Source organism: Shouchella rhizosphaerae, from assembly GCF_900142675.1.
Lineage (GTDB): Bacteria > Bacillota > Bacilli > Bacillales > Bacillaceae_D > Shouchella > Shouchella rhizosphaerae.
Genome location: NZ_FRBS01000002.1, coordinates 115,343 through 576,715 on the forward strand (window position 1 = coordinate 115,343; position 461,373 = coordinate 576,715).

445 protein-coding genes, 4 pseudogenes, 5 CRISPR repeat arrays, 1 riboswitch and 2 other annotated features (2 of these 457 only partly in view) are annotated in these 461,373 nt (G+C 44.7%); of the genes and pseudogenes, 319 read left to right on the forward strand and 130 right to left on the reverse strand.

Annotated elements, in window-relative coordinates; all coding sequences use genetic code 11:
* The 11 genes from BUC05_RS06630 to BUC05_RS06680 all read left to right on the forward strand — a co-directional run.
* Positions 1–990, forward strand: the 3' portion of a protein-coding gene (locus BUC05_RS06630) for a LacI family DNA-binding transcriptional regulator (protein WP_073304402.1). 48 nt of this gene lie to the left of the window's left edge; the window shows 990 of its 1,038 coding nt (coding positions 49–1,038); its start codon lies off the left edge, out of view; the stop codon is at positions 988–990.
* Positions 991–1,161: 171 nt separating this feature from the next.
* Positions 1,162–2,481: a short-chain fatty acid transporter gene (locus BUC05_RS06635; protein ID WP_011248860.1), complete on the forward strand. Its 1,320-nt coding sequence runs from the start codon at positions 1,162–1,164 to the stop codon at positions 2,479–2,481.
* Between the two features lie 41 nt (positions 2,482–2,522).
* Complete coding sequence (locus tag BUC05_RS06640; RefSeq protein ID WP_011248859.1) at positions 2,523–3,236, forward strand: CoA transferase subunit A; 714 nt, start codon at positions 2,523–2,525, stop codon at positions 3,234–3,236.
* Positions 3,233–3,874, forward strand: a complete 642-nt coding sequence (locus BUC05_RS06645; protein ID WP_011248858.1) for a 3-oxoacid CoA-transferase subunit B — start codon at positions 3,233–3,235, stop codon at positions 3,872–3,874. Before BUC05_RS06640 ends, BUC05_RS06645 begins: the two co-directional genes overlap by 4 nt.
* A gap of 137 nt (positions 3,875–4,011) precedes the next feature.
* Positions 4,012–5,838, forward strand: coding sequence for a UbiD family decarboxylase (locus tag BUC05_RS06650; protein WP_011248857.1), 1,827 nt, complete (start codon positions 4,012–4,014; stop codon positions 5,836–5,838).
* Positions 5,839–5,992: 154 nt separating this feature from the next.
* Positions 5,993–6,970 carry a ring-cleaving dioxygenase gene (locus tag BUC05_RS06655; RefSeq protein WP_011248856.1) on the forward strand — a complete coding sequence of 326 codons (978 nt, stop codon included), beginning with the start codon at positions 5,993–5,995 and terminating at the stop codon, positions 6,968–6,970.
* A 155-nt stretch (positions 6,971–7,125) separates the two neighbouring features.
* Positions 7,126–7,836: a purine-nucleoside phosphorylase gene (deoD, locus tag BUC05_RS06660; protein WP_011248855.1), complete on the forward strand. Its 711-nt coding sequence runs from the start codon at positions 7,126–7,128 to the stop codon at positions 7,834–7,836.
* Between the two features lie 147 nt (positions 7,837–7,983).
* Positions 7,984–9,171, forward strand: a complete 1,188-nt coding sequence (locus BUC05_RS06665) for a GTP-binding protein (RefSeq protein ID WP_011248854.1) — start codon at positions 7,984–7,986, stop codon at positions 9,169–9,171.
* 42 nt (positions 9,172–9,213) lie between these two features.
* Positions 9,214–9,483 (forward strand): 30S ribosomal protein S14, encoded by a 270-nt coding sequence (rpsN, locus tag BUC05_RS06670; RefSeq protein WP_011248853.1) that lies wholly within the window; start codon positions 9,214–9,216, stop codon positions 9,481–9,483.
* Positions 9,484–9,942: 459 nt separating this feature from the next.
* Positions 9,943–11,880: an endonuclease MutS2 gene (locus BUC05_RS06675; RefSeq protein WP_011248852.1), complete on the forward strand. Its 1,938-nt coding sequence runs from the start codon at positions 9,943–9,945 to the stop codon at positions 11,878–11,880.
* Positions 11,881–11,982: 102 nt separating this feature from the next.
* Positions 11,983–12,831: a DegV family protein gene (locus BUC05_RS06680; protein ID WP_011248851.1), complete on the forward strand. Its 849-nt coding sequence runs from the start codon at positions 11,983–11,985 to the stop codon at positions 12,829–12,831.
* Between the two features lie 46 nt (positions 12,832–12,877).
* Here BUC05_RS06680 and BUC05_RS06685 read toward each other — a convergent pair whose 3' ends face one another.
* The gene (locus BUC05_RS06685; protein WP_011248850.1) at positions 12,878–13,483 is read right to left on the reverse strand and encodes a YdcF family protein; all 606 of its coding nucleotides are present in this window, start codon (positions 13,481–13,483) and stop codon (positions 12,878–12,880) included.
* 341 nt (positions 13,484–13,824) lie between these two features.
* Between BUC05_RS06685 and BUC05_RS06690 the strand changes: the two genes are divergently transcribed.
* The 4 genes from BUC05_RS06690 to BUC05_RS22135 are packed head-to-tail and all read left to right on the forward strand — an operon-like array spanning position 13,825 to position 15,389.
* Positions 13,825–14,058, forward strand: a complete 234-nt coding sequence (locus BUC05_RS06690) for a hypothetical protein (protein ID WP_035205773.1) — start codon at positions 13,825–13,827, stop codon at positions 14,056–14,058.
* Positions 14,033–14,371, forward strand: a complete 339-nt coding sequence (locus BUC05_RS06695) for a PadR family transcriptional regulator (protein WP_011248849.1) — start codon at positions 14,033–14,035, stop codon at positions 14,369–14,371. The genes BUC05_RS06690 and BUC05_RS06695 overlap by 26 nt, the downstream gene beginning before the upstream one ends.
* Positions 14,364–15,047 (forward strand): DUF1129 family protein, encoded by a 684-nt coding sequence (locus BUC05_RS06700; RefSeq protein WP_035205776.1) that lies wholly within the window; start codon positions 14,364–14,366, stop codon positions 15,045–15,047. The genes BUC05_RS06695 and BUC05_RS06700 overlap by 8 nt, the downstream gene beginning before the upstream one ends.
* 36 nt (positions 15,048–15,083) lie before the next feature.
* Positions 15,084–15,389, forward strand: coding sequence for a hypothetical protein (locus BUC05_RS22135; protein ID WP_156323116.1), 306 nt, complete (start codon positions 15,084–15,086; stop codon positions 15,387–15,389).
* Between the two features lie 70 nt (positions 15,390–15,459).
* Here the strand turns inward: BUC05_RS22135 and BUC05_RS06710 are convergent, their stop codons facing one another.
* Both BUC05_RS06710 and BUC05_RS21450 read right to left on the reverse strand, forming a co-directional pair.
* Positions 15,460–15,678, reverse strand: coding sequence for a hypothetical protein (locus tag BUC05_RS06710; protein WP_011248847.1), 219 nt, complete (start codon positions 15,676–15,678; stop codon positions 15,460–15,462).
* Between the two features lie 257 nt (positions 15,679–15,935).
* A complete protein-coding gene (locus BUC05_RS21450; protein ID WP_167369564.1) occupies positions 15,936–16,094 on the reverse strand; it encodes a hypothetical protein in 159 nt (52 codons plus the stop codon).
* Between the two features lie 351 nt (positions 16,095–16,445).
* On the opposite strand from BUC05_RS21450, the gene BUC05_RS06715 reads away from it, so the two are divergent.
* From BUC05_RS06715 to BUC05_RS06740, 6 genes are all read left to right on the forward strand, one after another.
* Positions 16,446–17,591 carry an MFS transporter gene (locus tag BUC05_RS06715; RefSeq protein WP_011248846.1) on the forward strand — a complete coding sequence of 382 codons (1,146 nt, stop codon included), beginning with the start codon at positions 16,446–16,448 and terminating at the stop codon, positions 17,589–17,591.
* A 234-nt stretch (positions 17,592–17,825) separates the two neighbouring features.
* Positions 17,826–18,815 (forward strand): YncE family protein, encoded by a 990-nt coding sequence (locus BUC05_RS06720; protein ID WP_035205779.1) that lies wholly within the window; start codon positions 17,826–17,828, stop codon positions 18,813–18,815.
* Entirely contained in the window at positions 18,805–19,485 is a 681-nt protein-coding gene (locus BUC05_RS06725) for a response regulator transcription factor (protein ID WP_073304404.1), read from the forward strand. The genes BUC05_RS06720 and BUC05_RS06725 overlap by 11 nt, the downstream gene beginning before the upstream one ends.
* Complete coding sequence (locus BUC05_RS06730) at positions 19,482–20,900, forward strand: sensor histidine kinase (protein WP_035205780.1); 1,419 nt, start codon at positions 19,482–19,484, stop codon at positions 20,898–20,900. The genes BUC05_RS06725 and BUC05_RS06730 overlap by 4 nt, the downstream gene beginning before the upstream one ends.
* Positions 20,897–21,325 (forward strand): FixH family protein, encoded by a 429-nt coding sequence (locus BUC05_RS06735; protein WP_011248842.1) that lies wholly within the window; start codon positions 20,897–20,899, stop codon positions 21,323–21,325. The genes BUC05_RS06730 and BUC05_RS06735 overlap by 4 nt, the downstream gene beginning before the upstream one ends.
* Before the next feature lie 96 nt (positions 21,326–21,421).
* Entirely contained in the window at positions 21,422–21,814 is a 393-nt protein-coding gene (locus BUC05_RS06740; protein ID WP_011248841.1) for a DUF1259 domain-containing protein, read from the forward strand.
* Positions 21,815–21,834: 20 nt separating this feature from the next.
* Here BUC05_RS06740 and BUC05_RS06745 read toward each other — a convergent pair whose 3' ends face one another.
* The 3 genes from BUC05_RS06745 to BUC05_RS06755 form a co-directional block, all read right to left on the reverse strand.
* Entirely contained in the window at positions 21,835–22,104 is a 270-nt protein-coding gene (locus BUC05_RS06745) for a 4a-hydroxytetrahydrobiopterin dehydratase (RefSeq protein ID WP_011248840.1), read from the reverse strand.
* A gap of 63 nt (positions 22,105–22,167) precedes the next feature.
* On the reverse strand, positions 22,168–23,499 hold the full coding sequence (locus BUC05_RS06750) for a sodium-dependent transporter (RefSeq protein WP_011248839.1): 1,332 nt from the start codon (positions 23,497–23,499) through the stop codon (positions 22,168–22,170).
* Positions 23,500–23,722: 223 nt separating this feature from the next.
* Complete coding sequence (locus tag BUC05_RS06755) at positions 23,723–24,505, reverse strand: class I SAM-dependent methyltransferase (RefSeq protein WP_011248838.1); 783 nt, start codon at positions 24,503–24,505, stop codon at positions 23,723–23,725.
* A 253-nt stretch (positions 24,506–24,758) separates the two neighbouring features.
* Between BUC05_RS06755 and BUC05_RS06760 the strand changes: the two genes are divergently transcribed.
* The 6 genes from BUC05_RS06760 to BUC05_RS06785 all read left to right on the forward strand — a co-directional run bounded on the left by BUC05_RS06760 (position 24,759) and on the right by BUC05_RS06785 (position 30,388).
* Positions 24,759–25,322 (forward strand): nucleotidyltransferase family protein, encoded by a 564-nt coding sequence (locus BUC05_RS06760; RefSeq protein ID WP_011248837.1) that lies wholly within the window; start codon positions 24,759–24,761, stop codon positions 25,320–25,322.
* Between the two features lie 196 nt (positions 25,323–25,518).
* Positions 25,519–26,766, forward strand: a complete 1,248-nt coding sequence (locus BUC05_RS06765; RefSeq protein WP_035205925.1) for an MFS transporter — start codon at positions 25,519–25,521, stop codon at positions 26,764–26,766.
* A gap of 111 nt (positions 26,767–26,877) precedes the next feature.
* Positions 26,878–27,342 carry an SdpI family protein gene (locus tag BUC05_RS06770; protein ID WP_160162526.1) on the forward strand — a complete coding sequence of 155 codons (465 nt, stop codon included), beginning with the start codon at positions 26,878–26,880 and terminating at the stop codon, positions 27,340–27,342.
* A gap of 254 nt (positions 27,343–27,596) precedes the next feature.
* On the forward strand, positions 27,597–28,904 hold the full coding sequence (gene brnQ / locus BUC05_RS06775) for a branched-chain amino acid transport system II carrier protein (RefSeq protein ID WP_011248834.1): 1,308 nt from the start codon (positions 27,597–27,599) through the stop codon (positions 28,902–28,904).
* An 87-nt stretch (positions 28,905–28,991) separates the two neighbouring features.
* Positions 28,992–29,315, forward strand: coding sequence for a CHY zinc finger protein (locus BUC05_RS06780; RefSeq protein WP_374757918.1), 324 nt, complete (start codon positions 28,992–28,994; stop codon positions 29,313–29,315).
* A 140-nt stretch (positions 29,316–29,455) separates the two neighbouring features.
* The gene (locus tag BUC05_RS06785; RefSeq protein WP_011248832.1) at positions 29,456–30,388 is read left to right on the forward strand and encodes a nucleoside hydrolase; all 933 of its coding nucleotides are present in this window, start codon (positions 29,456–29,458) and stop codon (positions 30,386–30,388) included.
* A 156-nt stretch (positions 30,389–30,544) separates the two neighbouring features.
* Here BUC05_RS06785 and BUC05_RS06790 read toward each other — a convergent pair whose 3' ends face one another.
* On the reverse strand, positions 30,545–31,180 hold the full coding sequence (locus BUC05_RS06790) for an NUDIX hydrolase (protein ID WP_035205785.1): 636 nt from the start codon (positions 31,178–31,180) through the stop codon (positions 30,545–30,547).
* Positions 31,181–31,300: 120 nt separating this feature from the next.
* Between BUC05_RS06790 and BUC05_RS06795 the strand changes: the two genes are divergently transcribed.
* From BUC05_RS06795 to BUC05_RS06820, 6 genes are all read left to right on the forward strand, one after another.
* Positions 31,301–32,911, forward strand: coding sequence for an ATP-binding protein (locus tag BUC05_RS06795; protein WP_011248830.1), 1,611 nt, complete (start codon positions 31,301–31,303; stop codon positions 32,909–32,911).
* Complete coding sequence (locus tag BUC05_RS06800; RefSeq protein WP_035205788.1) at positions 32,904–33,602, forward strand: response regulator; 699 nt, start codon at positions 32,904–32,906, stop codon at positions 33,600–33,602. The genes BUC05_RS06795 and BUC05_RS06800 overlap by 8 nt, the downstream gene beginning before the upstream one ends.
* 72 nt (positions 33,603–33,674) lie before the next feature.
* Positions 33,675–35,345: an SLC13 family permease gene (locus BUC05_RS06805; RefSeq protein WP_011248828.1), complete on the forward strand. Its 1,671-nt coding sequence runs from the start codon at positions 33,675–33,677 to the stop codon at positions 35,343–35,345.
* A gap of 176 nt (positions 35,346–35,521) precedes the next feature.
* Positions 35,522–36,184: an ATP-binding cassette domain-containing protein gene (locus tag BUC05_RS06810; protein ID WP_035205792.1), complete on the forward strand. Its 663-nt coding sequence runs from the start codon at positions 35,522–35,524 to the stop codon at positions 36,182–36,184.
* Positions 36,178–38,304 carry an ABC transporter permease gene (locus BUC05_RS06815; protein ID WP_011248826.1) on the forward strand — a complete coding sequence of 709 codons (2,127 nt, stop codon included), beginning with the start codon at positions 36,178–36,180 and terminating at the stop codon, positions 38,302–38,304. Before BUC05_RS06810 ends, BUC05_RS06815 begins: the two co-directional genes overlap by 7 nt.
* 89 nt (positions 38,305–38,393) lie before the next feature.
* Complete coding sequence (locus tag BUC05_RS06820) at positions 38,394–38,999, forward strand: hypothetical protein (protein ID WP_035205794.1); 606 nt, start codon at positions 38,394–38,396, stop codon at positions 38,997–38,999.
* A gap of 133 nt (positions 39,000–39,132) precedes the next feature.
* Here the strand turns inward: BUC05_RS06820 and BUC05_RS06825 are convergent, their stop codons facing one another.
* On the reverse strand, positions 39,133–40,965 hold the full coding sequence (locus tag BUC05_RS06825) for an ATP-binding response regulator (RefSeq protein WP_011248824.1): 1,833 nt from the start codon (positions 40,963–40,965) through the stop codon (positions 39,133–39,135).
* Positions 40,958–41,317, reverse strand: coding sequence for a hypothetical protein (locus BUC05_RS22020; protein ID WP_011248823.1), 360 nt, complete (start codon positions 41,315–41,317; stop codon positions 40,958–40,960). The genes BUC05_RS06825 and BUC05_RS22020 overlap by 8 nt, the downstream gene beginning before the upstream one ends.
* Before the next feature lie 666 nt (positions 41,318–41,983).
* Here BUC05_RS22020 and BUC05_RS22025 point away from each other — a divergent pair.
* On the forward strand, positions 41,984–42,208 hold the full coding sequence (locus tag BUC05_RS22025; RefSeq protein WP_082111892.1) for a peptidoglycan-binding domain-containing protein: 225 nt from the start codon (positions 41,984–41,986) through the stop codon (positions 42,206–42,208).
* 130 nt (positions 42,209–42,338) lie between these two features.
* The gene (locus tag BUC05_RS21455) at positions 42,339–42,512 is read left to right on the forward strand and encodes a hypothetical protein (protein WP_156323117.1); all 174 of its coding nucleotides are present in this window, start codon (positions 42,339–42,341) and stop codon (positions 42,510–42,512) included.
* Positions 42,513–42,659: 147 nt separating this feature from the next.
* Here the strand turns inward: BUC05_RS21455 and ribD are convergent, their stop codons facing one another.
* The 8 genes from ribD to BUC05_RS06875 form a co-directional block, all read right to left on the reverse strand.
* Positions 42,660–43,763, reverse strand: a complete 1,104-nt coding sequence (gene ribD, locus BUC05_RS06840) for a bifunctional diaminohydroxyphosphoribosylaminopyrimidine deaminase/5-amino-6-(5-phosphoribosylamino)uracil reductase RibD (protein ID WP_035205795.1) — start codon at positions 43,761–43,763, stop codon at positions 42,660–42,662.
* Between the two features lie 112 nt (positions 43,764–43,875).
* The gene (locus BUC05_RS06845) at positions 43,876–44,610 is read right to left on the reverse strand and encodes a GNAT family N-acetyltransferase (protein WP_011248820.1); all 735 of its coding nucleotides are present in this window, start codon (positions 44,608–44,610) and stop codon (positions 43,876–43,878) included.
* Positions 44,611–44,714: 104 nt separating this feature from the next.
* A complete protein-coding gene (locus tag BUC05_RS06850) occupies positions 44,715–45,119 on the reverse strand; it encodes a YhfM domain-containing protein (protein WP_011248819.1) in 405 nt (134 codons plus the stop codon).
* A gap of 311 nt (positions 45,120–45,430) precedes the next feature.
* Entirely contained in the window at positions 45,431–45,817 is a 387-nt protein-coding gene (locus BUC05_RS06855) for a hypothetical protein (protein WP_011248818.1), read from the reverse strand.
* 12 nt (positions 45,818–45,829) lie between these two features.
* Entirely contained in the window at positions 45,830–47,473 is a 1,644-nt protein-coding gene (locus tag BUC05_RS06860; RefSeq protein WP_011248817.1) for a DUF6792 domain-containing protein, read from the reverse strand.
* 10 nt (positions 47,474–47,483) lie between these two features.
* Positions 47,484–48,146: a hypothetical protein gene (locus BUC05_RS06865; protein WP_035205797.1), complete on the reverse strand. Its 663-nt coding sequence runs from the start codon at positions 48,144–48,146 to the stop codon at positions 47,484–47,486.
* A gap of 252 nt (positions 48,147–48,398) precedes the next feature.
* Entirely contained in the window at positions 48,399–49,067 is a 669-nt protein-coding gene (locus tag BUC05_RS06870) for a hypothetical protein (RefSeq protein ID WP_035205799.1), read from the reverse strand.
* 260 nt (positions 49,068–49,327) lie between these two features.
* Complete coding sequence (locus BUC05_RS06875) at positions 49,328–49,999, reverse strand: hypothetical protein (RefSeq protein ID WP_035205802.1); 672 nt, start codon at positions 49,997–49,999, stop codon at positions 49,328–49,330.
* Between the two features lie 464 nt (positions 50,000–50,463).
* On the opposite strand from BUC05_RS06875, the gene BUC05_RS06880 reads away from it, so the two are divergent.
* Both BUC05_RS06880 and thrS read left to right on the forward strand, forming a co-directional pair.
* Positions 50,464–50,913: an AraC family transcriptional regulator gene (locus BUC05_RS06880; RefSeq protein WP_035205803.1), complete on the forward strand. Its 450-nt coding sequence runs from the start codon at positions 50,464–50,466 to the stop codon at positions 50,911–50,913.
* A 250-nt stretch (positions 50,914–51,163) separates the two neighbouring features.
* Positions 51,164–51,385, forward strand: a binding site (T-box leader).
* A gap of 39 nt (positions 51,386–51,424) precedes the next feature.
* Positions 51,425–51,650, forward strand: a binding site (T-box leader).
* Positions 51,651–51,702: 52 nt separating this feature from the next.
* The gene (gene thrS / locus BUC05_RS06885) at positions 51,703–53,616 is read left to right on the forward strand and encodes a threonine--tRNA ligase (RefSeq protein ID WP_035205804.1); all 1,914 of its coding nucleotides are present in this window, start codon (positions 51,703–51,705) and stop codon (positions 53,614–53,616) included.
* 160 nt (positions 53,617–53,776) lie between these two features.
* Here thrS and BUC05_RS06890 read toward each other — a convergent pair.
* Positions 53,777–54,356, reverse strand: a pseudogene (locus tag BUC05_RS06890) (GrpB family protein).
* A gap of 299 nt (positions 54,357–54,655) precedes the next feature.
* On the opposite strand from BUC05_RS06890, the gene BUC05_RS06895 reads away from it, so the two are divergent.
* Positions 54,656–55,582 carry a DUF2268 domain-containing putative Zn-dependent protease gene (locus BUC05_RS06895; RefSeq protein WP_035205805.1) on the forward strand — a complete coding sequence of 309 codons (927 nt, stop codon included), beginning with the start codon at positions 54,656–54,658 and terminating at the stop codon, positions 55,580–55,582.
* Positions 55,557–56,330 carry a MerR family transcriptional regulator gene (locus BUC05_RS06900; protein ID WP_011248809.1) on the forward strand — a complete coding sequence of 258 codons (774 nt, stop codon included), beginning with the start codon at positions 55,557–55,559 and terminating at the stop codon, positions 56,328–56,330. Before BUC05_RS06895 ends, BUC05_RS06900 begins: the two co-directional genes overlap by 26 nt.
* 902 nt (positions 56,331–57,232) lie before the next feature.
* Here the strand turns inward: BUC05_RS06900 and BUC05_RS06910 are convergent.
* On the reverse strand, positions 57,233–58,144 hold the full coding sequence (locus BUC05_RS06910) for a diacylglycerol/lipid kinase family protein (protein ID WP_035205810.1): 912 nt from the start codon (positions 58,142–58,144) through the stop codon (positions 57,233–57,235).
* Between the two features lie 96 nt (positions 58,145–58,240).
* The gene (locus BUC05_RS06915; RefSeq protein ID WP_011248807.1) at positions 58,241–58,891 is read right to left on the reverse strand and encodes a DUF421 domain-containing protein; all 651 of its coding nucleotides are present in this window, start codon (positions 58,889–58,891) and stop codon (positions 58,241–58,243) included.
* Positions 58,892–59,010: 119 nt separating this feature from the next.
* Between BUC05_RS06915 and BUC05_RS06920 the strand changes: the two genes are divergently transcribed.
* The 4 genes from BUC05_RS06920 to BUC05_RS06935 all read left to right on the forward strand — a co-directional run bounded on the left by BUC05_RS06920 (position 59,011) and on the right by BUC05_RS06935 (position 64,379).
* Positions 59,011–59,631: a flavin reductase family protein gene (locus BUC05_RS06920; protein WP_035205812.1), complete on the forward strand. Its 621-nt coding sequence runs from the start codon at positions 59,011–59,013 to the stop codon at positions 59,629–59,631.
* A gap of 216 nt (positions 59,632–59,847) precedes the next feature.
* On the forward strand, positions 59,848–60,783 hold the full coding sequence (murB, locus tag BUC05_RS06925) for a UDP-N-acetylmuramate dehydrogenase (RefSeq protein ID WP_011248805.1): 936 nt from the start codon (positions 59,848–59,850) through the stop codon (positions 60,781–60,783).
* A gap of 165 nt (positions 60,784–60,948) precedes the next feature.
* Positions 60,949–62,667, forward strand: coding sequence for an ABC transporter ATP-binding protein (locus tag BUC05_RS06930; RefSeq protein WP_035205818.1), 1,719 nt, complete (start codon positions 60,949–60,951; stop codon positions 62,665–62,667).
* Between the two features lie 89 nt (positions 62,668–62,756).
* Positions 62,757–64,379 (forward strand): catalase, encoded by a 1,623-nt coding sequence (locus BUC05_RS06935; RefSeq protein ID WP_073304409.1) that lies wholly within the window; start codon positions 62,757–62,759, stop codon positions 64,377–64,379.
* A 60-nt stretch (positions 64,380–64,439) separates the two neighbouring features.
* Here BUC05_RS06935 and BUC05_RS06940 read toward each other — a convergent pair whose 3' ends face one another.
* Entirely contained in the window at positions 64,440–64,988 is a 549-nt protein-coding gene (locus BUC05_RS06940; RefSeq protein WP_035205821.1) for a DinB family protein, read from the reverse strand.
* Positions 64,989–65,095: 107 nt separating this feature from the next.
* A complete protein-coding gene (locus BUC05_RS06945; RefSeq protein ID WP_051881277.1) occupies positions 65,096–66,298 on the reverse strand; it encodes an MFS transporter in 1,203 nt (400 codons plus the stop codon).
* A 162-nt stretch (positions 66,299–66,460) separates the two neighbouring features.
* On the opposite strand from BUC05_RS06945, the gene BUC05_RS06950 reads away from it, so the two are divergent.
* Together BUC05_RS06950 and BUC05_RS06955 are read left to right on the forward strand one after the other, a co-directional pair.
* Positions 66,461–68,134 carry a nicotinate phosphoribosyltransferase gene (locus BUC05_RS06950; protein ID WP_011248800.1) on the forward strand — a complete coding sequence of 558 codons (1,674 nt, stop codon included), beginning with the start codon at positions 66,461–66,463 and terminating at the stop codon, positions 68,132–68,134.
* Between the two features lie 201 nt (positions 68,135–68,335).
* Entirely contained in the window at positions 68,336–70,309 is a 1,974-nt protein-coding gene (locus BUC05_RS06955) for a methyl-accepting chemotaxis protein (RefSeq protein ID WP_035205823.1), read from the forward strand.
* A 66-nt stretch (positions 70,310–70,375) separates the two neighbouring features.
* On the opposite strand, the gene BUC05_RS06960 is transcribed toward BUC05_RS06955, so the two are convergent.
* Positions 70,376–71,536, reverse strand: a complete 1,161-nt coding sequence (locus BUC05_RS06960; protein WP_035205824.1) for a GNAT family N-acetyltransferase — start codon at positions 71,534–71,536, stop codon at positions 70,376–70,378.
* Between the two features lie 122 nt (positions 71,537–71,658).
* On the opposite strand from BUC05_RS06960, the gene BUC05_RS06965 reads away from it, so the two are divergent.
* The 6 genes from BUC05_RS06965 to BUC05_RS06990 all read left to right on the forward strand — a co-directional run bounded on the left by BUC05_RS06965 (position 71,659) and on the right by BUC05_RS06990 (position 78,144).
* Positions 71,659–73,032: a dipeptidase gene (locus BUC05_RS06965; protein WP_011248797.1), complete on the forward strand. Its 1,374-nt coding sequence runs from the start codon at positions 71,659–71,661 to the stop codon at positions 73,030–73,032.
* Positions 73,033–73,242: 210 nt separating this feature from the next.
* Positions 73,243–74,040, forward strand: coding sequence for a Cof-type HAD-IIB family hydrolase (locus tag BUC05_RS06970; protein ID WP_011248796.1), 798 nt, complete (start codon positions 73,243–73,245; stop codon positions 74,038–74,040).
* Between the two features lie 545 nt (positions 74,041–74,585).
* Complete coding sequence (locus tag BUC05_RS06975; protein ID WP_035205826.1) at positions 74,586–75,548, forward strand: metal ABC transporter solute-binding protein, Zn/Mn family; 963 nt, start codon at positions 74,586–74,588, stop codon at positions 75,546–75,548.
* Between the two features lie 52 nt (positions 75,549–75,600).
* Positions 75,601–76,356 (forward strand): metal ABC transporter ATP-binding protein, encoded by a 756-nt coding sequence (locus tag BUC05_RS06980; protein ID WP_063608955.1) that lies wholly within the window; start codon positions 75,601–75,603, stop codon positions 76,354–76,356.
* Positions 76,334–77,266, forward strand: a complete 933-nt coding sequence (locus BUC05_RS06985) for a metal ABC transporter permease (RefSeq protein ID WP_011248793.1) — start codon at positions 76,334–76,336, stop codon at positions 77,264–77,266. The genes BUC05_RS06980 and BUC05_RS06985 overlap by 23 nt, the downstream gene beginning before the upstream one ends.
* Entirely contained in the window at positions 77,266–78,144 is an 879-nt protein-coding gene (locus tag BUC05_RS06990) for a metal ABC transporter permease (RefSeq protein ID WP_063608980.1), read from the forward strand. Before BUC05_RS06985 ends, BUC05_RS06990 begins: the two co-directional genes overlap by 1 nt.
* Before the next feature lie 69 nt (positions 78,145–78,213).
* Here the strand turns inward: BUC05_RS06990 and BUC05_RS06995 are convergent, their stop codons facing one another.
* The 3 genes from BUC05_RS06995 to BUC05_RS07005 all read right to left on the reverse strand — a co-directional run bounded on the left by BUC05_RS06995 (position 78,214) and on the right by BUC05_RS07005 (position 79,541).
* Positions 78,214–78,765 (reverse strand): YpiB family protein, encoded by a 552-nt coding sequence (locus tag BUC05_RS06995; protein WP_011248791.1) that lies wholly within the window; start codon positions 78,763–78,765, stop codon positions 78,214–78,216.
* A 79-nt stretch (positions 78,766–78,844) separates the two neighbouring features.
* Entirely contained in the window at positions 78,845–79,189 is a 345-nt protein-coding gene (locus BUC05_RS07000) for a YflT domain-containing protein (protein WP_011248790.1), read from the reverse strand.
* 67 nt (positions 79,190–79,256) lie between these two features.
* Complete coding sequence (locus BUC05_RS07005) at positions 79,257–79,541, reverse strand: DUF3817 domain-containing protein (RefSeq protein ID WP_035205829.1); 285 nt, start codon at positions 79,539–79,541, stop codon at positions 79,257–79,259.
* Positions 79,542–79,811: 270 nt separating this feature from the next.
* Here BUC05_RS07005 and BUC05_RS07010 point away from each other — a divergent pair, with 270 nt between their 5' ends.
* The 5 genes from BUC05_RS07010 to map all read left to right on the forward strand — a co-directional run bounded on the left by BUC05_RS07010 (position 79,812) and on the right by map (position 86,666).
* Complete coding sequence (locus BUC05_RS07010; RefSeq protein WP_073304411.1) at positions 79,812–81,014, forward strand: class I SAM-dependent rRNA methyltransferase; 1,203 nt, start codon at positions 79,812–79,814, stop codon at positions 81,012–81,014.
* Between the two features lie 4 nt (positions 81,015–81,018).
* A complete protein-coding gene (locus BUC05_RS07015) occupies positions 81,019–83,208 on the forward strand; it encodes a DNA topoisomerase III (protein ID WP_011248787.1) in 2,190 nt (729 codons plus the stop codon).
* Positions 83,209–83,409: 201 nt separating this feature from the next.
* On the forward strand, positions 83,410–84,750 hold the full coding sequence (locus tag BUC05_RS07020; protein ID WP_011248786.1) for an alkaline phosphatase: 1,341 nt from the start codon (positions 83,410–83,412) through the stop codon (positions 84,748–84,750).
* Between the two features lie 385 nt (positions 84,751–85,135).
* Positions 85,136–85,762, forward strand: coding sequence for a YdbC family protein (locus tag BUC05_RS07025; protein WP_063608959.1), 627 nt, complete (start codon positions 85,136–85,138; stop codon positions 85,760–85,762).
* 160 nt (positions 85,763–85,922) lie between these two features.
* Positions 85,923–86,666 carry a type I methionyl aminopeptidase gene (gene map, locus BUC05_RS07030; protein WP_011248784.1) on the forward strand — a complete coding sequence of 248 codons (744 nt, stop codon included), beginning with the start codon at positions 85,923–85,925 and terminating at the stop codon, positions 86,664–86,666.
* 187 nt (positions 86,667–86,853) lie between these two features.
* Here the strand turns inward: map and BUC05_RS07035 are convergent, their stop codons facing one another.
* Positions 86,854–88,311 (reverse strand): flotillin lipid rafts scaffold protein FloT, encoded by a 1,458-nt coding sequence (locus BUC05_RS07035; RefSeq protein WP_011248783.1) that lies wholly within the window; start codon positions 88,309–88,311, stop codon positions 86,854–86,856.
* Positions 88,312–88,324: 13 nt separating this feature from the next.
* Positions 88,325–88,843 carry an NfeD family membrane protein gene (locus BUC05_RS07040; protein ID WP_011248782.1) on the reverse strand — a complete coding sequence of 173 codons (519 nt, stop codon included), beginning with the start codon at positions 88,841–88,843 and terminating at the stop codon, positions 88,325–88,327.
* A 172-nt stretch (positions 88,844–89,015) separates the two neighbouring features.
* Here BUC05_RS07040 and BUC05_RS07045 point away from each other — a divergent pair, with 172 nt between their 5' ends.
* Positions 89,016–89,384 carry a hypothetical protein gene (locus BUC05_RS07045; protein ID WP_073304413.1) on the forward strand — a complete coding sequence of 123 codons (369 nt, stop codon included), beginning with the start codon at positions 89,016–89,018 and terminating at the stop codon, positions 89,382–89,384.
* 52 nt (positions 89,385–89,436) lie between these two features.
* Here the strand turns inward: BUC05_RS07045 and BUC05_RS07050 are convergent, their stop codons facing one another.
* Complete coding sequence (locus BUC05_RS07050; protein WP_063608961.1) at positions 89,437–90,954, reverse strand: FAD-dependent oxidoreductase; 1,518 nt, start codon at positions 90,952–90,954, stop codon at positions 89,437–89,439.
* 169 nt (positions 90,955–91,123) lie between these two features.
* Here BUC05_RS07050 and BUC05_RS07055 point away from each other — a divergent pair, with 169 nt between their 5' ends.
* The 3 genes from BUC05_RS07055 to BUC05_RS07065 all read left to right on the forward strand — a co-directional run bounded on the left by BUC05_RS07055 (position 91,124) and on the right by BUC05_RS07065 (position 93,790).
* Positions 91,124–91,537 carry a disulfide formation protein C gene (locus BUC05_RS07055; protein WP_073304414.1) on the forward strand — a complete coding sequence of 138 codons (414 nt, stop codon included), beginning with the start codon at positions 91,124–91,126 and terminating at the stop codon, positions 91,535–91,537.
* 15 nt (positions 91,538–91,552) lie between these two features.
* Positions 91,553–92,020 (forward strand): thioredoxin family protein, encoded by a 468-nt coding sequence (locus tag BUC05_RS07060; RefSeq protein WP_011248778.1) that lies wholly within the window; start codon positions 91,553–91,555, stop codon positions 92,018–92,020.
* A gap of 288 nt (positions 92,021–92,308) precedes the next feature.
* The gene (locus BUC05_RS07065; RefSeq protein WP_073304416.1) at positions 92,309–93,790 is read left to right on the forward strand and encodes a degradosome RNA helicase CshA; all 1,482 of its coding nucleotides are present in this window, start codon (positions 92,309–92,311) and stop codon (positions 93,788–93,790) included.
* A 90-nt stretch (positions 93,791–93,880) separates the two neighbouring features.
* Here the strand turns inward: BUC05_RS07065 and BUC05_RS07070 are convergent, their stop codons facing one another.
* On the reverse strand, positions 93,881–94,357 hold the full coding sequence (locus BUC05_RS07070; protein WP_063608963.1) for a GNAT family N-acetyltransferase: 477 nt from the start codon (positions 94,355–94,357) through the stop codon (positions 93,881–93,883).
* A 200-nt stretch (positions 94,358–94,557) separates the two neighbouring features.
* Here BUC05_RS07070 and BUC05_RS07075 point away from each other — a divergent pair, with 200 nt between their 5' ends.
* Together BUC05_RS07075 and glnA are read left to right on the forward strand one after the other, a co-directional pair.
* Positions 94,558–95,031: a DUF4064 domain-containing protein gene (locus BUC05_RS07075; protein WP_063608964.1), complete on the forward strand. Its 474-nt coding sequence runs from the start codon at positions 94,558–94,560 to the stop codon at positions 95,029–95,031.
* 149 nt (positions 95,032–95,180) lie between these two features.
* On the forward strand, positions 95,181–96,539 hold the full coding sequence (gene glnA, locus BUC05_RS07080) for a type I glutamate--ammonia ligase (RefSeq protein WP_073304418.1): 1,359 nt from the start codon (positions 95,181–95,183) through the stop codon (positions 96,537–96,539).
* Positions 96,540–96,714: 175 nt separating this feature from the next.
* Here glnA and BUC05_RS07085 read toward each other — a convergent pair whose 3' ends face one another.
* The 4 genes from BUC05_RS07085 to BUC05_RS07100 form a co-directional block, all read right to left on the reverse strand.
* A complete protein-coding gene (locus tag BUC05_RS07085; protein WP_063608965.1) occupies positions 96,715–97,701 on the reverse strand; it encodes a fatty acid desaturase family protein in 987 nt (328 codons plus the stop codon).
* A gap of 49 nt (positions 97,702–97,750) precedes the next feature.
* Complete coding sequence (locus BUC05_RS07090; RefSeq protein WP_073304420.1) at positions 97,751–98,959, reverse strand: trans-sulfuration enzyme family protein; 1,209 nt, start codon at positions 98,957–98,959, stop codon at positions 97,751–97,753.
* Positions 98,960–99,018: 59 nt separating this feature from the next.
* A complete protein-coding gene (locus BUC05_RS07095; protein ID WP_073304422.1) occupies positions 99,019–99,726 on the reverse strand; it encodes a B3/B4 domain-containing protein in 708 nt (235 codons plus the stop codon).
* 212 nt (positions 99,727–99,938) lie between these two features.
* Positions 99,939–101,414 carry a MocR-like pyridoxine biosynthesis transcription factor PdxR gene (locus tag BUC05_RS07100; RefSeq protein WP_063608968.1) on the reverse strand — a complete coding sequence of 492 codons (1,476 nt, stop codon included), beginning with the start codon at positions 101,412–101,414 and terminating at the stop codon, positions 99,939–99,941.
* A gap of 118 nt (positions 101,415–101,532) precedes the next feature.
* Here BUC05_RS07100 and BUC05_RS07105 point away from each other — a divergent pair, with 118 nt between their 5' ends.
* The 3 genes from BUC05_RS07105 to hutH all read left to right on the forward strand — a co-directional run bounded on the left by BUC05_RS07105 (position 101,533) and on the right by hutH (position 104,349).
* Positions 101,533–102,264, forward strand: coding sequence for an AzlC family ABC transporter permease (locus BUC05_RS07105; RefSeq protein ID WP_063608969.1), 732 nt, complete (start codon positions 101,533–101,535; stop codon positions 102,262–102,264).
* Positions 102,255–102,584, forward strand: a complete 330-nt coding sequence (locus tag BUC05_RS07110) for an AzlD domain-containing protein (RefSeq protein WP_011248768.1) — start codon at positions 102,255–102,257, stop codon at positions 102,582–102,584. Before BUC05_RS07105 ends, BUC05_RS07110 begins: the two co-directional genes overlap by 10 nt.
* A gap of 262 nt (positions 102,585–102,846) precedes the next feature.
* Positions 102,847–104,349 carry a histidine ammonia-lyase gene (gene hutH, locus BUC05_RS07115; RefSeq protein WP_063608970.1) on the forward strand — a complete coding sequence of 501 codons (1,503 nt, stop codon included), beginning with the start codon at positions 102,847–102,849 and terminating at the stop codon, positions 104,347–104,349.
* 217 nt (positions 104,350–104,566) lie between these two features.
* Here the strand turns inward: hutH and pdxK are convergent, their stop codons facing one another.
* Positions 104,567–105,379, reverse strand: a complete 813-nt coding sequence (gene pdxK / locus BUC05_RS07120; RefSeq protein WP_063608971.1) for a pyridoxine/pyridoxal/pyridoxamine kinase — start codon at positions 105,377–105,379, stop codon at positions 104,567–104,569.
* 192 nt (positions 105,380–105,571) lie between these two features.
* Here pdxK and BUC05_RS07125 point away from each other — a divergent pair, with 192 nt between their 5' ends.
* From BUC05_RS07125 to putP, 8 genes are all read left to right on the forward strand, one after another.
* Complete coding sequence (locus BUC05_RS07125; RefSeq protein ID WP_063608972.1) at positions 105,572–106,927, forward strand: YjiH family protein; 1,356 nt, start codon at positions 105,572–105,574, stop codon at positions 106,925–106,927.
* A 121-nt stretch (positions 106,928–107,048) separates the two neighbouring features.
* Positions 107,049–107,747: a uracil-DNA glycosylase gene (locus BUC05_RS07130; protein ID WP_011248764.1), complete on the forward strand. Its 699-nt coding sequence runs from the start codon at positions 107,049–107,051 to the stop codon at positions 107,745–107,747.
* Positions 107,737–108,777 (forward strand): AbrB family transcriptional regulator, encoded by a 1,041-nt coding sequence (locus tag BUC05_RS07135; protein ID WP_035205842.1) that lies wholly within the window; start codon positions 107,737–107,739, stop codon positions 108,775–108,777. The genes BUC05_RS07130 and BUC05_RS07135 overlap by 11 nt, the downstream gene beginning before the upstream one ends.
* A 243-nt stretch (positions 108,778–109,020) precedes the next feature.
* Complete coding sequence (locus BUC05_RS07140; RefSeq protein WP_035205944.1) at positions 109,021–110,271, forward strand: ammonium transporter; 1,251 nt, start codon at positions 109,021–109,023, stop codon at positions 110,269–110,271.
* 1 nt (position 110,272) lies between these two features.
* Positions 110,273–111,187, forward strand: coding sequence for a DUF294 nucleotidyltransferase-like domain-containing protein (locus BUC05_RS07145; RefSeq protein WP_084140034.1), 915 nt, complete (start codon positions 110,273–110,275; stop codon positions 111,185–111,187).
* Positions 111,187–111,903 (forward strand): 3'-5' exonuclease, encoded by a 717-nt coding sequence (locus BUC05_RS07150; protein ID WP_035205945.1) that lies wholly within the window; start codon positions 111,187–111,189, stop codon positions 111,901–111,903. Before BUC05_RS07145 ends, BUC05_RS07150 begins: the two co-directional genes overlap by 1 nt.
* A gap of 260 nt (positions 111,904–112,163) precedes the next feature.
* On the forward strand, positions 112,164–112,460 hold the full coding sequence (locus BUC05_RS07155) for a YwdI family protein (RefSeq protein WP_011248759.1): 297 nt from the start codon (positions 112,164–112,166) through the stop codon (positions 112,458–112,460).
* A 48-nt stretch (positions 112,461–112,508) separates the two neighbouring features.
* Positions 112,509–114,011: a sodium/proline symporter PutP gene (gene putP, locus BUC05_RS07160; RefSeq protein WP_035205844.1), complete on the forward strand. Its 1,503-nt coding sequence runs from the start codon at positions 112,509–112,511 to the stop codon at positions 114,009–114,011.
* Positions 114,012–114,092: 81 nt separating this feature from the next.
* Here the strand turns inward: putP and BUC05_RS07165 are convergent, their stop codons facing one another.
* Positions 114,093–114,707 (reverse strand): GNAT family N-acetyltransferase, encoded by a 615-nt coding sequence (locus tag BUC05_RS07165; protein ID WP_035205846.1) that lies wholly within the window; start codon positions 114,705–114,707, stop codon positions 114,093–114,095.
* A gap of 126 nt (positions 114,708–114,833) precedes the next feature.
* On the opposite strand from BUC05_RS07165, the gene BUC05_RS07170 reads away from it, so the two are divergent.
* On the forward strand, positions 114,834–115,208 hold the full coding sequence (locus BUC05_RS07170) for a DUF423 domain-containing protein (RefSeq protein WP_011248756.1): 375 nt from the start codon (positions 114,834–114,836) through the stop codon (positions 115,206–115,208).
* A 36-nt stretch (positions 115,209–115,244) separates the two neighbouring features.
* Here BUC05_RS07170 and gerQ read toward each other — a convergent pair whose 3' ends face one another.
* A complete protein-coding gene (gene gerQ, locus BUC05_RS07175; protein ID WP_035205848.1) occupies positions 115,245–115,706 on the reverse strand; it encodes a spore coat protein GerQ in 462 nt (153 codons plus the stop codon).
* Positions 115,707–115,726: 20 nt separating this feature from the next.
* Entirely contained in the window at positions 115,727–116,158 is a 432-nt protein-coding gene (locus BUC05_RS07180) for a cell wall hydrolase (protein WP_011248754.1), read from the reverse strand.
* 433 nt (positions 116,159–116,591) lie between these two features.
* On the opposite strand from BUC05_RS07180, the gene BUC05_RS07185 reads away from it, so the two are divergent.
* The 8 genes from BUC05_RS07185 (at position 116,592) to yidC (ending at position 123,973) form a co-directional block, all read left to right on the forward strand.
* Positions 116,592–118,343: an ABC transporter ATP-binding protein gene (locus tag BUC05_RS07185; protein ID WP_073304426.1), complete on the forward strand. Its 1,752-nt coding sequence runs from the start codon at positions 116,592–116,594 to the stop codon at positions 118,341–118,343.
* Between the two features lie 308 nt (positions 118,344–118,651).
* Positions 118,652–119,383 (forward strand): hypothetical protein, encoded by a 732-nt coding sequence (locus BUC05_RS07190; RefSeq protein ID WP_011248753.1) that lies wholly within the window; start codon positions 118,652–118,654, stop codon positions 119,381–119,383.
* A complete protein-coding gene (locus tag BUC05_RS07195) occupies positions 119,376–119,771 on the forward strand; it encodes a GntR family transcriptional regulator (protein WP_011248752.1) in 396 nt (131 codons plus the stop codon). Before BUC05_RS07190 ends, BUC05_RS07195 begins: the two co-directional genes overlap by 8 nt.
* Positions 119,768–120,646 carry an ATP-binding cassette domain-containing protein gene (locus BUC05_RS07200; RefSeq protein ID WP_073304428.1) on the forward strand — a complete coding sequence of 293 codons (879 nt, stop codon included), beginning with the start codon at positions 119,768–119,770 and terminating at the stop codon, positions 120,644–120,646. Before BUC05_RS07195 ends, BUC05_RS07200 begins: the two co-directional genes overlap by 4 nt.
* Complete coding sequence (locus tag BUC05_RS07205; protein ID WP_011248750.1) at positions 120,636–121,538, forward strand: ABC transporter ATP-binding protein; 903 nt, start codon at positions 120,636–120,638, stop codon at positions 121,536–121,538. Before BUC05_RS07200 ends, BUC05_RS07205 begins: the two co-directional genes overlap by 11 nt.
* Positions 121,531–122,787, forward strand: a complete 1,257-nt coding sequence (locus BUC05_RS07210; protein ID WP_073304430.1) for an ABC transporter permease — start codon at positions 121,531–121,533, stop codon at positions 122,785–122,787. The genes BUC05_RS07205 and BUC05_RS07210 overlap by 8 nt, the downstream gene beginning before the upstream one ends.
* Positions 122,788–122,868: 81 nt before the next feature.
* Complete coding sequence (locus BUC05_RS07215; RefSeq protein WP_011248748.1) at positions 122,869–123,150, forward strand: hypothetical protein; 282 nt, start codon at positions 122,869–122,871, stop codon at positions 123,148–123,150.
* 25 nt (positions 123,151–123,175) lie between these two features.
* Positions 123,176–123,973: a membrane protein insertase YidC gene (gene yidC / locus BUC05_RS07220; RefSeq protein ID WP_011248747.1), complete on the forward strand. Its 798-nt coding sequence runs from the start codon at positions 123,176–123,178 to the stop codon at positions 123,971–123,973.
* A gap of 71 nt (positions 123,974–124,044) precedes the next feature.
* On the opposite strand, the gene hemQ is transcribed toward yidC, so the two are convergent.
* Together hemQ and BUC05_RS07230 are read right to left on the reverse strand one after the other, a co-directional pair.
* Positions 124,045–124,794: a hydrogen peroxide-dependent heme synthase gene (hemQ, locus tag BUC05_RS07225; protein WP_011248746.1), complete on the reverse strand. Its 750-nt coding sequence runs from the start codon at positions 124,792–124,794 to the stop codon at positions 124,045–124,047.
* 173 nt (positions 124,795–124,967) lie between these two features.
* The gene (locus tag BUC05_RS07230; protein ID WP_244153289.1) at positions 124,968–125,756 is read right to left on the reverse strand and encodes an enoyl-CoA hydratase/isomerase family protein; all 789 of its coding nucleotides are present in this window, start codon (positions 125,754–125,756) and stop codon (positions 124,968–124,970) included.
* Between the two features lie 182 nt (positions 125,757–125,938).
* Between BUC05_RS07230 and pta the strand changes: the two genes are divergently transcribed.
* The gene (pta, locus tag BUC05_RS07235) at positions 125,939–126,934 is read left to right on the forward strand and encodes a phosphate acetyltransferase (protein ID WP_011248744.1); all 996 of its coding nucleotides are present in this window, start codon (positions 125,939–125,941) and stop codon (positions 126,932–126,934) included.
* A 70-nt stretch (positions 126,935–127,004) separates the two neighbouring features.
* Here pta and BUC05_RS07240 read toward each other — a convergent pair whose 3' ends face one another.
* Complete coding sequence (locus BUC05_RS07240) at positions 127,005–127,829, reverse strand: lipoate--protein ligase family protein (protein WP_035205862.1); 825 nt, start codon at positions 127,827–127,829, stop codon at positions 127,005–127,007.
* A gap of 311 nt (positions 127,830–128,140) precedes the next feature.
* On the opposite strand from BUC05_RS07240, the gene BUC05_RS07245 reads away from it, so the two are divergent.
* The 4 genes from BUC05_RS07245 (at position 128,141) to BUC05_RS07260 (ending at position 131,625) form a co-directional block, all read left to right on the forward strand.
* Positions 128,141–129,388: a dicarboxylate/amino acid:cation symporter gene (locus tag BUC05_RS07245; protein WP_011248742.1), complete on the forward strand. Its 1,248-nt coding sequence runs from the start codon at positions 128,141–128,143 to the stop codon at positions 129,386–129,388.
* A gap of 116 nt (positions 129,389–129,504) precedes the next feature.
* The gene (locus BUC05_RS07250) at positions 129,505–130,791 is read left to right on the forward strand and encodes an HD domain-containing protein (protein WP_073304432.1); all 1,287 of its coding nucleotides are present in this window, start codon (positions 129,505–129,507) and stop codon (positions 130,789–130,791) included.
* A 15-nt stretch (positions 130,792–130,806) separates the two neighbouring features.
* Positions 130,807–131,316, forward strand: a complete 510-nt coding sequence (locus BUC05_RS07255) for a YwgA family protein (protein WP_011248740.1) — start codon at positions 130,807–130,809, stop codon at positions 131,314–131,316.
* A 117-nt stretch (positions 131,317–131,433) separates the two neighbouring features.
* The gene (locus BUC05_RS07260) at positions 131,434–131,625 is read left to right on the forward strand and encodes a hypothetical protein (protein WP_041824195.1); all 192 of its coding nucleotides are present in this window, start codon (positions 131,434–131,436) and stop codon (positions 131,623–131,625) included.
* Positions 131,626–131,777: 152 nt separating this feature from the next.
* Here BUC05_RS07260 and BUC05_RS07265 read toward each other — a convergent pair whose 3' ends face one another.
* From BUC05_RS07265 to BUC05_RS07275, 3 genes are read right to left on the reverse strand one after another with little or no spacing between them, the layout of a single operon-like run.
* The gene (locus BUC05_RS07265; protein ID WP_073304434.1) at positions 131,778–132,002 is read right to left on the reverse strand and encodes a 2-hydroxymuconate tautomerase; all 225 of its coding nucleotides are present in this window, start codon (positions 132,000–132,002) and stop codon (positions 131,778–131,780) included.
* Positions 132,003–132,033: 31 nt separating this feature from the next.
* Positions 132,034–132,717, reverse strand: a complete 684-nt coding sequence (locus BUC05_RS07270) for a class D sortase (protein WP_011248738.1) — start codon at positions 132,715–132,717, stop codon at positions 132,034–132,036.
* 2 nt (positions 132,718–132,719) lie between these two features.
* Positions 132,720–133,853, reverse strand: a complete 1,134-nt coding sequence (locus BUC05_RS07275) for a processed acidic surface protein (RefSeq protein ID WP_011248737.1) — start codon at positions 133,851–133,853, stop codon at positions 132,720–132,722.
* A 273-nt stretch (positions 133,854–134,126) separates the two neighbouring features.
* Here BUC05_RS07275 and BUC05_RS07285 point away from each other — a divergent pair, with 273 nt between their 5' ends.
* Positions 134,127–134,684 carry a YwhD family protein gene (locus BUC05_RS07285; RefSeq protein ID WP_063609731.1) on the forward strand — a complete coding sequence of 186 codons (558 nt, stop codon included), beginning with the start codon at positions 134,127–134,129 and terminating at the stop codon, positions 134,682–134,684.
* Between the two features lie 126 nt (positions 134,685–134,810).
* Here BUC05_RS07285 and pepF read toward each other — a convergent pair whose 3' ends face one another.
* Positions 134,811–136,598 carry an oligoendopeptidase F gene (gene pepF, locus BUC05_RS07290; protein ID WP_073304438.1) on the reverse strand — a complete coding sequence of 596 codons (1,788 nt, stop codon included), beginning with the start codon at positions 136,596–136,598 and terminating at the stop codon, positions 134,811–134,813.
* Between the two features lie 170 nt (positions 136,599–136,768).
* Between pepF and BUC05_RS07295 the strand changes: the two genes are divergently transcribed.
* Positions 136,769–137,593 carry a GNAT family N-acetyltransferase gene (locus BUC05_RS07295; protein ID WP_011248734.1) on the forward strand — a complete coding sequence of 275 codons (825 nt, stop codon included), beginning with the start codon at positions 136,769–136,771 and terminating at the stop codon, positions 137,591–137,593.
* 95 nt (positions 137,594–137,688) lie between these two features.
* Here BUC05_RS07295 and BUC05_RS07300 read toward each other — a convergent pair whose 3' ends face one another.
* A complete protein-coding gene (locus BUC05_RS07300; protein ID WP_011248733.1) occupies positions 137,689–139,815 on the reverse strand; it encodes a transglycosylase domain-containing protein in 2,127 nt (708 codons plus the stop codon).
* A gap of 160 nt (positions 139,816–139,975) precedes the next feature.
* On the opposite strand from BUC05_RS07300, the gene speE reads away from it, so the two are divergent.
* The 5 genes from speE (at position 139,976) to BUC05_RS07325 (ending at position 144,601) form a co-directional block, all read left to right on the forward strand.
* Positions 139,976–140,803, forward strand: coding sequence for a spermidine synthase (speE, locus tag BUC05_RS07305; RefSeq protein ID WP_011248732.1), 828 nt, complete (start codon positions 139,976–139,978; stop codon positions 140,801–140,803).
* Positions 140,804–140,814: 11 nt separating this feature from the next.
* Positions 140,815–141,693, forward strand: a complete 879-nt coding sequence (gene speB / locus BUC05_RS07310; RefSeq protein WP_011248731.1) for an agmatinase — start codon at positions 140,815–140,817, stop codon at positions 141,691–141,693.
* Positions 141,694–141,808: 115 nt separating this feature from the next.
* Positions 141,809–142,240 (forward strand): YwiB family protein, encoded by a 432-nt coding sequence (locus BUC05_RS07315; protein ID WP_011248730.1) that lies wholly within the window; start codon positions 141,809–141,811, stop codon positions 142,238–142,240.
* Between the two features lie 211 nt (positions 142,241–142,451).
* Positions 142,452–144,122, forward strand: coding sequence for an arginine--tRNA ligase (argS, locus tag BUC05_RS07320; RefSeq protein WP_073304440.1), 1,671 nt, complete (start codon positions 142,452–142,454; stop codon positions 144,120–144,122).
* 2 nt (positions 144,123–144,124) lie between these two features.
* A complete protein-coding gene (locus tag BUC05_RS07325) occupies positions 144,125–144,601 on the forward strand; it encodes a DUF456 domain-containing protein (RefSeq protein ID WP_011248728.1) in 477 nt (158 codons plus the stop codon).
* Positions 144,602–144,713: 112 nt separating this feature from the next.
* Here the strand turns inward: BUC05_RS07325 and cls are convergent, their stop codons facing one another.
* Positions 144,714–145,910, reverse strand: coding sequence for a cardiolipin synthase (cls, locus tag BUC05_RS07330; RefSeq protein ID WP_063609736.1), 1,197 nt, complete (start codon positions 145,908–145,910; stop codon positions 144,714–144,716).
* Between the two features lie 186 nt (positions 145,911–146,096).
* Between cls and BUC05_RS07335 the strand changes: the two genes are divergently transcribed.
* The 7 genes from BUC05_RS07335 (at position 146,097) to BUC05_RS07365 (ending at position 154,685) form a co-directional block, all read left to right on the forward strand.
* Positions 146,097–148,178, forward strand: a complete 2,082-nt coding sequence (locus BUC05_RS07335) for a (Fe-S)-binding protein (RefSeq protein WP_063609737.1) — start codon at positions 146,097–146,099, stop codon at positions 148,176–148,178.
* Positions 148,179–148,261: 83 nt separating this feature from the next.
* Positions 148,262–149,446 carry an acetyl-CoA C-acetyltransferase gene (locus BUC05_RS07340; RefSeq protein WP_073304441.1) on the forward strand — a complete coding sequence of 395 codons (1,185 nt, stop codon included), beginning with the start codon at positions 148,262–148,264 and terminating at the stop codon, positions 149,444–149,446.
* A complete protein-coding gene (locus BUC05_RS07345; protein WP_073304443.1) occupies positions 149,443–150,294 on the forward strand; it encodes a 3-hydroxybutyryl-CoA dehydrogenase in 852 nt (283 codons plus the stop codon). Before BUC05_RS07340 ends, BUC05_RS07345 begins: the two co-directional genes overlap by 4 nt.
* Positions 150,287–151,429 (forward strand): acyl-CoA dehydrogenase, encoded by a 1,143-nt coding sequence (locus BUC05_RS07350; protein WP_073304445.1) that lies wholly within the window; start codon positions 150,287–150,289, stop codon positions 151,427–151,429. Before BUC05_RS07345 ends, BUC05_RS07350 begins: the two co-directional genes overlap by 8 nt.
* A gap of 69 nt (positions 151,430–151,498) precedes the next feature.
* Entirely contained in the window at positions 151,499–152,125 is a 627-nt protein-coding gene (locus BUC05_RS07355; RefSeq protein WP_063609741.1) for a TetR/AcrR family transcriptional regulator, read from the forward strand.
* A 242-nt stretch (positions 152,126–152,367) separates the two neighbouring features.
* Positions 152,368–152,874 carry a DNA-directed RNA polymerase subunit delta gene (gene rpoE, locus BUC05_RS07360; RefSeq protein ID WP_011248721.1) on the forward strand — a complete coding sequence of 169 codons (507 nt, stop codon included), beginning with the start codon at positions 152,368–152,370 and terminating at the stop codon, positions 152,872–152,874.
* A 206-nt stretch (positions 152,875–153,080) separates the two neighbouring features.
* Entirely contained in the window at positions 153,081–154,685 is a 1,605-nt protein-coding gene (locus tag BUC05_RS07365; RefSeq protein WP_073304447.1) for a CTP synthase, read from the forward strand.
* A 113-nt stretch (positions 154,686–154,798) separates the two neighbouring features.
* On the opposite strand, the gene BUC05_RS07370 is transcribed toward BUC05_RS07365, so the two are convergent.
* Complete coding sequence (locus BUC05_RS07370; RefSeq protein WP_011248719.1) at positions 154,799–155,317, reverse strand: DUF2529 domain-containing protein; 519 nt, start codon at positions 155,315–155,317, stop codon at positions 154,799–154,801.
* A 159-nt stretch (positions 155,318–155,476) separates the two neighbouring features.
* On the opposite strand from BUC05_RS07370, the gene BUC05_RS07375 reads away from it, so the two are divergent.
* The 9 genes from BUC05_RS07375 (at position 155,477) to BUC05_RS07415 (ending at position 163,114) form a co-directional block, all read left to right on the forward strand.
* On the forward strand, positions 155,477–155,839 hold the full coding sequence (locus BUC05_RS07375) for a response regulator (protein ID WP_011248718.1): 363 nt from the start codon (positions 155,477–155,479) through the stop codon (positions 155,837–155,839).
* A gap of 234 nt (positions 155,840–156,073) precedes the next feature.
* Positions 156,074–156,937, forward strand: coding sequence for a class II fructose-1,6-bisphosphate aldolase (fba, locus tag BUC05_RS07380; RefSeq protein ID WP_011248717.1), 864 nt, complete (start codon positions 156,074–156,076; stop codon positions 156,935–156,937).
* Between the two features lie 146 nt (positions 156,938–157,083).
* The gene (gene fsa / locus BUC05_RS07385; RefSeq protein WP_011248716.1) at positions 157,084–157,734 is read left to right on the forward strand and encodes a fructose-6-phosphate aldolase; all 651 of its coding nucleotides are present in this window, start codon (positions 157,084–157,086) and stop codon (positions 157,732–157,734) included.
* Positions 157,735–157,818: 84 nt separating this feature from the next.
* Positions 157,819–159,105, forward strand: a complete 1,287-nt coding sequence (locus BUC05_RS07390) for a UDP-N-acetylglucosamine 1-carboxyvinyltransferase (protein ID WP_011248715.1) — start codon at positions 157,819–157,821, stop codon at positions 159,103–159,105.
* A 32-nt stretch (positions 159,106–159,137) separates the two neighbouring features.
* Positions 159,138–160,103: a class II fructose-bisphosphatase gene (glpX, locus tag BUC05_RS07395; protein ID WP_073304449.1), complete on the forward strand. Its 966-nt coding sequence runs from the start codon at positions 159,138–159,140 to the stop codon at positions 160,101–160,103.
* 220 nt (positions 160,104–160,323) lie between these two features.
* A complete protein-coding gene (gene rho / locus BUC05_RS07400) occupies positions 160,324–161,592 on the forward strand; it encodes a transcription termination factor Rho (protein ID WP_011248713.1) in 1,269 nt (422 codons plus the stop codon).
* Between the two features lie 102 nt (positions 161,593–161,694).
* The gene (locus BUC05_RS07405) at positions 161,695–161,937 is read left to right on the forward strand and encodes a type B 50S ribosomal protein L31 (RefSeq protein WP_011248712.1); all 243 of its coding nucleotides are present in this window, start codon (positions 161,695–161,697) and stop codon (positions 161,935–161,937) included.
* Positions 161,938–161,997: 60 nt separating this feature from the next.
* Complete coding sequence (locus tag BUC05_RS07410) at positions 161,998–162,576, forward strand: thymidine kinase (RefSeq protein WP_011248711.1); 579 nt, start codon at positions 161,998–162,000, stop codon at positions 162,574–162,576.
* Positions 162,577–162,691: 115 nt separating this feature from the next.
* Complete coding sequence (locus BUC05_RS07415; protein ID WP_011248710.1) at positions 162,692–163,114, forward strand: hypothetical protein; 423 nt, start codon at positions 162,692–162,694, stop codon at positions 163,112–163,114.
* A 183-nt stretch (positions 163,115–163,297) separates the two neighbouring features.
* Here the strand turns inward: BUC05_RS07415 and BUC05_RS07420 are convergent, their stop codons facing one another.
* Positions 163,298–164,617 carry an FAD-dependent oxidoreductase gene (locus tag BUC05_RS07420; protein ID WP_073304451.1) on the reverse strand — a complete coding sequence of 440 codons (1,320 nt, stop codon included), beginning with the start codon at positions 164,615–164,617 and terminating at the stop codon, positions 163,298–163,300.
* Positions 164,618–164,794: 177 nt separating this feature from the next.
* Here BUC05_RS07420 and prfA point away from each other — a divergent pair, with 177 nt between their 5' ends.
* The 13 genes from prfA (at position 164,795) to upp (ending at position 176,087) form a co-directional block, all read left to right on the forward strand.
* Positions 164,795–165,865 carry a peptide chain release factor 1 gene (prfA, locus tag BUC05_RS07425; RefSeq protein ID WP_011248708.1) on the forward strand — a complete coding sequence of 357 codons (1,071 nt, stop codon included), beginning with the start codon at positions 164,795–164,797 and terminating at the stop codon, positions 165,863–165,865.
* Positions 165,865–166,731, forward strand: a complete 867-nt coding sequence (gene prmC, locus BUC05_RS07430) for a peptide chain release factor N(5)-glutamine methyltransferase (protein ID WP_073304453.1) — start codon at positions 165,865–165,867, stop codon at positions 166,729–166,731. The genes prfA and prmC overlap by 1 nt, the downstream gene beginning before the upstream one ends.
* An 85-nt stretch (positions 166,732–166,816) precedes the next feature.
* Positions 166,817–167,446, forward strand: a complete 630-nt coding sequence (gene spoIIR / locus BUC05_RS07435) for a stage II sporulation protein R (protein ID WP_011248706.1) — start codon at positions 166,817–166,819, stop codon at positions 167,444–167,446.
* A 54-nt stretch (positions 167,447–167,500) separates the two neighbouring features.
* Positions 167,501–167,950 (forward strand): hypothetical protein, encoded by a 450-nt coding sequence (locus BUC05_RS07440; RefSeq protein WP_063609279.1) that lies wholly within the window; start codon positions 167,501–167,503, stop codon positions 167,948–167,950.
* A gap of 286 nt (positions 167,951–168,236) precedes the next feature.
* Positions 168,237–169,199, forward strand: a complete 963-nt coding sequence (locus BUC05_RS07445) for an L-threonylcarbamoyladenylate synthase (protein WP_063609299.1) — start codon at positions 168,237–168,239, stop codon at positions 169,197–169,199.
* 97 nt (positions 169,200–169,296) lie between these two features.
* Positions 169,297–170,106 (forward strand): ribonuclease E inhibitor RraB, encoded by an 810-nt coding sequence (locus BUC05_RS07450; protein ID WP_011248703.1) that lies wholly within the window; start codon positions 169,297–169,299, stop codon positions 170,104–170,106.
* Between the two features lie 138 nt (positions 170,107–170,244).
* On the forward strand, positions 170,245–170,787 hold the full coding sequence (locus BUC05_RS07455) for a manganese efflux pump MntP (RefSeq protein ID WP_063609280.1): 543 nt from the start codon (positions 170,245–170,247) through the stop codon (positions 170,785–170,787).
* Between the two features lie 114 nt (positions 170,788–170,901).
* Positions 170,902–171,333 carry a low molecular weight protein arginine phosphatase gene (locus BUC05_RS07460; protein ID WP_011248701.1) on the forward strand — a complete coding sequence of 144 codons (432 nt, stop codon included), beginning with the start codon at positions 170,902–170,904 and terminating at the stop codon, positions 171,331–171,333.
* A gap of 11 nt (positions 171,334–171,344) precedes the next feature.
* Entirely contained in the window at positions 171,345–172,658 is a 1,314-nt protein-coding gene (locus tag BUC05_RS07465; protein WP_073304455.1) for a methyl-accepting chemotaxis protein, read from the forward strand.
* 51 nt (positions 172,659–172,709) lie between these two features.
* Positions 172,710–173,159, forward strand: coding sequence for a ribose 5-phosphate isomerase B (gene rpiB, locus BUC05_RS07470; RefSeq protein ID WP_011248699.1), 450 nt, complete (start codon positions 172,710–172,712; stop codon positions 173,157–173,159).
* Positions 173,156–173,701, forward strand: a complete 546-nt coding sequence (locus BUC05_RS07475; RefSeq protein ID WP_073304457.1) for a TIGR01440 family protein — start codon at positions 173,156–173,158, stop codon at positions 173,699–173,701. Before rpiB (BUC05_RS07470) ends, BUC05_RS07475 begins: the two co-directional genes overlap by 4 nt.
* A gap of 229 nt (positions 173,702–173,930) precedes the next feature.
* Positions 173,931–175,184, forward strand: a complete 1,254-nt coding sequence (gene glyA / locus BUC05_RS07480; protein ID WP_011248697.1) for a serine hydroxymethyltransferase — start codon at positions 173,931–173,933, stop codon at positions 175,182–175,184.
* Between the two features lie 273 nt (positions 175,185–175,457).
* Positions 175,458–176,087 (forward strand): uracil phosphoribosyltransferase, encoded by a 630-nt coding sequence (upp, locus tag BUC05_RS07485; RefSeq protein ID WP_073304459.1) that lies wholly within the window; start codon positions 175,458–175,460, stop codon positions 176,085–176,087.
* Between the two features lie 21 nt (positions 176,088–176,108).
* Here the strand turns inward: upp and BUC05_RS07490 are convergent, their stop codons facing one another.
* Positions 176,109–176,582 carry a GNAT family N-acetyltransferase gene (locus BUC05_RS07490; RefSeq protein WP_011248695.1) on the reverse strand — a complete coding sequence of 158 codons (474 nt, stop codon included), beginning with the start codon at positions 176,580–176,582 and terminating at the stop codon, positions 176,109–176,111.
* 189 nt (positions 176,583–176,771) lie between these two features.
* Here BUC05_RS07490 and BUC05_RS07495 point away from each other — a divergent pair, with 189 nt between their 5' ends.
* The 27 genes from BUC05_RS07495 (at position 176,772) to BUC05_RS07625 (ending at position 200,605) form a co-directional block, all read left to right on the forward strand.
* Positions 176,772–179,051, forward strand: a complete 2,280-nt coding sequence (locus tag BUC05_RS07495; RefSeq protein WP_011248694.1) for a S8 family serine peptidase — start codon at positions 176,772–176,774, stop codon at positions 179,049–179,051.
* A 358-nt stretch (positions 179,052–179,409) separates the two neighbouring features.
* Positions 179,410–179,634 (forward strand): AtpZ/AtpI family protein, encoded by a 225-nt coding sequence (locus tag BUC05_RS07500; protein WP_011248693.1) that lies wholly within the window; start codon positions 179,410–179,412, stop codon positions 179,632–179,634.
* Positions 179,635–179,666: 32 nt separating this feature from the next.
* Positions 179,667–180,032 (forward strand): ATP synthase subunit I, encoded by a 366-nt coding sequence (locus BUC05_RS22030; RefSeq protein ID WP_254120690.1) that lies wholly within the window; start codon positions 179,667–179,669, stop codon positions 180,030–180,032.
* A 6-nt stretch (positions 180,033–180,038) separates the two neighbouring features.
* Complete coding sequence (gene atpB, locus BUC05_RS07510) at positions 180,039–180,755, forward strand: F0F1 ATP synthase subunit A (protein ID WP_011248691.1); 717 nt, start codon at positions 180,039–180,041, stop codon at positions 180,753–180,755.
* Positions 180,756–180,827: 72 nt separating this feature from the next.
* Entirely contained in the window at positions 180,828–181,043 is a 216-nt protein-coding gene (atpE, locus tag BUC05_RS07515) for a F0F1 ATP synthase subunit C (RefSeq protein WP_011248690.1), read from the forward strand.
* Positions 181,044–181,149: 106 nt separating this feature from the next.
* Complete coding sequence (gene atpF / locus BUC05_RS07520; RefSeq protein ID WP_011248689.1) at positions 181,150–181,635, forward strand: F0F1 ATP synthase subunit B; 486 nt, start codon at positions 181,150–181,152, stop codon at positions 181,633–181,635.
* Positions 181,632–182,177: a F0F1 ATP synthase subunit delta gene (locus BUC05_RS07525; RefSeq protein ID WP_011248688.1), complete on the forward strand. Its 546-nt coding sequence runs from the start codon at positions 181,632–181,634 to the stop codon at positions 182,175–182,177. The genes atpF and BUC05_RS07525 overlap by 4 nt, the downstream gene beginning before the upstream one ends.
* Positions 182,178–182,211: 34 nt before the next feature.
* Positions 182,212–183,726, forward strand: a complete 1,515-nt coding sequence (gene atpA / locus BUC05_RS07530) for a F0F1 ATP synthase subunit alpha (RefSeq protein ID WP_073304461.1) — start codon at positions 182,212–182,214, stop codon at positions 183,724–183,726.
* A 33-nt stretch (positions 183,727–183,759) separates the two neighbouring features.
* Positions 183,760–184,626, forward strand: coding sequence for an ATP synthase F1 subunit gamma (atpG, locus tag BUC05_RS07535; protein ID WP_011248686.1), 867 nt, complete (start codon positions 183,760–183,762; stop codon positions 184,624–184,626).
* Positions 184,627–184,657: 31 nt separating this feature from the next.
* The gene (atpD, locus tag BUC05_RS07540; RefSeq protein WP_011248685.1) at positions 184,658–186,070 is read left to right on the forward strand and encodes a F0F1 ATP synthase subunit beta; all 1,413 of its coding nucleotides are present in this window, start codon (positions 184,658–184,660) and stop codon (positions 186,068–186,070) included.
* A 68-nt stretch (positions 186,071–186,138) separates the two neighbouring features.
* Entirely contained in the window at positions 186,139–186,540 is a 402-nt protein-coding gene (locus BUC05_RS07545) for a F0F1 ATP synthase subunit epsilon (protein WP_011248684.1), read from the forward strand.
* A 363-nt stretch (positions 186,541–186,903) separates the two neighbouring features.
* Positions 186,904–187,095 carry a DUF1146 family protein gene (locus BUC05_RS07550; RefSeq protein WP_235360786.1) on the forward strand — a complete coding sequence of 64 codons (192 nt, stop codon included), beginning with the start codon at positions 186,904–186,906 and terminating at the stop codon, positions 187,093–187,095.
* Positions 187,096–187,186: 91 nt separating this feature from the next.
* Positions 187,187–187,945, forward strand: a complete 759-nt coding sequence (locus tag BUC05_RS07555) for a YwmB family TATA-box binding protein (protein ID WP_011248682.1) — start codon at positions 187,187–187,189, stop codon at positions 187,943–187,945.
* A 41-nt stretch (positions 187,946–187,986) separates the two neighbouring features.
* Positions 187,987–189,285 carry a UDP-N-acetylglucosamine 1-carboxyvinyltransferase gene (murA, locus tag BUC05_RS07560; protein WP_011248681.1) on the forward strand — a complete coding sequence of 433 codons (1,299 nt, stop codon included), beginning with the start codon at positions 187,987–187,989 and terminating at the stop codon, positions 189,283–189,285.
* 166 nt (positions 189,286–189,451) lie between these two features.
* Positions 189,452–190,492 carry a stage II sporulation protein D gene (gene spoIID / locus BUC05_RS07565; protein WP_011248680.1) on the forward strand — a complete coding sequence of 347 codons (1,041 nt, stop codon included), beginning with the start codon at positions 189,452–189,454 and terminating at the stop codon, positions 190,490–190,492.
* Positions 190,493–190,668: 176 nt separating this feature from the next.
* Positions 190,669–191,529: a stage II sporulation protein SpoIIQ gene (locus tag BUC05_RS07570; RefSeq protein ID WP_011248679.1), complete on the forward strand. Its 861-nt coding sequence runs from the start codon at positions 190,669–190,671 to the stop codon at positions 191,527–191,529.
* A gap of 116 nt (positions 191,530–191,645) precedes the next feature.
* Positions 191,646–191,742: riboswitch (guanidine-I (ykkC/yxkD leader) on the forward strand.
* A gap of 52 nt (positions 191,743–191,794) precedes the next feature.
* Positions 191,795–192,142, forward strand: a complete 348-nt coding sequence (locus BUC05_RS07575; RefSeq protein ID WP_011248678.1) for a DMT family transporter — start codon at positions 191,795–191,797, stop codon at positions 192,140–192,142.
* Position 192,143: 1 nt separating this feature from the next.
* Positions 192,144–192,458, forward strand: coding sequence for a DMT family transporter (locus tag BUC05_RS07580; RefSeq protein WP_011248677.1), 315 nt, complete (start codon positions 192,144–192,146; stop codon positions 192,456–192,458).
* Positions 192,459–192,637: 179 nt separating this feature from the next.
* On the forward strand, positions 192,638–192,925 hold the full coding sequence (spoIIID, locus tag BUC05_RS07585; RefSeq protein WP_011248676.1) for a sporulation transcriptional regulator SpoIIID: 288 nt from the start codon (positions 192,638–192,640) through the stop codon (positions 192,923–192,925).
* A 170-nt stretch (positions 192,926–193,095) separates the two neighbouring features.
* On the forward strand, positions 193,096–194,100 hold the full coding sequence (locus BUC05_RS07590; RefSeq protein ID WP_011248675.1) for a rod shape-determining protein: 1,005 nt from the start codon (positions 193,096–193,098) through the stop codon (positions 194,098–194,100).
* 12 nt (positions 194,101–194,112) lie between these two features.
* Positions 194,113–194,910, forward strand: coding sequence for a flagellar hook-basal body protein (locus BUC05_RS07595; RefSeq protein WP_011248674.1), 798 nt, complete (start codon positions 194,113–194,115; stop codon positions 194,908–194,910).
* A 13-nt stretch (positions 194,911–194,923) separates the two neighbouring features.
* Positions 194,924–195,712, forward strand: a complete 789-nt coding sequence (locus BUC05_RS07600) for a flagellar hook-basal body protein (protein WP_035205900.1) — start codon at positions 194,924–194,926, stop codon at positions 195,710–195,712.
* A gap of 21 nt (positions 195,713–195,733) precedes the next feature.
* Positions 195,734–196,096, forward strand: a complete 363-nt coding sequence (locus tag BUC05_RS21695; RefSeq protein WP_011248672.1) for a DNA-directed RNA polymerase subunit beta — start codon at positions 195,734–195,736, stop codon at positions 196,094–196,096.
* A 75-nt stretch (positions 196,097–196,171) separates the two neighbouring features.
* Positions 196,172–197,686: a spore germination protein gene (locus BUC05_RS07610; protein WP_035205963.1), complete on the forward strand. Its 1,515-nt coding sequence runs from the start codon at positions 196,172–196,174 to the stop codon at positions 197,684–197,686.
* 15 nt (positions 197,687–197,701) lie between these two features.
* The gene (locus tag BUC05_RS07615) at positions 197,702–198,802 is read left to right on the forward strand and encodes a GerAB/ArcD/ProY family transporter (protein WP_082111935.1); all 1,101 of its coding nucleotides are present in this window, start codon (positions 197,702–197,704) and stop codon (positions 198,800–198,802) included.
* Positions 198,795–199,871 carry a Ger(x)C family spore germination protein gene (locus tag BUC05_RS07620; RefSeq protein ID WP_011248669.1) on the forward strand — a complete coding sequence of 359 codons (1,077 nt, stop codon included), beginning with the start codon at positions 198,795–198,797 and terminating at the stop codon, positions 199,869–199,871. Before BUC05_RS07615 ends, BUC05_RS07620 begins: the two co-directional genes overlap by 8 nt.
* A 110-nt stretch (positions 199,872–199,981) precedes the next feature.
* Positions 199,982–200,605 (forward strand): FMN-dependent NADH-azoreductase, encoded by a 624-nt coding sequence (locus BUC05_RS07625; RefSeq protein WP_011248668.1) that lies wholly within the window; start codon positions 199,982–199,984, stop codon positions 200,603–200,605.
* A 75-nt stretch (positions 200,606–200,680) separates the two neighbouring features.
* Here BUC05_RS07625 and BUC05_RS07630 read toward each other — a convergent pair whose 3' ends face one another.
* A complete protein-coding gene (locus BUC05_RS07630; protein WP_011248667.1) occupies positions 200,681–201,439 on the reverse strand; it encodes an alpha/beta hydrolase in 759 nt (252 codons plus the stop codon).
* A gap of 123 nt (positions 201,440–201,562) precedes the next feature.
* Here BUC05_RS07630 and fabZ point away from each other — a divergent pair, with 123 nt between their 5' ends.
* From fabZ to BUC05_RS07645, 3 genes are all read left to right on the forward strand, one after another.
* The gene (gene fabZ / locus BUC05_RS07635; RefSeq protein ID WP_011248666.1) at positions 201,563–201,991 is read left to right on the forward strand and encodes a 3-hydroxyacyl-ACP dehydratase FabZ; all 429 of its coding nucleotides are present in this window, start codon (positions 201,563–201,565) and stop codon (positions 201,989–201,991) included.
* A gap of 174 nt (positions 201,992–202,165) precedes the next feature.
* Positions 202,166–204,832: a YhgE/Pip domain-containing protein gene (locus BUC05_RS07640; protein WP_011248665.1), complete on the forward strand. Its 2,667-nt coding sequence runs from the start codon at positions 202,166–202,168 to the stop codon at positions 204,830–204,832.
* Between the two features lie 109 nt (positions 204,833–204,941).
* Positions 204,942–205,481, forward strand: a complete 540-nt coding sequence (locus BUC05_RS07645) for a GNAT family N-acetyltransferase (RefSeq protein WP_011248664.1) — start codon at positions 204,942–204,944, stop codon at positions 205,479–205,481.
* Here the strand turns inward: BUC05_RS07645 and BUC05_RS07650 are convergent.
* On the reverse strand, positions 205,468–205,959 hold the full coding sequence (locus BUC05_RS07650; RefSeq protein ID WP_011248663.1) for a DinB family protein: 492 nt from the start codon (positions 205,957–205,959) through the stop codon (positions 205,468–205,470). The two genes, BUC05_RS07645 and BUC05_RS07650, sit on opposite strands and share 14 nt — an antisense overlap.
* A gap of 80 nt (positions 205,960–206,039) precedes the next feature.
* Complete coding sequence (locus BUC05_RS07655) at positions 206,040–206,852, reverse strand: arylamine N-acetyltransferase (RefSeq protein ID WP_011248662.1); 813 nt, start codon at positions 206,850–206,852, stop codon at positions 206,040–206,042.
* Between the two features lie 339 nt (positions 206,853–207,191).
* Between BUC05_RS07655 and BUC05_RS21890 the strand changes: the two genes are divergently transcribed.
* Both BUC05_RS21890 and BUC05_RS07665 read left to right on the forward strand, forming a co-directional pair.
* Positions 207,192–208,445, forward strand: a complete 1,254-nt coding sequence (locus tag BUC05_RS21890) for a C40 family peptidase (RefSeq protein ID WP_011248661.1) — start codon at positions 207,192–207,194, stop codon at positions 208,443–208,445.
* A 147-nt stretch (positions 208,446–208,592) separates the two neighbouring features.
* The gene (locus BUC05_RS07665) at positions 208,593–209,837 is read left to right on the forward strand and encodes a DNA polymerase IV (protein ID WP_011248660.1); all 1,245 of its coding nucleotides are present in this window, start codon (positions 208,593–208,595) and stop codon (positions 209,835–209,837) included.
* A gap of 57 nt (positions 209,838–209,894) precedes the next feature.
* On the opposite strand, the gene BUC05_RS07670 is transcribed toward BUC05_RS07665, so the two are convergent.
* The 4 genes from BUC05_RS07670 to galE form a co-directional block, all read right to left on the reverse strand.
* Positions 209,895–211,121 carry a hypothetical protein gene (locus tag BUC05_RS07670; protein WP_073304463.1) on the reverse strand — a complete coding sequence of 409 codons (1,227 nt, stop codon included), beginning with the start codon at positions 211,119–211,121 and terminating at the stop codon, positions 209,895–209,897.
* Positions 211,122–211,192: 71 nt separating this feature from the next.
* Positions 211,193–211,465 carry a GNAT family N-acetyltransferase gene (locus BUC05_RS07675; RefSeq protein WP_011248658.1) on the reverse strand — a complete coding sequence of 91 codons (273 nt, stop codon included), beginning with the start codon at positions 211,463–211,465 and terminating at the stop codon, positions 211,193–211,195.
* Positions 211,466–211,488: 23 nt separating this feature from the next.
* Positions 211,489–212,406: an LCP family glycopolymer transferase gene (locus BUC05_RS07680; RefSeq protein WP_035206001.1), complete on the reverse strand. Its 918-nt coding sequence runs from the start codon at positions 212,404–212,406 to the stop codon at positions 211,489–211,491.
* 316 nt (positions 212,407–212,722) lie between these two features.
* Positions 212,723–213,739, reverse strand: coding sequence for a UDP-glucose 4-epimerase GalE (gene galE / locus BUC05_RS07685; protein ID WP_011248656.1), 1,017 nt, complete (start codon positions 213,737–213,739; stop codon positions 212,723–212,725).
* Between the two features lie 145 nt (positions 213,740–213,884).
* Between galE and BUC05_RS07690 the strand changes: the two genes are divergently transcribed.
* From BUC05_RS07690 to BUC05_RS07700, 3 genes are all read left to right on the forward strand, one after another.
* Entirely contained in the window at positions 213,885–215,144 is a 1,260-nt protein-coding gene (locus tag BUC05_RS07690; RefSeq protein ID WP_035205980.1) for an FtsW/RodA/SpoVE family cell cycle protein, read from the forward strand.
* 751 nt (positions 215,145–215,895) lie between these two features.
* Positions 215,896–216,333, forward strand: a complete 438-nt coding sequence (locus tag BUC05_RS07695; protein ID WP_035205982.1) for an HIT family protein — start codon at positions 215,896–215,898, stop codon at positions 216,331–216,333.
* A gap of 200 nt (positions 216,334–216,533) precedes the next feature.
* A complete protein-coding gene (locus BUC05_RS07700) occupies positions 216,534–217,004 on the forward strand; it encodes a nucleoside deaminase (protein WP_011248653.1) in 471 nt (156 codons plus the stop codon).
* 263 nt (positions 217,005–217,267) lie between these two features.
* On the opposite strand, the gene BUC05_RS07705 is transcribed toward BUC05_RS07700, so the two are convergent.
* Entirely contained in the window at positions 217,268–217,756 is a 489-nt protein-coding gene (locus BUC05_RS07705) for a tetratricopeptide repeat protein (protein ID WP_035205984.1), read from the reverse strand.
* Between the two features lie 30 nt (positions 217,757–217,786).
* Positions 217,787–218,710: an LCP family glycopolymer transferase gene (locus BUC05_RS07710; RefSeq protein WP_035205986.1), complete on the reverse strand. Its 924-nt coding sequence runs from the start codon at positions 218,708–218,710 to the stop codon at positions 217,787–217,789.
* Positions 218,711–219,007: 297 nt separating this feature from the next.
* Here BUC05_RS07710 and BUC05_RS07715 point away from each other — a divergent pair, with 297 nt between their 5' ends.
* From BUC05_RS07715 to BUC05_RS07725, 3 genes are all read left to right on the forward strand, one after another.
* Complete coding sequence (locus BUC05_RS07715; protein WP_073304465.1) at positions 219,008–219,709, forward strand: YveK family protein; 702 nt, start codon at positions 219,008–219,010, stop codon at positions 219,707–219,709.
* Between the two features lie 21 nt (positions 219,710–219,730).
* Positions 219,731–220,426, forward strand: a complete 696-nt coding sequence (locus BUC05_RS07720; protein WP_073304467.1) for a CpsD/CapB family tyrosine-protein kinase — start codon at positions 219,731–219,733, stop codon at positions 220,424–220,426.
* 63 nt (positions 220,427–220,489) lie between these two features.
* Positions 220,490–221,260: a tyrosine-protein phosphatase gene (locus BUC05_RS07725; RefSeq protein WP_011248648.1), complete on the forward strand. Its 771-nt coding sequence runs from the start codon at positions 220,490–220,492 to the stop codon at positions 221,258–221,260.
* A 271-nt stretch (positions 221,261–221,531) separates the two neighbouring features.
* Here BUC05_RS07725 and BUC05_RS07730 read toward each other — a convergent pair whose 3' ends face one another.
* From BUC05_RS07730 to BUC05_RS07750, 5 genes are all read right to left on the reverse strand, one after another.
* Positions 221,532–221,981, reverse strand: coding sequence for a hypothetical protein (locus BUC05_RS07730; protein ID WP_035205992.1), 450 nt, complete (start codon positions 221,979–221,981; stop codon positions 221,532–221,534).
* Positions 221,982–222,776 (reverse strand): DUF3100 domain-containing protein, encoded by a 795-nt coding sequence (locus tag BUC05_RS07735; protein ID WP_011248646.1) that lies wholly within the window; start codon positions 222,774–222,776, stop codon positions 221,982–221,984. It abuts the gene before it with no gap.
* Between the two features lie 57 nt (positions 222,777–222,833).
* Positions 222,834–223,685, reverse strand: a complete 852-nt coding sequence (locus tag BUC05_RS07740; protein ID WP_011248645.1) for an NAD(P)-dependent oxidoreductase — start codon at positions 223,683–223,685, stop codon at positions 222,834–222,836.
* A gap of 9 nt (positions 223,686–223,694) precedes the next feature.
* Positions 223,695–225,146, reverse strand: a complete 1,452-nt coding sequence (locus BUC05_RS07745; protein WP_073304469.1) for an aldehyde dehydrogenase family protein — start codon at positions 225,144–225,146, stop codon at positions 223,695–223,697.
* Between the two features lie 83 nt (positions 225,147–225,229).
* On the reverse strand, positions 225,230–226,744 hold the full coding sequence (locus BUC05_RS07750; protein ID WP_035205997.1) for a helix-turn-helix domain-containing protein: 1,515 nt from the start codon (positions 226,742–226,744) through the stop codon (positions 225,230–225,232).
* Positions 226,745–226,977: 233 nt separating this feature from the next.
* Between BUC05_RS07750 and BUC05_RS07755 the strand changes: the two genes are divergently transcribed.
* From BUC05_RS07755 to BUC05_RS07805, 14 genes and pseudogenes are all read left to right on the forward strand, one after another.
* On the forward strand, positions 226,978–228,087 hold the full coding sequence (locus BUC05_RS07755; RefSeq protein ID WP_073304471.1) for a response regulator aspartate phosphatase: 1,110 nt from the start codon (positions 226,978–226,980) through the stop codon (positions 228,085–228,087).
* Complete coding sequence (locus tag BUC05_RS21895) at positions 228,084–228,206, forward strand: hypothetical protein (RefSeq protein WP_255222643.1); 123 nt, start codon at positions 228,084–228,086, stop codon at positions 228,204–228,206. Before BUC05_RS07755 ends, BUC05_RS21895 begins: the two co-directional genes overlap by 4 nt.
* Before the next feature lie 59 nt (positions 228,207–228,265).
* Positions 228,266–228,388 carry a hypothetical protein gene (locus BUC05_RS21900; RefSeq protein WP_255222644.1) on the forward strand — a complete coding sequence of 41 codons (123 nt, stop codon included), beginning with the start codon at positions 228,266–228,268 and terminating at the stop codon, positions 228,386–228,388.
* 571 nt (positions 228,389–228,959) lie between these two features.
* The gene (locus BUC05_RS07760; protein ID WP_257006641.1) at positions 228,960–229,832 is read left to right on the forward strand and encodes an NAD(P)-dependent oxidoreductase; all 873 of its coding nucleotides are present in this window, start codon (positions 228,960–228,962) and stop codon (positions 229,830–229,832) included.
* A 60-nt stretch (positions 229,833–229,892) separates the two neighbouring features.
* Entirely contained in the window at positions 229,893–231,893 is a 2,001-nt protein-coding gene (locus tag BUC05_RS07765; protein WP_073304473.1) for a family 10 glycosylhydrolase, read from the forward strand.
* Between the two features lie 4 nt (positions 231,894–231,897).
* Positions 231,898–233,973 (forward strand): beta-galactosidase trimerization domain-containing protein, encoded by a 2,076-nt coding sequence (locus BUC05_RS07770; protein WP_073304475.1) that lies wholly within the window; start codon positions 231,898–231,900, stop codon positions 233,971–233,973.
* Positions 233,974–234,005: 32 nt separating this feature from the next.
* Positions 234,006–234,959: an ABC transporter permease gene (locus BUC05_RS07775; protein WP_084140035.1), complete on the forward strand. Its 954-nt coding sequence runs from the start codon at positions 234,006–234,008 to the stop codon at positions 234,957–234,959.
* 32 nt (positions 234,960–234,991) lie between these two features.
* Positions 234,992–235,864, forward strand: coding sequence for a carbohydrate ABC transporter permease (locus tag BUC05_RS07780; RefSeq protein WP_073304477.1), 873 nt, complete (start codon positions 234,992–234,994; stop codon positions 235,862–235,864).
* 145 nt (positions 235,865–236,009) lie between these two features.
* Positions 236,010–237,515 carry an extracellular solute-binding protein gene (locus tag BUC05_RS07785; RefSeq protein ID WP_073304479.1) on the forward strand — a complete coding sequence of 502 codons (1,506 nt, stop codon included), beginning with the start codon at positions 236,010–236,012 and terminating at the stop codon, positions 237,513–237,515.
* 139 nt (positions 237,516–237,654) lie between these two features.
* Entirely contained in the window at positions 237,655–239,676 is a 2,022-nt protein-coding gene (locus tag BUC05_RS07790) for an alpha-amylase family protein (RefSeq protein WP_073304481.1), read from the forward strand.
* Positions 239,673–241,976: a helix-turn-helix domain-containing protein gene (locus tag BUC05_RS07795; protein ID WP_073304483.1), complete on the forward strand. Its 2,304-nt coding sequence runs from the start codon at positions 239,673–239,675 to the stop codon at positions 241,974–241,976. The genes BUC05_RS07790 and BUC05_RS07795 overlap by 4 nt, the downstream gene beginning before the upstream one ends.
* Before the next feature lie 104 nt (positions 241,977–242,080).
* Positions 242,081–242,629 (forward strand): YesL family protein, encoded by a 549-nt coding sequence (locus tag BUC05_RS22035; RefSeq protein ID WP_367618631.1) that lies wholly within the window; start codon positions 242,081–242,083, stop codon positions 242,627–242,629.
* 60 nt (positions 242,630–242,689) lie between these two features.
* Positions 242,690–242,797 (forward strand): annotated as a pseudogene (locus BUC05_RS21710) (NAD(P)-dependent oxidoreductase); the annotation flags it as partial.
* A gap of 57 nt (positions 242,798–242,854) precedes the next feature.
* Positions 242,855–243,271 carry a gamma-glutamylcyclotransferase family protein gene (locus BUC05_RS07805; protein WP_073304486.1) on the forward strand — a complete coding sequence of 139 codons (417 nt, stop codon included), beginning with the start codon at positions 242,855–242,857 and terminating at the stop codon, positions 243,269–243,271.
* A gap of 91 nt (positions 243,272–243,362) precedes the next feature.
* Here the strand turns inward: BUC05_RS07805 and BUC05_RS07810 are convergent, their stop codons facing one another.
* The 6 genes from BUC05_RS07810 to BUC05_RS07835 all read right to left on the reverse strand — a co-directional run bounded on the left by BUC05_RS07810 (position 243,363) and on the right by BUC05_RS07835 (position 250,338).
* A complete protein-coding gene (locus tag BUC05_RS07810; RefSeq protein ID WP_279626598.1) occupies positions 243,363–244,715 on the reverse strand; it encodes an aspartate aminotransferase family protein in 1,353 nt (450 codons plus the stop codon).
* Complete coding sequence (locus tag BUC05_RS07815; RefSeq protein ID WP_011248619.1) at positions 244,712–245,956, reverse strand: Zn-dependent hydrolase; 1,245 nt, start codon at positions 245,954–245,956, stop codon at positions 244,712–244,714. Before BUC05_RS07815 ends, BUC05_RS07810 begins: the two co-directional genes overlap by 4 nt.
* Positions 245,943–246,191 carry a hypothetical protein gene (locus BUC05_RS07820; protein ID WP_011248618.1) on the reverse strand — a complete coding sequence of 83 codons (249 nt, stop codon included), beginning with the start codon at positions 246,189–246,191 and terminating at the stop codon, positions 245,943–245,945. Before BUC05_RS07820 ends, BUC05_RS07815 begins: the two co-directional genes overlap by 14 nt.
* Before the next feature lie 63 nt (positions 246,192–246,254).
* Complete coding sequence (gene hydA, locus BUC05_RS07825) at positions 246,255–247,670, reverse strand: dihydropyrimidinase (protein ID WP_011248617.1); 1,416 nt, start codon at positions 247,668–247,670, stop codon at positions 246,255–246,257.
* Between the two features lie 50 nt (positions 247,671–247,720).
* The gene (preA, locus tag BUC05_RS07830; protein ID WP_073304488.1) at positions 247,721–248,980 is read right to left on the reverse strand and encodes an NAD-dependent dihydropyrimidine dehydrogenase subunit PreA; all 1,260 of its coding nucleotides are present in this window, start codon (positions 248,978–248,980) and stop codon (positions 247,721–247,723) included.
* A gap of 11 nt (positions 248,981–248,991) precedes the next feature.
* Positions 248,992–250,338: an NAD(P)-dependent oxidoreductase gene (locus BUC05_RS07835; protein ID WP_011248615.1), complete on the reverse strand. Its 1,347-nt coding sequence runs from the start codon at positions 250,336–250,338 to the stop codon at positions 248,992–248,994.
* Positions 250,339–250,572: 234 nt separating this feature from the next.
* On the opposite strand from BUC05_RS07835, the gene BUC05_RS07840 reads away from it, so the two are divergent.
* The gene (locus tag BUC05_RS07840; protein ID WP_011248614.1) at positions 250,573–251,085 is read left to right on the forward strand and encodes a hypothetical protein; all 513 of its coding nucleotides are present in this window, start codon (positions 250,573–250,575) and stop codon (positions 251,083–251,085) included.
* Positions 251,086–251,777: 692 nt separating this feature from the next.
* Here the strand turns inward: BUC05_RS07840 and BUC05_RS22040 are convergent.
* Entirely contained in the window at positions 251,778–251,864 is an 87-nt protein-coding gene (locus BUC05_RS22040) for a putative holin-like toxin (RefSeq protein WP_220557514.1), read from the reverse strand.
* Between the two features lie 267 nt (positions 251,865–252,131).
* Complete coding sequence (gene uvrA / locus BUC05_RS07845) at positions 252,132–254,573, reverse strand: excinuclease ABC subunit UvrA (RefSeq protein ID WP_073304490.1); 2,442 nt, start codon at positions 254,571–254,573, stop codon at positions 252,132–252,134.
* Positions 254,574–254,788: 215 nt separating this feature from the next.
* Here uvrA and BUC05_RS07850 point away from each other — a divergent pair, with 215 nt between their 5' ends.
* On the forward strand, positions 254,789–255,520 hold the full coding sequence (locus tag BUC05_RS07850; RefSeq protein ID WP_073304492.1) for a MerR family transcriptional regulator: 732 nt from the start codon (positions 254,789–254,791) through the stop codon (positions 255,518–255,520).
* A gap of 141 nt (positions 255,521–255,661) precedes the next feature.
* On the opposite strand, the gene BUC05_RS07855 is transcribed toward BUC05_RS07850, so the two are convergent.
* Genes BUC05_RS07855 through BUC05_RS07865 form a run of 3 tightly spaced genes read right to left on the reverse strand, consistent with a single transcriptional unit; the run spans position 255,662 to position 258,825 of the window.
* Positions 255,662–256,528 carry a carbohydrate ABC transporter permease gene (locus tag BUC05_RS07855; RefSeq protein ID WP_073304494.1) on the reverse strand — a complete coding sequence of 289 codons (867 nt, stop codon included), beginning with the start codon at positions 256,526–256,528 and terminating at the stop codon, positions 255,662–255,664.
* A gap of 17 nt (positions 256,529–256,545) precedes the next feature.
* A complete protein-coding gene (locus BUC05_RS07860; RefSeq protein WP_084140037.1) occupies positions 256,546–257,484 on the reverse strand; it encodes a carbohydrate ABC transporter permease in 939 nt (312 codons plus the stop codon).
* Positions 257,485–257,496: 12 nt separating this feature from the next.
* Complete coding sequence (locus tag BUC05_RS07865; protein WP_035206156.1) at positions 257,497–258,825, reverse strand: ABC transporter substrate-binding protein; 1,329 nt, start codon at positions 258,823–258,825, stop codon at positions 257,497–257,499.
* Between the two features lie 266 nt (positions 258,826–259,091).
* On the opposite strand from BUC05_RS07865, the gene pxpB reads away from it, so the two are divergent.
* From pxpB to BUC05_RS07885, 4 genes are all read left to right on the forward strand, one after another.
* Positions 259,092–259,817 (forward strand): 5-oxoprolinase subunit PxpB, encoded by a 726-nt coding sequence (gene pxpB, locus BUC05_RS07870; RefSeq protein WP_011248609.1) that lies wholly within the window; start codon positions 259,092–259,094, stop codon positions 259,815–259,817.
* Positions 259,814–260,830 (forward strand): 5-oxoprolinase subunit C family protein, encoded by a 1,017-nt coding sequence (locus tag BUC05_RS07875; protein ID WP_073304498.1) that lies wholly within the window; start codon positions 259,814–259,816, stop codon positions 260,828–260,830. The genes pxpB and BUC05_RS07875 overlap by 4 nt, the downstream gene beginning before the upstream one ends.
* 91 nt (positions 260,831–260,921) lie before the next feature.
* On the forward strand, positions 260,922–262,133 hold the full coding sequence (locus tag BUC05_RS07880) for an NRAMP family divalent metal transporter (RefSeq protein WP_073304500.1): 1,212 nt from the start codon (positions 260,922–260,924) through the stop codon (positions 262,131–262,133).
* 13 nt (positions 262,134–262,146) lie between these two features.
* Positions 262,147–262,908, forward strand: coding sequence for a LamB/YcsF family protein (locus tag BUC05_RS07885; RefSeq protein ID WP_073304502.1), 762 nt, complete (start codon positions 262,147–262,149; stop codon positions 262,906–262,908).
* A gap of 65 nt (positions 262,909–262,973) precedes the next feature.
* On the opposite strand, the gene BUC05_RS07890 is transcribed toward BUC05_RS07885, so the two are convergent.
* Together BUC05_RS07890 and BUC05_RS07895 are read right to left on the reverse strand one after the other, a co-directional pair.
* Entirely contained in the window at positions 262,974–263,471 is a 498-nt protein-coding gene (locus BUC05_RS07890) for a GNAT family N-acetyltransferase (RefSeq protein ID WP_011248605.1), read from the reverse strand.
* Positions 263,472–263,604: 133 nt separating this feature from the next.
* Entirely contained in the window at positions 263,605–263,973 is a 369-nt protein-coding gene (locus BUC05_RS07895; RefSeq protein WP_011248604.1) for a MerR family transcriptional regulator, read from the reverse strand.
* 108 nt (positions 263,974–264,081) lie between these two features.
* On the opposite strand from BUC05_RS07895, the gene BUC05_RS07900 reads away from it, so the two are divergent.
* The 5 genes from BUC05_RS07900 (at position 264,082) to BUC05_RS07920 (ending at position 270,081) form a co-directional block, all read left to right on the forward strand.
* Positions 264,082–264,720 (forward strand): nitroreductase family protein, encoded by a 639-nt coding sequence (locus BUC05_RS07900; protein WP_011248603.1) that lies wholly within the window; start codon positions 264,082–264,084, stop codon positions 264,718–264,720.
* 264 nt (positions 264,721–264,984) lie between these two features.
* Positions 264,985–265,992, forward strand: coding sequence for a LacI family DNA-binding transcriptional regulator (locus tag BUC05_RS07905; RefSeq protein WP_073304504.1), 1,008 nt, complete (start codon positions 264,985–264,987; stop codon positions 265,990–265,992).
* Positions 265,993–266,108: 116 nt separating this feature from the next.
* Positions 266,109–267,605: a glycoside hydrolase family 32 protein gene (locus BUC05_RS07910; RefSeq protein ID WP_011248601.1), complete on the forward strand. Its 1,497-nt coding sequence runs from the start codon at positions 266,109–266,111 to the stop codon at positions 267,603–267,605.
* 1 nt (position 267,606) lies between these two features.
* Complete coding sequence (locus BUC05_RS07915) at positions 267,607–269,010, forward strand: sucrose-specific PTS transporter subunit IIBC (RefSeq protein WP_011248600.1); 1,404 nt, start codon at positions 267,607–267,609, stop codon at positions 269,008–269,010.
* A gap of 147 nt (positions 269,011–269,157) precedes the next feature.
* Positions 269,158–270,081, forward strand: coding sequence for an ArsR/SmtB family transcription factor (locus BUC05_RS07920; protein WP_011248599.1), 924 nt, complete (start codon positions 269,158–269,160; stop codon positions 270,079–270,081).
* A gap of 114 nt (positions 270,082–270,195) precedes the next feature.
* On the opposite strand, the gene BUC05_RS07925 is transcribed toward BUC05_RS07920, so the two are convergent.
* Entirely contained in the window at positions 270,196–270,912 is a 717-nt protein-coding gene (locus BUC05_RS07925; protein WP_011248598.1) for a 3-ketoacyl-ACP reductase, read from the reverse strand.
* 217 nt (positions 270,913–271,129) lie between these two features.
* Here BUC05_RS07925 and BUC05_RS07930 point away from each other — a divergent pair, with 217 nt between their 5' ends.
* The 6 genes from BUC05_RS07930 (at position 271,130) to BUC05_RS07955 (ending at position 277,263) form a co-directional block, all read left to right on the forward strand.
* Positions 271,130–272,479 carry a TRAP transporter large permease subunit gene (locus BUC05_RS07930; RefSeq protein ID WP_011248597.1) on the forward strand — a complete coding sequence of 450 codons (1,350 nt, stop codon included), beginning with the start codon at positions 271,130–271,132 and terminating at the stop codon, positions 272,477–272,479.
* A gap of 10 nt (positions 272,480–272,489) precedes the next feature.
* Complete coding sequence (locus BUC05_RS07935) at positions 272,490–272,723, forward strand: hypothetical protein (protein WP_011248596.1); 234 nt, start codon at positions 272,490–272,492, stop codon at positions 272,721–272,723.
* A gap of 1 nt (position 272,724) precedes the next feature.
* Entirely contained in the window at positions 272,725–273,363 is a 639-nt protein-coding gene (locus BUC05_RS07940) for an S-adenosylmethionine--2-demethylmenaquinone methyltransferase (protein ID WP_011248595.1), read from the forward strand.
* A gap of 120 nt (positions 273,364–273,483) precedes the next feature.
* Positions 273,484–274,347 (forward strand): MurR/RpiR family transcriptional regulator, encoded by an 864-nt coding sequence (locus BUC05_RS07945; protein ID WP_035206169.1) that lies wholly within the window; start codon positions 273,484–273,486, stop codon positions 274,345–274,347.
* A gap of 27 nt (positions 274,348–274,374) precedes the next feature.
* A complete protein-coding gene (locus BUC05_RS07950) occupies positions 274,375–275,247 on the forward strand; it encodes an NAD(P)-dependent oxidoreductase (protein WP_035206170.1) in 873 nt (290 codons plus the stop codon).
* A gap of 264 nt (positions 275,248–275,511) precedes the next feature.
* A complete protein-coding gene (locus BUC05_RS07955; protein ID WP_011248592.1) occupies positions 275,512–277,263 on the forward strand; it encodes a glycoside hydrolase family 2 protein in 1,752 nt (583 codons plus the stop codon).
* A 95-nt stretch (positions 277,264–277,358) separates the two neighbouring features.
* Here the strand turns inward: BUC05_RS07955 and BUC05_RS07960 are convergent, their stop codons facing one another.
* Both BUC05_RS07960 and BUC05_RS07965 read right to left on the reverse strand, forming a co-directional pair.
* Positions 277,359–277,817 carry an ASCH domain-containing protein gene (locus BUC05_RS07960; protein WP_011248591.1) on the reverse strand — a complete coding sequence of 153 codons (459 nt, stop codon included), beginning with the start codon at positions 277,815–277,817 and terminating at the stop codon, positions 277,359–277,361.
* Positions 277,818–277,855: 38 nt separating this feature from the next.
* On the reverse strand, positions 277,856–278,317 hold the full coding sequence (locus tag BUC05_RS07965; protein WP_279626601.1) for an Rrf2 family transcriptional regulator: 462 nt from the start codon (positions 278,315–278,317) through the stop codon (positions 277,856–277,858).
* A gap of 206 nt (positions 278,318–278,523) precedes the next feature.
* On the opposite strand from BUC05_RS07965, the gene BUC05_RS07970 reads away from it, so the two are divergent.
* The 14 genes from BUC05_RS07970 (at position 278,524) to pucE (ending at position 293,646) form a co-directional block, all read left to right on the forward strand.
* Positions 278,524–278,940 (forward strand): HIT family protein, encoded by a 417-nt coding sequence (locus BUC05_RS07970; protein ID WP_081427682.1) that lies wholly within the window; start codon positions 278,524–278,526, stop codon positions 278,938–278,940.
* Positions 278,941–279,047: 107 nt separating this feature from the next.
* Positions 279,048–280,040, forward strand: a complete 993-nt coding sequence (locus tag BUC05_RS07975; RefSeq protein WP_011248588.1) for an ABC transporter substrate-binding protein — start codon at positions 279,048–279,050, stop codon at positions 280,038–280,040.
* A 2-nt stretch (positions 280,041–280,042) separates the two neighbouring features.
* A complete protein-coding gene (gene fhuB / locus BUC05_RS07980) occupies positions 280,043–282,031 on the forward strand; it encodes a Fe(3+)-hydroxamate ABC transporter permease FhuB (RefSeq protein WP_035206172.1) in 1,989 nt (662 codons plus the stop codon).
* Between the two features lie 404 nt (positions 282,032–282,435).
* Positions 282,436–283,200: an ABC transporter ATP-binding protein gene (locus BUC05_RS07985; RefSeq protein WP_035206174.1), complete on the forward strand. Its 765-nt coding sequence runs from the start codon at positions 282,436–282,438 to the stop codon at positions 283,198–283,200.
* Between the two features lie 4 nt (positions 283,201–283,204).
* Positions 283,205–284,074, forward strand: coding sequence for an ABC transporter permease (locus tag BUC05_RS07990; RefSeq protein WP_035206175.1), 870 nt, complete (start codon positions 283,205–283,207; stop codon positions 284,072–284,074).
* A gap of 30 nt (positions 284,075–284,104) precedes the next feature.
* A complete protein-coding gene (locus tag BUC05_RS07995) occupies positions 284,105–285,148 on the forward strand; it encodes an ABC transporter substrate-binding protein (protein ID WP_035206176.1) in 1,044 nt (347 codons plus the stop codon).
* A gap of 480 nt (positions 285,149–285,628) precedes the next feature.
* A complete protein-coding gene (locus BUC05_RS08000; protein WP_035206178.1) occupies positions 285,629–286,423 on the forward strand; it encodes an ABC transporter ATP-binding protein in 795 nt (264 codons plus the stop codon).
* Positions 286,423–287,286: an ABC transporter permease gene (locus tag BUC05_RS08005; RefSeq protein WP_035206179.1), complete on the forward strand. Its 864-nt coding sequence runs from the start codon at positions 286,423–286,425 to the stop codon at positions 287,284–287,286. Before BUC05_RS08000 ends, BUC05_RS08005 begins: the two co-directional genes overlap by 1 nt.
* A gap of 19 nt (positions 287,287–287,305) precedes the next feature.
* A complete protein-coding gene (locus BUC05_RS08010) occupies positions 287,306–288,286 on the forward strand; it encodes an ABC transporter substrate-binding protein (protein ID WP_035206180.1) in 981 nt (326 codons plus the stop codon).
* Positions 288,287–288,434: 148 nt separating this feature from the next.
* Positions 288,435–289,439, forward strand: a complete 1,005-nt coding sequence (locus BUC05_RS08015; RefSeq protein ID WP_073304508.1) for an XdhC family protein — start codon at positions 288,435–288,437, stop codon at positions 289,437–289,439.
* The gene (gene pucB, locus BUC05_RS08020) at positions 289,436–290,050 is read left to right on the forward strand and encodes a xanthine dehydrogenase accessory protein PucB (protein ID WP_073304510.1); all 615 of its coding nucleotides are present in this window, start codon (positions 289,436–289,438) and stop codon (positions 290,048–290,050) included. Before BUC05_RS08015 ends, pucB begins: the two co-directional genes overlap by 4 nt.
* On the forward strand, positions 290,017–290,910 hold the full coding sequence (pucC, locus tag BUC05_RS08025) for a xanthine dehydrogenase subunit C (protein ID WP_073304512.1): 894 nt from the start codon (positions 290,017–290,019) through the stop codon (positions 290,908–290,910). The genes pucB and pucC overlap by 34 nt, the downstream gene beginning before the upstream one ends.
* Positions 290,885–293,134: a xanthine dehydrogenase subunit D gene (gene pucD, locus BUC05_RS08030; protein ID WP_073304514.1), complete on the forward strand. Its 2,250-nt coding sequence runs from the start codon at positions 290,885–290,887 to the stop codon at positions 293,132–293,134. Before pucC ends, pucD begins: the two co-directional genes overlap by 26 nt.
* Complete coding sequence (gene pucE, locus BUC05_RS08035) at positions 293,101–293,646, forward strand: xanthine dehydrogenase subunit E (RefSeq protein ID WP_035206188.1); 546 nt, start codon at positions 293,101–293,103, stop codon at positions 293,644–293,646. The genes pucD and pucE overlap by 34 nt, the downstream gene beginning before the upstream one ends.
* Positions 293,647–293,880: 234 nt before the next feature.
* Here the strand turns inward: pucE and BUC05_RS08040 are convergent, their stop codons facing one another.
* Both BUC05_RS08040 and BUC05_RS08045 read right to left on the reverse strand, forming a co-directional pair.
* Positions 293,881–295,122, reverse strand: a complete 1,242-nt coding sequence (locus BUC05_RS08040) for a pyridoxal-phosphate-dependent aminotransferase family protein (RefSeq protein ID WP_035206189.1) — start codon at positions 295,120–295,122, stop codon at positions 293,881–293,883.
* Positions 295,123–295,158: 36 nt separating this feature from the next.
* Positions 295,159–296,391: a Zn-dependent hydrolase gene (locus BUC05_RS08045; protein WP_073304516.1), complete on the reverse strand. Its 1,233-nt coding sequence runs from the start codon at positions 296,389–296,391 to the stop codon at positions 295,159–295,161.
* 172 nt (positions 296,392–296,563) lie between these two features.
* Between BUC05_RS08045 and BUC05_RS08050 the strand changes: the two genes are divergently transcribed.
* The 7 genes and pseudogenes from BUC05_RS08050 to BUC05_RS08085 all read left to right on the forward strand — a co-directional run bounded on the left by BUC05_RS08050 (position 296,564) and on the right by BUC05_RS08085 (position 305,524).
* Positions 296,564–298,228, forward strand: a complete 1,665-nt coding sequence (locus BUC05_RS08050; RefSeq protein WP_073304519.1) for a PucR family transcriptional regulator — start codon at positions 296,564–296,566, stop codon at positions 298,226–298,228.
* A gap of 83 nt (positions 298,229–298,311) precedes the next feature.
* Positions 298,312–299,801 (forward strand): annotated as a pseudogene (gene pucL / locus BUC05_RS08060) (factor-independent urate hydroxylase).
* Complete coding sequence (gene uraH, locus BUC05_RS08065; RefSeq protein WP_011248570.1) at positions 299,798–300,136, forward strand: hydroxyisourate hydrolase; 339 nt, start codon at positions 299,798–299,800, stop codon at positions 300,134–300,136. Before pucL ends, uraH begins: the two are co-directional and overlap by 4 nt.
* A 415-nt stretch (positions 300,137–300,551) precedes the next feature.
* Positions 300,552–302,003, forward strand: coding sequence for a YfcC family protein (locus BUC05_RS08070; protein ID WP_084140038.1), 1,452 nt, complete (start codon positions 300,552–300,554; stop codon positions 302,001–302,003).
* A 22-nt stretch (positions 302,004–302,025) separates the two neighbouring features.
* Positions 302,026–303,372 carry an allantoinase AllB gene (allB, locus tag BUC05_RS08075; RefSeq protein ID WP_073304525.1) on the forward strand — a complete coding sequence of 449 codons (1,347 nt, stop codon included), beginning with the start codon at positions 302,026–302,028 and terminating at the stop codon, positions 303,370–303,372.
* Positions 303,373–303,387: 15 nt separating this feature from the next.
* A complete protein-coding gene (locus BUC05_RS08080; protein ID WP_306204681.1) occupies positions 303,388–304,548 on the forward strand; it encodes an amidase in 1,161 nt (386 codons plus the stop codon).
* A gap of 229 nt (positions 304,549–304,777) precedes the next feature.
* Complete coding sequence (locus tag BUC05_RS08085) at positions 304,778–305,524, forward strand: YqjF family protein (protein WP_051881290.1); 747 nt, start codon at positions 304,778–304,780, stop codon at positions 305,522–305,524.
* A gap of 207 nt (positions 305,525–305,731) precedes the next feature.
* Here the strand turns inward: BUC05_RS08085 and BUC05_RS08090 are convergent, their stop codons facing one another.
* Together BUC05_RS08090 and BUC05_RS08095 are read right to left on the reverse strand one after the other, a co-directional pair.
* Positions 305,732–306,106 carry a DUF2512 family protein gene (locus BUC05_RS08090; protein WP_035206198.1) on the reverse strand — a complete coding sequence of 125 codons (375 nt, stop codon included), beginning with the start codon at positions 306,104–306,106 and terminating at the stop codon, positions 305,732–305,734.
* Between the two features lie 36 nt (positions 306,107–306,142).
* Positions 306,143–306,658, reverse strand: coding sequence for a DUF3231 family protein (locus BUC05_RS08095; protein ID WP_073304527.1), 516 nt, complete (start codon positions 306,656–306,658; stop codon positions 306,143–306,145).
* A gap of 334 nt (positions 306,659–306,992) precedes the next feature.
* Between BUC05_RS08095 and BUC05_RS08100 the strand changes: the two genes are divergently transcribed.
* Both BUC05_RS08100 and BUC05_RS08105 read left to right on the forward strand, forming a co-directional pair.
* Positions 306,993–308,198, forward strand: coding sequence for a prolyl oligopeptidase family serine peptidase (locus tag BUC05_RS08100; protein ID WP_011248563.1), 1,206 nt, complete (start codon positions 306,993–306,995; stop codon positions 308,196–308,198).
* A 177-nt stretch (positions 308,199–308,375) separates the two neighbouring features.
* Entirely contained in the window at positions 308,376–310,319 is a 1,944-nt protein-coding gene (locus tag BUC05_RS08105; protein ID WP_073304529.1) for an elongation factor G, read from the forward strand.
* A gap of 461 nt (positions 310,320–310,780) precedes the next feature.
* Here BUC05_RS08105 and BUC05_RS08115 read toward each other — a convergent pair whose 3' ends face one another.
* Both BUC05_RS08115 and BUC05_RS08120 read right to left on the reverse strand, forming a co-directional pair.
* On the reverse strand, positions 310,781–311,068 hold the full coding sequence (locus tag BUC05_RS08115; protein ID WP_073304531.1) for a hypothetical protein: 288 nt from the start codon (positions 311,066–311,068) through the stop codon (positions 310,781–310,783).
* Positions 311,068–311,427, reverse strand: a complete 360-nt coding sequence (locus tag BUC05_RS08120) for an NAD-dependent epimerase/dehydratase family protein (RefSeq protein WP_063609627.1) — start codon at positions 311,425–311,427, stop codon at positions 311,068–311,070. The genes BUC05_RS08115 and BUC05_RS08120 overlap by 1 nt, the downstream gene beginning before the upstream one ends.
* 245 nt (positions 311,428–311,672) lie before the next feature.
* Here BUC05_RS08120 and BUC05_RS08125 point away from each other — a divergent pair, with 245 nt between their 5' ends.
* The 5 genes from BUC05_RS08125 (at position 311,673) to BUC05_RS08145 (ending at position 316,072) form a co-directional block, all read left to right on the forward strand.
* Positions 311,673–312,446 carry an alpha/beta fold hydrolase gene (locus tag BUC05_RS08125; RefSeq protein WP_073304533.1) on the forward strand — a complete coding sequence of 258 codons (774 nt, stop codon included), beginning with the start codon at positions 311,673–311,675 and terminating at the stop codon, positions 312,444–312,446.
* 138 nt (positions 312,447–312,584) lie between these two features.
* Complete coding sequence (locus tag BUC05_RS08130) at positions 312,585–313,097, forward strand: GNAT family N-acetyltransferase (protein WP_035206209.1); 513 nt, start codon at positions 312,585–312,587, stop codon at positions 313,095–313,097.
* Between the two features lie 208 nt (positions 313,098–313,305).
* Positions 313,306–314,130, forward strand: coding sequence for a purine-nucleoside phosphorylase (locus BUC05_RS08135; protein WP_011248558.1), 825 nt, complete (start codon positions 313,306–313,308; stop codon positions 314,128–314,130).
* Positions 314,131–314,405: 275 nt separating this feature from the next.
* Positions 314,406–315,368 carry a helix-turn-helix transcriptional regulator gene (locus BUC05_RS08140; RefSeq protein WP_035206211.1) on the forward strand — a complete coding sequence of 321 codons (963 nt, stop codon included), beginning with the start codon at positions 314,406–314,408 and terminating at the stop codon, positions 315,366–315,368.
* Between the two features lie 74 nt (positions 315,369–315,442).
* Positions 315,443–316,072 (forward strand): type 1 glutamine amidotransferase family protein, encoded by a 630-nt coding sequence (locus BUC05_RS08145; protein ID WP_073304535.1) that lies wholly within the window; start codon positions 315,443–315,445, stop codon positions 316,070–316,072.
* Between the two features lie 385 nt (positions 316,073–316,457).
* Here BUC05_RS08145 and BUC05_RS08150 read toward each other — a convergent pair whose 3' ends face one another.
* The 4 genes from BUC05_RS08150 to BUC05_RS08165 are packed head-to-tail and all read right to left on the reverse strand — an operon-like array spanning position 316,458 to position 319,821.
* Positions 316,458–317,201, reverse strand: coding sequence for an ATP-binding cassette domain-containing protein (locus BUC05_RS08150; RefSeq protein WP_035206213.1), 744 nt, complete (start codon positions 317,199–317,201; stop codon positions 316,458–316,460).
* A gap of 12 nt (positions 317,202–317,213) precedes the next feature.
* Positions 317,214–317,981 (reverse strand): ABC transporter permease subunit, encoded by a 768-nt coding sequence (locus BUC05_RS08155; RefSeq protein ID WP_011248554.1) that lies wholly within the window; start codon positions 317,979–317,981, stop codon positions 317,214–317,216.
* Between the two features lie 15 nt (positions 317,982–317,996).
* A complete protein-coding gene (locus tag BUC05_RS08160; RefSeq protein ID WP_035206214.1) occupies positions 317,997–318,995 on the reverse strand; it encodes an aliphatic sulfonate ABC transporter substrate-binding protein in 999 nt (332 codons plus the stop codon).
* Entirely contained in the window at positions 318,988–319,821 is an 834-nt protein-coding gene (locus BUC05_RS08165) for a VOC family protein (RefSeq protein WP_051881292.1), read from the reverse strand. Before BUC05_RS08165 ends, BUC05_RS08160 begins: the two co-directional genes overlap by 8 nt.
* Positions 319,822–320,240: 419 nt before the next feature.
* On the opposite strand from BUC05_RS08165, the gene BUC05_RS08170 reads away from it, so the two are divergent.
* On the forward strand, positions 320,241–321,065 hold the full coding sequence (locus BUC05_RS08170; protein ID WP_244153293.1) for an isocitrate lyase/PEP mutase family protein: 825 nt from the start codon (positions 320,241–320,243) through the stop codon (positions 321,063–321,065).
* A 22-nt stretch (positions 321,066–321,087) separates the two neighbouring features.
* On the opposite strand, the gene BUC05_RS08175 is transcribed toward BUC05_RS08170, so the two are convergent.
* The 3 genes from BUC05_RS08175 to BUC05_RS08185 form a co-directional block, all read right to left on the reverse strand.
* The gene (locus BUC05_RS08175) at positions 321,088–321,726 is read right to left on the reverse strand and encodes an SdpI family protein (RefSeq protein ID WP_011248550.1); all 639 of its coding nucleotides are present in this window, start codon (positions 321,724–321,726) and stop codon (positions 321,088–321,090) included.
* Positions 321,723–321,995, reverse strand: coding sequence for an autorepressor SdpR family transcription factor (locus tag BUC05_RS08180; protein ID WP_011248549.1), 273 nt, complete (start codon positions 321,993–321,995; stop codon positions 321,723–321,725). Before BUC05_RS08180 ends, BUC05_RS08175 begins: the two co-directional genes overlap by 4 nt.
* Before the next feature lie 160 nt (positions 321,996–322,155).
* Positions 322,156–323,058, reverse strand: a complete 903-nt coding sequence (locus BUC05_RS08185) for a LysR family transcriptional regulator (RefSeq protein WP_073304537.1) — start codon at positions 323,056–323,058, stop codon at positions 322,156–322,158.
* A 120-nt stretch (positions 323,059–323,178) separates the two neighbouring features.
* On the opposite strand from BUC05_RS08185, the gene BUC05_RS08190 reads away from it, so the two are divergent.
* Positions 323,179–323,841: an O-methyltransferase gene (locus BUC05_RS08190; protein WP_011248547.1), complete on the forward strand. Its 663-nt coding sequence runs from the start codon at positions 323,179–323,181 to the stop codon at positions 323,839–323,841.
* A gap of 137 nt (positions 323,842–323,978) precedes the next feature.
* On the opposite strand, the gene BUC05_RS08195 is transcribed toward BUC05_RS08190, so the two are convergent.
* The gene (locus tag BUC05_RS08195) at positions 323,979–325,436 is read right to left on the reverse strand and encodes an alanine/glycine:cation symporter family protein (RefSeq protein WP_011248546.1); all 1,458 of its coding nucleotides are present in this window, start codon (positions 325,434–325,436) and stop codon (positions 323,979–323,981) included.
* Between the two features lie 249 nt (positions 325,437–325,685).
* Between BUC05_RS08195 and BUC05_RS08200 the strand changes: the two genes are divergently transcribed.
* From BUC05_RS08200 to BUC05_RS08240, 9 genes are all read left to right on the forward strand, one after another.
* Entirely contained in the window at positions 325,686–326,429 is a 744-nt protein-coding gene (locus BUC05_RS08200) for an SDR family NAD(P)-dependent oxidoreductase (RefSeq protein WP_035206217.1), read from the forward strand.
* Between the two features lie 329 nt (positions 326,430–326,758).
* Entirely contained in the window at positions 326,759–327,232 is a 474-nt protein-coding gene (locus tag BUC05_RS08205) for a PH domain-containing protein (protein ID WP_011248544.1), read from the forward strand.
* Between the two features lie 165 nt (positions 327,233–327,397).
* Positions 327,398–327,997 (forward strand): TetR/AcrR family transcriptional regulator, encoded by a 600-nt coding sequence (locus BUC05_RS08210; protein WP_035206219.1) that lies wholly within the window; start codon positions 327,398–327,400, stop codon positions 327,995–327,997.
* Between the two features lie 197 nt (positions 327,998–328,194).
* Positions 328,195–329,235, forward strand: coding sequence for an NADH:flavin oxidoreductase (locus BUC05_RS08215; RefSeq protein WP_035206220.1), 1,041 nt, complete (start codon positions 328,195–328,197; stop codon positions 329,233–329,235).
* Between the two features lie 511 nt (positions 329,236–329,746).
* Positions 329,747–331,171, forward strand: a complete 1,425-nt coding sequence (locus BUC05_RS08220; protein WP_011248541.1) for a spore germination protein — start codon at positions 329,747–329,749, stop codon at positions 331,169–331,171.
* A gap of 7 nt (positions 331,172–331,178) precedes the next feature.
* Positions 331,179–332,282, forward strand: coding sequence for a GerAB/ArcD/ProY family transporter (locus BUC05_RS08225; RefSeq protein ID WP_011248540.1), 1,104 nt, complete (start codon positions 331,179–331,181; stop codon positions 332,280–332,282).
* The gene (locus BUC05_RS08230) at positions 332,279–333,403 is read left to right on the forward strand and encodes a Ger(x)C family spore germination protein (RefSeq protein ID WP_011248539.1); all 1,125 of its coding nucleotides are present in this window, start codon (positions 332,279–332,281) and stop codon (positions 333,401–333,403) included. The genes BUC05_RS08225 and BUC05_RS08230 overlap by 4 nt, the downstream gene beginning before the upstream one ends.
* 233 nt (positions 333,404–333,636) lie before the next feature.
* The gene (locus BUC05_RS08235) at positions 333,637–334,737 is read left to right on the forward strand and encodes a response regulator aspartate phosphatase (protein ID WP_011248538.1); all 1,101 of its coding nucleotides are present in this window, start codon (positions 333,637–333,639) and stop codon (positions 334,735–334,737) included.
* Positions 334,738–335,470: 733 nt separating this feature from the next.
* A complete protein-coding gene (locus tag BUC05_RS08240; protein ID WP_041824168.1) occupies positions 335,471–335,665 on the forward strand; it encodes a hypothetical protein in 195 nt (64 codons plus the stop codon).
* Between the two features lie 175 nt (positions 335,666–335,840).
* Here the strand turns inward: BUC05_RS08240 and hag are convergent, their stop codons facing one another.
* On the reverse strand, positions 335,841–336,749 hold the full coding sequence (hag, locus tag BUC05_RS08245) for a flagellin Hag (RefSeq protein WP_011248537.1): 909 nt from the start codon (positions 336,747–336,749) through the stop codon (positions 335,841–335,843).
* A 701-nt stretch (positions 336,750–337,450) separates the two neighbouring features.
* Here hag and galU point away from each other — a divergent pair.
* From galU to BUC05_RS22045, 12 genes are all read left to right on the forward strand, one after another.
* A complete protein-coding gene (gene galU / locus BUC05_RS08250) occupies positions 337,451–338,329 on the forward strand; it encodes a UTP--glucose-1-phosphate uridylyltransferase GalU (RefSeq protein ID WP_063609600.1) in 879 nt (292 codons plus the stop codon).
* Positions 338,330–338,356: 27 nt separating this feature from the next.
* Entirely contained in the window at positions 338,357–340,177 is a 1,821-nt protein-coding gene (locus tag BUC05_RS08255) for a polysaccharide biosynthesis protein (RefSeq protein WP_073304539.1), read from the forward strand.
* A gap of 18 nt (positions 340,178–340,195) precedes the next feature.
* A complete protein-coding gene (locus BUC05_RS08260; RefSeq protein WP_073304541.1) occupies positions 340,196–341,419 on the forward strand; it encodes a DegT/DnrJ/EryC1/StrS family aminotransferase in 1,224 nt (407 codons plus the stop codon).
* Between the two features lie 5 nt (positions 341,420–341,424).
* Positions 341,425–342,540 (forward strand): ATP-grasp domain-containing protein, encoded by a 1,116-nt coding sequence (locus BUC05_RS08265; protein WP_073304543.1) that lies wholly within the window; start codon positions 341,425–341,427, stop codon positions 342,538–342,540.
* 63 nt (positions 342,541–342,603) lie between these two features.
* Positions 342,604–343,497, forward strand: a complete 894-nt coding sequence (locus BUC05_RS08270) for an NAD-dependent epimerase/dehydratase family protein (RefSeq protein ID WP_073304545.1) — start codon at positions 342,604–342,606, stop codon at positions 343,495–343,497.
* Positions 343,478–344,065, forward strand: a complete 588-nt coding sequence (locus BUC05_RS08275; protein ID WP_073304547.1) for a sugar transferase — start codon at positions 343,478–343,480, stop codon at positions 344,063–344,065. Before BUC05_RS08270 ends, BUC05_RS08275 begins: the two co-directional genes overlap by 20 nt.
* A 20-nt stretch (positions 344,066–344,085) precedes the next feature.
* Positions 344,086–345,333, forward strand: coding sequence for a glycosyltransferase (locus BUC05_RS08280; protein WP_073304549.1), 1,248 nt, complete (start codon positions 344,086–344,088; stop codon positions 345,331–345,333).
* A gap of 20 nt (positions 345,334–345,353) precedes the next feature.
* Positions 345,354–346,583 carry an O-antigen ligase family protein gene (locus BUC05_RS08285; RefSeq protein ID WP_073304551.1) on the forward strand — a complete coding sequence of 410 codons (1,230 nt, stop codon included), beginning with the start codon at positions 345,354–345,356 and terminating at the stop codon, positions 346,581–346,583.
* A gap of 8 nt (positions 346,584–346,591) precedes the next feature.
* On the forward strand, positions 346,592–347,482 hold the full coding sequence (locus tag BUC05_RS08290; RefSeq protein ID WP_073304553.1) for a glycosyltransferase family 2 protein: 891 nt from the start codon (positions 346,592–346,594) through the stop codon (positions 347,480–347,482).
* Positions 347,472–348,719 (forward strand): oligosaccharide flippase family protein, encoded by a 1,248-nt coding sequence (locus tag BUC05_RS08295; protein WP_073304554.1) that lies wholly within the window; start codon positions 347,472–347,474, stop codon positions 348,717–348,719. Before BUC05_RS08290 ends, BUC05_RS08295 begins: the two co-directional genes overlap by 11 nt.
* A gap of 16 nt (positions 348,720–348,735) precedes the next feature.
* Positions 348,736–350,055, forward strand: a complete 1,320-nt coding sequence (locus BUC05_RS08300) for a UDP-glucose dehydrogenase family protein (protein WP_073304556.1) — start codon at positions 348,736–348,738, stop codon at positions 350,053–350,055.
* Between the two features lie 115 nt (positions 350,056–350,170).
* Complete coding sequence (locus BUC05_RS22045) at positions 350,171–350,485, forward strand: DUF3784 domain-containing protein (RefSeq protein WP_368037979.1); 315 nt, start codon at positions 350,171–350,173, stop codon at positions 350,483–350,485.
* A gap of 23 nt (positions 350,486–350,508) precedes the next feature.
* Here the strand turns inward: BUC05_RS22045 and BUC05_RS08310 are convergent, their stop codons facing one another.
* On the reverse strand, positions 350,509–350,721 hold the full coding sequence (locus BUC05_RS08310; protein ID WP_063609100.1) for a helix-turn-helix domain-containing protein: 213 nt from the start codon (positions 350,719–350,721) through the stop codon (positions 350,509–350,511).
* 110 nt (positions 350,722–350,831) lie between these two features.
* Here BUC05_RS08310 and BUC05_RS08315 point away from each other — a divergent pair, with 110 nt between their 5' ends.
* Positions 350,832–351,038, forward strand: a complete 207-nt coding sequence (locus BUC05_RS08315) for a hypothetical protein (protein ID WP_011248522.1) — start codon at positions 350,832–350,834, stop codon at positions 351,036–351,038.
* 147 nt (positions 351,039–351,185) lie between these two features.
* Here BUC05_RS08315 and BUC05_RS08320 read toward each other — a convergent pair whose 3' ends face one another.
* The 3 genes from BUC05_RS08320 to BUC05_RS08330 form a co-directional block, all read right to left on the reverse strand.
* Complete coding sequence (locus BUC05_RS08320) at positions 351,186–351,800, reverse strand: DJ-1/PfpI family protein (RefSeq protein ID WP_073304560.1); 615 nt, start codon at positions 351,798–351,800, stop codon at positions 351,186–351,188.
* Between the two features lie 62 nt (positions 351,801–351,862).
* The gene (locus BUC05_RS08325; protein WP_073304562.1) at positions 351,863–352,060 is read right to left on the reverse strand and encodes a hypothetical protein; all 198 of its coding nucleotides are present in this window, start codon (positions 352,058–352,060) and stop codon (positions 351,863–351,865) included.
* 3 nt (positions 352,061–352,063) lie between these two features.
* Positions 352,064–352,645, reverse strand: coding sequence for an NAD(P)H oxidoreductase (locus BUC05_RS08330; protein ID WP_035206247.1), 582 nt, complete (start codon positions 352,643–352,645; stop codon positions 352,064–352,066).
* A 214-nt stretch (positions 352,646–352,859) separates the two neighbouring features.
* On the opposite strand from BUC05_RS08330, the gene BUC05_RS08335 reads away from it, so the two are divergent.
* The 7 genes from BUC05_RS08335 (at position 352,860) to BUC05_RS08365 (ending at position 358,937) form a co-directional block, all read left to right on the forward strand.
* The gene (locus BUC05_RS08335) at positions 352,860–353,231 is read left to right on the forward strand and encodes a winged helix-turn-helix transcriptional regulator (RefSeq protein WP_035206248.1); all 372 of its coding nucleotides are present in this window, start codon (positions 352,860–352,862) and stop codon (positions 353,229–353,231) included.
* Between the two features lie 465 nt (positions 353,232–353,696).
* Entirely contained in the window at positions 353,697–354,080 is a 384-nt protein-coding gene (locus BUC05_RS08340) for a YwqH-like family protein (RefSeq protein ID WP_035206249.1), read from the forward strand.
* Positions 354,073–354,345, forward strand: a complete 273-nt coding sequence (locus tag BUC05_RS08345) for a YwqI/YxiC family protein (protein WP_073304564.1) — start codon at positions 354,073–354,075, stop codon at positions 354,343–354,345. The genes BUC05_RS08340 and BUC05_RS08345 overlap by 8 nt, the downstream gene beginning before the upstream one ends.
* 144 nt (positions 354,346–354,489) lie before the next feature.
* Positions 354,490–356,319, forward strand: coding sequence for an LXG domain-containing protein (locus BUC05_RS08350; protein WP_011248516.1), 1,830 nt, complete (start codon positions 354,490–354,492; stop codon positions 356,317–356,319).
* A 426-nt stretch (positions 356,320–356,745) separates the two neighbouring features.
* Entirely contained in the window at positions 356,746–357,180 is a 435-nt protein-coding gene (locus tag BUC05_RS08355) for a hypothetical protein (RefSeq protein WP_142237530.1), read from the forward strand.
* Between the two features lie 69 nt (positions 357,181–357,249).
* Positions 357,250–358,128: a DUF6612 family protein gene (locus BUC05_RS08360; RefSeq protein WP_011248514.1), complete on the forward strand. Its 879-nt coding sequence runs from the start codon at positions 357,250–357,252 to the stop codon at positions 358,126–358,128.
* 155 nt (positions 358,129–358,283) lie between these two features.
* Positions 358,284–358,937 (forward strand): hypothetical protein, encoded by a 654-nt coding sequence (locus BUC05_RS08365; protein ID WP_095236460.1) that lies wholly within the window; start codon positions 358,284–358,286, stop codon positions 358,935–358,937.
* 291 nt (positions 358,938–359,228) lie between these two features.
* On the opposite strand, the gene BUC05_RS08370 is transcribed toward BUC05_RS08365, so the two are convergent.
* From BUC05_RS08370 to BUC05_RS08400, 7 genes are all read right to left on the reverse strand, one after another.
* The gene (locus BUC05_RS08370) at positions 359,229–360,737 is read right to left on the reverse strand and encodes a PH domain-containing protein (RefSeq protein ID WP_035202497.1); all 1,509 of its coding nucleotides are present in this window, start codon (positions 360,735–360,737) and stop codon (positions 359,229–359,231) included.
* Positions 360,737–361,228 (reverse strand): PH domain-containing protein, encoded by a 492-nt coding sequence (locus BUC05_RS08375; RefSeq protein ID WP_011248511.1) that lies wholly within the window; start codon positions 361,226–361,228, stop codon positions 360,737–360,739. Before BUC05_RS08375 ends, BUC05_RS08370 begins: the two co-directional genes overlap by 1 nt.
* Before the next feature lie 270 nt (positions 361,229–361,498).
* Positions 361,499–362,314, reverse strand: coding sequence for a CPBP family intramembrane glutamic endopeptidase (locus BUC05_RS08380; RefSeq protein ID WP_035202495.1), 816 nt, complete (start codon positions 362,312–362,314; stop codon positions 361,499–361,501).
* Between the two features lie 727 nt (positions 362,315–363,041).
* A complete protein-coding gene (locus BUC05_RS08385; protein ID WP_035202492.1) occupies positions 363,042–364,358 on the reverse strand; it encodes a 6-phospho-beta-glucosidase in 1,317 nt (438 codons plus the stop codon).
* Positions 364,351–364,656, reverse strand: a complete 306-nt coding sequence (locus BUC05_RS08390; protein ID WP_011248506.1) for a hypothetical protein — start codon at positions 364,654–364,656, stop codon at positions 364,351–364,353. Before BUC05_RS08390 ends, BUC05_RS08385 begins: the two co-directional genes overlap by 8 nt.
* Positions 364,657–364,714: 58 nt before the next feature.
* Entirely contained in the window at positions 364,715–365,983 is a 1,269-nt protein-coding gene (locus BUC05_RS08395; protein ID WP_011248505.1) for a PTS sugar transporter subunit IIC, read from the reverse strand.
* 24 nt (positions 365,984–366,007) lie between these two features.
* Positions 366,008–366,316: a PTS sugar transporter subunit IIB gene (locus tag BUC05_RS08400; RefSeq protein ID WP_011248504.1), complete on the reverse strand. Its 309-nt coding sequence runs from the start codon at positions 366,314–366,316 to the stop codon at positions 366,008–366,010.
* Between the two features lie 186 nt (positions 366,317–366,502).
* Between BUC05_RS08400 and BUC05_RS08405 the strand changes: the two genes are divergently transcribed.
* The 3 genes from BUC05_RS08405 to BUC05_RS08415 are packed head-to-tail and all read left to right on the forward strand — an operon-like array spanning position 366,503 to position 368,830.
* Positions 366,503–366,841 carry a PTS sugar transporter subunit IIA gene (locus BUC05_RS08405; RefSeq protein ID WP_011248503.1) on the forward strand — a complete coding sequence of 113 codons (339 nt, stop codon included), beginning with the start codon at positions 366,503–366,505 and terminating at the stop codon, positions 366,839–366,841.
* 2 nt (positions 366,842–366,843) lie between these two features.
* Complete coding sequence (locus tag BUC05_RS08410) at positions 366,844–367,929, forward strand: DUF871 domain-containing protein (protein ID WP_035202489.1); 1,086 nt, start codon at positions 366,844–366,846, stop codon at positions 367,927–367,929.
* Between the two features lie 4 nt (positions 367,930–367,933).
* Positions 367,934–368,830, forward strand: a complete 897-nt coding sequence (locus BUC05_RS08415) for a BadF/BadG/BcrA/BcrD ATPase family protein (protein WP_035202486.1) — start codon at positions 367,934–367,936, stop codon at positions 368,828–368,830.
* Positions 368,831–369,114: 284 nt separating this feature from the next.
* A CRISPR array of direct repeats spans positions 369,115–369,478; the repeat unit is 32 nt; unit sequence GTCGCACTCTATGTGAGTGCGTGGATTGAAAT.
* Positions 369,479–369,708: 230 nt separating this feature from the next.
* On the opposite strand, the gene BUC05_RS08420 is transcribed toward BUC05_RS08415, so the two are convergent.
* Entirely contained in the window at positions 369,709–370,584 is an 876-nt protein-coding gene (locus BUC05_RS08420) for a LysR family transcriptional regulator (RefSeq protein ID WP_035202484.1), read from the reverse strand.
* Between the two features lie 430 nt (positions 370,585–371,014).
* Here BUC05_RS08420 and BUC05_RS08425 point away from each other — a divergent pair, with 430 nt between their 5' ends.
* From BUC05_RS08425 to BUC05_RS08470, 10 genes are all read left to right on the forward strand, one after another.
* Positions 371,015–371,257, forward strand: coding sequence for a hypothetical protein (locus tag BUC05_RS08425; RefSeq protein WP_035202483.1), 243 nt, complete (start codon positions 371,015–371,017; stop codon positions 371,255–371,257).
* 53 nt (positions 371,258–371,310) lie between these two features.
* Positions 371,311–372,891 (forward strand): ABC transporter substrate-binding protein, encoded by a 1,581-nt coding sequence (locus tag BUC05_RS08430; protein ID WP_051881135.1) that lies wholly within the window; start codon positions 371,311–371,313, stop codon positions 372,889–372,891.
* Positions 372,892–372,961: 70 nt separating this feature from the next.
* On the forward strand, positions 372,962–373,879 hold the full coding sequence (locus BUC05_RS08435) for an ABC transporter permease (protein ID WP_035202481.1): 918 nt from the start codon (positions 372,962–372,964) through the stop codon (positions 373,877–373,879).
* Positions 373,880–373,890: 11 nt separating this feature from the next.
* Complete coding sequence (locus BUC05_RS08440; RefSeq protein WP_011248497.1) at positions 373,891–374,814, forward strand: ABC transporter permease; 924 nt, start codon at positions 373,891–373,893, stop codon at positions 374,812–374,814.
* 43 nt (positions 374,815–374,857) lie between these two features.
* On the forward strand, positions 374,858–375,850 hold the full coding sequence (locus tag BUC05_RS08445; RefSeq protein WP_011248496.1) for an ABC transporter ATP-binding protein: 993 nt from the start codon (positions 374,858–374,860) through the stop codon (positions 375,848–375,850).
* Complete coding sequence (locus BUC05_RS08450; RefSeq protein ID WP_011248495.1) at positions 375,847–376,881, forward strand: ABC transporter ATP-binding protein; 1,035 nt, start codon at positions 375,847–375,849, stop codon at positions 376,879–376,881. Before BUC05_RS08445 ends, BUC05_RS08450 begins: the two co-directional genes overlap by 4 nt.
* A 50-nt stretch (positions 376,882–376,931) precedes the next feature.
* Entirely contained in the window at positions 376,932–378,143 is a 1,212-nt protein-coding gene (locus BUC05_RS08455) for a M20/M25/M40 family metallo-hydrolase (RefSeq protein WP_035202479.1), read from the forward strand.
* 57 nt (positions 378,144–378,200) lie between these two features.
* Positions 378,201–379,568, forward strand: coding sequence for an SLC13 family permease (locus BUC05_RS08460; RefSeq protein WP_035202478.1), 1,368 nt, complete (start codon positions 378,201–378,203; stop codon positions 379,566–379,568).
* Positions 379,569–379,709: 141 nt separating this feature from the next.
* The gene (locus BUC05_RS08465; RefSeq protein WP_051881134.1) at positions 379,710–380,903 is read left to right on the forward strand and encodes a M20 family metallopeptidase; all 1,194 of its coding nucleotides are present in this window, start codon (positions 379,710–379,712) and stop codon (positions 380,901–380,903) included.
* 53 nt (positions 380,904–380,956) lie between these two features.
* Positions 380,957–382,147: a M20 family metallopeptidase gene (locus BUC05_RS08470; protein ID WP_094979048.1), complete on the forward strand. Its 1,191-nt coding sequence runs from the start codon at positions 380,957–380,959 to the stop codon at positions 382,145–382,147.
* A gap of 205 nt (positions 382,148–382,352) precedes the next feature.
* Here BUC05_RS08470 and BUC05_RS08475 read toward each other — a convergent pair whose 3' ends face one another.
* The gene (locus BUC05_RS08475) at positions 382,353–382,862 is read right to left on the reverse strand and encodes a hypothetical protein (protein WP_035202475.1); all 510 of its coding nucleotides are present in this window, start codon (positions 382,860–382,862) and stop codon (positions 382,353–382,355) included.
* 806 nt (positions 382,863–383,668) lie between these two features.
* Here BUC05_RS08475 and BUC05_RS08480 point away from each other — a divergent pair.
* From BUC05_RS08480 to BUC05_RS08505, 6 genes are all read left to right on the forward strand, one after another.
* On the forward strand, positions 383,669–384,178 hold the full coding sequence (locus BUC05_RS08480) for a hypothetical protein (RefSeq protein ID WP_035202473.1): 510 nt from the start codon (positions 383,669–383,671) through the stop codon (positions 384,176–384,178).
* Between the two features lie 372 nt (positions 384,179–384,550).
* Positions 384,551–385,573, forward strand: coding sequence for an extracellular solute-binding protein (locus BUC05_RS08485; RefSeq protein ID WP_035202472.1), 1,023 nt, complete (start codon positions 384,551–384,553; stop codon positions 385,571–385,573).
* 64 nt (positions 385,574–385,637) lie between these two features.
* Positions 385,638–386,732, forward strand: coding sequence for an ABC transporter ATP-binding protein (locus tag BUC05_RS08490; protein ID WP_035202471.1), 1,095 nt, complete (start codon positions 385,638–385,640; stop codon positions 386,730–386,732).
* A gap of 1 nt (position 386,733) precedes the next feature.
* On the forward strand, positions 386,734–388,389 hold the full coding sequence (locus BUC05_RS08495) for an ABC transporter permease (RefSeq protein ID WP_035202469.1): 1,656 nt from the start codon (positions 386,734–386,736) through the stop codon (positions 388,387–388,389).
* A 199-nt stretch (positions 388,390–388,588) separates the two neighbouring features.
* A complete protein-coding gene (locus tag BUC05_RS08500; RefSeq protein ID WP_073304568.1) occupies positions 388,589–390,259 on the forward strand; it encodes a sensor histidine kinase in 1,671 nt (556 codons plus the stop codon).
* Between the two features lie 4 nt (positions 390,260–390,263).
* Positions 390,264–391,022, forward strand: coding sequence for a response regulator transcription factor (locus tag BUC05_RS08505; protein WP_011248484.1), 759 nt, complete (start codon positions 390,264–390,266; stop codon positions 391,020–391,022).
* Between the two features lie 116 nt (positions 391,023–391,138).
* On the opposite strand, the gene BUC05_RS08510 is transcribed toward BUC05_RS08505, so the two are convergent.
* Entirely contained in the window at positions 391,139–392,236 is a 1,098-nt protein-coding gene (locus tag BUC05_RS08510) for a response regulator aspartate phosphatase (protein WP_035202465.1), read from the reverse strand.
* Positions 392,237–392,611: 375 nt separating this feature from the next.
* Here BUC05_RS08510 and BUC05_RS08515 point away from each other — a divergent pair, with 375 nt between their 5' ends.
* Positions 392,612–393,334 carry a gamma-glutamyl-gamma-aminobutyrate hydrolase family protein gene (locus BUC05_RS08515; protein ID WP_035202463.1) on the forward strand — a complete coding sequence of 241 codons (723 nt, stop codon included), beginning with the start codon at positions 392,612–392,614 and terminating at the stop codon, positions 393,332–393,334.
* A 106-nt stretch (positions 393,335–393,440) separates the two neighbouring features.
* Here BUC05_RS08515 and rbsK read toward each other — a convergent pair whose 3' ends face one another.
* From rbsK to BUC05_RS08530, 3 genes are all read right to left on the reverse strand, one after another.
* A complete protein-coding gene (rbsK, locus tag BUC05_RS08520) occupies positions 393,441–394,319 on the reverse strand; it encodes a ribokinase (RefSeq protein WP_035202461.1) in 879 nt (292 codons plus the stop codon).
* A 125-nt stretch (positions 394,320–394,444) separates the two neighbouring features.
* Positions 394,445–395,563 (reverse strand): sensor histidine kinase, encoded by a 1,119-nt coding sequence (locus tag BUC05_RS08525; protein ID WP_035202459.1) that lies wholly within the window; start codon positions 395,561–395,563, stop codon positions 394,445–394,447.
* Complete coding sequence (locus BUC05_RS08530; protein ID WP_035202456.1) at positions 395,554–396,270, reverse strand: response regulator transcription factor; 717 nt, start codon at positions 396,268–396,270, stop codon at positions 395,554–395,556. The genes BUC05_RS08525 and BUC05_RS08530 overlap by 10 nt, the downstream gene beginning before the upstream one ends.
* A 152-nt stretch (positions 396,271–396,422) precedes the next feature.
* Here BUC05_RS08530 and BUC05_RS08535 point away from each other — a divergent pair, with 152 nt between their 5' ends.
* The 3 genes from BUC05_RS08535 to BUC05_RS08545 are packed head-to-tail and all read left to right on the forward strand — an operon-like array spanning position 396,423 to position 398,933.
* Positions 396,423–397,346 (forward strand): ABC transporter ATP-binding protein, encoded by a 924-nt coding sequence (locus BUC05_RS08535; protein WP_011248478.1) that lies wholly within the window; start codon positions 396,423–396,425, stop codon positions 397,344–397,346.
* Complete coding sequence (locus tag BUC05_RS08540) at positions 397,339–398,043, forward strand: ABC transporter permease (RefSeq protein ID WP_035202453.1); 705 nt, start codon at positions 397,339–397,341, stop codon at positions 398,041–398,043. The genes BUC05_RS08535 and BUC05_RS08540 overlap by 8 nt, the downstream gene beginning before the upstream one ends.
* Before the next feature lie 23 nt (positions 398,044–398,066).
* Positions 398,067–398,933, forward strand: coding sequence for a DUF4097 domain-containing protein (locus BUC05_RS08545; RefSeq protein WP_035202451.1), 867 nt, complete (start codon positions 398,067–398,069; stop codon positions 398,931–398,933).
* Between the two features lie 107 nt (positions 398,934–399,040).
* Here the strand turns inward: BUC05_RS08545 and BUC05_RS08550 are convergent, their stop codons facing one another.
* Positions 399,041–399,265: a hypothetical protein gene (locus BUC05_RS08550; protein ID WP_011248475.1), complete on the reverse strand. Its 225-nt coding sequence runs from the start codon at positions 399,263–399,265 to the stop codon at positions 399,041–399,043.
* A 271-nt stretch (positions 399,266–399,536) separates the two neighbouring features.
* Between BUC05_RS08550 and BUC05_RS08555 the strand changes: the two genes are divergently transcribed.
* The gene (locus BUC05_RS08555) at positions 399,537–399,743 is read left to right on the forward strand and encodes a hypothetical protein (RefSeq protein WP_035202449.1); all 207 of its coding nucleotides are present in this window, start codon (positions 399,537–399,539) and stop codon (positions 399,741–399,743) included.
* Positions 399,744–399,887: 144 nt separating this feature from the next.
* On the forward strand, positions 399,888–400,331 hold the full coding sequence (locus BUC05_RS08560; protein ID WP_011248473.1) for a hypothetical protein: 444 nt from the start codon (positions 399,888–399,890) through the stop codon (positions 400,329–400,331).
* A 262-nt stretch (positions 400,332–400,593) separates the two neighbouring features.
* On the opposite strand, the gene BUC05_RS08565 is transcribed toward BUC05_RS08560, so the two are convergent.
* Both BUC05_RS08565 and BUC05_RS08570 read right to left on the reverse strand, forming a co-directional pair.
* On the reverse strand, positions 400,594–400,872 hold the full coding sequence (locus BUC05_RS08565; protein WP_035202448.1) for a hypothetical protein: 279 nt from the start codon (positions 400,870–400,872) through the stop codon (positions 400,594–400,596).
* An 82-nt stretch (positions 400,873–400,954) separates the two neighbouring features.
* Entirely contained in the window at positions 400,955–402,121 is a 1,167-nt protein-coding gene (locus BUC05_RS08570; protein ID WP_035202447.1) for a DUF418 domain-containing protein, read from the reverse strand.
* A gap of 245 nt (positions 402,122–402,366) precedes the next feature.
* On the opposite strand from BUC05_RS08570, the gene BUC05_RS08575 reads away from it, so the two are divergent.
* Both BUC05_RS08575 and BUC05_RS08580 read left to right on the forward strand, forming a co-directional pair.
* Positions 402,367–403,248 carry a TetR/AcrR family transcriptional regulator gene (locus BUC05_RS08575; protein WP_035202445.1) on the forward strand — a complete coding sequence of 294 codons (882 nt, stop codon included), beginning with the start codon at positions 402,367–402,369 and terminating at the stop codon, positions 403,246–403,248.
* Positions 403,249–403,467: 219 nt separating this feature from the next.
* Positions 403,468–404,331, forward strand: a complete 864-nt coding sequence (locus BUC05_RS08580) for a pirin family protein (protein WP_035202444.1) — start codon at positions 403,468–403,470, stop codon at positions 404,329–404,331.
* A gap of 3 nt (positions 404,332–404,334) precedes the next feature.
* Here BUC05_RS08580 and BUC05_RS08585 read toward each other — a convergent pair whose 3' ends face one another.
* The gene (locus tag BUC05_RS08585; RefSeq protein ID WP_035202442.1) at positions 404,335–404,676 is read right to left on the reverse strand and encodes a winged helix-turn-helix transcriptional regulator; all 342 of its coding nucleotides are present in this window, start codon (positions 404,674–404,676) and stop codon (positions 404,335–404,337) included.
* Between the two features lie 107 nt (positions 404,677–404,783).
* Here BUC05_RS08585 and BUC05_RS08590 point away from each other — a divergent pair, with 107 nt between their 5' ends.
* On the forward strand, positions 404,784–406,118 hold the full coding sequence (locus BUC05_RS08590; RefSeq protein WP_035202440.1) for an amidohydrolase family protein: 1,335 nt from the start codon (positions 404,784–404,786) through the stop codon (positions 406,116–406,118).
* 162 nt (positions 406,119–406,280) lie between these two features.
* Here the strand turns inward: BUC05_RS08590 and BUC05_RS08595 are convergent, their stop codons facing one another.
* The 5 genes from BUC05_RS08595 to BUC05_RS08610 all read right to left on the reverse strand — a co-directional run bounded on the left by BUC05_RS08595 (position 406,281) and on the right by BUC05_RS08610 (position 409,955).
* Positions 406,281–407,150 carry an aminoglycoside 6-adenylyltransferase gene (locus BUC05_RS08595; RefSeq protein ID WP_073304570.1) on the reverse strand — a complete coding sequence of 290 codons (870 nt, stop codon included), beginning with the start codon at positions 407,148–407,150 and terminating at the stop codon, positions 406,281–406,283.
* A 231-nt stretch (positions 407,151–407,381) separates the two neighbouring features.
* Positions 407,382–408,272, reverse strand: a complete 891-nt coding sequence (locus tag BUC05_RS08600) for a manganese catalase family protein (protein WP_011248465.1) — start codon at positions 408,270–408,272, stop codon at positions 407,382–407,384.
* Positions 408,273–408,336: 64 nt separating this feature from the next.
* On the reverse strand, positions 408,337–408,588 hold the full coding sequence (locus BUC05_RS08605) for a YuzF family protein (protein ID WP_063609122.1): 252 nt from the start codon (positions 408,586–408,588) through the stop codon (positions 408,337–408,339).
* A gap of 150 nt (positions 408,589–408,738) precedes the next feature.
* A complete protein-coding gene (locus BUC05_RS21905; protein ID WP_257006639.1) occupies positions 408,739–408,861 on the reverse strand; it encodes a hypothetical protein in 123 nt (40 codons plus the stop codon).
* On the reverse strand, positions 408,858–409,955 hold the full coding sequence (locus BUC05_RS08610) for a Rap family tetratricopeptide repeat protein (protein ID WP_073304572.1): 1,098 nt from the start codon (positions 409,953–409,955) through the stop codon (positions 408,858–408,860). Before BUC05_RS08610 ends, BUC05_RS21905 begins: the two co-directional genes overlap by 4 nt.
* Before the next feature lie 557 nt (positions 409,956–410,512).
* On the opposite strand from BUC05_RS08610, the gene BUC05_RS08615 reads away from it, so the two are divergent.
* Genes BUC05_RS08615 through BUC05_RS08655 form a run of 9 tightly spaced genes read left to right on the forward strand, consistent with a single transcriptional unit; the run spans position 410,513 to position 418,397 of the window.
* Positions 410,513–411,265: an IclR family transcriptional regulator gene (locus tag BUC05_RS08615; RefSeq protein WP_073304574.1), complete on the forward strand. Its 753-nt coding sequence runs from the start codon at positions 410,513–410,515 to the stop codon at positions 411,263–411,265.
* Between the two features lie 15 nt (positions 411,266–411,280).
* The gene (locus BUC05_RS08620; protein ID WP_063609125.1) at positions 411,281–412,303 is read left to right on the forward strand and encodes a DctP family TRAP transporter solute-binding subunit; all 1,023 of its coding nucleotides are present in this window, start codon (positions 411,281–411,283) and stop codon (positions 412,301–412,303) included.
* 11 nt (positions 412,304–412,314) lie between these two features.
* Positions 412,315–412,830, forward strand: a complete 516-nt coding sequence (locus tag BUC05_RS08625) for a TRAP transporter small permease (protein WP_073304576.1) — start codon at positions 412,315–412,317, stop codon at positions 412,828–412,830.
* The gene (locus BUC05_RS08630) at positions 412,746–414,161 is read left to right on the forward strand and encodes a TRAP transporter large permease (protein WP_306344998.1); all 1,416 of its coding nucleotides are present in this window, start codon (positions 412,746–412,748) and stop codon (positions 414,159–414,161) included. Before BUC05_RS08625 ends, BUC05_RS08630 begins: the two co-directional genes overlap by 85 nt.
* A gap of 20 nt (positions 414,162–414,181) precedes the next feature.
* Positions 414,182–414,949, forward strand: coding sequence for an SDR family NAD(P)-dependent oxidoreductase (locus tag BUC05_RS08635; RefSeq protein WP_035203566.1), 768 nt, complete (start codon positions 414,182–414,184; stop codon positions 414,947–414,949).
* Between the two features lie 17 nt (positions 414,950–414,966).
* Positions 414,967–415,455, forward strand: coding sequence for a PPC domain-containing DNA-binding protein (locus BUC05_RS08640; protein WP_050748997.1), 489 nt, complete (start codon positions 414,967–414,969; stop codon positions 415,453–415,455).
* Positions 415,456–416,940, forward strand: a complete 1,485-nt coding sequence (locus BUC05_RS08645) for a class I adenylate-forming enzyme family protein (protein ID WP_035203565.1) — start codon at positions 415,456–415,458, stop codon at positions 416,938–416,940.
* Between the two features lie 2 nt (positions 416,941–416,942).
* Positions 416,943–418,079, forward strand: coding sequence for a thiolase domain-containing protein (locus tag BUC05_RS08650; RefSeq protein WP_073304578.1), 1,137 nt, complete (start codon positions 416,943–416,945; stop codon positions 418,077–418,079).
* 6 nt (positions 418,080–418,085) lie between these two features.
* The gene (locus tag BUC05_RS08655) at positions 418,086–418,397 is read left to right on the forward strand and encodes a Zn-ribbon domain-containing OB-fold protein (RefSeq protein WP_073304580.1); all 312 of its coding nucleotides are present in this window, start codon (positions 418,086–418,088) and stop codon (positions 418,395–418,397) included.
* A 79-nt stretch (positions 418,398–418,476) separates the two neighbouring features.
* Here the strand turns inward: BUC05_RS08655 and BUC05_RS08660 are convergent, their stop codons facing one another.
* The 3 genes from BUC05_RS08660 to BUC05_RS08670 are packed head-to-tail and all read right to left on the reverse strand — an operon-like array spanning position 418,477 to position 421,653.
* Positions 418,477–419,739 carry an MFS transporter gene (locus BUC05_RS08660; protein ID WP_035203563.1) on the reverse strand — a complete coding sequence of 421 codons (1,263 nt, stop codon included), beginning with the start codon at positions 419,737–419,739 and terminating at the stop codon, positions 418,477–418,479.
* Positions 419,740–419,760: 21 nt separating this feature from the next.
* Positions 419,761–420,849 carry an MDR/zinc-dependent alcohol dehydrogenase-like family protein gene (locus BUC05_RS08665; protein ID WP_035203562.1) on the reverse strand — a complete coding sequence of 363 codons (1,089 nt, stop codon included), beginning with the start codon at positions 420,847–420,849 and terminating at the stop codon, positions 419,761–419,763.
* Between the two features lie 30 nt (positions 420,850–420,879).
* Positions 420,880–421,653, reverse strand: a complete 774-nt coding sequence (locus BUC05_RS08670) for an SDR family NAD(P)-dependent oxidoreductase (RefSeq protein WP_035203561.1) — start codon at positions 421,651–421,653, stop codon at positions 420,880–420,882.
* A gap of 201 nt (positions 421,654–421,854) precedes the next feature.
* On the opposite strand from BUC05_RS08670, the gene BUC05_RS08675 reads away from it, so the two are divergent.
* The 5 genes from BUC05_RS08675 (at position 421,855) to glpX (BUC05_RS08695) (ending at position 425,814) form a co-directional block, all read left to right on the forward strand.
* Complete coding sequence (locus tag BUC05_RS08675) at positions 421,855–422,643, forward strand: DeoR/GlpR family DNA-binding transcription regulator (protein ID WP_011248450.1); 789 nt, start codon at positions 421,855–421,857, stop codon at positions 422,641–422,643.
* 83 nt (positions 422,644–422,726) lie between these two features.
* Entirely contained in the window at positions 422,727–423,188 is a 462-nt protein-coding gene (rpiB, locus tag BUC05_RS08680) for a ribose 5-phosphate isomerase B (RefSeq protein WP_011248449.1), read from the forward strand.
* A 5-nt stretch (positions 423,189–423,193) separates the two neighbouring features.
* On the forward strand, positions 423,194–424,204 hold the full coding sequence (locus BUC05_RS08685; RefSeq protein ID WP_035203559.1) for a dihydroxyacetone kinase subunit DhaK: 1,011 nt from the start codon (positions 423,194–423,196) through the stop codon (positions 424,202–424,204).
* 13 nt (positions 424,205–424,217) lie between these two features.
* Positions 424,218–424,847, forward strand: coding sequence for a dihydroxyacetone kinase subunit DhaL (dhaL, locus tag BUC05_RS08690; RefSeq protein WP_035203556.1), 630 nt, complete (start codon positions 424,218–424,220; stop codon positions 424,845–424,847).
* 10 nt (positions 424,848–424,857) lie between these two features.
* Positions 424,858–425,814 carry a class II fructose-bisphosphatase gene (gene glpX, locus BUC05_RS08695; protein WP_073304582.1) on the forward strand — a complete coding sequence of 319 codons (957 nt, stop codon included), beginning with the start codon at positions 424,858–424,860 and terminating at the stop codon, positions 425,812–425,814.
* A gap of 539 nt (positions 425,815–426,353) precedes the next feature.
* On the opposite strand, the gene yiaA is transcribed toward glpX (BUC05_RS08695), so the two are convergent.
* Entirely contained in the window at positions 426,354–426,824 is a 471-nt protein-coding gene (gene yiaA / locus BUC05_RS08700) for an inner membrane protein YiaA (protein WP_035203541.1), read from the reverse strand.
* 525 nt (positions 426,825–427,349) lie between these two features.
* Between yiaA and BUC05_RS08705 the strand changes: the two genes are divergently transcribed.
* The 4 genes from BUC05_RS08705 (at position 427,350) to BUC05_RS08715 (ending at position 431,534) form a co-directional block, all read left to right on the forward strand.
* Positions 427,350–427,670: a hypothetical protein gene (locus tag BUC05_RS08705; RefSeq protein WP_073304584.1), complete on the forward strand. Its 321-nt coding sequence runs from the start codon at positions 427,350–427,352 to the stop codon at positions 427,668–427,670.
* Positions 427,671–428,050: 380 nt separating this feature from the next.
* The gene (locus BUC05_RS08710; RefSeq protein WP_073304586.1) at positions 428,051–429,610 is read left to right on the forward strand and encodes a BCCT family transporter; all 1,560 of its coding nucleotides are present in this window, start codon (positions 428,051–428,053) and stop codon (positions 429,608–429,610) included.
* 739 nt (positions 429,611–430,349) lie between these two features.
* A complete protein-coding gene (locus tag BUC05_RS22050; protein ID WP_220557514.1) occupies positions 430,350–430,436 on the forward strand; it encodes a putative holin-like toxin in 87 nt (28 codons plus the stop codon).
* Between the two features lie 417 nt (positions 430,437–430,853).
* A complete protein-coding gene (locus BUC05_RS08715; RefSeq protein ID WP_073304588.1) occupies positions 430,854–431,534 on the forward strand; it encodes an aspartate/glutamate racemase family protein in 681 nt (226 codons plus the stop codon).
* Between the two features lie 371 nt (positions 431,535–431,905).
* On the opposite strand, the gene BUC05_RS08720 is transcribed toward BUC05_RS08715, so the two are convergent.
* A complete protein-coding gene (locus BUC05_RS08720; RefSeq protein WP_063609151.1) occupies positions 431,906–432,103 on the reverse strand; it encodes a hypothetical protein in 198 nt (65 codons plus the stop codon).
* A gap of 231 nt (positions 432,104–432,334) precedes the next feature.
* On the opposite strand from BUC05_RS08720, the gene BUC05_RS08725 reads away from it, so the two are divergent.
* The 7 genes from BUC05_RS08725 (at position 432,335) to BUC05_RS08755 (ending at position 441,177) form a co-directional block, all read left to right on the forward strand.
* Complete coding sequence (locus BUC05_RS08725) at positions 432,335–434,131, forward strand: glycoside hydrolase family protein (protein WP_073304590.1); 1,797 nt, start codon at positions 432,335–432,337, stop codon at positions 434,129–434,131.
* A gap of 56 nt (positions 434,132–434,187) precedes the next feature.
* On the forward strand, positions 434,188–434,904 hold the full coding sequence (locus tag BUC05_RS08730; RefSeq protein ID WP_063609155.1) for a response regulator transcription factor: 717 nt from the start codon (positions 434,188–434,190) through the stop codon (positions 434,902–434,904).
* A gap of 20 nt (positions 434,905–434,924) precedes the next feature.
* Positions 434,925–436,658, forward strand: coding sequence for a cache domain-containing sensor histidine kinase (locus tag BUC05_RS08735; protein WP_073304592.1), 1,734 nt, complete (start codon positions 434,925–434,927; stop codon positions 436,656–436,658).
* Positions 436,659–436,748: 90 nt separating this feature from the next.
* Positions 436,749–438,014, forward strand: a complete 1,266-nt coding sequence (locus tag BUC05_RS08740) for an ABC transporter substrate-binding protein (RefSeq protein WP_035203523.1) — start codon at positions 436,749–436,751, stop codon at positions 438,012–438,014.
* 19 nt (positions 438,015–438,033) lie between these two features.
* A complete protein-coding gene (locus BUC05_RS08745; RefSeq protein WP_073304594.1) occupies positions 438,034–438,963 on the forward strand; it encodes a carbohydrate ABC transporter permease in 930 nt (309 codons plus the stop codon).
* Positions 438,953–439,786, forward strand: coding sequence for a carbohydrate ABC transporter permease (locus BUC05_RS08750; protein WP_011248421.1), 834 nt, complete (start codon positions 438,953–438,955; stop codon positions 439,784–439,786). The genes BUC05_RS08745 and BUC05_RS08750 overlap by 11 nt, the downstream gene beginning before the upstream one ends.
* A 26-nt stretch (positions 439,787–439,812) precedes the next feature.
* The gene (locus BUC05_RS08755) at positions 439,813–441,177 is read left to right on the forward strand and encodes an FAD-dependent oxidoreductase (RefSeq protein WP_063609159.1); all 1,365 of its coding nucleotides are present in this window, start codon (positions 439,813–439,815) and stop codon (positions 441,175–441,177) included.
* A gap of 412 nt (positions 441,178–441,589) precedes the next feature.
* Positions 441,590–442,021: a CRISPR direct-repeat array (repeat unit 32 nt; unit sequence GTCGCACTCTTAGTGAGTGCGTGGATTGAAAT).
* Between the two features lie 184 nt (positions 442,022–442,205).
* On the opposite strand, the gene BUC05_RS08760 is transcribed toward BUC05_RS08755, so the two are convergent.
* The gene (locus BUC05_RS08760) at positions 442,206–443,531 is read right to left on the reverse strand and encodes a 6-phospho-alpha-glucosidase (protein ID WP_073304596.1); all 1,326 of its coding nucleotides are present in this window, start codon (positions 443,529–443,531) and stop codon (positions 442,206–442,208) included.
* A 29-nt stretch (positions 443,532–443,560) separates the two neighbouring features.
* The gene (locus BUC05_RS08765) at positions 443,561–445,144 is read right to left on the reverse strand and encodes an alpha-glucoside-specific PTS transporter subunit IIBC (RefSeq protein ID WP_073304598.1); all 1,584 of its coding nucleotides are present in this window, start codon (positions 445,142–445,144) and stop codon (positions 443,561–443,563) included.
* A gap of 144 nt (positions 445,145–445,288) precedes the next feature.
* Here BUC05_RS08765 and BUC05_RS08770 point away from each other — a divergent pair, with 144 nt between their 5' ends.
* The 5 genes from BUC05_RS08770 (at position 445,289) to BUC05_RS08790 (ending at position 448,696) form a co-directional block, all read left to right on the forward strand.
* Entirely contained in the window at positions 445,289–446,056 is a 768-nt protein-coding gene (locus BUC05_RS08770) for a MurR/RpiR family transcriptional regulator (RefSeq protein WP_035203510.1), read from the forward strand.
* 118 nt (positions 446,057–446,174) lie between these two features.
* Positions 446,175–446,660 carry a DUF1648 domain-containing protein gene (locus BUC05_RS08775; protein WP_011248416.1) on the forward strand — a complete coding sequence of 162 codons (486 nt, stop codon included), beginning with the start codon at positions 446,175–446,177 and terminating at the stop codon, positions 446,658–446,660.
* Between the two features lie 195 nt (positions 446,661–446,855).
* Entirely contained in the window at positions 446,856–447,329 is a 474-nt protein-coding gene (locus tag BUC05_RS08780; protein ID WP_035203507.1) for a DUF5381 family protein, read from the forward strand.
* Positions 447,330–447,397: 68 nt separating this feature from the next.
* The gene (locus BUC05_RS08785) at positions 447,398–448,132 is read left to right on the forward strand and encodes an SMI1/KNR4 family protein (protein WP_035203504.1); all 735 of its coding nucleotides are present in this window, start codon (positions 447,398–447,400) and stop codon (positions 448,130–448,132) included.
* Between the two features lie 30 nt (positions 448,133–448,162).
* Positions 448,163–448,696, forward strand: a complete 534-nt coding sequence (locus tag BUC05_RS08790; protein ID WP_035203501.1) for an HXXEE domain-containing protein — start codon at positions 448,163–448,165, stop codon at positions 448,694–448,696.
* A gap of 280 nt (positions 448,697–448,976) precedes the next feature.
* Positions 448,977–449,341: a CRISPR direct-repeat array (repeat unit 33 nt; unit sequence GTCGCACTCTTTGTGAGTGCGTGGATTGAAATA).
* Between the two features lie 186 nt (positions 449,342–449,527).
* Here the strand turns inward: BUC05_RS08790 and BUC05_RS08795 are convergent.
* Positions 449,528–450,472 (reverse strand): 1-phosphofructokinase family hexose kinase, encoded by a 945-nt coding sequence (locus BUC05_RS08795; protein WP_035203498.1) that lies wholly within the window; start codon positions 450,470–450,472, stop codon positions 449,528–449,530.
* 182 nt (positions 450,473–450,654) lie between these two features.
* On the opposite strand from BUC05_RS08795, the gene BUC05_RS08800 reads away from it, so the two are divergent.
* Genes BUC05_RS08800 through BUC05_RS08825 form a run of 6 tightly spaced genes read left to right on the forward strand, consistent with a single transcriptional unit; the run spans position 450,655 to position 455,514 of the window.
* Entirely contained in the window at positions 450,655–451,443 is a 789-nt protein-coding gene (locus tag BUC05_RS08800; protein WP_011248411.1) for a DeoR/GlpR family DNA-binding transcription regulator, read from the forward strand.
* Positions 451,436–451,915, forward strand: coding sequence for a PTS sugar transporter subunit IIA (locus tag BUC05_RS08805; RefSeq protein ID WP_011248410.1), 480 nt, complete (start codon positions 451,436–451,438; stop codon positions 451,913–451,915). Before BUC05_RS08800 ends, BUC05_RS08805 begins: the two co-directional genes overlap by 8 nt.
* A gap of 2 nt (positions 451,916–451,917) precedes the next feature.
* Entirely contained in the window at positions 451,918–452,193 is a 276-nt protein-coding gene (gene gatB / locus BUC05_RS08810) for a PTS galactitol transporter subunit IIB (RefSeq protein ID WP_011248409.1), read from the forward strand.
* Positions 452,194–452,218: 25 nt separating this feature from the next.
* Entirely contained in the window at positions 452,219–453,565 is a 1,347-nt protein-coding gene (locus tag BUC05_RS08815) for a PTS galactitol transporter subunit IIC (protein ID WP_011248408.1), read from the forward strand.
* A 20-nt stretch (positions 453,566–453,585) separates the two neighbouring features.
* Positions 453,586–454,644 carry a galactitol-1-phosphate 5-dehydrogenase gene (locus tag BUC05_RS08820; RefSeq protein ID WP_035203494.1) on the forward strand — a complete coding sequence of 353 codons (1,059 nt, stop codon included), beginning with the start codon at positions 453,586–453,588 and terminating at the stop codon, positions 454,642–454,644.
* Positions 454,645–455,514 (forward strand): class II fructose-bisphosphate aldolase, encoded by an 870-nt coding sequence (locus BUC05_RS08825; protein WP_035203492.1) that lies wholly within the window; start codon positions 454,645–454,647, stop codon positions 455,512–455,514.
* A 413-nt stretch (positions 455,515–455,927) separates the two neighbouring features.
* A CRISPR array of direct repeats spans positions 455,928–456,225; the repeat unit is 32 nt; unit sequence GTCGCACTCTTAGTGAGTGCGTGGATTGAAAT.
* A 355-nt stretch (positions 456,226–456,580) separates the two neighbouring features.
* On the opposite strand, the gene BUC05_RS08830 is transcribed toward BUC05_RS08825, so the two are convergent.
* Entirely contained in the window at positions 456,581–457,681 is a 1,101-nt protein-coding gene (locus tag BUC05_RS08830) for a response regulator aspartate phosphatase (RefSeq protein WP_035203489.1), read from the reverse strand.
* Between the two features lie 664 nt (positions 457,682–458,345).
* Here BUC05_RS08830 and BUC05_RS08835 point away from each other — a divergent pair.
* The 4 genes and pseudogenes from BUC05_RS08835 to BUC05_RS08850 form a co-directional block, all read left to right on the forward strand.
* Complete coding sequence (locus BUC05_RS08835) at positions 458,346–458,822, forward strand: DUF2975 domain-containing protein (RefSeq protein ID WP_035203486.1); 477 nt, start codon at positions 458,346–458,348, stop codon at positions 458,820–458,822.
* 10 nt (positions 458,823–458,832) lie between these two features.
* Entirely contained in the window at positions 458,833–459,057 is a 225-nt protein-coding gene (locus BUC05_RS08840; RefSeq protein ID WP_035203484.1) for a helix-turn-helix domain-containing protein, read from the forward strand.
* 44 nt (positions 459,058–459,101) lie between these two features.
* Positions 459,102–459,893 (forward strand): DUF817 domain-containing protein, encoded by a 792-nt coding sequence (locus BUC05_RS08845; RefSeq protein WP_035203482.1) that lies wholly within the window; start codon positions 459,102–459,104, stop codon positions 459,891–459,893.
* Between the two features lie 343 nt (positions 459,894–460,236).
* Positions 460,237–460,599: direct repeats of the CRISPR family, unit length 32 nt; unit sequence GTCGCACTTTTTGTGAGTGCGTGGATTGAAAT.
* Positions 460,600–460,953: 354 nt separating this feature from the next.
* A pseudogene (locus BUC05_RS08850) lies at positions 460,954–461,373 on the forward strand (GNAT family N-acetyltransferase); it runs 55 nt beyond the window's last position.

Here is a 461,373-nt window from a genome sequence, read left to right on the forward strand (position 1 = left end):
TCTACCGTGTCAAGGGTAATCGCGAACAATCCAAAAATCAGCGCAAAGACAAAAGCGAAAGTCCAAGCGGTAATGGAAGAGTTAGGCTACTATCCAAATGTCAACGCCAGAAACCTTGTGAACAACCGCACAAATGTTGTCGGCATTATTATGCCAAGTGTTTCTTACGCACCGTTTCAAAATCCGTTTTTCCCGGAAGTGTTAAGAGGCATCACAGCACAAGCGAATGAGAAAAAATACGGTTTGTATTTATCGACTGCTCAAACCGATAAGGGTATTTTAGAAGAAGTTATTGAGATGTACTATTCACGCCGTGTCGATGGGATGATTTTGCTGTATTCAACCGTCTCTGACCCAATCATTGAATTTTTGCTCGACAAGGCCTTTCCTTTTGTCGTTGTTGGCCAACCGCCTGAGGCGTTGTCTGGCCAAGTTTCTTATGTAAACAATGACAATGTCAAAGCCGCAAAAATGGTGACCGAATATTTGCTGCTTTTAAAACATGAGCGAATTGCTTTTGTTGGCGGTCGCGAAGAAGCATATGTAACGCTAGACCGCAAGAAAGGGTATATAGAAGCGTTAGAGGAAGCAGGAATGACGCCAGATGACTCTTACATCGTCCACCATGATGAAATTTTTGAGGGCGGCGAACAAGCAGTTATTGAACTGATGTCACGAAAACATCCTCCTACAGCCATGATTGTAATGGATGACTTAATGGCATTGGGTGTACTGCGTATGTTATTTAACATGAATATTTCCGTGCCTAATGAGGTGTCTATTGTGAGCTTTAACAACGTACTAATGGCAGAGCTGGCGACACCGCCGCTGACCACACTGGACATCCATATTCATGAACTAGGCTACCGGGCCGCTGACCTTTTGCAAAAACGAATAGCCGATCCTGAAGCCCCGGCGGAAAAGAGGATCATTAGCCACAAATTGATCCGCCGGGAAACAAGTGCTGTCTACTCGGGAGAACGACGGTAACTCCCGAGTAGCTAAAGTCCCCTATAGGAAAACATACATATATCCATCCTATTATTCGTATGAGGAATTCGCATTTTATAATAAGGAAATACAGATTGGTAACGCTTTCAAACAATATATGTTATAGTAAATGCATAGTATCGATCTTTCCGCGAAAGGAGGGCGCTATGCTTGTTTGCGGCCGTTACTAGGTGGTTTGACCGCATCGTGCAACGCTATTTGCCAGATGCCTTTTTGTTTGCGGGATTGTTAACCATTCTTGTTTTTCTATTGGGCGTGTTTGTTACAGATGCTTCGCCTGTACAAATGGTTGATTATTGGGGCTCTGGCTTTTGGGATTTGCTTTCCTTTACGATGCAAATGGCGCTCATTGTTGTAACCGGTTACATTTTGGCGAATACGCCGCTGTTTAAGCGCCTATTATCAACGTTGGCCGTATTAGCAAAAACGCCAGGCCAGGCAATTGTGCTTGTAACGTTTGTGGCCAGCATTGCTTGTCTGATCAATTATGGCTTTGGCCTCGTTGTCGGAGCGCTTTTTGCCAGGCACGTTGTTCGCCAAGTACCAAGCGTCGACTATCGTATACTGGTGGCGGCTGCCTACAGTGGTTTTCTTGTATGGCATGGGGGATTATCGGCGTCTATCCCTCTGACGATTGCAACAGAGGACCACTTTTTGGCGGATGTAATGGGGACGATTCCAATTGCCGATACATTGCTGTCTCCGGCCAACCTTTTTATTGTATGCGCTTTCTTAATTAGCTTGCCTGTCGTGAATTATTTCCTTCTCAAAACGTCGACTTCTTCTTACACAATTGATATGGCCCGATTTGCTGAAGAAAAACGTGAGGAAGCGGCCGCTGTTGCGGAAACGCCAGCGGAAAAGTTGGAGAACAGTCAATGGGTGTCACTTGCCATTGCTCTGCTTGGCTTAACGTATGTCGTACTGTATTTTATCGAAAACGGCCTTGACTTGAACATTAATATTGTCAATTTTACGTTTTTGTTTTTAGGCATTTTATGCCATCGTACGCCAAGGCGCTTTTTAACAGCAGTTGGCGAAGGCGTGAAAAACGCCGGAGGCATTATTATTCAATTCCCATTTTACGCCGGAATTATGGGGATGATGGTCGGCTCAGGGCTGTCTGAACAGCTTTCCCTTTGGTTTGTGTCGATTTCATCAGCAGAGACGTTCCCGCTATGGACGTTTCTTAGCGCAGGGTTACTAAACATGTTTATCCCTTCTGGAGGCGGACAATGGGCTGTTCAAGGGCCGATTATGGTGCCGGCAGCACTGGAACTCGGTGCGGATATGGCGAAAACAGCTATGGCTGTCGCTTGGGGAGACGCATGGACGAACATGATCCAACCATTTTGGGCGCTGCCATTATTAGCGATCGCAGGCTTAAAAGTCCGTGACATCATGGGCTTTTGTGTCATATTGCTTTTTTGGGCATTTGTGCCAATTGCCATTGGCCTGATGTTTTTTTAAACGTCAAGGTTGCATAAACATATTGCAGGGGAGGATGAACGATGAATAAAATCATTCCGACGACAGAGGAAGCAATGGCGTTTATCAAAGACGGTTCTACATTAGTAGTAGGCGGTTTCGGGTTATGCGGCATCCCCGAGCATTTAATCGCTGCCGTGAAAAACAGTGGCGCCTCTAATTTGACAGTTGTTAGCAACAATTGCGGCGTCGATGATTTTGGCCTCGGGCAGCTGCTTGAAAACAAACAAATTAGCAAAATGGTCGCCTCTTATGTAGGGGAAAACAAACGGTTTGAACAGCAATTTTTAAACGGCGAACTAGAAGTTGAACTCGTGCCCCAAGGGACGCTCGCTGAGCGGCTTCGAGCAGGCGGCGCTGGCATTCCCGCCTTTTATACAGCAACCGGTGTCGATACACCAGTCGCTGAAGGAAAAGAAGAGAAAACGTTTGACGGCAAGCGATATATTATGGAACGGGGCATTGTTGGCGACGTTGCTTTAGTAAAAGCGTGGAAAGCAGACCCATTTGGCAACCTCGTTTACCGGAAGACGTCACGCAACTTCAACCCGCTCGTAGCAGCTGCAGGAAAAGTAACGATTGTCGAGGTAGAGGAACTCGTCGACTTAGGCGAACTTGATCCAGACCAGATCCACACCCCAGGCATCTACGTGCAGCATATCTTTGTCGGTGATTCCTTTGAAAAACGGATTGAGCGCCGTACTGTGGCGACGGTAGAAGGAGGAAACGGACAATGAAGGAAACAAGAAAACGCATTTTGAACAGGGCGGCAAAAGAAGTAAAAGACGGGATGTGCGTCAATTTAGGCATTGGCATGCCAACACTTATCGCCAATATCATTCCAGATGACGTCCATGTCATGCTCCAGTCGGAAAATGGCTTGCTAGGCATAGGGGCTTATCCGACAGAGGAAGAAGTTGATCCTGACTTAATTAACGCCGGCAAAGAGACGGTAACCGCAAAGGTAGGCGCTTCTTACTTCGACAGTGCCGAATCGTTTGCCATGATCCGCGGCGGCCATATTGACTTGGCGATACTAGGCGGCATGGAAGTCGCCGAAAATGGCGACTTGGCCAATTGGATGATTCCAGGGAAAATGGTGAAAGGAATGGGCGGCGCCATGGACTTAGTGCAAGGCGCCAAAAAAACGGTCGTCATTATGGACCACACCAATAAATACGGCGAAACGAAAGTGAAAAACGCCTGTACATTGCCTCTAACCGGCAAAGGGGTTGTCGATTTGCTGATTACCGAGTTGGCCGTCTTTGAATTTAAGGATGGCACCATGACATTGACTGAATTGCAAGAAGGCGTATCGCTCGAAGAAGTCCAAGAAAAAACAGAAGCGTCTTTTCAAGTCGCATTAAAGGTGTAATAAGCAGGCGAAGCCAAAAGCTTCGCCATTTTTTCGCCTTATTCTCTCTGTTGACCTGTTTGTTCGTTTTGCCCATAATGGCAGTAAGAGACTGAAGAAAGGGAAGAAGCTTACATAGGTCTTCAAAGGTGGCGGTTATGTACGAGAACTTAGAAGAATGCATTCTTGATTTGGAAAAACATGGCCACCTCGTCCGCATTGAAGAAGAGGTGGACCCGTATTTGGAAATGGCAGCGATTCAAAGGCGGCTTTACCGTGAAGGCGGGCCTGCTGTGTTATTTGAACGGGTAAAAGGATCGAAATACAGGGCTGTGGCCAATTTATTCGGGACAATGGAACGGAGCAAGTTCTTGTTCCGTAAAAATTGGCACAAAGTCGAACAAGTCATCGCACTGCGCGATGACCCAATGAAAGCGGCCAAACGCCCCCTGCAACAGCTTGGCAACGGTTTATCCGCTTTAAAAGCGCTGCCAATGCGGAAACCTGGCCTCAATGGCTCACAACTGGAAGAGATTTCTCTTTCCGATATCCCTTTTGTCCATTCATGGCCGAATGATGGCGGCGCATTTGTTACACTTCCGCAAGTGTACAGCGAGGACCCAGATAAGCCAGGGTTGATGAACGCCAATTTAGGAATGTACCGTGTCCAATTAAATGGCAATGACTATGAGCCAAATAAAGAAGTTGGGCTCCATTATCAAATTCAGCGTGGCATTGGCGTCCATCAAGCAAAGGCGGCGAAGCGGGGCGAACCGCTAAAAGTCAGCATTTTCATTGGCGGTCCACCAGCGCACACATTGTCAGCAGTGATGCCACTTCCAGAAGGTTTAAGTGAAATGCTGTTTGCTGGATTGCTGGCTGGCCGCCGCTTCCGTTACGGCTATGTGGATGGCTATGCCGTTAGCCACGATGCCGACTTTGTCATTACAGGGGACATTTATCCAGACGAGACGAAGCCAGAAGGCCCGTTTGGCGACCATTTAGGTTATTATAGTTTGACGCATCCGTTTCCAGTAATGAAAGTCCATAAAGTTTATGCCCGTAAAAACGCCATTTATCCATTTACAGTTGTGGGCCGACCGCCGCAAGAGGATACGACATTTGGCGCATTGATCCATGAACTTACTGGAGACGCAGTCACACAGGAATTGCCTGGCGTTAAAGAAGTCCATGCGGTAGACGCAGCCGGTGTCCATCCACTTCTGTTTGCGATTGGCAGCGAGCGATATACGCCGTACCAAAAAGTGAAACAGCCGATGGAATTGTTGACGATGGCCAATGCGATTCTCGGCTTTGGCCAGCTTAGTTTAGCCAAGTATTTATTTATTACCGCAGAAGAGGACAAGCCGATTAGCACCCATGATGAAGCTGCTTTCCTCCAATATATTTTGGAACGAATTGATTTGCGTCGCGACATTCATTTTCAAACCAATACAACAATCGATACCCTTGATTATAGTGGAACAGGGTTAAATAGCGGAAGCAAAGTGGTGCTTGCTGCTTACGGTGAAAAGTTGCGTGAGCTGTGTACGGCCATCCCTTCGGAACTGAAAGAATGTGACAAGATTACGAAAGCGAGCTACGTAATGCCTGGCGTAGTCGCGATTGAAACGACCGCTTTTTCCAATTATGAGCAAGCTGAACAAGAATTAAACGAGTTAACTGCTGCGATCGCTAAGAAAAGCTCCTTGCCAAGCTGTCCGCTTCTAGTCTTATGTGACGACAGTGAGTTTGTGAGCGCATCGCTTGCCAACTTTTTATGGGTGACGTTTACTCGCAGCAACCCTTCTCATGACACGTATGGCATCAATTCGTTTATCGAGCATAAACATTGGGGCTGCGATGCGTTAATTATTGATGCGAGAATAAAAGGGCACCATGCGCCGCCGTTAGTAGAAGATGAAGCCGTTGAGCAGCGTGTCGATCGCTTTTTTCAAGCTGGCGGCCCTCTAGCCCATTCATAGTCATTAGAAAAGAGGTTGTCGCCAGTCGACAGCCGGAGGCCAGTTGAATTTACTCAACTGGCCTTTTTAATGCATTCATGAAAAGGTTGTTGACATTTATTTCGAATTTAATATAATTGAATTAGAGATAATTAACTGAAAGGGGCCATGCCCGATGAACAGTTTAAAAGGCATCCATCATGTAACCGCGATTACAAGCAGCGCCGAGAAAATTTATGAATTTTTTACGTATGTGTTAGGGATGCGCCTTGTTAAGAAGACGGTGAACCAAGACGATATTCAAACATACCATTTGTTTTTTGCAGATGATAAAGGCAGTGCCGGTACAGACATGACTTTTTTTGATTTCCCAGGTATTCCGAAAAGCTCGCCTGGAACAGATGAAATTTATCAAACATCGTTCCGCGTCCCAACCGATGAGGCGCTCTCTTATTGGGAAAAACGATTTGACCGTTTAGCCGTTAAACATACAGGCATTCAAACGCTTTTTGGCAAAAAGACGCTGGCATTCGTTGATTTCGACGAGCAACGCTACCAATTGATTTCAGATGAAAACAACCAAGGGATCGAATCTGGCACGCCATGGCAAAAAGGGCCGGTACCACTTGAATATGCGATTACTGGCTTAGGGCCTATCTTTATTAGAGTCGCCAACTTTGATTTCTTTAAACAAGTTTTGGAGCAGGCGCTTTTCTTTAAAGAAATCGCAACAGAAGGGTCGCTGCATTTGTTTGAAGTCGGAACAGGGGGAAATGGGGCGCAAGTCGTCGTGGAACATAATAACGTTCTTCCCCGGGCCCGCCAAGGGTATGGCGCTGTCCACCACGTCGCTTTTCGCGTCGAAGACCGAGTTGTGCTTGATCAGTGGACGGAACATATGGAGAAGCTTGGCTTCCATACTTCTGGTTATGTAGACCGCCATTTCTTTGAGTCTCTATATGCCCGCGTCTCCCCGCAAATTTTGTTTGAATTAGCAACGGATGGCCCTGGGTTTATGGGCGACGAACCGTATGAAACGCTAGGAGAAAAATTATCTTTGCCGCCATTTCTTGAAGAGAAGCGCGAGTACATCGAGAGTGTCGTTCGGCCGATTGACACAGTTAGAAGCGATAAAACGTTTAAAAAAGAGTAAAATAAACAAGGAATGGCTCTTCTCTTGAGCCATTCCTTGTTTGTTTGCAGTGCTCATTGCGTGAACGATTTGATTTTACTATTATGGAGAAAGAACGGCAGACTATACTGCTTTTGGAAGAATGTGTTTCTATAAAAGCTTAAAGGAGACTGGCAATGACAGAATTCAAACAAACCCCTCACATTAATGCAAAAGGAGAGATCGCGGAAACGGTCCTTCTTCCTGGAGACCCGCTCCGGGCCAAATTTATTGCCGAACGTTTTTTGACGGATGTCGTCCAATTTAATAGTGTCCGCAATATGTTTGGATTTACCGGTACTTACAATGGCAAGCGTATTTCTGTCATGGGAACGGGAATGGGAATGCCGAGCATGGGCATTTACTCGTATGAGCTCATTCATGTGTTCGGTGTTAAAAATTTGATCCGGGTTGGGTCCTGTGGCGCCCTTCAAGATGATTTGAACTTATATGACGTCATTTTAGGAATGGGGGCATCAACCAATTCCAACTATGTAAACCAATATCACTTGCCAGGTACATTCGCGCCACTTGCTTCTTATTCGTTACTCGAAAAAGCGAAAAAAGCGGCAGACGAAAAAGGCGTGCCTGTCCATGTCGGAAACATCCTTTCCAGCGACACATTCTATAATGCTGATGAAGACGCAGCAGGGAAATGGCGTGATATGGGAATTTTGGGGATTGAAATGGAAGCGGCGGCTTTGTATATGAATGCTGCCCAAGCCGGCGTTAATGCGCTTTGCATTTTGACGGTAAGCGACCACATATTTAAAGAGGAAGAAACAACAGCTGAAGAGCGGGAAACCTCGTTCACGAACATGATGGAAATTGCCCTAGAACTAGCCTAATTAAACTTAGCCCGAGAATCCATCTCGGGCTGTTTTATGCCTTTAAAACAGCCCTTACAGGAGTATATTGTCTGCAAGACAGTTGCGAAATGTCCGTTTGTCTGGTATAATTCGTAATCATTACGATTTAAGTGTAGGAGGCAGCAAATGAACGTACCTGTGACTGTGTTAAGCGGTTTTTTAGGAGCCGGGAAAACATCCGTGTTGAACCATGTGCTGAATAACAGAAAACAGCAGCAGCGAATTGCTGTGATTGTCAATGATATGAGTGAAGTCAACATTGATGCTGATTTAGTAGAGCGAGGGGGATTTTCTCGGTCAGAAGAAAAACTGGTGGAACTGTCCAACGGTTGCATTTGTTGCACATTGCGAGAAGATTTGCTCGTTGAAGTCAGGCGTCTAATCGAAAACGGGGACATCGATTATTTATTAATCGAATCAACAGGCATCTCAGAGCCGGTTCCAGTTGCCCAAACATTTACGTATGAAGATGAAGGGACAGGCATCGATTTAAAATCATTATGTACGCTTGATACGATGGTGACGGTCGTCGATGCATACCGCTTCTGGAAAGATTTTGATTCAGGCGAGACGTTGCTAGACCGCAATCAAGGCACAGACGAAACAGATGAACGCACGATCGTAGAGCTGCTTGTCGATCAAATCGAATTTTGTGATGTGCTGATCGTGAATAAGGTGGACTTGCTTCAGGAAGAAGAAGTGAAGAAACTTATTTCGTTTTTAAAACATTTACAGCCCCATGCAAAAATCATCCAAACGGTAAATGGGCAAGTAGATCCAAACGAAATTATGAACACAGGATTGTTTAATGAGGAACAAGCGATGGCTCATGAAACATGGGAAAAGGAATTGGAAAATGAACATGTTCCAGAAACCGATGAGTATGGCATCTCGTCTTTTGTGTTTAGAGATAGAAAGCCCTTTCATCCGCTGCGCTTTAAACAGTGGTGCGACCATTACCCTGACGAGGTGACACGGGCAAAGGGGACTGTTTGGGTAGCAAGCCGCAAAGAACTAGCACTCCAACTGTCACAGGCGGGTCCGCAAGCCGTTTTGCAGCCACTTGCGTATTGGATTGACAGTTTGCCTGCGGCCGAAAAAATCCATATGAAGCAAAATCATCCAGAAATCGCTAGCAAATGGGATGACCGTTTTGGTGACCGTATCAACGAAATTGTATTTATTGGCATCGACATGGATGAAGCACAAATTCATAAAGAGCTGCAAGCATGCCTGTTGACCGATGAGGAGCTTTCGCAAGATTGGAGCCAGTTTGTCGATCCGTTTCCGTGGGTGGTTTCACGCGCGAATTAAATCGTAATAATAATGATTTTCAATATTAAGGAGGCCAGAAAAATGGCGAAAAAAGCAAAAGTACAAAAGGAATTAAAACGGCAAGAACTTGTTGCCCAGTATGCTGAAAAGCGGAAAGAACTTAAAGAAAAAGGAGACTATGTTGCACTTGCAAAGCTGCCGCGGGATTCTGCCCCAAGCAGACTAACGAGAAGATGCCGGAAAACCGGCCGTCCACGCGGTGTTTTGCGCGACTTTGAATTGTCTCGGATTGCTTTTCGGGAACTAGCCCATAAAGGGCAAATTCCTGGTGTCAAAAAAGCAAGCTGGTAAAGAAGGCATTTGCTCTCCTACATTATGTAAACCCCAGGTCAGATTACGCCTGCTGTATGTATGGCAGGCGTGAGCTGTTTTTATGTTACACGTGGAACATCAATTGACATAACTGTTTTCTGGTGGTATGTTGAAGAAGTATTAAACCTTCATAGAGGGGGACGTTTTTATGTATCTGGTGGTTCTTAACTAAATCCGTAATTGGATAGCTGGAAAGCGCAAAAAACGCAGTAGTTGAGCGTTTATTTGACTTGCGCGTTTTCAGAACAGTTAAGAACACGTGATCATAGCTAAAAGGATGAATTTGCTATGGCGTAGTGTCATGGTTTTTTTGTGTTGTCAAAAAAACGATGACGACTTGCCATTCGTTTACCTTGCCGTCATGAGCGATTGTTCATGGCGGCTTTTTGTTGTTTTAGAAAGGTGCTAAAGGATCGAATACAAAAGGAGGAAATTGAAATGAACGAACAGACGCTTCACGCACTTGGTTTTTATGAACTGCTTGCTGATATCGCTGCTTATGCCCGCACAGAGACAGGCAAACAAGCAATTTTAGACATGCGTCCCCTTTATGAGCAAAACCGAATTGCCCAGCAATTGAATGAAACGAGAGAAGCAATGGCCATTGTGGCGAGGAGCAGCAGTGTGCCCATTCATTCAGCCAATGAACTAGAAAGTTATTTGCAACAAGCCCATAAAGGGCTCTATATTCGTGCCGATCAGCTTGCGCATGTCATCTCTTTTTTAGACCATTGCCGAAAATTAAAACGGTTCATGAAAGACAAACATGCGATTGCCCCGATTGTAAGTGCTTATGCGTTTTCAATTGGCGATCTTCATGCTTTGGAAGAGCGCCTAGGCGCGTGCATACGCCTTGGCCAAGTGGATGACCATGCTTCAAGTGATTTGGCTTACGTCCGTCGGCAACTGCAAATCATCCAAACAAAACTAAAAGACAAAGCCCAGCAACTTGTCAACAATAAGCGTTACGCGCCGTACTTGCAGGATAAAACGATTGTGGACAGAGGAGGGAAACTTGCTCTCGCTGTAAAAAAAGAGTTTCGCACCAAAGTGGAGGGCACGGTGATTGACCAATCGTCTTCAGGGGCGACACTCTTTATTGAGCCAACTGCTTTAGGCGACATTCAAGAGGAACGGGCACTGCTGCAAATTGCTGAGGAGGCAGAAGTAGAACGGATTTTATATGAGCTGACTGAAATGGTGCTCAACCATGAAACAGAGATTCATATCGCTATCGAAACGATGCACCATTATGATGTCCTATTTGCCAAAGCGAAGTATTGCGCTTCGATAGACGCTGCTGTTCCCACTTTAAATGAAGAATACAGGATTGACTTGCGCAACGCCCGCCATCCAAAACTTGGCAGCAAAGCTGTCCCCCTCTCTATAAAAGTGGATGAGCACGAACGGGCCCTTGTCATTACAGGGCCGAACACAGGGGGGAAGACGGTGACGCTTAAAACGGTTGGCTTGCTGACGTTAATGGCGCAAAGCGGTGTGCCAATTCCTGCTGAGCCAGAGAGTTCGATTGCGATTTTCCGCCAAGTGTTTGTTGACATTGGCGACGGGCAAAGCATTGCAGACAACTTGAGCACATTCAGTTCCAGAATGGTCAACATTATTTCTATTTTGCGCCAGGCGAATGACCAGTCGTTGATCCTCATTGATGAACTAGGTTCAGGCACAGACCCAGGCGAGGGGATGGCACTGGCAACGGTTATTTTAGAACAGCTTTTTCAAAAAGGGGCAACGTTGATGGCAACGACCCATTACAGCGAAATTAAACAATTTGCTACAAAGACGCCTGGATTTGTAAATGCAGCGATGGAATTTGACTTGGCTACCCTTGCGCCGACATACCGGTTAATTATTGGGGAAAGCGGCAAAAGCCAGGCATTTGATATTGCGATCAAACTAGGTTTGCATCCGAAGATGGTGGAACGGGCCCATATGCTCACTTATCAAACAGAACGTTCATACTCAGCAGCATTTAGCGATGAACAATTAAAGCAAGCAGCTTATCAGAAACAAATAGTGGCCAATAAATATGCTCGGGCGAGAAAGAAAGCGCCGCAAAAAGCAGACCAAGACAAGCTAGCTTCCTTTCGTCAAGGGGATGCGGTGACAGTAATGGCGACAGGCGAACACGCTATTGTTTATAAAGGGCCTGACAAAAATGGGAATTGTGTGGTCCAGCTAAAGGGAGAGAAACAGGTGCTGAACCATAAACGGCTAAAGCTAGCGATTCCAGCAACTGAGCTATATCCGCCTGATTATGATTTTGACATTTTGTTTAAAAGCAAAGAATACCGGGAAACGAAAAAACAATTAACGAAAAAACATGTAGACGGTTTGACGCTGGAAGAGGAAGACTAAGGGAGTCATTGCCCCTTCTGCTCCGCGTTTACACGAACAGCAGCAGTGTGTCATACTAAAAGCAAGGCCTATTTTTGAGAAGTCCTAGAAAGGGAGGTTTGGATGGCAAACATAAAAATTGTCACTGACTCTACTTGCGATATAGATAAACAAGAAATGGAACGGCTCGGCATCACAGTTGTCCCTCTTTCCATTGAAGTTGGCGGAAAAACGTATCGGGACGGCGTCGATATAACGAAAAAGGAATTTGCTACACTCCTTACCGCCGGCGGTGCCTTGCCGAAAAGCTCTCAGCCGCCTGTCGGCGTATTTATGGATGTGTATCAGCGTCTGCTTGAGGAAGGAGAAGAAGTGCAAGTCCTTTCTCTTCATATGACCGAGGCGTTGAGCGGCACCGTACAATCTGCACAAATGGCCGCAGCAGAAATGGACGGACGCGTCACAGTAGTAGATTCGCATTTCATCTCCACTGCCCTATCATTTCAAGTGAAGGAAGCAGCGGAAATGGCGGCTGCTGGGGAAACCATGGAGCGCATTTTAGCGGAAATTGAACAAATTCGTGCAAAGACGTCTTTATATATTGCTGTCGATACGCTTGAATACTTGGCGAAAGGCGGCCGGATCGGCAAAGGAAAAGCATTGCTAGGTTCGTTGCTCAAAATAAAACCAATTGCCGCTCTGAAAGAAGGCACGTATACACCTGTTGCGACTAAACGGACTTACAAACAAGTAGTCGATTTTTTCACAGAAAAATTCCATCTAGAGACGGCTGGCAAAAAAGTTGGCGCTGTCGGCATAGCCCATATTGAAGCCGAACAGCTTGGCAAAAAAATTGTAGATAGCCTAAAAAAGGTCCGTGCCGACCTGTCTGTATCTATTCTCGAGACCTCTCCGATTATTAGTACGCATACAGGGCCGGGGGCCATTGCATTAATGTACTATACACGTTAGCACTGGAAAAAAGCTTATGCGAACGCATAGGCTTTTTGTTGTTGGTTTAACGATATAGGGGAAATTCTTGAATAATGCCCTGTTGCACATATGAAATCAGTTTCCGAGCTTCTGTTTCTACCCGTTTTCTCCCAAAAGGAGAGAGATGCCAATTTTCAGCCGTTGTGGTTTTGTCGTCGACTGGACAAAGAGAGTATTCGATCCAACTTGGCATGTATGTCCGCATCATTAAATAGACTCGTGGCATATGGTAAGAAGCGGTAACAAGGAGCAGCCGTTTGATTCGGTGCAAGTCAATGGCCCGGTCGAGCACAAGCAAGGAAGCGAGCACGTTTTCTTTCGTGTGGAGCGAGCGGTCTTCCACAAGAATATCTTTGGCTGCAATGCCAAGTGACAATGCTTTTGCTTTCATCAATACGGCTTCTGGCGTTTTGGTCTCGTCCCAAGAGACACCGCCAGAAAACAATAGTTTCCTTGCCCGGCCCTGTTTATAAAGGTCAACCGCTTTAGGCACGCGGTACTCGACCGCTTTGCTGCTGCCAGGGACGAAAATGCAGTCACCGCTTTTGCCGTCATCTTTTTTGTAACCGTACAGAAGCGTTGTTAACTGCTCGTCAGTAAGGGTAGCCGGATCGAGTTGCGAGATTTTCATCATCCACCTCCAATAGATGAAGCCATGCAACTTGCTTTCTTTGTATTTATCTTTTATTATCCGTGGCAATGCCCGCTTTTTCAACTAAAGGCGAATGGCGATTTCCGTCGAAATGAATTTGGCGATGTTTTTACAAGATCAGCTAAGTTGTTTTAATATAAAAATATGCGAACGAGCTCGTTGGTGATTACGCGTTTCGATAAGGCAGTTTGTGGAGTTTGACGCATCCATTGAGAGGAATATGGATACCCGCGAATCGGCTTTGCAACGTAGATTGTATGTTTGTCTTTTCAAAGTATGCATAAAAAACCTCCAACCTAAGTTGGAGGCTAAAGGGGGAGTTGGGGAATACAGCTTTAGTATTCCCCAATTGCTCTATTTTATGCATCTTTTTCTATTTTTCTCTTAATAAATTTTTGGGCGGCTTTAAAAAAACGTTGACGAAACCGGCAAATGAGGATATAGTTAAACCAACTACTTTGCAATGCAAAGTAGTTGGTTTAACCCTTACTATCTTGCATAACAAAGTAGAGGGGGAAGGAGAAGAAAATGGCAATAAGAAGCCAGCTGCTTAAAGGGGTATTGCCAGCATGCATACTAGCAGTGATTGACAGTCAGCCCGTTTACGGGTACGAACTCGCGCAAAAACTAGAGGAAAGCGGCTTGCCAGAAATTAGCGACGGAACGATCTATCCGATTCTTTTGCGTCTACAAAAACAGAAGCTGGTTTACAGCGAAATGAGGCCATCTGAAAGCGGCGGCCCGAAACGCAAATATTATTTTTTGACAGCTGAAGGAAAAAACGAATTATGGCAAATGCGGGCGGAGTGGGGAGCAATTGCCAGCCCTGTGTCAACGATGTTAAAGGAGGACCCATCAAATGTTTAAAAACAATCAAAAGGAAATAAAGGCGTTAATTGAAGAAAACAACCGCTTGCGCCAGCAACTCACACCAGACAACTTAAAATTGTATGAAGATATGATGCTTTATATTCGCACAGACATGCGGCTTGCTGAGTATGAAAGTGAACAGATCTTGATGGAAATGCTGCATCATATTATAGACAGCCAAAAGGACGGAAAGACGGCGAAGGATGTATTTGGCGGCAACCCGAAAGATTACGCAGAAGAATTAATTGCAGAACTGCCACGAGAAAAGAAACGGAATGTTGCCCAATTTATCATTGCCCAAGTAGTGGTCCTGATCGGCATTGTTAGTTTAGTGGAAGGACTTGGAAAGTTGGTTTTGCCTTTATTTGGGCTAAAAACGCCTGGCGTTATAACAGGAAGTTTAATGGTTACGCTACTAATCGCCATTATCGGCACAGGCGTCGCTATCTATTGGATTTTTAAGCAAATACGGAAAGATCTCTTTACTGAAGGGAACAGCTCAAAGAGGCAATATATCAAAGTAGGCTTGATCGGTGCTGTTGCCTTTATTGCCCTAGTAAGCATTGTTTATCTGTTGCCAGATTGGGGCATCGCTCTTCCTTTTGCTTGGTGGACATATGTGCTAACCGGCGTGTTGTTGCTCGTGATTGGAAAACGTCTGCAAGCCGCTTAAAACCGGCAGAATAAGCTTCTCCGTTAAAGGGGCTTTATGGATGCTAAATTTGGAAATGTAGGAGGTATTCAATATGTCTACAGAGGTTCTTTCGATAGTAGCGATTTTTTCTATCGTGATATGGATAGCGGTATCCCAAGAGGCTGTAAAACCCTCGAAAACGATAAATTGGCGAAAAATGATAACATTACTATCAGCTGGATCATTATCCACACTCATTCTAGTCATCTCTCTTTTTCAACAGCTTCCATTGTAAATTGTTATATTGCAGCTGTACGAAAAGGGAGCTTCCCCAAGCTTTGGCCTTCTGGCTTTTGGGGAAGCTCTCTTTTTACTTGTTAGAGAATGATCTCATTTTATGCATTTTGCTTTAAAGCTATAATAAATCGCCTGGAAAATTGCGTCTTCTGGCTTACTTCAAATAAATCTGCAAAGAGACATTTTCATTCCCGTAAGACCATACGCTATTCTCGATTTTAAAATGATCGGCAAATGATTCAATCCACACTTGTTTAGCGTGTAGCAACGCTGTTAGTTGAGCGGAGTTAAGTGTTACTTCCTCTACTTGTTCGTTCTTTTGGAAAACAAATACGACTTTTACAAAGTCTCCTTGATTTGTTGCAACGCTCATTTTGCTTCCTCCTTTTATTTTATTCATTATAATCCCATACGGATGACGAGGAAGAAGGTTTCGCCGTTTGCGCTGACAATTGGCGTTTTTTCAATGAACATTAAAGACGGATGGCTAAGAAAAAAGGGAATGGAATGTTTCACAGCGTTAAAGGAGGAAATGATTAGCGAAGAAGAGCATTTACACAATAAAAAGTTGAGCGTTCGGGCATTAGCTAGCATAGGTAATAAAACACTGTTTTCATGCGAGTTCGTTATTTAACGGGCATTGTCATTATCGTTGGCGCCTTGCAAGCCCTTTTTCAAAAGATCATAGACGGCGCCTGAAAACGTCCTAATTTTATGTTGTTTTCGGTAGTCTTCGACAAGTTGGACTAGCTCTTTTGGAAATTTAATAAGTTTTGGAACACGGTTCATGATTATAACCTCTTTAAATTTGGGATACTACTAAATTCATAATGATTTGACGTCATTTTCCTAAAGAAAACGAATAGCAGGAAAGCAATAGAATCAACCAAGGGATTGATCGATTTTTAAGTGAATCATACTCCTGAAAGAAATTCGTGTCAACACCTTGTTGGCAATCCTCTCTCTTCTGTGCAAGTAATTTCTTGCCTATTTCCAGGAAAAACCAATCGAAAAGCTTGGGCTGAGCATATTTAACGCTAAAATGGTAAAGACAGTGTTATGATTATGTCGAATTAATGAAAAGAGCAAAACAATGCTTATAGGAAATCCTATTGTGTAATGTGTAAGGAGATGGGAAGTATGCGAACCATTTATTTCATTTTAGCGCTCATTTTAGCGTCACTTAATATGCGTCCTGCGATTACATCGGTTGCTCCGTTGCTAGATACGATTCAACAGCAACTAGGAATGAGTGGGCTGGCGTCAAGCTTGTTGACGACGCTACCTGTGTTGTGCATGGGTATCTTTGCCCCTTTTGCAGCGAAGATTAGTCAAAAGATTGGCTTGGAAAAAGCCATTTTTCTTTCTTTGTTGCTTTTAACGGCGGCCACTGCCGTGCGGGGGATCACAGGTTCAGTCATTGTCTTGATTGTAACAGCTTTTTTGGCGGGAATTGGCATCGGTATTGCTGGCCCGCTCTTGTCTGGCTTCATTAAACAGTATTTTCCGACGCGTCCGGGATTTGTTAGTATCTATTCCGTTTCGATGTCGTTAGGGGCAGGCATTGCCGCTGGGTTGTCAGTACCAATCTACAACAGCGCCGGTCAAAATTGGGGGTTCGCTCTTGCTAGTTGGGCCGTTCTTGGTGTTGCTGCTTTAACGTTTTGGATCAAATTGGCTCTACAAAAACGGACAGAAGTAACGGCAGCGAAAGCGAGGCTGCCATTAAAAAACAAACGGGCGATTTTAGTGACATTGTTTTTCGCGTTAATGTCTAGCATGTTCTATTCAGTAACCGCTTGGATTGCGCCAATTGTCCAAGACATGGGTTATAGCAAATCGACTGCTGCAGCGATGCTTACGGTGTTTACATTTATTCAAATCCCTACTTCGATGCTGTTGCCGACATTGGTTGCGAAATTTGGCCGCTTGACAACGGTGCTAGTCGCCTGCAGCATGCTCGAATTAGCTGGCATCGGCATTTTGTTAGCTGGACTCCACCCCCTCCCTGCTGCCCTTTTACTTGGCATTGGCGCCGGTGGGCTGTTCCCTCTCGCTTTAATGTTGCCGATTGTTGAAACAGATAGCCCGCAAGAAGCAAGTGCATGGTCTTCCATGAACCAAGGAGGAGGCTACATTCTTGCTGCGATCGGCCCCCTTGCGGTTGGTGCCATTTCCGATATGTTTGGCAGCTTTTACCCTGCCTTGCTTGTGATGGCGGGTGTTGTAGTAGCAATGGCAGCTGTACAGTTGCTCTTAAAAAAGCATGGCCGTGCGATTGAATAAGAGCCCTCATGATGCAACTAAAAAGACGAGAGCAGGGCATAAAAACCCGTACTGGAGAATCATGGCGTTGTGCGTTTACGCTCTATTTTTATCAGATTGGTTGGCAAGGCGCCCAGGAATAGGCGCCTTGCTTTTTTATTCCCCTCTGGTATCGTTGACATTGAGAAAAAGCATTCCCAGTTCTCACTTTCTTCACATTTATTCGCTATACTGGGGAAAAGGAGGCGAAAACTCGTGAACTGGAAGGCAGTGATGCTAGTGGCCTCGTTTTGTTTTTTGTTTGCCGGATGCGATCAGAAGGCGCTTCCGCTGCCTGATGGAAATGAACCATATGCGGTTGTCACCCATTTAAAAGAGCCTGCTCTTGCATTTCTAGAGAGCGGTCATAAACGACTAGTTAGGACCGAGAAAATAGACGAGCCTTGGAGTGAAATGGTCCCTATCGATTCCGGTCGCATGGTTGCTTTAGCCCAAACAGGGACAACGCTTTTGGCCATTGATACCAATAGCGGTGCCGTTGACGAACTTGCCCAGTTTGATGAAGCCCTGACTGCAGTGACAGCGCTTCCTGGCCGTGACGCTGTAGCGGTTGCTGATACGGAGAACCGTGAAGTCAAGTTGGTCAGTGTAGAACATGGCGATGTAATGGAGGCGTTTGCATTGGATGGTTCGCCATCAGAACTTTTGGCTGATGAAAGTGGACTGCTTTTTGTCCTTTGTGCAGACCAAAGCAACGTTTCTGTATTTGATTTGGAGACAATGGAACAAATAAATTCTTTTCCGGTCAGCGAACGTCCAGCAGGGCTTTTTTTTGATGGCGAATTGCTATGGACTGGAGGGCACGGCCCTACAGGCAACTTAAATAGCGCGATTCGCGGCTATGAAGTCGCATCAGGCGAGATGAAGGCTGAGGTTGAAGTTGGGTTGATGCCAATCGCCATCACAGGCAGTCGCGAGGAAAACGAACTTTATGTGGTTTCTCATGGCGACCACCACGTCTATAAAGTAAACCGTGCCACGCAAACAGTCGTTGCCAAAGCAGAAGTCGGGCAGAATCCTAATTATATTTATTTATTTGGAAACGAGTTGCTCGTAAGCAATTTTGACAGCGACACATTGTCCGTATTGCAGAAGGACCCTTTTGAGTTGACGGATGAGGTGTCTGTTGGCGCAGGGCCCTACGCGATTTCCGTTGCCCCAGGGAGGGAAGAAGATGGGAGCTAAAACAGTGCTAGTCGTTGACGATGAGCCTGAGCTGCTTGAGCTTGTAGTTACCTATTTGCGAAAAGAGTCTTACCGGGCGCTGACAGCTAATAATGGCGCCGACGCTCTTAAGCGGATTGAACAGGATGCGGTCGATTTGGTCATTCTTGATGTCATGATGGAAGGGATGGATGGCTTTCACGTTTGCGAGCGTATTCGGCAAAAGCATTCACTTCCTGTGATTATGCTGACAGCACGAGGCAATGAAGCTGATAAAGTCCGTGGCCTTAAAACCGGTGCCGATGACTACATGGTCAAGCCATTTAGCCCGAAGGAATTAATGGCCCGTGTCGAGGCAGCGTTGCGCCGCGCAAATATGGACAAAATCCGTGGCAGACGTCTCGTTTTTGGAGAACTTGAACTTGACCAAGACGGTCGTGCGGTAACCGTTGCTGGAAGCCTTATTAGCCTGACAAGACGGGAATACGAATTGTTGCTGTTTTTAGCTGAAAACGCGGGCCGGGCCTTTTCACGGGAGCATTTATTTGAGCGCGTATGGACCGATACGGCCGCTAGTTCGTTGCGGACGGTCGATACGCATATTAAAACGTTGCGCTTAAAGCTTAATGGGGCCGGACGTTTTATCGAAACCGTTTGGGGCGTCGGTTATAAATTCGGAGGAAGCGAATGAAGCCTTTATCCATTGGCGCAAAAATTTGGCTGGCCATTGGCACTGCTGCGTTGGCCTTTGTCGTCTCTGGTGGTTTTTTAATTGCGTTTTTGTATGAAAAGCTTTATGTAGACGAACAACTTGGCCAGTTTATGGAAGAAGGCAGCGCCCTTGTGTCTTTTTATGAAAAGGAAGGTTTGTCGGAAGAGCTGTATGAACGAGTGGAGTGGGCGAATGAGAGAAGCCGCGCTCAATTTTTACTGACAGATGATCCAATGGAATTGGCGAGCGGCGCCCCTTTTGCAGCCGATGAAGATGCACAACTGATCACATTTGAGGAACGGCAAAGTTTGCTGGACGGCGAGACAGTTGTAATTCGCCGCGAACATCCTCGTTTTCAACAAGAGTTGCTAGGGATTGCCCTTCCGTTAATCAGTGAAAATAAATTAGAAGGCGCGATTTTTATTTCGATGCCATTAGCTGTTGTTTATGAGGCGTTTGTTGATATCCAGTGGGCGCTTTATGCAGCAGTGTTGTTCGCTGCTTTCTTTGTCGTCATTTCAGGCAAGCGCATGACGAAACATATTGTAGAGCCGCTAAGGGAAATGAAAGCAAGTGCCAAAGAAATGGAAAATGGCCATTTTTCAAAGCGTGTCGCTATTGGAAAAAGCCATGATGAGCTCGCGGAACTGGCTCATTCTTTTAATGAGCTTGCCAAATCATTAGAGCAAGTAGATCGAGAGCGGAATGCATTTTTGGCCAATGTCGCCCACGAATTGAGAACGCCTTTAAGCTATATGATCGGCTATGCAGAGGGCATTCAAGAAGGTGTCATTGAAAGAAATAAAGGAATGGCCGTTATTGAAAAAGAGGCAAAGCGATTAGATCGCCTTGTCAATGATTTGCTTGATTTGGCCCAGCTAGAAGGCAGCGATTACCGTCTAGACAAAGAAGCACTTCCATTTGCAGAGCTTGCTCGAGAAGCGGTAGCTGCATTCGCTTGGCAAGCTGAACAAAAACACATCCAACTGGAACTTGAGTTAGACGAGGACAGCATTATTGATGCCGATTGGGACCGGATGCAGCAAGTGTTAACAAACTTGCTCGCAAATGCGATTGCTTATTCTCCGCCTTTTACAACGGTTACGGTACGGATCACTTCCAGCAACGGCTGGGCAGAAATGGTTGTTGAAGATGAAGGAGCTGGTATCCCTGAAGCAGACCTGTCGTCTGTACAAAAGCGTTTTTATCGTGTCAAGAAGGGCAGGAGCAGGCAGAATGGCGGTACGGGTCTGGGCCTAGCAATTGTGCAAGAGATTGTCGCCAAACATGGCGGCGACTTTCAGCTAGTGTCACAAGAAGGGAAAGGCACAAAAGCCATTATACGGATTAAAGAAATCGATGTTGGCGCTTTTAAGGAAGGAGAACAAAGATGAAGCAACGATGGTTAACAGCAACAGTACTTGGTGTCGTCGCATTAAGCGGTTGTTCTGAGAAAGAGGAAACGCCTTCACTGTCGGCGGAGGCAATTGAGGTTGCTTTTGAAATGGCAGAGGAACAGCTTGAACTTGAAAACATTGTTCTTGAGGCGAAAGTCATGCAAGGAGACGAGCCTGTTGATGATGCAGAGGAAGTCGTTTTTGAAGTCTGGCCTTATGACGATAGGGAGGAATCGGAATTTCATGAAGCAAGCTATGCTGAATCAGGTTTATACCAAGCTCCATTAGCGTTAGAAGAAGCAGGAATTTATATGGTACAAGTCCATGTGACGGCTCGGGGCATGCACGTCATGCCTACTCAGCCTTTATTTGCCGGAGAAATAAGCGAAAGCGAGATCGAACAGTTTGAGGAAGGAAACTAGGCTCCATTAAATGCTAGCCCTGGAGTGAAAGGGCAGTCCTTTTATGTTTCTACATATAAATAAAAAGGGACCTGACTTTGCGAAGGGGGAGTAACAATGGCAACGTTTTACTCAGTTTGTGAACAAGCGGGATTGGTATTTGGACAGAAATCGAAACGCAAAAATGGTGTCTGTTCAATTGAAATTCCAAGAAACTTGCATGCAACGATTCAAGGAAGGCCGACAAAAGCCAGCCTCCACATTGAAGTTACGTTTGAAGCATTAGACCAAAATGGCATGGCACTTAATTTAGCAGAACTCGTGCTTTTGCAGGAAGAAGTGCCGGTCGTCGTTCGGGGACTGGCGGAGCAAGGCGTCATTGTTAGCGCGATCCACAACCATTGGCTTTTTACCGATCCTGTGCTTATGTACGTGCACGCCCAATCAGTAGAAGCGCCGGTCTCTTTTTCACAAAAAATCAACAATGCGCTTCGCTATATTGCGATTTGACAGGCCAATGCCCGCCCCGCCTAGTTTTCGAAAAACTGGTTGCAGGCTTTGGCGGCGTCAATGTCCTTTTGTGTCAGTTTCCCCTCATCGACTGTTGTCCATTTAATCGAAACGGCAGTATGATCAATCGTGATGACAGGATGGTGCTGGGCGCCTTCTGAATAGGCAGCGACGTTCTGCACAAAATCAATTCCTTTTAAAAAATGATCAAATGTAAAAGTACGCCAAAGCGCTTCTCCCTCAACCGTCCAGCCAGGTAGCGCTTTGGCTGTTTTTTTAATTTGGCTCATTGACATCCTCCTCCTCCCCTTTATATACCTAAGGCCGACAGCTTGTTAAACATAAAAATTGTATTATAAGAAAAACTGGGCAATAAACACCAAAAGAATTGTAGCCGGCACGAGCGTACGCATTAGAAAAAGCCAAAATGGAGCTATACGGCCAACAGGCCCCGCTGCTAACTGAAATTGATGAAACAATAGGTCACGCTTGATTTTATAGCCAACGAATAAAGCAATAAGCAAACAACCGACGGGAAGCATGACATTCGAGACAAGCAAATCGGTCAGATCAAACACCGTTTTCTCTTGCCAAGCAAACCCGCTTAAAAGCCCTGCCGATAATGCAGAAGGAATCGCCGCGACAATGACGACAACACCGCTTCCCATCGCGACATTGCGACGGTTCCAGCCTTTGTTTTGGGTAAAGGCAGAAATAATAATTTCCAACAAACTTAAAGATGAGGTAATGGTCGCAAAGAAGAACAATAACAGAAACAAACTTAAAAACAAAGCGCCGAAAGGCATTTGTGCAAAAATCGCAGGCAGCGCAATAAATAACAGCCCTGGCCCAGAGGCTGGCTCAATGCCGTAGGCAAAGACAATTGGAAAAATCGCAAGACCAGCCAATAATGACACAAATACGTTCATTGCCGCCACATACGCAGCCGAGCCAGGCAAACTTTGCTTTTCTCCCAGGTAGGAACTGTATGTCACCATACAAGAGAAACCAACTGCCAGCGAGAAAAACGATTGCCCCAATGCTTCCAGCAAGCCTGGCGCGGTTATTTTTGAAAAGTCAGGCTGTAGGAAAAAACGGACGCCTTCCATCGCGCCTTCAAGGGAGAGGCCACGAAAAATAATAATAAGCAAAAACAAAAACAAAAGTGGCATTAAGTACTTGTTGGCCCGTTCGATCCCATTTTTAATGCCGAAAGACAACACGACGACATTCAGGAACACGAATAACACAAGACCGAGTATACTCGCCCAAGGGCTGGCGGTAATGCTGATAAACAATTGCTCGTAATCGCGCCCATCTACAAGGACAAAATTGCCGAACGACAACAACGCATAAAGCAAAATCCAGCCGCCCACGACCGCATAAAACGTCATCAGCAAAAAGCAGCCAACAACGCCAAAACGCCCAATCCAAGACCACGCTTTGCTGTTAACAAGCTTCGGGTAAGCCGATACCGCCTCGCGCTTTGCGCCGCGGCCAATGACAAACTCGGCAATAAGCAGCGGCAGGCCAATGAAAACGGTAAATAATATAAATAAGAGAAAGAATGCGCCTCCACCATTTGTCCCCGTCAAATAAGGAAAGCGCCAAAGAGCGCCAAGCCCAATTGCAGCGCCCGCGGAAGCGAGTATAAAACCGATTTTAGATGTCCACTGTTCACTCATACGATTGCTGGCTTTGCAGCAGTCACCTGCCTTATTATGTATTGTTTTCCACTTTACCACAGAAAAGCGAATTTGCCGAGAACCGATTTGAGACGAGTCGCATGATTAGGCCCGTCAATAGCAGAGTTGGCAACAACGAAAAGGATTTCGTAGAGATGCTAGACGTTGAAAGTACACTGGCTGTTTTTAAGAGTGGCCAACTTTTACAATTATCTCAGTATACTTATCGCTCAAGCTCCTTCCCGGCAATCCATAACGTCCAGCGATCCTTCTCAACGATCGGACCGTCCTGTTCGAGTGTGGTATCAATGACATGTACAAGTTCAGCCAATTCCGTATCTGAAAGCTGATGTAAAAGCGAGCGCCCTTTCCGTTTCGATAGATCAGCGAGAAGTTCCTGCTTGCTTTGATGGATCGCCCGTGTCTCCCATAGCGTTTCCTCACTTAAAAGGGAAAAGCCGCTAGAATGAAGGGCTTGGCGAATGTGGGCGCTAGAAAAGCGGCGCTTTGCTTCTATGTTCCTCAGGTGTGGGAAGGCAGAAAAGAAGTAGCCGCGCACATGCTCAGCGCTTCCGGGAAGAAAGCAATCGTCAGGCGTACGGTTTTGGATGATAAAAAGGCCGCCGTCGGCTAATGTCCGCCACGCTTCTTGAAAAAAAGGCTGCACGCTTGGCAAATGGTGAATGAGCGCTCTTGCCAAAAGCAAATCAATCGACCCGCTTGCGAGAGGAAGGTCCTCACAATCCCCTTTTTTAAGCGCAATCTGTTGAAAATCTCGACAGGCCGCTTTGGCATCAGCGAGCATTTGCGCGGACGAATCGATGCCGATGACATGGGGAATGCCGATCATTGCCAGCGCTCGTGTATAGATCCCTCCGCCACAGCCAATGTCAGCGGCCGTATCGATGTGTTTCCGCGACAGCTGGTTGGCAATAGTCGTAAGCCACTTTGAATCGGCGGTGCGGCCGCTATAGCTGTTTTGATTGCGCTTGTCATGAAAGTCCATAAGGAAAGCCTCCTTGCCTTTTTCTTTTAGCGTACAACAGCGGGTCGTGTGTAGATAGGACCGATTTTGAATAGGAGGCGATAAGAAAGTTTTTCTTTCAAGCTCAATAAATCGTTCCGAGAAACTTCTGGTAAAGGAAGGGATGGTTCAGTGCTTTGTAGAAAGGGTAGCAACAGGGGGCAAAAAACGCTCTCTTTGACTTATCTATCTAGCTCTTTTTGTAAACGTTGTTCCTGAGAGGGGTTCATTCAAAATGATACAGAATAAAGAGGATATCCTAAAGCTCATTCAAAGCGATAAAAAAATGATGCAGATCATTAAAACTACAAGTTCCCTTGATTTGCCTGATTGGTGGATATGTGCAGGATTTGTACGGTCAAAAATTTGGGATACGTTACACGGCTTTAATGATAGAACGGAGACACCAGATGTAGATGTTATTTATTTTGATAATACCAACATCGACGAGAATGTCGAAAAAGGATTAGAGAGCAATTTGAAACGTTTGATGCCTGGTATCCCTTGGTCTGTTAAAAATCAAGCTAGAATGCATGTCATGAATCATTTTCCGCCTTATACATCTTCAGAAGATGCGATTTCAAAGTTTCCAGAAACGGCAACTGCATTAGGCGTGACGTTAGACAAAGACAATCATTTGGTGCTTGCTTCTCCTTGTGGAATCGAAGATGTCCTCCATTTAGAATTAAAACCGACCCCATATTTTACTGAAACAAAAGAACGAGCGGCCATTTACAGAGAGCGGATGATGAAAAAGAACTGGAAGGCTATTTGGCATAAGCTTAAAGTCCACTATTAAATCAGCCAAGTTCGTCAGGTAATAAGCTTCATTTCTGAGTACTCTTTCTCCTTTTATTTTTGGCCAAAAAGACGTTTCCCCGAGGCTAGAAAACGAGTAACGGCCATAGTAGTGGCTTGCTTATCGCTCGGGCTACTGTTTTAAAACACTAAAGAGGTAGCAATCCGAGCTAGTAACGGTTTTGAAAGGAACGGATATGAGTAAGAAATCGGAAATTATACGAATATTAAAGGAAAACCGTAATTATAGACATTTACTGCTCACGACTACAATTAGTGGTCTTGCGACATGGGGAGCCTTTATTGCGATGCTAATGCTGTTGAGCGAGATCACGGAAACAGGTGTTCAACTTGGAGCGTTATGGGCGCTTAGCGGGATCGTTCCTTTGTTTATGAGTTTTGGTTTAGGCGGAATCATTGACCGCTTTCATACACGCACCGTTTTAATTGTTTCTGAATGGGTCCGTGCTCCTTTGCATGCCCTCTTTATTCTCGTTCCGTTTTTTGATGGGTGGCTCGCCTGGACGCTGTTTTTTATCGTTCGCTTTGTGATCGGAGTATTCAATTCATTAAACGCTGTCGCTCGGCAAACAATCATTCCCGAAATCATTAAAGGCGACGACTTAATTGTCGCAAATTCATTAAATTTCACATTAACGAGTACGATTCGGCTAATTGGAGCGGCTACTGGCGGTACGGTTATTACATTGATCGATCCCAATTATTTTTGGGTGCTAGCATCGATTGCTTTCGTGATCTCAGCAGTGCTTGTTTCCCGCCTTCAAGTTAAAAGGGAAAAAGTAAAACCGAAGGAACGCCATTTTATAAAAGAATTGAAAGTCGGTCTTACGATTGCGAAAAATAAAGTGTTTATCCGCTATGTACTATTATTTGCGCTAACCGGAGGGTTAATAATCGGTTCCTTTAACTTGATGTTACAGCAGATGGCCGTAATAACTTACGATATGCCGGCAATTGGATTAAGTCTGTTGTATATTGCAGAAGGGGCTACATCAGTTGCTTTAGGGATATGGATAGCGAACCGAAAATTTATGTTTGCGAAAATTCATACGTATGGATGGATTTACATATTGATGGGAGCTACATGGGCCCTGTTTGGTTTTACACAAACCATCCATCAAGGGATGTTTGTAATCTTCCTTTTTGCTGCCGTTGGCGGATTTGTCGTTCCTTTTGAACGAATGGTGATGCAGACACATGTAGAGGCAAATGCGAGAGGGCGAATTTTTGGATTATGGAACACGTGCAGCTTGCTTTCCATCAATATTGGTGCTCTTATAACTGGAATGGTGATTGACTACGTTGGCCTGGCCTATGTACCGCTCATCGTCGCTATATTCGAAATCATTTTAGGGATTGTCTTTTTCGTTCAATTTAAAGGGAGAACCACAGACGAGGCCAAAAAATTCGGAGAGGTAGGGTAGATAAGCGAAGCAGTCTAGGTTAGAAAGAACGGTAAGTGATTAGTAGAATTGATTCGAATTATGATAATTATGGGGGCGCTTATATTACATAGCATAGAAAGGTTGATGAACGTGAACCTACGCTGGGTGTTTGTGATTGTCTTAATCCTCTCTTTGCTGCATGGAGCGGTTTTACTTGATAATACAGGTAGAGTAGCCGACTTGGGTGTAACAATTTTGATGGTGATAAGTATCAGTTTAGGGATTATGACGGTCGTTCTTGGCTATTTTGGAACGAAGGCAAAACCAAACCTGGCGTTCGGGGTACGAACAAAATGGGCATTAAGCAATGACGAGGTATGGAAGCGCTCAAATTTATTAGGGGGGAAACTCCTGTTAATTGTGGGCTTTGCCTTTATTATTACCGCCTTTCCTGCACGTTACTATTTTCGTCACATGAAACATATACCACAGCCTTTGGAATCATGTTCGTGCTCCTTATTTTTGGCTGGGCCATTATCGCAATCTGGTACTCTTACCACGTCTATAAAGAAGTGGTTGGGGGCGGTGAAAACAAGGAAGATCGGTAAACAGTAGCGGAGGCAATATATTATTGCGATGAAAATAAAAAATGAGCTCTATCGAGTAGGTGGGAAATGCCCGAAAAGTGTTTTTAAAACCTATTTTTCAAGGATGTGTTTTTTTCATTTATGCAATGTAAACGCAGCCAACTGTTAGCTAGGAAAAGGTGGAAATAGACAGTGTAGAAAAGCTATGTTAGAATCATTTTTGCTGCCGTCAACTAGCGCAGTAATATGTCAGATAATTGCATTTTTCAGAAAGGGATTGTTATGGAGTCAACAGGAAGGATTTCAAACAAAGAAACATTTTTTATTGGTCTCATGCTATTTTCTCTTTTCTTCGGCGCAGGAAATTTAATTTTTCCGCCGGAATTGGGACTGAACGCTGGAGAGCATGCATGGCCAGCGATAATTGGATTTTTAATTTCAGGCGTAGGGCTACCGATTCTAGGCGTTCTCGCGATTACGTATATTGGCAGCTCTGATGCGGAAGGGCTAAGCAGGCGTGTTCATTCTAAATTTGCCGTAGCAATAACAACGTTGTCGTACTTGACAATTGGCCCGTTGTTTGCGGTGCCGCGGACAGGGACGGTTTCTTATGAAATGGCGATTGTGCCTTTTTTAAAAGATGGCGGAAGTTCCCTTTCCCTTTTAGTCTTTACATTGATTTATTTTGCGATCGTCTATGCGCTTGCCCTGAACCCAGGGAAATTTGTCGATCGCATCGGGAAAATTATCACGCCTTTTTTGCTGCTTGTCATTTTTATATTGCTTGCTGCGGCTGTGTTTGGCCCATTAGGAACCTATCAGGCTCCAACGGAAGCATATACGAATTATCCATTATTTAAAGGAATTACAGAAGGCTATTTGACGATGGACACGATTGCCTCCGTTGTGTTTGGTATCATTGTTGTTAAAGCGATTGAGGATAGAGGCGCTAAAGATCGGTTAATGATCCAAAAAACGGCATGGAAGGCAGGGCTTGTGGCTGGAATTTGTTTAGGCGTTGTTTACGCAGGCCTCGGTTATCTCGGTGCGACTAGCGCAACAGCGATTTCGGCACAAACGGGTCATGAAATCCTTGCTGCTGTTTCCAATGCGTATTTTGGCGTTTATGGCAATGTGATTCTAGGCCTTGCGATCTTGTTTGCTTGTATTCCAACAGCAACAGGTCTGATTTCCTCATGTGCCATTTATATTAATAGACGGTTTCCGCGTCTTTCTTATCCATTGCTTGTACTATTGTTTACGTTATTAAGCCTTGTCATTGCTAATTTTGGCTTGGAAAATGTGATTTCATTGTCAGTGCCAGTGCTTCATTTTATTTATCCGATTATTATGGTGCTTATTTTTCTTGCTTTTCTAGATAAGATGATTGGCGAAAGACGATCCATTTACCAATTTGCTGTCTTATTCACCGGAATTGTCAGCTTAAATGATGGCTTGTTAGCTGCAAACCCCGATTGGGGCTACCCCGGCTTTCTGGCGTTGCCGTTTGCCGAGCTTGGACTAGCTTGGGTGGTGCCTGCCTTGCTCGGGGCAGTCATTGGCTTTGTTGTTTCGTTGTTTCAAAAATAATCATCTACTTACAAACGACAAAGTATGCGAGCGCATGTTTACAATCTGGGGGCTGCGGTGAGCGCAGCCCTTTCTTATAACAAAGGAGTGAGCTGCTTGCCAACCATACAGGGGTTTCCAATTGACGATGAGACACGCTGTATTCATTACCAGCAAGAAATCGATGTTGTTGCGATCCAATTTGCTTGCTGTGGCCAATTTTATCCGTGTTATAAGTGTCATGCTGAGTCAGTGGGGCATGAGATTAAAACGTGGCCAAAGAGTGAGTTTGGCGCGAACGCGATTTACTGTGGCAAATGCCGAAAAACGATGGCGATTAGCGACTATCTTGAAAAAGGGGAATGTACCCATTGTGGCACACGCTTTAACCCCGGATGCGCTAGACACTACCATATTTATTTTGATGTGTGAACGCCCCGATGCTTTTGGCGATTGGCCCCTTTAATCAAGACTTTTTGAAACTGTTTATACATACATGAGATCCCATTTGTTTCCTCATAACCAGATCGTTTCCATCATAGGATATATGAAGAAAAAAACAGGAGGAAAGCATGACAAAAAAAGTGCTGATGTTTTGCGACCCTGGTATCGATGATTCATTGGCGATTATGTATGCACTTTCTGCCCCTTTTATTGAACTAATCGGGCTTGTCGTTAGTTACGGGAATGTCAGTAAGAAGCAAGCAGTTACAAACGCTGCGTATTTGCTCCATTTAGCGGGGCGGACAGACATCCCGCTTATATCTGGGGCAAGCATGCCAATTGTTGAGGAAAATTTAGTATACTATCCTAATATTCATGGAGAGAGCGGAATGGGTCCGATTCAATTGCCTGCCCATGACGAGATTCCAGTCCGGCCATTTGCGACTGTTCCTGAAATCATTGCCCGTTTTCAAGGAGAAGTGATCATTGTCGATACGGGAAGAATGACAGCGCTCGCAGCTGCTTTTGTCGGATTTGAGAAAGAAATGAAAGATGTCCATTCTTTTTATGTAATGGGAGGAGCCTTTTTTATTCCAGGAAACGCCACTCCACTAGCTGAAGCAAATGTTTACGGCGACCCCCACGCGGCACAGCTTGTTATAAGCCGTGCTACTCCGTTAACGCTTGCCCCCTTAAACGTCACCAACCAGGCGGTGCTACCAGCAATAGTAGTGGACAAGTGGGCAGAACAAGCAAAAAATCCATTTTCTCACGTTATACGGGCGATTTGCTCCCATTACATCGAGGCGCACCAGCAAATGATGCCTGGCAGCCTTGGGGCCCCTATTCATGATTTGGTGCCGCTGATGCTCATCCGGACACCGGAAATGGCTGGTTATATTGAACGTCCAATTGAAATTATTACATATGGCAAAGAACAAGGACTGACCTATGTTGATTTTCGTCCTGGGATGAGAAATGAAGGCCCTCGAATTGCCGTCACGCTTGATTACCCGCTGTTTTTGCGAACGTTCAAGGAAGGAGTGGGGTTATCTTCATAGCGCGGCTGTTAAGCTGATAAGGCGGCTTTTCCTCATTGGCTTCTATTTGTCGTGGATCGATGCCTTGCGAATCGAGTGAATGTTTCTTGTTGTCCTTTCTCCTTCCCATGATCTTCCGAGGCTCTTTTTTCCCTCTCAAGGCACAGCAAGCCTTATTTAGCGTGGTTTTTCATTTTTAAGCAATTGGTCGATTGAAATGGCTACTAGCTGGAGAAAACGTTGTTGGTGAGGAACAAGGTCATTCAATGTCATTCGCTCGCAATAAGGGCGGCGGATCTTGCCTTCTTCCACAAACCCGTCACTTTCGATCGCTTTGACCGTACCAAAACAGAGTTGATAAAAAGCGGAAAATGGCACGCGTACCATGCCGGCGACTTCTTCCTCTTGTAATCGAAATTGCTCAAACGGGATATGTTGCCGGTATACGTATGTAAAAGCGAACTCATAATCATAGATATCACGGTGTTTCGGCATACAGCGGAATTGACCGAGAAAGTCTAGGTCAGCAAAAGGGATGTCGATCCCTAATTCTTCTTTGACTTCGCGTATGCCGTCTTCGGCTGTTTCACCTTCGAGCAAATGGCCAGCTGCGGTAATATCAAACAAGCTAGGGAAATCTTTTTTGTGGGCGCTGCGTCGTTGCAAATAAATGTAAGGCTCCGTTTGAGAATCATCGACGATCCAACAATGGAATGTTTCGTGCCAAAGCCCCTTTTCATGGGCCGTTTTTCTTGTTGCTGTGCCGACTTTTTGTTTTGCTTGATTGTAGATGGCGAGTGTTTCTGTATCCATTTGCATGCTCCTTATAAGCGGTTTATGGTTAGTATAACACTTCCCATGAGGCCTTTTTTTGCTTTCATTTGCACAAAAGCTTGTTATCATAGTACTACTGTATGAAAAGGAGTGCCTGTCATGAAGGGGTATAAGCGGCTGCCGCTAAAAGGGCAGATTATGCTGTTTAGCGGTTTAATTGTACTCGTTTCGATTTTAATTTTGAGCGCCTTTGTGGCCAATAGCCAAGCGACTGGCGCACGAGACCATTTGGCGGAAAAGGTGCGCATTAGTGCAAGCCATATTGCCCATAGTGAGATGGCTAAGGCTGCTCTTGTGGCCGGAGAAACCAATGACGAGCTGAAAGCTTACGTAGAAACGGTTCGAGAAGAAAATGACCTCCAGTATATTGTTGTGATGGATAACGACCGTATTCGTTATACACATCCTGTAGCAGAACGAATCGGGCAAATGTTTGTTGGCGAAGACGCTGCTGATGTGTTTAACGGCCATCGCTACACATCCGAAGGGGAGGGGACGCTTGGGCCGTCGATGCGTGCTTTTGAACCTGTCTGGGACGAGGCAGGCAATCAGATTGGCGCTGTTTCTGTCGGCATTTCGACTGAGGCTATCGCCGCAGCGGTAAAGGATAGCCAATCAATGCTTTTATGGAGCGTGTTTTGCAGTTTGCTCATTGGCATTGTCGGTGCTTCGATGTTAGGGCAAAGCATTAAAAAAACGCTTAACGGGTTGGAGCCTGCGGAAATTGCTTTAGCTGTCGAGGAACGCAATTCAATGCTTGAAGCAGTCGATGAAGGCATTTTGGCGATCAACAACGATGGCGAAGTGCTCTTGGCCAATAATGCGGCGAAACAATTTTTGCGGCGTACCGGGTATCATGGAGAGTTTGATGGCGTGCCAATCGACCGTATTTGGCCTGAGCTTAAGCTACCAGAGGCGTTGACAGCAACAAGCGCATTCTCGAATGAGTCGATTAAGAAAGGCGATGTGGAAACAGTGGCAACCCGTGTGCCAATGTATGTAGCTGGAGAATGTGTTGGCGCCCTTGCGACTTTTAATGAACGGAGCCACTTGGATGACGTCATGAGGCGCCTTGCTGGCGCTGAAGTATATGCCCATAGTTTGCGGAGCGAAACACATGAGTTTATGAATAAACTCCATATCATCCATGCCATGGTAGAAACGGAGTCGTACGAAGAATTAACAAACTATATTGAACAATTATCTGAACGGTACCATAAACGGACAGCAAGTGCAGCGAGCCAAGTCGAACAGCTAGTAGAGGATGTCAGCATTGCCCACTATTTAGCCCAAAAAATTGGCTGGATTGAACAAATGGGCGTATCTGTGCAAGTGCAAAGCGGCACACCGTGGCCAAGCATGAATACGGCTCTCACAGACGTCTGGGTAACGGTCATTGGCAACACGTTTGACAATGCGTGGGAAGCGATGCAACACAAAGATGAAAAAAAACTGACGCTGACGCTTAAACAAGCAGGTGGAGTGCTCCGCTATGTGATTGAAGACAATGGCATCGGTTTTTCACCGACTAAACAGGAGGCGTCACAGCGTTCTACGAAAGGTGGCGACCGTGGTTACGGTCTTGCGAATATTAGAGAAAAATTGAAGCCGTTTCATGGCACGATCGACATTTTGTCGGAAAAAGGGGAAGGCACGATTGTCACGATCCATATTCCTTATGGAGAAAAAGGAGGGAACAGCAGTGATTAAAGTAGCGGTGATTGAAGATGATATCGATGTAGCAAGGTTTCACCGTCTTTTCTTAAGCAAAGTAGCCGGTTTTGAATTAATTGGAGAAGCCCACACGCTCGAACAAGGCGTTCACTTGATCCAAACACAAAAACCGGATCTGCTTTTGCTTGATGTGTTTGTCGGCCAGGAAAATGGCCTCGACGTATTAAAACGCATCCGCGCGGAAGACACGAATACCGATGTGATTCTGATTACATCTGCTAACGATGCAAAGACCGTGCAAACAGGTTCCCGATATGGCGTTGTCGATTATTTGATCAAGCCCTTTTCATTTGCCCGCTTTCAAGAAGCGTTAAACCGTTACCGTGCTAGCCAGCTAGACGCCAATGCATCTTTTACACAACAAGATGTGGACAGGCTGCTTCATAAAGGCGGGCAACGAAAAGTGTACGCGTTGCCTAAAGGCATTGCCAAGGAAACAGCTATCCGCGTACTGAGCTGCCTGATTGAAGCGGACGACTCGCTTGCGGCTGCAGAACTGGAAGCGCGCACGGAAATCTCCCATGTGTCGTTGCGTAAATACATGCGTTTCTTTGAAGAAGAACAGCTGGTTGAGAAAGAGCTCGTTTACCAAAGTTCCGGCAGGCCCTTACAAACGTATAAAGCAAGCCCAGAAGCAGCCTTGTTTTTAAAAGCTAGTTTCATTTAATTAAAAAAACTAGACGGATCCCCCTCTCTTATGGAAAAATAAGAAAACGCTTTCAGATTAGGGGTGATCATCATGAAACAAGCTTTATCAATCACATGGGACCGCTTATGGCAGCAACATACAAGAACCAAAAGCGCGCTTAATGTTTTTTCATATGCCCAAAAAGGGACCAGTGCATTAAAACGAGAAGCGGCTGAGCATGAGCAGGCAAAGCAAAACAGCGGAGGCCAGCCAGAGCCAAAAGAAAAAAAGCCTTATTCCCGCGCTCAGCTTGTCGGCCTTTTATTAGGTCCGCTCTTGTTTTTCCTTACGCTAATGTTCTTTCATCCAGAAGGGCTGCCAACAGAAGGGCGCCATGTGCTGGCGGTCACATTATGGATTGCCACATGGTGGATGACGGAAGCAATCCCGATTCCAGCGACATCGCTTCTGCCATTGATTTTACTGCCGATCACAGGGGCAATGGAAGGTTCTGCTGTTGCTTCGTCTTACGGAAATGACATTATCTTTTTATTCTTAGGTGGATTTTTTATCGCAACAGCAATGGAAAAATGGAATTTGCATAAACGCATTGCCCTCTTCATCATTGCCGTCATTGGTACGAGCACGCAGCGAATTTTGCTCGGCTTTATGGCAGCAACGGCGTTTTTGTCGATGTGGGTGTCAAACACAGCTGCTGTTATGATGATGGTGCCAATGGCACTTGCGATTACAGCGCAAGTCGCCGAAACACTAAAAGGGCAAAAAGAAGGGCGCGAGCTGCCTAAATTTGAGAAAGCAATGCTTTTTGGCGTCGGCTATGCTGGCACGATTGGTGGTTTTGCAACGTTAATTGGAACGCCGCCGACGATTATTTTTGCCGGCCAAGTGAGAGAGCTGTTTGGCATTGAAGTCTCGTTTGCTTCATGGATGCTGTTTGCCACGCCATTAATGCTTGTTGTTTTGCTATTTACATGGTTTTATTTAGGTAGAATTGCCTTTAAAACGAAAATCAAAGAGCTGCCAGGCGGGAAAGAAGTCATTCAATCCGAAAGAAGCAAGCTTGGCCGCATTTCTTACGAAGAAGGCATTGTCGCTGGCGTGTTTGCCTTTGCCGCCTTTATGTGGATCACTAAAGATTTCTTCTGGAGCGGCGATAACGCGATGATTTTCCAACTTCCAGGGATTTCAGATGGCATGGTCGCGATCATGGCAACCATGTTCTTGTTCTTAATTCCTGGAAAAGCAAGCGCTCGCATTCTTGATTGGGCCGATTCAAGAGACATTCCATGGGGCGTGTTGCTCTTGTTTGGCGGCGGTTTGGCGATTGCAGCTGGTTTCCAGTCAAGTGGTTTGTCGGTTTGGCTTGGCGAACAATTGACGGTGCTAGATGGCCTCCATATGTTGCTCATTATCGGTGGCGCCACGTTGCTTATTATGATGTTGACGGAAATCACATCGAACACGGCGACGGCGACAATGATCATGCCGATCGTCGCTTCGTTGGCAGTGGCGATCAATGTCCATCCATTTGCGTTGATGGCGCCATGTGCAATTGCGGCAAACTGTGCATTCATGCTGCCAGTCGGAACGCCGCCGAATGCGATTATTTTCGGTACAGGCAAGGTGAAAATTATTGAAATGGTCCGAGCTGGTTTTTGGCTCAATGTCTTCTCAACGATTCTCATCGTGCTCGCCGTCTATGCATTCTTGCCAATCGTATTTGACATCGATTTAAGCGTTTTTCCAGATAGCTTGAAGTAGTAGAAACAGCCCGCCTTCTTTTAGGAGGCGGGTTTTAGTTTGTGTAAAAAGCAACTAAGTATAGGCAAGCCCATGCGCTTAAATTATTTTTCTAATAGTAGTTCAATTGTTTAAAGTGAAACTAGGAAAACGGCTTTTTTCATGGCAAAATAGAGAAGTGGAGAGGAGGCCGCCAGTTGAAGCATATTGAGCTGGAGAAAGTGAAAGTTGGATTTGGACGGGGGAACAGACGCCGTCAAGTACTTAAAAACCTATCCTTGCGTGTGGGACGAGGCGAATGTTTGGCGATTTATGGCGGCCAAGGCGCAGGAAAGTCGACGCTGTTGGCAATCATTGCCGGCCTTTTAGAGCTAGACGAAGGAGAAGCAGTCGTAGGAACATACAACTTAACGAATTGCAGCACGGAAGAAAAAGCCCTCATGCGCCGTGAAGAAATGGGCGTCTATAGCGAGGAAGCACCATTGTTCGCTGAATTAACCGTACAAGAAAACATCGCTTTTTTAGCTGCGTTGCAACAAAAAAAGCGCAACAAAGTTTGGCTTAAAGAAGTTGCTGGCCATTTTGGCGTTGAGCCGTTATTGGCGTTTCCTACTAAAGAGTTGGGGCATTATGATTGTCAGGCAGTTCGCCTTGCCCGGGCGGCTGCTGGTGAGCCAGCTGTCTTTTTAGTAGATGCCCCAATTGACTTGGAGTTGTTCCAAAAACTTCAGCAATGGGCGAGAAAACGTCAGCAAACGATTTTATTTGCGACGAGTTCGTATGAAGAGGCACTGTGGGCTCCTCATATCGTGGAGCTGGATAATGGCGCTATTCGTGAATGGGGAGGCAACAAATGCTAATACATAGGCTTTGGAAAGTGATTTGGCTTAACATAAAGCATCATCAAACAACACTGCTTTTCCCATTGATGGGGGCGATGTTTGCATGTGCCGCTTTCATCTGTCTATTTTTAATGCTACAACAAATAAATGCCAATTATAAGCAAAACGAAGCATTGCAACTTGGCTATACATACGACTTTTCGATTAAGCAAGCTTCTCCAGAAACAATGGACCAAGTCGGTGCTTTGCCAGAAGTCCATGAAACGTGGAGGAGCATGACAACTACAGATTGGCAAACAGTTACTGGAGAAACGATAGAAATATTGATGTTTGATCAGCCAAAGTTTGTAGAATCGGGCCCTTATTATTTTACTAATCGTTCACCTGTTCAAAAGGGAGAAATTGCGCTAGAGCACGATTTTGTTTCCGTCCATTTTCCAGACATCCAATACGGAGACAAAGTTGAATTGATCGACAGCGACGGCAACAATCATTTCTACATCTTTGTCAGCCTGTTTTACGGGATGTCGGAAGAGGCGTTATTAGTTGGAGACATCGATGAAACTGCCGACATTTACATTCGGGCAAATACGGACGATAAGACTAAAGTAAGAAGTGATCTCGAAGCGCGTACTGGCAAGACCGTCCAGCAAAATATTGACACGCAATCCGGTTTATTTTACATCGAAGGGCTAACGGCTGCTTCTTTCCAACAACTACAATTTGCTGGCTATAGTTTGCTTATTGGCGCGGCAGCGATGTTTATTGCGTTTTGGCTCATAACGATGAAACGTTTAGGCTTAGCGCTTCGAACAGTGGCACGAACAGTTGTTTATTTAGGGCACTCTCCTAAAAGGCTAAATTGGCAATTGGTCGTTACGAGTGGTGTGCTAGCGGTCATTTTAGCTGTCTTCTCTACGCTTTTGGCGCTAACGGCATTCCATCTGTTTGGCTTTGCTTTAGCAGAAGACTTGGCGACGCGGTTATCACTTTATATAGGGGTTGCTCAATTGGCTTATATCCCGGTGTCCCTTCGCTTTACTTTGCTGGCAATGGCTCTTCTTCTACTTTTGGCCGTAGTGCTTGGAAGAAGCATGCTCATCGCTCGTGCGTTAGGTGATCCTAAACCAAACCGGCATATACCGTATCCAGCAAAAACAGGGTTTGTGGTAGTCGCTTTATCAGCAGCAATGGCTTTTCTTGCCATTTCACCTTATCAGCAACTGACCGAACAGATCGACAAGCTGCAGCAGGAACGGGAAGCGCTTTATGGTTGGACTGCTGAGGAAGAGCACATATGGCCGTTTGTCCACTTGCAAGCGCCTAAGAAGCAGGCTGACCAGTTTCTGGAACAGCTAAGCGCCGATGGTTTTTCGTTTGTGACGTTAACGAAACAAGGCAATTATCTGATTGCCGAGGAAAGCGAAACAAGTTATTCGGAAATCTATGTAGACTTGTTAGCCGTTCCAGATCAGCACTGGGAAATGGTTTTGTCGCTGCTGGACGTGACACCGTTGCTGTCAGTAGACGACATGAAGGCCAGCAATGGAGCCGTCATTATTGGCAGCGACCTAAGCCACGCGTATATGATTGATGAGACAGTCAAGTTAATGTCGTGGGAAGAGGAAACCGCCAATGGCGAGAGAACGTTAGCCGACGGGGGTGATTTTGATTTTCGTGTGATGGGCACAGCCAAAAAAGATTTTCAACGTTTAGGCAGTTATTCGTTCTTAATCCCTGCATCTTTAGCAGCTCAACTAGATGTAAAAATAGATACGTTTACGGAAGAGGAGATTGTGTATCCAATCAAAACCGAAGCAGCAAAAATCAGTGACCATTTGCGAGAAATGACTGCCTCTTATCCGTTCGCGAACGTCTATGATGAAGAGCCTTTTTGGGAAATGGCTACCGACAATCCTCCTGTTTCGACGTACTATTTCTTGATGATTGCCCTGTTTCCTTTTGTGTTGGCTTTATGCTGGGCACTTTTTCGTATAAACACTTCTTGGCAAATGCAATTATGGCTGCGGCTGCTAATTGTCGTGGTGCTGATTGGTGTCGGTGTAGGTGCAGGCTGGGGGGCAAGCCAACTGTTCCTATCATTTGGTTATACGAACATAACAGAATGGAGTGATTGATGCGCTTCTCTGTTTGCAGAGAGTGGAGAATATACCCAAATGATCCCTTAAAAAAACAAAAAACGAAGTTGGCAAAAGGAGATGTCCTTATGATAAAGAAACAAGCCGTTTTATTGCTATCTGCCCTGTTGGTAACAGCTTGCAGCCAAGCGGAGGCGAATGTGTTGGAGCCTAAACAACTTTCTGAAATCGAACAACGTTATTTGCAAGTCGGCAACAGCCATTCATTTGTGTATGATGTTTCTCGTTTCGAACCACCAGAGAAAACATTTTCATTTCAGCTCGATGTATATGAAAACGGCCAGTTCTCCAATGAATGGTCGCAAGAAATATATAGGATGAATGCAGACGAAGGCGAAACATTGTTTGCAGATTGGGAAGAAATGGTGATAACGATAGACAGCCCAAATTCTTATGAAAACGAAGACGAAACAGCGCTGTATGAAGCCGGCCTCGTCCTTTTCCAAGAAGGAGGCTCAATGAAAAGCAGGCAGCCGATCGAGTTGCCAAAATTGGAAGAAGGGGAGGTAGTAAGCATAGCAAGTGGGACGCTTGATTTTAACGAAAAAGGACAAAGCCTTGTCACGTTTTCTTGTGACGAGGAGGTGCCTAGTACAGCAAGCACTGAAGACGGGTTGGCGGAAACCATCGAAGCGTGTGAATACGTGTTTGTGTTCCGTTTAGAATGGGACTAGGCAGGAAGCGGAGCGTCACATTGACACAGTCTTGACCTTAGCGTACTGTTTTCATTTTGTTAATTCCCCTACAAAAAACAACTAATAAAAGCATGGCGGACCTTTACCGCCATGCTCGCTCGTATGGTGAAGTCTATTTTGACCGATTTCTGTGCTTTACATGAAACGATATCTTTGTTCCTTTGCCTTTTTCACTTTCAATTTGAAGCCCTGTGCCAAAGTGCCGTTTTAACCGCTGGTCTGTATTAATTAATCCAACCCCTGACCGGCTAGCGGCTTTTCTCTCTAAAATGCGTTGCTGTTGAACGTCGTCCATTCCGACTCCGTCATCTTCGACTGATACGACGGCATGCGTTTTATTGTTAGAAACTTGAATAAGGACCTTTCCGCCATGAGGGCGTTTCATAATGCCGTGCCTAATCGCATTTTCCACTAAAGGTTGAATGGAAAGAAACGGGACTTTTATGTCGCTGTCTTCTACTTGCCAATCAATTTCCAGCCTCTCTTCAAACCGGACTTTTTCAATGTAGAGATAGGAGCGCACCAGGCTAAGCTCTTCCTCAATGGGAACGAGTTCGTCCATATTTTGAAATTGGAATTTGGCGCGCAAAAAGTCGCTAAATTCCTGTAGCAAATCATGCATTTTATCGAGGGCGGTTTCACTTAAAGCGGCTACTGCATTTAAGGCATTGAACAAAAAGTGTGGTTGAATTTGTGCTTGCAGCCATGCCGCTTCCAACCGCAATTGTTCTTGAACCATTTGTTTGATCGTCGTTAGCGCCTCAATCCGTGCCCTTAATTCTAGCGCTTTGACTGGTTTTGTCACATAATCGTTGGCCCCGGCCAAGAAGCCAGTTTGAATATCTTTCGATTGGCTTCTAGATGTAAGGAGCAACACAGGAAGCTCAATCAGTGTGAACCGCTTACGAATCAATCGGGTTAGCTCGTAACCAGACAGCTGCGGCATCATCGTATCTGAGATAACGAGATCCCACTCCTGGGCATCTAACATAGCCAACGCCTCTTTGCCGCTTGTTACCATGGTTACATCATAATCTTCTGGTGATAGTATCCCTTCAAGTACTTGAAGATGGGCTGGATCGTCATCAACCATTAATATACGGGGGCGGGCATGGCTTAATTCGCTTAAGCTAGTTTGTGTCGTAGCTAACTGGGCTTCGACTTCTTTCATATAAAGTGGCTTCTTTTCTAGGGGTGGTACGACTGACGACGACTGCTCGAATGCGGGATCGCCACTCTTGTCTTGCTCATTTTTCAATTCAGCTAATTTTAATGAAAGTGTAAATGTTGAGCCTTCTCCTACAGCAGAGGATACCTCTAATGTGCCTCCGTGAAGCTCAACTAATTGCTTACTTATACTTAACCCTAGTCCAAACCCTCCTTCAATCATGGTTTCGTTTGCATTTGCTTGCTCGTACGGACGAAAGAGGCGCTTAAGGATGTCCTCGTCCATACCAATTCCTGTATCGGAAATCACAATAAGAGCATTTTCGTTTTCCTTAAAAGCTCGCACGGAAATAATTCCTTCGTCTGTATACTTGACTGCATTATGCAATAAATTGTAAACAATTTGAACGAGTCGACTTTCATCCGCGATGACGGGTGGAAAGTCTTTGGCGATTTGATTAACCATTTTAATACGCTTGACTTCTGTGCTGTATTGCAGCATGTCAAGGACTCCAGTGACAATAGGTTGAATCGATACCGCTTTTTTCTGTAGACGGAGGGATCCTTCTTGCAGGCTCATCATGTCAATCAAATCATTCAAACGCAATGTCAGCCGATGTCCGATCGACAAAACGGTTTCAAGCTCTTCAATGCTTCTTTCCTGTAACATATGCCGTTCTCTCTTTAAAACAGAGTGGGACATGTTAAGGATGCCATGGAGCGGATTCTTAAATTCCTCTGACATGTTTGCCAAAAATTGATCTCTGTGTTCATTCATTTTTGCAGTGTTGCCGCATGCTTTTATGTTCTAGTATGCATGTGAAGTCACCCTTAAACCAGACAGAGACAGCACTATCCATTAAATGAATCAAATCGAACGGAAAGTGCACATTGCCAAACCGCTTACCCGCATGAGTGTTCAAAGGAACTAGCCCAGCAGCACAAGATATAGAAGTCAGTAGTAAAAGAGGGCCCTTTCTATTATTGAAAATCTTTTTAACAATTGATATTGCCGTGCTCACTTTGGAAACAAGAACGAACAGGATAATATGTTTTCCTAGATAGGGCAAAGCCGCTTTTGGCAAATACCCTGCTCTGGCATCCAGTAAATCAGGATTGGCCCCTTCCACAACAGGAAGCCTCCTTTCCAGATTAGAAATATCCGATGCCGCATAAGCATCGCCTTGTTCGGCGAAAAACTTTTTTTGTCGCAAAATTTCGCCAATCTGTTTTTGCCTTCTCCACTTCCATTCATGACCATTTGTAAAGCAATTGTTGGCTGTTTGGTATATCTCAATAGCGAACGATCCTGGGAAAACGTAGCTGTTCTATTCATAAGAAATTCGGCAGCAATTCGCTTTTCCTGTTTGTCTAATGAAATAAAACCAATCTTCTCGGAACCGTTCTTGCTAAAAGCGTTTATTTATGAAAATAGCAATCTATTTTCAATTTAATTCGCTTCCAAAAACACGTCAAGGGTTCTGAAGAACGACACGACTAGTCGCCCGTTTTATTAATTAAAAATGGAATAAATGGTTAAATGAATCAATAAGTAGTCCTTAAGAGCTGATTCTTTAGTGTTGTTTTATTTGCGCTTATAAAATAATCGAATTTGTGCCTTTAATAACATAGATAATTGTACCTTTTTATTTTCTTATTTTTCCCATCTTCGTCCTGAGGAAACAGAAAATTTGTCATATGACACGGGGAATTTTCACTAAAAGGCTCTGTTGTTTGGCTATTTGATCACTAATAAGCCACAGGAAAATAGCGATACAGGAAGTTTAATTCGTTGAATTCAAAATCAATTAAATGAGCAGGATGGAGCTGATATTTCAATAGAAGTCGATAGAGCGTTTGGCCCAGCTACAAAATCTGCTGTTGAGGCATTCCAAGAAGCAACAGAGCAACGAGTGGATGGAATGGCTGGATCTGTAACAATGAATTTGTTGGATTTTCAAGCCTATCAATTGATTGGAAGAGGAGACTTTGTTCAGTTTCTTGCTCGATTTAGGAATTGAGGAGGTTTCAGATAAGAATCCTTTCCGGTCTGAACTTGAAGGTCACTCAGCAATTCAAGATGTTTTACCAGATGGAAATATCGAGGATTTGCAAGTTACCCAATACGAATGAGGGGGAGAAACATTTTATTTGGCAAGTTTATCCTTAGAAAGTAATTCAAGTGTATATGTACACGCCTCTTTTACAAGTGATCGTGATTTAGATGTTGTTGCCGTTGTTCATATGGAAGGTGACTTATACGAGAATGATGCTACTCTTACCACCTATGATGTTGATGGAGAGGTTAATGGAGTTTGCAAATGATTCATTTGATATTCAAAAGGAAATTTCTTAGGCTATATTAACGGTAGTGTGATTGATTTACCAAATTAAAGTGGCTAATACGGTGCCACTTTATACAATTGGCAGCGGCTAAAAGGTCTCTCCTAACCGCTGCGTAATTTGAACAGTCTAGTTCGCCGCCTTATCTGAAACGACATAGGCAGTCAGTTTTACGTCTGGTCCGATTTGCATGGCTTCACTGAAAGCAAGCGGCAAGGCATCAGCCATTTTGTCAATGCCGCTTCCTTCTAAAAAGGTTGGCGCCAAGGCGCCGCCAATGAGCTTTGGCGCCACATAGACGATTAGTTTTTGCACAAGCTGGGCTTCAAGAAAAGCGGCATTCAACGTTCCCCCTGCTTCGAGAAGGGCAGAGGAAATCGACTCTCTGTACAAATACGCCATCATTTCCTTGAGATCGACTTTCGTTGTCCCGCTCGTTTGTACAAGGCGGACGCCAGCCTTTTCCAGCCGCTCCTGCTTCTCTGGCAAATGCCTCGGTTCCGCTGCCGTGAAAATCCATGTCGGGGCAAGGCCATCTGTCGTTACAATTGCATCGACAGGCGTGCGCAAATGGGAATCAACAATCACTCGGATCGGGTTGCGCCCATTGGCGATTCGCGCCGTCAACGAAGGGTTGTCCTTTAAAACAGTGTCAACGCCAACGATAATCGCTTGGTTTTCCGAACGCAGGCGGTGGACATCTTGGCGCGCCTCACTGGAAGTAATCCATTTGCTGTCGCCCGATTTTGCGGCAATCTTTCCATCGAGCGAGACAGCTGCTTTTAGCGTCACATATGGCATACGATTGACAATCGAGTAATTAAACACGTCATTTAACTGCACCGCTTCTTTTTCCAAGATGCCGGTTTGAACATGGACGCCGCCTTCTTCAAGGATACGAACGCCATTACCAGAGACCAAGGGATTTGGGTCAAGGGTAGCAATAATCACTTCCTTGACGCCGGCTTCCACTAACGCCACAGCGCACGGCCCTGTTCTCCCTGTATGGGAACAAGGCTCCAGCGTAACATAAGCGGTGCTGCCTTTCGCTTCAGAGCCAGCCATGCGCAACGCGTTTATTTCTGCATGGGCTTCCCCAGCTTTCAAATGGGCGCCCACGCCAATAATCCGTCCTTCTTTTACAAGCACGCAGCCGACAAGAGGATTTGGGTCTGTTTGCCCCTTCATTGCTTTAGCGTTGTCTAGTGCTAATCTCATATAACGTTCTTGCATTCGATCAAATCCTTTCAATAGAGGCCATTCTGCCCGGTGCGTGGAATAGGTAAAAAGAAACGAGGCCCGTTTTGCCCGCGTACAAAGCTACATACAACAGATTCCCATTAAATCAAGCAATCGTAAAATTACTTCCATAGTAGGCTAAACCTAATTTACTTGCAACGCTTTGAGAGGAATGGTTTTCCGCTAACGTGCTATATAATGGCAAACAACCCAACTTCCGTACAGCGATCGCCCAGGCAGCAACAACGGCAGGCGCAAACCCATTTCCGCGATATTCCTTTAATGTTTCGATTCCCGCTTCATGCGCGAAATTGGTAATACGAACGCTTCGGCAGATGGAAACGGCTCTATTTTGATGGACAAGGGCAACGCAAGGCTGAGACACATCTAATTCTCGGATAAGCCACTCAAAGTCATGTGGCAACCAGTTAGCAGCATTTTCCCGGGTAAGGCTTTTGACTTGCAGTGAGGGAGTGACTTTTCTAGGGACAAAATAGCACGGTCCCATTGTATATTGTTGCCCATGAAGGAGAGCCATGTATTCTGCAAAGTACTTTGGCTTTGCGGGGAACTCGCTTATGGAAGGCTCTTCTAAAGATAACTCTTGTAAACGCGTAGCAGTCTTGTCTGCTACATCATAGCGAAATCGGCAAACGGCCTTACCGTCAATCGTTCGGCCTAAGAAAAATGCAGGAGCGGGAACGGTTGGCCCCAAGTTTTCGTTTATTGTCAACAGCCGTGAATGTTGATCGTGAACAAACAACGCTTCAACATGATACTCCATCAATTTGTTAGCAGTGTTTTCCCAGTTTGGTTCATACAAGTCGTCCAATTGGTTCATTGAAGATGAATCCTCTCTGTTTGATTGAATAAAAACAAAAGACGGAGTCAACTAAAACAGGGGGAATACTGAATAGCTTCTATGATTCTGATACACAACAAATTTTACTCAGCCTCGTCTAGATGCAATAATTCCTTTATGCGCTCCGAGTCCTTTTCAGAGACTGAATAATACTGATCTTCTTCAATACCCCGACGAAAAGTAATAGTAGAATTATTGTCAAACCAAAGATAAACCAACATCACCATCGTCGAGTTATCCCCGTTATTTATGTGAATAACACTATCAGGATATCCCTCTGTAGAGGCCGGCTCTTCGCTAATAGCCGACTCATGAATAATGGCCTTAAATTCATTAATTGTGTCTGGGTCTTTGATTGTCTTCTCCTCGTTAAAAACAATTTGATCATCACTTTGGTAAGAACCGATTAACAACTCCTCACCATTTGAACACCCAGACATAGACATAAAAAATACTACTGCTAAAAGAGCGCTAATTTTCCAATGCATAACGACCCTCCTTTTATTAAAATAATACAATATTTTCATTTCATTTCTATAAAAAGGTTTGTCTTATTTATTATTCAGGTGAGTTGAAGGGGGGACTAGCGTTGTTGTTCCTCTTTCTTAATAGAGGTGATGTTCGCTTTTGGTAGTAGTGATAGGCCCTGTGGCTTCTTGCTTGCCTCTGTGAAGGAGCAGGGGCCAGTTTAGAAATGTAAGTAGGATAGGCTGCATGAAAAAGCAACTTGACGGGATGAGGCAGTAGCCTAAAGACAAAGTGAAAAGGAACAGCGCACATTTTTCTGCACCATTCCTTTTCACAAAAGGCCAGGCCCTCTATTTGACAAACGCTCAGTAAGCCGGTCCAGCGCGTCTTGGTCCATTTCTGTATGAATGTCGTACTTTTGTTTATGGTAATCAGCGACAGTGTTCCCTAACGTTGCGGTATGGAGGAAAATGGCATTGCGAACAAACAACCCTTTTGTTTGCTCAGAGGAAATCTGGAATTCGAGGCGTTCCCTCAAACGATCCGCAAACTTGCCTTCTTGCCCTTCAAGGCAAGTTAACGCATGGGTGAGTTGGTCGGTGCCTGTCTCCATTTGTTCTTGGGCCTGGTTAGGCTGTCGCCGTACATCTTCTTCAAAGCCGCTTTGATTAAAAGGAAAGCGGTAGGTACCCACATTCGGATTTAGCCAATCAAACAACGATATTCCCCCTTACTTAATTGATTGAGCCAATGCTTCATCAGCCGCAAACAATCCACGCAAATTTTCTTTGTAGTCAAGCACCAATTGTTCTAGCTCGCGCATATCCAACTCATACATCTCAATAATTCCGTCGATTTGTTCAACCGCACTGGAGGGAACAGGATCAAACTCCTTGCGGAAAGTCACCCCTGTTGGCTTGCGGATGGCATCCTTGGAATACGTATGGCCTGCTTCTTGCAAAAACGCGCGCCAATTCGCTTCTTTGTTGCTCATCATTCCTTCGACCCGCTCCCGTTGTTCGAATATCCGTTCATGAAGTTCCATATTACGGTAGTGATAAAGAAGGCCAAGAGCCTCGCGCTTTTGTTCCAGTGCCCCTTCCATGGCTTGCAACGCGTTAACAAGACTGTCTTCATCAACGAGGATGTGTGTACCTGTCCCAGGCTCAAGCCGGTACGTGACCGGTTGATGGCCAGGCTGGTCATACAGTTCAATTAATGTCCCGATGCTATGCAAATCAAATTGCTCCTTGGCATTGATTACAGCAAGCACTTTTTCATAGACGGCTGTATTTTTTAAGGCCCATAACCCGCCGACGATATGGCCAAGCCCTACCTCCTCTTTCAGGCGTTCATTTACAGATTCAGGCATGTCTGAAAGCGCTGCCCACGGATTGTCTTTAGCTTTGCCGATTAATTCTGAAAGCTCGGCAACCGTCATTTCCTCGCCAATGATCGTGATAAATTGCAAAAGATGATTGATATTGGCGTTATAGGCAACCCGATCTAAATCTGCATTTATGCCAAGTCCAAGAGAAACAAACGTACCAAACATAGGGGGTCTGGAAAATACCTCCGTTAATCCAGGCCACGGCGTCCTTGGCGTCAGCACATCAGGAAATTCAGGCGTTTCCATATCGCCTAAGTAATGAATGCTTGCCCCTGGATAAAACGTATACGGAATCGATTGAGCGTAAAGAGGCTCCCCTTTCACTCGTGTATGGCTAATGGCGTTCGCTTCAGCGGCATAAAAGTCGCGAGCAAGGAGAACGAGCTCTTCTTCGGGTATGTCGGAGATGTCTAATACATCTGTGGCGCTTTCTAAGTAATCAACAAAATCACTGTCTAAAGAGGCGAGTTGTTTTAAGTTAACAGGCGCATCATTCAGACCGCGTACATCATCAAAGTTTTTTTCAATTAAAGCGACACTAACAATCAAATGGCCTCCGAGGGAATGGCCATCGCCATAGCGCTTAATACCGTTTGTATTTATGTTTGTTTCAACTTCTTCAATGAAATCAAGAGCATCCTCGATTTGCTCATCTGAAACACCTGCAACAACACCAAAAGCATCGTAAACGACATCTTCGGGTGCATCGAGATCAACTTCAGTACCACGAAAAATGTAGTAAACGTCGTTAATGTCTTTTTCTTCGTTGTAGTGGTGAATCGCAGCACTGTCAAAGCCAGACTCGTTGCCGATAGGGGAGTCAATATTTTCGCCACTGCTTTTATATATCGTAATGTCGTTGTAGTCGATGTCGGTAATGTTATAAGAATCCAACACCTTTTTAAGGGAGTCAATATCCAATGGCTTTCCACTTTCATACTGGAGAGCGGTAAGAGCATTGCGGGTATTATCCTCAAACGCCATTTAAATTCACCTACTTTCGGAAGCGAATGTTTTGAATAAGTGTATCAAAAAAGCGGCTTTCTTGGTCGTTGTTGATCTCACAGGCGACTCCATCTTTGCATGCGAGGCGGTAAGTAATGACAATAAATTCTTCAGTGTCATTGCTTTGCACTAAAGCAAAATAGCGATTGGCGAAATGGTCGTTCGGATCATACGTAACTCCCTTTTTATCTTTTAGTGTGAAATAGGAGGAGCCATAGTAAATGGTTACTTCATCTGTTTGAAGCTGTTCATACTGTTGTTCGTAACTAAGGTCCTCTAAAAGTCGATTTAGTTGTAGATGTGCTCTGTGCTCTGTCATGTTGTCTCGGTATTTTAGTTGAATGTGCCCTCGAAACCCAGATTCATTCACATTCTTTTCATACATATTCAGAGACTCAAAATGGCGCTTGCTTTCGTATTGAACTGGGTCATCCGAAAGATAATACCCCGCGGGAAACCACATGGAAAAGTTGTTTTTTTCTGATTGAAAATAATGGAAGCCTTCGTCTATTTCGACCTCTGGGTCAAGAAAGCTACTCGTAAAATCATCTGTTAAGGCGATATCGTCTGAACCGTTTAGTGCGAACGCCATGGCGACCCCTCCTCCTAATGCAATCAAGACAACGATCGGAATCCAAATGCCTTTTTTCATCATCCATCCCACCTTCACTCTCACGCCACCTGGTGTTTAGTTTTATCATAGAAAAGACAAAGGGAAAATTCCACTAGTACCCGCAATAAATGGAAAAAAGGCGCTTTAGGCATAGTGAAATAGTCTTAATTTTTGAGCATATCGTTAAAGATAGAATCAAGGTTTAGAGGGGAAAAGCTACTGCAGGTGATAGGGAGTTTGTTTGGATTTAAACAGCAAAGGGAGGATGGTCTCAAGGCCATTTAAATTCACCTACTTTTGGAAGCGAATGCTTTGAATAAGTGTATTGAAAAAGCGGCTTTCTTGTTCATCGTTGATGGTACATGTTTCTTCTTCCTTGCAATATAACTCATAATCAACAACCATGAATTCTTTAAGGTCAGGGCTTTGAACCAACGCAAAATATTGATTAGCAGAGTGCGTTGCCGGATCGTAAGTCACGCCTCTTTTTCCTTCCAAGGTATAGTAGGAAGAGCCGTAATAGATCGTTGCAGTTTCTGTTTGAAGTTCTTCATACTGGTCATTAAACCCAAAGGCTTTTAGTAGAATTTGTAATTGTATCTCAGCATCATGTTCTATCATATTGCCACGGTACTTTAATTGAATAAATCCCCAGTACTCTTTTTCGTTAGAATGTGATTGATCTTCATGGATATTGAGAAATTCAAAATGGTCTTTACTTTCGTAACCGACAGGATCATTTTCGATGTAATACCCCGCAGGAAACCACATGGAAAAGTTGTTTTTTTCTGATTGAAAGTAATGGAAGCCTTCATCAGTTTCGACCTCCGTGTCAAGAAAGCTACTTGTAAAATCATCTGTTAAGGCGATATCGTCTGAACCGTTGAGTGCGAACGCCATAACGACCCCTCCTCCTAATACAATCAAGACAACGATCGGAATCCAAATGCCTTTTTTCATCATCCATCCCACCTTCACTCTCGCGCCACCTGGTGTTTAGTTTTATCATAGAAAAGACAAAGGGAAAATTCCACTAGTACCCGCAATAAATGGAAAAAAGGAGCTTTAGAAGTAGTGAAATAGTCTTCATTTTTAAACGTGTTGTTAAAAATGGAGTTAAGGTTTAGGAGGGGAAGCTACCAGTGTTGTGGAGAAGGTGGACTGTGTTGATGCTAACTGCGGCATTGCGGGTATTATCTTCAAACCCCATTTAAATTCACCTACTTTTGGAAGCGAATGCTTTGAATAAGAGTATCGAAAAAACGGCTTTCTCTTTCGTTGTTGACTTCACAGGACTCATAATCATCGCATAATATACGGTAATCGACAGTAATAAATTCCTTAGCATCGTGGCTTTGAACCAACGCAAAGTATTGATTAGCAGAGTGCGTTGCCGGATCGTAAGTCACGCCTCTTTTTCCTTCCAAAGTATAATAGGAAGAGCCATAATAGATCGTTGCATTTTCTGTTTGAAGTTCTTCATACTGATCATTAAACCCTAAATCTTCTAGTAAAATTTGAAGTTGTATCTTAGCCTCATGTTCTGACACGTTATTCTCGTACGTGAGTTGAATGTACCCTGTATACCCTCTGTCCTTTGAAGTAGTAGTTTCTTCTTCATAGATATTGAGAAATTCAAAATGGTCTTTACTTTCATAACGGACGGGATCATCTTCAATGTAATACCCAGCAGGAAACCACATGGAAAAGTTGTTTTTTTCGGATTGAAAATAATGGAACCCGTCATCAGTTTCGACCTCTGGGTCAAGAAAGCTACTTGTAAAATCATCTGTTAAGGCGATATCATCTGAACCGTTGAGTGCGAACGCCATGGCGACCCCTCCTCCTAATGCAATCAAGACAACGATCGGAATCCAAATGCCTTTTTTCATCATCCATCCCACCTTCGCTCCCGCCATGTGGTGTTTAGTTTTATCATAGAAAAGACAAAGGGAAAATTCCACTAGTACCCGCAATAAATGGAAAAACGGCGCTTTAGGCATAGTGAAATAGTCTTCATTTTTAAACGTGTTGTTAAAAATGGAGTTAAGGTTTAGGGGGAAAGCAACTGAGTGTGATGGGGAAGTTTTGTGTCGCATTCTAACCGTGGATTGCGAAGGTTGGTCTCATGGCCCATCTCTTTTTCACCTACTTTTTGAAGCGAATGTTTTGAATACGGTTCATTATTGTCCGTCATTATGGGCGGTGGTGGACTATCTCTTTTCCCTTTTCAACTAACGGCCTTTGTTTAGAGACTAATGGATTAATTAAACTAATATATCAGAAATAGTTTTTAAAAATAGCTTGAAAGATATTTTAAATCGGATTACTTTATCTAAGAAAGGAGAATTAAAATATGAAAATAACTATTGAAGAATTACCTGAATCCAGGATTGCTTATTTCCGAAATGTTGGGGAGTATGGTGAAAAGCAAAACAAAAAATTAATGGAGAATTTTAAAAAGTGGGCAAAATTAAATGGTGTGTTTGATGATTCTATAATTTTAGGCATACCGCGAGATAACCCAGAGATTACTCCTAAAGAGGAGTGTCGTTATGATGTTTGCGTTGTTATAAATAAAGATTTTAATGTGACAAAACCAGCTCATATTGGAGAATTTTCTGGTGGGAAATACGCTGTTTTTTTGCTTGACCATACAAAAGAGGCAGTCAGTGAATTTTGGGGCAATATTTTTTCTGAGATCGAAAGAAATAATCTATCAATAAGAGAACAACCAATTATAGAAAGATATACTTCACAAATGATTGATAATCATTTGTGTGAAATATTAGTTCCTATACAGTAACGAAGCGGGGACATTTCCTACTTTCTATTTAAAGGACGAACAACTGACACACCTACTATGTATTTCAGATCTAACTGCAGAAACCACCATAAGAAAATGACACAGATATGATGTTTAAATGTTATAACTTTAATATCTTATTAATTTTGAAATTTATTTAAATTGGATCTAAAAAAAGCGAAAAGAAGGGTTGCGGTTAGGAGACATTTACTGTATCATGTAAAACAATTTAATGTTATCGTTTGATTTTTCAAAAGCACTGATAAGGACATGAGTTACTTTTTACGGTTTCCAGAGAGGGAAGGAGAGCTGAAATCTTCCTAACGCAGGAGAGTAACTTACCACCTTTGAGCTGTATTGGAGAATGAAGTACCCAATACCGTCTATGCTACGTTACAGCACCAGAGCCGTAAGTTCTTTTTACTTATGGGAAATTGGGTGGAACCACGGGTAGAACGCACTCGTCCCTTCTTGGGGGATGAGTGCATTTTTGTGTTTTGACAATTACAAAGCAAGAGCGATGAAAAGGACAGGAATTATTTTTACGGTTTTCAGAGAGGGAAGGGTAAGCTGTGATCTTCCTAGCTTAGGAAAATAATTTACCACCTTTGAGCTGTATTGGGGAACTTAGTATCTAATACCGTTTATGCTACGTTACAGCACCAAAGCCATAAGTTTTTCTTTTTAGCTTATGGGAAATTGGGTGGAACCACGGGTAGAACGCACTCGTCCCTTCTTGAGGGATGGGTGTGTTTTTTTTTATTTACTTTAAAAGGAGTGTTTCTTGTTATGAGTGAACCATTAATAGCTATTCAATTTCCAGATGGAAAGAGCAAGCAATTCCCGCAAGGTGTAACACTGGCTGAACTTGCACAATCCATTAGTCCGAGTCTTTACAAAAAAACGGTTGTTGGATGTATAAATGGTGTTCCTGCCGATTTAGCACGTCCAATCACAGAAAACGCTCATATTTCCTTATATGATGTCGCTTCAAAAGAAGGAATAGAAGTGCTTCGTCATTCAACAGCCCACTTATTGGCACATGCATTAAAGCGATTATACCCGGCTGTTCATTTAGGAGTGGGTCCTGTCATCGGAGATGGATTTTTTTATGACGTTGCGTTGGACCAACCGATTACCGTGGGTGATTTGCCAAGAATTGAACAGATGATGAAGCAAATCATTAAAGAGAACATGGAGATAACACGTAAGGAAGTTACGCGCGAAAAAGCTAAACAGTTGTTCAAACAGGACCCTTTAAAACTTGAGTTGCTTGAAGATATACCGCCAGATGAAACAGTGACTGTGTACGAACAAGGTGATTTTTATGATTTATGTCGTGGTCCTCATATACCTTCAACAGGCAAAATCAAGCATTTTAAGTTAACGAAAGTGTCTGGTGCATATTGGCGGGGCAATAGCGATAATCAAATGCTTCAACGTATTTACGGTGTCGCGTTTGCGACAAAAGATGAGTTACAAGATTATTTTGCCTTTCTAGAGGAAGCTGAAAAGAGAAATCACCGTAAGCTTGGAAAAGAGCTGGAATTGTTCATGTTCTCAGAAGAAGCTCCAGGAATGCCTTTCTATCTTGCCAATGGTCAAATTATCCGAAATGAGCTTGAATCTTTTTTGCGAAATCTTCAAGCCAAATACGACTATAAAGAAGTTCGCACGCCGATCATGATGAATCAACGGCTATGGGAACAATCTGGTCACTGGGATCATTACAAAGAGAATATGTATTTTACACAAGTGGATGAGCAACAATTTGCGCTAAAACCAATGAATTGTCCTGGCCATATGCTCATTTTTAAAAACGGGCTGCATTCGTACCGAGATTTACCAATTCGCATGGCAGAGTTTGGTCAAGTGCATCGTCATGAATTCAGTGGTGCCTTGAATGGTTTATTGCGTGTCCGTACATTTTGCCAAGATGATGCCCACATTTTCGTAACACCGCAACAAATTGAAGAGGAAATCACACTTGCATTAAAAATAATCGACCATGTCTACCAAGTATTTGGGTTTAAGTACGAAATTGAATTATCGACACGTCCAGATGATTTTATGGGGAGTGAACACCTTTGGGAGCAGGCTGAAACTGCTTTAGAGAATGTACTGCAAAAACTTAATTATGCTTATAAAGTCAATGAAGGCGATGGGGCGTTTTATGGTCCGAAAATTGATATTCACATTAAAGATGCCATTCAACGCAGCCACCAATGCGCCACGGTTCAACTTGATTTCCAACTACCTGAAAAGTTTGATTTAACTTATATAGATAAACAAAACGAAAAAAAGCGTCCAGTTGTTATTCACCGAGCTGTATTTGGTTCAATTGACCGTTTTTTAGGAATTTTAATCGAACATTTTGCAGGTGCTTTTCCTGTTTGGCTTGCGCCGGTACAAGTACAAATTGTCCCGGTTTCCCACGTTCACTTAGACTATTGTTTAACGATACAATCAGAACTGAAACAAGTAGGGGTAAGGGTAAACATTGATGAAAGTGATGAAAAACTAGGTTACAAAATTAGAAAAGCACAAATGCAAAAAATCCCTTGCACGATCGTGCTAGGTGACAACGAATTAAAAGAAGAAACAGTCACGGTTAGACAGTACGGGAAACCGGAAACAGAGAGGGTTCCTTTTGAATATTTTAAAGAGAAACTTGTGCGACAGATTAAAGAACGGAGCATGTAATAAGAATTATTAAGACTCAGACCGCCACAGCATGTTAACAACCGTTCCTGCTATTAACTTTTCAGGAGGGAATACTAGGCAATGGTGGGGTACAGCTAACATGAAGCGGAATGTTAGCTGCACCCTTTGTGAAAGAAATGATATATCGAATTCAAGCGTTCTACTCAACCGAGTTTGCTCGCTCCATGATTTCCTGGACGATCCCGCTTTTCGCATCAGCATAATGTTGCGTGGCGCCATTGACGTTGAGCAAGGTGGCGTTTGACGCTTGCGTACTTATCCCGGTCGGCATTGTTGCTTCGGAGCAAATCACGGAAACGCAACATTCTAGTGACTTCAGAAGCGCCTTCGCTGAATACATGCAGGTTGATGTCTGTGTCTGGTCCTTTGAACAAGCGATGTTCATACCATTCATGCTCCCGAATGCGTAGGGTGTAACCAGCTTTTTCTAAGTCCGGGACATAAGTCATCTCGTCAGCGGAATCGATCACAACTAGTAGGATATCAATGATGGGCTTGGCCCAAAGGCCTGGAACTGAAGTTGAGCCAACATGTTCGAGTTGCAATACCTTGTTTCCGAGCACAGAACGAATTCGGCTAGCCTCTCGATCGAATTGATTAGGCCACTCTGGATCATACTCTAGAAGGGTAACGGGCGCGTTGTGGGGTTTACGTTCACCAACTGTGACCTTCTGAAGATCTTCATCACTTTTAGGTGGCGGGTTTGAATGACTCTGCATGGAGATCACTCCCTAATTATCAGTTCAGCATTTCATCTTACCATAACGGTTGAAAAGAAGTTAAGCGGTAATTCTCCGCCGTTGAAGGGGAAGAAAAGGTCCAGTTCGTAATAGCGGTAAAAAAGTCCGTACCATCTTTGGTTGTTAACGCGTGTTTGCAAAATAATCTGAGTGGTACAGTCGGAGCCAGCTGTATGAGTGGGTTTCGGTGTTTTCTTTAAAAATAAAAATGAAGGCTTGACTCTCACGTTACGTAATACTTCACACTTTGAATGATCAAAACGTAGAGGTGAAACGATATGAACATTCAAGCACTGCGCTCAGACCACATTTACCGCCAAGTTATGCAAGTTCCGCTAGCAGAGAAAACAGAGTTATACCGGGAAGAGATGCTGGCTCCGTTCATGAAAAAATGGGAGACTCAGCAGGTTCCGTATAAGGCTGCCGATCCAGGCGGTTTTGACGTGATGACAATCAATAATTTCATATTCCGTGCGCCAGAAGAGATGACGCCTGAGATTTCCGCGGAACTCGAACTTATATCATCCGATGCGTTCTGGCAGGAATGCGAAGCAGTCGTTGCCCGAAGCCTGGGCTTATTTACGGAAAACGGCGTGAAACTCAAGGTATCCGAGTACTTGTTCACGATTCTCCTGGGCAACCCGAAGAGCCAGTCTTTGTTGCTAAACGAGGGGTATAGCGGCGACGGTGGGATTCCCGGATACATTTTGTGCACATTGCTTCCAAATGCTTATACGCTGCCTCGCATGAAGCCCGCATTGGCGCATGAAGTCAATCATAACGTACGTTACCAGTATATCAAGTGGGACCACACCGTCACCTTGGGTGAGTTGATCGTCAGTGAGGGGCTTGCGGAGAATTTCGCAACACTGTTGTACGGGGAGGAGTTGGTCGGCCCTTGGGTGTCGAGGACGGACGCGGAAACGCTGAATCGCCAGATCAAGCCTTTGCTGAAGGAACGGCTGGATGTAACCGGGTTTGACCAAATCGCGCCGTATCTTTACGGCGACGAATTGGCAAAGCTCCAGAATTTCACACCAGTTGGCATGCCTTATAGCGCGGGTTATGCTTGCGGGTATTATTTAGTACAATACTATTTAAAGCAGACGGGAAAATCGATTGTCGAAGCGACCATCACCCCGGCGGCTCAAATCCTGGACGAAGTCAGGGGATACTGGAATGAAACAACGATTATTAGCGATTAAAGACATCGTGCACATTACCGGCATTACCACCAGAACCTTACATTATTATGACGAGATCGAGCTGTTGAAGCCCACGTTCGTCGCCGACAACGGCTATCGCTATTACGATCAGGAAAGCTTGGCTAAACTGCAGACGATTTTGTTCCTGAAGGAAATGGATGTGCCTCTGAAAGAGATTGCAGCCATCTTGAAGCTTCCGCTTGAGGAGCAACGCGAAGTATTAAAGCAGCACAACGATACGTTACGTTTGAAAAAACAGCGCTTAGAGCGAATCTCCGCGGCATTGGAGGAGTTTGTGGCTGGAAAGGATGTTTACCATCTTAGCATTTTCAATGATTCTGCGATTTTGCCCTTGCCAGAGCAATATGACCGAGAAGCGAGGTGGCGCTATGGCAAGACGGAGGCTTACCAATCCTTTGAGAAGAAGATGCAAGAACGGTCGTCCATCGAAAAAGAACGCCAGTGGCACCAGATGGAGGACGTGTTCCGAAAAATTGCCGCCTGCATGCATTTTCAGCCGGATGCGGTGGAAGTACAGCAACTCGTCGATGAGTGGCGGGGAATACTCGAGCAGTCAATGCCATGCGACGGGCACTTATTAATGTGCATCGCCAACACGTACCAAGCCGATGCCCGGTTCAAGCAATATTTTAATCCGTTCAGTGAGCAAGGAGATTTAGCAGCATTCATGCATGAGGCGGTTATGTATTATGTGCAGGGATTGGGTGAAAGTAAGAGAGAGAATTGAGATGTGGCGTTTTTTATGGAGAAGACAGATTGAATGAATTGAAAGTGTAGATCTTTTAAAGGCTGAATGGGGAATTCGGCCTTTTTTTGTCATGAAATTTGAAACGTTAGCCAGTTTGATTTAAAACATAGCAAATTAACATCATCCTTTTCAGAACGAACTTTGATTTTTAAGTAGTCCCTTAGGTCAAATAATTGATCTAAGGGACAGCTTTTATTTTCTTTGTCTTTTACTACTCATTAAAATGATAATACCCCCCATCATTAGACCAACAATAAAAAATAAAATACTCCAAGTGATTGAAAAAGAATCACCAAAATTGAGCACAATAGCTAATAATAAATAAGCTAAAAACATAGAAAATCCAGTTAACAAAATAAATCGGATATTCCTAGATACCAAGTTTATCTCCTCCTCTTTTAATACCATTTCCTAAAGCCTGCTTAGTAAAACGATATTTTCATCCAGCGAAGAAGATAATTTAAACGAAGATATTCAATAATAAACCGAGTAAACGGTAACATGCTTTATATTGTTATGTCATAGTTTGTTACAATTTACCCGAAAAATGTTTTCTAGAAGTTATTAAACAATGCTGCTTTTCTTATTATGGGAATTATGGTCAGTAGAATTTTCATTGTCATGTGTTCTTGGTTGACAAAGGTATCTAAAGAAACCAGTTCCATCTTCCGAGGGCTTCTAGAAGTAAAGCACCAATTTCTTGTTTGAAGTTTTCTCGATCTTGCTGCGCTAAAACTAATAGTATATAAAAAAGGTTTAGTATAATCCGCTCCTAAAACCTAGGCCGCAAACACGTTTGCGGCCTAGCCCATTTCGCTCCCAATGTCTTCTTTTTAACGCCAACGATCAAACAAACCGGTTTCCCTATCCTCATCGCATCCTCAGTCTTTTTCTTGTTGTTCTGTAGTAATAAAAGTAAGGGCCTGTTGATGAAGTGTATAGGAGACGGGTGTCTGTTCATTGATTTCGCCATCGCTGTCGACATCGAGCGTTTGGTGGCATGTGAGTGTAAATTGATCGAGTTCGAGTGCTTCGATCCCTTCTGCGTCGTTAAGCCAATTTTCATCGGTGAAAGCGTGGCTGTACATATTTTTTAAGAGCGTGAAGCCTGCCTCCTTGACAATAAACAGATGAAGTTTGCCGTCTGATAAGGAGATGTCTTTTAAGAATAGGCCGATTGTGCCAATGTATTGGCCGTTCATCGCTAAGATCATAACGGCATCGCCGCTAGATGTTTCTCCTTTTGCTGTTGTGATCGTGTACGAAAATGGTTTTGGTTCTTTGATCGATCGAATTGCGCTAATGATATACCCAAGTTTTCCAAAACGTGCTTTTGTTTCTGCCTCTATTTCTTTTGAAGCCTCGACAATCATGCCTACTCCAGAAAAGTTGGCAAAGTAGCTGTCGTTTTGTTGGCCAATGTCAATCGCAACAGTTGTGCCGTTTACAATTGCTGTGAGGGCGTCGTCTACTGTAGGAATTTGCAAGCTTCGAGCCAAGTCATTGCACGTGCCAGCTGGCACAATTGCCACAGTTGGTTGGTTGTTTCCTGCCATCAACCCGTTGACGCATTCATGGACGGTGCCGTCGCCGCCCACGATGATCAATAGTTCGATGTCCTCAGGCAACTGTTTGCATCGTTGTTTTGCTTCGCCTGGCGCTTGCGTCTGGATCAATGTCAGCTCTATTACTTCAGGGGCAAGTGTTGCCAATGTTTGTTGCAGCAGTTCGTTGACGTCTCCTTGCCCTGCGTTCCTATTGTAGAGCAGAATGGCTTTTTCGTAACGGGGCATGCCATGTCCACCTTTCAGCTTAAGATCACTTTCCAATTGGAAAACGAAGGAATCGTTTTCCATGCTTTGTCATACATGTACCCGCTTTTAAGCATTTTAGTCTGTCGTTTCCCTGTTTTTCTTCTGGATGAAAAAGTTTCCTTGGAAACGACTGCAATAAAACACATGGCGAATGTCGTGAATGCCCTCTTCGCGCAATGCTTGGTGAACTTCTTCTTCGGGAATGTCGAGAATGTCTAAATGCTTATGTTGGAGAATGCCATCCATAATAAGCGGGAGTGAAAGGGAGCTGTGATCGTTTTTTTTAAACACCGACAATGAACCAGATGACTCTAACAGCGCCCAATCCACTTCTTGAATGTCGGCAATGTCTTTATCACGCAGCTGCATCATGATGTCATCGATGTTGTAGTTTTGTTTTAATAAATTTTCCTCGATAAAAACGCCATCTCGTATTAACAGTACCGGTTTGCCATCAACGACGTCGCGAAAACGCTGATTTTTGACTTGCAAATAGGAGAAAACACGGGACAACAAGATGAGCAGCGCAATCGGCGTAAGGCCGCGAATGAGGGGCATTTTTGTATCTTCAATTAAAATAACAGCTAGCTCTGCGACCATGATCGTAATAATAATATCAAGAACGCTAACTTCGCCGACGTCCTTTTTGCCTGTTAAGCGGAAAAAAAGCAGGACTGCAACAAACATAACGATCGTTCGTCCTGAGATGGAAACGAGCTCTTCCACTTTCTATCACCTCAGATTCAGTATTGGCGAAAGCGGACGAAGGTAAACGTGATCCTTTCTCTTGAACCATTCTACAAAAACAGGGACAATGAAAACAAAAGGCACATGGAGGAGATGTTATGCGTTTACTGCGAATGGATGAACTATCAGCAAGAGACCGCTACCGCTGGATGAGCGGGGCCATTGTGCCTCGCCCGATCGCGTTGGTCACGACGCTAACGGAAAAAGGAGGCATGGTCAATGCCGCACCATTCAGCTTTTTTACGATGCTTGCTAGCGACCCGCCGCTTTTGTCCATTGCCGTAGGCAGGCGTGAGGGGCAAATGAAAGATACGGCGCGCAATGCGGTGGCCATGGAAGAAATGGTGATTCATGTCGTCAGTGAAAAAATCGTCAGCGATATGAATGAGACAGCAGCAACGCTTGCGCCAGATGAGAGTGAACTGGAACGGACGTCTTTTCATTTGACGGAAAGTGTTACGGTCTCCGTGCCGGCAATTAAGGAAGCCCGTATACGATTTGAGTGCAAGCTCGAATCCCACTTGCCGACCAAAAACGATGCGGGGGAGCTATCATTTGATTTGCTTATTGCTCGTGTCTTGGCTATGCATATTGCAGAGGACGTTATCGATCAAGAAGCGAATGGCATTGACATGGACGCTCTTCAACCTGTTGCCCGATTAGCGGGACCGAACTATGCAGGGCTAGGCGCACGTTATTCCCTGAAGCGGCCAAAATAGCTTCGTAAAAGTCTATGAAAGTAATGAAAAACAGATGAAAATGATGTATGGTCTGTTTTTTTTTGCGCAAATCCGTCATAATGAAGGAGCCGCGATCAGTGAAAGAGGAAATGCTTCCTAAAAATAACTGACGCACGACAAATGAGGATGGCGCATATATAGCTCATATAGGCGTCCGTCATTTTTTTGAAATGATTAGGTTAGAGGAAGATGATGATGAAACGATATATTGAAATATGCAAGCCTTTATGGACGTTATTGCCAGAAGGAACAATTCATGAAGATGAACGATTATGCAAACATACGTATACGCAAATGGGTGGCGCAGCCGATTTGTTTATTACGCCCCAATCGTATGAGGAAACGCAAACCGTTTTGAAATTTGCCCACGAACATCGGGTGCCTGTTACGTTGCTCGGCAATGGGTCGAATGTCATTGTAAAAGACGGGGGCATTCGTGGAATTACATTAAGTTTAAAAAAGCTCAATACGATCACATGCACAGGAGTGGAGTTAGTCGCGCAGACGGGAGCGACGATTATTGAAGCATCACGGAGAGCCCGTGATGCGGAGCTGACTGGGCTTGAGTTTGCTTGTGGCATTCCTGGCACGGTAGGTGGTGCGTTTTACATGAATGCCGGCGCTTATGGCGGACAGATTGCCGATGTGCTTGAGAGTGTATTGGTGTTAACGGAACAAGGGGAATTTAAAACGCTCTCGAAAGAAGAGTTTGATTTTGATTACCGTAAAAGTGTGTTTTCAGCCAAACGTTATATCGCCTTGGAGGGCACTTTCCGCCTGCAAAAAGGCGACATGGCGCAAATACAAGCGAAAATGGATGAGTTGACGATTGCGCGGGAAACGAAACAGCCACTCGAATACCCTTCATGCGGTAGCGTATTTAAGCGCCCGCCTGGCATGTTTGCCGGCAAGCTGATCCAAGACAGCGGCCTCCAAGGGACACGCATCGGTGGAGCTGAAGTGTCAAAAAAACATGCAGGCTTTATTGTGAATGTGGATAATGCGACTGCAACAGAGTATATGAGCCTTGTCCGCCATGTTCAGCAAACGGTAAAAGACAAGTTTGGCGTTGAGCTGGAAACGGAAGTGATTACAATTGGCGAAGACATCGAAGAACCTGTTAGCGATTAGTTAATAGGTTTTTCGGTGCTGCCCGTTGTGTTTGTTGATTTATAGAATCGTTAGGCTGCTAGATAGTGCCAAATGTATGAATGTTTATTTTGCAATTCAAAACGGTTCTTGGTTAAATAAAAGAGGGGGTTGCCGGCCTGTTAGATCAGAAAGAAGGTTGGAGCAATGATTAAACGTTTTTTTTCCTATTATGTACCGCATAAAAAGTTGTTTTTTATTGACTTTTTCAGCGCCATTGTCGTCGCTGTTTTAGATTTATTTTTTCCTATTGTCGTCCAATGGTTCATTAACACGCTTTTGCCACAACAAGAATGGGACAAGGTCGTCTGGGTATCAGGGGGGTTGTTACTCACCTATTTAATCAGCGCGTACTTGCAATACAATGTCAATTTTCTTGGGCATAAACTCGGGATTCACATTGAGACGGACATGCGCCAAGACTTGTTTGAAAGCATCCAGCGCCAATCGTTCCGTTATTTTGACAATACGAAAACAGGCCACATTATTAGCCGCATTACAAATGACCTGTTTGACATTGGCGAATTAGCGCACCATGGCCCAGAGGACTTATTTATTGCGTTAATGACGTTTGTAGGTGCTTTTGGCATTATGTTTTATGTGAACCCGACACTGGCTATTGTAGCGCTCGTATTTGTACCGTTCCTGATCGCCTTGATTACTTATACCAATATTAAAATGAATCAGGCATGGTCAAAAATGTATGCGGAAATTGGCGATGTCAATGCCCGTGTAGAGGACAGCGTTTCTGGCATGCGCGTTGTCCAATCGTTTACGAACGAAGCCCATGAAGTGGAAGAGTTCCGTAAAAATAACCGCCGTTACCAAAAGGCAAAAGTAGGCGGCTACAAAGTAATGGGCTATACATCTTCTGGCATCTTTTTAGCAACGCGGCTGATGATTTTATCTGTGCTCCTTGTCGGCGCATGGCTGCTTTATACCAATTCCCTTGATGTTGGCGAGTTTGTCCTCTTCATTCTCTATATCAACATTTTGTTTAAGCCGATTGAGAAAATTAGTGCGATTTTAGAGCTTTATCCAAAAGGGATGGCCGGCTTTAAACGTTTCACTGAAGTCCTTGATACAGAAGTAGATATTGAGGACAAGCCTGACGCTAAAGTGGCGCCTGTGCTCAATGGCGATATTGAATTCCACAATGTCACGTTCAGTTATGAAAACAATCGGCCGGTTCTTAATGATCTCAATCTCTTTATCCCGGCTGGAAAAACGGTCGCCTTCGTTGGTCCGTCTGGCGCTGGGAAAACCACGATTAGCTCGCTCATTCCGCGCTTTTACGATGTAGATAGTGGCGCTATTACCATTAATGGCATCAACATTTGCGACATGACGAAGAAGTCGCTGCGTTCGCAAATTGGCATTGTCCAACAAGATGTCTTTTTATTTAGCGGGACGCTGAAAGAAAACATCCGCTATGGCAAACTGGATGCAAGCGACGAAGACATTTACCGCGCCGCCAAGCTGGCGAATTTGGACGGGCTCATCGAATCGCTGCCAGAAGGCTATGAAACGCAAATCGGCCAGCGCGGCTTAAAGTTGTCTGGTGGACAGAAACAGCGGATTGCGATTGCGCGCACATTCTTAAAAAATCCGCCTATCTTGATTTTAGACGAGGCGACTTCTGCATTAGATACAGAAACAGAAGCGCTTATTCAAGAATCATTGCAAGAGTTGGCGGTAGACCGGACAACACTTGTTATCGCCCACCGACTAGCAACAATCCGCCATGCCGACCATATTGTCGTCGTGACGAAAGACGGCATTGCCGAGCAAGGCACTTACGAGGAGCTCGTCGCCAAAAATGGCGTATTTGCGACTCTAAACAATATCCAGTTGACACATGTGTAAGCAGAGGGAACAATCCCTCTGCTTTTTTGCATAGTTTTACGTCTACTGGAAAAGCTAGGCTGGAATAAAAGGAAGGAGTTGGCTAACCAATGGATGAATCAAAAAAGGCGCCTTCGTTTGGAACCAATGTAACAGGGCAAGGCGATGCGCTCGATCAGCGCAAAGCCGCAAATGAGAAAGACGATACATTGACCACTCGTCAAGGCCATCCCGTGAAAGACAATCAAAATGTACGCACTGTCGGCAACCGCGGGCCTATGACATTAGAGAATTACGATTTCTTGGAGAAAATTAGCCATTTTGACCGGGAGCGCATTCCGGAACGAGTTGTCCATGCCCGCGGTGCAGGAGCACACGGCTATTTTCAATCATATGGAAAAGTCGGAGAGGAACCGATTTCCAAGTACACAAGAGCAAAAGTGTTTACAAACACGGAAGTGAAAACGCCTGTATTTGTCCGGTTTTCTTCTGTTATTCATGGCATCCATTCTCCCGAAACTCTTCGTGATCCCCGGGGGTTTGCGGTGAGATTTTACACAGAAGACGGAAACTGGGACTTAGTCGGCAATAACTTGAAGATTTTCTTCATTCGCGATCCGCTAAAATTTCCGGATATGGTCCATGCGTTTAAACCGGATCCAGTAACGAACCGGCAAAGCATGGAACGGTTTTTCGATTTTGTCTCGCAAAGCCCAGAATCGACCCATATGATCACATTTGTGTTCTCGCCGTGGGGCATTCCGGCAAACTACCGGAATATGCAAGGATCGGGTGTTCATGCGTATAAATGGGTCAACGAGGAAGGGAAAGCGATGCTTGTCAAATACCATTGGGAGCCTGTACAAGGAATCAAAAACTTGACCCAAAAGGAAGCAGAGCAAATTCAAGGAAAAAACTTCAACCATGCAACGCAAGATTTGTATGAAGCAATTGAAAAAGGCGATTACCCTGAATGGGAACTTTATGTGCAATTGATGGAAGACGGCGAACATCCAGAGCTTGACTTTGATCCTCTTGACCCGACTAAGCTTTGGTATAAAGACCAGTTTCCTTGGCACAAAGTCGGCAAGATGGTGCTCAACAAAAACCCAGAAAATTATTTTGCGGAAGTGGAACAAGCGGCCTTTGGTACCGGCGTCCTTGTCGACGGCCTTGACTTTTCCGATGACAAACTGTTGCAAGGACGCACGTTCTCCTATTCAGACACGCAGCGTTACCGCGTTGGCCCGAACTATTTGCAACTGCCAATCAATGCCCCGAAAAAACGGGTAGCGACCAACCAACGAGACGGGCAAATGACGTACCATGTCGATAGTCCTCCTGGAATCAATCCACATGTTAACTATGAGCCATCTGTCCTTAACGGTTTAAAGGAAGCGGAAAAAGTCAACCCAGACCACACGCCGCACGTGTCAGGCGAAGTGAAATATGAAGCGATCAGCCGTCCGAACAACTTCGGCCAAGCAGGGGAAACGTATCGCCGCTTTTCTGATTGGGAACGGGATGAGTTAATTGCCAATTTAGCCGATGCTCTGGCCGATGTTGATAAACGGATCCAAAAGCAAATGATCGAGAATGTGACAGAAGCGGACCGCGACTACGGCAAGCGTTTAGAAGAAGCGATCAAACGTGTTCAAGAAAGCGTAGACGACAAAGAAGGACATGCGGTCAAGGAAGCGGAACAAGAAGGGATGCCGTCTGATCCTTATTAAAAAAACGTACGTGAAAATAGGAAAAACCGTAGGCGTCGATTCGACACTTACGGTTTTTTATCAATCGAACCTGTAATACGTTTTGCAAAGTTGGAAATGATGGTTTTCATGTATACAAAGCAAATGTATGCTTTGTATGAGATTAGGATAATCGGCGATGGGGTCTGGATAGCGAATATGGCCAGCAATTTCGTCTTTTATTTGATCGACCATGTTCTCCAATTGTTTTGTTTCGGCGTCTATGCTTGTCACTAATTGAGCGAATGACGTGTTCTTTTGAATCTCTTTTGGCGGTATTAACATACTTGGTGCTTTCATGGGCTTGTGATGCTTTTTATGATATTCCTTGTATACGTCTTTACTATGCGTTTCATAAGGCTTGTTTTTCCTGATTGCGGCAATTGGCTTTGACAATGGCAAATACAGCTTATTTAGCTGTTTAAAACGTTTTACCATTAAAAACAAATGGTAAAACGTTTCTCCAAACGACCATTTATCTTCACAAGGTCTTTTCCATTCTTCCCCTTTAAAAGGCTCCATCGCCATCGACATTTCATGCCTTTGCTTGTAAAGTGTGTGAAAATGCTTTTCCATATAACTGCTCTTCATAGCGCCTCCTAGTAATGCTGTAATAGTACTTTCACCTTTGAACACCGGTTGAAGATCGCCTTATTAACGACCCTCAACCGGCTTTCTAAACAGCTTCCAGTTTTGCCCTAAGAGGCTTCGCCGCTTTTGCTCGTTTCGTTTTTGGCTCGACGCAAAAGCGGCATTGTAATTGCCAAAGCGAGAAGCGAGACGATTCCTGCCAATGTGAAAATATGAGCGATGCCTATATGTTCAGCCACAAAGCCTGCGCCGTACGGGCCAATAAAGATGCCGATTGCATAGACAGATTGGTAGAAGCCCATAACAGACGTTTTTAAGGAAGGCTGCGGGAGTGAAGCAATTTGCGAGAGCAACAGCGGCAATACTACGCCGATTGTCAAGCCAACAACGCCGTGCAACAGACTGATCGTTGCTAGTGTAGTAGCAAACGGCATACAGAAAAAAGTGAAGCAAGTGACAATGAGAGAGAGCGCAATCAACCGAATTTCATTGCGCTTTGAAACATTGAAAAAAGCAACTCCTAAAGATGCAGCAGCGTGTGGAATAAAGAAAGCTGCCATCAGCCAAATAAGCTGCCCCTCCCGAACGCCGTGGACATTTGCATAAACAGGCGTAAACCCAAAAATAGAAATAAACAACAGAGCGTGTGTAAATAATGATACAAACGTTAACGGCAGCAGATGTTTGATAGACAACACTGCCTTGACTTGTTTCCCTAAACGTTGAGAGCCATGATTCTCGATTTCTTGCGGCACTTCCTTAATAAAGAGGGCAAATAAGAGTCCGATTCCTGCCGCGACGATCCCTACCCAAAACGGAATGCTCCAGCCAAATTGTTCAACGAGAATGCCGGCTGTTACCATGCTGAGAAATTGCGGCATGACCGTCAAAAATTGCAATGTTCCCATTGCTCGGCCAGATTGGCCTGGATTAAAATAGTCGGCGTACATAATCGTTGCCATCACCCACATGGCAGCAGTAACGCCTGCTAGCAACCGTCCTGTCAAAACCCATGCAAACGAAGTGGACGATAGTAAAATGATTCCGCTTAGAATAGCGACTACAAAGCCGCCTACATAAAAATGCTTGCGCAAATGTCGCAATGAATCAAGCAAGACGCCAAGTGGAAAACGGAGCAACACTTGCGTAATGCCGTAACTGCCGAGAATAATCCCGATTGCCGCATACGTAAAGGGAATTTGTTCTAAATAAAGGCTAAAGATGGGCACATAGCTGTAAGTGCATAGCCAAAAACAGAAAACGGACACCAAAAAGACGAGATGGTGTCTCCGTTTCAATGCAATAGACACAGGCATTCCTCCTTGCTTTCACCCATCATCTTACCATCTTTTGGCGTTTGTGTGGCTGTCCTTTTATTCAAAGAAGCTTGATTTGAAATAAGCACGTGACAGCGTTATACTGGCAATGACTACGGAATCAGAGAGGTTCCCGTGACAAAAGGAGAAGCACCGATGCCACAAGCGAAAACCATATTTGATTACATTAAGCCGACCGACTATCGTTTTGTACATATATGCAGGCGCTGTGACCAGCCGCAATTTTCAAATGAACGAGAGCCAGCGGAAGCATGCGTCCGCTGTGGAAATGACTCGTTCCACGTTGTTCCTTATTACAACCCAGATCAAGATTATGGTTTAGATGTTGACTATTATGCAATCACAATGATGTATGCGCTGTGGAAGGAAGGATTGCACAAAACGCAAGTTGTTTACGATGATTTTTATCGAAAAGCGCCGTTTGTAAAAGGCGTTGGCGATTTTAGCGGCGAGCTTGGCGGTTACGTTGCTTTCGGTGGCCTTGGTCACTTGATTGAAACGATAAACAACCTCCATTTTTCGGAGGCTGATCTTGACTATTTGCGTCAACAACCAGAAGGATTTGAAGAAGCGTTTCTTGAAGATTTGCGAAAATTGCGCTTTAGCGGTGATATGTATGCAGTCGAAGAAGGCAACCTTGTGTTCCCGAACACCCCCCTTATCCGCTTAGAAGCGCCGGTATGGGAGTGCATTTGGATTGAGGCGATGCTTTTAAACATTATCAACGCTGAGTCCCTTGTGTTGACGAAGGGATCACGTATTAAAACCATTGCCGGAAAAGACGGCTTGCTTGAAATGGGGAAACGCCGGGCGCAAGGGCGGGATGCCAGTGTATATGGCGCCAAAATGGCATACATCGCAGGCTTCGATGCGACAAGCAACGTAAAGGCAGGCAAACAGTTTTCTATGCCGATTACTGGAACACAGGCCCATGTATATATTATGTTTCATCCATCAGAGTTAGAGGCGTTTCTCGCTTATGCCAACGTCTTCCCACAAAAGACCATTCCTCTGCTCGACACGACCGATACGTTAAACAGCGGTTTGCCTCATGCGATTACGACTGCACGCAAGCTGCAAGAAAAAGGCTTTGAGATGACGGCTGTCCGCCTTGATAGCGGCGACTTGGCGTATTTGTCGAAGAAAGTGCGCAAACGCCTCGACGAAGAAGGGCTTGAGCATGTTAAAATTGCCGCGACAAATGATTTGGACGAATACACCATCGCTTCTTTAAAACAGCAAGGAGCACAAATTGACATTTGGGGTGTAGGCACAAAGTTTATTACCGCTTACGACAACCCAGCCTTAGGAGGCGTCCATAAAATTGTGGCCCGACGGGCTCTACCACAAGAGTTGCGAGCGGGTATCTACAATGAGGATGACTGGATTCCGCTTATTAAAATATCAGAGAGCATCGAAAAAATTCTCAATCCAGGCCGCAAAAAAGTGTATCGTTTATTCGGCCCAGATGGAATGGCAAAAGGGGACTACATTTGCTTAGCCCATGAAAGCTTGGAGGGCCAATCAGAAATTGTCTTAAAACACCCAACCAATCCGTTGAAAGCGAAAAAAATCCGTGATTTTGAGGCAGTCGAGCTCCATAAGCAAATTTTTAAGCAAGGCAAATGCGTGTACGATGTCCCGACATTAGAAGAAGTGCGGGCTTACCATCAACGCCAAAAGAACACGTTTTGGGAAGAATATTTGCGCTTAGAAGTTCCGGAAGTGTATCCGGTTTCCCTTTCTGACGAACTAAGAAACATGAAAGAACGACTGATTGAAGAAAAACGGCAACATGATGATGGGTAACAACAGCAATCCGTTTTAGGTGAAGAGGGGAATATGCAAACATCTGAGAGTTGCGCCAAAGGCGCAGCTCTTTTTTAGCTTGCTTTTTAAGGGGTCAGCTGCCCAATTGCAGAAAAGATTGTCAAATTTTCTACAAATCTCTTTACTTTGCTTACGATTTTGCCGATGTAAAAGAAAAGGACGTAAAAGGCGAGGGAAGAGATGATCGGAAAAAAGACGCTTAACTTAAAATGGAAACTGTTTTTGGCTTTTGGCCTTTTTCTACTTATACCAAGCTTAGTCATCGGGTTATTTTCTTATTCGAGTACAAGGGACAATGTCGAAGAAACAATGCTTGAGCAAGCAAGCCATACGACAGACAATGTCCATGCATCGCTGCAACAATTTATGGAGCTGCAAACAGATAGCGTCCATTACGCGGGCCGTACAATTAATGTAAAGGAACTCTCAGATGAACAGCTTGAGCAACGCCTTGTTGATTTAACGAACATTAACGAAAATATTTTAGAAGTCTACTTAGTTGGACAGACAGGCGAAGCGGTTGCCTATAACAGCTCAACTGGATTTGGCCCAGAAGAAGGCCTCCAAGAATCGTCATGGTTTAAACAGGCGAATGCCAGGCAAGTCGAGGTGTCGATTAGCGAACCAATTTTGACAGTCGAAGGGGAAGAGGAGCACGTCGAAGTCATTATGGGCACGTTAACTGCTGACTCTACGAACGTTCTTGGTATTCGCATTAGCCTGAAAGAACTGACGGGTCAAGTCAATGCGGCAAAAATCGGCAGTACCGGCTATATGTATTTAGCCGACCAATTTGGGCGGATTGTCACACATCCGACTAGGGAAACAGGTGAATTTTTACCGGTTAACTTAATGCAGCAATTTGAAGACGAAAGCGGGCAATTCCAATCTGAGGAAGACGGCGTCGTACGGGAGCTGAATTACAACAAAATTAGCCCTACCGACTGGGTGTTAGTTGGGGCAATGTTGCCGAATGAGGCAAGCCAAACGGTTCAACCAATTTTGCAGACGATGCTAATTGTCATTGCAGCGACATTGGTGGTTGGGTGTGTCATCATTTACTTTGTCGTCCGGTCCGTCGTTGCGCCCCTTTCTGGATTGGCTAAAATGGCAAACGTGATCAAAAGCGGCAACTTAGGTGCGAAGTACGAAGGAAAGGCACTTGCCAATGACGAAATTGGCGCCCTTGCTGAGGCGTTTGACGATATGCGCAACTCACTTATTCTGACATTAAGCCATATTCAAGATAAAGCGACTTATTTGGCTTCTTCATCTGAAGAATTGCAAGCGAGCACTGAGCAAAATATGCAGGCAACGGAGCAAATCACACTCGCTGTCCAAGAGGTTTCTTCTGGGGTTGATGCCCAATCGTCCAGCATGGAACAGGGGCGGAAAGCAACCACTTCTGTGTCACAGGGCATCTCCGATATTGTTCTGTCTGCATCTAGCGTGCAAACAGCAGTTGACCAAGCGGCTGCAATGGTGGATAGTGGACAGAAAGGCGTGGAACGTAGCGTTTCGCAAATGAATGCCATTGATGCCCATGTGTCTGAACTTTCTAGCACAATTGAGTCGCTAGAACAGCAAGCGAAAACAATTGGCCAAGTGATTCGCTTAATTTCCGATATTTCCGAGCAAACGAACTTGCTCGCTTTAAACGCATCGATTGAAGCAGCACGAGCTGGCGAGCATGGCCGCGGTTTCGCGGTCGTTGCCGATGAAGTCAGAAAGCTGGCAGAACAAACAAACGAAGCTGCCCAAAACGTGCAGGAGCAAATACGCGGCATACAAACAGGGACGATGAGTGCTGGAAAAGCGATGCAAGCAGGCAAAGGCGAAGTGGCAAAAGGGGTCAAAGTCATTCAAGATGCAGGTGATTCCTTTACAGCTATCCAGTCACATATGGATGAAGTTCGTCAAAAAATCAATCAAGTTACAAATGAAGCGAAACAAATGTCTATTCAAACGGAACAGTTTATGCTTTCGTACGACAATATTTCCCAGGCGGCTGAAACGACGTCTGCTCATGTTCAAAACGTGTCAGCAGCGACTGAAGAGCAGCTTGCCTCAATGGAAGAAATTTTAAGTTCGACCACCAACCTGTCGGCGTTGGCTGAAGAACTGGAAGAAATGATTCAGCGATTTAAATGGTAACGACAACAGGGGTTGCCCCAAAAGTGCTTTGCAGCGATCTTTTGGGACAACCCCTGCTTTTTAGTCTTAAAAGAAGTCGACAAGAGCTGGCTGTTCACCGGGAATGAGGCGGAAAAAATCTTGTAGTGCTTTTTCGTCGCCGCGAATGAAGCCGGCATGCTTGAAAAAAGTGGGGCGTTTATAGCCAAGCATGAGCGCCGTCAGTGTTTGGATGTCCGTTTCAAATACCGGTTCATCGCCACCAACAGTAGTCGGTTGTGCTTTTCCATTTTTAACCGAGAATGCAAACAATCGATCGTTCCACTCTGCGACTGGGTCACTGATACGGAACACAAAGTCGCCTTGACCATTGGCAAGAAACGGGTAAGCTTGGAAAAACGGAGCGACATCAACAATGCGGGCCATAAAGTATGGAATCGTCTCAGCTTTTGTTTTTGCGTCTGGCAGAAAATACGACAAGCCTTCTGCTGCTGGCACCGTCAATTCAGCTGTGTCAGCCATGGAGTCGTGCTGGCCGATAAAGGCAAACAAAGCATTTAAGCCTTTTTGGTCGCCAAAGATTAGTTCTTCTGTTGTGAATTTCCGTTTTTGAATTGTATAGATCATATAGGCGCTCGGCTCTCCCGCCGCGTCTATGTACAAAACGGCTTTCTTTGCTTTATACGCTCCGTTTTGCAGATGGTCCCACCATTGTGGATCACGGACGAGCATCCCATGGCAGAGGCGCTTCTTGTAGACGGCACAGATTCTCGGATCAGATGGGTCGACCCGCTCTAACTTGCCATCAGCAATTGGCAAGGGCTTTGGCAGTTGCTTGGCATTTAGTGTATAGGTAGTTTTCTCACAAAGAATTTCCCAGCCGAATTTACGGTAAAAGCTCACCGAAAATGGCGCTAAATACGACAATAAGTGGCCTTCTGCGCGCATCGTTTGCAACGTGTGGCCAAGCAGTTGGCGCACATGGCCTTTGCGTCGTTGTTCAGGGTAGGAAGCAACGCCAGCAAGGCCACCCATTGGCATCGTTTTTCCGTGGATGTGGACAGCCAAAGGCAAAAGTGCTAGTTTTGAGAGGAGCTGGCCGTTCTCCGTGGCGCCGATGTTAATCGATCTGTCCCATGCTTTTTGGGCACGCTGGCGGTGGTCATCAGGGTTCTCAACTTGAAAAGCATAGCAGCTAAGCTGAAAAGCTTGCTCGAAATCTTTGTCAGTTAGTCTATGAATCGTCATAGTAAGCATCCCCCTAGGTTTTGCAGGCTATGTTAAGTTTAGCATGGCAGACGGAGAATGAAAGCGAAAAAATATGATACAATACGATGAAAAGAACTTAATCATAATGGGGTGTAGCGTGAATGGCAAGTTCAGTGATAGAACGGCTGCGTCAAGACCGCGCCGCGCATTTAGAAGAATTGAGTGCATTTTTAAAAATTCCAAGCATTAGCTCCATTTCCGAGCATAAGGAAGACATCCGTGCTGCAGCAGAATGGTTGAAGCAAGCGTTTCTTCAGGCAAAAATGGAGAAAGTGGAAATCATTGAAACGAAAAAGCATCCTATCGTTTATGCAGAGTGGCTTGATGCAGGGCCAGAGGCAAAAACGATATTGATTTATGGCCATTACGATGTTCAGCCAGTTGACCCTTTGCATTTATGGGAAACGGAACCGTTTGAGCCGACTGTTCGCGATGGCAAGCTTTATGCCCGTGGGGCTAGTGATGACAAGGGTCAAGTGTTCATGCATTTGAAAGCGGTGCAAACGATGCTTGAAGTAGAAGGGACGTTGCCGTTTAACGTCAAATTTTTAATTGAGGGCGAAGAAGAGATTGGTTCGCCTAATCTTGATGAATTTGTAGCGAACGAGAAAGAGCGTTTAGCTGCCGACGTGTTGCTTATTTCCGATACGACGATGCTTGAAGCAGGCAAACCGGCTATCTGTTCGGGGCTGCGTGGCATTGCTGCGTTAGAAATCCGCGTAAAAGGGGCAAAAGGCGACTTGCACTCTGGCCTGTATGGAGGCGCTGTACAAAATGCCTTGCATGCCCTTGTTCAATTGCTCGCTTCGATGCGCGATGAGAACGGAAAAATCACGATTGACGGCTTTTATGAAGGGATTGAAATCCCTTCTGCAGAAGAAATGGAAAGCATCAAGGCGTTAGGAAGCGGAGAAGAGGCGCTAAAAGAGGAGCTTGGTGTCAATGAACTGTTCGGAGAGAAAGGGTATACAGCCCGAGAGCGCACGTGGATTCGGCCGACGCTTGAATTAAACGGCGTCTATGGCGGTTTCCAAGGGGAAGGTGTCAAAACGGTGATTCCAGCGGAAGCAACCGCGAAAATCACATGCCGCTTAGTGCCGGGACAAGACCCAATTGACATATTGGAAAAAATCGAAGCCCATATTCAAGCGCATACGCCGCCTGGAGTGACAGTGACAACAGAACGTCATGATACAGGCAAGCCTTTTGTCGCTCCAGTGACAGACCCTGTATTTGCTGCATGTGCCCGTGCTTACGAGGAAGTCTACCAGACAGAAGTGGCGTACACGAGGATGGGTGGGTCCATTCCAGTAGTGGAGACATTTGATTCGCAACTTCATATTCCGATTGTCCTTATGGGATTCGGTTTGCCGAGCGAGAATTTCCATGCTCCAAATGAACATTTTCATCTCGAAAATTTTGATAAAGGGATGGAAACCATTGTCGCTTTTTGGAACCAATATGCAAATAGGTAAAGGAAAACGGATCGCCCTGTTCGTCGCCGGCCTGTCGACTACGTTTTGGACGCGTAACCAAAACGGTCGGGAGGCCTTTTCCTTTTATTCATCCATAATGGTGTAAGTTTGTAAAGTCAGCTCTAAGATTCGTTTGCATAGGCATCAAGCACGATTTATTTATAGTACACTAGATATAGAAAGCACTGTGAATGGAGGAGACATATTCGTATGGACCAACAAATAGGACCGCACATTCAGTTAATTGCCCTTGATATGGATGGGACACTGCTGGATGACAATCACGAAATTTCGGAAGGCAATCGTGAGGCGATTGCAGAAGCCCAGGAATTAGGTGTCCATGTTGTGTTGGCAACAGGCAGGACGTTAGCAAGTTGCGGGAAGTATGCCACATCGCTTGGGCTGAAGTCTTTCTTAGTGACCGCAAATGGCAGTGAAATTTATGACTGTGAAGGGAGTGTTTTTAATACGAGTTTGATGCCGCCAGAGGCGGTTGACCACATATACGAACTAACGGAGAAGCATGGCGTACATGTATGGGGCGCTTCAAGGAAATCGATATTCCGTGGCAAGTTGCCCGATGACAGGCATGGCCACGAGTGGCTAAAATTCGGGTTTGATACCGAAGATGATGAAGTGCGCAAAGCGATTATCGCTGAGCTCCAGCTGCGGGCCATCACAGAAATAACCAATTCAAGCCCAACCAATATCGAAATCAATGCCCTAGGCATTAACAAAGCGTTTGCGTTAAAGAAAGTATGCGACGACTTAGGCATTTCGTTGCAAAACGTCATGGCTGTTGGCGACAGTTTAAATGATATTGCTATGATTACTGAGGCAGGACTTGGAATCGCCATGGGCAATGCCCAGGAGGCTGTAAAGCGAAAAGCTGATTGGATTACAGCCACAAACACCAATGATGGCGTTGCCGCTGCTATTCAGCGCTGGGTCGTACTGCCGCAACAGAAGGAAAAGCGGAAAGCAGAGGAGAAATCAAGTTCCCATTAAACAACGATTGGGTGGCACCGAAGATCTCGATGTGACATATAAATAGGTTTTTGTCAGAGATAAGGAAAGCAGCGACTGTCTCTTGTCAGAACCAGTTTTAACTGGGAAACGAGCGAGATGTTCTTAAGAGGCGTTGTTCGTCCAGGTGCTGCAAAGCTTTTCGCATATTCGCTATGGCTTGGCATAGAGGAATTATTTATGGAGATAATGGATGGTTATAGAGTTGTCTAAGGCATTTATGAGTGGCCTTAAGACGGCTCTTTTTTTATTTAAGATGTGCCAGACTTGTGTATGTTGCTGCAGAAACCGTGTGAACTCTTTTTACTGGCAGGTATGATAACGCTGTACGAGACGCACGCTATGCAGAAGAACAGAAAAAGACGTCGGTTAGCTTGTTGCTTGTTGTGAATATTTTTTGTCTATGAGTCTTGACAAAGTTGGCATTGGTTATTAAAGTTGCATTAGAGAAACTTTATTGTGGACAGGAAAGTGTCCTGTATTTATGCATAAAGTAATGAATGGAGAATATATGGCTAAAGGGGGATATGTCATTGAATAAGAACATATGGGGAATAAGTTCAATAAGTGCAGCTGTTGTCTTGCTTGCTGCAACGGGGTGTTCAGATGGGGCAGGAGGAGAAGTCGAGCCAAGTGAGGACGACCCCATTCAAGTCGTCGCTACGATCGCCCAAATTGGCGAGCCATTAGAACGAATTGGCGGCGATTTTGTGGAAGTAAAAACGATTATGGGTCCTGGGGTAGACCCCCATTTATATGAGGCGTCGCAAAGTGATTTGCAAACGATTAGCAACGCCGATGTCATTTTTTATAATGGCCTTCATTTAGAAGCGCAAATGTCTGACGTATTTGCTAATGTGGATGTGCCGGCATTGGCGATTGGCGAAGAGGTGGCGGAAAGTGAATTGCTAGATGATGAAGAGGACGCTTCGGCGACAGACCCCCATATTTGGTTTGACGTAAACATGTGGCAACAGGCGATTGACGCGGCCGTTGAACAATTAAAAGAAATAGCGCCAAGCGAAGCCGATTATTTTGAACAAAACAAGCAAGATTATTTTGCCGAGCTAGATGAGCTATACACATTTTCGGTTGAGAAGTTAGGCGAAATTCCTGAAGAGCAGCGGATTTTAGTAACAGCCCATGATGCGTTCCAATATTTTGGGCGTATGAATAACATAGAAGTGGTCGGCTTGCAAGGTTTAAGCACAGAAGACGAGGTTGGCATTTCTGACATTCAATCAACGATTGATACAATTGTCGAAAAACAAGTGCCCGCTGTATTTGTTGAAAGCAGTGTCAATGATTCTTCGATACAGGCTGTGATTGAAGGCGCCGGAGAAGCTGGCGTTGACATTGAATTAGGAGGCACACTTTATTCTGATGCAATGGGAGAAGCAGGGACAGAGGAAGGCACATATATTGGGATGTACCGACACAATGTCGAAACCATTTATGATGCGCTTATGAATGGAGGCGGCCAAGACTAATTAAATGATGGCGGATTAGTGGCGGAGCGCACCAACAGGAGATGAACAGAACATGAATGTAATTGATGTCCGGCAGCTTAGCGCTGCTTACCGAAAAAATACGGTGTTGCAAAATGTCTCATTTGAAATCGCCCCAGGTACATTGACGGGCATTGTGGGGCCAAACGGAGCAGGAAAGTCGACGTTAATCAAAACGGTGCTCCAATTGCACCCTTACTTGTCAGGAGACGTAACTTTTTTCGGCGAACCCCTTAAAAAAGTAAAAACGCGGATTGGTTACGTTCCACAGCGAGGCTCAGTTGATTGGGACTTTCCGACAAACGCTCTAGATGTTGTCCTGATGGGGCTGTATGGCCGGATTGGCTGGCTGAAATGGCCGCAAAAAAAACATCGGGAACAAGCAATGCAAGCACTTGAAAAAGTCGGGATGACTGAGTACGCGAATCGGCAAATTAGCCAGCTGTCTGGCGGGCAGCAGCAACGTGTGTTTTTAGCGCGTGCCCTCGTTCAAGAGGCTGATCTCTATTTTATGGATGAGCCGCTTGCTGGAGTCGATGCTGCTACAGAGCGAGCAATCATGGCGATATTAAAAGAGTTGCGTAAAGAAGGAAAAACGGTTCTTGTCGTTCACCATGATTTACAGACAGTCGCTGATTATTTTGACCACGTGCTTTTTCTAAACAAGACGGTTATTGCCCATGGGCCGACGGAAGAAGTGTATACCGCTGCTAATATTGAAAAAACATACGGCGGCGCGATCCACTTCATGAAAGGGGATGGGCGCAATGTCAGTGCTATCATCCATTAACTTTCAATGGGTTCTCGTTAGTGCGGTTTTGCTCGGTGTTGCCTCAGGCATGTTCGGCACGCTAGCTTACTGGAAAAAACAAAGCTTAATGAGCGATGCATTGTCTCACGCAGCATTGCCAGGCGTTGTCATTGCCTTTATGATCATTCAGGAGAAACAATTGCTGTTTTTAATTGTCGGCGCCGCTTTAAGTGCCTTACTAGGCGCTTGGCTCATTTATGCGATCCGGTCTGCGACACGCATCAAGGAAGATGCGGCAATGGGCATTATTTTGTCCGTCTTTTTTGGCGGCGGGATTGTGTTGTTAACGATTGTTAACCGCACTGCTGGTGGCAACCAAAGCGGACTTGATACATTTATTTTTGGCCAGGCGGCGAGCATGGTGCGCCAAGATGTGTACACCATGGCGGCGCTGGCGGCAGCGGTGATTTTGCTAATTGTGATTGCCTTTAAAGAGTGGAAGCTCTATTTGTTTGATGCTGATTTTGCCAAAGGGCTGGGGCTGCCCGTACCTGTTATGAATGGGCTCTACGTGTTTGGCCTCGTTACGACGATTGTAATCGGCATACAAGCCGTCGGAGTGATTTTAATGGCTGCTCTTTTAATCATCCCTGCTGTTAGCGCCCGTTATTGGACCCATTCTTTTAAAGGGATGATGGTTCTCTCTGCTGTTTTTGGCGGTTTTTCTGGCGCGTTTGGCACGTTTATTAGCGCTCAAGGAGCGGGCTGGCCCACTGGCCCGTTCATTGTTCTTTCAGCAACAGCTTTTTTCCTCGTTTCCCTTGTATTTGGAAAAGAAAAAGGTTTGTTTACTGAACGAATCGAATTCAAAAAGCAGCAACGGGATGCACGGGCCCAACATGATGAGGAAGCAAAGCGGATTGCAGCAGAAGGGGGCGGGCAGCCATGATTTCTTATGAAGGGTGGATTCTCATAACTGGAGCCCTCGTTGGCATTACATGCGGCATCGTCGGCGCCTACTTAATTTTGCGGCGGATGGCGATGATGGCCGACGCGATCAGCCATACCGTTTTGCTTGGCATTGTTATCGCGTTTCTCATTACCCAAAGCTTAGAAGGCGTTCATATGCTCATTGGCGCGATTGGCGCAGGGATATTAACCACATTTCTCGTTCAATGGTTCCATTCCAAAGGGGTCGAACATGACGCTTCCATTGGCGTGGTGTTTACGTCGCTATTCGCTCTTGGCGTCATTTTAATATCAACGGCTGTAGGCAATGTCCACCTTGATATTAAGCATGCCTTAATGGGAGAAATCGCTTTTATTCCTTGGAATCGATTGACGCTCTTTGGCTTTGAGATCCCTGTGGCTACGGCCACGTTGCTGCTTGTGTTGGCGATCGTTTTGTTTTTTGTGCTCGCTTTCTACAAAGAATGGAAAATCACCTCTTTTGATCCAGCATTGGCCGTAAGCCTCGGTTTTCCTGTCATGTTGCTTCACTACCTATTTATGACGCTTGTCTCGATTACGACGGTCGCTTCGTTTGATGCCGTTGGGGCCATTATGGTTGTCGCTATGCTCATTACACCGGCTGCTTCTGCCTATTTATGGACCAACCGTTTATCGATTATGCTCGTTTTAAGTGCGGGCTTTGGTGCGTTGTCGGCTATTCTTGGCTATTATGTCGCCCTATGGCTAGATAGTTCGATTTCAGGGTCGATGGCGTTAATGACCGGTGCTGTGTTTCTTGTTAGTTTTATTTGTTCCCCATCGCATGGACTTGTCTCAAGATGGGTCCGGCCTGAGGAGACAACGAAAGCACAATAATAGAAGGAAGCCCAAGCCTTTTTGGACAATGAGGTCTGGGCTTTTTTGTGTTTTTAGGCGAAAAGCCTGTTAGGAGGGGCGTTGGTGGTTTTCCTGCAGTTGTCGGAGCTTCCGCGTCAATCGGGCAAACTCTTCATGATTGCGTTCATCGAGTGCTTTATCGATGGCTGCGCGGAGGCGATTGATTTGATTAGCTTCTGATACGTAGTCGAGAAACTGTTTCGTTTCCTGCTCATACATTTGAAATTGTTTATATGTTTTGTAAGGGCGGGATAGGGGTGTATCAAGCAACTGTCGATAAAGGTGGTTTAAATTCCTTCCATAAAAATGGACAATTAAATAAAAGGGAGCAGATGGGTTTGTGACGATGTCGTCCCACGCTTTTGCGACACTTTCTGTCTTTTTTGCTCCATAGTAGTACACAAATCCAGGCTCATCCGATTGAGTGCTGGCAACGATGAGCGTACGTGCCCTAGGAAGTCGTTTTTCAGTAAAATACAAATGTTGTAGCAAGTGGGGTGTTGATTTGATGTGGAGAAGCAAATCTCGTGCATCGCGATGCTTCAAATGGTGCTTGTTCAGAAACCATTCTAAAAATTGTTTTTTCAGTTGATCGCTCAAGGCACGCTCCTCCTTTTTCTGTTATGGGTATGTTTATGTAAAAAACCGCCCTCCATGCAGAGGACGGCCTTTTAAGGGCTTAAAAAGTAAACTGGGCGTCTTGATTGGTCACAGCGACAATCACTTTGCCTTGATCAAGACGTTCTTCCAACTGTTCAGCTTCATCTGCAGTAAAGCCAATTTCTTCAAATTTGGCCCGAAGCTCATCGCCCTTACTCCGGAACGTGTTTTTAAGAGCAGTGCCTAACCCAGTCTCAGCTGCACTGATTTTGTTAGCGTCGGCATTATCGGCCACACGCTCTGTCCGGTCGTCGTCGTGAGTGATGACATAAATGTCGTCTTCAGATACGTTCTTCGCTTTTAGGGCATTGACTGCTTGGACAACTTCTTCATCATTGAAAAACTCTTTATAAACAGGTTTCATATTGTATCGCCTCCCTGTTTTTTGCTTACCCCGCTCTTGAAATCTTAAAACGTAGGAAAGCAAAAATCTATAAAGCTGGAGGACGCTGTTGTTTTAAAATGCGGCTATCAAACACAAACGGACCGAATGGAATCACGGAGGCGATGCTTGCCAACAGCGCGGTTTTAAAAGACCAAGCGCGGCTGAAAAAATAGGAAGCCACAAACAGCATATAAACAATAAACAAAACGCCATGTGCCATTCCGACAATGCTTACCGCTTCAGGAATATCAGCAAAATATTTAAGGGGCATTGCCACAAACAGCAATAGCAGCAACGAAATGCCTTCTATATAACTAATCCATTTGAACATACGTGCCCTCCTTACTCTTTCCTTTAGTATAACAGCAAGCTGGGCAGTGATGTAGCGTAGAACGAGAAAACATGCCATTTTTTGAAAAATGGTCAATTTTTAAGAGGAGGCGTTGTTCCGTTAGCAAGATTAGTGTCCGCCGAAAGGAAGAGCGCTTCCTTCCATTGACCGGCCTTAACGGAAGTCGACAAAACCAATCAGACAGAAGCCTTCCCTCTCAAACAGCTTATCGATTTTGTCTATGGTATACTACTTAAAAGAGGTGAGCAAATGAAAGCCTACGAGCAAACCGTTACGGTTAGTGATAAAGTAGCTGTTCGATTAAAAAAGGGACACCCCCTTTTCCATAAAGATGATTTTCACTTGCCTGCTGACGTCCGCGAGGGGACGATTCTTCGCGTTACAGATAGTGGCGGCCGTTTTTTGGCCCGTGGCTATTACGGAAAACAGAATGTCGGCCAAGGCTGGGTGCTTTCCACTAACAAAGGTGAGTCCATTGACGCCCGCTTTTTTAAGGGGAAAATTGAAACAGCTTTAAACAAACGGGCTGGGCTTTTTGTCAATGAAGAGACAACCGCATTCCGTGTTTTAAATGGGGAAGGAGACGGAGTCGGCGGACTTACAATTGACTATTATGAAGGGTTTTTTTTGGTAACGTGGTACAGCAAAGGCATGTATTCATTTCGCAGCCAAGTTCTTGAGGCGCTTACTGCGTGTACGGCCTACAAAGGCATCTATGAGAAGAAACGTTTTGCTAGTGAAGGCCAATATGTCGAAGATGACGATTTCGTTTGTGGAGAGCGCGGTCAGTTCCCATTGCTTGTTAAAGAAAATGGCATGTATTTCGCTGTTTATTTAAATGACGGACCGATGACGGGTATTTTTCTCGATCAACGCCACGTAAGAAAACAGATTCGTGACCAATACGCGCCTGGAGCGCGAATGTTAAACCTTTTTTCCTATACGGGTGCTTTTTCTGTTGCCGCTGCGCTTGGCGGGGCAGCTAACACAACAAGCGTTGATCTTGCCAACAGGAGCCGTTCGAAAACAGAAGAACAATTTTTAATTAATGGCATTGCTGTTGAAGACCAGCACATTGTTGTTATGGACGCATTTCGCTATCTATCCTATGCTGAAAAAAATCGGCTTGAGTTTGATCTGGTAGTCCTTGATCCGCCTAGCTTTGCCCGTTCGAAAAAACGGACATTCAGCGCGGCAAAAGACTACACGCTTTTGTTGGAGAAGGCGCTATCGGTAACAGCGCCAAACGGTATTATTGTGGCCTCGACCAATGCCGCCAACGTTGAACGGAGGCGTTTTAAACAATTTGTAGACCAGGCATGCACAGCCAAAAACTGCAGCTATGAACTGCTTGAAGAACATCGGCTTCCAGAGGATTTTGCCACTTCGCCGGCCTATCCTCAAGGACAATACTTAAAAGTGCTCATCATCAGAATAACGGGCAAGGAGTGATTGAATGAAGAAAAAAGCAGTATTAGCCGAAAAGCCGTCTGTAGCCCGGGACATTGCCAGGGTTCTTGGATGCAATCAAAAAGGAAACGGTTATTTGGAAGGAAACGGCTATATTATCACATGGGCGCTTGGCCATTTAGTAACACACGCAGATCCTGAGCATTACGGCAAGCAGTATAAAACTTGGAAACTAGAAGAACTGCCGATGTTGCCAAAACGCCTTGAGCTTGTCGTGATCAAACAAACAGCGAAACAGTTCCATGCTGTTAAGCACGTATTAAACCGCCAAGATGTAGGAGAAGTTGTAATAGCAACTGATGCTGGACGCGAAGGGGAGCTCGTCGCCCGCTGGATTTTGGAGAAAGCCCATGTCAAAAAACCTGTAAAACGATTATGGATTTCGTCCGTTACGGATAAAGCCATTAAAGATGGATTTAAACAACTGAAAGACGGCAAACGCTACGAAACGTTATATGCCGCAGCAGCAGCAAGAGCCGAGGCAGATTGGTACGTCGGAATTAACGGAACAAGAGCATTGACGACGAAGCATAACGCCCAGCTGTCCTGCGGCCGTGTGCAGACGCCTACACTTGCCATTCTTGCCGACCGGGAGGAAGCAATCCGCAAGTTTGTGCCAAAACCGTACCACACCATTTCGGTCGAAACGAAAGACGGTGTTACATTCCGTTGGGCGGACAGGCGCTCAAAAGAGGAACGGATTTTTGACGACAAGCGGGCAAAAACGCTGCAAGAAAAGCTGCAGCAGTCTGCCATTGTCATTGATTCTGTCAACGCAAAAACGAAGCGGACGCCTCCACCGCCTCTTTACGACTTAACGGAATTGCAGCGCGAGGCAAACAAGCGCTTTGGCTATTCGGCTAAAGAAACGCTTGCTGCTTTGCAACGTTTGTATGAACAACATAAAGCGGTTACGTATCCGCGCACAGATTCACGCTATCTTTCTTCTGATCTTGTCGAAACGTTGAAAGAACGTCTCCACGCTGTTGATGTCCAGCCTTTCCGCAAAATGGTAGCTAACGCCAAAAAACAAGGGCTTGCCAATGCAAAACGGCAAATGGTCAACGATGCAAAAGTGTCAGACCACCATGCGCTCATTCCAACGGAACAACCTCAGAGCGCAAGCGCCATGAGCGACAAGGAAGCAAAGCTGTATCACTTGATTGTGCGCCGTTTTCTGGCAAACTTTTTCCCGCCAAGTGAGTCAGAGTTAACGTCAGTAGAAGCGACGGCAAACGGAGAGCTGCTTCGGGCCAAAGGCGAACGCCTTGTGTCTGCTGGCTGGCGTGGGCAGGAAACAGGTGAAGAAGACGAAGCGTTGGCCCGTTTGTTGCCAGCTATGAGCAAAGGCGATAAAAAGGCTGTTAAATGGGTAGGCATGACACAAGGCAAAACTAGCCCACCGCCACGTTTTAATGAGGGTACGTTATTAGCGGCAATGGAAAAACCTGCCCAGCATATGGAAGCGAAAGACGAGACAATTAAAAAGACGCTTGCACAAGCTGGGGGAATTGGGACAGTAGCGACGCGGGCCGATATTATTGAAAAGCTTTTCTCTAGCTTCTACATTGAAAAGAAAGGCAAAGATTTATATATCACTTCAAAAGGCAAACAGCTGCTTGAGCTTGTTCCGGCTGAATTGAAATCGCCAGCACTTACGGCAGAATGGGAGCAACGGCTCGAAAAGATCGTCCAAGGCAAAGAACAAAAACAAATGTTTATTGCAGAAATGAAAGAATACGCCAAAGCCGTTGTCGCCCAAGTAAAAGCCGACACCGCCACTTTCCGCCACGACAACAAAACAGGTGAAAAATGCCCTGAATGCGGCAAATTTCTCCTTGAAGTAAACGGCAAAAAAGGAAAAATGCGCGTATGCCAAGACCGGGAATGCGGTTATCGGAAAAACATTGCAATGACCACAAATGCACGCTGTCCAAAATGCAAAAAGAAACTAGAACTTCGCGGTGAAGGCGAAGGCCAAGTGTTTGCGTGTGTTTGCGGCCATCGCGAGAAAAAGGCGCAATTTGAACAACGACGTAAACAAAACAAACATAAAAACGTATCAAAACGAGAAGTGCAGAGCTATATGAAGAAGCAAAACAAGCAAGACCAGTTTGCGAATTCAGCGCTTGCCGACCAGCTTGCTAAGCTAGGCCTTAAAGGCGACGACTCGTGATTTGATAGGGCAATAAACCCGCATGCAGCCGAGAAAAGCATGTGGGTTTTGTTGTACTTCTATTTTTACATAGTTGAACCACTGCCTCGCCTCTCTTTAGCCAATCTTTACGAATGTTAACGGTTTATTTGCGGTTGCTTTACATCGGCCCTTTATACTTACAAATGGAGATCATTTTTACCCTAATGGGAGGCGAAAAGCATGAAACGTTCAAAGAAATTGGCAGTGGCAGGGCTGGTTGGGATCGTGTGTCTTGGAGCGACCTACACGGCGGCATTTGCATCAGACAGTGGGGAAGTAGGAGAAGAAGGCAATCAGCCTAGCAGTGGACAAGCCAAAAATGTCATCTTTTTAATTCCTGATGGCTTTTCGCAAGGCTATACAAACAATTACCGTTTATACAAGGAAGATGGCGAGCCTATTTGGGACGAACGCAACATGCTGCGCGCCTTCGTGCAAACGCACTCGGCAAATGCAGAAGTGACCGATTCCGCTGCAGCAGGCACAGCTTTAGCAACCGGGGAAAAAACGAATAATGGCATGATCGGCGTAACTCCTGCTGGACAAACATTGCCGACAATTCTCGACTCAGCGAAAGAAAACGGCAAGCGCACAGGACTTGTGGCTACATCAACGATTACACACGCGACGCCTGCCGCTTTTGCTGTTAGCGTAGAGTCACGGAACAGTTATACAGAAATCGCCTCACAAATGGTCGCAAACGATCATATCGATTTAATGCTTGGTGGTGGCCGGACAGAGTTTGTGCCTGAAGACCAAGGCGGTATTCGCGAAGATGGCGTCGATTTAATAAGCGAAGCAGAAGAAAAAGGGTTTGCATTTGTAGAGACAGCGCGGCAATTAGCGAACTGGAATGGTGAAGAAGACCGCTTGCTTGGCTTGTTTGCTGAAGAAGCACTGTCGCCGGCAGCTAATAAACGGACGGACGAGCCTAGTTTAGGGGAGATGACTGAAAAAGCAATTGAATTCTTGTCAAAAGAGGACAATGGGTTTTTCTTAATGGTAGAAGGCAGCCAAATTGACTGGGCTGGACACGCCAATGACGCCTATTACGCCATGACAGATACGGCCGCTTTTGAAGAAGCAGTCGAAGCAGCGGTCGATTTTGCCGATGAGAATGGCGAGACGCTTGTCGTCATGGTCGGCGATCATGATACAGGGGGGATGGCCGTTCACGCATCAGAAGAAGGGGATCCGTCTAAGCTTCATGGTGTCTCTGCTCTAGGGAGCGACATGGCTGCAGAAGTCGAACGGAATTATAGCAACTTAAAAGAAGTGCTTGAAACGTACACCAATTTTGAATGGACAGAAGAAGAATTGGATCAACTGAAAGAAAGCGACTCACTGGAATTAGCGATCAATACGGCCATCAGCGAAAAAGCAGGCGTAGCCTGGTCATCGTTAGATCATACAGGCATTGACGTGCCACTGTACGCTTACGGCGCCGGGGCAGAACGGTTTACCGGCACGATCGACAACACTGAAGTCCCGAAAATCATGAAAGCAGCGCTGGGGATTTAAACCAGTTGATTTTCAAGCCGGGAAAGAACGTCCTATAGTATAGAAAAAGGATTTAAGGAAGAAGGGGCCTTGTAGCTGCTTCTTCCTACAATGATTGTCTCTTCGTTGTTCATAAAAAAACCTAAAATGTTCTGGGGTTTATTTCTATCTCATGTTTATACATCGTGTTAAAAATAGATATAACTATCTTTCTCTGATCAAAATTCCCTCTCAAGTTTCGCCTCCTCGCTGGATCCATTTTCTCTTTCCTAAGTACACCGGTTCGTATAAATCGGGAGTACTGCCACTCTTACTGTAACGGATCCTTATGGCTTAGTTAAATAAGAGATTGTATAAAGGTACATCGTTCTTCTATAATCAGTAGAATGTATTGGAGGGATGATGGGTGTTTATTAAACACATTACATGTAAAGTGAAAAAAGAAAAGAAAGACGTTTTTTCTAATGGTCAAGCTAAATGGGGTTATCTAAAAGGATTGGAAGGCTTTGTAGGTCAAATTGGAGGGTGGAGTGATAAACAAGAAAATACTGTCTATATCTTTTCTTTATGGCAAGACAAGAAAGATTATCTACACTTTATGAAGAACGAACATGACAAGGTTGCGTTCCTTACTGGCCAGGAAGGAAGTATTTCTTCTATACATATAGAATTATTTGAGGAGAAATTTGGTATATGTGAAGGCAATATCAATGATTTTATTAATGGAAATTATATTCGTTTTGCCAACTGTGATGTTAGGGAAAATAGAATGGCTCACTTTGAAGAGATGCAAATAAAAGTTTGGAATAAAAACATGGCTCAAGAAGAAGGAATGCTAGGTGGTTATTTTGCTAAAAATACATTAAGTAAAAGATACCTCGTGTTAACAGGGTGGATTGATAAAAAGGCCCATACGAAGTATTTACAAAACACGTTTAATAGATTGATAAACGAAAGTGACGTAAATGCTGATGTATCGACTATGTATGGCGATCAATTTTTAGTAGAAAAATCTTGGCTGTTTATGAAATAGTTAAATATTCATATAGCAGCACCGCTGCAGCCAGTGTCTTGTTGCGATTGCTTTACGCCAGCCAAGGACCGATAAATACACTCTCAGAGGGACACAAGGCTTCTTTTCGAGTATACTGGAAGTAAATTTGAGTTGAAAGACAGATACTGGAGGTTAAAACGTGTCCATCGAATCAGAACACGATCTCATCGCTTTACAGAAGATTGGCCGTATCGTGGCAATGGCCCGTGAAGAGATGCTATCCTCTGTCCAGGCTGGAATTACAACGGCAGAGCTTGACGGCATCGGCAAAAGGGTGTTGGATGAGCATGGAGCTGTCTCCGCGCCTTATATTACCTACGGTTTTCCGGGAACAACGTGTATCTCTGTAAATGAGGTAGCTGCCCATGGCATCCCAGGCCCTCGGGTGCTGAAGGAAGGGGACGTCGTTAATATTGATGTGTCGGCGGAGCTGGGCGGGTATTATGCTGACACCGGGGCAACGACAGTGGTAGGATCTCGCTCGCCGCACAAGGAAAAGCTATGTCAGAGCTCGCTTCGTGCGCTGCACCAAGGGCTTAAGAAGGCTAAGGCGGGTGCGAGGATCAGCGGCATCGGACGGGCGATTCACAACGAAGCCCGCAAAGGTGGCTTCACCGTGATCCGTAATTTGGCCGGGCACGGCATTGGCCGCAAGTTGCATGAGATGCCAGACAGCATTTTGAATTATTATGATCCACGAGACAGCAGGTTGCTCACGAACGGGCTCGTGCTCGCAGTGGAAACTTTTGTATCGGATGGGGCGGAATTTGTAGACGAGGGCGCTGACGGTTGGGGGCTGCTGCTGCCAGAGCATCATTATGCTGCACAGTTTGAGCACACGATTGTCATTACCAAAGATAAGCCGCTTATTTTAACAGCGTAACGTTATTTTCGAGCTTAATCATTTGGAAAAACGGTTGTCCTTAAGAAAGGGCGGCTGTTTTTTTACGAAAAGGCCAATAAATTCTCATCACTAAAAAGCTTGCCGGGCATCTCGCGTCGGCAAGCTTTCGTGGTTGCTTTTTATGGTGCGTAAATCCCTAAAGCATTTAAACCAATGGAAGGAGTGTTTATTTCTTCGATAAATTTTCAACTAGCTCTTTTACGTCAATTCCGCTAGACGCTTTTAAGGACTCTTGCAAGCCAGCCATTAAGTCGGTCGCGTAGCCAGTTACTTTGTTAGCGCCGCTCCCTTGGCCGCCTGCGCCGGTATCGACAACGGTAATCTTATCGATGTTCGCGAGCGGTGCTGCTACTTCGCGAGCATAATCAGGGAGCATTTCGATTAACATGCTAAGTTTAGCGGCTTCTCCGTATTTTTCAAACGCTTCGGCAATTTTTTCTTTTGCTTCCGCTTCTGCCAGCCCTTTAAGACGAATGACTTCAGCTTCAGCTTCCCCACGTGCTCGTTCGGCTTCCGCTTCTGCCAGCCCGTCAACACGGACCCGCTCCGCTTCCGCTTTCGCCATTGCTTCAACACGGTATTTGTCTGCATCTGCTTCGGCAAGTTGTTTGCTTTTTTGCGCGGCAGCCGCTTGCTCGACGGAATAACGGTCGGCGTCTGCTTTTTTCTTGACTTCAGCGTCATACTGCCGTTCGCGGCGGGCAATTTCTCTTTCTTCAAGCTCGATTTGCTTTTGCCGCTCAATGATTTGAATTTGCATTTGCTGTTCCGTTACTTCCTGCTTTGAACGGGCTTCTTGCAAATGGTAGGCTTGGTCCGCTTGCGCTTTTGCCTGTTCTTGCTCGCTGCGGTACGCAGCTACTTTCAATTGGTTGTTCTTTTCCGCCTCAGCAATTTCAGTGGCACGTTCAATCTCGGAACGCTGCGCCTCCATATTGGCATTTGCCTGGCGAATGCGTGTTTCTTTATCGGCTTCAGCCGTGGCGATGTCTGCATCACGCTTCACTTGGGCGATGCGCGGTTTCCCGAGTGATTCTAAGTAGCCGTTGGTATCACGTAAATCTTTGATTGTAAATGATACAATGACAAGTCCCATTTTGGCCAGGTCTTGAGAAGCAACTTTTTGCACTTCTTGTGAAAACCGTTCGCGGTTTTTATAAATTTCTTCGACAGTCATCGAACCTAGAATGGAGCGAAGATGCCCTTCTAGTACTTCTTTTGCTTCTTGTTCCCGGTCATCCCGAGTTTTGCCGAGGAACTGTTCTGCCGCAGTCGCAATTTCGCCAATGGAGCCGCCAATTTTAATGATGGCGGTACCGTCGGCAATGACAGGCACGCCTTGTTCGGTATAAACTTCTGGTGTTTGTACGTCGAGTTTGCTCGACAAGAGTGAAAGTGGTTTTGCTTGCTGGAATACAGGCATGACAAAGGTTCCGCCGCCTCTGACAATTTTAATGCGGTTCCCAGCCTCATCCATGTTCACATTTTTGCCGCCAAGGTAGCTGCCTGTGACAATCAATGCTTCATCTGGGCCTGCTGTTCTGTAGCGAGTTACGAACACGCCGACAAGCACAGCAAGAATAACAAGGACAATTCCAATAATAATCATGATTTCTACTGCCATTATATACCTCCAATTAATCAAGTAATGGATCTGTCAATTCGGAGACGTAAGCGATATTGTTTTCGATTTTCATAATGACCGCCGTCGCCCCAGCGGAAATCGGTTTCCCGTCCATGCTTGTGGCCGTTTTGGCAATGGTGCCGCTGTCGAGGCGAACGACGATTTCGCCGAAGCCTTCCGCAGGGATCGAGAGAATGATTTCGCCGTATTCCCCTTCTAGATCTTCCTCGCTGTATGCCGTCGATTCCTCCGTATGCTGTAGCGGAGTTAAAATAAATAAGTTAAATAAAATGGCAAGCATAGAGGCGACGACTAGACTAATGCCTGCGCTAACCACGCTGGATAAGGGCGAAAACTTTTCCAGTAAGTACGCACTTGCACTAAAAAAACTGATGGCAGATAGCACAAATGCTGGTGAAAGCCAACTGTCAAAAATGGCAATACTATCAAAAACATCTGAAAGCAAGACATAAATGATCGTTACACCTCCGCTTACAAGCAAAACCGTCAGATACAGCGTATCTAGCTCCATGAGCTGCCCTCCTTTCTATTCTTTATTTATCATGATATACGAAGTTCTTTTGGAAAAGGTTTCAGTTTTAAATCAGTGAACCGCTCTCTAATAAAGCATAGTTCCTATACCTTGTTCATATACTGAAATGTATGTTTTCGGATTTATTCCCATGCGGGCAGGTGAGGGAACGATGCCAGAAATGGATGAGAAAGCAAGAGAAGAGGAAGCAAGGCGTTCAGAAGAAATGATCCAATTTGCTGAAGATCTGATTTACTACGCTGCGATTATCGGCGGAATTGCGACGGCGATGGACCTTGTTGGTTTAACAATAGCACGAGAGGAAGCACGAAGAGCAGAGGCCGCAGCTGAGGAGGAAGTCGATACGGCGTTTCCGCAACAGCCACCAGTCGGTTTTACTGAGTCTGGAAATCGGAGAGACGGCCAAAACGGCGGAGGAAACCCTTCTAGTATGCAAAAGAAAGTTGAAAATATGGAGCGTGAAATGAAACAATTGCAGTGGCAAATGAAGCGGATCGAAAGCATGCTCCATCGCCGCTAAAGGATGAAGAACGTAAAAAAGCCATTTAAGGGAGGACTCCCTTAAATGGCTTCTATTCTTTTTTTCCAAGCGGTTTTTTGGCTGGGCCTTCAATGACATCGCCTGTATAAGAAAAACGTGAGCCATGGCATGGACAATCCCACGTATTGTCTGCGTGATTCCAATTTACTTCACAGCCCATGTGGGTACAGGTTGTATCGACGAGGTGGAGTGTCCCGTCTTTATCGCGATAGGCGCCTACTCGCTCGCCGTCTTTGTCAATTACGGCTCCCTCTCCAGCTTCAAGCTCCTCAACATGTTCAATATCCTGATGTAGTTTTCCGCGAAGCAAATGTTTGGCCACGTCTGCATTCTCTTTTAAAAAGAAACGAATGCTTGGGTCGGCATGGAACCGAGAGGGCTTGAATAATTGGCTGTATAAGCTGTTGCCATCCACAATTAAATCGCACAAAACATGTGCGGCCACAGCTGAATTGGTCATGCCCCATTTCCTGAACCCAGTGGCAACAAGTACGTCCGGTTGGAGGGCGGACAATTGGCCAATATAAGGGAGCTTGTCAAGTGTAATCAAGTCTTGTGTCGCCCATTGATCTTCTTGTGTAAACCCTTCTAATGTCTCGGTGGCGAATTGTTTAACTGCCTCGTAATGTTTGAGCGCATTCATTCCTTGTCCTGCTTTATGCCCCTCTCCGCCAACCAAAATCATTTCTTCGCCGTTTATCGTAGCGCTGCGGAGAGAACGGCTTGTTTGGTCTACACTTAAATACATGCCGCCAGGCCAAGGTTTTGCGTATGTGCCAGCAACGACATAGGATCGGTCTGCCCGCAAGCGTGTCATGTACAAGCCGCCGCCATCTGCAAAGGGGAAGTGTGTTGCCGCGACCACTTTTTTAGCTGTTGCTTTCGCGCCGCCCCTCGTTTGAATGGCCGGGCGTTTATCATTGCCTTGAACAACTTTTTCACAAACGGTATTTTCGTAAATCAGTCCGCCTTTTTCGGCTATTTTTTGGCATAAGTAAGCCAAATATTGGAGCGGATGAAATCGTGCTTGACCTTTTAATCTCAGAGCTGCGCGGATTTCCAAATCAATAGGCAGCGACGTGAGCCACTCTCCTGGAATGCCGAGTTGTTTATAGGCTTCTAGTTCCCGCTTGAGTTTATGTTCTCCATGGTGGGTTGTTGCATAAAGGTAGTGGTCTTCATCTTGAAAATCACACTCGATGTTTTGGTTGGTGACGAGATTGCGCATCCAGCTTATCGCTTCGTCTTGCGCTTTGTAATAAAGCTTTGTTTGTTCTTCGCCGATATGGCTCAAAAATTCGTGGTAAATCACATCATGTTGGGCTGTGATCTTTGCGGTTGTGTGCCCAGTCGTGCCACCGCCAATTTTAGTTGCATCAAGTACAGCGACCTTTTTGCCTGCTTCTGTTAGTAAATAAGCGGTCGTAATGCCAGTCAAACCGCCACCAGCAATGGCGACATCCACTTCGATGTCCTCTTGTAAAGCGGGGAAGTTAGGAAAATCTACTTTTTGCCAAACAGACCCTAAATTTAATTGTTGTTCACTCATCTTTTCGTCCTCCATTTTCTTGTCTGTTATCACTATGGTCATGTTTCCCAGATTTTATGAGGAAAAAGGGCTATTTTTAGTTTTGCGAAATTCGCCATTTGCAACCTGGGCCTGTCTGAGCTACTCTTTAAGAAAAGAAATAGAAAGTGAGTTTGAGAAAGGAGACACTGTGAAAAAACAAGTTGAGAACGGGCTTTTATTTGCATGGGTGACAGCTTTAGTTGCAACGCTTGGCTCATTGTATTTCTCAGAAATTCGCCAGTTTGAACCTTGTGCTCTTTGCTGGTATCAACGAATTTTGATGTACCCGCTAGTTGTCCTTTTGGCGATTGGCATCATTCGCAAAGATTCAACTGCAGCGATTTATTCAGCTGTTCTTGCCTGCATTGGCTTCTGCATATCCGCTTATCATTATTCAATTCAGAAACTTCCCGTGCAAGAAGGCAATGTGTTAGGGTGCGGGGCTGTCCCTTGTACAGGAGAATATATTAATTGGCTTGGCTTTATAACGATTCCTTTTCTTGCTGGAATTGCATTCTTAATGATTTTTTTAACAAGTATGTATATCATTCGAAACCGCTAGGAGTGAGACAGACGTATGAAGAAGTTACTGATTATTGGCGCAGGCGTACTAGCGCTGTTCATTGTTCTTATCATTATTCAAACTGTTAATAACAACAACCGTTTAGCAAATAACGACCTTTACGATAAAGATGACTTAAATGCGGCCACAATTGACCAGCTGAACGATGAAAATTACCAAAACATTATTATGCCTGATGCGTTGGCAGAAAAACTTGAAGCGGGAGAAGACGCAGTTGTTTACTTTTTCTCTCCTACTTGCCAGTATTGCAAGAAAGCGACGCCAAAACTAATGGATGTGGCAGGAGAAGAAGACATCTATATTGACCAATTCAATGTGCTAGAGTACGATGATTCTGCTTATGGCATTGAATACACGCCGACGCTTATTTATTTTGAAGACGGCAAAGAAGTTGACCGGATTGTCGGCGACCATACGAAAGACGAGTTCCGTACTTTTCTCGAAACGACAAAAGCGCAGTAGCATGTGATCAAATCGATCTTTTTGGGGGGCAATCGATCAAGCCGCCCTTCTTGTTGTCTTTTATTCGCTCTTGCATCCATATTCTGTTTATGGTATGATATTTCTTTGAGAACAACGGAGCGCCTTTTGTGCGGTATGCGCTTAGCGATAGTGCGTCTATGTAAGAAAGCAATTGATCATAAGGCTGTCTCGATGTTGAAAGCGAGCCTAGCGACTGGCTTTTTGCATCCAGGCAGCCTTTTCTAAGTACGAAAGGCGTTCAATCTATATATAGGGAGTTTTTATCACTTGGCAAATTTTGAACAATTTGGCTTGGATGCTTCTGTCGTCCAAGCAGTAACGAATATCGGCTTTACGGAAGCCACGCCAATCCAACAAGAGACGATTGAGCTCGTACTCGCAGGCAAAGATGTGATTGGCCAAGCCCAGACAGGCACTGGCAAAACAGGTGCGTTTGGCATTCCATTAGTCAATCGCATTGACCCAAGCAATCCTCTTGTCCAAGGTCTTGTATTGGCGCCAACGAGGGAGCTAGCCAACCAAGTTGAGCAGGCATTGCGTCAATTTGGACGTGTCAAAGGAGTACGCACAACCGTTGTATACGGCGGTGAAGACTTTGGCAAACAAATCCGCTCCTTGAAACAGCGCCCGCACATTATTGTTGCTACGCCAGGGCGTTTGCTTGACCATATGCGTCGTAAAACAATCCGCCTTGAGTCGATTGAAACGGTCGTATTGGATGAAGCGGACGAAATGTTGAACATGGGTTTTATTGAGGACATTGAAACGATTTTGGCAGAGACACCTCAAGAAACACGGCAAACATTGCTTTTTTCAGCAACAATGCCAAAGCGGATGGAGTCACTAGCCAGCAAGTTTATGAAAAACCCAACACGGATAGCTGTGAAAGCAAAAGAAGTGACAATGGAAAACATTGCCCAGCAGTTTATTGAAGTCCATGAACGGGAAAAATTTGATGTGCTCTGCCGCCTAATTGATCTAGAGACGCCTGATCTTTCCATTGTGTTCGGACGGACTAAACGGCGCGTCGATGAGCTAGCGGAAGCTCTTATTAAACGAGGTTACCGGGCTGAAGGCTTGCATGGCGATTTAAACCAAGCGAAACGTAACAGCGTCTTGCGCAAATTTAAAGAAGGTTTAATCGATGTCCTCGTTGCTACCGACGTTGCAGCACGTGGCCTTGATATTAGCGGCGTTACACACGTCTTTAACTTTGATTTGCCTCAAGATCCAGAAAGCTACGTCCATCGTATCGGTCGTACTGGACGAGCGGGCCGTTCTGGCATTGCGATTACGCTTGCAACAAAACCAGAACGTGAGCACGTCAAATTGATTGAAAGTGTCTCGAAAAGACGGATGACTCAGCGGCCGAAGCCGACATATGAGGAAGCGCTTGAAGGTCAAAAACAGTCAACTTTAAACGAACTTCGTGAATTGGCTGCAAAGGGCGAGCAAGACAGCTACCGAGTAGCAGCCAAAGAACTGCTCCAAGAAACAGATGCAGTCACGGCCTTGGCGGCGGCGTTGAAATTGCTGACAAAAGAGCCAGACCAAACGCCTGTGAAACTCACAAGCGAAGCGCCACTGCGTACGAAAAAGCGCCACGGAAATGGGGGCCGTGATGGCCGCCGTCATAATGATCGCGATCGTCGCCCTTGGGGGCAAAAACGGGGCCGCGACGGACGGCGAGGCGGTCATCAACGGAAGTGGGCTTCATCGAACGGCAAGGCAGGCAAGCGTTTATCGTAAGTGCATAAACGTCTATGAAAAGGTCAATCACGATGCATGCATTGTTGATTGGCCTTTCCTTTTGTTTAGGCAAATTGTCTATTCACACAATTAGCAAAACGAAAGGGGCCGTGCCCATTGCTCTTCGGTCCGTTCTTTATTTGACAACAGCCGGACTCTTGTTTCTGTTCGCTCAAATCCATTTCGCTGATAGAGCTTTCGTGCCGCTGTGAGTTCGCTATTTGTCCACAGAATCACGGTCTCATAACCTGCTTCTTTGCAAAAATCAATTGCTGTTTCCAGCAACTTCTGTCCGTAGCCACACCCTCTTGTAGAAGGGTCAAGGAGAAACAAACCGAGCTGTGCCGTGTCATCGTCCGCCTCTTTTATACTAATGGAGCCTTTTTGTTTGCCGTTGATCTCTAAAATCCAGATGTTTTCTCGTGGATTGGACCTGTCCATAAACCCCGTTACACTGTCAGCAATAAAATCACGAAACGATAAGTCATATTGAAATTCGTTGTGATACAACTTGTAATGTGATTGAATGATGTAATCTTTGTCCGCTGGTTTAAACGTCCGTATCATCGTACCCCTCTTTCTGTGAAAGTTCTTTACTGTTAACATAGCACTAAAAATAGAACGAGACAAAAGGTTTCCCGTTGCTTCTTTCCAGATGGTCGATTATTATATTTTTGGCAAGGAACATGGTACGATAAGGATGAAACGAATAGACGAGGACATACGTAATACATATGTAATTAACTAAACATGAAAGGGTGTCAAACATGGTGAAACGAACTGGGGAACGTGTTCTTGGCATTATCGGCATAGTGTTGTTTATGCTCGGAACATTGTTTTTAGGAGGAGCTATGGCGCTCCAAGGCCAAGGCTTCTATGAAGACTTTTTTATGGAAATGGCCAATGAAGATAGTGAGCTGTGGGAAGGAGAGGAAAACCCGCCTATAGTCAGCCAAGAAGATGCTGCTGCGACTTCTGCGTTTTTTGAAGAACTCAATTTTGGAATGTACACACTTGCTTCCTTTATAGCGGGAGTTGCTGGGATTGTTGCGGTGGTCCTCGTTGGCAAAAAGCCCGTGGTTGCAAGCATATTGTTTTTAGGGTCTACACTTCTTTATGCGATTATGGCCCCTTTTACGCTCGCATTCATCATCCCATTCCTGCCAATGCTGTTGTATATTATTGCTGGAATTATGGCGCTTGTGCGCAAACCAAAACAGCCAGAGTTGACCGGACAGTAAAACCATCCAATTGGATGGTTTTGCCATTATTATCTGAATATTAGTGTGTCAGATAATCTGACAAATCGATTGCATAAAGGGGAGTGTCGTCATAAAGTAGAAAACAAGAAAAAGATGAACTGTTCATCTACTTTAGGGGAGTGTTAGAGATGACGACACAAGCGCCAACTCGTGAAAGCTTAATTGAGACGATCCGGGAAACGATTGAAAAGAAAAATGTCGAGCTGCTTCATATGCAGTTTGTTGATCTTGAAGGCATGCTCAAACATGTGACGATTACGGCAGAGCAATTGGATCAAGCTGTGAACGGCAAAACCATGTTTGACGGTTCTTCGATTACAGGTTTTACACCAATTAACCAATCAGACTTGTACTTGTCCCCCGACTTGACTACGTTTGCCGTTCTTCCTTGGACGGAAGAAGAAGGCTACTCAGAAGCACGTTTTTTATGCAGCGTGAAAAATCCTGATGGCTCTGATTTTGAGGGCGATCCACGGAACATTTTAAAAAAAACGGTTAAGCGTGCAGCCGACAAAGGCTACTCGATTAGCGTAGGCCCAGAGCTTGAGTTTTTCCTTTTCGACACGGATGAACATGGCGAACCGACGATGCGTACGCAAGACGCTGGTGGCTATTTTGAACCTTCTCCAAAAGACGACGGTGAAAAAGTGCGCCTCGCGATTTACAAAGCACTGCGGATGATGGGCTTCACGATTGAAGCTTCTCACCATGAAGTGGCAGTCGGCCAGCATGAAATTAATTTTAAATATTCGGATGCGTTAGGGTCTGCCGATGCAGCAACAACGTATAAATGGGTTGTAAAAACAGTTGCGAAACAATTTGGCCTCCACGCTACGTTCATGCCAAAACCACTTGGTGGAGCAAACGGAAACGGCATGCACGTCAATATGTCGTTGTTCGATATCGAAAAGCAAGAAAACAGTTTCTACAATGAAGACGATAAAAATGCGCTTTCCAAGACGGCCTATCACTTTATCGCGGGCTTGCTTGACAACGTCAAAGACTTTGTGGCAATAACGAATCCACTCGTTAACTCATACAAACGCCTCGTTCCAGGCTACGAAGCACCTTGTTACATCGCTTGGTCTGCTTCCAACCGTTCGGCGCTTGTCCGCATCCCGGCTACGCGGGGCCCTGGCACTCGTGTGGAAATCCGTTGTCCAGACCCATCCGCCAACCCTTATCTTGCTTTTGCGGTTATCGCCTCTGCTGGATTGGACGGCGTTGAGAACGAAATCGAATGCCCTGCGTCTGTAGATGCTGATATTTTCAGCATGTCTTCCGCAGAAATTAAGGAGCGGGCGATTGAGAACTTGCCAACAAGCCTTGAAGATGCGATTAATCGTTTTGAAACAGGTACTATTGGCCGCAAAACTCTTGGCGATCACGCGTTTGAAGAATACATTGAATTAAAACGCAGCGAATGGGATGACTTCCGTACGAGTGTGCATCCTTGGGAAGTTGCCTCTTACCAAAGCAAGTTTTAATTCGCCAATAGGGGAGCAATGGGCTCATTCCAAAACAATCCCGCACCACGCAAGCAGTGGTGCGGGATGTTTGTGTCCGCCATAACACCTTTTTCGTATGTCTATTGTCTGCTTGTCCAGCAAGGCTGTTAACGCGTAGGCGACCTGAGCCACTAACGTCCAATTCTCAGTACGCTTATTCTGCTTTTTTAGTTGGCCGATTTTCTCGGAAACGTAATCCGCAAATATCTTGAATGACACTATAAAAACCTGGTAAAAATGATTTGAAGAAACCGGTACAATGATGCGCTTCTCTATAGCTCTCATTCTCCATTAAGATCGTGTGCGCTTTTTTTAAACGATAATGGGGAACGGCTGGAAAGAGATGATGAACCAAATGATAATTATCGTGATGAGGATGGAGAAAGAAACGTTGTATTGGGTTCCCGAACGTATTTCTGCTTGAATAAAGCTCATGCGTGTTTTTTAAACCTGAATGTTCAGCCATCTCCGCCCAGTAGCGTATAATTTGAAACGTGGTCAATAAAGGAATAAACCAAAATAGGAAAAGCTCTAACCAAAAATCAAACACCACACTTAATAGCACGATAACTGGCCAAAATAAAGACTTCGCGACTTTTTCAGAGATTGGTTCTTCTTTGGTCAAAATATTAACTTTAATGGTCCCGTAAATGTATTTAGGAACGTGGGTTAACGTTAACGGTTTTAAAACATGTCTGAGGATGAATGAGCGAATGTCATCTTGTGGTTTATCTAACCCCATTAACGCATATCGTTTCGTATCTGGATCTTTTTGCTCATGCCATAAATGCCGATGATGCAAATAATGGGATTGACAGTAGGCAGTAAACGAAGTAAACACCGGAAAAGCTACAAAAAAACAGGCAATCCATTTATTCAGTATCTTATTCTTAAATAATTGAAAATGGCTCGCCTCATGCATAAGGTTGTCAAATGCCCTCATTCTACTTCCTATGATGGCTATAGATATTAAATACACCCACCACATAGGAAATGTTTGAACTAACGCAATCGCTCCAATAATGACAAGCCAGTCAAAAGCAATCGTGAACAAATTCCGCCAGTTATCTCGTTCCTGGAGGGCTCTCACTCGATTTTTAATATCTTTTGAAAAAGTAGCTTTTTCCAATTTGTGTTCCATTCATTTTCCTCCTCTCACTGCCAATTTTCACATGCGTGACGCCAATGCCTTATATTTTATCAAGCGCTTGGGATAAGTCGTCTCTTATATCCTCATATTCTTCAATTCCGACAGAAAACCTTATCATGCCATCTGTAATGCCGCCTTTTTCACGTTCTTCTCTCGGCAATAAATTATGTGTCATCGATGCTGGATGGGTAATGGTGCTTGCATACCCGCCTAAACTGACAGCCATCTTGTTTAATTTAACGTTTGAAATTAAGCCAAGCCCGCCATCCATACCATCTTTAAGTTCAAAACAAATCATGCCACCGCCGCCAGTCATTTGGTTAGTAGCTAGTTTGTATTGAGGATGGCTTTCAGAAAATGGATAAAACACTTGTCTAATTTTCGGGTGTGTCTCTAGAAATTGAGCTAATTTCAACGCGTTTTCGTTATGCTTTTCCATCCTTAGCCCAAGAGTTCGAATACCTCTACATAGCAGCCACGCTCCGAAAGGGTCTAGGTGCGGACCATGGAAAGAATATTTATGGCGAACTTTATCGATCAACTCCGTTGAACCAGCACATACACCTGCTACAACATCAGAATGCCCACCTAAATATTTTGTGGCAGAATGGACAACGATATCCGCGCCGTGCTTCAGCGGTTTTTGATTATAAGGTGTAGCAAATGTTGAATCGACTACAAAGACCGCATCGCTTTGTTCATGAACGAGCGTAGCTACTTTAGAAATATCTACTAAACTTAAAGTTGGGTTGGCGGGGGTTTCAGCAAAAACTAACTTCGTATTCGGTTGAATCGCCTGTTTATAGTGATGGATGTCACTAGAATCAATAAACGTGACATCAACAGATAACTGCTCTGCTAGAGACTCATGTAATATTTTCGTTTCTGAGTAACAGTTATGAACAGCGATAAAATGGTCTCCTGGATTTAAAAATGCATGTGTAATCATGGAGATAGCACCTAATCCAGAAGAAGCACAAAGCGCATCGTCCGCTTCTTCGAGGGCAGCAATCAAAGCTTCTAACTCACGTTCATTCCTGCTCCCCCACCTGCCATAAAATTCATCGGCCTTAATGTCTGCTGCCCGAACGGCGCCTTCGGAAGTAGTCGGGAATTCGAAAGCAGTGGACTGGCAAATAGGAGGACTTAAATGGCCTGATTTATTCCAATGATCCCCTCCATGTGTACAGGCTGTTTGAAATCCTAAACGATTTTTGCTTGTTTCGATTCCAGTAGCGATTGGTTTCATGATCTTTGCTCCTTTTCAACTTTGGGATAGTGTACATCACACAGGCCTAATAAACATTGTCATAGTTGGTACAGCGGCTTTTGTTTATCCAAACTGAAAAAGTCGATTGCAACGTCATTTTTTGAGAAACGGCTTATTAATTTAGACAGATCGGTTAACGCCAATTCTGCTCTGTTATCGCCCCCTTGTATTTGGTCAACAAAAAAGACAACATTTTTGGTCTTGTTCGTAGTTTGAGTATGGTCCGCATCACGGTGGTTCCAATAGACACATAAGATTGATGTTGCATCTGAATAGGCAACTACTTTTTCATCTATTTGTATAGGTTTATCACCGCCTATAGGAAGCATTTCTTCGCCTTTTCTCCCATACCTTAAAGAAATGCTCCCGGTAATGTTGTCTAGATCATATCCTCCCATACACAAACAATGCCTTAAAGATACAGCATTGTAGGCATCGACCAACTTATTAATACCGAATACCTTTTTTCCTTTAGACACTCTTTTATATAAACTTTCAAATGAACACAATACTTTGCTTGGTTTTACTCCCATATCACTGTAAACCGATCTCCAGCTTTGGATTTCGCGCTTTGCTAATGGACTGTCTGTGTTTTCATGCTCATCTATGGTACGATTCAGATAACGTTCAAGCTCTTCCGATTGGTCTGCTGTTCTATCAATCCCTTTTACTACCAATCCGGAAATAGTCAAGCCAGGGTAGCTTGTGAGCACTTTATCGGAAATAGCAATCTCTAAGTTAGCCAACGCTTTGTCCTCCATTTTCAGTTAATTTATTTTAGCTCAGGTAGACTATTACTAATTTATTAAAATGTCACATAGTTCTATCTTCTATTATTCTAGTATTTGTTGGGTATAACAGTATAGTTTGACATATAACAGTTAAACGTTCCTTTTTTGCTACTGGATACCCAGCAAAAAAAGCCATTCAGTGACTGAAAGTCTACAGAATGACTTGGTTAAACAAGAGGCATGTTTGATTCTTCATTTCGTTCTTCAATAAAGGCCGTAAAAATTTTACAAAGTGTCTTGATGCCCGTTTCTAATAATTGATCATCTACAGCAGCAAAACACAGCCGCAGATGATTCATGGCAGGTTCTTTAGGGTAGCAAGCAGATCCAGGGAGAAAGGAGATACCAAATTTCTTTGCTTCAAACAGCATTTGATTGGTATCGACCCAAGGGGGCAGCGATATCCAAATATTGACTCCTCCTTTTGGGAGAATCCACGTTACTTCCTTCGGGGCATATACAGTGAGAAGATCGATAACGCGATCCCTTCTTAATTTTAAAGCGATCCGCAGCTTTTTTATATGCTCTTTCATTCGATTCGAACGTAAAAAAGACAGCACCGCCTTTTGGTTTAATAGAGGAGTGCCTAAATCGGTAATAGTTTTGGCGGCTATGATTCTGTTCAAATTCGTACCAGAAGTAGCCATCACCCCAATTCGACACCCTGGAGACAGCGTTTTGCTTAATCCTTTCAAATAAATCACATGACCATACTCATCTAAGCTTTTTATTGGCAGCGGGGGTTTACTGTCAAAATAAATTTCACTCCAAGAATCGTCTTCGATTATAATAATCTCGTTCGATTGCGCAAAATCAAGCAGTAGTTGCCGTCGCTTTTTACTGAGCAATGTTCCAGTTGGATTTTGAAAAGAGGGGATTGTATAAATCACCTTTGGTTTATTTTTCAATGATGGCAGTAAATCCACTCTCATTCCGTTCTCGTCAACTGGAATCGATACAATCGATGCTCCTCTGCCTCTGAATACGTCAATTGCCGCCGAGTAAGTAGGAGTCTCGGTAACCACAACGTCTCCTGGACCAACAAAACTACGGGCAACAATATCAATGCCTTGTTGAACCCCATTTGTAATGACAATATCGTCTGGTTCAATTGCTATCTTTAAATGTTTTAAATAAGCGGACATTTCTTTTCTTAGCGTAATGTCTCCTCGTCCTTCTCCATAAGTAGAAAGTATATATGGTTCCTCCGAAAGGATCTGTATTGTTTCTTTTATGAGGTAACGGTTCGGAAGTAAGTTGGGCCATATCTTAGAGGAGGAAAACTGGATTTTTTCTTTCCCTGTATTAAATTGCATGTACTGAGCACGTGGCAAGTAATCAGTAACCGTTAATTGCCAATCATAAGATAGCAGCTTTTTTTCGTTTTCCGTTTTGCTTGTCCTGCTATTTTTTCGGACATAAGTCCCTAATCCTTGGACTTTTTCAATCAACCCTTGTTTCTCTAAATGGTTATAAGCTTTATTTGCAGTCATAAGACTTACTCCAGTTTGTTCTGCTAGTTTACGGACAGATGGTAACTTGCTTCCTTCTTCGAGCAAGTTGGAGCGAATCCGGTCAGCGATGTTCTCTTGAATTTGTTGGGCAATCGGTATGTCAGAATGCCGATTTATTTCTATTTTCAAAAAAACACCTCCATCTGTTATGTGTGTTTATTTACTGTTATACAGTCTTATTCTAAAATTAGTTTAAATGAATTGTAACATATAACAATTGACAGGTGGAGGAAGTGGAGAACAAAAAATGAAGGCGGAAACAAAAGAAAATCCTTGGCAGTCTACAGAAAAAAAAGCAGCATTTATGGATGGCGTCTATGCGTGTGTACCTACATTGTTAGGTTATTTAAGCATTGGTTTTGCTGCGGGTGTCGTTGCAAAAACGGCAGGTTTAAGTGTACTTGAAATTACATTAATGTCGTTATTTCTCTATGCTGGTTCTGCACAATTTATTGCTGCAAGCATGATCGGGGCTTCCTTTTCAGTCATTGCCATTGCGATTACGATTTTCTTTATAAACATTCGCCATTTGTTAATGACTGCTGCTTTAGCACCTTATTTAAAGAATCTTTCTATCGGGAAGAATATATTGATTGGTGCACAAGTAACAGACGAAACATTTGGCGTAGCAGCAAACCGTTTACCAAGTATGAACGGAAACCGGTTTTATTGGATGCTCGGGCTAAATATAACAGCTTACATCAATTGGGTATTAGCAAATGTGCTAGGAGGCCTATTTGGTGAACTGGTCACGGATATAAGCGCATTAGGAATCAATTTTGCTTTGCCTGCCATGTTCGCGGGTTTGTTAGTATTGCAAATGATCAGTCGTTCGAAATATGCCATTGATTTAACCGTTGCCTTGCTTGCCATTGTGTTGGTGATTGGTGTTCATTACTTGATCCCAGGAAGCTGGTCGGTCATTATTGCTACGTTAATTGCGACGACTATCGGGATGGTGATAAAACAATGGAAATAAATTCGTATATTTTATTGGTCATTATAGCCACAGCACTTGTTACCTTTATCCCACGAGTCCTGCCATTAGTTGTACTGACTAGAATGGAGTTACCAGCGTGGTTATTAAAATGGCTTGATTACGTGCCTATAGCGATTATCGCTGCATTACTAGGTCAAGAAATCTTCATTAATCAAGAGGGGAATATTTCCTTTTCGTTGTATAATTTAAATATTTACGCCATTATACCGACTTTTTTAGTAGCGATCATTTCCCGTAGCTTATTAGCCACTGTTTTATCGGGGGTGTTCACCATGATGATCTTGCAATATCTTTTTTAGTCTGTCGACTTATGGTGAGGCTTTCAGTTACCATCCAAAGCACGCTATTTTCTACCATTGACAATTGGACCATGTAAGCATAAACTGTATCCTAATAGTCGGAACTTTTGGAGAGGATCTTATGGCGATGCCACAGAGGCTCAATTCCATACATCGCCTAGCCTGTCATGTAGGGCACAGAGGCTGCCGCTTTTTGAAATCACCGGATTTCAAAGCGGCAGCCTCTTTTTTGTGGCCTTTAGTCTAATAGAGGGGTGAAGATATGGTTATTTTAACAGGGCGTTCGTTGACGCTGGATGACATGGAAGCGATTTTGTACAAAGGGGTGAAGGTAGGCTTAAGCCAATCGTGCATTAACGAGATTGAAGCAAGCCGTCGGGCTGTTGAAAAGATCGTCCAAGACGGACGAACCGTATATGGCATCAATACGGGGTTTGGAAAGTTCAGTGACGTTCAAATTGCCGCTGCCGATACGGAGGAGCTTCAACGAAACTTAATTTTATCCCATGCATGTGGGGTAGGCAGTTATTTTTCCGATGAAATTTCCCAGGCAATGATGGTGCTGCGGGCTAATGCACTCGCAAAAGGGTTCTCCGGTGTCCGATTAGAAGTTGTGGAAATGCTGCTCGAGTTGATCAATAAAGATATTTATCCGTGTATTCCTTCACAAGGGTCGCTCGGGGCGAGCGGCGACTTGGCGCCATTATCCCATCTAGCCCTTGTGTTAATCGGAGAGGGAGAAGTCCGTTATCGCGGCGAGTGTATGAGTACTGCATCGTGCTTTGCTAAACTCGGTATTCAACCTCTTACGCTGCAAGCGAAAGAAGGGTTAGCCCTCATAAACGGCACACAAGCGATGACAGCCGTCGGGGTTGTCGCTTACTTAGAAGCAGAAAAATTGGCGTATCAAGGGGAGCAGATTGCTGCGGTGACGATGGAAGGGCTTCAGGGCATTATCGATGCTTTCGATCAAGCCGTTCATGTTGCTAGAGGCTACCAAGAACAAATAGACGTTGCTGCACGGATGCGGCATCTTTTGCAAGGGAGTAAATTAACGACCAAACAAGGGGAGAAACGGGTCCAAGATGCCTATTCCCTTCGCTGCATTCCCCAAGTTCACGGCGCCGTTTGGCAAGCGCTCGGCTATGTAAAGGATAAGTTGCTTATTGAAATGAATGCCGCGACAGACAATCCTCTTTTGTTTGATGAAGGGGAGAAAGTGATTTCTGGCGGTAACTTTCATGGCGAGCCGATTGCGTTTGCGATGGACTTTCTTTGCATTGCGATGGCGGAGCTTGGCAATATTGCAGAGCGGCGCGTCGAACGACTCGTCAATCCACAGCTGAATGATTTGCCGCCATTTTTAAGCCCGGCTCCTGGGCTCCAGTCAGGGGCGATGATCATGCAGTATGTTGCAGCCTCCCTTGTCTCAGAAAATAAAACGTTGGCGCATCCAGCAAGCGTTGACTCCATTCCATCCTCGGCCAATCAAGAAGACCATGTCAGCATGGGGACCATTGCCGCCCGCCATGCTTTGCAGATTGTCGAAAATGTACGCCGCATATGCGCAATTGAAGCGATTTGCGGGCTGCAAGCTGTTGAATATCGGGGCATAGCGGCGATGGCTCCAGCCACAAAAGCCTTTTTTGTAGAGGCGCGCCGAGTTGTACCAACGATTACGGCTGACCGAGTATTTGCCAAAGATATTGAAGCGATGGCACAGTGGCTTCGCAATGGGGGAAAAGCAGCAGCAGTGCTTAGTTAAGAGGTGAAAAAAAGAAGCAGGGATGGAGCCCTGCTTCCAGACTGTAGCCAAACGCTCGCGTACGTCGTCGTTTGCCTCACTCATATGCTTGAAACTGTCGTATCATGCGCAAGAAAACCGCTGCTCATGAACCCACGTTCTATTTGCATCTTTCCTCGGCTGCACTCCTCGTCTGACAAGCGCTTTCTATCAGTCTGAATGATTTTGTTGAGACTGGTTAGTTTTGTTTTTCGTGGCGGTAGGCGCCGTGGGCAACGGAACCGACGTATTCGTTGAGTCTGCTGCCGTGCTTGATCGCGGCAGTGACAAAGTCTTTCGCTGTGTGGATCGCTTCCTCAACCGATTTGCCTTTTGCAAGCATAGCAGTGATGGCTGCGGCAAACGTGCAGCCTGCTCCGTGCGTGTAGGTCGTATCGATTTCTGGATTTTCAAGCAATGTGAAAGACTGGCCATCATACCAAACATCAACTGCTTGCGGGTGGTTAAGCTTGCTTCCTCCCTTAATGACAACATGGTCTGCGCCTAGTTGGTGAATCGTTTGCGCTGCACGTTTGACATCGTCGAGTGTCTCAATACGTTGCCCAGAAAGCTGCGTGGCTTCAAACAAGTTTGGCGTAACGACAAATGCTTTTGGTACGAGGACATCGCGCAGGCATGCATCCGTTTCTGGATTGAGCGCTTCATCTGCGCCTTTGCAAACCATCACTGGATCGACAACAACCTTGTTAACGCCATACTCTTCAATTTTGTTGGCAACAAGTTCAATGATTTCAATCGATCCAAGCATTCCTGTTTTAACCGCATCAGCGCCAATGCCTTTTAACACTGTGTCTATTTGTTTGCCGACGAGTTTGGCATCTTGGGGGAATACTTCATGGGCCCAGTTTTCAAACGGATTTTGCGCAACAATAGTCGTCAAGGCATTCATGCCATAAACGCCAAGTTCTTGAAATGTCTTCAAGTCCGCTTGGATGCCGGCACCACCGCTTGTATCTGAGCCAGCAATTGTTAATGCTTTATAACGTTCCATTTTTCTCTCTCCTTCCTTGTCCGTGCTTTCCATTATACTAAAGCATGGGCGTCCTTAAAAGCAGTGGCGCTTTTGGAAATGATTTCCCTTTACTGAGATAGACCTCCTGTAAAAAATGTAATAGCCTGGAGAGGGATAGTTGTGTATAATGATTCATGTTATCTTATTCTTATCCATTTCGGAGGTCCTTTTATGGGAACGAAAGTAAATGTAAAAAATACACTGCTGTTTGTACTGCCATCTCTGATTGGCATTGTGTTGTTTATGACTCCTTTTACGGTGGTCGAAGAAGGCGAAACGAGTGTCAAGCTGCCCGTAGCCCTTGCCGCTGATTGGCTAATGGCGCTTCTTACGGTAGACACGATTATTTTAATCACGGTCATAGCGATGGTCATTTCTGCGTTGTTATCGGTTGTTTTTTCCGTGAAAAAGAGAGGCAGCGAGATTAACACACTTTGGGAAGGCGTTTTTGCAACCACTCCTGGGTGGATCGTCATTCGTGTTGTCGGAGCTATTTTAGGAGTGATGGTGTACGTCCAAATCGGGCCCCAGTTCCTGATTTCCGGCGACACCGGCCAAGTATTGTTGAACGATCTATTGCCATTTTTGTTTACCATCTTTTTATTTGCTGGCATGCTGTTGCCGCTTTTGCTTAACTTCGGTTTGATGGAGTTTGTCGGCTCGTTGTTGAAAAACTTAATGCGCCCGTTATTCCGCTTGCCTGGGCGTGCCTCGATAGACTGTATTGCTTCTTGGATTGGCGATGGAACAGTAGGCGTCATGCTCTCGAACCAACAGTACGAGTCTGGGAAGTATACACAAAGGGAAGCAGCAATTGTCGCTTCGGCATTCTCTGTTGTTTCGATTACCTTTAGCATTTATATTTTATCGCAACTAGGCATTAGCCATTTGTTTTGGCAGTTTTTCTTTACTTTGTTTGTTGCTGGTTTTCTTGCAGCAATTATCACACCGCGAATTCCGCCGCTTTCTCGGAAAAAAGACACGTATATTGATGGCTCTCCAGGAAAACGGGAGCCAAAAGTGAAAGGCGTCTGGAAGCACGGTTTTTATGAAGCGATCAGCAGGGCTGAAACGAGCGCCAAAAGTGGTGATAACGCAAAAAACGGTTTCAAAAATGTGTTGGACCTCTGGTTTGGTGTCTTGCCTGTCGTCATGACGATTGGAACGCTCGCAGCTGCAGTAGCAACCTACACGCCACTGTTTGAATGGCTGGCTGTGCCTTTTATTCCAGTCCTTGAATGGATGAACGTGCCCCAGGCTGCCGAGGCAAGCAAAACGATTTTAGTTGGCTTTGCAGATATGCTGTTGCCGACAGTCCTTGCAGAACCGTTTGGCATCACCAATGAATTTACACTGTTTGTGATCGGCACACTGTCTGTCTCGCAGCTCATTTATATGTCGGAAACAGGGGGCGTCTTAATCGCTTCCAAAATTCCTGTCAGCTTTTTCGATTGTGTGTTGCTCTTTTTAGTTCGCACGATCATTACATTGCCGATTATTGTGCTCATGGCTCATCTTTTGCTTTAAAACCACTCAAACGGCTCGTATGGCCAGCGGAACTTCTCCGCTGGTTTTTGCTGTTTGGCAACATTGGCCATTAACGTTATGATAGATACAGAGACAACTAGATGAAGAGGAGGAACTGAACATGCCTATTCTTCGTAACGATTGGAACGATGTGATTGGCGGCGAATTTCAAAAAACGTATTACTTAGAGCTGCGTGAATTCTTGAAACGAGAGTACAAAGAGCAGACGGTCTACCCCCATATGAATGATTTGTTTAATGCTTTCCACTATACGCCGTTTGAACAAGTGAAAGTCGTTATTCTTGGGCAAGACCCTTATCATGGCCCAAACCAAGCCCATGGATTAAGTTTTTCTGTTAAACCGGAAGTGGCTGTCCCGCCATCGCTCAAAAATATGTATAAAGAATTACAAGACGATTTGGGCGTTACGCCTGTAGACCATGGCTATTTACAGCCGTGGGCCGATCAAGGCGTGCTGTTGTTAAACACTGTGCTCAGCGTTCGTAAAAGGCAGCCAGGCTCCCATAAAGGCAAAGGCTGGGAACTGTTTACGAACGAAGTCATTCACGCTTTAAATAAACGGGAAGAACCAGTTGCATTTGTGCTGTGGGGAAGGCATGCCCAAGCGAAAAAAGAGGCGATTGATGCAACACGCCATTTGATTATCGAGTCGGCCCACCCGAGCCCTTTTTCTGCAAATCGAGGTTTCTTTGGCAGCCGCCCGTTCTCAAAAATCAACCATTGGCTGCAGGAACAGGGAAAAGCTCCGGTCGATTGGCAGCTGCCTATGAAAGCAGAGCTCTATTCTTATGGGAAGTAAACTCGTTTTTCTTGCTGTATCTTTTGCCGTTGGCTGGGTGGTGCAAATGCTTGGCATGCCGGCAGGTTGGTTGCTTGGCGCTTTAGCAACGGGCATATTTTGGTCTTTTTTTGTCCAAAAGCTCATCTTTAAAAGCGAACTGTTCACTGTTTCACTTGCGTTAGTCGGCATTTCTATTGGGTTTATGGTCATTCCCGAGGAGCTATGGGCATACAGAATGTTGCTGCCCGCTTTTTTACTGACGTTGGCATTGACTCTTGCAGGGGGGATCTTACTTGGAAAAGGCTTTGAGAAGTGGGCGCATACGACAGGGAATACAGCATTCTTTTGCTGCCTGCCAGGGGGTGCCTCAGAAGTCATTGCTTTAAGCGAGCGTTACCACGCAGACCAGCGCATTGTGGCGGCATTCCATACAACTAGAATTACGTTGTTTGTGCTCGTCGTTCCCCTTCTAGTCGGCCTCGCTACAGGAGGAGGCGTGTCGCTGCCAGCTGCAGTGACACAGCCATTTGCAGCAGATGCCTGGCTTGTTTTTCTCGCGTTGCTTGGTGCAGTGGTCATCTTTTGCTTAGCACGCTTTGTCACGTTTCCAGGAGCGCCGATGTTTTTAGCAATTGCCCTTGGCTTTGCCATCCACCAGCTGCTTGTGCCTGAATATAGCATGCCTAATATTGTTCTTGGTAGTGCTCAAGTGCTGATCGGCTCGTTGATTGGCATGCGCTTTGACCGGAAAACACTTAAGGAACTTAGCCGTATCGGTGCAGCAAGTGCAGCGGCGTTGGCGCTTTATGTTGTAATGAGCGTTGGGCTAGCGCTGATTTTTTTCGTGCTTACGCCGCTGCCGTTTTTTACAAGTTTGCTAGCGATTGTGCCAGCTGGGGCTGCGGAAATGGCTTCGACAGCAGCTCAGCTAGAACTAGACGCGACCGCAGTAGCAACACTGCAAATGCTGCGCGTGCTTGCCTTATTCATCGCTTTGCCGTTTCTGATCAAATTATTTGCTAAGAAGGAAAATCAACACGCTTCTTAACAAAGGAAAACCTCCGGAAACATACGTTCTCGGAGGTTTTCAGCCTTAACGATCATTTCCAGCCCATTCGTCTTTACGCCTCAGTGAAGCTTTGTTTTATAGGTCTTCCGTAGCAGGAAATAATCCTATCTCCTACAAAAACAATGTTAGATATCCTGACATACTTATAGAACAATTCTGACATCAGATTATAATGACGATATAAAACAAGGGCTGGGGGGAGACGAATTGGAAACTGTACTTATGGATAATTTATGGCTAACCATTTCCGCAATATTAGTTCTTCTTATGCAAGGCGGTTTTATTTTGCTTGAGGCAGGCTCAACTCGGATGAAAAATGCCGGTCATATCGCAGGTAAAACGATTTTTACGGTCGGTATCGCTTCACTTGTCTTTTGGGCCGTTGGTTATGGCTTTATATATGGGGACGGCAATCCTTTTATTGGCATGGCTGATTTCTTTTTTGGCAACTATGCAGATGGTGTTGGTTCGGTTGACTTCTTCTTCCAACTTACGTTTGCTGCAATTGCGTTAACGATTGCCTTTGGTGGTTTTGCTGAACGGGGGAAGCTTGCCGCATACGCGATTTTCGCTGTATTGTTCTCTGCCTTTGTTTACCCGCTCGTCGCACACTGGATTTGGTCAGACCAAGGCTGGCTGGCTAATTTAGGAAAGCAAGATTTTGCCGGTTCCACAGTCGTTCACTTGACGGGTGCAATGGCCGCTTTAGCAGCTACATTGATTTTAAAGCCACGTCTTGGCAAGTATGACAAAAATGGCAAAGTCAATGACTTGTTTGGCCATAACCAAGTGTATACCGCCCTTGGCGTGTTGATTTTGTGGGTAGGTTGGTTTGGGTTTAATGCCGGTTCGACTGGCGGCGTCGCTGATGCGTTCTTTGGTTATGTAGCACTAAATACACAGCTTGCGGCTGGAGCCGGTACCATTGCAGCACTGTTTCTTGTTTGGGCACTTAATGGAAAGGCCGACGTGCCGACGACATTAAACGGAACGCTTGCAGGCCTCGTTGCCATCACTGCTTCTTGTGCATTCGTTGCGCCGTGGGCTGCAGTCCTTATTGGCGTCATTGGCGGATTGATTGTCGTCGTCAGCATGAATATGTTTGATAAACTTAAAATTGACGATCCTATTTTTGCCTTAAGCGTTCACGGTGTTGCTGGTGTATGGGGGACTCTATCAAACGGACTGTTTGCCACGCCTGAATTAGCAGAAATGAATGGCGGCCTGCCTGGATTGTTCTATGGCGGTGGTTTCGAACAGCTTGGCGTCCAACTATTAAGCGTCGTTGTTTGCGGTGTGTTTGCTTTTGTCGCTTCTTACGTATTGTTGTTCATAACAAAAGGGCTTCTCGGCGGAAACTTGCGCGTTACAGAGGAAGAAGAAATTCTAGGGCTCGATATGAGTGAGCACGGTTCTTACGGGTATCCTGAAACTGTCCAGTCTGAAAAAACGTCTACGCAAACAGGTTCTTAACATGAGCAAACCATTTGCCTATGCAAAAGAACTGCAGGCTTACCATGAACAAAAATTACATGCTGCTGTTTCGGCTGCAGGAGAAGAAATAAAAAAGGAGCTGGGAGAATTCCCTGCTCCCTTTGCCTTTTTTGTTATGGGCAGCGCGGGGCGCAAGGAGCAAATTTATGACAGTGACCAAGACCACGGCATTGTTTTCAAAGGAGAAGATGATCGCCATTTGTCCTATTTTTTAACCTTTGGCGAAAGGATTGTGACACAGCTTGAAGCTGCCGGCTATGAACGTTGTGTTGGCGGCGTGATGGCCTCATGTGAACGGTGGTGCGGTTCAGCCGAAAAATGGTCTCAACAGCTGCAACATTGGCTCACAAAAGATACGTTTGAACATGTGCGCTATGTACTCACATTTTTCGATGCCCGGACAATTCTAGGAGAACATGCCTTTGTTTTAGGCTTGAAAAAACAATTGTTTGCCCAAATGGAACGCTCTCCCCACTTAATGAAACGGTTTGCTGACAATACCGGAAGAATGCCGCAAGTCCGCAATTTATTTGGGCAGCTCCTTGTTGAACAGCGCGGTGAACACCAAGGGGCCTTAAATGTGAAAGAGCAAATTCTGTTTCCGTATGTCAACGGCATGCGCTTGCTCGCTCTTCAGCAGCGCATGATGGCTACGTCAACTTTAGAACGATTCGCGGCTCTTCCGCCGGGAAGCGGTTTTGAGGAAGCTGAACGCTCTTTTGCCTCCTTATTTGAACAGCGGGCTTACTGGATTAAGCAGTTTTCTTCTTATAAATACATTATCCCTAGCCAATTGACAAAAGAAGAACGCAATGACTTGAAAACATGGGCAAAAGAAGGGCGCCGCCTTTATGAAACAATCCAGAAAATCGTTGAGGCAGGCGGAAGCAAATGATGAATAACATGATGCAATTTATGCGGCAATTATCAAATCGCTTCGGGTTCGCCATGTCGGCAGCAGAAACGGGGAATGCCGCCCAAATGGCGCGTTTCCGCCGTTTTCAAAAGGAAGCCCAGCTCGATGTCCTCCACATTCCTTTTGCACAGCTCCCGATCGTTGTATTTGATTTAGAAACAAGCGGATTCCATCCAGACCAAGGCGATGGCATTCTATCGATAGGGGCCGTGAAAGTAACTGGAAATGAAGTTCACAACGATCATTTTTATGAGACGATTAAACCAAAACAGCCTCCATGTGAGGAGGTGCTGCGCCTGACCGGTTTGTCTTTGCAGGAGCTAGACCATTCTCCGCCAATTAATGACGTGTTGCTACGATTCTATGACTTTGCTGGCGCAGCCACACTTGTTGCACACCATGCCGCCCATGAGCGCAAGTTTATGCGCCATGCGACATGGCAAGAGCTAGGCCGTACGTTTACACATCGGCTCATCGATACAACGTTTTTAACAAATATAACCGCCGCCCACCAGCAGTTTCAAACACTTGATGAATGGTGCGATGCTTATGGGATAGCGATTAGCCAACGCCACCATGCTTTAGCGGATGCACGTATGACGGCCAAGCTTTGGGCGAAACATATTACACTGGCAGAACACGCGGGCTATTATTGCCTCGGGGATATTTATAAAGAGCTTGCTCTAAGAAAATAAAGGGAGCAAGCTCTTTTTGGAGAATAAAAGAAGAAGAATGAGAATCGTTGCTGTTTCTAGCGAATTAGAGAGGTGACCTAGCATAACCTGGAGAAATGAAAACGAACTCGTTTTTCGCCGTGAAAACACGATTTTCTTTAAGGCAATGCACCATGCTATGATGAATAAGTTGATTTCATCATGAGCGAACGTGGCGGTCTTTCCTTTTACAAGCCCCACGTTGCCGCATTCGTTTTTCCATGATGAGAAAGGAGGCGTTTATGCATATACACGCAGAAGATGTGCTGTTGCAAATGGAACGGCAGATGGGGAGAATCGCGAAAGCCGTTAAAGACAATGACGGGGATGAATTAAAAGAAGCGGCTGCTGTGTTGGAGAGCTATTGCCAGTTGTTAAAAGGGCATCCTCTTGAGTCTAGGTTACAGCAAGAGAAAACAAAGCCGATTTCGTATCCATTGCCTGTTCAAAAGCGAGTTCCGGAAACGAAGGAACTTGGTTCTCCTTTGGCCGAAACGGAAGGTGAACAAGAGGAAAAGCGAAATTTACTTGATTTTTGATAAAGTCGCCCTCTTAAAAGAGGCTGCCTTTTAGTAGAAAGGATGTAGATGCTCATTCGTTATGAAATTATTGTTTCCGTTATAATTTATTTGCTGATTATGCTAGTGATTGGCTACTATGGCTATAAAAAAACAGTAAGCCATTCCGATTATACGCTCGGTGGCAGAGGTCTTTCGCCAACAGTTGCGGCGTTGAGCGCAGGCGCTTCTGATATGAGTGGTTGGTTAATGTTGGCTTTGCCTGGTTCGATGTATTTGACAGGCATTGGCGCCGGCTGGCTGGCATTTGGCTTAATTTTAGGCGCTTATTTAAACTGGGTTTTTCTTGCTCCAAGGTTGCGCACTTATACAGAAACGGCGAATGATTCGATTACCATTCCAGCCTTTCTAGAAAACCGATTTAATGACACATCCAAACTATTGCGCATGCTGTCAAGTTTGATCATCATTGGCTTTTTTACGCTCTATGTTTCGTCAGGCATGGTATCCGGTGGTGTCGTATTTGAGTCGGTGCTTGGAATAGAGTACCGGACAGGGCTTATGATTGTGGCAGGAGTGACGATTGCGTACACGCTGTTTGGCGGTTTTTTAGCAGTGAGCTGGACAGACGTTGTCCAAGGCGGCGTCATGATGTTGGCGTTATTGCTTGTGCCAGCTTTCGCACTGGCTGAGGTTGGCGGGGTTTCAAGCACCTTTGTGCAAATCCGCGACATCGATCCGCTTTTAATGGATATCTTCCGTGGCGTGTCGGTTATTGGCATTATAGGGTCTCTTGCTTGGGGGCTTGGTTATTTCGGGCAGCCCCATATCATTGTCCGGTTTATGGCGCTAAGGACGGCGAAAGAGGCAAAACCGGCGCGGCGCATTGGCATGACTTGGATGGTATTGTCTATTGTTGGCGCCATGTTTACTGGCCTTGTCGGCAGAGCTTATTTAACAGGGGAAGGGGTTTTCTTAGAGACAGCAGAAGCCTCGGAAACGGTCTTTGTTGTTATGGGCGATATGTTGTTTCACCCATATGTGATCGGCTTTATTTTTAGCGCCATTCTTGCTGCCGTAATGAGTACGATTTCCTCGCAATTGCTCGTCACATCCAGTTCACTGACCGAAGATATTTATAAGACGTTTTTAAAACGAAAACCGAGCGATCGTGAAATGGTCATGCTTGGACGCGGCGCGGTTTTAGTCGTTTCATTGGTCGCTTTAGCTTTATCTTGGCAACAAAACAGTACCATTCTAGAGCTTGTCAGTTATGCCTGGGCTGGATTTGGCGCTGCTTTTGGACCTGTGATGTTGATTGCTCTTTACTGGAAAGGGATGACGAAATGGGGAGCGCTGGCAGGTATGGGTGCTGGGGCGCTTGTCGTTGTCATTTGGGCCAATACGAACCTTTATGCATTTCTTGGCATGGATGAACGAGTTTATGAGTTGTTGCCTGGCTTTATTGTCGCTGCCCTTGTGATTTATGTTGTCAGCAAGCTGACAACCAATCCAAAACAAGTCCAAGAAGGGTTTGATGTGTTTAAGCAGCGGCTCGATGAAACCAAGTAATAGGACCGAGGCAAACGACGAATTATGCGATTGTTTGTCTACCGTCTGAGCCCCGCCGATGTTTAGGCGGGGCTTAAACGTTTAACGGCCAGGAGGGCGCCACTCCACAAAAACGCCATAGTTCAACGATTCTGCGTCTTCTACATAACCGTTAAGCACATGGGTAGGAGTGAGCCCTTGCTTTATCATAAACGAAAGGACTTGGTCGCTGCGCTTGCCGTTTTTTACTTCGGAAACGTATTGTTCCGGTCCAATTTCTGTTGAAACGGCATGATAGCCAGGAATGCGGCAGACAGCGGCAAACCGTGTTAAACCGAGTTGGAGAACCGTCTGCTTGCGCGCTTCATAGAGTGCTGCGGCAACCCCTTTGCCACGGTAACGAGGACGGACACATAAGTCAATGCCATACAGTGTGTCTCCGTCAGGTTGGTGGGAAGCGCGGATGAGGCCGTTGTCGCTTATTTCTTCCCATGTATGAGAGCGGTCGGCGTTACGGACAAGAAGGGAAGTGGCCGAACCAGCGACTTCGCCATTGACTTCAGCAAGCAAAGCGCCTGCTGGGAAAACAGTTGCGTGTGCTTCGACTTGTTCTACGGTCCACCATAACTCTGAAGGAAACGGCGGCGGAAACGCTTCTTTTTGGATTTGCAGCAACGCTTCATAATCGGCTGCGCTATAGCGCCTAATCGCAATCACCAATCGTTCATCCTTTCTTCACGTTTCATTCAATTATACCATTTTCTGCATTGCGCATGGCGTGTTGCTAGTAAGGAACTATGCTATAGTGAAAGCATAAACGAAACAAGTGGAGGTGATGATAGCGTGGCAAAACTTTTTTTGCTGTTGGGCGCACTGGCGATGGCACTTGGTGTAGCGATTGGCGCATTCGGCGCCCATGGACTTGACGGAAAAATAAGTGAGCGGATGATGAGCAACTATCAGACTGGTGTTCACTACCACATGGTGCACGGGCTTGGCTTAATTGCAGCCGGCTTATTTGCTCTTAAACTAGGCAGCTCTGGGCTTGTGAATGGAGCAGGCTGGGCGTTTTTAGCCGGGATCGTCCTATTTTCAGGCAGCCTCTATGTCATGGCATTAACGGGAATCACAAAGCTAGGGGCGATTACGCCAATTGGCGGCGTTGCATTTATCGTCGGCTGGGTATTGCTAGGGTTGGCAGCAATGCGGCATTTATAACTAAGAACGGCTGAGCAACGCTCAGCCGTTCATTCTTTAACGAGGCGGGTATTGAGACAAGCCTGGTTCATATCCATACTGGTATGTATAGGCGATTGGCTCATCAAATGTAACGAAGTCGAGGTTGACCATTAACAGCAAGTAATGCTCGCCTGTCTCGGGGTTTCCAAGTACAATGTGGTCGCGCCCTGCCTCTTCAATCCTGCCGCGAAAGACTCGCGCATTCCATTCGCTATTGCCCTCAAATGTTTGATGGACGGTTACAAATTTGCCCCGGTTTAAACGCAAAATGTTTTCAATGAACGATTGTTCTAACGGCAACATGCCTCCTTGCCCAGCAGGCGGAGTTTGTTGTTGCTGCACAAAACCAGGCACTTGGTACCCTTGTGCTGAAAATTGCGGTTGTTGCACCATTTGTTGTTGCCCTTGCCCTTGGCCTCCATATTGGCCGTATCCTTGTTGCTGGCGATTGGCTTCATTCTCATCGTATGAATACATGTTTGCCACCCTTTCTATCCTTAAAATGTGCTAAACACTTCGGCGCACTCTGCTTCGAGCGGCTGGTAAAAACAGTGGTTTTTGAAACGCCCGGCATTCCATTGCCCCCACCATTGCGCCGGACAGGCGCCTTCAGGCCGGAAAAACCAGAGCGAAAAGCTGGCTGGGTGGGTTCTTTCCCCGTTTACGAGCCGCCGCGCCAAGCGCCGTTCCCGTTCTCGTGCCCTTTGATAAAAATAGCTTTTCTGAACCGCCTCAAATCCACCAGGGGATTGGAACGCCATTTGCGGAATTGTTCTTACATTTGAGAAATCAAGACAGTCGACGCGGACACGGTTGACCATCACATTTCCTGCCATCAGCATGCCTTCTTCGCCTTCACCTTCTGCCTCTGCTCTTATTAGACGGGCCAGCATATCAATATCATTGGTTGATGCTTGAATAACAGCCAATTTGACACCTCCACTTATGAATGCACGCAAGTTGGTGAACGGATCGATCTGCCAACAATAAGAAAAGCTTAAAAAACGGGGTTTATGCTTAAATCGAGTCGTTTTTAAAGATATGATCGGGCAATTAAGAATATGCCCTAAACGAGAGATCGAGGCTTGTGTGGATTTTTTACGTTCCCTTAGGATGGAACGTTTGCAAAGGGCCATTTATATTATCGCAACAAGCTGCCTTATTTTTTTACGACCAGAAATGCGGTCTCTTTTAACTTCTGCTTGATGGATCTACTACAATGAAGCTACCCCTTAAGATTCTTAGTGTTCTGCCGAAGAGTTAACCAAAATGAGTTATCGTTCCAATAAGGGTACGATCTAAATATGGTAAGATAGTGTCGATAGCTCATGTTGCCGTTTTTTAAATGAAAGAAGGAAAAATATGTTCAACAAAAAAATGTTAGAAATTATAAAGTATACGTTACCAATTAAAAGCAGAATTGCTCTTTCAATAGCGTTTATTCTTTCAATTTTAAGTGCAGCAATTGGTTTGTTTTCTCCACTAGTTGTAAAAGATTTTGTAGATCAATTTTCTAATCAAGTGATAGATTGGAAATTAGTTATTCTTGTAGGTGGCTTACTAATTATTGATAGTGTGTCTTCTACAGTGGCTTCTTCTATAATAAGATTTACTGAAGAAAAGGTAGTATATCTATTAAGGGAAATCTTATGGAGTAAAATTTTAAAATTACCGGTTTCTTATTTCCAAAAAAATAAGTCTGAGTCTCTGGTCAGCCGCTTAACCGACGACGCAACATTAATCTCGTCCATTTTGACAAAAGATTTGATAGACTTTGTTATGGCTTCTATAGCAGTTATCGGTTCAATAGTAGTTTTAATCTCCATTGACTTCTGGTTAACTATACTAGTCTTAGTCCTTGTACCATTTACTTTTATCTTAGTAATTCCACTTTTTAAAAGGATAGAGTTTATTAATTATAGTAGGCAAGAAAAATTGGCAGAGGTTACTGTGTTTTCTTCGCAAATATTAAGAAATTTTAAGATTGTCAAAGCTTACGGTAGAGAATTGGATGAACAAGCTCGAGGAAAGAATTTCTTTTCTAAAATGTATCAGTTGAGTATAAGAGAGGCAATTATTGATTCTGTAGTTTATCCAATATTAAGTGTGATTGGTTTTGTAATAATTGCCATAGTAGTTGGATTTGGCTTCTGGCGTTTAGGATCTGGGGATCTATCAATGGGTGCATTAGTAGCTTTTGTATTATATTTATTCCAGGTCATTGTACATGTTGCTGGCATTGGAATGAATATTAGCTCTTATCATGAAGCTAAAGGTTCCTTGAAAAAGTTGTTTGAGATTCTAATGGAAGACGAAGAGAGTAAAACAGAGGTTAATGAGGAAGTGAGTCTTCCCTTTAATAATGTCCAACTTAAAAATATTAATTTCTCATATAATAAAAAGGATAACATCATCAGGAATCTGTCCCTAGATATTCATCGCGGTGAAGTGCTTGCGCTAATTGGGGAGAGTGGTGCAGGGAAATCAACAATAATTAATCTACTGGAAAGATTTTGTGAACCGGACTCGGGCGATATGTTGATTGATACTATTTCATATAAGAATATTTCTCCAAAAACGTGGAGAAGAGGATTTAGTTTAGTTTCGCAAGATCCTTCATTGTTTGATGGAACAATTAAAGAAAACATTCAATATGCAAATCCAGAGGCAACTGATGAAGAAGTTATTTTTGCTGCAAAACAAGCTAGTGCTCATGATTTTATTATGAAATTGGATGATGGCTATGATTCAGATATCGGAGAATACGGAAACTTTTTATCTGGGGGGCAAAAGCAAAGAATAGCAATTGCTCGAGCTTTTTTAAGGAAAAGTTCGTTTGTCTTACTAGATGAGTATACCTCCAATGTTGACAGTGATACTGAACAAGAGTTGATTAAAGCAGTTTCGCAATTAAGAGGAGAAATGGGTTTTGTCATCATTGCTCATAGACTTTCAACTGTAGAGGGTGCAGATAAAATCGCAGTAATTAAAAATGGAGAGTTAGAAGATATTGGAACTCATGAAGAATTAATGAAGCGGAACGATTACTATGTAAGGGTAATAAAAGAACAAACCAACAAAGGCAACGATAATCTAGATGAGATGCAACGTTGAACATAATCAATTTTATTATTTCGAGAGGCAACTACACATTTAATTGAATGGAGTAGTTGTCTTTTTCAATTCCTGTGTTGGGATTTAAATATATATGAAATGAGCTAACTTAGATTACGAAACGAAATCACTTGTTTAGAAATTGTTAGAATTGAGCCCTATTGCCGAGGAGCACTGAATCGAAGGGTAACTGAAGCTTACTTGTCTCCACCGAAACGCGATTCATTTTTTACTTGCACAGAAAGAAAAGGTGTGTAATACTGTGTATGTAGATATAAACAGATGAACATTGAAAAGGACTGTTGCATATGGCGAATGCCTTCAAACTGCTGCTAGTCGAGTTCCGGAAAATGGGAATTGGCCGTTGGATCGGGATTGTGGCAACGGCTTTGCTATGGGGCGTCTTGTATAGCATGCTTGTTGTTGACATTGGGCCACGGATTGAAAATGGGATTATTGCCCCAGGCTTAGGCGTCGTATTGTTCGTGGTGTGGTTTTTCTTCCCCGTTTTTTTTGTGCGCGGGGAAGCTTATCGGATACGGGATCCATACGGCAAAGTGGCCGTGCCTGATATTTACGTGCTTTTGAAAATGATGCCGCTCAAAAATAGTGAAAAGGCGCTAAACCGGATGTTAAGCATGTCGGCTTTTATTTTAGTGGCTAACGCCTTTCTCAATGTATCGATTTTTGCCAGTGCTTTTTTAATCGGACATTCGCCCTTTTGGGGCGTAAAGGCGGCATTAGCTTGGCTACTCCTAACGTGGGTGAGCGGGCTTATATGGGTGGCATGTGAGCCTTACGCGCGGACATACCGCCATCGGGATTGGTTAGAATTTTTTGCTTGGATGGCCCCTGTCGTTATTGTTTTATCATTGGTTGGATGGCTCAGTGATTTATGGTTCTTCGGCATTGTTATTTATTTTTTACACCATACGCCGCAGGTGACGTTGGCAGTGCTGTTTGTGTTGCTTGTTATCCAGTTTTTCGTAACGTTCAAAGTGGTCTCATCCGCTTTTGAAAAGGTGGATTACTATGTCTGATCGGTTGCCGATTCAACTAGATGAGTCAAGCCGCACCCCCATTTACGATCAAATCGAAGCACAGCTGAAATCGTTGATTGTGAGCGGCCAACTTCCAGCTGGGACGGCATTGCCATCGATTCGGAAACTAGCCGCGTCACTGTCTTGCAGTGTGATTACGACGAGGCGGTCCTATCAAAACCTTGAGCAGAAAGGCTACATTAAAACGATCCAAGGGAAAGGAACGTTTGTGAGCGAAATGAGCATGCAAGACCAGTCGGAACAAAAACAAGAAGCCGTGCAAAAAGCGTTAGAGCAAGCTGCCGCAGTAGGGCGCAGCTATGGTTATAGCAAGGAAGAGCTGTCCAATTGGTTTGCTGCCGTTTTAGAAGGGGGGGAAGAAAGATGATCGTATGTACGGAGATCGAAAAGCGGGTGGACGCTCGTTTTTCAACGGGTCCGATTTCCTTTCAGATTGAACGAGGAACCGTTACGGCTCTCGTAGGGAAAAATGGCTCAGGAAAAAGCACGATTTTACGGATGATATCTGGCATGGTACATCCCGATGCAGGGACAATCGAACGGTTTGGCCAACAAGTGGGAGAGAGGGAGTGGAAAAATCAGCTCGCCTTTATTCCACAAACAAGCAAATCGTTTGAAAAGTACACGCTTTCTCATTTAGCCGCCATATACCGGATTGGCTTTCAAACTTGGAACGAACAGCGGTTTTTGCAGCTTGTGGAGCAGTACCGTCTGCCGCTCAATAAACAAATAAGCCAATTTTCCGGGGGAATGCAGAGAGTCGCACTTGCCGTTTTAGCACTTTCCAGAAACGCTAAAGTGCTCATTATGGATGAACCTTTTGCAGGCGTCGATATTGAATCACAAGAATGGCTCCGTAACGAATGGCTTCAGTACTTGGAAGAAGACCCAGAAAGGGCGATAGTCTTTTCGAGTCACGTGCCTGACGAAATTAAAGATTTAGCCGATTTTATTATTTGCGTGCAAGACGGCAAACAGACAGGCTACTATGAAAAAGACACGTTGCTGAGCAGTTGGGCTCGCTTTTGGGCGGTTGCCGATTTAAATGTTGTGCGAAACATGGCCGGGGTGCACTCCGTAATACAGAGAGGACCACAAATCGAAATCATTTCAAGTGACAATGGGCAAACAGAAGCAGCGATGCTTGCCGCCGGTTTCGAAATTACTATGAAGCAGCCGCTTAAAATGGCAGAGATCTTACGGTTGCTTATCCAAGAAAGGGAGATGGAAGATGACGCTTGAAATTAAGCAAGTGCGCAAACGGTTCAACCAACATGTTGCCGTCGACGGGATTTCCGTTAGCGTTGAAAAAGGCAATATGTTCGGGATGCTTGGCGCGAATGGAGCTGGAAAAACAACGACATTTCGAATGATTTTAGGATTGCTCGAGCCAACGGAAGGGTCGATTACTTGGGAAAATAAGCAACTTTCTTATAAAAATACCCATTTGATTGGCTACTTGCCTGAAGAACGGGGGCTGTACCCAAAACTTACTGTCCGCGATCAACTTACGTACTTAGGGAAATTAAAAGGAATGAAAGTGCAAGAAATCCACAAAGAGATCAAGCATTGGCTTGAACGGTTCCAAGTGGAAGAATATGAAACAAAGAAAGTGGAAGAACTGTCGAAAGGGAATCAACAAAAAATCCAATTTATTGCAGCAGTGCTCCATAAGCCAGAGCTGTTAATTTTAGATGAACCGTTTAGCGGCCTTGATCCAGTAAACTCCGACATGCTGAAAAATGCGGTCCGTTATTTACAGGAACTTGGCACGACAATTGTGTTTTCAAGCCATCAAATGCGCAATGTCGAGGAAATGTGTGAAGACATTATCATGCTAAAGCGTGGGAAAGCGGTACTGCAAGGCAGCCTGACTGATATTAAACGGGGCTACGGCATAAAAAGTGTCTCCATTCACGCTGATTATGATTTGTCGTTTTTAGCTTCTGATCCTCATGTAACTAATTTGACACCAATTAAAAACGGCGTCATCGCTCGGGTCGAAAATGAAGAAGCGGCAAAAGCTGTGTTCGCCCGCGTAGCCGAAAAAGGCTTTGTCCGCAAATTTGAAGTAGAAGAACCGAGCTTGCATGATATTTTCATTGACCAAGTGGGAGGCGGGGCGAATGAATAATTTTTGGACGATAGTCGGCCATACTGCGGGAAGCAGGTTAAAGGCAAAATCGTTTATCATTTCTACAGTGGTCATCATGGCGATTGTCATTATTGCCACAAACATTTCATCAATCATCTCTGCCTTTTCAGGCGATGAGGAAAATGAAGTCCAGCAAGTCGCCATTATCGATGAAACCGAAAACGCAGGGGACGTGGCAACGATACTTGCAACATCTCCTGAGGAATCGTTGTATTCATTTGCAGTCGTAGAAGATGCATCATTGAAAGCAACTCTCGAAAGCGCCCGAGACGGCGACTATGATTATGTCCTTCATTTAAGCGGATCGCAAAGTGAATTAGACGCCACACTCTATGGCGGGGGCGATGATTACGAAGCGGTAGCTGCGATTGAGCAGGAAGTGCAGCGCGTCAAAGAAGCCGTATTAACGAGTGCGCTTAATTTAAGCGAGTCTGACCTTGCCGCTATTTTTGAACCAATCTCCTTTGCACAGGAACCTTTGGAAGAAGGGGCTGCGATAGAGACGGAAGAATCGCAAATGCAAGCGTCCTTTACTGTCTTAGGCGTGACCTATGTGTTGTTTTTTATCATTGTTTCTTTTGGTGTGATGATAGCCACAGAGGTAGCCGTCGAAAAGTCCTCTCGTGTGATGGAACTGATTGTTTCTAGCGTCAATCCGGTCGTGCAAATGTTCGGCAAGCTAGTCGGCATTGGCCTTGTCGGCGTCGTCAATATGGTTGCGATTGTCGCTGCTTTAGCAATTGGCATGTTGATTGGCGGGAATGAGATTGGCAATCTTTTAAGCGGCGATTTGATTGACATGAGCTTGCTCGGTTACGCGTTTTTCTTAACGATTCTTGGCTATTTCTTGTTTGGCGGCATTGCGGCTACATTGGGCGCCCTCGTCAGCCGAACGGAAGACGTCAATTCATCGATACAGCCACTGACCTTTATCGCCATGGCTGGATTCTTTATCGTTTCATTTGGCTTAAGCACTCCAGATGCGCCATTTATTACGGTTGCCTCCTACATTCCATTTTTTACACCACAGCTTTTGACGATGCGTATTGGCATGGGCGTCATTGCTGGCTGGGAAATTGCGCTCTTATTTGCGCTTTTAATAGCAAGTGTGGTCGCCGTCAATATTTTGGCTGCCCGTGTGTATAAAGGCGGGGTTTTGATGTATGGCAAAGTGTCGATGAAAGAAGGCATAAAGCAAGCGTTGGCGTTGTCGAAAAAGGAAAAGTAAGCGCGGCAAAGGTTTGTCCTGAAGATACGAGTATGGTAAGATGGAAATATTGTGAATCGAGGCAGAAAGGAGGCGGATGATGTGATTGATCTTATAATGGAGTTGCCGATGTTATGGGTCAGCGTAGCCCCTGTCATGGTTGTGGTTGCGATGGTTGCCTATGAAAATTTTAAGCTCCGTCGCATGCACATGCGGATGAAGCGTACAGTCCATGACACGGATAAGACAGGCTGTGTGGACATGACTCCAGTCCGCCCCTTGGCGCTGTGGGCGCGGCCAAAAATTCCTTATTTCCGCGACAAAGGCTGCCAAGACGATGATGGTCCTTACCCTTGTTGCATGCACCAACAGATAGCTGCATAGACAACAAAGGGAGGAAAAGAAAGAAATGAATAAAAAGAAAGTTATGCTTACGCTTAGCGTAGTAATGGTTGCTTTCGTTTTAGCAGCCTGTAACACGAATGAACCGATCACAGCTGAATCAACTGGTTTTTGGAACTCATTTTTCGTCTACCCGATGTCATTTTTGATTACCTTTTTTTCTGATTTGACAGGGGGACATTTTGGTTGGGGCATCATTATTGTGACGATTTTGATCCGTTTGCTGATTTTGCCCCTTGCATTAAAGTCGCAAAAGAGCACACGGGCGATGCAGGTGCTCCGTCCTGAAATGCAAGAAATTCAGGAGAAAATGAAAAAAGCACAAGGCAATCCAGAAAAACAACGGGAAGTACAAGCCGAGATGTTGAGTCTTTATCAAAAACATGGGGTGAATCCTGCTGCTGGCTGTTTGCCTGCACTTGTGCAAATTCCAATCGTAATGGCACTTTATTTTGCGATTATGCGGACCGAAGAAATTGGCGTGGGCCCGGCTAGCGCGTTCCTATGGTTTAACTTAGGCAGCCCTGACTATATTTTGCCTGTCATTGCCGGCATTACGACGTTTGTCCAGTTTAAAATGTCTATGAGCCAAATGCCAGCGAACCCATTGGGCGAAGGCATGCCGAATCCAATGAACATCATGCTTTACATTATGCCAGTTATGATCGTGATTGCTGGAATTACATTGCCATCTGCGCTTGCTCTTTATTGGGTAGTTGGTAACTTGTTTATGATTGTTCAAACGTACTTTATTATTGTCCGCCCTAATATGACAAAAGAAGAAGTGCAAAAAGACAAAGCGTAAGCAAACGGCTATGTAGGGAAAGCGTTTGTCTACAGTCTAAAAACAGCCTTGACGTGAGTCAAGGCTGTTTTTTAAATATGGAAATAAGCGGGAATCCGCTCTTTTTCAAGAATGTTGCCTACGTAAAAAGAGCCAAACTCGCCGTAACGGGCAGAAACTTCATCGAAACGCATTTCGTAAACAAGCTTCTTAAATTGCAGGACGTCGTCTGAAAAGAGGGTGACGCCCCATTCCCAATCGTCAAATCCGACAGAACCGGAAATGATTTGTTTCACAACGCCTGCGTAGCCGCGTCCGATCATGCCGTGACTGCGCATGAGGTTTTTACGCTCTTCCATCGGCAACATATACCAATTGTCGTTGCCTTCGCGGCGCTTATCCATCGGGTAGAAACAGACATGCTTCCACCGCGGCAATTCTGGATATAAGCGTGAGCGCACATATGGGTTTTCATACGGATCTTCATCTGAATCACCAGCTAAATAATTGCTCAATTCTACAACGGAAACGTATGAATACGTTGGAATCATATAAGCGGCAAGTCCTGATTTGTTAAAGGCATTCTCAATCTCATTTAATTCTTCCATTGTCGGGCGCAGCAGCATAATCATGATGTCTGCTTTTTGACCGACAATCGAATAGAGGGCATGGCTGCCTTTTCCGGCTTTTTCCGTCCCTTCCCATTTCGACACAAGTGCTTCAAATTCATTGAGCATTTGTTCCCGTTCTGAGGCAGAAACGGTTTTCCAGGAATTCCAGTCAATTTTGCGAAAATCATGCAAGACGTACCAGCCGTCCAATGTTTTTGCAGCTTCATTCATTGTAGATGGACCTCCAGTATATTTATATTACCTCCACTATAACATAGATGGACGTTTTTTCACCCGCTGGAGCGAATCAAGCAAATCATCACCGGGCAAATGTGGCTGCAAGATGAAAGCTAAAAAAAGAAGTACATAAGGAACGATCCGCTGGCCAATAAGCCAGCGGATCGTTACCTTTTCGTGTCTTTCATGTTTAGGGCTTTTCCGTTTGCCGGTACTTTTAAGAAACGCTCAAGCGCCAAGCGGTGTTCACGAGAGGCTCCTGCTTCTCGCTGGGCCGTGACTTCCATTTCCAGTAGTTCCGCTAAGTGGTGGTCAAAACTTTCGCGGAAATTTTGTTTCATGAGCCGGTAAGCGGTAGAAGGCAATTGTTTACAGCGTTTAATATAAGGCGTGGCTTCGCCAATGCTATGGATAAGGCCCATTGCTTTTGCTTCATCGGCGTCGAACATTCCTTTAATTGCTAGTTCCAAGCTTTGCGGGTAGCCAATCAAACGTGGCAAAAAGTAGGATGCACCGGCATCAGGCACAAGCCCTATCTCTAAAAAGCCTAGCGCAAATCGTGCTTCTTTGCGGGCGACGCGAAAATCACAAGCAAGGGCAATACTCAAACCAGCGCCTACGGCAGTGCCATTTATATCGGCGATAAGCGGCTTGCCAATGTGCACCATGAAAGCAATGAGGCGGTTATAGGTTTCCCGCAGCGCCTTTCCGTAATTAAAATGCTCTTGTTCTGCTAAATCAATTGACTTTAAATCAGCACCTGAACAAAAAGCATCACCACTGCCTGTTAGGACAATCACGGTCACGTCTTCCCGTTCATTTGCTTCCGAAAGCAGGTTGTACAACTGTTCGTGGCAAGCGTCATTTAATGCATTTTTGACTTCTGGCCTGTTAATCGTAATTGTGGCGACTTTGTCCTCGACTTGGAGTGTTATAAGTGGTTGATCCATTGACATTGCATCCTCCTTTATCCTTTTAGTATTCGACTGATAGGCTTGAAAACCCTTTCCTTATATGGAAGCGTAATCTAAATGAGGATTTTTAAAATTGACGCTTCAGCAAAGGAGGTTTCCTTTTTAAATAAAGAGGGGTATCCTAAATATAGAAGGAAATGATGACTTTTTAAGGAGGTTAAATCGTGGGCGATTTATTTGCTGACATTAAACGGCAAGTAGAGTCTCATAAGCCAAGTATCGTCTTGCCTGAAGGAACAGACGAACGGGTATTGCAAGCAGCGGCCAAACTTGCTGCCGATAACGTTGTAAAACCGATTGTCATAGGGGATAACGATGCGATTTTAGCGCTTGCTGATAAATTAAAGATTACACTAGAAGGAATAACGATTTACAATCCAGAGACATACCCTGGAATCGATGAAATGGTTGACGCCTTCGTTGCCCGGCGCAAAGGCAAAGAAACGGAGGAGTCTGCACGCAAGCTGTTACAAGATGTGAACTATTTTGGGACAATGCTTGTCTACATGGAAAAAGCCGACGGCCTTGTTAGCGGTGCTGCCCATTCTACGGGAGATACGGTCCGCCCAGCTTTACAGATTATTAAAACACAACCTGGGATTAAGCGCACGTCTGGCGTTTTTGTCATGGTCAAAGAAGACAAAAAATTTGTCTTTGGTGATTGCGCGATCAACATATCGCCAAATGAAGAAGAACTGGCGGAAATTGCTACTGCTACAGCGGATACCGCGAAGCTATTTGGTATTGAACCAAAAGTCGCGATGCTTAGTTTTTCAACGCTTGGTTCTGCTTCATCGCAAGAAACGAAAAAAGTGTCTGCTGCTACTAAAATTGCGCAAGAAAGCCGTCCTGACCTTATCATTGACGGTGAATTTCAATTTGACGCTGCTTTTGTTCCTGCAGTTGCCCAAAAGAAAGCGCCAGATTCCCCTTTAAAAGGAGAAGCTAACGTATTTATTTTTCCAAGCCTCGAATCAGGAAACCTTGGCTACAAAATTGCGCAACGCCTTGGCGGGTATGATGCGATTGGCCCAATTTTGCAAGGGTTAAACAAGCCAGTTAACGATCTGTCCCGTGGTTGTAATGTTGACGATGTATACAAACTAAGCTTAATAACAGGAATGCAAGCTATTACACAAAAAACAGGACAAGGAGTTTAAACGCTGCTTGGCCCTTTTGATGCAAAAAAAGCTTTGGAGTAAAACAATCCAAGGCCTTTTTTCTCCTTTTTTAGCGTAAACAACGATTGTGGCGGTCAATGACCCGTTCAAGCTGTGTTTCATACAGCAGCTCTTCTTCAGGTGAAAGAACCGCTGACTCTAATTGCCCGCCGCTTTCAAGAATAGCTGTTTTCGCCCGTCCAATAATGGTTTCGATCGAATAAGGTACGTTTGTCAGTTCAGACAAAGACGCCATCACTTCAGGTTTAATGTCAGGATAGGAAAACGCTGGTTTACTCGTTTGCACAGCTTTATTGTAAACAGAGCGGATCAATGCAGCTCTAGCGCTGCCGCTTCCTTGTACACAAAGGTATATTTGTACAGCAATACCGCCTCGAATCCTTCGCTGGGAAATGCCTGCAAATTTCTTGCCATCGATGCTCAAATCGTAACTTCCCGGACAGTAAGATCCAGCAATTTCTCCTGCTTCAATTTGTTCCTCTTTAAAAATCGCTTTAACAAGCGTTACCATTCGTTCGTAGCCTTCATCAATGGAAAAGGTTGCTTCCCCTGGAAACACAAGCGATAGATTTAATATGCCTGCATCTAAACAAACGGCTAATCCGCCGGAGTTGCGAACAACGGCACGATAGCCTTCTTGCTCAATAAATTCAATTGCTTCGCGGATAAAGGGAAGGCGTGTGTCTTGTGTACCGAGCACAATCGTGTTTTCGTGAACCCAAAAACGGATAAACGATTGCCCCGTTTTTCCTGCAAGCGTGCATAGTGTATCGTCAAAAGCAAATGAACGAAGCGCGCTTTCTTTCAAATATGTTTTGCTATTGTCCACTACTTTCCAATCGGTCGGGGGTAGTGGTTTGTCTACAGTTGCCATTTTCGAAATCCCTCCAACGTCTACTAGCCATTATACCAGATTTCATATCCACTAAGAAAAGGAAGTTGCGAAATATGTCGGAAGAAGGTATACTGAAAAAAGTTTTTGCTCCAGTATGAAGCGGTTTTCAAGGGCCATCATTATGGCTATGTTCTGAAAAATCATAACCCAAAAGCGGATGATTTATTTTTTTCTTTCTCAGGGAGAAAGGCGATATTACCGGTCAAAACCGACAATTTTTAATAAAATCGTTATTTTTTGTTCATGCTGGGGTACGTAAAGATTATAGTTGATGTGTTTGGGGGTATTTCATGAATAATTTGACAAAAAAGATCTTAATTGCCCTGGGCATCGGGGTGATTGTTGGGTTGGTATTGCCTACGATCCATCAAGGCACCTTTGAATGGCTAAACCAGTATGTGTTTGATCCTGTAGGAAGCGTCTTTTTAAATATGATTATGATGGTCGTTGTGCCCCTTGTGTTTTTCTCGCTTGTTGTCGGGGTTTCCGATTTAGGCGACCCGAAGCAACTTGGCCGTATGGGTGTCAAGACGATTATTTTCTTTATGGTCACTTCTGTTATTTCCTTAACGATTGCACTTGCTGCAGCTTCGGTTATCCAGCCAGGTGATCCTGGGTTGCTTGGGGAAGACATAGCTGAAGAGTACGAGCCATCTGAAGCAGTGCCGATTATGGACACACTCGTTAACATCATTCCGAGCAATCCAGTGGCTTCCATGTCAGAAATGGAGATGCTGCAAATTATCGCGTTTGCGATTTTTGTCGGGATTGCCATGGCTGTGCTAGGAGATAAAGTGAGCACAGTAAAATCGTTTTTTAAGCAAGCAAACGACATTATGATGCAGATCGTTACGTTTGTAATGAAATTTGCTCCTTATGGAGCTTTTGCGTTAATTGCCTCCGCTCTCGGCGAGGCCGGATGGGCTGCTGTTGGATCATTGGCTTCTTATATGCTGACTGTTGCCGGTGTGCTGTTTTTCCATTTATTTGTTGTGTACGGGTTGATTGTTTATTTCCTAGGAAAAATGAGTCCGTTGAAGTTCTTTAAAGGTTTTATGCCCGCAATGACTATGGCGTTCAGTTTATCCAGTTCAAATGGCGTTCTGCCGCTGTCAATGAAATCCGCGCAAGAAAATTTAGGCGTCTCTAAACAAGTGTCTGGCTTTGTGCAGCCGCTTGGCGCCACCATCAACATGGATGGTACGGGGATCATGCAGGCTGTTGCAACCGTTTTTATTGCCCAAGTGTATGTCGTCGACTTGTCGCTGACTGACATGCTTATTATCGTCTTGACAGCGACACTAGCAAGCATTGGCACAGCAGGGGTTCCTGGTGTTGGCATGATTATGCTTGCGATGGTGCTTACTTCCGTCGGTTTGCCTACTGACGGCATAGCGCTTATTATTGGCGTCGACCGTATTCTTGATATGCTGCGCACTTCCGTCAATATTACCGGTGATGCTGTACTTGCAGTCATTGTCGACCGCGGAGAAAAGAAACGCGGTGCTATAGATGAGAATGTGACAGAAGTCTCCTAAAGATGCGATCACAATAATTAGTCTGAAAGAGCCAGCTAAAACTCGCTGGCTCTTTGTTTTTAAGAAAACGCCATTTATAATAAGGACAGGATAATCAATAGAAAGGGGGAGAAAGAATGTTTACGACCCTTCATGAAGAAAAAGTCTTCAAAGATCCGGTCCATCGCTATATTCATGTACGGGATGGGTTGATTTGGGAGTTGATTGGCACAAAAGAGTTTCAGCGATTGAGGCGAATTAGGCAACTGGGGACGACGTCATTCACTTTTCACGGCGCGGAGCATTCACGTTTCAACCACTCGCTTGGAGTGTATGAGATTACGCGGCGCATGACGGAGATTTTTTCTGGCAAGGCTGATTGGAATGAAGATGATAGGCTTCTTGCGTTGGCGGTTGCCCTTCTGCATGATATTGGCCATGGGCCTTTTTCCCATTCGTTTGAGAAAGTGTTTCACACAGACCATGAGGAGTGGACTAGGCGAATCATTTTAGGCGATACAGAAGTCAATCGGATTTTACGGAAAATGGATCGTTGTTTTCCTCAAGCTGTTGCCGATATAATTGAAAAAACGTCAACCAATAAATTAGTGTCTAGTATGATCTCAAGCCAAATTGATGCTGATCGGATGGATTATTTGTTGCGAGACGCCTATTACACAGGAGTCAGCTACGGCCAGTTTGACTTGGAGCGAATCTTGCGTGTCATGCGACCAAAAAATGATGAAGTCGTGATTAAAGCAAGTGGCATGCATGCTGTTGAAGATTATATTATGAGCCGATACCAAATGTATTGGCAAGTGTACTTCCACCCAGTGACGCGAAGCTCAGAAGTCATTCTTAGCAAAATTTTAATGCGCGTGAAAGATTTGCAAGAACTTGGCTATGACTTCAAGCAAAAACCGCTCCATTTTTTATCCTTGTTTGCAGGTGAGATTACGTTAGAGGATTATTTGCGTCTTGATGAATCGATTGTCCATTATTATTTTCAAAGTTGGCAGGAAGAAGATGACCCCATCTTGAAAGATTTGTGCAATCGTTTTTTAAATCGGCGCTTATTCCAGTATATCGAATTTCATCCGAACGAGCGGATGAAAGACTGGCCGAAACTTGAGGCTTTGTTTGCGAAAGCTGGGGTTGATCCAAGTTATTATCTTGTCATGGACTCGTCTTCTGATTTGCCTTACGATGTATATCGTCCAGGGGAGGAAGAGCGGTTGCCCATTCATTTATTAATGCCAGACGGTTCCCTAAAAGAGTTATCGACACACTCGGATGTTGTCGAAGCGATATCCGGGAAGAAACGAACCGATCATAAACTTTATTACCCAGCAGACGTATTAACGGATACACGTGTTGATCAGGAAATCCGGGACAGCATTCAATCATTACTTACGACTACATAAAGGAGGAAGACTGCCGTGCTGCGTGACCATTTAAATGTTCTGACGCTGTTTGCGATGTCAGGTGAAATTGTTGGCAGAAAGAAATTGCAAAAGATGGTCTACATCGCAAAACAAATGGGCTATCCATTTAATGAGCGTTACCACTTTCACCGGTATGGCCCTTATTCGGACGAGCTGACAGTGCGATTAGAAGAGTTATGCAACCTTGGTTTTTTAATCGAGAGCGAAGAAGACAAAGGCCATTATTCACAATATCGCTATACGCTTTCGCCACAAGGGCAAGCGTTTTTAGAAATGTACCATCCCCCTGTTGTCGGCTACAAGGACTTGTGCCAATCGTTGAACAGCCAATCAGCTCGTTTCTTAGAGCTATTGTCTACCATCCTTTATTTTAGCGATTTAGAAGAAGGGGCAAGGCGTGAGAAAATACGTCAGCTCAAAAAAAAGCAAAATTATAGCGATGATGATTTTGATGAAGCCCATACATACTTGCAAAAACTGGCCCAAGTTGTAGCCAGTGCTTAAATAGAATCGCTCATAGATTTTACATGTTGTTTGACAAGGATTTTGTAGATATGGCGCCGGCTTAGCGCTACACTAGAAAAGTGAAAGGAATTCAAGGAAAGAAGGGTGGAACCACTCGTGCTCAGCTTTATTCTCATGCTCCTTTTATTTGCGGCTGGGATTCCGTTGCTTCTCATTTTGATACTCCATTATCCGTTGATCGGCGCTTGTGTAATCGCCTTTATTTCTATAAATTGGTTCATTGCCGCACGCCTCCACCGTAAACACGAGCGGATGCAGCATGCAGGCCATGACAAAAACGGACTGTAATCCGATTCTACAGCCCGTCGGCCATGCGTCTTGATTGCATGGCTTTTTTCGTGATTTTTAACAAAGCGATGGCCTTCTCTCAAAAGTATATGAGACTGCGCTTGTCTTCAATTGGAGACAAGCGCCTCAATTGTAGGAAAAGGCGCCCATTCTTATTGTTTGTGTTGATCGCTTGGCCGTTTTCCAGCAACTCCGTAGTCGTTTGGTTTCATTTCGCTAATGATGATGGAAACACGTTCTTTTGGTGCGCCTGTTGTTTCACTAACGGCATCTGTTACTTTTTCAACTAATGCGCGTTTTTGTTCATCTGTACGGCCTTCAAGCAGTTGAACGGTTACAATTGGCATAAAAAAGCCCCTTTCTTTTCGAGAATACATTCAGTATACCAAAAGAAAGGGGCTGTTTTGATCATTTAGGAAAAAGAGCGAGTGTTTCATAAACGTCTTCATCGATTAAATCAGCGACAAGCACATAACGATCCGGGGCAGCGCCAATAAAATCGAATGGATAACAAGTGATCACCGTCAGCTGTGCTTCTTCCGTCGGAACAATGACGGTGCGGTCATCTTCATCGACGATCCGTACCGTATGCACCTTATACGTGTAGACGCCACTTCGTGTTTCGACAATGAGTTCATCCCCTTCGCCAACTTCTCCTAGTTTGCGGAACACGGTATCACGGTGTCCAGATAAAACGGAGTTGTCCTTTTCTCCAGGAAGAACACTGTCGGCAAAGTGGCCGACGCCTTTATCCAGTTCATCTTCATTTGTCCCGTGAATAATCGGAAGGGTCGCATCGATTTTTGGGATCGTTAATGTCCCCATCTCTTCGCCTATTTCTGGCTGCCAGCTGGCAACGTCCTGGAGATCGTTCTCGTAGGCCGGTATAGCTTCTGGTGCCTCCTCAACTGGGGCAGCGACCGTTTCCGTTTCGCTGTGCGCCCCAATTTTATAGAGAAAGTAACCGTACGCCAGCTTAAAGCCTGTCGTTGTTGTCAACCAAAGTCCGAAAGCAATAAAGGCGGCGGCGACGAAAAGCAGAGCTGTTTTTTTGAAACGGCCCTGCTTTCCATTTGATTTACGAAGAGCCACTTTTAAGCGACCTTCTTCTCACGAAGGAGGCGGCGGAAGATAAGGACACCAGCAAGGGACATTCCGATGCCGATCAGCATATAAAGGGGATAGTTTGTCGCTGTTTTTGGCATTTTGGCACCATTTGCTGTTTTTGTCACTTTGCCGTTCTCATCACGTTCCGCTTTTTTGCCGCCGTCGTTATGATTGGCGTCGTTTCCAGCTTTTGCCGGAAGAGGAGCCTCATCTTTGCCAGGAAGCGCCGACTCCAATGATGGTTTTTTTGGCTTATCTTTTAGGCCTTTATCAATTTGAGTGACGTCATCAACGATTTTTTTGACAAAATGAGAATTGAACATTTCCGCGGTAATATAAAAATCGGCCAAGAATGATCCATCCGCATCGTATAGCTCGACCAATAAGTCGTACCCTTTAATCGCATTGCCGCTCATTAGCTCTTTATAGCTAATTGGCTTTGGATCTTCGCCAACGCGGTCAAGGTAATACTTTGGATGAAGGTCAAGGACAGATATTGCTTTTTCGCCAATAGCGAACAGTTCAGCAACATCGGCAGCCGACAGTTCGCGGATTGATTCAAAGCCGTCAAATGCGTACGCACGTTGTTTCAAGTCATCGAGTTCGGCGGATAAGTTCGGATTGGTTTCCTGAATATACCAAAAATGCTCATAAAGCGCCCACTCTTCTTCATCACTTAAAGAAAACTCTGACAAAAATCCTGAGAAATCAGGGTAATATGGTTCGTTGCCCCATTCATCTTCTAATGTGATAATGACATGGACAACCATGTAAAACGTGTTGTAAAACAATAAGTCGCTTGGAGGCAGGCCGAGCCATTCTTCAAGAAGCTCGTCCAACTCTTGGCGAGTAAGGTCAAATTCAGCAGCGATCTCATTAATGCCTTCTTCTGTTAGCCGTGGGCCTAAAAATTCGGCAAGCTCACTTACATCGGTAAAATCATAAAAAGTCGTGCCTTCCCACCAATACATCAAGTGTTCAGCTAAGTCTTTTTCGCTTACGCCAACATCTTCTAAATAAGCCGTAAACTCCTCATTGTCAAATCCATGGGCAAGGCTGGCCGCTGGAGCGGAAAAAAGAAAGAGTAGAGTGAAAATTGCTGTAAATAACGACTTCTTCATTTTGTTCCTCCCATATTCAATTGTCATTTTTATCCGTGCATATGAATTATATAAACATGATCGCTTAATGTCACGACTTATTTTCATATTTTATAAAAATTTTATAATAGAGGCTGCTTTTGCCAAAAAACGACGAAATTCGCTTGTCTTGTTGAAGAGGGCAACGGCGAGGAGGCCGCCACTTTTTCTCAAAGGCAGAGAGGATGAATGGGCGTGGCGTTTTATGATACACTAGTGTTTAGCTAAAATGAAATTTGGGAGGGCCGATAAAACGTGGATTTGCTCAATAATGATAACTTAAAGAAAGCGAAGAAAAAGTCTTCCAGTTTTACGATATTAAGCAATGATTCAACAGACGGACACGGTGGCTATGGCGCTGGGGTCATCAACCTCGACAATGTGACGCCGCTATTTATTGATATTGAAGAGAAAGAAGCGTTTGTGGATATGGGTGCCCTCCATGCCCGCTCGGCAGTTGAGAAGCGTGTGAAATTTATCGCTGACGAAGAGGCGGTGCCAAAAGAAGGGCTAAAACGGTACTGGCTTGTGTGGGTCACAATCGACACAAAGGATAAAAAGCCATACTATAGTGGAGTTGCAGCCTGTTACATGACAGTCAACAAGCAGGCGAAACGGGGATACAAGAGCATGCCGGAACATGTGAACCATATGGATAAATCGTTAAAAGGCAAATTGGTTGTCAGCCAAATGGATGATTCGTCACGCCAAGTGCTAAAGGCGTTTTTGAAAAACCATAATGAAGAAATGTGGAACCATTCTTCGCAGGAACTCCATGAGGCCCTTGAATCAAGCGAAAATGTGAACAACTAATGAACAAGTTGCCGAAAATCTTGTACTCTTTTTTCGCTTCGGCTACGCTAGAGACATGGATGAACATCCTGACGATAAGTACTAGGACAAAAAAGCAGCGGAAGGGCTCTCCTTCCGCTGCTTTTTTTATAGCTGTTTTAGTTCCTCAACGAGTGCAGAGAAGCGCGCCATCGCGGCTTGCACTGGCTCAGGCGTCGTTAAGTCGACACCTGCTTTTTTTAGCAGTTCGAGTGGCTCGTCGGAACTGCCGCTTTGCAAAAAGGTCATATAAGCGTCGAGTGCGCCTTCTTCACCGTCTAAAATGGCTGTGGCGATTTTGATTGCTGAAGCAAAGCCAGTCGCATACTGGTAAACGTAAAAAGCCCTGTAAAAATGGGGAATGCGCGACCAGCCGTATTTGACTTCGTCATCAAACACAATGTCTGGGCCATTGTAGGTACGGAACAACTGTTCATAAAGCTCATTTAAGCTCTCTGCATTAAGCGGTTCACCTGCTTCCGCTCGTTCGTGCGTTTGCTTTTCAAAATCAGCAAACATCACTTGTGTAAAAAAGGTTCCGCGGAATTGCTCAATAAAATGGTTCAGTAAATAGGCGCGCATTTTCTTGTCGCTTGTTTCTTTCAGCAAATAGTTAATTAGCAACACTTCATTCACCGTGGAAGCCACTTCAGCGACAAAAATTCGATAATTGGCCGTAATTTGTGGTTGGTATTTGCTGGAATAGTAGCTGTGCATGGCATGGCCCATTTCATGAACGAGTGTAAACAAGCTGTTTAAGTCATCATGGTGGTTGAGCAATACGAAAGGATGGACACCGTAGACGCCCATATTGTAAGCACCAGACCGTTTTCCTGGTGTTTCGCGCACATCAATGTAACGCTTTTCCTTAAACTCTTTTAATTTGGCGATGTAATCGTCACCAAGAGGCTTTAGCGCTTTCAGCATCGTTTCATACGCTTCTTCATATGAAATTTCCGCTTTCACACCAGGAACAATTGGCGCATTCAAATCATATTGCCGCAATTCATCGAGGCCAAGTTTTTGTTTGCGGAGGCGCGCATATTCATGGAGCGGTGCAATATTCGCTTTAGCCGCATCAATCAATTGGTCATAGACGCTTTGCTCAATGTTGTCGGCAAATAAAGCTTTATGGAGAGCCGATTCGTATTGACGAACTTTCGCCAATGTGACATTTGTTTTGATTTCTGCTGACAGCGTCGTTGCAATCGTATTGTTTAATTCCACGTACGGCTTGTAGTAAGCTTTGTATGCTTCTTTCCGCTTGTTTCGGTCTTCGTCTTCGATGAGCTTTGAATACATGCCCCTTGTCAGTTGCACTTGCTGGCCATTGTCGTCTGTCACCACGCCAAACTGAATATCGGCATTGTTCAGCATATTGTATGTGTCGCCAGGGGCTTGAAAGGTTGCGCCTAATTGCGACAAAAGCTCTTCTTTTTCCTTTGTCAGCACATGTTTTTTAAAGCGGAATGACTTCCACAATTCATCCTCGAAATAGGCAAGTTTCTTTTCCGCAGAAATGTAAGCACGGAGCGTCTCTTCGCTTAAACTTAAAAGAAACGGCATGAAGAAGGAGGTGGATTCACTCACTTTTACGCTTAGTTGTGTCGCTTTGGCACTTAATTTTTGGGCATGGGCGTCGCGTGTGTCAATATCGGATAAAAACATCGTGTAGGCGAAAACTTTTCGCAACGTGAAGGAGAGCTTCTCTTGTGTTTCTAGGAAATCGAGCAAGCTTTTTGCGTCTTGAATCGCGCCATCAAATTGGTTTAACGTGTCCGCTAGCTGATAGCACTCGTCTACATCGGCCTGCCACGCTTGTTCGTCCGCATAAAGGTCGGTTAAGTCCCATTTTTCATGTTCAGGTACATCTTTACGGGATTTGTATGTACTCAAGAAAATCACTCCTTGCATGTTTTTTCGTTCTAGTGTAGCACTTATCGCTGAAAATATGTTCGTTTCTGCTTTTTTGTATGAATTTTTGCTGGCGGTGGCAAAAATCGATTCATAAAAGTTATAAAAATAACGGTCACGTTCTATGTTATACTGAGGAAAAAGGCGGTGACATGATCATGCTCTCGTCAGAGCAAAAAAAAGCGATTCAAAGCCTTCAGGAAAAAGTGGAACAAGCTGACGGCATTAAGCTTAAATTAAATTGGGACCTCTTAGAAGGTGAGCGTTCCTTAAACGGCACGGAAGACTATTTTTATTATAATGAAAAAGGAGAGCTGCTTGGTTATTTAGCAGTTTATTTCTTTGGCAATAAAATGGAATGCTGCGGTATGGTCGATCCCGCTGCAAGAAGGCGCGGCATAGGTCGAATGCTTCTTGATCAAGCCGCCTCTGACTGGCAAGGAAAGACGAAACAATTTCTGTTGAATAGCCCGACTGATTCAGAAAGCGGCATCGCGTTTATGAAGGCAGTTGGAGCGGAGTACGCGTTTACGGAAAAGCAGCTCGTATGCCGAGAAGTTCCGATTCCTTACACGAAAAAAGGAATTCGCATCCGGCCGGCAGTATCAAACGATGAAGAGCGGATTTATGAACTTGATGCAGAAGGGTTCCATATGACAAAGGACGAAGCGAAGGCGCTTCATCATAATAACCCTACATGGGTTACATATATGATTGAAGAAGACAACCACCCAGTTGGCAAGCTCAGCATTAGCCGCCAAGATCAGGAAAGTTGGATATATGCTTTTGTTTTAACAAAAGAGAAGCGAGGACAAGGCATAGGCCGGGCAGCTCTGACTGATATTGTCCACCGTGAAGTCTCGAATGGCAAAACGGTATGGCTGGATGTCGTTTGCACGAACGAAGCGGCTCTAACGTTGTATCATACATGCGGTTTTACTGAGGTCGGTTCCCAAACATACTATACATTAAAATAGATTGGCGCAAATGGTCGTAGCTGCGAGCGTTTGTCGATGCCCTCACTCAGACTGATAGAAGCTGAGAGCTGCACAAACGTGCAGCTCCTTTTCGCTTATTCAGTGGCGGGACTCTCTTCACCTTCATCAAGAATGGTTGGCCCAGAGGGATCACTCGGGTCACCGTCTTCAATGCTAAACCATTTAAAAAACCGTTTGAAAAAGCCTGGATCTTTCGTTTCTGGCTCTTCTTGTAAGTCTTCGGCTGCCTCTGGCTCAGCGCAAGTATTTACAGGAGCAGTTCCTGCTAAAAAGTAAGTCGTGCGGCCATTAGGACAGGCGTCGCTCGTTAACAACCCAGTGTGGGGGTCAATGTCAACGGCTTCAACCCCTGGCGGTTCTTTAAACGGAAGCTTTAGTTCATTGGCCATCGCTGCTTCCATAAAGTCCGCCCAAATCCGTTTCGAGATTTGCCCTTCAACCGATTGATTGATGTCTTTGTCTTTATCAAAACCAACCCACACAGCAGTAACAAGCTGTGGTGTATAGCCAACCATCCAGCTGTCCCGAGGTGTTGATCCAGATTTTCCGGCTGTCGGATGCGTTAGCTGTGCGGCTACGCTTGCACCGGTAACCGATGTGTAGCTGTTTAGCGCCGGTTCAAATACGCCGCGCAACATGTCGGTCAGCACAAAGGCTGTATCTTCACGGAGGACTTGGCGGACAGGCGGTTTTTGTTCGTAGACTTTGTTTCCCTCGCCGTCACGCACTTGGCGTATGAATACCGGTTCCCGTTGTTTTCCTCCGTCGGCTAAAGCCGCGTAAGCATTGGCGATATCGAGGACGGTGACAGGTTGTGCCCCTAAAGCAAGGGAAGGGCGGTTTTCAAATGTACCAAGTCCCAGTTTTTCAGAGACATTTACTAGTTCGTCTGTGCCAATAGACAAATGCGTTTTCATCGCATAAATATTGTCTGAGTAAGCGATGGCTTCAAGCATTGTAATAAAATCATTGGCGTAAATGTCGTTGTAGTTACTCGGAGCGTAGTCTTCTCGGCCATCATCATAGGAAAAGGATGTCGCTTCACTTAAAAACGTCGATACGGGCGTAAAACCGTTCTCGAGTGCAGCGTAATACAAAAATGGTTTAATGGTCGACCCAGGGTTGCGCATGGCCTGTGTAGCGCGGTTATAGGAACTTTCATTGTAATCTGTGCCGCCGACAAGCGCCTTTACTTCCCCATTGCGTGGGTCCATGGCGATCAGGGCGACTTGCAGCCCGTTGTCGGGCATATGCTTTTCGACCAAATCTTCGGCCTGTTGCTGCAAGGCGGGATCAAGCGTCGTCTCAATGATCAGTCCACCTGTGTCAACGGCCGCTTCGTCCATTTGCGCTTCATTGTGTAGCAGCGCTTTAACATGGTCTTGAAAATAAGGCGCGATTTCTTCTTCCTCTTTATCAGCTTCGTCCGCAAAAACCAGTTTTTCCGCTTTTGCTTTGTCTGCTTCTGCCTCCTCAATCATGCCTTCCCCAACCATGCTATCCAAAATCAGCTCTTGCCTGCTTTTCGCTTTTTCGAGATCATTCAATGGCGAATAGTAGCTTGGTCCTTTCGGAATGCCTGCAAGCATTGCCGCTTCTGCCAATGACACGTCTTTTGCCGATTTCCCAAAGAAATGCTGTGCAGCTGCTTCAACTCCATAGGCGCCATGCCCATAATAGACGGTGTTTAAGTAACCAGCTAAAATCTCGTCTTTTGAAAAATTCATCTCCAGACGGAGTGCGTAAAGCAGCTCATTCCATTTTCGCATATAGGTTTTTTCGTGGCTCAAATAAAGGTTACGTGCGTATTGTTGTGTAATGGTGCTCGCCCCTTGTGCTTTTGAGCCAGATTGCAAATTGGCAAGGAGCGCTCCGCCGATTCGTTTAAGGTCAAAGCCGTAATGGGAGTAAAACTTTCGGTCTTCAATCGCGATTGTTGCTTGCAACAAATAAGGTGACATTTCTGTTAGCGGGAGAGAAAAGCGGTTTTGACCGGCTTCTTCTTTCCCCATAACCGTTCCGTCTGCCGCCAAAAACTGTGTTGTTTGCACGGCGTCAATTGGTGGGGGGCCTTGCATGCGCGTATAAGATAATAATAGAATAATGCCTAACGCGATGACGATAAGAGAAAGCAACAAAAGCCGCCAAATAAGCCTGATTTTGCGAAAGCGTTTCCGCTTTTTGCGCGTAACTGTCTGCATGACTTTTCATCCTTTCCCCGGCAACTTGTTTAGTATACAGTTTGGGAAAAAAGCGGTTTTTTTAAACCTTGTTGTCTTTGCAATTCGTAACGCATCCGCTATACTTGCTTTGGGCGTAAGGAAAAATCATATGCCTAGCGAGATATGAGAGGTGACAAGCATGGAGTTTTGGTTTACAGAAAAACAAACAGAACGATTTGGCATTACGATGAAGATAAAACGGACGCTTCACACGGAGAAGACAGACTTCCAACAGCTTGATATGGTGGAAACGGAAGAGTTTGGCAACATGTTGCTTCTTGACGGCATGGTAATGACGACAGAAAAGGATGAATTTGTTTACCATGAAATGGTGACACATGTCCCTTTATTCACGCACCCGAACCCGAAGCATGTCCTTGTAGTAGGTGGCGGCGATGGCGGGGCGATCCGAGAAATTCTTAAGCATCCTTCTGTTGAAAAAGCGACGTTGGTCGATATTGATGGGAAGGTCATTGAATACTCGAAAACCTATTTGCCGACAATTGCCTGTGCTTTAGAAGATGAACGTGTTGACGTGAAAGTCGCTGACGGGTTTATGCATATCGCCCAATCAGCAAATGAGTATGACGTGATTATGGTCGATTCGACGGAGCCTGTCGGACCAGCTGCTAAACTGTTTGAGCGTGGGTTTTATGAAGGGATTTCCAAAGCGTTAAAAGAAGATGGCATTTTTGTTGCGCAAACGGATAACCCATGGTTCCATCAGGAACTAGTGTCTAATGTGTACAAAGACGTAAAAGAGATCTTTCCGATTACCCGTTTGTACACCGCCAATATTCCTACCTACCCAAGCGGCATGTGGACGTTTACGATCGGTTCTAAAAAACACGATCCTCTTGCTGTAGAAGCAACGCGCTTTCATGATGTCCAAACGAAATATTATACGCCAGACATCCACCGTGCCGCGTTTGTACTGCCGAAATTCGTCCAGGACTTACTTAAATAGGAGGCTTTTACATGCGATTTGACGAGGCATACTCAGGCAAAGTGTTTATTATGAGCCGCGCCAGTTATGAAGAGGCAGATGCCGTCATTTACGGCATGCCGATGGACTGGACCGTTTCCTTTCGTCCAGGTTCCCGTTTTGGCCCGGCGCGGATCCGTGAAGCTTCCTTAGGGCTTGAAGAATACAGCCCCTATGCCGACAAGCATTTGGAAGAAATCAACTATTTTGATGCAGGCGACATTCCTTTGCCATTTGGCAATGCAGCGCGAAGCCTAGACATTGTGGAGGAATACGTTGATTCCCTTTTAGCAGATGGCAAGTTCCCTCTAGGCCTGGGCGGCGAACATTTGCTGTCATGGCCGATTTTTAAAGCGATGTACCGGAAATATCCCGACTTAGCGATCATCCATATTGATGCCCATGCTGACTTGCGCGAACAATATGAAGGCGAGGCGCTATCCCATTCTACGCCGATTCGCAAAGCGTGTGAGCTAATTGGAGCCGAGAACGTTTATTCATTTGGCATCCGCTCAGGCATGCGTGAGGAATTTGCTTACGCAAAGGAAGCAGGCATGCATCTCTATAAATTTGACGTGGCAGAGCCGTTAAAAAACGTGCTGCCCCATCTATCAGGGCGGCCCGTTTACATTACGATTGACATTGATGTATTGGATCCGGCACACGCGCCTGGCACAGGCACAGCCGAAGCTGGGGGGATTACGTCAAAAGAGCTGCTCGAAGCGCAAATGCTGCTCTCCCAAGCAGACATTCAAATTGTAGGCGCTGATCTCGTGGAAGTAGCACCAGCTTATGATCCGACTGAGCAAACAGCCATTGCTGCCAGCAAGTTTGTGCGTGAGATGCTTCTCGGTTGGGTGCATAAAAGATAAAGAAACAAGAGATGCAGATTGCACCCCGTCCCTAAACCCAGTAAAATAGGAAAAAGAACGCGATTCGCGGATTTGTGTGCGGCTAGCAGATCATATAGAATGGATGTTTTGATGAATGAAGCGAAAAGTGAAAATCTCTTTTCAAACTACGACATTTATACAAGGGCAACAGCCGGATGCGTTCTCGTTTGATACGGAAGGCGACCTTTATATAAAAGGGAGTGCCTCGTATTTGCGCTTTAAAGAAACACATGCCCATAAACAGGATGTATTTTCAACGATGAAATGGGACGGCCGCGAGCTCATGCTAATCCGGCAAGGGACGATCATTATGCGGCAAAGTTTTCTTGCAAAAGAAGAAACGTATGGACGGTATGTCACGCCTGAAGCTTCATGGGAAACAAAAGCGCGGACAGATACATTGCTTGTGCAGCTGCCGACAGGAGCTAAACAAAAGGGCAGAATTTATGTGCGCTACCAATTCTTCTTGCAAGGCCAGCTAACGGGAGAGCATGAAATCCGATTGGCAGTCGAACGAATCGAATAGGTCAGAACAGGATAATACAAGGAATGTGCCAATCATCCTTGTATTTTTTTGCTCTGAAAGGCAGAAGCCCTTGAAGCTCGTTGCCTGATTCGGCTAAACTACGGATAGACAAGTCGGTTTCAGCCATTTTCTAATCCATAGCGACAAACGTGGATGGGGAGCACTTGATGGAATGAATACCAATTAGAGACAAATAAGGAGCCTATGAAGAATGAACCATATGGAACGCAAAAAAGAACAGTTGCGCGTGGAAGTGCGCCGTGCCGTTTTACAGGCGGAACTTGCTACAGAATCAGAAGTGCCGTCTGTCCTTTTGAAAGCGCCAAAGGACAAAGCGCATGGCGACTTTGCCACGAATATCGCCATGCAGCTTGCGCGAATCGCTAAAAAGGCGCCGCGGGCTATTGCAGAAGAGCTAGTGGCCAACTTTGACCGTAAACAGGCAGGCATTGAAAAAATTGAAATCGCTGGCCCTGGCTTTATTAACTTCTTTTTGGATAATGGCTATTTGCGTGAGTTGATCCCGCAAGTCCTCACTGAAAAGGATGACTACGGCAGCAGTGACGTGGGGCAAGGCGAGAAAGTGTTAATTGAATTTGTGTCAGCCAATCCGACAGGAGACTTGCATTTAGGCCACGCCCGTGGGGCTGCAGTCGGCGACACCATCGCCAATATTATGGATAAAGCCGGCTACAAAGTGTCACGGGAGTATTACATTAATGACGCAGGCAACCAAATCGAAAACTTGGCAGCTTCTTTAAATGCCCGCTATTTACAAGCGCTCGGAGAAGACCAACCAATGCCGGAAGACGGTTACCACGGCCAAGACATTATTGATATTGCCAAGCAGCTTGTCGACGAAGCGGGCGATCAATATCGCCAACTCGATGAAAAAGAGCGGTTAGCATTCATGCGCGAATATGGCTTGAAAAAAGAGCTTGAAAAAATTAAACAAGATTTAAACGCATACCGCGTTGAATTCGACAAATGGTTTTCTGAGACGTCTCTTTATGAATCGGGGCAAGTCGAGCGGGGGTTGCAAGTCCTTAAAGATAAAAATGAAACATACGAAAAGGACGGGGCGACATGGCTACGCTCAACTGCTTATGGCGATGACAAAGACCGGGTGCTTGTGAAACAAGACGGCACGTATACGTACTTAACGCCAGACATTTCGTACCATCTTGATAAATTTGACCGTGGGCATGACCGTTTAATTGATGTGCTAGGTGCCGACCATCACGGGTACATTCCAAGAATGCGGGCGGCGATTCAAGCGCTCGGTTATGATCCGGCTCGGTTTAACGTACAAATTATCCAAATGGTAAGCCTGTTCCAAGGCGGCGAAAAAGTCAAAATGAGCAAGCGCACGGGCAAAGCGGTGACGTTGCGTGAATTGATGGAAGAGGTTGGCGTTGATGCGACACGGTATTTCTTTGCGATGCGTAGCCCAGATACTCATCTTGATTTCGATATGGACTTAGCTGTGTCAAAGTCAAATGAAAACCCGGTTTATTACATTCAATACGCACATGCACGGGTATGCAGCATTCTTCGCCAAGGAGAAGAGCTAGGCATCCCTTATAGTGCAAACACGGATTTGTCGCCGATAGCAAGCGAAAAAGAATATGAGTTGCTAAAAGCAATTGGCGAGTTTCCTGGTGCTGTGGCAGAAGCTGCCACAAAGCAAATTCCACAGCGCATTGCTAATTATGCCTATGATTTGGCGCAAGCGCTCCACAGTTTTTATAATGTGACGCGCGTCATTGATACAGAAAACAAGGACTTGTCTGCAGCGCGTTTGGCATTGATGAAAGCGACGCAAATGACTATTAAAAATGCGCTCGCCCTGCTAGGGGTGGAAGCGCCAGAGAAGATGTAGCCATGGATACATTATGGTGGCTGGTGATTGCCGTTTTTTTCATTGCCAGTTTTGTTGGTTTAATCGTACCGATTATTCCCTCTGTCCTCGTGTTATGGGGCGGTTTTCTCGTCTATGTGTTTGCTTTAGAGGGCAGCTTGAGCGTTGTGTTTTGGGTAGGCATGGCAGTGCTTACTGTGTTCTTGCTTGTCGTTGACTTGCTTGCCAACATGGCGTTCGTCAAGCGGACAGGCGGTTCTAAATGGGGGGAACGGGCAGCGTTGGTCGGCGTTATTGTCGGTGCATTTGTTGTTCCGCCGTTCGGTTTGATCATCGTCCCGTTTGTGCTTGTTCTCATAGCCGAACTCTTGCAAAAGCAGCCGTTTGAAAAGGCAGTACGAATCGCGTTCGCCTCTTTTCTCGCTTTTATAAGCGGCACGCTTGCTAAAGCGGTTGTCCAAATTGTAATGATTGCCTGGTTTTTGATTGAAGTACTCTAGCAGCTGGGCCAAAAGAAAGAGTGGCAACCACCTTGTATGGTGGTTGCCACTCTTTTTCGATTATGGTTGGCTCGTTTTATCCTAGGGCGTACGTTACTGTTCAAACGTGCGGTCACAGCAATGGTGAAAGGGGGGCTGCGGTAACTTCTTTCACACGGTCAAGGAGTGGGCGCTTCTGGAGCTGTTCGATTGTCACAGTCATGGAAGCGTGCATATCAGCATGGAGCACAGCGAGAACTGTTTCAATAAATGTCTGGTCATGGGTTAAGCATGACATTTCATCGTTTAGATGAAAACTGCGTTTATCGATATTCGGCGTCCCCACTAAACATGTAGATTGATCGGCTACTACCGCTTTAACATGATAAAATCCTCGATAATAGTGGTAGACAAGCACACCTGCCTGTAGCGCTTCAATTACATAAGGAGTGGCCCCATGCTTAACAAGGGGATGATCTGCTTTTTCAGGGAGGATTAAGGAAACGAAGACGCCTCTTTGCGCCACGTCAATGATGGCATCCATTACGGCTCGTGTCGGGATAAAATAAGGGCTGCCGATGATTAAGCTGTTTTTAGCGCTACGAATAAGCTTAAGCAGTGTTTGTTCAAACTCCGTCCCTTGTGTGCTTATAAACTGCAATGTTTGGCTACCCGCTTGTAAGACTGGGAAAAACGATCTTCGTTCAATATGTTTGCCAGTCGCCGCTTCAAAGTCAGCCAAAAATTGTGTTTGAATGGCACGGCTGCCTTCACCCGTTATACGGACATGAAAATCGCGCCAAAAGCCAAAAAAGGGATTGCGCCCTAAATATTCATCGCCGACGTTATAGCCGCCTAAGTAGCTTGTATGACCGTCGATGATAGCAAGCTTGCGGTGGTTGCGGCGGTTCCAGGAAAAGAAAAACCACGGGCCGCGCACTTTCGCTGCCATTTCCACATCAACGCCGGCAGCCCGTAATTGCTTTTTTGTCCCACGTTGGAGCTTGCAGCCAAATTGGTCAATGAGTAAGCGTACGTCTACCCCTGTTTCTGCTTTAGCGATCAGTTCATCTACCATTCGTTTTCCGATATAATCATCGCGAAAAATATAAAACTGAATATGAATGTGTTTATTTGCCTTGCGGATGTCTTCAAGAAGCCTATCGATAAAGTCTTCACCATTTGTGATCAATTCAATCTTGCTTGCAAGAGGGCCTGTTGAAGTGGCTTGCGATTTTTTCCGAAGTGCTCTGAGGCCCAGTTTGTAATCGAAATAAAGCCAAACGCCAATCACAACCACTAAGGCGAGAATCGTAATGAGGATATTCATAAAAGACCTCCTGGCAACAAGTATTGTCTATAGCTTTTCCTGAATTAGGGTGGTCATGCAAAAGAAAAAAAGTTCATCTGACTGAATGCTCATTCATAAAGATTGTGTTATACTACGCTTAAGAATAGGCGGTAAAGTCGTTTTCCGCACAATAGCTTAAATAGAATATACAAAGGAGGGGTCTTTATGGGCGGTATTAGTACGGGATTGCTTGTAGCAAATTGGATATTGTTCATTTTTGTAACCGGTTACGCCGTTTATTTGTTTGCTTCCCTTGTTGTCACGCGTATTCGTTTTATACAGCTTGGCCAAAAAGCAGAGTTTGATAAAACGATGAAGGAACGGCTTAAGGCCGTTTGGATCAACGCATTTGGGCATAAGAAGCTTATGAAAGACAAAAAAAGCGGCATCATCCATTTCATGTTCTTTTATGGTTTTTTGCTCGTGCAAATCGGAGCGATTGATCTGATTTGGAAAGGGTTAAACCCTGGCAGCCATTTGCCTTTTGGCGCTCTTTACCCGTATTTCACTCTGTTTCAGGAAATCATCGTTGCGATGATTTTAGTAGCGGTTGTTTGGGCTTTTTACAGGCGCTACATGGAAAAGCTCGTCCGTTTAAAACGAGGTTGGAAGGCAGGGCTCGTCCTTATATTTATTGGCGGCTTAATGGTATCAAAGACGCTGGCAAAAGGGTTTGAAATCGTGTGGCACGGAAAAAGCTTGACAGCGTTTGAGCCCCTTGCTTCAGCAGTAGCGTTCTTGGCTAGCTGGCTTCCTACTGGCGCGGCTGCTAGTTTATTTTTCATATGTTGGTGGGCCCATCTGTTGTTTTTATTAAGCTTTCTTGTTTATGTGCCACAATCGAAGCACGCCCATTTAATTGCAGGACCGGCCAATGTCTTTTTAGGGCGCACACACAAAGTCGGGCGCCTTGCGAAAATAGATTTTGAACAGGAGGACGCCGAAGAATTTGGCGTTGGCAAAATTGAAGATTTTAACCAAAAGCAGTTGCTTGATTTGTACGCTTGTGTGGAATGCGGGCGCTGCACCAATATGTGCCCTGCGACAGGCACTGGGAAGATGCTGTCGCCGATGGACTTGTTGTTGCGCATGCGTGACCATTTAACCGAAAAAGGGGCGGCGATCACATCAAGGACGCCGTGGATGCCTGCGTATGCTTTTGCCAATACTCGTGCAAATACGCTGGCAACTGAAAGCGCTCAAGAAGCCGCAGCAGGTTACGATGTGCGTCTAATTGGTGATGTCATTACTGAAGAAGAGATTTGGGCGTGCACGACATGCCGGAATTGTGAAGACCAATGTCCAGTCATGAATGAACACGTTGACAAAATTATCGACTTGCGCCGTTATCTTGTGCTCACAGAAGGAAAAATGGACCCTGAAGCACAGCGAGCGATGCAAAATATTGAACGCCAAGGAAATCCGTGGGGCATTAGTCGAAAAGAACGGGAAAACTGGCGTGATGGCCGTGAGGATATTGAAGTGCCGACCGTAAAGGAATTAAGCAAAAAAGGGGAGACGTTTGAGTATCTGTTCTTTGCTGGTTCAATGGGTGCCTATGACAACCGCAGCCAGAAAATTGCCCAGTCTTTTGCAAAACTTTTAAATGTAGCCGGTGTTTCTTTTGCAATCATTGGCAATAAGGAGAAAAATTCAGGCGATACACCGAGGCGCCTTGGGAACGAGTTTTTGTTCCAAGAACTTGCAAGCGCTAACATTGAACTGTTTAAAAAACATGATGTCAAAAAAATCGTAACGATTGATCCTCACGCATACAATACATTCAAGAATGAATACCCAGAATTCGGCTTGGATGGTGTCGAAATTTATCATCATACCGAACTTCTTGCCAAATTGTTGCAGGAAAATAAATTGACGCCGACGAAAGAAGTGAATGAAACCGTTGTCTTTCACGATTCGTGTTATTTAGGACGTTACAACGATATCTACGATCCGCCACGGGAAATTCTAAAACAAATTCCTGGCGTACGTATTGTTGAAATGGAACGCAACCGTGAGTCAGGCATGTGTTGCGGCGCTGGCGGAGGGATGATGTGGATGGAAGAAGACAAAGGACAACGGGTAAATGTCGCTCGTACAGAGCAAGCGCTTGCTGTTGCTCCGTCTGTCATTGGCAGCGCCTGTCCATATTGTTTGACGATGCTTAGCGACGGCACAAAGTCCCTTGAAAAAGAAGACCAAGTGCTCACACTTGATGTGGCAGAATTATTGGAGCGGGCTATTTAAGGATAAAAACGAACAAGAGGAGCGAAAGCAAATCTTGTTCAAAAATAAAAATGAGCGAGCGTTCGCTCAGGAGGGTGAGCAACATGAAAACAGCTATTGTCAGTGGAGCGAGGACGCCAATTGGAAAAATGGGAGGCGTGCTTTCACCATTAAAAGCCGCCGAACTTGGTGGCATTGTGTTAGAAGAGGCATTGAAACGGGCGCAAGTGAATGCAGAAACAGTCGATGAAGTCATTATGGGGCAAGTGTTGCAAGCAGGGGCTGGCCAGCTTCCATCGAGGCAAGCAGCACATGCGGCCGGCATTCCATGGCGTGCAAAAACCGAAACGATCAACAAAGTATGTGCTTCTGGCATGAGGGCGGTAACCCTTGGCGACTTGTCTATTCGCGCAGGCGAAGCGAGCACAGTTCTCGCTGGTGGAATGGAGTCGATGTCGAATGCTCCTTATTATATGAAGAAAGCACGATTTGGGGCACGAATGGGCGATACGACGTTGCTTGATGGAATGATTTATGATGGGCTGACCTGTTCGTTTAACGATGTGCATATGGGCGTGTATGGGAATAGGACGGCAAACGAACTAAGCATTAGCCGCGAGGAACAGGATCGCTGGGCTGCTAGGAGTCAAGAACGTGCTGTTGCAGCAATTGAAAGCGGTATCATTAATGAAGAGATTGTTTCCGTTTCGGTAAAAGGCAGAAAAGGGGACACCGTTCTCATTAGTCAAGACGAGGCGCCGCGCAAAGGAACGACCGTTGATAGCCTTGCTCAACTTAAGCCGGTTTTTGGGAAAGAGGGAACGATTACGGCAGGCAATGCCCCAGGCGTCAATGACGGTGCCTGTGCATTGCTATTAATGGAAGCTGCACAAGCAGAGAAACAAGGCAAGCCCATTTTGGCAACGATTGAAGCCCATCACCGCCTTGCCGTCGAACCATGGGACTTTCCGAAAACACCAGGCCTTGTTATAAGCGAATTATTGGAGAAAACAAAGTTAACTGTTGCGGATATAAGCCGGTTCGAAATCAATGAGGCGTTTGCAGCAGTGGCTTTAGCAAGCAACCAAATAGCTGGATTAGATGAAGAGAAAGTCAATGTCAACGGAGGCGCGGTTGCTTATGGGCACCCAATTGGCGCAAGTGGCGCTCGAATCTTGCTAACGCTTGCTTATGAATTGAAGCGCAGCGGGGGCGGTTATGGGATAGCTTCGATTTGCAGCGGCGGTGGCCAAGGCGATGCCGTATTGTTACATGTGAAAGGGGAATGAGCATGAAAACGTTGATGGTCATTGGCGCCGGGCAAATGGGAGCGGGTATTGCCGAAGTGTTTGCTGCCAAAGGGTTTAACGTGCTCCTGCATGACCGGGAGCTTGAGCTGGCTGAAAAAGGGAAAGCTGGGATCAAGCAAAGGCTCGAACGTTTAGTAGCAAAGGGATATACCGAAGAGCAAGATGTACAACAGACACTGACGCGAATCAAACCAATGGCCGATATTGCTGCATGTGCCGATGCTGAGTTGGTCATTGAAGCAGCAACGGAAAACATGGAAACGAAAAAACACCTATTTAAACGTGCAGACGCTCATGCCCGAGAAGGGGCAATTCTTGCCAGCAATACTTCTTCATTATCGATCACTGAATTGGCAAGCGTTACGAAAAGACCGGAGCATGTTATTGGTATGCATTTTATGAATCCAGTGCCGCGCATGAGGCTAGTAGAAATTATCCGCGGCTTGCAAACATCAGACGCCGTCTATCAACAAGTGCTGGAGCTGACAGAGGCATTAGAGAAAGTCGCTGTCACGTCGCAAGATTATCCAGGGTTTATTGCAAACCGGATTTTAATGCCGATGATTAACGAAGCGATATACACCCTTTATGAAGGCGTTGCTTCTGCAGAAGACATTGATACCGTGATGAAGCTTGGCATGAACCATCCAATGGGCCCGCTTACACTTGCTGATTTTATTGGCCTTGACACATGTTTGGCGATTATGGAAGTACTCCACCAAGGCTTCGGCGACAGCAAATACCGGCCTTGTCCATTGTTGCGTCAATATGTGCAAGCAGGCTGGCTAGGTAGAAAAACGAAAAGGGGGTTTTTCGTGTATGAATAGCCTTCTATTCTCGGAAGAGCAGCAAATGATGCAGAAAATGGTACGTGAATTCTCCAATGACGTCATTGCCCCCGTTGTCGAAGAAATGGAAGAGTCACAATTGTTTCCACGGGATGTACTCAAGCAAATGGGGGAGCTTGGGCTAATGGGTGTTCCTGTGCCTGAGGAGTTTGGTGGCACGGGGATGGACTTTGTTTCTTATATTATAGCCGTACATGAAGTATCTAAAGTTAGTGCAGCAATTGGCTTAATTATGAGCGTCCACACATCCGTAGGGACGATGCCGATCGTAGCGTATGGGACAGAAACACAAAAAAAGGCATATGTTCCGAAGCTTGCTACAGCAGAAGCGATTGGTGCTTTTTGTTTGACTGAACCAAATGCAGGTAGTGATGCGAGGGCGCTGCAAACTCGTGCAGTCAAAAAAGGCGAAGGATATGTGCTTAATGGTTCGAAAGTATTTATTACAAATGGCGGTGAAGCAGACACATACCTTGTCTTTGCTGTCACCGATGCTGACAAGGGGGCTAAAGGCATTTCTTGTTTTATCGTTGAGGCTGGCACCCCAGGCTTAATTGTCGGCAAAAAAGAACGGAAGCTCGGCTTGGCAGGTTCGACAACGACTGAAATCATTTTTGAAGATTGCGAAGTTCCACAAACGCAAATGCTTGGCGAAGAGGGGCAAGGGCTAAAAATTGCCTTGAGCAACTTAAATGCAGGGCGAATCGGCATTGCCGCCCAAGCGCTTGGCATCGCTGAGGCGGCCCTTGAGGCGGCTTGCACGTATGCCAATGAACGAAAGCAATTTGGCAAAAAGCTCCTTAACCATCAAGGCTTGGCGTTTAAATTGGCGGATATGGCTACAGAAACAGAGGCGGCAAAGCAATTAACCTATGCAGCGGCTCGACTTAAAGAGGCAGGAACGCCATGCGCGAAAGAAGCGTCAATGGCAAAGCTATTTGCTTCGCGGACGGCTATGGATGTAGCGACAAAGTCGGTTCAAGTCTTTGGTGGCTACGGGTATATGAAGGAGTATCCAGTAGAACGTTATTTTCGAGATGCAAAGGCGTGTGAAATTTACGAAGGAACAAGCGAAATCCAGCAAATGGTTATAGCTAGGCAATTCGAAAAGTAGCCTAGTTCTCAGGAAGGGCAGATGGTATGATAGGAGGAAGACGAGTATGCACCGGGGAGTAGGTTAAATATGTCGAAAAAATTTGTGCCATCAATGGTAAAAGACCAGCAGTTAATTAAAAAAAGACGCGAACAAATTATTAAAGGCGCTGTCCGTCTCTTTATCGCAAAAGGGTTTCATCGGACAACGACAAGGGAAATTGCCAAGGAATCGGGCTTTAGCATCGGCACGTTGTATGAATACATTGGAACGAAGGAAGATGTTCTTTACCTTGTGTGTGATGCCATTTATGATGAAGTGACAGAACGTGTCCGCACGCAACTTCATACAACTGGAACGGCGCTAGAACGTTTAATTACGGCAATCCGCGCTTATTTTGCTGTCGTTGATGACATGCAAGAAGAAGTGCTTGTGATGTATCAAGAAACAAAGTCGTTGCCAAAAGAAACATTGCCTTACGTCCTAAAAAAAGAGCTAGAAATGGTTGAAATCATGACGGAGCTCATAGCTGAATGCGTAAGTGAAGGCGAACTTGACATTTCCGAAAATGAAAGCCGCCAACTTTCCCATAACATTTTAGTAATGGGGCAGATGTGGACGTTCAGGCGCTGGGCTGTGCAAAAAAGTCAAACGATCGAAGCCTATACAAATCAGCAAATTAAGCAACTGCTCGGCGCTTATCTCGTTAAGCGGTAGCGCACGACGACGGATGCGAGCGTTTGCCTACAGTCTGATGCCGCCATCATAGACGTGGCGGCTTTTTACTCGTTCATTCGATTCTGCTCGATTTGCTCTATTCTTCTCCTATCCATAAGATTGGCGCTAGCATTAACAGGGAAATATGTTTATAATGGGACGTATGATTTTAACTACGAATGGCTTACAATAAAAGTAGCGTGATTAAATTGGGTAAATGTGGAAAGGACGTGTAGACTTTGGTGGATTTGCAATCCTTGACAAAAGAAGAGTTGAACGAAATGTCAATGGTAGAAGCCGCTTTTATTGTAATGGCAAACAAGCGGCAGCCTTTTAACTTTTATGATCTCCTTGAAGAAGTCGCTAAGCTAAAAGGAATATCAGAAACAGAAATGGATGAGCGGATTTCATTCTTATATACAGATTTAAACCTGGACGGGCGCTTTTTAACGCTTGGCGATAACACGTGGGGTTTGCGCTCTTGGTATCCTCATGAACAAGCGGAAGAGGAAATTACACACTCTGCTAAACCAGCCAAACGTCGCAAATCAGGCGATGACGACGGGGAGGAAGAGTACGACCTTGTCGACGAGCTTGAAGAGGATGAGTTTGAAGACTTGGAAGATGAACTGGACGAGTTGGCTGATGAAGAGGACCAGGATGGCGAACGGGATGACTATGACGAGAAAGATGATGCGCTGCCAGGATTTGACGAGGAAGACGGTCAAACGCTTGATGAGGAAGATTAATAGTAGAACTTGACTTCTTGATCTGTTATCGGTAAAATCATTTTTGGGCTTCACATGAGCGTAGATAATGAACATGAATACAAACAAAAGGGGCGCCCCAGCCATGCTGGGTGAGGTGCCGCTTTTGTTTTTTTTATGATATAGCAAAACGGACAGAAGAGCAGACATCGTAAGCATTTCCTGACAAATTCAAAGGAGGAGTCAATATGGCAGCGAAGTATATATTTGTGACAGGCGGAGTCGTATCATCACTTGGAAAAGGGATTACGGCAGCATCACTTGGCCGGCTTTTGAAAAACCGCGGCTTAAAAGTGACCATCCAGAAATTTGACCCATACATTAACGTCGACCCTGGGACGATGAGCCCTTACCAGCACGGGGAAGTTTTTGTTACTGACGACGGTGCCGAGACGGACCTCGATCTAGGCCATTATGAGCGCTTTATTGATATTAATTTAAGCCAGAATTCAAATATTACAACAGGACGCGTGTATTCGACTGTTTTGAAAAAAGAACGCCGTGGCGATTATCTTGGCGGAACAGTTCAAGTTATTCCCCATGTTACCAATGAAATTAAAGAGCGTGTTTTCCGGGCAGGACGGGAAACAGGGGCGGACGTTGTAATTACGGAAATAGGCGGGACCGTTGGTGATATTGAAAGTCTGCCTTTCTTAGAAGCGATTCGCCAAATTAAAAGCGATGTCGGTATGGAAAATGTCTTGTATTTGCATTGTACGTTGATTCCTTACTTAAAAGCAGCGGGGGAAATGAAGTCAAAACCGACGCAGCACTCGGTTAAAGAGTTACGTTCCCTCGGGATTCAACCGAATGTCATTGTCGTTCGTACAGAACGGAAAGTGCCGCAAGATATGAAGGACAAAATTGCCTTATTTTGCGACATCAAAAAGGAAGCTGTCATCGAAGCATGGGATGCTGACACCCTTTATCAAGTGCCCCTTGATTTGCAAGCGCAAAACCTTGACCAAATTGTTTGCGACCATTTGCAGCTAAACTGCCCTGAAGCAAACATGACGGAGTGGAAAGAACTTGTTAACCGGGTGAGTCATCTTTCTGAAAAAGTACGGATTGCGATTGTCGGAAAATACGTCGAGCTTCAAGATGCCTACTTGTCGGTTGCCGAGGCATTGCGCCATGCAGGTTATCATGTCGATGCCGATATTGACATTGATTGGGTGTATGCAGAGCAAGTAAATGATGAAAATGTCGACGAGCTATTAAACAAAGCAGACGGCATTCTTGTGCCAGGGGGATTCGGTGATCGCGGCATTGAAGGGAAAATTACTGCTATTCGTTATGCCAGGGAAAATAAAGTTCCGTTTCTCGGCATTTGCCTTGGCATGCAGCTTGCTTCTGTGGAGTTTGCGCGTACGGTCCTCGGTTTGAAAGGGGCCAACTCTGCTGAAATAAATCCACAAACGCCTTACCCAATCATCGATTTGTTGCCAGAGCAAAAAGACGTTGAAGACTTGGGCGGCACACTTCGTTTAGGGCTGTACCCTTGCAAACTCCAAGAAGGGACTGCAGCCCGTGCAGCGTATGGCGAAGAAGTCGTTTACGAACGCCACCGCCACCGCTATGAGTTTAACAATGAATATCGGGAACAAATGGAGAAAGCAGGTTTCGTCTTTTCAGGGACAAGCCCTGACGGACGTTTAGTGGAAGTGATCGAGGTGACGGACCATCCGTTCTTTGTGGCGAGCCAATTCCATCCGGAATTTGTTTCCCGCCCAACTCGTCCGCAACCGCTCTTCCGTGAATTTGTTCGTAACGCACTTGCAGCACAAGCTTAGTCATCTCGTTGACCGTTGGTGAGCGAGGAAATGGCTGACATATACGAGAGTGTTTGTCTACAATAGGAGGATTGGCCATGCGGCCAATCCTCTTTTTTTATGGAATGCGCGAGTCAGCAGTATTCTTCAAGAATGTCATGGATAACAAACTTTAGCCCATGGTAGACGTAAAGGCCCGCAATGACCCCTGGATGACCGATACGTTTTCCCGTTTCATCAGGAACGAGCCCCCCTTTAACACCCGTATCAAGAAACAAATGAGGCGGAGCAAGGCTTGCTGTGCTGGAGGCGTGGCGTGAGGAAACGACAACAGCGGCTATTCCAGCTTGTTCGCAGGCTTTGAGAGCTGCTTGCACACCCTTATGGTTGAGGCTTGGCGCAAACAGCAGACACCGATCTTGTCCAGACAGCGTGCCTTCTTTAGGGAAAGGAGCGGCCCCGGGCATCGATTCATATCCTGTAAAAGCAGCCAATTCGATTGCTTCCATTTCCGCAAACCCCTTTATATAAACGTTCCCTTGTGCGATAATGGCTTGTGCAAGCAGGCGCCCGGCGTCTTCAAGGTGCTCCTCTTGCGTTTCATTGATTGATTTGATTAAGCCGAAAAGCTGTGTGGAGAATATTTTCAGCATGAAAGCCTCCTAATTTTAGAGCATACGTTGTTCGTGCTTTTGTTTTCATTTTATTGACCAATTTCGCAGATTGCAAATAAATTAGAGGGAAAAGCGCGAAATAACGCGAATCATTAACAAAAAAGAAGAATTCTCAGAAACCAATGAAGGGGGCATAGTATGAGTCATAAAGTGCTTATAGTTGATGATCAATTCGGGATACGTGTGTTACTGACAGAAGTATTGCAAAAAGATGGATACGAAATGTTTCAAGCTGCGAGCGGGAAAGAAGCGTTGGCGATCCAAGAGGAAGAGGAAATCGACATTGTCTTGTTAGATATGAAAATTCCAGGAATGGACGGTATTGAAATTTTAAAGAAACTAAAAGAAAAGCAACCAGGGATTAAAGTCATTATGATGACAGCATATGGTGAACTAAATTTAGTAAACGAAGCGATGGATCATGGCGCGGTGAGCTACATGGCTAAACCATTTGACATTCAAGAAGTCCGGGCAACGATTCGGGACAATCTTCAAGCCTAGGAACGTTTGTATTGGTATCGCTTACTTTTAAAAACCATTTCTTTCTTAAGTCAATTTTAAAGAACTTATGCTATAATGGAGGCGACCTAAGGATTGCGGCATAGGCGTGGGCTTGATTTTGGCCCGTTTTTATTGGCCAGAATACATAACTTCTTCCGGAAGAGGTTAGCTTAGAAAGAGAATGCTTTATATGATTTGACCACCCCTATGCAGACGAATTTAAGGAGGACAACCATGCCTTTAGTATCTATGAAAGAAATGCTGAACAAAGCAAAAGCAGAAAAGTATGCGGTCGGGCAGTTTAATGTGAACAACCTAGAATTTACGCAAGCGATTTTGCAGGCGGCAGAAGAGGAAAAATCACCAGTCATTCTTGGTGTATCTGAAGGGGCTGCTCGTTACATGGGCGGTTTTAAAACTGTCGTTGGATTGGCGAAGAATTTAATGGAAGAATACAACGTAACCGTGCCTGTTGCTATTCACCTTGACCACGGTTCAAGCTTTGAAAAATGCGTGGAAGCGATTCATGCTGGCTTTACGTCTGTCATGATCGATGGTTCTCATTACCCATTGGAAGAAAATATCGCCCTTACGCAAAAAGTAGTGGACGTTGCCCACGCCCTTGGCGTATCGGTTGAAGCAGAACTTGGCCGAATTGGCGGCCAGGAAGATGACTTGGTTGTCGACGATGCAGAAGCTGCTTATGCCATTCCAGAAGAGTGTAAAGAGCTTGTTGAAGCAACAGGCGTAGATTGCTTCGCGCCTGCACTTGGCTCTGTCCACGGCCCTTACAAAGGCGAACCAAACCTTGGATTTGACCATATGAAGAAAATTGACAGCCTCGTTGGCATTCCTCTTGTCCTTCACGGCGGCACAGGCATTCCAACAAAAGACATTCAAAAGGCGATTGAGTTTGGCCACGCCAAAATCAACGTGAACACGGAAAACCAAATCGCTTCTGCCAACGCAGTCCGGGAAACGCTTGACGCCAAACCGGAACTGTATGATCCGCGTAAATACCTTGGCCCAGCTAGGGACGCCATTAAAGCAACGGTCATTGGCAAGATGAGAGAATTTGGTTCTTCGAACAAAGCGTAAACAATTCGAATAAAAGCAGTCGCAGGGACTGCTTTTATTCTCATTTTTGATTGTAACCGTTTTTTTTTATTATGACCCGGCCAAATCATCCACTACTTAGCACATAAAATGAGTATGATTGCTTTTAATAAGGAGGCTTTACCAAGATGAAATTCTTCGTAGATACAGCAAATATAAATGAAATTAAGGAAGCAAATGAACTTGGTATTTTAGATGGAGTAACGACCAACCCTTCACTTGTCGCAAAGGAAGGCGTTGATTTCCATGAGCGCATTGCCGAAATTGCAAAGCTCGTTCCAGGAAGCGTTAGCGCAGAAGTCATCTCCTTGGATGCGGAAGGCATGATTGAAGAAGGGAAAACGCTTGCCGCCATTTCAGAAAATATTACGGTTAAAGTGCCGATGACAGTGGACGGCTTAAAGGCGGTAAAAGCATTTGCTGAACTAGGCATTAAAACGAATGTAACGTTGATTTTTTCAGTGCCACAAGCTTTGCTTGCAGCCCGTGCTGGCGCTACATACGTTTCGCCATTTTTAGGGCGTTTAGACGACATCGGCCACGATGGGTTGCAGTTAATCTCTGATATTGCTGACATCTTTTCAACTCACGGGCTGCCAACGCAAATTATTGCTGCATCTGTTCGCCACCCTGTCCATGTGAGCGAAGCTGCAAAACGTGGTGCCCATATTGCGACTATTCCATTGAACGTCATTAAACAGTTGACAGGGCATCCCCTTACAGATAAAGGGATTGAAAAGTTTCTTGCGGATTGGAACAAAGAGAATGTCGAAAAATAAGGAAACTCGTACTTTTTTAGCGGACTCTGGCTATACTGGATAAAGATATGCGCGTTTGATCCAGTGAAAAAGGAAGGGATTGCAATGCAAAAGCTTTTGATTGAAGGCGGCCATACATTAGAAGGCACGGTGTCGATCAGCGGTGCTAAAAACAGCGCTGTAGCCCTTATACCTGCGGCGATATTGGCAGACAGCGCGGTTGTCATTGATAACTTACCGGTCATTTCAGATGTAGACTTATTGGCAGAGCTTCTTCGCGAAATTGGCGGGGACGTTGATTTAGGCAATCAAACAATGACCATACATCCAGAAAAGATGGTAGCGATGCCGCTTCCTAATGGCAGAGTAAAAAAGCTGCGAGCTTCGTATTACTTAATGGGTGCGATGCTCGGCAAATTCAAAAAAGCCGTTATTGGCTTACCGGGCGGTTGCAATTTAGGCCCGAGGCCGATTGACCAGCACATTAAAGGATTTGAGGCGCTTGGCGCACAAGTAACGAATGAGCAAGGCGCGATTTATTTGCGTGCTAATGAGCTTCGAGGCGCAAAAATTTATTTGGACGTCGTCAGCGTGGGGGCGACGATTAACATTATGCTTGCCGCCGTTCGGGCGAAGGGCCGAACGATCATTGAAAACGCGGCAAAGGAACCGGAAATTATTGATGTGGCGACGCTGCTTACGAGTATGGGAGCGAAAATAAAAGGGGCAGGGACCAATGTGATTCGAATTGACGGTGTCGATCATTTGCAAGGATGCCGCCACTCGATCATTCCTGACCGGATTGAAGCAGGGACGTACATGATTATGGCGGCGGCCATGGGCCGGCGTGTCCACATTGACAATGTGATCCCGACGCATCTTGAGTCGGTTACGGCTAAATTGCGGGAAATGGGAACGACTGTCGAAGAGTATGATGACCAGTTGATCATTAGCGGTATGGATCCAAAAAAAGGTGTTGATATAAAAACACTTGTATATCCAGGCTTTCCGACTGATTTGCAGCAGCCATTTACAAGCTTGTTAACGAGCGCAGAAGGCACAAGCATTGTAACAGATACCATTTACGACGCCCGTTTTAAGCATGTCGATGAACTAAGACGCATGGGGGCAAGTGTTAAAGTGGAAGGGCGTTCTTCGATTGTGAATGGCAAGTCGTCTTTGCAAGGGGCGAAAGTCAAGGCAAGCGACTTGCGTGCCGGAGCGGCATTAGTCATTGCCGGATTAATGGCTGAAGGCATTACTGAAGTATCAGGACTTGAACATATTGACCGAGGTTATGAACATCTCGAAACGAAGTTGACAAGACTAGGCGCGAAAGTATGGCGGGAAGAGCTGACAGAGGAAGAGCTTGAGCAAGTGAAGCAATCATAACGATTTTTGCTCGAAATGTGGAGGGAGATAGAGTGGAACGTAGTTTATCAATGGAGCTTGTCCGAGTAACTGAAGCAGCAGCGCTAGCTTCTGGGCGTTGGATGGGCCTTGGCAATAAGGAAGAAGCGGACCGTGCGGCTACGGAAGCGATGCGCGATGTGTTTGACACGATCCCGATGAAAGGGACAGTCGTAATTGGGGAAGGGGAAATGGACGAGGCGCCGATGCTTTATATTGGCGAAAAGCTCGGCAATGGCTATGGCCCACGTGTGGACGTGGCCGTCGATCCTTTAGAAGGGACAAACATTGTCGCATACGGGCAATGGAACGCACTGGCTGTTCTTGCAGTTGCTGACCACGGCCATTTGCTTCATGCGCCTGACATGTATATGGACAAGCTTGCAGTAGGACCAGAGGCTGTGGGGAATGTCGATATCGATGCTCCAGTCATCGATAATTTAAAGGCGGTAGCCAAAGCTAAGAACAAAGACGTAGAAGACCTTGTCGTCGTCATTTTAAACCGCAAGCGCCACGAAAAGCTCATTCATGAAGTGCGCGAAGCAGGGGCCCGCATTAAATTGTTGCCTGACGGAGATGTGGCAGCTGCTGTTAATACCGGTTTTGACGATACGGGCGTCGATTTGCTAATGGGTTCTGGCGGCGCCCCTGAAGGTGTCCTTGCAGCGGCAGGGTTGAAATGCCTTGGCGGTGATTTTCAAGGAAGGCTCTTGCCCCAATCGGATGGAGAACTTGAGCGCTGCAAACAAATGGGCATTGAGGATACAAGCAAGCTGTTTCGCATGGAAGACTTGGTGAGCGGCGATGATTGCATATTTGCGGCAACGGGTGTAACAGACGGTGAATTGCTGACAGGTGTACGCTACAAAGGCACAAAAGCGATTACACAGTCGTTAGTCATGCGAGCAAAATCAGGAACTGTACGCTTCGTTGACGGTACTCATAGCATGAAAAAGAAGCCAAAACTCGTCATTCGCTAACAATATAAAAGGGAAGGGCGCGATTCTTCCCTTTTTTGATTGATTATTTTCAGCAACTATGGTTAAAATAGGATTTAGCAAGCCTTTATCCCTTCTTGTTTAAGATGTACTCTCCATAGACCTTCCTTATGTTTATCCAATCGTAGTGGAATTTAAAAACAGCATTATAGGCGGGCGCTTTCTGCCTTATTTTATTTACAAAAAAGTGTGGTGGCCTTATATGAGCTTAAATATTGCTGATTTAGAGAGCATGACATTGAAAGAATTATATGAACACGCAAAAGCGTTTAAAGTCTCTTATTACAGCAAACTAACAAAACGAGAATTAATTTTTGCTATTTTAAAAGGGCAAGCAGAACAAGATGGGCTTTTGTTTATGGAAGGTGTCCTTGAAATTATCCAAAGCGAAGGTTTTGGTTTCTTGCGCCCAATCAATTATTTGCCAAGCACAGAAGACATTTATATTTCTGCTTCGCAAATCCGCCGGTTTGACTTGCGTAATGGCGACAAAGTTTCTGGCAAGGTCAGACCTCCAAAGGACAATGAGCGCTACCATGGCTTGCTCCATGTTGAGGCGGTCAATGGTGAAGCTCCAGAGACATCCCGTGAACGTCCCCATTTCCCTGCGCTGACACCTCTTTATCCTGAACAAAAAATTGATCTTGAGTCAAAGCCGGGACGAATTTCTTCACGCATTATTGATATGGTTTCGCCAGTCGGATTTGGCCAACGTGGCCTCATTGTCGCCCCGCCAAAAGCAGGCAAAACCTCTCTAATGAAAGAAGTCGCAAATAGCATTGCCGAAAAGCATCCCCATGTGGAACTAATTGTATTGCTAATTGATGAGCGCCCTGAAGAAGTAACCGATATGGAACGCTCCATTGATGGTGAAGTGGTCAGTTCGACGTTTGATGAAGTCCCAGAAAACCATATTAAAGTAGCGGAGCTTGTCCTAGAACGGGCAATGCGCTTAGTCGAACATAAAAAAGATGTGGTTATTCTCATGGACTCGATTACTCGGTTGGCACGGGCCTACAACCTTGTCATCCCACCGAGCGGTCGCACACTCTCAGGTGGCATAGACCCTGCCGCGTTTCACCGTCCGAAGCGCTTCTTTGGCGCAGCACGCAATATTGAGGAAGGCGGCAGCCTGACGATACTAGCGACTGCCCTTGTTGAAACGGGTTCACGGATGGACGATGTCATTTATGAAGAATTTAAAGGGACGGGCAATATGGAATTGCATCTTGACCGCCGCCTAGCTGAACGCCGGATCTTCCCGGCTATTGACATCCGCCGTTCAGGAACGCGGAAAGAAGAGCTGTTAATGCCGAAATCGCAGTTGGACAAATTATGGACGATCCGTAAAACAATGAATGAGTCTGCTGATTTTACAGACCAGTTTATCCGCCGCGTTAAAGAAACAAAAACAAATATTGAGTTCTTTGAAGCAATGGAATCGGAAATGGCAGGAAAAAAGCGGAATTGACTTGGACAAACTTTAGGTTGCAAACGGTCTGTTGACTTGATATAATTTCGATTATGTGAGAACTCTGTTTCGAAGAGATTCAGGGCAAAAGGAGATGAAATCATGAAACCAGAAATCCATCCAACTTACCAAAAAGTTGTATTTATGGATACAAGCACGGGCTTTAAATTTTTGACTGGTTCGACTCGCGGTTCTAGCGAAACGATCGAATGGGAAGACGGCAATACGTATCCGTTGATTAAAGTCGAAATTTCTTCTGATTCCCACCCATTCTATACAGGCAAACAAAAACTTGCCGATGCAGGTGGCCGTGTCGATCGCTTCAAAAAGAAATACAATCTTTAATAGGAAAAATGCGTGATCATCAGGCAAGAGTCTCTTGCCTGTTTTTTTATGGAGGGGCTTATGGCACAGCTTTTTTTTAAGTATGGCGCAATGAACAGCGGAAAGTCGATTGAGATTTTAAAAGTGGCCAACAATTACGAGGAACAAAAAAAGCCAGTTTTGATTTTTACATCAGGAATGGATACACGGGATGAAGTCGGTTATGTGTCGAGCCGCGTCGGCCTTCGCCGCCGGGCAGTGCCAATTTTCGATGACACCAATATTTTTGATTATGTTGAAAGCTGCCGACAAAAGCCGTACTGTGTATTAATCGATGAAGTGCAGTTTTTAACAAAAGCGCATGTCCTCCAACTGGCCAATATTGTTGATACTTTAGACATTCCGGTAATGGGATTTGGCTTAAAAAATGATTTTCGCAACGAGTTATTTGAAGGAAGCAAATACATGCTTCTGTACGCAGATAAAATTGAAGAAATGAAAACGATTTGCTGGTTTTGCCATAAAAAAGCAATCATGAATTTGCGTGTGGACGAGCAAGGCAAGCCGATTTATGACGGGGAACAAATTCAAATTGGCGGCAACGAAACGTATTATCCCGTTTGTCGCAAATGCCACCAACACCCGCCTTTAACTGTATGAGATTATGCCCTAGATGAGCAAGATGTAAATCCACCTAAAAATGAATGTCTTTTTGTAGGCGTGGGACCCTAATGATGCACGCTTCTTTTTCGAAGCTGCACAAAGGGGGAGACGGATGAAGTCGGCAACGGCAGGGATTGCAATCGCTCTTTTGCTCGCTGGATGTTCAAACGCCAATTTCAGCTCACAGCACATCCAGCATGACAAACATTACGGACAAGGTGCTTTTGGTCCAGGCCCACTTAATTTTGAGCATATGAAACATGAAACGTATGATCCGCGCCTAACGAATATTGGCACAAGCTATCGAGACGCAAGTGTGCCTCACCGTACGCTTGCCGACGATGCTGCGCAAGTGGAAGGCATTGTCGAAAGTCAAGGATTTCGTTCTGGCGCCGCGATTGTCAACGGCGGTGATGTTTACGTAAAAGCGTACCCGTCACCATCCTGGAGCAAAGAACAAACGAGCAAGAGGATGGAGAAACTCAAACGTGCATTTGAGGCAGAAATCCCTCGCTATCAAGTCCATGTCCGTTAAAGAGGAGCGCAAAGCCATTGGCTTTGCGCTTCAGCCTGTAGACAAACGCTCGCATACTTCGTCGTTTGCCTCACTCATATGCGTTGAAACGGTCGTTTCATGCGCAAGAAAACTCATGCGCAAGAAAACGGCTGCTCATGAACCCCCGTTCTATTCACATCTTCCCTCGGCTGCACATAATTGTTATGGCCGGCGCCTGGCTGTTTGTTGCAACGGGTCCCATACACTGTTAAAAGGAGGGGAATAGCCTAAATCAAGTTCTTCGAGATCTTGCATGGTCATGCCATGGTACAATGCGGTCGCAAGGACATCGCAGCGTTTGTCGACGCCTTTTGTCCCGATGAACTGGCCGCCTAGGACGACGCCCGTTTCTGCATGGAACTGAAGGCGTATATGGATCGTTTCGTTTGTTGGGTAATAGCCAGCAACATGGGGAAGCTTGGCTTGCACGCATTTGTAAGGATAGCCGATTTCCTCGATTTCACGGGAAGACAAACCAGTACGTGCGAGCGCTAAGTCAAAGAACTGGTAAATTTGCGTCCCGACAATTCCCATGAAGACGCGTGTGTTCCCACACATGTTCAGGCCAGCGATCCGCCCTTGCTTATTCGCATGCGTGCCAAGGGGGTAATACATGTCTTTGTTGATTAGACGGTGATACTGCGTTGCGCAATCGCCTGCTGCATAAACGTCAGGCACATTTGTTTCCATATAGCGGTTCACACGAATGGCGCCGTTGTTGTTGAGGTGAATATCGGTATTTCGCAAAAAGTCGGTATTTGGGCGAACGCCGACCGCAACAATGACGATGTCGGTAGGACATTCAGTCAAGTTGGTGCGTATGCCAGTAACGTGGCCGTCTTTGTCGCCGCTAAAGCCAATGATTTCGTGATTTAACTCAAGCTCGATCCCCTCATTAATTGCTTTCTCATGAATATAATCCGCCATTTCCTTATCAAAATTCATCGCCAGCCGCTTGGCCCGTTCCAAAATCCTTACATGGTGGTTCGCTTTAGCGAGATTTTCAGCTACTTCCAGCCCAATCGAACCACCGCCGATGACGGTTACGGTTTTCTTTTCCGTACCGAGGGCAGCAATTATTTTTTTTGCATCTGGAATGGTTTTTAATGTATAAATCCCTTTTAAATCGCCGTTTTCCCAGTCGGGAATGACAGGGCTCGCCCCTGAGGCGATTAACAGTTTGTCGTAAGGAAGGCAAAAGCCATCCCCGGAAACCGTTTTTTGTTTCGTATCAACTGCCTTTACCTCATGGTTAATGCGGGCGTCGATGCCATGCTTGATGCGATAGGTGTCGGCATCCCGGGCGATAAGTTTGCGATCTGATTCAATTTCGCCACCGATCCAGTAGGGCAAGCCACACTGGGCGTACGAATAATGTTCGCCTCTTTCCAATACAGTAATATCGGCTTGTGCATCTTTGCGAACGAGCTGCATGGCTGCGCTCATTCCAGCTGCATCGCCGCCGATGATGATATATTTCACATGAATCCCGCCTTTTCTGTGCTTGGTTTTAATGAAAACGGCCTTTTGAACAAAGTACAAATAGTATTCCCGCAAACCGAATGAACAAACCGCGTTGTCCCTTAGCTAGATTGACCGTTAATGAAGGCGTATACTATAATGGGGAAGGAGTGCCGCAATGAAGAATGAGGTGACGTCGTGTTAGAACGATTGCAAGCAGTAGAAGATCGTTATGAGTACTTAAACGAGCAATTAAGCGATCCCAATGTGATTAGCAATGCAACAAAATTAAGAGAATACTCAAAAGAACAAGCACAAATAGAAGAAACCGTACAAACGTATCGACAATATAAACAAGTCACAGAACAATTGGCAGATGCAAAAGCGATGCTCGAAGAAAAGCTCGATGATGACATGTATCAAATGGTAAAGGAAGAGCTGGATGAGTTGAGCGAGCGAAAGGCCGAATTGGAAGAACGCTTGAAAATTTTATTGTTGCCAAAAGACCCGAATGATGACAAAAACGTAATTGTCGAAATTCGCGGTGCTGCTGGCGGCGACGAGGCACAGCTTTTTGCAGCTGACCTTTACAAAATGTACCACCGCTATGCTGAAATGCAAGGCTGGAAAACAGAAGTCATTGAAGCCCACGCGACTGAGCTTGGCGGCTACAAAGAAATTATCTTTATGGTCAATGGCAGCGGCGCATATTCAAAGCTTAAATACGAAAATGGCGCGCATCGCGTACAACGGGTGCCGCAAACGGAATCAGGCGGCCGCATCCATACATCGACGGCGACGGTGGCCGTGCTTCCAGAAGCAGAAGAAGTGGAAATTGACATTCACGAAAAAGACATCCGCGTGGATACATTTGCATCGAGCGGCCCAGGTGGGCAAAGCGTCAATACGACAATGTCAGCCGTGCGCTTAACCCATTTGCCGACAAATACAGTTGTTTCATGCCAAGACGAAAAATCGCAAATTAAAAACAAAGAAAAAGCGATGAAAGTCCTCCGCGCCCGTATTTTTGATAAAGTTCAGCAAGAAGCGCAAGCAGAATACGCGGAGTCCCGCAAACTTGCCGTCGGTACAGGCGATCGCTCAGAGCGAATCCGTACGTATAATTTTCCCCAAAGCCGTGTAACGGACCACCGCATCGGTTTAACGCTGCAGAAACTTGAGCAAGTTTTGCAAGGCAAGCTTGATGAAATCATTGATGCCCTTGTAGTTGCCGATCAATCAGAAGCAATGAAAAAGGCAGAGGAATAATGGCGATTACGATTCACGAAGCTCTTCGCTGGGCTTCGTCTTTTTTGCAGGAAAACGGAGTTGAACCTACAGCAGGGGAATGGCTATTGCGGCACCATGGGAACATGGAACGGGCCAAACTATTGGCAAGCTTAAGAGACCCCCTCCCAGAACCAGTTTGGCAAGCATTTAAACAAGATGTGGCCGTCATGGCTTCAGGGGTTCCTGTCCAGCACGTACTCGGCTATGAACAATTTTATGGGCGGACGTTTCTCGTTAATGGCGACGTCCTTATTCCTCGCCCAGAAACAGAAGAGCTTGTTGCGCTCGTGCTTAATCAATTAAAGCCTGGCCCTCAAGCCATCCTTGATGTCGGTACGGGCAGTGGGGCGATTGCGCTTACGTTAAAGCTAGAGCGACCCGATTGCTATGTAACCGCGACTGATATTTCCGAGAAAGCGCTAGACGTTGCCCGGGAAAATGCCCAGCGGTTAGGTGCCGACATAACGTTTGCCAAAGGCGATTTACTAGCGCCAGTAGCAGGAGCGGTATTTGATGTCATTGTGTCCAATCCCCCCTATATTCCGTATCGTGATCGGGACAGCCTTGCGGTCCATGTGCGTGAATTCGAACCGGAAATGGCATTGTTTGCTGAAGAAGATGGGCTAATGTTTTATCGGCGGCTGGCGGAAGAAGTGCCCGCTTGCATCCATCCGCGCTCATTGGTCGCAGTCGAAATTGGCGCTGGCCAAGGCGAAGCGGTTCAAGCGTTGTTTGCTGCCGCGTTTCCCTTTGCTGATATAAACATTGTCTATGACATAAATGGGAAAGACCGGATTGTGTTTGTTTCTGGCAATCTGGGACGGCAAGGCCATAATATTGATTAGCGCTCCTTCTGTTTTTGTCGAATGATTTTGTGTTTAAAACGGCCTTTTCCTGACCAACATTGGTAAGGAAAGGGCGGTGCAATCAATGAAACCAAGAGCTATTATGTATCTATTAATCTCTTTATTTGTAGGTTTAATGAGTTGGGAAGCACAGAATGCACAGGCGGAAGGCGCCTATCATGGACAAGTTTCTGCGGATGATGCTATCCGCTTACGGATATTAGCCAATAGCGACTCGATTGCCGATCAAGCAATAAAACGGGAAATTCGTGACGAAGTAAATGCCGCTATTGGAGAATGGATCGGGGAAATGGCAACGATGGACGAAGCTGCTGCTGAAATTGCTTCACGTGTTCCTGAGCTTGAAGCGATCGTAGCAGAGCAGCTAGCAGCAAAAGGCGTCGACCAAGACTATTCCGTTGCGTTTGATAAAGAGGTTGCCTTTCCAACGAAGCTGTACGGAAACATGGTATACCCTGCTGGACTGTACCACGCTGTCCTGATTACATTAGGGGAAGGTCAAGGCGAAAATTGGTGGTGTGTACTGTTTCCGCCATTATGCTTTTTAGACATGGACAATGGCGAAGCGACCAATACAGCGGCAGAAGGTAGCAATAGCGACCAATACAGCGGCACCGAGGAAGCTGCCGAAGTGGAAACATCGTTTTTCTTTGTAGAATGGTTTGAATCGATCTGGGATCGGTTATTTGCCTAATAGGCATATTTGTACAAGCCCTCTCATAGGATGAAGTAAAAGGAGGGGGCGGAGATGGCTTTTACCGTTCGAAAAATGGAAGAAACAGACCTGCTGGCTGTTCAGGCATTATTTGCCCGGATGCAAACCAAACAACCCGTAACGTTAGAAGACCCATTGATTGTCGTAGAAAATGACGCAGGCGAATTGATTGCAACAGTGGGCCTGGAAAAAGCCACTATCTACGGTTTGCTCCGGACCATGGTCATGGACAGCGCAAAAATGAGTTCAAGTGCATTGGTTGAATTTATCCAAATGGCGCTAGCCTATGCGCAAACAGAAGGAGTAGAAACCGTGTTTGCTGCCAGTCAAGGCAACGCCACATTATTTGAACTGCTCGGCTTTAAACGTCAAGAAACCGATGCCATACCAAATGAAATAAAAGAAATGGAGCACTATCAAACGGTAGTGGGACAGGATGGCGTTTCCATTTGGGCTTATGTTTGTTCGCCTTTTTCTTCCTAACTGTGGATTTGTGGATAAGGATTGTGAATAGTTGAGTCAAATAAAATAAAAATAGCGCTCTATTAACTTATGAACAGGTTATCCACAGGTGTGGGTAACCTGTTTTCGGCAGCTGACTTTCTGTTTTGATAAATGAGACTATAAGGGATAACCATTGACATAAAAGGATTTTTTCGATTTGATTAATGTGGATGGAAAAGCGAGAGGAAGGCGAACACGAGTGAATTATAAACAGACGAAACAATGGATTGTGGATAAAGAACAAGATTCTGGCGAACAAACCGAGATGATTCAAGAAGCAGCTCTGTGGATAAAACAAAATAAGCTGATTGCTTTCCCAACTGAAACGGTCTATGGGCTTGGCGCCAATGCCCTCTCATACGAGGCGGTCGCACAAATATTCACAGCAAAAGGGCGGCCTAGCGATAATCCACTAATTGTCCATATTGGCGACAACAGCCAGTTGGACAAGCTGGTCAAAACGATTCCGGCAAACGCCAGCAAACTCATGGCAGCTTTTTGGCCAGGAGCGTTAACATTAATTTTAGAGGCCAAAGAAGCCATTGCTGAAAATGTAACAGCCGGACTATCAACTGTCGGTGTTCGCATGCCTTCCCATCCCGTTGCTTTAAAGTTGTTACAGGAATGTGGGCTGCCCGTTGCAGCTCCGAGTGCCAATGTGTCTGGCCGTCCTTCGCCGACAACGGCGGCACATGTAATCGCCGATTTAGACGGCAAAATCGACGGAATCGTCGATGGCGGAGCGACGGGCATTGGCCTTGAGTCAACTGTGCTAGATGTATCGAAACCGACACCCATGCTTTACCGACCAGGCGGCGTGTCTGTTGAGGAAATTGAAGCGGTCATCGGCAAGATCGACATTGATCCAGCCTTGGAGACGGCGGACAGTGCTCCAAAATCGCCGGGGATGAAATATACCCATTATGCACCAAATGCAGAAGTAATACTCGTTGACAGTGACGACAGCATCCATCATTTAGTGGCGGAAGCGAAAAAAGAAGGGCGGAAAGTCGCTGTGTTCGCAACGACGGGAACGGCCGATTATAAAGCCGATATTGTTCGCCAGGGCGAGTCGCTGGAGCATACCGCCCATATTTTGTATGGCGTTCTTCGCGACTTTGACGAACAAGGAGCAGACATCATTTATGTAAAAACCGTTCCTACTGAGGGAGTCGGCCGCGCGATTATGAACAGGCTCGAAAAAGCGGCAGGCGGCAAAAGGGTGTAGCATTTAGTTTGTGAAAATGCCTTTGTTGGCTAAATAGACTGTCGGCTGACTACCGCTTATGGTATGATCAGGAAAAGGGTGAGTACGGAGGGGAAAGATGGCAAGGTTTGAGGCAAAGATGAACTACTCTACGTTTGTAGAGAAAGAAACAGACGTAATATACGGGACGATACAAGTAAGGCTTGCACGTGAGGAATGGGACGTTCCTTATTATATTGTATCCGATGACGTATTTGCCCATGAACGAAGAGAGTTTGACGGGCGAGGCGAATTACAAGAGATTTTAGATATGATTTCGTTTTTTTATAACGAAACAGATGCAGAGCTCGAGAGTGTGGTGATTTTGAAGCCGTTTCCTGAAGCGATTGCAGCCACCGAGTCATTTTCAGATTGGCTTGAAGAGTGGCAGCGCTATTTTCACTTAAGCGGGTTGAAAGATGTAGGCTATATTCATGATGTGGCCCGTCCTGATGCTGACGCGATCGCTCAAATCTTGGAAGACCATGGTTTTGAAAAAGAACTTATGTCTGAGGACGAAAACAGAGCCTTCTATTTTTACTCGACAGCATTGCCTGTCCCTGTTGATTTCCCGAATGACGAGGAAGGCATCGTTTTACAACAGTTAAAAAATGCTGGCTGCGATTTGGAGAAACCACGGGAAGTAGAATTCATATTATTAATTGAGAATAAACGAATGGCGAAGAAAGCAGCGAGGCTAGTGAGCCAACATGGGTTTGAAACAAGCCTCCATGAAGAAGAACAAGGCTATGCCCTTTCCTGTACATTAGAAATGGTGCTAACATACAAAGCGGTTAAAGCGAAATTAAAGGAACTCGAAGACTTGACAACGGAGTTCGGCGCTGTTTTGGATGGCTGGAGCGCCATGACGGATGAAGTAGAACAATAATCAAAGATGAAAGTCTGTTGCTATAAGCGGCAGGCTTTTTTTCTGTTCCTTTTTAGACAACCGCTTTCAGCTTGTCTAAAATTTCGCAGGCGCGCATATGTTCAAATAGCATGTTTTTTGCGAAAGAGGGGATAAACAATGCATGAGTTTGTGACGATATGTATAATGGCGGCAGCTTTAGGGATGGATGCCTTTTCTGTGGCGCTCGGTATGGGCATGTTGAAGTTGTCAGGCAAGCAAATTTTCCGAATCGGCTTGACAATTGGTTTGTTTCATGTGGCCATGCCCCTCGCCGGAATGGCTGTAGGAAAATGGCTTTCAGGCCACTTTGATGTCATTGCGACTTATATTGGCGGGGGCTTATTATTGATAATTGGCGTACAAATGGCGCTAAACGCATTTTCTGACCATGAAGCTGAAGGATTGAAGCCCGCTGGTTGGGGTTTGCTTCTATTTGCTGTCGGTGTCAGCCTTGACAGCTTTTCTGCCGGACTGTCATTCGGCATTCTTGGCACAGAAATGTATGTGACCGTCGGAATGATCGGAGCGATGAGCATGGTGATGTCATGGATTGGCTTAATCGTTGGCTCTCATTTTCAAAAGTTTTTAGGTGCATATGGCGAGCTGCTAGGCGGCCTAGTGTTGATTGGCTTTGGCTTAAAGATCATGCTTCCCCTCTAATGCCAAGGGAACGGCCGTCCCGATGTTTCCATAGCGTAATGATGGAGCTCGTTTAACCCCCAAAAGCAGATATGGTAGACTAAAACAAACGACTTTGGGAGGAAAAACGACGAAATGAAAAAACGTGTATTGGTTGTATGCACTGGGAATACATGCCGCTCGCCGCTTGCGGAAGCGTTTTTAAGAAAAGAAGGGAAAGGCGCCTTCGAAGTACGCTCTGCTGGTCTTTTTGCTCATGCAGGAAGCGGGCTTTCGAGCGGCTCTCAATATGTACTTGAAAAAGAAGGCTTACTGTACAAGCATGAAGCGAAGCAAGTCACTGCAGAATTAATCGATTGGGCTGATATCGTGTTGGTCATGTCACAAAGCCATAAAGCACAGCTTGAAAGCATGTACGAGCATGTAGAGGTGCAAACGCTGAAAGAAGCTGCTGGCGAAACAGGTGACATTTCCGATCCATTTGGTGGCTCTACAGAAACGTATGAAAAAACCGCCGCGGAAATTAAAGCGGCCGTATTAAAATTCATTGAAAAAAACGAAGCATAGAGGGTGACGATGTGGAAGGGAACGGTGTCGGCAGAACATATAAATTCAGCATTCGCAAAAAGTTAGTAGTAGGAGTCAGCGCAGTAGCCGTTGTAACATTTGCCTGCAGCGCGTTTATTTTATATTTCCTGGCTGATTATCTCGCGCAGGCGATGTCCATTGACCCTCGGTTGGTGATACCGTTAACTTTATTTGTCGGTGTCATTTGGAGCGCCATTTTTGGCTATTTGCTTGCTCCCTTTATTACAAAACCTTTAAGCGAATTGGAACGGGCTGTCACACAAGCAGCTGCTGGTTCTGTCAATACATCTGTAAAACTTTCCAAATCGGATGACGAGCTACGGGCTCTAGGGATTGCTTGCAATGACATGCTTGCCAGCTTAAAGCAAATGACTTCGGACATTGAGGTGAATTTTGTCGAAACCGATAAGCGTGTCAAACAGCTTGCTGATGCTACGGAGCGATCTTCGAGCCAAGGTAATCAAATTGGTTTAACGATGGCAGAGATCGCCAGTGGCGCTGAAGCCTCTGCAAAGGCAATTCAGGAAACGGCAGCCACCTTAGAAGATACGACGCTTATGGCGACAGAAATGAAAGCAAAAGCAGACTCCTCAAAAGGCCAAGCCGAAGAGATGGTTGCTACTCTCGAAGAAAGCCGCAAACGGACAGATTCGCTCGTGAACGGAGTGGGCGAGCTATCAAAAAAGCAAGAGGCATCTTTGCAGTCTGTCCGCCGTTTGGAACAGCAAGCGGCGGAAGTAGAAACAATCGCTAGTTTCGTTGGCTCGATCGCCAAACAGACGAATTTGCTCGCTTTAAATGCGTCAATAGAGGCGTCAAGAGCTGGCGAACATGGCAAAGGCTTTGCCGTAGTTGCTAACGAAGTGCGAAACCTGGCAGATGAGTGCGGCCGTGCTGTCGCTTCTATAGGGGAATTAATTGCTGCCATCCAAGAAGAAATGCAGCAAACGGTGGCCGATATTGAAGCGCAAGCAGCGGTTGCCCGAAAACAGAGAGAGGAAAGCGAACAGACCACTGCAGCAATTGCCAAGATGGAAGCGTCTGTGAAAACGGTAGCCGCATTAATCGGCGAAGTGTCACTATTGTCAGACAAGCAGCGGCAATCGATCAAGGAAAGCTCATTAAAAACACAGGAAGTGGCAGCGATTGCAGAAGAAACATCTGCCGGAGCAGAGGAAGTCGCCGCGATGACAGAGGAACAAAGCCAAGCTTTAGAGGAAGCGGCAAAGCTATCCTTTGACTTAGCGAATCAAGCCAAGCAATTGAAGACAACGATTGAAAAGTTTACAATAGAATCAACCTAGTAAAAGCGTCGATATAGGACGCTTTTTTTAAACCAAAAGGAGTGTCCAACAATGAAAATTGCGATTGCTTCAGACCACGGTGGAACAAGGCTTCGTGCAGAGATTACAGCGATGTTAGAGGAAATGGGGCTTTCCTATAAAGATTTTGGCTGTGATTGTGAAGGTTCTGTCGATTACCCGGATTATGCCCTTCCTGTCGCAGAAAAAGTGGCGCAAGGAGAGTTTGACCGCGGCATTTTAATTTGTGGGACGGGCATCGGCATGTCAATTGCTGCCAATAAAGTAAAAGGCATACGTTGTGCCCTTGTTCATGATACGTTTAGCGCAAAAGCGACAAGACAGCATAACGATACAAATATGATTGCATTAGGGGAGCGTGTCATCGGCCCTGGACTTGCTGTTGAAATTGTTCAAACATGGCTCGGGGAAGCGTTTGAAGGCGGACGCCACCAGACGAGAATCGGCAAAATTGCTGCTTATGAAGAGAAGGCAGGCTTATGACGGCGATAAAAACGAGCTTGATTGATTTGCTTAGTGAGTTTACAAAGGAAGCGCCTCCTTTGGCGAGAAAACTTTTTGTTGTTGGCACATCGACAAGCGAAGTGGGAGGCGGACGGATCGGCAAACAAGGTTCAGAAAAAATTGCGGCTGAACTATATGACGCTTTCGTTCACTTTAGCAAGGAAACAGGCGCTCATCTCCTTTTCCAATGCTGTGAACACTTAAACCGTGCTTTAGTGGTTGAGCGTGCCATTGCCCATGCCCACCGGTTCACAGAAGTAGCGGCTGTACCTGTACCTCGGGCTGGCGGTGCTATGGCTGCGTATGCCTATAAGCATATGCAAGACCCTGTTCTAGTTGAACAAGCTGACTGCGACGCTGGGATTGACATTGGCGATACATTCATCGGCATGCATTTAAAGCCGGTCGCTGTACCTGTGCGCGTTTCAGCAAATTCATTAGGCAGCGCCCACGTAACGTTTGCCTATTCTAGGCCGAAATTAATTGGCGGAGAACGGGCCCGCTATTCCCTTAAAGATTAGCGCTATCAAGGCTGCGGCGATCGGTTGTCAGGAAGCGTCGCTGCCAGTACAAACAACGAAACGCAGATTGCAACGTCCTTTTTTAATGGAAAGGGATAACGGTTGAAACTGAATAAAAGAAAAAAATCGCTTATTATCTTCCGGAAAAACCTATTCTTTTAGCGATATATACGATAAAATGAAAAGCAATTAGACTAAAAAACGAATGTTGTGAGAGGGGCAGGGTATGATGGAACATTTAAAAACGCAAGATCCAGCCGTATTTGAAGCGATTCGCCAAGAACTTGGCCGGCAACGAGACAAAATTGAATTGATTGCTTCAGAGAACTTTGTCAGCGAAGCGGTTATGGAAGCGCAAGGCTCGGTCTTGACGAATAAATATGCAGAAGGCTATCCTGGTCGCCGTTATTATGGTGGCTGCGAGTATGTTGATATTGCTGAAGACGTCGCGCGCGACAGAGCGAAACAACTTTTTGGCGCCGCATATGTTAATGTTCAGCCGCATTCTGGCGCACAAGCAAACATGGGCGTTTATTTTACTATTCTCGAACATGGAGACACGGTGCTTGGCATGAACTTGTCCCATGGTGGCCATTTAACGCACGGCAGCCCAGTCAATTTTAGTGGCATTCAATACCGTTTTGTGGAATACGGCGTCCGTGAAGACGACAAGCGCATCGATTACGAAGCCGTTAGAGAAGCAGCCAAGACGCACCAGCCTAAATTAATTGTAGCTGGAGCAAGTGCTTACCCCCGTGAAATCGACTTTAAAAAATTCCGGGAAATTGCGGATGAAGTTGGCGCTTATCTTATGGTAGACATGGCCCATATTGCTGGCCTTGTCGCTGCAGGCCTCCATCAAAACCCTGTGCCATACGCCCATTTTGTCACAACCACGACTCATAAAACGTTACGTGGCCCACGGGGCGGCATGATTTTGTGCAATGAGGAGACGGCAGAGGAATTTGGGAAAAAGCTCGATAAGTCGATCTTCCCAGGCATTCAAGGCGGCCCGCTTATGCACGTGATTGCCGCAAAAGCGGTTGCCTTTGGAGAAGCATTGTCAGATGAATTTAAAACGTATGCCAAGCAAATCATTGCCAATGCAAAGCGCCTTGGCGAAAAGCTTCAAGCGGAAGGCGTGGACATCGTTTCTGGTGGCACGGATAACCATTTGCTGTTGCTTGATTTGCGTTCCTTGCAATTGACCGGCAAAGTCGCTGAAAAAGCGTTAGACGCCGTCGGCATTACAACCAATAAAAACGCAATTCCATTTGATCCTGAGAAACCATTTGTAACGAGTGGCATTCGAATTGGCACCGCCGCTGTTACATCGCGTGGCTTTGGGGAAAACGAAATGGATGAAATTGGCGAACTCATTGCACTGACGCTCAAAAACATCGACAATGAAGAAGCGCTAAACAGCGTCCGTTCACGTGTTGCCGCATTGACAAAAACATTTCCGATGTACCCAAATTTGTAAGTTTTAGCAGCCTTCTTGTACAAGAAGGCTGCAGACCGTAGACAAACGCCCGCATACGTCGTCGTTTGTCTCGGTCATATCCTCATGAACCCCCGTTCTATTCGCATCTTCCCTCGCCTGCACTCCTAGTCTGTCAAGCGTTTTCTATCAGTCTGTCATTTTTGTCGGCAAATCGTGTGTTTTTGAACTTTCACTTGAAGGAGAAAGGGGTCTTCATGTAAAATCAATCAGAGTGTGTCGAAAAATGGCGATATAGGAAAAGGAGTGTAAGCGATGGGAAAAGTGCATGTTTTGGATCACCCGCTGATTCAGCATAAGCTATCTTATATTCGTGACAAGCATACAGGTACAAAAGAATTCCGCGAGCTCGTTGATGAAGTGGCCGCTTTAATGGCGTTTGAAGTGACCCGTGATTTGCCTTTGGAAGCTGCAGAAATCGAAACACCTGTCGGCCCAGCTAAAGTGAAAAAGCTGGCAGGGAAAAAATTAGGTTTGGTTCCGATTTTGCGCGCAGGGATCGGCATGTCAGAAGGGATTTTGCGTATGATTCCTGCTGCTCGTGTCGGCCATGTCGGCTTGTATCGTGATCCTGAAACGCTAAAGCCCCATGAGTATTATGTAAAGCTACCGAATGATGTTGAAGAGCGGGAATTGCTTGTCATTGATCCGATGTTGGCAACAGGTGGTTCTGTCGTTGAAGCAATCAATAGTTTGAAAAAGCGCGGTGCAAAAAGCATGCGTCTCATTTGTCTTGTAGCTGCTCCTGAAGGCGTCACTTACGTACAAAAGGAACATCCTGATGTCGATATTTACTTAGCTGCGCTTGATGAAAAGCTAAATGAAAAAGGCTACATTGTGCCAGGACTTGGCGATGCTGGCGATCGGCTGTTTGGCACAAAATAACGAACGAGTAGTCGCCCACATTCATGCATGGCGGGAATGTGGGCGCTGCTTTGTGGAAAAGTCGATTTCATAGCAAGGAAAGCCTTGCCCCTCTTGGTGGACAGGTTCATAGCCGAGCTTTTCATAAAAAGCGGACGCGCTGAAAGAAGCATGCCATTGCAGCCAAGTAGCCTGGCGTATGTGCGACCAACGAAGAACGCCTTTAAATAATTGCCGTCCTGCGCCTTTTGCTCTGTGTTCAGGAAGGACATACAATTCCTGGAGGCGGCATAGCTTCGTGCCGGTACGTAAATGTACGCCAAAATCTTGTGCCCACACGTAGCCGATTAATTCGTCTTGTTCTTCGGCGACGGCAATGTAATGATGTGAATCGTTGGAGTATCGCTTAAACCGGTGCTCTAAACGATGTTGGTCGTCTGGGCTTCCTTGTTCCTTCATTAGTTTGCATACAGATGGTCCATCGTGTTGGACCGATTCGCGAATGAGCATATTCATTTGCGTTCCCTCCAAGTTTATTTATCCACATAATCCTCTGAATTACCCACAGCAATTATTAGTTATCAACAGAACAACATAATTTTATCCACAGTTGTAAACATTCTATGCACAATAAACGCTTTCCTGCATAGCGAGCTGCGTATAGACACATACTACACGTTACGACACGCAGTAGGGGAGATCATAATGAAACGAGTGCAAGCTTGCATACTGCTGGTTATATTAGGTTTTTCAGGACTTATTCCGCATGTGGCGGCTGCCGAAACCTATCCTGTTACGCCAAGGGCGACGGAAACCGTGTCCGACGAGCAGCAAAGCGGCAGGCGAGTGGTCATTGTATCGGCGAAAGGGAATGTTGACAACGCAGTAGAGCAAGTAAAGGATGCGGTTCCTTCAGCCAAAATTAGGCATGTTTTTAAAGTAGTTTACGGAGGATTTTCGCTAGATTTATTAGAAGAAGACATTGATGTATTAAAAAAATTAGACGGGATTGCCCGTGTTGATGATATTGCTATTTACCAGCCAAGCCTTGAAAGCAGCATTCCATTTGTGGGTGCAGGAAAAAGCGATAAGCGCCACTTAGGGCCAGGAGGGGAGGCATTGACTGGCAAGGGCGTCAAAGTCGGCGTCATTGATACAGGAGTGGATTACGAACATCCTGATTTGCGCGCCAATGTAAAAGGTGGTTACGATGTTATCGATGAAGATGAAGACCCAATGGAAACAAAAGCGGACCAAGGAGAGCCGACTTTCCATGGAACTCACGTTGCTGGCGTTATTGCCGCCAATGGCCGCATAAAAGGAGTTGCTCCTGAAGCAGAAATTTATGCTTACCGCGCCCTTGGGCCAGGTGGGCAAGGGACGACTGAACAAGTGTTGGAAGCGATTGAAAAAGCGGTTGCCGATGGAGTGGACGTTTTGAATTTGTCACTTGGAAATACGGTAAATGGACCAGATTGGCCAACTAGCCTTGCTTTGGATCGCGCAGTTGACAAAGGCGTAGTCGCTGTGACTTCAAGTGGCAACAGCGGGCCAAATATGTGGACTGTCGGTTCACCTGGGACTTCGGCGAAAGCGATCTCTGTCGGTGCCTCTCTCCCGCCAGTGGAAATTCCGTATATGACATTGACGAATGAAAAGGAGCGCCGGCTTGAATTAACGCCACTCGTTGGCGCAAAGCCATGGAAGCTTAAGCGTGACATTCCCGTTGTCGAAGCGGGACATGGACTTGTTTCTGATTATAAGGACGTTGATGCAAAAGGAAAGCTCGTTTTAGTAAAAAGGGGTCGTTCTACTTTTGCTGAAAAAATGGAGACAGCACGAAAAGCGGGGGCAACTGGGATTTTAATTTACAATAATTTAAAAGGAAGTTTTGCAGGGGGCGTTATGCAGTCCGTTGACTTAATCGGGGCAAGCCTAAGCAAAGAAGACGGCGAATGGCTGCTTGAACAACTGGACCATTCAAAAAAAGAACTGTCCGTGCGCACTGGCTATGAACAAAAGCAAGACTTGCTGGCGTCGTTTAGTTCGAGAGGGCCGGTTACTGAAACATGGGAAGTGAAACCCGATCTCGTTGCTCCAGGAGTGGCGATTCAGAGTACTGTACCAAAAGGTTATTTAGGCTTAAATGGAACGAGTATGGCCAGCCCCCATGTGGCAGGGGCGGCGGCTCTTTTGATCCAACAGCATCCAGACTGGAACCCTGAACAAGTAAAAGCGGCTTTAATGAACACAACGAAGTGTTTAGTCGATGAACAAGGAAGGGAGTACATGCCCCACGAACAAGGTGCTGGAAGGTTGCAAGTAGACAAGGCGCTCGAAACGAAGACACTTGTCTACCCGAGTTCGCTAACATTCGGCACTTGGGAAAAAAAAGCACCACGTACAAAAAGGGAGCTAACGGTCACGATTGAAAACATGGAAAGCAAAGCGAGAGTGTACCATATTGTTCCACCGCTTGGAGAGTTGGATGGAATTGAGTGGGAAACCCCTTTTTCGGTAACCGTTGGTCCCAATGAAAAAAAGCAAGTGACACTCGCTGCTGACATTGATCCGGCGCTTTTGCAAGAAGGGCTCCATGCCGGCACGGTCGAAATTACAGGCGGGAGCGACACGATCCGCCTTCCGTATGTGTTGTTTATGGAAGAGCCGAATTACCCGCGGGTGATGGCCTTTCAATTTGTCCATGGAGATGCTAAAAATAGTTATTACTACGAGTACTATTTGCCAGGAGGGGCAGAAGAATCAGGGATTGCCTTATTTGATCCCGATACGTTTGAATTTGTAGATGTCCTAGTCTCCCACGAACATTCTGAGCGTGGAATGGTAAGCGGCGAGCTATCTGATTTAAATGTGGCTCCAGGCCGATACAGAGCGTTAGTGTTTGCGAAAAGTGAAGGCGTAAAAGACACAATCGAGGCGTTCATTGATGTCGGGGAGCCGCCGCTTTTCCCAAAAGAAGGCTAATACATGAAAAAAACCGCATTCTCAGGCGGTTTTTTTCGTGTATTTGGACATATGCAGAGCGTTTTGTCAATCGGTTATCGTTCTTCCAGCAGGTGAATTGCAACACAATCGCCATTTTTAATGTAGCGGATAGGGCAAAAAATGCCTCTATGCATATAGGTAGCGCTTTATTTGGGAAATCTCAAACAATACTATGACAGTTGTGTGAACAAATCGAGGCTCTTTCATAACTCTTGTGATTTCCTTGTAAAATTCGTTGACACGTGGGGGTGGCTATTGTACGATTATAAGGGTCCTCATGATAAGGGTTACATGTGCGTTATGAATGGGTTTGCAATATGCGATGGAGGTCGTTTCATTGTCTAAACCAAACCGGAATCCGATGCGTGCGTTTGCGCTTGTGTCCATCATCACTTCCTACGTTATCGGTGGTGTTGTTGGCGGGTTATTTCTTGGACTTTGGCTCGACAAATTGTTTGGGTTAGAACCCCTTTTTTTGATTATTTGCTTGTTAGCTGGCCTAGGGACTGGTACATATGGCATTTATAAAGCGGTTCAGCCATTTTTAGGAGACGATCAATAGTGCCGGAACCGAAAAGCCTTCTAAAACAGCAAATGTGGCATTATTCGTGTATAGTTGGATTTATCAGTCTCATTTTCGTCATAGGTTCTATCTTTACACCACTCCAAACGATTTTCCTCGGCCTTTTATTAGGCGTCTCTGTCAGCTATTTGAATTTGTGGATCACTTACCACAACGCAAGCGTCATAGGAACGAACGTCGCTCCGTCGAAACGACCCTTTATGGTTTTCGCGGGATTGGGATTTGTGTTTCGACTCATCTTTGCGTTCATAGCGATTTGGCTGGCTCTTCAATTTCCAGAAAACATCCATATTGTTGCGGTTGTGGTTGGGCTAGGGCTGCTATACGGTGTGATGATGGTCGACATGTTCATAAAAGCTCTCATACGAAAGAGGTGAAATAGTTTGCCGGAACATCATCAATATCAATTTGAATTCATGGGTTTGCTCTTTAATGGGACAACCATGATAACGACGACGATTGCAATGGCCATCGTGGTGATTATTACAGTCATTGGCTGCCGCAAATTGGCTATGCGTCCGACTGGGCTTCAAAATTTTATCGAGTGGGTAGTGGACTTTTGTCGTGGAATCATTAAGGCGAACATGGATTGGAAAGTGGGCGGCCGTTTTATTGTCCTCGCGTATGCGCTGCTTTTCTATGTGTTTGTTGCTAATATGATGGGGATTCCATTTGAATTAGTAACAAAAGAAGGCCATAACGTTTTTTGGAAATCGCCGACGTCTGATCCGGTTCTAACACTGACAATGGCTGTATTTATTGTCGTTTTGACCCATATTTATGGAATCATGGTGACAGGCCCATCCACTTATGGGAAAAGTTGGTTTACACCAAAATGGTTTTTGTTTCCATTTAAAGTGATTGAGGAAGGGTCAAATGCGTTAACTCTTGGCATGCGACTTTTTGGGAATATTTATGCGAAAGAAATTCTTATGCTTCTTCTCGTTTCGTTAGGAACGACAGCGGTTTATTGGGGCATCTTCGCTTTTGTGCCGCTCATTGTGTGGCAAGCATTTAGTATTTTTATTGGTTCATTGCAAGCGTACATTTTTGCGATGTTGGCAATGGTGTACATGTCCCACAAAGTGGAACAACATTAATTTCGTGATTCTCGCTCAATTTCAGAGCATTAGTTACTATAAAAATTTAAACCTTAAGGGAGGATTTATCTAATGACAGAATTAGCGATTGGGATTGCAGCAGGTCTTGCAGCAATCGGGGGAGCAATTGGCGTAGCCATTATCGTTAAGGCAGTAATTGAAGGAACTGCACGTCAACCAGAACAACGCGGTACGCTACAAACGCTCATGTTTATTGGCGCGCCACTTGCAGAGGCCGTTCCGATTATTGCGATCGTTATTGCGTTCTTACTCTTCTTTATGGGGTAACGCAAACATTTTATAGTTTGACTAGAGGGGCGACAGTGTTCTACAAAACAGAACCTCTCGCCTTTATTTATGCAAGGACGATTACTTCTGCAAAAGGGGTGTAAACATGGTCATCGAATGGGGCACAGCCCTCTACCAACTATTGGCATTCGCTGTGTTGCTTTTAATTCTTTCTAAATTTGCCCTCAAGCCGCTTCTTGGCGTCATGCAAAAACGGCAAGATATGATTAATGAGCAAATTGATTCAGCGGAACAAAACCGCAAGGAAGCTGAAAAACTGCTTGCAGAACAGCGGGAAGAAATGCAAAAGGCGCGAGTCGAAGCGCGTGAACTGATTGAAAATGCAAAAAAAGCAGGCGAACAGCAAGGGCAGGAAATGGTCCGCGCCGCCAAAGAAGAAGCACAGCGCATTCATCAGCAAGCGTTGGCGGAAATCCAAAACGAAAAAGACCAGGCTGTAGCCGCTCTTCGCGAACAGGTTGCGTCTCTCTCTGTCTTAATTGCACAGAAAGTTATTGAAAAAGAACTTGACGCAAGCGAGCAAGACCAGCTTGTCCAAGAGTATCTTAAACAAGCGAGCGAAGAGCTATGAGCAACAAGGCAGTAGCAAATCGTTACGCTGTTGCTCTTTTTGAGTTAGCGGAAGAAAAAGGGCAAACGGATGTGTTTGAACGGGAGCTTGAACTGGTACAGGAAGTGTTTGAAACGACGCCTCAATTAGAAACGGTGTTAGCCCAACCTGGGCTTGCTGCTGATAAAAAGCAAGCGCTCCTTCGGGATGCGTTTCAGGCTCATCTAAGTCCAGCAGTGATGAATACGATCAATTTGCTAATGGAACGGGGCCGTTATTCAGAAATCGTGGGCCTCGCTGGTGAATACAAACAATTAAACGATGACAAAAAAGGAATTGCTGAAGCAACTGTTTTTTCGGTTAAGGCGCTTTCGGACAGTGAAAAGAATCAAATTGCTGCCGTGTTTGCCCCAAAAGCTGGAAAACGGGAACTGCGAGTTGTGAATGTCGTCGATTCTGCTTTAATAGGCGGATTAAAAGTTCGTGTAGGCGACCGTGTCTTTGACGGTAGCATCCAAGGGCAGCTGAAACGCCTCGAAAAGCAATTGGTAGCAGGACAATAAGAACGTTAGAAACTGTCAGTTAGGGGTGAAACGAATGGCAAGCATTAAAGCGACAGAAATTAGCTCGCTCATTAAGCAACAGATCGACCAATTTGAAACAAAGGTCAATGTGCAAGACGTAGGGACTGTTATTCGCGTCGGGGACGGTATTGCCTTCGCTCACGGGCTCGACAATGTCATGGCCGGCGAGCTACTTGAGTTCTCGACTGGGGTAATGGGAATGGCCCAAAACCTGGAAGAAGACAGCGTTGGGATTATTATTTTAGGTCCGTATACAGACATTCGTGAAGGGGACGAAGTCAAACGGACTGGCCGGATTATGGAAGTACCAGTAGGAAGCGAGCTTCTTGGCCGCGTCGTCAACCCGCTTGGCCAGCCTTTAGACGGCCTAGGACCAGTGCATACAAGCAAAACGCGTCCAATTGAAAGCCCAGCTCCAGGGGTAATGGCACGGAAATCGGTCCATGAACCATTGCAAACAGGGATTAAGTCGATTGACTCCATGATTCCAATTGGCCGTGGACAGCGGGAATTGATTATCGGTGACCGCCAAACAGGTAAAACGGCAATTGCTATTGATACGATCATCAACCAAAAAGACCAAGACATGATTTGTGTGTATGTAGCGATTGGCCAAAAAGAATCAACCGTTTCAGGTGTAGTTGAAACGCTTCGTCAACGGGGCGCCCTTGAGTATACAATTGTCGTCTCTGCAAGTGCGTCTGACCCTGCGCCATTGCTTTTCTTGGCTCCGTATACAGGCGTATCCATGGCAGAAGAATTTATGTATAACGGCAAGCATGTCCTTGTCATTTATGATGACTTGTCAAAACAAGCAGCTGCTTACCGGGAAATGTCATTGCTCCTTCGCCGCCCGCCAGGTCGTGAAGCTTTCCCAGGGGATGTTTTCTACTTGCACTCCCGCTTGTTAGAACGTGCTGCGAAATTGAATGATGACTTAGGAGGCGGATCCATTACCGCGCTTCCATTCATTGAAACACAAGCCGGCGATGTTTCTGCTTATATTCCAACAAACGTTATTTCAATTACAGATGGACAAGTGTTCTTACAGTCCGACTTGTTCCACTCAGGCGTTCGCCCAGCAGTAAACCCAGGGATTTCTGTATCCCGTGTTGGTGGTTCTGCACAAATTAAAGCGATGAAAAAAGTAGCGGGAACGCTGCGTCTTGACTTGGCTGCATACCGGGAACTTGAGGCGTTTGCCCAATTCGGTTCTGACTTGGATGCGGCAACGCAAGCTCGCTTGAACCGTGGTGAGCGCACAGTTGAATTGCTGAAGCAAGATTTGCATCAGCCGCTTCCGGTTGAAAAGCAAGTAGCAATTATTTACGCGCTGACGAAGGGCTATTTGGATGATGTGCCTGTGGCTGATTGCCGCCGGTTCGAGTCTGAACTATTCACATATCTTGAAAGCAACAACAATGAATTGCTTGAGCATATCCGCACAACGGGCAATTTGCCTGAAGAAAGCGATTTGAAAGCAGCAATTGAAGCGTTTAAGAAAGGTTTTGTCGCTTCTAACGAATAGACGATTAGTTTTGCCCAGAAAGGCGGTGAACAAATGGCTTCTTTGCGCGACATTAAAAACCGGATAAACTCAACAAAGAAAACGAGGCAAATTACAAAAGCGATGCAAATGGTTTCAGCGGCTAAGCTGAACCGCGCCCAAGAAAAAGCGCAATCGTATGAAGTGTATGCCAAAAAAATGCGCGAAGTCGTTGGCAACATCGCTCAGGCAGGCAGTGATACAAGCCATCCGATGCTTGAAGAACGTCCTGTGAAAAAGACAGGTTATATTTTGATGACATCGGATACCGGCCTTGCAGGCGGCTATAATTCCAGCTTGCTGCGCGATATGATGAAAACCATCAATGAACGCCACGCTTCTGAAGACGAGTATGCGATTATCGTTCTTGGCCGCATCGGCCGCGACTTGCTGCGTACCCGGAAACAGCCGATCATTCAAGAGATGGTTGAGGTCCCTGACCAACCAACTTTTAATGATGTAAGCGGGTTGGCCAAGTCTTCGGTTGAAATGTTTGCCGACGGTGTATTTGATGAATTGTATATTTGGTATAACCATTTTGTGTCACCGATGACGCAACGGGTTACTGAACAAAAACTGCTGCCTCTTGCTTCTGTAAATGAAGGCGACGAGACAAGCAGCACCAGTTTATACGAATTTGAGCCGTCGGAACAACAAATTTTGGAGGCCGTTCTTCCACGTTATGCAGAAAGCTTAATTTATGGCGCTCTTCTTGACGCAAAGGCAAGTGAATTCGGCGCGAGAATGACAGCTATGAGTGCAGCTACTGATAATGCTTCTGCATTAATTGATGAATTGACGCTGTCCTACAACCGAGCGCGTCAAGCAGCAATCACACAAGAAATTACCGAAATCGTTGGCGGTGCAGCCGCACTCGAATAAAACAAATGCTTATTAGTAGGAGGGAAAACGAATGTCAACAGGCCGTATCATTCAAATTACAGGGCCCGTCGTAGACGTGAAATTCCCAAGTGGGCAGCTACCGGAAATCAATAACGCATTGACAGTCAACCAGCAAGGCGCAGCTGATGGCGCCGTTGATGTGAAAGTGACGTTAGAAGTAGCGCTTCACCTTGGAAACGATACAGTCCGCACGGTAGCAATGGGTTCAACTGACGGGCTTATGCGCGGAACAGAAGTCCTAGATACAGGCGGTCCTATCTCCGTTCCTGTTGGAGAAGCAACGCTTGGCCGTGTTTTTAATGTATTAGGTGAAGAGATTGACTTACAGGAGCCTGTGGCTGAGGGGACGCGTCGCGATCCAATCCACCGCGAGGCGCCAAGCTTTGAAGAACTGACAACGACAACTGAAATTCTTGAAACCGGCATTAAAGTCGTTGACTTGCTTGCTCCATATACAAAGGGCGGAAAAATCGGCCTTTTTGGCGGTGCAGGTGTAGGGAAAACGGTCTTAATCCAAGAACTAATCAACAACGTTGCTCTTGAGCATGGCGGTATCTCCGTATTTGCAGGCGTAGGGGAACGGACCCGTGAAGGAAATGACCTTTATCATGAAATGAAAGACGCCGGCGTCATCACTAAAACAGCGATGGTGTTTGGCCAAATGAACGAACCGCCTGGCGCCCGTATGCGTGTCGCTTTGACTGGCTTGACAATGGCCGAGTATTTCCGCGATGAACAAGGCGCAGATGTATTGTTGTTCATTGACAACATCTTCCGGTTTACGCAAGCTGGTTCGGAAGTGTCGGCTTTGCTTGGGCGTATGCCTTCAGCCGTAGGTTATCAGCCAACGCTTGCTACCGAAATGGGTCAGTTGCAAGAGCGTATCACATCGACGAAGAAAGGTTCTGTTACATCGATTCAGGCGATTTATGTACCTGCCGATGACTATACAGACCCAGCTCCGGCGACGACATTTGCCCACTTGGATGCTACAACAAACCTTGAACGTAAATTGACGGAACAAGGGATTTATCCAGCAGTGGACCCGCTTGCGTCAACATCGCGTGCCCTTTCGCCTGAGATTGTCGGTGAAGAGCATTACAATGTTGCCCGAGGCGTGCAACAAACGTTGCAAAAATATCGGGAACTGCAGGATATTATTGCGATTTTAGGGATGGAAGAACTGTCTGAAGAGGATAAATTGATTGTAGCCCGTGCTCGCCGAATCCAGTTCTTCCTCTCACAGAATTTCCATGTCGCTGAGCAGTTTACAGGACAGCCAGGCTCTTATGTGCCGGTTAAAGAAACAATCCAAGGCTTTAAAGACATTCTTGCAGGCAAGTACGACGATCTTCCTGAAGACGCGTTCCGTCTCGTTGGCCGTATTGAAGAAGTCGTTGAAAAAGCCAAGCAAATGGCGTAAATCAATGCACAAGGAAACGGCTTTATCTGTTTCCTTGTCGCCTGATTGCCGACAGAGGAGGGGTACACGTGGCAACGATACAAGTCAGTGTCATCACGCCTGACGGGGCTGTCTATGAAGGAGATGCCGAATTGGTTGTCGTTAAGACAGTGGAAGGCGAACTTGGCATCAAAGCAAAACATATTCCGCTTGTCAGTCCGCTTGCTGTAGGCCCTGCTCGGTTCATCAAAGAAGGGAAAGAAGAACAGGTCGCGGTTTCGAGCGGTTTTGTAGAAGTCAGGCCAGACCATGTCTCTATTCTGGCCGAGGCGGCCGAACGTCCCGAGCAAATTGACACCGAACGTGCCCGAAAGGCAAAAGAACGTGCCGAGCAGCGGTTAGCAAGTGAGCATGTTGACAGAAAGCGGGCGGAAGCAGCCCTTCAACGTGCGATCACAAGAATGGATGTCGCCAAACATAAAGGCGCATAAGCTGGCAACATGTAATCCAACGTAAAAATGTCAAAAATCCCGTGAAATCGTTTAAAGATTAGCGGGATTTTTGACATTTTTTTATTGAAAAACCGGTTATAAAACATAGCAAAAGTGGTATGAAAACGTTAATGGGGCCTCTTTCAACAATTGCTTCATTTTGTGACAAAACGTTCAAAAATAAACTATGTAAAATCGGTAAATCGGGACGTTAATCGCTGGCTTTTTTGAAACAAATCCGTTATGATGGTTAATGGATTGCAATCGTTTGGCTTGACAAGTGCTTGACTGCAATCAACAGCAAGAAATGGGGTCGTTTTTTTGACGGACGGATTAGGTTTGGGAGCATTCATACATATTGTCGTGAATCTTCTTTGTCTTGTAATCGCTTGGTGGGCTCTTGAGTCGTTTCGCTTCGATCTGTTCGTTAAAAATCCAAAAAGCAAACAAGCTGCGTTGCTTCGAGTCATGTGTGCGATTGCTCTTGGTACTTTAGTCGCTCGCTTTCTCCTTGATTACTTTCAAGCAACACAACTTTTGCCCTATTTATTTTAGTGAAAAGAACCCTCATCTTTCATGTATGCATTTTCTCCAAAAGGTAAAAATGGTACTAATAAGACCATGGCGTTAAAGGGAGAGAACGTACATGCAAAAGATGATAAAAGCGGGTTTTTTAGCGTTTGTGATTGGGATTTGCGGTGCAATGGTTTTTGCGCCACTCCATGAAAAAAACAAGGATCAATTGCTTTTTGCGAAAGCAGAAGCGATGCTCGAATTAGCGAGACAGGAACAATTGCATGTCATTAGTTGGCAAGTTCGAGCAAAAGGAAATGAAGAAGTCGTTCATTCTAAAGGCGAGTATGAGCAAAAGGTCGATGCCTTTGCAGCCGAGCATCCAACTTTTGAACGGCAACCTTTGGAATCAAATCAGGACAGTTGGAGTGAAGTGTTCATTCAGGATAGGGGGAACGGCCTGCAAGAAGTCGTTAAGTGGCTTGCTGTAAAGGACGAAGGCCAAATCATCCTGATGAAGTCGTACGAGCTTATAGCGAGTGCCGAAGAATCCGTTTTCGATCAAGCCCTTTTAAAGGAACGCCTGAACCGTTTGGAAATGGAGTCAGCTTTGCTTTTTTACCAATTGACAGCTGAAACAACCACATTAAATGACGATTCGTTGTTCGCAACTGGCAAACGTTACATGGAGCAGCTTGGGGCAACAATCCAAGAAGTGCTGAAAGAAGAAACGTTTGTGTCTTTGTCTGCGTACAATAATGAATGGGACACTGGAATTGCTTTAGAAAACGGAAACAACATGAATGTTCAAGTTGCCTTGAGACAAAACCCAGACTTGGGCCAGCAGACAAGAGTAACTTTAGGAACGCCTATAATTACGACTGAATATTGATAATATAGAAGAGAAAAAATACTGACGCGGAGGGGAATACGTTGGAAAAAATCATTGTCCGTGGCGGCAACAAGCTGCACGGCTCCGTGAAGGTAGAAGGCGCAAAAAATGCCGTTCTGCCTGTCATCGCAGCATCGATATTAGCTGAGCGTGGTGCAAGCATCATTGAAGAAGTGCCATCACTTACAGATGTATATACAATGAAGGAAGTATTAGCGAATTTGAATGTGGGAGTCGAATATGAAAACGGCCGTTTTGCCGTTCGTGCAGACCGCCCACTAAAAACCGAAGCTCCGTTTGAATATGTGCGCAAAATGCGTGCCTCTTTCTTAGTGATGGGCCCGCTTTTGGCACGTGTAGGCCGTGCGAGAATCGCATTGCCAGGCGGTTGTGCCATCGGTTCACGTCCTATCGAACAGCATCTCAAAGGGTTTGAAGCGATGGGAGCAACGGTTGAAATCGGAAATGGCTTTATTGAAGCACGTATTGATGGAAAACTCCAAGGAACAAAAATTTATTTGGATTTCCCAAGCGTGGGGGCAACAGAGAACATTATGATGGCTGCTGTTTTGGCAGAGGGAACAACCATCATTGAAAATGTCGCAGAAGAGCCGGAAATTGTCGATTTGGCCAATTACCTTAATGCCATGGGTGCAAAGGTTCGTGGTGCAGGGACCGGCGTTATTCGCATTGACGGCGTAGACGCTCTCCAAGGAGCCGTCCACTCCGTTATACCTGATCGGATTGAAGCAGGCACTTTTATGGTGGCGGCTGCTATTACAGGAGGCAATGTGTTTGTCGAGGGAGCAATTGCTGAGCACATGCGTCCCCTTGTTGCCAAAATGCGTGAAATGGGTGTCGATATTATTGAAGAAGAAGCAGGTCTGCGGGTAATCGGCCCTGAACAGCTTAAGGCTGTTGATATTAAAACGATGCCACATCCAGGTTTTCCAACAGACATGCAAGCGCAAATGATGGCGTTGCTTCTTCGGGCAGAAGGCACGAGTGTCGTTACGGAAACTGTATTTGAGAACCGGTTTATGCATGTAGAGGAATTCCGTCGCATGAACGGAAACATTAAAATTGAAGGTCGCTCAGCAATTGTATCTGGACCGACAAGTCTACAAGGCGCGGAAGTCGGAGCAACGGATTTAAGGGCTGGTGCAGCGCTTGTGCTTGCGGGACTTGTTGCTGACGGGTATACACGTGTAACGGAATTAAAGCATTTGGATCGTGGATACGTCAATTTAACTGAGAAATTGAAAGCACTAGGCGCAGACATTGAGCGTGTGGAAGAGCATCAAGAAAATGAGTCCTTGGAAGCAGCTGAACTAATCTAAACTATTTCCGGGGAAATGGTCGAATATCGTCAAGAAAGATTGTTTGCCATTATGGAGTATGTCACATTTGCTGACATACTGTCTATGGTCGACAATCTTTTTTGCATACATTTCTGGGGCAGACGTTCATAGACTATAGTGTTGGAACAAATAATGGAGGTCTGCCATGAAACGGATAATCCTATTTGCAGCAATGCTGATCGTCATTGTGCTAATCGTTCCCACTGTAATGGTTGCACTTGTAAAAGACGGCGAAGATTTAACCGAGTCAGCTTTTGGACTAGCCCCGATCGAGAAAAAACAAGAAGCAGGACAAACAGAAGTACGCTCTGAGCAAGTTGCAGCGAAAGACACCAATGGACCTGACATCGCCGTTTATCGCTCCAACGCTGAAGCGGTCGAACAAATCGCTTTGGAAGATTACGTAATGGGTGTGGTAGCGTCTGAAATGCCGGCTGACTATGAAGTGGAAGCTCTTAAGGCACAGGCGTTAGCCGCAAGGACATTTGCTGTCGCGCAAATGAAAAATGGCGACAAAAATGGGGATGTTCCACAAGGGGCGTTAGTAACAGATACAGTTGCCCATCAAGTCTATCAAAGCAAAGATGAATTAAAAGAGAAATGGAAAGACTCGTTCGACTCAAACTGGGAGAAAGTCGAAACGGCAGTACGGGACACGAGCGGGGAAATTATGACGTATGATGGTGAACCAATTACTGCCTCCTTTTTTTCAACAAGCAATGGTTTTACCGAAAATGCCGAAGATTATTGGGAACAAGAAGTGCCTTACTTAAAAAGTGTACCAAGTCCATGGGATAAGCAATCTCCTCGTTTTGCTAATGAAACAGTCATTCCTATAAGTGAATTTGAAGCTGCTTTAGGGATCACACTCCAAAATGATGGTTCAATTGGCACGATTGAAGCGAGAACAGCAGGCGGACGAGTGGAGACGGTAACGTTTGAAAATAAAACATTGTCAGGCCGAGAAGTCCGGGAAGCGCTTGAACTGGATTCATCTGATTTTTCATGGCATGTAAGCAATGGCCAAGTCGTCATACAAACGAAAGGTTGGGGACATGGCGTTGGTATGAGCCAATACGGAGCAAATGGGATGGCCCAAGAAGGAAAAACGTACAAAGACATTGTCCAATATTTCTATAAAGATGTCGAAATTGAAAGCATGGACGAACTTGTCCCGACTAGCTAAACATGCAAGCCGATTGCAACACGATTCATAGAGTAGAAGCCAGCAGCCTGTGAACAAGGGCTGCTGGCTTTTTCGGCAGCGGTGGTGTGGCGCGAATAGCTTTGGAAAAATTTTTTCCTTTGCCATGTATATATTTCTAGCAAAGTGCTCAGAATGGTTGGCAGAGGTGATGAGAAATGAAAGAAGAAAAAAATTCTTCTAAAAAAGTCGATATCCAAAGTTTTATGCGCAAACGTTGGGTTATGCCTGCTGCTTATTTGGTTGTTGGCGCCGGTCTCTTAAGTGCTGTTTTCTTTTTGCAAAATGGGGAGGATAGCGCAGATCCGGAAGAAATGCCAGTGCAAGAGCAGGAAAATCGGCAAGATGAGCCAACTGTTCCTGTTAATGTCGGTAATGAGACATTGCATATGCCTGTGGCGAACGAATCTGATTTTGAGCAAGTAGGGTTCTTCTACGATCCAGAAGCCGATGCACAAGAGCAAGAACAAGCGCTTGTATTTTATGACAATGTTTACCGCCAAAATAAAGGGATTGATTTAGCAAGCAAAGACCAAGAAACGTTCCCTGTTCAGGCGGCAATGAGTGGCACAGTGACGAAAGCGATGAAGGACTCTGTCCTCGGTTATGTAGTTGAAGTCGATCATGGCAACGGCATCACCACTCACTACTCTAGTCTAGAAGGCATTGAAGCCGAACAAGGCGCAGAAATTAGCCAAGGCGATGTAATCGGAAACGCTGGAAGCAATGTGTATGATGAGGAAGCAGGCGTGCATGTTCACTTTGAAATCCGCAAAGACGGAGTGGCCATGAACCCTTACGATGCGTTTAACAAATCACTAGAAGACATCAATGATGCGTTTCCTTTAGGCGAAAAGGATAAGAAAGGCAAAGAGAACGAAGAGCCTGATGAAAATGACAAAGCCAAAGAAAACGAAAAGGATAAAGCCAAGGAAAACGAAAAAGACGGTGACTCTAAGAAAGATAAAGACGAGAACGACAAGCCGGCTGAAAATAAGCCAAATGAGATCGAAGAATAAACCTTTGAGCGCCTAAAAAGGTGCTCTTTTTGTTTACTGTTTTTATGCTCCTTGATGTGCAGGACTTTGTTCTTGAGAGGAAAGCCACTCCGTGCTAGACTAGAGTAAAATGATCGCACAAATGCGCCTAGGGTTCCGCTTCATTTGTAAGGGCTGGTCCGAGAGGTGCACACGGCGTCTGCCGTGACACGGAGGGATAAAAGCCCGGGAGACATTCTATGAATAGCTCCTGGGCTTTTTGTGTGCGTAAGAAGTGGAGGAACAAATGAGTAAACACTGGATATTCATTGTGGTGGCCGCCTGTTTTGAGATCGGCTGGGTCATCGGGCTGAAACATGCTTCAACGATGATGGAATGGGGTTTAACCGTAGTGGCGATACTTGCAAGCTTTGTCCTGCTAATTGCCGCTACAGCAAGGTTGCCTGTTGCGACTGCCTATGCCGTTTTTGTCGGGCTAGGCACGGCAGGGACGGTTATTGCCGAAACTCTCCTGTTTGGTGAGCCATTCGAGCTAGTCAAGGCACTATTAATCGGTTTGCTATTAACTGGCGTCATCGGCTTAAAACTGGTTACGCCAGGGGAGAAACCTAAATCGGAAAAAGGAGTAAGTTGAGATGGCTTGGGTGTATGTGATTGTGGCTGGTTTGTTAGAGATGTTTGGATTGGCGATGATGAACCGTTTTAAGATCGAAAAGACGCTGTTGCCATTGGGGTTGCTTGTCATTGGTTTTTCGGCAAGTTTCTTCCTTTTGTCACTCGCAATGGAAACATTGCCTATGGGCACAGTTTACGCTGTGTGGACGGGAATAGGGGCTTTTGGAGGAGCGGCCATTGGCATGTTTGTTTATGGCGAGCCGAAAACCGCTTCAAGGATTTTTTTCATTTTCCTAATATTAGGTTCGGTCATTGCTTTAAAAGCAGTTAGTTAACCAAACGAACATGTAGCCTTGTTATCTTTTGTACACTTGATAAGCGTGAGCATGGAAATGAAAGGAAGTAGGCCAAAGAGTCAAGAAATGAAGCTTGACCTATGAAAAGATGGTATAACAAGGACGCCTCCCTAATACACTTTACCAATCACCCATACAGAATTAGGGAGGCGAGTCGTGTGCACGATTACATCAAAGAGCGAACTATCAAGATTGGCAAGTACATTGTTGAGACGAAAAAAACGGTGCGAACCATCGCAAAGGAATTTGGCGTCTCAAAAAGTACTGTACACAAGGATCTCACCGAACGTTTGCCGGAAATCAACCCAGAGCTTGCAAATGACGTAAAGGAGATACTTGAGTACCACAAGTCCATTCGCCACTTGCGGGGCGGTGAAGCGACAAAAGTCAAATACAAGAAGACAATTGAAGTGGGAGACCAGCCAATCGTAAAATCACGGCAATAAAATTTCGACAAATTCTTCTTTTCTCCTGTGTTTATGGTACTATTTATACTAGGCATATGTGCGCGTTTCAATTAACCTATACGTTTGTTCGATACATACTTAAATTCATCTAGGCGCACAACTATTCGTTACTATTTACACGTTAAGGAGAATAAGGAGGAAATCGATGTATGTTTGGCCGTGATATTGGAATTGACTTAGGGACAGCGAATGTGCTTATTTATGTGAAAGGCAGTGGGATTGTATTAGATGAGCCTTCTGTCGTTGCTCTTGATACGACAACAAACCGCGTCCTTGCTGTTGGAGAAGAAGCGTTTCGCATGGTTGGACGGACACCAGGAAACATTGTAGCCATTCGGCCGATGAAGGATGGCGTCATTGCAAACTTTGAGATGACAGAGTCAATGTTAAAGCACTTTATGGATAAAATTCAAGTAAAGGGTTTTCTTTCAAAGCCGCGGATTTTAATTTGTTGCCCTACGAATATTACGTCAGTTGAGCAAAAAGCGATTCGCCAAGCAGCGGAAAAGAGCGGCGGAAAGAATGTCTATTTGGAAGAGGAACCAAAAGTGGCGGCCATAGGAGCTGGGATGGATATTTTCCAACCGAGCGGCAATATGGTCGTCGATATAGGTGGCGGCACAACGGATGTAGCAGTGTTATCGATGGGTGATGTTGTCACCGCCTCTTCCATCAAGGTGGCAGGGGATCGTTTTGATTCTGACATTTTATCGTACATAAAAAAAGAATACAAACTGTTAATTGGAGAGCGAACATCCGAAGAAATAAAAAAGCAAGTGGCTACTGTTTTTCCTGGTGCACGTTCAGAGGAAATGGATATCAGAGGTCGCGATATGATAAGTGGCTTGCCGCGTAACATCACCATTTCGACGAAAGAAATTGAAAAAGCACTAGTCGAGTCCGTTGAATACATTGTCCAAGCAGCTAAGCAAGTATTGGAAAAAACACCTCCTGAGTTGTCTGCCGATATTATTGATAAGGGCGTAATGTTAACAGGGGGCGGAGCGCTGTTGCATGGGATGGATACGTTGCTGGCAGAAGAGTTAAAGATCCCTGTATTAATTGCAGAGGAGCCAATGCATTGCGTGGCTAGGGGAACAGGCATTATTTTAGAAAACTTGGACAAGATGTCCAGTAAAAAAGTTCAGTTGTAAAGGAGGAACGGGATGTTAAAAGGGCTATATACAGCAACAAGTGGAATGCTTGCTGCCCAATACCACCAAGATATGCTAGCCAATAATTTAGCCAACGCCCAAACGCCTGGCTATAAAGCAGAGCAATCGGTTTCCAGGGCCTTTCCGACGTTTTTAATGGAAGCGCAAAGTGTTTCTAAGGCAGGCACTGTGCAAAAACAAGGGCTTGGCAGTTTAGCAACAGCCGTTTATTTGCAGGAGCAACAAACGAATGCCCGGCAAGGCGATATTCAAGAAACAGGCAATACGACTGATTTAGCGCTTCTCCAAACGGGACTTGAGGAGAATAACGCTGTCTTTTTTGCTGTGATGACGGAAAATGGTATACGGTATACACGCAATGGCGACTTGCAAGTGGATAGCCAAGGGCGGCTAGCAACTGCAGGGGGGCATTTGCTCCAAAGCACAGAAGGCGGGCCGATTCAAGTCGACTCAGAGGCTTTCTCAGTCGATGAAAGTGGAGCTGTTGTCGTGGCTGGCGAAAACCGGGGTACAATAGAAATCGTATTAGCTGACGACACCAATGAGTTGGAACGGGAAGGCGATGGCTTGTATATGCTGGAAAATGGAGAGTTGCCAAGCGCCCACGGCAATCCAGACATTGATTTTTCGATTCGCCAGGCAGCGATTGAACGCAGCAACGTTGACACAGCAGCATCCATGAATGCTATGCTCAGTGCTTACCGATTATTTGAAGCGAACCAAAAAGTGGTGCAGGCATATGACCAAAGTATGGACAAAGCAGTTAATGAGGTAGGACGTTTAACATAGGGGAGGACGATCAATGAGTATTGGGCATACAGCCGCAGCTACGCTTTCACAGCTGCAAGCAAAGATTGACACGATTTCGAACAATATGGCCAATGCGGAAACAACGGGCTTTAAACGGCGGTCTGCTTCGTTTGCGGATGTTTTGACTTCAGAGTATTTGAACCAACCAAATGAAAACAGACAGACGCCCCATGGCTTGCGAGTCGGCACAGGCGCGAAGTTAGCACAAACGCAAATTCAGTTAGAACAAGGTACGTTACGTGAAACAGGACGCGGGCTCGATTTTGCCTTGACCGAAGCGGATCTCTTCTATAACATTGAGACCGTAGCAGGTACGAGGCTTACGCGTGATGGCACGTTTTACTTTTCTCCACAGGCAGTAGGCAACGGGTTGGAACTCGTAACGAGCGACGGCAACCGTGTGCTTGACAGCGATGGAGAAGCAATTGTCATGCCAGGGGATACGGTTTCCTTGGAATGGAGGGACGGCAATTTGTTTGCTCAACTGCGTAACGGAGGCGAACAGCAAGTTGGTTCTTTTGCGCTAACACGTGTGTTGCGACCGCAAACACTTGAATCTGGAGGCAACAATTTGTATGTTCTTCCAGAGCTTCCAGGCGTTTCAGAAGAAGTGGTGGCCGCAGACGAGCATATGAAACAAAACATGCTCGAACAAGCCAATGTCGATTTAGGCTTGGAAATGGCTGAATTGATGGAGACGCAGCGCCTATTGCAATTTCAAGCGAGGGCTTACTCGTTTGCAGATGATATGGCTGGTCTAGCGAACAACATTCGCCGTTAATGGAGTGAGGAGGTGGCGTGCTTGGCTCAAGACGGACAAACCAAAAAAGCAGATGAGCCTTTGCAACAAGGCGAGGAACCATACGATGTTGAAACAGAGCAGGCAGCTGGACGCCTTGATGTGTCGCCGAATGCCACCCCTGATAAAACAGACGACCCGATGGAAGAGCGAGAAGAAAGGCACGCCGCTGATCTCTATAAACGTGAACGGATTCGCCTGTTCCCTATTTGGCTGCGCCTGATTGTCGTGATGGTGCTGGCAGGTGCATGTTTGCTTTGTGGGCTTGTCATTGGTTTTGGCGTCATAGGCGAAGGGGAGAATATGTGGGATGTCCTCGATCCCGACCTTTGGTACCGCATCATCGATAATATTCAAGGAGACTGAGAAAAACGCAGTCTTCTTTTTTGTATGAATACGACCCTCCTTCGCATACTAACAGAAAAAGAAGGGGGTGTCCGTTTGCCGTTTTTTTTACATAAGAAAAAGAAACAGCCGACATTTCCTGTACTAACTACTCTTGCGGAAGTTCTGCAAGCGGCAAAGCAATCAAGCGATTTTGTGGAACAAGTGGAAGCAAGTAAGGATAGGGAGCCGATTCATGTCTACTATTATCAATCTTTAATAGACATGGAGCGCATTGCCCCAAATGTGCTTCATCCCCTTAAACAAGTCGACGGCATTTCCAACAAAGCATTAAAAGAAGCATTGTATAGCGCCGAGGTGGAACAGCTTGAGGACGCAATGGAAATAGAAAAGCGGCTATTAAAAGGGAGCGTACTTATTTCTTTTAAGGAAAAGGGAGCATGGCAAAACTGGTTAGTTGATTTGGCTTACATGAAAGGCCGGGAAATGAATGTCCCTGAAATAGAATTCAGTGTATTTGGCTCGAAGGAATCATTTATTGAAGCAGTGGAAACGAATCTAGCGTTGCTGCGCAAAAGAATCCCTTCGTCCGATTTGCATATGGTTAAATTCGTCGTTGGAAGCGAAACGAAAACGGACGTATACGTCATCTACTGTGCCTCGATTGCCAATAAAGAAAATGTCCAAACGGTGAAGCAACGAATCAAAGGCTTGCAAATTGATCAAGTTCCCGACTCATCAACGATTTTACAAGTGATTCAAGATAATAACAATTCAGTTTTCCCGCAGCTCGTCGATACAGAACGACCTGATCGGACGGCGGGGGCATTGCTTGAAGGAAAAGTAGCCGTGCTCGCAGATGGATCTCCGCAAGCATTGCTTGCCCCGGTGACGGCGCTTGAATTCATTGTCGCCTTTGAGGATTATTTATTATCTTGGCATACAGCCTCTATGCTCCGGATTATCCGGATAGGCGCAGTTTTGTTTTCCATTTTTGCAACGCCGTTGTATGTGGCGGTATTATCCTACCATCCGGAAATGATTCCCCAGGATTTGTTTGCGACACTTGTCGTCTCACGCACTGCGGTGCCGTTTCCGCCCATTATAGAAGCGTTGTTTTTAGAAGTAACGATCGAACTTCTTCGCGAAGCGGGAGCAAGACTGCCCACAAAAATTGGCCAAACCATCGGCATTGTCGGCGGGATTGTTATCGGGACGGCAGCAGTAGAAGCCGGGTTAACGAGCAATGTCTTATTGATTATTGTGGCTCTCGCTGCCCTTGCTTCTTTTACTATTCCAGTCTATCGCATGGGCACGACGATTCGGATTGTCCGCTTTCCGTTTATATTGGCTGCCCAAATATGGGGATTGATCGGCATTGCCATTATGTTGATCTTTACTCTGTGCCATCTGCTTTCGCTGACCTCTTTAGGAAGGCCGTATATGGAGCCGATCTATCCATTTTCCTTCAAAGACATGAAAGACTCTGTCATTCGTTTACCGATTTCGCAGCAAACGATGCGTCCTCGTTTTTTGCAAGCAAAGCAGCAAAAGCGTTTCTTCCCGAAACACAACCGACAGCAAAAGCCTGATATTGATGACGGCTATTAAAGGAGGAAAACGATTGTGGCTACTGAACTGCCAAGCAGCGTAAAAGTCCCTCCGTACATGGCGTTTTTTCTTGTGCATGGTATGCAGGTCGGCGTAGGCATCCTCGGCTTTTCACGCTATATTGCTGATGTAGCTGGCTATCGAGCATGGATTGCCGTTCTGCTTGCCGGGGCGGTGAACCAACTCATTATTTGGATGGCTTTTCGGATAATCAGCAAAGCGGAGAGCGGGGATCTCTATGGGGTGGCGAAGCAAGCGTTTGGAAGGTGGGGCGGCGGGCTCGTTGTGTTTCTGTTTGTCTTCTATTTCGCAATGCTGGCAGTCGTCGTGTTGCGAACTTATATCGAAGTCATCCAAGTATGGATTTACCCAGAATTGATGACTTGGTCAATGGCACTGATCATTTTATTGGTGGAGTACTATGCGATTGTAAAAGGGTTTCGGGTAGTGGCAGGTTTAAATTTTATATTTGTGCTTATACCGACCCTTTTATGGCCAACTGTGCTGCCCGTACTTGAATTTGCAGAGTGGTACCATTTGACCCCTTTGTTTGACACTACGTGGAAGAAACAAATAGAAGCAGCGCTCCTGTTGACGTTAAGTTTTTCAGGTGCAGAATTGCTGCTTGTGTACGCGCCTTTTTTAAAGAAGGGCAAAGGACTACAACTTTCAGCCCATTTAGGTTCAGCATGTACAACGCTCGTCTACTTGCTCGTTGTATTTGTCACCTTTCTTTATTATAGCCACGAACAATTGACGCTCACCATTTGGCCTACGCTAAGTGCATGGAAAGTCGTGTCTCTCGTCTTTATTGAACGGATCGAGTATTTGTGTATCGCGATATGGCTGACTGTCATCTTTCCAAACATTGCCCTTGCGATTTGGGCAAGCAGCAGGCTATTAAAACAACAGCTCGGTGTTCGGCACCGCACGACGGCAAAAGTGGTTGTTTTTCTTGTGTTTATCGCCACCATTCAATTCGATACGCGCAGAGCGATCAATGCGTTGAACGATGGAATGAATTATGTCGGTCCGCTTTTTATTTTCGGTCTTCTTCCACTTTTATGGGCTGTCAGCTTGTTTTTGAAAAAGAAAGGGGACGCTTCCCATGTATAAGGCCTTGAAAGTATCTATGCTGGCGCTTCTCCTTTTCTTGCCCCTTTTCTCCGTCGTAACGACAAGGGTGATCGATGAGCTCCAATTGATCTCGGTCATTGGCTTTGATAAAGGGGGAGAGGGCGCTATAAAAGGGACTGTTAGCTTGACCTCATATTCGGTTGAAGAAGCAACGAAAAATACGGCGCTGTCAGCGGAATCTAATTCGACGCGAGCGCTCCGGCTGAAATTTAACAGCATGTCTTCCCGTCCACTCCATGGAGGGAAAATATCATCGATTTTGCTAGAAGACCAGTTAGCGGAAGGCGGCATTTTTGATGTGCTTGATACGTATTACCGCGATCCGACTGTAGCAACGAAAGCGTATTTGAGTGTGACCAATGGGACAACGCAGGGGCTCCTAAATGTGCAATTCCCATTGCAATCTGAAATTGGCGCCTATTTAAAAGACATGCTCGACCATAACATTACACAAGGCAACTTGCCGCAATCGAATATGCACTTGTTTATGAGGGCTTATTTTGAAAAAGGCCATGACCCGTTTTTGCCGTACCTTTCCTATAGCGAGCGAAATTTGCAAGTAGATGGAATAGCTCTTTTTAAACAGGACCGTTTAATTGATACACTGAACTTAGAAGAATCGTTTTTGCTTAAGTTATTAACGGATGGTTATCAAAGCGGGGGCGTGCTTGAAGTGCGAGTGGATGAGGGCAAACATGTCGCCGTTTTGCGTGAGCTGCGCTCTGATGCTGATGTGCATGTTGATTTAAAAACACGGACACTATTCATTGATGTCGGATTGCGGACACGACTTAGTGAATACTCAGGCGGGCTTTTGGAAGAAGAGAAGTTGCAACATATTACTTCAGAAACAAATGCTTCCTTGCAGGAAGGAATGAAGCAGCTTTTGCAAAACTTGCAGGAAAAAGAAGTAGATCCAGTTGGTTTTGGCGCCAGACAGATCGGAAAGAATGGGCTAAACGAAGAAGAGTGGTACCAGCTATATAGCACGCTAGCTGTCGATGTTCGAGTAAGTACCCACATTGTGGAATCTGGTGTCAGCCAATAACAGTTTCAAAAAGGAGACTGACGATCAAAAAAGTGCCTACTAGACGATTAAAATGGAAGGTGTACAATAGTACATGCGACAATTATTCGTAACTAGGAGGAACTTGTAACATGGCAACAGTGTTAATGATAAATGCAAGCGACCGTCTTGAACAAGGCGTGAGCGTGAAAATGTATAATCAATTTTTGAATTCGTATAAGGAAGCCCATCCTAATGATACAGTGGAAGAGCTCAACTTGTTCGCTGAAAAACTTCCTTATTACGGGAATACAGCAATTACCGGCCAATATAAAAAAGCGCAAGGCGTGGAACTGACTGGCGAGGAAAAAGAAATCGTGGAGACGATTGAACGCTATCAAGAACAGTTCCTGAATGCTGATAAAGTCGTCTTTGCCTTTCCATTGTGGAACTTCACAGTGCCTGCACCGCTTATTACGTATTTGTCCTATCTTGCGCAAGCAGGCAAGACGTTCCGCTATACGGAAACGGGCCCAGTTGGACTCGTTGGTTCTAAAGAAGTCGCTTTGTTAAATGCCCGTGGCGGCGTTTACTCGAACGAAGAGATGGCAGCTTTAGAAATGGCGGCAAACCTTGTTCGGACAACGATGGCATTCTGGGGCATCACTCAACCAGTAGAAGTCATTATTGAAGGCCATAACGCCGCCCCGGACCAAGCAGATGCGATCATTTCTGAAGGCTTGGAAAACGTTAAAAAAGCGGCCGTTGCCTTTTAATAGAAAACATGCGCCAGTTGCCAGTCAGGCAACTGGCGCTTTTTCAATTATGCCCTGTATGCGCCGCGTGCCCCTTTATTTCAATAACCCATCTTTTCGCAACGACAAAAGCCAGTTGTCGATGCAACGATCCCAATAATCCCATGTATGGCCACCTGGCCCTTCAGAATAGACTAAAGACGCGCCTACTTGCCGGGTCTCCTCTAGAAAAGAGGTATTTATATCATACAAAAAATCCTCCGTTCCACAATACTGGTACAGGTGCGGGAGTTTGATTTTTTCGGCGATGCTTGTTTTCAGCAAAGCGATTAAATCGCCCCCTGATTGATGGAGAGAAAGGGATTCGCCAAACACGGCTTTCATATGGGGGATTCTCTCCGGGATAGGTGCTTCCAATAGACTTTTTAAATCAAGGGCGCCTGAAAAGCTAGCTGCGGCCTGAAAGCGCTCAGTATTGTGAAGCGCCCATTTGAATGCGCCAAAACCGCCCATCGACAATCCAGCAACAAACTGGTCTTCCCGTTTGTCCGAGAATGGGAAAAGCCGGGCAAGCCGCTCAGGCAATTCGTCTGCTAGAAAGGTGAAATAAGGGCTACCGTAAACCATATCGGTATAAAAGCTCAAGTCGACATTCGGCATGACAACAGCGATTTGCTCTCGAATTGCATAACGCTCAATGCTTGTTTGCCGCAGCCAGGCAGAATGGTCGTCGCTCCACCCATGAAGCAAGTATAATGTTTTGAAGGGCGGCGGCGCTTCATCGGGCAAAATGATCGCCAAGCTTGTTTGTTTTCCTAATGTTTGGGAATGAAACTGCATCGTTATGAGAGCCATTAATTAAACGCCTCCTTAACCTAATTATAGCCTATTTGAAATCGCTTTCATAGAGGGGTGCTGCCGATAGCCAGGCAATATGGTAAGATAAAGCGGGAAAGATTCGAAAGAGGAGGCGATCCGATGTTAACGGTTGAAGAAATTAAAGCCCTTATCCCCCACCGCTACCCGTTTTTGCTTGTTGATAAAGTGATTGAGCTTGAAGCGGGCAAACGAGCGGTCGGCATTAAAAATGTTACGATCAATGAAGAGTTTTTTAATGGCCATTTTCCCCATTATGCGGTGATGCCTGGTGTCCTTATTGTTGAGGCACTGGCACAAGTGAGCGGAGTGGCAATCGCAAAAGCGCAGGAAGGAACGAACAAAGTCGGCTTGTTTGCCGCCATCGACGGCTGTAAATTTAAACGCCCTGTCCGGCCTGGAGACCAACTGCGGTTAGAAACTGAGATTACGCGTGTAAAGGGCCCGATTGCCAAGGCGACTGGAACGGCCTACGTCGATGGAGAAGTGGCCGCACAAGCAGAAATGACGTTTGCCTTTAAAGACGTCTAGGAATTTTACATCTTTTTTGTTGTTCTTTCAGATGCGATTCAAGAGAACAAACCCTTGCCGTACAAGGGTTTGTTCTCTTTTGTACTCTTCGTGGATAAATATTGTCTATTTTGAGTCGCTCATGTATGATTAGGAAATACTAATGTTACTGATGGAAGGAGTAAGGTGGTTTCAATGAAGCAAATTAGCCAAATTATAAAACAAGATTTGCGCAATTTAAAGCGCGTTCCGCTTGTTGCGCTTTTGCTTGTTGGCTTGGCATTCTTGCCGTCATTATATGCTTGGTTCAATGTCGCTGCTTCTTGGGACCCTTATAGCAACACGAACCAAATCAAAGTGGCCGTTGTGAACGAGGATGCTGGCGCCGAAGTCAACGGAGAACAGTTTAAAGTCGGAGATGAGCTTGTTGAAAATCTCAAAAAGAACGACAAAATGGGTTGGACGTTTGTCGATCGAGCCACGGCGGAAGAAGGAGTCAAAAAGGGCGATTATTACGCAAGTGTGTATATAGGCAAAGATTTTTCCGAAAAGTTGACGAGTGTTCTTGACGGGGAGCCAGCCGCTCCTGAAGTTCGCTATACAGTCAATGAAAAACTGAATGCGATCGCTCCAAAGATGACATCAGCAGGAGCTTCTGCGATTGTCGAGGAAATTTCCGAGCAATTTTTAGAAGAAGCATCTACTGCTTTGTTTACGGAATTTAACGAGATTGGCGTTGAACTTGAGAATGAATTGCCAACGATTCGTAAAATCGAAAACAATATTTTTAAGCTAGAGGAACGGTTTCCAGAAATCAATGAGCTAGGGGAAAAGGTGCTTGAACTTCAAAACGACTGGCCGGTGATCAAGGAAAAAGTCGAAAGCGTCATCGGGATGACGGAACATTTTTCAGACATAAACGAAGCAGCTGGGTACGTATTGGAGATTGAAGAACGATTGCCGGAAATCCATACGCTTAGCGAGCGCCTCGCCCAGTTGGAAGAACGGATTCCTGAAATAGAGGCGGCAGCGGACAAACTTGTAGAAATTGGCGGCCACTTTGGCGAAGTGGAAGAGCAAATAGAGGAAGCGCTCGAAATCGTTCAGACAGCCCAGGAAGCAATTGGGCGCGCTCAGGAGGCGCTGCCACATGCTGCGGAAATGGCCGGTCATGCACAAGATTATTTAGAAGGCGCCCAAAATGTTCTGAATGAAGTAGAAGGGGCGATCGATCCTCTTGTTGATGTGATCAACCGGCAAGCAAGCTTTGTCGAGCAAGGCGCAAACGCAGTCGAGGCCGCTCTGTCAGGCGATTCATCGGACGCGCTTTTGGAACAGCTTCGTTCAGCCAATGAGGTGCTTGCTGCAAATGGGCAAGCATTAACGCAAGCGATCAACTTTCTCAGTGAATTAAATGAACCATTGCCTGGAAAAGAGCTAAGTCCGGCAATTGAGTCCCTTTCCGAAGCACGAGACAAAACGAGCAGTTTGCAGGAAAACGTTCAATCCGCCATCGCTACATTGGAGGCAGGAGGAGAGCTTGATTCACAAACGGTAGAGTCTTTAAGAGAACAAGCGCAAGCGACGGCTCAATCTGCCCAACATGTTCAACAATACTTAGCGAACGGCGGGGCAGACGTCATTAAAGGGGCCGTTAGCCAATTAGGCCAGGCGGCTGAGGATGCAGGCGACGATTTGGCCGCTGCTGAAGAACGCCTCCCTGATTTAGAGGAGATGTTAAATCAAGCTTCAGCGATTAGCGTAACAGGCGAAGAACAACTCAACGATTTGCTGGAAGAGTTGCCTGCCATTGAAGAGCGTGTCAATGAGGCGATTAACTTAGTTGAAAATGGACTGCCAGAAGTGATTGCGACCATTAAGGGCATCAACTCGTTTATGAGCAATGATTTTCCAGCAATTGAGGAACGAATTCATGAGGCCGCCGATTTTATTCGTGACGATTTGCCATCATTGGAAGAAGAATTCTCTGAGATGGCAGAAAAAGTTGAGGAAGCTCTTCCTGAATTTGAAGAAGCGTTAAACCATATTGCTACATTTGTGAATGGGGAATTGCCAGGATTAGAGGAGACCGTTGGCGAAGCAGCTGACCGCATCCGCGAGTTTGAAGAAAACACCGATCTTGAAGAATTGATTGGATTGTTGAAAAACGATATTGAAAAAGAGAGTGCGTTTTTCGCAGAACCAGTCAAACTAATTGAGGATCAATTATACGCCGTTCCAAACTACGGGTCAGCCAATGCGCCATTCTACACAGCCCTTTCTCTGTGGGTAGGCGCGTTGCTGTTGGCGAACTTGTTAAAAACCGATGTTCACCCAGTTGATATGAGGGAAGAATACAAGGCGCACCACGTTTATCTTGGCCGCCTCGTGCTGTTCTTGTTAGTCGGTTTCTTTCAAGCGCTCATTGTGAGCATTGGCGATCTCCTTGTACTTGGAGTCTATGCAGCCCATCCCGTTTGGTTCGTCGTGTTTTCCGTACTGGTTGGTTCCGTTTTTATGACGATTGTTTATACGCTAGTGTCGGTTTTTGGTAATATCGGTAAAGCGTTGGCCATTATTTTTATGGTGCTGCAATTATCAGGTGCCGGAGGAACGTTTCCAATACAAGTGGCACCGCCATTTTTCCAAGCGATCCATCCGTTTTTGCCGTTTACGTATGCGATTAATTTGCTAAGGGAGGCAGTTGGGGGAATCGTCGCTGAAGCAGTCTGGATCAATATTGGCGTGCTTGCCCTCTTTCTTGTACTCGCTCTGCTGTTCGGCTTGTTGTTGAAGAAGCCACTTGCCGAGCGAATGCAAAAAACAACGGAAAAATCCCGGTCGAGCCGGATGATTGATTGATTTGAGCAAAGGAAGTGGGAAACCCCTTCCTTTGCTTTTTTTAACGAGGTAGTTTCCTTTAGCAATGATTTCTAGGTATAATAGAAAAGCATAAAAGGGGAGAGGACAAATGAGGATAACTGGCACTACCGTTTACTTAAGGCCTGTGCAAAAAAACGATATGAGTAGCTTTTTTAATGCAGTCCAAGATGAAGAAATACGCTATATGACTGGCACAACAAAGACATTTACAATGGAGCAATTGTATGAACACTATGAGCGAATGACCAATGATGAGCATCGCTTTGATTTTGCGATTTGTTTGCTCAATAGTGATGAGGTGCTTGGCGATTTATCGATTTTAGAAATCGACGAGACCAACCAAAAAGCCGGGTTTAGAATTGCCTTGCATCATCAACATGTTTTAAATAAAGGGTACGGAACAGAAGCAATCCAATTAGCACTTCGGTTTGCCTTTGAGCAACTTAAACTAAACCGGCTACAATTGGAAGTATTCTCTCATAACAAAAGAGGCATAAAAGCTTATGAAAAAGCAGGTTTTAAAATAGAAGGCGTATTGAGACAGTCTCTTTATCTGAATAATCAATACTCAGATGAGATCATTATGGCAATGATACAGACGGATTACAAGGAGCTTAGAGATACTTGAAAAAAACATAATCGGTCGGCACGCCTGTTAGCCCCAGTTGCCGCAGCATTGCCGTGATGTTGCCGCGATGGTAAGTACCGTGGTTGGCGACATGGAAAACGAGGTCTTCTAATGGACAAACCAACTTGCCGAACCGTCGGTGTTCAATTTCAATTGCTCTGCTAAGGTCGTTAGCTGCGAAAAATTGTCTAAAGTTTTGTGCTACTTCTTGGTAAGCTTCCTGATAAACGGCCAAAGAGGCACCAGCCACTTGTTTGTTTTTTTCGGTTTTTATTTCGACGATCTCGTTAAAATTTTTTCCCTGCATGACATTAAGCCAGGTAATGTCTGCTGTGTAAATATGGGTAAGCACTTCCGCTATTGAAGAAAACACGCTCGTTACTTGACGCGTTAACATTCCTTCTTCCTGGGCGCTCAGGTGGGCAAAAACTTGGTTGTTCGCCCATACGTGGTAATCATATAATTGGCTCGCGTTCATACGTCCAGCTCCCTCTGTTAATTGACGCTACATACTAATTCGTTACGGGACTTCAAAAAACCTTCTCACCGCATGCCGTTTTAGGCTTGTTTAGCAAAAGGGTCAATTCCGATTTTAGTGAGTGCAGCGATTGCTTGCCGAACAGGCAAATTTGGCAAGTTAAACTCATTGGCCAGCACGTCTTCAATGGCTTCAACGGAAGAGAGGGTCGTCGTTGTCCGTTCACCATTGCTTTTACTAATCGTAAAGCGGTTATTAACAAGCGAGACGCTTCTTTGTTGGTGAAGCTGGTACAATTGGCAACGCAACAGCCCCATGAATGTCGCTGTTGGCTGATAAGAAGCAGAAACGAGCCCTTGGAAATCAGCGATTTGGTAGCTTTTCTCCTGTTGAAAAGACCACGTTTTTCCAGTCTGTGCGCCATTCAGGTAGCGTTTGTAATCGAATAACCGATCTTCTCTCGCGGTAATCGCAACGACATCATTGCCAAATGTGCGTTCTGTTTTTGGCAAGTGAAGAGGCACTGCTTCAAAGAATGGGGCTGCTGCGCCACAATCGACGTAATAACGAGTGCCGTCGAGCAATACGATTATGCCCATGTGTTCGCCGCCAAGCATAGCCAGTTGGCTGTTAAAACCGAGTTGGTTCAATAAAAGATGGACGTTTCCGTTCATTGAATAACAAGTTCCGCCAGCATCGAGTGTGCGGCGCGCTTGAAGAAACTCATTTACAGAAGGCAATCCTTCCATCCCGTTTAGCCAACGGGTCAATTTGCTCATGTTCTCAAACGGGAATGTTTGCAAGTGGGCTGTACAAATCGCATTGAGAAAAGGGAGTGAAGGCGGTTGCCGTTCTAGTCCCAATAGCTGCAAATAGACTTTTGACTCGGCCATTTTTAAATGACCTCCTTTTTTATTTTAGCGTAACAGGACATGCCTTTAGCGTCTTCAGCTTTTTGGTGCAGTCGCCCCTCCGTCTTTTGGCTGAGAAATCCGATTAAGAAATTTTCCCAACCTGTGCCTGAAAAGCGGGAAAAGCCCGCCCAGTCTTGATTTTTACATAAAAGGATAGAGGGGTAAGCACTTTTGTAATATTACATTTCAATTACATCGGTAGTCCAGCCGCCATATTTCGTTTAAAATTTACATTCCATAGCCGATATAATTCACGAAGACAACATTCTGTCGAAAAAGGAAAATGAATGGAAAATCACTTTAGAAGGAGGCATTTTCTTGGCACAATCTACTTTCAATAAAGTGCTGTTCTCTTCTGCCGTTGTGGCGGGTATTGCCGTAGTCGCCCCACAAGATGCAGATGCAGCGCTCGGCGACCGTACACTCCGTCAGGGCATGTCTCATCCCGATGTGACTGAACTGCAAAATGCTCTAAAAGAAAAAGGGTTTTTTACATACGGCACTGCTACAGGCTATTTTGGCACCCATACTAGAGATGCAGTAATTGCTTACCAAAAAGCGAATAACCTTCTTGTTGACGGGGTTGCTGGCCCACAGACGCTAAGTTCTTTGACAGGCGCGGCTGTATCAGCACCGAATAACAATGGGAATAAAACGGCTGATACGCAGCCATCCAGCAAGACAAGCCTTCTGCGTGTAGGTAGCCGCGGCGGCAGTGTGACAGCGTTACAGGAGGATCTACGAAAGCTCGGCTTCTTCAACCAATCTCCTACTGGCTACTACGGCACGGTAACGCGTGATGCGGTGCGTGCTTTCCAACGGGCGAACAACTTGCAAGCTGATGGGATCGCTGGACCAGCCACACAAGCAGCGCTTAAAAACGGCGGTAATCGTGCTTCAGAAAATGATACACCTTCAAAAAGCAAGCCTGCTTCGTCAACGGGCTCGCTTCGTCTTGGCGATCGCAACAGCCAAGTGACCGATTTGCAAAATCAGCTGCGCTCCCTTGGCTACTTTAATCAGAATGCAACAGGCTATTATGGTGAGGTGACCCGTTCGGCTGTGCGTGAATTCCAAAAAAACAATGGTCTGTCCGCTGATGGGATTGCTGGGCCGCAAACATTTGCGAAACTTAGCAACAGCCCTGCCCCTGTGAACAAAAACCAAACGGTAAACAACAATCAACCTGCTCAGACGAACCAAAACGCAAGCGGACTTGTTTCAGGCTTGATCTCTAGCGCACAGTCGGCCATTGGCGTCCCGTATGCTTGGGGAGGCACTTCTATGTCTGGATTTGACTGTAGTGGATTTATCCAATACATTTTCCGGCAAAATGGTGTTAGCGTTCCTCGAACTGCTTCGGAACAATGGAATAAGGGAACATCCGTTAGTTCACCGAGTGTAGGCGATGTTGTCTTTTTTGAAACCTATAAAGCCGGCCCTTCTCATAATGGCATCTATATAGGCGACAATAAATTCATTCATGCTGGCTCTTCCCGGGGAGTTGAAGTTGCTGACATGAACAATAGTTACTGGAAACCAAGATACTTAGGTGCTAAGCGCCTTCATTAAGAATCAGGCTTTTGCCTGGTTCTTTTTTTGCTCTGACAATAGGAGAGCAATGGCAAAAAATACCGAACGTCTATTCGTTTTTTTCTCTTGAATAGGGAACGCACATTCGCATATACTAGAATCAGAACACAGGGGAGGGCAACAAACATGAAGCGGGCAAATGTCATTTTTCTTGTTGATATGGAATCGTTTTATGCGTCGATCGAACATGCGGCCAATCCCCAGTACGATGGGCGCCCCCTTGTCGTTTCTGGGGACGTGAATCGGAGAAGTGGTGTCATTTTGGCGGCATGCCCATTAGCAAAGGCTAAGGGCGTCCGAAATGCTGAGCGCTTATTTGAGGCGCAGCAAAAATGCCCAGACTTAGTTGTTGTGAAACCACATATGCAGCGCTACGTTGATATTTCCCTACAAATTTCAAAAATTCTTGGCACGTTTACCGATTTGGTTGAGCCCTATTCGATTGATGAACAGTTTATGGATGTGACTGGGAGCCAAAAGTTGTTTGGCCCCCCTTATGAAATAGCAGAAAAAGTGAAGCAAGCCATTATGGACCGATTTGGCGTAAAGGCAAGAGTTGGCATCGGCGAAAACAAAGTATTGGCAAAACTAGCATGCGACAATTTTGCCAAGAAAAGCAGTGAAGGGATTTATTGGCTTAGAAAAGACAGTCTTGATCTTGATTTGTGGTGCTTGCCGATTGAAAAACTGTTTGGCGTTGGCCGGAAAATGAGCGTCCACCTTCGCAATATGGGGATTCGAACGATTGGTCAACTGGCGCAAACGGATGGCGCACGGATAAAGAAACGTTTTGGCGTCCATGGCCAAGTTTTATGGATGTCAGCCAATGGCGAAGATTACTCACCTGTAACAAGAGCCGCCCATGCCCGTCGTAAAGGGTATGGAAATGGGATGACGCTGCCTCGGGACTATGTGAAAAAGGAGGACATTTGTGTCGTGTTGCTTGAGTTATGCGAGGAAGTATGCGCGCGTTTGAGGCAGGATGGCTGGATGGGGAGTACGGTTTCCCTAAGTGTCAATGGTGCCGATTTCGTTGAAAAACGTGGGTTTCACCGGCAGTATACGATTCCTTTTGAAACCAACATTACAATGGAAGTATACGAAGCGGCGTGCGCGTTGCTTGAACGGTTTTGGGACGGTTATCCAATCCGCCGTTTAAGCATAGGTGTGAGCAACTTGCAAAGTGACCAAAATTGGCAGCTTAGCTTATTTGACGACAATGCGAGCAGAGATCGTCTGTCAACGATTGGTTATGTGATGGACGGCATCCGCCAAAAATATGGGAAGCTCGCGATCCAGCGTGCTTCTTCGTTGCAAAAAGCGTCACAGCTTCGAGACAGAAGCCAAAAAATTGGCGGCCATTATAAATGAGCCGTTCAAAAAAGCTCCCCGTGCTAAGAAGCGGTCGGGAAGCTTGATGTTTTCGCTTTATTTCACTGTTTGCTTTTCTGTAGCCGTTGCAAGGCAGGCAAGAAGTTGTTCCAAGACAAGGGAATCAATTGCTTGTTCGCTTGTGTGGACCGATAAATCAAGAATACGACCATCTGCCAGTTCTTTAATGAGCGTGATACTGCTAAATTCATCTTCACTGTTCGCGTCGGCGAAGGCGTAATCATACCAATCGAGAGCATCGGTTAGCGGCCACTTGATTTCTGTGCGTGCAGAACGGAGCGCATTAATGTGCATATCGGCAGGTACGTCTGGATGGGCGAGGCCGATAATAATGGAAATCGGCGCAAACAGTTGGTTTTGTTCATTCCAAAAACTATAAGACTGGTCCCCTAAACGACGCATTTGGTAGCCTTCAGGCAATTGGATCTCAAGTGTGTCAAACAGCACAAAGGTATGGGCAAGAACGGAATGGGCTTCCCCGTCATAGAAGAATGGCACTTCCGCAACTAGGCTTTCTTCAGGCGTGTTTGCTTCGGCGCTAGGCTTGCCACTTAATTTTTGAGCTAAAGGAACGGTAGCCAAGTCCTCATCAATAGAATGCTCGCCTTTGTCGCTTTCATGATTAGCAGAAACGAGAATCGCGTGGAACAAGCTGACCGCTTCTTCATAAGCTTCGCTGTCCTGTTCCCTTAAATCGGCAGGCAAAGAGAGCGCAGCTACATACATATGATCTCGTTTTTCATCAAAGCGGACAAGACGATGAACGATGCCATGGCTGTCATCAACGGTCAAATAATAATCAAAACCAAGCTCAGGAAACCAATGTGTATCAATTTCCACAGGCTCGCTTTCGTTGGAACGAAGAGCAAGTGTTGTGTAATCATGGCGCAACGTCCAATCTTTATCGGAAGGGAGCGGCTCCGTGCTGACGGAAACTTGAAAAGAAGGATCTTGGTCCGACACAAAAGTTAGCATATTGGCTGTTTCAACGACTTCAAAGCCCTCTGGTACTAAATAGGTTTTATCAAACGGAGCTGTTGCTGCCCGAGCGGAAAGGATGTCGGTTTTATCCCCGTTGACAACTGTCAACGCTTGTTCCTCTGGCTGTTGTTCCTCAGAGGCATCATTGCCTTGGGAAACATCGTCCTTATTGGGAGCGGGGCTCGCTTCAGGGGCTTGGCAGCCAGAAAGCAATATAGCAGCAAAGAGGCCGAAACCGCTTAATGTTCGCAATGATCGGCGAAGAAAAGGGTGTATCCTCATTGACTGTTCCTCCATCATCATTTGTTGACTGTCCCATATTCTAACACGAAAGAGAGACTAGAACGAGAAAATCATGTAATCGCCAACTCTTGGTATTCAGGATGTTTATCAAACTCGGCTTTCGCAAACGGGCAAATGGGATCGATTTTTTTGCCTTGTTTTTTCATATCGGCTACGAAAGAAGCGACGAGTTTTGCGCCAATGCCTGATCCACGACTATCAGGATCCACAAAGGTATGGTCAATGACCATATGGGTGTCTTCTTCAAAAAAGGTTAATTCGCCCACTGTTTTTCCCGCTTCTGTCTTAAACGAGTAACGTTTAGGTTGTTTGTCAATATTCATGCTATCTCCTCGTTTTATGGCGTTTAATCAATTGTTAAATGAGTGCGCAACTCATTGCCAATGCGTTCTACTTCTTCCTGTGGCAAGACCGCGAACCAAAGGCCGTCGACTGTCTCCTCACGGTAAGCCACATCGAGCTGCTTAATCGACTGTGCGGCAGGGCGATAAGCAGAAACATAATGGAGCATTTCTGTAAGTGTCAAATCCGTTTCGATGGCATCGCTAAGGGATTGTAGAAACGCAGGGATGTTCGCCAAGTTGCCAACTTGCAAACCTTTAGTGATGGCGCTTTCCATGACGTCGCGTTGACGGCTTGTCCGACCTGCATCCCCGGCAGGGTCCTCTTTACGCATCCGTACATAAGCAAGGGCTTTTTCGCCATTCAGTGAGAGTGTTCCTTTTGGGAAATCGTATCCATCGATCGAGAAGCTTTTTTCATTAACCACGGAAACACCGCCAAGGGTATTAATGACATCAACAAAGCCGTCCATATCAACGGCAATATAATGGTCGATAGGAATATGAAGCAGCTCCTCAACCGTTTGCACCATTAAATCAGGCCCTCCATAAGCATGGGCATGGTTCAGCTTATCGGCCATGCTACGGCCAGCAATCTGGACTTTCGTATCCCGTGGGATGCTTACAAGCTTAACCGATTGTGCTTTGGCATTGACCGTTGCTACCATTAGTGCATCTGAACGGCCATAGCCGGATCCAGCGGTTTTATCAATGCCGGCAATTAGTAAGGCGAGTGGTTCGCCTGGCTCTGCGGTGGCCTCCCGCTTTTCAGAAATGCCCCCGTTGTCGATTCTGCTATGAAGAGGGGTATGCATGTTGTTGTTGGCATGTAAGACAGCTTCATATATGGAATAGCCAAAGCCAACAAACAAAAGCAAGCCGACCGCCAAACAAGCAATGACTCCTTTTGTGTACGAGTTCATCAAAAAACGATCCTTTCCAAACGTCTTTCTTACCATACCCGCTTTCAGAAATAAGCAAGCTGCAAATGTGTATCCTTAGTCTCAACGGAAGTCACGGGGTGTATACGGGCAATTGAAAACACGTATGAAAAGCATAGCTTTTTGTGTGGGCATTTACGTTTAGCAACAGGCTGCTAGGCATATCGGTCAATATCGATAATAGCTTGCTCTGTTTTGTTATTCAAGCTATTTTCGGTTGAGGCGGTTTGGTTCAATCTGGAAATGGAGCCTTCCCTATGAAAGGCTCCATTTCCATTTAACAACGATTGACCTTTATTTACTTGCTTTCAAGCTGTGCTTTGCGGTGGACTTGCCAACGCCAAGAGTCTTCACACATTTCTATAAGCGTCCGCTTTGCTTCCCACTGAAGTTCAGTTCTTGCTTTCGTGGGATCGGCATAGCTGACAGGGGCATCACCTGGACGACGGGGGCCGATTTTTTTCGGAATCGTGATGCCAGTCGCTTTTTCAAAGGCGTCAACCACTTCAAGAACGCTGTAGCCAGTGCCTGTTCCCAAGTTATATGCTTGCACACCTGTATATGTTTCGATTTTTTTGAGCGCTTGCAAGTGGCCCAAAGCAAGGTCAACAACATGGATGTAGTCGCGGATGCATGTCCCATCTTTTGTCGGGTAATCATCGCCAAAAACAGACAGTTGTTCACGCACGCCGGCAGCAACCTGGGTAATATAAGGCATCAAATTATTTGGGATCCCGCTTGGCTCTTCGCCAATCAGGCCGCTTTTATGGGCGCCGATTGGGTTAAAATAGCGTAGCAGTGAAATGCGCCAGTTGTTATTAGAAGTCGCTAAATCACGTAGCATGTCCTCAATAATGATTTTGGTATTGCCGTAAGGGTTGACGGCTTTTAACGGCGCGTTTTCTTCAATTGGAACTTGTTCAGGCAATCCGTACACGGTTGCTGATGAACTGAAAACGAGTTTGTATACACCATATTTTTCCATCGTTTTGCATAATTGAATCGTGCTGCCGATGTTCGTTTCATAATAATGAAGCGGTTTTTCGACCGATTCGCCGACAGCTTTTAAACCGGCAAAATGGATCACCGCTTCAATGTTGTTTTCAGCGAAAACCGTTTCTAAACGAGAGGAATCAAGCAAATTAATGTCATAAGTCTTCACTTTTTTGCTAGTAATTTCTTCAATGCGGTTAACCGTATCAGGTCCGCTGTTGGAAAAATTATCAACTATGATAACGTCATAGCCTTCTGTTAAAAGTTCAACGCAAGTGTGGCTGCCAATGTAGCCGGCACCGCCTGTAACGAGAATGGACATAGTATCCCTCCACGGTATACAAAGTAAGTGTTATTCACTCTAGTATACCAGAAATGCAAAAAACAAAATATAGAAGAAAGAACGAACAATCTTGAGGAAAAAGCATGATAAAATAAAAGAAAAATCCCGGGGGCTGAATCGATCAATGGAGCAAGAAAAATCATGGCGCGATAGGATTGACTATACGCTCTTGTTTCTCGTGTTTGTGTTAGGTTGTCTGAGTATCATGGCCATTTACGCAGGCACAACCACCCAGTTTTTCAGTGCTGAAGACTATGAAAAGTATCGCCATGTGTTTGCCCTTTCGCAAGCAAAATGGTTTTTAATCGGATTCGTATTAATGGTTGTCGTAATGCTAGTAGACTATGAATATTTAAAACGCTTGACGATTCCTATTTTTGCTTTTGGCATGATCTTGTTGCTATGGGTGCAATTTTTTGGGGTTGAAAATAAAGGCGCCACGCGTTGGATTGGCATTAATGGCACGCCGATTTACCAGCCTTCAGAAGTGATGAAAATCATTCTTGTCCTCACGCTTGCCCATTTAATCGTCGTGCTGAATCAACGATATTCCGAAAAAGGGCTCAAAGCCGATTTAAAAAAGCTCGGCTGGCTTGCTGCTTTTGGGATCCCGCCTTTCTATCTTGTCTTAAAGCAGCCAGACTTGGGAAGCGCACTTGTCCTTGCTGTCATCATTGCCACTGCCATTCTTATGGCCAATGTTTCCTATAAAGTACTAGCCAGTTTGGCCGCACTTGCAGGGGCAGGAATCGCTTTTCTTTATTATTTGCTTTTAAACCATATTGAACTGATTACAAAATATGTGTTAGAAGAACACCAGCTTGTGCGGATTCTCGGGTGGCTATACCCAGAGGAGTATGCATCAGGTTATGCAATGCAAACATTAAATGCGACACGAGGCATTGGCTCCGGCCAATTGACGGGAAGCGGCTTCTTAAATAGTGTCCAAGCCGCTAATGCTTCCACGCCTGAACTCCATACCGATTTTATTTTTGCCGTTATTGGGGAGGAATTTGGCTTTCTCGGTTCGACTGTTGTCATTTGCGTCTATTTTCTACTTATTTATCGCCTGATTATGCTCGCTCACTCATGCAATGACTTATACGGAACATCAATCATTGCGGGCATTGCTGGCATGTTGACGTTTCAAATTTTCCAAAATATTGCCATGACCATTGGGCTGATGCCTGTCACTGGCATAGCGTTGCCTTTCCTTAGCTATGGAGGCAGTGCGCTCATGACGAATATGGTTGCCATTGGCATTGTTCTCAATATTGGCATGAGGCAAAAAACGTATATGTTCAAGTCAACCAGTGAAGTCGTCGACTCAGACAAAGGGACGCTTATCCCGATGAAAGGAAAACGATTCAAGCTGCCTCTCTAGGTTCGCCCGTCCCCTATAAAGCAACAAGGCTTCCTCGCGTTTGTAAGGGGAAGCCTTGCTTAGTATTGAGGGCGCCAAACGAACCTGAAGTTTCATGAGGAAATTAAGTTGATTCATGCTCTTCTGTTTGAACGACCTGATGCAAATAGAGTTCTTTTCGCTTGCTGAATCAATACAATGCGCCAATAAGAAGAATCGCCGCGGCTAACGCGAATATAAAACGGGCGCCAAATAAATCGGTCAAAAAACCAAAAAGAAGAGTTGAAAGACCAAATGAGGCGAAGCCGGCAGCTTCCTGGGCAGAATATACTCGATCCAGCTCTTTTTCGGGGACAATTGATGCATGGCGACGATGTACAAGAAGGCCGCTTCTTATTTTGAGACGTTTTATTGCAGTTCTTCTGTTATTATACTTGAAAAGAGCATTATAGGCAGATGAAATGGGTTCTTTAAAATGATGTTGCTTTATGAATGTCCTGCATGTTCATGAAAGAATAGACGAAGGCTTGGTTGTCTTCTCTGGTATTGTCTCTTACATTTAAATCAGGCCTTTCATATCGATCTGAATCAAGGACTTGATTATTTGCTTCGATCTATTAGTTGAAACGAAACGTTTAAGGAAATATACAGAAGGGAGAAACTAATGAACGAACGACTTTTTACTTATTGATCATAAAGTAAAAGAATAGAGTTTTCATTTTCGGAAAATGAATGTAGTAAAAATCCTTTTGTACAAGGATGGGTGTTAAAAATGGATAGTGCTGAATGTTTAGGGTGTAAATTAGCTAATAATATAGAGTTTGTTTATAAGGTTTATGAAAATGATTTCGTATCCTGTATATTGGATCACGATCCATTTAATAAAGGACATGTACTAATATTGCCAAAAGAACACTTTGAAGAATTGGATCAGTTAAATAGGAAAACTGCAAATATAATAATTGAAACTTCTCAGATTATATCCAAGGCTATAAAAGCACTATATAAGCCAGACGGAATTACAATATGCCAAAATGGAGGTGTTTTTAGTGAACTAACTCATTTTCATATGCATGTTGTACCTAGGTATATCAATCAATCGTTTGCTCCTTTTTATTCAGAAGAACCATTCCAGAACAGCAAACTGAAGAATGAGTTGTTTGATACGCATAAAGAGCTAGAAGATAAAATCAACCGGTTAATTATGTAAGAAAAACAAGCGCATAGAAATTTAACAACTATAGATGTAGATTTTCCTTTTAATACGTTGAATGAACCTTTTTAAACAAAAAGAGGAATAGAGATCTCCTTATTTTTATTTAAGAAATAAGAAAGTCACTTCTTTAGTAATATAAAAAAGTTCCATCTGAATTGCTTAACAAAGAAATTAAAAAGAGAGGAGAGGCGACGATGGATCATTCCATGTATTTAGCCAAAACGATTCACCTAGCAGCTGAAAGCATTCAAAGCGGGGGTGGTCCTTTTGCGGCGATCATTGTGGACCCAAATGGAGCGATTATTGGCCAAGGCACTAACTCTGTGACGAATGACAATGACCCGACGGCACATGCAGAAGTGGTGGCAATTCGAGATGCGTGCAACACAATTAACGATTTTCAGCTTGAAGGATGTACGCTTTACACAAGTTGTGAGCCATGCCCGATGTGTTTGGGTGCGATTTATTGGGCTCGGCCAAAGGCGGTCTATTTTGCAGCAACGCAAGAGGACGCAGCAGCAGTCGGATTTGACGATGCGTTTATTTACAGAGAAATTGAAAAACCTTATAAGGAGCGGACAATTCCGTTTTATGCGTATGAGATAAACGAGAAAAAGCGCCCGTTCCAAATGTGGGAAGCTCTGGCTACAAAAACCGAGTATTAACTTGCCACATCAGTTGTCAGGCAAAACGCTTGTCAGTTGAGGCAAACAAATAAAACTAAAGGCTAATGCCGCCAATTAGGCGGTTTTTTTGTACTCTCATCAGAATCTTCAATTCATTAATAGACGATTTCCACTTGAAATCCCCTTTGAGCTAAAAAGAGCACAAGGGAAATCCCTTTTTTCAAAAAGGATGCACTTACGGGCGAAAAGAATGAGAGAAAAAAATGCGCTCAAATGAGATTACATTTGAGCGCATCTGGCCATTACTGATCCCAGATTGTATCAAGTTTATCTGCGTAAAAACGAATCGCTTTTTCATAGCTCTTTAAGGCAGTGTCATTTGTCGTATCCGCAATGGTATACAAAAGCTGTTCCATTGCTTCACTGTGCTTGCTGTTGTTGTATAAAGCCATTGCTAAAAAGACTTGCAGTGGTTTACTGTTCGGAAAGAGCGAGCAGCCTTTGCTTAACGTTTTTTCGGCCTTGCCATACTCGCCAAGTACACGGTATGTGCTGCCGAGGCCTAAAAGGGCGCCTTCTAAATCATCGCCTGATAACCCTAAGGCAATCGCCTGTTCATAATGAGGGACAGCTTGGCGCTCTTTCCCTAGCCGATCCAGGCTAGATGCATAGTAGTAGTGGGAAAGAGGGTCATTGGGCTGCTCGGCAAGCAAAGCGGCAAATGTTTCTTGCGAAGCTTCCAGCTTGCCAGCTGCTTGTAAAGAGAATGCTTTTTTTGCTAATGGATGCATTCCATCCCCTCCTTCTATAAAGGAATCGACTTATTCGAGTCCCAAATGTGACAGCATTTCATTTCGCACGCGGGCTTTTTCTTCGTCGCTGACAATGGCGTACCAAATGCCGTCAATCGTTTCCCCTGTATAGGAAACTTCGATTTGTTCGGTTGAACCGAGAGCAGGGCGATATTCAGACTGGTAGTCCCACATGACATCTAATGATAAATCTGTCCGGACAGTGGTGCCGAGCACATCTAGAATCTCGCCGACTTTTGTAATCGAGCCGAGAGAGGCGGACTCTTGCATGAGGGCGTCAATAATGTCTCGTTGTCGGTTTGCTCGTCCGGCATCACCGCGAGGATCGTCATAGCGCATACGTGTGTACTTAAGCGCCTCTTCCCCGTTTAACTCAATCGTTCCTTCTGGGAAATGAGAACCATCCATCTCAAACTCAAAATCATTGTAAACCGTGATGCCACCAAAAGCATCAATTAAACGTTCAAATCCAGCCATATTGATACTAGCGTAATGGTCAATTGGTATGCCATACGCTTCTTCAATCGAATCAATCAGCATTTGTGCGCCGCCATATGCATGGGCATGGTTGATTTTCTCCACCGTGCCGCGGCCAACAATCTCTGCTCGGGTATCACGAGGAATGCTAAGCATTTTCGTTGTCCCTTCTGCCGGGTTTAACGTTAGTACCATAATCGAGTCGGCTCGGCCAACAACTTCGTCTTCGCGGCCTTCCGTTAAATCCACCCCAGTGAGAAGAATCGACATTGGTTCTCCGACTTGAAGGCTAGCGGGGCGAAGCGGAGAAGCGCCTTCGCGGTTTGGAAGAGGGTCATACATTTCATTGGCTGTATGGCGAATGTCGTTGTACAAATAGATACCGTAACCAATCACGCTCAGAAACAGGAGCCCGAAAAGAAGGGCAATGACTTTTAAAACGGTTTTCTTTTTCATAATAAGAATAACGCCTTTCTAATTGAAGATATGGAATTAGGCAACTACTTTCTTAATAGGATAATTAATTTACTACCATTCCACAAGCCTATCTTTTTGTATTTTTAAGTGAAAAATAAAATAAATAGAATCGGGTTATGGGTCACGGTGCTAAAGACCTACTAATTGACGGAAAAGTAAGATAACGGAGGACTAAAGTTTCTTTGAGATAAGCTAGATTTCAGGGTAATTTCTTTGCAAATTATGATATAATTCGTAAAGAGTCAGGGAAGTGACGTCTAGGAGGTATATAAACAAATGGAAGAAACCATAAGTTTGAAAGAAATCTTTCAAACATTGAAACAAAGATGGCGGCTCCTTGTGGCCATTCCGTTCTTTGCTATGCTTGTGAGCGCGATTATTAGCTCGTTTGTACTGACGCCTATGTACGAACGGTCTACACAGCTTCTTGTGAACCAGGCCGTTCCAGAAGGGCAACTAAACCAGCAAGTCGTCCGTAACAATCTTGAACTAATCGATACATATAGCGAGATTATTAAAAGTCCAAGAATTTTAAATGAAGTCATTGAGGCTGAAGGGCTTGATATGACTTACGGCGATTTAGAAGCGGCCGTTTCTGTTGGCAGCCAGAGCAACTCACAGGTGGTGACGATTACGGTCGAGTCAGCAAGTCCAGCTGATGCCACACTTTTGACGAATAGCATTGCGACTGTATTTCAAGAGCAAATTCCCGATATTATGAGCATCGACAATGTGAGCATTCTGTCGGAAGCAGAAATAGGCGAAGACCCAACGCCGGTCAGCCCAAAACCGTTGTTAAATATTGCGATTGCTTTTGTTGTCGGGCTTATGGCAGCAGTCGGTTTGGCCTTCTTGCTTGAATACTTGGATACAACAATAAAAACAGAAAAAGACATCGAAAACATCATTGATTTGCCTGTGCTTGGCGCGGTCTCCAATATGGACAGCGTTGATGCGGCTGCAAAAAAGACGTCTTAGATTTTAGGAAGCAGGTGACTTATGGCACGTCTAACACGCGCGAAGAAAAAGCCAATCCAGAAAAAACGGCAACTGATTGCCGATGTAAATCGACGTTCACCTATTACTGAACAATACCGTACGATCCGGACAAACATTGAATATTCGGCAGTTGACACGGAAATTAAATCGCTGCTTGTCACATCTGCCGGCCCTGGGGAAGGGAAGTCAACCACTGCATCGAACTTAGCCGTTGTCATCGCCCAAAATGGGCAAACGGTTTTGCTTATTGATGCAGATATGAGAAAGCCGACGGCTCATTATACATTTGGGCTCATGAACAACCGTGGGTTGACGAATGTGCTGACACGTCAACAAAAGCAGGACGATGTGATTCAGGAAACAAACGTCGAGAATGTGTCCCTGTTGACTTGCGGCCCGATCCCACCTAACCCGGCAGAATTGTTAAACTCCAAAATGATGGAGCTTGTATTGCAAGAAGCAAGAGAAAAATTTGATATGGTTATTTTGGACACGCCTCCTGTCATGGCTGTTGCCGATGCGCAAATCCTTGCCAACAAAGTCGATGGCACCATCATTGTTACATCAAGCGGCAAGACGGACAGGGAGCAGTTGCAAAAAACGAAAGAAAACCTCGTCAAGGCGAATGCTCATTTGCTTGGCGTTGTGTTAAACAATAAACCCATTGATGATACAACCTATTATTATTACAAATAACGAAAAAATCGCGATTGCTTTTGCCAGTTGAGCCAGCTAGCATGATGAAAGGAGGGGAAGCAAATGATCGATATCCATTGCCATATTCTCCCTGGTCTAGACGATGGGGCGCAAACAAGCGAAGATAGCTTGGCGATGGCTCGCGAAGCTGTAAAAGAAGGGATTTCTGAAATCATTGCCACCCCCCATCACCAACACCCGTCTTTTCAAAATGATGGTTCTTCCGTCCGTAAAGCAGTAGATGCCTTAAACAATGATTTAGAGGCTGCAGGCATAGAGTTAATCATTCGGCCTGGGCAAGAACTCCGCCTTTATGGCGAAATGACTCAGGGACTGGCTAGCGGGAGCGGTCTTGCACTGGCCGACAGCAAATATGTACTGATTGAATTCCCGAGTTCAGAAGTGCCGGCTTATGCGGCAAGGCTGCTTTATGAAATTGGCAGTGAAGGGTATATTCCTGTGATCGCCCATCCAGAACGGAATAAAGTATTCAAGGAAGATCCAGATAAGCTCTATGAACTGGTGAAAAATGGCGCTCTTACCCAGCTTACGTCTTCCAGCGTGACAGGCTACTTTGGCAAGGATATTGCTACCTTTAGCAGAGAGCTTGTCGAAGCCAACCTTGTCCACGTGCTAGCTTCAGATGCCCACAATTTAGTGAATCGCACATTCCGAATGCAGGAAGCGTTCCACGTATTGGAGGAACACTACGGCCGAGACCTTGTTTACAGCTATCAAGAAAATGCCCGGCTTATTGCGGAAGACAAGCATGTGTACCTTGAGCCGCCAGAACGGGTTGTCAAAAAACGAAAAAAATGGCTAGGTTTGTTTTAAGAAAGAAGTTGCTTGACCAATAGAAGCGCTTGCCAGACGAGGGAAGATGTTAATAAATCGAAGGGACAGGAGCAATGATGTTCTTGTCCAGGAAATTTCAAAGCATCTGAGCGCGGTAAAGGGAAATGTTTATCTAGAAGCTGCCTATAGTGGCAGCTTTTTTATGCATAAAAAAGCCGCCGGAATGTCCGACGGCAGGTGGGGGATACGTGTTAATTAGTATATCCACTAACGAAACGTCTATACATGGGAATCGCTATTTTTGCCATTTTTAGATGATTCCTTGATAACGCAAGACGATTTCAGCGATAATCGCTGAGCCAATTAGTGTACCAAAAAGAACGAGCAAACAAACGACCATTGCTTTCCAACCGATCGCCGCAAAGTCAGCCCATGAACGGCCTATGGCAATACCGGCATAAGCGAGTATAGGCGTGGCAATAGAGAGCAATTGGATGTGGGCTGTGAGCTCAATGACGACTGGGCCCCACGGCGTCTCTGGTAAAGACAATATAATGCCGATGACAATGATATAAACGACACTTGGAATAGGGAAAGGCAGCAACTTTCCAAGAGCTTGCCCAACACAGGCAATCACGATTAGAAGAAGCATGCCAAAGGCAGCCTCACCAGAGAATGCTTGGTAGCCAAGCCAATTGCCAATAAACGCAACAAGACCAACAATAAAGAAGAGCATAAACGATTCTTGGATGGACTTCATCTATGGTCTGTCTCCTTTCCAACGCCTAAACAGCGCATACAACTTTTCTGTTAACGGCAAGGCAATGAAGACGCTCACAAATAAACCAGTGCCATAGGTGAGTAGGTTGCTTGCGCCAGCGAAAGCGATAATTTGCGTCTCAAACTCTGGATAAGCAGCAATGAGCGCCCCGCTTGCTGCTGCCATCATACTGCCGCTGCCAACTCCAGCAGCCATCGCCAACGATAAAGGGTGGAGTGGGGTGAAAGTAGCTAAAAAACCAGAAATAAGTCCATAAAACAGAGCGCCAAAAACAGTGCCAAATACGTAAATCGTTGTAACCCCTTTGCCTTCTGGAGAGTCAAAGCCGAACTTGTCATAAATAATCCCTAAATTGGGCTCTCGTCCGATAGAGTGGGTCATGCCAATGCTTTCCCGCTTCATTCCTAGCAGCAAAACGGCAACGGGCAGTGCTAAGAAAATGGTGCCGAAATTGCCGATTTCTTGTAAAAGCAAGGCGGGACCAGCAGCAATCACATTTTTCAAGTCTGGCCCTATAGTGACGCCGATTTTGGCGATCAGTAGCGCTACACTGAGCGTAATGATTGGCTCTGCATGTTTGGACTGTGTTTCTTTCACGAGTGGCGTGAAATACAAGGCTAAACCGAATACAAGGGCAAACAGCATCGGCAAGAGCATGATCATTCCTGCTCCTAAGCGAATTTCAATCACGCCAATCATTTCAGCAACGACAACAATGCCTAAGACGAGTAAGTGAAGTCGCCAGTCGGTGAGGAAACGTTTTTGTTTATTCATAGTTCCCGCCTTTCTTATGAATAGGGAAATCGATGGTGCAGAATCATTTCCAGGTAATTAGTAAACAGCAGTGGCGTCTTTATCGCCTTTGCCTTGATGGAGCGCTGAGCGGTAGAGCTGGTTGACAGTGCCAGCAGCATGCTGGGGTTTGCGCGAATCTTGCGACAATGCCATGTAGAGTTCAAGATCTTTAGCCATATGCTTTAAGTAGAACAACACATTGTCGTATGAGCCGGAAATTAAATTTTCCCCAAAAACGTCAAGGACGCGATTATGGCCAGAACTTTGTTGGATGATTTGTGCAAGAAGCCGTCTAGATACGCCATGGTCGCTAGCAACCGCCATTGTTTCGCTCAGCAGCGTCGTAATCCCGGCAACAAGCATGTTGTTGCACAGTTTGACCGTTTGCCCGGCCCCAGAATCGCCCACATACAGAATGGTATCGCCGAGTATGTCAAGTAGCGGTTTTACACTGAAGTAAGCTTGTTTGTCGCCGCCAACCATGATTGTTAGCGTTCCGGCATCAGCTCCAGCAGGCCCCCCGCTGACAGGGCAGTCTAGGTAATAAATTCCTTTGGCAGCAGCGGCTTTTTCCATCGCTAATGTCGTTTGCACATCTGTCGTGCTCAGATCTAATAAAAAGCCACCCGTTTGTAAATGACAAAGCACGCCTTCTTTGCCTGCAACGGTGTCGGCAACTATGTTCGGTGAAGGGAGAGATAGCAAGACATACTTTGCCTTTTTTGCTACAGCAGCGCTGTTTTCCACAAAGCATGCTCCTTGTTTTTCCAATGGTTCTCGCCATTTGGACATGTCGTCATAAATATAAACGGTATAGCCGGCGCTCAAAAGGGACGTAGCCATCCCTTTTCCCATGGCGCCACAGCCAATAAGACCAACTGTTTTCATCACTACCTCCTAAGGTTTAAGATAGACTGCTTTTGTATCAACCCAAAAGTCAAGGGCAGTGCTTCCTTGTTCCCTCGGCCCAATACTCGAATTTTTCTTGCCGCCAAAAGGCAATTGGTTTTCGTAGTGATTGGAAGGGATGTTAATATGAGTCACTCCTGTTTCAACTCGGCGGACAAATTCATGGGCTTTTTGCAAATTGGTTGTATAAATGGCCGAAGAGAGGCCAAAATCTGTCTGATTGGCGACGGCGATCGCTTCATCAAAAGAATCGACTTCCATTATCGCCACGACAGGAGCGAACACTTCCTCTTGGGCAATGGTCATCTCTGGCGTAACGCCGCTTAGCACGGTCGGCGCGACGAAGTAGCCTTTGTCTTTTCCTTCGCCGAAAAGACGCTTGCCTCCGCATTCTAGCTTCGCTCCTTCTTTGACAGCAATGTCCACATAATGGAGGTACTTTTGAAGCTGCGCCTCATTGGCAACAGGGCCATTTTCTACATTTTCATTAAACCCGTCGCCAACACGAATGGCAGTTGCTTGTTCGACGAGTTTAGATGTAACCGTTTTGGCGATGTTTTTAGGCACGATGACGCGAGAGGTTCCTGTGCAGCTTTGCCCGTTGTTCAGCAAGCCGCTTATGACGATTCCAGAAACAGCTTTATCCAAGTCGGCATCCTCTAAAATAACGGTCGCGTTTTTTCCGCCCATCTCCGCCTGCATTTTTCCACCTCGGTTTGTAACGGATCGGCCTAATCGCAAACCGACATCGGAAGAACCAGTAAACGAAATCGCTTTTAATGTTCGATTTTCGCCTAATTCTTGTCCAACTTTGTCGCCGTCGCCAGTGACAAGATTCAGAACGCCTTTTGGTGTTCCGGCCTCGATAAACAACTCAACGAGCCTCGCGGCAATTTGGACAGTATCATTATGGGGCTTGTAAACAACTGTATTTCCTGCAATTAAAGCAGGGGCAATTTTATAAATCCCGATGCCTAAAGGGAAATTAAAAGGGGTAATGACGCCAACAGGACCGAGTGGCTCTTTGATCGTATAAGCAAATGTCTCGGGATTGCCTGCAGGCAAAGTCTCTCCTGCCAGTCTATTGGCGGCGCCGCTAAAATGTTTGAGTGCTTGAATGGAGGCATCTACTTCTTTTCGAGCGGCGGCCATCGTTTTTCCAACTTCCTTTGTGATGATTGCCGCCAGCTTCTCCTTTTCTGCTGCTAATAAAGGCATTAATTGATAAAGGACATCTGCCCGTTCAATCGCGCTTTTGTTTTTCCAGTTAGGAAAAGCGGCAGCGGCGCTCTTAATGGCGAGCCGCGCATCTTCTGCTGTAGATGCTTGATAGGCACCAAGGATTTCCTCGTAGTTGGCAGGGTTGCGGCCATAAAAGACATTTCCTGAAATAGACGGTTTCCATTCGCCGTCAATGTAGTTTAAATATGTTTGCACCATATGTCGATCACCTCAACTTGTGTTTGCTTGTCTATGATTATAATATTCTGACGAAACAAACGGGATATGGTGGGCTACATGTTTTAGGGCGTTTCTGTGTGGCCGTCCACATACAACTCATAAGCAATCATGAGTTGTAGCCACTGTCTTTCATTTTGAAAGGAAATGTCTAGTACTTGCTCGATCCGTTTCACTCGTTGATAGAGCGTGTTGACGTGGATGTGCAATTGTTTAGCCGTTTGTTGCCGGGCACCTCGCCCGTTTTCGATTAATGCCGCAAGAGTGGCAATGTAATCAGGTTCTAGGTCGAGGAGTGGCTGTAAATAGTCAATTACAAAATCGCGCTTCGTCTGTTCGTCTAAAGAAGGCCAAAGCCTGCGGCAGCCAAGGGTTTGATAACGAACAAGAGGGGCGTCGCTTTTCATTTCAGCAGCAAGCACCGCTTCCCGGTAAGACGAAGCGACGTCGGCAATCATCCTCGGGCGGCTTAGGCCGACAACTAGATGATAGTGGCGCTGCAAATAAGTCGCAAGCTGATCGATATAGGCACAAGAAGAAGCAAGGACGACATAACGCCCTTCGTAAACAGAAAAATGCCCATTTGGGAAGTAAGCTTGGACTGTTGTTTCAATTTGGCGAGTAAGCGCAATGTTGTCGCTAACACCGCCTGCAAGCACGAAACAATAAATAGGGGCGCGGGACAAGGATTCTACAGAACGATAGTCTCCATTCAATAGGTCTTGGAACGCGCAATTGCGCCTGTGAAGCCCTTGTTCATAATCGTCATATTGTTTTTCTAGCTCGCTAGCAAGCATTAACGCAGCAAACTCAAGGATGTTCCGGTCGACCACTGATAAAGTCGCCAATGGCTGCCGGGGGCGAAGGTAACCGAGGCGTTTTCGCTTGCGTATGATCGGAATCGCTTCGTCTTCCTTCACACTCGCTTCAATCGTGCAAGGTGTGTGCACAAGCTGTTCCAACCGGGTAAGGACATGCTCCAGCCCCCCGTCATGCAACGATTGTGCAAGTGTTTCTTTTGCATCGCTATAGGCAAGTGCCTGATGCAAGCGGACGTTCTCAATCGCCAGTGCTGCCTGGTGGGCGAGTCCGAGAGCAATGGCAACGTCTTTTTTATGAAATGGGATGCTGCTTGAATAGCGATTTAATGTAAATGTGCCTAGACAACGGCCATTGGACAGGAACGGCACATTAATGGAGCTCGTAACATCGAGTTTGTATGTGCCTTCGCGAAACCATTTCCAGTTTTCTGGTGAGATGTTGGCCATTTTTCGCTTAACATCATGCTTGCCGAGGCAAAGGTACGGTTTTTTGCTGAGAAACACTTTGCCCGTCAACGATTCACCGGGTTTAAAAGCGAGCTGCCGCAAACTTTGTACAGAGACGCCTGTGCCTGCGCCAAGCCGAAGCACCTTTTGGTTCTCGTCGTATAAATAGACGATCGCCATATCCACATGAGGGATAAAGGCATCAACGGTATCAAGCAATAAACGAAGAATGCTCTGCTCATCGCTTGCTTCGGCTACCAATTGATTAAATTGAACGAACACCGTTATGTCGTTTGCCTGTCCAACTTTCATTTTCACGACCTCCATTCATAGAAAAAATAGATGATTCTAATTTTACTTGATTCACTCTCCTTTTAGTAGAGTCGTCGTGTATCTTCCTATCGTAACAGTAAGTGTTGTTCGTTGTTGGGCTTTCATTCTTCTTTTTTCGCGATGTTGGGAAAATGGCTAACATGATATACAATTTTAAAATGATTGGATATAATCAGGATAAGTTACCAATTACTTCCGAAAGGTTGGTGCCTATGGCTTCTTCTATTTCACCTGAAAAATTGGGCGCAAAAATTGTTGAATGGTACAGCTGTATCGTCTCTCGTGAGGTTGAACAAGCAGAAGAATATAAACAGGAAATTGGCCAATTGGTCAATCAGCTGGAAAGATCAGACGAAAAAGTGTTGTCCTATTACTCGCTTGTTTTGTTTCGCCATCAGCTACTTACAGAAGATGTGCAACAAAAAAGGGTTGAACCAACGAGCCTCCAGGCAATCAATGTAGAGAATACGGTTTATGATGGCTTGTTGGCGTTTCTATATTATTTTATGAGTGGGCAATATGAGTTTTATGAAGGGCGGTATCAATCAGCACTTCGCCTATATAAGATCGCTGAACAGAAAATTGACCACGTTCACGATCAATCAGAGAAAGCCGAATTTTATTTCCGTTTAGGAGAAAGTTATTTTCGCATTGACCAATATACATTTGCTGTTTCTTATCTTGAGCAGGCAATTGATTTGTTTGAGGAACAACAATTTTATTTGGAACGGATTTTAAATTGCAAGTTGCTTTTAGCAGCAATAAAAACAGAACTGAGCCTGTTTGACGAGGCTGAACAAGAATACCAATCGGCACTTGCTGACGCAACGCCTTATCCAACGACGCACGCTCTTCTTTTAAGGGCACTAGGGCTGAATCGAGTCCGCCAAAGAAAGTTACATGAAGCGGAAATGTATTTTGCTGAAGCGCTAACGATTGGTGATCATTCTAAAAGTGTAGAAGGACTTAAAACAAAGGCTAACTTGGCCAATGTTCGCTTGCGCCAGAATGCCAACAATGCAGAAGCAATTCGTTTGTTACAAGAAGCAAAAGCAGGAGCGACAGCCATTCATCTCGAAGAATGTATGGTACGCTGTGCCATCACGGAAGCATTGTACATAAACGAAGGGAGGGACGAGCGACTTACAAGTGAGCTGCAACGACTGTTGGAGCGAGAATTTTACACTGAGTATTCAGAACTGGCAGAAGAGATTGCTGAATACTATAAACAACAATCGTTATTTGAAAAGGCCTTTTATTACATGAAGGAAGCGCTTCATTACCGTACTAATATGAAAATGATAGGAGTTGAACAGCAATGAAACGAATATTCCGTTTGGTATTGCTTGTCTGCTTTATTTTTGTTCCGTTTGTGGATGGAGCCAACGCAGAAACATTTACTCCGATTGAACCACAAGAAAAACCAGGCACGGCGACATAACGGAGAAATTCCTTTAACCGTACGAATATGAAAATCTTAGGGTCAGGAGCTGAACAACAATGAAACGAATCATTGGTGTAATCGTAATCATCTGCTTTGTTTTTGTTCCGTTTGTGGATGGAGCAAAAGCAGAAACGTCTGTTCCAGTGGAAATGCAGGACAAACCAGGCACGGCGACGTAATGAAGAATTCTTGTACAAAAAGAGACTGGGCAGAACAAGGTAAAACATTAAAAAGAGGCCGAAACAAAGCCAGCCAAAAAATAAATGAAAAAGGAGTCCGCTCATCAATAAACGACGAGCGGACTCCTTTTTGTCTAGTTTTTTTGGTTCTCTTTTGTTTACTGTTTCTGGCGGTATACTTTCGAAGGATTACCACCAGGAGGGCCCATTTTCTTTTTCGCCTTTTCGTTGCCTCTTCGGAGAACCGAGTGGAATGAAAGTGAGCCTTTAGGAATCCGAAGACTGGCTCTACAACGACCGTTTTTTCTTCCGAAAGCTTCTCCGTGACCGATGTTTTTTGTTGTTCTCACCTCTTGTTGATATACAATTTTTGGTGATCTCAATCCTTTTTAAATGAGCGGCAATGGGATGTACGATCTAACTTTAGGAAAAAGAATCAACTGAAACGTGCAGACATTTTTTGTTCTCATTCTGGAACCCTCTGAAATAAAAGGAAATCTCAAGAATTGTCTGTTTTAAGCCGTTGGTTATGGTCGTAAGCTTAGGCTAACACAGGAAAGGAGTTGGGCTTTTGAAAGAACGGGATCTTACAATCGGTTTTATCGGGACGGGAGTTATGGGAAAAAGCATGGCCCACAATTTATTGCGTTCGGGATACCGAGTACATGTCTATAGCCGCACAAAATCGAAGGCAGAGGATCTATTAAACGAAGGTGCTACATGGCACGATTCTCCAGGTGAGCTGGTTACGCAATGTAATGTGTTGATATCGATGGTTGGTTACCCAAAAGACGTGGAGGAGATCTATTTAGGGTCAGATGGAATCATTCAAACGGCGAATGCTGGAACGATCTTTATAGATATGACAACGTCTAGTCCGAACTTATCAAAACAGATTGAAGCTGAAGCGAAAAAGCAGGGATGTTATTCGTTGGATGCTCCTGTTTCGGGTGGCGATATAGGTGCTCGAAGTGGAACGCTTTCTATTATGGTAGGCGGAGATTCTGAAGTATTTGAAAAAGTGGAGCCGATTTTTTCCGCTCTTGGCACAAATGTTGTACATCAAGGTCCAGCAGGAGCGGGACAGCATACGAAAATATGCAATCAAATTGCCATTGCTTCTACCATGATGGGAGTGTGTGAGTCGATTAAATATGCAGAAAGATCTGGTCTTGACCCAAACACCGTATTAAAGAGCATTGAAAGTGGTTCTGCGGGAAGCTGGTCCCTAAGCAATCTAGGACCTCGTATCATTAGTGAGAATTTTGAGCCTGGTTTCTATGTGAAGCATTTTATCAAAGATATGGGGATTGCCATTCAGTCTGCTGAAGAGATGGGACTAAAATTGTATGGTCTGGAATTGGCAAAGGCACTATATAGTGATTTAGCAAATAAAGGCGAAGAGAACAGTGGTACCCATGCACTATTTAAGCTTTACGAGTAATAAACAAAGCGGACTTCTTTGTCACTCATTATGATTCGGAACATATGAAAGGAGGCCTCCATGTTTTGGTGGGAACGAAACAATCTAAGGATGATCCAAACCAATTTACGAGAGGTAGATGCCACATTAAATGTCGATCAATTAATCTCTGACTTAAAAGCGTTCTCAGCTAACACGTTAATGATGAACGCTGGAGGAATTTTTGCCTTTTATCCAACAAAACTTAAATATCAGTATCAAACTCCTTACTTGAAACAAGATTTACTTAGAGAGGTCATTGAAAAAACACATGAAGCTGGAATGCGTTTTATCGCCCGTTTTGATTTTAGTAAGGCTCATGAAAGTATATTTAAAGAGAAGCCGGAATGGTTTTACCGAACGATAGAAGGTCATGAGGTTAATTACAACGGTATTGTTCATACGTGTATTAATGGATATTATCAACAAACGTATTCATTAGAAATGATTAAAGAGGTCATAACGGAATATAAGGTAGACGGAATATTCTTTAACATGTTTGGTTACCAAACGAGTGATTATAGTAGTCATGATTATGGTATCTGTCATTGTCAGAGCTGCCAAACTCGTTTTAGAAAAATGTATCAGCTTGAACTTCCTGAATCAAACGATCGATCGAATGAGAGGTACAAGAAATATAAGGAGTTTCAATGGAGAACGACTCAAGAAATGTTAGATCGAATTCATGATCTTGTGAAAAAGATCAACCCTCATATCGCAATCAGCACGTATAACGATTATAAAGTTGACATCGTACGCAAGGAGTCAAACACAAAATTAACTCGACCACATCCAGTCTGGCTTTATTCTTCTTCTGAAAATGTGAAATCAGTGGAGGATACGTGGGATGACAAACTGATTAGTAACTGCTGTATAAATGCGGTTGATTTACAATATCGATTCCATGGTGTTTCCGAACAAGAAGTGAGTATTCGACTTTATGAAAGTATAGCCAGTGGCTCAGGACTAGACTTTTGCATTATAGGCGTATTTGATCGCTATTCAGATCAGAAAAACTTTCCTACTATTAAGGATATTTTTCGATTCCATGAAGAGAATGAGCAATATTACGGTCAATTATTATCCGTAGAAGAAATAGCCTTGATTAAACCAACGGGACCACAGGTGTCTAATGAAACAGAATATCTAGGAATTTTTAAAATGCTAAAGGAAGAGCACAAACCATTTGATGTGGTCTGCCAGCATCAACTTGTTACGAATGAAGAAAAGTTAAAAAGGTTCCAGTTTATTATCATACCTGATATCCGAGAGTGGGAAGGTGAGCAGCTTAATACGCTCATCCGGTTACACCAACAAGGAGTGAAAGTAGTAGCGACTGGCCAGACATTAACACAGGCTGATCAAGCGCAAGTCCTACGTTCTCTTTTTAATGGTGAGTTTATTAAAACTACAACAGAAAATGATGCAGCCTATTTATTGACGAAAGGCAAGCAATTATCGTCTCAAGACACTGAGCAAAACTGGGTGTTTATCGATGGGGAATTCTCAATGATAAAGTTTAGTAACTGTGATAAATGGCTGCCTTATATTTTACCGTCCACTTTTGGCCCTCCAGAGCGAGCGTATAACCATAAGCTGAGTGAGTTTCACGGGGCGGGTATTGCTCACACGGAGTATGGAGCAAATGCCTATCTCACTTGGCAACCAGGCACGTTGTATTATCAGCATGGTTATGAGGATCATAAACAACTGTTTGATAGAATCCTGAATCAGCTTGAATATCGTTCCATTCTTAAGGCTGATGCGCCTGGCTCTGTGGAAATGTTCATAAACCGCACAGCCAAAGGCCAGTATGTAGTGCAGCTTTTAAACCTATCTGGATTTAATGGTGTCACATATATGGAACCTATACCAATTGGTCCGATTCAAATAGAGTTACATCTTGAAGATGTGCCAACTAACATTATTCATTTGAACAGTAAAAAAACGATCGCCTTTGAAGCTGATTCCAGTCATTCAACCATTACATTCCAGGTTGATCAGCTCCAGAGATACGATGCTTATGTGATCGAGATGAGGTGAAGGGATGGACAAACTCACATATCAAAAGGACCCGAGTTTTTGGAAAACTAGATTTCGTCTGCTTCAACCGAACCTGCGAAAAATTGATGCGATTGATTTAAATGTGGAAGCGATGATTGAAGAAGTAAAAGACTATGGCGCGAATGCGATTTTGGTTAATGGTGGGGGGATTGTTGCTTGGTATCCAACAACCAATCCCAATCAGAAAGTGAATGAATTCATGCAAGGAGATTTCCTAGGTGAAGTGATTGCTTCTGCGCATAAAGCAAATATAAAGGTATTAGTAAGGATGGATGTCAGTAAAAGTCATCCCCATTTGTTAGAGGCACATCCTGACTGGTTTAGACGAGATTCTGCCGGTGAGGTGATCAAGCATTGGGAGATGTTAACCACCTGTCCAACCGGCCCCTATTGGGAAAGCTATAACTTTCGCGTATTAGAAGAGCTCTTAAACACTTATCCAGTCGATGGAATCTTCTTTAATGCCTTTAATTATTTAAGGTGCCATTGTAAGCGTTGTCAATCATTATTCAAAGAACAAACTGGATTCGAGCTACCCAAAGCAGAGAATTGGGAGGACCCAGCTTGGAGAGCTTATGTGAATTATCGATATACACGCCATGCTGATTATAATCGCCGGTTAGCGGACTTTGTCGATAGCGTTTCACCAGGGACTGTGCTGACGATTGATACGAATATAACATCGGATTCCTATAAAGGGATTCGTGAAAGTGGATGGCACACAGCGATGTTTTCTAAAAGCAATGGTTGTATTACAAGTGAAGCTTTTAACTTTTTAGATCGACCTTTCCCTAAGTGGACGTATTGGGCGGGAGAAGAAGTGAAAATTGGAAACCATATTAAACAAACATCTATCATTTTAAGTTATTCAAAATCAATTTTCAGCCGTAGATCTGCCCAGCCTGCTGTCCAGTTTGGATATGATTTAATGCAAATTGCAGCAAATGGAGGAGCCCCATTTGTAGCTCTTAGTGGGACTTTTGATCAGAACGATAAGCAAGCCTTGCCTATGACCAAAAAAATATATAACTATCTAAAGACATTTGAGCATGAGTACAATGCTATGACGCCTTTAGCAGATGTTGCGATTATTTATTCTCAACGAACGGCAGATTTTTACGGGAAAGAAAATCCAGTAGATCGTTGGCAAGCCCACTATCGAGGTATGTACGAAATTATCGCTGAGAGTCATATTTCATTTACTGTTCTTCATGAAGGGTGTTTGTCCTTGGAGAAACTACAAGACTATTCATGTATCATCCTTCCTAATGTTGCAGCCATGAGTGATGAGGAAGCTTTGCTACTAGACAAATATGTGGAGTCAGGTGGACATATCATCTCTACCTATGAAACAGGTCTTTACGACAGTGAAGGACAACGAAGATCTGAGCAGGCATTAAAATGTATTGCCCGAGAGGTGAAAGAATCTACACAAAACTCGTACACGTATTTGATGCTTGATGATCAACTTCTATTAGGAGATGATCCTCAAACAGATCTACTCATGTTCACAGGCGATTTCTTAAAAACTGTTGAACGAAACACGGCTGCTAGCAAAACAGTGTGTGCAGACTTACATGGGATTCCTAGCGTGCTCAATACGACTCCTGAGTTCGCATATTGGGACGAAGTGTCTGATTTCCCAGGGTTAACGATTCATTCGTATGGAAAGGGGTCAGTTGCGTATCTTCCATGGAGTCCTGACAAACTCTATCATTTGATGGGGGTACCTGAATATAAGCCGTTAATAGCTGGCTTGGTCAAACGTTTTTGTGGTCACTTAACACTGGAGTGTGAAGCTCCTGCAGGGGTTGAATGCCTCATAGCTAGCCGAGAGTCTGGTGGATATTTTATTCATTTATTAAATGCAGTAGGAACTCAAGGCAAGCCTTTGACTGAAACGATTAAGGTAGAAAATATTCAAATAAAGGTGAGGGGGTCTTTTACATCAGCCCGATCATTAACAGCAGGAGATGACTACTCCATTTCAAAAGAAGACGAGTATTCGTCAGTGATTGTCCCAAGCCTAGAGTTATTTGAAGCGATCCTGATTGAGTAACTTATAAAAATAACAGATAGGGAGGGGTCAAATTGGAGCGAAAATCACCTAGTCCAAAGAGTGACATAATAGCAATCTCTCGTAGTACGTTATGGAGTAGAATCGTAGCTCATAAGTGGATATATCTGTTACTGCTACCTGGCTTACTCTATTTTCTTATTTTTAGAATTGGCCCAATGTGGGGGCTGTTAATCGCTTTTAAGGATTACAATGCCTATGTTGGATTTTGGGGCAGCGAATGGGTGGGGCTACAGCATTTTAGAGAGTTATTTGGAAGCACAAATTTTTATATTATGCTTCGCAATACGTTTGTTATAAATGTACTTAGCTTAATATTCTTCTTTCCATTGCCAATCGTTCTCTCCATTATGTTAAATGAAGTACGCCATGGTCTGTTTAAGCGTCTAAATCAATCGATTGTCTATTTACCCCATTTCATTTCCTGGGTTGTAGTTGCAAGTTTAACTGCGTTTATGTTATCAACTGACATTGGTGTCTTAAATAAATTAATTCATACACTAGGGTTTGATCGAATTTCTTTTTTGTCAAACGCTAACTATTTTTGGGGTATCATCACGGCTCAGAATATTTGGAAGGAGCTTGGCTGGGGAACGATTATTTTCCTAGCAGCAATAGCTGGCGTGGACCCATCTAGGTATGAAGCCGCGGTGATTGATGGGGCAAGTCGCTTCCGGCAAATCTGGCATATTACACTTCCCGCGATTCGACCGACCATTATTATTCTGCTTATTCTTCGCTTAGGAAATATGGCCGATGTAGGCTTTGAGCAAATATTGCTGATGATGAACCCACTTGTCATGTCAACAGCGGAAGTGTTTGATACGTATGCCTATACTCACGGTATTTTGCAAGGCCAAATTAGTATCGGTGTAACCGTTGGGATGTTTAAAGGGGTGGTTGGACTCGTTCTTGTCCTCGGGGCTAACTATATTGTCAAACGAATGGGACACGAGGGTATTTATTAGGAAGTAAATATAAAGTGAAGGAGGGCTTTAATTTGAGCTTTGTCCCAACAAAAAAAATGACGATAGGAGATTGGATTAACTATAGTTTCCTAATTCTAATTTCAGCGATTAGTCTATTCCCTTTCCTGTACGTATTTAGTGTTTCATTTACAGATCCTGAAATGTATGTTCCGCTCGAATTCTACTTAATTCCTGAAAAGTGGTCTCTTGATGCATATGTATATATATTGCAAACGAATAGTTTCATTAACGCGCTAAAAAGCACCTTGTATGTAACGGTGGTGGGGACCATTTTAAATGTGATTGTATCTTTCTCCATGGCTTATGCCCTTACAAAAAAGAATATGCCTGGTCGAAAATATATCCTTGGCATTGTTATTTTTACACTTGTATTTAATGCAGGGATTGTACCTAATTATTTGTTGATTAAGGAATTAAATTTAATCAATAGCTATTGGGCATTGATCTTAATGGCCTTGACAAATGGATGGAGTATTATCGTCATTAAGAGTTTTATGGATTCATTGCCTCCTGAATTAGAGGAAGCAGCAAAAATTGATGGAGCAAATGATTTAGGCGTCTTTCTAAGAATTATAATTCCGCTGTCCATGCCAGCGATTGCTGCCTTTACTCTTTTCTTTGCAGTAGCACATTGGAACACATATTTTAACGCCTTAGTGTATTTGACGGATTCTTCGAAATGGACCTTGCAAGTACTAGTGAAAACATTGGTCATTGATTCGGATTCTAACGGAATTAATACAGGTGGGGATGAAAGTGTGGTTCCCCAGGAAACGATCCGGATGGCTTCTATTGTCTTATCGATGCTTCCCATCTTAGTGGTCTATCCATTCTTACAGAAATATTTTGCAAAAGGAGTGATGTTGGGCTCGGTAAAGGGCTGATTCATAAGGGGAGGAACGGACATTTTTTGTACAGCGACGATCAGTCAATTAATGTCTGTCCTGATCCATTGAATTCTAGATTAAACTTAGGTTAAGAAGGCGAGCTAGATCAAAATTGAAATGAAGACGAGGGAGGATATGTAAGATGAGAACAATGTTTGACAAGAAGGTTGCCGTAGTACTCTGTTCTCTGCTCACCTTGGCTGCTTGTAATAACAATGCCTCGGATCCGGTAGATACGAACGAAAGTAATGATCCAGACGAACCGCTTTATATTAAAATGTTTGCGGGCCTCTATAATGAACTACCAGAGATGGATAATGCTTATTGGACCGAATGGCAGGAGCGCACGAATACAGAATTAGATATTGAATGGGTACCATCGGGTGACCTTGATACAAAAATGGATTTATTACTTGCTTCAGGGGACCTTCCAGAAGTACTTTCCTCTCCCGATGTTCGTCCTCCGCTAGTGAATGCGATAAAGAACGGTGCTTTTTGGGAATTAGACGATTTCCTTGGTGATTATAGTGAGTATCCAAATCTAAAGAATAACCTCGCTGAAGATTGGCAAAAATACCTGTCTGTTGATGGAAAGCTATACGGCTTACCTCGTTCTAGGTCTAGGATAGATATCGGCATAAAGATACGTAAGGATTGGCTGGATGAATTAAATATTCCGGTACCGACTACACTCGATGAATACCAAGATGCCTTAAAGCAAATTGTTGAGGAGGATCCGGCAGGCAGTGACACGCTTGGGCTAATTGGACATGGAACCATCGTCGCGGATGGAACGGATGCGTTTGCGGCTGCATTTGGAGCAATGGATCCATATTTTACTGATGATGGAGGTCTAGTTCCAAAACAATTGACTCCTATGTATACAGATATGGTGGAATGGTTTAGTGAATTATACGCTGACGGCTTGTTAGCACAAGAGTTTTCGGTTATGAAACTCACTCAAGCTGAAGAGTTATACAAAAGTGGTCGAGCTGCATCCTATGCAAGGAGTATTTGGTGGGATAAAGAATACGAAGACGCTATATCAAGAACTCAGCCTGATCCAGAAATTATAAACCTTGCGCTAGAAGGTCCTGGTGGGGTAAGTGTTAACTTGGCAACTGGAGTATCTGGAGGGTATTTTATTTCAAAAACAGTACCAGAAGAAAAAGTGAAAAAAATTCTAGATTATTTAGAGCATACAGCTTCAGAAGAAATAACTGAGTTGGCCTATTACGGAATAGAAGGAGTTCATCATGAGGTCGTAGATGGACAGAAAGTACTAAATGAATTGGGAGAGCAAGAAATAAACACTACAAGTAAGGGTGCTGGTGTTCTAGCTTATTCAAAATGGGGTAAGGTAGAAAGTGCATCAGGCAGCAAAGAATACAACGATAATAAAAAGCAACAAGTTGAGCATTTTGATGAAATAGGAACAATTGATCCAATGACGGGCCTGCATTCAGACATTTGGCTTACAGAATGGGCAAAGCATGTGAATGAATGGGAAACAATGGTTACACGAGTCATTGTAGGGCAAATTAGCATTGATGAATACAAGGATTATATAGAATCAATTAAAGAATCTCCAGGAATGTTGGAAGCGTTTGCGGAATTAGGAGAAGAATATAAAGTATTTAATCAATAGACTTTGAACGTTGTGAGCGGAGCCCTCGAAGTGATGCTTGCCACTGAGGGCTCGATCGTGCCTATAGGGAAGCGAAAGATTCTGACGTAATCCTATTTTTATCCTCAAGGTTTGAAATAACAAAAAAGGAGAAAAATAAATGATTCATTCCAACTCAGATTTATGGTGGAAAAAAAACGTAAGAGTCATTCAACCTAATTTACAGGTAAAAGATACAGGTCAAATTGATCCTGAGAGATTAGCAGAGCAGCTTTATAACATGGAGGCTAATACAGTTGTGTTTAATGTGGGTGGTATTTATGCTTGGTATCCTACAGAGGTGCAGAACCACACCATAAATGAATATCTCCCAACTAGTCATGATCTGTTATTGAAGATGATTGAAGCCGTTCATAAAAGAAATATGCGCTTTATAGCTAGATTTGATTTTAGTAAAGCGGAGGATACTATTTATTTAAAAAATCCTCAGTGGTTTGTGAGAGATCAAACTGGCAAGCCTCAAGTCATTGGCTCTCACAGACCGGGCAATTGGTCATTATTGATGTCAACATGCATCAATGGAACATATCGCACAGACGAGGTTGCCATTCCAGTAATAAATGAGGTTCTATCAAAATATCCTATAGATGGAATATTTCTTAATAATCCAGGTTATATCCCATGTCATTGTGATACTTGTAAACGAAAGTACGTTAGGTTGTATGGCGAAGAGCTTCCAGAAGAGAGAGAGAAGTTCCACCCCGAATGGGCTACCACATGCATGAAGGATAATATTGATCGATTGTACAGTCAGATTAAACAAATAGACACCGGTATGCCCTTAATTCTATATTATAATCTGTATAGTGATAGCTTGTATGACCGTGTTAAAACGGCGGATATGCTTTGTACAGAGCCTCAAGATATCTTGTCGCTAGGAACTAAATACATCCCAGAATGTTGGAAACCCGCATTAAGTATCAAACTTGGTCGTTCACTAAAAGATTATCCTAACCCTTTTGGGATCGTTCACTCTAGCCCGGGTATGGATTGGAGACATACAGGCTTACCACCAGCAGAGTATCAATTTTGGCTTTGCCAAATCCCCGCAAATGGAGGTCAAATATGGCATTCTCTAACCGGCATACCTGATACCATTCACGATAAACGTATACTAGACGTAGTGACAAAGCATAACAATATGGTTAAAAAAGTGGAGCCTTTCATGCAAGATGCTGAAAGCTATAATGAAGTAGCTTTGGTTTGGAATGAGGCCTCTTCTGGGGAAGGGTGGGCTGATGGATTATTAGAAAGACAGATTTCATTTGACGTGTTACTTCCTGAACAACTCGCGCACCATGAACTCAGCAAGTATCGTGCGATTGTTATACCTGAAAACCTGCAATGGACGGAATCTCTATTGACTGCATTAAAGTCTTATACATCTAATGGTGGCGGACTTGTAGTAGAGGGGTTACCGGAAGGCGTAGATGCATATGATTTGGTAGGTATTGAACCTGACACTCATAAGGGAGAGGAGTTAATGGCTTCCTATCTTCGCTTTGAGAAAAACGGAATATTGCGGCAACAGGGTTTGGAAGATACAGAGCTTATCGCTTATCGTGGTCATACCGTTTATTGCAAACCGCAAGTAGGATCAGAGGTTTTAGCTACGCTCGTTCCGCCCTTTTCTCCAATTGAAAGCGTTGGTGCTCCTCCAGAAAGAGCTTCATTAGCTGTCGAAAGAACTGAAATTCCACTGATCACACATAAAAAAATGGGTGAAGGAAGAGTGTTATTCCTTTCGTTTTCACTTAGTGAGCTTATTAATCAATTTCGTCTAAATGAGCATTATACATTGTTAGATAATATTGTGAAATATGCAATAGATACTAGTTTGAGTATAGAGGTAAATCATGCTCCTGGGTTACAAGTTTCAGTCTTTAAACAACAGAATGGAAACCTATTAATCCATTTAGTGAATGGTGCTGGAAGAAGACCACTAACTAGAAACCTCCCTATTCACAACGTAGAAATCAAAGTACGATCATCAGTTATGAAAGCGCTTACTAGAGCGGATGCAGTAATCACTGGTGAAAAACTACATGTAGAAAAGGAGGGTGATACTCTAGTTATTCAGCTACCTATATTAACAATATGGGAGGTTCTGTCAATATCATGAAGTACAGATTAGCTGAAAACTCAAGAAAAAGAACGACTTACTTTAGGCGTGTTATTTGGTTGGTATTTTTATCTGTGTGTATCCCAGTCGTATTAATAGGCAGTATCTATTATAAATTATCTGTGTCACACCTCACGGAGGAGTTAAAGTCACAGTACATGACTTCATTAAAATCATTTATGGATAGCACAGAGGACCGTCTGGCTACCATTGAATATGATTCATTACAACTTTCTGGAAGTTCGATGGTGCGAGATTCTTTTTTGAGTGAAAGTTTTAAAAACGATTATGTTTCTCAGGGGAATTTACTAGACTCGATGATTACTCGTAAAAATGTGCATCCGCCTGTTCAAGAAATGATTTATTACAATGATCAGAATGGAATCGTTCTGTCTACAGATTACGGATACGTACAAAAAAATCAGTATTCTTACAAAGCAGATATTGATTCAGGGTTTTCTTTAGATAAGCAGGCAGGTTGGATGTACTTACCGAACGCCAGTAGCCGAGGGTATATATCTTTTGTTCGGCTACTGCCGGTTGTCGGATCTACACAAGCTCAAGGGGCTTTAATTACGCATGTAAAGGAAGAAACGCTATCTCAACAATTTCAAAAACATTATGAGTCAAGTGATTATATTCATTATCGGATTATTGATTCGGGCGGTGTGGAACTGTTTAGTTCAAGTCATTTCGACGAGCATGGAATGGACGTATCCACAGATCCACTGTATCAACAAATATTAGAAATTGAGGCGAGCTCAGGAATTATATACGGAGAGGATGAAAATGGAAAAGGAGCACTTCATCTGTTTAGCAAAACGCTAAATGATCGTGTATATGTAACGTCGTTAAATGAAACGGCCATTGCGGAGCAGCTTGGATGGATTAAGTTTGTGATTTTATATACCGTTCTAATTTTTTTAGTCATCGGCTTAATTATGTCCTATATCTGTTCAAGGTTTGTCTATAACCCGGTAGAAAGACTTATTCAACAAGGGAAGAAACTAACGGAAAAGCAACATTTTCCTAAGGCATCAACAAATGAGTTTGAATATCTAACAGAATGTCTTCACTCTATGCATGAGCAAGCTGAATCTCTCAATAAACATCTAAAGATAATAGAACCTAATGTACGAGAGCAATTTATAGGCAAGGTTATAAAGGGAGAGATTTGGGATAAAGAACGGATCCAATCTGAATGTAAAACTCTCCAGATAGAGGAAGATCATATGTACACTGTCCTTGTTGTTACTCCAGAAAAGGCGTACAAATTCTTACGGGAGGAATGGCCGTTAACCACATTTGCAATAACGAATATTATGAAGGAACTTCTCCATAAATATGAGCTTAGTGGTTATATTTCTAATGGTGATGGGCTAGAAATCATTGCTTTAGTAAATAGTAATGATCAACGTTCAAATGGGTATATTAATCGAGTTCGTTTAAATCGTTTTGCTGAGCATACCTGTAATGAAGTGAAGAAGTGTTTATCTCTCAATGTTTCAGTAGGTATTGGAAGCGAGTATTCTGGACTGAAAAAGACGTCCGAATCGTATCAGGAAGCATTGTTAGCATTACAATATCGGATGTATAAAACGTCATCACCTATTAATTATTTTGATCGTAATGAAAGCTCGAAAAAGCAGACGATGTTTTTTTATCCGAGGGATCTTGAGGTGGAAATCTTAGATTATTTAAATAAAGGGGAACAAGAATTAACCGAACAGTCTTTAAAGAAGTTTGCTGATGTAGTCAGGGCGTCCGAATCCTATAATTTGATCTATCAAAGCTACCATGTTCTATTATCTTCTATCATTCGTTCCATTGAACAAAAAGGGGTTGGGCTGCTTGAAATTATGGAGAATAATTGGTTTGATCAGTTGAAAAGTAGACAGACTACGGATGAAATTGTAGATTGGTTTATCGAAAAACTATTCCCATTATACTTTGAAATTATTGAAGAAAACCAAAGTTTTGATAGGCGAATAGCTGTTCAGAAGGTTTGGCAACATGTGAAAGAGAATATAGGAATGAACATTTCACTTACAGAATGTGCTGAATTAGTAGGAATGAGCCCTTCTTATTTAAGTAGGATTTTTAGACGCGAAACTGGCATTTCGTTTGTTGATTATGTTAAACAATGTAAAGTAGAGGAAGCAAAAAAATTGTTAAGAGATAAGGAATTGAACATTATAGAAATCGCTCAGAAGGTAGGGTACTCAGAAAGAAATCTTAGTCGGGTGTTTAAACAGGCTGTGGGTATGTCGCCAGGACAATTCCGATCAGAGCATCGATAATAAGTGACTTTGTACTTAAACAGGTAGGAGGGATTCTAATGGAATTAAACGGGCCTTTCGGGTTTATTTATAAAGCGTCAATCTGGATTACCAAATTAGCGTATATGAATATCCTGTGGATCCTATTCTCTGTAGCAGGCTTTATACTACTTGGGATATTCCCAGCTACGGTTTCCATCTTTGCAATTATACGAAAATGGAGGAAAGGAGATACCGAGGTTCCAATTTTTAAGACGTTTTGGCGATTTTACAGGAGTGAATTTTTCAAAAGTAATCAGCTTGGTTTCATTCTTCTCATTATAGGATTTATCCTATATGTCGACCTGAGGATTCTCTATTTAACAGGGGGGTTCTTACAACTACTCTACTATCCGATCCTAATCTTATTTTTTATATACCTTTTAGTTTGCCTCAATGCGTTCCCGGTTTATGTACATTATGAATTAAAAGCATTACAAATCATTAGAACGTCGTTTATTAGGATTATTATAAACCCCCTTTCTACTCTCGCAATGCTAGCTGGAACGATTGGCGTTATCTTTTTGACCAACTTCATACCAGGCATTATCCCGTTTTTCAGCGTTGTATTATTGGCACTTGTACTAGTATGGTCCTTTTTTATTACAACAAAAGGCATAAGCGGAGTTTCTTAAAATAATAGATGACAGCGCCAATTATATTCAAGATGATGAGCCGGATGTAGTCGTTCGTAGGGCAACAGTTACATTAGCTATGCCGACTTTGCCATTGCCATCGCCGATGAAGTGGAGCAAGCTTCCGTATTAAAAGGCCGTTTTTCCGTTGTAGGGGAAGAACTGTAAGTATACCAGATTTTTTGAAGAAACGAGTAGCAAGCTGTCAGAATAGGGTGTGGTGTGATGCAAGGAAACAACAAAAATTTCCTATTCGTTTATGGGACATTGCGAAAAGGCGGCGCCAACGACCATTACTTGCAGCACAGCGAGTTAGTGGAGGACACATGTTGGATCATAGGGGAAATGCACAATACGCCATTTGGCTATCCAATTGTCCGTTTTCGTGGACAGGAGAAAATTAGAGGCGAGCTTTATGCGGTCACAAGCGAGGAACTCATCCGTATTGACGAATTGGAAGGCTATAACCCTGAAGGCAAAAGTGAAAATGAGTACGAGCGTGTCGAATGCACTGTCTATACAGACGAAAGCGAGACAAATGCTTACACGTATATCGCTGGAATTGGTTTCGCGAATATCAATGAACCGATCGTTGGCGGGGATTGGCTCGGTTTTTTGGCAGGAAAGAAAACGGAACGCTGACATTTGAAATGCATTTCCTTGCTGTAAAGGGTGCCAACAGGAAGGCAGATGTGGAAATAGGCGAGCAAACGCGCTCGCCTTAGATTGATGCTTATGCAAATGTACGCAGAACGCTGGACACGGTATCGACGAGAAATGCTAAATCTTCTTCGCTAGAAGTGAGTGGTGGGGCGATAATTAAAACATTGCCTCCTCCTGGAATCGTGTCGCTGTTTTTGCCGATGATCAGCCCTTGTTTTTGGCAAGCGGTTACAACCGCTTTCATCGTATCGTCATCAGCTGGCTCCTTGGTCTGTTTATCTTGAACAAGTTCTATGCCGTAAAGGAAGCCAATTCCGCGCACTTCGCCGACAATCGAAAGTTGTTCAAGTTGTTTCAATTTGCCAAGAACGGTATGGCCTAGCGTTTCGACTCGATTGACAATCTGTTCACGCTCAATAATATCAATCGCTTTTAACGCGACCGCGCAAGACGCCGGGTGTCCGCCGTAGGTGGAGATGTGGCGGAAATGGCTGGTCTCGCCTTTTCCATCGAATGCTTGATATACATTTTCGGCAACGCACGTAGCGCCTAGTGGGAGATAGCCGCTCGTAAGCCCTTTTGCCAGTGTGATAATGTCAGGTTTGAAATCGTCATCGCCATGCATAAAGCCGAATAGCTTGCCGGTCCGGCCGAAGCCAGAGACGACTTCATCTAAAATGAGCAACACTTGATAGCGATCGCAAATGTCGCGGACACGTTTGTAATAGTCGTTTGATTGAGGGTAAATGACGCCGCCGCCGGAAATAATCGGTTCCATTATAAACGCGGCGATTGTTTCAGGGCCTTCCCATAAAATCGTTTGTTCAAGAAAATCAGCGGCCTGCTGGTCGTCTTCCGCAGCAGAGCCAAAGCTTGATCGATAGGCGTAAGGCGGTGGAATATGCAAAAAGCCAGGCAAAGCAGCGTCGTACTTTATTTTGCGATTTGCTTGGGCCGTAGCCGCAAGGGCGCCAAGGGAGTTGCCATGGTAGCCGCGGTAACGGGAAATGATTTTTTGTTTTTCTGGGGAGCCGGTTTGCTTATGGTATTGGCGCGCGATTTTAAAGGCCGTTTCGTTCGCGTCAGAGCCGCCGTTGGCAAAAAAGGTGCGAAACCCGCCACCAAGCAAAGCGGCTAATTTTTCAGCCAGAGCGATCGCTGGCTGGTGGCCAAGGGAAAGGGGAAAGTAGGCAAGTTTGTTCATTTGCTCAGTCGCTGCTTCAATGATTTCCGTTTGCCCATGACCAAGATTTAGGCACCATAGCCCAGAGACTCCGTCCATGTAGCGGTTGCCATTTGTATCCGTAAACCACGACCCTTCACCTGAATCGGCGATAAGAGGCGCGGCTCCTGGACGTTGCATCGCATGCCAGACATATTGCTCGTCTTTTTTAGCCAATGTCGGTTCCATTCCAGTGTTCACTGTTTAATCGCCTCCTCGTGCATCGTTCGTTTCAATGCCGTTTCTAATAGGACATTGACGCCCTTTTCGCAGTCCTCCCAAGAAGTCCATTCTTCCTCAGCGTGACTAATTCCTCCCCGGCTTGGAACAAAAATCATGGCTGTCGGGACAAGGGAAGAAATAAATTGAGCATCGTGGCCAGCGCCGCTCACCATGCGTTTACAAGGATAGCCGAGTGCTTTAGCCGATTCTTCTACTTGGGCGACGAGGCTGTTGTTAAACCAAACCGTCTCTCGGCTCCATCGCTTTGTTGCCTGACAAGGAAGGGAGCACGCTCCGGCGACTTCCTGAATCACAGTCTCTACTGCGGCCAGTACCGCTTCGTCTTGATGCCTAGCTTCAAGAGTGAAGACAGCACGGCCAGGAATGACTGTATGGATGTTCGGAAACACATTAAAGCGTCCGATCGTATAAACGAGCGTGTCGTCTAACGGTGCTAGCTTTTCGTGGAAAGCGGTCATGCAGGCGTTGGCTGCGGTTAGTGCATCATGACGCATCCGTTGCGGCGTTGTTCCAGCGTGGTTGGATTTTCCGCAAATCTCGATTTCGTAACAAACCATGCCCACAACGCACTCAACGGCGCCAATGGTTTGCTTTTCTGCTTCTAAAACTGGTCCTTGTTCGATATGCAGTTCTAAAAAAGCGCTTGCGTCCGTCAGCCGATGGTGGGCCGAGCCAGCAAAACCACTCGCCGCCAGAGCCTCTCCAAAAGAAACGCCATCTTGGTCTGTTGATTGCAACATTGCGTCTTTGCTAAATTTTCCAGCCAAAATCCCTGATGCCATCATCGAAGGCTCAAAACGGGCGCCTTCCTCGTTGGTGAAATTGATCAGTCCGAGGGGCACATTTAATTCAAGCTTATGTTCGACTACTGTGCGTAGTACTTCTAAGGCACCTGCAACACCGAGGACACCATCGAAACGCCCTCCTTTTTTTACCGTATCAAGGTGGGAACCAAGGTAGACTGGCGGGACATCGCGCTGTTTTCCTGGAATTACACTGTACATGTTTCCGAGATCGTCCGTCGTTACTACAAGCCCGAGCGCTTCACATTGCTGGCGCAAATAAGCCCGTGCTTGCTGGTCTTCTTCAGACAGGGCAAGGCGTGTGACGCCATTGTTGCCTGTTGCCCCAAATGCTGCGAACGTTTGGAGCGTTTGTTTAAGCCGCTCGTGATTGACTGTTAGCTTATTGGTGTTCATGGGCATTGCCTCCTTGGCTAGTAACGGTTTGCCAGGCTTGCCCTTTACAAAAAAGGGTTGAAGCATATTTACGTGCGTTGGCATTTGCTGCTAAAAAGGTTTTGGTTGTCCCTGCTTTCGTGAACAATACCGTGGAGCCGTTTAAGTGATCGGAAATCGATGCAATTTTATAGCCGTCTGCGATAAGCGCATCAATTGCTCCTTTTTCTTTTTGAAAGTGGGTATATTCCGCCATCAAACCTCTCCTTTCGACATCGCTTGTTCATGTTTGCGGAATAAATGGGCAAGTGCCCACATATCAGCGCTGGCCTACTAAATCGTTCGTCCATAACTCCCCATAGCGCGCCCGTTTTAGAAACGCTCCTTCTCCTGGAGTGCCGACATAGGTTTGATCGCGGACGATAACTTTTCCCCGCGACAGCACAGTCCGCGGCGTCCCTTTTACGCGCATTCCTTCAAAGGCGCTGTAATCTACAGCGAGGTGGTGTGTACGAGCTGACAGGACACGCTCTGCTTGGGGGTCAAACAAGACGATGTCTGCATCGGCTCCGACAGCGATGCAGCCTTTTTTCGGATACAGTCCGAACAGTTTGGCTGCCCGTGTTGAGACGAGGTCCACAAACTCGTTAAGGCCGATGCGCCCTTTGGCTACGCCTTCTGAATACAGGAGCGAAAAGCGGTCTTCAATAATAGGCCCGCCATTTGGGATTTTTGTAAAGTCGTTAATGCCCAAGTCTTTTTGGCCAGCGAAGTCAAACGAACACTGGTCGCTGCCAATGGTTTGCAATGCCCCCGTTTTTAGTGCCTTCCAGAGGGCGTCTTGGTGCTGTTTTTCCCGCAGCGGCGGCGACCATACATATTTTGCTCCTTCAAATCCAGGTTTTCGCAACATGCTTTCATCAAGCACTAAATATTGCGGGCATGTTTCGCCCCAAATGTCTGCCCCTTGCTTACGCGCTTCGGCAATTTGTTGGACGGCCTCTTGGCAAGTGACATGGACCACATAAAGCTGCGACTGTGCAAGGGAGGCGAGCTGGCAAGCACGCCCGGTCGCTTCTCCTTCCGCTTCGACAGGGCGAGTGAGAGCGTGGTAAATAGGCGCCGTTTTTCCTTCTTTCAACGCTTGCTTTGTTAAATAATCAATGACGTCGCCATTCTCGGCATGGACCATAACTAAAGCGCCTAGTTCTTTCGCTTTTGTGAGCGTCTCAAATAGAGTGGCATCATCGGCTTGGAACACATGCTTATACGCCATAAATACTTTAAAGGATGAAATGCCTTCCGTTGAGACGATTGCTGGCAATTCATTGAGCACAGCTTCGTTGATTTCACCGATCATTAAATGGAAGCCGTAGTCAATGGCTGCTTTTCCTGCTGCTTTTTTATGCCATGCTTCTATTGCCGTATGCAGCGGCTTTTCTTTCTCAGTCAGGCAAAAATCAATGATTGTCGTTGTCCCGCCATAGGCAGCGGCAATCGTTCCTGTTTCAAAATCATCTTTTGTGACAGTGCCTCCAAACGGCATGTCCAGGTGTGTATGGGGGTCAATGCCGCCAGGAAAGACAAAGCAGCCGCTTGCATCGATGATTTCGTCTACTCCTTGAACAGCCAATTGTTGGCCAATTTGCGCAATCGTTTCACCTTCGATCAACAAGTCAGCTTTATACGTATCAGAAGCAGTCACGATCGTCCCGTTTTGTATAAGTCGTTTCATTGTTTTCCCCCTACCATCTCTTTTTTCGGCCGCTTGTGTTTAAGCTCGGTTCAGTCATTGGCTATAGCAGCCTGCCGTTCATTCCAAGACATTGGCGGCAGCCCGTTCGGTTTTGGCACCATGGCAATCGCGCCCTCTACTGGGCAAACAATGGAGCACAAGTTGCAGCCAACACATTCGTCTTCATCGACTTTCAAGTAAGGAGCACCGTTCTCGTCTGTATAGCGGCCAATGCATTGGTGGGCCGTATCTTCACAGGAGATGTGGCATTTGTTGCAGTTGATGCATACATCCCGATTGATTCGAGCAACGACTTGATGGTTTAAATTGAGGTTGCCCCATTCAGAATAGCGATGAACCGATTGGCCAACTAATTCTTGCACGGAAGCAAGCCCTTTTTCCTCTAAATAGGCGGATAGCCCATCAAGCAAATCTTCGACAATGCGAAAGCCATGGTGCATGGCAGCGGTGCACACTTGCACGTTTGAAGCGCCCATCAGTAAAAATTGCACCGCATCTTGCCAAGTAGCAATGCCGCCAATTCCTGAAATCGGTATATTGACATTCGGATGGCGGGCACAATCGCCAAGCATATGCAAGGCAATGGGCTTAACAGCTGGGCCGCAGTAGCCGCCATGAGTGCCTAGGCCATCGACATTCGGTATCGTTTGCCAAGTGTCGATGTCGACGCCGGCCAGGCTGTTGATTGTGTTAATCAAACTAATGGCATCAGCGCCTCCTTGAGCAGCGGCCTCAGCCGTGGCGGTAATATCAGTAATATTTGGCGTCAGTTTGACGATAACAGGTGTTTTTGCCACTTCTTTTACCCAAACGGTTTGCTGTTCAACGAGCGCAGGCACTTGGCCAGAGGCCGAACCCATGCCTCGTTCCGCCATGCCATGGGGACAGCCAAAATTTAGTTCAAGACCGTCCACTCCTACTGCCTCGACGCGTTTGACAATCTCATGCCATTTTTCCTGTTTAGGTTCCACCATTAATGAGGCGACAATGGCATGGTTGGGGAAACGTTTTTTTGTATCGGCGATTTCTTGCAAATTAACATCCAGCGGGCGGTCTGAAATCAGTTCAATGTTATTAAAACCTGCCACGCGCTTGCCATTGAAGTGGAGGGCAGCGAAACGGGAGGTGGAGTTCATAATCGGTTCGCCAAGCGTCTTCCAGACGGCCCCACCCCAACCAGCCTCAAACGCCCGCTGCACTTGATAGCCAGAGTTGGTCGGCGGAGCGCTGGCAAGCCAAAATGGGTTAGGCGATGTAATGCCAGCTAAATTGCTAATGAGGTCAGCCATCGAATTCCTCCTTATGCGCTCGTTTCAGCCCGTTGGCTGCGTCGTTTTTTATCAATTGCGTACGCCACTTGCTTCCCTTGTTCGGCAGCCGCAACTACCATTGCTTCACCTTGCCCTTGGCCGAATATCGCGTCGCCGCAGGCAAAAACGCCTTTTACAGATGTTTCATAGTGATGGTCAATTGAAATAACACCGTTGTGTGTAGCAATGCCAACGTCTTCGAGCCAACGATGGCGCGCTTGCCCAATCGCTTTAATGATAAAGTCTGTTTTGATGACAAATGTCGCTCCTGTTGGAATCGGTGTTCTTCGTCCGCTTTCATCTGCCTCAGTCAAAGCCATTTCGGCGCATTTCAAAGCCGTTACGCGCCCTTTTTCATCACCAAGTACAGCGATAGGGGAGACAAGCCAGCGAAACTCAACGCCATCTTGTTTGGCAAACTCATATTCAAATTGGTAAGCAGTCATTTCTGCTTCTGTGCGGCGATACAGAACTTTGACGTTTTCCGCCCCTAAACGGACGGCGCATGTGGCTCCATCAATCGCTGTGTTGCCGGCGCCGATGACAACGCCTCGCTTTCCTTGGAATTGTTGGGGCAACGTGGTGGACTTCGTTGCCTTTACAAGATCAATGGCATCATAAACACCATGAAGTTCTTCGCCGGGAATGCCGAGAGGGGGTACGTTTGCCATGCCAACCGCTAAAACAACAGCATCAAAGGATTGCTGTAGCTCTGCAAGAGAAAGGTCGACTCCAATACGCGTGTTTGTCTGAATGGAGACGCCGAGAGACTTGACCTGTTCGACTTCCCATAAAGAGATGCGCTTTGGCAGACGGAATGAGACGATGCCGTACGTATCAAGGCCGCCGGCTTCCGTTTCTGCCTCATAAACGGTTACCGCATAGCCAAGCAAAGCAAGCTCCCGCGCGGCAGATAACCCTGCTGGCCCTCCGCCGACAACCGCTACTTTCTGTCCGTTTCGTTTGCCCGCTGTAAACAATGGTTTCTCGTTTTGGATCGCCCAGTCAGTCGCATAACGCTGCAATTTGCCGATCATAATCGGTTTCGATGTCTGATTCAGGACACACGCGCCTTCACATAGTTCTTCCGTCGGGCAAACCCTGGCGCAACTGGCTCCGATCGGGTTAGCCTCCATGATCGTCCGAGCGGAGCCTGTCAAATTATTTGTTGTGATTTTTTGAATGAATGAGGGGATGTCAATTCCGGTAGGACATGCAGTAATGCATGGTGCATCATAGCAATAAAGGCACCTAGTTGCTTCATCTGTCGCTTCTTGGGTGGATAATGGCGGTTCGACTTCTTGGAAATTCAATGGGATGGATTCCGATCGTTCCATATAATAGCCTCCCTTTTGTGACAGTACCAGTTAGGCACAAGCTGGTATTTAAATAACTATATGATAGAAATAATTGAAAATCACTGTTATCGTTAGATTTTCTATCCAATTCCGAATGAATTGGACAAAGTGGCTTCTTCTTTTAAATGGAGAACAGCATCGAGGCAGCCAATCCGTTTAGGTACGTGTATAATAGAAGGAACGAATGATAACTTTTACAAAGAGGTCTTGTCGATGAACTCATTCTTAAAACGTGTGCGGCTTGCAGTCCGACTTCCGCAAAGACAGGCGGTGTTCCAACTGAACAAAGAACGGATCGGCGTCCCGTTTTTATATGTTGGTTTGCTGTCAGCCCTTGTTTGTATCCCATTGTCTATTGAGACATTTTTACAGTCCGAAGGAATTATTGCCGATTTGGCGTTGCCTATGTTCCTTGTCTATTTTGTGTTTGTGTATTTTCCGTTATTTGCCCTTTCTGTTTACAGCCTGTTAGCGGTTGTGACAGCTTTGGCAAGGGCGATCGCGCTAGCGGCTAAACGGAAATTAACGTTTTTAATGCTTTATAAAATCGCTTGCTTTGCGGCAACGTTGCCGATCCTAGGTTACGGTGCGTGCTTGCTCGTAAATGAGGATTGGGCTAAAATCTGGGTTGGAATCAGTATCGTGTTTATACTCGTGCTTTTAATTCGGCTCCTTTTCCATTATCCACAGGCGAATAAAAGCAAGTTACATAAACAAACGAAATAAAAGCTCACACAACGTTGGCTGTGTGAGCGATAAAAGACGTAACTTAAGTGAGGTGAAGAGTGATCGAACGTAGCCCAATGATTCTTGTACTGATTGGATTCATAGGGGTTGTCCTGTTTGCCGTAGGTATTTTCTTTAGTTCTAACAGTGTGGGTCCAATTATAGGGATAACAGGAGCATTCTCTCTTTCGTATAGTGCGTACAAACTAACTTCAGGATTAATGAAGAATAAAACATAAAAAGGACTCTTTGCTCCCTGCAACATTAGAGCAAAATCGCATAGTTTTATAGAGTGGTACAAAGTAGACGAAAAGCTACTAACTTTATTAAAGAAAATGAAAGTATTAATATGTAAGCTCTCGAAGAAGACAATTTCAGAACTTTATGGAATGTCTTATACAGTCTGTCCATCTCGGTAGTAGAGGTACAAATAATTAAAGGGCTTGATCATTTAGTAATCACCCTGAGTCAACTTATGACTTAGAAGAAAATGGTTGAAATGTTGAAAACAGTCGGGTTTAAACAAGGTTTTCATTTCCTGAAAAAAAGGGTATACTGGTCATAAGAAATGAGTAAAGTAAAAAGACTGAAGGTGTTCCAGCACCTTCAGTCAAATAATAGCTCGGTTCCCTGCAAGGGGGATCGGCCGATGGTTACGAATAATCCACCTGAGCCGCTAACTCAAGGGTGGATTATTTTTTGTGGTTGTGAAAGGACAGCAATGCAACGATCAGTAGCCCGAACGTCAACATAAGGGAAATTCCTTCAAATACTGTCATACAGCAACACCCCCTTTCATGGGAGTGTGCCGACCACCCTTGAGTAAACCGTTATGCTATTATTCTCAAATTATAGCACGTTTTTCCATTAGTCTCTATTGTTCGTAGCCTCTTTTAGAGACTGTCAGTTAAACATATTGCATGGAAAGGGGATTCCCTTTACTAGCTAAAGTTCTATCTTTCTGTAACGGCAATCGATGCCTGAAGCCCTGTAGCGAACAAAAAAAGAAGCTCACAACATGGTCCGTGTGAGCTTCTTTTTGGTCATTACAAATAAGGAGCTAAAAAGGCACCAGTAAATGAGCTTTTTTCGCGAGCAATGTCTTGTGGCTTTCCCATGGCAACGACTTTCCCGCCAGCGTCTCCTCCGCCAGGCCCCATATCAATCACCCAGTCGGATGCGGCAATCAATTCTGTTGTATGTTCGACCACGACGACGGTATTGCCTGCATCAACGAGCTTTCCAAGTAAAACGAACAAGTTTTCAATATCAGAAGGGTGCAAGCCCGTTGTCGGTTCATCCAGCAAGTAAAGGGTATGGCCTGTTGTCTGTTTGGCCAGTTCCTTTGCCAGTTTCAACCGCTGTGCTTCACCGCCGGATAGCGTTGTGACTGGCTGGCCCCATTGCAAGTAGCCAAGGCCGACTTCACAAAGGAGCTGGAGCAGCGCTGTTAATTTTTTTTGGCCGTCAAATAGCGCTAAACTCTCTTCGATCCGTAAGTTTAGCATGTCCGCAATGGTATAGCCGCTAAATGTTACGGCAAGTACGTCCTTTTTAAAGCGTTTGCCGTGGCAAACGGGGCATTCTACTTGCAAGTGAGAAAGGAAATGCATGTCAACGGCAACTTGGCCAAGTCCTTCACAACGGTCGCAGCGTCCGCCTGGCGTATTAAATGAAAAGCTTTTTGCGTTTAATCCACGTTCTTTTGCGGCGGGCAATGCGGCAAATCGTTTTCGGAGATAGGCGAACAAGTCCATGTACGTTGCGACATTGGAACGCTGCATCCGGGAAAGGGGCGCTTGGTCTACGCGAATGATCGCGTCAACTTGTTCAAGCCCGCTAATATGTGGGCAGCCTTCAAAATGGGACGGAGTCGCCTCGGCGAGAACATCGAAAACAAGTGACGATTTGCCTGATCCCGACACGCCTGTGACTGCGGTTAATGTTTGCAATGGAAAAGAGGCGGTGACGTCTTTTAAGTTATGCTTGTTGGCTTTGTGAATGGTGATTGTTTTCCCATTTCCCGGCCGCTTTGCCCCTTGCAGGCGGCGCTCGCGTTTTAAATAAGCACCTGTAATGGAAGCCTGTTGATTCATTAGCTCGGCCAACGTTCCTTGGCCGACGATTTCTCCGCCAAACCGCCCTGCGGCCGGGCCCACATCAATGACATGGTCCGCTTCAGCAATGACACGTGCATCATGTTCAATAACGAGTACGGTATTGCCTAAGTCGCGGAGCTGCTTCATAATATCGACCAGCCCATCTGTGTCTTTAGGGTGGAGTCCGGCTGTAGGCTCGTCCAATAAATACAAGACGCCTGTGAGACCCGAGCCTAGGATCGAGGCGAGGCGAAGCCGTTGAGCTTCTCCGCCTGAAAGTGTGACTGAATTGCGATCGAGAGACAAATAGCCAAGGCCGATGCGGATTATACGCTCCACTTTGACAGACAAATCATGGAGAACGGTATGAAGCAACGAGTCACCAGCTTGTTTGTAAAAACGTTGCACGTCGCCAATCCATTCGTGTAGATCATGAATGGAGCTTTTGCAAATGCTAGGCAATGTTCGGCTGCAGACGGTGACTTCCCTTGTTTCCTTTTTTAAGCGCTCACCTTTGCAGCTTGGGCACTCTTGCAGGATAAAGTAAGCAGCCTCGCCTGACTGCCCGTTATTTTCTTGGTAGCGGCGCCACATGCCAGTCAAAACACCCTCGAATTTGCCTTTGCTTACAGTTTTAGGCGGTTTTGTATGGGGGAAATGGCGTGTAAACGCGTCGCTTTCTACGCCGTGGAAAAGCAAGTCGAGTTCAGCTTCGCTATAAGCGTTGAGCGCTTTATTTCCGCGAATGTCGAGTTCATAATAGCGCCCCGCTGCTTCAAGGATAGCTGTGTAATATTGCCGGACACTATCGTACCAGAAGGTGACAGCGCCTTCTTCAAGGCTTTTGTCCATCTGGAAGACGGCTTCTTTGTTGATGTCTGTCACCGTGCCGAGGCCGCTGCATGAAGGGCAAGCACCGCTTGGTGTATTGAATGAGAACGCTGCTTTTGTTAACGGTTCATGGACACGGGCACAGGCAGGGCAATGGATTGCCTCTTGCTCGTCGACAGGCGGTGGGATCAGTGTTTGACAGTCTAGGCACCGTCTTTCGCCTTTCTTTTGAAAGATGAGACGCAAATACGTATACATATCCGTCACCGTGCCAACTGTTGAACGAGGATTGCGATTGGTGCGGTGCTGATTGACGGCGATGGACGGGGACAGGCCGTCGATTGAATCAACAGCTGGTTTTTCGAGTGACTCTCCTGATTCCCCGTTCGATTCCATGTATTGGCGTTGGCATTCTCGTTGCAACAAGTCAAGTGCCAGTGTCGACTTGCCCGATCCAGAGGGGCCAGTAACGACGACAAACTGATGCTTTGGAATATCGAGTGACACGTTCTTTAAGTTATTTTCCCGTGCGCCGCGAATGCGGATCATATCCTTCATGCAAAAACCTCCTTAAATGGTTGTGCCCTTTTAGAGGGAGCAAGTTTTATTCTATAACAGTCATGCAAGTGATAATGTTTGAAGAAAGTTTCTCCCATATAAAGCGATTTTCCGAAAAAAAACATTATGGTAGCACTTTAAGGATTTGTAAGAAGGTTTGCGGGAACGTTGGCCAATTGGTATAGTGAAAACACGAGTTTGCAAGGAGGGCTTCAATGAAGCATTACCGACCAATTGATATTGCGCGTGAACTGAACATTAGCACGAGTGCACTCCGCCATTATGAGTCGTGGGGGATTATTCCACAGCCAGAACGGGCGGCCAATCAGTACCGCCTTTATACGAATGAACATCTCGCCTATTTCCGTTGTCTCCGCGCTATGATTCCTGGTTTTGGTTTTCCGTTGACAGCAAAAGTGCTCCGTGCCGTCCAGAATGGCGACGTGGACAAGGCTTTTTGGCTTGTTAGCGGAGAACAGGCACAGCTGTACAACGAAAAAACGGTCGCAGAACAAACGCTTGCCTTGCTCCGCAATCCAGATTTATCGCCAATTGAAGGGAAGAAGTTAAAAAGCCATATGACGATTGGCGAGGCTGCGACACTGACAGAAGTCCCTCCTTCGGCTATCCGCCATTGGGAAAAAGAAGGGCTGATTCATCCAGACCGTCATCCCGAAAATGGCTATCGTTTGTTCACGCCCATGCATATCCGCCAAATTTTATTGATTCGCACGATGCGCCGGACCGTCTATTTTCTTGAAAACATAAAAAAAGTGGTTCACGCCCTTGAACATCACAGTGTGGAAGAAGCACAGAAAATGACGGAACAGGCATTGTCTACACTCCACCAACGCAACCGTGACCAATTTTGGGGCATCCAAAAACTAATGGCGCTCTGCCATGAAGTGGGGCTCATTAAAGAAGAGTGGAAAAATTTTTATTTTTAGCGTGCGTCGGAAGCCTGGAATCGAGGAATGTAGATGCAGGGAAAGGAGAGGGCTTGTCGCTTAATGAAAAGGTGTTCGATTAAAAAAGCAGGGGAGAGCAGTTGGCCGAAAACGTATAAAGCCAGCTCTCTCCCTGAATCTTTATCCTTTTGTCCCTGAAATGACGACACCTTGGATGAAATATTTTTGCGCCAAGAAGAACAAAACGAGCGGCGGTATGACGGCCATCACTGAGGCGGCCATCAAGAGCTGCCACGGTGTTGCTGCATAAGCAGCGGTAAAATTGGCGAGCCCTAACGAAAGCGGATACAAATCTTGCGTGTTCAAATAAATGAGCGGTCCGATCAAGTCATTCCAGCGAAACATAAATTCAAGAATGGCAGCCGTAGCCATTGCCGGAAACGACAGCGGCAAAATGATGCGGAAAAAAATCGTAAAGTAGCCGCCGCCGTCGATAGTGACAGCCTCGTCTAATTCTTTTGGCAACCCCATATAAAACTGACGCAACAAAAAGATTAAAAAGGCGCTGCCAGCCAGCATGGGAACGGTTAATGGCAAGTAAGAGTCGACCCAGCCAATTTTATTGAACAGCAAGTATTGTGGGATCATCGTTACTTGTGGCGGCAACATCATCGTGCTAAGCACGATGGCAAATAAAAATGTTTTTCCTCTTGCGCGGAAGCGGGCAAAGCCAAAGGCAATGAAGGCAGAGAAGAACACAGTGCCGCAAACGGTGACGATTGTGTACCACGTTGTATTCCATAAATAGGTGCCAAAAGGGTGGTTTTGAAACACCTCGACGTAATTGCTCCAATTCCAGTTATTCGGCAGCAAAGACAGTGGCTCTGAAACAATTTGTTCCAACGATTTCAGCGACGTAAACACCATCCATAATACAGGGAACAAAAAGAAAGCAAGGCCAAGGACTAATGCAGCGTAAGTGAAAACTTTACCGGCGGTGGACAGCTCCCCAGGCGCGTAATTGGTTTTGCGAAAGATTCCTTTCATCAGAAAGCCTCCTTTCCTTACTTGTCATATTCATAGTGGACCGATTTTCTTGACACATAAAGGGACAAGAACGTCAACGCAAAAATGATTAAAAACAAAATCCATGCTTGTGCAGATGCGTAACCGATGCGATTTTGGAAAAAGGCCGTTTCAAACAGATAGTAGACGTAAAAGTAAGACATCCAGTCGGGGCCGCCATCCGTGATGACGTAAGCTTGGGTGAAAATTTGAAAGGAAGAAATGAGCGCGATGATCCCGTTAAAAAGAATCACAGGCGATATGAGCGGCACAGTGATATTGCGGAATCGCCGCCATGCCCCGGCACCATCAATGGCCGCCGCTTCGTACAATTCTTTTGGCAGCTGTTGCAGGCTCGCTAGAAAAATAATCATGGTACTGCCGACTGCTGTCAGCTGCATAAGCACGAAGGAAGGAATGACGGTATAAGGGTCAGTAAACCAGCCAGGCCCTTGAATGCCGAATAGTTCATATAGAATGGAATTGACGATGCCAAATTGGGGGTTTAAAATCCACATCCATAAAAAAGCGACGGAGACGCCAGAAATAATCGAAGGGGCATAAAAAAATGTGCGGAAAAATGCTTGCCCTTTTATTTTCATGTTTAGAAGCATCGCCAATCCCAGTCCAACGATCATCGTAAATGGAATGGCTAGCGCTGCATAAGCGAATGTCACAAACAGCGATCGATAAAAGAGCGGGTCGGAAAAAAGGTTGATGAAGTTTTGCAAGCCGACAAAAGTGGCTGTGTCCATGATGGCATAATCGGTAAAACTAAAGTACAGCGATGCAAGAATGGGTCCGCCAATAAATAGCAAAAAGCCGACGAGCCAAGGGGAAATAAACAGCCAAAAATACTTTTCTTCAAGCCGTGCCCCAATCGATACGGTTTTGTTTGCTGACTTTGACAACGCTCTTGGATAAGTTGGTTGTGCCACGATCATCCCTCCTTAATAAGTTAGCGCCTTTAAATTGTTCTGAAGCTCTTCCAGTCCTTCCTCTACGCCTTTGCGCCGGTCGTAAATAGCATTAACGGTCATGTTTTGGTGCTTCATGATAGGCGCAAAATTAGAAATTAAGTGGTTGTCTGTCGGGCGTCCATATTTGAGTGCGCCTTCATCTGCTTTGCGCAAATCATCCACTGAAATGCCTGTTCGCTCGGAAATCAGTTCATACCAAAGTTCTTTCAATTCGCTATGAGCGGGGCTTTCTAACGTCATTTCGACCATCCATTTAGCAGCTTTGTCTGGGTCCATTAAAAATTTGAGGAATTCCCATGCTTCTTCTGGATGCTTGCTGCCTTCGCTAATTGACCACGGGTCGACGTAAAGGGGAATTTGCCGGTCTTCGTTTGTATAAGGATAAGCTGCAAGCCCCCAGTTTAAGTCAGTATTGGCGTATTGGCGTGTCCCCCAACCGCCTTTCATGACCATGCCGACGCGCCCGCTTAAAAATGGGTCACTTAGTTGCGCAAGTGCGGCCACTTCGCTTTGCGGCGGCATCACTTCGTGTTCGTTAATCAAATCGTACCGTGCTTGGATGGCTTCGTAATTGCGTGGGTTGGTTGTCACAGTCGGCTCGACTAGTTCTCCTGTTTCATACGTTTCCTCAGCAAATAAGTCCCCGCCAAACATCCATGCATCCCGGTTAGGGGAATTGTCATTCAAAATCCCGTAAACGCGCTGGGTCGGCGGCAGATCGTTTTCCGTAATCGCTTTTGCTGCTTCAATCATTGCGTCCCAGTCCCAGCTTTTATCTTCCCAGTCGGTCGGCGGCGGTTCGATGCCAGCCGCATCAAACAAGTCACGATTGTAGTAAAGAAAAGAGCCCATCGATAAGATCGGTAGCCCAAAAGTTCCTTCCTCTGTGCGGTAAATTTCCAACAATGTTTCGTCAATGCCTTCTACCACTTCTGGATCTTGCTCGATATAAGGCGTTAAATCTTTTAAAGCACCTAGCTTATGGTAACCACCAAAGCCAGAATCAGCCCAGTTTGGCGACCAAACGTCTGGAACATTGCCGCCAGCAATCATTGTTTGCAACTTTTGGTCAATTTCCCCTTGTGGAATCGTCTGTAAGCGGACTTTAATTCCAGGATGCTCTTTTTCAAACTCTTCAATGACCCGGTGCTCCCATTTAATTAAGTTTGGGTCGCTGCGGACAAGCCATGTTAGTTCGACTTCGTTTGTTGTCACTGCCTCTTCATTCGCACAGCTTCCAGTGGCCAGCAACGGCAGCAGCAACGGCATAAAAAGCAGCGGTTTAACCGATCTTTTCATGAAAGTCCCTCCTCAGTTAATTGTAAACGCTTACATTGATAAGTAAATGGTTCGCTTTCCCTTTGCGAAATCCTTCCTTGTTGCTACACAATCCTGAAACGAATGACTTCATTATTTATATGCATGAGGTTGTCTGTTGATGTTAAACCAGTTTAGTCATCGTTTTGTGTAGCTGAATCGCTTTTTTGCTAAGGGCAAGAATGATATACTATTTTGAAACATCTGCGAATGCGAGGCCACCGCTGCAAATGAGGGAGTGAGAGCAAATGCGTGGACAACACCTGCAATTTTATCCTTTAAGCGAAGGAGCGTTGACGGTATCGTTTGCCACTGGCATTCGTGATACAACCAATACGCGGATAAGACAGTTGATGAACGACTTGGACAAGCGTCGTTTTCCTGGCTATATTGAAGCAGTCCCAAGTTATACGGGAGTAACGGTATTTTTTGACCCTGCCCACGTTGCTGGCGCAGCCATGAAAGGGAGCAGCATTTGTGAAAAAGTGGAATGTTGGCTAAGGGAACGGATTGATGCTTTAGGGGAAAGCGAACAAGCTTCACCTGGAAAAACGATTGCCATCCCAGTATGCTATGGCGGCGACTATGGGCCAGATATAGCCGCGGTTGCTGCCCATAATCATTTAAGCGTCGAGGATGTCATCAACAGGCATTGTGCTGGTGACTACCTCGTTTATATGATCGGATTTGCCCCTGGTTTCCCGTTTCTCGGCGGGATGGACCCGGCCATTTCCGCGCCAAGACGAAAACAGCCCCGAGCGGTGATTCCTGCTGGCACGGTTGGTATTGCCGGTGGCCAGACCGGTGTCTACCCACTAGAAACGCCTGGCGGGTGGCAGCTTATTGGCAGAACACCGCTTGTATTATTTGACCCTGAGCGCAAGCAACCAAGCTTGCTTGCTCCAGGAGATCGCGTCCGGTTTGAGGCGATTTCAGCGGAAACATATGAACACATGAAAGAGGCGGGACGATGAGCATTTCGATTTTAAAAGGGGGATTGTTGACGACGGTTCAAGATCTTGGCCGCAAAGGTTATCTCCATCAAGGGGTGGTTGAAGGCGGGGCAATGGACAAGCTAGCTCTCCGCAGTGCCAATCTTGCAGTTAAAAATGAAGAAGGCGCTGCTTGCTTAGAAATGACACTTCTCGGCCCTACGATTCTATTTAAACAAGCGAGTCTCATTTGTGTAGCGGGAAAAGGAATGACCCCCTACATTGAAGGGAAACCATACCCGTTAGGAGCGGCCATTTCTGTCCCTGCTGGCCAAGAGCTTACTTTTAAAACGGCCAGGCAAGGAGCAAGGGCTTATTTAGCGATCGCCGGTGGAATTGATGTGCCTGCTGTTCTAGGAAGCCGGAGTACCTATTTACGTGCCAAGCTTGGTGGATTCGAAGGAAGGAAATTGGAAAAAGGTGATCTTCTCCCGATTGGAAAGGTTGCCAAGCACCTTGCCCCTTTACTAAAGAAAGCAGATAAGCAAGGTTGTCCCCTTGTTTCGAATTGGCATGTGAATGGTTCATTGAGCGATTCTGTATCTTTGAGTGAGAACGTTGTCCGGGCAATTCCTGGCAGCCATTTTTCAATGTTTACAAAAGAAAGCCAAACGAATGTGTTTGATATGTCTTTCACGATTCAAAACAACTCCGACCGAATGGGCTATCGCCTTCAGGGAGAAGCGCCGCTCTTACGTGAAACAAAGGAGGAGTTGTTGTCTGAAGCTGTCACGTTTGGGACCGTACAAGTGCCACCTGATGGCGAGCCGATTGTACTAATGGCTGACCGGCAGTCAACAGGTGGTTATCCTCGAATGTTGCAAGTCGCTGCTGTTGATTTGCCCAAGCTTGCGCAAATGCGGCCAGGGGATGCATTTTCTTTTGAAAGAATAACTTTGGAAGAAGCGCAATATTTATTTTTGCAGCAGGAAATGGCGATGCAACAACGAAAGGTTGGAATCGCGCTAAAATGGACGGAATGGCTTGCACGATAAGTGAAAAACGACAAACGGCAGAAGCGTTGTAGGTTGCTGCACATTCATTTGACAAATCATCACAAATTGAAATGAAAGGCCCGATGTTTAAATGGAAAAACGATTATCTGAAAAGGAGCGCAGCCGGTTTTTGCGCGGTGCTATTTTCTTAATGGCTACTTCGGCAATCGGGCCCGCTTTTTTAACGCAGACGGCGAGCTTTACGGAAACATACCTTGCTAGTTTTGCATTTGCGATTTTATTGTCACTCCTTATTGACATCGGTGTGCAAATGAATATTTGGCGGGTGATTTCCGTTTCAGGCAAGCGTGGACAAGAAATAGCGAACAACTTGCTGCCTGGGCTTGGTTATGTGATTGCCGGTTTAATTTTGTTTGGTGGTTTTGCCTTTAATATTGCCAATATTGGCGGTGCTGCCTTAGGGTTAAATGTCCTTTTTAACTTGCCTTTAAGTGTAGGCGGCCTCATTGCCGCGGCATTAACAATCGGGCTCTTTTTAGTTAAGCGCTTTGGCCCGATTATGGACCGTGTCATGCAAATATGTGGTGTAGTGATGCTTGTCATGGTTGGTTTTGTTATGGTGCGGACAAGCCCTCCTTATCAAGAGGCGCTTATAAAGGCATTTATACCAGATGACGCTTTGGCGTTGCTATTGCCAATTGTGACGATTGTTGGCGGAACGGTCGGAGGCTATATTTCTTTTGCTGGCGGGCACCGCCTTATTGATGCCGGGATTACTGGAAAAGAAAACGTCCACTTTGTCGGAAGGGCAGCATCGCTTGGCATTGTCACGACAATCATCATGCGCACATTTTTGTTTCTCGCAGTGCTCGGCGTTGTGTCTGCAGGTTTTAGCCTCGATGCAAGCAATCCAGCGGCAACCGCATTTTTGGTCGTTCTAGGCGACGCAGGCTATTATATGTTCGGGCTGGTTCTGTTTGTTGCCGCCATTAGTTCTGTCATTGGCTGTGCGTACACAAGCATTTCATTTTTACGTTCATTCCATCCACTTTTTTCTAAATATAATAGCGTGTTTATTGCCGGATTTATCGCGATCTCGGCAAGCATTTTTTTAACGATCGGCCAGCCGGTTACGTTATTGATCGTGGCTGGTGCTTTAAATGGATTGATCTTGCCAATCGTATTGACGACAATCTTAATCGCCTCACGCAAAAAAGAAATTGTCGGCGACTATCATCATCCAACACCATTATTGGTTTTCGGGATGGTTACCGTACTTGTTACTGGAGCGGCAGGGTACATCGCATTAGAAGGCATCGCTACGTTATGGACTAGCTCATAAGGAGGAGACATTGATGAATGCCATTGATCTAAATAGCGACGTAGGCGAAAGTTACGGCGCCTACACGATAGGGAACGATGAAAAAATCATGCCGTACATTTCATCAGCCAACATTGCGTGCGGATTCCACGCAGGCGATGCCCATGTGATGAGGGAAACGGTTGCACGTGCATTGGAACATAGTGTCGCGATTGGCGCACACCCAGGCCTTCCTGACATTGGCGGTTTTGGGCGTAGAAACATCGACATTTCCCCACAAGAAGGGTATGAACTGGTCGTATACCAGATTGGCGCTTTATGGGCGATTGCGAAAGCGCAAGGAGGCAAGCTCCATCATGTCAAACCACATGGCGCTTTATACAATATGGCTGCAGCTGACGAGGCACTAGCTGAGGCAATCGCCAACGCCGTTTACGATGTTGATCCCAATTTGGTCTTTTATGGACTGGCTGGAAGCGCCCTAATTGCTGCTGGGAAAAAAGCAGGGTTGAAAACGGCAAGCGAAGTGTTTGCGGATCGCACGTACCAAGCAGATGGCAGTCTAACATCAAGGCGTGCCCCGAACGCTCTAATAACCGATGCAAAGGAAGCGTCTGAACAAGTGCTGCGGATGATACAGGAAGGAAAAGTGCGGACACAGCAAGGCACCGATGTAGAGATTGACGCACAAACCGTTTGTATTCACGGAGATGGCGCACATGCGGTCGCATTTGCCGAGCAGCTCAAAGGAGAGCTTGAACGCCATGGCATTGCTGTCAAAGCAGGAGATTGCTAAAAAAGAGTGTTAACTTTATAAGAAAAAGCCGATTATTCCTAGTTAGACATAGTCGGCTTTTGCTATTAATCAATTCCAATTGTCATACTTCTTCTCTCTAATAGAAGAACATCACGCCAGATTCCGTTCATTTTTCCAATCCGCTCGCGTCTTCCTAATTCTCTAAAGCCATGTTTTTTATGTAAGTGTAAGCTAGGGGCATTCTCTGGAAAAATTCCTGCCTGTAAAGTCCAAAATCCTTGTTGCTCCGAGCTTTTAATGGATTCTCCGAGAAGGACGTCTCCGATCCCCTTTCCTCTAGCTTCAGGATGGACATACACACTCACCTCGCCTACACCAGCATACACGCATCGATCTGATACTGAAGTTACTTTACACCATCCTAAGACAGAAGTACCGTCATCAGCTACAAAGCAGCATTCGGGATGGGCGCTAGTGCGCCACTTTTCATAGGTGGGCGCCTGAGTTTCAAACGTGGCATTTCCTGTGGCAATGCCGGCTTCGTAAATGAATTTGACTTGCTCCCAATCGTCTTTTATCATTTGTCGAACGGTATACTCCATCTCTTCCTCTCCTTTAGCTTTATTTGTATGGAAAAAATCAAGTGCCTTTACTTTGAGCAAAATATGAAGCAAATAAATATGATGTCCGAGTACCGGCTTAACCCTTGGCTTGTTGTAAGGTTGGTTGTAAATGCTAATCCAACTGACCGAACCCTTTTTCACATGAGATATCTGAGGCGAGGATGTCGTAAAGATATTGCTTAGACTGCTCTAATTTCCTTTGTGCTTCTTCGATTTCCTCAATTTTCGCTTGGAGTATGCGAGTATGCTCTTCCTTTGTAAATCCGTTCCGCTCAATCATCGACCTCACTTCACCAATGGAAAAGCCAACTGCTAAGAGCGTTTTGACGACTTGAAGGTGGTGGATGATTGTTTCATCATAATGGCGATAATTCTTTTCGTCCCTGGTCACATAATGTTCCGGAACGATGCCCATTTTTTCGTAGTAACGGATGGTCGAGATAGGCAAATTTAACGTTTTGGCGACTTCGCTAATTTTCATGATCAATCCCCCTGCTTTTTTCTTGCTATGAAGTATACTTTATAGTTTAGGATTTTTGTAGTGAAGTGCTTAATGCTTCACTAAATCCAGGAAAAGTGGGGGATACCGATGTCATCTACATTAAAAAGCAACGACTTTACGCAAATTATCAAGGGGCGCCGTTCGATTCGGACGTATGACTCGACTTATAAAATACCAAAAGAGGAGCTCCTACGTATCATTGAGGATGCTGCGTCGGCTCCATCTTCTGCGAACTTGCAGCCTTGGCGTTTGGTTGTAGTCGATAGTGATGAAGGCAAAGAAAAGCTTCGTCCGCTCGTTAAATTTAACACAAAGCAAAATGATACTTCATCGGCAATGTTGTTAGTGTTTGCGGACTTTAAGTCCTATGAAAATGCCGAGTACATTTTTAATAAAGCGGTGGATGAAGGGAAGATGCCAGCAGAAGTTCGCGACCAGCAATTGGCCGCCATTCAGTCCCATTACCCAACATTACCGAAAGAACAGATCAACGATGTCATTAAAGTGGATAGTGGCTTGTTTGCGATGCAACTCATGCTCGTCGCAAGAGCATACGGATACGACACAAATCCAATTGGAGGCTTTGAGGCCGATCAACTAGCAGAGGCTTTTGCGTTAGACCCAGAACGATACACGCCTGTGCTAATTCTTTCAATTGGAAAGGCGGCAGAACAAGGCTATGACTCTGTTCGTTTAAGTCCAGAGCAAATTACTTTTTGGAGATAGAGAAGGGTAGAGGATCCATACCTACACTTGTTTTCAAAGATAAAAAAAGAAGCACTGTTCTTAGTGAACAGCGTGCTTCTTTTTTTATCTATTGCTCCCGGTAATCCAGTAGATCTTGGTGATAGCCTCGGTTTGCTCTCATCTGCCAACATGTTATATTTAAGGAAGGAGAGATAGTTAGGAAAGGGAGAGCAAAGTGTATAGCCAAATCGAAACGATTCCAACAGGAGGGCGGGCAAGAAACAGGCCAGCTGGAGGGAGCGAATGAACATTACAATTGCAGACATCGCCAAAATCGCAGGGGTAGCCAAAAGCACGGTATCTCGCTATTTAAATGGTGGTTCAGTCAGCGATACGACAAGGCTTAAAATCGAACAAGTAATCAAGGAAACGGGATACATTCCGAACTCGTTCGCACAAAGCTTAAAAGCAAAGAAGACAAGCATCATCGGTGTGATCGTCCCCCGGCTTGATTCTTTCTCAGTGGCACAGACTGTTACGGGTATGGAAGAAGAGCTTAGAGAAAATGGCTACCAGATGCTTATCATTAACACAAACCAGGATTTATCCCGTGAAATTGAGGCCTTATATGACTTAGCAAGGCAAAAAATATCAGGGATCGTCCTATTGGCTACTCAAATTACCGATTTTCATTTGGCGGCCATTAAGGAGATCGGCATTCCTGTTATTTTTCACGGCCAGCAGCATCCGAACGTACACAGTATTATTTACAATGATTATGCAGCAGGGTACGAGATCGGTCGCTACATTTTGTCTAAAGGGCATAATCGTATCGCCTATTTAGGTGTAACGGAACAGGACGTAGCGGTAGGCGTTGAGCGGAAGTGCGGCTTCCAAAAAGCGCTGAAGGAGCAAAGCGGCGCCACGGCTCAGTTTTATGAGAGCGGCTTTAAGGTTGCGGCTGCGGTAGAAGCGGCTTCAACGATTTTGGACGGTTCTGGGCAGCGTCCAACCGCCATTGTGTGCGCCACAGACAGTATTGCACTCGGCGTTATGAAGGCGGCCCATATGAAAGAATGGCGAATTCCAGAAGATCTTTCAGTAACGGGCATTGGTGGGTATGACGTGACGGAAGTGATACACCCAGGACTCACGACGGTGAAATATCAATATGCGGCAGGCGGGCGTTTGGCCGCACGGCATATTATAAAACTTGTTCACGATGAGCGTGTTGACCGCCTTACAGTCCTGCAATGTGAATTAATAGAGCGTGAAAGCGTTGACAACAAGAGTATACATCGATTATATTAATTATGGAACCGGTTCCGAAGAGGTACAGAGGCTTTGGAACTGTGTTCATTATTTTTTCACCTTATTGGAACCGGTTCCTAAAAAACGACAGAATAGATCAGCAAGGGAGAAGAAGGATGGACAGAGAACAGAAATACCGCCGCCTAGAACAGGCTTCTCCTGAAGAAATCGCTGCTTTGCAAAAGCAGGTGAAGGAAAGCGAGTGGAGGCAAACCTATCACATTCAGCCTGTTACCGGCTTGCTAAACGACCCTAACGGTTTTGCTTATTTTGCAGGAGAGTATCATCTTTTTTATCAGTGGTTTCCTCTTGGAACGTACCATGGGCTCAAGTACTGGTACCATACGGCCTCAAAAGACCTTGTCCATTGGCGCAATGTTGGGAAAGCGATCGCGCCTGATACGTCTTTTGACTCCCATGGCGTTTACTCAGGAAGTGGCATCGTCAAAGACTCACAATTGCATTTAATGTATACAGGGAATGCTAGGGACGAGAATTGGAACAGGCAAACGTCCCAGTGCATCGCTGTAATGGATGAAAATCGAGCCGTTTCAAAATGGGAGAAGCCTGTCATTGATCAAGTTCCAGCAGGATATACAGCCCATTTTCGTGATCCGAAAGTGTGGAAGGACGACGATATGTATCGCTGCGTCATCGGCACTCAGCGGAATGACTTCACAGGCACTGCCGTCGTGTATGAGTCGCCTGATTTGTTGGAATGGCGATTCGTTGGGGAGATGGGCACCAACCTGAATGATTTCGGCTATATGTGGGAATGCCCAGATTATTTCGAGCTGGACGGACAAGGTGTTTTCTTGTTTTGTCCCCAAGGCTTAGCCCCTGAAGGCGATCGCTTTTTGAACCTGTATCAGTCGGGCTACGTCACTGGCAAGCCTTTGAATCGAGAAACGCTTGTTTTTAGCCATGGCTGCTTTCATGAGCTGGATAGAGGGTTTGATTTTTATGCGCCACAAACGATGAAAGATATGCAAGGGCGGAGAATTATGGTCGCTTGGATGGGGCAGCCGGAGATTGGCTATCCAACAGACTCCCACGGTTGGGCACATTGTTTAACTTTGCCGAGAACATTGGAGTTATGCGACGGCAAATTGCTACAGAAGCCAGTAGTAGAACTACAGAAGCTGAGACAAAAGCGAAGCGACGTACAGGATACGTTAACGAATGAAGCAAAAACGTATGATGGCATTGCCGGCGCCGCTTTTGAGATGATCTGTACATTTGATCCACTCGAGGCCGAAGCCGTCGGAATTGAAATCCGCTCCAGTGAAAAAGAGCGTACCGTTATTACTTATAATACCGTTATGCAGAAGGTAACAATGGATCGTTCAATGGCAGGAGAAATAATCAACAGTAGCTACGGGGCGACTCGGTCCTGCAGGCTAGTGGCAGAACAGATTCAATTTCACTTGTTTGTCGACACCTCTTCAGTCGAATTGTTTATCAACGACGGCGAAGAAGTGTTTACAAGCCGGATTTTTCCACAGCCCGACAGCAAGGGAATCCGTTTTTTCGTAAACAAAGGCAATGCCCACTTAAAAGCTACCAAGTGGGATTTGACTCATGCGGGAAACGATATAGAAGGGAATGAATGATATGGGAGTAGACAATCGGGAAATTGCCAAGCAGGTCATTGAAGCCGTCGGCGGCAGAGACAACATTGCTTCCTTTGCCCATTGTGCGACACGGCTTCGCATTATGGTCCACGATCAACAGAAGATCGACGAGAAAAAAGTAGAAAATATCGCCAAAGTGAAAGGCGCGTTTTTCAACTCTGGCCAGTACCAGATTATTTTTGGAACCGGCACTGTCAACCAAGTCTTTGAAGCGATTGAGAGCTTAGGCGTGGAAGGCACAAGCAAAGACCAACTAAAATCAGAAGCAAAAAAGACGGGCAATGTATTTCAACGAGCGATCCGCACTTTTGGTGATGTCTTTGTACCGATTATTCCAGTATTGGTGGCAACAGGATTGTTCATGGGCCTCCGCGGCCTGCTCACACAAGAAACGGTGCTAGCTTGGTTTGGCATGACGCCTGTCGATATTTCGGCCAATTTTCTCATGTTCACAGAAATATTAACAGACACGGCGTTCGCATTTTTGCCTGCCTTGGTAGCCTGGTCGGCCTTTAGAGTTTTTGGAGGCAGTCCGGTGCTCGGTATTGTTCTCGGATTGATGCTCGTAAACCCGGCACTACCGAATGCCTACAGTGTTGCCAACGGCTCCGAGGAAGCGCTTGTTATGTTTGGTTTCATACCTGTGGTCGGCTATCAAGGTTCGGTTTTGCCTGCATTCTTTATCGGGCTTATTGGCGCAAAGTTTGAGCGCTTTTTGAGAAAGCGGATTCCTGAAGCAATCGATTTGATCGTAACGCCGTTTTTAACATTGCTGGTCATGATTACACTCGGTCTGTTTGCCATTGGCCCGATTTTTCATTCGTTTGAAGAAGTCGTCCTAAACGCGACAACCTATTTGCTGGGTCTGCCGTTCGGGATCGCTGGGCTCCTAATCGGTTTCTTCAATCAAATTATTGTGGTTACAGGTGTTCATCATATCTTTAACTTTTTGGAAATCCAACTTCTCGAACAAACGGGAAGCAATCCATTCAACGCGATCGTCACAGCCGCAATAGCGGCACAAGGCGCAGCCTGTCTTGCCGTCGGCCTGAAAACGAAAAACAACAAATTAAAGGCGCTTTCCTTGCCTTCTTCGTTCTCGGCCTTTCTCGGCATCACAGAGCCGGCTATATTCGGCGTAAACTTGCGGTATGTAAAGCCGTTCGTCATGGGCTTAATCGGCGGAGGCGTTGGGGGCTTTATGGCTTCAATATTCCAGCTAAGTGCAACGGGGATGGCCATCACAGTCATTCCAGGCACGCTATTGTATTTGAATAGCCAGCTTCCACTCTATATTTTGTGCAACGTAACAGCGATCGTCATTGCCTTCGTGCTCACTTGGCTGTTTGGCTTTAACGATAAGATGCTGAGCGACAAAAAATAATAGGCTAAACAAAACGGATTGTGGATGCAATCCGTTTTACTTTCGGATTTTTACTTAGCCGTGAAGCAATAAAGAAGCTAAAAAAGCTATGGAAAAGGAGGCTGGATCCGTATATGCTAAAATGAAAGAAACTGGAGGTGTCGTTTTTTGCTAGAGTTGTCCATTCATGAACCAGTGAGATTGCGCAAGGTGTGCCATGCGTTGTCGACGGATGTCCGCGTCCGCATGGTTGAACTACTAAGCAAGGAAACATATAGTGTGCATGAGTTAGCTACCCTCATCGGCATCCCGATTTCTACAGCGGCTTCCAACGTGAACGTCCTACAAGAGGCAGGGCTCATTTTAACCGAACTGCGCCCAGCTAGCCGCGGTGCCATGAAAGTGTGTACACGCAACTTTGATGACATCCATATTGCCTTAAATGATGGTGGCCAAAGGACTGAAAAGCGCACATACGAAATCAATATGCCAATTGGGCACTATGTTGACTTTTCTGTTACGCCGACATGCGGCATGGCAAACAGCGATGGCGTCGTTTTAAATGAAGACGATCCTGTCCAATTTTACCATCCAGACCGTTCAACTGCACAAATGATATGGACGAGGACTGGCTTTTTTGAGTATAAATTTCCGTTTGCCCTAAAACCAAAACAGAAAATAGCCAGCTTGCTGTTTTCCTGTGAGTTGTGTTCAGAAGCGCCTAACTATGATCATGACTGGCCGTCTGACATTACCGTTTGGATAAATGGCGTTGATATTGGCACATGGACAAGCCCAGGGGACTTTGGCGACCGTCCAGGTAAGCAAAACCCGCCAACTTGGTTTCACAATACGAGAACACAATATGGCGCCCTTAAAACGTGGACGGTGACGAAAAAACAAGCGTTGCTTGACCATTTGCCTATTAATCCAGTCACGATTGCCGACTTGCAACTAGAGGATCATCCTTGCATTACGGTTCGTATCGGCATTAAGGAAAATGCGCTCCATAAAGGCGGCATCAATTTATTTGGAAAAGAGTTTGGCGATCATCCCCAAGACTTGAAATTAGTCATTGAATTTGACGAGTAGAGGCGGGACAAAATTAGCCAAGAAGTGGAAAGAAAAGAAGTACGCTCATCCGATGAGCGTACTTCTTTTTTCTCGTGTAACTGAAGTGATGACCTAGCCTTCCTGTTGATGCTCTTAAGGGTTGTTAGACCAAAGTCCGGCATGCTTTAGAACGACACGAGGATGAAGCTTGAGTTGAGCGACCATGAAGTCTGCTAAATCCTCTGGTTGCATGACTTTATCGGGATTGCCATCCGTTAAGTTCAAATCCTTCGCCATATCTGTTGCTACTGTACTTGGTGTGAGAGTGGTCACACGAATATTTTTTTTGCGAACTTCCATCATTAGTGATTCACTAAGGCCAATCACTGCTGCTTTAGAGGCTGTATAGGCACTCGTAACCGGCGCACCTTTTTGACCTGCAGTTGAGGAAATGTTAATGATGTCACCTGAATTTCGCTCGATCATTTCAGGTAATACTGCACGCGTTGTGTAATACACCCCTTTCACATTCACATCGATAATATCGGTCCATTCTTCGGGAGTTAAATCCATAAATCCGCCAAACTTTGAAATACCCGCGTTGTTTACGAGGATATCGATGGCCCCAAGCTCCTCACGAATCGCTGCTACTGCTGCAGAAATAGAAGATAAATTGGCAACATCGGCTGTTGCGAGCGCTGTTTTCACGTCGTATTGTGCCAAATCGTTTTGAGCCTTCTGAAGGTTTTCTAGCGTACGGCCAACAAGACCAACATGGACTCCTTCTTTCGCAAAAGCCTCGGCTGTAGCGCGGCCAATTCCACGTCCCGCTCCTGTAATAAGCGCCACTTTTCCTTTGATTGATTGCATTCTGCCACTTCCTTTTTTAATATGGTCAATCTGTATTTTATCGAAAAGCAAAGTCGGATGCGAGCTATCCGTTTTTCGAATGGGCGATAAACCTCCGCAATAAAAATCAATGAATGCGTTTACATAAAAAGCGTTTCATGTTAGACTAACGAACATGTAATATTCATTACTATTTAAAATTAAAAAGTAATATTTTATACTGAAAGGGGCTGATTATATGGGTACAGCCGTTTGGGCGCTACTATCATTCATTGCCATTGTTTTGTTCTGGGCTATTTTTACAAAGCGAAATATTGGAGAAGCCATGATACTTGGATTCGTCGTTACCCTAGTTTTTTCAGGAAGTCAAGCATTTGAGCTATTTCTTCCTAGCTTAATGAAAGGGCTCACACACTCGGTCGTTTTTGCATCTCTGGCGTTTATTTTCATGGCTCAATTGATTAATTACACGGGATTAATTGGAAGAATCATTCAAATTTTGAACTCCCTGATTGGTCGATTGCCAGGTGGAGCAGCGTACGTCAATACGTTTGGATCAGGGCTTTTTGCTCTAGTTGCTGGATCTGGATCTGGTATTGCTGCGACAACTGGTTCGATTACAATACCGTGGATGGAGCGTTCTGGCTGGAGGAAAGAGCATGCGGCATCGATCGTAGCTGGAAACTCAGGCTTTGGTAGTATTATTCCTCCTAACTCCACCATGTTTATTATGTTAGGATTTACCCCCGTTGCCGCAACCGTTGGGCAAGGTGATTTATTTATCGCTTTATATATAGCCGGTCTATATGCATTGATTCATCGGGTTGTCGTTGTGTTTATTATGACGAAGAAATACAACATACAGTCTGTGCATCCTAATTTAATTCAGCCAATAGGTAAATCGTTCTCAGAAGGCTGGACATCTTTACTCATTTTTTTAGGGATTATCCTGCCGTTAATTATTCATTTTGGTCCGCTTGCTAAATGGTATGCTTCCGTTGAAAGTGTTGGGGAGACGGCGATGAATGCCATGTCGTTCATTGTTTGGGTTCCAGTATTTATGATCGTTTTTACATTAATAGTAGGTCGAAATCACTTGCCTAAAGGAAAGAGCCAATGGGTAAAGTTTTTTGAAGACACTGCACCATCCTATTACGTAATTGGCCCTGTTTTAATTTTTACATTTGCGACAAGTGCGGTTTTAAATGAAATTGGTTTAACGGAACAATTGCAAACGTTAATGATGTCATTTGCTGTACCAAAATGGCTCATGATCGCTATCGTTGGAATCATTATTACGTTAGTTGCGACTCCCCTTGCTACATCAGCAACGATTGCCACAATTGGTCTCGCCTCGTTTGGCGCGTTAACGGCGGTCGGTGTGGATCCACTGTTGGCCGTTGTTACCATCATGATGTTTGGTGCGACAGAAGGAAGTACGCCAACTTCAGGCCCCATTTATGTAGCAACAGGTATGGCAAGGGTGGGACCGGAAAAAACGTATGTCCCCTTGCTAATTTATTACACGATTCCATTAATGATTATCAGCTGGTTAATCGGTATGGGTATTATCCCTATACCATTGTAGGAGGGGTATGATGAGAAAAATAATTCTAATGATTTTTATTATGTCAGTCTTTTTATTTACATTGCTTGGTGCTGTGTTAGTGTTTGGGCAAATGATTGGTCTATTTGCATTAAAAGGAAGTTGGGTTGTAGGGTTAGACGAGCATCTAGCTAGCATTGTTTATTTTATGACATCGATTGCAGCGTTTTCTGGATATTTGCTTTCTTACTTTAAAAAACCTAAACGAAAGGAAGGGGAGAGTTAACATGGGAAATATAGAGAAAAATCAGGCGCCAGAAGTGCTGCCTGATGACTGGGTAAAGAGAGCCAAAAAATTAAGCACAACCTTAATAAGTGATGGCATGGATATTCCGGTTGAAATGAACCACTTAATTAAACCATTCAACATTGATCGTGTTTTAGTAGGTTCAGCTGTAACCATTGAGGTTGAAGACGGCGACAATCTTGCCGTGCATCATGCTATTTATCATTCTCGACCAGGCCATGTGTTAGTTGTTAGTGCAAATGGAAATGAAAAAAGAGCGGTTATTGGAGAACTTATGGTGGCTGCAGCAGATGCTCTACAGCTCAATGGCTTTATTATTGATGGACTGATTCGAGACGTTCAGACGCTGTCTACTTCTTCTTTCCCTGTATTTGGCCGTGGTGCGATACCAGCTGGCCCAACCAAAAACGGGCCAGGCGTCATAAACCAACCAATAAACTGTGGAGGGTTAAAGGTTGAGCCAGGAGACTTTGTTATGGGTGATGCGGACGGCGTCATTGTGTTACCAAGGGCCAATGTAGAAAACGCGCTTCAATTAGCAGAGGAAAAAGCGAAATATGAAAAGGCGCGACTAGAAAGTATAGCTAATGGAAATATCAAACCAAAGTGGCTAGAGTAGATAAGTTGGCGCGGATGAAACTGTGATTACGCTGAACTCTTTGCAAGGATAATAGACACTCTAAGCGAAGTTAGATATGCTTTTTAGAGACTTTATTATTCTTTAGGAGTTGGCCTAAACATGAAAAATCCTTTGGAAGTATTAAAAGAGAGTGCTGGTTCGCTACCGAGATCTCAAAAGCTAGTCGTTGACTATATGATTGATCATTATTCGGAAGTTGGGTTTATGACAGTTGGCCAGTTATCCAACAATGTCGGAACAAGTACAACAACGGTGATGCGTCTGATGTCTAACATAGGTTATTCAGGCTATTCGGCCTTTCAAAAGAGCCTACAAGCTCATTTAAAGGAAGAGGCTGCCCCACAAATTAGATTAGAAAAAAACTTGAAAAATCTTTCTCATAATGAAAGTTGGTTGCATCATTATGAGCTGCAACTGGAACAAATCCAAAAAGCAAACCAATTGAATGTTGAAACCAACCTTAATGAAGCGGTCAAATTGATCTGTTCGGCTTCACAAATCTATTGTACAAGTGTTCGAAGCGGATTGCCGGTAGCGCAATATTTAACTCACAATTTAAATAGAATGCTAGGAAATACAAAGTTAACACTTGCAGACTCAAGTGACTGGGTGGACGATGTCATTTCCTTTACGGAGAACGATCTACTGATTGTTGTGAGCTATGCTAGATATGGAGAACGTCTACTCCATTACGCTGAGCAAGCTAAGAAAAAAGGGGCAAGCGTCCTTGCCATAACGGATAAATTTTCTTCGCCTTTAAGTTCATACGCAGACCTAGTTTTTGCCTGTCCAGCTGATAGCATAGCCTCTCACAACTCAATCGTTTCTTCTATATTTATAGTGGATTACCTGATCGGTTCCCTTTCTCTTGAGAAGACCGAATACATTTCCAAACGCTTAAAGGAAGTAGATAGCATACTGACCCAAATGAACTATCATGTTCAAAAGAAAATAGATAAATAAGGTCTTTAACGTAGAAAGGTGATAATAATGAAGGTAGGTTTTTTAGGCTTTGGAGAAGCAGCCTATGAATTATCCAATGGTTTAAGAAAAGAGGGGCTCAAGCATATTAAGGCATATGACGTTATGATTAGCCATAAGACGGCGGGCGCCCTAATAAAAAAACGTGCAGAGGAAGCGGATGTTCAACTAGTGGCGAGTGTTAGAGAGCTTATTACAGATATGGATGTTCTCTTTGTGGCTGTACCGGCCAGCAAGGCGCTGGAGGTCAGTTTAAATATTCGGTCTGAATTAAAAGGAGAGTCTTTCCTTTATGTAGACGTATCTGCCTCCAACCCTTCCATAAAACAAGAGATTGAAAAGGAGTTAGAAAAAGTAAACATCCCTTTTGTTGATGCGGCTATGCTAGGTCCCTTACCGGTGTATAAACACAAAGTCCCTATCTCTGCGAGTGGTAACGGCATCCAGGAGTTTATCGACAAAATGACACCTTACCATATGAATATCTCTGAAGTTGGAAGTAAGGCGGGGGATGCTTCCGCCATTAAGTTAATTAGAAGTATATTTATGAAAGGGATTGTCGGTCTCTATTTGGAGACATTACAAGCTTCTGAAACGTACAATGTGTCTCAAGAAGTACTCAGCTCGTTAGCTGAAACGATGGATAGCCATAACTTTATGGATACATTAAATCGCCTTGTGACTAGTAGTGCCATTCATGCCGAAAGAAGAGCGTATGAACTTCAGAACTCCGTTGACATGCTTAAGGAAGTCGGAATCAATTCAGATTTAACCAAGGCGGCTAAAGAAAAACTGGTCGAACTCTCCGAGATGGCTGCTGTTCATCTGCAAGGGGAGAAGCCTGCGAATTGGAAAGACGTTTTAAACTATTACCGTGCCTAAAACAGGCTTTCATTTTTTATAAACTCAATGAAGACGCCCTCGTCCAATTCAACCACCCATTCAAACCTATAAATCATACCCGAAGAAAGCCGCCCATCAGGGCGGCTTTCTTTACCGAAAAATATTGACAATGAAGATAGGGAAGCGTATGATCTACCTAAACAAAAAATATGTTTGTAAACATATTTTTTGATATTAAATGCTGCGATTGGTTGAAAGCGCTTTATTTAACTGGAGATAAAAACCCGAAAGGAGTGCTGGCAAATGGCATGGGCAGACAAAGCATTTCCGCGTCCAAAACTCGTGCGCACACACTGGATCGATTTAAATGGCTCATGGGATTTTGAATTTGATGACCAAAACAAGGGTGTCTTCGAAAAGTGGCAGTTGAAGAGCGCATTTTCCCAGAAGATTCGTGTGCCTTTTTCTTATGAATCGCCGGAAAGCGGCATTGGCGAGACTGCCTTTCACCCTGTGGTATGGTACAGCCGAAACATCACCATTCCAACTGAACAAAAAGGCAAACGTGTTCTGCTTCATTTCCAAGCAGTTGATTATCGAGCAACTGTATGGGTCAATGGGCAAGTTGCAGGTGAACATGTTGGCGGGAATACTGCGTTTTCTTTTGATATAACACCGTATGTGAAACAAGGGGAAACACAACAGATTGTTGTCAGGGCAGAAGACAGCGAAAGCACATCCCAACCACGAGGGAAGCAACGGTGGACCGACGAAAATTTCGGCTGCTGGTATGTACAAACGACCGGGATATGGAAAAGCGTATGGCTGGAGTTTGTCGCTGATACTTATTTAAAAAACGTTGCAATTACACCGGATTTTGACAAACATGCCGTTCAGTTTGATTATGAACTAAATACGGCCAATGTTAAGGGGCTGCAAATCGAAACCGTCGTTTCTTTCCGAGGAAAAGAAGTGCGCCGCCTGTCTTTTTCTCCTGAAAGCTGCAACTTGAAACTAACAGTTGATTTAGACGCTGACATCCATGAATGGAAAGTGGCCCATTGGACGCCAGAACATCCTCACTTATACGATGTGGCGTTTACTGTTTATCAAGACGGAGTAGCGGTAGATGAAGCTTTTTCTTACTTCGGTTTGCGGAAAATTTCGACGAAAAATGGCCAAGTGCTTTTAAACAATCGCCCCATCTATCAGAAATTGATTCTAGACCAAGGCTATTGGCCACATACGCACTTGACAGCGCCATCGTTAGAAGCGCTTGAACAAGATATTGACGCAATTATTGCGATGGGGTTTAATGGCGTGCGCAAACATCAAAAAATTGAAGACGAACGGTTTTATGCTTTATGTGACCAGAAAGGTTTGCTCGTTTGGGCAGAGATGCCATCTGCTTATACCTTCTCCCGAGAAGCAGTGGGCGCTTTTACGAGCGAATGGCAGGAAGTCGTATGCCAGCTTGCCCATTACCCATCCATTATCGCCTGGGTCCCCTTTAATGAGTCGTGGGGCATCAAAGACGTGTTAAAAAGCAAACAACAACAAGCATTGACTGAAGCGATTTACCATTTGACAAAGTCGATAGATGAGACGCGCCTTGTTATTGCAAATGACGGTTGGGAGCATACCATTTCTGATTTAATCACGCTTCACGACTATGAAGAGTTTGCTGAAGCGTTTCTGGCAAGATATGAGGACAAAGACGCGCTCTTAAGCAACCATTACCCTCATAATCATGACAAGTATCCATTCGCCGAAGGCTACCACTATAATGGCCAGCCTGTTTTAATCAGTGAATATGGCGGCATTGCTTTTAAGTCGGAAGACGGCTGGGGGTACGGCAACCAAGTCGCAACGAAACAAGCGTTTCTGCAGCGCTATGAAGCGATTACCGATGCGATAAAAGCACTTCCTTATGTATCCGGTTTTTGCTATACGCAAATTACAGACGTTCAGCAAGAAATCAACGGGTTGCTTGATGACAACCGAAAGCCGAAATTGGATTTAACCGACATAAAAGCGGTGAATGACAAAATGTAAAAACATGTGGAAGGAAGACGAACGAAGCAAAGTCAACATCGCAACCATAGAAAAGAAGCTGGTTTTTCTATTAAGAAAGCCAGCTTCTTTTCTTTTTAGCGCCGATACACGACTTTAAACTGTTCGCATAAAACCGGAATTTTAGGGTGGAAGGCAAGCCCGTGAGTTTCAAGCTCCTGCGTAAAAAACGGTTCGTGCACATCTTGCCAATAAGCAAGGGAGCGGTCTCCTTCTCCTTCCAAAAAAGCATGTTCTTCTGTCACTTGATTGTAAGGAATGACCGTGACAGCCGTTGTCATGATCACAGCGACAGCTTCCCCTTTGCCGTTAAGCAGGACATGATGCTGACCAACTTTTGGCAGCGATTCTTGCTCCAATTCATACAGCGTGTAATTGGAAGAAGTAGCTGTTTTCTTCCCGGCTAGTACGAGTTCAGCTAGCTCATCGGCCATTTCTTCCGTATTGCCGAATGCCCAAGCTTCATAGTGATCTGGCACATTTTGAGAACGGCTTTTAAACGATTGCCACAATGCTGCAGCTGAACGATCTTCCATAATGATCCCTGCTTTCTTCTTCTAGGTGTGAATACGGATTAAGGTGTGAGTGGCTCTTCTTGGCCAGCGATTTTGAACAGCGCATACAAATCGGCCTTGTTTTCGAGAAAATCAGCTAGTGAATATTGGTCAAGGACCTGGAAGAAGGCATGCTGCGCTTTAGCTAGTGCTTCTTTTAATTTGCAGCTATTCGAAATTAGGCAGTTGTTGTTGTCACGAAAGCATTCAACGAGTTGAACATCTTCCAGTTCGCGCACTAACTTGCCAATATTGATATCAACAGGCTTGTGGGCAAGGGCAATGCCGCCATTCTTACCGCGAATCGTGTGGAGCACGCCTTTTCTGCCGAGGTCATGGATGACTTTTTGTAGGTGATTCAATGAAATGTTGTAGACTGAGGCAATGTCTTTCACTTGTGTACGTTCGCCATCTGGCAAACTGCCGACATAGAGAAGTGCTCTCAACGCGTAGTCAGTGTAAGTCGTTAATTGAATGGCCATCACTCTCCTTTTCACACACTATTAGAATAGCATATTTCCGTAAAAGGGCAGGATTTTTTGAGAATGGTAGCAATAATCAAATTCTTTTTTGCTCCATTCGTATACAAGAAGGAAGACGGTCCTATAAGGAATAACTAAACAATAGACTATTGCCAAAGCCATCCACATTACGTAGGCTGAAAGTTAAAAACTTTAAAGCGAGGGAGATGTATATCCGAATGACGTGTTTATTTTGTGCCATTGCCAATAAGGAAGTAAAAAGTCATATTGTGTATGAAGACGAACAAGCTATCGCTTTTCTAGATATTCAGCCAATCAACCCAGGACATATGCTTGTCATTCCAAAAAGGCACCAGGAAGCACTCCATACGCTGGGAGAACAGGAATATATCGATGTCATGAAAGCAGTTAGGCGCTTAAGCAAACAGGTGGATGATACGCTCCGACCTAAGAAAGTCGGCGTTGCCATTGCCGGTTTTGACCAAGCCCATCTTCATGTTCATATTGTCCCGATGCACGCGTACCACGACTTAACGCCGAGCAAGTATCTTGACAAAAGCATTGCTGTTGCGAAGGAAGAAGAGCTTATAGCGATGAAACAGCTGTTAACTATGAACAAATAGGCAGTTCTCGACCGATTTAATTGTAAAAAGGCTTGCCGATTTCTGTCGAAGCCGTTATATTGTTATTGAGAATGAAAATTGTTATCAACAAAAGGAGCAGAATAGATATGAAAAAGAGGCATGTATTTGTCGCTGCCAGCGCGTTTATGTTATTAGCGGCATGTAATAGCAGCAACGAGGGGAACGGACAAGAAAATACATCAAAAGACGGCAATAGTGACACAGGTTCCATCACGGTTACGGACACACAAGGAGAGCAAACGTTTACAGAACCGGCTAAGCGTGTCGTCGCCCTTGACTGGACGTATGTAGAAAATTTATTGGCCCTTGGTGTCCAGCCAGTTGGAGTGGCTGACGTCGAAAATTACCATAAATGGGTAGATGTCCGCGAAGAGCTTTCAGACGATGTCGTCGATGTAGGCTTGCGGACGGAGCCTAATTTGGAGGCTATTGCCCAATTAGAGCCGGACCTCATTATATCAGCAAATTATCGTTCTGAAAACATTGAAGAGGAACTGAAAGACATTGCGCCAATGCTCATCTTTGATCCTTATCCTGAAGAAAGCAAAGGCATTACCCATTACGAAGAAATGGAAACGACATTCCGCGAAATGGCAAAAGTGGTAGACAAAGAGGCGGAAGGGGAAGCCATACTGGCTGAACTCGATGAAAAATATGAAGAAGGCAAGGAAAAAATCGAGTCTATGGATCTCGAGACGAGAGATTTCGTGTTGACGATGGCTTATACCGATAACCAAGCGCCTGTGTTCCGCTTATTCAATCCGAATGGAATGGCGCCAGCAATTTTAGAGAAGATTGGCTTAAACAATGCCTATGATTCAGGAAGCTTTGAGTTGTACGGGTACGCTACGACGGGGGTAGAGGAGCTGCTTTCAGTCGAGGACGCAAACTTCCTTCATATCGTCCAAGACGATGATGGCTTATTTGAGGAAGGGCTGGCAAACAATGCAGTATGGAATGACTTGAATTTCGTAAAGGAGGGCCGGGTTTATGCCCTTGGCGGTGACACGTGGCCGTACGGTGGTCCTCTGTCGGCAATGACGTTGATTGACCGCACCGTTGAAGCATTAGACCAGTAAGCATGAATGAACAAGGCAAGAGCGTTTTTTATTCTTTTTTTCTTTTAATAATAGGCCTTTCTTTGTTGTTGGTGATTTCCGGCCTTCATTTAACGCAAGGACAAGCACCGTTTACACTAAAGGAGCTTGTGCTTGGTTTATGGGAAGGAGATGACCGTATTCAAAGCGTCGTTTTTGGCATCCGCATGCCAAGGGTCGCTGTCGGTTTATTGGCTGGCGGCGCTTTGGCAATGGCCGGCTTGGTCCTGCAAACGCTGACGAAAAACCCACTTGCTTCGGCGGGGACGCTTGGCATTAATGCTGGTGCCTATTTTATGGTCGTAGCTGCAGCTGTTTTTTTTCCAGGCTTAAACAGTTCGTACCCATTTATTGCGTCTTTTCTCGGCTCTGCATTCGCAGCGCTTCTTGTCTTCTCACTTGCTGGACGGGCAATGGATCCCGTCCGCGTTGCTCTGACGGGGATGATTGTCTCTCTTTTGTTTGCGGCTGTGACGAGCGGGTTGCAGCTTATGTTTGAGCAAGAGACAAACGGCTTGTTTTTGTGGGGGGCAGGCACATTGATCCAGAATGACTGGTCTGGATTCCGGTTTGCACTCCCGTTCATCGTTTGTGCCGGCTTGCTTTTGCTTTTATTAGGAAAACAATTTGACTTATTGCTTTTAGGGGAAGAGGCTGCTGCTGGCCTAGGTGCATCTATCCAGCGGATCAAAGCAGCTGGATGGCTGTTGGCCATCATGTTGGCGGCTGCGACAGTAAGCGTCGCTGGACCAATTGGCTTCATTGGCTTAATGGCGCCACACATTGTCCGGATGCTCGGCATTCGCGGCCATCTGCAGCAGCTCATCCATGCCTTTGTGTGGGGCGCCTTTTTGCTCATCGCTGCAGATGTACTGGCTCGGTTCATTCAGCCGGGAAGTGAAATCCCTGTTGGCGCGATCACTGCTTTAATAGGCGGACCGTGGCTGATGTACTTAGCTTACCGGACAGGAAAACGCTATAAAGGGCAGAATCAGACGCTGCGTGGGAATCGAAGCAAGCTGTCGTTTCCTTGGTTGATTACAAGTATGGTGGCAGCTTTGCTCGTGGTGGCGATCGGTGCACTTGCGTTCGGCGGCGGTAGCTTTTACAGTTTTCCGGAAATGGTATCAGGAGCCCTTTTCGATACAGTCACGGTGCAGTTCCGTTGGCCGCGGGTGCTTGTTGCCTTTCTCGTTGGTTCGTTGTTAGCCCTTTGCGGCGTTTTGCTGCAAAGTGTGCTCCGCAATCCACTTGGCGACCCGTCGATTTTGGGAATTACTTCTGGCGGTGGCGTCGGCGCCCTGTCTGTTATAGTGCTGTTTCCGTCACTATCGTTTGCCTGGGTGCCTGTAGGGGCAGCCACCGGCGCGGGACTGGCGATCGCTATTATTCTGTTAGCGACGAAACGATCGAATTGGGAACCCATTTCTTTGGCGTTAATGGGCGTCGCCGTCTCAGCGATGGGGTCAGGCATCATTCAAATTTTAACTGTCAAGGCAGGAGTCGGCGTTGCACCTGTCCTTCTCTGGTTAGCAGGAAGCACCTACGGGATGAATTGGCAGGATGTCTGGTTTCTCGCTTTCGTGCTGATCGCGCTCGTTCCTATTTCTTACTCGTTTTCCCGTCAACTTGACGTTCTCGCCTTAAACCAAGAAGTATCGGTTACGCTTGGCTTGCGTATTCAGCTTGTCCGTGTCCTCGTCTTGCTTTTGGCCGTTGGCGCTGGAGCAGCCGCGGTGGCCGTAGCAGGGGCGATTAGTTTTATTGGCCTTCTTGCTCCACACGCTGCTAGGGGAATCGTTGGCGTCAAAACCCGTTTCGTTGTCCCTGTTTCCATGTTGCTAGGCGGCATTCTCCTTGTGACAGCTGATTTGCTAGGCAGGCTTGTCCTTTATCCGAAAGACATTCCGTCTGGTTTGCTCGTTGCGATCATCGGCGCACCTTATCTGTTATATATTATGAAAAAATTGTAGGTAGTTAAAGTTGGCTAAAAAGGGATCAGCCCGTCTTGGTAACCAGGCGGGCTGATCCCTTGTTATTTACGGAAAGGCTTCTTTATCCTGATCGTTAACAACAAGCAACTTGCTCAACGTTTTGGCTGCTTGTTTTTCACCTTCCCTCACGGAAGACACCAACAAAGTTGTCATTCTTTCTCACATATCCTATCACTGTTGGGACAGCAATCTTTAGATCAATTAGTTGTATTAAACAAGGGAACACTTAAAAGATTAGCTGTTATGAACAATGACTATTTAAATAGCGTTGTTATAATTCAATTTGAATCAACTCCGTTATTGTCGGCTGGTGCATAGAAATGAAAATAGATTGGAACGAGGCGAAAAGTCGAAATAAACTGAACAAGGAAGAGGGGATCTAGTTGAGTTTAGTGATAAAACAAGTCAATAAATCGTACCAATCAAATGAAGCAACAAAGCATGTCTTAAAAAACGTAAGCTTTAGTGCAGGAGAAAATGAATTTGTGTGCATACTCGGCCATAGCGGTTGCGGCAAGTCGACATTGCTTAATTTGATTGCAGGGTTTTCTAGCCAAGACGAGGGAATCATTGAAGTAAACGGAAAGCCAATTGAAGGTCCGAGTAAGGAACGGGGCGTGGTTTTTCAAGAACATGCTTTATTTCCTTGGTATACCGTGATTGAAAACATTGCACTTGGACCGATTTTGGGAGGACAACCTAAGGCTAAAGCTTTGGAAATGGCTTTCGAATATTTAGTGCTTGTCGGGTTAGCAGAATGTGCAGATCAATACCCAAGCCAACTGTCAGGCGGGATGAAACAAAGGGTTGGGATTGCGCGGGCATTAGCGAATAAACCCCGTATTCTATTAATGGATGAACCGTTTGGAGCGCTTGATATTTTGACAAGAGAGACAATGAGAAAAGAGTTGTTATCGATTTGGATGCAGCTTCAGACGACGGTTCTTTTTGTTACACATAGTATTTCAGAAGCTGTCCATTTAGCTGACCGAATTTTAGTAATGAAAGATGGGGAGATTAAGGCGAATATTGAAGTCCCATTAAGCCGGCCAAGAGATGAGGAAAGCACCACGTTTTTAAGGATGGCCAAAGATATGCAAGCCTTGTTGTCGGCAGATAATCAGAAATTGAAGGCATTAGGAGGATGAATCGATGTCAGCAATGGGAAGTCCGAATATGCAGTCAGCGACCATGAATCATAAAGGCATCGCAAAAAGAAAGCACTGGCTCGATCAAGATCGTTTGTTTCGTGGTATGACGGTTATTGGTTTCTTTCTATTATGGCAAGTTGTAGGGATGTTAAATGTCCAAATGGAGTGGATGAATCCGGCGTTTTTGCCAACGCCAGTGAATGTTCTTGAGGCAGTCTTACATCTCCACAACCAAGGTGTGTTATTCACTCATATCTGGTCCAGCACGTGGCGGTTGCTATTAGGTTTTGCACTTGGGGTTGTACTTGCGGTTATGCTCGCTTTTATGATTGTAAAATTTAAGCTTGTACAAAATATAGTCGAGCCATTCCTAAATATGGTTGGCCCAATCCCTCCATTTGCGCTGTTACCGATTTTTATTATTTGGATGGGAGTTGGAGAACTGCCAAAATTGACGTTAATTACATATGCAACCGCTATTCCAATGATTGCTTATACTGTTGACGGCATCCGCAATGTCAATCCGCTTTTGATTCGTTCGGCGCTATCGCTTGGTGCGAACCAATGGCAAGTGTTTAAAAAAGTCATTTTGCCTGCCTCGCTACCGCCAATATTCGTAGGCATGCGTGTCACATTGGCCATTTCTTTTTCAGCGATGGTCGTAGCTGAAATGATTGGTTCGTATTCAGGGTTAGGCTATTTGATTATTGATTCGAGAAACTTTTTTCAAATGGATAATATGTTTTTGGCGGCAGCTTTAATTGGTGTGCTTTATTCGATCTTTGCTTTTATTCTCGGGCAAATGGAAAAGCGGTTGTTTAAGTGGAAGCAAGGCACACAAATCAATGATGCAGTAACGAAAACGAGGTAAATGAGTGATGGAAGAGTGGGGGAATCGAGAATGTTGAAAAAGGCAAAGCGGGTATCCAATGGTGCAGGCATAGCGCTCGTAACGGCAGCGCTATTAAGTGCTTGTGGGAATGGGAATGAACCAGCTGGTGTGGGCACAAATGAATCCAGTGACTTAGAAACAACAGATATAACGTTGTACGGCGTTGTCGATACACAAGTCTCCGCACAACAGATTGTTGCAGATAAAATGGGTTTTTTTGAAGATGAAGGATTAAATGTAACAAATCAAATTGTTCAATCCGGACCAGACATTGGCCCTCTAATTGCTAGCGGGGATGCGCAAGCAAGCTTTGAAACAACCATTACGAATATTACATTAAAGGCTTCCAATGTAGACAATGTTATTGTTGCTCCAATGGCGAATATTTCTGGTACACAGGCGGTGATTGCCCACCCCGATTTTGAAGTGGGCAGTGCAAAAGATTTAGAAGGGGCGACAATAGGGATGGTCCAAGGGGCGGGCGTAACGATTGCCCTGCAAAACATGGCTGATGAACTTGGTGTTGATTTAGATACGGTGAACTTTATTAACATGTCGCCTACGGATCAAATTGCCGCGCTGGACAATGGGAACATTGATTTAATGGCAGCTTGGGAGCCGTGGATTACAACAGGAGTAGAACAAGGAGCAACGTTTTTATTTAGCGGAAACGTTTCAGAACTTCCTGGAGCAGAAGGGGAAGTTGATTGGATGCAGTATTATTCGACGTTCCAGGTGACAGAAGAGTTTTTAGAGGAAAACCCGAATACCGTCAAAGCCCTTTTGCGCGCTCTTTTGCGAGCAACAGAATATATCAATGAAGATCGAGAAGGCGCGTTAGACATCATGGATGAAGCAATACAGCATTTGCCACGGGAACAAATTGCCGAGATCATGGAGCGCAACGAGTATTCCATGGATGTAACTGAAGACCTAAAAGAAGGTTCCGACGTGATTGGCGAACATTTATTGAATATGGACAGTATTAACCAACAGCCAGAGTTTGAACAATATACGAACTTTAGCTTGCTTGAAGAAGTATTAGCTGAATAAGGAAAGCCCACGCGGACGGATACCTTCCTCTAGCGTGGGCTTTTTCTAAAAAAAGCTGCAGCACCCATCAGTCTATAGCTCATGCCGATGTGCAGCACTCTCACAGTTAGGTCTAGCGTTTAAGAGAAAATAAAAAGAAACAAAATGGAAAGCGTTTGCGTGATGATGTGCAAACAACAATGATCTGTTCGGCCGTTGCCCCATGCTGAAAAAGCTGATTTAATCTGTGAAAAAACCTTACACATTTTAGGTAGGATCTACGAATCGGTGATTCCACGAAAAACGCCAATGAAAGGATCGCTGTGCGGTTTTATTGTTCCACACTAGACATCGAAATACCCCCCTTTTCCAACAAAATGATAGTTAACGATAGATTATTTAGTTAATTTAAACAATGACGCACGCCAGTAAAAACACTACTATTGCCTATAACAACAGCAAATGCGACATAGTCTTGCATAACAAAAGGGGGCGTTTTGTTTGGATCGACGAGAAAAAGAACTAGTTGCCTTTGACCGAGTTGGCAAAATGTACAATAACGGTACGGTTGCTTTACATTCGTTTAATCTCCAGATTAGAAAAGGAGAATTTGTCACTTTTTTAGGGCCGTCCGGTTGCGGAAAATCTACAGCATTGCGGATGGCGGCAGGGCTTTCCGAACCAACGGATGGAGAAGTAACGGTGTTTGGCCAGTCGCCAAAACAAACAATCAAAGAGACCACTAACGTCGCTTTTGTTTTCCAAGAGCCAACGTTGCTGCCGTGGCGTAAAGTCATTGACAACGTCGTGTTGCCTCTTGAACTGAAAGGCGTGAGTAAAAAAGAAGCGCGCAGCGAAGCACAGCGCGTGCTAGAGATGGTCGGGCTAACCAAACACCTTTATTCGTATCCGCGGCAATTGTCCGGCGGCATGCAAATGCGTGTATCGATTGCCCGGGCATTGGCAGCAAAACCGAAATTGTTATTGATGGATGAGCCATTTGCCGCTCTTGATGAAATCACTAGGCAAAAATTGCAAGTCGAGTTATTGGAAATTTGGAAAAAAGAAGCCGCGACGATTTTGTTCGTCACACACAATGTGTTTGAAGCTGTCTTTTTGTCTACGAAAATAGCTGTGCTTTCAAGCAGCCCAGGACGGCTTACAGAAGTGATTGATGTCAACTTGCCAAGCCCTCGGAGGTTGGAAGATCGGACCTCAGAAATCTATAACGATTATGTTGAACAAGCGAGTAAGGCACTTGAAGAAGGTTCGAACAAACAGAAGGAGGGAGCCTAATGCCAACAACGACGATCCAGCAGGCAAAAAAGCCAGTTGTTTCTAAGCGCTCCCCGCAGCGAAAGCCTCAATTGGCAAGCAATCGTTTTACCCGCTATTTTTTAGGTCCAATTATAGCCTTTATCGTGTTTGTTTCTACCTGGCAGCTGATTCCGCTTATGCTAGGCATCCCTCACTATATTTTGCCAAAGCCGACAGACGTTGTCGCCTCTGCGGCGAGTCAGTGGCCACTATTGTCTGAGGCAGTCAGCGTCACTGTCGTCGTTTCTGCTATTGGTTTTTTGCTTAGTGCTGTGATTGGCGTAGGCATTTCGATCTTGCTGGCAAGCTCAAAAGTGATTGAGCGCAGCATTTACCCATACGCAATTATTTTGCAGACGTTGCCTGTGGTAGCTATTGCCCCCATTATTGTCATTTGGTTTGGAGCTGGTTTTAATGCGATTGTCGTTGTCTCGTTTTTAATTGGTTTCTTTCCAATTGTTTCAAATACCCTCATGGGCCTTAATTCGGTCAATAAGCAAATGGACGAGCTATTTTCTCTTTATAACGCGTCAAAATGGCAGAAAATGTGGAGGCTTCGTGTACCGGCAGCACTGCCGTTTATGATGGCGGGTTTGAAAATCTCTGCTACTTTATCGATTGTCGGCGCCATTGTCGGCGAATACGTCGCTGGCGTCGGCGGAGGGAAAGGAGGAATTGGCTACGCGATAACGGTGGCAGCCATTCAAGTGAACACGTCCTTTATTTTTGCACTGGCCATTTGCGGCGCTATTCTTGGCATAGGTTTTTATTTGGCAATGAGCCTTTTGTCGAAAGTAGTCCTTGGTTCGTGGCATGAATCTTCCATCAAACAAGACCTTTAAAGAAAGCAGGGAAATCAACATGGAAAATCGACAAAAACGTTACCGGTTGCTGGCTTTGTCGCTTTTAGGGGCAGCGGTTTTGAGCGGCTGTGGCGGTGAGGCGACAGGAGATGGGCCAAAAGAAGTGAAGCTAGTCTTAAACTGGTTTCCAAAAGCGCAGATGGGCGGTTTCTTTGCTGCTCAGTCACAAGCGTATTACGAAGACAACGGCCTTGACGTTGACATTGAACCAGGTGGCCCTGAAGTCTCGGCTATTCAAATGGTGGCGGCAGGCCAAGCCGAGTTTGGCTTAGCCCATGCTGACCAAATCTTAATCGCAAGGAACCAAGGCATTGAGCTAGTAGCGCTAGCGGCGAGCTTGCAGGAAAGCCCGCAAGCACTCATGTTCCATGAAGGGCATGGGACGGACAGCTTTGCCGACATCAACGGTCGGACCGCTTATATTGAGCCAGGGATTCCATATTGGGATTATTTAAAATCACAATATGACTTAAGCGACGTGACCGAACTTGCTTACAATGGCCAACATGTTAATTTTCTTGAAAATGAAGAAGCGGTGACACAAGCGTTTTTAACGTCAGAACCGTTTTTTCTTGAACGGGAAGGAATTGGCACAGAGACGTTATTGATTTCAGAGGCTGGCTACAATCCATATAATGTCGTTTTATTTGTCACTAAAGACTATTTAGATAGCAACAAGGAAACGGTTGAGCGCTTTATGGAAGCGTACACGGCTGGCTGGGACTATTACAAGGACCATGATGAGGAAGTGAACGAAGTCATCCATGAGGCGAACGAAAACATCGCTTTAGAAGAACTTGCGTATGAAGCAGAAACGCAATTCGAATTTGTCTTTGGGGGCGATGCAAAGGAGAATGGAGTCGGGTTTATGACAGAAGAACGTTGGGGAGATTTGATCCACCAGCTCGTCGAAATCGGTCAATTGCAGGAAACAGTCGATCCAAATGAAGTTTTCACGACTGAGTTTTTGCAGCACTAGATTAGACGGGGAGAAGATCTAACAACTCCATTTGCAAATAGGCCGTGAATGGTTAAACTGATTGGAATCAGAATCCAAAAAAGGGGGGATGGTGGCGGTGTTGTTCGCCGGTCTTCTCTTTTTCGTACAGTGAAGGGGGTGCAGATAAATGGAAAATATGCATGACATCATCAGTCGGCTAGATAAGACGAACCAACGAACAATGCTGGCAACGATTATCGCTGTTGATGGCTCTGCTTACCGCAAAGAAGGGACAACGATGCTAGTGGAGGAAGACGGCACTAGAACCGGTCTTTTAAGCGCCGGCTGCCTAGAGGAGGATATTAGCGCCCGCTTTGCCTCTGTCTGGGCGCAAGGGCCTATGGTTGAGCGCTATAATATGCGCGCCCTTGACGATGCTTCCTGGGGACTAGACGGCAGTGGCTGCAATGGTGTTGTTGATGTGCTATTGCAGCCGGTGAACGATACGTTGCTTTCATTCCTGCGTAAAACAGGGCAGGCTCTAGCGAGAGGGCAAACGGTAGCGCTTATCCGCAGCGAGGATGTAAGCCAATATCTTTGCCAGACAGAGTCTGGGGAAATGTTTGGCGTTTGGAATGGGGAGAACCCACAGTTGGCAGGGGTTGAAAAAAGCGGCGTTATTTACAGCACTAACTTAACGAAAAACCTATACCTCCAAGTGATACGGCCAAAGCCAAGGCTGTTTGTGTTTGGCGCCCAGGCTGACGCCAAGCCGCTCGTGCAGTTTGCTGCCAAAGTCGGCTTCAGCGTCCATGTGGTCGATTGGCGCCCCGCTCTCTGTACAAAAACTCATTTTCCTGATGCTGATAAACGTATCATCGGTTTTCCTCATGAAGTCATTCCAACGCTTTCTTTTAAACAAGACGATGCCGTCCTGCTTATGACCCACCACTTTCAACGGGATCAAGAAATTGTATCCCACTTGCTTGATGTCCATCTTGCCTATTTCGGCATCCTTGGTTCAAAAGCACGTACGGCTCGTTTGCTAGCAACCGCTCACGTGCCAGAGGGAATCCGCACACCGGTCGGCTTGCCAATCCGAGCGGAAGGGCCTGAAGAAATTGCGGTTAGCGTTGTCGCCGAATTGATCCAAATGGTAAAAGCAGAACAACGGATACAGGCGCTAACATGAAGACGGTCGCCATCTGCCTTGCTGCTGGCCAAAGTGCACGAATGGGCGAAAACAAACTAGCGCTGCCCCTTTTGGAAACTACTGTCGGCAGCGCCAGTTTAAAAACGGCACTTGGCACAGATGTCGCTAAAATCGTCGTCGTTATCGGCGAAAAATACGGGCATACAAGCTGGCTCGACCCGAAACTGCTCGCTGATCGCCGTATCATGCTCGTCTGCTGCCGAAAAGCGGCAGAAGGCCAAGCGGAATCATTGAAATGTGGACTTGAAGTAGCTGGTGCCCTAGGCGCTTCTGCTGTGCTGATCCTTCTCGCCGACCAGCCGTTTTTGCCTGCGTCTGTCATAAAAAGCGTGTTGGCTACAGCAAAGAGGAGGCCCGATGCCACGTCAGTCTCCGCCTGCTATAAAGGCAAACAAAGGCCGCCAGCGTTATTTCGCCAGTCGCTGTTTGTAAAGCTGCATGCCCTTGCTGGCGACGAAGGTGCAAGGGCGGTTTTGCGCAAGGACAAAAGCAGCCTGGCTGTCCCTGTTGCTGTTGCGTCTGCGTTTTTCGATATTGATACAAAGGAGGATTATCAATGGGCTTGCCGCCATTTGCAGAAGTGGAAATGAACCAGTATCCGCCTGTGTCTATGCCAACGACAGTCGAGCAAGCATGGGCGGAGGCGCAAAAGCCAGGCTCGACCTTCGTCGCGGGTGGAACGATTGTACAAATGCGGAGGGAACAAGGATTTGACATGGGCAACCGCTTTGTTTCTTTAGAGCAAATCCGTCGTTTGAAAACAATGATAGAGACCGATACCGCTATCTATATTGGTGCTTTTGCGACGCTAGCCGAATGTTTGAATAGCAAGATGGTCGCACAAGAACAGCCCCTGCTAGTGCAGGCGCTTGCTTCTATTGGCGCTCCTGCGGTGCGAAATCGCGCTACACTTGGGGGCAACATCGTATACGGCAAAGGCGATTCCATTCCAGCGCTGCTTGTGCTGGAAGCGAACGTCGTTTTATATCACGATGGATTGGCGACGATGCCATTGTCGGAATGGCTTCAGCAAAAGCCAAACGCCCTTTTAACAGAAGTGGAGATTGGCAAATGGCCAGACATGACGCAACGTTTCTGGCTATATGAAAAGGTCGGGCGCCGTGAAACATTTACGGCATCATTAGTGACGGTTGCTGGCGTTGCAGTCCTTGATAACGATCAAACCATTAAAGAACTGAAGTTAGCCGTCGGTGGCGGAGAAATGGTGCCGCACCGACTGCTTGAGATAGAACAGCGCCTTATCGGGAAGCCACTTACGAATGAGTTGCTTGCCGACGTCTACCAGTTTATTAAGCAAACGGGCACACTTGTTGGCACGCCCTTTGCGACGGAAACGTATTTGCGGATGGTGCTCGCAAACCAGATTGTCTCGTTCGTCGATGGCTTGAGAGGGGGAAGAGGAGATGGAAAAACGAACGATTCGTTATGATGGCATTCCCAAAGTCACTGGTTCGCTCCACTATTTAACCGACCTAACGTTTAGGGACACGTTGTATGGCAAAATTTTGCGCAGTCCCTACCCCCATGCGCGCATTCTCTCCATCCATACGGAGAAAGCCAAACAGTTGCCGGGAGTCAAAGCGGTACTCACTTATGCGGATGTGCCTGCGGTCAATGGCTATGGCATCATTGTTCCAGACCATCCCGTTTTTTGTGATACGCATGTCCGTTATGTAGGTGACGCGGTGGCCGCTGTCGCTGCTGTATCGGTGGAAGTAGCAAAAGCAGCGTTGGTGTTAATTGAAGTGGAGTATGAAGAACTCCCTGTACTTGACTCTCCTGAGAAAGCGTTAGAACCGCAAGCAATCAAGCTCCATCCAGAAGGCAACATTCTCCATGTTGCCCATCATCAAAAAGGCGACATTGGCCAAGGGTTCGCGGCTGCGGCGGCGATTGTTGAGGAAACGTATGAATTGCCGAGGCAAATGCATGCCTATATGGAAACGGAAGGAGGGACAGTCGTTCCGGAAGCGGACGGGGGTATAACCGTATATATGGGAACACAGCATGGGTTTAAAGATCGCTTTCAACTAGCACGGATTTTAGGTATACCAGAACAACAGATTCGCATTGTCTCAAGTCCGATGGGCGGGTCCTTTGGTGGCAAAGATGAGCTCAATCTCCAACCTTACGCAGCTTTACTCGCCTTAAAAACAGGGAGGCCAGTTAAAATTCACCACACGCGAATGGAATCAGTGCGAGCAGGGCTCAAACGCCATCCGATGAAGATCACTGTGCGCACGGGCGCCGACCAAATGGGCTGCCTTACTGCCCATCACGTGGAAATCATTGCCGATACTGGCCCTTACACGACACTGGGGCCAGCCATTCTTGATTTCGCCGTAGAGCATGCGGTTGGCCCTTACCGGATTCCACATGTCCTCGTTAATGGAAAGTCGGTGTTTACGAACAACGCCAATGCTGGTGAATTCCGTGGTTTTGGCGGCAACCAAATGACGTTTGCCCTTGAAGGACAAATGGACCGCCTTGCTGACAAGCTCGGAATGTGCCCGGTAGAACTGCGGCGCCGTAATTTGCGGCGTGCCGATGATTTAGGCCCTTTAGAGCAGCGAATTGTTCCGACCGATGGCGCACGCCTTGTGTTGGAGCGACTTGCAGAAACAACGATGAGGGAACATACGACATCGTCTCGTAAACGAGTCGGCACAGGCTTTGCGTTAACAATGCACGGCGGTGGGTTAGGGTACGGACGTCTTGATCGCGGTGGAGGTCGGCTTTGCTTGACAAAAGAAGGAAAAATTGAGGCTGCCTTTGGTTTTGAAGAAGCCGGCCAAGGAATTTTAACAGTGATTGAAACGATGATGCTTAAAGCGTTTCAGTGCGGGCGGAGCGATCTCGACATCCAAATTGGTGACACAGGCCGTGTGCCGCCCACAGGCTCGACGACAGCTTCTCGGGGCACGAGCATGGTATGGACCGCAATCGAACGATTGAAAGAGCCTTTTATAAAGGCGTTGCTGGACCAGGCGATGCGGGCAACGGGAATAGAGGAAAAGCGGTTGCAACTCGGTGCGGGTGGCGTTTACGAACAGGGGACATTGGTTATCGACTATAAAAGCCTGGCCCGCTTTAGTGAAATGCCTCTCTGTTTAGAAACATCGTTTGATTTTCCAACTTCTCCTGATCCTACAGAAGGCGGCCACTACTTGTACACGTTTGCCGCTGTAAAAGCAAAAGTAGAAGTCGATCGGATCACCGGCCGAGTCCAAGTACTCGATTTAAAACAGGCCGTTGCCGCAGGCCCTGTCGTAAATGAACTCGGCTATAGGGGGCAAATCGAAGGCGGCGGCGTAATGGCGCTCGGCTATGCCTTGATGGAAGAAGCGATCATGGAACAAGGCAAGTATGCGACTGAAAATTTTGATACGTACATGATTCCTAGCATAAAAGATGTGCCGTTTGACATGGAAACAGAAGCCATTGAGACATTAGAGCAAGGGGATTGCTATGGGCCAAGAGGCGTAGGCGAAATTGGCACCGTTGCCGTTGCACCGGCCATCGCTAAAGCAATCCATCAAGCTTGCGGCTGTTGGGTGGCGAAGTTGCCGGTTTCGCCAGAACGTTTGCTGGAAGCGATGGAAGAGAGGGAGGAGGATTCATGGCATTCACACGTGCTAACAACCGAAAAGTAAGCCTGACCTTTCAAATCAATGGCCAGACGAGGCAAGTGGAAACATACGCTAGCGTGAGGCTGGCTGATGTGTTGAGAGAGGAACTAGGCTTGACTGGCACAAAAGTGTCATGCGGCATTGGCCGTTGCGGTGCCTGCGCCGTGCTTATGGATGGAAAAGTGGTCAATAGCTGTTTGCTCATGGCGTTCCAAGCAACGAATGTCGAGTTGCAAACGATTGAAGGAATTACCGCTTCTGCCGAAAACGGGGTTGACCCTATGCAGCAAGCATTTTTAGAAGAAGGTGGCTTCCAATGCGGCTATTGCACCCCAGGGATGGTGGTCGCTGCTAAAGCGTTGCTGAATGAAAACCAGGCCCCGAGTGATGAGGAAATGGCCGAAGCATTGTCAGGCAATTTATGCCGTTGTACTGGCTACGCCGGTATTATCCGAGCCGTGCGGAAAGCGGCAAAAGGAAAGCAGGAGAGTGATGTCGAAGGGCCGAACAGTAGCGCGAAAAGGCTGCTCGAATAGAAAGAGATCGCGCTTTCTGAACGACAGGGAGGCGGTTGCGACAGTCGTATTTAGTCGTTTTACCCACTCGAAAAAACAGGCGCAGCCCGGTTACACATCGGGTTGGCGCCTGTTTTTCGCAAGCTTTTCGATTTATTCGGCATCGTCTTTGCAGAGAGGAGCTCGGTCAAATGGTGAATTCGCTCTCCCCATACGGGTGCCAAGCGGCTGACAGCGCCTTGGCCAACTCGCTGTTTAGGCCATTGCGGACTTTTCTGTTTGTTCGTAGTAGGAAAGCGCCGCTTGGACGGCTTTACCGGTTTCAATCTTTGTACCGTAATGGAGAAGCGCTGCCTCAAGTGCTGCGAGCACAAACAAAATGTTTTCCTTGCGACAGCTATAGCCCATTGTGCCAATCCGCCAGATTTTCCCATGGAGCGGTCCGAAAGAGCTAGCGATCTCTACGCCAAAATGGTGCAACATAAAGGCACGCACGCGATCAGCGTCAAGCCCAACAGGTACGCACACGCACGTCACCATTGGCAATTTGTGCTGATGGGAGACAAATAACTCAAGCCCCATTGCTGTTAGACCGGCAATAAGCGCTTTTTCATGGTAGGCGTGTCGCGCAAACCGGTGGGGGAGCCCTTCTTCCAGAAGAATCGCTAACCCTTTATGGAGAGCATACACCATGGAGGTTGCTTCCGTATGGTGGTTCAAACGCCTTGGACTCCAGTAATCCTGCAGCATGCCAAGGTCAAAATAGTTGCTGGCGACAACTGTCCCTCGCAGTGGTTCGTCCAAGTCGTCTTTGGTTGCAATTCCTTGTTCGACTTTTTTGCGGCGGGCAATCACTTCTTCCACTCGTTGATTGTACGTAATCGGTGCCATGCCAGCCGGGACGGACAAGCATTTTTGCGTGCCGCCGATAGCGGCATCAATGTGCCATTCATCGACTAAAACGTCGGTTCCCCCAATCGTAGCAACCGCATCAACAACAAACAGGCAACCTTGTTCACGGCAAGCTTTGCCGATTTGAGCGAGTGGTTGCATGCATCCAGTTGACGTTTCCCCATGGACACACGCGACAATGTTAGGCTTGATTGCGTGGATGTGGTTGATTACTTCTTCTTCGCTAAACACAGTGCCCCACGTACATTCGATTTTGTGGACATCGGCCCCGTAACGTTCGCAAATTTCTACAAGCAAATGGCCGAAACGCCCGTAAATCGGCACAAGCACACGGTCTCCTCGTTCAATTAAACTGGCGAGAACAGCCTCAATCCCTGAACGTGACGTCCCGTCAACGGGATAGGCCCACTCGTTTTCTGTTTGGAACAACTTGCGCAGTTGGTCCATCGTCTGGTTCATGATGTTCGTAAAAGCAGGGTCAAATTGCCCTAGAATCGGCATGCTCATTGCCTGCAAGACACGGGGGTCGACTTCTACCGGCCCTGGCGTCATAATCGTCCGCTTTGCTGAAAGGTACGTATCCATTGCAATTCTCCTTCAAAAACATTTTGCAGCTTTAAACTAATAGGCAAGCTTATACAAAAGGGCGGCAAGTGCAGATACGCCAGCTTCCAAATCTTCATCGGCTGTAAACTCCAATGGGGAGTGGCTAATGCCGCCTTTGCTAGGGACAAACAACAGTGCCGTTGGGCAGCAACTGCCGAAAATTTGCGTATCATGCCCGGCGCCGCTGTACATGTATTGGACTGGAAGCCCTGTTTTTTGCGCAGACTGGAATGCCATTGCTGTAAGGTCTGCGTCCATCGCTACTGGAGCGACGTCTGCCCACTGGTCCACAGAGATGCCTAACTGGCTCGCTTGCTCTTGTTCATGGAAGAACGTCTCCATTTCCTCACAGTAGCGATCGAGCATGTTCGTGGAATGGTGGCGGATATCAAGAGAAAAGCTCACTTTGCCAGGGATGACATTGGCTGTATTTGGGAAGGCTTCAATTTGCCCAACGGTGGCGACAAACGCCTCGTCGATTTTCCTTGCTTTGTCTACTAAGCGGGTAATTAAGCGCGAAGCTAGTTCCATCGCATCTTTGCGCATGTGCATCGGCGTTGTGCCAGCATGGTTGGCAGCGCCTTCCACCGTTACCGTGAAACGCCTTTGACCGACAATAGCCTTGGCAATGCCAATTTTGTTGCCGCTATGTTCCAACACTTGCCCTTGTTCAATATGCAATTCAATGAAACAGTCTATGTCTGTGCGGCGGGGCGCTTGATAATGGCCCTGGCCAAATCCGTTTGCGCGCATTGCCTCGCCTAAACTAATGCCTGATGCGTCAAGGAGTGCATCTATGTCCGCTTGCTCATAGCGTCCTGTAATACTGCCGGACCCCCAAAAAGCAAGGGGGAAACGGCTGCCTTCTTCCTCGCAAAGAGAGACGACATCAATCGTTTTTTTAGGGCGGCCATAGCGGGACACAAGGCGTGAGACAGCAAGCAAGCTGCCGATAATGCCATAAGCTCCATCAAATTTGCCGCCGCTGGAAACCGTGTCAATATGGGAGCCAGTGACGATTGAGGCTTGCGAAGCAAGCGTTCCTTCGATCCGCCCATAAGCATTGCCGACATCGTCAAAGAAAGCATCGAGCCCCTTTGCTTGAAATAAAGAGAAAACGGCCTGTTGGGCTTCCAGCCAGGTTGGTGTATAAAGAAGGCGTGTATTCCCGCCGTCGCTCGTTTTGCCAAAGCGAGCAAGATAGTGAATATAGGCGCTAGCTTGCTCTGTTTCCAAGCTGTTGATCATCGCAAATCGTACCCCTCGCTTTATTTTTTATGTCAGAAATGTTCCGAATACTTCTGTGTGTGACTGATTTTACTGGTAAGCTTACGATAAATCATTGGCAAATCTATTATTTTTTACGGCGAAATTTGTGCAATTTGCCTAACTAATTGAAACGGTAGAGGAGGAGATTCAGTTGAACATTTCCCAATTATTAACGCTGCCTGCCTTTTCTGGCGCGCGGCTCGTGGCAGGAAAAGCGGGGGCAGAGCGCAGTATTGAACATGTCAATATGATGGATGCCCCTGATATAGCTGGCTATTTAAAGGGCAACGATTTGCTTGTAACGACGGCTTACCATTTTAAAGATGACGCAAGCCAATTAGTTGAACTAATTGAAACGATGGCCGAAAAACGTTGCGCCGGTTTGGGGATAAAAGCGAAGCGCTTTCTCGGAAAAATACCTGAAGAAGCGGTGGCCATTGCCAATGCCCATGGGTTGCCTGTTATTGAACTGTCGGAAGAAATAGGGCTAGGGACAATTGTGAATCAAACGTTAAGCGCGATTCTTGATTTGCGCACCAATGAACTAAAAGCGGCAATTGAAGCCCATCAAACGTTCTCTGACCATATCGTTAGTGGAAAAGGGGTTGGTGAACTGTTAGAAAATGTAGCAAAAATCGTTGGCTGCTCTATCATGCTTCTTGATGAACGTTGCCAACTTGTCGGTACGACGCACGCATCGAGGACAATTGTATCGGGCCTCCAATATTTAAACCGGATGGGGTATCAGTTGTTTTTACCACAAACCGCCTATACACACCTTTCTATGATATCGGAAAAAGGACAAGTGGAAGTGTTGACAGTGTTTCCTGTAAGAACGAATAGACCAAAGCAGGCGATGCTCGTTATGTTTGGCCATATACCAGCACTCGAAAACGGTCATCTGTTAACAATTGAACAAGCGGCCAATGTCGTAGCTTTTGAGTTAATGAAAAACAACGCATTGCAACAATATACAAGAAGGGCAAAAAATGACTTCTTTTTGAACTTCATAAAGAAAGCGTATTCGTCTAAAAAGGAGACGCTAAATCGAGCACTGGAATTCGACTTGCACAATGACCAAAAATACAAATGTATTGCCGGACGACTCGATACGGAAGAAAAACAACTTGGCTTTAAACAAAGGCAAATTGAAATCGAAAAAGTGTTTGATTTTATTGAAGAAGAGTTGACTATTTTTCCGTTTGTATCTCATTTGTTTATCATGAATGACATCTGCCTCATTTTAGTGGAAGGGGAATCGGAAGAACTGGCAAGCGAAGAATACTCGCCGACATTGATCGCCTTGGAAATTATCCAAGAACGGGTAGCGGCCCATTTTGACCGGACGATTTCGTTTGGCGTCAGCAATGTATGCCATGAATTTTGGGATGTGATCGAAGCTCACGGTGAAGCCATTAATGCATTAAACTCCGGCCACCTGTCAGGAAACAAACAATTTGTGCAAACATACCAAGCAAAAGACATTTCAAAGCTGTTGCGGATGATTCCAAATGAAGACCTTGCTGAGTTTTGCGCTTATATGTTGCAAAAGCTATCAGATGCGCAAGTAAACGATTTAAGTTTACTACAGACGCTCGCTGTTTATTTGGAAACGCATTGTCAGATTTCTGAAACAGCGAAGCGTCTTTATGTCCATCGCAATACGATCATTTACCGTCTTGAAAAAATTGAAGAATTGCTCGGAAAAGACATCAAAGATCCAGAAACGACGTTGCATTTACGCTTAGCCCTTCGCATCCAGCAAATGCTTTCCGAACAAAGCGACTTGTTAGAACAGCCAAGCGTTGATCGATGATTTGGTTATTTCGCCTAATGACAGCAGACCGCCTTTTTCGTACGATTTGAAGGAATTCATTAGAGAAAAGAGGAGAGGCACTCGTGACGACGTTGGAAGAGCTCAATCAGGCCGATTGCGCCCGTTTTACAAGTATGCTTGGCCACCTTTTTGAACACTCGCCTTGGATTCCTAAGGAGGCGTGGGCTAGACGGCCGTTTGCCTCCATTTGTGATCTTCATCGGGAAATGGTGATGGTGGTAGAAGAAGCTACTTATGAAGACCAATTAAGTTTAATCCAAGCCCACCCCAGGCTAGCGGCGAGCGAAAAGGTAGGCGCTTCTTCGGCAGCAGAGCAGCAAGACGCAGGTTTGGACGTTCTTAGCAAGAGGGAAGCACTCGCCTTTTCCGAATTAAACGATGTTTATGACAAGCGTTTCGGTTTTCCTTTTGTGGAAGCGGTGAAGGGAAAAACAACACAGCAACTATACGACTCCTTGGCTGAACGGATTAACAGCACGAAAGAGGCTGAATTTAACCGGGCGCTTGCTGAAATTTATCAAATCGCGTGGTATCGCTTAGAAGCGTTCATCAAACAACAGAAAGGGTTGGTGTAGAAGTGGAAAATAAACGGACAATGTCTTATGGAAAAGGGAATGTGTTTGCCTACCGAACGTTTATGGAACCGTTAAGCGGGCTTCAGCCGATCCCTGAATCGGCATTTACTGTTCGGGATAACACTGTTTTTGGCATCAATGTCACAGTTGAGGTCGGGGGAAACGCTTTTCTGTCGTCTTTTACAGATGGGGACAATCAAATGGTTGTCGCAACCGATTCTATGAAAAATTTTATCCAACGGCATTTAGCGACTTTTTCAGGACGGACCATTGAGGGCTTTATCCGTTATGTCGGGGAGGCTTTTCTAACGACTTACAGCCACATAGACTGGGTCAAGCTAACAGGCGAAGCCGTGCCTTTTGAAAATACTACGTATGCAAATGGCGAAGAATCAAGCACAAGTTCACTCGTTTATAAGCACTCGCGCAATGAACGAAACGAAGCGTCGATTGAGCTCGTTCGCGAAGGAAACGGCTGGCAAATCAACAGCCAGAATAGCAGACTTCTTGACTTGCAGCTTGTTAAAGTGAAGGACAATTCATTTGTCGGCTTTATTCGCGATCAATATACAACGTTGCCCGAAGATTCCAATCGACCGCTTTTCATTTACTTGAACATTGGCTGGTCTTACGAAACAGACGACGATGCGCTAGGGGAGGAGCCTGCCCGTTATGTAGCTGGAGAACAAGTTGCCGATCTCGCTTCTTCTGTTTTTCATGAACTGGCCTCCCCCTCGATTCAACACTTGATTTACCAAATCGGCTGCCGCATGTTAAAACGATTTCCTCAGCTGCAAGAAGTGACGTTTGAATCGCAAAACCGAACTTGGGACACAGTTGTGGAAGACATTCCCGAAACAGAAGGGAAAGTGTATACGGAGCCGCGCTTGCCATTTGGCTTTCAACGGTTTTCCGTTACAAAAGCAGATCTCGGCCCTCAAACCACGTTTACTAGAACCGAAACAGCGCGATTATGAGCGGCTTAACCACTCACGTTTTAGACATTGGCCACGGCGTTCCTGCCCGAGGAGTGACTGTCGCCCTTTATCGTCTCCAGAAAGGAGAGTGGAAAGCAATAGCAACAGCAGCAACCAATGCGGATGGACGAATCGATTCTCCATTTCTCACCGTCGAGCCGCTCCCTGGCGAGTACCAACTCGTGTTTCATATCGGAGAATATTATGCCAAACGAGAAGTAGAGACGTTTTTAAGCACCGTGCCTGTAAGGTTCGTCCTTTCTTCGCCCCAGGAACATTACCATGTACCGCTACTTGTGTCGCCTTGGGGCTATCAAACATACCGGGGTAGTTAAAAGGAAAACTTGTTTTCTGTGCTCATAAAGTTAGGATGATAGCTATTCCAGTTTGTTGACCGACTATTTTAAAATCGTTTGAATGCCCTTGTATGAAAGATACATGAATCTCTTTTAAGAGTATGTTTCATTTTGAGAGCGGTACATACTCGCTCACATGTCAGCTTTGGCGTTTTTCTCATTGACTTGTGCCAGGGTGCTAGCGCCACCTGGCAATTTTTTTGCCCTTCTTCTCTTTTTTGTGTAAACAATCCTAACAACAAAAGGGGCGGGTTCATCGAAATTCTTCGCTTTTCCCTATTATTGTTTATCTAATTGTTCCAACAAAACGCACATTGTTTAGCTGTTTTGCACAAAGATTTTTCTGATTTGTTGCGCTACAATGTGGAACAACATTTGAGTAAAGGAGAGAGCGATGGAAAAGCATATCCCACAGTCAGTTACGCCGGAACCGATGCCACAGCCAGAACCGCAGAAATCGAGGGGACGGATGCCCCATATTTATGTGTTGTTGTTTTTGATTAGCGGCATGTCCGCGCTTCTAACGTATGTCATTCCGGCTGGTTCATTTGAGCGGATACCTGGTCCAAATGGGCGGGAGACGATTGACCCTGACAGCTTTACGCAAATAGACGGGTCGCCTTTATCCTTTATGGACTTTATGCTTGCTATTCCTAGAGGGATGTCTGATGCAAGCGAGATTATCTTTTTTACCTTTATCATCGGTGGCATGTTTATGGTGCTGCGCCGGACAGAAATCATTGAGATTGGCGTCGACAGGCTTGCCCGCAAATTTAAACATAATAGTGTGTTGATGGTGCCTGTGCTGCTCACTTTGTTTGCGGCAGTGGCGACGACGATTGGCACGCCAGAACTATCGCTTGTTTACATTCCTGTATTAATTCCGCTCTTTATTTCGCTTGGTTATGATTCGATGACCGCGACGGCGATTGCCCTTGTTTCTACAGCTCTTGGATTTACGGCTGGAATCATGAATCCTGGGACAGTAGGAATTTCTCAACAAATTGCCGGCCTTGATACGTATTCAGGCTTTGGTTTGCGCTTGCTTGTATTTGTGGTCATTGTCGCCATCGGCAGTTTGTATATTATGCGGTATGCGGCAAAAGTAAAGACTCGTCCCAAAGAGAGCTTGACTTATACAGAAGACAAACCGAAACGGCTCATGTACAAAGACGCGCTTAATCAACCAATGAAGCCGATCCACAGCCGGCAAATGGCGGCGATTGCGACGTTGCCAGTTTTCTTTGCGATCCTTATTTACGGGGTGACACAGCTTGGCTGGTTTATGCTTGAAATGTCTGGGTTGTTTATTTTCATGGGCATTGTTGTAGGCCTGATTGCCGGGCTTTCGCTCACAAAGATTTGTGAAGCCTTTACGGAAGGGTTTCGCGAAGTGTTGATGGGGGCGATCATTATTGGCATTGCCCGGTCCGTTGCGATCGTTTTAGAAGACGGGCAAATTATGGATTCGATTGTTTATGGGCTCGGCATCGCCGTTGGCCAGCTTCCAAGCACACTAAGTGCCATTGGCATGATGGTTGTCCAACTGTTGATCAATTTCTTTATTCCTTCAGGGAGCGGGCAGGCGTTAGTAACAATGCCAATCATGGCGCCTTTGTCTGATATTTTGGGCGTCACTCGGCAAACGGCGATTCTCGCTTTCCAATTTGGCGATGGCTTTGCCCACGTGCTGTTTCCGACTTCCGGTTACTTTATGGCAGCCCTTGTTGTTGCTGGCGTTAGTTGGAACAAATGGGTCCGATTCTTTTTACCACTGTTTTTAATTTACATGGCCGTCGGCATGGCATTTTTAATTTATGCACAGTCGGTTGGCTGGACAGGCTAAGCAAACGAGAGGAGAACGGCAAATGCTCGATTTGTGCATTACTGGGGGACGAGTTGTGTTACCATCGGGAGTAGAGGAGACCGATGTCGGCATTCAAGCTGGCAAAATTGCCCGAATCGGTCCAATTGATAAAAAAGAAGCGCGTTGTATAATGAACGCAAACGGGCAATATGTTTTTCCAGGAGCTGTTGATACGCATGTCCATTTTTCTGAACCAGGAAGAACCGAGTGGGAAGGATTTTTTACAGGCAGCCGTTCATTAGCTGCTGGCGGTACAACGACTTATGTAGAAATGCCATTGAACGCTCTGCCAGCCACAACCAACCGCGCCAATTTGCAACGAAAGCTTGAGGCGGCCAAAGGGCAAAACTACGTAGACTACAGTTTTTATGGCGGGCTTGTGCCAACCAATCTCCACGAGTTGGCAGACTTGTCCGCCAGCGGCGTTGTCGCCTTTAAGTGTTTTCTCTCTCCATGTGGATCGGATATTCCAGGGGACTTTCGCAATGTCGATTTGAATGGCCTTCGCGCAGGCATGCGCTTATTAGCAGAAAAAGGGCAGCTCCTTTGTGTCCATGCTGAAGATCCAAGCATGATCAGTCAGCTTGAGGCAAAACTCCTTAGCCCAGTTGGCGCTGACGCTTATGTCGCTTCGCGGCCGGTTGAAGCAGAAGTAAAAGCGGTGTGCGACACGCTTGCCGCGGCGCGGGAAACGGGTTGCCGAATCCACTTTGTCCACATCAGTTCCGCCGCAGCAATTGAAGCAATTGAGCGGGCCAAAGAGGAAGGCGTCGATGTTACAGTAGAATCATGTCCCCATTATTTCTTACTGTCTGCTGAGGAGTTAGCGGAGCTTGGCCCACTAGCAAAATGCCAACCGCCACTTCGCCCGAAACAAGAACAGGCGAAATTGTGGGCTTGTTTGCTAGAGGGCAAAATCGACTGGCTTGCTTCTGACCACTCGCCGTGTACGCCTGACTTGAAAGACGGCGATTTCCTGACAGCTTGGGGCGGCATCTCTGGCTGCCAAAACAACATCGATATCATGTTTGATGCGGCAGTCAAGCGGCGCGGCATGCCACCTGAGCAACTGGCTCGTCTCATTGCGACCAATCCGGCTAAACGGATGAACTTGCGAGAAAAAGGGGAAATTGCCATTGGGAAAGACGCTGATTTTGCGTTTGTGGATGATCGGCAAAGCTACACGCTCACAAAAGAGCAGCTTTACTATAAAAATAAGCATAGCCCGTATGTTGGCCGGACAATTGGCTGCAAAGTGACGTGCGTGCTTCTTCGTGGGCAAACGATTTATACAGAGGAAAAAGGCATCATTGGAAAACCGAGCGGCGAGCTGCTCCACATTCATTAAACAGGGGGGATGGAGATGAATTGGCACGCGTTTATAGACAAAGACATGAAGCGAGAAGGAGCGAAAGCTGGCATCCTTGCAGGAAAGACATTTGCTGTGAAAGACGTGTTTGCTGTGAAAGGTTACACAAACAGTGCTGGCAATCCTGATTGGCTTAAGACAGCGCAACCAGCAGACGCAGACAGCCCGAGCATCGCCAAACTTTTGGCAGCAGGTGCTGATTTGCGCGGCATGGCTGTCACCGATGAGCTCATGTACAGTTTGAATGGCGAAAACGTCCATTATGGGACGCCTGTAAACCCGTACGGCGCCGACCGCGTACCAGGCGGCTCTTCAAGCGGCTCAGCCGTAGCGGTAGCTGCTGAACTGACCGATTTTGCGATTGGGACAGACACAGGTGGATCGATCCGCATACCGTCATCCTATTGCGGCATTTATGGCTTTCGCCCAAGCCATGGCGCTGTCGACATAAGCGGGGTGATTCCACTTGCAGAAAGCTTCGATACGGTCGGTTGGATGGCCCGTGATGTCGAATTGCTAAAGGATATAGGGACTGTCTTGCTTGGCGATCAGACAGTGGAAGAAGAAGCGGGCGAGCAACTTTTGATTGATGAGGCGCTTGTGGGCATCGCAGAGCCTAACGTTCAAGCACTTGTCTTGCAGGCGGCGGATCGCCTCGGCGCTAAACCGATTTCCCGGTGGACATCCGACAGGATCGACGAAGGGTTTGAAACGTTCCGCCACCTTCAAGCACGGGAAATTTGGCGGCAACACGGCGAATGGGTACAAGCAGCCAAACCTGCCTTTGCAGCTGATATTGGCGCCCGATTCCAATGGGCCAGCACCCTTCAACAACAGGAACTGCCGCTCTACAAGGACAAGCAAACTGCAATGAAGCGCGCCTTTGCAGCTGACTTTGCGCCAAACGATATTGTGCTGTTGCCGACTGCCGCTGGTCCAGCCCCGAAAAGAGGCGGGTCTGGGCAAGAACTAGAAGCGATTCGGGCCAAGACGATGAAGTTAACGTCTATCGCTGGACTTGCAGGCTGTCCGCAAATCACCATTCCGTTTGCTTCAGTTGAAGGGCTGCCTATTGGGCTTTCGGCCATTGGCTATCCGGGCCAGGACCTTTTTTTGCTCTCTTGGGCCAATCGTTTATTTGGGGTTCATACATAATGGAAGTTTTTGAAGGTGAAGGTGTTCAAGTAGATGAGCATCCATCTTCTGAGTGTTTCATGCTTTTGCTACAAGGGTATTCACTGAAGGGGTTTTGTTATTGAAATCCTTGTAAGTGAATTTTTTTTGATGTGAACGTTAGAAAGGGGCCAAACTACATAGAGGAGGGGCAGAAGGAGACACAGCCCTGAATACTTCAGGCATTCAGCTGTACAAAGGAGATTGGGCCATGAACAACATAGCGGACAGGCTGCATTGTTTTGTTAAAAAGCAATGGATCATGGCGCAAACGTGGGAGCATGTCCTGTTTGCTCATTGGCAAGTATCGAAAACGCAACTAACGCCGCTGCTTCCTGCAGGGCTTAGCTTGGATTTGTATCAAGGCACTGCCTGGGTCAGTGTGTTGCCTTTTTATTTGAGCACATTACGCCCTCGGTTTTTGCCTCCCTTTCCAGGGGCGAAAGCATTCCCCGAATTAAACGTTCGCACATATGTTATACACGATAGAAGACCAGGCATTTATTTTTTCAGCCTAGACGCAAGCCACTTTCTTGCTGTACAGATGGCACGCACGTTTTTTCACTTGCCTTATGTTCACGCAACGATGACGTTCACAGAACAACAGGAGTCGATCCAGTTTTGGAGCCGCAGAAACACGGAAAGCCAGGCTGAATGCACAGCGTCGTATTTTCCGATTTCGCAGCCAAAGCCCGCCGCTCCTGGCTCATTGGCGCATTGGCTCGTGGAAAGGTACAGGCTTTACACCTCATCCTCGAAGCATCTGTATTATCAAGATATCGACCATGAGCCATGGCAATTGCAAAAAACGGCTGCCAATGTGAAGGCGAACGAGGTAGCGCTCGCTGCCAACATCGATTTGCCAGTGCAAGAGCCGCTTTTCCATTATGCCAGAAAGCAAGATGTGCGGTTTTACCCGATGGGGAAATGCCAAACTATAAAGGAGTTGCCTAAATAGACAACTCCTCAGACTGTAGACAAACGCTCGCATACTTCGTCGTTTGCCTCGGTCATATGCTCATGAACCCAGGTTCTATTCGCATCTTCCCTCGCCTGCACTCCTCGTCTGACAAGCGTTTTCTATCAGTCTGAGCGGGCGGTTATCGACTTTGTCGACAACCTTAGGAGTTGCCTAAATAGACAACTCCCTTGGGGGCTTGTGCTTTTATGAAGAGGACGTGCTCAATCGGTCTGAACCAATGCCTAATTTGGCCAAGTAAATATGGAAGAAGTATTCGCCGACGGCAATCGCAATGGCTGAAATGGCGGCAGCCCCTGCCATCGTTTTCGGTGCAATCGGGGTAAGTGCCATTCCTAGCCACCACACAATGAAAAAGGCAATGACCGAATCAGCGACAGTGGCCATTATGTTCGTGATTTTAGGCAAGATGAGAATGTCGCCTAAATAGGCAATCCCCACAAGAATGACTGTGATTATAAAGACATTCCCAAAGGACAGCCCAAAACCAAAACCTAGGAATAAGTAAAGGAGCACGAGTGTCATGATGCCTTTAACGGCTAATGCTTTTACATGTTTCATGGTGATTCCTCCTTCGTATACCTAAAAGTTATTCTATTACACGTCCTCATCAGCTGGTGGTTGGTGAAGAGGAGGAGGGACTAACCAGCCTTTTTCTTTTAGCAGTTGCAAAAACTTTCCTGCTAATGTCGCTTTTGAAGCATGAAATTGGCCAAACATGGCGGCGATGTCTTCACGAATAGACTGGCCCATGATTTTACTGCATGCCACGAGTCCCGCTGCAGTCGTAGCAGAAGCAGAGGCTGCTATATCAGCGTCCATAAAACGGGCGCCTGGTGGAATGTCATCAAGGTTTGCTTTTGGCGGTTTTGGTGCTGCTGGAGGGAGGGCCACGCCATTTTCCTTCAACAGTTCAGAAACTTGTTTAACTTCCTCTTTGCTTTGCTCCATGCATGTATGAAGCAGTTTCTTTAAATCGTCGTCGCCGACATGGTTTAATAACACCCCGTATTCGGCAATCATTTTGTTGCCTGCTAATACAAAGCCCCAGGCGCTGTATACTTCACCGTAATGCATAGGTTCTTCTTTAGGATTTCCACTTAAAATACCCACTGTTTTCTCTCCTTTCTAAGCTGTTTGTCTCTAACGTGTTTCATTTTCCACGATAGAATGCCCAACAAATAAAGGAGATATGTATACGAATAAGATTGTGGTGAAAACGATTCGGAAAGCTTTTGCATCAAGATGCGATCGCACCTCCCTACGAAATCACATACGACTTTGTCGCGATTTGTATTTGCCTTTTGGGCGTGTTTTATGAAATCATAAGCGCAAACGCAAACGACTCCGAACACATCTTATCGAATAAGGACAAAAAGACGAGTGATTCAGCGGTGGTTTTGCGATTACGAATAGGGGAAACTGAAGGAAAAGGAGGGCAAGCCCCATGCACGTTAAAAAAGGGAAGTTGGTCATCGTGATTGTTGCGGCAAGTGCTGTGGTTGCTGTGCTTTTTCTTATAAATAAGATGAACGAAAGCGAGTCTTCCATTGCCGGAGTCGATTTACTGACGGAAGTAACGTCAACAGGTGAGCAAGTCGTTGGAGCAGCGATTGAATACACGGTGCCGATTACGTCGACTAACTTATCTGAAACAAGCTATTCGGTACAAGCAATTAAAGGCGGCCATCATATTTCAAGAAACGTCGAACATGTTTACGTCGGCCAAGCGCCTGAACTTGGCAATCCTGTAAGTGAAGGGCATTATGTCATTATTGAATTTAGTGGAAACGACTTACATGGAGGCACGCTTAGTTGGAATGGCAGCAAGTATCAAAGCAGTCGCCCTACGCCAATGTATCGGATTCAGCAGGTTGAAGCGATCACCACCAGCGACGGGCAGCAGTTGCCGCCAACGAGCGACGAAGTCGTCTCAACTGGCGAACGCTCGCCTGTAGTTGAGTCTTTTTCTTATGAATCTTACCAAAATCAAGCGGGAGCAACGTTGCCGTACCGGTTATATGAGCCGAATCAAGAAGAGGGAGAACGCTATCCGCTCGTGCTTTTTCTTCATGGCGGCGGCGAGCGAGGCAACGACAACCAGATCCACTTGCTTGGCAGCGAAGGGGGAGTCGCCTTTGCCCGCCCAGATGTGCAAGAACAACATCCGTCGTTTGTGGTAGCGCCACAAGCCCCTTATGACCCTTCCGTACCTTTGCTTGAAGGGTGGACAACAGAACCAACGTATAGCATGGTGCTTGAGTTAGTCGAGTTGATGAAAGAGCGCTATCCAATTGATCCTGACCGTATATATATCCATGGCATGTCCATGGGAGGGATTGGAACGTGGAATTTCATTGAAACCAACCCTGACTTATTTGCCGGAGCGATTGCCATTTGTGGATACGGCCACCCTGAAAGGGCAGAGGCGATAAAAGATGTTCCCATTTGGGCATTCCATGGCGAGGATGACAAAATTATTGATGTGTCAGGGTCTCGCTTAATGGTGGAGGCGCTCGAAAAGGTAGGGGGCCATATTCGTTACACCGAATTTAAAACAGGAGAGCTGCGTTCCCCTCATTCAGCTTGGGGGCCGGTATACGAAGACAAACGGGTAATCGAGTGGTTGTATGCGCAATCGCGGGCCAACTAAACGAAAGCTCTTTACTGCCACTTTCCCGCAGTAAGGGGCTTTCGGTATTTCAAGATCCACATGCTATGTTATAATCGGACTATTCTAATAACAGGAGGCGTTTAAGTATGCGCAAAATGAACATGAAAAACCAATGGAAAGGAAAGAAACAAATGAATAGGAGCTGTTACAACTATTATGAAAACAATCAACATTGGGGTGTTGGCCCATGTTGATGCCGGCAAGACGACGTTAACCGAGCAAATGTTATACCAAGCTGGCGTCATCAAGGAAGCCGGTTCAGTCGATAAGGGCAACACAACCACCGATACACTTGCGATTGAAAGAGAACGAGGCATTACAGTCAAAGCAGCAGCCGTCTCTTTTTTCTGGAACGATGTAAAGGTGAATATTATTGATACGCCAGGCCATGCTGACTTTATATCTGAAGTCGAGCACGCGCTAACGATTTTGGATGGCGCCATTTTAATTGTATCCGCTGTCGAAGGCGTCCAAGCACAAACGCGTGTCTTGATGCAGTCGCTAAAAGCGTACCGTATCCCGACTGTATTTTTTATAAATAAAATTGACCGTGTTGGCGCCGACTATAAACGTGTCATTAAACAAATCAAGTGGTTGCTTGACGACCACATTTGCCCGATGTGCGAACAAACACAGGGCGACACGGCTTATTCCATTAAAGCCACTTGTCCGCAAACAGCTGGCTGGCTAGACGTTCTCGCGCTTCACAACGACGAGTTGTTGGCCGCTTATGTTGAAAATGAACCTGTAAGTGAAATGGAATTGCGGAAAGAGCTGTCGCAACAAACCAAAAAAGCAGTGGCTTATCCCCTTTTTATTGGTTCAGCAGCAAAAGGAGTTGGCGTTTCCGCCTTGCTTCACTCGCTTTCCCATTGGTTTAGCCACACAACAGAGGAAGCGTCGGAGCGGGATCTTTCTGGCATTGTGTTTAAAGTGACCGAGTTGCCTAACGGCGAACGGGAAGCGCTTGTCCGCCTTTACGAAGGAAGGCTAGTCGCTAGAAAAATGGTTTCAGTCATCCGTGCTGACCACCCATCCTTTTCGGTAAAAGTCAAGCATTTACAACAGTTAGAGAATGGCGGGCGGACTGGCGCTTCTGCCGTCAGTGCTGGCGACGTTGCTGTGTTGCGTGAGAAGTCTCTACAAGTCGGCGATATCCTCGGTAAGCGTGTGCCCCAAATGAAACGATTTGCGTTTAAAAAACCGCCGCTTCAAGTACAAGTGCACACTGACCGCAAAGAGGAGGCAATCGCCCTTCATCGGACATTAGCCCGTCTAGCAGCAGAAGACCCGTTTTTGCAATATACACAAGACGCGGCTACAGGCGACCACTTTATCCGCATATTTGGCCACGTCCAGCAGGAAGTGCTTTTGTCGGCGCTTAAAAATGAACAGGGCCTTTCCGTTTCCATGAGCGAGCCCCTTGTCGTTTGTATTGAAAAACCTTCAGGCGTTGGGGCTGCTGTCGAATGGATTGGTGAAAAAGGCAATCCTTTTTACGCCACTCTAGGCTTTCGAGTCGAGCCTGGGCCAGAAGGGAGCGGGCTCTCTTATCAACTCGAAGCAGAGCTTGGTTCGCTGCCACCTGCTTTTCAGCGAGCAGTCCGTGACACATGCCGAGTTGTATTGCAAGAAGGGTTAAAAGGCTGGGCGGTAGAGGATATCATCGTAACGCTCACCCATACAGGTTATTGGAGTCCTGTTTCGACAGCAAGGGATTTCCGCGGCCTGGCGCCATTGGTCTTAATGGAGGCGCTCCGGCAAGCAGGCACATCCGTCTATGAACCGTTAGAGAGAATCGAAGTGATTGTGCCAGAGCGTTTTTTAAGCACTCTCCTATCACGAATCGTCCAGCTAGGAGGAAACGTGTTAGAGCCAGCCTTCCACCAAGCCGGCGTCCTCATAAAAGGGACCATTCCTGTACGAACGGCAACCCGTTTAAAATCATCGATACACGCCCTTTCCGGCGGAGAAGGAATCTTAATCTCTAAGCCAGGCGGGTACGAACGGGTGGCAGGAAAGGCTCCCACAAAGGAACGGAGGCAGTTGAACCCATTAGAACGGACGAATTACTTGATGCGCTTTAGCCATACCATGTAGGTGCTATAAGTTGAAATCGTGCTGCTTGTTAAAACCGGCAAGGACAGCGAAAAACCCTTTCGCCTGAAAGGGTTTTTCGGATATTACGTTAAATTCTTAGAACGGACTAGCGTTCCTTGTTTTTAGGCATTTCCTATTTCCGTTGCCCAGCTTATTGTTTTTTTATAAAGTATTTTATAGCGAAATATATAAAAACAGCTATCCAAATAATGATTAGAAGATAATAGTAATCCTGGCTTACTAAAAGGATGCCTGCTCCTGCAATGAGTACAATCACCATATCTACTTTATTTGAGCTTTTTTTCTGCTTGCTTATGAACACTATGAGGAAAACAACGATGATGATAACAAATAGAGAAAAGATAGATACGTCCATATGATAACTCCTTTAAAAATACGTTCCAATACACGAACATTCTCTGCTTTTTTCTGTATTACAAGGAATCCCGAATGACCCCTCGTTATTGCGTATAAGCATTTAAAATAAAATCGACTTTATTCATTGAATGACGAGGAGGGACGAAATCCCTTTGTTGTTTAAACCACTTATAACTTCTTTCAAGCCCTTTTTCAAGGTTGATAGCGGGTGTTGGCAGGCCATCATTTGTTAATTTAGTAGTATCCATAAGATAAGAAACGTCACGAAAAGGGAAAAATTGCTTTGAACCAATCTCATTCTCTGTTAAAAATTTTTGCTCTACCTCTATTATTTTTGAAGGGCTATTCGTTATTTTCTTGAATGTACTCATCAGAGACTTCCAAGTGATGGTTTCTCGGTGGGCGAGGTTGTAACTTTGACAAACTGCATGACGATTCTCGAATGTAGCGAGAATCGTCCTAAGCACATCCGCAATGTGTATAAATTGTCTACATCCTCTTTATCGTATGCGGAGATATCGACAATGTAATGGTATTGTTTGTGTTTAAGTGCTGCTGTCAAATCCGATCGTTTTTTTCTATTGCATTTTATATGGGTTGTATAACCTGAAATCGTTGATCTTCTTCTTCCTGTCGTCAAAAAATCAACTGAATAACCGAGGTTGATCAGTTGCTGAAGAAAGGCTTTCCCTACAAATTCTGTCCCGCCCATAACTAAAACTTGTTTCAAACAGCCCACCTCGATTTACTATTCGTAAAATGTATGTCCATTATATGATTGAAGGCAACCAGATACAATTCCAAAATAACCTAAAAGAAGGCTTTTTCAGCGTTTCCCGTAGCTCCAACAGGAAACACCCGATACGATTATCTATAAACCCTCCTATTCTCTAGAGCCTCGGTCCCATTCGATTCATGATTTTCCTGTCCTAATGGAAACGGTATACAGTATAATAGTAACAAGGAGGGCAATAGATGAATTTATTTATTGAGGAATTTGGTGACAAGCAAGCGCCAATGATGTTGTTTTTGCATGGCGGCGGATTAGCAGGATGGATGTGGGAGGAACAAATCGACTATTTTTCCCACTATCATTGTGTCGTTGTCGACTTGCCTGGCCATGGAAAGAGCGCCCATTTGCCCTTTTCGATCAAAAGTTGCGCTAAACAGCTAATTGAATTAATTGAAACGTATGCCCCAGGCAAGGAGACGGTGCTGGTCGGTTTATCTTTAGGGGCGCAAATTGGCCTTGAAGTGTTAAGCAGCCGTCCAGATTTAGTACAGGCTGCAATGATAAACAGTGCGAATGTTCGGCCGTCTCCAACATTGAAAAGATGGATTCGCCCTGCCATTCACATAACCTCTCCACTCGTAAAAAACAAATATTTTTCAAAACTCCAAGCAAAAGCACTTTATATAAGGGAGAAACATTTTGAACGCTACTATGAGGAAAGCTGCCAAATGAAAGCAGGTACGCTTGCGAACATAATAGAAGAGAGCGTGACCTACCAGTTGCCTTCTTCTTTCAAGGACGTGGAATCGAACGTGCTTATTGCGATTGGCGGAAAAGAAAAAGCCGTCATCGCCAAATCAGCCCAGCAAATTCTGAAAAGCAACAAGCATTGTATCGGTATTGAAGTACCAGGTGTAGGGCATGGCCTTTCTTTGGCGAAACCAGCTCTTTTTAATGAAATGGTGGACTGTTTTCTGGCTGGATCAGCCTTGCCAAAAGGGTGCGTCCCGTTATAAATATGTCAGTCTCGTTTAACAAGAGCTGCCAAGGGGCATCCATGTATATAAAACTGTGAAACCGCTTAAACTAAATAGAAGAGGGTTCATGCAAGAAAAGAGTATGCGTGAATTTTTAGCGCATGGAGGGACAGAGCTATGGAGATTACGATTAAGCACCTAACAAACGAGGCGTTGGCACAAGAAGCGCAAGAGCAGTTTGCGGCGAACGGGATCATGAGGAGAGAAGGCTATTTTCGGACATGCCTTGATGAAAACTACAATGGCGATCGCGTCACTGTTCTTGCTTTTTATCAAGGAACGCTGGCCGGGTGCGGCCATCTCTTGAAAAAATCGCCGTATGCCCAATTCCGTAATCAGCGCATTCCTGAAGTAAATGATCTTGTTGTTTTTCCGCCATATCGGCGCCGGGGTGTCGGCCAAGCCCTTATTCACGCACTCGAACAGCTTAGCCGTGATTTAGGCTATCAAACGGTTGGCCTTGGCGTTGGCTTGTATAAAGATTACGGAAGCGCTCAACGGCTCTATGCCCGGCTTGGTTACATTCCAGACGGTCATGGCATTTGTGCTGGGGGTGAGCCAATCGACGCTGGCAGTCATACGGTCGTCGATGATGAGCTGTTAATGTATTGGACAAAAAAGCTAAAGTAAGCTTTTCTACTATTCATCTATCAAGAACAAATGATACACGTACGGAGCGTTTTTCTCCCGTCTTGGAAGCCTAGACGGGCTTCTTTTTATATGAGCTTCATTTTTGAACGGGAAATGATGCTTCCATCTTGTTCGCTGATCGATTATGTTATACATAGTGTAGGCCATGGCAGCCGTAACAAATTTATCAATCATGGGAGGAACCATAATGGCATTATTAGAACAAATTAAGGAAGCAGCTGAATATATTCAAAGCAAAAGCAGCTTATCGCCGAATGTCGGAATCATTCTCGGTTCGGGGCTTGGAAATGTAGCAGACGAAATTGAAAACAAGGTTTCGATTGCCTACGAAGAGATTCCCCACTTTGCCACCTCTTCGGCCATCGGCCATGCGAACCAATTGGTGATGGGCACTTTAAAAGGCCAGACGGTTGTGGCGATGAAAGGGCGCTACCATTTTTACGAAGGGTATGATTTGCAGCAAGTCACTTTTCCAGTACGTGTCATGAAAGCACTTGGCGTGAACACGCTGTTGATTACCAATTCTTGCGGTGCTGTCAATACCGACTTTTCGCCAGGGGAGTTGATGCTTATTCGCGACCACTTAAACCTAGTTGGCACCAATGCGCTCATTGGCGAAAATGAAGATGCGCTTGGACCAAGGTTTCCTGATCTTTCGGAAGTCTACAGTTCCCGTTTGCGGCAAATCGCCAAAACCGTGGCAGCTGAACAAGGCACAACCCTTCAAGAGGGTGTTTATAGCTGGTGGAGCGGCCCTGCCTACGAAACGCCTGCAGAAGTGCGGATGATTCGCATTCTAGGCGGTGACGCGGTCGGCATGTCTACCGTTCCCGAAGCGACTGTTGCGGCACATGCTGGCATGGAAGTGCTAGGAATTTCCTGTTTAACAAACATGGCGTGTGGCATTTTAGAAGAACCGTTGAGCCATGATGATGTGATCGAAGTCGCTGGCAAGGCAAATGCCGCTTTTACCAAGCTTGTTAAAGGCGTTTTAGACCGTTTGCAGGCCTAATTTCCCACCGTTAGTCGGTCATTAGCGTAAAATGTTTCTAAAGTGGCTTTTAATTGTATAATATAAGAACAAGTACAGGATTGACAAGCGGCGAAGTTGCCTTATCAGTTGGTGTTTCGCCACGATATGTTTTTAAGGTTGAAAACCCCTACTCACCGGTAGGGGTTGATTTTATGGTAAAAAGAACATAACAATAGTCCATTAACGGGCCGATTGTAGAATATCGCAGTTAAACCTATGCAATAGAAATAAATTCCATGTAGAGGTGGAGTTGTATGCCAAAAATGGACAACATGCTAGCAATTCTATGGATGCTTAGTTCAGGTGAAAAAGTGACTGCAACACAAATTTCGGAAAAGTTAGAGATGAATATAAGAACGGTGTATCGCTATATGGATACACTTTCCACAAGTGGGGTGCCTATCATTTCAGACACAGGGCATTACGGTGGGTACACGTTATTGAATAAGTTTATTGAAGCCCCACTTTTTTTTGATTTTGAGGAGCAAACCTCCCTATTTCACGCTGCTGTTTTTGCAGAAGAAGCCGGATATTATGGAGGTGAAGCACTAAATAGGGCTACTTTAAAGCTAAGCAACTATTCAACGCAAGAGCAGGAAACAAAGATAAACCAACATTTAACCAGCCTTGAAGTAATAAGGCAATTAAGTTCCCTCTCTATGGAAGCTTTCTTAAAGGAATTGGAGCAGGCCGTAGCTAACGGATACTCTGTAAAAATTTTATACTATAAAAAAGGCGAAGAGCAATCAACGTATAGATTGGTTGATCCGTACAGGATTATATATTGGAATAATAAGTGGTATGTGATTGGATTTTGCCATCTTAGGAAGGACATCCGTAGCTTTAGAGTAGATCGAATGGAAAGTCTAATGGTGACAGAAAATAAATTTAACCGGCCCGAAAATTTTTCAGCACGTGACTTTTTTATGAAAAACCTCCTTCCAACTATAGAAGATAAAGAGAAGATGATGTCGTTAGTTATTAATGGAAATACAAGGACGTTGGATGATATGTGCCAACATTGGTTTTTAGGGCATTATTTACAAAAGCGGACTTCCAATCAAGCCGTATTTCTTCTTGAAAAAGAGATGATGTATTCATATGTACCTTATTTACTTTTGTCGTATGGCAAATCAATTCAAATTGTTGAGCCAATAAGTTTTAAGAAAAGACTTATTGAAGTTCTAACAGATCTAATAGAATTTCATCAAAAATGATAACTTCCCTGACGTTAGCTGTCAGGGAAGTTATCTTATAATAGCGATATCAATTGTGATGGGAGTGGTATTGGATGCGAGCAAAAGTTTATCTTTATGTATTTGATACAATGTCAGACTGGGAATATGGATATTTAATGGCGGAACTAAACTCAGGAAGATATTTCAAAAGGGATTTAGCACCTTTCAAAGTAATTACAGTAGGCGCTAATAATGAAATCATTACTACGATGGGAGGGTTGAACATAAAACCAGATATTTCCGTAAATGAGTGTATTCTTGAAAGCAAAGATCTTTTAGTTTTACCTGGAGGGAATACTTGGGGAGAAGATAGTCATCAACCGATCTTGAAAAAAACTGGCGATGCTTTAAAGCTTGGGACTATTGTTGCTGCCATTTGTGGTGCAACTGAGGGACTAGCGAATTTTGGGTACCTAGATTCAAGAAAGCATACAAGCAATGATTTAGAGTATCTTAAAATGGTTTGTCCTAGTTATAAAGGAGAAAAATTTTATGAAATGAGACCTGCAGTATCTGATGGGAATTTGGTTACTGCATCAGGAGTAGCCCCTCTGGAATTTACGATGGAAGTACTGGAAAAATTAGATGTATTTGCGCCAGATACATTGCATTCATGGTATAACCTAAATAAAACTCATAGAGCTGAATACTTCTTTCAGTTAATGAATTCAATAAACGGATAAGCTAAATCAACTTAGCAGATTATATTAGTTTTAAAAAATGACCATGCTTTAGACGATGTCAAAGTGTGGTTTTTGTATATTAGTTAAAAATATCGGAAGAATGGATGGAGCCGATTTACTGGAACGGTCTCGAAGGGAAGGGTAAGGAAGACGGAGACAACAAGCAGAACAGCGCCAAAGGGTTGGTCGTAGATAAGCTTCTCCCGTCGTCCTTTAAAACTCCAAATTTAGAATTACGCATTTAACATTTCTCTTCCAATACAACGGAGAATCACGGAAGTTGCTACTGTCGCGGAGGAGATGTTCCTATCTCTTTATAGACAAAACGTCTTGCAAAAACTAAAAAAGAGGAGGTGTCTAGTGATCTAGAACGCCTCCTCTTGGATTACTCCTTTTCCAAAATCCGCGAAGTTACTTGCTTTTCAAGTTCAATTAATTGTTTATTGGTCACATCTCTTGGCCTGCTCAAAGGATTTTCGACATCAAGGGCAATGACGCCTTCTTCAATTAATATAATGCGATCGGCAAGTTTAACGGCTTCGCGTACATCATGGGTGACAAGTAAGGCGGTAAACTGGTTTTCTTGCCAAATCGTTTCGATTAAGTCTTGCATCTCTGATCGAGTCAGCGCGTCAAGGGCACTGAGTGGTTCATCGAGCATGAGCAAATCAGGCTCCCTGATCAGGGCGCGTGCTAGGGCGACGCGCTGTTGCTGCCCGCCTGAAAGCGTGCTCGGCCATTCATTGGAAAAAGCTGATAAACCAACGGCATGGAGGACGCTCTCGCCTTTTTGCTGCCAATTCCCTTTAAGGCCAAGCCCGACGTTATCGATCACTTTTTTCCAGGGCAGCAAGCGTGAGTCTTGATACATCATGGTGATGCTTGCCTGTGACTTTTTTAATGTTGCCCCATTGAATAAAAGGGCGCCGCTGCTTGGTTGTTCTAAACCAGCAACGAGACGGAGCAACGTGCTTTTTCCACTTCCGCTTTTGCCGACAATCGCGACAAATTGCCCTGCTTCAATCGTAAGTGTAATATCCTTTATCACATTTTGATCACCAAACGTTTTTTGCAATTGTGCGATGCGGATTTCAACGCCGCGCTTTGTCGTTTGTTTTGCTATAGCCATAATCGTTCTCTCCTATTTCCGATAATTCGGATGCCAGCGAAGCGCTTTTTTCTCCCCGAATTGGGCGATAATGTCCGCCAGCTTGCCAAAAAGGGCGTAGATGATAATGGTAACGATAATAACCTCGGTTTGCATAAACTGCCGTGCATTCATGGCCAAATAGCCGATGCCGTCGCTTGTGGCAATGGTCTCAGCAACAATTAATGTCAACCACATCACTCCGAGGGCATAGCGAATGCCGACAAAAATGGAAGGCAACGCCCCAGGGAGGTAGACATGGCGGAAAAGCCCCCAGCCTTTTAGGCCATACATTTTCCCCATTTCAATATAGCCTCGATTGACGCTGCGGATGCCATGCAATGTATTAATGTAGATCGGGAACATGACACCAAGGGCAACAAGAAAAATTTTCGACGCTTCCCCGATCCCGAGCCAGACAATCACAAGAGGCAGCAAGGCGAGGTGAGGAATGTTGCGGATCATTTGTACAAACGTATCAACCGTGTAAAAGGACCACGTTGACCAGCCGTTCAAAATGCCAAGCAGGAGCCCGATTGCGCCGCCAATGAGTAAGCCGATGAACGCCCGATATAAACTGATTTGAACATGTTCTAAAAGCGTGCCTGAAACGACCAGCTCATAGAAGGACTCGAGCACTGATGTCGGCGCCGGAAACAAACTAGGGGAGACAATTTCAAGCATCGATATGATTTGCCAGATAACAAGGAACAACAACGGCAGCATCCAAGGAAGGATTTGTTTTTGAAATGTATTCGTCATGTTGGCACCTACTTGTTATTCAATGTTGTCTGTTGCCCATGCTGCATCAACAGGCATGATTTCGGAAACGTCGACTTCGTTTTCAATGAGGCCAATACGGTAATAATCATCTGCCTGTTTTTGCTGGGCAGCGATGATGTCTTCGTTGATATTTTCAACGCCATAGTCACGGCGATTCACGACAGTGTCCAGGATCTCTTTCTCAATTCCAATCATATTGGAGAGCAATTCGGCGACTTCATCTGGATTTTCATTGGCCCATTGATCGGAGCGGTTCGTTTCTTCTAGCAAAATTTGAATCAGTTCTGGCGATTCCTCGGCAAATTGCGGCGTGGAAAAATAGAATGTCCGATTCGGGTACCCTTCGACGTTGTGATCGAGTGTTTTTACGTCAAGGGTATGTTCGACTCCGGCGAAAAATGGATCCCACGAGGCCAGTGCATCGACCTCCCCAGTCTCAAGCGCAGAACGGCCTTGTGAGGCATCGCCCATATAACGAAAATCCACATCATCGGCGCTTAGCCCCTCAGCTTCAAGGGCAAGAATCGCCAAATAATGGTGGTTGCCTCCTTTCATTGCCGCAATGCTTTTGCCTTTTAAATCCGCCACTGTTTCAATGCCAGAATCAGACTTTACCATGATGCCGACGCCTTGTTCATGAGGAAGGCTAGCGCCGACATAAACGATGTCGCGACCTTGTGCTTGTGCAAAAATGCCAGGGCCATCAGCCGCGTTTCCATAATCAATGTTGTTGGTTGACAACGCCTCCATGACAGCGGTTCCTTGGTCGAATTCAATCCATTCAACCGATACATCCAGTCCTTCCTCTTCAATCCGCTCTTCCAAATAGCCACTTTCTTTCAGCACATTTAGCGTATTCCCAGTTTGGAAGCCGATGCGGATCGTTTGTGCAGCGTTTGCTTCGGATGGGGACGACGACTGGCTTCCGCACGCGGTCAAGATTCCGCCGCCTAGTAAAACAAAAGCTAGAGTTAGTATTGTTGATTTACGCATGTGTCTCTCCTCCGTTGAAAACATAATGCCCCCCATGAATCGTAAACAGTTCCGTTTGGCCAGAGCCTGTTAACATAAGCTGAAACGGCCGTTCGCCACGTTGCTCTAAAAACTCATTCACCGGCCCTTGCCCTTTTGGTTGGGCAAATTTCAAGTTCCCTCCAGGAAGCTGCAATGTGTAGATGTCGGCGTTTAGGCGTGGATCGTAAATCGAGCCTTTGTGTTCTAAGTCGAACCACTCAGCCCATTTAAAAGCCGTTTGCTTTGCATCGTGGACAGCCATAAGGAAGCTGTCGATTTTCCATTGGCCAGCAGAATGAGGGGCAACGACTTGAGCTTCCTTTAATTCGTTTAATCGCTCTTGGTCGGTTTCGTGCCAGTCAATAAAGAAGGGGAGGGGTAATTCGGATCCTTCTTCACCGACGAATAATAGCGACCATTCCAACAGTTTGCCATCAGGACGCTTTCGGCTAAGAGGCACTGGACCATTCACGTTTAAGCCTTTTTGCTTGAATGTTTGTGCGAGCTTATTTAAATCCCGAGTGCGCAAACAAATTTTCGCAAAACCTTCAGTAAATTCATCACGAACAATGGAGGAAAAAGGACTGTAGGCTACATCCTGTGCTCCTACTTTGTCAAAAAGGGCACGATCATCAATGCTTAAAAACTCAATATACTCCATGCCGAAATGAAGCAACGTATTGTAAGAGCCCCGTTTTTCATGACGACCTCCATAAACCGTGTGAAAGCCTTTATTAATAAAACGATCTTTCAGTGTGTGTGCATCATCCACATAGTGAATCACATGATCAAAGGCAAGAGCCATCTCCTTCACTCCTCTATTCATTTAGTAATCCTATTAATTTTATATGATTTATAATTTTAATAAATAAAGTTTAGGGGAAGGACCTCAGTGTGTCAACAACTTTTGTTTTACAGTTATGCAAGGAACTGTTTAGAAAAAAAGGGGGATTGCAAGTTGGTGAAAAAGTGAGAAGCAAAATCGGTGTGTAAGGAGCAAGAGTGTTGGGTGAGGAACGCAGATGTCTGTAAGCATGATGCTGGTCCATTCCAACAGCGGGCTTTGCCGTTGTGGTCGACGTCAAATCTACTACATGATGAAATTTTTACCCCTATGGAAACTAAAGGAAGTTTTATTTTGCGACATCGACACTTCGATGTTGATGGAATTCTCTAGCGTATACAATAGCGGTGATCATTAAAATGGAAAAAGGGGATCTGTCAATGAAACAACAACATGCGATCAAGGCAAAAACATTTCGACGTTTACACGAACAATCTTCCACCTTTGTCCTCCCTAATGCATGGGACGCAATGAGCGCAAAAATGTTTGAAGCTGGCGGTTTTCAAGCGATTGGAACAACAAGTGCCGGCATTGCGGCTTCCTTAGGTTACCCAGATGGCCAACAGCTGCCTCGCGCTAAATTGGTTGAGGTAGTAAGGAATATCGCCCATTCAGTAGCGGTTCCCGTTAGTGCCGATATTGAAGCAGGATATGGGCGATCCGTGGCCGAGGTGGTGCAAACTGTAAAAGAAGTTGTAGCGGCTGGGGCAGTCGGCATTAACATTGAAGATGGCACAGGCAACCCTAGTAAACCTGTCTTCTCGATTTCCGAACAAACAGAAAAAATCGCAGCGATTAAAGCTAGCCATACGCCCCTATTTGTGAATGCCCGTACAGACATCTATTGGCTAAAAATTGGCGATCCTTTATCCCGTTTCCAAGAAGCTGAAAAGCGTGCAATAGCTTACCAAGAAGCAGGCGCAGATTGTTTGTTTATTCCTGGGCTTACGGACAGGGAAGAAATGCAAAAAATGAGGGCGGCCATTTCGATTCCGATCAATTTGTTGGTTGACCCGGAAATGCCCGCCCTCACGGAGTTGTCGACAATAGGAATTGAGAGGCTAAGTTGCGGCTCTGCCCCATTTCGGGCAACAGCTACATTGCTCGCTGCTATTTGCGAACAGATCGTTCACGACGAAACATTTTCCCATCTGACAAAGGATGTTCTTTCCTATAGCAGCATAACGAAAATCATGAGTCAGTAGATCGGCTACTGCTTTCAAGTGCCTAATGGCCGACGATGCGTTTATGAAGAATATACGAATAAACCATCGGCACGACTACGATTACAACAATGAGTCCGATGGACAATACCGCACTAATGTTTCTTGGCAAAAACGGTTCGATGATAAAAAGCAAGCCTCCGCCTATAAGCAAACGCCCACCAAGACGGTGTGTTTTTCGCCAAACTTCGTCATTGCTGATGGTCCACGGCGTTTTTATGCCGATAAACCAGTTGGGCTTAATCGTCTGCATGTAGTTTCCAAGAATGATAAAGAGGATGCCTACTGCAACTGGCACGACCCGATTGATTGAAACGGGAGCACCTATGCCTGAGAGGACCGTCACAATGCTAATCGCGAGAAAAAGGGCGATGAGCACGTTGCCGATAATCGAATAGGGCCGTGTGAATTTTCTATAGTTGTCTTTCTTCGGGTCTATGCGGGGCAAGTATAGCAACATCGCATAAACGGCGATCAGGATTCCATTAAGAAGCAAGAAGGCAGAGAATGTTGGAGCATAGCGGTCCACTTCTCCATTCACTCCCCAATGTACGGGCATTTCTGCAGGCAAGTGTTTATAAGCAAAAAGCCATACAGCGATAGAAATTATAATCGAAACAATTGGAAAGAGATGTTTTTTCATGGTTGTTTTCCCCCTTTTTCAAAAAAGCCCATTGTCCAGGAAAGCAGCTCCTGAAATACGGTTAAGTTGAGCGAGTAATAGACGAACTGGCCTTTTTTCTCGTCATGGACAAGGTGGGCAGCCTTTAACAGTTTTAAATGCTGGGAAATGCTTGGCTTTGACACTTGAAAATGGTTGGCAATCTCGCCAGCAGTTAAATCCTGTTCTTTAAGCAAATCAAGGATTTTTCGCCTCGTTGGATCGGCCAACGCTTTAAATGCTTCGTGCATCAGGGGCCTCCTTTCAAACACGGCACATTTAAGTAATTAAGAAATTACTTAAATACTTAACTAACCTAAGCATACAGGAATACTGCTTAATTTTCAAGTGTGTATCCCTATTGACAGGATGAAAAAAAGCGTTAATTAAACGTTTGTTTAATCGACAAGATCACTTGCCGTGCTTGAAACGTGTTCGTTTGCAATGGGAAATAAACCGTTGGACGAGTTCGTTTTGCTGCTCCTGTTTTCTTGTACAGATGGCAATGCTGTTGACGATGGGGACATGTTCAACATAGACGCGCGCTAAATCGCCTCGTTTTATATGTTCCTTCGCTACTAAAGAGGAAACGAAATTGATGCCAAAACCGGCCATCACAGCAGAAAGGGCTTCGTTCAATCCACTGAACTGCAAAGCAATCGTTGGCGGTTTTAGATGGTTGGCCTGGCATAACGTAAATAATTGCGCCCTTGTCGAGCTGCCTTCTTCGCGCATGACAAATGGTTCAATTACTACTTCCGCCAACGAGACTCGTTCATTGGCCAATCGATGGGAGGGAGCAGTGACAAACCAAAGCTCATCTTCTAGCCATTCATCCCAAACAAAGTCTTTCGCGCGTTTGTCGATGGTGCCAGCATATATCGCTATATCGGCTTTGTAACGGGCCAGTTTTTCAAATGCCTGTTGAGAATTGACCGTTTCGATTTGCAAATCGATTGTAGGATATTGGGCTTTGAATGCTCCTGCTAATTGTGGCAATAAAAAGTTTGCCGGAAGATATGTGGCAGCGACATGGATGTGCCCCGCGCCTACATCGCGAAATTGTTGAGCAAATGCTTCAATATGGGTTTCAACCGAGAATAACGTTTCTGCTTTGTCAGCAAGCTGTTTTCCAAATGGCGTAGGCACAATCCCCCTGCCGTCCTTTTGTAGCAAAGGTATGTTTAATTCCGCTTCAAACGCTTTTAGTTGGCTCGAAACAGCTGGTTGGCTAATGTGCAAAGCTTGTGCTGCTTTGGTGATGCTTCCCGTGCGCACCACCGTATAAAACAACCGAAGTCCGTGAAGATTCATTCCGTCACTCCCCGATATATAAATAATTGTTATAGATTCCTAAAAAAGATCGATTATTTTTATTGTTATGTTGAGTATACACTGGAATTGTAAGCAAAATAACGAAAAGGGGTTGGGAATGTGGAAAAGCAAACTTGGCAGCTCGTTGATTCGTATATGACGGAACGTTTGCGGATAGGGGATGAGGGTCTGGACGCTGCTTTAGCGAATAATCGCCAAAAGGGGTTGCCAGCTATTGATGTTTCGCCAACACAGGGGAAGCTTTTGACGCTGTTAGCAAGAATGAAAGGGGCCAAGCGCATTCTTGAAATTGGTACGCTCGGCGGCTACAGCACGATTTGCTTGGCACAAGGGATGTCAGACACGGGAAAAATCGTGACGTTAGAATATGAACCCAAACATGCTGCTTGTGCAAAGGAGAACATTGCTTTTGCCGGTTATGCCGATCAGGTCGATATCATTATAGGTCCCGCCCTTGAAAGCCTGCCTATTCTTCACGAACAGCAGCAATCGTTTGATTTTATTTTTATCGATGCCGATAAGCCTAACAATCCACATTACGTAAAGTGGGCGTTGAAGCTGGCTTCTCCTGGCGCGGTCCTTGTCGCTGACAACGTCATCCGTGACGGAGAGGTACTAAACCGCCACAGCACGGATCCTCGTGTCCAAGGCATCCGCACATTTGTAGAATTACTGGAGCAAGAGGAACGGATTGAGGCGACTGCGATCCAAACAGTAGGCGAAAAGGGCTACGATGGCTTTATTTTAGGGATTGTCCACTAATTGAACTGGCAATGAATCACAATAGAAGCATTAGGGGCGTTTTTCCTTTTAATAATGGTGACACACTCAAAAACAGCTAGCTTCAAGGCATTTGAAGCTAGCTGTTTCATGAAATGATTGACTAAAAGCGTGCGAACTTAACTAGCATTTTTGTCTGGCCCTTTCTCGTACGTTTCCCAGAATGTCGCATGTTGAATGCCCAACTTTTTAGGATCGAAAACAGGGTCAAGCCCTTGTTGTTTCTGAGCTTCATAATCCTTTAAGGCGATCATTGCTGGCTTGGCGAGCAGGACGATGGCAATGATGTTGATCCACACCATTAAACCGAGGCCAATGTCGCCAAGGAGCCATGCATTTGCAGCTGTTCGGTTGGCGCCGTAATACGTCGCTCCAAGCAACAGCAACTTAATGACAACCATTGGCCAGGCCGCATTGCGCCCGCGCATCAAATAGGCAATGTTTGTTTCGGCAATATAGTAGTAAGCCATAATCGTTGTAAAAGCGAAAAATAGGAGTGCAATCGCGACAAATCCCGTTCCAAAAGCAGGGAACACCTGGTTGATGGCTTCCTGTGTAAATTGAGGCCCAGCCTCAACGCCAGGAATCGCTTCAAACACATGCGTACCTTCTTCAGGCCCTTGTGTATTGTACATCCCTGTAAATAAGATCATAAAGGCAGTTGCTGAACAAACAAGCAAAGTGTCAATGTATACAGAGGCCGCTTGCACCAACCCTTGCTTAGCTGGGTGTGATACTTCGGCTGCTGCCGCGGGATGCGCGCCAGTGCCTTGGCCAGCCTCATTGGAGTAAACGCCGCGCATGACGCCCCAAGAAATAGCGCTGCCAAGCAAGCCGCCAAAGAGAGAGTCCATTCCGAACGCACTGCGAAAGATTAAGGCAATCGTTTCTGGTACAGCAGATAGGTTCATAAAAATAATGATGGCCGCCATCAACATATAGCCAATGGCCATAAATGGCACGATAAAAGCGGCGGTGTTCGCGATCCATTTAATCCCGCCAAAAATAATCAGCCCTAAAACCAATACAAGAAACAACCCAGTTGCCCAAGTCGGTATGCTAAAGGCATTATTGACAGCAGCGGCAATCGAATTGGACTGGACGCCAGGCATAAGCACAGACATCGCTACAAGGGCTGCGACTGCAAACAGAATCGCAAACCATTTTACGCCTAATCCTTTTTCAATATAGTAAGCAGGCCCGCCTCGGTATTGGCCATTTTGTTTATCTTTATAAATTTGTGCAAGCGTCGACTCAATAAACGCGCTGGAAGCGCCCAGAAAGGCAATCGCCCACATCCAAAATACAGCCCCTGGTCCGCCAAAATAAATCGCTGAAGCGACGCCAGCAATGTTCCCCGTTCCGACACGGCCTGCCAAAGCAACGGATAACGCTTGGAAAGAGGAAACGCCGGCATCTGATTTTTTGCCACTGAACATAAGGGTAAACATATCTTTTAGATGGCGGACTTGCAAAAATCTTGTTAGTAATGAAAAAATCAATCCTACACCTAATAATGTGTAAACGACTGGTGAGCTCCACAGCACATTATTAATAAACTCTAAGACCACGTCCACTGTACGTCCTCCTTAAATAAAGAGATGTTATTTAAATATTCCATGAATTTATCGAATTCTTATTTGATGGTCGGCTCCTTTCTTGGTTCAACTAAGTTATTTTCTTATAATAAACGGTATTGGCAAAGATGAAAAGAAGATCTTTGTGAATTTTGCGATTTGATTGGAAGATTTTCTGTCAGCCATTGACGCATCGTCCTTATTTGTTTTGGGAAGGATAACAGTACTGATCCAAACAGGAGGTTGCTTATGGTTGAACTAACCAACAAGGTCGTGATTATTACCGGAGGTGCGTCTGGCATTGGCCGGGCAGCGGTCGATGCGTTTTTGGCAAAAGGCGCAAAAGTGGTGATCGCTGATTTTAATAAGGAGACGGGAGAGGCTGCTGTTAAGGAATTAACAGATGCAGGCAAGCAAGTACTGTTTGTGCAAACCGATGTATCAAACGAACAATCGGTGCAAAATATGGTCGCTGAAACGGTGAAGGCCTATGAGCGCGTTGATATTCTTATAAACAATGCCGGTTTCGGTACAATGAGCCCGTCCCATGAAAGAACATACGAGGATTACGAAAAAATCGTGAAAGTATGCCAAGACGGCGTTTTTTTAGGATCGAAGCACGCGATTAAAGAAATGATTAAAACAGGCGGCGGTTGTATCATCAATACGTCGTCCATACTCGGCTCCGTCGCTCAGCCCGAGGCGCTGCCTTACAACGCTGCAAAAGGGGCAGTCAATACAATGACAAAATCGTTGGCAGTTGAATATGCAGACAAACAGATACGCGTCAACGCCGTAGCTCCTGGGTTTGTAGAGACAGCCGCCGTAAATAAGGAAGCGCTTGGCGACTTTTATGATGGCCTTGTCGCCAAACATCCAATAGGGCGGTTAGGAAAACCGGAAGACATTGCCCATGCGATGGTTTTTCTTGCCGAAAATGAATTTGTCACAGGTACAATTCTAACGATTGACGGCGGCTATACCGCTTTATAAGCAGAGAGAAACACCGTAAAGACAGCTCGAATCGGCTGCTTTAGGGTGTTTTTTGGCGGTCCTAAAACTACGCCAGACTATTTCACAGTAGCCCCTTCTTATATAACGTTAATAGTGTAATCATTTTACGTGAGGAAGAAATGAGACACATACTAAGAATAAGCAAAATAATAGGTCTAAAGGCATGGTTTCTATTTGCCGATTGGTTTGCGCGCGCTCAGGAGTATCGTACTGTTCAAAAGGCTACGCAAGTGCGTTAGACTAAAAGAAGGAAATGTTTAGCAAAATAGACGGTTGTTGATAGAAAAATGGGAAAAGGAGTTCAACCTATGCGCTACTACTCAAAACGAGATTGGGCCATGAAAGCCATTATTGCCGCGGTTTGGCTAATCGGGATTGCCGTACTCTTTTTTATGTACACAGACGATTCAGCAACATTCTTAATGATTTATGTATTTGGCCCAATGTTGGTATTCGGCCTTGTCTTAGTAACCGCATCAATCACGAATATGTATTATGAACTGCAAGAAGAAGGCTTGTATGTGAAAGCCGGTTTTTACTCTTATTTCTTTCCATATGAAACAATGGAAAGCATTCATCCAATAAAAGGCTTTTACACTCCTGGCGTTAAAGCCGCCATGGCTTTAACAGGCGTCGCCATCAAAGTCAACGACGGCAGAGAGTTAGTCCGAATTTCTCCAGACAACGAAGCCTCATTCCGCGCCGAGCTGATGGAAAAAGCGCCCCACGTAAAGGAAATTGATGAAGCCATTTCGCAAAGGGAGGATAAAAAATCCATTTAAATCTAGCATTGGATCTTCCGAAGAGGGACGAGCATATCGATTTTCTTGCGCTTTTTTGTGAAAAGCTCTTTTTTGATGACCTAGCCGAACCAGGAAACGATAAATGTTAACAGTGGGGAAAGCAAACTAATTGACTCCGCGGTCAAGAATGGATATGATACCTCCATGAGCAGACCAAGAGAATTTGATGTTGATCGTGCGCTGCGCCAGTCCATGGAAGTATTTTGGACGAAAGGGTTTAAAGCGACTTCCTATGATGACTTGACTAGCACGACGCAAGTGAAGAAACAAAGTTTGTATTGTGTCTTTAAAAATAAGCGCGAGTTGTTTTTACGTGCATTAGTGCTATACAGGGAACAGAGCATAGCGATGCTGGAGGCATTGGCCTCTCAGGAGGGGTCTCCTGTGAAAAAATTGGAGGCCATTTGCGAGGCTACGCTCTGTCAAAACGATGAAACGATGAGTCGAGGCTGCCTCATCGTCAATTCAGCCCTTGAATTTGGAACCGATGACGAGGAAGTCAATCGCGAGGTCGCATTGATGTTTAATCAGGTCGGCCGTGTGCTAGAGACGGTCATTCGCAGCGGTCAGGAACAGCAATTGATTACGTCTCGCCTTACAAGCAAAGCGCTTGCCCTTCACCTGAACAACGCTCTTAGCGGCGCGAAGATTATGGAAAAATCAGGTGCTCCCCGAGAACAGATCGCAGTGGTATTGCGTACAGCGCTTGCGCTTATGATGGCAGAGAATGATGGAAGCTTGTGAGTGATATATAACAACATGCATGTATGATACGTTGAATGCGTGCATGTCTTTTTTAGGAAAATTCTTGACTGTGTGGTCAAGAAGGCGTATAGACCGTATGGAAAAACGTGCGAGGGGGTGATACTTAAAAACATAGAGGGCATCAAATGATTGATTTTCTAGACTGTTCACATACAAAATGAAACCCGGAGGTAGTTATGACGAATTCAACGTCCGTTCAAGCTTTGTTCCAACCGTTTTCAATTAAAAATATGAATCTGTCCAATCGGATTGTGATGGCGCCGATGACTCGCCAATTTTCACCTGGAGGCGTTCCAGGGCCTGATGTGGCCGCCTATTACCGCCGCAGAGCGGAAAACGGAGTCGGACTAATTGTGACCGAGGGTACGGTCATTGAGCATCCAGATTCGTCGAATCAGGAAAATGTCCCGCACATCTATGGCGACAAGGCATTAAACGGCTGGGCCAACGTAGTGGCTGAGGTGCACAAAGCCGGTGGCCGGATCATCCCACAGATTTGGCATATGGGTGCTCGCGGCCATGTCGGCGACTATACGGAAAACGATGTCGCCGCCATAGTGGATGCTTTTGCGCAAGCTGCAGCGGAAGCGAAGCGGATCGGCTTTGACGGGATTGAACTGCACGGTGCGCACCAATATTTGATTGACCAGTTTTTTTGGGATCAAACGAACCCGCGCACAGATCGTTATGGCGGTGATATGGTGGAACGCACCCGCTTTGCGGTGGAGGTCATCGAAGCTTGCCGCCGCGCCGTCGGACCGGACTTTCCTATTGTGCTGCGCTTCTCGCAATGGAAGTCCAGTGACTATACGGCTAAATTGGCAACAACAGCGGCTGAATTGGAGCAATTTCTGGCACCGTTAACCGACGCAGGAGTCGATGTCTTCCACTGCTCCACTCGCCGCTTCTGGGAACCTGAATTTGAAGGGTCTGATTTGAATCTTGCTGGTTGGACTAAAAAGCTGACAGGAAAACCAACAATCACCGTCGGATCAGTTGGGTTGGACAGTGAATTTACGAAACTCTTCGCCGAAGGAAAGGGAGCAGGTGTCTCGAACATTAACGGGTTGATCGAGAAACTGGAACAGGGGGAATTTGATCTCGTAGCGATCGGTCGGGCATTATTAGCTGACCCTGCATGGGCAAGCAAAATCCGTGATGGCCGTATCAACGAACTGACGCCATTTTCGCCCGACGCGGTAAAAACACTTTACTAAAAGTAATCTTGCAACAACGAAGGAGCTGCGCCGCAGCTCCTTTCGCGTGAGTGGCGAAATTCTTCAAAGGGAAGCAATGAAGAGTAGCGTCAAGGGATCCACATTTAAATGTTCGATAAAGAATACGATCAAACATTCGATCTGACAGGGTTTCTCATATGAATAATAAGAGTCTGGCCGTACCTCCCACATATTTTGTTTTCGGTTGTTACGATCGGAGCTTCGCCAAACCAATTGTGCAGTCCGAACAGGAAAATAAACGACACCCGATCTTTAAAAGTGGATTACACCTTTTACGGAATGGGGGACTCCCGAATGTTTTCTGTACATGTTTAAACACGCCCTTTTTATGTTTTTTTGGCATGAACAAATTTAGTGGTAGGAGGCTTCGCTAATGTACGTCTTGGCCGCAATCAGCATTCATGCGAATCCAAGCCAGCCACCGATTGCCCTGCATAACAACCTATCCCACTTGGCACACTAACGGTATGAATAGCCGGAGGAGCCTTTTATGGATGTGTTTGGTGCCGATTATGAACAAAATAAGAAAAAATTGGTCGAGGAAATAGGCGATCAAGCCGACTTGACGATTAAATATGCGTACGCGACTTCATTGGATAAGCAGTTGACGTTTTTTTATTTCGGAGAAGCGGACATGCAAAGAATGGAGAGCTGCCTTCGCTACTTAAATGGGTTGCCAGCCGCTTATTTTAAAAAGAGGGGCAGCGAGGAGGAGTGGGCGAAACCATCGATTAGCTATGCGGAGTCTGTAGAACTGGATGTCAAAAAAGCGGTCAAATCGCTGTATTTGGATCGGGTCGTCTTGCTGGTGGAGGGCGTCCCGTTTGCGTATGTGTTGCAGTTAAAAAAGGGAATGAACCGCAACGTGGAGCAGCCGACAATTGAGCCGGTTATCCGCGGCCCGAAAGTGTCGTTTATTGAGGATGTTAACGCAAACATTGCCTTAGTACGCCAGTATGGCGATGACGAAAACCTCATTGTCGCTGAACATGTTGTCCATTATAAAAACAAACAAAAGACGATCCGCTACATTCACCATAAAGAAAAAACAGAGCCTGCTGTTGTCGAAGAGGTAGCCGAGCGCCTGAAGGGCATTCAACACGCCAACATTGAGGATTCTGGTAAAGTTGAAAGTTTTTTGAACAACTCGCCTTTGTACTCGCCATTTCCGCAAATCCAGACAACAGAGCGGGTTGACCTGATTTTAGGCGGCCTAGAAGAAGGACGTGTCGCCATCTTTGTCGACGGCTCGCCGTTTGCGTTTATGGTGCCCACCACGTTTGAACAGCAACTGCAAGCGGCGGACGATTATTATGAGCGCTGGATGATTAGCTCTCTCATTCGCATACTCCGTTACATAGCTTTATTCATTACGTTGTTTGTTGCACCTGTTTACATCGCGCTTGTGTCTTTCCATCAAGGGCTCATACCGGACGAACTGTCGCTCACGATCATGAATACACGAATGAACGTGCCCTTTCCAGCGGCTGGCGAAGTCGTCGTGATGACGCTTTTTATAGAATTATTGCGTGAGGCGAGTATTCGCCTCCCTTCTCCCCTTGGGCAGACAATCGGCCTAGTTGGCGGCGTTGTTGTTGGCCAAGCTGTCGTTGAGGCCCATATTGTCAGCTCAATCATGGTCATCATCATAGCGCTGACAGCGATTTCGTCTTTTGCCGTGCCAATGTATAACTTGAGCTTGTCTTTTCGGCTTCTTAGCTTTGTCGCCATCCTCTTTGCCTCAATGTTCGGCCTGTTTGGCGTCGTTTGCTTTTTTATTGCCCTTACCATTCATTTAGCAAGCTTGCATAACTATGGCGTCCATTATTTTTCGCTTAAATTTTCATTCAAAAAACATGGCATTTACGATGCCATCCTCCGTTTGCCGACTGTACTGAAGGATAAGAAGGGGTGAATTGCACTTGGCCAAGACGAACGTTTATATGCAGCGGACACTGACTAATGTCCAGTTTGCGGCAGTATTGATGACGACGCTCCTCGGTGTGGGTGTGTTAAACTTGCCGCGGACGATGACCGTTAACTTAAATACGGCTGATGGCTGGATCTCGGTCCTGATTGCTGGCATAGCCGTAAGCCTCATTTTTTTGTTTAATGTCTTTGCCTTCAAGTCTCATCAGGTTGACTCGATTGACGTTTTTATGGAGAGAGCGTTCGGCAAGTGGGTAAGCAATTTTCTTTGCATCGTGATTGCCGTTTACTTTCTCGTCCAGTCCAGTTGGCAAGTCGTGGCCATGAGCGAAATGATCCGCTATTTTTTGCTAGAAGAAACGCCCTATTATGTCGTCATTGGAATGATTGTCATTTTAAGCGCGTATGCCGTGTTTTACCCGTTTGCAACGATTGCACGCATCTGCTGTTTTTTTCTGCCGATTTCCCTTATTGTGCTCTTGCTTATTCTCGGGCTTAGTGCAGAGGAAGTGGATGTGTATCGACTACGCCCTGTCGCTCCAGAAGGGTTTGGTCCGATTTTCGCCAATGTAACAGAGGCGCTCCAAGCTTTTCAAGGTGCTGAAGTTATGTTGCTTCTCCTCGCTTTTCTCCGAACAGGCACAAAGCCTAAGAAAAGCGGTGTACTTGCGTTTTCAACGATAACAGTGGTCTACATGTTAATTTATGGAATTGTGGTTTCCTCTCTAGGTGTGGCAGAAGTAAAAACGCTCGTGTGGCCAACGATTGCCTTGACACAAGCTGCAGAAAGTGGAGCGTTCTTTTCTGGTCGCTTAAATTCTTTGCTGATTAGTACATGGACACTGCAATTTTTTACGACCATTGTGCTTGCCTTGTTTGCGGCAGTCCATTTGCTTGATAAACGACTGCCGATCCGTCGTGGCTATTTGTTGTTTGTATGCACTGTGCTTGTTTTTGCGATTGGCATACTGCCACAGACGTACTACCAAATTTCAATGGTAGGCAAGTGGGAACAGTATGCTTTTTTGACTATTTTTGCGGTATTGCCATTCCTTTGTTACCTCACGGTTGCCATCAAAAAGAAGGTGAAGGCATGAAATATAAGATCATCGCGCTACTTGGCAGTGTGCTGCTCCTTACAGGTTGCTGGGACCACACGAATATTGAAGACTACTCACTCGTCATGGGCATTGGGCTTGGGATTGATGCAGAGGAAAAGGAAAAGGTCGGCATGCTGACGCAATTGTATCTGCCTGTTGCTGACGCCAAAGGTGTTGCCGAGCTTTCTTTTCGAAACCTTTATACAAAAGGAGAAACGGTCTTAGACGCAACGCGGGAATTGGAGTTAATTGACCAAGGAATATTAAGCGACCATCAACTCGTGCTCGTGTTTCATGAGGATGCGTTAAGAAAGTGGCGGGCCGAAGAGCTGATTAACCAAAAAATCCGCGACGAACGGGCAAGGAGGGGCATTCGGATATTTGTCACTGAGGTGCCGTTGCAAACACTGTTTAAGTATCCAGTAGAAGCAAGAGTAGCACCTACATCGAAAATGTTGGACGCGCTTGCGCAAAACACCGACCGCTCTACAAAAGTACTACCGCCGGTCACACTTGGGACGTTGTCTGACAACATTAATCGTGGCTACACGATGATTTTGCCAAAAGTGACAGTGAAAGACGGAAACTTGGAGCTAGACGGAGGCCAAATTTTAAAGAAAGGCGTCCATCTAGCCGATTCCCTCTCCCCTGACCAAATAACTAGCTTAAACTGGCTTACAGGCGAGGTGAAAGCGGGCGTCGTGCAGGCTAAAGTGGATGGCTACCGAGTGGTATATGAAGTATTAAGCTCTCGGATAGAGTCTGTTAAAACAACGCTTGAAAACGACAAACTTACGATGGACATTTATGTAAAATCAGATGGACGCCTGGCGGAAAACTGGGATCCGAAAGAAAATACGTACGATCCAACGTATTTAAAGAAACTGGAAGGGCTATTTGAAAAAACGGTAGAAACACAAGTGGACCAAATCGTCAATGACATGCAAACAAAATACGAGGCCGCTCCCTTTAAGCTTGTTAAATATGTACGCGTACAGCAATACCCATTTTGGAAAAAGAATAAAGACAACTGGGATGAAGTCTTTTCAGAGGCGACAGTCCGCTTCCATGTTGATTTGACGATTACCGACTTTGGCATTAGGGGGAAAAGGCAATAAGTGTGAAAAAGAGGACGTGTTCGATAGAATCAAGTTGACATTTACGGAGAGGGGAGAACACGTTCAAGTTAATATCGTTCTATGTAAAGGCGAGAGAAGCTTAATTCACTATTATTCTACAAAGTGCGACAAAAACAGCTAATTGAATGATGTTGGGAAATATCCAAATTCCTTACAATTCGAGAAAATTCCATTTATAATAGAAAGCAACATACTTGGTTTGGGGTGATCGGATGTCTACGGTAGTGCAGGCGGAAAAAGCGGGGGCGAAAATCGTTGACTGGTATAGTTGCATTATTTCGCGGTCAATCGACCAAGCGATTCTCCTTAAAGAACAAGCCAGCGCCCTCGTAAAAAACATGGAGCCAAATGACAAGATTTTAGCGTACTATTCATTAGTCGAATTTCGCCATGAAATGCTGCTCAGACAAAACGCAGGAATGGAAGAAGAAGAACGGTTTTCGAAAATTGAACCTATCCTAGAGAATACAGTCGACCATTTACTCAAGTACCTCTATTATTTCATCAGTGGGCAAAATGAATACATCAATGAACGTTACAAATCCGCGATCAAACTGTTTAGGAAAGCAGAGCGTTTATTAGAGTATGTCGATGACGATGCAGAAGAGGCTGAATTTTATTATTACGCAGGAGCCGTTTGTTACCGACTAAACCAATACCCTTTTGCGACCTCATATGTTGAGCAAGCTAAAACGATCTTTGACAGTCTTGGGTATGTGGATAAGGGTTTGAACTGCCAAATCATAATTGCTGCAACTAACTCCGAAGTCGGAAAGTATGAAAAAGCGGATGAAATCTTAAAAAATGCTTTACAGCAAGCAGAAATGCACCTTGAAACGAAAGCGCTCATTCTTCGTACCCTCGGACTAAATGCAATACGGAAAAGGGAGTGGGAAGAGGCAGAACATTATTTCAAGTCCGCCTTAGCGATTAAGGAACACCGCCAATCACCAGTAAGCATGAAAAGCCAATACAATTTGGCCAACGTCTTATTTCGTTTACAGAGGGATTTGGAAGCGCGGGAGTTTTTTAAAAAAGCGGAAGTAGGCATTCTTTATTACAGAAATACAGAATATTCGGCTCGGTCTCTAGTCACAAAAGGGCTTTATATTGAAAATGGAAACTTGGCATTAGTCAATAAGGGCATCGATCTTCTAAGAGAACACTCTTTAGAGTTTGAAATTGCTGAAGTGGCTGAAGAGACGTCTGCTTACCTTGAAAAAGCAGGAAAATCACAAGAAGCATTGAAGTATATGAAAGTCGCTTACGAAGCAAAGCTAAATCAAAATGCACTGGGAGTTGATCAAGCATGAAAAAACTTCTCTTGACTTTAGTGTTGGTACTTGCCTTTACTGGATTTCAAGGTCTTGCACAGTCAAATGGGAACCCAATTCAACCACATGATAAAACAGACATTGCAAGTTAATTTTTTTAGCAAGAGAAAGCCTAAATAGCAAAAGCCTGAAGATGCCTGTAGATTGACCGTTTACAACCAAGAAAACCAAAAATCAATGGGGGTCGATCAGGAGTGAAAAAACTTCTTTTAACTTTAGTGGTGGTACTAGCATTTACAGGAACCCAAGGTCTAGCGCAGACAAGTGATGGGAATGTATTCCAACCACATGACAAAGCGGATGGTGTTAGTTGATTTTTTAGAGCAAGTGGAAGCCTAAATTAGCAAATACCTGAAGATACCAGTAGATTGAAGCAAAAGCATAAATCAATGGGGGTCGATCAGGAGTGAAAAAACTTCTTTTAACTTTAGTGATAGTATTTGCATTTACTGGATTTCAAAGCCTGACGCAAACAAGTGATGGAAATGTATTCCAACCAGATGATAAAACGGATGGTGCTAGTTAAGTAGCTTTTTTCAATACAAAATGAAAATGCCTGTTAAGAAAATACGCAGTATACTAAAAAACAACACTGCTATAACAGATGGCCGGATAGCCATCTGTTTTTTTGTATTACCCAAGAAGGTGAAGCACTTGGTTTGTTTTAGCCGATAGATAGAAAGGGAAACAGACTATAAAAGGAGGCGATTATTTGGAAAGTAAAGAAATAAAGGTTAAAAATCATTGGGGAAAATTAACTGTTTGTTTGTTAATCGCTATTGCCATTACATTACCCGTACAAATTTGGGTTGATAGCGGATGGAAAATGGCGTACTTTTTACCCGTATTCATGACTGCTTGGGGAATATTCTATACATGGGCTGGAAAGGAAGAAAATAAGAAATAAAGTGATTATACATAATAGGAATTTTAAAGAATCCTTTGGTCGGCACTATTACTGCTGCTTTTGTTTTCTATGGAAACGATTCGTGGAAAGATAAAACGACTTATCGTGTTAAGAGAAAATTTCGTTATCTCGTTTAATAAAAAACAGATGGCCGGATAGCCATCTGTTTTTTGTATTACCCAAGAAGTTGAAGCACTTGTTGTGGCGCTTGGTTTGCTTGAGCAAGCATTGATTGAGAAGCTTGGGAAAGAATGTTGCTCTTTGTGTATTCCATGATTTCTTTCGCCATGTCAACGTCACGGATACGAGACTCAGCAGCTTGAAGGTTCTCAGAAGAGTTGTCCAAGTTAGAGATCGTGTGCTCAAGACGGTTTTGCGCAGCACCAAGGCTAGAGCGTTGTTTTGATACTTGTTTGATCGCATTTTCAACAGCAGCTAGTTGTGTGTCAAAGCCTTCCTCATCTGTCGCATCTGGATCAGCAAACTTTGTCACATCGATATCGGAAATTTTTAATCCGTCATCGCCTTCAGTACCAAGTGCAGTAGCGCTCATGTCGCCGATTTCGATTGTAATCGTTTGTCCTTGGTTCGCACCAATTTGGAAAGTGAAAGAAGCAGGGGCAGAAGCGCCAGCATCATCTGTTGCGCCTTTCAACAAATCTTTGCCGTTGAATGCAGTACGGTCAGAAATCCCTTTGCTTCCATCAGTCATGCCACCGATTTCTTCTTTAAGCGAGTTGATTTCATCTTGGATCGCTTGAAGGTCTTCGTCTTGGTTTGTGCCTGTGTTTCCTGCTTGTACAACAAGCTCACGCATACGTTGAAGGATGCTGTGCGTTTCGTCAAGGGCACCTTCAGCTGTTTGGATAAGAGAGATCCCGTCTTGTGCGTTACGGCTCGCTTGATCCAAACCACGGATTTGCGCACGCATTTTTTCTGAAATCGAAAGACCAGCTGCGTCATCCCCTGCACGGTTGATGCGTAGACCAGAAGAAAGCTTTTCTTGTGCTTTTGAAGCAGCACCTTGGTTGATGCCGAGTTGGCGATGAGCGTTCATCGCAGACAGGTTGTTATTGATGATCATAGTCGTCACACTTCCTTTTGTTTTTTGTTACCTCATCCTTGAGGATTTGTAGAAGCGCTGTGCTTCTAATTTTTTTATCGGATTGTCTGGAGAATTGTTTACAGGCTTTTGAGGATTTTTTTGATCAGACCTTAGTCTCATTTAAATTTATTCTCAACAGGGAAAAGAGAGCAAGAAATTAATGCGTTTAAATGGCTAAAAGTAGCTTTTTCCAGCTTGAAAATAGAAGAAATAAAAAATAAAATCTTTGTAATAAAGGTAGATGGAAGGTCTTTGGAAGTGGTAAAATAGTTTTGCTTGATGCATTCTGGCATTATTTTAATATGTATTTAGCCTTCATGTCATATTTGTCTTTTTAAATAGACCAAAAGAATCGTTTTATGTCATGATTCTAAAAAAACCACAAAATCCTTTAAAGTTAGTGTATATTAGTCAATAATCGACATTTTTTAGCCGATATAAGTAGAATGGGTTCGGTTACGCCTTCTTTACCGTTATCAAGGAAGGTACTCGGCCATGCTAAGGGAAGTATTATTCCTTAGGCGCATGTCGCCGCCAGCATGGTGTGAGGGGAGGTTCGATGCCTCAAGGGCTAAGCCCAAAATACTAGAGCGAATTGAAAAGATAGAAAAACGCTTACATCCTTGGCGCGTGAGCCTTTTTCTATCTTTTTTATTTTGTCAACACGGAGGGATTCAATTATGTCAAAAGTAAAAAAAGCGATTATTCCAGCAGCTGGCCTTGGAACGCGCTTCCTGCCAGCGACGAAAGCAATGCCGAAAGAAATGTTGCCAATTGTCGATAAACCGACCATCCAATACATCATTGAAGAAGCGATTGAAGCTGGCATCGAAGACATCATTATTGTGACAGGCAAAGGAAAACGAGCGATAGAAGACCATTTTGACCATTCATTTGAACTCGAACAAAATTTGTTCAACAAAGGCAAACTCGACATGCTTGAAAAAGTCCAAGCTTCATCAAAAGTTGAACTCCACTACATCCGGCAAAAAGAACCAAAAGGACTTGGACACGCCGTCTGGTGCGCTCGTAAGTTTATTGGCAATGAACCATTTGCTGTCCTCCTCGGCGACGATATCGTTCAGGCAGAAACGCCAGGCCTCAAACAACTCATGAATCAATACGACCAAACCGAACGCTCTGTCATCGGCGTCCAACCCGTACCGGAAAACGAAACGCACCGCTACGGCATCATCGACCCAGAATCACAAAACGGCCGCCTGTATCGAGTATCCAGCTTTGTTGAAAAGCCAAAACAAGGCACAGCACCATCCAACTTAGCCATCATGGGCCGCTATATCCTCACACCAGAGATTTTTACGTTCCTAGAAAAACAAGAAACAGGCGCTGGTGGCGAAATCCAGCTAACCGATGCAATCCAAACATTGAACGAACAACAAAGCGTCTACGCCTACGACTTTGAAGGCAAACGTTTCGACGTTGGCGAAAAACTCGGCTTCGTCCTCACGCAATTGGAATTTGCGTTGGAGCGGGAGGAATTGAGAGATGCGTTGTTGGAGAAGATGCGGGAGTATGTTGAACTTTACTATGTTAAATAATTTGTGATTGAGGAGAGATAGTTGTTAATGAAGATGAAGCAAAGGTTATTAGCCCTAATATTAATCGATTCTGCAATCGTTCTCTTTTCAATTTATGTATGCAATTTTATATTAAATGCAGGGTATCCGTCGTTAACAGAAATTCTTGTTGTTAGTTCAATTGTGCTACTAGTAGTTCACCATATATGCGCCTACAAATTTAAGCTATACAAACGAGCTTGGGAATACGCGAGTGTATCAGAATTAAAAGCTATTTTATATGCTGTTACAATTTCAATAATTAGTAGCGGTTTAGTACAACTCCTATTTTTTCAAGAATTTTTTGTCCGTACTCTAATTATGACGTGGATGATGCATGTGATCTTAATTGGTGGCTCACGTATGTCTTGGCGTGTTTATAAAGATACATACACGGTAAATAAAAAAGACGGTAAACGTACATTAATTGTTGGAGCTGGTTCGGCTGGAACAATGGTTGCACGGCAATTGAAACAAGATCAAGATACCACATTAAAACCGATTGGTTTTATTGATGATAATTTCACGAAACATGGTTTAGAAATTTTGGAGTTGCCTGTGTTCGGTGGGACAAAAGATATTAATAAATATGTAGAGACTTATAAAGTTGAACATATTATTATCGCCATACCCTCACTGAACAGAGAGGATTTAAATCGAATTGTTAAGTTATGCACTGATACAAAAATAAAAACGCAAACCCTCCCCCGTATGGAAGACTTAGTGTTAGGGTCCCTCCAAGTAAGTCAATTTAAGGATGTCGAGGTAGAAGATCTACTAGGCAGAGAGCCAGTGGAACTTGATGTTGATGGCATTGCTAAATATATTTCAGGAGAAACGATTCTTGTTACTGGCGCAGGTGGATCTATTGGTTCGGAGATTTGTAGGCAGGTTGCCCGTTTCTCCCCTAAACAATTAATTTTATTAGGCCATGGTGAAAACAGTATTTATACTATTGAAATGGAATTGCGAAGGACAGTTCCCGATTTAAGCATTGATACAGAGATTGCCGATATTCAGGATAGAGATAAAATGTATGCTATTATGCAGAAACGGCGTCCATATGTTATTTTTCATGCTGCTGCTCATAAGCATGTTCCCCTGATGGAACGAAACCCAGAGGAAGCAGTGAAAAATAATATCATAGGAACTAAAAATGTGGCAGAAGCCGCAGATATGGCTGGAGTTAATACTTTTGTGATGATTTCTAGCGATAAAGCTGTCAACCCAACAAGCGTAATGGGAGCAACAAAAAGGATTGCAGAAATGGTCATTCAGCACATGGATATGGTAAGTGAAACACGTTTTGTAGCAGTAAGGTTTGGGAACGTTCTTGGAAGCCGCGGCAGCGTCATCCCTTTATTTAAGGAACAAATAAAAAATGGGGGACCTGTAACTGTTACTCATCCTGAAATGGAACGTTATTTTATGACCATTCCTGAAGCTTCCCGATTAGTACTCCAAGCAGGTTCACTAGCTGGGGGTGGGGAAGTGTTTGTTTTGGATATGGGAGAACCAGTTAAGATTGTTGACCTAGCGAAAAACTTAATACGATTGTCTGGTTATAGTGAAGAGGACATTGGGATTAAATTTACGGGGATTCGCCCTGGAGAAAAAATGTTTGAGGAATTGCTTGATGAAAATGAACTTCATCAAGAGCAAATTTATCCTAAAATTTATTGTGGGAAAACTCCTCCAATCAACATTGATGTGGTTTATAATTTGATTAATGACTTTTATAAAATTGATCGTAAAACGTTAAAAGGCGAAGTATTAGGAATCGCTAATTACAGTGTTGATAATTTAAAAGCTCTAGATACTGTGAATTAACGTGAAAGAAGGAGAAAAATGACTAAATTAAAGCGACAAATTCCTTTCTCTCCTCCTGATATAACAGACGAGGATATAAGAGAGGTTATAGATACTTTAAAGTCTGGTTGGATTACAACTGGCCCAAAAACCAAAAAATTTGAAGAGCGGATAGCGAATTATTGTATGACAAATAAGGCCGCGGCATTAAATTCTGCTACTGCTTGTATGGAAATGACTTTAAGACTTTTAGGAATCGGTGAAGGGGACGAAGTAATAACTTCAGCCTATACATACACCGCTTCTGCGAGTGTAATTGATCATGTTGGAGCAAAAATAGTTTTAGTAGATACGAAAAAAGGTTCATACCATTTAGACTACGATGCAGTTGAGAGGGCTATTACTGAACGTACAAAAGCTATTATCGCAGTTGATATTGCGGGTGTGATATGTGACTACGAGCGTCTTTTACAAATAGTAGAAGCAAAAAGACATCTTTTTAAAGCAGAAAATTTATTTCAAGAAGCTTTTAATCGGGTAATTTTGATTGCTGATGCAGCCCATTCTTTTGGTGCAACTCGTAATTCAAAAATTAGTGGCAGTATTGCAGACTTTACCTGTTTTTCCTTTCATGCTGTTAAGAACTTAACCACAGGTGAAGGAGGCGCGGTTACTTGGAAAGCATTAAAGGGAATAGACGACAAATTGCTATATCAACAGTATATGAACTTGTCTCTCCATGGTCAAAGTAAAGATGCGCTGGCCAAAACAAAACATGGGGCTTGGGAATATGATATTGTATCAACTGCTTATAAATGCAATATGACTGATATTGCAGCATCGATTGGTTTACGGCAGTTAGATAGATATGATATCACTTTAGAGAAGAGAAAGCGGATTATTAATAGTTACAAAAAACTATTAAGTAATTCGAAGATAGAACCTCTGAATCATTTTAACAAGTTTTCTAACTCGAGTGGACATCTTTTCTTGTGTAGAGTAAAAGGATTAGAGGAAAAAGATAGAAATGAGATAATTGCTGAAATGGCGGAGAAGGGCATAGCCACTAATGTACATTATAAACCACTCCCGATGCTGACAGCATATATAAGACTTGGATTTAAAATTGAAGATTTTCCAAATGCATACGAAATGTATAAAAATGAAATTTCGTTGCCGTTATATACATCCCTTAAGGATTGTGATGTTGATTATACTGCCAATAGTTTTTTGGAAATAGTAAATAAACGAGATGCCAGGTGATAAACTTGAATAAAAAAGTGTTAATTTTAGGTGTAGCTGCAGTACAAAGAGATGCTATTGTAGAACTTAAAAATCAAGGGCATGAAGTACATGCTTGTGCAATGGCTAAAGATGGTCCTGGAGCTGATGCAGCTGACTATTTTACCAAGATAAATATTTTAGATGAAGAAGCAATAATAAATTATGTTAAAAATAATAGCATAGATCTAGTATATTCAGTCGGATCTGATATAGCTATACCAATAGCGAGCTCCATAAGCGAAAAGTTGAACTTGCCTTACTTCGTTACGAAACAAACAGCATTAATATGTAATAATAAAGATTTAATGAGAAGTACGCTGGGAAGTGATTTTTACGGCAATGTTAAATTTCAAGTTATTGAATCAGAGATTGATGATAAAGAGATTATTTTAGAGTACCCTTTTATACTAAAGCCAACAGATTCTCAGGGACAAAGAGGAGTATTCTTAATAAAGACCTACGAAGATTTTAAAAAGAACTACCTGGAGGCAAGAAAGTATTCTAGGTCGGGCCGGGTCATTATCGAACAATATATCTCCGGGCCAGAAATATCAGTTAATGGGTACATTGTTAATGGTGAAGTCAAATTCTTAATTTCTTCTGACAGAGAAACCTGGCCGGAGTATACGGGTTTAATTAAAAAACATGTAGTTCCATCCCAAAAGGTGTCAAATAAACTTCAAAAGAATATTTTTGAAATTGCAAGTAAGGCTTGTGAAAAACTAGGGATTTTAAATGGACCTTTTTATCTTCAGATGAAGATGGATAATGATTTACCTTATATTATCGAAATTACTCCTAGACTAGATGGTTGTCACATGTGGAAGTTATTAAAATATTATTCGGAAATAAACTTGATAAAGTTAACTTTTAACCATTTTTGCACCAATGATACTACCGAACTTAGCAAAATTACTTATACAAAAAAATCTAAATTAACTCTTGAGTTTGCATGTCAAATTCCTAATACTAAAGTTAATTATGATAATTTCGCTAAAAATACATCTTCCATTTTGGATAGTTATAAATACTACCCAGAAAATTCTGTGGTTAGACCCATAAATGGTGTATTTGAAAAGATCGGGTATTTTATTCATTAAGTTTACTTGGCCAGAATAATTTAAATTCTGGTCAATGAAGGTTTTGGTCTGGAGGGATAGATATTGCGAGTTGCAATTACTGGAGGCACAGGATTTCTGGGGAAAATTGTCTATTTGAAGCTGTTAGAAATGGGTTATCAGACTGCTGTTTTAACTAGAAGCTCCAGCGAAAATAATAACTATATAATAACAGATTACACGACAAACTCGTTAAAAGAAGCATTAAAAGGTTTTGATGCAGTAGTTCATTTAGCAGCAAAGAGGAGTAACGATAAGCTAATTGCTAACTACAAGGAGAATGAAACTGTTACACAGAATATATATGAAGCATGTGTTTATAATGAAATAAACAATATAGTATACGCTTCAACTATATCAGTGTACTCAGATATTACATGCTTACCGTGGAATGAGGAATTGTTACCAGACCCTGTTTCAATTTATGGTATTAGTAAATTAAGTGGTGAATATTTAGGAAACTATTACTCAAGAAATTATAATCTTAACGTAAAGAATTTAAGGTTAGCTCATTTATTCGGCTTTAATGAGATTAATAATTATATGATCAACTTGTTTATTAGACAAGCTTTTAATCAGCTTACGTTAACGTTAAATACACCGAGTAAGGCAAAAAGAGAGTTCCTATATGTTAAAGATGCCGCTAAAGCTATAGAATTAGCACTTAGAGAGAGTACACTTTGCGGGAATTTTAATATAGGCAGTGGAGAGGCGTTAACTAATTATGAAGTCGCGAAAAAAATCAATGAGTGTTTCCACAATGAAGGTAACCTAATAATAAAAGACAATGCCGCGAGCGAAACTATTAACTCTTCGTACATGGATAATAAAAAAGCAGAATTGAAATTGAAATTTACTCCTGATTATAGCTTTGATAAAGCGTTAGAAGAAATAAAGGGATTAATGAAAGGTTTGGATAATGTACCAATTTATTATTAAAAGATTGTTAGATATACTTATTGCTTTAATTTTACTTCCTATTTTAATCATTGTTTTTATACCAGTGTTTCTTCTTATTAAATTTGAAGATGGGGGACCTGTTTTTTACACTGGTATAAGGATAGGGAAGAATATGAAGCAATTTCATATGTATAAGTTTAGAACCATGAAAGTTAACGCCCCAGACATTAGAAATGGTGATGGAACAACCTATAACTCACAAGACGACCCAAGAGTTACTAAAGTTGGGAAATGGCTAAGGGTGACAAGTTTAGATGAAATACCTCAAATAATAAATGTACTGATCGGACAGATGAGTTTTATTGGCCCAAGACCTAGTCCTTTAGGAGATAAGAGTAATTATCCTGACGACTTTTTTAAAAAATTCGAAGTTTTACCGGGGATAACTGGATATAACCAAGCACTTCATCGGAATTCTTCAACAATGGACCAAAGAATTGCTAACGATAAATATTATGTTGAGAACATATCTTTTATTTTAGATGCGAAAATAGTAATTTTAACAATTAGGTCAGTCCTTGGTAGAAAAAACATACATAGAAATTAAACAAAGGTAAGGTGTGAGTTTTGAATAACACTTTAATACTACTAACCAATTATTATCCTTTTTTCAAAGGGGAAGAGTATTTAGAAACAGAAATTGATTATCTGTCTTCAGAGTTTGAAAAGATAATTATTTTCCCCACTATGGCATCAAATAAGATGAAAATAAATAGACCTTTGCCTTCAAATGTGCAGGTGGTAAATATTGATATAGATTTATCGAGAGGGAAGAAAATTCAACTACTTTCTAAAACAAAAATGTATATTAACAAAGAGTTTAAACAAATTTTAAAAGAGGAGAAGCATCTAAGTATAATCAATAAATTATATTCCACTTACTTTGAAGCAAGAAGTAATTATGTTTATAGTAAGATAACAAAAGAGCTAAATAAAATAAATTTTTCAGGGAAGAAAGTTACAATTTATAGTTATTGGTTTTATGTTACAGCTAGAGTAGCAGTAAGTTTAAAGAATAAGTACTTTAAGGATAAAGATATATATACAGTTTCAAGAGCTCATCGTTATGATCTATATGAAAATGAAGCCCCATTAAAATTTTTACCACATAGAAATTATCTTTTGAAAAATTTAGATCAGGTTTTTCCTTGTTCTCAAAATGGCGCTGAATTCTTAACAAATAATTACCCTATTTATAAAGATAAGATTGAAGTTAAAAGGTTAGGAACCACAAAACAAAATATTAAAGTGAAAAAACCTAAGCAGTGTTTTCGAATTGTTACTTGTTCAGCGTTACGAAAGGTAAAAAGAGTTGATATGTTAGTGGATGCTTTGGAAGAATTAGATATAAATAAAATAAACTATGAATGGGTTCACATTGGTAGTGGAACAGAGTTTAATAAAATCAAATCAAAAGCAGAGAAACAATTGAACAGAAAAAATTATAAATTCTTAGGTTCCCTTAAGAATAAAGAAGTAATAAAGTGGTATAAGCAAAATGATGTTAGTGTGTTTGTAAATTTGTCTTCTTCTGAAGGAGTACCAGTTTCCATAATGGAGGCAATGTCTTTGGGTATTCCAGTAATTGCCACGGATGTAGGTGGAACAAAAGAGCTTGTTAGAGACAAGGTAAATGGATTTTTACTAAATCAATATTGTAATAAAAGTGATGTGGCTAATACTCTAATTAAGTTTTATCAACTAGAAGACAACGTAGAAGAAAAAATGAGACAGTCTGCTTTAAATATGTGGATTCAAAGTTGTGATGCTGAGAAATTATATAAGGAATTTGCAATGATGTTAAGAGTATCTTAATAACTTAGGCAGGAGTAAAAATGAACCAGAGTTCAAATCAATCATCAGTTATTATAATTTTAAATGCTTTTATATTAAATGTCCTGGTTAATGCTGAATATATATATAACTCTATTGGTTTTTTATATAACCTAAAAGGTATGGCCTTAGGTTTAATAATTATACTTTTAATCGTGAGTACAATTATTAATTTCCATAAAATCAGATTTAATATCCTATGTCTTACTATGCTTTTGTTTGCTTCCTATGTAGTCATTAGTTATTTATATATAACCCCTGCAACCTTGTATGGGTATACAAAAACAATTGGCTGCGTTGTGGCTTTCATTTTAATAACATATCCTTTAGTAACGACATATACAATGGACGATATTAGAAAGTTCCTTTACGTTTACTTTGTACTAGACATATTATTATTGATATTTGTGATTTTTTATAATGGGGCTTATGATATTAGCCAATATTCAAGACTGGAAATTGGAGAAATTAATCCTATATGGCTTGCTAGGTTAGTTGGGGAAGTGGCTATTATGACATACTTCATTCTTTCTAAGAAATGGGCTGTACTGAAGTATGTTTTAATGACTATATTATTAATTATTCTTTTGGCATCTGGTTCAAAAGGCCCGTTGATTGCATTATTGATTTCAATTATTGCAATAGATGTATTTTATTCAAATAAAAGTGTAACTCTTAAGTACTTATTAAAAACCTATTTTAAGAGTATATTAGTAATTACTTCAGGGATCGTTTTTATTAGGTTTGTAGTATTGAATTTCTTTGATTTAGAGTACATTATTAGTAGGTTCTCTATATTGGATGCTGAATCACAGTACGGCGAATTGTCTCGAATGAATTTAATTTCCAGGGCAGTAGATTATTTTTTTGAGAATCCACTATTAGGAAAAGGTATTGGCGCATTTGGAGTTTTGACACATGGATATGACTATAGGAGATATCCTCATAATATCTTTATTGAGGCTTTAACTGAACTGGGCTTAGTGGGTTTCCTACTTATCTTGCTTTCAATATCTATTGTATTTATTTCCTTTATTAAGAGAGTGAGACTAAAAAAATACACGGAAGACCATAATTTAACATTTAGGGTCTTGGGCGCTTTGTTTATCTTTTACTTTATAAATGCAAATGTTTCCGGCGATCTAACCTACAGTAATATGAAGTTGTTCTTTTTCATGGGGCTGTTAAATTACGCTTTTTTGGCTATAAAAATTAATACAGGGAGAACTTGAATTAAATTATGTCGAGACCTAAAGTTAGTGTTGTAATACCTACATACAACCGAGCAAACGTATTGAAACGAGCAGTTAATAGTGTACTTAATCAAACATATGACAATATTGAATTGATTGTAGTGGATGATGCGTCGACAGATGACACAAAAAGTTTATTAGAATCAATTACGGACAAACGATTTAAATACATTAAACTTGATAAAAATTCAAAGGGGAAGTTACCTAGAAATATAGGAATAAAAAATAGTACAGGAAAATATATAGCCTTTTTAGATTCTGACGATGAATGGTTGCCAGAAAAACTGGAACTACAAATAAAAAAAATTTGTGAGTTAGACAATGAAAATTTTATTTGTTTTACAGACTTAATGTTAAATAATGGTAAAAAATTATTGGCTAAAGATCAGATAACCTATAACAACTCGACAGACATAATGGAATACATCTTAGTGCAAAACAATATTGTTCAAACTAGCACATACTTGTTACCAACAAGTTTAGCAAAAAGAATAATGTTTAATGAAGAATTGAGTAAACATCAAGATTGGGATTTTTGCTTACGACTTAGGGAAATGGGCGCTAGGTTTATCCATTTGAATGAGAAATTAACAGTTTGGCACGTTGATCCTAGAGAAGATAGAAAAAGTAATAATAGAGACTACAAAGCATCCCTAAACTGGTTTGAAGCAAATTTAAGCCTTTTTACGGAACGTGCAAAATATGCTTTTATTGCAAAATATTTACTTGAATTTTATCAACAAAAATATGGCAAGATATATACTATAAAAATCTTATTAAAGTCTTATTTTAATGGCTCTATAAAAAGTGTTATCTTTTTACGCAAGATAGTAAAAATAAGTCTCCCAGTTTTATTACGGAGGAAAAATGGTAAATAAAAGGCTTTTTAAGAATATATTCTCTTTAATAGTTTTGCAAGGTAGTAATTATATATTTCCGTTACTGACTTTTCCATATTTGGTAAGAGTCTTAGGTGTGGGGAATTACGGTATATTGATGCTATGTACATCTATTATGATATTTATAAATGTTATAATTGATTACGGGTTTAACATAACTGCTACTAAATATATTTCAATAAATAAACAAGATCATAACAAAGTAAATCAAAAATTTATTGATGTCCTTTCAATAAAAATAGTTTTTACGTTAATCGCAGGGGGTATTATATTTTTTTTGTTAACTATTCTCCCTTTCGATAAAACAATGCGTATTTGTATAGGGATAAGTTATCTAATCTTATTGGGAAATACACTTTTTCCAATTTGGTTATTCCAAGGCCTTGAAAAAATGGGTGTAATAACATATGTTAATATAATTGCGCGTTTTTTAGTTACTGTATTTGTTTTTAGTTTAGTTAATTCTATTGAGGATCTTTATTTAGCTGTTTTTTTACAAACTTTGTATTATGTAGTACCAGGTTTTTTGGCACTGTATTTTATAAAGTTCAAATTGAAATATGAAATTAAATTGTCATTCAGCCCAATAAGAATTCAACAGGAGTTAAAAGAAGGCTTTTATGTATTTTTAACTACTCTTTGGATAAATTTTTATAATAACGGTCCTCTACTTTTAGTTGGCATGATTTCCGGTAATTTATCAGCTGGTAATTATGGAATTGGTCAGAGAATACAAAGTGCCTTCTTTGGTTTGTCTCAACCCTTTACGCAAGCTCTATATCCTTTTATTTGTAACATATATGAAAAGGACAAAAAGCATTACAATAGAATAATTAAAATAATATTAACGAGCTTTTTAATTAGCAGTCTTTTAATTGTGATTATCTTAAATAGTTTATTAGACTATATTGTTCTATTAGTTGTAGGTGAATTGAATCACACTATTGGCAAATTAGTAGGCTTGTTTTCGTATATAATTTTTTTGGGTATTTTAAACACAATTTTATCAAGAATTTTATACTCGATGAATAAACAAAAGGTATTGAATAAGGTATATATGATTGGTGGTCTAATTTTTCTAAGTTTATCATACCCGTTTACTTTTTTCGGCGATGAATTTGGCATGGCTTTTTTAGTAATTCTAGTAGAGTGTACGATCTTAATTTCAAATCTTTCTATAACGTTTAAAGCATTAAAGAAGTTAAATACCGATTAGAAGGGGTTAATACCTTATGAAAAACATCGCCGTCGTCGGCACCGGCTACGTTGGCCTCGTAACCGGCGTTGCCTTGTCGGATATTGGCCATTCGGTTACGTGCGTAGACATTGATGAACAGAAAGTTGAATTGATGCAAAGCGGTGTTTCTCCCATTTATGAACCGGGTTTGTCGGAGCTAATGACGAAAAACATTAAAGCAGGTCGGTTGTCCTTTACGACTAAGCATCAACAGGCATTTGCAGGGGCTGATGCGATTTATATAGCGGTGGGCACTCCACAGAAGGAAGATGGCACGGCTGACCTTCGCTTTATTGAAGCTGTCGCAGACCATATTGCTGAGCACCTTACCCATTATGCAGTGGTTGTCACGAAAAGCACGGTACCGGTTGGAACCAATGATTACATTAAATCTTACATTGAAAAGCATACGGATGTACCATTTGATGTTGTCTCGAATCCTGAGTTTTTGCGTGAAGGTTCAGCGGTACATGATACGTTCCATGGTGACCGGATTGTCATCGGCGCCGACAGTGTGGTGGCAGGTGATTTGATTGAGGAAATCAACAAGCCGTTTGGCATTCCTGTTTTTCGGACGGACATTCGCAGCGCTGAGATGATTAAGTATGCGTCGAATGCGTTTCTAGCCACCAAGATCAGTTTTGTCAATGAGATTGCCAATTTGTGCGAGAAATTGAATGCGAACGTAGATGATGTTGCGAGAGGCATGGGACAAGACAAGCGGATTGGCAATAAATTTTTAAATGCCGGGATTGGCTATGGTGGCTCCTGTTTTCCGAAGGATACGAGCGCGCTTGTGCAAATTGCCGGCAATGTGGAGCATGAATTTACACTGTTAAAAGCGGTCATTGAAGTCAATTATAAGCAACAACGCCTGCTTGTTGAAAAAGCGAGAGAACACTTTGGTTCGTTGCGTGGTAAAACGATTGCGATGTTAGGGCTGGCGTTTAAGCCGAATACGGATGATATGCGTGAAGCGGCTTCTATTATTCTAGTGCAAGAACTTATTTTAGCAGGCGCCCGCGTTGTCGCGTATGACCCGATCGCCATGGAGAATGCGAGAAACGTGCTTCCCGCCGCTGTCGACTACGCAGACAGTGCGTTTGCTGCTATTCAAGGCGCAGATACAGCTTTTGTGGTAACCGAGTGGGATGAGATTTGTGCCCTCACGCCTGGAGATTTTAAAGCGAATTTAAAAGAGCCGGTAGTGTTTGATGGGCGCAATTGCTTTAACATCGAAACGATGAAAGAAGCTGGATTGAATTACTATTCTGTGGGGCGTCCAGTTGTAAAGACGGAGAAAGAGTTAGTTTGAAATAAACCGCCTGTATGTCTAGCATGGACCGTACAGGCGGTTTAGCTTGGTCTGTTGTGAATGTTTCTTCTTTCTAAGGGGGGAGGCATGTGGTATGATACTACTTCTTTTACTGATGATTATTCTTTTCTTCGGAATATCCACTCTACTTTTCATTGGAAAAGGCGATTTTTTAATTGCCGGGTTAAATGCCATGAGCGAAGAGGAAAAGGAGAAGATTGACACAATCAGGTTGAATAGGTTCATGGGGAAAATGATGTATGTGATTTCTGGTGGATGCTATTGCTTTTTCTCTATCGTTTCTACAACTCTTCCCTTGTATTGGCGCTGGCTTTGTTGCTTCTCGTCTTACGGACTATTTTTATTGCGATTTTTATGTTTAACTTTGACTCTTTTCGAAAATAAACAGGAATGTCAGCCTCATCATTAGGAGCTGGACTCCACTGAATGACCCTACCTATGTTCTAAATCTATAATCTCCCGTATATCTTCAATTTCCAATGCCTCTGCAATCCTTTCAATATGGCTAAAATTAATATTTTGCCTCTTTCCATTCGCTAGCTCGCTGAGTGCGGCATGCCGAATGTCAGTTAATCTCGAGAGTTCCCTTAAAGACAAGTTGTATGTATCTAAAAGCTGTTTAATCTTTATGTTGACTTTTACCATAGATCGCCGCACCCTCTGCTTGGAATTGATTGACTATATGGAAAAGTTATCATACAATTAATTCACAACTGGTACTCTATTGCGTACCAAAGATAGAGGGAGGCTTGGCAATGGACGTATATTATATAAGGCTTTCATTGGCGGAAATTAAATTGGACCTTCTTTCTTTTGCTTATCAGGCAGCGACCAGTGGGTTTGATGAAATCGAGCATTCGGGAGAGCAACTAACGGCCATCGTAAAAAAAGTTGATCAGTTGGACGAGGTTTTGGAACGTGTGATAAGGAAAAAGGAAATTGGGAAGATACGTGATGAATAAGAGCTTTCGAGCGAATGGTTTTTCGAGGTAAAACTTTATTAAACACCGTCTTGAGAGTACTAGAATACAACGTCTATGCTATGCAAAAAAGCTAAATTCTCGATAAGGTGACTGGAGATTTAGCTTTTTCTTTCTTCTATGGAAGTGTTAGTCAAGTTCGATTGTATAAGCAGTCCGCCTAGCTGTCTCTGTGCCTAATCTTTTCCCAACGACGTGCAAGGCCATTTGAATTCCCGCTGAAATTCCTGCTGAGGTGATGACATTTCCTTCATCGACGTATTTAACGCCTCTTACGACTTCTACATCGGGAAAGTGTTTTTCTAACAAATTTAACGCAGCTCGGTTTGTCGTCGCTTTTTTTCCGTTAAGGATGCCAGCTTGTGCTAAGAAAAAGGCCCCTGTGCACACAGAAGCAATCGTCTTTTCCTCGTAGTTTTTTATCCAACGAATGATTTCTTCGTTATTCTGTACAAGTTGGATGGCTTTTAGAGGCCCTCCAGGAACAATGACAATGTCAAATGCGGGTGCATTTGAAAACGAGTAATCTGGCGTTACTTTTAATCCATTATGTACAGTAATTTGCCTTCCGTCTTGGGAAACGGTACTTACTGTAAAAGGTTTTTCCGTCAAGTTGTTCGTAAACATTCTTTTTACATCCTCGCTATTATATGTGGTTAGGTTGAAAACCTCATATGGCCCTGCGAAATCCAACGCATCCACATAATCGAATAGCAATATTCCGACATGCTCGTTTTTGCTCACGTTTAACCCTCCCCTCTTTATACTATACCCCGGTAGTGTATAAAAGCCAACCTTTTTATCATTCATACCCAGCTTTTCTTAATCAAACGTTTAATTAAAGTGGTCATAGGAAGCAATAAACGCTGTTTTGGGAATAGAGGCTGATCAATTAAAAAAGAGCCAATGATGGCTCTTACTGGTTGTAAAACCGATTGTCCGTTGCATAAGCCTTTCCCACCCGCAATTCCAGCACACACTGTTCGCAAAATAAAATTCGTCATGTCTCAGGATTCATCCTTGCCATAATTCAAACCGAAGCGGTAAGCTTGATCGAGCAGCCTTTCGTAATGTTCTGGCTTTGAATCGAGTGTCTCATATAGGAATTCAACTTTGGAGTTGGAGATACCGCAATAATCGGCAATGCCTACATTGAGCAAATGCGTCATCTTTTCATCATAATCGCGCTTTTTCATCTGTTCTTTTGAAACGCCGGCCAACCCAAGCCATAACACATGCTGATGGTGAAGATGGCTCGAACCGTACGCAAACCCATTGTTAAAAACGCGATCAATATACCCCTTTAGCATCGCTGGCAAATGCCACCACCAAATTGGATAAATAAAAGCCAACGCATCATGCTTCTTTAACCGCTTTATTTCCGCTTCCACTTCAGGCGAGAAAGGCTGCTCCGCCACGGTCCAATCAGGTTCATCTATCCCTTTTAAAACAGGGTCAAAACCACTTTCATGTAAATCCAACAGCTCATACTCATGACCCGCGTCGGCTAGCCCTTGTGCGAAACGTTCAGCGACTTTAAAGGTCAAGGAATCCTTTCTTGGATGTGAAACAACCGTTAACACGTTCATGCTTATATCGTCACGACCTTTCTCAACAGCTCATATATAGCCATCCATAATGGCTGATGCTATTATAAACAGTAAGAAAACGATCTGGAAGTACGTACTTTAAAGTGCTATAGGAACATCAAAGTACCCTAGGTGCATTTCATGGAAATAGACCTTTGGCCTAAAAATGAGTGGTTGTTCCAAGCAAACTTTGCCTTTGAACGGAGGGGAAGAGATGGCTGAACAGACGGAAAAAAGCAGTCAAAAGAAGTACCACGTTGGCGTGGAAGTGGCTTTAGAAGTAATGGGAGGCAAATGGAAGCCGTTAATCATTTACCATTTGATGACAGGGCGGAAACGGACATCCGAGCTTCGCCGGTTAATCCCTGGCATTACCCAAAAAATGCTGACTACCCAGCTTAGAGGCTTGGAAAAGGATGAGATCGTTACCCGAAAAGTTTACAATGAGGTCCCACCTAAAGTCGAGTATGAATTAACGCCCTACGGCTGGGGACTAAAACCCGCACTTGACCATTTATGCTATTGGGGAGAGGATCACCTGGAAAAGGTGTATGGAGACAAATCGAAAGTTTTGGAAGAATTTTAAAGCGCTATAGAGTAAATTCAGGAGTTTAGAAGATAGAAAAGCCTTCAATCGGAGGCTTTTTTTCTTTGTAGAAAATGGAATGGTGGAAATAAAATGATGCTGTTTAATTCATGAGGGGAGAGTAGGTTTGTCCATAATAGAGTGGACACAATCACTGTTCGAAAACGATGAAGAAAAGTAAACTTACAGTTATTGAAAATCCAATTCATGACAAAAAGGGGGTTGTTTTATATCCATACCCTTATTTAAAATAGAGGGGTATGAAGCAATTTCCATTTAATAGAATGTAAGGTTGTTAGCCAAATGTTATCAAATTGGTTAAATGAAACGGCTGAAGTAGACAAAGCGCGAACGATGAAAAGAGCATGTTAAATTTACTTTACTATCGTGTCTGTTGTCGTTTCACTATGAAGATGCAGCGCCTTCGACGAAAGGAGCGAAGGTAGGAAAGGAGAGGAAACAACGGTGCATGAACGAATTGTACGCCTAAAAAGCCGGAACAATGAATTAAGAGCCCGTGTGGGGGAGGCACAAGGAAATATAGAACGTTTGGAAACCGCGAGAACGACGATATCGGAAGAGAAGCCGAATGTCCAAGACAATCGTGAAACTTTGACACGCAAGGCTCTCGATGGCGATGAGTGGCGGGGAAATCGCAAAGAGGAGTACGAAGGGTTAAGGGATGACATCAAGGCGAAATTCGATGAGGCTGAAAGCCACATTGAGCAATTGCTAGAAGATATGAAGGCGAAGAAAGCACAGCTGCAATCGAGCATTGAGACGATGCAAAACACGATGATGTTGAACGAATTACTCATAAGAGAAGAGAGGGAAAAAGCCCGTGGCTGAGATTTTATTTGAAAAAAGCGATGTAGAAGAGAAGTTCTCGCAATTGAAAAATGGCGCAAATGAATTTCCCGCCGACCTCGAACTTCCTTCTATTTCAACAAGTGAACTACGCACGGTTGAGCAATTCAAAGAAGTCGAAGAAATGTACCATGAACTGATCATCAGTTATATCGCTGCTCTAGGAAAAGGGGCAGAAACAGCATGGAATAATATCCAAACACTAGGGGAAGCGGATGAAGCCCTTTCGCAAAGTATGGGCTCCTAACACCTAGATGGACTCATTGTTTAAAAGTTGAAGGATCATCCTCATTCATTCACTGAAATTTCATCCTTTTGGATATTAAGAAATGGATGGAAAGAATCAAAACCGTTCACATACAAATCGTTTTAAGAGGGAAGGAGGCCGGAAATGATTCTCGATACGAATGAACTGATTACGGAAATCGAACGTTCGATTGAACAAAAACGAGATCACCGGGACCAATTGCAAACGCTTCAATCCAAAGTAGAAGCCATCTGTCAGTTAGAAACCCTCCAAGGAGAGGGAGGCGCAGCAATCAAAGACTACTTCACAACGCTGCACTTGCCTGTACTATTATTCTTCCAACAGTTTATCGAAACGCATATTAGCCAGCTCGAGACGGTGAAAGACAACTTGCTTTCCTATGACGGCGATGCCAATACCCTTGTCCGGACAGAGTTTCTGAATGAAGTGAAGATGGATTTGAACCGTGTCATCAACTATACGAGAGACTCGGCGAACATCATTAACAGCGCATACGAATCGGTGAGTGATCTGATCCACACAGGCCGCTGGGAGTCATCAGCCCTAACAGATAAAGCGAGAGAAGCGAGGGATCAGCTTAAAGACACGGAAGACCACTTAGAGGAAACCGACCAAAACAATCAAACCGTGCTCGAAACTTCCAAAGCCACGCTAGAACATCTCGAAGCCTTGGTGCGCAAAGTCGAAGGATGGACGACGAAAGAGGCGATGCTTTCTCAAACAACACTCAGCGATATTTCCGCCTATTTCCAGGAGGGCGAAGCCGTTCTTTCCCTGTTGGGTGTAGACCATATGAATGATCTACTAGATAAAATGCTAGTGGGGGTAGATGGGGAAGGATTAACAGATGTCGAACATGCACTGCTTTATCATTATCTTCATCGTGAAGTCATTCAGGGAGTAACGAGTCTAGTAAAAGAAGACACAGCAGGATTGCAAGAACGTCTGAACTATGAAGTGCTTGTCTCAGACGATGCATTAGCAAAAGAAATCATGATAATGGAGTTTTATATCTATGCGCCAGCAGTCAATCCAGCGCTATCTAACGACCCCGAAGAGCAGGCAATGATTCAGGCGTATACAAGTACGTTAAGAAACCATCAAGCTTCAATTGCGCATATAAGAAAGGATCACAACCATCTTGAATTAGAAGGAAACCCATTGCGCGCATTTGTAAGTAAATTGGAAGTGAAACAAGAAGGAAATGCGTCTGTGTCGATACATTCCCGTTTGGCTTTTGATCTTATGGGTTCCAGTGCAGCAATCCCCCACGCTCAATGGATAGAGAGAAAAGTGTCACCTGATGTAGATGAGGGAACGTTAAAGCAGCACGGAATGACAAAGGAAGCGTATATTAAGGAAGGTCACCATTTATTAGAGCCAGGGATCGTCCAATCGGCATCAGAAGTAACTCATTATAGGGGACAAAGTGCTGGTTTCGAGTTTGGCAGAATTCATAGGGAAGAGCGTGAGGAAGACCTTCAAAATTTCACAGCGAATTTTGTTATTGGAAAAGTGGTAGATGCAACCGTGGGAAAAGCGGTAGATGCAGCGGTCACTGCTATAAAAATACCTGGGTTTGTCATTAAAGCGGGAAATATTGTGATGATGGTGCCTGAGCACAACGCGGAAAAGAGCGAGGAAGAACGTCAAATTAATGGAGAAAAAACAATGGAAGCAGCTAAACTGTTGAAAATGGAGGTAACGGAGTCACAACGTATGGAAATGCGAGCTCAACCTGAGCCTGAAATCCAACTTCATCCTACCCAACACACAGAAGAGATATTAAAGAGGTGGGAAGAGAAGGCGGGTGAAATAGAAATGATTGAGTACCCTGTTGAGGCGGTTAAAAATAATGAATGGGATGAAGTGTATGATGCGTTATTAGAAATTAATTATACAGATGGTATTCGTCAAGAAGATTACGATTATATCCTTGGATCTAAAGATTAGTCGTTGGATTTTGAGCCTGTCTGGTATAACAACTAATCATTTGACTTGAATTCTTTGGCATAAGATCATCCAGAGCAACTATGAACAATTTTGAACAAACCAATGCACGAAGGCAAGTAAAGCAATACCAGGCTTTGTGGAATTGGCTTTAGACAACTGCACCTAAATTATCTTGAATGTGGCTTCTGTAACGATATCGTCATAGGTTGTTTCTCTGTTGCTCAAGATTCTGACATACAAGGTAGGGGGAGCTCTATCTTAGAGTATCACTATCTCGACCTATCAGTGTATCTTATTGAAATTTAGGTATCGTCCCATAGGACGTCAGAAAAGCAAGTTAAGTTTCCCGTTGTTTAAGGCAGAAAGAGTAGGTGAATGACTGTGAGCAAATATAGAAAAAAGATAGTTAATGGACTGACAATATGTATGCTAGTTTTAATTTTGCCAGGGTGCAATATAACTGAGAATGATCTTATTGGTGGCACTTGGGTAGCGACTTCAGGCTATATTGATGGAGAGGCAACGGGGGAGCCTGATTGTGGCCAGTTTGCTTTAGGAATGCGGTTTGTGGATGAAGAAACTCTTTATGTAGGGGAACCCGGTGAAGAAGAGGAGTTTGAATATGAGATTCGGGACGGAATAGATTATTACGGGGAAGAGCGTCGTTTCATTGAGTTTTTTAATGTTAACCGTAAAGAGGAGGCACTCAAAGAGAAATCCGAGGATGAAGTGCCAAAGGGAATGTATTCTTTTGGTTCGTTTGCGATTGAGAGAGGGGGAAAGGATGCCTTTGGAATGGAGACGAGGCCGGGGAAGTCAGAGGGAAAACATTGCTATATGGAACGCCAGGATAGTGAGTGACGTCCCTGTTCCTGCATGAAGCAATAAGGTTGGTTCATTAACGTTGAAACGAACGAAAGGACGATCCAGGTGAGAAGACGCGGACGGCACGCCTTTGTCTATGTATTTTTTGGACTGTTGACTTTTACGTCAGCGTGCGACACAGACGCGAAAGAGGATTTAACAAAAGAAGAAGCGATTATTGCGAAAACGATCGAGCAAGCAGAATCCGTTGATTCTTATACAGTAGAAGGAGGGGTATTGGAGGATTTTATATGGGAGGATGGGAGCACTGAATATAACTATCTTCTGGGCACAGTTTCAAGGATTGAATCCCTTCAACTCGCATACAATCAATATAGACAAGAATATAGTACTGGGGAAATAAAAACAACGGTGTTTACGGGTCAAATCTATCAAAATGAAGATGATGTTTATATAAATGTAGACGATGAGGGATGGAAAGCAAGGTCTGATCCTGATCGCTTTGAATATGAATACACCGATTATGAAGCGGCTATTACGTTTTTGGAGCATGTTGAAAATATTGAAGAAATGAGGATCGAAGAAACCGAAACGGAGTATGAAATTAGCTATGCCGAACCGGATGAATTTCTTTATCGGTTGAACGAGCCTCCTTCCGAGGCAACAAAAGATGGCATTACCTTTGAAGAGAACGGAAGTCCAGAGGTATTTCTCAGAATTAATAAAGGGGATTATACCGTGCAAGAGTTTACGACGAAGTTTTTTTATGAAGACAAGAACGGTGGAACAGCGAAAGGCATTACTACGTTGGAATCTCTTTTTGCTGATATCAACAAAATCGAAGCTGAGGACCTCGAAATTCCGGAGGAAGTAATTGAAGAAGCGGAGGCAAATGAGGAGGCGGGGCAGGAAGGGAAAAGCTTGTGTAGAAGGGGTTATTTGATGCCCCTTACTCTCGCCTTAAAACGGATCAATACATATTAACCTTGGCGTATTAAAGCTAAAGTTAAGGGCAGTATTCGTTTGTAAACTGGAGAAACAGGAGGAAGGCAGAAAGGACGATCCAGATGAGGTGAGGCGGAGGGCACGCCTTTGTCTATGTATTTTGGGGGTTGCCGATTTTTATGGCAGCATGCAGTATGAACGCTGAAGATGAGGACTTATCAAAAGTAGAAGCGGTTATTGCACAAATAATCGAGAGAGCTGAAATGGTGAACTCTTATGCTCTAGAGTTTGAAGTGCGTGATGATATTGCCTGGGGAGATGGAGACATAAGTTACACTCATTCCATGCTTTCAGGACTTTCATTTTCTAATCCTCAACGTGGGTATTACCAAATGACTGAGGTAGAAGGCAACGGAGAAACAGAAACTACTGTGTTTACAGACGAAATCTATGAAGATGAAGATGCAGTCTACGTAAACTTTAATCAAGAAGGATGGATAAAATCTGAAAGCTATAATAATTATAACGAGACAGGTTTTGAAGCAATGATTCAACTATTAAAGGAAATAAAGAATACGGAAGAGATAATTATTGAAGAAAACGAGAAGACTTTTGAAATCACCTTTCCTGAAATGGTTGAATTCTATGCACAGGTGCTTTCCGTAATGGAGAGTGATGCCTTTGTGGGGACTGGAGTTCCGGAAGCATTTATTAAAATTGACAAAGAAGACTATTCGGTTCGAGAGTTTACGACAAATTTTTTTATGATGCCAGGACAGGGAGCACATCAGAAAGAATGGTTACAATTGAATTTCGTTTTGATGATATCAACGAAATTGAAGATATAACAATCCCCGCCGAAGTCATTAAAGAAGCGGAACAAAACGAATAGCAAAAAAGAAGACGCGATACATAGGGAGTAAGGCTAACAGCCTGTTAGAAGAAGTCACTCGAAAGGTCAACCAATGGCGAAATCGCATCTCCGGCCAACAAAAAAACGCACCAAGTCGGTATGATGCGTTTTTCCGTTAGATTTAGTGGCTAGGCGATCCTGCCTACACTGTTATTCTTCAGCAGTTTTCAAACATCACTCATTGATGGCTTTTCCTTGCAGGAGTTCCCCGCCGTATGTTTGCTCTCTATTCAACGGTAATGTCATTTTTTCGTCCTCTGTACCATTGTAAAAAGGAATGGGCGAGTTCAACCGGCACGTCATTGATTCCTGAATGGCGCACGGGGTTTCCTCGATTGGTTGTCTCAATCGAGGCGAGGCCCAACCTTTTTTGGAGGATGTTTCGAGTGATCTTTGCTTTAATGACTTTTTCTCGTTTTGAGACAAATAAAGAGGTCGTGAATGCGCCTGTTTTAAACTGGATAAAATGGTCGTTGATCGCATAGCGGGTATGGAAAAAATCGAACAACCTTGCGATCAATAGATAAACCAAAAGGGCTGCTGATACGATTATCCAGGACTGCTCTATATTGAAAATGGCAGGTTTAAAGTAAAATAAAGCACCGGTGGCAAGGAGCCAGAACCAACTCGGCCGCAATATGCGGAGCCACAAGGATTTTGTTGGAAGACGAGTCATTTCTGTTGTAATCGTGTAGGACGGTAACATGTCTGATATCATCTCATAGGCTTTGTTTACTGGGAGAAACGGATAGAGCGTATTTTTTTCGAGTGCCTCTTCTCCAGAACGTAGCCCCCCGGCACTTGTTAGTTTGACTTCTGCGAGTCCGAGAAGTCTTTTTACCATGGACTGTTCTATTTCAATGGCTTGTACCTTGTCTTTGGAAATGGAAAAGGCAGTTTCGTCGATAACGCCTCTGTTAATGTAAATATGAGTGGCATCTGAAGCGATTTCGTATTTTCCATACTTTACATACGTTCGAATAAGTCCAAAGATCGTTGAGGCGATTATGAGCACGATGATGATGATGGCTACAATCCACCAGGAACTTGCTAGTTTGTTGATGAGTCCTTCTGTCGTATCTTCGACATGAAAAAGATCGTTGATTTTAAAATAAAATGAACCAATTAAAGGAATGAGCACCAAAAAACTTAAAGATGTAACAGATGCTTTTAAAATGTCTCTTTTTGTCGGTTGAAAATGAATCGTACGCTCTTGAGCGGGATCCCTGGGATGCGCTTCTTCGTCATTTGGATCATGTGATGGATGATTCCAACCGTCTAATTCCTCGTCAGTCGCCCTTTTGATGTGTGCTTCTATCTGTTCAGCTTCTGCTTTTGATAGAACTTCAAATTTTATATGGGCATTTTCCCCTGTCATCGCGATTTCAAAATGAATCGAAGTCCTTTTAAAGACACGATGGAGGAACGAGGTGTGACGGTTGATGTTTTCGATTTTTGAAAACGGAATCGTTTGTTCCGTTTTGCTGAAAAGGCCTTTGTAAAGGTGGAAGGACTGCTCATCCAACTTGTATTTATGGGTCACCCATTTATAGATAATCGAAAAAAGGATCAATCCAACTATGATCCAGAAAGCCATTCGCCCATATTTAATGAAGGCAGATTCGGAACCGGCCATGACGACGTATAAATAAATGACAAAGAAAAAAGCATTTCGTACAAGGTTGATCAAGTGAAAAAGCATCGTATATGGAGAATAACGCTTGGCTTTTGTCATTACTCCACTTCCTTAATTCTTGCATATTGGGCAATTTGATTCCGCAACTCAACTGCCGCTTCTTTTGGCAATGCAGGTATGGTGTGAGACGATCCCATCGTTTCCACGGAAACGGAACAGAGGCCGTATTTTCTAAGAAGCGGGCCTTGCTCGGTTGCGACTGATTGGATTTTTGTCATCGGTACAAGTTCATGGGTTTCTTTTAATGCACCTGATTTTAGTTGTAAATATGCTTCATCGACATCATAGCGCCAATGTTTGTAAAGCAAGAAGGGGCGAATCACTGACCAAATCCAGCCGATAATCGTTAACACGGTCGCCCCGATTAAGAGCCATCCAACCCATTCTTTCCATAAAAAACGATCATCAAGGTAAAAAAGGATTCCCAAGATGATGAGAACGATCATATTTCCAATCGCGTCACTGATAAGCCAAACCTTGATTGCATCCTTCGATAAACGTTTCTGAGGTGCGTTTATGGGGATACTCAAACAATCACCACCTATATTCTATGCCTATTATACATCGCTTTAAGTGCCGGTTCATCCATCTCAATATGAGTCGCTATTTTCTATAAATTAAAACCCCTTGATAGGAAGTAGAATCAACTGTGTGTTGATTGGCAAGAGACAGTTTAGTAATGGGAATGGATGTATTTAGCACAGTAATCTGGTAAAATATCATTTTCCACAAAAAACACTCAGAATGTTTCACTTCTGAGTGCAATTGAAATCAATATATACTTTTTCAACAATCGCTCCCTACTTCAGTAGACCGCTTAAATTATCATTTCTTTTTCTTTTATTCAACACGAGCAGGCTTGTAATGAGAATTAAATTAGCTATGGAAACAATAATACTGCCTTCAAATTTATATGTACCACCTGAAATCAACAAACTTCCTTGAAAAGTATTGATTAGAAGGTTTGGATAATCACCTGCCAAAGAAACGCCACCCAATATAATTGCCCCAACTGTATTCCAAATGAAATGGATAATTATTGGTGCCACTATTGTTCCTGTATACTCTAAAAGTAACGTTACAAATATGCTCATCGAAATAACATTAATCACTGGGATCATACCTGCTTCAAATGCGCCCCCATGCATCACGGTAAATAAAATTGTTGTTAAAATGGTTGCCACAATAACATTATATTTCTGTTTCCATAATTGATATAAATACCCTCTTACCAACAATTCCTGCATCGCAACATTCAACAGTGATGCCAAAATCCAAATCCATATGTAATCAACACTGTTTTGACCCTGTATATTCATAGTTTTTGTAAGTAAGAAGACAGTTACTACGCTCCCTAACCACAAGACACCTAAAACCATACCTATTAAAGAACTTTTTAAGAATCTTGGAGCTACAGGAATTGTAATTTTACCCTTTTCTACAATAAAAACGAAGACAACTGACAACAAAACCACTACCACAAGGGGTGTAAACTCCCACCATAACCGTAAATACGCCTGACTGTTTGTATGTATATCAGGCGTAAATGATATTAAAATGGCCCAACTCATAAAAAAAATAATGGTTTTTAAAATGGTACTGGTTAACTTTTTCATTATTGATTCCTCTTTTCTACCTAAGACAAACTGTGCAGTAATCTGGTCCGTTTGCTGAATATCATACTTTTAATAGCTTAACACAAAAACAATATTTCTCTAAAATGGATAGCAAAAAGTACTGAGGAGGAAGGGGAACCGTCAAAGTTAACCAAATGCCTGAACAGAAAGAACGGATTAAGAGACGTAAAGAAAACCAAAGACTTGCGATGGAGAACGATATTTTAAAGCGAGCCGATGGGTGGATGGACGCTTGGAGTGAGAGGGAACGCAGTAATGGATAAACCGATTAAGATTCGCCAATTACTAGGAGCCGCTATTGCTTACGTGCCAGCCCTTTTTGTCATCAGTGGCCTCAGGGCTTTCTTTGTCGGGTTTCTCCCGCGAGCGACCATAGGATTAAAAAGATGAACTCCTTTATGTTATAGAAGCAAATGAGGAAAACAAGCCCTAAAGGCAAGAATTCTCTATGGTGTCGCACTCTATGTGGTTATATCGATTGAAAGTGGCTAAGGCTTTAGTATCCCATTCTCTGCATGTCGGTGGATGTTGACATCAGGAACAGGTGGTGCGCCTGATAACTTAGGGCAATTTATCCATTTAAAAAGTGCAGAACCTGTAAAAGAACCACAGCGTTCTGCACGTTATTTATAGGGAGGGGGCTTGTAGAAGGAAAGTGTTGTTAGGTGAAATCCTCCTTGCCTGAGAAAGGGGGAATCGTTGCTCACTATTGGAATTGGGGCAAATCCGTTTTGTGCGCTTCTAGCATCTCATCCAATATCTCTTTTGCTTTTACGTCGCTCGTAATTAGCGGGTTGATGCAAAGAGCCAGTAATGCTTGTTCATAAGAACCTGTTACGGCCGCTTCAATCGCCACTAGTTCAAATGATTTGATTTGTTGGATGAGGCCATTGATCGAGTAAGGAAGTTCTCCTATAGCTAATGGAATGGGCCCCTGCTTTGTGACAATGCAGTTAACTTCAACGACTGTATCGTTAGGGAGATTGGTAATCGCCCCTTCATTGCGGGTGTTGAGTGTTTGGACATCCCCTTTATCGTTGTAAATGGAAGAAATTAAATTACACGCAGCATCACTGTAATAGGCGCCTCCGCGTTTTTCGAGCTGTGGTGGCTTTATGTCAAGGTCGGGGTCTTTATAGAGTTCGAACAATTCATCTTCTAATTGCTTAACGACTTCGGCGCGTGTCTTACCTTGTTTAAACTCTTCCAATTCCTTTTGCAAGATTTCGTTCGTTTTGTAATAATAGCGATGATACGGGCTCGGTATGCAGCCAAGCGCCTTCATAAACGCCTTCTCCCAAGGGAGTGGGATGATGTTTTTCATTGTTACTTCATGATCGGGATCTGTTACTAAGTCGATGACGTCATTCAATCTCGATTCACCGTTTACATGGACGTCAAGGCCGTAGGACATATGGTTTAGCCCAGCAAATGTAATCGTCAGTTGGTCAGGTGGGACGTCTAATAATGTCGCTATGGTCATTTTCGTGTTGATCGGTACATTGCAGACGCCGATGATTTTTTTGTGTTGACTATATTTCATGACCGCTTCTGTGACAATTCCAGCAGGGTTGGTAAAGTTGATGAGCCACGCATTTGGGCATAGTTCGTGCATTTGTTCGGCGATCTCTAATAAGACGGGAATGGTTCGGAGTGCTTTAAATAAACCACCTGCCCCGTTTGTTTCCTGGCCGATCATCCCGTGTTTTAATGGAATGCGTTCGTCTTTAATCCGAGCCTCTAATAAGCCAACACGCATTTGCGTTGTAACAAAATCGGCGTCTTTCAATGCTTCTTTTCGGTCAAAGGTGGTATAAATAGTGATCGGCAGGCCCGCCTTTTTCACCATTCGCTTCGCCAAGTTTCCGACAATCTCTAGTTTTTCTTTTCCTTTTTCTATATCAACTAGCCACAGTTCGCGAACGGGAAGCTCTTTATGGCGTTTTATTAATCCTTCAACGAATTCAGGTGTATAACTTGATCCCCCGCCAATCGTTACGATTTTAATGCCTTTCTTACCCAAGCAGATCGCCTCCAAACACAAACGTCATTAATGCGCTCGTAGCAAAGCCGACAATAATGGCGATGCGTATTCTTTGTCTATTTAATCGTTTGTCCGTTGTTTTTCCGTCAATTTTCGTTAGTACAATGCCTATTCCAATAGCTGCAGAAATCCCTGCGCTTAGAAAGGCACTCATCGTTTCAGAAAGGTGAATGTATTTGAGTGGAATGGAAAGGAGAAGCATTCCAAAAAACAAAATCATCATAAAGACGAAAACACCTTTAGGGCTTATGCGAGGAATTAATCTTGATTGCTCCACAAGACAACCTCCTAATGACCTAATGAGGGGATCGGAAGGATCCCCTCAGGCCCGTATTTTATTGCTCTTCGTTTTGTTCCATCGCAAGCATTTTTTTGTCGTAGATTCGTAGAAATGGCAAATAAATCACGACAGATATGGCAAGGTTTACTAGGACAAGAATAATGGAACGCCAATCGCCACCTGTCGCTAAATAGGCGCCTATTGGGGCCGGGAGTGTCCACGGTGCTTTTATAAATGTAGGCGATACAAGGCCAACAGAAGTCGCTAAATAGGCAATGACGGCTGTAATGATTGGCGTGATAATAAACGGAATGACTAAAATCGGATTTAATACGATAGGTAAACCAAAAATAACGGGTTCATTAATATTAAAAATACTTGGTACGGCAACGGTTCTACCTAGACTTTTTAAATACTTGGACCGTGCAAAAATCAACATGACAATGACTAGGCCTAACGTTGCGCCGGAGCCGCCAATCCATATAAACCATTGATATAAAGGTTCTGGGGCGATATGCGGAAGTTCACTTGCGCCTGATGCGACGGCTTCGCCATTTTTTAATAAGTATGTTTCCCATAGTGGGCGGGCAACGGAACCAACAACAGACACGCCGTGAATTCCGAAAGACCAGAAAAATGTAATTAAAAATACGGGTACCAATACCCCAAATAAGCTATCGCCAGCTGTGACGAGTGGGACCGTTAATTTCTCCACGAGAGCGTGCAAATTGACGCCCATAATGATTGTAATAAGCGTCATCAGCATAATGACAATCGCGACAGGGATGAGCGCTTCGAATGAACGGCTGACGGACGCGGGCACTGCCTCAGGAAGCCGAATCGTTATATTTCTTTGTTTACATATCCTAAAGATTTCGACAGATAGAATCGAAACGATAATCGTTACGAAAAGCCCACTTCCACCTAGATATTGCATCGGCAGCACAAAGCCTAACTCTTCAACAACAGAGGGAGTAATGGTCAACAGCAAGGAAGCGACTGCGATTTGACCACCAGACAATGGGTCGACTTTATAAGATTGTGCTAAGTTATAGCCAATGCCGAACGCCACGTATAACGACATGATAAACATGGTCATTCGATAAGGGATTAAAATTTGGTCAGCATTTTCCGTCGCCCATTGAGTCATTCCCCACGATTCGGGCAACGGAGGGAACGCAATAATTAAGAAGAATGAACCGACGATAATAAATGGCAAGGAGGAGACAACTCCATCGCGTACAGCTAAAAGGTGCCGCTGTTCCGCGAGCCTTGCCATCGGGTTAGATACTCTCTTTTCCAAGAAATCAATGAATTTCCCCATGACGTTCGCCTCTCTTTTTCTTCTTTATTTCACTAATTCTTGAAGCGTTTTCAACAATGTCGGACCGCCTAGTGGTGTATAGGCTTGCGGTGGAATTGGCCCACAAGGAACCCCGTATGCATCTGCTTCTTTTTTAATGTTGTCAAAACGATGTTTGATTTGCGGCGCTACCATCACGACATCCCAGTTGTTTTCTAGCTCTGCTGCCACTTCACTTGAACCAATCGCTTTTACTTCCAGGGCTTGTCCATGTTTTTCTGCTTCTTTCTTCAGGGTGTTGACGACGATCGCGCTAGACATACCACCTGAACATACAAACAATACTTTTGTCATTTCCAATCATCTCCTTCATGATTTTAAACTGTGAAGTTGTCTTTTGATTCTTTCTTGAAAAGGTTTTCACTTACATGTATTATAGGGTTAATGAAATAAAAATTCAATATAGTTATAGAGAAAAGCTAATTTAAATTTCGTATTATGTTTTTTTAATGAACGTAGAACATGTGAGGAGGAGTTACGATGAACGTAGAGGTGGAAATATTCAACATGATTTCGAACGCAGGTGATGCAAAATCGATTGCTTATGAAGCGTTAAAATTAGCGCAAAACAACGATTTTCATTTAGCGAATGAGAAATTGGAAACAGCCAATAAAACGTTAGCAAAAGCACATAATACCCAGACAAAATTGATTCAAGCAGAAATCAATGGGGAGCATGTGGAACAGTCTTTATTAATGGTCCATGCGCAAGACCACTTAATGGCAGCTATTAGCGAGATGTCATTAATTGAACAGATGATCGCCATTCTCCGCAGGGTAGCTCAATTAGAAGCGAGATCGGAAAGTGAGAGTGTGTAAACATGCAGCAGCTAGGGATATCGATTTATCCAAATCATTCAACAGCAGAAAAGGACAAACAGTATATACACGTAGCAAACCAATACGGGTTTACACGTGTATTTACTTGTCTATTATCAGTAGAACAAGACAACATTTTAGCTAGCTTCCAAGAGACGATTCACTATGCCAAACAGCTTGGGATGGAGGTCATATGCGATATCAATCCACGTGTATTCAAGGATTTGGGTATTTCTTATGATGATCTCACTTTTTTTAAAAACCTTGGAGCGGATGGCATCCGGTTAGACCTTGGTTTTACTGGAAACGAAGAGTCAATGATGACGTTTAATCCTCATGGGTTGTTCATAGAAGTCAACATGAGCAATTCTACGAAATACATTGACAATATTTTAAGCTTCCAACCCAACCGCAATAAGTTAATAGGTTGTCATAATTTTTACCCTCATCGCTATAGTGGATTGTCTTATGATTTCTTTATAGAATGCAGTGAGAAGTTTAAAAAATATGGATTAAGGACGGCTGCTTTTGTCTCTTCACAGGCGGCATCGTTTGGACCATGGCCGATTGTCGAAGGGCTGCCGACACTAGAAATGCATCGTGGTTTGCCTATTGACGTTCAAGCGAAACATTTGTTTGCCACGCGGTTGATTGATGATGTCATTATAGGCAATGCTTACGCCTCTGAAGAGGAACTTAAGCGTTTAAGCCAAATAAACAAGGCGAAACTGACATTTAATCTAGAACTCGTTGACTCTGTGAGCGATCTTGAGAAAAAAATTCTATTTGATGAACCCCACTTTTATCGAGGCGATGTTTCTGACTATATGATCCGCTCTACCCAAAGCCGCGTTAAATATAGAGGGGAAGCTTTCCCACCCCACAATACAACAGACATAAAAAGAGGGGATGTCGTCATAGAAAGTGAATTATATGAACAATATGCCGGTGAATTGCAAATTGCTTTAAAGGATATGACCAATTCGGGCCGGACAAATGTTATTGCGAGGATCAGAGAAGAGGAGATTTTCTTAATTGATTCCTTAAAGCCATGGGACAAATTTGCCTTTTCAGAATGGGATGGGTGAGCAAATGTACGTGATCGGGCTTGACGCAGGCGGCACGAAAACACACGGGGCTGTAATCGATCAGGAGCAAAACATTCATTTTTCGATCGAGACAGGGCCAGGAAACGTAGCTGTTGATAGCGAAAAAGCAAAAGAACATATAATGGCTGCCATACAAGCTTGTATACAAAGTAAGTACGGCAGTCTCTGTAAAGCGATTGTTTTAGGGATCGCCGGAATTGAAAAAGGGCATTTAAAAAGCGAATTCAAAACATTGGTTGAACAACACTTCCAATTGCCTGCATTGATGTTAAACGATGCCGAACTTGCGCTTTATGCCGTTCTCGAAGACGAAAATGGGGTATTGGCAATCGCAGGCACCGGCTCCGTATTGATTGGCAAAAAGGATGCAACGATCAAAATGGTTGGCGGTTGGGGGCATCTGCTCGGGGATGAAGGAAGCGCTTATCACATCGGAATACAAGCGTTAAAGCAATTAGCCTCGGAAATCGAGCAGGGGACCATTCAAACCAAATTAGCCAAGGCTTTGGCTACTCAGTACCAATTACCCGACGCATCAGCGGTAAAGGAGTTTGTTTACTCTTCCACCAAAAAAGAAATTGCCGACATCGCCCTGTTTGTGTATCGACGTGCACAAGACGACACAGATGCAAAAAAACTATTGGAACAAGCAGGAGAAGAACTAGCCCAGCAAGCCATTCGGTTAGTTAAACAACTTGAATTAGAAACATCGTCGATCCCGATCATAGTAAAAGGGAGTTTATTAGAGAAAAACGAATTTGTGCGCCACCATTTTGCCGAAAAACTAAAACAATGTTCAGCTGACATTTCGATTGTTTGTAAAAACCGACCAGCCGTAACAGGCGCTTTGCATGCATGGAAGATTTCAAGTCACCATTAAATAGGACCAACTTTTGTGCCTGGGCCGTTTCTTTAGAACGATTCAAGAGACAATGTTGAACCCAAGGGAAAGGATCACCTAAACGAGGATAACGAACAGTCAAAGTGCGAACCCCAAGCGCACATAAAATCCCTCGATCACCCGCACCAAAAATGGCCTTATATATGTGTTAAAATGTACAAAGATGTAATAATATGGTCTCATTTGCTGTGCTATGATAGAAAATAGAAGCGAAATCAATCATTTTCGGTTGTTTATTTTCCGGAAAATGGGTAAATGTCGCTGTCGCACTCTATGTGAGTGCGTGGATTGAAATATGTCAGACATGGCCTGATTGGCAAGCGTATATCGTCGCACTCTATGTGAGTGCGTGGATTGAAATTTTGGGCTCCTAATAACGTTTTATACATATTCTCACGTCGCACTCTATGTGAGTGCGTGGATTGAAATGATCATCGTTTCCCCTCCTATCTATAATCCGCAGTCGCACTCTATGTGAGTGCGTGGATTGAAATTGAAATTGCGCCCTCCTGCGTAAACAGTGGGGCAAGTCGCACTCTTTGTGAGTGCGTGGATTGAAATCCCATAATCGTGTCTTTAGCATCGCCATATAGTGGTCGCACTCTATGCGAGTGCGTCGATTGAATCTTTTTAACAGATGCTACCGATTCCGCATCTAAAGGTCACACGTGTGTAAGTAGAGTTTGGCCCCCACTCTTTTTCACGCAAAAACGTCGCACTCTATTTTGAGTGGAACGATGATCACTTCTACCTCTTGTTTGATTCCTTTCCTAACAAACCCATTTTCTTCTTGTAAAAGGTCTTTTGGATAAATGCAACTACCATTCCCGTGTGGAGAGTGCAAAATGGCGTAGCCATTAAAGCGAATGTGCTTTCTGGCGCAATTGGGTTGTAACGAATTGGACAAACGCTTTGACGACAGAAAGGTCGAGTGCGGAATTGGAATAGATTAACCACGTTTTTCTTAATAGTGGGTGGTTATCAATGGCAAGGATGCGGTTGTATAATTGGTCATGCGGACGAAGGGAAATTTGAGGGATGATTGCGTATCCTAAGCCATTGCGTACCATTTCTTTGCAAGTCTCGATACGGTCGACTTCCATCGTTACCATTGGTGGCTGGCTAAAATGATGGTTCCACCAGTCTTTGATCATATTATCAAAGATTGGATCGGTTTTATAGGATATTCTTCCAATAGAAGGGAGATCACCCATATGAATCTTATTCTTTGAAATTAAACACACATTTTCTTCGTTAAGAAGTATACTTTGTTCTTTCCATTCGTAGCTTCCACGGATAATGCCAATATGCACTTCTTTTCTTTCTAGTTTTTGTGATATTTTTGTACTCCAGCCAGTTGTAACGTTTACTTGTACATTGGGATAGACCGCAAGAAAATCTTTTAAAATCGTTGGTAATCGATAGTGGGCGAAATGACTGGAAACACCGATCCGTAAGTGGCCTTGGATGTTTCCGGCCATGTTTAGCAGTTGGTCTTTTGTTTTGGCTAATTCATTTAACATTTTCCTTGAATATTCGACTAAATACTCGCCTTCGCTTGTAAACTGCAGTCTTTTCGTTCCCCGTTTGGCAATTTCAACCCCAAACTCATTTTCCAAACTTCTTAGTCTGTACGTCAAGGCAGGTTGTGAAATAAACAATTTTTCGGCCGCTTTCGTTATGTTTTTCATTTCATATAATGTCTGCAACAGTTCCCAATCTTTTTCGTTCATTGCGGCCTCCCCTAATGTTTTTTGAAATATCTTTCATTTTACTTTAAAAAAACAGAAACAAGAAGGGATCATATTGGACCGGGAAGAAAATAGATGACCTTTTGTAAGTGTGTGGCTTATGATTTTCCTACCATTTGATTTAGTTAGGCTTACTTTCAAGAAAATATGTGTAAGATTTCTTATCAAAAAATTTTTAAAAAGACGGATTACAGCGATTCGATAAGCGTCGATAACAGGGCTTTCGATCCCGCGTCTTTATTCAGTTATCCCACATTGTCTGCACGCTCGTTTTTTGAAGGAATAAAACATACTTATTGAAAGCCATAGAATAAATTTATTTTATTTATCGATCTCTATTCCTTATAATCAGATGTAATTCAAAGGGGGACTGGTAGAAAGCGATTACAAAGGCGGAGGATCGCTATGTTTAATGAATGCAAAGACACATGCGAGCGAAGTGAGGATGGGGAAAAATATCGCCTATTTTTGGAAAATTTATTCAAGTTTCTTAATAGGGGGTGTTCTGTTGGAGTTGAAAGGTGAAGAAATTCTCAAAAAGAAGGATCGGTGTATTCCTAACAACGTTGATGGACAAGTAAAAGACAACAATGGATGGAATGTTCTTTTTTTAAAACTAAGAAATACAGGGAGGGGAAGCGGAATAGGAGACTAATAATTTTAAAATTACATTCGATTCGTATTAATGTGTATAAGGGAGGGCTTATAGTGAAGCGACCATTCTTGATGCAAATGATGCCGATTGTTGTTGGAGGGCTTTTGCTGTCTGGCTGTATGACGAATGAAGAAAACATGACCACGGCTCCAGACGCTGGAGGGGAGGGAGGTGCCTCATCTAGCAATGATACCACGCTAACGATTGCCCAAGGCTCGGATATGGTTTCCTTTGATGTCCACGATCATAGCAACACGTCTACTGAAGCGATTCACGTCAATATGTTCAGCTATCTCGTCAAAAATGATGTGGAGGGTGAAGGGATTGTTCCTGATCTTGCGACTGATTGGGAATTGGTCGATGACGAAACGTGGCAATTTACGCTTAGAGATGATGCTGTGTTTCATAATGGCGATCCAGTCACAGCCGAAGATGTCAAGTTTACGCTTGAACGTGTCGCCAAAGACAATACGTTGCAAGAACATGAAAATTACCGCCAAATTAACGAAGTAGAAGTGATCGATGACCACACTTTCCTCATTCACACGAATGGGCCGCAGCCAGTGATGCTCAATCGATTGTCACGTCTGGGATCAGGCATTTTGCCGAAAGACTATATTGAAGAAAATGGTTGGGATCATTTTCTACAGGAGCCAGTCGGGTCCGGTCCTTACCAATTTGTTGAATGGGTTCGTGACGATCGAGTCGTATTAGAGCGGTTTGATGATTATTTTGGCGGTGACGTAGCGGTGTGGGATCAACTCGTTTTCCGTTCGATCCCAGAGTCTTCTACTAGGGTTGGGGAAGTCATTGCGGGTGGTGTCGATATTGCCATGAATATTGCCCCAATTGACTGGAACCGGGTCAATGAGAACGAAGGCACGTCCATTGTCGAAGGGCAAACAAACCGAACGATGATGTTGGTTCCGAACCACCGTGAAGAATACCCGACTTCCGACCCGCTCGTACGGGAAGCGATTGATTTGGCAATTGATAATCAGGCGCTTCTCGACAACTTGATGGGCGGATCAGGAACCCCGACTTTGACACGAGTCAACCCAGGGAATTTTGGCGCAAATGAGGCGCTTCATGGCGAGTACCGCTACGACCCTGACCGTGCCAAGGAGCTATTGGAAGAAGCCGGTTATGGGGATGGGCTAGAACTGACGCTGCATTCCCCAGATGGGCGCTACTTGCAAGATCGGGAAACAACAGAAGTGATTGCCGGGATGTTAAGCGAAATCGGGATTGATGTAAAAATCGATTTTATGGAATGGAGCGCCTATGTCGACCTTCGTGATGCCCATGAACAGAAAGATTTATATTTGATTGGCCTTACTGGTTCATTGTGGGATGCGGCTCACCAATTGCGCCACCATACGTCTATGGTCGCAGAGGACCATATTGGCTACAGCAATGAAGAATTTGATCAGATCTATTTAGAGGCAGAAGTGAACATGGATGAAGCCGAGCGGGAACAACAATACATTGATTTGCAGACGATGGCGGACGAAGAGTTAATCAATATTATGCTCTTCCAGCTGGATAGTTTTTACGCTGTCAATGATCGGATTCAGTTTGAGCCTCGTCTTGATGAAATGTGGAGAGTGGAGGAAATCACATTAAGCGAATAGGGATTGAAGGCTCGGAAGGAGGAAGGATGAAGACCTTGCCTTCATCCTTTTACTATCGGGGGTGGAACGATTGAGGAAGTATTTACTGTGGCGCGTTTTGCAAATCATACCGGTTCTCTTTCTAATATCGATTTTTGTGTTTGCCTTGTTGTACCTTGCTGGGGATCCTGTTGCGTTAATGCTTCCTGAGGATGCCACCCAGGAACAAGTGGATGCACTCCGGGAATCGTTAGGGTTGGACCAGCCTTTTTATATTCAATACCTCTCCTTTGTTGGAGACGTGATACAAGGGGATTTCGGTTATTCTTATCGCTATAGCCAGCCAGCTTTGCCGATCGTGCTGGAAAGGTTGCCGGCAACGTTCGAATTGGCCTTTGCTTCGATGATTGTAGCTGTACTGATTGCCGTCCCTCTCGGCATTCTCTCTGCGACAAAGCGAAATACAGCACTAGATGTATTCATATCCGGTGCCTCGGTATTAGGAAAAGCGATGCCGAACTTTTGGCTGGGCATTATGCTCATTCTTATGTTGGCGATTACGTATCCATTCTTTCCTGTGTCTGGGAGCGGAAGCATGGCTCATCTAATATTGCCGGCGATTACATTGGGAACAGGCTGTGCTGCAGAGATGACGCGTGTGTTGCGTTCAAGCATGCTGGAAACGTTAAACCAAGATTATGTGCGGACTGCCGTAAGCAAAGGGGTAAAGAACTTCTTTGTTGTTTATAAACATGCCTTTCGAAATGCGCTGATCCCGTTTATTACGATTACTTTTTTGCAAGTATCGACACTTGTCAGTGGCGCCTTGATTACAGAAGTGGTCTTTTCCTGGCCGGGACTAGGGCAGCTCTTAATTCAAGCCATTAATGGACGGGATATGGCGGTTGTGCAAGCGACTGTTTTTATCGTTGCTTTTATTGTGATTGTTGTGAACCTGATGGCCGATGTGTTGTATCGGGTTCTTGACCCTAGGATTCAATTTGATTAGGAGGGGACCCCATGCAGACAGAACAACCGGTGAAGCATTTGCGCAACCATACGACCGAGAATAGGCTAGCCAACTGGACGCGTAGGTGGGCCAGGCTCCTATTTAAAAGCAAGACCGGAACCATTGGCTTGATCATTACAGGATTGATCTTCTTGTTGGCGATATTTGCTCCTGTTCTTTCTCCTTACCATCCCAATGTCCAAAACTATGCTGCGATGAATGTACCGCCAGTATGGTTGGAAGGGGGAATGAAGGAACATCTTTTGGGGACAGACAATTTAGGGAGAGATATGCTCAGCCGAATCATCTACGGCACACAGGTCTCGCTTTTAGTCGGGGTTTGTTCCGTCGTGGTAGCAGGGGCGATTGGCATGTTTTTTGGATTAATCGCTGGCTATTACGGAGGGTTCATTGACAATGTGCTCATGAGAATCGTTGATGCGTTTTTAGCCATCCCTAACGTCTTGTTCATTCTTGTCATCTTAGGCGTCTTATCCCCAGGGCTGCTGACTCTTATTTTTGTTATTGGATTGACGAACTGGGTCATTTATGCCCGGCTTGTTCGAGGAGATGTCTTATCCATTAAAGAACGTGAATTTATTAAAGCAGCGCGGACGATTGGAACGAAAAATCCGGTGATCATTTGCAAGCATGTATTGCCGAATGTAATGCCGTCCTTTATTGTGATTTCGACTTTGAGTGTAGCCACGACGATTGTCCTCGAAGCATCGCTCAGCTATCTAGGGCTAGGTGTTCAGCCGCCTACGGTGTCCTGGGGCGGGATGTTGTCGGCGGGGAGGGATTATCTGGCCACAAGCTGGTGGATTGCTACTTTTCCTGGATTAGCGATTATGATCACCGTTTTAGGGATTATCTTTTTAGGTGATTGGTTGCGGGATGTGTTGGATCCCCGTTCCCAAACGCTCCGTTCATAGTTTAAACGGCAGCCATTCAAGTTCTCATCTAGGAGGTTAGCGTATGGCACGACAGAACCGATTGTTAGAGGTAGAGAATTTAAAAACATACTTCCATACAGAAAACGGAACAGTCCCTTCTGTGGATGGTGTCTCGTTTCATGTGGATAGAGGGGAAACGGTGGCGATTGTAGGCGAATCAGGCAGCGGCAAAAGCGTGACGTCTTTTTCAATCATGGGTTTGGTGAGCCCACCAGGGAAGATTGAAGCGGGGCACATTCGTTTTGATGGAACGGAGCTTACTTCCCTGTCGGAACGGAAAATGCGAAAAGTGAGAGGCAATGAAATTGCGATGATTTTTCAGGAGCCGCTCACTTCCCTTAACCCGGTGTTTACGGTGGGCCATCAAATTTCAGAAGCGATTTTGCTTCACCAGGACACGAAAAAAGCAGAAGCGCGCAAACAAGGCATTGCTATGCTAAAACGTGTCGGCATTCCAAGAGCTGAACAAGTTTACCAGTCTTATCCACACGCTTTAAGCGGAGGGATGAGGCAGCGTGTCATGATTGCCATGGCGTTGTCGTGCAATCCGAAAATGTTAATTGCCGATGAACCAACAACTGCACTCGATGTCACGATACAAGCGCAAATTTTGCGGCTCCTTAAAAAGATTAGCAAAGAAGTCGATACGTCGATTATTTTGATCACTCATGATCTTGGTGTCGTCGCCGAACTAGTCGACCGCGTCATTGTTATGTATGCTGGCCAAATAGTCGAACAAGCCGATGTGTATACGATTTTTAAGGATCCAAAACACCCGTATACGCAAGGATTGCTGGAAAGTACGCCTAAGATTCACGAACTGCATGATGAGCTCAAATCGATTCGCGGGGTTGTGCCCGTCCCAACAAACATGCCTACAGGTTGTCGTTTTCACCCTCGTTGTCCCCATGCGATGGACATATGCAAGGAAAAAGAACCGATGATGGTTGATCGTGATGGGAAAGCGCAAGTGCGTTGTTGGCTCTATGCTAGTGAGAAGGAGGATGTAGGATGATAAAGGAAGTCGCGAATACAAAGGAGGATGACACGCTTCTTGAAATCAAAGGGTTAAAAAAGCACTTCGATGTCACAAGAAAAATTTTTGCGAAAAAGAAAGACATTTTAAAAGCAGTGGACGGTGTTGACTTTATCGTAAAAAAGGGAGAGACATTTGGGATTGTAGGCGAATCGGGGTGCGGGAAATCGACAACTGGGAATATGATTATGCGTCTTGCCGATCCTACGGCAGGATCGATCCATTTTGAAGGAAAAGACTTGAGCAAGTTGGCCAAAAATGAACAAAGCAAGATGAAAAAAGACATTCAAATGATTTTTCAGGACCCTTTTTCTTCCTTAAATCCACGCATGAGAGTGTTTGAAATCATTGCCGAGCCATTACGGACACACAAAATAGCAACAGGAAAAGAATTGAAACAACAAGTGTATGAACTACTGGACGTCGTCGGCTTGGATCGCTCGTTGGCTAAACGTTTCCCCCATGAGTTTAGCGGCGGCCAGCGTCAGCGGATTGGCATAGCCCGCGCCTTAGCGTTGCGCCCCAAGCTTATTGTATGCGATGAACCTGTATCGGCGTTGGATGTTTCGATCCAGTCACAAGTGCTGAATTTGCTTTCAAAACTGCAGAAAGATTTTGATCTTACCTATATTTTTATTGCCCACGGCCTCCCAGTCGTCAAACATATTAGTGACCGTGTGGCAGTCATGTACCTTGGAAAAATCGTCGAAACCGCAGCAACGGAGGAGCTGTTCAAGCATCCGAAACATCCGTATACAGAAGGATTGCTTCGCGCTATCCCTGTCCCAGATCCGACATTAAGAAGCTTGGATTCTGGGGAATTGCTAGAAGGGGATTTGCCAAGCCCCGTTAATCCACCAAGCGGCTGTCACTTTCGTACGCGGTGTCCTTATGCAAATGAGAAATGCAAAGCGGAGGCTCCTAAACTACAAGAAGTAGCAAAGGCCCACTATGTAGCATGCCATTATCCGTTGCAAGCGGGGCGCGGGGTCATCATGGAACATGCTTAAAGGGAGGAGCTTATAAGATGCGTTCTTACTAGAAAAGGGAGGTGCAAATCGTGCAACAAACGTATGAAGCATTGAAAAACGATCCCGCCATTCAACAAGGATTGGCCTTTATTGAAGAAGATGATGAACAGACACTTGCTGAGCAAGTCGCCATGACGGAAATACCAGCGCCACCATTCAAGGAAGCGGAACGGGCGGCGTACGTGCAACAGAAGTTCAGTGAATACGGACTAGAAGCAGTGCGGCGGGATAAGGAAGGCAATGTCATCGGCGCCTATAAAGGGGTGGGGGATGGGCCTGTAATCGTCCTTTCCGCTCATTTGGATACCGTCTTCCCCGAAGGAACAGACACGAAGGTAAGACGGGAACGAGACAGGTTGTGTGCCCCGGGCATTTTTGATGATACGAGAGGGCTTGCGGAAATGCTATCCATCATTCGCGCTCTGCATAGGACGAATGTAAAAACAAGCGGCACCATCCAATTCGTCGCCTCGGTAGGGGAGGAAGGAATAGGGGATTTAAGAGGTGTAAAAGCTTTTTTCGCTGACTCGCCGAACGTTGACGCCTTTATTTCTATTGACGGAACAGGTGTAGGGCATATCGTCTATGAAGGAACAGGCAGCTGTCGTTATAAAATCACATACTCAGCAACCGGCGGGCATAGCTATGGGGACTTCGGGCTACCAAGTGCGATTCATGCCGCTGGAAGGGCAGTTGCAGCGATCGCCGATTGCCGGCCGCCAACTGAACCAAAAACGACCTTTACGATTGGAGAAATTGCTGGCGGAACGGCAGTCAATGCGATTGCAAGCTCTGCTTCCTTTCACCTTGATGTCCGTTCGACAAGTCCACAAGCGTTGGAACAGTTGGAATCGACTTTCTTAAAAGCATGCGAGCAAGCGGCTGAACAAGAAAATCGGCATTGGCAAAAGCACGATGTCACAGTCGATATAAAACGAGTCGGCGACCGCCCCGCAGGACGGCAAGATAAAGAGGCAACGATTGTGCAAGCTGTTGTTCAGGCAAGCAAGGAGCTAGGCATTGCTCCGACTTTGAAAGGGGCAGCGAGTACCGATTCCAATATTCCGATTCACTTAGGAATCCCGGCGGTCACTGTGGGACGAGGAGGGAATGGAGGCGGGACACATACGCTCGGGGAGTGGTTTGAACCTGTGCATGCTTATCTCTCGCCCCAAAGAACGTTCTTGGCGGCCCTTGCCCTTGTCGGCGTCGACCAAGTGTCTCGTCCACTTCTCGCCTAGTCGCCTAGCAAACACCGTCATTCCGGTAAAAAATGTATACAAATAAAGGTGGAACCGATGTCCAGTCAATTGGATGCTGACAACATGAAAAAGCCAAGCAAGGCAACCTACAAATATGTGGTGCTCGGTGTGCTGCTGCTATTCTTGTTTGCCTCTCCTTTCTTGCCTGTTCCCGAGTCGATGGAACTGAGAGGGTGGAGCGCTCTTGCCGTGGTAACTTTAGGGATTGGACTGTGGTTTACCCATCTCCTTCCTCCGGCAGTGACTGCAATGCTTCTGATTGTCCTCTTCCCTTTGTTTGGCGTTCTAACGTTTGAACAATCAGCGGCGAGCCTAGGCAAAGAAGTGATTTGGCTAATCATCGCCATGCTAATGATGGGCGCCGCGGTTGAACGTACTGGATTGGACAAACGCATTGCGTTCACGATCCTGACGCTGACAAAAGGAAATATCCGCCTTGTCCTACTAGCATTAATTTTTGTCGGTTTTGTGTTAACGTTTTTTCTTCCGAATGCGATCGGAAGAGTCGTCGTTTTGCTGCCGATTGCTTTAGGGGTTGTCCAGTCATTGGCAGGAACTGGCGGGCCGAACGTAGGAAAAGCGAGCATGTTTGCGATAACGTATACACCTATTATCTGTTCAGTCGCGTTAATAACTGGGGCAACGGGCTCTGTCTATGCAGCAAGTCTGTTTGAAACGATGCTCGGCTTTGAATGGCGTTACTTGTACTGGATGGCGGTCATGTTGCCGTCAACGCTTGCCATACTCCTTATTCTTTGGCTTGCGCTTCTATGGCTATTTCCTATAAAGGCTGGGAAGCACGCTCAAGGAAAAGCTTATTTTGAACAGGAAAAAGAAAAGCTGGGCCCAATGTCATTCCAGGAGAAGACGCTGCTCATTTTGTACGTCTTGTTAATCACGCTATGGACAACACAAAGCGTGCATCAGCTGTCTATTTCTTTCTCCGCCGTGTTGATTGTGATTGCTTTGTACATTCCGGGCATCCAACTCATGGAGTGGAAAGAAGCAGTAGCGAAAGTGGATTGGTCCATTCCTCTCTTGTTTTCTGCTGGCTTTTCAATGGCGGAAGCATTTGAAGCAGGTGGCGTTGTTCAGTGGTCTTCATCGTTGGCTTCTGCTCATTTAAATGGATTGCCAGCGTTCACTCTTGCCGTGTCATTGTTGCTCGTTGTTGCGGCTATTCGTATCGGTTTTACCAATTTAACTGCTATGATTGCGTCTTTGATGCCTGTGGCATTAACGTTTGCGGCAGGATCGAATGTGAACCCGGTCTGGCTGGGAATGATTTGCCTTGCTGCTTGCAGCACAGGCTTTCTGTTCCCTTCCCAGTCTGTAGGGACAATGATGACGTATGCTCTCGGTTACTATACCAGCCAGGAACTATTAAAAGTAGGAGCGACCTAACGTTATCGGTCATTGTCATAACCCTTCTGGCTGCATTTCTTTATTGGCCGCTTATTGGCTTGCCAGTTCATTAAGTGCTAAAAGCGAAGAAATTCGCTGTAAAAGGGTGGAAACCAACGCTTGTTTAAAGGAGATTAATGGATGTTAAAAAATAAAAGCATAACGGAGAAGAAAAGAAACATTGAAGAAGCGGTAGATCGAAGAGACAGCGAGTTGCGGCAGCTGGCGCTGAATATTCACGCCCACCCAGAGTTGGGGTATCAAGAGTATAAGGCTTCCAACTGGCTGTCGACTTTGCTGGAAAAGGAAGGGTTTGCCGTGAAGCGAGGGATAGCTGGGCTGGACACAGCTTTTACAGCCACTTGGGCAGGGAAGGCAGGGGGGCCTGTTATTGGCTTGTTAGCGGAATATGATGCGTTGCCACGTCTTGGCCATGCCTGTGGCCATAACCTTATTGGCACTTCTTCTGTCGGTGCAGCGCTTGCATTAAAGGATGCGTTTCCAGAACTCCAGGCAACGATCCAGGTGATCGGAACGCCAGCGGAAGAAGGATTAGGCGGGAAAGTCATTATGTGCGAACACGGGGTTTTCAATCATCTTGACGCAGCGATGATGTGCCACCCGAAAAACAAGACAATGGTCATAAGAGGCGGTCTAGCGCGGGTAGGCGCAACATTCAAATTTTATGGAAAAGAATCGCACGCAGCTTCCGCGCCAGAAAAAGGGGTGAGTGCCCTAGATGCCCTAGTGGGAGCCTATAACGCCATTAATAGTTTGCGGCAGTTTTTTTCCGATGATGTCAGAATTCATGGGGTGATTACCCATGGCGGCGATGCGGCCAATATCGTTCCTGGCTATAGTGAAGCTTCGTTCCTAATCCGCTGCAATACGCGAAAAGAACTCGAACATGTAAAAGAAAAAGTCTACACAGCTGTGCGCCAGTCGGCCGCTGCAGTGGGTGCCACAAGCAAGATTGAAGAACATCTTATTTACGCAGAACGAAACACAAACAAAACATTGGCGAATCTTTTTAAAGAAAATTTGCAATTGATGGGCATCGAAGTCAGTCCGCCGCCACTTCAAGGGGGAATCGGTTCTTCTGATATCGGCAATGTCAGCCAGCTTGTACCTACGATCCACCCGTACATCAAAATTGGAGAGGCAACCAACCATACCCACGACTTTACAAACGAAACCAAGTCAGAGGGTGGGCTGAAAGGCATGAATCAAGCTGCAAAAGCGCTCGCGATGACAGCCTATGATTTATGCGAGCTACCTGGAGCGTTACAGCGCGTCAAAGAGGAGTTTGCCAACTGGCAATTAGAAAACGTCTAACTTCTGTATGCATGGCTTAAAAAATAAAGCGGTAAGAAAGGTGGATGTTTCCAATGGCAACAACAATATTGGCGGAAAAACAAGAGATTTTAACGGCATTGGATCAACGGGATAAGGAACTTCGAGAGCTGGCGCTCATGATTCATGCCAACCCAGAACTGTCTTTTAAAGAATACAAAGCAGCAGAATGGTTATCTGCTTATTTAGAAAAAGAAGGTTTCCAAGTAGAACGGGGCGTTGCTGGCTTAGAGACGGCGTTTACGGCCGTTTGGGAAGGCAATCCAGGTGGCCCGGTTATCGGGATATTAGCGGAGTATGACGCATTGCCAAACTTAGGCCATGCTTGTGGCCATAATCTCATTGGCACTGCTGCTGTTGGTGCAGCCGTCGCATTAAAAGATGCCTACCCTGAATTGCAAGGAACGATTAAAGTGATAGGCACACCGGCGGAAGAAGGCGGCGGCGGGAAAATTTATATGTGCGACCACGGCACCTTCAACGATCTCGATGCTGCGATGATGGTCCATCCAAAAAACAAAACGATGGTGTTGCGTGGAGGACTAGCATGCATGACAGCGACGTTTTCGTTTTATGGAAAAGAATCACACGCCGCCTCAGCGCCAGAAAAAGGGATCAGTGCCCTAGATGCGCTCATTCAAAGTTACAATGCCATCAACAGTTTACGGCAGTTTTTCACCGATGATGTTCGGATCCACGGAATCATTACCAAAGGCGGCGATGCGGCCAATATCGTCCCTGGACATTGTGAAGCCCAATTTATCATCCGCGCAGCCACGACCAATCGGCTCCATGAAATAAAGGAAAAAGTATATGAAGCGGTTCGCCATTCGAGCCAATCAGTCGGCGCCAAATACAAGATCGAAGAAGGCCTCATATATGCCGAGCGTAACAACAACCATGCCTTGGCAGAGCTTTTTAAGGAGAACTGGGAAGCAATGGGCATTGAAGTAGAAGATCCACCAAAACAAGGAGGAATCGGCTCCTCCGACATCGGCAATGTCGGCCAGGTGACAGCCACCATTCATCCCTATATTAAAATTGGCGAAAACACGAACCATACGTTTGAGTTTACAGAAGATACAAAGTCAGAAGGCGGCATGAAAGGCATGAATCAAGCCGCAGCGGGATTAGCGATGACCGCCTATGATCTATGTACCAATCCAGATGCATTAAAAGCAATCCGCGATGAATTTGAAGCGTGGAAAAAGACACAAGGACGTTAGTCAGGAAGCGCCTGTTTTAGACAGGTGCTTTTTTAGGCGCAGGGAGGATTGTAGGAAACACTGGTTCCATCATGAAAAGGATTGATGGGTCCTACACGTACCAGGGATACCCGCTCCCTTGCTCTCCAGATCCAGAGGAACGTTGTAGTAAAAACCCGAATCCATAAATAAAGGTTCGAGCTTTCCAATGGGTATTTACATACGGTTAGTAACGTCTTTCCCTATTCCGAAGTACAAACAAAGCGATCGGTGCATAGAAAGGAATAATCGATAAGACAGTATGTATCCATGCTTTTTTTGCATAGGCCTCGTAAAGGCGGTATACGATGTAGATAAGCAGAATCCATAAAGTAATCGACACGAACCGATAGATGGGCTCTGGGATTTTAACTAATAAATGGATGTATAATTGATGGAAGGGAAGAAAGCGAAAGACAATGGTGACACAGCCAATGAGTAAGACCTTTATGCCCCCATTTCCTCGTAGTTTCCCTGAAATCAATTCACCGACAATCCAAAACTGAGCAATCGGTATCCAGCTTAGCCAAGGGTGACGGATATGGGCATTCTTGGCCATTCTCGATAAAGCAGCGGCCACTATTAAATGAGCAATAAGCCAAAGGGTAAATAAACAAATATATAGGAACAACATCAGATTCAGTACAAGAAGAAACGATTCTCTTATCTCCTCAGGCGATTGAGCATACGCCGTCATAAAAAATACCCCCTTCCGAGCTATATAATCAATGTTTAGGATGTCTCTCATTAAAAAAGCAAGCGTTACCAACATCCTAACACATGGACAAATCGTGTGTCTCTTATTGTAAAAACGGCGGTGGTGTTAGTTAGAACCCTTAGTATTACAGAATAGCAATACGGTGGAACGATCCTTAAAGGCAAACGATTCTCGATTTCTTCAATAAGCATTCGCCGATGCTCACTTTTCTCGAGTGCGAACCCTAAGCGCACATAAAATCCCTAGATCACCCGCACCAAAAACAGCCTCGAATATGGGTTACTATGTACAAAAATGTAATAATGTGACCTTGTTGGGTGTGCTATGATAAGAATTAGAAGGGGAACCATTCGTTTTCGGTTGTATATTTCCGGAAAATGGGTGAAATTCGCTGTCGCACTCTATGTGAGTGCGTGGATTGAAATATTTTGAAATTGGAAATCCAATAAGTTCATTCTTGTCGCACTCTTTGTGAGTGCGTGGATTGAAATTTCGTGAAACCTCACGTCAGCATTCACTACAAAACCGTCGCACTCTATGTGAGTGCGTGGATTGAAATAATAAATGGTCTGTAGATGATCTGTACACATCTATGGCGCACTCTTCGTGAGTGCGTCGCATAAACTAAGACAAGCCCCACCGCTTGCTACAACAAGTCTTTTCCCTGCTCAATTCGAGTGCAAAATACGTTTCTCTTACTAGACCAACAAGTGCATCACACCTATAAATACACGTATTAAAACACAAAACTAGAAAGTAAATTCCAATTAAGGGAGGAGTAAACAATGGAAGAGAAAGAAATGCTAGAGCTCTTGTTACAGAAGGTAACTGATCTGGAATTGGGGTTGAAAGAGCAAAAAGAGCATAATGCCGCGGTAGCAAAAGATTTAGAAGACCAAAAAGAGCATAATGCTATGGCTGCAAAAGATATAAAAGAACAAAAAGGGCATAATGCTGCGGTCGCAAAAGATTTAAAAGAGCAAAAAGCCTATAATGCAGCATTCGCCAAAGACTTAAAAGAACAAAAAACGCAAGTTGCTGGGATCACAAAAGAACTAAAAGAGCAAAAAGAGCACTACTTGGCCATGGCACAAGATATCAAGGAATTAAAAGAAGATCAGCTCATAATTAAGCAAGCGGTGCTTGAAACAAATCGAAGTGTAAAGAATATTAAGACAAATATCGAGAATTTGAGTGACCAAGTGAGTCAGTTGTCTGAAGACCAAAAATCCGTCCGGGAGATTTTAGGCGATCATGAAGTGGCGATTCGAACGCTTAGAAAAAAGCCGGTTTAAAGATTTGGATAGAAAAAGTAGGGCTCACAACGAAACAAAATAGTAGATGATCTTTTTCCGCATCTATTTCGCTGCGGCTTTTTTGTTTTCTCATAAAGCTTCCTTTGAGAGGATATTTCAACATTTATAGGAAGGTTTTTAAAGCGTATTTCCCCCATGCAGTTTGGCATCAAATCGTTACACCCAGCCACTGTCGATACTTTATCCTTCAAACACCCCCCATGCAGCAGTATAACTCAGCACCATTTCCCTCATGTCCATTCTCCTCCTGATAAAAATCGTTTCTGAATTTCGGATGTTTTTTTGCGATTTTAGGATTAACGTGTGGTTGAGTCTGCTTTAACATAAGGGATAGCAAAGGGAGGGATTGTTTTGAAAGCGCTTAAAAAATTCGGTGTAGTGGTCGGTTTGGCTGTTGTGGCAACGGGCTGCGGTGGGAATGGAAGCAGCGGCGATGACACATTGGTCGTGTATACAACGCGTAGTGAGAGTTTGAATGAAGCGGTGATTCCCCAATTTGAGAAGGAAACGGGCATTCGCGTGCAGATGATTTCGGCTGGCACAGGGGAAGCGATTACTCGGGTTGAGTCGGAGCGTAATAACCCGCAAGGCGATGTGTTGTGGGCGGCTGATATCACGATGCTTTATGATAAAACCGATTTGTTCGAGGAGTATGTGTCGCCGGAAGATGAATATATGATGGAAGGGTTTAAAAACACAACTGGTTATTTTTCGCCTGCCTTTTCTGATCCGACGGTGTTTATTGTCAATACTGATTTAGCGGGCGATATGGAAATTGAAAGTTTCCAGGACTTGTTGAATCCAGAGTTGAAAGGACGGATTGCCTTTGGCGACCCTGTCAATTCAAGTTCGGCGTTCCAGTCGTTAATTGCGATGCTTTACGCTGCGGGGGACGGCGATCCGATGTCGGATCAGGCTTGGGAGTTTGTCAAAGCGTTTGTAGCCAATTTGGACGGCAAAGTGCAAGGCAGTTCCGGGCAAGTGCATAAAGGTGTGGCCGACGGTGAATATGTTGTTGGATTGACATGGGAAGATCCTGTTGTCCATTACAAGCAAAGCGGGGCAGCGGTTGAAGTCGTGTTTCCAACTGAAGGGGTTGTCTATCCAGGCCAGTCGATCCAAATTATTAAGGGCACGAAAAATTTAGAGAATGCCAAGAAATTCGTTGACTACGTGTTATCGGAAGAAGTGCAAAGCCGCACGGGGCAGGAGTTGACGGTTCGGCCGCTTCGTGAAGGCGTAGAGGTGGCTGACTACATGACACCACAAGAGGAAATTAAGCTGTTTGATGAATATGACGAGATGTTTATTATCGAGAACATGGATGACATTACCGCTCGTTATGTTGAAGTGCTCGAAGGTTCAATGGATTAAGGGACAGCGGCATGCTTGCTTGTCCGGCTGGCATGCCTGATTGTGAATGGAAGGAGGCAATAAGATGGGTGTAGCAATTGATATTGACAATGTGGTCAAAATGTACGATGAGCATACGGTTATTGATGGGTTGTCGCTCACGATTCAGCCAGGTGAATTGTTTACGTTATTAGGTCCGTCTGGTTGTGGGAAAACGACGCTCTTGCGAATGATTATCGGTTTTAATTCTGTGGACGGCGGTGCGATTAAAGTCGATGGCCAGCGCATCAATGACGTTCCTGTCAGCAAGCGGAAAATGGGGATGGTGTTTCAAAACTATGCGATTTTCCCCCATATGACAGTGGCAGAGAACATCGCCTTTGGGTTGAAGACGCTCAAGGATAGCAAGGCGCAAATGCAAAGCAAGATTGATCATATAATGAAGGTCGTGCACATTCAAGACCACCATAGCAAAAAGCCAGATAAGCTTTCAGGGGGCCAACAACAACGGGTTGCACTTGCCCGGGCGCTTGTGATTAATCCGAATGTTTTGTTAATGGATGAGCCGCTTTCGAACTTGGATGCGAAACTGCGGATTGAGATGAGAAATGCGATTAAAGAAATTCAGCAAGAAGTGGGGATAACGACCGTTTATGTGACCCATGACCAAGAAGAGGCGCTGGCGATTTCTGACCGGATTGCTGTTATGAATAAAGGGGTGATCCAACAAATTGGCAAACCTGAACAAATTTATTTGCGTCCAACGAATTTGTTTGTTGCCCAGTTTATTGGCACTTCCAATGTGATTAAAGCGAAGGTTGAAAAGCAAGGCACTGATACGTTCATCGTCTTTAATGGCGAATACAAAGAAAAGCTTGATAACGTTGTAGAAACGGTTGAAAATGGGCAGGAAGTGCTGGTGTCTGTCCGTCCACAGGAATTTACGATTACGCAAGAAGCAAGTGCCATCGCTGGCGTTGTCGAAAGCACGATGTTTTTAGGGATCAATACGCATTATCTCGTCACCCTTACGACTGGAGAGCGAGTGGAAGTGGTGCAACATATCGAAGACAAAGCGATCATTCCAGAGGGAACGAATATTTATGTAAAGGTGAAGCCGCATTTAATTAACTTGTTTGATGTGGCGAATGAACAAACGCTCATGAAGGCAGGTGAGTGACATGCGGCCTAAAGCGTTCAATGGCTGGAATTGGATCACGCTGTCAATTGTGCTATTCTTTGCTTTATTCATTTTGTTTCCGGTTGTGTTAGTCTTGAATAAGAGCATTTATAATGGGGAAGCGGGGCGTTTCACGCTTGAGCATTTCTCGCTCTTTTTTGAACGGAAGTTTTATTGGGTGACGCTGTGGAATAGCATCAAAGTGACTGTAGTAGCAACGGTCTTGGCTGTTTTGATCGGCCTGCCTCTTGCTTACATGTTGCGGCGAGTGAAAATTTTCGGAAGTGGCATTGTCCAAATTCTCATTATTGTCTCGTATATCTCGCCGCCGTTTATTGGCGCCTATGCGTGGATTCAGCTACTCGGTCGGAGCGGCGTTATTACGAAATGGATCAATGATACCTTTCAACTTCAGTTTGATGGCATTTATGGCTTTGCCGGAATTGTACTTGTACTAACATTACAATCATTCCCGCTTATTTTCATTTATATTTCTGGGGCATTGAAGAACCTTGACAATTCATTGATCGAGGCGGCGGAAAGCCTTGGCTATTCCGGCGTGCAGCGCGTCGTTAAAATTGTCGTTCCGCTGATTGCGCCGACGATTCTGGCCAGCTCGCTCCTTGTCTTTATGCGCGTAATTGCTGATTTTGGCACACCGATGTTGATTGGCGAAGGGTACAGGACGATTCCTGTTTTGATTTATACGCAGTTTATGAGTGAAGTCGGCGGCGATGCAGGCTTTGCGGCAGCACTTGCGTCGATCTTTATTATCGTGACGATTGCTTTGTTTCTCGTACAGCGAGTGATTGCACGGCAATACTCGTATTCAATGTCGGCCCTGCGGCCAATGGAAACAAAGAAAAGCACAGGCTTGAAAAACTTGCTTAGCCATGTGGCTGTTTACGGGGTCACACTGTTGGCGATTTTGCCGCAGCTCGTTGTCGTCTACACTTCTTTTTTGGAAACGATCGGCGGCCAAGTGTATACAGGAAAGTTCTCATTGCAAAATTATGAGAACATCTTGTTTAACCGCGATTTGTCGATGATTTTAAATACGTACCAGTTAGGCCTGATCGCGATCGTGGTGATTGTCATTCTCGGGATATTGATTGCGTATTTAACGGTGCGCAAACGAAATAAAGTAACATCGTTGCTTGATACGGTGTCCATGCTTCCTTTTGTAATCCCTGGTTCTGTGTTAGCAATGGCGCTCATATTCGCTTTTGGCGAAGCACCCCTGTATTTAACGGGAACGAGCTTAATTATGGTGCTAGCTTTTGTGATTCGGCGTATGCCTTATACGGTTCGTTCCAGTACGGCGATTGTTAGCCAAATTAGCCCGAGCATGGAAGAAGCGGCCATCAGTCTTGGTGCTTCTGAACGGCGGACATTTTTTCGGGTAGTCGTGCCGATGATGATGCCTGGCGTGTTGGCAGGTGCTATTATGAGTTGGATGACGATCCTTGGTGAATTGAGCGCGTCAATTATTTTGTATTCAACCAATACACAAACGCTCGCTGTTTCCATTTATACAGAAGTAATCCGTGGAAACTTCGGCAATGCCTCTGCTTATTCGGCCATTTTAACGGTAACATCGATTTTGTCGCTGTTTCTCTTTTTTAAGTTGACAGGCAAAAAAGAAATGAACGTGTAATCTGCAGAAGAACGCTCAGGCTGGGAGAAAACGCTTGCCAGACGAGGAGAGCAGCCGTGGGAAGGTGCGAATAGAACGGGGGTTCATGAGCGAATGAGTGAGGCAAACGACGACGTATGCGAGCGTTTGTCTACAGTCTAAGGGCTGCTTGTAAAAGGCAGCCCCTCGTTGTCCTATCATCATAGTGGGGTTGACCGCGATGGAACGCAGACGGATGAAAGATGATATTCAACGGTCGTTTTTAACGAACGCCATCGTCATTATTTCCGCGATTTTGTGTGTATATCTATTGTCTTTGCTTTTTTTATTCAATGTATCGATTGTGCGACCGAGCCAAGCGACAAATGAACGAGTGGCTAAAGAGGTCGAAGCGGAGTTTGCCCACTATAAAGAGGGAATGGCCCGTTTAGTAGCCGATGAACAAATTAGAGCGTTTTTACGTGGCGAAGGAAAAAGCGGCGAAGTGAATCAATTGCTTTACGACTTCCGTAATGCGCAAACGTTTCAGTCAGACTTTGTCTTGTTGGATAGCGAAGAGGAAATTGTCGCGACAAGCTTGTATGAAGGGCAGAAAGAACAATTGCAGCAAAGCCCGGTCTTGCGGGAACAAATGCAACAAGCAGAGGAACATCCATTTACAGGGGAGTATGTCAATAAACGAGCGTTCAATGCCGGCCAAGGAGGCGCTTACGTGTTTGCCGCTGCGGTTGAAGAGGGGGAAGAGCGTGCAGGTTATTTGCTGTTCTTGCTTGAACATACCCTGCCGTCGGCTAGTGAGCAAATTGTATTTGTCACCGATTCATTCTATAATGCCGTTTTTTATAGCCACACATTCGGAATTGGCGCCCTTGGAAAATTAACGATTCCAACCGATGGATTCCTTGTCCAGTATGACGGCAACCCTTTTTACGTAACAAAAACAGAAGTCGCTGGCCAGCCGATTCAAGTGATCACGCTCACGTCGGTTAAAACGTATCAACTGCTGTTGTTGTATGGCCTTTTGGCGATGGTCGTTTCAAGCTTTGTCATGTTGGCTGTTGTATGGCTAGTGACACCAAAAATTTCAAAAAAGACACTTGAACCTTTTGATGCGCTAGTGGCGCGAATTTCTTCAAAGAATAACCATCTTCATTTTCAACAAACAGACCATGTCTTTGCGGAAGTGCAGACGATTTACGAAGAATATACGAATAAAGTCCATGAAATTCAAGCACTTGTTGATAAAAACGAAGAAATTCTTGAGAAAAAACGCTTAAGTGAAATCAAACATTTAGAGGCAAAATTTAATCCCCATTTCCTTTATAATGTATTAGAAATGATCAAATATGAAACATTGGCTAACCCAGAGAGCGCAGCGGAGATGATTGTCAAAACAGCGAAATTGATGCGCTATAATGCTCATTTTGGCGACACGACCGTTTTGTTGGAAGAAGATATCGCCTACTTGCGAGACTATTTTGCCTTGCAAAAAATGCGCTATGGCAAGAGGCTCGATTACACGATTGCGATTGAGCCAGAACTAGGCCGTGCCCGCGTGCCGAAACTACTGCTCCAACCATTGATTGAAAATGCCGTTAAGCACAATATTGACGGCATCCGCTGTTTAAACGTTGATGTAAGCGCCTACTGGGAAAACGGGGTGCTCACATTTGTGGTAGAGGACAATGGGCTCGGCATGACGCCTGGAAAAATGGCGAAAATCAAAGCGATTATGGCAGGAGAAAGAAAAGAGGCGGCGCATACCGGTTTGAAAAATACACACCAAATGATTCAATTGCTTTACGGGCAACGATACGGGATTGACATTGCTTCAGCGCCGGAAAAAGGAGAGGGGACAACCGTCCGTATGCACATTCCATATGAGGGGTGACAACATGCTAAAAGTGGCGATCGTGGAAGATGAACCGATCCTGTTAAAAGGACTGCTCTACCGCGTGGACTGGCTCAGTAACGACTGTACAGTCGTCGGTGCCGCTGAGGATGGGGCGGAAGGGCTGAACCTCATTAAACAAACAAAACCGGACATTATCATTACAGACATTCGCATGCCGTTTAAAGACGGGCTGGCCATGTTAAAAGAAGCAAAAGCCGACCATTCCTTTGAAGCGATTATTTTATCTGGTTTTGGCGAGTTCGATTATGCCAAGCAGGCGATCACGATTGGCGTCCATGATTATTTGCTAAAACCAGTTGATATGCATGAATTGGAGGCGACCTTGCAAAAGCTCGTGCAAAAACTGCAGGCACAAAAAAGCAACGATCATTTAACAAAACAAACAAAAGTGTATAGCCATCTTCTCGACTTGGGGAGAGGCAGCCATTCAACCTATGTCGCCGAAATTATGGACTTTATAAAAAAACATTACCATGAAAAAGTAACGTTAAAAGCAGCAAGCAATGAAATTGGCCTTTCCACAGTCAGCTTGAATGACAAGTTAAAGGAAAAAACAGGATACAGCTTTAATGAATTAGTTACACGCTACCGCCTTACTAAGGCAATTAGCTTGCTTCAAGACGAAAAGCTGCTTATCTATGAAGTCGCTGAAAAAACCGGCTTTAGCGACTATAAGTATTTTAGCCAAGTGTTTAAAAAATACACGGGCATGTCGCCTAAGCAGTTTTGCGGCAAATAGAAAAGCAAGAGAGAAGGCGGCCCCTCTTGCGGGAGCCGCTTTAATTGGTTGTTCTCCTGCTTAGCGGAATGGTTAATTTTGCTTGGCCATTGGCAGCCTGGCTAGAAGAGCAATGGTTATTGGCCTGCGCCTAATTTAAACAAGTTTTGCTTAGCGTGGTAGGCAATTTTTAAGTATTTTAACGCCAATGTTGTATGTCCGGCTTGTTCAAAATAAGTCGCTGCTTCTTCTGCAAGCTCGTCCACTTCAAAGTCAAAGCCTTCCTTATCTAACTGCTCAATTGCTTTGTCAATCAGTGCATAGTTGCCTTCTGCATATAATCCTCTAGTCGCTAAACATCGCGCTTTGTATTCTTTATTTCGGTAAAACTCTGCCCCGATTGCCGCCTTCTTCAAATAAGGCGCTGCGTGTTGGGGCAAATTCAAGCGATACAATGTATTGGCTAAATTGTACGTGTTTTTGACACCGATAAGGGTATGCTGGAATTCATGGTAAGACAATGTTTTTTCAAACCATTGCCGAGCTTGTTCGTAATGATGGTACCTAAGGGCGTTCAGGCCTAAAGCGCGAAGGACCGCCATTTTGGAAAAAGGGTATGGATGAGCGGCGGCGAGCGCTTCATTAAGAATCAGAACGGCTTTATCGTATTGCTTGGTTTCCGAATAAATGCCCCCAAGGATCGTTTGGCAATGGATGGAACGTTCCTTGTTCCCTAAACGGTTAAATTCGACGAGTGCTTCTTCAATATAAGAACCAGCAAATGGGTACTGGCTGATCCGATAAAGGGAGAGGCCCATATAGTAATGAAATTCTGCTTCTTCTTCTTTGTTTTCCACATATTCGAGCAAGCGTTCAGCTTTGCGGAATAAGGTAATGGCGGAGCGGTAGCGTTCATTGACAAATTCATTTTGGCCGCATGAAAAATAATATAAATATTTCAATAGATGGTCGACTGATTCCTCAGCTACCATCCCGGCCCTCTTCAACATTTCGTCGTCAGCGCCACCTTGGCTAGCTTGTTTGCACATAAGACGGTAGCGAAAGTTGACGAGTGCATAATAGGCGAGCAAACGTTCATTTTTTTCAATCTGCTTAAACATCGCATCCACTTTTGCCTTTAATTGTGAAGCTTGTTCCACGGAACGGGCAATGATGCAACTGTACCACTCGGCAATTGTGGCTCCTGCTTTCTCAGGGGAAACAGCAACGGTCATCTTTTATCACCTTTCATTGAAAATTTGTTCAATTACGTTCAGTCGTTTTACATAAAAAAAACGAGTGACAGCAACAGTCGTAATAAAAAATGAAGCCACTTACCAAAACAGAATAGCGTGTTGATCGTTTGTTCCAATGAAGCTTGTTCGTTTATTATCAGCGATTAATTGGGAAATCGTCAAGGCTTTTTGGCTTTTTTTACTGAATGATTTGAATAATTATGCGGAGGAAGAGTACAAACCCTTTTTAACAATGTCAAGGAAGAGGCGGCGCTTCTAGGACCACGGTGTTAGGACGAAAGTGCGTGGCAAGGTATGTTTTCCAGACGGACAAGCAACACTAACAGCAGGCAATAGAAAGAGAGGATGCTTGCGATGGCTAAACCAGTAATAGGAATTACGAGCACAATTGCCCTTCATAATCAAATTCCAAGTGTAGACCTCGCCGAAAAGGTCGTCAAAGCCGTCATGAACGCTGGAGGTGTGCCCATTGTGCTCCCTGTAGGGAACGTCGAGCTTGCTTCTGATTGGATAAAAGCATGCGATGGCTTAATCTTAAGCAGCGGCGAGGATGTAGATCCATATTTATATAAGGCTGAACCTTCACCGAAACTGCAAAAAACATTTAAACAACGTGATGAAGTAGAAATGGAACTAGTCAAACAAGCTTTGCAGCAGAAAAAGCCGATTTTTGCGATTTGCAGAGGCATTGGCGTCTTGAACGTTGCTTTAGGAGGAAGCTTGATGCAGGACATTGAAACAGGCCTTCCAAATGCTTGCAAACACTACCAGGAAGCAGGCCGCACAGATGTGACTCACCGTATTCAGATTGTGAAAGATAGCCTGTTGCATCAGGTGATCGGCTCCGAAGAGATAAGGGTGAACAGTTTGCATCACCAGGCAATCAGCAGGCTTGCTCCACCATTAAAGAAGGTCGCCTCGGCCGCTGATGGCGTCATTGAGGCAGTAGAAGGCAAAGCAGGAATGCCCTATGTCCTTGGCGTCCAATGGCATCCAGAAGAATTAGCAGCAAACGATGCAGCGATGGCACGGTTATTCACTGTGTTGATTGAGAGAGCGAGTGAGAAGTCCATATAGGCGTTTTGTTGCTGTATGATTGGCGAGTCGTCCACAGCTTCATATGCTTCAAAGCCCCTCGGAAACGACGACTGGAGGCCCTTCCCTTTAGGAAAGAGCCTCTTGTTTATGATGAGCCTAGACGGTCCAACACTTGTTGTTTTGACGGCATCCCTGCCTGTGCGCCTGCCTGTTCTACTGATAGCGAAGCAGCGGCATTAGCGAACGTCACCGCTTCGGTTAATTGCTGGCCAGAAGCCAAAGCTGCAGCAAGAGCGCCATTGAATGTATCGCCTGCTCCGGTGGTATCGACGACGTTTGCTGGGAATCCGTTCACTTGAACGAGCTGTTGGCCGTCGTGGTAGGCGGCGCCTTTTTTTCCTTCTGTTACAAGCAACTTGTTTGGATATCTCTGGACCGCTTGTTCAACCGATTGCTTAAAAATCGTCTGGCACTCTGTTTCATTTGGAGTGATATAATCAACGAGATCAAGCAACGATGACGGCAACGGCTGTGCGGGGGCAGGATTTAGAATGACGATGCATCGTTCTTCCTTGCCTATTTTAGCGATTTTCTCGATAAAAGGGAGCGGCACTTCAAGTTGAAGCACGAGGACGTTTGTCTGTTTGAACACATCACGGTATTGGGCGGCATCCTCGGGCTTCCAACTGAAATTGGCTCCAGGTGCGACAACAATCGCATTGTCGTTGTTTGTGACCGTAATCATGGCTACGCCTGTATGTCCGTCCTTCTCAACCTCTATGTAATCCGTGTTAATTTGTTCGTTTTGTAAGTTGTCTGTGACAAGCTTTCCGTACGGGTCATTGCCGACTTTGCCTATCATCGTCACGTCAGCACCAAGCCTTGCCGCAGCAACTGCTTGATTGGCCCCTTTTCCTCCTGGATTCATTTGAAACTCGCCGCCAAGCACTGTTTCCCCTAAGACAGGCATGGTGCCCGTATGGACGACAAGATCAATGTTTATACTGCCAACAACCGTAATCAATGGATACGCCTCCTCTTCCGAATAACTCCATTTTACTATAAATTGTTTTGCCAGAGAAATTTCAGCAGGGGCCTGTGAACGTGTGGCGCGAGCCAGCCGAAAGGCTCGATCATGAAAAGGACGCCTCAAAACATATTGTCTTGAGGGCGTCCTTTTTTCGGGAAGTGAATATCAAACGATGTCCCTTTAGATGGTTCGCTTTCTACAGAGATTGTCCCACGATGAGCACGAACAAGGTTATAGACAATAGCCATACCAAGCCCAGTTCCCTCAGAGGCTGAATCTGTCGTGGCCCCCCGATAGTATTGTTGAAAAAGATTTTCCATCATATGAGTCGGCATGCCTATGCCGTTATCTGTTATATGGATTCTTGCCTGTTCGTTGTAATCGAAAAGCTCTATATAGATGTCAACGGGTTCGGGATTATGGATGATCGAATTCATTAAAATGTTTTGCAAAATGCGTTGCATAAATTTGTCGTCAAAGTCGACGTCGATTCTTGGCTTGTTCGTTTTAAAATGGAGTCGATAGTCAACAGCTTGTGGGCTATTGCTAATATCGGCCACGACCCTTTTCGTAAATTCAACCAAATCCTGGCTCGTCGTGTGGATAGGGAACGGGTGAACGCCATCATTCAATTTTAAGACAAGATTCAAATCTTGAATTAACTCTTCCATATGTTTGCCCTTATCATAAATCTCCTGAGTAAAAGAGCGGGCTTCCTCTGTTGACCATTCATACTGATTTGTTAATAAAAGGGAAGAATATCCTGTGATATATGTTAAAGGCGTTTTCAAATCATGGGAAATACCTGCTATCCATTCCTGTTTTGCTTGTTCGATTTTTTTCCTTTCTACTTCATTTGCTTGTAATTGCTCAGCCAATAATTGAAGGGAATGGAGCACTTCCTTATAAAGAAGATAACGCATCCGCAATGTTTCTTTTCGCGTGTAAATCTTCCGTAGGCCTGGAGGCTGCTTGTAATTCCCTTGCGAGAGCTGATGGATCCATCTCATGATAAAAGCAATCGGCCCGCCAAAATACCAGCCAAAGAGGCCAATACAAACAAGAGTGCTTAGTGCAAAAATCGATCCAACTAGTAGTCCTTCCGTATTTTCACCAACCACCACATCGAATAAGGGAAGAAGGACTTCAAAGAGAATCACTAGACTAAGCCCAGTCCCTAGCAGCCAAAGGGTAAGCCCCAAAGCGAAATGAAGGGTGAAGCGCGTTTTTATTCCCATGGCAAGCCCTCATTTGAAGGGATAAATTTATAGCCAATTCCCCGAAGGTTGACAATGATTTTTGGTTTGCGCGTATCATCGCCAAGTTTCTTTCGCAGCTTGGATATATGGATAGTCACTGTTTTTTCTTCTCCAAACACATCATTTCCCCAAACGCGTTCATAAAGCTGGGCTGTAGTGAAAATACGATTAGGATTTTCACAAAAAAAATGCAGCAACTCCAGCTCTTTTGCCGTGCATTCTACTGTTTGATTTTGAACCATTAATATCGCTGATTCCGGATAAAACGCGAAGTAGCCGTAATCGTATACCGGCTTCTTCTCTGAACGTTCATACATTTTTTGGCGCCGAAGAATGGCCTTGATGCGGGCAATGACTTCTAAAGGGTTGAAAGGCTTTGTAATATAATCATCTCCGCCGATCCCTAATCCCGTTAATTTATCAAAGTCTGTAGCCCGGGAACTAACAAAAATAATGGGCGTATCCGTATTTCGTCGTATTTCTGTACATAATTCAAATCCGCTAATATCTGGAAGCATGATATCAAGCAAAATGAGGTTGAATGTTTTTTCTTTCGTTAATTGCAGCGCCTCTTTCCCCGTTGTTGCTTTGTCTATATGAATAAAATTTTCTTTTTCAAGTGTAATCTCCAGTAGCTTTACAATGCCTATTTCATCATCGACTATTAAAATTTTTGCGTGCTCCACTTTTATAATCCCTCATTTCAATCCCAATCCTGAAAAAATTACAGGCATTTTCCTTCCTGTTTACTTCGATTTTACTTTCATGGATTAAGCTAAGTGTGTAACAAATCAATACGCTTATTGTACCCCATTAAGGGAATCAGGAGGAAATAAGAATGGAAGCCATTATCCAAATCCACCAATTGTATAAGAAGTTTAAGGGAATCGAAACAATCTCTAATGTCAATATGAAGATAAACAAAGGCGAAATTTATGGTTTTTTAGGTCCGAATGGGGCAGGGAAAACGACAATTATGAAAATGATTTTGAATTTAGTCAAGCCTTGTTCTGGTGAAATTCTGGTCTCCAATCAATCGGTCAAACCAACATCCTATTTGTATTTAAAGAATATCGGCAGCATTATCGAAAACCCTGTATTTTATGAGCGGCTTACCGTGAAAGAAAATCTCGAGCTTCATTGTCATTACCATGACGAACATGATCAACATGCAGTCAAAGAAGCATTAGAAGTGGTCGGCCTTGTCGGTGTCGAGCAAAAAAGAATCGATGAACTTTCTTTAGGAATGAAGCAGCGATTAGCGATTGCTCGGGCAATCGTGACAAAACCAGAAATTCTCATTCTTGATGAACCGATTAATGGGCTTGATCCAATCGGAATTAAAGACATTCGAGAACTGCTAGTGTTGTTAAAACAAAAATATGGCGTTACGATCTTGATTTCAAGTCATATTGTTTCAGAAGTGGAAGCGATCGCCGATACGGTCGGGATCATCAATCGAGGAAAACTGTTAAAAGAAGTGAAAATGGAAGAAATCCGAAAAGGAAATGACCACTATCTTGAAATCGAAGTCAACGACTTGGAAAAAACATTGACCATTCTAAAAAAGAAGCTGGGCATCAAAAAGTATCAAATTGTAAATCAACGGTCGATTCGAATTTTTGATCAAAGTCTTTCTCAAGCTCAAATGAATAAACAGTTGGTGGAAAACGATGTGGAAATGAGCAAAATGGAAATGAAACAACATCATTTAGAAGCGTATTTTTTAAATCTTATTAACGAAGGAGGGCACCATGCTTAAACTGATCAAATTAGAATGGAGAAAAAATCACTTATCCCGTTATTTTAAAGGAGTCGTCATTTCAATCACAACGATCTTTGCGGCGGTTGCCCTTATGGGATGGGGATCAAAAGGACAAGAAGACATTATGTTTCCGGATTATTTTGAATTCATGTCGTTAACAAATATATTGGTTAGAATTGTATTTATCATTTTTTCAGCCACTGTTTTATCTCGTTTAGTTATCGAGGAGTACAAAAGAAACACGGTTCAATTGTTGTTTACCTATCCACTACAAAGAAAGAAAGTAATGCGAAGCAAATTGTTCATTGTCTTTGGGCTTTGTTTTTTCAGCATGATTCTAGCCTCCATTATGATCAATATACTTGCGTTTTATTTAAATCCAATCATTGGATTCTTTGAAAAACCGATGCACTTAAGCGATATTCTTGGAACAATCCCCTCTGTTTTTCTTCAAGCATTTATGATTGCCGGAATCAGCCTAATTCCGTTGTATTTTGGCATGAGGAAAAAATCAACGGCTGCCACCATTACTTCAGCTGTACTAATTGGTTTTTTAATCAACGGATCAGTTTCAGATGGAGTCGATCAAACAAGCCTGTTTCAATTCATTGGAGTGCCGATCCTATTCTGTGTAGGAGGCCTGATGATTGGCTATTTTTCTTTTCATCGCCTAGACAAAATCGATCTTATTTAAACGTCAAGAAAGGAGGAAGAAAAATGAAACGAATCATGGCCATTCTCGTTGCATGCGCCGCAATTGGCGGACTCGTTTACGGGTTTACTAAGATAGGGGAGAATCAATTCCAAGCAGAAGAATCCTTTAACCCGGCGAAAATTGAAGAAATCGAAATCAATAATGAATCATGGGATGTGGAACTCAAACAAGCTGAATCAACACAACTAACGATTACAGCCGAGGGCACACAGAAAAATAAACAAAGGGACCCTGTAACCATAGAAAAGCAAGGAAACAAAATGACGATTCAACAGTCAGATGAAACAGGCGGCTCACGAGGGTTCAGCTTTGGAAAGAACGGTACGATTTCTGTCTCAATTCCAGACAATGAAATCAACACAATCACAGTGTCAAACAATAATGGCGATATCGAAATGAAAAATATAGCGACGACAAACCTTATTGTTACAAACGGCTCAGGAAGTGAAAGAATAGCCGGGATAGCTGTTGAAAAGGGACAAATTACTTCAATCGATGGTGAATTAACCGTAGACAATAGTTCATTGCAGGAATTGGTCGTAGCTTCTAAGGCTGGAGATAGCGATTTAACCAATGTAACAAGTTCTAAGATGAACATTACTTCAACAGACGGTGAAGTATCTGTCAAAGAAGCAACAGAAGGAGAATCCCTTTTTGTCGAAACGAAGTCTGGCGACATCACCCTGTCATACAAAGAAGCTCCTGCTTCATTACAGCTTACCGCCCAAAGCGAATCAGCCGATATTACAGTTGGATTGGCTAATATGAAAGAAACAAAGAGTACAGAGAAATTAAAAGAGGGAACAATTGGGGAGGCATCACACACAGTGGAGCTATTCAGTACACACGGCACCATCAATATAAAATAGATGGATGCTGATCGAAGCGCGTCCAAATATAACAAAAGCGAAGCCTCCTTATCAAAGGGGCTTCGCTAAAAGTCGGTAATCGATCTTATATGGTGACTCAAAAAAGCTTAAACAGACGTACATTCTTTTTTGCACGTGGAGTTTGTCCAGTGCTCCATGATGGCCGCTTCCTTATAGTCATTGTCAATGACATGGATGGCTTCAGGTTTGTGCTGAATAAGACGCAATACTGCCGCAGCCATCTCCTGCTCATCGCTAGGCGTGGCAAAGGCAAGTGACTCTAACGCGCTTATAAATTGTTGGTTTAACATATCATAACCGACTGCATCCATTGGAACCATCCTTTCAAAAAGTGTTGCTATTAGTTTGTACCTTTTTAAGCGGGAGCGCAAACATTATGCTTGGGGGAGTGATGTGTAAGTAGGGTACGGCCTAAGCAGGACAAGTACTAAGTCTAGCCGGTTCGTTTTTGTCTTTTAGAAATGCACATTATTCAAAGGCGATTTCAACGTTTCCCATCGAAAAATTGAGTTTGACATTTACTATCCATTTGGCTAATCTGAATTGGAGATTAACCATTTTTTTCAATTTAGGGGGTTTGAAATGAGTCCTTTTATTGTATTTGTTTTTGTATTGGCTTTAGTTCTTGTAGGCCATGCAGCAATGGCCAATGCCAGAACACAAAAATTAAACGAACAAGCAATTAAAAATGCCCAAGAGTTTCATAATAAGTCTATTAGTCTACTTGAACAAATTCTCGAAACAGAGAAACAGGTATTAGAGGAATTAAGGAATAAGCAACATAATTAATCCGTTTGCCAATATTGACGAAGCAAACGCGCTTTTGGCTTAATGGAGGGGTTGTTTGGAATCACCATCAAAATTAGCCAGGTCCGCAGTTTCGCAATTTGTCAAAACCGTAGGCGTACCAATATTTCAAGAGGGAGTATCTCAATGAAAAAAACACTAATGCTAGGATTAACAATGACGTTTATTGCGACAGGGTGTTCAGCTCCATCAAATGACATGGAAATAAAGGAAGAAATCAGTCAAGAAAATGAAGACGTAGAGGCTAGCAGTGCAGGTAATGATAAGAATATTCACAGGGCGGTTTTAGACGGTATTCATAATACAGCGATGATTTATCATGCGACGCTACAGGAAACATTTGATTTCACTGATGAAGATTTAGTAGAATTTGAAAACGTGCTAGATCATCATGAAAGTACAATTCGGTTGGCAAAAGAATTTGACGTTTCAAGTGAGATACAACACTCCCTTGAAGAAAGCTTAGAATTGACAAGGCAAGCAATAGAGCAAAAAGATATTAGCTTATTGGAAGAAGCAAATGAATATTTACAAAAGCTTGATGAACAACATTGGTACGAAAAAAAATAGCAACCACTCCTAATTCCATGAATGATAAAGTATTAGAATAGGGGTGGTTGCTATTTAAAAACAATTAGAAACAAAACCGAAAAACTCTTTACTCGGCTCGAATCGAAAAAGGGAGCCGACTGGCGAAAAGCTAGAAATAGTACCCTTCATTTAGGTGAGATGGGAAGACTCTGTCGGTAAAAATGTAATATCTACTTTTTCACCGTTTGGGCTAACTCCTAAAGTAAGGGCAATTACTAGAAGCGATAGAAAAACAATCCGTTTAAACAAATTGATTAACTCCTAAAGTGTTTTGGTACAGACGTGCTTCATGTGCAACTTTCATATACTTCAACGCCAGCTTGGTTTTTCCTTCCTTTTCTGCAAATTGAGCTGCTTCTTCTGCCAGTTCACCTACTTCAAAATCCATTCCTTCCTTTTCTAGATCTGTAATGGCCTGATCGATCAAATCAAAGTTGTTTTTAATATAAAGGCCTTCCATAAATAAGCATCGGGCACCATATTCTTTGTTTTGATAGTAAGCGGCACCTGTTGTTGCCATTTTATTTTTAAAAATGAAAGTAGGTTCTGGGGAAATACCCGCATCTTTCCCTGTTTAAAAAGCAGCCTACACGGCCGCTTTTCTACGATGCACGAGGAGATGATTTCCGGTATACGAGTTTACGGAACAGGTGGTCAATTGGGCCGCTTTTTTGTTTGGATTCGAGCCATGCGGCGCAGCCAAGGGCTGTGAGCCAAATGCAGAGAGTGAGTCCCCAGCCTGCGGCCATGCCTAGTTGGTTTCCTAGATTAAGTGTTTGTTTTGAGAACAGCACAATTAACATGATTTCGTTGTAGATAAAAAACGTAAGCGATCGTTTTCCGAGGGACGTGATCGCCCATACAATACCGCTTGGTTTTGTTATTTTCGGTCCTATTAAGCCAAAGATAGCGGCGTAAGCAACACCCCCTAAAATGCCTGTTGCCATATGCAAGGAAAACGTCAAGCCGACTAAGGCTGGCGTCAACTCGATCAGTTGGTTGCTGTATAAGGCGTGGGGAAGAGCGCCGATCAAGGATATGGAGAGCCCGTAAACAGCTGCTTTTTTCAGGAATGGTTTGTTCTTTGGGCTTTCATTTAACAAGCCTTTTTGTCCGGAGTAGATACCTATAAGGATTGATACCCCAACAGGCAGCAGAAAATGAGCGATGAATGGTCCGCCTGTTGCAAATTGGATAAACTGGCTTGTGACTCGCTCGAAGTAATGTGCGTAATTGCCTGGAAGGATCGCGTTTCCATTAAATTGTGCATAGGCCATCGCTATCCATGTGAGCGGCAAAATGACGGCATACGCAAGGGATACGGCCATGATGCTTCGAAGTACGGTTTTGTCGCTTCGGAACAGTAGCCAACAACACGCGAGAAGGGCCGTCCCATAGATGGCGAGGATGTCTTTTCCGCCGATCAGAACGGAGAGGATGAAGCCAAATAAAATCAGAAACCATGCCCTGCGGTAAAGAGATGTTTTTGCCTCTTTTATCGGTTTGTTTCGTTTTAAATAACTGCGCACAATCAAAGTTAGACCGTAGCCGAACAACAACGCAAACATCGCTCTTGCCCGGTTATCAACCAAAAAGACAGAAAGATAATTGACGATGGTATCGTACATACTCATACTTTCGGGACGGGTTAACAAGGAGCTGCCCAAAAACAAAGATGCATGGGCGAGGGCGACAAGAAGAAGCATAAAACCTCTAGCGAGATCAAGTGAAACAAAGCGTTTTTGTCCTAGCTGAGCGATAGGATTCATTTGTGCGTTCTCTCCTTTTTGCGTGATGTTTCCCTCCATTTTATGGAAGTTTTAATTTATGATAGCACTGGTAGAATCGCGAGTCAAAACTTACTAGTATCTTTTATTAAAAGGGTAAAATACACATAGGTACTTATTAGTACTATAGTTGGAAGGGGAAGTACTTTCTTATGAAAGTAAAAAAATCTTCGATGAACCTTTATAATCAATGAAAGGACATAATCCGTCTAAGAGGGGAACGTTAAATGGTGAAACAAGCAGATATTATGCGTGCGGCCTTTCAGCTATTCAGTGAAAAGGGCTACTCAGCCACAAGCGTGCAAGAGATTGTCACTATATGTAAAATGTCCAAGGGTACGTTTTACAAACATTTTTCATCAAAGAAAGAACTCTTTTTTAAACTGTTAGAGCACCGGCATTTTTTGACTGATAGCGAGGAGCAAGCAATTGAGGAAAGTGGGCTTGAAGCAAAAGAGAAATTTTTGCGGAAAACGGAACTATATATGAGGAGTTTGTATGGCAATCGAAATATCTATCATCTGATTCCTTTTGTAATGGAGCAAGAAGAGTTCCGGGAATTAGACGAACCGATTAGAGAGTTTAAAATTCAATCCTACCATCGAATAAGGCAGAATATAGAGCGCGCATACTCAGAAGAGCTCGGCCATATTTGGGATTTGGTGTTGTTCTATGAGTCGGCTGTAAAAGAGTATGTGGAAGTAGGCTCTCACTATGAAGAGGAACTTGACTTTTCACATGGGGCGCAAATGGTAGTTTTTTATCTCGATCTCCTGGTGAAGCATGGGGAAGTGAAACAGCCCCTTCTTTCGCACCGCTTGATGGAACCATTTTGTAAGTATCAACCAATCCAGACACGCCAGATGTCGGCAAAGGAGGAAGTGGCACGTTTCGTAACTCTTTTAGAGCAGCAAATTGAGGATGTGCCTCTATCAGGAACCGAGCGTGATGCACTTCGAGCTAATATAAAGTTGTTAAAAGAAGAACTCAATCAACCGGAGCCACGTCTTATGCTCATTCAGACAGTGCTATCATTATTCCAACAGAACGATGCTTTTAAGGCAACCGTTGAGGCAATTGCAACGTATTTGCGTGAGGGCTTTAAATGAATGATTGGGCATAGCTATGGTGATAGAAGGAGTTTCCCGGCGGGGCGGCTCCTTTTTCTATTGGCTGAGACGGCACCGTCAGTGAAATATTGTGGCGATGTCATTTCTCCATCATTCCGAAAAAAACAAAAGTATCTCCAAAGGAACTTACAGAGTTGAAAGTGCCTCATTTTTTCCAGTGTGGAACTTGTTTATACTTACGGTAAAGGAGGCAGAAAAATGGAAGCGCAAATTGCACGCACGATTCGCGAGCATTGGTATGTCCAGTATAGGCAAAATGGGTATCCCCATGTGCAACAAGGATGGGTGTTGCCGCCAGGGCGAGAGCAAGATTTTGATCCTTTTGTCGTGATGGCTGATGACTGGTTTAAACGAGGGACGTTTTCCGACCATCCTCATCGTGGTTTTCAAACGATCACGTATGTGATTGACGGCAGGTTGGAACATTCCGATAACCATGGCGGTTATTCGATTTTGGACGCAGGCGATGTCCAATACATGAATGCAGGTTACGCTGCCCGCCATGCGGAGGAGGCATTTGCCGATGATGTCATTCATACGTTGCAGTTGTGGGTGAATTTGCCGAAAGCATTAAAGCGCTCGCCTGCCAGTTACCAGGACGTCCGTCTGGAAGAAGCGCCAGTAGTCGAAATAGACGGCGGTTCACTGCGTGTTTATTCCGGGAAAGCGGCCGGTGTGACTGGGCCGCTCCGTTCTGCAGTCCCTGTGCAGATGGTGGAGCTATCGTTGCAGGCGGGGGCGGAGTACGATTTAACACTGCCTGCACAGGACAATGGCCATCTTTATGTGCTGCAAGGGGAGTTGGCTTTTGGGCCAGAGGCAAACGAAGTCGTTTTAGGAAAAACGGGTGTCGGCTTGTTCAATTGGCCAAATGAAACGGGACAAACCGAAAGCGTCCTACGTGTCCGTGCCTTGCAGCGATCAAAAGTGCTTGTCTATTCAGGAAAGCCACTGCGCGAACAGGTCGTTGCCCATGGTCCGTTTGTCATGAATACGATCGAGGAAATTGAAGAAGCCTATGCTGATTTTCGCGCTGGCAAATTTGGCCCGCCCTCGCAATAATGTCTATTTCTGTTGTTGCGCCGCCAGATAAGCATGGTGTGCTTTGCCCCATGCATGCAGTTGCCGCAAAATCGGCTGGAGTGTTTGGCCATGCTCTGATAGCGAATACTCGACTTTCGGGCGACCTTCGCCAAAAACGCGGCGCTCGATTAAGTGTTCTTGTTCAAGCTCGCGTAAATGGGCGGTTAGCACTCTTTGGGTGATGTCGGGAATGGCGCGGCGCAACTCATTAAAGCGCAATGTTGTGTGATAGTCAATGTGAAGAAGGATCAACACTTTCCATTTGCCGATAATCGGCGCTAGCGCTGTGTTCACTAAGCATTCATCGGGGTGGTAGTTTTCCATAAAAGCAGCCCTCCAATCAAGTCGCTTCCTTTATTTATTTTACGAAAAACGAAACGGTACGCGCCAATGATTTGTTTTGGCGAGCGATAAACAAAGGGGGAATTTCATTGACAGACAAAGTGCTTTTTAAAGGCGGCACGATTCTCACACTTGACCACAAGTTGGGTGTTCTGAATGGGGCAGACTTGCTTGTGGAAGGATCGAAAATTGCTGCTGTGGAGCAAACGATCGAGGGGGTTGACGCCGAAATCGTTGATGCCGCTGGGATGATTGTCATGCCAGGGCTTGTTGATACGCACCGCCATACGTGGCAGTCGATTATCCGTGGCATTGGCAGTGATTGGTCGTTGCAGACGTATTTACAGTCCATCTATTTTGGCAACCTTGGCAGCAAACGGCGGCCGGAAGATGATTACATCGCCCAATGGCTAGGTGCTGTTGAGGCCCTCGATGGAGGAGTAACAACGCTTTTAGATTGGACAATGATTAACTCGGATGAACATACCGAACAGCTTATAGCTGGGTTGCGTGCTTCAGGCATCCGAGCCCGCTTTGCCTATGGTTCACCTGGGGAAGAGAGCTATTGGAACCGAGAGAGCCGGCTCGACTTAGCGGCGAAAGCAGAAGAAGTGAAAAACGCTTATTTTGCCTCAGACGGAGAGCTTGTGACCATGGCGCTGGCGATTCGTGGGCCGGAATTTTCCTCTTGGGAAGCGACTATTGCTGAAATCGAAGCAGCGCGCCGCCTTGGCCTCGTTTGCAGCATGCATCTCGGCTTTGGCAACTGGGGTGCACAAGACCGATCTGTCACCAAGTTGCACAAGGCTGGCCTTCTTGGGCCTGATCTGAACATTGTCCATGGGAATGCGATTGCGAACGAGGAGTTGGAACTGCTCCGCGATTTCGGCGGCAGCTTGTCGATTACGCCTGAAATTGAAATGATGATGGGGCATGGCTATCCGGTGACGGGGGCTGCGATTGAACGTGGCGTAACCGCTGCACTAGGAGTGGACGTGGTCACATCGACTGGCGGTGATCTATTTGCGCAAATGAAGTTTGCCTTGCAAGCAGAGCGTGCAAAAGAAAACCAACGTCTATTGGATGAAGGGATCATGCCTGAACAAGTGCCGTTGTCGACGAAACAGATGCTAGAAGCTGCCACAATCGAGGGGGCAAAAGCGTTAATGCTTGAAGATAAGATTGGCACACTCACGCCAGGGAAAGAAGCTGATTTGATTATGCTTCGGGGTGATGATGTGAATTTGCTGCCGGTAACGGACCCATTTGGTGCTGTAGCACAAGCGGCACATCCAGGAAATGTCGATAGCGTCTTTGTCGCAGGCAAAGCAAAAAAGCGCAACGGCCAGTTGGTTGGAATCGATAAAGACAGGTTGAAAAAGCAAGCGGTCGAGGCGCGGGATTTTATGTTGTCGTCTCGTTAAAGAGAGTTGCTGGTAGAGCCAACATCATGTAGACAACCGTTTGTCAGGCGCGGGACGGGGTTCCTGTTTTCATGCTAAAGCATAGAGGACCGAGATAAAAAACGACATAAGCAAGCGGCTAAGTCGGAAGGAGCCTTATCGATTGATAAGGCTCCGGATTTTTTAGTAAATCTCTGTTGCGTCTTCGGGCAAAGCGTGAATGTGCCGCAAATACGTTTGTACGTTTTCGGCATCTGTGTGTCGGTAGTCAAACGAGAAGCAGGCGGCCACCTCTTGCGCTAGCTCTTCAAAAAGGTGTGCCATCGCCCATAGTGCGCGCCACATATCTTCGTAAGTGGGGCTAGGGAAAGTCGATAGAAACAGCTGCCACCGTTCTTCGTCCACATACTGTTCGAGATATTTGCCATGTTTGCCAACGCTGACGCGAAACTCGTTGTCGATGCCAACTGTCCATTCCAGCATGCGCAAAAGCATGGCCCGGATGACATTCAAGTGATCGTATGCATACGTAAACTCTTGGCGCCACAATCCTTTTGCGACATAGGTGGACACCCACCAAAATTCATTGCAGCAATCTGAATAAAGGGATTGGTTCGGCTTTTGGACCCAATAATCACAATCAGTCGGTGCAGGCAATGGCGGCAACGCTTCATCTTTGTCCAATAACACGACAGACAAGCGGTCGCCTTGGTTCCATGTCGCGCGCCTTTCGATTGGACAAAGTGTTAAATCAATCCGGTTTCCATCTGTAAATAACATCAAGTATGCAAATGTCCCGTCGCTTTCTGGCGGAATGAGCGTCATCTTTTCTGGCGTCTGCATGATGATTCGTTCGCCAAAACAATCAATCCAGCCAGGATCGGAGACAAAAGAGTCGACGTCACGGACAATGTAAACAATGTCGTAATCTTGAAACGGGTCTTTTCGGGCATTTCGGTTGGTTCGAGATCCATTCATACATACGGCCCTGATCCGTTCGTCTGATTTGGCCACACCTAGCAACAAGTTAATCATTTCGTTATATGTTCGCATCGTTTTCTCCTCCATCTGCTTTCAATTTAAGGGCTGATTTGCTGGGAGAGAGGAGGCGCGCGAATCGGGTATTGACGTTAAGGAAACTGTTCAGCGTTCATCCTTTTTCCTCCTGAAATTTGCGTATTTCGTCCATCGTACATGATTTTTGCGATCGTGAAAAGGCTCTCTCTTTAAGGAGTTACAACAAAAAAGCCAAAGGACCTTGCTGATCCACTTGGCTCACATTCATCATAGGTTTTCTTTTAACCGTTTTACTATTTTCATATAATCATCAGGATCAATTCCTGGCGCAAACATTTCCGGTTTTTCTTCAAAGTCTGGCACAGGCGCCCCTTCAGGCATGCCATCAATGACATGGAGCGGCTCGCCCGTTTCTGGATTTTCTCCTTTCCAAATTTGACGAATGTCCCGGTACTCAGGTTCATCCCATGTATAAAGGACATTGTAGAGGCCTTGGTCCATGTATTTCCGGGCAGTATCAAAGGCATTGTTATCAGGATGGGGGACTGGAAGCATTTTTCCGATATCGATGCCTGTCGCAACTTTAATCGCTTTGGCATAGGCGATAATATGCGTGCCTCCCCGCACAAGCAAATAACCGCATAGTTCTCGTGCAGTTGGGTTAGTCGTCATTTCGTACACACGGGCTTTATGTGTCCGGGCGCCGATTTCGAGCACGTAGTTATGGAGCAGGTCTTCGATTAATACACCAGTATTGGTGACAAAATCGCCATTCCATGGCCGGCCCATGCCATCCCCTGGATAGGACGTTTGCGCAGTTGTCGTGAAATGGAGAGAATAGCGTTTATCTTTGCCGTTTTGTAGTGGCGCTGTGTCTGGGTCCCCAGGGAACGTGTTACCATAGGACATTAAATTAATCGCATTGGCGACCAACTCGACATGGCCAAACTCCTCAGCCGTAATGCTCGCAATTAAATCGTAAAACGGTTTGTATTTCTTTTTCCCTCGAAAATTGAACGATTGGAACATGTAGTTGTTTAACGTCGACATTTCGCCAAACTTGCCGCCCATCAACTCTTGCACGGCTGCCGCACCGTTTGCATCGCCATGCTCTGGGCGCGGCAACTCAATTGCAATTCTGTTCACTCGTTTCATCATAAGCATTTCCTCCCTATTCAGTAGCCCATACGCTCATGCATATGCGCCAGGGAGGCTGTCTTAGTCAATTTTTCTGTTTCACTTGCTGAGCCTTCGCTTGGTGTACTTTAGCTGGATGCACCCAAATGATTTGCTGGCTGCGGACATAAAAGGGAGTCCCGCCCATTTCCACAACAAGATGGTCAGGTTGGACCGCTTTAAGTATGCCTCTCAACGCCCCTCTTGTCGTCTGCACACCGATCATCGTACCTATTTGTTTCGCCAACATGCCGTACACATAAGGATCATGCAATTGCCATTCAGCTTTGTTGCTCATTTGATCTCTCCTTTGCCTCTTGGTGTAGGCAGTATATGCACGACAAAGCAAATAGGGAAGTTGCCTATATAGGGAAATTCTTCAAAGCGAGCGCAAGCATTTAAAGAATGAAGGATGGTGCGCCCCCTTATCTAGTATAGGCCAACGATGTTAATGCCCAGAATCTACTTTCCCATCTGTCTGAATGATGGATGGATGGCTTTCTCCCCATGGGGGAGGGGCAATCGAGACGCATACCAATGCGACTGCCAATACGAGCAATCCCTTTTTCATTCCTGATCGACTCCTAGCTTAAAGAAATTTTGCCGCGCATGGTAGGCAATTTTTAAATACTTTAATGCTAAATCTTCATGGCCGATTTGTTCGAAAAACGCGCTCGCTTCTTCGGCGATTTCATCGACTTCAAAGTCCATGCCACGGTCTTCAAGATCTTTTAAAGCTTTGTCAATGAGTAATGGATCAGAGTCTACATACAAACCGGTCGTAGCTAAACACTTTGCTTTGTATTCATGATTGTCAAAATAGTGGGCGCCTGTATAAGCTTTTTTCAAATGAGGCGCTGCTTCTTCCGGTAAATTTAGGCGATACAATGTATTGGCCAAGTCATGTTCGCTTTTGGCTCCAAGAATGTGGTTGCCTAGTTCTTTAACAGACAAGGCCTCTTCAAAATAACGCTTTGCGCTTCTGTAATTTTTTTGTCTTACGGCATTTAATCCTAGTGCCCTTAAGGCAATCACTTTGGCCGTTGAATGGTTTCCTGCCGCCAACATCGCTTCTTTAAATAGAAGCGAGGCTTTCTTGTGCTCCCCTGTTTCTGAATAAATGCCGCCAAGTATTACTTGGCAGAAGACAACCCTTTCTGTGAAACCTAAACGCTTGAATGCCTCCAACGCTTCTTCAATGTGGGAGGCAGCATACGGGTATTGGCTTATCCGATACAAGGAAGAACCCATATAGTAGTGGAAATCGGCTCTTTCGGCTTTGTCTTTAACATTTTCAAGCAAACGCTCTGCTTTACGAAAAAGACGAATCGCGGAGCGGTAACGTTCGTTCATAAATTCATTTTGGCCACTAACAAAAAAATAGAGATACTTAAGCAAATGATCCATTGAGTTTTCCGCAACACTGGCTTGCTGCATAGCATGAGGGTCTTTCCCACCTTTGCCTACTTGGTTCATCATGATATGATGGCGAAACGCAACTAATGAATAATAGGATAGCATTCGGTCATTTGGTTCCATTTGTTCAATCATGCCATCGACTTCTTCTTTAAGCTGAATCGATTGTTCTACGGACCGGGCAATAATACAGCTGTACCATTCAACAATTTTAGCTCCGACTTCTTCCGGTGATAAGGCCACAGACATATTCAACGTCCCCCCTCTGGATCGACGACGACATCGTTCATACGTAAATTATTATAGTAGTAAAACAGTAGTAGAGTAAGAGTTTTTTATTTTCTCAACAAAAACGCGAAAAGTAGAAATACGAGTCCAATCTTGCCCCGAAAAGCCGAGAAAAGGGAGCTTTCTTACATGCGCTCCTTAAGCAGAGAGCCAATCGCGCACCAACTATGTATGCGTCTCGTAACCTCGATACGATAAAGCATATGAGAGGCTTTTCCCTCGTATTCGTTTTTCCCTTTCTTGAGGGTGCCACTCTCTGCCTAGGTGTGTGGATGAACATTTTTCGCTTAATTTCGCTTCCTACTAGGCGTTCGCCATACTCCTTGCGAGTTCCTCTGTTGTTAGTCCCGACGAACACCCTTAATGGCTTTTCTAAACGAATATGTGCCTCGTGAAAAGGCAGTCATGGCGACGTTTTGCAATTATTTTCAGAAAAATTGTTGACGGTTTTATCGTGTGCAGCTATAATTTTCATATAAGGAAAATTAATTTTCACTATGTGAAAGTAGTTGATAAGAATGGAATACCAAAACAAAAGTTTGCGAAAAGCGTTTGAAATCATTGAGTCGCTCTGCGCCAAACCGATGACAGCGACAGAGTTGTCAAAAAAGTTAAACTTGAATCCGAGCACATTGCATCGTTTTCTGGCCAATTTAGAGGCGATGGGGTACACGGAAAAGTTGAAAAACAATCAAGTCCGGTTGACACAACAATTTATCCAGCTAGGGAAAATGGCGCAAGCCCATTATGATGTTGAGGCATTGGCCAAACCTTATTTAAAAAAGCTTGCTGACAGTACAGGGGAAAGCGTCTTGCTGTCTTCGTTTCACCAGTTTAAAGTGACGTATTTGGACAAAATTGAAAGCTCGCAAACAGTGCGAATCGTTCTAGGGCCAGGAAGCCATGCACCTTCTTATGCAGTCGCGTCTGGAAAACTGTTTTTGTCACAATTGTCTCCAGAGCAGCTTGATGATTTTTTTGCAAATACAGAATTAAAGCCTTTTACAAAGAACACGTTTGCAGATGAAGTGCAATTAAGAAAGGAGTTGGTGCACATTAGAGCGCAAAACTATGCCATCGATGAGGAGGAGTATGAAATTGGCTTAAAAGGATTCGCTGCGCCAATTAGGGAGGCGACAGGCACGATGATCGCGGCATTAAGTGTAGCCGGCGTTTCCTTGCGTTTTGACGATGAAAAAAGCAAAGCGACGATTGAACAATTGCTTCGTTATGCGGAATTGATTTCGATTGACTTAGGATGGAAACGTTAGAGAGGAGGAGCGCTTATGGGCAAGAAAGCGCTTAGCATTATTTTGGTAGCGCTTACACTATTTCTTGGGAGCTGTAGTGAACGGTCCGTTGCTGGAAATGAAAAACGACATTATGAATGGAAAATGACGGTTACAGTAGGCAGTGGCTCGACTTGGTATGAAGCGGCCAAAAAATTTGCCGATGACGTGGAGGCTGAAACGGATGGCAGAATCACCATAGCGATTTTCACGAATGAACAGTTGTCAGCTGGAAGCCCGGAAGCGGGAGTTGAGCAGTTGATGGATGGAACGAAGGATTTCTCTTATAATTCCAGCATTATCTACGCAGGCATCGATCCACGATTTGGCATTTTGAGCGCGCCGTTTTTAATAAACAGCTATGAAGATGCAGAACGGATGCTCAATGGCGAATCAGGAGCTCTGATTAATGCCATGCTGCGTGAAAGGGGCGTCGAACCTCTTGGCTTTGCGGAAAGCGGATTTCGGCAAGTTACAAATGACACACAGCCGATTAAAAAGCCAGAAGACTTAAAACACTTAAAAATCAGGGTGCCTAGTATGGGGGTGTTTACGACCCATTTCCGCAATCAAGAAGCCGACCCGATTACAATGGCTTTTTCTGAAGTGTACACCGCTCTGCAACAAGGCACCATCGATGGCCAAGAGAACCCAGTCGATGTCACCTATTCTTCTGGGCTTTCAGAAGTGCAAGGCTACATGACGATGTGGAATTACGTGTATGACGCTTTAATCCTTGGCATGAATAAGGAGTTGTATGACTCCCTTGATCGAGAAGATCAACAACTGATTTCAAGGCTAGCCGAGGAAGCGAATGCGTATCAAATCGAGATTGCAAGAAACAAGGAAGAAAGGCAATTAGAAGAGTTAAAGGAAAAAGGAATGGACATTTATTACCCAACGGATGAAGAAATTCAACAATTTCGCGATGCTGCTCAGCCTGTATACGAGCATTTTGAAGACATTTGGGGGAAAGAAAATATGCAAACGTTTCTAACAGAGGCGGCTGCACAAGATTAGGGGGATTATATTTGAGAGGCTTGGCTATTTTTGAATATGTGTTGGTTGCCGTCTCACTTGGGACGATGTCGGTGATTACATTTGCCAATGTATTATCCCGCTACTTGTTTCATACTTCTTTCTCGTTTGCTGAAGAGATAACGATCAATCTATTTGTGTTGATGACGTTTGTTGGCGCGTCGATTGCGATTAAACAACAGGCACACTTCGGTTTTCGCTTTATCTATGACAAGTTGAGCGGCATGTGGAAACGAGTGGCTTTAGCGGCTACGTGTTTGGTGATGATCGTTTTTCTCAGTTGCATGTTTTACTTTTCAATGGAACTCGTGTTGGCACAGGCAGAACGGGGCCGTGTGACGCCAGCTTTAAGTATACCGCAGTGGTTGTTTACTTCCGCGATTCCCCTCGGTAGCTTGCTCTGTTTCATAAGGACGGTTGAAATGTGGGTGACCGAAAGCAAGAGGCTCACGCAAGGGGGAGAGAAGCAGCGGAAGGTGGAAATGGCGGCGAAAGAGGTGAATCGGTAATGTTATCGGCGTTGCTCTTTGTATTGTTCTTCTGTTTGTTGTTGATCCACGTGCCTGTTGCCTTTGCATTAGGTGTATCAGCTTTGGTCATTCTCGTGTTGGGCTCGGGGTTTTCGTCGTTGGCGCTTCTCCCTAGCATTATGTATTCCTCCATTTCTTCATTTACGTTATTGGCCATTCCGTTTTTCGTGTTAGCTGGCGTCATTATGAGCTATTCGGGCATTTCTAAACGGCTTGTTGACTTTGCCTACCTTTGTTTTGGCCACAAGAAAAACGGCATCGTCATCGTCGCCATTGTCGCTGCGTTGTTTTTCTCGGCTATTTCTGGCTCAGGGCCGGCGACGGTTGCCGCAATGGGCGCGATCCTCATCCCTGCCCTTGTTAAGAATGGTTTTAACAAAAATAGTGCTTCGGCGTTGATTGCCAGTTCAGGCGCACTAGGAATTATTTTGCCGCCAAGCATTGCCTTTATCATTTTTGGCGTCATAGCCAATGACTTTGTTGGCATCTCCATTAGCCGCCTGTTTGTCGCAGGTATCATACCGGGCCTTTTACTTGCTGCCGGTCTTCTCGTTGCCAGCATTTTTGCAAGTAAGCGCGTTTCTCACTTGCAAACAGCAAGCAAGCGCCCAGATGAAGCGGCAGCCAGCGTGGAACGCGCCTCTTTGGCAGCAATTTTGAAAGCGTTTTACCGAGCGCTTTTCGGGTTGCTTGTCCCTGTCATCATTATGGGCGGTATCTATTCAGGCATGTTTACGCCAACGGAGGCTGCCGTTGTCGCGGTGTTTTATGCACTGCTCGTCGGCGGGGTGTTTTACCGAGAAATAAAACTGAAACATCTCGGCCGAATTTTAGTCGATTCGTCTGTACAATCAGCGGTCATTATGTTCATTATTGGCGCTGCTTCATTGTTCTCTTATCTCGTGACGACGCAACATGTAGCGGAAGGGATGACGCAAGCTGTGCTAGGGATGACGGAAAACCGCGTCCTCCTATTGCTTCTGACAGCCGTGATTTTGTTGGTGATTGGCGCGTTTATAGACGCCATTTCCGCATTTTATATCTTTGTACCGATTTTGATGCCGATTTTGCTTGAAGTCGGCGTTGACCCGACTACGATTGGCGTGCTCATGACGGTCGCATTGGCAATTGGCCTGTTTACGCCACCTGTCGGATTGAATTTGTTTGTGGCCAGTGGCATTTCTGGTGTGCCATCTGAACAAATTGTAAGGGGAATTGGTCCTTTTCTAGTTTCTTCTATTGTTGTGTTGCTCATCGTCATGTATGTTCCAGCTGTATCCAATTGGTTGCCAGATTTATTGAATCTTTAAATAAAAAGGAGTGGGCAGAAATGTCGAAAATGGCAGGGAAAGTCTCAATCGTAACAGGAGCAGCACGGGGGATTGGCGCCGCTGCTGCGATCGAATTAGCGAAGGAAGGAGCCGATGTCGTTTTAGTCGATGTGTTGTCTTGTGAACAGACGAAGGAAACAATTGCAAACGATGTCGGTGGGGCAGAAGTTGTTTGTTATGAGGTAGATGTAAAAAATCGCGATGAAGTGGAAGGCCTGATGAAGGCGGTTAATCGTCGATTCGGACGCATTGACGTTGTCGTCAACAATGCCGGCACTTGTTGCCGTTACGACTTAGAGTCAATGACAGATGAAATGTGGCATCGAGACATAGACACCAATTTGCGTGGGACCTTTTTAATGACACAAACAGCGATCTATCCGTATATGAAACAACAAGGCAACGGCAAGATCATTAACATTAGTTCGATCTCAGGTATTATGGGCGGCCCTTTTGCTTTTAATGAGGGCGAAAGAGCAGAGCGATCTGGACCAGCTTATGCAGCCTCCAAAGGCGGCGTGATTGCATTTACACGCTGGGTTGCCAAAGAAGTGGGCCGGTTAGGGATTACGTGCAACAGCATTGCCCCAGGACCAGTAGCAACCGAGATCACGAAAGGAATGAACTATCCATTGGCCAATCAAGTGATCCAACGGATGGGCACACCAGAAGATATTGCAGCAGCCGTTGTCTATTTAGCGTCTCCCCAAGCCGACTATGTGACAGGGGAAGTATTAAAAGTATGCGGAGGAAGTGCAATCGGATAAAAAGAGGGAGTGATGAAATGAAGGAGCGTGTGTCCCATCTCTTTAAGGCGTCGGAGAGCCAAACCTATTTCGGTTCGATTTGTGCGGGAGAAGACTTGATGGACAAAATCATTGAGTTATGCGAACAACACGGCATTCGTTCAGGAATGGTTACCTGCATTGGCTCACTGAAGCAAGCCGGTTTCACGGTTTTTAAAATGAAAAACGGGCGTACAGACGGCTATGCCCCACCTACCGTTATTGCTGAGCCGGTGGAACTAATTCAAGCAACAGGGTTTATTTGTGAAGATGAACATGGAAAACTAGATCTCCATTTGCATGGCATCATTGAAAAACAAGATGAAACGGTATCGGCGGGCCATTTTTTAAGGGGTTACAACAAAGTATGCATTACGGCAGAGTATTGCGTCATTAGTGCTGGCCATGTAACGGGAAAACGCCACTATGATCCGAGTTTAGGTTACAAAGTTATCAACTTTCACCATAGCGGTGTAGGAGGGGATTAAATGGAAACGATTGGGGCGCTCGCCAAAAAAGCCATGCTCCAGCATGTGGATAACGTTGCCGCCAGCGACGAAGACGGGACGCTTACGTATGGCCAGTTAAAGAAACGCGCCTGCCAGCTCGCCCATGCTTTAATGCAAAGTGGTTTGAACAAAGGGGACCGAGTGGCCACGCTCATGTCCAACCGCAAGGAGCATATTGAAATCGATGCGGCGATCGCATTTGCCGGACTAGTGAAAGTACCAGTCAACTACAGGCTTCACCCAAAAGAAGCGACTTACATTATTGAACATGCAGGAGCGAGCGTCGTCATTGGCGAGAGGCAGTTGCTGGCAGGCCTCTCCGCCAACGTTGAACGAATCGACGTGGAGGAGGCATACGAACCGTTTTTGCAAACGCAAAGCGATGATTTTCCTGATGTCGCCGTTGGCGAAGATGACCTTTTTGCGATTATGTATACGTCAGGCACAACTGGGAAGCCGAAAGGGGCGATGCTGACACACCGAAACATGGTAGCGGGCGCACTATCGCTCATCCAAGCCTGTGAGATCACGTATGGCGACACCATCGGGCATGTCGCCCCGTTAACGCACGGAACGAATTTTTTGGCGCAAACCGCATGGTTCTATGGGCTCAAGCAAGTCGTATTTAAAAAGTTTGAGCCGAGCGGTTTTATCGATGAATTGGAAAAACAGCAAGTGACGGTGATGTTCATGGTGCCGACACTCGTCAACTTAATGGTTCATGACCCGTGCTTTGACCCTGTTAAATTGCGCAGCCTGAAATCGATTAATATGGCTGGTGCGCCAATTGCCGTCCCTAAATTGCAAAAAGCATTAACGGCGCTCGGTCCAAAGCTTGCGGAAACGTATGGCCTCGTTGAAGCGCCAATGGCGATCACGATCATGCCAAAACAGCAGCTCGGGGCGAGGCCGAGCTCTTGCGGAGCGGCCGGGCCATTTGCAGAAGTGAAAATTGTCGCGCCCGACGGCGAAGAGGCGCCGGTTGGCGACATCGGCGAAGTTGCCTGCCGAGGCTCGCTTGTGATGAAAGGCTATTGGCAGAATGAAACCGCAACAGCTGAAGCAATCAAGGATGGCTGGTTTTATACCGGCGACTTAGGCCGTCTTGACGACAAAGGCTACTTGCATCTTATGGATCGGGCCAAGGACGTCATCATTACTGGTGGCCTGAACGTCTATCCCCGGGAAGTCGAAGAAGTGCTCAATCAATATCCAGCTGTGAAAGAAACGTGCGTCTTCGGCGCCCCGGATGAAAAATGGGGAGAACGGATTTGTGCCCATGTCGTATTGCAGGCTGGCGCCGCCCCTGTCACGGAAAAAGCGCTCATTGCCCATTGCACGGAGCATTTGGCCCGCTACAAAAAGCCGAAAGTAATTGAATTTGTGCACGAACTGCCAAAAAACAGCTACGGGAAGATAATGCGGAAAACATTGCGAAACCAATACAAAAAGGCAGGTGTCTGAATATGGCGCACGTGTCCGTAACCGGCACTGGACGAACGGCGTTTGGAAGAAAGAGCGAATCGATTAAAGCGCTGTTGGTAGAAGCGAGCCGCCAGGCATTGACCGCTGCTGGCCGGCCGAAAATCGATGCTGTGTTCGTCGGCAACTTTTTAGGCGGAGCCCTTTCACAGCAAGAAATTCTCGGTGCGATCCTTGCCAATGAGTTAGGCTTAGGGCCTATTCCAGCCATGAAAGTCGAAGGCGCCTGTGCTTCGGGAGGCATTGCTTTTAGGCAAGCGTACCAACTCATCAAAGCTGGCGAATACAATGCCGTTCTTGTCGCAGGTGTGGAAAAAATGACAAACGTTGATACAGAGACCGTCACCAATGCGATTAACGCAGCGATGGACGCCGAATCGAACGAAAGCGCGACGGGGCTAACGTTTCCAGGTTATTTTGGCGCTGTGGCCAACCGCTATATCCACGAATATGGTGCACAACGAAAACATTTGGCGATGGTCGCCTTAAAAAACCGGATGTACGCCCAAGCCAATCCAATCGCCCAATTTCAAAAGGCTATTTCGTTAGAAGATGTGTTAACGGCAAGGCCCGTTACCGACCCGTTGCGGTTGCTCGACTGTTCACCGATTTCCGACGGAGCGGCAGCAGTCGTCCTGAAAAAAAGCGAATCAGGCGTCCGTGTGTTGTCATCAGGCCAAGCGAGCGGCACGCCGCTCATGCAAGAAGTCGGCAACTTGCTTAGGATCGAAGCGACACATCGTGCCGCCCAGCAAGCTTATGCACAAGCCGGACTCGGTCCTGAAGACGTCGACGTAGTCGAGCTTCATGACTGTTTTTCCATTACTGAACTGATTGCGATTGAGGAGCTTGGCTTTGCGGATAGAGGCAAAGGCTGGGAAGCAGTGGAGCAAGGCCTGACTCAGCATGGCGGCAATGTTCCTGTGAATACAAGCGGAGGGCTGTTATCAAAAGGCCACCCTATTGGCGCCACAGGCATCGCCCAAATCGTGCAAATCGCAGAACAGCTAAATGGCATCGCCTGCAACCAAGTAGATGGCGCGCGCATTGGCCTTGCCCAAAACCTAGGCGGCACTGGCGCGTATTCGGTTGTCCACTTATTCGCTAAGGAAGGGAGCTAAAGAGCAATGAACATGCCAGCAAGCCGCTGCCCTGATTGCGGCCGTTTATTCCACAACGGAAAAAGCTACTGTCCGGATTGTGACCGTGACACGCTCGATTCCATTGACTTAAATGGCAAAGGCAACGTGTACTCGTATACAGAAATTTATGCAGCACCAAAACGATTCGCACAACAAGCCCCTTATTTGATCGTACTCGTCGAGATGGAGCACGGCCTGCGCGTGACAGGAAGGATGTTGAACGGGCCGGTCCAGATAGGCGATCGAGTTGAATTGCACAAAGTAGAAGATCATTGTTACTATTTTGCTGCGCTTTAATCGAGAAAGCGACTGATCGGAGAGCTATAATCCATAAAACCCCAGTCGGAACAAAAAACGCCCAACTGGGGTTTTGCTATTAAGAAGCAGTCGCCGGGCTGCTTTCGGCTGTTGCCGTTTTCGCATTGTTTGGCAGTGTAATGAACTTTGTCAAAACAGCGCCAAGCAAATGAAGGCCGGCAATGAGCCAAATTAAGCCTGTTACGCCAATAAAGTCGAAAAACAAACCGACAAGCAAAGGGCCAACAAATACGCACAGGCCAGCGCCTAAATTCAAAATCGCCATCGCCGCGCCTTTGTCTTCTTTTACTAATGAAGGAACTAACGCAGATAATGGTACATAGCCGGCAATACAGGCGCCCCAAAGGATGCCGACAATTTGCATGGCGAGAAAGTTGCCGCCTGTCAACGCTGGTGTATAAAAGAAGACGACTGTGAAGATGGCACAGCCAACACCGCCAAACCACATCACTGTATTGCGCCAGCCAAATCGGTCGCCAATCAGGCCGGAAAGAAGGTTGACTGCAATGTTGGAGATGAAAATCGTCCCCCATAAACTAAGCCAAGCGGATGTACTGAGCCCATATTCGACCGCAAAATAAGTTGGAATAAACACTGGAAAGGCGTACTGGCCTGTTTGGTTAATAATGCGGACAAGCCCAGCGATGCCCACTTTCGGCTCGTGTTTAATGATTGTAATCCCTTTTAACAGCTCTCTCCACTTCGACGTTCCGCTTTTTGCTTCTTGGCGGACGATTTTGTCACGGTTAATGACGAGTGCAAACAAGGCTCCAAGCCCAATGAACAAAAGTGCACTCCAAAGTGTGTTGTGATGCCCTAAATGTTCAATTGCCCAAATGGAATAGTAAGCGCCAAGCACGTTTAAACCGCCTGTGAAAACAAACCAAAACCAACCTACAGCTGCGCCAAGTTGGCGTTGCGGCGTCCGGTAGGCGATCCAAACAAGGAATCCGTAGGCAAAGAGAGGGTAGCCGAATCCCCGCATCGCGTATGTGACGAGCATCAACGGGTAATTCAAGTCGCCGATTGCAAAACCAACAAAGCCAACGGTGCCAAGCACATATAGCAAGACGCCGAGAAACATCGTTTTTTTCGCGCCAAGGGCTTCAAATAATGTGCCTGAAAACCAAGACGAAACGGCAATAGTCACGCCATAGGCTGTAAATAAGTAAGCCGATTGCTGGACAGAAAGCCCCTGTTCAACTAAGTAGGGGCTTAACCAACCAATTTCAAGGCCATCGCCAACCATAAAAAGCATGACACCGACATATCCCCACAGCAAATGGGAAGGCAAGCCGACTTTGTTTATTAAATGGGTCATAGCACTTCCTCCTCGATCTTCTTATGCCTGTTGCGGCTTTAAAATAATTTTGAGTGAATTTGAACCATTTTTCATAAGCTCAAACCCTTCAGCAAACCGTTCAAGAGGAAGCTCATGTGTGACAACGCCTTCTGTCGGCAAGTCGCCATTGGCAATGCCTTCAATCACTAGCGGATAACAGTATGGGCCTAAATGCGAGCCAAGGACATCCAGTTCTTTTCGGTCGCTAATAATGCTCCAATCAACTGTGACAGGGTCTTTGAAAACGCTAAATTCGACAAAACGGCCAAGTTTGCGGATCATGCTGAGCCCTTGTTCAACGGAAGCAGGGTGGCCAGTTGCTTCAATATACACATCGCAGCCATAGCCGTCTGTCATGTCTTTTACCCTTTCAACGACGTTGTCTTTGGCTGGGTTCAACACTACATCTGCGCCAAATTGTCGGGCAAGCGCTAGCCGCTCATCCTTCATATCGAGAACGACGAGCGTTTTGGCGCCAGACTTTTTGACGGCGCCAATCATGCCGAGGCCGAGAGTACCTGCTCCAGAAAGAACAACGATGTCGCCTAATTCAATCCGGGCCCGCTGGACGGCGTGCATGCTGCACGCATAAGGTTCAATTAGAATCGCTTGTTCGATCGGCAAATCTGCCGGCACTTTGTAGTTGATCGCCTCTTTTGTGAATTTCATATATTCTGCCATCGATCCGTTGACATTGTTTTGGAATCCGTATAAGTCATGTTTTTCACACATCCAGTACTGGCCGCGATTGCAAAACCGGCACTCCCAGCACGGCACAATTTGTTCGGAAATGATCCGGTCACCGATTTCAAAGTCGCCAACCCCGTCGCCTTTAGCGACCACATGGCCGATAAATTCATGGCCTGGAATCATAGGAGCTTTAATATAAGCAGGTTGTGTGTCATCGCCCCAAAAACTTGGCGCCCCGTCGAATGCTTTGATATCGCCAGCACAAATGCCTGTTGCTTCTACCTTTACAATGATTTCTTTGTCGTTTTCAATCACCGGCACGTCGACTTCTTCCAATCGATAATCTTTCGGGCCGTAAGCGACAACCGCTTTCATTTTTTTAGGAATTGAATCGTTCATCGTGTTTTCCTCCTGTATGTGCTTAATCGTTTACCATGTGGTATAGCCGCCATCCACAACGATGATGGAGCCAGTTGTAAAACTAGATGCGTCAGATGCTAAATAAACAGCTATGCCGCTTAATTCATCTGGACGACCAAGGCGTTTCATCGGAACGTGGTCTAGGATGTGTTCGAGCTCCCCGCCAGGCGCGAATAACGGCCCTGTCATTTGCGAGGCCATATAGCCAGGCGCTATCGCATTGACACGTATCCCATATTGCGCCCATTCTGAAGCGAGTGATTTGGTCAGCATACTGACCGCGCCTTTAGAGGCATTGTACGCACTCTGTGCTTCCCGATTGGCAATCATCGCAGACATGGAAGACATGTTCATAATCGAGCCTGACCCATTAGCGACCATATGTTTGCCAACCTGCTTAGATGTTAGGAATAAAGCGTTTATGTTCACATCCATTGTTCGTTTCCAATCGCTGTATGTCATGTCCAATGTATCGATTTTCTTTACAATCCCTGCGTTATTGACGAGCACATCGATTCGTGGGAATGATTCCAATACACGATCAACCATGACGCTGACTTCTTCCTCTTTGCTGACATCCGCTTGAATCGACCGTGTGTTGACCGAATAAGTAGTTGTAATTTCTTGTGCTGCCTTTGCAGCAGCTTCAGCGTCAATGTCTACAATCGCTATGTCGCAACCGAAGGCCGCTAATGACTTTGCGATTGTAAAACCAAGGCCTTGGGCACCGCCAGTTACCACTGCATGTTTCGTCGATAAATCAAATATGGTAGATACGGTCAAACGACCACCCCTTTCGTAAGCGTTTTCAAATCAGATATTGAAAATCATAACATTGTTTTCGTTTATGTCAATATTTTTGTTGAATACTTTTGTTTTATTTTATTTGTAGTCATATTGTGTTTGCGTATCCATTCGTTGGTTTAATATAGTAAGATACATGATAAGTGAAAAAGAAAAAAGGTAGGGCGTGCCATGAAAAAAATGTTTGTAGCAGAACGAAGAGATTCGATTTTGGATATATTGCGTGAAAGCAAACGAATAACAGTAAAAGAATTGTCGGAGCGCTTAAATGTCTCCGAAGCGACATTGCGTATGGATCTAAATCAATTAGAGAAACAAGGAAAGCTGGAGCGCACCCATGGCGGGGCGATTTTAATCGATGACATGCCAGCTGTGAGCGAAAAAGAGACAAGCTTTTCCTATCGAAAACAACAAAATACAAAAGAAAAAACATTACTAGCGGAAGAAGCGAGCAAAATGCTGTCCGATGGAGACTGCATTTTGCTCGATGCTAGTTCGACCGCACTTGAATTGGCAAAAGTCTTAAATAGCAAAACATTAAAACTCACGGTTGTCACAAGCGGTGTGTATACGGCGCTTGAATTGCGAGACCATCCGACGATCACAGTCATTTTGCTTGGCGGCGTATTGCGGAAAGGTTCCAGCTCGCTAGAGGGATTGCTCGGAGCGTCGATATTAGACGAAATCAATGTCGACTATTTGTTTACTTCGGCCAACGGATTTTCGAAATACGCTGGTTTAACCGATTTTAATGTGTATGAGGTGGAACTGAAAAAACGCATGGTTGAAAAAGTCAATCAAGTCGTTGCCTTAATCGACCATAGCAAAATCGGCAAAACATCAATCGCGACGTTTGCCCAGCTGGATGAAATTTCACTCGTCATTACAAACAAGGAAATCGACGCTGACTTTTCAGCTGTTTTAACCGAAGCTGGCGTAAAAGTAATCAACACAAACAACAATAAATAACAACAAACGAAAATAAATGATTGACAAAAACAATCTGTTTTGCAAAAATGGAGCTAAGGAAAGGGTGAAAGGGGTTACATCAAGTGAAAATTGCGATTGGTTCTGACCATAATGCGTTTGAACTGAAAGAAGAACTAAAGACGTACATGATAGATGAGGGCTATGATGTCGTTGATTACGGTTGCCACTCTTGTGAAGCAGTCGACTACCCAGATGTTTCCTTCCGCGTCGGCAACGACATCATGAAAGGCGAGATCGACCGTGGCATCTTAATTTGCGGGACAGGAATTGGCGTCGCGATTGCAGCAGGCAAAGTGCCAGGCATCCGTGCCGCCCTTTGCCACGATACTTATTCAGCTGAACGGGCGCAATTGAGCAACAATGCCCAAATCTTGACGATGGGCGCGAAAGTCATTGGCCCAGAAGCAGCTAAAAAAGTGTTAAACGCTTACTTAGGCGCTTCATTTGCAGGCGGCCCCTCGGCGAGGAAAATCCAACAAATCGCTGAGCAAGAGCAGGCATACCTTGAGCAGGAAAGCAGGTAAGAGAAATGAAAAAACTCGTAAACAATCCCGATGTTGTTGTGGATGAAATGATCGATGGCTATTTGAAAGCGTTTCCGCAGTTAGTGGAGAAAGTCGAGGGAAGCGGGCGCGCCCTTGTCGCCAAACAGTCCCTTCATGGAAACGGAAAAGTTGGCATCGTCATAGGCGGCGGTTCCGGCCATGAGCCAGCGTTTATGGGCTATATCGGCCGTGGCATGGCTGATGGCGTGGCCGTTGGAAATATTTTTGCTTCCCCACCGCCACAGCCAATCGTAGAGGCGACCGAAGCAGTCAATCAAGGCAATGGCGTCGTATACATTTACGGCAACTACGCAGGCGACATCATGAATTTCGGCATGGCTTCTGATTTAGCCGATATGGAGCACGACATAAAAGTAGAATCGATTATCGTCCGTGACGATGTCGCTTCTGCGCCAAAAAGGGAAAAAGAAAAGCGAAGAGGAATCGCAGGCGAATTTTTTGTCACTAAAGTGGCAGGCGCCGCTTCCGCCAGGGGCGACGACTTAAGCGAAGTCGTCCGCTTAACGAATAAAGCAAATGAATCGGTGCGCAGCATGGGAGTCGGATTGACGCCGTGTGCATTGCCGCAAACGGGCAAACCGAGTTTTGTCCTTGGTGAAAACGAAATGGAAATCGGGCTTGGCCACCACGGAGAGCCCGGTGTTGAAAAAGGACCGCTGCAACAAGCGGACGATGTGTGCGACCGTCTCATTGACGACATTTTAAACGATGGCGACCTTAAAGCTGGAGACGATGTCGCCGTGCTTGTCAACGGACTAGGTTCCACGACGCAAATGGAGCTGTTTATTATGTTCCGGAGAGTCGAACAGCGCCTGAGCGAAAAACAAATCAACATCCACCGCAGTTATGTCGGCAATTACAGCACATCAATGGAAATGGGCGGGTGCTCCGTCACGCTAATGAAAGTGGACGAAGAACTAAAAGCGCTCATCGATGCGCCCGCCGAATGCCCGCTGTATGCCCAATACGAGTAAGAGGTGACAACAAATGATCCAAGCGACGGATTTAAAGAAAGCGCTTTACTCAATGCGCGACAAAATGGCAGAAGAGCGTGATTATTTATGTGAATTAGACCGCCACCTAGGTGATGGCGACCATGGCGTCACGATGGACATTGGCTGGAAAGCAGTCGCGCAAGCGCTAGACGACCTCGATGCCGAAACCGATATTAGCGTCATTTGCAAACAAGTGGCGATGGCGTTTTTAAATGCAGTCGGTTCTTCCGTCGGCCCCCTTTATGCGACTGGTTTTTTGCAAGCAGGCAAACCGTTTAAAGGAAAAAACGCTTTAACAAGCGAAGACGTCGCCACCTTTTGGATTGCGTTTGCAGAAGGAATAGAAGCACGAGGCGGCGCAAAAATAGGCGATAAAACAATGGTCGATACCCTTGCACCAATGGCTGCTTATTTACGTGAGCGAGGAGGCGGGTTCGACGGCGAAGGAGCGCTTGCCGCCGCCAAAAAAGGGATGGAATCGACAAAAAGGCTACAAGCCAATGTTGGCCGCTCAAGCCGTTTAGGAGAACGGTCGATCGGCACGATCGATCCTGGCGCCGCTTCAGCGTTCTTGCTATTCAAAGCCTTTTGCGACTCAGTCCAGCCTCGAGAAAAAGTGTAGGTAGACGAAAATGAGAGACTTTCTATTTTCAATGGCCCACGTAACCGAACAAGCAGCCGTCGCCTCCTTTCCTTGGATCGGCACAGGCAATAAAATCGAAGCAGACCGGGCGAGCACCGAAGCGATGCGGGCAGCGCTAAACCGCATTCCCTTTCGAGGCAGAATCGCGATTGGCGAAGGCGAAATGGATGAAGCGCCCATGCTGTACATCGGTGAAGTTGTCGGAAACGGCAGCGGGCCACTGGTTGATCTCGCCGTCGACCCCCTTGACGGAACAACGCCCGCAGCCAAAGGACAAGGCGACTGCATTGCCGTACTAGCGGGAGCACCACACGGCACATTGCTTCATGCCCCAGACATGTATATGGAAAAGCTGGCGACTGGAGCCGAAGCCAAAGGGGCCGTCCATTTAGACGCGCCGATAGAAGCAAACATTCAAGCCGTAGCCCGCGCCAAAAACAAGGCAGTGAAAGACGTCACAGTCATTGTCCAAGACCGGACACGCCATCAAAAACTCGTCCAACGAGCAAGGGACACAGGCGCAAAAGTCAAATTGTTCCACGAAGTAGACGTAACGGCCGCATTAGCTACCGCATTGCCCGACCACGACATCGATTTATTCATCGGAATCGGCGGTGCACCAGAAGGCGTCGTAGCAGCCGTTGCGATAAAATGCTTAGGCGGCGATTTCCAAGGACGGCTGCTTCCAGACGGCCACCAACAACTTGCCCGCTGCCAGCAAATGGGCCTCGACAACCCCAATCAATTACTGAATCTTCATGATTTAGTCGCCTCACAACAATGTTTTTTTATTGCCACAGGGGTCACCGACGGCCTGCTCGTCGACGGCGTCAAAAAGAACAGCCAAGGCGAACTCGCCACCCACACCTTTATGGTCGACGGAGTGTCAAACGAAATCCGCACGGTGCAGACGATCCATCGTCCTGAGCAGGTATTAATGAAGTAAGGGGAGAAGCCCCACGTGTGTAGCGTGGGGTTTTTTCGTTGTTTTTACGAGAACGTTGGGATAGGTGTCACCAAACCCAGCTGCTAATTTAGCCGGGTTTTTTGTATGTGAGGAGAACTATATCCAGAAAAAAGGGGCAACAAAAGCGTGGGAGAATGTCTCTTCGCAATATCAACCATCTGTACTAGTGTATAAAGAAAGAGATCTCACTCGGTAAGAATCCAATTTCAAAGCCTGGTTTGGGTACAAGTGGGCAAAAAGGTACTTTATTCGCTAACATTTGTAAATATCATTTGATTAATAGGTAGAAGATTGGCTCTAATTAACATAAGCTTATACAGATATCCAGTTTAATTGTAATATAAATCAAAAGCATTCAGCTTGCCGTGAATCTTTTTTGATGGATAATGGCCAAAAACCTTACTAATTAATCCCTGCCTAAAAAAGTATGGCTGCTCCGTTATAACAAAAAAATGAACCCCGTCCAAGGTTCATTTTTTTATGTAGATTACATGTTCCATGTAAGGCAAACGGACTACTCAATCTCTTTCTCTTGCCCGTTGTGTGTCCCTAATATTTTTCTGAACAGTGATGGCGGCAAATAAGCTAAGGACAAAAGACATGCCATAAAATCCTTTTTCGCTCAGAACAATGCTGCCTGCATTGTATAAACCGATACCCATTAATAAAATAGCGACAATAAGTGCAACCCAACTAATCCCATAATAAATACTCGTAACAGGTATGCCTTCATCTTTATCTCTTACTGCCTTTTGCAAAGATACTGATGAATAGAGTCCGAAGATTAAAACGACAAAGTAATATCCTTTTTCGTTCAGTTCCATATTTGCGTTAAACAAGCCGATAAAATACGCACCGACACCCACTATCAACGCAGCCCAAGTAGCCCCTTTGAAGGCTCCAGTTGGTTCTCCCTCTCTTCTTTCTACTTTGATTTCGGGCTCATTTTGTTTTTCATTATCTAATAAAACCTCATGCTCATTAGACATGAATGGTTCACCTCCGTCTTTATTCATAAAATCAGCATGGCAAGTATACTGTCCTGCCTTTGCCTAGCTCTTATTATATAGAAATTGTATGCAAAAAGGCAGATTATTTTGTTAAGATGCTTCCTTTATTTGCAGAAAACTGATTCATTGTATGGAATAGGATTGTGCCAAATTAATGATTGTCCGTCTTCTCCATCGGGATTATTCATTGGCAACTGTGATGACCACACTACGAGAGATACATGTTAAAGTCCATCGCATCCGCAACAAAGCCGAGCCGATTATGTTTGCTCACAAGGTTCTTAGGCCAAAAAAAGCTAAAACAATTTTCGCTCAAGGATCTAAATGAGCAGTAAAAACGCCCTCTTCTTTTGCGCAAAAATCAATTGCTGTGTTACGTTTATTTAGAATGGCCGAGTCTTTGTTCGAATGAAAATAGTGGTATTATAAGCGAAAATGAAAATTTAAAAACAAGAAAGCAGGGATTCGAATTTTTTTTTCAAAAGGGACAAGAAGCCGACAAGATTGGAAGTAGATGCCCCGGACGGCGCGTTGGTTCTGTATCCGACTGAATTGGAAGAACTGAGAGAAAAAGAAGGCAAACATTTTTTGTTTTTTATAACGACCGATGAAGACCAAACTGGCTACATTGTGACGTCCAAGCCTGATAATGAAGGGCCAGGTTTGCTTTTTCCAATTCAGGAGGAATTTGATGTGTGTTCAGAGCTGTTTTTAGCCATCCCCCTTCCCCTAAGCCATTCAGACAGCTTTGTATATAAAGAAGCCTCCTCCTATGAAGAAATGACAGAAGCGATTGAAATAGCAAAAAATGAAAGAAAAAGGTAGCTTATGAATAATTTTATGAATGTCATGTCTTTCCTATAACGATCCATACGAACCTTTTTCTTTAGACAGCGCCGCATGAAGCGTTGTCTTTTTTTGATCAGTTCCGTTTAAAGGATGATTTCTTGTACTGAAAAAACAAGGTTTAATTTTTGTTTAACGGGAATAAATACAGTGCTTGCTGCTTTGGCAACTGGCTTGAACGTATGGTGGCGTGCAGCAATGGGGGCTAGTCTTGGCTTACAGGAAAGGAAGCAGTAGGTTCAAGGGCGAGACGGTTGTTATCCCGTGTTTTTCTGCTGTTTTCTATTGAGTCGAGTCCGAATGGAGCTTGTCCTTGATCGTAAAAAAATCGAATAGCTTTTTTAGATTGGAGAGGTTTGATGAAAAGCGGTCCGATAGGCAAAAAAAGAACGATGGAAAATAAAATTGTTTTTCCTTCTATTCTAATCATTGCGATAGTGAGTTTTTTATTTGCAATCTATACCGAAGAATCGACAACACTATTAAATACAATTTTTGATACGATTGTCGATCTCTTTGCTTGGGGCTATATGTGGTATGCCCTTTTAATGGTTGTCACTGGGATATGGTTAGCTTATTCCAAATACGGACAAGTTGTTTTAGGCGATCCCAGTGAAAAGCCAAGGTATACGTTGTTTGAGTACGCTTCGATTTTAGTGGCAATGGGCGTTGGCGCAACATTGATGCGGACAGGCATGGTCCAATGGAGTGAAGTGGCGGTCGATCCCCCATTTGGCTTACAAGCTGGATCTAGCGAAGCACTCCTAACAGGCAACGCTTACAGCATGTTTTTATGGAGTTTCCAAACGTTTGCCGTCTTTGTAATGGCAGCGCCGGCAATGGCCTACATCCTTCACGTCCGGAAGAAGCCAAAGATGCGTATTTCCGAAGCGTGCCGTGTTATTTTTGGCGATAAATTCACGGACGGTCTTGGCGGCATCGTATTAGATACGCTCTTTTTAGTCAGCATTTTAGCAGGTGCCGCCGTAACACTAGGGCTAGGCACACCGATTGTGACAGAGAACTTAGCAGAACTGTTTAATATAGAGGTCACGTTTTTGTTAACGATGATTGTCACTTTAATTTGGGTGTTTGTGTTTACTCTGAGTGCCTACGTAGGGTTAGACAAAGGAATCAAACGTTTGAGTACAATGAACATGTACCTTGCCGGGGGATTTGCTTTGTTTATCATGATTATCGGCCCAGGCATTTTTATTTTAGATTTCTTTACCGATTCCGTTCGCGTCTTGGTATCACGTTATCTAGACTTTTCCCTTTATACAAACTCCCTCCATACAGAGGGAGGAGGTTCTCATATTGAAAGCCACACAGTCTTTTGGTTTGCGTACAATGCGACATGGGCGATGCTCCACGGTGTATTTGCAGCAGTGGTCTCAAAAGGAAGAACCATTAAAGAAATGATTTTAACGTATCTATTAGCGCCGACGATGCTATCGTGGGTGGCGACAGGGATTTTAGGAGGCCTTGGCGTTGAGCGACACACAAGCGGAGACGTCTCAGTGTTAAATATTGTCCAAGAACAAGAACCCGTCACAGCAGTACCGCAAATTTTGGCGTCTATGCCGATACCAGAAATATCCATTTTGGTGTTTATCATCATTGCCACGATCTTCTTAGTCACGACATTAGACTCGACGACGTATACGATCGCGACCTATATGTCAACACAAGACATGAGCAGGCGCAGCCCTTCAAGACACCTCCGCATTTTTGTCGCCGTGGTCATTACCGTGCTGGCACTAACGCTCATGAACATAGGTGGATTGGCGCCACTTGAAGTATTATCCGGGTTAATGGGCATTCCAATCATCGCGATTCAAATACTGACGATCATCGCCGCCAAAAAAATGATGGACGAAGACAAAGCATGGATTAATAACGTTAGAAAAGAGAAATAGGACGGGGCGAAGTTAAGCTTGCCGGCTACTTTTGCTGGCAGGCTTAAGCTTTGTATTTTTGGGGAAACGCGAATTTATGAATGGAAGTTAGATTTGCGGAATTGGCGATTGCTTGTAAAGAAAGGCATCGATTTTTAATCTATAAAAATTAAAGGCGAAAACATGATATAATTTTTTGTAGACTAACACAAATATAGCAAATAGCCGATTTTATAGTGCGAACCCCAAGCACACATAAAATCCCTAGATCACCCGCACCAAAAAAGAGCTTAAATATGAGAAAATGTGTGTAAAAGTGGTGAAATGTTGTTAGTTTCCCATGATATGATAAAGGAGAAGAGCGGCTTTTCTCTATTATTTGTGTTTTAAATTCCAAAAAATAGGGAGATTTGGCTGTCGCACTCTTTGTGAGTGCGTGGATTGAAATGTATTTTCAATTCGATACAAAAAAAGCCTCGGCACGAAAATGCCGAGGCTACAGTTTTTAGAATGGTATATCACTTTTGCCTATTGATTTAAAAAAAGGTACATTAACTTCGCCCGCAGTTTTAGCAAAATTTGGCGAGGATAAAATGGCAACGATGGCTGACAGTTCATCCTACTATTTGCTCGAACGGGCCAACGCCCGTTTCTGAAAGATAGTGTTAACAACAAGGGAACATGCTATAATTGAAGCACAATAGCATAACGGTTTACTCAAGGGTGGTCGGCACACTCCCATGAAAGGGGGTGTTGCTGTATGACAGTATTTGAAGGAATTTCCCTTATGTTGACGTTCGGGCTACTGATCGTTGCATTGCTGTCGTTTCACAACCACAAAAAATAATCCACCCTTGAGTTAGCGGCTCAGGTGGATTATTCGTCCAATCGGCCGATCCCCCTTGCAGGGAACCGTGCTATTGTTTGACTGAAGGTGTACCAGCACCTTCAGTCTTTTTACTTTACTCATTTCTTATGATCAGTATACCCTTTTTCTTAGGAAAAGAAAACCCCAATATAAGACGTGACGGTTTCCTGAGATGAAACGGATAAAGTGAAAAAATGTTGAAATATTGTTCGTGTTCCATGATATGATGAGGGAAAGAGTGACTTTTCCCTATTTTTATCGGAAGTACACGAAGTCGCACTCCTTGTGGTTGCGTGGATTGAATTGCATTCGAGTGCGTAGATAGATTGCCCATAATCCTACCCTAGAGTAAAATGTACAATAGATTAATAGCAACATATTAATTAGGAGGAAACGATGATTGGAATATTAGCAGGAATGGGACCGAAATCGACTGGCCCATTTGTAGATAAGACTGTAGATCAATGCCAAAAAATATATGGTGCAGTTAATGACATCGATTTTCCACACATGATGATTTATTCATGCCCGACGCCTTTCTATATTGATAAGCCGCTTAATCATAAGGATATGGAAATGGCTATAATTAATGGGGCTAAGAGGCTCGAGAAAACAGGTGTTGATTTTATAGCAATCCCATGTAATACGGCGCATGTCTATTTTGACCAGGTGAAAAATTCACTTTCTATTCCTTTGTTAAACATGGTCGAGGAAACAATAAAGAGAGTACCGGAACATTCAAAGAAGGTGGCTCTTTTAGCTACCACCCCTACCGTTCAATCTGGTATATTCCAAGAGGCCTTAGCCAAAGAGGGGTATGAATTTTTGCATCAAGATGATTGGCAAACGTGTATCAATCAAATCATTGAAAAAATTAAACAAGGTCAGATCAGTGAGTCTCTCGAATTATGGGATGAACTCTATTTACAATTAGCTGATACGATTGATACGGCTATTATTGCATGTACAGATTTAAACGTTGTTACAGATAAAAGTTCAGGCGATATTTCTCTTGTGGATTCATCAACATGTCTCGCGGAAGAGATTGTACACAAATATTTATCATTAAAAAACTGATTTTACTCTTTTCGAAATAAAGAAGCTCGTGCTTGTTCTTCCTGCATACTAAATCACGCGATTAGGATAGTATGAGGGAGGTCAAAAACTCCCTGTGAAATGAGGATTGAATAGCTTTTTCTCGATGTCTGTCGGGAGAAGGCTTTTTAATGTGGCACTGAAGGCGTACGAGGTCATCAAATTGTATGATGGTTGGGCATTACCGACCTTTAGAATCGGCATGCGCTAAGCGGTAAAGGCACACGTATGATAATACAGTCGCAGAAGCGTCTTTAAAGTGATTAAAATCAAGTTTGTGCCGGAAAAGGTTTTTCCTAACCAACACGACCTCTAGCTTGCTTTATATTTGCGTTGACATCGCATAGTAAGTATTACTCATTTCTCTTTTTTCGAAAACCTCTCCAAAATACGACCCAAGCAAAAATAGCTGCTAAAAATATTAGCAATGTCCAGTTAAACTTCCCGACATATAAATTATGACCCACTGAAAAGATAAGCAGTAAACCGACTAGAATGACAAAACCGTTCAACAATTGCATTTCAATAGAGTTCTTTGATTTAGCGCTCATAACTCAATCCTCCTATATTATGACAATTTCACTTTCATCTAGGACTACCATCATCTAATTTTTCTTATTTCCGTTTAATTGTTTTTTAAACGGATCAAGTTATAGCAACTCCAAGGGACAACCCAAGTAGGGATAACCCCTTAAAAAAACACCACCAGATCTTAATGCAACAGGAATATCTACAGCTTTGCTTGACGCTATAATGAGTAGACATATGAGAGGAGGAGTTAAATGAAATCTCCATTGAAAGCGCTTACTGTTTCGGTGATTTTATTGTTGGCTGGTCTGGTTTTGGGCGATGATCGTATGGAGGCTCATGAGTTGCCGTTGTTTCATTTTGAAAAAACGCTGATTGAGCCGAGTGAGATGCGGTATAATCCAACGGGGGAAGTTGATTTTCCGACGGTTATTCGGGCGGCTGATTATTTTGAGAATCCTCTTGGAACGTATTACATGTATTATGGTCCCCACGATGCTCCAGGGGGGATTGCGCTTGCGTATGCGGATTCGGTAACTGGGCCTTGGACGGAATACGCTTCGAACCCGGTGATCTCAAGAAACTGGCAGCCCCACTACAATGTTTCACATGTGGCCTCTGCTCATCCGATTTGGAATGAGGAGGAGGGCAAGTTGTTTTTGTATTTTCATGGGGAAAACTCAGTGACTCGTCTTGCTTCTTCTGAAGATGGCATTCATTTTGATTATGAACAGGTCGTGATTGACACGTCTGATTTTACAGGGATTAGCGAGGCTTCTTATGCGCGTGTATTCGAGCATGAGCTTGATGGAAAGGACAATCGCTATGTGATGCTGTTGATGGGGAACCATAATGGGACGCGGCGGATTTATTTAGCTTGGTCAGCTGATGGGCGGGAGTGGGAGGCGCAACAAGAACCGCTCATTTCCCCGCAGCCTGGGCAAGGAGGGAATTTGTCAGGAGCTTACTACTTTCCTTACAATGGCCATCATTATGTTACGGTGCATGGGGGATCAGGAAATCAGTATGTGGTAGATGTTGGCGAGAATTTTGACCAGGAAATTCATTTAGGGCCTTATTATCAGCCGTCAGCTGTTGCTCCTGAAAACGGACGTGCGGCGTCGCGCTCCTATATTTATTCGGAAGATGAGCTATACATGGTGTATGAAGCTGGGCAACGTGGATCCACGAAAATTGCCCTTGCTCGGGCGATTCTTGGTGATGAACGAGTGGAAATGGCGACAGCCTCTTTGCGATTGCCAAGTCGGGTTGTTTCAACCAATAGCGAAATTGATTTTGATGTTCTTGCTCGTCGATACGATGGAACAACGATTGCGGAAAATGAGCTATCGTTTTCCCTGTTTTCAAGTGATTCGTCTGTTGTAAGGGTGGACGGTCAGCGCCTTTATTCTGGTGGAGAAGGAATCGCAGAAGTACGAGCAGAAGTGTCTTATCAAGGAAAAGTTATCACGACTGAAGCGATTTCGATAGAGGTGCGCGACGGGGAGGTGTGGAATGTCATTGATGAACGCTTTGACGATTACACAAGGCGGTGGCAGATTGCCAAAGGGAGCGCTGCGCAAGGAACGATTGAGCAAGGTGCTGGGTTCGTTGACATTATTGAAAACCGCAGAAGTGGAGGCGCTTACCATTACTTGACGTATGAGGGGTTTTACTTGCCAAATTCGTTTTATACATTAGAGGCGGAGCTGTCGGTCTTTGCGCCGAGCCAGGGCAATGAAATTAGCATTAGAGAAGGCAACCGACAGAAGTCTCTATTTATCACATATGACGGTAACCAAGGGTTTATTCAAGATCGGCTTTTCCAACCTACCGTCGCGGTTGAGATTGACCCAACGGAGCGAGCGCGTTATAAATTGGTGTCCACAGGACAAACCACGTACGACGTTTATCGAAATGATGAATTTTTGTTTCGTTCGACATCGGTTTCCCAAGCTGGGCAAAATTTAGTGAAGGTGGGAGCTGACTCACAAGGAAGTGCGGCCTTGAGAGTGGATGCACTGCGGATTCAGACGAATACAGCGCCATAAAGACTGGAGGGACCTTCTGTTAAATGAAGGTTCTTTTCTTTAAAGGGGGAGCAGAAATGTACAAAGTAGTCATTGCGGAAGACGAAAAAATGATTCGAAAAGGGCTGGTGACGATTGTCGATCAGCTTGTCACTGATTTTACTGTTATTGGCGAAGCCGATAACGGCGAGCGGGCGCTGGAGTTGCTTGCTCATGATTGTCCTGATGTTTTATTAACGGATATTCGGATGCCAAAGCGTGATGGGTTATCGCTTATTCGAGAAGCGCGAAGTTACTATCCCCATGTAAAAATAGTGATTGTTAGCGGGCATGAAGAGTTCGCGTATGCTCAACAGGCCATCCAACATGGGGTGAGTCGTTATTTATTGAAGCCCATTGACCGGACGGAAGTGGTGCTTGCTTTTGATGAGATAAAAAGAGGTCTCGTTGAGCCAGAACAAGCGTATCACGAACACCATTTAATTCAACAAGTGGATTCGTATATTAAAACGCATATTGATCAAGATATTACCCTTCAGGCTGTAGCGAAGCTCGTTCATTTGCATCCTACTTATTTCAGTCAATGGTTTAAAAATGAAACTGGTCAAAATTTTTCAACCTATGTTACGCAAAAACGATTGGAACGGGCTGAAACGTTGCTCCATCAAACGAACCTCCGTGTGTATGAGGTTGCGAGAATGTCGGGCTATCAAAGTGAAAAGCACTTTATGAAACTATTTAAAAAAGAGAAACGCTGTACACCTACCCAGTTTAGGCAAAGAGCCTTATTGTAGCGGAGTGGAGGGGACTTAAGGTGTCGTTACGGCCAAAGATTATTTTGCTGTTTTTATCGATTGTTTTAGTACCGTTAAACCTTTTAGGGATGATCACATATGCGTACTTTTCAAAAACGCTTGAAGACCAAACGTACCATTATACGGTTCAAGTGATCGGTCAAGTGAACCAAAACGTGAATGCCTATATTGATGAGATGCACCGTTTGTCACTGTTGCCGTTATATGACAGAGATATTTTAGCGATTCTTAAAAACCGGTCCGATGTCCATCATTCCTATTATCCCCAGACTGAAGAGTTCGAACGAATGAGCTCGTTTTTATCGACGCTCTCTTATAATCGGCAAGAGCTTTCTGGTATTCATATCATTACGCGAGACGGAAGTTTGTTTAGTGACCTTGGCTCACCTCGAACGGTGCATCGTTTAGCCGAAGGGACGTCTGATTGGCAAGAGGCGATTGAAGCAGGGAATGGCGCGTCTCTGTTATTGCCAACGCACTCTCCGTCCTATGTGCTAGGAGCAGAAAAGTCTGTTTTTTCTGTTGGGCGTTTGCTTCGCGATCCTGATGGCTTTCGTCCCCTTGGCATGATTAAAGTCGACATTGAATTAAGCTTCATTGAATCCCTTCTAGAGGATGTTGATTTATCGGAAGATGCATCGATTACGATGATTGATAGAAATGGGGAACCGATTTACGAAACAGGGAAAGCGATTTACCCCCTCTTAAAAGCGAAAGGAGAGGACGTTTGGCAGCTGGCTGAGCGTGAGAGTATCGCGGTAGATGGAGTGGATTACTTGCCTGTTATTCGAAATGATTCGAGTGGAGACGTGCAAACGATTGTCTTCTTGCCTGAGCATCATATTGTCGGGGCGTCACAATCGTTGCGCTTGTTTACAATCGGGCTGATGCTGGCTGTCTCTGCAGTGGTGATTATGCTTGCCCTTGTAGCTGAACGTTCCTTAACAAAGCCGATTTTTGAGCTTCGCCAAGTCATGGCGCTAGCAGAAAAAGGCCAGTTTCATCATCGAATGAATCGAAGCTCAAAGGATGAGCTGGGGCAATTGGCAATTGGGTTTAACCATATGATGAAGCAAATTAATGAATTAATTGCGAAAGTATACCAAACGGAGATTAGAGAAAAAGACGCGGAAATCAAAGCACTCCAAACGCAAATGAACCCGCACTTTATTTACAATACATTGGAACATATTAATATGATGGCGATTACAAAACAAGCGTACGAGCTTTCCGATATGGTCGCCTCACTCGGGCGTCTGATCCGCTACAGCATTGATCAAAAAACACGCTTTGTCCCGCTCAGAGAAGAGTTGGCTTTCGTTGAGTCGTATATCACAATCCAACAGAAACGATTAGAAGGGAAAGTGACTTTTTCGATCGCTGTTCCAGAAGCGATGCGCTCCCTTTCCATTCCAAAACTAATTTTGCAACCATTAATTGAAAATGCAATTGAACACGGGCATCAGCATGGGGAATGGTCCGGGGAAATTTCCATAAAAGGCTGGCAAGATGACGCCTATTCGTACATTGAAGTTCGGGACAGTGGCCAAGGGATGAAGCAAGAAACAATTGAACGAATGAAAGAAGAACCTCAACGTGGTGCAGGGAATCAAGTTGCCCTTGGAAATATATCAGAACGACTTCTCTTGCTTTTAGGGGAACAGGCACGGCTCATGGTTGACAGTGAACTGGGACGAGGGACAAAGGTGACCGTCCGATTACCGAAAACCTGAGAAAAGGATACCAAATCGAAAACGAACACCCTCTTAAACTGTAAGCGCTTTATTTAAACTGAAGGTAGAACAAAAAGGGGGGAATTTAAAGTGAAGAGATGGAGCATAAGTGCGGGCCTGTTGCTCGTTGTGGCAGGGTGTTCATCGTCTGGTGGATCAACAGATGCAAATGGAGACGAACAAATTGAGTTGACGTTCTCAACTTGGGGCAACGAAAACCACATTGCCGTTTATGAAGAATTATTAGAAGCGTATTACGTCGATCATCCAAATGTACATGTAACGATCCAGACGACGCCTTTTCCTGACTATCAGCAAAACATGACCGTGCTTGCAGCGGGGCAAGAGCTGCCGGATATCGGATGGGCGGCTGAGCGAATGGTGCCTCAATTTATTGAAAACAACATACTCGCTGATTTATCTGCACTTCGTGAAGATGAGTCGTTTCACTTTGAGGACATTTTGCCAGGGACAATTACGCAATATGAAGTGGGAGACGCCCTTTACGGCGTGCCGTTCTCAAGCCCGCCACATATTATTTTCTACAATAAAACCTTATTTGAAAAAAATGGACTAGAAACGCCACAAGAATTGGAAAGCCGAGGCGAGTGGACGTGGGAAGCTTTTGAAGAAGCCGCAGCTGTAATCGCTGAGGAGGAAGGCGTCTATGGGGCGAATTTCTTTAGAGCTTGGGAAACATGGGAAAATCTTTTAGCACATACGCGAGCTGAAGGGGGAGACCTCTTTAACGAAGACACGACTGAGTTTACTTGGAATAGCGATGCCGGAATCTCGACGTTAGAAATGCTTGAACGGATGATGTTTGAGGACCGCTCACATCCTCGTGCAGGTGACCAAGTCGCATTTGAAGCTGGGAACGTCGGTATGTTTTTTGATGTCTACAGCTATGTTTCAACCGCTCGGGGGATCGAAGATTTTGAATGGGATATCGCTCCTGTTCCTCTTGGCTCACAAGGAAGATCGCCTATTCTCGGCCAAGCAGGCTATGTCATGTTTGAAGGGACGGAGCATCCTGAAGAAGCACTCGATCTGATTCGCTACTTTGCGAGCGAAACAGGGATGGAAGCGACCTCGACGTACTTCGCGCCACCACGGGCATCAGTACTTGAATCAGATGCTTTTATTGAACAACCAGGCAATCCGCCGAGAGCGAGCATGGAGTCAACGATTTTAAACTTAAGCGAAGAATCACGTGTGTTACCGATTCATCCAGAATGGCAAAACATCGACAACCACATCCTCCAAGGCTTTGATCATTTATTCGGCCAAACGGCAGAACCAGCTGACATTCTTGAGCAAATGGAAGCAAGCATCAATCCATTGGTGCAAGAATGAGCGGCGGGGTGGATAAGACATGAATGCAGATGTTCAGGCAGAATGGAGACAAAAAAAGAAAAGGCCTCGAAAACCGATGTTTAAACGGGATGAGCTAGCAGGTTGGCTTTTTATAAGCCCGATGTTACTCGGATTTACGATCTTTATGTTTATTCCCATTGGCTTCGCTTTCTATATGAGCTTCACCGACTGGCCCTTACTCGGCCAGTCGGAATTTATCGGAACGGCCAATTATCAAGCGATCGTGCAAGACCCTGAATTTCAACAAGTGATGAAAAATACAGTTCTGTTTACCGCAGGCTTAGTACCATTCAATATTATTCTCGCCCTAGGGCTAGCCTTGCTTTTACGACATCCATTACCAGGAATGGGCCTATTCCGCACGATTGTTTTTGTGCCAGTGGTCACAACGCTTGTCGTCTGGGCGATTGTCTGGCGCTATATGTTTGCGACTGACTTTGGTTTCATTAACTCGATTCTTGCTTGGTTTGGCATTGAACCACAAGCCTGGTTGTATAACAAAAATTTAGCGATGCCCGTTGTGATTTTAACTAGTGTCTTGAAAAACGTCGGGCTAAACATGGTGCTGTTTTTAGCCGCCTTGCAAATGGTGCCGAAAAACTTATACGAAGCGGCGCGAATCGATGGTGCTGGAAGCTGGCGTCAATTTAAAAACATTACGCTCCCAATCATTTCGCCTACCGTCTTTTTGGCGACGATTATTACGATTATTGGAGCGATGAAGATCTTTGCGCAAATCTTTGTGATGACAAAAGGTGGCCCAGAGAGCAGCACAAAAGTGATTGTCTATTATATTTGGGAAAAAGCATTTCGGTTATTTGATATGGGTTACGCTTCTGCGGCAGCGTTTATTTTATTCTTTGTCATTTTTGCATTCACTTTGATTCAATGGTGGCTTCGAAAAAGGTGGGTCTACAATGAAGATTAACTCCGTTTCTACAGTCGTTCGTTATGGTTTATTAACGATCATTTCAGCGATTATGCTGTTGCCATTTATTTGGATGGTCACGACGTCTTTAAAAGACCCTAACCAAATTTTCGCGTTGCCGCCAACCTTTATCCCAAACCCCATTCAGTGGGATAGCTATCTCAATGTTCTTAGTAGCACCCACTTTCTTAGGCAAATGTTTAACAGTATTTACATTGGGGCCACGGTGACAATCGGAACGGTATTGCTCGCGTCGCTAGCGGGGTACGCCTTCGCCCGGATTCCATTTAAAGGGCGAAATGTCGTTTTTCTCGCTTTCCTAAGTGTGATGATGATTCCTGGCGAAGTAACGATCATCCCGCTCTTTCTTTTTATGCGGGAACTCGGCTGGATTGATACTCATTTGCCTTTAATGATCATCCCGATCTTTGGCGCAGGCGGAGCGTTTGGCATCTTTGTAATGAGGCAGTTTTTTAAGCAAGTCCCAGCAGAACTTGAAGATGCCGCCCGAATCGACGGCTGCTCCCGTTTCCGCATCTTTGTGCAAATAATGTTGCCGCTATCAAAGCCAGCGCTTGCGACGGTGACGATCTTTACCTTTTTAACGAATTGGAATGAGTTTCTCGAACCTTTAATTTTCATCAATTCAAGAGAATTAATGACGTTGCCGCTAGCTCTGTCTCTCTTTACCGACGAGGCTGGAACCGATTGGAGTTCATTGATGAGCGCGTCTGTCCTAGCAACATTGCCTGTTCTAACAGTCTTCTTCTTTGCGCAGAAGCAGTTTATTGAGAGCCTAGCAATGTCTGGATCAAAGGAATAAAACGTATAAGTTGGAGGAATAAACAGATGAGACAAGTAACGGAAATAGAAAAACAAGTACGTGTACGCGCGGAAGCCGATGTGGTCGTTTGTGGAGGGGGACCAGCAGGGATTGGCGCTGCCTTAAGCGCCGCCCGAAACGGTGCCAAAACGATTCTCCTCGAATCACACGGCTTTCTCGGAGGGATGGGGACAGCTGGAATGGTGACTTCTTTTGCCTACGGTTATCATGATAAGGAGCGCTTTATTACTGGGGGCATCTTTCAAGAGATTCGCCAAAAGCTCCATGACAGAGGCGGGCTGATCATGACCGATCGCAAAGGCTGGGAGCCGTTTAATGCCGAACAATACAAGATTCTCGCGTTTGAATTATTGGCAGAAGCAGGTGTCGAGCTCCTTTGCCACACAACCGTTGTCGATACGATCACAAAAGCAGGCACGATTGAAGCGATCATTATTGAAAGCAAAGCAGGCAGAGAAGCTTTGCTTGCGACGCACGTCATTGATGCGACGGGAGATGGAGATGTCGCCGAACGAGCCGGGGCGATCTGCAAAATCGGCAGAGACAAAGACGGAGGCACGCAGCCTTCCTCACTTATGTATGTGCTTGGCAACGTCGATACAGCAGCACTTGGCGAAAAGCTCGACCAAGAAGGGCGGCGTGGCTACTGGAAAACAGAAGACGGATATAGGTACGTAAACGCAACCGGCTTCGCAGACGAAATCGAACAGGCGAAGCGCGACGGTTTCTTAACAAAAGTGAACCGAGACCATATCGCTGCGATCTTCACAGTCCCGTGGGTGGACAATGTCGTAGGCATTAACTTTGGACGCATTCAAGGCAAAAACGCCCTCGACCCACAAGACTTAACGGATGCGGAAGTGATCGGGCGAGAACAAGTGCTAGATGGCATCGCTTTTCTGAAAGAATACGTGCCAGGGTTCAAGCGAGCAGAGCTCCTTCAAACAGCCCCACAAGTCGGAATTCGGGAAACAAGACGGATCATCGGCGACTACGTCATCACACAAGAAGATATTGTCGAATTAAAGCAATTCGACGACTGCATTGCCCAATCCTGTTACATGATTGACATTCACTCGCCAGACTCGTCAACGACGGAAATTTACAAACTGCCAAAAGGCACCCATTACGACATCCCGTACCGCGCCCTCCTGCCACAAGGGCTAAACAACTTGCTCGTCGCCGGCCGCTGCATCTCAGCAACGCACGAAGCATTAGGCTCCTTCCGCGTCCAAGCCATTTGCCTCGCAATCGGAGAAGCCGCCGGAGCTGCCGCTGCCATCGCCACAAAAGAAAAGTGCCTCCCACGAGAAATTGATGTGAAGCACTTGCAAGACACGTTGGTGGATCAAGGGGCGATATTGAGCTGACATTTTCGAATAAAAGGATTTGCAATGGTGCTTGAAGATGGACTACCTATAAAAATGAGACGAAAAAGAAACTCCAAACATTGGGTTATGGAGTTTCTTTTTTTAGGTGTTCGTGGTATTAAAATGGGGTGGGATTAGAAGGATAGGTGGGAGCAACGGTTTAATTGGGTCAACCTAAAGAAGTTTGCCATTGAACATTAACGCCGTCGAAGACAAAAGCTTAAATCAGACGGTGCGAACCCCAAGCGCACATAAAATTACTAGATCACCCGCACCAAAATAGAGCGCGAATATGAGCTTATGTGTATAAAGATGTGAAAATATGGTTCATGTTCCTTGATATAATGAAGGGAAAGCGCGACTTTCCTATATTATCTGTGGTTTTATTTCCAGCAAATAGGGGAATTTCGCTGTCGCACTCTTAGTGAGTGCGTGGATTGAAATAATCAAAGAATAGTTTGATTGAAACTTTTCGATTTGGTCGCACTCTTAGTGAGTGCGTGGATTGAAATGGAATGGCCGCTACAGGCACATTGTTGAGGAAATCGTCGCACTCTTAGTGAGTGCGTGGATTGAAATTAGTGGTAATTTCGCCCAAAAGAAAAAGGCATATGGTCGCACTCTTAGTGAGTGCGTGGATTGAAATATAATGGCCGCGACACGCACATTGTTGAGGAAATCGTCGCACTCTTAGTGAGTGCGTGGATTGAAATTAGTGGTAATTTCGCCCAAAAGAAAAAGGCATATGGTCGCACTCTTAGTGAGTGCGTGGATTGAAATCTCTCTGACATATTTGTTTGCAAATTGCCGGCGTCGCACTCTATGAGAGTGCGTGGATTGAAATTTGCTTCCGGCGAACGGAATGTGGCTTTCTGCTCGGCGCACTTTTTATAACTGCGCCAATTAACATCCACATGAATCGACGTTCGCTTGCGATAACGACTAGTCATGCAAAAAGCAAGTCCGAAAAACCAAATAAGCAATATAGGCGCACCGACGCCCATATTGCTTATTTTCGTTTTTATTGTCTATTTCAACGCTGGCCAAAATGCTTTATTCGCTTCGATTAAGTCGTCTAGTATATCTTTTGCTACTTTTGCACTTGGCACGGTTTTCGATAATGTGATGGCTTGCCATAGTTTTTGGTAGGAACCTTCTTCAAACGCTTCTACTACTAATTTTTCGACGCCAACTTGTTGCTCCATGAGACTCTTTTGGAATCTAGGGATTTCTCCGACAACTAGTTTTTCTGGGCCGTTGCTGCCGACGAGGCACGGGATTTCTACCATTGCTGTTGGGTCAAAGTTCGGGATGGCGCCATTGTTTTCGACAATCATTAACATCCGTTCTTTTGTGTTAAAGGCGATGGCTTTTGCTAAATCAACGATGTAGGAAGCGTGCTCGTCAATGACTAGCTTTGTTTCTTTTGCCGTGCCTTTGTCGATAATAGCTTGACATTCACCGAAAACAAATTTTTCGCGACCCTCCATGACTTCGTTGGCCCGTGTGTATTCTTTATTTGAATGCGCCACTTCGTAGTCTGGGTATAAGTAATATTTTAGATATGTGTTTGGCACCGTTTTTGGATCGAGTGCTTGTACCTCTCTTGCTTTTTTTAGTGTGCTATTCCAGCTTTCTTGCTGTTCGAGTTCGGATGTTCCGTCTGTCGCATAACCATGTTGGCTCACATGTTTTATCACGTCAGGCATTAAGCTGTTTCCTTTTTTATCTCGAATATCTGTCCACCAGCCAAAGTGATTCAAGCCATAATAGTCGGCTTCCATTTCTTTGCGTGAGGCGAATCCTAAGTTTTTGGCGATTAGTTCTTCAATGCCAATTGGCATATCACAAATGTTCAACACTTTAGAATGGGGTCTTAGTTTACGTGTTGCTTCTGCGACAATTGCTGCTGGGTTTGAGTAGTTCAGCATCCAGGCTTCGGGTGAATATTTTTCCATATAATCGATTAGTTCCAATACGCCTGGAATCGAACGCATCCCATAAGCGATTCCGCCAGGTCCACATGTTTCCTGTCCGACAACACCATGTTTCAATGGAATTTTCTCATCTAGCTCACGCATGGCGTATTTGCCAACACGGATATGGGCCATGACAAAATCGATATTTGTAAATGCTTCTTCTGGATTTGTGCTTGCTAGTAAACGTACTTCTGGAGCACGTTCTTTTAATAAAATCGCGCACGCATCGGCAATCGTTTTTTGCCTATCGCCATCATTGTCGTAAAGTTTAATCGTATCAATCGGAAACTCATCTAAGTAGTCGAGCAGCATCAAAATGATCCCTGGTGTAAATGTACTTCCGCCTCCAGCGATGGTAATGTTAAATGTTTTCATAGTAAATCTCTCCTTCTCCTATTATCTGTTTAAAGTTTTGTTTCAAAGGAATCTCTTACTTGCGGTACACTTAAGCCAACAATAATTTGTATGCTTTGGCCGCTTTTAGCCAATCCATGGGCCATTTTATTGTTTGTGAAGTAATCGCTGTCTTTGACCAAGCTAGTGTCAATCACTGTAACACGTAGACGCGTTGCACAGTTTGTCACATCTTTAATGTTTTCTTTGCCGCCAAGGCCTTCTAAGTAATAGACCGCTTTCTCTTCATACTCAGACTCGTAAGCTGCGGCAGCTTCCTTTTCATGATTACTCCCTTTTTTAGCCTTCTGATAATCTTGTTTTGTGTATAGCCTAGCCTCCTCTTCCTTTTTTCGCCCTGGTAATGGAATATCAAATTTAACAATCATCCATCTGAACAGGACAAAGTACAGTGCTGCAAATATAAGCCCAATCATGGCTTGGACGATATAAATGCTTCCGTGATTAGAAGCGAGTGGTATCCAGTTTAACGCGGCTATTTCAATTAATCCGCCGCCCATCATGCCGACGACGCCAAACATGTTCATCAGCGTTACCATAGTCGCGCCAAGAAGGGCATGGATCACAAATAAATAGGGCGCGATAAATAGAAATGTAAATTCAAGCGGTTCTGTAATTCCCGCAAATATCGCTGTTAATGTTGCAGGCAATACGAGCGCAAGCACTTTCTTTCTGTTTTCTTTTGGTGTTGAATAATACATGGCGAGTGCGATCCCTAAACAGCCGAACATCTTAATATTTCCATGCAGTAAAAACCCATATGGATAAAGATCTTTTAACGCTGAAGTTGAAGTAGCAAAATCATTTAAATTGGCAATCCAATATGGTTTTAACCCTTCATTTACAGCAGCCGGACCAAATTCAAAAGGAGTGTAAATAAAATGATGCAGCCCCGTCGGTATTAAAACCCTTTCCAAGAAATGAAACAGCCAGACACCAACATAACCAGCTTGTGAGATGAACCCTTGGAGGGAACCAATGCCTTGCTGGACATACGGCCATACAAAAGCAACGAGGAAAGCGAAAGGAATCATTACAAAAAAACCAATGATCACCACAAAGACGAGACCCTGGAAAATGCCAAGCATTTCAGGAAGCTTTTGATCATAAAAACGATTATGGATCCAAATTACAATCGCAGATATGACAATGGCGCCAATGATATTTGTATCCAATGTAGGGATACCGGCAATTTCTTTAACACCTGTTATGTTCTCGACCCCTTGTGATAGATCGACGCCGAAAGTGGACGGCCAAAGTGTCAAAATCGCATTAATAAAATTATTGAAAACAAGGTAAACCATCAATGCTGCAAGTGTGGCCCGTGCTTGCGCTTTTTTTGCCAATGAAATGGGCAAGCCGATAACAAACGCCAGCTCCATATGATTAAAAATGGTCCAGCCTCCACTTTCAATCAGTGACCAAACCTTGTACCACATCGTCCCTTCTGCAGCGATGTCTCCCATAATCGCCGGGTTTTTAAATAAAGTTGCCAGGCCGACGACAATGCCAAAAAATGCGAATAAGAGAACAGGGACAATCATCGCGCTGCCAAACCGCTTGATTGCGTTCATAAGCAAAACTCCTTTGCGTGGTCTACAATTTAACTGTAAAGGCAGCGCTTTCAAAACCCAATAGGTTTGACGCATTTAGAAATCAAGTTGTACGATTAGATTATATTTTCACAGAAGGAAAATATTTTCATAGAAGGTGAGCACATGATTCTGGACAAGTTAGTCAATAAACACTTTGAATCACTAAGCGAGAATGATTTGCATATTATTAAGACGATTTATGACCATATTGATGAGATGAAGACGATGAAAATTCAGGATCTCGCTGTTTATGCCCACACTTCCATCTCTTCCATCCACCGACTCACGAAAAAAATTGGTTTAGACGGCTACAGCGACTTAAAATCTTATATTAAATTGAACAATTTTACGGAAGGTACGAGCCAAGATTTAATGGAACTGCTTGACCAAGATATCCACCAGACGAGGAAGTACATGGAGCAACTAGACTTTTGCCAATTAAACCGACTGATTGACCGCGCTCCATATATCTATATTTACGGAACGGGGGCTGCACAGCTGGATTTGGCGAATGATGTTCAGCGGCAGTTATGGACGCTGCACAAGAAATCTCAAGTCATACGAAGTGAACGGGACTTTACAAATGGACTCGGAGAAATGGGCGAAAACGATCTTTTGTTTATTATTTCTTTATCCGGCGAATCGGAAAACCTCGATGAAATTATTCACGCGATTAAAACAAGAAAGATTAAATGTGTCAGCCTAACAACATTGAGGAATAATTTACTGGCACAAAATGCGATGTTTAATATTTATGTAAACAGTACTCCTTTCTGGTTGTATAACAAAGTCGAGAACTCTAGCTTTTTGCCGTTTTACATTGTGGTTGATATTATCGTGAGGAAATTTAGTGAGTGGAAAATGGAACAGTTGAAAAATAACATGACTTAACAAAGCAATGACTTGGAGTACTCCAAGTCATGTGAGAAGTAGTACACTTGCCAAGAATAATTTTTTACTAATTCATGGTTATTATAGACTTCATACCTACAAGTAGGGGGAGGTACATATGGAAAAACCGAAGAATGGCCATTCTAAAATAGAAAATTTACTCGTATTTCTATCCGCTGTTTTCTTTATCTATCACCTTACATTTCTAATAAATGCTTGGCCAGATATTCCTAATCAAATCGCCTTTCACTATAGTAATGGAATCCCTGACAATTTCAGACCTAAGTATTTGTTAATTGTTATTCCACTAATAGGTGTATTGATGTGGTGTCTGCTCGGTTTTTTAGTTAGGAAACCAGAAAAACTGAATTATATTAATTTGACTGAAGCAAATAAAGATCTTCAGTACATGAAGGCTAGAAAAATCATGTCCGTCGTACAAAATGCAAGCTTTATCATGCTCTTATTTGCCAATGAAGCTTTCATAAGAGGAGCAATGGGACTTGAATTTAGTTTCCAACTCTCTATTTCTTTACTGCTATTAGTAATTTGCAATCTGACTCCTTTGTATTTCTTAATATGGGCCTTCAGATTAAAATATTGACAGAAAGTAGATGGACGTACTGAAAGTTCTGGACGACGAACGTGTTCTTTCAAAATAGGGCTGTGCTTAAAGGTCATGGAAACGTAACTTTTGTTTATCTTAAAAGGCATAAAAAAATCGCCTAACCTTGTATAATGTAGTCACCAATTAGTATGATGAGAGCTGTTTAAACAAAATCAGAAAGGCACAAGATAAATGAAAGCAATATCTTATCGAAAATCGGTGGCATGGGGCAAAGCGCTTGGCAGTTTACTGTTTGTGCTGGTTTGTTTGTTTCTGCTGTATGTTGCTTTTTTTACCGATGCTACGTTAATTCATACGTTTTTTTGTATCACGTCAGCTATCATAGGGATTCCGTTTTTTGGTGGATATTTGGTTGTCTGCTTGCCACGGGCATTGAAATCAAATACGCAGTTACTCACTTATGACCAACAGGCTATTTCAGACGGTAAGCAAACAGTAGCGTGGGTGGACATTGTAAAAATCAGCTACAGTGGCCCTTCCATTCAGAGATGGCTGCTTCCGCAGTTTCCTAAGCTGATTTTTCATTTGAAGAACAGAGAAACCTGGACTGTGAATACCTATTATTTGCTAACTGATACCGAAATCCAATCAGTCATGAAGCTCCTGCACGGGCTAATTGGCCGCAACGGTAAGGAAATAAAGTAGTTTCAGTAGATTTATATTTTTATTAGCTGAGGATGTCTACGATTAACGGAAAGGAAGGCGTACAAACAATGGAAGCGAGCATCGAAGGCCTCCTTCGTCTATTGAGAGACCAGCACGAGGCGCATCATGGTATTCCAGAGAGTGAGATCGAGGCAAAGGAACGAGAGCTTGGCTTTTCCTTGCCGCTGGTGCTACGGAATTACTACAAAGCGTTGGGACGGTCTCCACATATCTCCCAAGGATGCAACAATCAATATGAACCGCTGCCGTTGGAGAAGCTGTTTATTCCTGATAGCACTTTTTTTACAACAGACAAAGCATTTTTGGTTTTCTACCAAGTAGAAGAATCTGTGATCTACTGTGGGATCCGGTTGGACGAGTTGGAAAAGGAAGACCCGCCAGTTTATTTATGCGCTTGGAGCTTCGCCGACTGGCAGTTAGAGAATCAGTCACTAAGCCGTTTTCTCGCTGGCAAAGCTCTAGTTCAATTGGGCGTTGAAGATCGGCTGCCGTATTGGGCGATTTTCGATGAAAGCACGGGGAACTTGTCCGACTATCACGAGTGGATGCGTTTAGACGACCACGAAGATGAGATAGAAGAAGGTTCCGAGCTAAATACGTGGAAAATATTTGTGAAAGATGATGTGCTGATCGTGTTTGAACTTTCTGGTTCAGAAGAAGAGGAGGCTCCGCTGGCGGTATATCTTGCTTCTTTTAAGCGAACGAATTTGGAGAATCTACTAAACGAGCTGGAAAAGGCAGCGAACCTGCCCGCGTATCGAACCAATCTGTTTGAACAGTAATGGTGTGGGGACCCATGAAGGAGGCATCCTGTGATCGAAGCATTGAATCAATCAGTCTCGATTTCATCACTTATCTGGCTATTTTTGGTATTTTTTATGATTCATGATTTTGAGGAAATTATTTTTGTCGAAGGATGGGTAAAAAAACGCTACGAGTCGGTCTATCAAAGGATCCCCTCTTTTTATAGACCAATCTTTCGTATATTTAACGGAATGACTGGTTCGCAATTTGCTTTTGCCGTGTTTATTGAGTTTATTGTATTTATTCCTGTTACCTATTTAGCGGCAGAGCAACAAATGTTTACCTGGTTCATTGGTTTTAACGTCATCGCGTTTTTGCATGTATTTACGCATGCAGGTCAAGCACTGCTACTGAGAATGTATACACCAGGGGTCATTACCGCCATTATCGTGACCCTTCCATATTCACTATATTTGTTTTACCGGTTAGAAGCGGAATATAATATTCAGGTTAATGATCTAATTGCCAGTATCCCATACGGACTGACCATTATTCCAATCGTGGCTTTCGGTCATCTACTAGCTAAAAAAGTGATTCGGTAAAAAATGATAAGGTATTTCGTGGATCGTTTTTGGATTTAACATTGATAACAAGTGAGCAAACAAATATAACTTTGAGAAATGCTTTCTAACCTATTATTTTGGTGCGAACCCTAAGCGAACATAAAATTCCTGGATCACCCGCACCAAAAAAGAGCCTAAATATGAAATAATATGTGTAATAATGTATAAATCTCGTTTACGTCCTATGATATGATAGAAGAAAAGGGTGATTTTTCCCTATTATTTATAGTTTCACTCCAAGAAATAGGGAGATTTCGCTGTCGCACTCTTTGTGAGTGCGTGGATTGAAATACACACAGCCCATTGTCTCTTCGTTTCACAGCTTCGTCGCACTCTTTGTGAGTGCGTGGATTGAAATAATCACCTAATTTCTGTTGCCTTATAATCTCTTGGTCGCACTCTTTGTGAGTGCGTGGATTGAAATAACCATGTGTTTGTAATCGGCAGAACTAATACCGGTCGCACTCTTTGTGAGTGCGTGGATTGAAATCGTCCGGGGCATATAAATTGAATTCTTGGACTAGGGTCGCACTCTTCGTGAGTGCGTGGATTGAAATTTGCATTTCCCGTAAACGGGCAAAAAAAGGCGGCGTCGCACTCTTTGTGAGTGCGTGGATTGAAATCCATAGTCTTTGGATAGGGCATCGATAGGGTTAGCCGGAGAACTCTATGTTTATGCCATTTCCATTAGGCCACACGGCAGTTTTCTTTTGTGGGTTGTGAAAATAGTGTCCACGTAAAACGAGAGCCAGGAGTTTTCCTCCTGGCTCTGTCTGCTTTTTTCAAGAATTGCTTTGCTAAAATGCATGACTAAACAGCTGAACCAATCCGTTCGATGTGGATTTTTTGCTGATACTGTTCGGCTTGTGAAAAATCAATCGTTGGCAGCCAGTGGAGGCAGTTTGCCAATGAGAGGGCGCTGCCTGCTAATAGAGCTGCTTTTACATCGTTTGTTTTTCGCCACTCGCGTATAAAGGTGCCGAGAAAAATATCGCCTGAGGCGGTAGCATTTGTTACGTTAATCGTTGGGAGCGTGACACGCCAGATGTCTCCGTTGATTTTGGCGACTGTTCCTTCGCCGCCTAATGTGACGATGCAGTTAGGGTAAGGGCTGTTTTTTAAATATTCTTCGATTTGCTGCTGTCTGTTGGCGGCTTCCTCTTTTACCCCCATTAAGTCTAAAAATTCTTCTCCGTTGATCTTTATTAGCCATGGTTTTGCCTCTGCTCCGTATGCTAATGCATCGCCGCTGCTATCGAGAATGGTCTGGACGCCGCGGCTTTCTGCTTGGGCAATGATGTCCCGGTAAAAAGTGAGGGGGGTCCCCTTTGGGAGTGATCCTGAAAGCACGAGATGGTCGCCTGCTTTTAGGGAGCAAAAAAGCGATTGCAAAAACTGCTGTTGTTCTTTTTCTGTAATGGAAGGTCCTTGTTCATTGATTAGGGCTGCTTCTTGCTTTGATTCGTTTACGAGAATGGTGCAGTATCGGTTATCGCCTTCAATGAATGTTGTTTCCCCTGCTAGTTGGGCGTTTTTCATCATCTGTGCTAATTGTTCTCCTACAGGCCCGCCGAAAAATGTGTGCATGTGAATCGTTTTTTGCTCATTTGTGACAATAAAAGGAAGGGCGACATTGAATCCTTTCCCGCCAAGGCCTTCATGGGAGGCACTAGAACGGGTTACGCCATTTGGATAAAAAGCTTGAACGTAAATGGTTCGGTCAAGGGCTGGATTGGCACATAAAATATGGATCATTGATTACACACCTCTATTTGCATTGGTTTGCATTTTGAGTTAATCATATAATAAAAACCAAGTATTGCAAAGTCGTTAATGAATTAATGCAAAATAAAGCAAAAATAATATTTGCTTTTTTTGGCTTTGTCACTTATAATCCAAGGTAAGCGATTTCAGTAATAAGGGAGGGGGATGGTTCTTTGCTTCCGCAGGAAAGACAAGATTTGATCATGAAGGAATTGTATGAATACCATTCTGTCAAAATTTCCGAACTTAGTTCCAAACTAGATGTAACGCGAGAAACGATTCGCAAAGATTTATACGAATTAGAAGAAAAAGGGCTCATTCGCAAAGTGCACGGAGGAGCGGTGTTAAACAAGGCAAATCTTGAGACGAACTATAGCTCGAGAAAAATTGTCAATGAGTGGGAAAAGCGGGCGATTGCGAAAAAAGCAGTTGAGTTTGTCTTTGATAACGATACGATTTATATCGACTATGGCACGACCGCCCTTTATTTTGCTCGCGAGCTTATTATGAAAAAAACGGGGCTGACGATTGTAACCAATTCGCTTTCTTTGGCCAATGAGCTTGTGGAGCACTCGAATTTCTCAATTATTATCATTGGCGGCAACGTCCGAAAAAATGAGCGTTCCTTGTATGGGCCAGTTGCGAACCAAACAATTGCCAATTTGTATGTCGATACCGGCTTTTTTGGCATTGGGGCTTTGCATCCGGAAGTAGGCTATACGAACATCCATATGGGGGAAGCTGAAGTATCGCGCCTTATGGTGCAACATTCGAAAAGGCGCGTGATGATGGCTGACTACTCAAAATTCGGCTCCATCCATATGAATAAAGTCGCTCCAATTGAAGAAGTTGACACACTCATTACCGATTCCAAGGCCGATGCAGAGATGCTGAAAGCGATTCAAGCGAAAGCACGAAATGTCATCGTCGTTGAAGCTGAAGGGGGTGAGGGAGATGAGTAATGCTTTACTTGATCGAGACTTGATTTTGTTAAACCAAACATGCCAAACGGTTGAAGAGGTGTTAGAGACAATAGCGGCGCCGATGCAAGCTAAACAGTTTGCGAAAGAGACGTACGCTGACGGTTTAAAAGAGCGAGAACAATCGTTTGCGACAGGGATACCAACTGAGCCGTTTGGTGTGGCGATTCCTCATACCGATGCCAGTTATGTACTGGAAAGCAAAATTGGATTGTTGACGCTAAAGGAGCCTGTCTCGTTTGGCGTAATGGGGTCGGAAAACGATCAAATCGATGTGAAAGTTGTGTTGTTGCTTGGCTTAGCTGATGGTTCAGCTCATTTGAAAGCGCTGCAAACCATTGTGGAACGTATTCAAGATGCCCATTTTGTGAAGAAGTTGGCTTCTGTACAAGAAAAAGACGAGGCGTTAGCCCTATTGGACGCTTCCATTACTAAACAACTCGAGGGGGAATAAACATGAAAAAAGTATTAGTCGCATGTGGTGGAGCTGTTGCTACGTCTACGGTAGCTGCAAATAAAGTGAAAGCGATTTTGAAAGAAAACAACATCCAAGCAGACGTCAGCCAATGTCGTGTCAGCGAACTCGGTTCAAAAGCGCAAGGCGCTGATTTGATCATCTCCACGGCAAAAGTCGATCGTGATTATGGCGTTCCTGTGATCCATGGGTTGCCTTTTATTTCAGGTGTTGGCCTTGATAAAACGAAACAAGAGATTTTGGATATTTTAAAATAACCTATTGCTGATAGGGGGAGACATCATGAATGTGCTGCAATATATATTGGATTTAGGGCCTGCTGTCATGCTTCCGGCTGTGATCTTTGTCCTTGGCCTCTTGTTGCGCCAAGGAATTGGGAAATCGTTAAGATCAGGGATCACGATTGGGGTCGGATTTGTAGGCATCACTTTAGTTATTAGCTTACTGACAGATAACTTAGGGCCAGCCGCACAGGAAATGGCGGAACGGTTTAATCTTGGTTTATCAATTGTCGATGTTGGTTGGCCAGGAGCTTCTCCGATGGCGTGGGCTTCTAATATAGGAACGGTGGCCATTCCTGTTGCCATTCTTGTCAATGTCGTCATGTTGTTGTTGAAATGGACCCGTGTTGTTAACGTTGACATTTGGAATATTTGGCATATGGCATTTGCCGGTGCGATTGTGTCCACCGCATCAGGAAGCTTTTGGCTTGGCGTTCTTGGTGTTGTCATCTATGCGGCATTTGCTTATAAGCTAGGGGATTGGTTTGCGCCGATCATTCATAAATACAACGGCTTGGAAGGAATTTCGATTCCACATGGCACAGGGGCGATAATGGCGCCAATCGCTGTTGTCACTGACGCAATTATAGAGAAAATTCCTGGTTTGAAAAACGTGAATATTAACTCAGATAAAATTGAAAACCGACTTGGACCAATCGGAGAACCTGCGATTATTGGTGCCATTCTCGGGACAGTCATCGGTGCCTTGGCAGGTTACGAGGTATCAGCGATTTTGCAATTGGGCATTCAAATGGCGGCGGTAATGCTGTTAATGCCTACTGTCGTCAAGTTTATTATGGAAGGATTAATGCCAATTGCCGAGGCTGCAAGGGAAATGCTCGATAAACGATTCTCAGGGCAAGACTATTATATTGGGCTAGATCCTGCGCTCTTGCTCGGCAATTCACAAGTGGTCGCGGCAAGCTTGATTTTTGTCCCACTTACACTTGTAATTGCAATTCTTATTCCTGGAAACGAAGTTCTTCCGTTCGGTGACTTAGCGACAATTGGCTTCTTCATCTCGATTGCAGTCGGCATCCACGGCGGAAACTTGTTTAGAACGTTGATCTCAGGGACGCTCATTATGACAATGACAATTTGGATTGCGAACATGATGGTCGGCGTCCACACTCAGCTTGCACTCAACACTGGAACGATATCCGGGGGGCAAGTAGCATCCCTTGACCAAGGCGGCAGCCCGCTTCAATTCATCATGACCGAACTAACAACATGGCAAAATCTACTTCCGCTTATTGTCGTGACGGCGATTTATGGATTCTGTGTCGTATTTACGATTGTTCAGCATAAACGGGGCAAATTACTCCCAGCAGAGACAGATAAAAATTAATTGAGTCAGGAGTGGAGATCATGAAAGCGCTCGTTCTTGAAGCGAATCAATCATTTACTATAAAGGACATTGAAACCCCTGTCCCTAAAGAGGATGAGGCATTAATCAAGGTTGCTTATTGCGGCATTTGCGGCTCTGATTTGGCACGGTACTTCGATGGCAAAGTCCACAATTACCCGATTGTTCTCGGACATGAATTTTCTGGAACGGTAGAGGCTGTCGGCGCAAGCGTCGATTCAGTAACGGTTGGTGACCGTGTAGTCGTCGCCCCCCTTTTGCCAAATAAAGACGATCCCTTTATGCAAAAGGGAAGCCCAGCTTTAAGTAGCTCATACAGTTTTCTTGGTTCCCGGGAAAATGGCGCAATGGCCGAATACGTAGTCGTAAAAGCGGAAAATCTCCTCGTTTTGCCGGAAACGGTAACATTAGCGGAGGCGGCGTTAATCGAACCATTGACAGTCGCGATCCACGGAATTGAGCGAATTGTGCTACCGGCAGGCGAACACGTCTGTGTTCTAGGAGCCGGAACGATTGGCATTATGACCATTCTCGCCTTAAAAGCACGCGGGGCAGGGAAAGTAACAGCGATTGATATCAACGACGAGAAACTGGCATTTGCCAAAAAAATCGGCGCAGACGACACGATTAACTCTTTAAAAGAGGACCCGGTTTCATACGCTAGCAAACATGGCAAGCCTGGCGCTGTTATCGAAACAGCAGGCGTGCCGAGCGCCCAAGAGCAAGCGGTCGCTTTAGTTGAGAAAAAAGGGAAGATTGTGTTTGTTGGAACGGCGTCAGGGGATGTGACGTTTCCAGCAGCGACGTTTGAGAAAATTTTACGTGAAGAATTGGAAATCACAGGTTCTTGGATGAGCTATTCTGGCCCATTCCCCGGCTATGAATGGCAGGCTGCGATTGATTACATCGCGTCTGGCAAAATCGATGTCAAGCCTTTGATCCATGACGTGTTTAAGCTAGAAGATGGCGACAAGCCATTTCAAGCAATGAAAGACCCAGACAATCATTCAATTAAACTACTATATCAAATCGCAGAAAACGAAGGGCAGGTGGGCAAATAAATGGGATTACAGTCAACGACACCGATGCTAAAAAAAGCAAAAGCCAACAAACACGGGATTGTCGCGTTTAATGTCCATTCATTTGACAGCATTTTCTGGGTGCTCGAAGCAGCAGCGGAATTGAAGTCCCCGGTAATCCTGCAAACGACAGTCGGGACGGTCAAGTCACTCGGTGCAAAAAACATTGCTGAAGTAGCCAAGGCCGCAGCGGAACATTACCAAGTGCCAACAGGCTTGCACTTAGATCACTGCACAGACTTTGAGGTGATCAAAGACGCGATCCGCGCTGGCTATACATCCGTGATGATGGACGCTTCCATGCATCCATTCGCAGAAAACGTCGCTCGGACAAAAGAGGTCGTCGCGCTTGCCTCGTCCCTTGGCGTCAACGTGGAAGCAGAGCTCGGCAAAGTCGGCGGCGTGGAAGACGACATTGTCGTAGACGAAGCCGACGCCCAAAAAGCAATTCCAGAAGAGTGCCGCCAATTTGTCGAAGAAACAGACGTGCCGACACTTGCCCCTGCGATTGGCACTGCCCATGGAATTTACAAAGGCAAACCCGAAATTGACTTTGAGCGAATCGCCAAAATTGCCGAAATGGTCGACGTCCCCCTCGTCCTTCACGGCGGCTCGGCCGTGCCAGAAGAAGACGTGCGCCGTTGTGTCGCCCTCGGAATGGCAAAAGTCAACGTATCAACAGAACTAAAAAATGCCTATTCCGAAGCAATTCGCGACCACTTCGCAAACGAACCAGACAGCCTCGATCCACGCGCGTATTTGCAAAAAGCAAAAGAAGCAGCGAAAGAAATGGCGAAATCAAAAATTCGCATGGTTGGCAGTGAAAACACGGTTGTGCCAGCGTTTGCGTGAAAAGTGTGAGCCCGGACTGTCACCTTCGCTTGTTAGGCTATGTACTAACAAGCGGAGGTGTTTTTTCATTAATTGGGGAGGAAGGGAGAAGAACTCAATCGAATAGGTGTATAAGCAAGGAACCTCCTTACGCAAATAGAAGCTTTTTAATGGAAAGAGTAAAGTAGAGATAGACACAATTGAGCCAAGGAGATTAACTTTACAATTATTCATCTTTTGAGCCGTGATTCTTAGTGCGAACCCCAAGCGCACATAAAATCCCTAGATCACCCGCACCAAAAAAGGACTTTAATGTGGGATAATATGTGGAAAAGTGGCAAAATGTTGTTGGTGTCCCATGGTATTATATAGAAGAAGAGCGGCTTTTCTCTATTATTTATTAATGGGTTTCCAATAAATAGGGGAATATCGCTGTCGCACTCTTAGTGAGTGCGTGGATTGAAATCCATCTTACAATTACCGCGTTTCTTTTGTTGGACGGTCGCACTCTTAGTGAGTGCGTGGATTGAAATTACCAGTATTCAAACATAGTGCCATCACGAACAATTGTCGCACTCTTAGTGAGTGCGTGGATTGAAATTCGAACAGTTGTTACATCAAAACGGTGTGGAGCGTCGCACTCTTAGTGAGTGCGTGGATTGAAATTCGCGTTGCTCTTGTCTACAATTTGCCGCCTCATGTCGCACTCTTAGTGAGTGCGTGGATTGAAATTTTACCCCATACGACAACGCTAGTGAAGCTTGGAATTGGTTACTGTCCAGTTCCCTAATTTAGGGCTCCATTAGAATTAGGGGAAAAAGTAATGCAGAAATTAATAAAGGAACGAAAACAAGAAAAAGTTTATAGTTTAAAAAATAAAAAACGCACTTCTTGAAAAGTGCGTCTAAAAAACAAAGATATTTATTTTTCCTCAAGGGTTGTAAAAAAAATTTTCTCTTAGATTAATGAACGGTATCTCCTTTATCTCGAGTTTCAATTGTCGGAGAATCACGATCAATGACGACATTTGTTTGGAGGGTAAAAGAAACACACAATAATGCTGCAAATAGGGAAAACCATATTTTTTTCAAGGTTGATCGACTCCTATGTTTGATAGATTTTGGCGTGCACGATAGGCGACGTTTAAATACTTCCACGCTAGTTCTTGTTCTCCTTTTTGTTTAAAAAACGTTGCTGCTTCCTCTGCGATCTCCTCAATTTCAAAGTTCATATCCGACTCACTCAGGCTTTTAATGGCTTGGTCAATTTCCTCCGGATTAGAGTTTACGTATAGTCCGTAAGTAGCAATACATCTAGCTTGATATTCGTGGTTGTTGTAAGATTGTGCTCCTGCATAGGCTTTGGTTAAATGAGGGAGTGCCTCATTGAATAAGCCGATGCGAAACAATGCGTTTGCTAAATTATACTCGCTTTTGACTCCTAAGATAGTCTCCGTGCATTCAGGATAGGAAAGGCTCTTTTCGAAATACTCCTTAGCCTTTTGGTAGGCTTTTTTTCGCAAAGCGTCTAATCCTATGATACGTAAAACTGCTACTTGGGCCATGGGGTAATTATTCGAAATGCTAAGAGCCTCTTCTAATAACTTTCGGACTTTCTCATGCTGTCCCGCTTCAGAATAAATACCTCCAAGTATCACTTGGCAGTATACAGCCCGTTCGATATACCCGAGGCGATTAAAAGCAAGTAATGCTTCTTCAATGTATGAAGCAGCGTACGGATACTGATTGATTCTATATAAAGACGAACCCATGTAGTAATAGAACTCTGCTTCTTCGGCTTCATCGTTTATATACTCAAGCAAACGTTCTGCTTTACGGAATAAACGAATCGCAGACTGGTAACGTTCTTTTATAAATTCATTTTGACCACTTACAAATAAATAGAGGTATTTGAGCGTATGATCTATCGAATCTTCGATCATATTGCCCGCCTGTTGTATCCTTTCATCATCCTTTTCGTCCTTGCCTCCCTGTTTGGCCATGATTGAATGCCTGAACTCAACTAAAGAATAATAAGCGATTACTCGATCATTTGGCTCCATTGTTTTGACCATATTTTCTGCTTTTTCTTTGAGTTCATTTGCTTGCTCTACAGAACGTGCAATAATACAGCTATACCACTCAGCAATTATCGTGCTTACTTCCTCTGGAGATAAAATAGCAGACATAAAGTTCTCCCCTCCTTAAATAAAGATTTCATAGAATTTTTTACAATTATACTAGAAAATAGAGAAACATGTAATAGATTTAAAAATTTCCCAATATACAAATGGCTAATTTGTGTAGGAAAATGTTAAAAATAACCTTGCTTTATAATAAGGCGTATGGACTTATCAAAGTGGAAAAGGTCAAGTGCGTGTGGACAACAAAAATAACATAACTGGGTACTTCAGTAACGGTGGTTAGTTGTGGGGAGGGATATATAAACAATGAAACGTTCATCAAAGATAATTTTAAGTGTTGTTGCGGGCATTGTGGTTATCACGTTAACAATTTCATTTTATGCCGGAAATACGCTCGGCTAAGGTTAATATCAAACATACTTTCGCTTCTTCCCAATCGACTAAAATACCGTCCTTTAAATAGGAGTGGTATTTTATTTTGAGAATTTTCGTTAAAACATTGACTATACCATGTGGTTCAAACCGTCCCTGTTCGTGAAGACGCAACCATCACCGATCTGTTAGCAAAATAGCAATCAGACGAACTATGAGCATACAAGAAGTATATTCTAATGCAATAATAAAAACATGATAATCAACAATAATTTATTGATAATCGATAAATTTGTGATAGAATCAATTGAACAACAAATTAATAGAGGTGTTTTTCATGAAACGAGGTTCTACGCTTTTTTTAAAGATAGCGGTGGTGCTTATGGGAAGTCCCGTTCTTGCTTTGTGTATCTTTGGGTTGGCTTGGATACCCAATCATCCGGTAGATCCAGATTATGGCCATATCCTATATCCTATTTTTATCGGTGTATTTTTAACAGTGATACCGTTTTTTGTCGCATTGTCTCAGGCTTTTAAACTTTTAAGTTACATTGACAAGAACCAATCGTTCTCGGAACTGTCTACGAGAGCGTTGAAAAAGATTAAATATTGCGCAATCATCATCAGTGGTTTGTACGTAGCTATTATGCCGTTCTTTTACTTGTTAGCAGATCGAGATGATGCCCCTGGTCTCCTATTTATGGGAGTCGTCCCTCTCTTCGCTTCAACGGTAATCGCAGTATTCGCTGCTGTTCTTCAAAGACTTTTCCAAGAAGCGATTGATATCAAATCTGAAAATGATTTAACGGTTTGAGGTGAAAATCATGGCGATTATAATCAATGTTGACGTGATGCTAGCAAAAAGGAAAATGAGCGTTACTGAACTTTCCGAACGAGTTGGGATAACGATGGCGAATCTCTCTATATTGAAAAATGGAAAGGCCAAAGCGATTCGACTCTCCACGTTAGATGCGATTTGCAAAGCCTTAGATTGTCAACCTGGAGATCTTTTAGAGTACCGAAGTGATGAAAACCTCCATGATGAATGAAAGTGGACGGCAGAGAAGACTTAGTCAGAATGGAGGCATGAATGATGAGGCCATTAAAACAACTCGTTCGTTTTGGGTGGGAGCAAGCTTTGTCCTGCTTGTTTCCTGTCGTTATATTTGCTTCTTTGGCCATTACACAGCTCGTGCCACTTCCCTTTTTGCCACGGTATGATTGGCTGCTCATTATTTGTCTTTTTATGCAGTGGTGGATGGTGCGTTCTGGGCTTGAAACTTGGGACGAATTGAAAGTCATTACATTGTTTCACCTTATTGGGCTGGCTCTTGAACTTTTTAAAGTACACATGGGCTCCTGGTCCTACCCAGAGGAAGGGTATTCCAAGGTATTTGGCGTCCCTTTGTATAGCGGATTTATGTATGCAAGCGTAGCAAGTTATCTTTGCCAAGCGTGGAGGCGACTAAAGATAGAATTGGTGAAGTGGCCGTCGCTGTTACTGGTTGTCCCTCTTGCAGCTGCGATTTACTTAAATTTTATTACTCATCACTTTTGGATTGATATCCGTTTTTGGTTAGCGGGGCTTGTCATCATCGTCTTTTGGCCATCATGGGTTACATATGAAGTGAATGAAACTCGTTACCGGATGCCACTTGCACTCTCTTTTGTGCTCATCGGATTTTTTATATGGATAGCCGAAAATATTGCAACGTTTTTTGGGGCTTGGGAATATCCGAACCAAACCGATGCATGGAGTCTTGTTCATTTGGGGAAGGTCAGTTCATGGCTTTTATTAGTGATTGTTAGTTTTCTGATCGTCGCGACATTAAAACAGGTGAAGGGGAAAAGGCGCACTGGAGTAGATGCTAGTCAATCTTTATAAAAAGCAGTGCTTTAGTTTAGTAAGGAACTTTGCGTTTTTACGATTCTTATTATTTTGCCAGTGCAAACAGGTGCTTTTTTGAAGAAACCTATAGATGGCACAAGTATAATAGTAGTAAAGTTGAGGAGGCAACATTTACTTCGTATTATACGCAGTTCTTTTTGGTGCGAACCCCAAGCGCACATAAAATCCCTAGATCACCCGCACCAAAAAAGAGCTTAATTATGAAAAAATATGTATGAAAATGGCGAAATGTTGCTCGTTGTCCATGATATGATAAGTGAAAGAGCGGTTTTTACCTATTATTGATTGTTCTTCTTCCAATAATTAGGGGAATTTCGCAGTCGCACTTTTTGTGAGTGCGTGGATTGAAATCAAAAAGGATCAGCGATGAAGCGTTTTGCCAGATAGTCGCACTTTTTGTGAGTGCGTGGATTGAAATAACTAGCAAGGAAAAATGCAAAATCTCAATTACTGTCGCACTTTTTGTGAGTGCGTGGATTGAAATAAACAACTGCTTGATGAATTTAAGTATACACAACGTCGCACTTTTTGTGAGTGCGTGGATTGAAATTGTCTCTGACATTACTACCCCCCTGTTAGCTAGGGTCGCACTTTTTGTGAGTGCGTGGATTGAAATATACGCCCTTGGCGCGGCATGGCGCTTTTTGTTAGTCGCACTCTTTGTGAGTGCGTGGATTGAAATCATTTTAGGAGTTGACGCAGCGAACATCCGTTTATCGTCGCACTCTTTTTATGAGTGCGTGGGATTGAAATCCGTCTACGCACCCAATCACCAGGGTCGCCATCGTCACACTCCTGGCGAGTACGTGGGTTAAATAAAGGCGGGAGTAAGCCCCTCGCGCTTGCTCCCTTGTCACACGAGTGCGTCGCTAAGTTTCTAGCTATAGAATTCCGACCCCAGCTTGCATAAAAAATCCCCTTTTCTCGGAATCTCCCCAATTTCCCGCGCCCCAAAAATGTAGCCACATTTTTATTGCTCATAAAATTTTCCTAAATGGTAATATGTTTAAAAAGACTAGATACGGGGGGAGCGAAATTGGAAATTCGTACAGTGAAAGACTCTGACTACTTATGTAATTTCTCCACTAATTAATAAGTGGTGGGGTGGAAGAAAGATGTCTGATAAGTTGCCCAAATTATTTTTCGACCACTTTAGCAATACAAGTTTCATTGCTGAAAAGGATGAAAAACTTATTGGCTTTCTAATAGGATTCCTTTCTCAATCACATCAAAAAGTAGCCTATATACATTTTGTTGGAGTTCACCCTGATTACAGAAAGCAAAGCGTTGGCAAACATTTATACAATCAATTTTTTCATGTGGTTCAGCAAAACGGGCGAAGTATTGTTCGCTGTGTAACTTCTCCTGTCAATAAAACTTCAATTGCCTTTCATACCAAGATGGGATTTTGTATTGAAGAGGGAGACAAAAAGATGGATGGTATTTTTGTAAATAC

What these genes read in the sequence shown, in the direction of transcription:
- uvrA (WP_073304490.1), bottom strand. Translation starts at nt 254,573, where the DNA reads ATGAAGGATATGATCCGCATTCGCGGCGCACGGGAAAATAACTTAAAG.
- BUC05_RS07795 (WP_073304483.1), top strand. Translation starts at nt 239,673, where the DNA reads ATGAAGTACAGATTAGCTGAAAACTCAAGAAAAAGAACGACTTACTTT.
- BUC05_RS08085 (WP_051881290.1), top strand. Translation starts at nt 304,778, where the DNA reads ATGAACAACATAGCGGACAGGCTGCATTGTTTTGTTAAAAAGCAATGG.
- BUC05_RS08450 (WP_011248495.1), top strand. Translation starts at nt 375,847, where the DNA reads ATGATAAAGGAAGTCGCGAATACAAAGGAGGATGACACGCTTCTTGAA.
- BUC05_RS08675 (WP_011248450.1), top strand. Translation starts at nt 421,855, where the DNA reads ATGTTTGTAGCAGAACGAAGAGATTCGATTTTGGATATATTGCGTGAA.
- BUC05_RS22135 (WP_156323116.1), top strand. Translation starts at nt 15,084, where the DNA reads ATGGATGCTAAATTTGGAAATGTAGGAGGTATTCAATATGTCTACAGA.
- glpX (WP_073304582.1), top strand. Translation starts at nt 424,858, where the DNA reads ATGAGAGACTTTCTATTTTCAATGGCCCACGTAACCGAACAAGCAGCC.
- argS (WP_073304440.1), top strand. Translation starts at nt 142,452, where the DNA reads ATGAACCATATGGAACGCAAAAAAGAACAGTTGCGCGTGGAAGTGCGC.
- rpsN (WP_011248853.1), top strand. Translation starts at nt 9,214, where the DNA reads ATGGCGAAAAAAGCAAAAGTACAAAAGGAATTAAAACGGCAAGAACTT.
- BUC05_RS07085 (WP_063608965.1), bottom strand. Translation starts at nt 97,701, where the DNA reads ATGGAACACAAATTGGAAAAAGCTACTTTTTCAAAAGATATTAAAAAT.
- BUC05_RS07945 (WP_035206169.1), top strand. Translation starts at nt 273,484, where the DNA reads ATGAAAAATCCTTTGGAAGTATTAAAAGAGAGTGCTGGTTCGCTACCG.
- BUC05_RS08150 (WP_035206213.1), bottom strand. Translation starts at nt 317,201, where the DNA reads ATGGCTATAGCAAAACAAACGACAAAGCGCGGCGTTGAAATCCGCATC.
- BUC05_RS07365 (WP_073304447.1), top strand. Translation starts at nt 153,081, where the DNA reads ATGGCAGCGAAGTATATATTTGTGACAGGCGGAGTCGTATCATCACTT.
- BUC05_RS07210 (WP_073304430.1), top strand. Translation starts at nt 121,531, where the DNA reads ATGAATAATTTTTGGACGATAGTCGGCCATACTGCGGGAAGCAGGTTA.
- BUC05_RS08535 (WP_011248478.1), top strand. Translation starts at nt 396,423, where the DNA reads ATGGAAGCCATTATCCAAATCCACCAATTGTATAAGAAGTTTAAGGGA.
- BUC05_RS06920 (WP_035205812.1), top strand. Translation starts at nt 59,011, where the DNA reads ATGCGTTTACTGCGAATGGATGAACTATCAGCAAGAGACCGCTACCGC.
- BUC05_RS07490 (WP_011248695.1), bottom strand. Translation starts at nt 176,582, where the DNA reads ATGAATATGCTCATTCGCGAATCGGTCCAACACGATGGACCATCTGTA.
- BUC05_RS08350 (WP_011248516.1), top strand. Translation starts at nt 354,490, where the DNA reads ATGATTCTCGATACGAATGAACTGATTACGGAAATCGAACGTTCGATT.
- BUC05_RS07335 (WP_063609737.1), top strand. Translation starts at nt 146,097, where the DNA reads ATGGGCGGTATTAGTACGGGATTGCTTGTAGCAAATTGGATATTGTTC.
- BUC05_RS07915 (WP_011248600.1), top strand. Translation starts at nt 267,607, where the DNA reads ATGGGAGTAGACAATCGGGAAATTGCCAAGCAGGTCATTGAAGCCGTC.
- BUC05_RS07440 (WP_063609279.1), top strand. Translation starts at nt 167,501, where the DNA reads ATGGCTTTTACCGTTCGAAAAATGGAAGAAACAGACCTGCTGGCTGTT.
- BUC05_RS07950 (WP_035206170.1), top strand. Translation starts at nt 274,375, where the DNA reads ATGAAGGTAGGTTTTTTAGGCTTTGGAGAAGCAGCCTATGAATTATCC.
- BUC05_RS07930 (WP_011248597.1), top strand. Translation starts at nt 271,130, where the DNA reads ATGGGTACAGCCGTTTGGGCGCTACTATCATTCATTGCCATTGTTTTG.
- BUC05_RS08725 (WP_073304590.1), top strand. Translation starts at nt 432,335, where the DNA reads ATGAAATCTCCATTGAAAGCGCTTACTGTTTCGGTGATTTTATTGTTG.
- BUC05_RS06665 (WP_011248854.1), top strand. Translation starts at nt 7,984, where the DNA reads ATGAACGTACCTGTGACTGTGTTAAGCGGTTTTTTAGGAGCCGGGAAA.
- BUC05_RS07655 (WP_011248662.1), bottom strand. Translation starts at nt 206,852, where the DNA reads ATGGCCGAGTCAAAAGTCTATTTGCAGCTATTGGGACTAGAACGGCAA.
- BUC05_RS06795 (WP_011248830.1), top strand. Translation starts at nt 31,301, where the DNA reads ATGAAGGGGTATAAGCGGCTGCCGCTAAAAGGGCAGATTATGCTGTTT.
- BUC05_RS06640 (WP_011248859.1), top strand. Translation starts at nt 2,523, where the DNA reads ATGAATAAAATCATTCCGACGACAGAGGAAGCAATGGCGTTTATCAAA.
- BUC05_RS06805 (WP_011248828.1), top strand. Translation starts at nt 33,675, where the DNA reads ATGAAACAAGCTTTATCAATCACATGGGACCGCTTATGGCAGCAACAT.
- BUC05_RS06950 (WP_011248800.1), top strand. Translation starts at nt 66,461, where the DNA reads ATGCCACAAGCGAAAACCATATTTGATTACATTAAGCCGACCGACTAT.
- BUC05_RS08685 (WP_035203559.1), top strand. Translation starts at nt 423,194, where the DNA reads ATGAAAAAACTCGTAAACAATCCCGATGTTGTTGTGGATGAAATGATC.
- BUC05_RS08585 (WP_035202442.1), bottom strand. Translation starts at nt 404,676, where the DNA reads ATGGAAAACTACCACCCCGATGAATGCTTAGTGAACACAGCGCTAGCG.
- BUC05_RS06685 (WP_011248850.1), bottom strand. Translation starts at nt 13,483, where the DNA reads ATGAAAATCTCGCAACTCGATCCGGCTACCCTTACTGACGAGCAGTTA.
- glyA (WP_011248697.1), top strand. Translation starts at nt 173,931, where the DNA reads ATGGAACATTTAAAAACGCAAGATCCAGCCGTATTTGAAGCGATTCGC.
- BUC05_RS07990 (WP_035206175.1), top strand. Translation starts at nt 283,205, where the DNA reads ATGTCAGCAATGGGAAGTCCGAATATGCAGTCAGCGACCATGAATCAT.
- BUC05_RS08300 (WP_073304556.1), top strand. Translation starts at nt 348,736, where the DNA reads ATGAAAAACATCGCCGTCGTCGGCACCGGCTACGTTGGCCTCGTAACC.
- BUC05_RS08565 (WP_035202448.1), bottom strand. Translation starts at nt 400,872, where the DNA reads ATGGCAACAACAGGTGCCGCTTACTATCAAAACAAAGAATATGGTGCC.
- BUC05_RS06820 (WP_035205794.1), top strand. Translation starts at nt 38,394, where the DNA reads ATGATAAAGAAACAAGCCGTTTTATTGCTATCTGCCCTGTTGGTAACA.
- BUC05_RS07850 (WP_073304492.1), top strand. Translation starts at nt 254,789, where the DNA reads ATGAAGCATTACCGACCAATTGATATTGCGCGTGAACTGAACATTAGC.
- BUC05_RS07900 (WP_011248603.1), top strand. Translation starts at nt 264,082, where the DNA reads ATGTCATCTACATTAAAAAGCAACGACTTTACGCAAATTATCAAGGGG.
- BUC05_RS08660 (WP_035203563.1), bottom strand. Translation starts at nt 419,739, where the DNA reads ATGACCCATTTAATAAACAAAGTCGGCTTGCCTTCCCATTTGCTGTGG.
- BUC05_RS06730 (WP_035205780.1), top strand. Translation starts at nt 19,482, where the DNA reads ATGAAGCCTTTATCCATTGGCGCAAAAATTTGGCTGGCCATTGGCACT.
- BUC05_RS06790 (WP_035205785.1), bottom strand. Translation starts at nt 31,180, where the DNA reads ATGGATACAGAAACACTCGCCATCTACAATCAAGCAAAACAAAAAGTC.
- BUC05_RS08480 (WP_035202473.1), top strand. Translation starts at nt 383,669, where the DNA reads ATGGAAGAGAAAGAAATGCTAGAGCTCTTGTTACAGAAGGTAACTGAT.
- BUC05_RS07710 (WP_035205986.1), bottom strand. Translation starts at nt 218,710, where the DNA reads ATGAAAAAGAAAACCGTTTTAAAAGTCATTGCCCTTCTTTTCGGGCTC.
- BUC05_RS08160 (WP_035206214.1), bottom strand. Translation starts at nt 318,995, where the DNA reads ATGCGTAAATCAACAATACTAACTCTAGCTTTTGTTTTACTAGGCGGC.
- BUC05_RS08510 (WP_035202465.1), bottom strand. Translation starts at nt 392,236, where the DNA reads ATGACCGTTGCTGTTTCCCCTGAGAAAGCAGGAGCCACAATTGCCGAG.
- BUC05_RS22045 (WP_368037979.1), top strand. Translation starts at nt 350,171, where the DNA reads ATGATTATTCTTTTCTTCGGAATATCCACTCTACTTTTCATTGGAAAA.
- BUC05_RS06960 (WP_035205824.1), bottom strand. Translation starts at nt 71,536, where the DNA reads ATGACGATTCATAGACTAACTGACAAAGATTTCGAGCAAGCTTTTCAG.
- BUC05_RS06870 (WP_035205799.1), bottom strand. Translation starts at nt 49,067, where the DNA reads ATGAAAAAAGGCATTTGGATTCCGATCGTTGTCTTGATTGTATTAGGA.
- BUC05_RS07575 (WP_011248678.1), top strand. Translation starts at nt 191,795, where the DNA reads ATGAGTAAACACTGGATATTCATTGTGGTGGCCGCCTGTTTTGAGATC.
- BUC05_RS07475 (WP_073304457.1), top strand. Translation starts at nt 173,156, where the DNA reads ATGACGGCGATAAAAACGAGCTTGATTGATTTGCTTAGTGAGTTTACA.
- BUC05_RS07410 (WP_011248711.1), top strand. Translation starts at nt 161,998, where the DNA reads ATGGCACAGCTTTTTTTTAAGTATGGCGCAATGAACAGCGGAAAGTCG.
- cls (WP_063609736.1), bottom strand. Translation starts at nt 145,910, where the DNA reads ATGAATATCCTCATTACGATTCTCGCCTTAGTGGTTGTGATTGGCGTT.
- BUC05_RS08080 (WP_306204681.1), top strand. Translation starts at nt 303,388, where the DNA reads ATGAATTGGCACGCGTTTATAGACAAAGACATGAAGCGAGAAGGAGCG.
- BUC05_RS07525 (WP_011248688.1), top strand. Translation starts at nt 181,632, where the DNA reads ATGAGCAACAAGGCAGTAGCAAATCGTTACGCTGTTGCTCTTTTTGAG.
- BUC05_RS08475 (WP_035202475.1), bottom strand. Translation starts at nt 382,862, where the DNA reads ATGACGGCGTATGCTCAATCGCCTGAGGAGATAAGAGAATCGTTTCTT.
- BUC05_RS08015 (WP_073304508.1), top strand. Translation starts at nt 288,435, where the DNA reads ATGGAAAATATGCATGACATCATCAGTCGGCTAGATAAGACGAACCAA.
- BUC05_RS08490 (WP_035202471.1), top strand. Translation starts at nt 385,638, where the DNA reads ATGGGTGTAGCAATTGATATTGACAATGTGGTCAAAATGTACGATGAG.
- speB (WP_011248731.1), top strand. Translation starts at nt 140,815, where the DNA reads ATGCGATTTGACGAGGCATACTCAGGCAAAGTGTTTATTATGAGCCGC.
- BUC05_RS22035 (WP_367618631.1), top strand. Translation starts at nt 242,081, where the DNA reads ATGAATATCCTGTGGATCCTATTCTCTGTAGCAGGCTTTATACTACTT.
- BUC05_RS07375 (WP_011248718.1), top strand. Translation starts at nt 155,477, where the DNA reads ATGAGTCATAAAGTGCTTATAGTTGATGATCAATTCGGGATACGTGTG.
- BUC05_RS06825 (WP_011248824.1), bottom strand. Translation starts at nt 40,965, where the DNA reads ATGAATGAACACAGAGATCAATTTTTGGCAAACATGTCAGAGGAATTT.
- BUC05_RS07125 (WP_063608972.1), top strand. Translation starts at nt 105,572, where the DNA reads ATGGGAACGAAAGTAAATGTAAAAAATACACTGCTGTTTGTACTGCCA.
- BUC05_RS08255 (WP_073304539.1), top strand. Translation starts at nt 338,357, where the DNA reads ATGAAGATGAAGCAAAGGTTATTAGCCCTAATATTAATCGATTCTGCA.
- BUC05_RS08720 (WP_063609151.1), bottom strand. Translation starts at nt 432,103, where the DNA reads ATGAGCGCTAAATCAAAGAACTCTATTGAAATGCAATTGTTGAACGGT.
- BUC05_RS08730 (WP_063609155.1), top strand. Translation starts at nt 434,188, where the DNA reads ATGTACAAAGTAGTCATTGCGGAAGACGAAAAAATGATTCGAAAAGGG.
- spoIIR (WP_011248706.1), top strand. Translation starts at nt 166,817, where the DNA reads ATGAAACCAAGAGCTATTATGTATCTATTAATCTCTTTATTTGTAGGT.
- pdxK (WP_063608971.1), bottom strand. Translation starts at nt 105,379, where the DNA reads ATGGAACGTTATAAAGCATTAACAATTGCTGGCTCAGATACAAGCGGT.
- BUC05_RS08210 (WP_035206219.1), top strand. Translation starts at nt 327,398, where the DNA reads ATGAGCAGACCAAGAGAATTTGATGTTGATCGTGCGCTGCGCCAGTCC.
- BUC05_RS06785 (WP_011248832.1), top strand. Translation starts at nt 29,456, where the DNA reads ATGACAAAAAAAGTGCTGATGTTTTGCGACCCTGGTATCGATGATTCA.
- BUC05_RS07090 (WP_073304420.1), bottom strand. Translation starts at nt 98,959, where the DNA reads ATGAAACCAATCGCTACTGGAATCGAAACAAGCAAAAATCGTTTAGGA.
- pxpB (WP_011248609.1), top strand. Translation starts at nt 259,092, where the DNA reads ATGCGTGGACAACACCTGCAATTTTATCCTTTAAGCGAAGGAGCGTTG.
- BUC05_RS08235 (WP_011248538.1), top strand. Translation starts at nt 333,637, where the DNA reads ATGTCTACGGTAGTGCAGGCGGAAAAAGCGGGGGCGAAAATCGTTGAC.
- fsa (WP_011248716.1), top strand. Translation starts at nt 157,084, where the DNA reads ATGAAATTCTTCGTAGATACAGCAAATATAAATGAAATTAAGGAAGCA.
- BUC05_RS06900 (WP_011248809.1), top strand. Translation starts at nt 55,557, where the DNA reads ATGAAACAACGATTATTAGCGATTAAAGACATCGTGCACATTACCGGC.
- BUC05_RS06895 (WP_035205805.1), top strand. Translation starts at nt 54,656, where the DNA reads ATGAACATTCAAGCACTGCGCTCAGACCACATTTACCGCCAAGTTATG.
- BUC05_RS07190 (WP_011248753.1), top strand. Translation starts at nt 118,652, where the DNA reads ATGGCGAATGCCTTCAAACTGCTGCTAGTCGAGTTCCGGAAAATGGGA.
- BUC05_RS08635 (WP_035203566.1), top strand. Translation starts at nt 414,182, where the DNA reads ATGTCGAAAATGGCAGGGAAAGTCTCAATCGTAACAGGAGCAGCACGG.
- BUC05_RS07940 (WP_011248595.1), top strand. Translation starts at nt 272,725, where the DNA reads ATGGGAAATATAGAGAAAAATCAGGCGCCAGAAGTGCTGCCTGATGAC.
- BUC05_RS08815 (WP_011248408.1), top strand. Translation starts at nt 452,219, where the DNA reads ATGAATGTGCTGCAATATATATTGGATTTAGGGCCTGCTGTCATGCTT.
- BUC05_RS06860 (WP_011248817.1), bottom strand. Translation starts at nt 47,473, where the DNA reads ATGGCGTTTGAGGATAATACCCGCAATGCTCTTACCGCTCTCCAGTAT.
- BUC05_RS07570 (WP_011248679.1), top strand. Translation starts at nt 190,669, where the DNA reads ATGAAAGAAGAAAAAAATTCTTCTAAAAAAGTCGATATCCAAAGTTTT.
- BUC05_RS08010 (WP_035206180.1), top strand. Translation starts at nt 287,306, where the DNA reads ATGGAAAATCGACAAAAACGTTACCGGTTGCTGGCTTTGTCGCTTTTA.
- BUC05_RS08215 (WP_035206220.1), top strand. Translation starts at nt 328,195, where the DNA reads ATGACGAATTCAACGTCCGTTCAAGCTTTGTTCCAACCGTTTTCAATT.
- BUC05_RS08185 (WP_073304537.1), bottom strand. Translation starts at nt 323,058, where the DNA reads ATGAATCTTCACGGACTTCGGTTGTTTTATACGGTGGTGCGCACGGGA.
- upp (WP_073304459.1), top strand. Translation starts at nt 175,458, where the DNA reads ATGGGAAAAGTGCATGTTTTGGATCACCCGCTGATTCAGCATAAGCTA.
- BUC05_RS07675 (WP_011248658.1), bottom strand. Translation starts at nt 211,465, where the DNA reads ATGAATATTGACAAACAACCTAAACGTTACTCGTTTAAGACAGAAGCG.
- BUC05_RS08775 (WP_011248416.1), top strand. Translation starts at nt 446,175, where the DNA reads ATGGAAAAACCGAAGAATGGCCATTCTAAAATAGAAAATTTACTCGTA.
- BUC05_RS08750 (WP_011248421.1), top strand. Translation starts at nt 438,953, where the DNA reads ATGAAGATTAACTCCGTTTCTACAGTCGTTCGTTATGGTTTATTAACG.
- BUC05_RS07785 (WP_073304479.1), top strand. Translation starts at nt 236,010, where the DNA reads ATGAGAACAATGTTTGACAAGAAGGTTGCCGTAGTACTCTGTTCTCTG.
- BUC05_RS07715 (WP_073304465.1), top strand. Translation starts at nt 219,008, where the DNA reads ATGGAAGAAACCATAAGTTTGAAAGAAATCTTTCAAACATTGAAACAA.
- BUC05_RS06880 (WP_035205803.1), top strand. Translation starts at nt 50,464, where the DNA reads ATGAAAATAACTATTGAAGAATTACCTGAATCCAGGATTGCTTATTTC.
- BUC05_RS08760 (WP_073304596.1), bottom strand. Translation starts at nt 443,531, where the DNA reads ATGAAAACATTTAACATTACCATCGCTGGAGGCGGAAGTACATTTACA.
- BUC05_RS08370 (WP_035202497.1), bottom strand. Translation starts at nt 360,737, where the DNA reads ATGACAAAAGCCAAGCGTTATTCTCCATATACGATGCTTTTTCACTTG.
- allB (WP_073304525.1), top strand. Translation starts at nt 302,026, where the DNA reads ATGCTCGATTTGTGCATTACTGGGGGACGAGTTGTGTTACCATCGGGA.
- BUC05_RS07200 (WP_073304428.1), top strand. Translation starts at nt 119,768, where the DNA reads ATGATCGTATGTACGGAGATCGAAAAGCGGGTGGACGCTCGTTTTTCA.
- BUC05_RS07735 (WP_011248646.1), bottom strand. Translation starts at nt 222,776, where the DNA reads ATGAATAAACAAAAACGTTTCCTCACCGACTGGCGACTTCACTTACTC.
- BUC05_RS07075 (WP_063608964.1), top strand. Translation starts at nt 94,558, where the DNA reads ATGGTGAAACGAACTGGGGAACGTGTTCTTGGCATTATCGGCATAGTG.
- BUC05_RS07110 (WP_011248768.1), top strand. Translation starts at nt 102,255, where the DNA reads ATGGAAATAAATTCGTATATTTTATTGGTCATTATAGCCACAGCACTT.
- BUC05_RS07595 (WP_011248674.1), top strand. Translation starts at nt 194,113, where the DNA reads ATGTTAAAAGGGCTATATACAGCAACAAGTGGAATGCTTGCTGCCCAA.
- BUC05_RS07630 (WP_011248667.1), bottom strand. Translation starts at nt 201,439, where the DNA reads ATGGCTCTCATAACGATGCAGTTTCATTCCCAAACATTAGGAAAACAA.
- BUC05_RS08310 (WP_063609100.1), bottom strand. Translation starts at nt 350,721, where the DNA reads ATGGTAAAAGTCAACATAAAGATTAAACAGCTTTTAGATACATACAAC.
- BUC05_RS07105 (WP_063608969.1), top strand. Translation starts at nt 101,533, where the DNA reads ATGAAGGCGGAAACAAAAGAAAATCCTTGGCAGTCTACAGAAAAAAAA.
- BUC05_RS08845 (WP_035203482.1), top strand. Translation starts at nt 459,102, where the DNA reads ATGAGGCCATTAAAACAACTCGTTCGTTTTGGGTGGGAGCAAGCTTTG.
- BUC05_RS07640 (WP_011248665.1), top strand. Translation starts at nt 202,166, where the DNA reads ATGAAGCAAATTAGCCAAATTATAAAACAAGATTTGCGCAATTTAAAG.
- BUC05_RS08395 (WP_011248505.1), bottom strand. Translation starts at nt 365,983, where the DNA reads ATGGGGAAATTCATTGATTTCTTGGAAAAGAGAGTATCTAACCCGATG.
- BUC05_RS07325 (WP_011248728.1), top strand. Translation starts at nt 144,125, where the DNA reads ATGGATACATTATGGTGGCTGGTGATTGCCGTTTTTTTCATTGCCAGT.
- gatB (WP_011248409.1), top strand. Translation starts at nt 451,918, where the DNA reads ATGAAAAAAGTATTAGTCGCATGTGGTGGAGCTGTTGCTACGTCTACG.
- BUC05_RS06725 (WP_073304404.1), top strand. Translation starts at nt 18,805, where the DNA reads ATGGGAGCTAAAACAGTGCTAGTCGTTGACGATGAGCCTGAGCTGCTT.
- BUC05_RS06875 (WP_035205802.1), bottom strand. Translation starts at nt 49,999, where the DNA reads ATGAAAAAAGGCATTTGGATTCCGATCGTTGTCTTGATTGCATTAGGA.
- BUC05_RS06740 (WP_011248841.1), top strand. Translation starts at nt 21,422, where the DNA reads ATGGCAACGTTTTACTCAGTTTGTGAACAAGCGGGATTGGTATTTGGA.
- BUC05_RS07790 (WP_073304481.1), top strand. Translation starts at nt 237,655, where the DNA reads ATGATTCATTCCAACTCAGATTTATGGTGGAAAAAAAACGTAAGAGTC.
- BUC05_RS22050 (WP_220557514.1), top strand. Translation starts at nt 430,350, where the DNA reads ATGACAGTATTTGAAGGAATTTCCCTTATGTTGACGTTCGGGCTACTG.
- hydA (WP_011248617.1), bottom strand. Translation starts at nt 247,670, where the DNA reads ATGAAACGACTTATACAAAACGGGACGATCGTGACTGCTTCTGATACG.
- BUC05_RS08540 (WP_035202453.1), top strand. Translation starts at nt 397,339, where the DNA reads ATGCTTAAACTGATCAAATTAGAATGGAGAAAAAATCACTTATCCCGT.
- ribD (WP_035205795.1), bottom strand. Translation starts at nt 43,763, where the DNA reads ATGCAAGAACGTTATATGAGATTAGCACTAGACAACGCTAAAGCAATG.
- BUC05_RS08615 (WP_073304574.1), top strand. Translation starts at nt 410,513, where the DNA reads ATGGAATACCAAAACAAAAGTTTGCGAAAAGCGTTTGAAATCATTGAG.
- BUC05_RS07815 (WP_011248619.1), bottom strand. Translation starts at nt 245,956, where the DNA reads ATGAACACCAATAAGCTAACAGTCAATCACGAGCGGCTTAAACAAACG.
- BUC05_RS07405 (WP_011248712.1), top strand. Translation starts at nt 161,695, where the DNA reads ATGAAACCAGAAATCCATCCAACTTACCAAAAAGTTGTATTTATGGAT.
- BUC05_RS08130 (WP_035206209.1), top strand. Translation starts at nt 312,585, where the DNA reads ATGGAGATTACGATTAAGCACCTAACAAACGAGGCGTTGGCACAAGAA.
- BUC05_RS07975 (WP_011248588.1), top strand. Translation starts at nt 279,048, where the DNA reads ATGAAAAAGAGGCATGTATTTGTCGCTGCCAGCGCGTTTATGTTATTA.
- BUC05_RS06985 (WP_011248793.1), top strand. Translation starts at nt 76,334, where the DNA reads ATGTCAGTGCTATCATCCATTAACTTTCAATGGGTTCTCGTTAGTGCG.
- BUC05_RS07265 (WP_073304434.1), bottom strand. Translation starts at nt 132,002, where the DNA reads ATGTATTCTCGAAAAGAAAGGGGCTTTTTTATGCCAATTGTAACCGTT.
- yiaA (WP_035203541.1), bottom strand. Translation starts at nt 426,824, where the DNA reads ATGTCTAATGAGCATGAGGTTTTATTAGATAATGAAAAACAAAATGAG.
- BUC05_RS21905 (WP_257006639.1), bottom strand. Translation starts at nt 408,861, where the DNA reads ATGAAAAAGGGATTGCTCGTATTGGCAGTCGCATTGGTATGCGTCTCG.
- BUC05_RS07145 (WP_084140034.1), top strand. Translation starts at nt 110,273, where the DNA reads ATGAGCAAACCATTTGCCTATGCAAAAGAACTGCAGGCTTACCATGAA.
- BUC05_RS07445 (WP_063609299.1), top strand. Translation starts at nt 168,237, where the DNA reads ATGATTCAAGAAGCAGCTCTGTGGATAAAACAAAATAAGCTGATTGCT.
- BUC05_RS07010 (WP_073304411.1), top strand. Translation starts at nt 79,812, where the DNA reads ATGAAAGCCTACGAGCAAACCGTTACGGTTAGTGATAAAGTAGCTGTT.
- BUC05_RS08365 (WP_095236460.1), top strand. Translation starts at nt 358,284, where the DNA reads ATGAACGCTGAAGATGAGGACTTATCAAAAGTAGAAGCGGTTATTGCA.
- fba (WP_011248717.1), top strand. Translation starts at nt 156,074, where the DNA reads ATGCCTTTAGTATCTATGAAAGAAATGCTGAACAAAGCAAAAGCAGAA.
- hag (WP_011248537.1), bottom strand. Translation starts at nt 336,749, where the DNA reads ATGATCATCAATAACAACCTGTCTGCGATGAACGCTCATCGCCAACTC.
- BUC05_RS21895 (WP_255222643.1), top strand. Translation starts at nt 228,084, where the DNA reads ATGAAACGAATATTCCGTTTGGTATTGCTTGTCTGCTTTATTTTTGTT.
- BUC05_RS07765 (WP_073304473.1), top strand. Translation starts at nt 229,893, where the DNA reads ATGTTTTGGTGGGAACGAAACAATCTAAGGATGATCCAAACCAATTTA.
- BUC05_RS08600 (WP_011248465.1), bottom strand. Translation starts at nt 408,272, where the DNA reads ATGATGAAACGAGTGAACAGAATTGCAATTGAGTTGCCGCGCCCAGAG.
- BUC05_RS08805 (WP_011248410.1), top strand. Translation starts at nt 451,436, where the DNA reads ATGAGTAATGCTTTACTTGATCGAGACTTGATTTTGTTAAACCAAACA.
- BUC05_RS08610 (WP_073304572.1), bottom strand. Translation starts at nt 409,955, where the DNA reads ATGTCTGTGGCCTTATCACCGGAAGAAGTCGGAGCTAAAATTGTTGAA.
- BUC05_RS08640 (WP_050748997.1), top strand. Translation starts at nt 414,967, where the DNA reads ATGAAGGAGCGTGTGTCCCATCTCTTTAAGGCGTCGGAGAGCCAAACC.
- BUC05_RS07005 (WP_035205829.1), bottom strand. Translation starts at nt 79,541, where the DNA reads ATGTTCAAATGGATTAGTTATATAGAAGGCATTTCGTTGCTGCTATTG.
- BUC05_RS07015 (WP_011248787.1), top strand. Translation starts at nt 81,019, where the DNA reads ATGAAGAAAAAAGCAGTATTAGCCGAAAAGCCGTCTGTAGCCCGGGAC.
- BUC05_RS21450 (WP_167369564.1), bottom strand. Translation starts at nt 16,094, where the DNA reads ATGAACCGTGTTCCAAAACTTATTAAATTTCCAAAAGAGCTAGTCCAA.
- BUC05_RS08830 (WP_035203489.1), bottom strand. Translation starts at nt 457,681, where the DNA reads ATGTCTGCTATTTTATCTCCAGAGGAAGTAAGCACGATAATTGCTGAG.
- BUC05_RS06815 (WP_011248826.1), top strand. Translation starts at nt 36,178, where the DNA reads ATGCTAATACATAGGCTTTGGAAAGTGATTTGGCTTAACATAAAGCAT.
- BUC05_RS06755 (WP_011248838.1), bottom strand. Translation starts at nt 24,505, where the DNA reads ATGGACTTTCATGACAAGCGCAATCAAAACAGCTATAGCGGCCGCACC.
- BUC05_RS07835 (WP_011248615.1), bottom strand. Translation starts at nt 250,338, where the DNA reads ATGGAACGATCGGAATCCATCCCATTGAATTTCCAAGAAGTCGAACCG.
- BUC05_RS07670 (WP_073304463.1), bottom strand. Translation starts at nt 211,121, where the DNA reads ATGAGGATACACCCTTTTCTTCGCCGATCATTGCGAACATTAAGCGGT.
- BUC05_RS07935 (WP_011248596.1), top strand. Translation starts at nt 272,490, where the DNA reads ATGAGAAAAATAATTCTAATGATTTTTATTATGTCAGTCTTTTTATTT.
- BUC05_RS07965 (WP_279626601.1), bottom strand. Translation starts at nt 278,317, where the DNA reads ATGGCCATTCAATTAACGACTTACACTGACTACGCGTTGAGAGCACTT.
- BUC05_RS06955 (WP_035205823.1), top strand. Translation starts at nt 68,336, where the DNA reads ATGATCGGAAAAAAGACGCTTAACTTAAAATGGAAACTGTTTTTGGCT.
- BUC05_RS07415 (WP_011248710.1), top strand. Translation starts at nt 162,692, where the DNA reads ATGAAGTCGGCAACGGCAGGGATTGCAATCGCTCTTTTGCTCGCTGGA.
- hemQ (WP_011248746.1), bottom strand. Translation starts at nt 124,794, where the DNA reads ATGAATGAAGCTGCAAAAACATTGGACGGCTGGTACGTCTTGCATGAT.
- BUC05_RS07645 (WP_011248664.1), top strand. Translation starts at nt 204,942, where the DNA reads ATGAGGATAACTGGCACTACCGTTTACTTAAGGCCTGTGCAAAAAAAC.
- BUC05_RS07370 (WP_011248719.1), bottom strand. Translation starts at nt 155,317, where the DNA reads ATGCTGAAAATATTCTCCACACAGCTTTTCGGCTTAATCAAATCAATC.
- spoIID (WP_011248680.1), top strand. Translation starts at nt 189,452, where the DNA reads ATGAAACGGATAATCCTATTTGCAGCAATGCTGATCGTCATTGTGCTA.
- BUC05_RS06850 (WP_011248819.1), bottom strand. Translation starts at nt 45,119, where the DNA reads ATGCATTGGAAAATTAGCGCTCTTTTAGCAGTAGTATTTTTTATGTCT.
- BUC05_RS07000 (WP_011248790.1), bottom strand. Translation starts at nt 79,189, where the DNA reads ATGAAACCTGTTTATAAAGAGTTTTTCAATGATGAAGAAGTTGTCCAA.
- BUC05_RS07355 (WP_063609741.1), top strand. Translation starts at nt 151,499, where the DNA reads ATGTCGAAAAAATTTGTGCCATCAATGGTAAAAGACCAGCAGTTAATT.
- BUC05_RS07020 (WP_011248786.1), top strand. Translation starts at nt 83,410, where the DNA reads ATGAAACGTTCAAAGAAATTGGCAGTGGCAGGGCTGGTTGGGATCGTG.
- BUC05_RS07855 (WP_073304494.1), bottom strand. Translation starts at nt 256,528, where the DNA reads ATGAAAGGAATCTTTCGCAAAACCAATTACGCGCCTGGGGAGCTGTCC.
- BUC05_RS06735 (WP_011248842.1), top strand. Translation starts at nt 20,897, where the DNA reads ATGAAGCAACGATGGTTAACAGCAACAGTACTTGGTGTCGTCGCATTA.
- thrS (WP_035205804.1), top strand. Translation starts at nt 51,703, where the DNA reads ATGAGTGAACCATTAATAGCTATTCAATTTCCAGATGGAAAGAGCAAG.
- BUC05_RS08285 (WP_073304551.1), top strand. Translation starts at nt 345,354, where the DNA reads ATGAACCAGAGTTCAAATCAATCATCAGTTATTATAATTTTAAATGCT.
- BUC05_RS08410 (WP_035202489.1), top strand. Translation starts at nt 366,844, where the DNA reads ATGCAGCAGCTAGGGATATCGATTTATCCAAATCATTCAACAGCAGAA.
- BUC05_RS08795 (WP_035203498.1), bottom strand. Translation starts at nt 450,472, where the DNA reads ATGATCCATATTTTATGTGCCAATCCAGCCCTTGACCGAACCATTTAC.
- BUC05_RS06655 (WP_011248856.1), top strand. Translation starts at nt 5,993, where the DNA reads ATGAACAGTTTAAAAGGCATCCATCATGTAACCGCGATTACAAGCAGC.
- BUC05_RS08205 (WP_011248544.1), top strand. Translation starts at nt 326,759, where the DNA reads ATGCGCTACTACTCAAAACGAGATTGGGCCATGAAAGCCATTATTGCC.
- BUC05_RS06680 (WP_011248851.1), top strand. Translation starts at nt 11,983, where the DNA reads ATGGCAAACATAAAAATTGTCACTGACTCTACTTGCGATATAGATAAA.
- BUC05_RS07740 (WP_011248645.1), bottom strand. Translation starts at nt 223,685, where the DNA reads ATGAAAACAGTTGGTCTTATTGGCTGTGGCGCCATGGGAAAAGGGATG.
- BUC05_RS08260 (WP_073304541.1), top strand. Translation starts at nt 340,196, where the DNA reads ATGACTAAATTAAAGCGACAAATTCCTTTCTCTCCTCCTGATATAACA.
- BUC05_RS07865 (WP_035206156.1), bottom strand. Translation starts at nt 258,825, where the DNA reads ATGAAAAGATCGGTTAAACCGCTGCTTTTTATGCCGTTGCTGCTGCCG.
- BUC05_RS08180 (WP_011248549.1), bottom strand. Translation starts at nt 321,995, where the DNA reads ATGCACGAAGCATTTAAAGCGTTGGCCGATCCAACGAGGCGAAAAATC.
- BUC05_RS07390 (WP_011248715.1), top strand. Translation starts at nt 157,819, where the DNA reads ATGCAAAAGCTTTTGATTGAAGGCGGCCATACATTAGAAGGCACGGTG.
- BUC05_RS07150 (WP_035205945.1), top strand. Translation starts at nt 111,187, where the DNA reads ATGAATAACATGATGCAATTTATGCGGCAATTATCAAATCGCTTCGGG.
- BUC05_RS08100 (WP_011248563.1), top strand. Translation starts at nt 306,993, where the DNA reads ATGCACGTTAAAAAAGGGAAGTTGGTCATCGTGATTGTTGCGGCAAGT.
- BUC05_RS07910 (WP_011248601.1), top strand. Translation starts at nt 266,109, where the DNA reads ATGGACAGAGAACAGAAATACCGCCGCCTAGAACAGGCTTCTCCTGAA.
- uraH (WP_011248570.1), top strand. Translation starts at nt 299,798, where the DNA reads ATGAGCGGCTTAACCACTCACGTTTTAGACATTGGCCACGGCGTTCCT.
- BUC05_RS07130 (WP_011248764.1), top strand. Translation starts at nt 107,049, where the DNA reads ATGCCTATTCTTCGTAACGATTGGAACGATGTGATTGGCGGCGAATTT.
- BUC05_RS07600 (WP_035205900.1), top strand. Translation starts at nt 194,924, where the DNA reads ATGAGTATTGGGCATACAGCCGCAGCTACGCTTTCACAGCTGCAAGCA.
- BUC05_RS07450 (WP_011248703.1), top strand. Translation starts at nt 169,297, where the DNA reads ATGGCAAGGTTTGAGGCAAAGATGAACTACTCTACGTTTGTAGAGAAA.
- BUC05_RS08495 (WP_035202469.1), top strand. Translation starts at nt 386,734, where the DNA reads ATGCGGCCTAAAGCGTTCAATGGCTGGAATTGGATCACGCTGTCAATT.
- BUC05_RS06675 (WP_011248852.1), top strand. Translation starts at nt 9,943, where the DNA reads ATGAACGAACAGACGCTTCACGCACTTGGTTTTTATGAACTGCTTGCT.
- BUC05_RS07050 (WP_063608961.1), bottom strand. Translation starts at nt 90,954, where the DNA reads ATGAGTGAACAACAATTAAATTTAGGGTCTGTTTGGCAAAAAGTAGAT.
- BUC05_RS07620 (WP_011248669.1), top strand. Translation starts at nt 198,795, where the DNA reads ATGTATAAGGCCTTGAAAGTATCTATGCTGGCGCTTCTCCTTTTCTTG.
- BUC05_RS08770 (WP_035203510.1), top strand. Translation starts at nt 445,289, where the DNA reads ATGATTCTGGACAAGTTAGTCAATAAACACTTTGAATCACTAAGCGAG.
- BUC05_RS06750 (WP_011248839.1), bottom strand. Translation starts at nt 23,499, where the DNA reads ATGAGTGAACAGTGGACATCTAAAATCGGTTTTATACTCGCTTCCGCG.
- BUC05_RS08355 (WP_142237530.1), top strand. Translation starts at nt 356,746, where the DNA reads ATGCTAGTTTTAATTTTGCCAGGGTGCAATATAACTGAGAATGATCTT.
- BUC05_RS22040 (WP_220557514.1), bottom strand. Translation starts at nt 251,864, where the DNA reads ATGACAGTATTTGAAGGAATTTCCCTTATGTTGACGTTCGGGCTACTG.
- BUC05_RS06930 (WP_035205818.1), top strand. Translation starts at nt 60,949, where the DNA reads ATGATTAAACGTTTTTTTTCCTATTATGTACCGCATAAAAAGTTGTTT.
- BUC05_RS08295 (WP_073304554.1), top strand. Translation starts at nt 347,472, where the DNA reads ATGGTAAATAAAAGGCTTTTTAAGAATATATTCTCTTTAATAGTTTTG.
- BUC05_RS07750 (WP_035205997.1), bottom strand. Translation starts at nt 226,744, where the DNA reads ATGAAAGTTGGACAGGCAAACGACATAACGGTGTTCGTTCAATTTAAT.
- BUC05_RS22030 (WP_254120690.1), top strand. Translation starts at nt 179,667, where the DNA reads ATGTGGCATTATTCGTGTATAGTTGGATTTATCAGTCTCATTTTCGTC.
- atpA (WP_073304461.1), top strand. Translation starts at nt 182,212, where the DNA reads ATGGCAAGCATTAAAGCGACAGAAATTAGCTCGCTCATTAAGCAACAG.
- BUC05_RS06940 (WP_035205821.1), bottom strand. Translation starts at nt 64,988, where the DNA reads ATGAAGAGCAGTTATATGGAAAAGCATTTTCACACACTTTACAAGCAA.
- BUC05_RS07755 (WP_073304471.1), top strand. Translation starts at nt 226,978, where the DNA reads ATGGCTTCTTCTATTTCACCTGAAAAATTGGGCGCAAAAATTGTTGAA.
- BUC05_RS08005 (WP_035206179.1), top strand. Translation starts at nt 286,423, where the DNA reads ATGCCAACAACGACGATCCAGCAGGCAAAAAAGCCAGTTGTTTCTAAG.
- BUC05_RS06765 (WP_035205925.1), top strand. Translation starts at nt 25,519, where the DNA reads ATGAGTAAGAAATCGGAAATTATACGAATATTAAAGGAAAACCGTAAT.
- BUC05_RS07315 (WP_011248730.1), top strand. Translation starts at nt 141,809, where the DNA reads ATGAAGCGAAAAGTGAAAATCTCTTTTCAAACTACGACATTTATACAA.
- BUC05_RS07045 (WP_073304413.1), top strand. Translation starts at nt 89,016, where the DNA reads ATGCCAGAAATGGATGAGAAAGCAAGAGAAGAGGAAGCAAGGCGTTCA.
- BUC05_RS07350 (WP_073304445.1), top strand. Translation starts at nt 150,287, where the DNA reads ATGAATAGCCTTCTATTCTCGGAAGAGCAGCAAATGATGCAGAAAATG.
- BUC05_RS07580 (WP_011248677.1), top strand. Translation starts at nt 192,144, where the DNA reads ATGGCTTGGGTGTATGTGATTGTGGCTGGTTTGTTAGAGATGTTTGGA.
- galE (WP_011248656.1), bottom strand. Translation starts at nt 213,739, where the DNA reads ATGTCCATTCTCGTTACAGGCGGTGCCGGCTACATTGGCAGCCACACT.
- BUC05_RS08550 (WP_011248475.1), bottom strand. Translation starts at nt 399,265, where the DNA reads ATGGATGCAGTCGGTTATGATATGTTAAACCAACAATTTATAAGCGCG.
- BUC05_RS08200 (WP_035206217.1), top strand. Translation starts at nt 325,686, where the DNA reads ATGGTTGAACTAACCAACAAGGTCGTGATTATTACCGGAGGTGCGTCT.
- BUC05_RS08040 (WP_035206189.1), bottom strand. Translation starts at nt 295,122, where the DNA reads ATGGATACGTACCTTTCAGCAAAGCGGACGATTATGACGCCAGGGCCG.
- BUC05_RS08820 (WP_035203494.1), top strand. Translation starts at nt 453,586, where the DNA reads ATGAAAGCGCTCGTTCTTGAAGCGAATCAATCATTTACTATAAAGGAC.
- pucB (WP_073304510.1), top strand. Translation starts at nt 289,436, where the DNA reads ATGAAGACGGTCGCCATCTGCCTTGCTGCTGGCCAAAGTGCACGAATG.
- BUC05_RS06645 (WP_011248858.1), top strand. Translation starts at nt 3,233, where the DNA reads ATGAAGGAAACAAGAAAACGCATTTTGAACAGGGCGGCAAAAGAAGTA.
- BUC05_RS08105 (WP_073304529.1), top strand. Translation starts at nt 308,376, where the DNA reads ATGAAAACAATCAACATTGGGGTGTTGGCCCATGTTGATGCCGGCAAG.
- BUC05_RS08325 (WP_073304562.1), bottom strand. Translation starts at nt 352,060, where the DNA reads ATGACGAATTTTATTTTGCGAACAGTGTGTGCTGGAATTGCGGGTGGG.
- BUC05_RS07300 (WP_011248733.1), bottom strand. Translation starts at nt 139,815, where the DNA reads ATGCAGACAGTTACGCGCAAAAAGCGGAAACGCTTTCGCAAAATCAGG.
- BUC05_RS07555 (WP_011248682.1), top strand. Translation starts at nt 187,187, where the DNA reads ATGCAAAAGATGATAAAAGCGGGTTTTTTAGCGTTTGTGATTGGGATT.
- BUC05_RS08335 (WP_035206248.1), top strand. Translation starts at nt 352,860, where the DNA reads ATGGCTGAACAGACGGAAAAAAGCAGTCAAAAGAAGTACCACGTTGGC.
- BUC05_RS08715 (WP_073304588.1), top strand. Translation starts at nt 430,854, where the DNA reads ATGATTGGAATATTAGCAGGAATGGGACCGAAATCGACTGGCCCATTT.
- BUC05_RS08115 (WP_073304531.1), bottom strand. Translation starts at nt 311,068, where the DNA reads ATGAGTACATTCAAGAAAATAACGAATAGCCCTTCAAAAATAATAGAG.
- BUC05_RS08525 (WP_035202459.1), bottom strand. Translation starts at nt 395,563, where the DNA reads ATGGGAATAAAAACGCGCTTCACCCTTCATTTCGCTTTGGGGCTTACC.
- BUC05_RS07345 (WP_073304443.1), top strand. Translation starts at nt 149,443, where the DNA reads ATGAGCATGAAAACGTTGATGGTCATTGGCGCCGGGCAAATGGGAGCG.
- BUC05_RS08125 (WP_073304533.1), top strand. Translation starts at nt 311,673, where the DNA reads ATGAATTTATTTATTGAGGAATTTGGTGACAAGCAAGCGCCAATGATG.
- BUC05_RS08665 (WP_035203562.1), bottom strand. Translation starts at nt 420,849, where the DNA reads ATGAACGATTCAATTCCTAAAAAAATGAAAGCGGTTGTCGCTTACGGC.
- BUC05_RS08090 (WP_035206198.1), bottom strand. Translation starts at nt 306,106, where the DNA reads ATGAAACATGTAAAAGCATTAGCCGTTAAAGGCATCATGACACTCGTG.
- BUC05_RS06700 (WP_035205776.1), top strand. Translation starts at nt 14,364, where the DNA reads ATGTTTAAAAACAATCAAAAGGAAATAAAGGCGTTAATTGAAGAAAAC.
- BUC05_RS07695 (WP_035205982.1), top strand. Translation starts at nt 215,896, where the DNA reads ATGGATAGTGCTGAATGTTTAGGGTGTAAATTAGCTAATAATATAGAG.
- BUC05_RS07960 (WP_011248591.1), bottom strand. Translation starts at nt 277,817, where the DNA reads ATGGAAGATCGTTCAGCTGCAGCATTGTGGCAATCGTTTAAAAGCCGT.
- BUC05_RS06845 (WP_011248820.1), bottom strand. Translation starts at nt 44,610, where the DNA reads ATGAACCAATTGGACGACTTGTATGAACCAAACTGGGAAAACACTGCT.
- BUC05_RS08230 (WP_011248539.1), top strand. Translation starts at nt 332,279, where the DNA reads ATGAAATATAAGATCATCGCGCTACTTGGCAGTGTGCTGCTCCTTACA.
- BUC05_RS07650 (WP_011248663.1), bottom strand. Translation starts at nt 205,959, where the DNA reads ATGAACGCGAGCCAATTATATGATTACCACGTATGGGCGAACAACCAA.
- BUC05_RS07205 (WP_011248750.1), top strand. Translation starts at nt 120,636, where the DNA reads ATGACGCTTGAAATTAAGCAAGTGCGCAAACGGTTCAACCAACATGTT.
- preA (WP_073304488.1), bottom strand. Translation starts at nt 248,980, where the DNA reads ATGGCTGACCTCATTAGCAATTTAGCTGGCATTACATCGCCTAACCCA.
- BUC05_RS08315 (WP_011248522.1), top strand. Translation starts at nt 350,832, where the DNA reads ATGGACGTATATTATATAAGGCTTTCATTGGCGGAAATTAAATTGGAC.
- BUC05_RS08505 (WP_011248484.1), top strand. Translation starts at nt 390,264, where the DNA reads ATGCTAAAAGTGGCGATCGTGGAAGATGAACCGATCCTGTTAAAAGGA.
- BUC05_RS07340 (WP_073304441.1), top strand. Translation starts at nt 148,262, where the DNA reads ATGAAAACAGCTATTGTCAGTGGAGCGAGGACGCCAATTGGAAAAATG.
- BUC05_RS07140 (WP_035205944.1), top strand. Translation starts at nt 109,021, where the DNA reads ATGGATAATTTATGGCTAACCATTTCCGCAATATTAGTTCTTCTTATG.
- BUC05_RS07895 (WP_011248604.1), bottom strand. Translation starts at nt 263,973, where the DNA reads ATGAAAATTAGCGAAGTCGCCAAAACGTTAAATTTGCCTATCTCGACC.
- BUC05_RS07680 (WP_035206001.1), bottom strand. Translation starts at nt 212,406, where the DNA reads ATGAACTCGTACACAAAAGGAGTCATTGCTTGTTTGGCGGTCGGCTTG.
- BUC05_RS06910 (WP_035205810.1), bottom strand. Translation starts at nt 58,144, where the DNA reads ATGCCCCGTTACGAAAAAGCCATTCTGCTCTACAATAGGAACGCAGGG.
- BUC05_RS07035 (WP_011248783.1), bottom strand. Translation starts at nt 88,311, where the DNA reads ATGGCAGTAGAAATCATGATTATTATTGGAATTGTCCTTGTTATTCTT.
- fhuB (WP_035206172.1), top strand. Translation starts at nt 280,043, where the DNA reads ATGAATGAACAAGGCAAGAGCGTTTTTTATTCTTTTTTTCTTTTAATA.
- BUC05_RS07455 (WP_063609280.1), top strand. Translation starts at nt 170,245, where the DNA reads ATGCATGAGTTTGTGACGATATGTATAATGGCGGCAGCTTTAGGGATG.
- BUC05_RS08275 (WP_073304547.1), top strand. Translation starts at nt 343,478, where the DNA reads ATGTACCAATTTATTATTAAAAGATTGTTAGATATACTTATTGCTTTA.
- prmC (WP_073304453.1), top strand. Translation starts at nt 165,865, where the DNA reads ATGGCGATTACGATTCACGAAGCTCTTCGCTGGGCTTCGTCTTTTTTG.
- BUC05_RS06710 (WP_011248847.1), bottom strand. Translation starts at nt 15,678, where the DNA reads ATGAGCGTTGCAACAAATCAAGGAGACTTTGTAAAAGTCGTATTTGTT.
- BUC05_RS07925 (WP_011248598.1), bottom strand. Translation starts at nt 270,912, where the DNA reads ATGCAATCAATCAAAGGAAAAGTGGCGCTTATTACAGGAGCGGGACGT.
- dhaL (WP_035203556.1), top strand. Translation starts at nt 424,218, where the DNA reads ATGATCCAAGCGACGGATTTAAAGAAAGCGCTTTACTCAATGCGCGAC.
- BUC05_RS07890 (WP_011248605.1), bottom strand. Translation starts at nt 263,471, where the DNA reads ATGGAGTATACCGTTCGACAAATGATAAAAGACGATTGGGAGCAAGTC.
- BUC05_RS06865 (WP_035205797.1), bottom strand. Translation starts at nt 48,146, where the DNA reads ATGAAAAAAGGCATTTGGATTCCGATCGTTGTCTTGATTGCATTAGGA.
- BUC05_RS08710 (WP_073304586.1), top strand. Translation starts at nt 428,051, where the DNA reads ATGAAAAGCGGTCCGATAGGCAAAAAAAGAACGATGGAAAATAAAATT.
- BUC05_RS06975 (WP_035205826.1), top strand. Translation starts at nt 74,586, where the DNA reads ATGTCATTGAATAAGAACATATGGGGAATAAGTTCAATAAGTGCAGCT.
- atpD (WP_011248685.1), top strand. Translation starts at nt 184,658, where the DNA reads ATGTCAACAGGCCGTATCATTCAAATTACAGGGCCCGTCGTAGACGTG.
- BUC05_RS08780 (WP_035203507.1), top strand. Translation starts at nt 446,856, where the DNA reads ATGAAAGCAATATCTTATCGAAAATCGGTGGCATGGGGCAAAGCGCTT.
- BUC05_RS07135 (WP_035205842.1), top strand. Translation starts at nt 107,737, where the DNA reads ATGGGAAGTAAACTCGTTTTTCTTGCTGTATCTTTTGCCGTTGGCTGG.
- BUC05_RS08765 (WP_073304598.1), bottom strand. Translation starts at nt 445,144, where the DNA reads ATGAACGCAATCAAGCGGTTTGGCAGCGCGATGATTGTCCCTGTTCTC.
- BUC05_RS07690 (WP_035205980.1), top strand. Translation starts at nt 213,885, where the DNA reads ATGGAGCAAGAAAAATCATGGCGCGATAGGATTGACTATACGCTCTTG.
- yidC (WP_011248747.1), top strand. Translation starts at nt 123,176, where the DNA reads ATGAATAAAAAGAAAGTTATGCTTACGCTTAGCGTAGTAATGGTTGCT.
- BUC05_RS07875 (WP_073304498.1), top strand. Translation starts at nt 259,814, where the DNA reads ATGAGCATTTCGATTTTAAAAGGGGGATTGTTGACGACGGTTCAAGAT.
- BUC05_RS08840 (WP_035203484.1), top strand. Translation starts at nt 458,833, where the DNA reads ATGGCGATTATAATCAATGTTGACGTGATGCTAGCAAAAAGGAAAATG.
- glnA (WP_073304418.1), top strand. Translation starts at nt 95,181, where the DNA reads ATGACGACACAAGCGCCAACTCGTGAAAGCTTAATTGAGACGATCCGG.
- BUC05_RS06970 (WP_011248796.1), top strand. Translation starts at nt 73,243, where the DNA reads ATGGACCAACAAATAGGACCGCACATTCAGTTAATTGCCCTTGATATG.
- BUC05_RS08445 (WP_011248496.1), top strand. Translation starts at nt 374,858, where the DNA reads ATGGCACGACAGAACCGATTGTTAGAGGTAGAGAATTTAAAAACATAC.
- BUC05_RS07840 (WP_011248614.1), top strand. Translation starts at nt 250,573, where the DNA reads ATGAACTCATTCTTAAAACGTGTGCGGCTTGCAGTCCGACTTCCGCAA.
- BUC05_RS07970 (WP_081427682.1), top strand. Translation starts at nt 278,524, where the DNA reads ATGTATATCCGAATGACGTGTTTATTTTGTGCCATTGCCAATAAGGAA.
- BUC05_RS08580 (WP_035202444.1), top strand. Translation starts at nt 403,468, where the DNA reads ATGGAAGCGCAAATTGCACGCACGATTCGCGAGCATTGGTATGTCCAG.
- pucD (WP_073304514.1), top strand. Translation starts at nt 290,885, where the DNA reads ATGGAAAAACGAACGATTCGTTATGATGGCATTCCCAAAGTCACTGGT.
- galU (WP_063609600.1), top strand. Translation starts at nt 337,451, where the DNA reads ATGTCAAAAGTAAAAAAAGCGATTATTCCAGCAGCTGGCCTTGGAACG.
- BUC05_RS07770 (WP_073304475.1), top strand. Translation starts at nt 231,898, where the DNA reads ATGGACAAACTCACATATCAAAAGGACCCGAGTTTTTGGAAAACTAGA.
- BUC05_RS08420 (WP_035202484.1), bottom strand. Translation starts at nt 370,584, where the DNA reads ATGAACGAAAAAGATTGGGAACTGTTGCAGACATTATATGAAATGAAA.
- BUC05_RS08570 (WP_035202447.1), bottom strand. Translation starts at nt 402,121, where the DNA reads ATGAATCCTATCGCTCAGCTAGGACAAAAACGCTTTGTTTCACTTGAT.
- BUC05_RS07060 (WP_011248778.1), top strand. Translation starts at nt 91,553, where the DNA reads ATGAAGAAGTTACTGATTATTGGCGCAGGCGTACTAGCGCTGTTCATT.
- BUC05_RS07195 (WP_011248752.1), top strand. Translation starts at nt 119,376, where the DNA reads ATGTCTGATCGGTTGCCGATTCAACTAGATGAGTCAAGCCGCACCCCC.
- BUC05_RS06745 (WP_011248840.1), bottom strand. Translation starts at nt 22,104, where the DNA reads ATGAGCCAAATTAAAAAAACAGCCAAAGCGCTACCTGGCTGGACGGTT.
- BUC05_RS08400 (WP_011248504.1), bottom strand. Translation starts at nt 366,316, where the DNA reads ATGACAAAAGTATTGTTTGTATGTTCAGGTGGTATGTCTAGCGCGATC.
- BUC05_RS07625 (WP_011248668.1), top strand. Translation starts at nt 199,982, where the DNA reads ATGGCAACAGTGTTAATGATAAATGCAAGCGACCGTCTTGAACAAGGC.
- BUC05_RS06935 (WP_073304409.1), top strand. Translation starts at nt 62,757, where the DNA reads ATGGATGAATCAAAAAAGGCGCCTTCGTTTGGAACCAATGTAACAGGG.
- atpG (WP_011248686.1), top strand. Translation starts at nt 183,760, where the DNA reads ATGGCTTCTTTGCGCGACATTAAAAACCGGATAAACTCAACAAAGAAA.
- BUC05_RS08595 (WP_073304570.1), bottom strand. Translation starts at nt 407,150, where the DNA reads ATGCGAACATATAACGAAATGATTAACTTGTTGCTAGGTGTGGCCAAA.
- BUC05_RS06965 (WP_011248797.1), top strand. Translation starts at nt 71,659, where the DNA reads ATGGCAAGTTCAGTGATAGAACGGCTGCGTCAAGACCGCGCCGCGCAT.
- BUC05_RS08785 (WP_035203504.1), top strand. Translation starts at nt 447,398, where the DNA reads ATGGAAGCGAGCATCGAAGGCCTCCTTCGTCTATTGAGAGACCAGCAC.
- BUC05_RS08605 (WP_063609122.1), bottom strand. Translation starts at nt 408,588, where the DNA reads ATGAGCAACAAAGCTGAATGGCAATTGCATGATCCTTATGTGTACGGC.
- BUC05_RS08380 (WP_035202495.1), bottom strand. Translation starts at nt 362,314, where the DNA reads ATGAAAAAGTTAACCAGTACCATTTTAAAAACCATTATTTTTTTTATG.
- BUC05_RS07495 (WP_011248694.1), top strand. Translation starts at nt 176,772, where the DNA reads ATGAAACGAGTGCAAGCTTGCATACTGCTGGTTATATTAGGTTTTTCA.
- BUC05_RS08290 (WP_073304553.1), top strand. Translation starts at nt 346,592, where the DNA reads ATGTCGAGACCTAAAGTTAGTGTTGTAATACCTACATACAACCGAGCA.
- BUC05_RS08555 (WP_035202449.1), top strand. Translation starts at nt 399,537, where the DNA reads ATGAGTCCTTTTATTGTATTTGTTTTTGTATTGGCTTTAGTTCTTGTA.
- BUC05_RS07905 (WP_073304504.1), top strand. Translation starts at nt 264,985, where the DNA reads ATGAACATTACAATTGCAGACATCGCCAAAATCGCAGGGGTAGCCAAA.
- BUC05_RS08835 (WP_035203486.1), top strand. Translation starts at nt 458,346, where the DNA reads ATGAAACGAGGTTCTACGCTTTTTTTAAAGATAGCGGTGGTGCTTATG.
- gerQ (WP_035205848.1), bottom strand. Translation starts at nt 115,706, where the DNA reads ATGTATTCATACGATGAGAATGAAGCCAATCGCCAGCAACAAGGATAC.
- speE (WP_011248732.1), top strand. Translation starts at nt 139,976, where the DNA reads ATGGAGTTTTGGTTTACAGAAAAACAAACAGAACGATTTGGCATTACG.
- BUC05_RS08140 (WP_035206211.1), top strand. Translation starts at nt 314,406, where the DNA reads ATGCCAAAAATGGACAACATGCTAGCAATTCTATGGATGCTTAGTTCA.
- BUC05_RS08135 (WP_011248558.1), top strand. Translation starts at nt 313,306, where the DNA reads ATGGCATTATTAGAACAAATTAAGGAAGCAGCTGAATATATTCAAAGC.
- BUC05_RS08465 (WP_051881134.1), top strand. Translation starts at nt 379,710, where the DNA reads ATGTTAAAAAATAAAAGCATAACGGAGAAGAAAAGAAACATTGAAGAA.
- BUC05_RS21900 (WP_255222644.1), top strand. Translation starts at nt 228,266, where the DNA reads ATGAAACGAATCATTGGTGTAATCGTAATCATCTGCTTTGTTTTTGTT.
- BUC05_RS08155 (WP_011248554.1), bottom strand. Translation starts at nt 317,981, where the DNA reads ATGACGAATACATTTCAAAAACAAATCCTTCCTTGGATGCTGCCGTTG.
- rho (WP_011248713.1), top strand. Translation starts at nt 160,324, where the DNA reads ATGAGCTTAAATATTGCTGATTTAGAGAGCATGACATTGAAAGAATTA.
- atpF (WP_011248689.1), top strand. Translation starts at nt 181,150, where the DNA reads ATGGTCATCGAATGGGGCACAGCCCTCTACCAACTATTGGCATTCGCT.
- brnQ (WP_011248834.1), top strand. Translation starts at nt 27,597, where the DNA reads ATGGAGTCAACAGGAAGGATTTCAAACAAAGAAACATTTTTTATTGGT.
- BUC05_RS08755 (WP_063609159.1), top strand. Translation starts at nt 439,813, where the DNA reads ATGAGACAAGTAACGGAAATAGAAAAACAAGTACGTGTACGCGCGGAA.
- BUC05_RS07230 (WP_244153289.1), bottom strand. Translation starts at nt 125,756, where the DNA reads ATGTCAATGGATCAACCACTTATAACACTCCAAGTCGAGGACAAAGTC.
- BUC05_RS07995 (WP_035206176.1), top strand. Translation starts at nt 284,105, where the DNA reads ATGTTGAAAAAGGCAAAGCGGGTATCCAATGGTGCAGGCATAGCGCTC.
- rpiB (WP_011248699.1), top strand. Translation starts at nt 172,710, where the DNA reads ATGAAAATTGCGATTGCTTCAGACCACGGTGGAACAAGGCTTCGTGCA.
- BUC05_RS07155 (WP_011248759.1), top strand. Translation starts at nt 112,164, where the DNA reads ATGCATATACACGCAGAAGATGTGCTGTTGCAAATGGAACGGCAGATG.
- BUC05_RS07665 (WP_011248660.1), top strand. Translation starts at nt 208,593, where the DNA reads ATGAAGCGGGCAAATGTCATTTTTCTTGTTGATATGGAATCGTTTTAT.
- BUC05_RS07885 (WP_073304502.1), top strand. Translation starts at nt 262,147, where the DNA reads ATGAATGCCATTGATCTAAATAGCGACGTAGGCGAAAGTTACGGCGCC.
- atpE (WP_011248690.1), top strand. Translation starts at nt 180,828, where the DNA reads ATGACAGAATTAGCGATTGGGATTGCAGCAGGTCTTGCAGCAATCGGG.
- BUC05_RS08470 (WP_094979048.1), top strand. Translation starts at nt 380,957, where the DNA reads ATGGCAACAACAATATTGGCGGAAAAACAAGAGATTTTAACGGCATTG.
- BUC05_RS08650 (WP_073304578.1), top strand. Translation starts at nt 416,943, where the DNA reads ATGGCGCACGTGTCCGTAACCGGCACTGGACGAACGGCGTTTGGAAGA.
- BUC05_RS08045 (WP_073304516.1), bottom strand. Translation starts at nt 296,391, where the DNA reads ATGATCAACAGCTTGGAAACAGAGCAAGCTAGCGCCTATATTCACTAT.
- BUC05_RS08145 (WP_073304535.1), top strand. Translation starts at nt 315,443, where the DNA reads ATGCGAGCAAAAGTTTATCTTTATGTATTTGATACAATGTCAGACTGG.
- BUC05_RS06650 (WP_011248857.1), top strand. Translation starts at nt 4,012, where the DNA reads ATGTACGAGAACTTAGAAGAATGCATTCTTGATTTGGAAAAACATGGC.
- deoD (WP_011248855.1), top strand. Translation starts at nt 7,126, where the DNA reads ATGACAGAATTCAAACAAACCCCTCACATTAATGCAAAAGGAGAGATC.
- BUC05_RS08825 (WP_035203492.1), top strand. Translation starts at nt 454,645, where the DNA reads ATGGGATTACAGTCAACGACACCGATGCTAAAAAAAGCAAAAGCCAAC.
- BUC05_RS07250 (WP_073304432.1), top strand. Translation starts at nt 129,505, where the DNA reads ATGTTTACGACCCTTCATGAAGAAAAAGTCTTCAAAGATCCGGTCCAT.
- BUC05_RS07730 (WP_035205992.1), bottom strand. Translation starts at nt 221,981, where the DNA reads ATGAAGTCCATCCAAGAATCGTTTATGCTCTTCTTTATTGTTGGTCTT.
- BUC05_RS07240 (WP_035205862.1), bottom strand. Translation starts at nt 127,829, where the DNA reads ATGGCAACTGTAGACAAACCACTACCCCCGACCGATTGGAAAGTAGTG.
- BUC05_RS07185 (WP_073304426.1), top strand. Translation starts at nt 116,592, where the DNA reads ATGTTCAACAAAAAAATGTTAGAAATTATAAAGTATACGTTACCAATT.
- BUC05_RS06980 (WP_063608955.1), top strand. Translation starts at nt 75,601, where the DNA reads ATGAATGTAATTGATGTCCGGCAGCTTAGCGCTGCTTACCGAAAAAAT.
- BUC05_RS07720 (WP_073304467.1), top strand. Translation starts at nt 219,731, where the DNA reads ATGGCACGTCTAACACGCGCGAAGAAAAAGCCAATCCAGAAAAAACGG.
- hutH (WP_063608970.1), top strand. Translation starts at nt 102,847, where the DNA reads ATGGTTATTTTAACAGGGCGTTCGTTGACGCTGGATGACATGGAAGCG.
- BUC05_RS08515 (WP_035202463.1), top strand. Translation starts at nt 392,612, where the DNA reads ATGGCTAAACCAGTAATAGGAATTACGAGCACAATTGCCCTTCATAAT.
- pucC (WP_073304512.1), top strand. Translation starts at nt 290,017, where the DNA reads ATGGGCTTGCCGCCATTTGCAGAAGTGGAAATGAACCAGTATCCGCCT.
- BUC05_RS08620 (WP_063609125.1), top strand. Translation starts at nt 411,281, where the DNA reads ATGGGCAAGAAAGCGCTTAGCATTATTTTGGTAGCGCTTACACTATTT.
- BUC05_RS06760 (WP_011248837.1), top strand. Translation starts at nt 24,759, where the DNA reads ATGATACAGAATAAAGAGGATATCCTAAAGCTCATTCAAAGCGATAAA.
- BUC05_RS07805 (WP_073304486.1), top strand. Translation starts at nt 242,855, where the DNA reads ATGCAAGGAAACAACAAAAATTTCCTATTCGTTTATGGGACATTGCGA.
- BUC05_RS07295 (WP_011248734.1), top strand. Translation starts at nt 136,769, where the DNA reads ATGATCATGCTCTCGTCAGAGCAAAAAAAAGCGATTCAAAGCCTTCAG.
- BUC05_RS08330 (WP_035206247.1), bottom strand. Translation starts at nt 352,645, where the DNA reads ATGAACGTGTTAACGGTTGTTTCACATCCAAGAAAGGATTCCTTGACC.
- pucE (WP_035206188.1), top strand. Translation starts at nt 293,101, where the DNA reads ATGGCATTCACACGTGCTAACAACCGAAAAGTAAGCCTGACCTTTCAA.
- murB (WP_011248805.1), top strand. Translation starts at nt 59,848, where the DNA reads ATGAAACGATATATTGAAATATGCAAGCCTTTATGGACGTTATTGCCA.
- BUC05_RS06715 (WP_011248846.1), top strand. Translation starts at nt 16,446, where the DNA reads ATGCGAACCATTTATTTCATTTTAGCGCTCATTTTAGCGTCACTTAAT.
- BUC05_RS08500 (WP_073304568.1), top strand. Translation starts at nt 388,589, where the DNA reads ATGGAACGCAGACGGATGAAAGATGATATTCAACGGTCGTTTTTAACG.
- BUC05_RS08560 (WP_011248473.1), top strand. Translation starts at nt 399,888, where the DNA reads ATGAAAAAAACACTAATGCTAGGATTAACAATGACGTTTATTGCGACA.
- BUC05_RS07245 (WP_011248742.1), top strand. Translation starts at nt 128,141, where the DNA reads ATGAATAATTTGACAAAAAAGATCTTAATTGCCCTGGGCATCGGGGTG.
- BUC05_RS08220 (WP_011248541.1), top strand. Translation starts at nt 329,747, where the DNA reads ATGGATGTGTTTGGTGCCGATTATGAACAAAATAAGAAAAAATTGGTC.
- BUC05_RS08415 (WP_035202486.1), top strand. Translation starts at nt 367,934, where the DNA reads ATGTACGTGATCGGGCTTGACGCAGGCGGCACGAAAACACACGGGGCT.
- BUC05_RS07700 (WP_011248653.1), top strand. Translation starts at nt 216,534, where the DNA reads ATGGATCATTCCATGTATTTAGCCAAAACGATTCACCTAGCAGCTGAA.
- BUC05_RS07820 (WP_011248618.1), bottom strand. Translation starts at nt 246,191, where the DNA reads ATGGCGGAATATACCCACTTTCAAAAAGAAAAAGGAGCAATTGATGCG.
- BUC05_RS08070 (WP_084140038.1), top strand. Translation starts at nt 300,552, where the DNA reads ATGGAAAAGCATATCCCACAGTCAGTTACGCCGGAACCGATGCCACAG.
- BUC05_RS08165 (WP_051881292.1), bottom strand. Translation starts at nt 319,821, where the DNA reads ATGGCTCTTGCCTTTGATCATGTGATTCACTATGTGGATGATGCACAC.
- BUC05_RS07955 (WP_011248592.1), top strand. Translation starts at nt 275,512, where the DNA reads ATGGCATGGGCAGACAAAGCATTTCCGCGTCCAAAACTCGTGCGCACA.
- BUC05_RS08425 (WP_035202483.1), top strand. Translation starts at nt 371,015, where the DNA reads ATGAATGCAAAGACACATGCGAGCGAAGTGAGGATGGGGAAAAATATC.
- BUC05_RS08545 (WP_035202451.1), top strand. Translation starts at nt 398,067, where the DNA reads ATGAAACGAATCATGGCCATTCTCGTTGCATGCGCCGCAATTGGCGGA.
- BUC05_RS07040 (WP_011248782.1), bottom strand. Translation starts at nt 88,843, where the DNA reads ATGGAGCTAGATACGCTGTATCTGACGGTTTTGCTTGTAAGCGGAGGT.
- BUC05_RS06695 (WP_011248849.1), top strand. Translation starts at nt 14,033, where the DNA reads ATGGCAATAAGAAGCCAGCTGCTTAAAGGGGTATTGCCAGCATGCATA.
- BUC05_RS07725 (WP_011248648.1), top strand. Translation starts at nt 220,490, where the DNA reads ATGATCGATATCCATTGCCATATTCTCCCTGGTCTAGACGATGGGGCG.
- BUC05_RS08440 (WP_011248497.1), top strand. Translation starts at nt 373,891, where the DNA reads ATGCAGACAGAACAACCGGTGAAGCATTTGCGCAACCATACGACCGAG.
- BUC05_RS07590 (WP_011248675.1), top strand. Translation starts at nt 193,096, where the DNA reads ATGTTTGGCCGTGATATTGGAATTGACTTAGGGACAGCGAATGTGCTT.
- BUC05_RS08655 (WP_073304580.1), top strand. Translation starts at nt 418,086, where the DNA reads ATGAACATGCCAGCAAGCCGCTGCCCTGATTGCGGCCGTTTATTCCAC.
- BUC05_RS08745 (WP_073304594.1), top strand. Translation starts at nt 438,034, where the DNA reads ATGAATGCAGATGTTCAGGCAGAATGGAGACAAAAAAAGAAAAGGCCT.
- BUC05_RS07880 (WP_073304500.1), top strand. Translation starts at nt 260,922, where the DNA reads ATGGAAAAACGATTATCTGAAAAGGAGCGCAGCCGGTTTTTGCGCGGT.
- BUC05_RS08175 (WP_011248550.1), bottom strand. Translation starts at nt 321,726, where the DNA reads ATGAAAAAACATCTCTTTCCAATTGTTTCGATTATAATTTCTATCGCT.
- BUC05_RS07460 (WP_011248701.1), top strand. Translation starts at nt 170,902, where the DNA reads ATGAAAAAACGTGTATTGGTTGTATGCACTGGGAATACATGCCGCTCG.
- putP (WP_035205844.1), top strand. Translation starts at nt 112,509, where the DNA reads ATGCTCATTCGTTATGAAATTATTGTTTCCGTTATAATTTATTTGCTG.
- BUC05_RS08575 (WP_035202445.1), top strand. Translation starts at nt 402,367, where the DNA reads ATGGTGAAACAAGCAGATATTATGCGTGCGGCCTTTCAGCTATTCAGT.
- BUC05_RS07745 (WP_073304469.1), bottom strand. Translation starts at nt 225,146, where the DNA reads ATGGTGCAAACATATTTAAACTACATTGACGGCGAATGGAAACCGTCT.
- BUC05_RS07070 (WP_063608963.1), bottom strand. Translation starts at nt 94,357, where the DNA reads ATGATACGGACGTTTAAACCAGCGGACAAAGATTACATCATTCAATCA.
- BUC05_RS08460 (WP_035202478.1), top strand. Translation starts at nt 378,201, where the DNA reads ATGTCCAGTCAATTGGATGCTGACAACATGAAAAAGCCAAGCAAGGCA.
- BUC05_RS07705 (WP_035205984.1), bottom strand. Translation starts at nt 217,756, where the DNA reads ATGCATCCATTAGCAAAAAAAGCATTCTCTTTACAAGCAGCTGGCAAG.
- BUC05_RS08170 (WP_244153293.1), top strand. Translation starts at nt 320,241, where the DNA reads ATGAAACAACAACATGCGATCAAGGCAAAAACATTTCGACGTTTACAC.
- BUC05_RS08645 (WP_035203565.1), top strand. Translation starts at nt 415,456, where the DNA reads ATGGAAACGATTGGGGCGCTCGCCAAAAAAGCCATGCTCCAGCATGTG.
- BUC05_RS07275 (WP_011248737.1), bottom strand. Translation starts at nt 133,853, where the DNA reads ATGAAGAAGTCGTTATTTACAGCAATTTTCACTCTACTCTTTCTTTTT.
- fabZ (WP_011248666.1), top strand. Translation starts at nt 201,563, where the DNA reads ATGTTAACGGTTGAAGAAATTAAAGCCCTTATCCCCCACCGCTACCCG.
- BUC05_RS08405 (WP_011248503.1), top strand. Translation starts at nt 366,503, where the DNA reads ATGAACGTAGAGGTGGAAATATTCAACATGATTTCGAACGCAGGTGAT.